This window comes from Bacillus sp. TH22, assembly GCF_016651015.1.
GTDB classification, from domain to species: domain Bacteria; phylum Bacillota; class Bacilli; order Bacillales; family Bacillaceae_G; genus Bacillus_A; species Bacillus_A mycoides.
This window is the reverse complement of the sequence record NZ_JAEKER010000001.1, coordinates 2,306,862-2,768,234: the sequence shown is the minus strand read 5'-3', so window position 1 is coordinate 2,768,234 and position 461,373 is coordinate 2,306,862. Positions and strand designations below refer to the sequence as shown.

General features: G+C 36.1%; 395 protein-coding genes, 36 tRNA genes, 9 rRNA genes, 12 pseudogenes, 11 riboswitches and 1 other annotated feature (1 of these 464 cut by a window edge). Of the genes and pseudogenes, 333 read left to right on the top strand and 119 right to left on the bottom strand.

Annotated elements, in window-relative coordinates; translation table 11 throughout:
• Positions 1-256 precede the first annotated feature (256 nt).
• The 3 genes from JFU18_RS13940 (at position 257) to rrf (JFU18_RS13930) (ending at position 5,044) form a co-directional block, all read left to right on the top strand.
• Positions 257-1,808, top strand: a 16S ribosomal RNA gene (locus JFU18_RS13940).
• A gap of 146 nt (positions 1,809-1,954) precedes the next feature.
• Positions 1,955-4,879, top strand: a 23S ribosomal RNA gene (locus tag JFU18_RS13935).
• Between the two features lie 49 nt (positions 4,880-4,928).
• A 5S ribosomal RNA gene (rrf, locus tag JFU18_RS13930) occupies positions 4,929-5,044 on the top strand.
• The 16S, 23S and 5S rRNA genes sit together here, the layout of an rRNA operon.
• 43 nt (positions 5,045-5,087) lie before the next feature.
• Here the strand turns inward: rrf (JFU18_RS13930) and JFU18_RS29875 are convergent.
• A pseudogene (locus JFU18_RS29875) lies at positions 5,088-5,341 on the bottom strand (hypothetical protein).
• 298 nt (positions 5,342-5,639) lie between these two features.
• Positions 5,640-5,741: riboswitch (purine riboswitch) on the top strand.
• Positions 5,742-5,851: 110 nt separating this feature from the next.
• Here JFU18_RS29875 and purE point away from each other — a divergent pair.
• The 12 genes from purE to purD all read left to right on the top strand — a co-directional run bounded on the left by purE (position 5,852) and on the right by purD (position 19,062).
• Positions 5,852-6,337, top strand: coding sequence for a 5-(carboxyamino)imidazole ribonucleotide mutase (purE, locus tag JFU18_RS13925; protein ID WP_002167058.1), 486 nt, complete (start codon positions 5,852-5,854; stop codon positions 6,335-6,337).
• Positions 6,334-7,485, top strand: coding sequence for a 5-(carboxyamino)imidazole ribonucleotide synthase (gene purK, locus JFU18_RS13920; RefSeq protein WP_201034633.1), 1,152 nt, complete (start codon positions 6,334-6,336; stop codon positions 7,483-7,485). Before purE ends, purK begins: the two co-directional genes overlap by 4 nt.
• Complete coding sequence (purB, locus tag JFU18_RS13915) at positions 7,482-8,789, top strand: adenylosuccinate lyase (protein WP_201034634.1); 1,308 nt, start codon at positions 7,482-7,484, stop codon at positions 8,787-8,789. Before purK ends, purB begins: the two co-directional genes overlap by 4 nt.
• A gap of 88 nt (positions 8,790-8,877) precedes the next feature.
• Entirely contained in the window at positions 8,878-9,597 is a 720-nt protein-coding gene (gene purC / locus JFU18_RS13910; protein ID WP_002029482.1) for a phosphoribosylaminoimidazolesuccinocarboxamide synthase, read from the top strand.
• Positions 9,590-9,844 (top strand): phosphoribosylformylglycinamidine synthase subunit PurS, encoded by a 255-nt coding sequence (gene purS / locus JFU18_RS13905; protein ID WP_000278823.1) that lies wholly within the window; start codon positions 9,590-9,592, stop codon positions 9,842-9,844. The genes purC and purS overlap by 8 nt, the downstream gene beginning before the upstream one ends.
• Positions 9,841-10,524 carry a phosphoribosylformylglycinamidine synthase subunit PurQ gene (purQ, locus tag JFU18_RS13900; RefSeq protein WP_000666771.1) on the top strand — a complete coding sequence of 228 codons (684 nt, stop codon included), beginning with the start codon at positions 9,841-9,843 and terminating at the stop codon, positions 10,522-10,524. Before purS ends, purQ begins: the two co-directional genes overlap by 4 nt.
• Entirely contained in the window at positions 10,508-12,727 is a 2,220-nt protein-coding gene (gene purL, locus JFU18_RS13895; protein ID WP_002124868.1) for a phosphoribosylformylglycinamidine synthase II, read from the top strand. Before purQ ends, purL begins: the two co-directional genes overlap by 17 nt.
• Entirely contained in the window at positions 12,712-14,127 is a 1,416-nt protein-coding gene (purF, locus tag JFU18_RS13890) for an amidophosphoribosyltransferase (RefSeq protein ID WP_002124870.1), read from the top strand. Before purL ends, purF begins: the two co-directional genes overlap by 16 nt.
• 100 nt (positions 14,128-14,227) lie before the next feature.
• Positions 14,228-15,268, top strand: a complete 1,041-nt coding sequence (gene purM, locus JFU18_RS13885) for a phosphoribosylformylglycinamidine cyclo-ligase (RefSeq protein ID WP_002010019.1) — start codon at positions 14,228-14,230, stop codon at positions 15,266-15,268.
• Positions 15,265-15,852 carry a phosphoribosylglycinamide formyltransferase gene (gene purN / locus JFU18_RS13880; protein ID WP_002124872.1) on the top strand — a complete coding sequence of 196 codons (588 nt, stop codon included), beginning with the start codon at positions 15,265-15,267 and terminating at the stop codon, positions 15,850-15,852. The genes purM and purN overlap by 4 nt, the downstream gene beginning before the upstream one ends.
• Before the next feature lie 24 nt (positions 15,853-15,876).
• Positions 15,877-17,412, top strand: a complete 1,536-nt coding sequence (purH, locus tag JFU18_RS13875) for a bifunctional phosphoribosylaminoimidazolecarboxamide formyltransferase/IMP cyclohydrolase (RefSeq protein ID WP_002010021.1) — start codon at positions 15,877-15,879, stop codon at positions 17,410-17,412.
• A 378-nt stretch (positions 17,413-17,790) separates the two neighbouring features.
• Entirely contained in the window at positions 17,791-19,062 is a 1,272-nt protein-coding gene (purD, locus tag JFU18_RS13870; RefSeq protein ID WP_201032361.1) for a phosphoribosylamine--glycine ligase, read from the top strand.
• Positions 19,063-19,098: 36 nt separating this feature from the next.
• Here purD and JFU18_RS13865 read toward each other — a convergent pair whose 3' ends face one another.
• The 3 genes from JFU18_RS13865 to JFU18_RS13855 form a co-directional block, all read right to left on the bottom strand.
• A complete protein-coding gene (locus JFU18_RS13865; RefSeq protein WP_001085171.1) occupies positions 19,099-19,263 on the bottom strand; it encodes a type II toxin-antitoxin system antitoxin in 165 nt (54 codons plus the stop codon).
• Positions 19,264-19,278: 15 nt separating this feature from the next.
• Positions 19,279-20,124 carry an SPFH domain-containing protein gene (locus tag JFU18_RS13860; protein WP_002063557.1) on the bottom strand — a complete coding sequence of 282 codons (846 nt, stop codon included), beginning with the start codon at positions 20,122-20,124 and terminating at the stop codon, positions 19,279-19,281.
• A gap of 220 nt (positions 20,125-20,344) precedes the next feature.
• Positions 20,345-20,728, bottom strand: a complete 384-nt coding sequence (locus JFU18_RS13855; RefSeq protein WP_002167052.1) for a YgaP family membrane protein — start codon at positions 20,726-20,728, stop codon at positions 20,345-20,347.
• Positions 20,729-21,053: 325 nt separating this feature from the next.
• On the opposite strand from JFU18_RS13855, the gene pcrB reads away from it, so the two are divergent.
• The 6 genes from pcrB (at position 21,054) to pruA (ending at position 29,791) form a co-directional block, all read left to right on the top strand.
• On the top strand, positions 21,054-21,743 hold the full coding sequence (gene pcrB, locus JFU18_RS13850; RefSeq protein ID WP_002029470.1) for a heptaprenylglyceryl phosphate synthase: 690 nt from the start codon (positions 21,054-21,056) through the stop codon (positions 21,741-21,743).
• 12 nt (positions 21,744-21,755) lie between these two features.
• Positions 21,756-23,987, top strand: coding sequence for a DNA helicase PcrA (gene pcrA, locus JFU18_RS13845; protein ID WP_002010031.1), 2,232 nt, complete (start codon positions 21,756-21,758; stop codon positions 23,985-23,987).
• A 15-nt stretch (positions 23,988-24,002) separates the two neighbouring features.
• Positions 24,003-26,012, top strand: coding sequence for an NAD-dependent DNA ligase LigA (gene ligA / locus JFU18_RS13840; RefSeq protein WP_002010032.1), 2,010 nt, complete (start codon positions 24,003-24,005; stop codon positions 26,010-26,012).
• Between the two features lie 16 nt (positions 26,013-26,028).
• Positions 26,029-27,225 (top strand): CamS family sex pheromone protein, encoded by a 1,197-nt coding sequence (locus JFU18_RS13835; protein ID WP_201032363.1) that lies wholly within the window; start codon positions 26,029-26,031, stop codon positions 27,223-27,225.
• A gap of 94 nt (positions 27,226-27,319) precedes the next feature.
• Positions 27,320-28,090, top strand: a complete 771-nt coding sequence (locus JFU18_RS13830; protein WP_002029466.1) for a TSUP family transporter — start codon at positions 27,320-27,322, stop codon at positions 28,088-28,090.
• Positions 28,091-28,243: 153 nt separating this feature from the next.
• Positions 28,244-29,791: an L-glutamate gamma-semialdehyde dehydrogenase gene (gene pruA / locus JFU18_RS13825; protein WP_002029484.1), complete on the top strand. Its 1,548-nt coding sequence runs from the start codon at positions 28,244-28,246 to the stop codon at positions 29,789-29,791.
• A gap of 331 nt (positions 29,792-30,122) precedes the next feature.
• On the opposite strand, the gene JFU18_RS13820 is transcribed toward pruA, so the two are convergent.
• Positions 30,123-30,668: a cysteine hydrolase family protein gene (locus tag JFU18_RS13820; protein ID WP_002091344.1), complete on the bottom strand. Its 546-nt coding sequence runs from the start codon at positions 30,666-30,668 to the stop codon at positions 30,123-30,125.
• 241 nt (positions 30,669-30,909) lie between these two features.
• Positions 30,910-31,014, top strand: a riboswitch (SAM riboswitch).
• 126 nt (positions 31,015-31,140) lie between these two features.
• Here JFU18_RS13820 and JFU18_RS13815 point away from each other — a divergent pair.
• Genes JFU18_RS13815 through JFU18_RS13805 form a run of 3 tightly spaced genes read left to right on the top strand, consistent with a single transcriptional unit; the run spans position 31,141 to position 33,691 of the window.
• On the top strand, positions 31,141-32,160 hold the full coding sequence (locus JFU18_RS13815) for a methionine ABC transporter ATP-binding protein (RefSeq protein ID WP_002010037.1): 1,020 nt from the start codon (positions 31,141-31,143) through the stop codon (positions 32,158-32,160).
• Complete coding sequence (locus JFU18_RS13810; RefSeq protein ID WP_201034635.1) at positions 32,150-32,815, top strand: methionine ABC transporter permease; 666 nt, start codon at positions 32,150-32,152, stop codon at positions 32,813-32,815. The genes JFU18_RS13815 and JFU18_RS13810 overlap by 11 nt, the downstream gene beginning before the upstream one ends.
• Positions 32,816-32,836: 21 nt before the next feature.
• Entirely contained in the window at positions 32,837-33,691 is an 855-nt protein-coding gene (locus JFU18_RS13805; RefSeq protein ID WP_201034636.1) for a MetQ/NlpA family ABC transporter substrate-binding protein, read from the top strand.
• Positions 33,692-33,858: 167 nt separating this feature from the next.
• Here the strand turns inward: JFU18_RS13805 and JFU18_RS13800 are convergent, their stop codons facing one another.
• From JFU18_RS13800 to JFU18_RS13785, 4 genes are all read right to left on the bottom strand, one after another.
• Positions 33,859-34,341, bottom strand: a complete 483-nt coding sequence (locus tag JFU18_RS13800) for an HXXEE domain-containing protein (RefSeq protein ID WP_002091337.1) — start codon at positions 34,339-34,341, stop codon at positions 33,859-33,861.
• A gap of 63 nt (positions 34,342-34,404) precedes the next feature.
• The gene (locus JFU18_RS13795) at positions 34,405-34,596 is read right to left on the bottom strand and encodes a DUF3926 domain-containing protein (protein ID WP_002091335.1); all 192 of its coding nucleotides are present in this window, start codon (positions 34,594-34,596) and stop codon (positions 34,405-34,407) included.
• Entirely contained in the window at positions 34,589-35,770 is a 1,182-nt protein-coding gene (locus JFU18_RS13790) for an ArsA family ATPase (protein WP_002140199.1), read from the bottom strand. The genes JFU18_RS13795 and JFU18_RS13790 overlap by 8 nt, the downstream gene beginning before the upstream one ends.
• Before the next feature lie 228 nt (positions 35,771-35,998).
• A complete protein-coding gene (locus tag JFU18_RS13785) occupies positions 35,999-36,481 on the bottom strand; it encodes a MarR family winged helix-turn-helix transcriptional regulator (protein WP_201034637.1) in 483 nt (160 codons plus the stop codon).
• Between the two features lie 230 nt (positions 36,482-36,711).
• Here JFU18_RS13785 and JFU18_RS13780 point away from each other — a divergent pair, with 230 nt between their 5' ends.
• The 10 genes from JFU18_RS13780 (at position 36,712) to JFU18_RS13735 (ending at position 47,709) form a co-directional block, all read left to right on the top strand.
• Positions 36,712-36,948, top strand: coding sequence for a YiaA/YiaB family inner membrane protein (locus JFU18_RS13780; RefSeq protein WP_002029490.1), 237 nt, complete (start codon positions 36,712-36,714; stop codon positions 36,946-36,948).
• 141 nt (positions 36,949-37,089) lie between these two features.
• Complete coding sequence (gene gatC, locus JFU18_RS13775; protein WP_000086999.1) at positions 37,090-37,380, top strand: Asp-tRNA(Asn)/Glu-tRNA(Gln) amidotransferase subunit GatC; 291 nt, start codon at positions 37,090-37,092, stop codon at positions 37,378-37,380.
• A gap of 14 nt (positions 37,381-37,394) precedes the next feature.
• Entirely contained in the window at positions 37,395-38,852 is a 1,458-nt protein-coding gene (gatA, locus tag JFU18_RS13770) for an Asp-tRNA(Asn)/Glu-tRNA(Gln) amidotransferase subunit GatA (RefSeq protein ID WP_002010048.1), read from the top strand.
• A gap of 14 nt (positions 38,853-38,866) precedes the next feature.
• Positions 38,867-40,294 (top strand): Asp-tRNA(Asn)/Glu-tRNA(Gln) amidotransferase subunit GatB, encoded by a 1,428-nt coding sequence (gene gatB / locus JFU18_RS13765; RefSeq protein ID WP_002010050.1) that lies wholly within the window; start codon positions 38,867-38,869, stop codon positions 40,292-40,294.
• Positions 40,295-40,853: 559 nt separating this feature from the next.
• Positions 40,854-41,759, top strand: coding sequence for a diacylglycerol kinase (locus JFU18_RS13760; RefSeq protein WP_002010051.1), 906 nt, complete (start codon positions 40,854-40,856; stop codon positions 41,757-41,759).
• Between the two features lie 194 nt (positions 41,760-41,953).
• Positions 41,954-42,700 (top strand): HAD family hydrolase, encoded by a 747-nt coding sequence (locus tag JFU18_RS13755; protein WP_201034638.1) that lies wholly within the window; start codon positions 41,954-41,956, stop codon positions 42,698-42,700.
• A gap of 155 nt (positions 42,701-42,855) precedes the next feature.
• On the top strand, positions 42,856-44,220 hold the full coding sequence (gene gabT, locus JFU18_RS13750) for a 4-aminobutyrate--2-oxoglutarate transaminase (RefSeq protein WP_002124901.1): 1,365 nt from the start codon (positions 42,856-42,858) through the stop codon (positions 44,218-44,220).
• A 306-nt stretch (positions 44,221-44,526) separates the two neighbouring features.
• Positions 44,527-45,894 carry a sigma-54 interaction domain-containing protein gene (locus JFU18_RS13745; RefSeq protein WP_201034639.1) on the top strand — a complete coding sequence of 456 codons (1,368 nt, stop codon included), beginning with the start codon at positions 44,527-44,529 and terminating at the stop codon, positions 45,892-45,894.
• The gene (gene gabD / locus JFU18_RS13740) at positions 45,887-47,338 is read left to right on the top strand and encodes an NADP-dependent succinate-semialdehyde dehydrogenase (RefSeq protein WP_002091321.1); all 1,452 of its coding nucleotides are present in this window, start codon (positions 45,887-45,889) and stop codon (positions 47,336-47,338) included. The genes JFU18_RS13745 and gabD overlap by 8 nt, the downstream gene beginning before the upstream one ends.
• A 47-nt stretch (positions 47,339-47,385) precedes the next feature.
• Complete coding sequence (locus JFU18_RS13735; RefSeq protein WP_000263259.1) at positions 47,386-47,709, top strand: DMT family transporter; 324 nt, start codon at positions 47,386-47,388, stop codon at positions 47,707-47,709.
• A gap of 40 nt (positions 47,710-47,749) precedes the next feature.
• Here the strand turns inward: JFU18_RS13735 and JFU18_RS13730 are convergent, their stop codons facing one another.
• Positions 47,750-48,979: an aminopeptidase gene (locus JFU18_RS13730; protein WP_002010058.1), complete on the bottom strand. Its 1,230-nt coding sequence runs from the start codon at positions 48,977-48,979 to the stop codon at positions 47,750-47,752.
• A gap of 116 nt (positions 48,980-49,095) precedes the next feature.
• On the bottom strand, positions 49,096-50,172 hold the full coding sequence (locus JFU18_RS13725) for a polysaccharide deacetylase family protein (protein WP_201034640.1): 1,077 nt from the start codon (positions 50,170-50,172) through the stop codon (positions 49,096-49,098).
• A gap of 505 nt (positions 50,173-50,677) precedes the next feature.
• Here JFU18_RS13725 and JFU18_RS13720 point away from each other — a divergent pair.
• Positions 50,678-51,385 carry a hypothetical protein gene (locus tag JFU18_RS13720; protein ID WP_201034641.1) on the top strand — a complete coding sequence of 236 codons (708 nt, stop codon included), beginning with the start codon at positions 50,678-50,680 and terminating at the stop codon, positions 51,383-51,385.
• A 45-nt stretch (positions 51,386-51,430) separates the two neighbouring features.
• Here JFU18_RS13720 and JFU18_RS13715 read toward each other — a convergent pair whose 3' ends face one another.
• On the bottom strand, positions 51,431-52,627 hold the full coding sequence (locus JFU18_RS13715; protein WP_061676135.1) for a NupC/NupG family nucleoside CNT transporter: 1,197 nt from the start codon (positions 52,625-52,627) through the stop codon (positions 51,431-51,433).
• A 196-nt stretch (positions 52,628-52,823) separates the two neighbouring features.
• Positions 52,824-52,925: riboswitch (purine riboswitch) on the bottom strand.
• A 121-nt stretch (positions 52,926-53,046) separates the two neighbouring features.
• Here JFU18_RS13715 and rlmD (JFU18_RS13710) point away from each other — a divergent pair.
• From rlmD (JFU18_RS13710) to JFU18_RS13690, 5 genes are all read left to right on the top strand, one after another.
• The gene (gene rlmD / locus JFU18_RS13710) at positions 53,047-54,423 is read left to right on the top strand and encodes a 23S rRNA (uracil(1939)-C(5))-methyltransferase RlmD (protein ID WP_044444283.1); all 1,377 of its coding nucleotides are present in this window, start codon (positions 53,047-53,049) and stop codon (positions 54,421-54,423) included.
• A gap of 201 nt (positions 54,424-54,624) precedes the next feature.
• Positions 54,625-55,614 (top strand): tRNA dihydrouridine synthase, encoded by a 990-nt coding sequence (locus JFU18_RS13705; protein WP_002091313.1) that lies wholly within the window; start codon positions 54,625-54,627, stop codon positions 55,612-55,614.
• Between the two features lie 214 nt (positions 55,615-55,828).
• Complete coding sequence (locus JFU18_RS13700; RefSeq protein WP_201034642.1) at positions 55,829-57,847, top strand: GAF domain-containing sensor histidine kinase; 2,019 nt, start codon at positions 55,829-55,831, stop codon at positions 57,845-57,847.
• A gap of 376 nt (positions 57,848-58,223) precedes the next feature.
• Positions 58,224-58,742 (top strand): YehS family protein, encoded by a 519-nt coding sequence (locus JFU18_RS13695; protein ID WP_002029506.1) that lies wholly within the window; start codon positions 58,224-58,226, stop codon positions 58,740-58,742.
• 94 nt (positions 58,743-58,836) lie between these two features.
• Positions 58,837-59,544, top strand: a complete 708-nt coding sequence (locus JFU18_RS13690) for a M48 family metallopeptidase (RefSeq protein WP_201034643.1) — start codon at positions 58,837-58,839, stop codon at positions 59,542-59,544.
• Between the two features lie 69 nt (positions 59,545-59,613).
• Here JFU18_RS13690 and JFU18_RS13685 read toward each other — a convergent pair whose 3' ends face one another.
• Positions 59,614-60,309: a GNAT family N-acetyltransferase gene (locus JFU18_RS13685; protein WP_201034644.1), complete on the bottom strand. Its 696-nt coding sequence runs from the start codon at positions 60,307-60,309 to the stop codon at positions 59,614-59,616.
• A gap of 14 nt (positions 60,310-60,323) precedes the next feature.
• On the bottom strand, positions 60,324-61,433 hold the full coding sequence (locus JFU18_RS13680; protein ID WP_201034645.1) for a mandelate racemase/muconate lactonizing enzyme family protein: 1,110 nt from the start codon (positions 61,431-61,433) through the stop codon (positions 60,324-60,326).
• Between the two features lie 93 nt (positions 61,434-61,526).
• On the opposite strand from JFU18_RS13680, the gene JFU18_RS13675 reads away from it, so the two are divergent.
• Positions 61,527-62,804, top strand: coding sequence for a transcriptional regulator (locus JFU18_RS13675; protein WP_201034646.1), 1,278 nt, complete (start codon positions 61,527-61,529; stop codon positions 62,802-62,804).
• Here JFU18_RS13675 and nhaC read toward each other — a convergent pair.
• Positions 62,801-64,222, bottom strand: coding sequence for a Na+/H+ antiporter NhaC (gene nhaC, locus JFU18_RS13670; RefSeq protein ID WP_002010164.1), 1,422 nt, complete (start codon positions 64,220-64,222; stop codon positions 62,801-62,803). The genes JFU18_RS13675 and nhaC overlap by 4 nt on opposite strands.
• A 289-nt stretch (positions 64,223-64,511) precedes the next feature.
• Here nhaC and JFU18_RS13665 point away from each other — a divergent pair, with 289 nt between their 5' ends.
• Positions 64,512-65,627 carry a M20 peptidase aminoacylase family protein gene (locus tag JFU18_RS13665; protein WP_002124929.1) on the top strand — a complete coding sequence of 372 codons (1,116 nt, stop codon included), beginning with the start codon at positions 64,512-64,514 and terminating at the stop codon, positions 65,625-65,627.
• A gap of 151 nt (positions 65,628-65,778) precedes the next feature.
• Positions 65,779-66,387, top strand: a complete 609-nt coding sequence (locus JFU18_RS13660) for an SAM-dependent methyltransferase (RefSeq protein ID WP_201032372.1) — start codon at positions 65,779-65,781, stop codon at positions 66,385-66,387.
• 48 nt (positions 66,388-66,435) lie between these two features.
• On the opposite strand, the gene JFU18_RS13655 is transcribed toward JFU18_RS13660, so the two are convergent.
• The 3 genes from JFU18_RS13655 to ahpC form a co-directional block, all read right to left on the bottom strand.
• A protein-coding gene (locus tag JFU18_RS13655) for an IS3 family transposase (protein WP_201034452.1) occupies positions 66,436-67,796 on the bottom strand; the annotation gives its coding sequence in 2 pieces (ribosomal slippage) (positions 66,436-67,340 and positions 67,340-67,796; 1,362 coding nt in all).
• A 96-nt stretch (positions 67,797-67,892) separates the two neighbouring features.
• Complete coding sequence (gene ahpF, locus JFU18_RS13650) at positions 67,893-69,419, bottom strand: alkyl hydroperoxide reductase subunit F (RefSeq protein ID WP_201032373.1); 1,527 nt, start codon at positions 69,417-69,419, stop codon at positions 67,893-67,895.
• Between the two features lie 14 nt (positions 69,420-69,433).
• Positions 69,434-69,997, bottom strand: coding sequence for an alkyl hydroperoxide reductase subunit C (gene ahpC / locus JFU18_RS13645; RefSeq protein WP_000924420.1), 564 nt, complete (start codon positions 69,995-69,997; stop codon positions 69,434-69,436).
• 590 nt (positions 69,998-70,587) lie between these two features.
• Between ahpC and mtnK the strand changes: the two genes are divergently transcribed.
• Genes mtnK through JFU18_RS13630 form a run of 3 tightly spaced genes read left to right on the top strand, consistent with a single transcriptional unit; the run spans position 70,588 to position 73,569 of the window.
• On the top strand, positions 70,588-71,817 hold the full coding sequence (gene mtnK / locus JFU18_RS13640; protein WP_098167872.1) for an S-methyl-5-thioribose kinase: 1,230 nt from the start codon (positions 70,588-70,590) through the stop codon (positions 71,815-71,817).
• A 12-nt stretch (positions 71,818-71,829) separates the two neighbouring features.
• Positions 71,830-72,873, top strand: a complete 1,044-nt coding sequence (gene mtnA / locus JFU18_RS13635) for an S-methyl-5-thioribose-1-phosphate isomerase (RefSeq protein ID WP_002124936.1) — start codon at positions 71,830-71,832, stop codon at positions 72,871-72,873.
• A 54-nt stretch (positions 72,874-72,927) separates the two neighbouring features.
• Entirely contained in the window at positions 72,928-73,569 is a 642-nt protein-coding gene (locus JFU18_RS13630; protein ID WP_002010177.1) for an L-fuculose-phosphate aldolase, read from the top strand.
• 44 nt (positions 73,570-73,613) lie between these two features.
• Here the strand turns inward: JFU18_RS13630 and JFU18_RS13625 are convergent, their stop codons facing one another.
• From JFU18_RS13625 to JFU18_RS13615, 3 genes are read right to left on the bottom strand one after another with little or no spacing between them, the layout of a single operon-like run.
• On the bottom strand, positions 73,614-74,621 hold the full coding sequence (locus tag JFU18_RS13625) for a FecCD family ABC transporter permease (protein ID WP_002191791.1): 1,008 nt from the start codon (positions 74,619-74,621) through the stop codon (positions 73,614-73,616).
• Complete coding sequence (locus JFU18_RS13620) at positions 74,618-75,658, bottom strand: FecCD family ABC transporter permease (protein ID WP_133059760.1); 1,041 nt, start codon at positions 75,656-75,658, stop codon at positions 74,618-74,620. The genes JFU18_RS13625 and JFU18_RS13620 overlap by 4 nt, the downstream gene beginning before the upstream one ends.
• 48 nt (positions 75,659-75,706) lie before the next feature.
• Positions 75,707-76,624, bottom strand: a complete 918-nt coding sequence (locus JFU18_RS13615) for an iron-hydroxamate ABC transporter substrate-binding protein (RefSeq protein WP_000732562.1) — start codon at positions 76,622-76,624, stop codon at positions 75,707-75,709.
• A 330-nt stretch (positions 76,625-76,954) separates the two neighbouring features.
• Here JFU18_RS13615 and JFU18_RS13610 point away from each other — a divergent pair, with 330 nt between their 5' ends.
• Positions 76,955-78,004: an NAD(P)/FAD-dependent oxidoreductase gene (locus JFU18_RS13610; protein ID WP_201034647.1), complete on the top strand. Its 1,050-nt coding sequence runs from the start codon at positions 76,955-76,957 to the stop codon at positions 78,002-78,004.
• Between the two features lie 231 nt (positions 78,005-78,235).
• On the opposite strand, the gene JFU18_RS13605 is transcribed toward JFU18_RS13610, so the two are convergent.
• Positions 78,236-78,604: a hypothetical protein gene (locus JFU18_RS13605; protein WP_060751286.1), complete on the bottom strand. Its 369-nt coding sequence runs from the start codon at positions 78,602-78,604 to the stop codon at positions 78,236-78,238.
• A gap of 174 nt (positions 78,605-78,778) precedes the next feature.
• Here JFU18_RS13605 and JFU18_RS13600 point away from each other — a divergent pair, with 174 nt between their 5' ends.
• The 7 genes from JFU18_RS13600 (at position 78,779) to JFU18_RS13570 (ending at position 84,582) form a co-directional block, all read left to right on the top strand.
• Positions 78,779-79,018, top strand: a complete 240-nt coding sequence (locus tag JFU18_RS13600; RefSeq protein ID WP_002029523.1) for a helix-turn-helix domain-containing protein — start codon at positions 78,779-78,781, stop codon at positions 79,016-79,018.
• 248 nt (positions 79,019-79,266) lie between these two features.
• The gene (locus tag JFU18_RS13595) at positions 79,267-79,791 is read left to right on the top strand and encodes a hypothetical protein (RefSeq protein WP_002029525.1); all 525 of its coding nucleotides are present in this window, start codon (positions 79,267-79,269) and stop codon (positions 79,789-79,791) included.
• Positions 79,792-79,811: 20 nt separating this feature from the next.
• Positions 79,812-80,255, top strand: coding sequence for a hypothetical protein (locus tag JFU18_RS13590; RefSeq protein ID WP_016103225.1), 444 nt, complete (start codon positions 79,812-79,814; stop codon positions 80,253-80,255).
• A 177-nt stretch (positions 80,256-80,432) separates the two neighbouring features.
• A complete protein-coding gene (locus JFU18_RS13585) occupies positions 80,433-81,101 on the top strand; it encodes an LSm family protein (RefSeq protein WP_085308881.1) in 669 nt (222 codons plus the stop codon).
• A 232-nt stretch (positions 81,102-81,333) separates the two neighbouring features.
• Positions 81,334-82,599 (top strand): S-adenosylmethionine decarboxylase related protein, encoded by a 1,266-nt coding sequence (locus JFU18_RS13580; RefSeq protein ID WP_085308883.1) that lies wholly within the window; start codon positions 81,334-81,336, stop codon positions 82,597-82,599.
• 143 nt (positions 82,600-82,742) lie between these two features.
• On the top strand, positions 82,743-83,969 hold the full coding sequence (locus tag JFU18_RS13575; RefSeq protein WP_201032375.1) for an ATP-binding protein: 1,227 nt from the start codon (positions 82,743-82,745) through the stop codon (positions 83,967-83,969).
• A gap of 229 nt (positions 83,970-84,198) precedes the next feature.
• On the top strand, positions 84,199-84,582 hold the full coding sequence (locus JFU18_RS13570) for a hypothetical protein (RefSeq protein ID WP_033708170.1): 384 nt from the start codon (positions 84,199-84,201) through the stop codon (positions 84,580-84,582).
• Positions 84,583-84,607: 25 nt separating this feature from the next.
• Here the strand turns inward: JFU18_RS13570 and JFU18_RS13565 are convergent, their stop codons facing one another.
• Positions 84,608-85,240: a cyclase family protein gene (locus tag JFU18_RS13565; protein ID WP_002091277.1), complete on the bottom strand. Its 633-nt coding sequence runs from the start codon at positions 85,238-85,240 to the stop codon at positions 84,608-84,610.
• Between the two features lie 85 nt (positions 85,241-85,325).
• Positions 85,326-85,438, bottom strand: a riboswitch (SAM riboswitch).
• A 149-nt stretch (positions 85,439-85,587) separates the two neighbouring features.
• Here JFU18_RS13565 and JFU18_RS13560 point away from each other — a divergent pair.
• The gene (locus tag JFU18_RS13560; RefSeq protein WP_002186823.1) at positions 85,588-86,697 is read left to right on the top strand and encodes a PRK06851 family protein; all 1,110 of its coding nucleotides are present in this window, start codon (positions 85,588-85,590) and stop codon (positions 86,695-86,697) included.
• Between the two features lie 113 nt (positions 86,698-86,810).
• Positions 86,811-87,593 carry a nucleotidyltransferase domain-containing protein gene (locus tag JFU18_RS13555; RefSeq protein ID WP_201032376.1) on the top strand — a complete coding sequence of 261 codons (783 nt, stop codon included), beginning with the start codon at positions 86,811-86,813 and terminating at the stop codon, positions 87,591-87,593.
• Positions 87,594-87,727: 134 nt separating this feature from the next.
• On the opposite strand, the gene JFU18_RS13550 is transcribed toward JFU18_RS13555, so the two are convergent.
• Positions 87,728-89,029 carry an MFS transporter gene (locus JFU18_RS13550; RefSeq protein WP_201032377.1) on the bottom strand — a complete coding sequence of 434 codons (1,302 nt, stop codon included), beginning with the start codon at positions 89,027-89,029 and terminating at the stop codon, positions 87,728-87,730.
• A 129-nt stretch (positions 89,030-89,158) separates the two neighbouring features.
• A complete protein-coding gene (locus tag JFU18_RS13545) occupies positions 89,159-90,685 on the bottom strand; it encodes an FAD-dependent oxidoreductase (protein ID WP_201032378.1) in 1,527 nt (508 codons plus the stop codon).
• Between the two features lie 578 nt (positions 90,686-91,263).
• On the opposite strand from JFU18_RS13545, the gene desB reads away from it, so the two are divergent.
• Positions 91,264-92,349 carry a Delta(10) desaturase DesB gene (desB, locus tag JFU18_RS13540; protein WP_002091268.1) on the top strand — a complete coding sequence of 362 codons (1,086 nt, stop codon included), beginning with the start codon at positions 91,264-91,266 and terminating at the stop codon, positions 92,347-92,349.
• 50 nt (positions 92,350-92,399) lie between these two features.
• Here the strand turns inward: desB and JFU18_RS13535 are convergent, their stop codons facing one another.
• The 3 genes from JFU18_RS13535 to JFU18_RS13525 all read right to left on the bottom strand — a co-directional run bounded on the left by JFU18_RS13535 (position 92,400) and on the right by JFU18_RS13525 (position 94,824).
• Positions 92,400-93,092 (bottom strand): amino acid ABC transporter permease, encoded by a 693-nt coding sequence (locus JFU18_RS13535; protein ID WP_002113621.1) that lies wholly within the window; start codon positions 93,090-93,092, stop codon positions 92,400-92,402.
• 93 nt (positions 93,093-93,185) lie between these two features.
• Positions 93,186-93,980: an ABC transporter substrate-binding protein gene (locus JFU18_RS13530; protein WP_002016697.1), complete on the bottom strand. Its 795-nt coding sequence runs from the start codon at positions 93,978-93,980 to the stop codon at positions 93,186-93,188.
• 121 nt (positions 93,981-94,101) lie between these two features.
• Positions 94,102-94,824, bottom strand: coding sequence for an amino acid ABC transporter ATP-binding protein (locus JFU18_RS13525; protein WP_002029539.1), 723 nt, complete (start codon positions 94,822-94,824; stop codon positions 94,102-94,104).
• 210 nt (positions 94,825-95,034) lie between these two features.
• Between JFU18_RS13525 and JFU18_RS30660 the strand changes: the two are divergent.
• Positions 95,035-95,385, top strand: a pseudogene (locus JFU18_RS30660) (HAMP domain-containing protein); the annotation flags it as partial.
• Positions 95,377-96,327, top strand: coding sequence for a methyl-accepting chemotaxis protein (locus tag JFU18_RS13520; RefSeq protein ID WP_438285153.1), 951 nt, complete (start codon positions 95,377-95,379; stop codon positions 96,325-96,327). The pseudogene JFU18_RS30660 and the gene JFU18_RS13520, both read left to right, overlap by 9 nt.
• Positions 96,328-96,384: 57 nt before the next feature.
• On the opposite strand, the gene JFU18_RS13515 is transcribed toward JFU18_RS13520, so the two are convergent.
• Positions 96,385-97,266, bottom strand: a complete 882-nt coding sequence (locus JFU18_RS13515; protein WP_201031428.1) for an IS3 family transposase — start codon at positions 97,264-97,266, stop codon at positions 96,385-96,387.
• 8 nt (positions 97,267-97,274) lie between these two features.
• Entirely contained in the window at positions 97,275-97,571 is a 297-nt protein-coding gene (locus JFU18_RS13510; RefSeq protein ID WP_002170592.1) for a transposase, read from the bottom strand.
• A 213-nt stretch (positions 97,572-97,784) separates the two neighbouring features.
• Here JFU18_RS13510 and argR point away from each other — a divergent pair, with 213 nt between their 5' ends.
• From argR to JFU18_RS13475, 7 genes are all read left to right on the top strand, one after another.
• Positions 97,785-98,234, top strand: coding sequence for an arginine repressor (gene argR / locus JFU18_RS13505; protein ID WP_000711835.1), 450 nt, complete (start codon positions 97,785-97,787; stop codon positions 98,232-98,234).
• A 268-nt stretch (positions 98,235-98,502) separates the two neighbouring features.
• The gene (gene arcA / locus JFU18_RS13500; protein WP_002139467.1) at positions 98,503-99,735 is read left to right on the top strand and encodes an arginine deiminase; all 1,233 of its coding nucleotides are present in this window, start codon (positions 98,503-98,505) and stop codon (positions 99,733-99,735) included.
• A gap of 30 nt (positions 99,736-99,765) precedes the next feature.
• Positions 99,766-100,764, top strand: a complete 999-nt coding sequence (gene argF / locus JFU18_RS13495; RefSeq protein ID WP_000930304.1) for an ornithine carbamoyltransferase — start codon at positions 99,766-99,768, stop codon at positions 100,762-100,764.
• 99 nt (positions 100,765-100,863) lie between these two features.
• Positions 100,864-102,279 carry an arginine-ornithine antiporter gene (gene arcD, locus JFU18_RS13490; protein WP_137057420.1) on the top strand — a complete coding sequence of 472 codons (1,416 nt, stop codon included), beginning with the start codon at positions 100,864-100,866 and terminating at the stop codon, positions 102,277-102,279.
• A gap of 37 nt (positions 102,280-102,316) precedes the next feature.
• Positions 102,317-103,279 carry a carbamate kinase gene (arcC, locus tag JFU18_RS13485; protein WP_002139469.1) on the top strand — a complete coding sequence of 321 codons (963 nt, stop codon included), beginning with the start codon at positions 102,317-102,319 and terminating at the stop codon, positions 103,277-103,279.
• A 201-nt stretch (positions 103,280-103,480) separates the two neighbouring features.
• A complete protein-coding gene (locus JFU18_RS13480; protein ID WP_001081909.1) occupies positions 103,481-104,170 on the top strand; it encodes a Crp/Fnr family transcriptional regulator in 690 nt (229 codons plus the stop codon).
• 157 nt (positions 104,171-104,327) lie between these two features.
• Positions 104,328-105,011, top strand: coding sequence for an ABC transporter permease (locus JFU18_RS13475; protein ID WP_201034649.1), 684 nt, complete (start codon positions 104,328-104,330; stop codon positions 105,009-105,011).
• Positions 105,012-105,133: 122 nt separating this feature from the next.
• On the opposite strand, the gene JFU18_RS13470 is transcribed toward JFU18_RS13475, so the two are convergent.
• Positions 105,134-106,468: an FAD-binding oxidoreductase gene (locus tag JFU18_RS13470; protein ID WP_201032380.1), complete on the bottom strand. Its 1,335-nt coding sequence runs from the start codon at positions 106,466-106,468 to the stop codon at positions 105,134-105,136.
• 371 nt (positions 106,469-106,839) lie between these two features.
• On the opposite strand from JFU18_RS13470, the gene JFU18_RS13465 reads away from it, so the two are divergent.
• The 4 genes from JFU18_RS13465 (at position 106,840) to JFU18_RS13450 (ending at position 114,307) form a co-directional block, all read left to right on the top strand.
• The gene (locus JFU18_RS13465) at positions 106,840-108,504 is read left to right on the top strand and encodes a glycoside hydrolase family 13 protein (RefSeq protein ID WP_201032381.1); all 1,665 of its coding nucleotides are present in this window, start codon (positions 106,840-106,842) and stop codon (positions 108,502-108,504) included.
• A gap of 202 nt (positions 108,505-108,706) precedes the next feature.
• Positions 108,707-110,344, top strand: a complete 1,638-nt coding sequence (locus JFU18_RS13460) for a PTS transporter subunit IIBC (protein ID WP_002016687.1) — start codon at positions 108,707-108,709, stop codon at positions 110,342-110,344.
• 4 nt (positions 110,345-110,348) lie between these two features.
• Complete coding sequence (locus tag JFU18_RS13455) at positions 110,349-111,140, top strand: endonuclease/exonuclease/phosphatase family protein (protein ID WP_085308901.1); 792 nt, start codon at positions 110,349-110,351, stop codon at positions 111,138-111,140.
• A gap of 305 nt (positions 111,141-111,445) precedes the next feature.
• Entirely contained in the window at positions 111,446-114,307 is a 2,862-nt protein-coding gene (locus JFU18_RS13450; RefSeq protein WP_201034650.1) for a YhgE/Pip domain-containing protein, read from the top strand.
• 38 nt (positions 114,308-114,345) lie between these two features.
• On the opposite strand, the gene topB is transcribed toward JFU18_RS13450, so the two are convergent.
• Positions 114,346-116,535 carry a DNA topoisomerase III gene (gene topB, locus JFU18_RS13445; protein ID WP_201034651.1) on the bottom strand — a complete coding sequence of 730 codons (2,190 nt, stop codon included), beginning with the start codon at positions 116,533-116,535 and terminating at the stop codon, positions 114,346-114,348.
• Positions 116,536-116,763: 228 nt separating this feature from the next.
• A riboswitch (TPP riboswitch) is annotated at positions 116,764-116,873 on the top strand.
• Positions 116,874-116,945: 72 nt separating this feature from the next.
• Here topB and thiM point away from each other — a divergent pair.
• Positions 116,946-117,755, top strand: coding sequence for a hydroxyethylthiazole kinase (gene thiM / locus JFU18_RS13440; protein ID WP_002140242.1), 810 nt, complete (start codon positions 116,946-116,948; stop codon positions 117,753-117,755).
• Positions 117,756-117,768: 13 nt separating this feature from the next.
• Positions 117,769-118,428 (top strand): thiamine phosphate synthase, encoded by a 660-nt coding sequence (gene thiE / locus JFU18_RS13435; protein WP_002139484.1) that lies wholly within the window; start codon positions 117,769-117,771, stop codon positions 118,426-118,428.
• Positions 118,429-118,545: 117 nt separating this feature from the next.
• Here the strand turns inward: thiE and JFU18_RS13430 are convergent, their stop codons facing one another.
• Positions 118,546-119,859, bottom strand: coding sequence for an anaerobic C4-dicarboxylate transporter family protein (locus tag JFU18_RS13430; protein WP_002029556.1), 1,314 nt, complete (start codon positions 119,857-119,859; stop codon positions 118,546-118,548).
• 282 nt (positions 119,860-120,141) lie between these two features.
• A riboswitch (cyclic di-GMP riboswitch) is annotated at positions 120,142-120,226 on the top strand.
• A 140-nt stretch (positions 120,227-120,366) separates the two neighbouring features.
• On the opposite strand from JFU18_RS13430, the gene JFU18_RS13425 reads away from it, so the two are divergent.
• The 7 genes from JFU18_RS13425 (at position 120,367) to JFU18_RS13395 (ending at position 130,872) form a co-directional block, all read left to right on the top strand.
• Positions 120,367-122,109 carry a methyl-accepting chemotaxis protein gene (locus JFU18_RS13425; protein WP_061676165.1) on the top strand — a complete coding sequence of 581 codons (1,743 nt, stop codon included), beginning with the start codon at positions 120,367-120,369 and terminating at the stop codon, positions 122,107-122,109.
• Between the two features lie 141 nt (positions 122,110-122,250).
• Positions 122,251-125,832, top strand: coding sequence for a non-ribosomal peptide synthetase family protein (locus JFU18_RS13420; protein ID WP_201034652.1), 3,582 nt, complete (start codon positions 122,251-122,253; stop codon positions 125,830-125,832).
• A gap of 51 nt (positions 125,833-125,883) precedes the next feature.
• Positions 125,884-125,986, top strand: a riboswitch (TPP riboswitch).
• A gap of 101 nt (positions 125,987-126,087) precedes the next feature.
• Positions 126,088-126,408, top strand: a complete 321-nt coding sequence (locus JFU18_RS13415; RefSeq protein ID WP_000082898.1) for an MTH1187 family thiamine-binding protein — start codon at positions 126,088-126,090, stop codon at positions 126,406-126,408.
• On the top strand, positions 126,380-127,153 hold the full coding sequence (locus tag JFU18_RS13410) for an ABC transporter permease (RefSeq protein WP_002091231.1): 774 nt from the start codon (positions 126,380-126,382) through the stop codon (positions 127,151-127,153). The genes JFU18_RS13415 and JFU18_RS13410 overlap by 29 nt, the downstream gene beginning before the upstream one ends.
• Positions 127,150-128,148, top strand: a complete 999-nt coding sequence (locus JFU18_RS13405) for an ABC transporter substrate-binding protein (protein ID WP_002124979.1) — start codon at positions 127,150-127,152, stop codon at positions 128,146-128,148. The genes JFU18_RS13410 and JFU18_RS13405 overlap by 4 nt, the downstream gene beginning before the upstream one ends.
• On the top strand, positions 128,145-128,894 hold the full coding sequence (locus JFU18_RS13400) for an ABC transporter ATP-binding protein (protein ID WP_002139487.1): 750 nt from the start codon (positions 128,145-128,147) through the stop codon (positions 128,892-128,894). Before JFU18_RS13405 ends, JFU18_RS13400 begins: the two co-directional genes overlap by 4 nt.
• Positions 128,895-129,339: 445 nt before the next feature.
• Positions 129,340-130,872, top strand: a complete 1,533-nt coding sequence (locus JFU18_RS13395) for an ABC-F family ATP-binding cassette domain-containing protein (RefSeq protein WP_085308913.1) — start codon at positions 129,340-129,342, stop codon at positions 130,870-130,872.
• 472 nt (positions 130,873-131,344) lie between these two features.
• Here JFU18_RS13395 and JFU18_RS13390 read toward each other — a convergent pair whose 3' ends face one another.
• Entirely contained in the window at positions 131,345-133,369 is a 2,025-nt protein-coding gene (locus JFU18_RS13390) for a glycosyl hydrolase family 18 protein (protein WP_201034653.1), read from the bottom strand.
• A 522-nt stretch (positions 133,370-133,891) separates the two neighbouring features.
• Here JFU18_RS13390 and JFU18_RS13385 point away from each other — a divergent pair.
• From JFU18_RS13385 to JFU18_RS13355, 7 genes and pseudogenes are all read left to right on the top strand, one after another.
• Positions 133,892-134,254, top strand: a complete 363-nt coding sequence (locus JFU18_RS13385) for a DnaJ family domain-containing protein (protein WP_075311927.1) — start codon at positions 133,892-133,894, stop codon at positions 134,252-134,254.
• Positions 134,255-134,421: 167 nt separating this feature from the next.
• On the top strand, positions 134,422-134,736 hold the full coding sequence (locus tag JFU18_RS13380) for a thioredoxin family protein (protein ID WP_201034654.1): 315 nt from the start codon (positions 134,422-134,424) through the stop codon (positions 134,734-134,736).
• A gap of 13 nt (positions 134,737-134,749) precedes the next feature.
• Positions 134,750-134,992 (top strand): hypothetical protein, encoded by a 243-nt coding sequence (locus tag JFU18_RS13375; RefSeq protein ID WP_201034655.1) that lies wholly within the window; start codon positions 134,750-134,752, stop codon positions 134,990-134,992.
• Positions 134,993-135,121: 129 nt separating this feature from the next.
• Positions 135,122-135,205, top strand: a pseudogene (locus JFU18_RS13370) (histidine kinase); the annotation flags it as partial.
• 80 nt (positions 135,206-135,285) lie between these two features.
• Positions 135,286-135,867, top strand: a complete 582-nt coding sequence (locus JFU18_RS13365; RefSeq protein ID WP_002124986.1) for a TetR/AcrR family transcriptional regulator — start codon at positions 135,286-135,288, stop codon at positions 135,865-135,867.
• A gap of 66 nt (positions 135,868-135,933) precedes the next feature.
• A complete protein-coding gene (locus JFU18_RS13360; protein ID WP_201034656.1) occupies positions 135,934-137,151 on the top strand; it encodes an MFS transporter in 1,218 nt (405 codons plus the stop codon).
• Between the two features lie 71 nt (positions 137,152-137,222).
• Positions 137,223-137,474, top strand: a complete 252-nt coding sequence (locus tag JFU18_RS13355; RefSeq protein ID WP_003187029.1) for a helix-turn-helix transcriptional regulator — start codon at positions 137,223-137,225, stop codon at positions 137,472-137,474.
• Between the two features lie 75 nt (positions 137,475-137,549).
• Here JFU18_RS13355 and JFU18_RS13350 read toward each other — a convergent pair whose 3' ends face one another.
• Together JFU18_RS13350 and JFU18_RS13345 are read right to left on the bottom strand one after the other, a co-directional pair.
• Positions 137,550-138,833, bottom strand: a complete 1,284-nt coding sequence (locus JFU18_RS13350; protein WP_002010215.1) for an MFS transporter — start codon at positions 138,831-138,833, stop codon at positions 137,550-137,552.
• Positions 138,834-138,941: 108 nt separating this feature from the next.
• Positions 138,942-140,255, bottom strand: a complete 1,314-nt coding sequence (locus tag JFU18_RS13345; RefSeq protein ID WP_201034657.1) for an alkaline phosphatase family protein — start codon at positions 140,253-140,255, stop codon at positions 138,942-138,944.
• A 154-nt stretch (positions 140,256-140,409) separates the two neighbouring features.
• Here JFU18_RS13345 and JFU18_RS13340 point away from each other — a divergent pair, with 154 nt between their 5' ends.
• Together JFU18_RS13340 and proS are read left to right on the top strand one after the other, a co-directional pair.
• Positions 140,410-140,703: a YesK-like family protein gene (locus JFU18_RS13340; protein WP_002124993.1), complete on the top strand. Its 294-nt coding sequence runs from the start codon at positions 140,410-140,412 to the stop codon at positions 140,701-140,703.
• Between the two features lie 93 nt (positions 140,704-140,796).
• Positions 140,797-141,004, top strand: a binding site (T-box leader).
• Between the two features lie 45 nt (positions 141,005-141,049).
• Entirely contained in the window at positions 141,050-142,480 is a 1,431-nt protein-coding gene (gene proS / locus JFU18_RS13335) for a proline--tRNA ligase (RefSeq protein WP_002124994.1), read from the top strand.
• A gap of 268 nt (positions 142,481-142,748) precedes the next feature.
• Here proS and JFU18_RS13330 read toward each other — a convergent pair whose 3' ends face one another.
• Positions 142,749-143,843 (bottom strand): cell wall anchor protein, encoded by a 1,095-nt coding sequence (locus JFU18_RS13330; protein ID WP_201034970.1) that lies wholly within the window; start codon positions 143,841-143,843, stop codon positions 142,749-142,751.
• Positions 143,844-144,076: 233 nt separating this feature from the next.
• On the opposite strand from JFU18_RS13330, the gene JFU18_RS13325 reads away from it, so the two are divergent.
• The 7 genes from JFU18_RS13325 (at position 144,077) to JFU18_RS13295 (ending at position 150,658) form a co-directional block, all read left to right on the top strand.
• Complete coding sequence (locus tag JFU18_RS13325) at positions 144,077-144,955, top strand: ROK family protein (protein ID WP_201034658.1); 879 nt, start codon at positions 144,077-144,079, stop codon at positions 144,953-144,955.
• A 128-nt stretch (positions 144,956-145,083) separates the two neighbouring features.
• Positions 145,084-145,680 carry a TerD family protein gene (locus JFU18_RS13320; protein ID WP_002029589.1) on the top strand — a complete coding sequence of 199 codons (597 nt, stop codon included), beginning with the start codon at positions 145,084-145,086 and terminating at the stop codon, positions 145,678-145,680.
• A 26-nt stretch (positions 145,681-145,706) separates the two neighbouring features.
• Complete coding sequence (locus JFU18_RS13315; protein ID WP_002010225.1) at positions 145,707-146,291, top strand: TerD family protein; 585 nt, start codon at positions 145,707-145,709, stop codon at positions 146,289-146,291.
• An 80-nt stretch (positions 146,292-146,371) separates the two neighbouring features.
• Positions 146,372-146,950 (top strand): TerD family protein, encoded by a 579-nt coding sequence (locus JFU18_RS13310; RefSeq protein ID WP_044444321.1) that lies wholly within the window; start codon positions 146,372-146,374, stop codon positions 146,948-146,950.
• Positions 146,951-147,023: 73 nt separating this feature from the next.
• The gene (locus JFU18_RS13305; RefSeq protein ID WP_201034659.1) at positions 147,024-147,815 is read left to right on the top strand and encodes a TerC family protein; all 792 of its coding nucleotides are present in this window, start codon (positions 147,024-147,026) and stop codon (positions 147,813-147,815) included.
• Between the two features lie 110 nt (positions 147,816-147,925).
• On the top strand, positions 147,926-149,557 hold the full coding sequence (locus tag JFU18_RS13300; protein ID WP_201034660.1) for a YceG family protein: 1,632 nt from the start codon (positions 147,926-147,928) through the stop codon (positions 149,555-149,557).
• Between the two features lie 18 nt (positions 149,558-149,575).
• Complete coding sequence (locus JFU18_RS13295) at positions 149,576-150,658, top strand: toxic anion resistance protein (RefSeq protein ID WP_002029585.1); 1,083 nt, start codon at positions 149,576-149,578, stop codon at positions 150,656-150,658.
• 34 nt (positions 150,659-150,692) lie between these two features.
• Here the strand turns inward: JFU18_RS13295 and JFU18_RS13290 are convergent, their stop codons facing one another.
• Together JFU18_RS13290 and JFU18_RS13285 are read right to left on the bottom strand one after the other, a co-directional pair.
• A complete protein-coding gene (locus JFU18_RS13290; protein WP_201034661.1) occupies positions 150,693-153,359 on the bottom strand; it encodes a cation-translocating P-type ATPase in 2,667 nt (888 codons plus the stop codon).
• 192 nt (positions 153,360-153,551) lie between these two features.
• Complete coding sequence (locus JFU18_RS13285; RefSeq protein ID WP_002010236.1) at positions 153,552-153,776, bottom strand: DUF1128 domain-containing protein; 225 nt, start codon at positions 153,774-153,776, stop codon at positions 153,552-153,554.
• Positions 153,777-153,951: 175 nt separating this feature from the next.
• On the opposite strand from JFU18_RS13285, the gene JFU18_RS13280 reads away from it, so the two are divergent.
• The 3 genes from JFU18_RS13280 to JFU18_RS13270 are packed head-to-tail and all read left to right on the top strand — an operon-like array spanning position 153,952 to position 155,860.
• Positions 153,952-154,416, top strand: coding sequence for a low molecular weight protein-tyrosine-phosphatase (locus JFU18_RS13280; protein ID WP_002140258.1), 465 nt, complete (start codon positions 153,952-153,954; stop codon positions 154,414-154,416).
• Between the two features lie 53 nt (positions 154,417-154,469).
• A complete protein-coding gene (locus tag JFU18_RS13275) occupies positions 154,470-154,985 on the top strand; it encodes a DUF4075 domain-containing protein (RefSeq protein WP_002191833.1) in 516 nt (171 codons plus the stop codon).
• Between the two features lie 5 nt (positions 154,986-154,990).
• Positions 154,991-155,860: a YihY/virulence factor BrkB family protein gene (locus JFU18_RS13270; RefSeq protein ID WP_002063656.1), complete on the top strand. Its 870-nt coding sequence runs from the start codon at positions 154,991-154,993 to the stop codon at positions 155,858-155,860.
• A gap of 181 nt (positions 155,861-156,041) precedes the next feature.
• Here JFU18_RS13270 and JFU18_RS13265 read toward each other — a convergent pair whose 3' ends face one another.
• Positions 156,042-157,967, bottom strand: a complete 1,926-nt coding sequence (locus JFU18_RS13265; protein WP_201034662.1) for a heavy metal translocating P-type ATPase — start codon at positions 157,965-157,967, stop codon at positions 156,042-156,044.
• Between the two features lie 365 nt (positions 157,968-158,332).
• Between JFU18_RS13265 and JFU18_RS13260 the strand changes: the two genes are divergently transcribed.
• The 3 genes from JFU18_RS13260 to lepB all read left to right on the top strand — a co-directional run bounded on the left by JFU18_RS13260 (position 158,333) and on the right by lepB (position 160,913).
• The gene (locus tag JFU18_RS13260) at positions 158,333-159,283 is read left to right on the top strand and encodes a DMT family transporter (RefSeq protein WP_201034663.1); all 951 of its coding nucleotides are present in this window, start codon (positions 158,333-158,335) and stop codon (positions 159,281-159,283) included.
• Between the two features lie 124 nt (positions 159,284-159,407).
• Positions 159,408-160,088 (top strand): lysoplasmalogenase, encoded by a 681-nt coding sequence (locus tag JFU18_RS13255; protein WP_002063659.1) that lies wholly within the window; start codon positions 159,408-159,410, stop codon positions 160,086-160,088.
• Positions 160,089-160,376: 288 nt separating this feature from the next.
• Positions 160,377-160,913, top strand: coding sequence for a signal peptidase I (gene lepB / locus JFU18_RS13250; RefSeq protein ID WP_002010249.1), 537 nt, complete (start codon positions 160,377-160,379; stop codon positions 160,911-160,913).
• 43 nt (positions 160,914-160,956) lie between these two features.
• Here lepB and JFU18_RS13245 read toward each other — a convergent pair whose 3' ends face one another.
• Positions 160,957-163,740, bottom strand: a complete 2,784-nt coding sequence (locus JFU18_RS13245; RefSeq protein ID WP_201034664.1) for a tetratricopeptide repeat protein — start codon at positions 163,738-163,740, stop codon at positions 160,957-160,959.
• Between the two features lie 477 nt (positions 163,741-164,217).
• On the opposite strand from JFU18_RS13245, the gene JFU18_RS13240 reads away from it, so the two are divergent.
• On the top strand, positions 164,218-164,811 hold the full coding sequence (locus JFU18_RS13240; protein WP_002029574.1) for a DedA family protein: 594 nt from the start codon (positions 164,218-164,220) through the stop codon (positions 164,809-164,811).
• 14 nt (positions 164,812-164,825) lie between these two features.
• Here JFU18_RS13240 and JFU18_RS13235 read toward each other — a convergent pair whose 3' ends face one another.
• The 3 genes from JFU18_RS13235 to JFU18_RS13225 form a co-directional block, all read right to left on the bottom strand.
• Positions 164,826-165,254 carry an EamA family transporter gene (locus JFU18_RS13235; protein ID WP_002029573.1) on the bottom strand — a complete coding sequence of 143 codons (429 nt, stop codon included), beginning with the start codon at positions 165,252-165,254 and terminating at the stop codon, positions 164,826-164,828.
• A 108-nt stretch (positions 165,255-165,362) separates the two neighbouring features.
• Complete coding sequence (locus tag JFU18_RS13230; protein ID WP_000817786.1) at positions 165,363-165,509, bottom strand: BH0509 family protein; 147 nt, start codon at positions 165,507-165,509, stop codon at positions 165,363-165,365.
• Between the two features lie 156 nt (positions 165,510-165,665).
• Positions 165,666-166,082: a pyridoxamine 5'-phosphate oxidase family protein gene (locus tag JFU18_RS13225; protein WP_061674663.1), complete on the bottom strand. Its 417-nt coding sequence runs from the start codon at positions 166,080-166,082 to the stop codon at positions 165,666-165,668.
• Between the two features lie 179 nt (positions 166,083-166,261).
• On the opposite strand from JFU18_RS13225, the gene cax reads away from it, so the two are divergent.
• Together cax and JFU18_RS13215 are read left to right on the top strand one after the other, a co-directional pair.
• A complete protein-coding gene (gene cax / locus JFU18_RS13220) occupies positions 166,262-167,317 on the top strand; it encodes a calcium/proton exchanger (protein WP_061674662.1) in 1,056 nt (351 codons plus the stop codon).
• Between the two features lie 81 nt (positions 167,318-167,398).
• A complete protein-coding gene (locus JFU18_RS13215) occupies positions 167,399-168,196 on the top strand; it encodes a YfkD famly protein (protein ID WP_002125017.1) in 798 nt (265 codons plus the stop codon).
• Positions 168,197-168,388: 192 nt separating this feature from the next.
• On the opposite strand, the gene yfkAB is transcribed toward JFU18_RS13215, so the two are convergent.
• A complete protein-coding gene (yfkAB, locus tag JFU18_RS13210) occupies positions 168,389-169,516 on the bottom strand; it encodes a radical SAM/CxCxxxxC motif protein YfkAB (RefSeq protein WP_002125019.1) in 1,128 nt (375 codons plus the stop codon).
• Positions 169,517-169,729: 213 nt separating this feature from the next.
• Between yfkAB and JFU18_RS13205 the strand changes: the two genes are divergently transcribed.
• From JFU18_RS13205 to truA, 6 genes are all read left to right on the top strand, one after another.
• Positions 169,730-169,912 carry an SE1561 family protein gene (locus JFU18_RS13205; RefSeq protein ID WP_002010264.1) on the top strand — a complete coding sequence of 61 codons (183 nt, stop codon included), beginning with the start codon at positions 169,730-169,732 and terminating at the stop codon, positions 169,910-169,912.
• A gap of 355 nt (positions 169,913-170,267) precedes the next feature.
• Positions 170,268-171,791 (top strand): class I fumarate hydratase, encoded by a 1,524-nt coding sequence (gene fumA / locus JFU18_RS13200; protein ID WP_201034665.1) that lies wholly within the window; start codon positions 170,268-170,270, stop codon positions 171,789-171,791.
• A gap of 125 nt (positions 171,792-171,916) precedes the next feature.
• Positions 171,917-172,699 (top strand): delta-lactam-biosynthetic de-N-acetylase, encoded by a 783-nt coding sequence (gene pdaA, locus JFU18_RS13195; protein WP_002029593.1) that lies wholly within the window; start codon positions 171,917-171,919, stop codon positions 172,697-172,699.
• Positions 172,700-172,758: 59 nt separating this feature from the next.
• Complete coding sequence (locus JFU18_RS13190; RefSeq protein WP_201034667.1) at positions 172,759-173,622, top strand: DNA-3-methyladenine glycosylase family protein; 864 nt, start codon at positions 172,759-172,761, stop codon at positions 173,620-173,622.
• 10 nt (positions 173,623-173,632) lie between these two features.
• On the top strand, positions 173,633-175,012 hold the full coding sequence (gene rlmD / locus JFU18_RS13185; RefSeq protein WP_085308944.1) for a 23S rRNA (uracil(1939)-C(5))-methyltransferase RlmD: 1,380 nt from the start codon (positions 173,633-173,635) through the stop codon (positions 175,010-175,012).
• 83 nt (positions 175,013-175,095) lie between these two features.
• Positions 175,096-175,833, top strand: coding sequence for a tRNA pseudouridine(38-40) synthase TruA (gene truA, locus JFU18_RS13180; protein WP_002125027.1), 738 nt, complete (start codon positions 175,096-175,098; stop codon positions 175,831-175,833).
• 52 nt (positions 175,834-175,885) lie between these two features.
• On the opposite strand, the gene JFU18_RS13175 is transcribed toward truA, so the two are convergent.
• Entirely contained in the window at positions 175,886-176,083 is a 198-nt protein-coding gene (locus JFU18_RS13175) for a hypothetical protein (protein WP_002140273.1), read from the bottom strand.
• Positions 176,084-176,164: 81 nt separating this feature from the next.
• Positions 176,165-177,568: a sigma-54 interaction domain-containing protein gene (locus JFU18_RS13170; protein WP_085308948.1), complete on the bottom strand. Its 1,404-nt coding sequence runs from the start codon at positions 177,566-177,568 to the stop codon at positions 176,165-176,167.
• Positions 177,569-177,869: 301 nt separating this feature from the next.
• Here JFU18_RS13170 and JFU18_RS13165 point away from each other — a divergent pair, with 301 nt between their 5' ends.
• The 3 genes from JFU18_RS13165 to JFU18_RS13155 all read left to right on the top strand — a co-directional run bounded on the left by JFU18_RS13165 (position 177,870) and on the right by JFU18_RS13155 (position 181,022).
• Positions 177,870-178,124: a biotin/lipoyl attachment domain-containing protein gene (locus JFU18_RS13165; protein ID WP_085308950.1), complete on the top strand. Its 255-nt coding sequence runs from the start codon at positions 177,870-177,872 to the stop codon at positions 178,122-178,124.
• A 106-nt stretch (positions 178,125-178,230) separates the two neighbouring features.
• Positions 178,231-179,652 carry an amino acid permease gene (locus tag JFU18_RS13160; RefSeq protein WP_085308952.1) on the top strand — a complete coding sequence of 474 codons (1,422 nt, stop codon included), beginning with the start codon at positions 178,231-178,233 and terminating at the stop codon, positions 179,650-179,652.
• A gap of 47 nt (positions 179,653-179,699) precedes the next feature.
• Positions 179,700-181,022, top strand: coding sequence for an acetylornithine deacetylase (locus JFU18_RS13155; protein ID WP_085308954.1), 1,323 nt, complete (start codon positions 179,700-179,702; stop codon positions 181,020-181,022).
• Positions 181,023-181,119: 97 nt separating this feature from the next.
• On the opposite strand, the gene JFU18_RS13150 is transcribed toward JFU18_RS13155, so the two are convergent.
• Positions 181,120-181,773, bottom strand: coding sequence for a helix-turn-helix domain-containing protein (locus JFU18_RS13150; RefSeq protein ID WP_002169221.1), 654 nt, complete (start codon positions 181,771-181,773; stop codon positions 181,120-181,122).
• Positions 181,774-181,910: 137 nt separating this feature from the next.
• On the opposite strand from JFU18_RS13150, the gene ytaF reads away from it, so the two are divergent.
• On the top strand, positions 181,911-182,522 hold the full coding sequence (ytaF, locus tag JFU18_RS13145; RefSeq protein WP_002191844.1) for a sporulation membrane protein YtaF: 612 nt from the start codon (positions 181,911-181,913) through the stop codon (positions 182,520-182,522).
• Positions 182,523-182,685: 163 nt separating this feature from the next.
• Here ytaF and JFU18_RS13140 read toward each other — a convergent pair whose 3' ends face one another.
• Positions 182,686-183,030 (bottom strand): DUF3969 family protein, encoded by a 345-nt coding sequence (locus JFU18_RS13140; protein ID WP_002091149.1) that lies wholly within the window; start codon positions 183,028-183,030, stop codon positions 182,686-182,688.
• Between the two features lie 174 nt (positions 183,031-183,204).
• Positions 183,205-184,134, bottom strand: a complete 930-nt coding sequence (gene glsA / locus JFU18_RS13135) for a glutaminase A (protein ID WP_085308956.1) — start codon at positions 184,132-184,134, stop codon at positions 183,205-183,207.
• Between the two features lie 324 nt (positions 184,135-184,458).
• On the opposite strand from glsA, the gene nagE reads away from it, so the two are divergent.
• The 13 genes from nagE (at position 184,459) to JFU18_RS13070 (ending at position 198,698) form a co-directional block, all read left to right on the top strand.
• Complete coding sequence (gene nagE / locus JFU18_RS13130) at positions 184,459-185,967, top strand: N-acetylglucosamine-specific PTS transporter subunit IIBC (RefSeq protein ID WP_201034668.1); 1,509 nt, start codon at positions 184,459-184,461, stop codon at positions 185,965-185,967.
• A 262-nt stretch (positions 185,968-186,229) separates the two neighbouring features.
• Positions 186,230-187,480, top strand: coding sequence for a serine hydrolase domain-containing protein (locus tag JFU18_RS13125; RefSeq protein ID WP_201034669.1), 1,251 nt, complete (start codon positions 186,230-186,232; stop codon positions 187,478-187,480).
• Between the two features lie 12 nt (positions 187,481-187,492).
• Positions 187,493-187,651, top strand: a complete 159-nt coding sequence (locus JFU18_RS13120) for a hypothetical protein (RefSeq protein ID WP_201034670.1) — start codon at positions 187,493-187,495, stop codon at positions 187,649-187,651.
• Between the two features lie 169 nt (positions 187,652-187,820).
• Entirely contained in the window at positions 187,821-188,222 is a 402-nt protein-coding gene (locus tag JFU18_RS13115) for an LSm family protein (protein WP_201034671.1), read from the top strand.
• Positions 188,223-188,238: 16 nt separating this feature from the next.
• Entirely contained in the window at positions 188,239-188,433 is a 195-nt protein-coding gene (locus JFU18_RS13110) for an LSm family protein (RefSeq protein WP_201034672.1), read from the top strand.
• A 13-nt stretch (positions 188,434-188,446) separates the two neighbouring features.
• Complete coding sequence (locus tag JFU18_RS13105) at positions 188,447-189,994, top strand: glycosyltransferase family 2 protein (protein WP_201034673.1); 1,548 nt, start codon at positions 188,447-188,449, stop codon at positions 189,992-189,994.
• The gene (locus tag JFU18_RS13100) at positions 189,984-191,228 is read left to right on the top strand and encodes a nucleotide sugar dehydrogenase (RefSeq protein ID WP_201034674.1); all 1,245 of its coding nucleotides are present in this window, start codon (positions 189,984-189,986) and stop codon (positions 191,226-191,228) included. Before JFU18_RS13105 ends, JFU18_RS13100 begins: the two co-directional genes overlap by 11 nt.
• Positions 191,225-192,190 carry an NAD-dependent epimerase/dehydratase family protein gene (locus tag JFU18_RS13095; RefSeq protein WP_201034675.1) on the top strand — a complete coding sequence of 322 codons (966 nt, stop codon included), beginning with the start codon at positions 191,225-191,227 and terminating at the stop codon, positions 192,188-192,190. Before JFU18_RS13100 ends, JFU18_RS13095 begins: the two co-directional genes overlap by 4 nt.
• Positions 192,183-193,727 (top strand): glycosyltransferase family 2 protein, encoded by a 1,545-nt coding sequence (locus JFU18_RS13090; RefSeq protein ID WP_201034676.1) that lies wholly within the window; start codon positions 192,183-192,185, stop codon positions 193,725-193,727. The genes JFU18_RS13095 and JFU18_RS13090 overlap by 8 nt, the downstream gene beginning before the upstream one ends.
• Positions 193,699-193,917, top strand: coding sequence for a hypothetical protein (locus JFU18_RS13085; RefSeq protein ID WP_002125049.1), 219 nt, complete (start codon positions 193,699-193,701; stop codon positions 193,915-193,917). Before JFU18_RS13090 ends, JFU18_RS13085 begins: the two co-directional genes overlap by 29 nt.
• 152 nt (positions 193,918-194,069) lie before the next feature.
• Positions 194,070-196,319, top strand: a complete 2,250-nt coding sequence (gene pflB / locus JFU18_RS13080; RefSeq protein ID WP_201032414.1) for a formate C-acetyltransferase — start codon at positions 194,070-194,072, stop codon at positions 196,317-196,319.
• 69 nt (positions 196,320-196,388) lie between these two features.
• Complete coding sequence (gene pflA, locus JFU18_RS13075; RefSeq protein ID WP_002010313.1) at positions 196,389-197,120, top strand: pyruvate formate-lyase-activating protein; 732 nt, start codon at positions 196,389-196,391, stop codon at positions 197,118-197,120.
• 411 nt (positions 197,121-197,531) lie between these two features.
• On the top strand, positions 197,532-198,698 hold the full coding sequence (locus JFU18_RS13070; RefSeq protein ID WP_002125051.1) for a diglucosyl diacylglycerol synthase: 1,167 nt from the start codon (positions 197,532-197,534) through the stop codon (positions 198,696-198,698).
• Positions 198,699-199,149: 451 nt separating this feature from the next.
• Here JFU18_RS13070 and JFU18_RS13065 read toward each other — a convergent pair whose 3' ends face one another.
• From JFU18_RS13065 to JFU18_RS13050, 4 genes are all read right to left on the bottom strand, one after another.
• Positions 199,150-199,269: a YfhE family protein gene (locus tag JFU18_RS13065; RefSeq protein WP_000358484.1), complete on the bottom strand. Its 120-nt coding sequence runs from the start codon at positions 199,267-199,269 to the stop codon at positions 199,150-199,152.
• A 110-nt stretch (positions 199,270-199,379) separates the two neighbouring features.
• Positions 199,380-199,937 carry a GNAT family N-acetyltransferase gene (locus JFU18_RS13060; RefSeq protein WP_002091129.1) on the bottom strand — a complete coding sequence of 186 codons (558 nt, stop codon included), beginning with the start codon at positions 199,935-199,937 and terminating at the stop codon, positions 199,380-199,382.
• 240 nt (positions 199,938-200,177) lie between these two features.
• Positions 200,178-201,308, bottom strand: a complete 1,131-nt coding sequence (locus JFU18_RS13055) for an amidohydrolase (protein WP_002010318.1) — start codon at positions 201,306-201,308, stop codon at positions 200,178-200,180.
• A 147-nt stretch (positions 201,309-201,455) separates the two neighbouring features.
• Positions 201,456-202,361: a TIGR01777 family oxidoreductase gene (locus tag JFU18_RS13050; RefSeq protein ID WP_201032415.1), complete on the bottom strand. Its 906-nt coding sequence runs from the start codon at positions 202,359-202,361 to the stop codon at positions 201,456-201,458.
• An 81-nt stretch (positions 202,362-202,442) separates the two neighbouring features.
• Here JFU18_RS13050 and recX point away from each other — a divergent pair, with 81 nt between their 5' ends.
• Both recX and JFU18_RS13040 read left to right on the top strand, forming a co-directional pair.
• Positions 202,443-203,255 carry a recombination regulator RecX gene (gene recX, locus JFU18_RS13045; RefSeq protein ID WP_002125056.1) on the top strand — a complete coding sequence of 271 codons (813 nt, stop codon included), beginning with the start codon at positions 202,443-202,445 and terminating at the stop codon, positions 203,253-203,255.
• Between the two features lie 9 nt (positions 203,256-203,264).
• The gene (locus JFU18_RS13040; protein ID WP_002029631.1) at positions 203,265-203,582 is read left to right on the top strand and encodes a YfhH family protein; all 318 of its coding nucleotides are present in this window, start codon (positions 203,265-203,267) and stop codon (positions 203,580-203,582) included.
• Positions 203,583-203,646: 64 nt separating this feature from the next.
• On the opposite strand, the gene JFU18_RS13035 is transcribed toward JFU18_RS13040, so the two are convergent.
• Together JFU18_RS13035 and JFU18_RS13030 are read right to left on the bottom strand one after the other, a co-directional pair.
• Entirely contained in the window at positions 203,647-203,799 is a 153-nt protein-coding gene (locus tag JFU18_RS13035; protein ID WP_002010325.1) for a YpzG family protein, read from the bottom strand.
• A 32-nt stretch (positions 203,800-203,831) separates the two neighbouring features.
• The gene (locus JFU18_RS13030; protein ID WP_002010326.1) at positions 203,832-203,990 is read right to left on the bottom strand and encodes a small, acid-soluble spore protein K; all 159 of its coding nucleotides are present in this window, start codon (positions 203,988-203,990) and stop codon (positions 203,832-203,834) included.
• 122 nt (positions 203,991-204,112) lie between these two features.
• Here JFU18_RS13030 and JFU18_RS13025 point away from each other — a divergent pair, with 122 nt between their 5' ends.
• On the top strand, positions 204,113-204,379 hold the full coding sequence (locus tag JFU18_RS13025; protein WP_002010328.1) for a YfhJ family protein: 267 nt from the start codon (positions 204,113-204,115) through the stop codon (positions 204,377-204,379).
• Positions 204,380-204,403: 24 nt separating this feature from the next.
• Here the strand turns inward: JFU18_RS13025 and JFU18_RS13020 are convergent, their stop codons facing one another.
• Positions 204,404-205,384 carry a metal-dependent hydrolase gene (locus JFU18_RS13020; protein WP_002010329.1) on the bottom strand — a complete coding sequence of 327 codons (981 nt, stop codon included), beginning with the start codon at positions 205,382-205,384 and terminating at the stop codon, positions 204,404-204,406.
• A gap of 149 nt (positions 205,385-205,533) precedes the next feature.
• Between JFU18_RS13020 and mutY the strand changes: the two genes are divergently transcribed.
• Positions 205,534-206,631, top strand: coding sequence for an A/G-specific adenine glycosylase (gene mutY, locus JFU18_RS13015; RefSeq protein ID WP_002091125.1), 1,098 nt, complete (start codon positions 205,534-205,536; stop codon positions 206,629-206,631).
• 238 nt (positions 206,632-206,869) lie between these two features.
• Here mutY and JFU18_RS13010 read toward each other — a convergent pair whose 3' ends face one another.
• The gene (locus JFU18_RS13010; protein WP_002091123.1) at positions 206,870-207,046 is read right to left on the bottom strand and encodes a hypothetical protein; all 177 of its coding nucleotides are present in this window, start codon (positions 207,044-207,046) and stop codon (positions 206,870-206,872) included.
• 125 nt (positions 207,047-207,171) lie between these two features.
• Between JFU18_RS13010 and JFU18_RS13005 the strand changes: the two genes are divergently transcribed.
• From JFU18_RS13005 to JFU18_RS12990, 4 genes are all read left to right on the top strand, one after another.
• The gene (locus JFU18_RS13005; protein WP_002125062.1) at positions 207,172-207,453 is read left to right on the top strand and encodes a gamma-type small acid-soluble spore protein; all 282 of its coding nucleotides are present in this window, start codon (positions 207,172-207,174) and stop codon (positions 207,451-207,453) included.
• A gap of 187 nt (positions 207,454-207,640) precedes the next feature.
• A complete protein-coding gene (locus JFU18_RS13000; protein ID WP_000997588.1) occupies positions 207,641-207,895 on the top strand; it encodes a YgaB family protein in 255 nt (84 codons plus the stop codon).
• 319 nt (positions 207,896-208,214) lie between these two features.
• Positions 208,215-208,745: a nucleoside tri-diphosphate phosphatase gene (gene ntdP, locus JFU18_RS12995; RefSeq protein ID WP_000506630.1), complete on the top strand. Its 531-nt coding sequence runs from the start codon at positions 208,215-208,217 to the stop codon at positions 208,743-208,745.
• A gap of 54 nt (positions 208,746-208,799) precedes the next feature.
• The gene (locus JFU18_RS12990; RefSeq protein WP_002091119.1) at positions 208,800-210,560 is read left to right on the top strand and encodes an ABC transporter ATP-binding protein; all 1,761 of its coding nucleotides are present in this window, start codon (positions 208,800-208,802) and stop codon (positions 210,558-210,560) included.
• A 13-nt stretch (positions 210,561-210,573) separates the two neighbouring features.
• Here JFU18_RS12990 and JFU18_RS12985 read toward each other — a convergent pair whose 3' ends face one another.
• From JFU18_RS12985 to hemL, 3 genes are all read right to left on the bottom strand, one after another.
• Positions 210,574-211,662 (bottom strand): aromatic acid exporter family protein, encoded by a 1,089-nt coding sequence (locus JFU18_RS12985; RefSeq protein WP_002063696.1) that lies wholly within the window; start codon positions 211,660-211,662, stop codon positions 210,574-210,576.
• A 422-nt stretch (positions 211,663-212,084) separates the two neighbouring features.
• Entirely contained in the window at positions 212,085-216,521 is a 4,437-nt protein-coding gene (locus JFU18_RS12980; protein ID WP_201032417.1) for a glutamate synthase-related protein, read from the bottom strand.
• Between the two features lie 203 nt (positions 216,522-216,724).
• Positions 216,725-218,023: a glutamate-1-semialdehyde-2,1-aminomutase gene (gene hemL, locus JFU18_RS12975; RefSeq protein ID WP_002010346.1), complete on the bottom strand. Its 1,299-nt coding sequence runs from the start codon at positions 218,021-218,023 to the stop codon at positions 216,725-216,727.
• A gap of 127 nt (positions 218,024-218,150) precedes the next feature.
• On the opposite strand from hemL, the gene JFU18_RS12970 reads away from it, so the two are divergent.
• From JFU18_RS12970 to perR, 6 genes are all read left to right on the top strand, one after another.
• Entirely contained in the window at positions 218,151-219,164 is a 1,014-nt protein-coding gene (locus JFU18_RS12970) for an ABC transporter ATP-binding protein (RefSeq protein WP_002010347.1), read from the top strand.
• Positions 219,157-219,948: an ABC transporter permease gene (locus tag JFU18_RS12965; RefSeq protein WP_000521522.1), complete on the top strand. Its 792-nt coding sequence runs from the start codon at positions 219,157-219,159 to the stop codon at positions 219,946-219,948. The genes JFU18_RS12970 and JFU18_RS12965 overlap by 8 nt, the downstream gene beginning before the upstream one ends.
• 4 nt (positions 219,949-219,952) lie before the next feature.
• Entirely contained in the window at positions 219,953-220,738 is a 786-nt protein-coding gene (locus JFU18_RS12960; RefSeq protein WP_002091114.1) for an ABC transporter permease, read from the top strand.
• 72 nt (positions 220,739-220,810) lie between these two features.
• Complete coding sequence (locus JFU18_RS12955; protein ID WP_002091112.1) at positions 220,811-221,215, top strand: potassium channel family protein; 405 nt, start codon at positions 220,811-220,813, stop codon at positions 221,213-221,215.
• Between the two features lie 44 nt (positions 221,216-221,259).
• A complete protein-coding gene (gene bcp / locus JFU18_RS12950) occupies positions 221,260-221,715 on the top strand; it encodes a thioredoxin-dependent thiol peroxidase (RefSeq protein ID WP_201032418.1) in 456 nt (151 codons plus the stop codon).
• 300 nt (positions 221,716-222,015) lie between these two features.
• Complete coding sequence (perR, locus tag JFU18_RS12945) at positions 222,016-222,444, top strand: peroxide-responsive transcriptional repressor PerR (protein ID WP_165762387.1); 429 nt, start codon at positions 222,016-222,018, stop codon at positions 222,442-222,444.
• A gap of 86 nt (positions 222,445-222,530) precedes the next feature.
• Here perR and JFU18_RS12940 read toward each other — a convergent pair whose 3' ends face one another.
• Positions 222,531-222,887 carry a YgzB family protein gene (locus JFU18_RS12940; RefSeq protein WP_002063699.1) on the bottom strand — a complete coding sequence of 119 codons (357 nt, stop codon included), beginning with the start codon at positions 222,885-222,887 and terminating at the stop codon, positions 222,531-222,533.
• Positions 222,888-223,239: 352 nt separating this feature from the next.
• Between JFU18_RS12940 and JFU18_RS12935 the strand changes: the two genes are divergently transcribed.
• The 19 genes from JFU18_RS12935 (at position 223,240) to JFU18_RS12845 (ending at position 229,584) form a co-directional block, all read left to right on the top strand.
• Positions 223,240-224,791: ribosomal RNA gene (locus tag JFU18_RS12935) — 16S ribosomal RNA — on the top strand.
• 146 nt (positions 224,792-224,937) lie between these two features.
• A 23S ribosomal RNA gene (locus JFU18_RS12930) occupies positions 224,938-227,861 on the top strand.
• Between the two features lie 100 nt (positions 227,862-227,961).
• A 5S ribosomal RNA gene (gene rrf, locus JFU18_RS12925) occupies positions 227,962-228,077 on the top strand.
• An 8-nt stretch (positions 228,078-228,085) separates the two neighbouring features.
• Positions 228,086-228,160, top strand: a tRNA-Asn gene (locus JFU18_RS12920).
• A gap of 2 nt (positions 228,161-228,162) precedes the next feature.
• Positions 228,163-228,254: transfer RNA gene (locus tag JFU18_RS12915), tRNA-Ser, on the top strand.
• A gap of 19 nt (positions 228,255-228,273) precedes the next feature.
• Positions 228,274-228,348, top strand: a tRNA-Glu gene (locus JFU18_RS12910).
• Positions 228,349-228,353: 5 nt separating this feature from the next.
• Positions 228,354-228,429, top strand: a tRNA-Val gene (locus JFU18_RS12905).
• Positions 228,430-228,453: 24 nt separating this feature from the next.
• A tRNA-Met gene (locus JFU18_RS12900) sits at positions 228,454-228,530 on the top strand.
• 57 nt (positions 228,531-228,587) lie between these two features.
• Positions 228,588-228,664, top strand: a tRNA-Met gene (locus tag JFU18_RS12895).
• Between the two features lie 3 nt (positions 228,665-228,667).
• Positions 228,668-228,743, top strand: a tRNA-Asp gene (locus JFU18_RS12890).
• A 9-nt stretch (positions 228,744-228,752) separates the two neighbouring features.
• Positions 228,753-228,828: transfer RNA gene (locus tag JFU18_RS12885), tRNA-Phe, on the top strand.
• A 14-nt stretch (positions 228,829-228,842) separates the two neighbouring features.
• A tRNA-Thr gene (locus tag JFU18_RS12880) sits at positions 228,843-228,918 on the top strand.
• 10 nt (positions 228,919-228,928) lie between these two features.
• Positions 228,929-229,012 (top strand) — tRNA-Tyr (locus JFU18_RS12875).
• 8 nt (positions 229,013-229,020) lie between these two features.
• Positions 229,021-229,094: transfer RNA gene (locus tag JFU18_RS12870), tRNA-Trp, on the top strand.
• 19 nt (positions 229,095-229,113) lie between these two features.
• Positions 229,114-229,189, top strand: a tRNA-His gene (locus JFU18_RS12865).
• A gap of 64 nt (positions 229,190-229,253) precedes the next feature.
• Positions 229,254-229,328: transfer RNA gene (locus tag JFU18_RS12860), tRNA-Gln, on the top strand.
• Between the two features lie 5 nt (positions 229,329-229,333).
• Positions 229,334-229,408, top strand: a tRNA-Gly gene (locus JFU18_RS12855).
• Positions 229,409-229,422: 14 nt separating this feature from the next.
• Positions 229,423-229,493, top strand: a tRNA-Cys gene (locus JFU18_RS12850).
• 9 nt (positions 229,494-229,502) lie between these two features.
• Positions 229,503-229,584: transfer RNA gene (locus JFU18_RS12845), tRNA-Leu, on the top strand.
• A gap of 209 nt (positions 229,585-229,793) precedes the next feature.
• Here JFU18_RS12845 and JFU18_RS12840 read toward each other — a convergent pair.
• Complete coding sequence (locus tag JFU18_RS12840) at positions 229,794-230,114, bottom strand: DUF3884 family protein (protein WP_201032420.1); 321 nt, start codon at positions 230,112-230,114, stop codon at positions 229,794-229,796.
• Positions 230,115-230,775: 661 nt separating this feature from the next.
• On the opposite strand from JFU18_RS12840, the gene JFU18_RS12835 reads away from it, so the two are divergent.
• The 9 genes from JFU18_RS12835 to JFU18_RS12795 all read left to right on the top strand — a co-directional run bounded on the left by JFU18_RS12835 (position 230,776) and on the right by JFU18_RS12795 (position 239,446).
• Positions 230,776-231,495, top strand: a complete 720-nt coding sequence (locus JFU18_RS12835) for a YebC/PmpR family DNA-binding transcriptional regulator (RefSeq protein WP_002113875.1) — start codon at positions 230,776-230,778, stop codon at positions 231,493-231,495.
• A 150-nt stretch (positions 231,496-231,645) separates the two neighbouring features.
• On the top strand, positions 231,646-232,107 hold the full coding sequence (locus tag JFU18_RS12830; RefSeq protein ID WP_085308983.1) for an NUDIX hydrolase: 462 nt from the start codon (positions 231,646-231,648) through the stop codon (positions 232,105-232,107).
• 518 nt (positions 232,108-232,625) lie between these two features.
• A complete protein-coding gene (locus JFU18_RS12825) occupies positions 232,626-233,402 on the top strand; it encodes a transglycosylase domain-containing protein (RefSeq protein ID WP_002029649.1) in 777 nt (258 codons plus the stop codon).
• Between the two features lie 186 nt (positions 233,403-233,588).
• Positions 233,589-234,242: a DsbA family protein gene (locus tag JFU18_RS12820; protein WP_002091101.1), complete on the top strand. Its 654-nt coding sequence runs from the start codon at positions 233,589-233,591 to the stop codon at positions 234,240-234,242.
• A 115-nt stretch (positions 234,243-234,357) separates the two neighbouring features.
• A tRNA-Gly gene (locus JFU18_RS12815) sits at positions 234,358-234,431 on the top strand.
• A 200-nt stretch (positions 234,432-234,631) separates the two neighbouring features.
• Complete coding sequence (gene queG, locus JFU18_RS12810; RefSeq protein ID WP_002115986.1) at positions 234,632-235,774, top strand: tRNA epoxyqueuosine(34) reductase QueG; 1,143 nt, start codon at positions 234,632-234,634, stop codon at positions 235,772-235,774.
• Between the two features lie 44 nt (positions 235,775-235,818).
• On the top strand, positions 235,819-236,706 hold the full coding sequence (locus tag JFU18_RS12805) for an amidase domain-containing protein (RefSeq protein WP_201032421.1): 888 nt from the start codon (positions 235,819-235,821) through the stop codon (positions 236,704-236,706).
• A gap of 58 nt (positions 236,707-236,764) precedes the next feature.
• Positions 236,765-237,253 (top strand): tRNA (uridine(34)/cytosine(34)/5-carboxymethylaminomethyluridine(34)-2'-O)-methyltransferase TrmL, encoded by a 489-nt coding sequence (gene trmL, locus JFU18_RS12800; protein ID WP_000538149.1) that lies wholly within the window; start codon positions 236,765-236,767, stop codon positions 237,251-237,253.
• Positions 237,254-237,376: 123 nt separating this feature from the next.
• Positions 237,377-239,446, top strand: coding sequence for a sensor domain-containing protein (locus JFU18_RS12795; protein WP_201032422.1), 2,070 nt, complete (start codon positions 237,377-237,379; stop codon positions 239,444-239,446).
• Here JFU18_RS12795 and JFU18_RS12790 read toward each other — a convergent pair.
• The gene (locus tag JFU18_RS12790; protein WP_201050316.1) at positions 239,439-239,582 is read right to left on the bottom strand and encodes a hypothetical protein; all 144 of its coding nucleotides are present in this window, start codon (positions 239,580-239,582) and stop codon (positions 239,439-239,441) included. The genes JFU18_RS12795 and JFU18_RS12790 overlap by 8 nt on opposite strands.
• 264 nt (positions 239,583-239,846) lie before the next feature.
• On the opposite strand from JFU18_RS12790, the gene JFU18_RS12785 reads away from it, so the two are divergent.
• From JFU18_RS12785 to JFU18_RS12745, 10 genes and pseudogenes are all read left to right on the top strand, one after another.
• Entirely contained in the window at positions 239,847-241,742 is a 1,896-nt protein-coding gene (locus JFU18_RS12785; protein ID WP_201034678.1) for a PrkA family serine protein kinase, read from the top strand.
• A gap of 448 nt (positions 241,743-242,190) precedes the next feature.
• Positions 242,191-243,366 carry a sporulation protein YhbH gene (yhbH, locus tag JFU18_RS12780; protein WP_002010376.1) on the top strand — a complete coding sequence of 392 codons (1,176 nt, stop codon included), beginning with the start codon at positions 242,191-242,193 and terminating at the stop codon, positions 243,364-243,366.
• A gap of 127 nt (positions 243,367-243,493) precedes the next feature.
• A complete protein-coding gene (locus JFU18_RS12775; protein ID WP_201034679.1) occupies positions 243,494-246,259 on the top strand; it encodes a leucine-rich repeat domain-containing protein in 2,766 nt (921 codons plus the stop codon).
• A 302-nt stretch (positions 246,260-246,561) separates the two neighbouring features.
• Entirely contained in the window at positions 246,562-249,459 is a 2,898-nt protein-coding gene (gene colA, locus JFU18_RS12770; RefSeq protein ID WP_201034680.1) for a collagenase ColA, read from the top strand.
• A 247-nt stretch (positions 249,460-249,706) separates the two neighbouring features.
• Positions 249,707-250,255 (top strand): NfeD family protein, encoded by a 549-nt coding sequence (locus JFU18_RS12765; RefSeq protein ID WP_002091085.1) that lies wholly within the window; start codon positions 249,707-249,709, stop codon positions 250,253-250,255.
• Between the two features lie 12 nt (positions 250,256-250,267).
• A complete protein-coding gene (locus JFU18_RS12760; RefSeq protein WP_201034681.1) occupies positions 250,268-251,842 on the top strand; it encodes a flotillin lipid rafts scaffold protein FloT in 1,575 nt (524 codons plus the stop codon).
• Between the two features lie 259 nt (positions 251,843-252,101).
• Positions 252,102-253,139: pseudogene (locus JFU18_RS30505) on the top strand (HAMP domain-containing protein); the annotation flags it as partial.
• Complete coding sequence (locus JFU18_RS30500; protein ID WP_373695849.1) at positions 253,131-254,078, top strand: methyl-accepting chemotaxis protein; 948 nt, start codon at positions 253,131-253,133, stop codon at positions 254,076-254,078. The pseudogene JFU18_RS30505 and the gene JFU18_RS30500, both read left to right, overlap by 9 nt.
• A 314-nt stretch (positions 254,079-254,392) precedes the next feature.
• The gene (locus JFU18_RS12750; RefSeq protein ID WP_445816280.1) at positions 254,393-255,997 is read left to right on the top strand and encodes an ATP-binding protein; all 1,605 of its coding nucleotides are present in this window, start codon (positions 254,393-254,395) and stop codon (positions 255,995-255,997) included.
• Positions 255,997-256,689, top strand: coding sequence for a response regulator (locus JFU18_RS12745; RefSeq protein WP_201034683.1), 693 nt, complete (start codon positions 255,997-255,999; stop codon positions 256,687-256,689). The genes JFU18_RS12750 and JFU18_RS12745 overlap by 1 nt, the downstream gene beginning before the upstream one ends.
• Positions 256,690-256,758: 69 nt before the next feature.
• Here JFU18_RS12745 and JFU18_RS12740 read toward each other — a convergent pair whose 3' ends face one another.
• Positions 256,759-258,063 (bottom strand): CitMHS family transporter, encoded by a 1,305-nt coding sequence (locus JFU18_RS12740; RefSeq protein ID WP_002188234.1) that lies wholly within the window; start codon positions 258,061-258,063, stop codon positions 256,759-256,761.
• Between the two features lie 256 nt (positions 258,064-258,319).
• Between JFU18_RS12740 and JFU18_RS12735 the strand changes: the two genes are divergently transcribed.
• The 20 genes and pseudogenes from JFU18_RS12735 to JFU18_RS12645 all read left to right on the top strand — a co-directional run bounded on the left by JFU18_RS12735 (position 258,320) and on the right by JFU18_RS12645 (position 278,913).
• Positions 258,320-258,574 (top strand): hypothetical protein, encoded by a 255-nt coding sequence (locus tag JFU18_RS12735; RefSeq protein ID WP_002029671.1) that lies wholly within the window; start codon positions 258,320-258,322, stop codon positions 258,572-258,574.
• A 136-nt stretch (positions 258,575-258,710) separates the two neighbouring features.
• Complete coding sequence (locus JFU18_RS12730) at positions 258,711-259,214, top strand: nitrous oxide reductase accessory protein NosL (RefSeq protein WP_201034684.1); 504 nt, start codon at positions 258,711-258,713, stop codon at positions 259,212-259,214.
• Between the two features lie 385 nt (positions 259,215-259,599).
• A complete protein-coding gene (locus tag JFU18_RS12725; RefSeq protein ID WP_002029673.1) occupies positions 259,600-260,472 on the top strand; it encodes an ankyrin repeat domain-containing protein in 873 nt (290 codons plus the stop codon).
• A gap of 170 nt (positions 260,473-260,642) precedes the next feature.
• Complete coding sequence (locus JFU18_RS12720) at positions 260,643-261,323, top strand: GNAT family N-acetyltransferase (RefSeq protein ID WP_201034685.1); 681 nt, start codon at positions 260,643-260,645, stop codon at positions 261,321-261,323.
• Positions 261,324-261,630: 307 nt separating this feature from the next.
• The gene (locus tag JFU18_RS12715) at positions 261,631-262,197 is read left to right on the top strand and encodes a glycerol-3-phosphate responsive antiterminator (RefSeq protein WP_002010401.1); all 567 of its coding nucleotides are present in this window, start codon (positions 261,631-261,633) and stop codon (positions 262,195-262,197) included.
• The gene (locus tag JFU18_RS12710; RefSeq protein WP_201034686.1) at positions 262,194-263,291 is read left to right on the top strand and encodes an ABC transporter ATP-binding protein; all 1,098 of its coding nucleotides are present in this window, start codon (positions 262,194-262,196) and stop codon (positions 263,289-263,291) included. Before JFU18_RS12715 ends, JFU18_RS12710 begins: the two co-directional genes overlap by 4 nt.
• Positions 263,291-264,223 carry a carbohydrate ABC transporter permease gene (locus tag JFU18_RS12705; RefSeq protein ID WP_002125116.1) on the top strand — a complete coding sequence of 311 codons (933 nt, stop codon included), beginning with the start codon at positions 263,291-263,293 and terminating at the stop codon, positions 264,221-264,223. Before JFU18_RS12710 ends, JFU18_RS12705 begins: the two co-directional genes overlap by 1 nt.
• Complete coding sequence (locus JFU18_RS12700) at positions 264,220-265,041, top strand: carbohydrate ABC transporter permease (protein WP_002125118.1); 822 nt, start codon at positions 264,220-264,222, stop codon at positions 265,039-265,041. The genes JFU18_RS12705 and JFU18_RS12700 overlap by 4 nt, the downstream gene beginning before the upstream one ends.
• A gap of 27 nt (positions 265,042-265,068) precedes the next feature.
• Positions 265,069-266,445 (top strand): ABC transporter substrate-binding protein, encoded by a 1,377-nt coding sequence (locus JFU18_RS12695; protein ID WP_201034687.1) that lies wholly within the window; start codon positions 265,069-265,071, stop codon positions 266,443-266,445.
• A gap of 407 nt (positions 266,446-266,852) precedes the next feature.
• Complete coding sequence (locus JFU18_RS12690; RefSeq protein WP_060750505.1) at positions 266,853-267,557, top strand: metallophosphoesterase family protein; 705 nt, start codon at positions 266,853-266,855, stop codon at positions 267,555-267,557.
• 212 nt (positions 267,558-267,769) lie between these two features.
• Entirely contained in the window at positions 267,770-268,441 is a 672-nt protein-coding gene (locus JFU18_RS12685; RefSeq protein ID WP_002091066.1) for a response regulator transcription factor, read from the top strand.
• 11 nt (positions 268,442-268,452) lie between these two features.
• The gene (locus tag JFU18_RS12680; RefSeq protein ID WP_201032431.1) at positions 268,453-269,691 is read left to right on the top strand and encodes a sensor histidine kinase; all 1,239 of its coding nucleotides are present in this window, start codon (positions 268,453-268,455) and stop codon (positions 269,689-269,691) included.
• A 234-nt stretch (positions 269,692-269,925) separates the two neighbouring features.
• A complete protein-coding gene (locus JFU18_RS12675; RefSeq protein WP_002140315.1) occupies positions 269,926-270,747 on the top strand; it encodes a hypothetical protein in 822 nt (273 codons plus the stop codon).
• 43 nt (positions 270,748-270,790) lie between these two features.
• Positions 270,791-271,519 (top strand): C39 family peptidase, encoded by a 729-nt coding sequence (locus tag JFU18_RS12670; protein ID WP_201050315.1) that lies wholly within the window; start codon positions 270,791-270,793, stop codon positions 271,517-271,519.
• Positions 271,520-271,812: 293 nt separating this feature from the next.
• Positions 271,813-272,856, top strand: a pseudogene (locus JFU18_RS30655) (HAMP domain-containing protein); the annotation flags it as partial.
• Positions 272,848-273,795, top strand: a complete 948-nt coding sequence (locus JFU18_RS30650) for a methyl-accepting chemotaxis protein (RefSeq protein ID WP_440582278.1) — start codon at positions 272,848-272,850, stop codon at positions 273,793-273,795. The pseudogene JFU18_RS30655 and the gene JFU18_RS30650, both read left to right, overlap by 9 nt.
• Before the next feature lie 78 nt (positions 273,796-273,873).
• Positions 273,874-275,478 (top strand): sensor histidine kinase, encoded by a 1,605-nt coding sequence (locus tag JFU18_RS12660; protein WP_201032433.1) that lies wholly within the window; start codon positions 273,874-273,876, stop codon positions 275,476-275,478.
• Positions 275,475-276,182 carry a response regulator gene (locus tag JFU18_RS12655; protein ID WP_201032434.1) on the top strand — a complete coding sequence of 236 codons (708 nt, stop codon included), beginning with the start codon at positions 275,475-275,477 and terminating at the stop codon, positions 276,180-276,182. Before JFU18_RS12660 ends, JFU18_RS12655 begins: the two co-directional genes overlap by 4 nt.
• A gap of 122 nt (positions 276,183-276,304) precedes the next feature.
• On the top strand, positions 276,305-277,651 hold the full coding sequence (locus tag JFU18_RS12650; RefSeq protein WP_016093372.1) for a 2-hydroxycarboxylate transporter family protein: 1,347 nt from the start codon (positions 276,305-276,307) through the stop codon (positions 277,649-277,651).
• 59 nt (positions 277,652-277,710) lie between these two features.
• Entirely contained in the window at positions 277,711-278,913 is a 1,203-nt protein-coding gene (locus tag JFU18_RS12645) for an NAD(P)-dependent malic enzyme (protein WP_085309029.1), read from the top strand.
• A gap of 293 nt (positions 278,914-279,206) precedes the next feature.
• Here the strand turns inward: JFU18_RS12645 and JFU18_RS12640 are convergent, their stop codons facing one another.
• Both JFU18_RS12640 and JFU18_RS12635 read right to left on the bottom strand, forming a co-directional pair.
• Positions 279,207-279,731, bottom strand: a complete 525-nt coding sequence (locus tag JFU18_RS12640) for a DUF4871 domain-containing protein (protein WP_201034688.1) — start codon at positions 279,729-279,731, stop codon at positions 279,207-279,209.
• A gap of 115 nt (positions 279,732-279,846) precedes the next feature.
• The gene (locus tag JFU18_RS12635; RefSeq protein WP_002091048.1) at positions 279,847-280,773 is read right to left on the bottom strand and encodes a DMT family transporter; all 927 of its coding nucleotides are present in this window, start codon (positions 280,771-280,773) and stop codon (positions 279,847-279,849) included.
• A gap of 120 nt (positions 280,774-280,893) precedes the next feature.
• On the opposite strand from JFU18_RS12635, the gene pdxR reads away from it, so the two are divergent.
• Complete coding sequence (gene pdxR, locus JFU18_RS12630; RefSeq protein WP_201032435.1) at positions 280,894-282,294, top strand: MocR-like pyridoxine biosynthesis transcription factor PdxR; 1,401 nt, start codon at positions 280,894-280,896, stop codon at positions 282,292-282,294.
• A 34-nt stretch (positions 282,295-282,328) separates the two neighbouring features.
• On the opposite strand, the gene JFU18_RS12625 is transcribed toward pdxR, so the two are convergent.
• The 3 genes from JFU18_RS12625 to JFU18_RS12615 form a co-directional block, all read right to left on the bottom strand.
• Positions 282,329-282,841 (bottom strand): GNAT family N-acetyltransferase, encoded by a 513-nt coding sequence (locus JFU18_RS12625; protein WP_002029700.1) that lies wholly within the window; start codon positions 282,839-282,841, stop codon positions 282,329-282,331.
• Positions 282,842-282,987: 146 nt separating this feature from the next.
• On the bottom strand, positions 282,988-284,451 hold the full coding sequence (locus JFU18_RS12620; RefSeq protein ID WP_201032436.1) for a HAMP domain-containing sensor histidine kinase: 1,464 nt from the start codon (positions 284,449-284,451) through the stop codon (positions 282,988-282,990).
• A 77-nt stretch (positions 284,452-284,528) separates the two neighbouring features.
• Positions 284,529-285,200: a response regulator transcription factor gene (locus JFU18_RS12615; RefSeq protein WP_016126538.1), complete on the bottom strand. Its 672-nt coding sequence runs from the start codon at positions 285,198-285,200 to the stop codon at positions 284,529-284,531.
• Positions 285,201-285,529: 329 nt separating this feature from the next.
• On the opposite strand from JFU18_RS12615, the gene JFU18_RS30210 reads away from it, so the two are divergent.
• Positions 285,530-285,652: a hypothetical protein gene (locus tag JFU18_RS30210; RefSeq protein ID WP_002125145.1), complete on the top strand. Its 123-nt coding sequence runs from the start codon at positions 285,530-285,532 to the stop codon at positions 285,650-285,652.
• 361 nt (positions 285,653-286,013) lie between these two features.
• On the opposite strand, the gene JFU18_RS12610 is transcribed toward JFU18_RS30210, so the two are convergent.
• Both JFU18_RS12610 and fdhD read right to left on the bottom strand, forming a co-directional pair.
• Positions 286,014-286,520 carry a GNAT family N-acetyltransferase gene (locus JFU18_RS12610; RefSeq protein WP_002010444.1) on the bottom strand — a complete coding sequence of 169 codons (507 nt, stop codon included), beginning with the start codon at positions 286,518-286,520 and terminating at the stop codon, positions 286,014-286,016.
• A 501-nt stretch (positions 286,521-287,021) separates the two neighbouring features.
• Positions 287,022-287,828: a formate dehydrogenase accessory sulfurtransferase FdhD gene (gene fdhD, locus JFU18_RS12605; protein ID WP_002125147.1), complete on the bottom strand. Its 807-nt coding sequence runs from the start codon at positions 287,826-287,828 to the stop codon at positions 287,022-287,024.
• 295 nt (positions 287,829-288,123) lie between these two features.
• On the opposite strand from fdhD, the gene fdhF reads away from it, so the two are divergent.
• The 8 genes from fdhF (at position 288,124) to JFU18_RS12565 (ending at position 300,403) form a co-directional block, all read left to right on the top strand.
• Positions 288,124-291,066, top strand: a complete 2,943-nt coding sequence (gene fdhF, locus JFU18_RS12600; protein ID WP_201034689.1) for a formate dehydrogenase subunit alpha — start codon at positions 288,124-288,126, stop codon at positions 291,064-291,066.
• Positions 291,067-291,078: 12 nt separating this feature from the next.
• Positions 291,079-291,561, top strand: a complete 483-nt coding sequence (locus JFU18_RS12595; RefSeq protein WP_002140332.1) for a helical membrane plugin domain-containing protein — start codon at positions 291,079-291,081, stop codon at positions 291,559-291,561.
• Positions 291,562-291,719: 158 nt separating this feature from the next.
• Positions 291,720-293,591 carry a glycerophosphoryl diester phosphodiesterase membrane domain-containing protein gene (locus tag JFU18_RS12590; RefSeq protein WP_201034690.1) on the top strand — a complete coding sequence of 624 codons (1,872 nt, stop codon included), beginning with the start codon at positions 291,720-291,722 and terminating at the stop codon, positions 293,589-293,591.
• 369 nt (positions 293,592-293,960) lie between these two features.
• Entirely contained in the window at positions 293,961-295,094 is a 1,134-nt protein-coding gene (gene ald, locus JFU18_RS12585; protein ID WP_002010453.1) for an alanine dehydrogenase, read from the top strand.
• A gap of 103 nt (positions 295,095-295,197) precedes the next feature.
• Positions 295,198-296,613, top strand: coding sequence for an amino acid permease (locus JFU18_RS12580; protein ID WP_201032440.1), 1,416 nt, complete (start codon positions 295,198-295,200; stop codon positions 296,611-296,613).
• A 126-nt stretch (positions 296,614-296,739) separates the two neighbouring features.
• Positions 296,740-297,300 carry a class I SAM-dependent methyltransferase gene (locus JFU18_RS12575; RefSeq protein WP_033713463.1) on the top strand — a complete coding sequence of 187 codons (561 nt, stop codon included), beginning with the start codon at positions 296,740-296,742 and terminating at the stop codon, positions 297,298-297,300.
• 350 nt (positions 297,301-297,650) lie between these two features.
• Entirely contained in the window at positions 297,651-298,028 is a 378-nt protein-coding gene (locus JFU18_RS12570) for an ArsR/SmtB family transcription factor (RefSeq protein WP_002010461.1), read from the top strand.
• 20 nt (positions 298,029-298,048) lie between these two features.
• Complete coding sequence (locus JFU18_RS12565; protein WP_201032441.1) at positions 298,049-300,403, top strand: heavy metal translocating P-type ATPase; 2,355 nt, start codon at positions 298,049-298,051, stop codon at positions 300,401-300,403.
• 224 nt (positions 300,404-300,627) lie between these two features.
• Here JFU18_RS12565 and JFU18_RS12560 read toward each other — a convergent pair whose 3' ends face one another.
• Complete coding sequence (locus tag JFU18_RS12560; RefSeq protein WP_002169184.1) at positions 300,628-302,091, bottom strand: nicotinate phosphoribosyltransferase; 1,464 nt, start codon at positions 302,089-302,091, stop codon at positions 300,628-300,630.
• 199 nt (positions 302,092-302,290) lie between these two features.
• Between JFU18_RS12560 and JFU18_RS12555 the strand changes: the two genes are divergently transcribed.
• The 3 genes from JFU18_RS12555 (at position 302,291) to JFU18_RS12545 (ending at position 305,560) form a co-directional block, all read left to right on the top strand.
• A complete protein-coding gene (locus JFU18_RS12555; protein ID WP_201032442.1) occupies positions 302,291-303,550 on the top strand; it encodes a helix-turn-helix transcriptional regulator in 1,260 nt (419 codons plus the stop codon).
• Between the two features lie 14 nt (positions 303,551-303,564).
• Positions 303,565-303,693: an NprX family peptide pheromone gene (locus JFU18_RS12550; protein ID WP_000733136.1), complete on the top strand. Its 129-nt coding sequence runs from the start codon at positions 303,565-303,567 to the stop codon at positions 303,691-303,693.
• Between the two features lie 166 nt (positions 303,694-303,859).
• Positions 303,860-305,560 carry a M4 family metallopeptidase gene (locus JFU18_RS12545; RefSeq protein WP_201034691.1) on the top strand — a complete coding sequence of 567 codons (1,701 nt, stop codon included), beginning with the start codon at positions 303,860-303,862 and terminating at the stop codon, positions 305,558-305,560.
• A gap of 62 nt (positions 305,561-305,622) precedes the next feature.
• Here the strand turns inward: JFU18_RS12545 and JFU18_RS12540 are convergent, their stop codons facing one another.
• Complete coding sequence (locus JFU18_RS12540) at positions 305,623-306,183, bottom strand: TVP38/TMEM64 family protein (RefSeq protein WP_085309053.1); 561 nt, start codon at positions 306,181-306,183, stop codon at positions 305,623-305,625.
• 400 nt (positions 306,184-306,583) lie between these two features.
• Between JFU18_RS12540 and JFU18_RS12535 the strand changes: the two genes are divergently transcribed.
• Together JFU18_RS12535 and JFU18_RS12530 are read left to right on the top strand one after the other, a co-directional pair.
• Positions 306,584-307,102 carry an RNase A-like domain-containing lipoprotein gene (locus JFU18_RS12535; RefSeq protein ID WP_002125157.1) on the top strand — a complete coding sequence of 173 codons (519 nt, stop codon included), beginning with the start codon at positions 306,584-306,586 and terminating at the stop codon, positions 307,100-307,102.
• A gap of 14 nt (positions 307,103-307,116) precedes the next feature.
• On the top strand, positions 307,117-307,389 hold the full coding sequence (locus JFU18_RS12530) for a hypothetical protein (protein ID WP_016097207.1): 273 nt from the start codon (positions 307,117-307,119) through the stop codon (positions 307,387-307,389).
• A gap of 54 nt (positions 307,390-307,443) precedes the next feature.
• On the opposite strand, the gene JFU18_RS12525 is transcribed toward JFU18_RS12530, so the two are convergent.
• The 3 genes from JFU18_RS12525 to JFU18_RS12515 form a co-directional block, all read right to left on the bottom strand.
• On the bottom strand, positions 307,444-308,706 hold the full coding sequence (locus JFU18_RS12525; RefSeq protein ID WP_002010475.1) for a VanW family protein: 1,263 nt from the start codon (positions 308,704-308,706) through the stop codon (positions 307,444-307,446).
• A gap of 233 nt (positions 308,707-308,939) precedes the next feature.
• Positions 308,940-309,956, bottom strand: coding sequence for an LCP family glycopolymer transferase (locus tag JFU18_RS12520; RefSeq protein WP_085309057.1), 1,017 nt, complete (start codon positions 309,954-309,956; stop codon positions 308,940-308,942).
• 332 nt (positions 309,957-310,288) lie between these two features.
• On the bottom strand, positions 310,289-311,467 hold the full coding sequence (locus JFU18_RS12515; protein WP_000668860.1) for a NupC/NupG family nucleoside CNT transporter: 1,179 nt from the start codon (positions 311,465-311,467) through the stop codon (positions 310,289-310,291).
• A gap of 91 nt (positions 311,468-311,558) precedes the next feature.
• Here JFU18_RS12515 and gloA2 point away from each other — a divergent pair, with 91 nt between their 5' ends.
• The 3 genes from gloA2 (at position 311,559) to aspA (ending at position 314,966) form a co-directional block, all read left to right on the top strand.
• A complete protein-coding gene (gene gloA2, locus JFU18_RS12510) occupies positions 311,559-311,945 on the top strand; it encodes an SMU1112c/YaeR family gloxylase I-like metalloprotein (protein ID WP_001017670.1) in 387 nt (128 codons plus the stop codon).
• A 107-nt stretch (positions 311,946-312,052) separates the two neighbouring features.
• Positions 312,053-313,351 (top strand): hemolysin family protein, encoded by a 1,299-nt coding sequence (locus JFU18_RS12505; protein ID WP_016093357.1) that lies wholly within the window; start codon positions 312,053-312,055, stop codon positions 313,349-313,351.
• A 181-nt stretch (positions 313,352-313,532) separates the two neighbouring features.
• Positions 313,533-314,966 (top strand): aspartate ammonia-lyase, encoded by a 1,434-nt coding sequence (gene aspA, locus JFU18_RS12500; protein ID WP_201034692.1) that lies wholly within the window; start codon positions 313,533-313,535, stop codon positions 314,964-314,966.
• 37 nt (positions 314,967-315,003) lie between these two features.
• Here aspA and JFU18_RS12495 read toward each other — a convergent pair whose 3' ends face one another.
• Together JFU18_RS12495 and JFU18_RS12490 are read right to left on the bottom strand one after the other, a co-directional pair.
• A complete protein-coding gene (locus tag JFU18_RS12495) occupies positions 315,004-316,623 on the bottom strand; it encodes a lactate permease LctP family transporter (protein ID WP_002029741.1) in 1,620 nt (539 codons plus the stop codon).
• Positions 316,624-316,826: 203 nt separating this feature from the next.
• Positions 316,827-317,255: a TlpA disulfide reductase family protein gene (locus JFU18_RS12490; protein ID WP_080020866.1), complete on the bottom strand. Its 429-nt coding sequence runs from the start codon at positions 317,253-317,255 to the stop codon at positions 316,827-316,829.
• A 498-nt stretch (positions 317,256-317,753) separates the two neighbouring features.
• Between JFU18_RS12490 and JFU18_RS12485 the strand changes: the two genes are divergently transcribed.
• Together JFU18_RS12485 and JFU18_RS12480 are read left to right on the top strand one after the other, a co-directional pair.
• On the top strand, positions 317,754-318,041 hold the full coding sequence (locus JFU18_RS12485) for an ArsR/SmtB family transcription factor (RefSeq protein WP_001075217.1): 288 nt from the start codon (positions 317,754-317,756) through the stop codon (positions 318,039-318,041).
• A 206-nt stretch (positions 318,042-318,247) separates the two neighbouring features.
• Positions 318,248-318,427, top strand: a complete 180-nt coding sequence (locus JFU18_RS12480) for an acid-soluble spore protein H (RefSeq protein WP_002010492.1) — start codon at positions 318,248-318,250, stop codon at positions 318,425-318,427.
• A gap of 42 nt (positions 318,428-318,469) precedes the next feature.
• Here the strand turns inward: JFU18_RS12480 and JFU18_RS12475 are convergent, their stop codons facing one another.
• The gene (locus JFU18_RS12475) at positions 318,470-319,819 is read right to left on the bottom strand and encodes a peptide MFS transporter (RefSeq protein WP_201034693.1); all 1,350 of its coding nucleotides are present in this window, start codon (positions 319,817-319,819) and stop codon (positions 318,470-318,472) included.
• Positions 319,820-320,198: 379 nt separating this feature from the next.
• Positions 320,199-321,167, bottom strand: coding sequence for an ABC transporter substrate-binding protein (locus JFU18_RS12470; protein ID WP_002125165.1), 969 nt, complete (start codon positions 321,165-321,167; stop codon positions 320,199-320,201).
• Between the two features lie 172 nt (positions 321,168-321,339).
• On the opposite strand from JFU18_RS12470, the gene JFU18_RS12465 reads away from it, so the two are divergent.
• The 3 genes from JFU18_RS12465 to JFU18_RS12455 are packed head-to-tail and all read left to right on the top strand — an operon-like array spanning position 321,340 to position 324,233.
• The gene (locus JFU18_RS12465; protein WP_085309063.1) at positions 321,340-322,344 is read left to right on the top strand and encodes a FecCD family ABC transporter permease; all 1,005 of its coding nucleotides are present in this window, start codon (positions 321,340-321,342) and stop codon (positions 322,342-322,344) included.
• Entirely contained in the window at positions 322,341-323,399 is a 1,059-nt protein-coding gene (locus JFU18_RS12460; protein ID WP_002125167.1) for a FecCD family ABC transporter permease, read from the top strand. Before JFU18_RS12465 ends, JFU18_RS12460 begins: the two co-directional genes overlap by 4 nt.
• A gap of 12 nt (positions 323,400-323,411) precedes the next feature.
• Positions 323,412-324,233 (top strand): ABC transporter ATP-binding protein, encoded by an 822-nt coding sequence (locus JFU18_RS12455; RefSeq protein WP_002167083.1) that lies wholly within the window; start codon positions 323,412-323,414, stop codon positions 324,231-324,233.
• Positions 324,234-324,417: 184 nt separating this feature from the next.
• Here the strand turns inward: JFU18_RS12455 and JFU18_RS12450 are convergent, their stop codons facing one another.
• Entirely contained in the window at positions 324,418-325,149 is a 732-nt protein-coding gene (locus tag JFU18_RS12450; RefSeq protein WP_201032447.1) for a class I SAM-dependent methyltransferase, read from the bottom strand.
• 213 nt (positions 325,150-325,362) lie between these two features.
• Between JFU18_RS12450 and JFU18_RS12445 the strand changes: the two genes are divergently transcribed.
• From JFU18_RS12445 to JFU18_RS12435, 3 genes are read left to right on the top strand one after another with little or no spacing between them, the layout of a single operon-like run.
• On the top strand, positions 325,363-326,553 hold the full coding sequence (locus JFU18_RS12445; protein WP_201032448.1) for a glycine C-acetyltransferase: 1,191 nt from the start codon (positions 325,363-325,365) through the stop codon (positions 326,551-326,553).
• A 44-nt stretch (positions 326,554-326,597) separates the two neighbouring features.
• A complete protein-coding gene (locus JFU18_RS12440) occupies positions 326,598-327,563 on the top strand; it encodes an L-threonine 3-dehydrogenase (RefSeq protein ID WP_201034694.1) in 966 nt (321 codons plus the stop codon).
• A gap of 60 nt (positions 327,564-327,623) precedes the next feature.
• Positions 327,624-328,046 carry an NUDIX hydrolase gene (locus JFU18_RS12435; protein ID WP_201034695.1) on the top strand — a complete coding sequence of 141 codons (423 nt, stop codon included), beginning with the start codon at positions 327,624-327,626 and terminating at the stop codon, positions 328,044-328,046.
• 38 nt (positions 328,047-328,084) lie between these two features.
• Here JFU18_RS12435 and JFU18_RS12430 read toward each other — a convergent pair whose 3' ends face one another.
• The 3 genes from JFU18_RS12430 to JFU18_RS12420 form a co-directional block, all read right to left on the bottom strand.
• Entirely contained in the window at positions 328,085-329,968 is a 1,884-nt protein-coding gene (locus JFU18_RS12430) for a vWA domain-containing protein (protein ID WP_002029726.1), read from the bottom strand.
• A gap of 3 nt (positions 329,969-329,971) precedes the next feature.
• Positions 329,972-330,865, bottom strand: a complete 894-nt coding sequence (locus JFU18_RS12425; protein ID WP_201034696.1) for an ATP-binding protein — start codon at positions 330,863-330,865, stop codon at positions 329,972-329,974.
• A 127-nt stretch (positions 330,866-330,992) separates the two neighbouring features.
• Positions 330,993-332,522, bottom strand: coding sequence for a cardiolipin synthase (locus JFU18_RS12420; RefSeq protein ID WP_201034697.1), 1,530 nt, complete (start codon positions 332,520-332,522; stop codon positions 330,993-330,995).
• Positions 332,523-332,902: 380 nt separating this feature from the next.
• Between JFU18_RS12420 and JFU18_RS12415 the strand changes: the two are divergent.
• Together JFU18_RS12415 and JFU18_RS12410 are read left to right on the top strand one after the other, a co-directional pair.
• Positions 332,903-333,232: pseudogene (locus JFU18_RS12415) on the top strand (hypothetical protein).
• Positions 333,233-334,053: 821 nt separating this feature from the next.
• Positions 334,054-335,757 carry a putative bifunctional diguanylate cyclase/phosphodiesterase gene (locus JFU18_RS12410; protein WP_002010499.1) on the top strand — a complete coding sequence of 568 codons (1,704 nt, stop codon included), beginning with the start codon at positions 334,054-334,056 and terminating at the stop codon, positions 335,755-335,757.
• 56 nt (positions 335,758-335,813) lie between these two features.
• Here the strand turns inward: JFU18_RS12410 and JFU18_RS12405 are convergent.
• Both JFU18_RS12405 and JFU18_RS12400 read right to left on the bottom strand, forming a co-directional pair.
• Positions 335,814-337,153, bottom strand: a protein-coding gene (locus JFU18_RS12405; protein ID WP_201034698.1) for an IS3 family transposase whose coding sequence is annotated in 2 segments (ribosomal slippage) — positions 335,814-336,760 and positions 336,760-337,153 — 1,341 coding nt in all. Because the reading frame shifts where the segments join, the coding sequence is not laid out codon by codon here.
• Between the two features lie 109 nt (positions 337,154-337,262).
• A complete protein-coding gene (locus JFU18_RS12400) occupies positions 337,263-338,660 on the bottom strand; it encodes an amino acid permease (RefSeq protein WP_002010500.1) in 1,398 nt (465 codons plus the stop codon).
• A 437-nt stretch (positions 338,661-339,097) separates the two neighbouring features.
• On the opposite strand from JFU18_RS12400, the gene treR reads away from it, so the two are divergent.
• The 3 genes from treR to treC all read left to right on the top strand — a co-directional run bounded on the left by treR (position 339,098) and on the right by treC (position 343,051).
• Entirely contained in the window at positions 339,098-339,808 is a 711-nt protein-coding gene (gene treR / locus JFU18_RS12395; RefSeq protein WP_002010502.1) for a trehalose operon repressor, read from the top strand.
• 140 nt (positions 339,809-339,948) lie between these two features.
• Positions 339,949-341,376, top strand: coding sequence for a PTS system trehalose-specific EIIBC component (treP, locus tag JFU18_RS12390; RefSeq protein WP_201034699.1), 1,428 nt, complete (start codon positions 339,949-339,951; stop codon positions 341,374-341,376).
• A gap of 13 nt (positions 341,377-341,389) precedes the next feature.
• Positions 341,390-343,051 (top strand): alpha,alpha-phosphotrehalase, encoded by a 1,662-nt coding sequence (gene treC / locus JFU18_RS12385; protein WP_201034700.1) that lies wholly within the window; start codon positions 341,390-341,392, stop codon positions 343,049-343,051.
• Positions 343,052-343,082: 31 nt separating this feature from the next.
• On the opposite strand, the gene JFU18_RS12380 is transcribed toward treC, so the two are convergent.
• The 3 genes from JFU18_RS12380 to gerKA are packed head-to-tail and all read right to left on the bottom strand — an operon-like array spanning position 343,083 to position 346,777.
• Positions 343,083-344,207: a Ger(x)C family spore germination protein gene (locus JFU18_RS12380; protein ID WP_201034701.1), complete on the bottom strand. Its 1,125-nt coding sequence runs from the start codon at positions 344,205-344,207 to the stop codon at positions 343,083-343,085.
• The gene (locus JFU18_RS12375) at positions 344,188-345,294 is read right to left on the bottom strand and encodes a GerAB/ArcD/ProY family transporter (RefSeq protein WP_201034702.1); all 1,107 of its coding nucleotides are present in this window, start codon (positions 345,292-345,294) and stop codon (positions 344,188-344,190) included. Before JFU18_RS12375 ends, JFU18_RS12380 begins: the two co-directional genes overlap by 20 nt.
• A complete protein-coding gene (gene gerKA, locus JFU18_RS12370; RefSeq protein ID WP_201034703.1) occupies positions 345,275-346,777 on the bottom strand; it encodes a spore germination protein GerKA in 1,503 nt (500 codons plus the stop codon). The genes JFU18_RS12375 and gerKA overlap by 20 nt, the downstream gene beginning before the upstream one ends.
• 149 nt (positions 346,778-346,926) lie before the next feature.
• On the opposite strand from gerKA, the gene JFU18_RS12365 reads away from it, so the two are divergent.
• The 13 genes and pseudogenes from JFU18_RS12365 to JFU18_RS12305 all read left to right on the top strand — a co-directional run bounded on the left by JFU18_RS12365 (position 346,927) and on the right by JFU18_RS12305 (position 358,105).
• Positions 346,927-347,613 (top strand): CPBP family intramembrane glutamic endopeptidase, encoded by a 687-nt coding sequence (locus tag JFU18_RS12365; protein ID WP_201034704.1) that lies wholly within the window; start codon positions 346,927-346,929, stop codon positions 347,611-347,613.
• A gap of 29 nt (positions 347,614-347,642) precedes the next feature.
• The gene (locus JFU18_RS12360; RefSeq protein WP_201032459.1) at positions 347,643-348,614 is read left to right on the top strand and encodes a phosphotransferase enzyme family protein; all 972 of its coding nucleotides are present in this window, start codon (positions 347,643-347,645) and stop codon (positions 348,612-348,614) included.
• 159 nt (positions 348,615-348,773) lie between these two features.
• On the top strand, positions 348,774-350,234 hold the full coding sequence (locus JFU18_RS12355) for an alanine/glycine:cation symporter family protein (protein WP_033714570.1): 1,461 nt from the start codon (positions 348,774-348,776) through the stop codon (positions 350,232-350,234).
• A pseudogene (locus tag JFU18_RS12350) lies at positions 350,179-351,098 on the top strand (amino acid ABC transporter ATP-binding protein). Before JFU18_RS12355 ends, JFU18_RS12350 begins: the two are co-directional and overlap by 56 nt.
• A 12-nt stretch (positions 351,099-351,110) precedes the next feature.
• Positions 351,111-351,941, top strand: coding sequence for a glutamine ABC transporter substrate-binding protein GlnH (gene glnH, locus JFU18_RS12345; RefSeq protein ID WP_201034706.1), 831 nt, complete (start codon positions 351,111-351,113; stop codon positions 351,939-351,941).
• Between the two features lie 87 nt (positions 351,942-352,028).
• Positions 352,029-352,685, top strand: a complete 657-nt coding sequence (locus tag JFU18_RS12340) for an amino acid ABC transporter permease (protein ID WP_002090963.1) — start codon at positions 352,029-352,031, stop codon at positions 352,683-352,685.
• Positions 352,686-353,330, top strand: a complete 645-nt coding sequence (locus tag JFU18_RS12335) for an amino acid ABC transporter permease (RefSeq protein WP_201034707.1) — start codon at positions 352,686-352,688, stop codon at positions 353,328-353,330.
• Between the two features lie 205 nt (positions 353,331-353,535).
• A complete protein-coding gene (locus JFU18_RS12330) occupies positions 353,536-354,954 on the top strand; it encodes an amino acid permease (RefSeq protein WP_002114084.1) in 1,419 nt (472 codons plus the stop codon).
• Complete coding sequence (locus JFU18_RS12325) at positions 354,938-355,315, top strand: OsmC family protein (RefSeq protein WP_201032463.1); 378 nt, start codon at positions 354,938-354,940, stop codon at positions 355,313-355,315. The genes JFU18_RS12330 and JFU18_RS12325 overlap by 17 nt, the downstream gene beginning before the upstream one ends.
• A 62-nt stretch (positions 355,316-355,377) precedes the next feature.
• Positions 355,378-355,626 (top strand): annotated as a pseudogene (locus JFU18_RS12320) (HIT family protein); the annotation flags it as partial.
• A gap of 154 nt (positions 355,627-355,780) precedes the next feature.
• A pseudogene (locus JFU18_RS12315) lies at positions 355,781-355,966 on the top strand (HIT family protein); the annotation flags it as partial.
• Between the two features lie 179 nt (positions 355,967-356,145).
• Positions 356,146-356,703: an RNA polymerase sigma factor gene (locus tag JFU18_RS12310; RefSeq protein ID WP_201034708.1), complete on the top strand. Its 558-nt coding sequence runs from the start codon at positions 356,146-356,148 to the stop codon at positions 356,701-356,703.
• On the top strand, positions 356,669-358,105 hold the full coding sequence (locus JFU18_RS12305) for a DUF4367 domain-containing protein (protein WP_201034709.1): 1,437 nt from the start codon (positions 356,669-356,671) through the stop codon (positions 358,103-358,105). Before JFU18_RS12310 ends, JFU18_RS12305 begins: the two co-directional genes overlap by 35 nt.
• A gap of 28 nt (positions 358,106-358,133) precedes the next feature.
• On the opposite strand, the gene JFU18_RS12300 is transcribed toward JFU18_RS12305, so the two are convergent.
• Positions 358,134-359,129 carry a helix-turn-helix transcriptional regulator gene (locus JFU18_RS12300; protein WP_201034710.1) on the bottom strand — a complete coding sequence of 332 codons (996 nt, stop codon included), beginning with the start codon at positions 359,127-359,129 and terminating at the stop codon, positions 358,134-358,136.
• Positions 359,130-359,194: 65 nt separating this feature from the next.
• Between JFU18_RS12300 and JFU18_RS12295 the strand changes: the two genes are divergently transcribed.
• Entirely contained in the window at positions 359,195-359,719 is a 525-nt protein-coding gene (locus JFU18_RS12295; RefSeq protein ID WP_016101817.1) for a dihydrofolate reductase family protein, read from the top strand.
• Positions 359,720-359,757: 38 nt separating this feature from the next.
• On the opposite strand, the gene JFU18_RS12290 is transcribed toward JFU18_RS12295, so the two are convergent.
• Positions 359,758-361,128 carry a sensor histidine kinase gene (locus JFU18_RS12290; RefSeq protein ID WP_002167094.1) on the bottom strand — a complete coding sequence of 457 codons (1,371 nt, stop codon included), beginning with the start codon at positions 361,126-361,128 and terminating at the stop codon, positions 359,758-359,760.
• Positions 361,129-361,139: 11 nt separating this feature from the next.
• A complete protein-coding gene (locus tag JFU18_RS12285; RefSeq protein WP_061689168.1) occupies positions 361,140-361,817 on the bottom strand; it encodes a response regulator transcription factor in 678 nt (225 codons plus the stop codon).
• Positions 361,818-361,991: 174 nt separating this feature from the next.
• Here JFU18_RS12285 and JFU18_RS12280 point away from each other — a divergent pair, with 174 nt between their 5' ends.
• The 4 genes from JFU18_RS12280 (at position 361,992) to JFU18_RS12265 (ending at position 365,627) form a co-directional block, all read left to right on the top strand.
• Positions 361,992-363,203: a cell wall-binding repeat-containing protein gene (locus tag JFU18_RS12280; protein ID WP_201034711.1), complete on the top strand. Its 1,212-nt coding sequence runs from the start codon at positions 361,992-361,994 to the stop codon at positions 363,201-363,203.
• A 156-nt stretch (positions 363,204-363,359) separates the two neighbouring features.
• The gene (locus tag JFU18_RS12275) at positions 363,360-364,811 is read left to right on the top strand and encodes a SulP family inorganic anion transporter (protein ID WP_201034712.1); all 1,452 of its coding nucleotides are present in this window, start codon (positions 363,360-363,362) and stop codon (positions 364,809-364,811) included.
• A 65-nt stretch (positions 364,812-364,876) separates the two neighbouring features.
• Positions 364,877-365,299 carry a universal stress protein gene (locus JFU18_RS12270; RefSeq protein WP_002010593.1) on the top strand — a complete coding sequence of 141 codons (423 nt, stop codon included), beginning with the start codon at positions 364,877-364,879 and terminating at the stop codon, positions 365,297-365,299.
• Positions 365,300-365,510: 211 nt separating this feature from the next.
• A complete protein-coding gene (locus JFU18_RS12265) occupies positions 365,511-365,627 on the top strand; it encodes a DUF4027 family protein (protein WP_201032468.1) in 117 nt (38 codons plus the stop codon).
• Positions 365,628-365,757: 130 nt separating this feature from the next.
• Here the strand turns inward: JFU18_RS12265 and glpT are convergent, their stop codons facing one another.
• The gene (glpT, locus tag JFU18_RS12260; protein WP_002063790.1) at positions 365,758-367,107 is read right to left on the bottom strand and encodes a glycerol-3-phosphate transporter; all 1,350 of its coding nucleotides are present in this window, start codon (positions 367,105-367,107) and stop codon (positions 365,758-365,760) included.
• A 271-nt stretch (positions 367,108-367,378) separates the two neighbouring features.
• On the opposite strand from glpT, the gene JFU18_RS12255 reads away from it, so the two are divergent.
• The 12 genes from JFU18_RS12255 to JFU18_RS12200 all read left to right on the top strand — a co-directional run bounded on the left by JFU18_RS12255 (position 367,379) and on the right by JFU18_RS12200 (position 379,630).
• Positions 367,379-367,846, top strand: a complete 468-nt coding sequence (locus tag JFU18_RS12255) for a MarR family winged helix-turn-helix transcriptional regulator (RefSeq protein ID WP_002140385.1) — start codon at positions 367,379-367,381, stop codon at positions 367,844-367,846.
• Positions 367,847-367,865: 19 nt separating this feature from the next.
• Entirely contained in the window at positions 367,866-369,479 is a 1,614-nt protein-coding gene (locus JFU18_RS12250; RefSeq protein WP_044444494.1) for an MDR family MFS transporter, read from the top strand.
• A 113-nt stretch (positions 369,480-369,592) separates the two neighbouring features.
• Positions 369,593-370,564, top strand: a complete 972-nt coding sequence (gene rbsR, locus JFU18_RS12245) for a ribose operon transcriptional repressor RbsR (RefSeq protein WP_201034713.1) — start codon at positions 369,593-369,595, stop codon at positions 370,562-370,564.
• A 13-nt stretch (positions 370,565-370,577) separates the two neighbouring features.
• Positions 370,578-371,474, top strand: coding sequence for a ribokinase (gene rbsK, locus JFU18_RS12240; RefSeq protein ID WP_193663973.1), 897 nt, complete (start codon positions 370,578-370,580; stop codon positions 371,472-371,474).
• Entirely contained in the window at positions 371,471-371,866 is a 396-nt protein-coding gene (gene rbsD, locus JFU18_RS12235; protein ID WP_201034714.1) for a D-ribose pyranase, read from the top strand. Before rbsK ends, rbsD begins: the two co-directional genes overlap by 4 nt.
• Before the next feature lie 18 nt (positions 371,867-371,884).
• A complete protein-coding gene (gene rbsA, locus JFU18_RS12230; protein WP_201034715.1) occupies positions 371,885-373,369 on the top strand; it encodes a ribose ABC transporter ATP-binding protein RbsA in 1,485 nt (494 codons plus the stop codon).
• A gap of 3 nt (positions 373,370-373,372) precedes the next feature.
• On the top strand, positions 373,373-374,308 hold the full coding sequence (locus tag JFU18_RS12225) for an ABC transporter permease subunit (protein WP_201034716.1): 936 nt from the start codon (positions 373,373-373,375) through the stop codon (positions 374,306-374,308).
• Positions 374,309-374,322: 14 nt separating this feature from the next.
• Positions 374,323-375,246, top strand: a complete 924-nt coding sequence (rbsB, locus tag JFU18_RS12220) for a ribose ABC transporter substrate-binding protein RbsB (RefSeq protein WP_201034717.1) — start codon at positions 374,323-374,325, stop codon at positions 375,244-375,246.
• A 38-nt stretch (positions 375,247-375,284) separates the two neighbouring features.
• Entirely contained in the window at positions 375,285-375,932 is a 648-nt protein-coding gene (gene fsa / locus JFU18_RS12215) for a fructose-6-phosphate aldolase (RefSeq protein WP_201032471.1), read from the top strand.
• 298 nt (positions 375,933-376,230) lie between these two features.
• Positions 376,231-378,624 (top strand): M6 family metalloprotease immune inhibitor InhA2, encoded by a 2,394-nt coding sequence (inhA2, locus tag JFU18_RS12210; RefSeq protein ID WP_201032472.1) that lies wholly within the window; start codon positions 376,231-376,233, stop codon positions 378,622-378,624.
• A 318-nt stretch (positions 378,625-378,942) separates the two neighbouring features.
• A complete protein-coding gene (locus tag JFU18_RS12205; protein WP_002125258.1) occupies positions 378,943-379,284 on the top strand; it encodes a hypothetical protein in 342 nt (113 codons plus the stop codon).
• 16 nt (positions 379,285-379,300) lie between these two features.
• Entirely contained in the window at positions 379,301-379,630 is a 330-nt protein-coding gene (locus JFU18_RS12200; RefSeq protein ID WP_078185075.1) for a hypothetical protein, read from the top strand.
• Positions 379,631-379,648: 18 nt separating this feature from the next.
• Here JFU18_RS12200 and JFU18_RS12195 read toward each other — a convergent pair whose 3' ends face one another.
• Entirely contained in the window at positions 379,649-380,803 is a 1,155-nt protein-coding gene (locus JFU18_RS12195; protein WP_201034718.1) for an MFS transporter, read from the bottom strand.
• A 226-nt stretch (positions 380,804-381,029) separates the two neighbouring features.
• Here JFU18_RS12195 and bdhA point away from each other — a divergent pair, with 226 nt between their 5' ends.
• Positions 381,030-382,082: a (R,R)-butanediol dehydrogenase gene (gene bdhA, locus JFU18_RS12190; protein WP_000645834.1), complete on the top strand. Its 1,053-nt coding sequence runs from the start codon at positions 381,030-381,032 to the stop codon at positions 382,080-382,082.
• A gap of 118 nt (positions 382,083-382,200) precedes the next feature.
• Positions 382,201-382,545 (top strand): potassium channel family protein, encoded by a 345-nt coding sequence (locus tag JFU18_RS12185; protein WP_201050314.1) that lies wholly within the window; start codon positions 382,201-382,203, stop codon positions 382,543-382,545.
• A gap of 47 nt (positions 382,546-382,592) precedes the next feature.
• Here JFU18_RS12185 and JFU18_RS12180 read toward each other — a convergent pair whose 3' ends face one another.
• Positions 382,593-383,471 carry a hypothetical protein gene (locus JFU18_RS12180; protein WP_137058469.1) on the bottom strand — a complete coding sequence of 293 codons (879 nt, stop codon included), beginning with the start codon at positions 383,469-383,471 and terminating at the stop codon, positions 382,593-382,595.
• A gap of 265 nt (positions 383,472-383,736) precedes the next feature.
• Between JFU18_RS12180 and JFU18_RS12175 the strand changes: the two genes are divergently transcribed.
• The 5 genes from JFU18_RS12175 (at position 383,737) to JFU18_RS12155 (ending at position 388,862) form a co-directional block, all read left to right on the top strand.
• Positions 383,737-384,081, top strand: coding sequence for a potassium channel family protein (locus tag JFU18_RS12175; protein ID WP_000948239.1), 345 nt, complete (start codon positions 383,737-383,739; stop codon positions 384,079-384,081).
• Positions 384,082-384,345: 264 nt separating this feature from the next.
• A complete protein-coding gene (gene cerA, locus JFU18_RS12170) occupies positions 384,346-385,197 on the top strand; it encodes a phospholipase CerA (protein ID WP_085309119.1) in 852 nt (283 codons plus the stop codon).
• Between the two features lie 76 nt (positions 385,198-385,273).
• Positions 385,274-386,275, top strand: coding sequence for a sphingomyelinase C (gene sph, locus JFU18_RS12165; protein WP_002125262.1), 1,002 nt, complete (start codon positions 385,274-385,276; stop codon positions 386,273-386,275).
• Between the two features lie 113 nt (positions 386,276-386,388).
• Positions 386,389-387,561, top strand: coding sequence for an amino acid deaminase/aldolase (locus tag JFU18_RS12160; RefSeq protein ID WP_201032474.1), 1,173 nt, complete (start codon positions 386,389-386,391; stop codon positions 387,559-387,561).
• The gene (locus JFU18_RS12155) at positions 387,549-388,862 is read left to right on the top strand and encodes a D-arabinono-1,4-lactone oxidase (protein WP_201034720.1); all 1,314 of its coding nucleotides are present in this window, start codon (positions 387,549-387,551) and stop codon (positions 388,860-388,862) included. The genes JFU18_RS12160 and JFU18_RS12155 overlap by 13 nt, the downstream gene beginning before the upstream one ends.
• A gap of 7 nt (positions 388,863-388,869) precedes the next feature.
• Here JFU18_RS12155 and JFU18_RS12150 read toward each other — a convergent pair whose 3' ends face one another.
• On the bottom strand, positions 388,870-390,021 hold the full coding sequence (locus tag JFU18_RS12150; protein WP_201032476.1) for a VanZ family protein: 1,152 nt from the start codon (positions 390,019-390,021) through the stop codon (positions 388,870-388,872).
• A 171-nt stretch (positions 390,022-390,192) separates the two neighbouring features.
• Here JFU18_RS12150 and JFU18_RS12145 point away from each other — a divergent pair, with 171 nt between their 5' ends.
• Positions 390,193-390,396 carry a hypothetical protein gene (locus JFU18_RS12145; protein ID WP_201032477.1) on the top strand — a complete coding sequence of 68 codons (204 nt, stop codon included), beginning with the start codon at positions 390,193-390,195 and terminating at the stop codon, positions 390,394-390,396.
• A gap of 148 nt (positions 390,397-390,544) precedes the next feature.
• Here the strand turns inward: JFU18_RS12145 and JFU18_RS12140 are convergent, their stop codons facing one another.
• Both JFU18_RS12140 and JFU18_RS30495 read right to left on the bottom strand, forming a co-directional pair.
• Positions 390,545-391,357 (bottom strand): undecaprenyl-diphosphate phosphatase, encoded by an 813-nt coding sequence (locus tag JFU18_RS12140; RefSeq protein WP_002010553.1) that lies wholly within the window; start codon positions 391,355-391,357, stop codon positions 390,545-390,547.
• Between the two features lie 132 nt (positions 391,358-391,489).
• A pseudogene (locus JFU18_RS30495) lies at positions 391,490-392,008 on the bottom strand (methyl-accepting chemotaxis protein); the annotation flags it as partial.
• Positions 392,009-392,653: 645 nt separating this feature from the next.
• On the opposite strand from JFU18_RS30495, the gene JFU18_RS12130 reads away from it, so the two are divergent.
• From JFU18_RS12130 to JFU18_RS12110, 5 genes are all read left to right on the top strand, one after another.
• Entirely contained in the window at positions 392,654-393,913 is a 1,260-nt protein-coding gene (locus tag JFU18_RS12130) for a 3D domain-containing protein (protein WP_085309131.1), read from the top strand.
• Between the two features lie 111 nt (positions 393,914-394,024).
• Positions 394,025-394,243: a helix-turn-helix transcriptional regulator gene (locus JFU18_RS12125; protein ID WP_000154011.1), complete on the top strand. Its 219-nt coding sequence runs from the start codon at positions 394,025-394,027 to the stop codon at positions 394,241-394,243.
• Positions 394,236-394,685 carry an RNA polymerase gene (locus JFU18_RS12120; protein ID WP_201034721.1) on the top strand — a complete coding sequence of 150 codons (450 nt, stop codon included), beginning with the start codon at positions 394,236-394,238 and terminating at the stop codon, positions 394,683-394,685. The genes JFU18_RS12125 and JFU18_RS12120 overlap by 8 nt, the downstream gene beginning before the upstream one ends.
• A gap of 116 nt (positions 394,686-394,801) precedes the next feature.
• Positions 394,802-395,434 carry a class A sortase gene (locus tag JFU18_RS12115; RefSeq protein ID WP_085309135.1) on the top strand — a complete coding sequence of 211 codons (633 nt, stop codon included), beginning with the start codon at positions 394,802-394,804 and terminating at the stop codon, positions 395,432-395,434.
• A 145-nt stretch (positions 395,435-395,579) separates the two neighbouring features.
• Positions 395,580-396,683: a YHYH domain-containing protein gene (locus tag JFU18_RS12110; protein WP_201034722.1), complete on the top strand. Its 1,104-nt coding sequence runs from the start codon at positions 395,580-395,582 to the stop codon at positions 396,681-396,683.
• Between the two features lie 31 nt (positions 396,684-396,714).
• Here JFU18_RS12110 and JFU18_RS12105 read toward each other — a convergent pair whose 3' ends face one another.
• Positions 396,715-398,100: a peptide MFS transporter gene (locus JFU18_RS12105; RefSeq protein ID WP_002063816.1), complete on the bottom strand. Its 1,386-nt coding sequence runs from the start codon at positions 398,098-398,100 to the stop codon at positions 396,715-396,717.
• A 254-nt stretch (positions 398,101-398,354) separates the two neighbouring features.
• Between JFU18_RS12105 and brnQ1 the strand changes: the two genes are divergently transcribed.
• A complete protein-coding gene (gene brnQ1, locus JFU18_RS12100; protein WP_404468342.1) occupies positions 398,355-399,656 on the top strand; it encodes a branched-chain amino acid transport system II carrier protein BrnQ1 in 1,302 nt (433 codons plus the stop codon).
• A gap of 139 nt (positions 399,657-399,795) precedes the next feature.
• Positions 399,796-401,517: a DUF2339 domain-containing protein gene (locus JFU18_RS12095; protein WP_201032480.1), complete on the top strand. Its 1,722-nt coding sequence runs from the start codon at positions 399,796-399,798 to the stop codon at positions 401,515-401,517.
• 59 nt (positions 401,518-401,576) lie between these two features.
• On the opposite strand, the gene JFU18_RS12090 is transcribed toward JFU18_RS12095, so the two are convergent.
• The 4 genes from JFU18_RS12090 to JFU18_RS12075 form a co-directional block, all read right to left on the bottom strand.
• Positions 401,577-402,458 (bottom strand): IS3 family transposase, encoded by an 882-nt coding sequence (locus JFU18_RS12090; protein WP_201031949.1) that lies wholly within the window; start codon positions 402,456-402,458, stop codon positions 401,577-401,579.
• 8 nt (positions 402,459-402,466) lie between these two features.
• Positions 402,467-402,763 carry a transposase gene (locus tag JFU18_RS12085; protein WP_201031948.1) on the bottom strand — a complete coding sequence of 99 codons (297 nt, stop codon included), beginning with the start codon at positions 402,761-402,763 and terminating at the stop codon, positions 402,467-402,469.
• 98 nt (positions 402,764-402,861) lie between these two features.
• Positions 402,862-404,409: a DNA-binding protein gene (locus JFU18_RS12080; protein WP_201032481.1), complete on the bottom strand. Its 1,548-nt coding sequence runs from the start codon at positions 404,407-404,409 to the stop codon at positions 402,862-402,864.
• A 181-nt stretch (positions 404,410-404,590) separates the two neighbouring features.
• Entirely contained in the window at positions 404,591-405,982 is a 1,392-nt protein-coding gene (locus tag JFU18_RS12075) for an amino acid permease (protein ID WP_201032482.1), read from the bottom strand.
• 265 nt (positions 405,983-406,247) lie between these two features.
• On the opposite strand from JFU18_RS12075, the gene JFU18_RS12070 reads away from it, so the two are divergent.
• The 3 genes from JFU18_RS12070 (at position 406,248) to JFU18_RS12060 (ending at position 408,466) form a co-directional block, all read left to right on the top strand.
• Entirely contained in the window at positions 406,248-407,540 is a 1,293-nt protein-coding gene (locus JFU18_RS12070; RefSeq protein WP_201032483.1) for an NCS2 family permease, read from the top strand.
• A gap of 286 nt (positions 407,541-407,826) precedes the next feature.
• The gene (locus JFU18_RS12065; protein WP_000301182.1) at positions 407,827-408,027 is read left to right on the top strand and encodes a helix-turn-helix transcriptional regulator; all 201 of its coding nucleotides are present in this window, start codon (positions 407,827-407,829) and stop codon (positions 408,025-408,027) included.
• A gap of 4 nt (positions 408,028-408,031) precedes the next feature.
• Positions 408,032-408,466, top strand: coding sequence for a hypothetical protein (locus JFU18_RS12060; RefSeq protein WP_201034723.1), 435 nt, complete (start codon positions 408,032-408,034; stop codon positions 408,464-408,466).
• Positions 408,467-408,499: 33 nt separating this feature from the next.
• On the opposite strand, the gene JFU18_RS12055 is transcribed toward JFU18_RS12060, so the two are convergent.
• The 8 genes and pseudogenes from JFU18_RS12055 to JFU18_RS12020 all read right to left on the bottom strand — a co-directional run.
• Positions 408,500-408,937, bottom strand: coding sequence for a GNAT family N-acetyltransferase (locus tag JFU18_RS12055; protein ID WP_201032484.1), 438 nt, complete (start codon positions 408,935-408,937; stop codon positions 408,500-408,502).
• Between the two features lie 14 nt (positions 408,938-408,951).
• On the bottom strand, positions 408,952-409,242 hold the full coding sequence (locus JFU18_RS12050) for a DUF4022 family protein (RefSeq protein ID WP_201032485.1): 291 nt from the start codon (positions 409,240-409,242) through the stop codon (positions 408,952-408,954).
• An 18-nt stretch (positions 409,243-409,260) separates the two neighbouring features.
• Positions 409,261-411,090: a monovalent cation:proton antiporter family protein gene (locus JFU18_RS12045; RefSeq protein ID WP_201032486.1), complete on the bottom strand. Its 1,830-nt coding sequence runs from the start codon at positions 411,088-411,090 to the stop codon at positions 409,261-409,263.
• A 268-nt stretch (positions 411,091-411,358) separates the two neighbouring features.
• Positions 411,359-411,670: a cytochrome aa3 quinol oxidase subunit IV gene (gene qoxD / locus JFU18_RS12040; RefSeq protein WP_002063824.1), complete on the bottom strand. Its 312-nt coding sequence runs from the start codon at positions 411,668-411,670 to the stop codon at positions 411,359-411,361.
• The gene (qoxC, locus tag JFU18_RS12035; RefSeq protein ID WP_000729310.1) at positions 411,671-412,273 is read right to left on the bottom strand and encodes a cytochrome aa3 quinol oxidase subunit III; all 603 of its coding nucleotides are present in this window, start codon (positions 412,271-412,273) and stop codon (positions 411,671-411,673) included.
• A gap of 13 nt (positions 412,274-412,286) precedes the next feature.
• Complete coding sequence (qoxB, locus tag JFU18_RS12030; protein ID WP_201032487.1) at positions 412,287-414,221, bottom strand: cytochrome aa3 quinol oxidase subunit I; 1,935 nt, start codon at positions 414,219-414,221, stop codon at positions 412,287-412,289.
• A gap of 33 nt (positions 414,222-414,254) precedes the next feature.
• The gene (locus JFU18_RS12025) at positions 414,255-415,130 is read right to left on the bottom strand and encodes a cytochrome aa3 quinol oxidase subunit II (protein ID WP_201032488.1); all 876 of its coding nucleotides are present in this window, start codon (positions 415,128-415,130) and stop codon (positions 414,255-414,257) included.
• A gap of 294 nt (positions 415,131-415,424) precedes the next feature.
• A pseudogene (locus tag JFU18_RS12020) lies at positions 415,425-415,632 on the bottom strand (amino acid permease); the annotation flags it as partial.
• Positions 415,633-416,128: 496 nt separating this feature from the next.
• On the opposite strand from JFU18_RS12020, the gene JFU18_RS12015 reads away from it, so the two are divergent.
• From JFU18_RS12015 to JFU18_RS30205, 8 genes are all read left to right on the top strand, one after another.
• Entirely contained in the window at positions 416,129-416,839 is a 711-nt protein-coding gene (locus JFU18_RS12015; protein ID WP_033708611.1) for a C39 family peptidase, read from the top strand.
• Between the two features lie 129 nt (positions 416,840-416,968).
• Positions 416,969-418,144, top strand: coding sequence for an amidohydrolase (locus tag JFU18_RS12010; RefSeq protein ID WP_002167120.1), 1,176 nt, complete (start codon positions 416,969-416,971; stop codon positions 418,142-418,144).
• 1 nt (position 418,145) lies between these two features.
• Positions 418,146-418,343, top strand: coding sequence for a DUF3311 domain-containing protein (locus JFU18_RS12005; protein WP_002029838.1), 198 nt, complete (start codon positions 418,146-418,148; stop codon positions 418,341-418,343).
• Positions 418,340-419,812, top strand: a complete 1,473-nt coding sequence (locus JFU18_RS12000) for a sodium:solute symporter family protein (protein WP_201032490.1) — start codon at positions 418,340-418,342, stop codon at positions 419,810-419,812. The genes JFU18_RS12005 and JFU18_RS12000 overlap by 4 nt, the downstream gene beginning before the upstream one ends.
• A gap of 101 nt (positions 419,813-419,913) precedes the next feature.
• A complete protein-coding gene (gene gerLA / locus JFU18_RS11995) occupies positions 419,914-421,392 on the top strand; it encodes a spore germination protein GerLA (protein ID WP_201032491.1) in 1,479 nt (492 codons plus the stop codon).
• Positions 421,393-422,517 carry a spore germination protein GerLB gene (gene gerLB, locus JFU18_RS11990; RefSeq protein WP_098168783.1) on the top strand — a complete coding sequence of 375 codons (1,125 nt, stop codon included), beginning with the start codon at positions 421,393-421,395 and terminating at the stop codon, positions 422,515-422,517.
• On the top strand, positions 422,501-423,667 hold the full coding sequence (locus JFU18_RS11985) for a Ger(x)C family spore germination protein (protein WP_085309167.1): 1,167 nt from the start codon (positions 422,501-422,503) through the stop codon (positions 423,665-423,667). The genes gerLB and JFU18_RS11985 overlap by 17 nt, the downstream gene beginning before the upstream one ends.
• 11 nt (positions 423,668-423,678) lie before the next feature.
• Positions 423,679-423,807 (top strand): hypothetical protein, encoded by a 129-nt coding sequence (locus JFU18_RS30205; RefSeq protein ID WP_000493988.1) that lies wholly within the window; start codon positions 423,679-423,681, stop codon positions 423,805-423,807.
• Between the two features lie 62 nt (positions 423,808-423,869).
• Here JFU18_RS30205 and JFU18_RS11980 read toward each other — a convergent pair whose 3' ends face one another.
• The 3 genes from JFU18_RS11980 to JFU18_RS11970 are packed head-to-tail and all read right to left on the bottom strand — an operon-like array spanning position 423,870 to position 426,224.
• Positions 423,870-425,270 carry a nucleoside recognition domain-containing protein gene (locus JFU18_RS11980; protein ID WP_085309169.1) on the bottom strand — a complete coding sequence of 467 codons (1,401 nt, stop codon included), beginning with the start codon at positions 425,268-425,270 and terminating at the stop codon, positions 423,870-423,872.
• Positions 425,248-425,970, bottom strand: coding sequence for a FeoB small GTPase domain-containing protein (locus JFU18_RS11975; protein WP_201032492.1), 723 nt, complete (start codon positions 425,968-425,970; stop codon positions 425,248-425,250). The genes JFU18_RS11980 and JFU18_RS11975 overlap by 23 nt, the downstream gene beginning before the upstream one ends.
• A complete protein-coding gene (locus JFU18_RS11970) occupies positions 425,967-426,224 on the bottom strand; it encodes a FeoA family protein (RefSeq protein WP_002134462.1) in 258 nt (85 codons plus the stop codon). Before JFU18_RS11970 ends, JFU18_RS11975 begins: the two co-directional genes overlap by 4 nt.
• A gap of 509 nt (positions 426,225-426,733) precedes the next feature.
• Here JFU18_RS11970 and JFU18_RS11965 point away from each other — a divergent pair.
• The 4 genes and pseudogenes from JFU18_RS11965 to JFU18_RS29870 form a co-directional block, all read left to right on the top strand.
• The gene (locus JFU18_RS11965) at positions 426,734-427,633 is read left to right on the top strand and encodes a phosphate ABC transporter substrate-binding protein PstS family protein (protein WP_000245113.1); all 900 of its coding nucleotides are present in this window, start codon (positions 426,734-426,736) and stop codon (positions 427,631-427,633) included.
• 71 nt (positions 427,634-427,704) lie between these two features.
• Positions 427,705-428,595 carry a phosphate ABC transporter permease subunit PstC gene (pstC, locus tag JFU18_RS11960; protein WP_016101789.1) on the top strand — a complete coding sequence of 297 codons (891 nt, stop codon included), beginning with the start codon at positions 427,705-427,707 and terminating at the stop codon, positions 428,593-428,595.
• Between the two features lie 2 nt (positions 428,596-428,597).
• Complete coding sequence (gene pstA, locus JFU18_RS11955; RefSeq protein WP_002010630.1) at positions 428,598-429,518, top strand: phosphate ABC transporter permease PstA; 921 nt, start codon at positions 428,598-428,600, stop codon at positions 429,516-429,518.
• A 52-nt stretch (positions 429,519-429,570) separates the two neighbouring features.
• Positions 429,571-429,983, top strand: a pseudogene (locus tag JFU18_RS29870) (P-loop nucleotide/nucleoside kinase family protein); the annotation flags it as partial.
• Positions 429,984-430,031: 48 nt separating this feature from the next.
• On the opposite strand, the gene JFU18_RS11950 reads toward JFU18_RS29870, so the two are convergent.
• Entirely contained in the window at positions 430,032-433,076 is a 3,045-nt protein-coding gene (locus tag JFU18_RS11950; RefSeq protein WP_201034724.1) for an efflux RND transporter permease subunit, read from the bottom strand.
• A 671-nt stretch (positions 433,077-433,747) separates the two neighbouring features.
• On the opposite strand from JFU18_RS11950, the gene JFU18_RS11945 reads away from it, so the two are divergent.
• The 24 genes from JFU18_RS11945 (at position 433,748) to JFU18_RS11830 (ending at position 442,392) form a co-directional block, all read left to right on the top strand.
• A 16S ribosomal RNA gene (locus JFU18_RS11945) occupies positions 433,748-435,300 on the top strand.
• Positions 435,301-435,446: 146 nt separating this feature from the next.
• A 23S ribosomal RNA gene (locus JFU18_RS11940) occupies positions 435,447-438,371 on the top strand.
• A gap of 99 nt (positions 438,372-438,470) precedes the next feature.
• Positions 438,471-438,586 (top strand): 5S ribosomal RNA (rrf, locus tag JFU18_RS11935).
• Between the two features lie 5 nt (positions 438,587-438,591).
• Positions 438,592-438,667: transfer RNA gene (locus tag JFU18_RS11930), tRNA-Val, on the top strand.
• A gap of 8 nt (positions 438,668-438,675) precedes the next feature.
• Positions 438,676-438,759, top strand: a tRNA-Tyr gene (locus JFU18_RS11925).
• A 12-nt stretch (positions 438,760-438,771) separates the two neighbouring features.
• A tRNA-Gln gene (locus JFU18_RS11920) sits at positions 438,772-438,846 on the top strand.
• A 4-nt stretch (positions 438,847-438,850) separates the two neighbouring features.
• Positions 438,851-438,926: transfer RNA gene (locus tag JFU18_RS11915), tRNA-Lys, on the top strand.
• 16 nt (positions 438,927-438,942) lie between these two features.
• Positions 438,943-439,023: transfer RNA gene (locus JFU18_RS11910), tRNA-Leu, on the top strand.
• Between the two features lie 29 nt (positions 439,024-439,052).
• Positions 439,053-439,127, top strand: a tRNA-Gly gene (locus JFU18_RS11905).
• Positions 439,128-439,143: 16 nt separating this feature from the next.
• Positions 439,144-439,232, top strand: a tRNA-Leu gene (locus tag JFU18_RS11900).
• A gap of 3 nt (positions 439,233-439,235) precedes the next feature.
• Positions 439,236-439,309, top strand: a tRNA-Arg gene (locus JFU18_RS11895).
• Between the two features lie 10 nt (positions 439,310-439,319).
• A tRNA-Pro gene (locus tag JFU18_RS11890) sits at positions 439,320-439,393 on the top strand.
• A gap of 15 nt (positions 439,394-439,408) precedes the next feature.
• Positions 439,409-439,481 (top strand) — tRNA-Ala (locus JFU18_RS11885).
• Between the two features lie 18 nt (positions 439,482-439,499).
• A tRNA-Ser gene (locus tag JFU18_RS11880) sits at positions 439,500-439,592 on the top strand.
• Positions 439,593-439,616: 24 nt separating this feature from the next.
• Positions 439,617-439,693 (top strand) — tRNA-Met (locus JFU18_RS11875).
• 2 nt (positions 439,694-439,695) lie between these two features.
• Positions 439,696-439,771: transfer RNA gene (locus JFU18_RS11870), tRNA-Asp, on the top strand.
• Between the two features lie 9 nt (positions 439,772-439,780).
• Positions 439,781-439,856: transfer RNA gene (locus JFU18_RS11865), tRNA-Phe, on the top strand.
• An 18-nt stretch (positions 439,857-439,874) separates the two neighbouring features.
• Positions 439,875-439,950: transfer RNA gene (locus JFU18_RS11860), tRNA-Thr, on the top strand.
• A gap of 3 nt (positions 439,951-439,953) precedes the next feature.
• Positions 439,954-440,024, top strand: a tRNA-Trp gene (locus JFU18_RS11855).
• 10 nt (positions 440,025-440,034) lie between these two features.
• Positions 440,035-440,111, top strand: a tRNA-Ile gene (locus JFU18_RS11850).
• Between the two features lie 7 nt (positions 440,112-440,118).
• A tRNA-Asn gene (locus JFU18_RS11845) sits at positions 440,119-440,193 on the top strand.
• Position 440,194: 1 nt separating this feature from the next.
• A tRNA-Glu gene (locus JFU18_RS11840) sits at positions 440,195-440,266 on the top strand.
• A gap of 131 nt (positions 440,267-440,397) precedes the next feature.
• Positions 440,398-440,817, top strand: a complete 420-nt coding sequence (locus tag JFU18_RS11835; protein ID WP_002010634.1) for a CBS domain-containing protein — start codon at positions 440,398-440,400, stop codon at positions 440,815-440,817.
• 423 nt (positions 440,818-441,240) lie between these two features.
• Positions 441,241-442,392, top strand: a complete 1,152-nt coding sequence (locus JFU18_RS11830; RefSeq protein WP_002188350.1) for a DUF3965 domain-containing protein — start codon at positions 441,241-441,243, stop codon at positions 442,390-442,392.
• Positions 442,393-442,633: 241 nt separating this feature from the next.
• Here JFU18_RS11830 and JFU18_RS11825 read toward each other — a convergent pair whose 3' ends face one another.
• Both JFU18_RS11825 and JFU18_RS11820 read right to left on the bottom strand, forming a co-directional pair.
• On the bottom strand, positions 442,634-442,966 hold the full coding sequence (locus tag JFU18_RS11825; protein WP_002010638.1) for a hypothetical protein: 333 nt from the start codon (positions 442,964-442,966) through the stop codon (positions 442,634-442,636).
• A 5-nt stretch (positions 442,967-442,971) separates the two neighbouring features.
• Complete coding sequence (locus tag JFU18_RS11820) at positions 442,972-444,132, bottom strand: SH3 domain-containing protein (RefSeq protein WP_061675220.1); 1,161 nt, start codon at positions 444,130-444,132, stop codon at positions 442,972-442,974.
• A gap of 259 nt (positions 444,133-444,391) precedes the next feature.
• A riboswitch (TPP riboswitch) is annotated at positions 444,392-444,504 on the top strand.
• A 60-nt stretch (positions 444,505-444,564) separates the two neighbouring features.
• Positions 444,565-444,668: riboswitch (TPP riboswitch) on the top strand.
• 89 nt (positions 444,669-444,757) lie between these two features.
• On the opposite strand from JFU18_RS11820, the gene tenA reads away from it, so the two are divergent.
• The 18 genes from tenA (at position 444,758) to kdpDN (ending at position 459,731) form a co-directional block, all read left to right on the top strand.
• Complete coding sequence (tenA, locus tag JFU18_RS11815; protein ID WP_201032495.1) at positions 444,758-445,453, top strand: thiaminase II; 696 nt, start codon at positions 444,758-444,760, stop codon at positions 445,451-445,453.
• Complete coding sequence (locus JFU18_RS11810; protein WP_201032496.1) at positions 445,422-446,171, top strand: ABC transporter ATP-binding protein; 750 nt, start codon at positions 445,422-445,424, stop codon at positions 446,169-446,171. Before tenA ends, JFU18_RS11810 begins: the two co-directional genes overlap by 32 nt.
• On the top strand, positions 446,171-446,923 hold the full coding sequence (locus JFU18_RS11805; RefSeq protein ID WP_002029858.1) for an ABC transporter permease: 753 nt from the start codon (positions 446,171-446,173) through the stop codon (positions 446,921-446,923). The genes JFU18_RS11810 and JFU18_RS11805 overlap by 1 nt, the downstream gene beginning before the upstream one ends.
• Positions 446,920-447,921: an ABC transporter substrate-binding protein gene (locus tag JFU18_RS11800; RefSeq protein ID WP_201034725.1), complete on the top strand. Its 1,002-nt coding sequence runs from the start codon at positions 446,920-446,922 to the stop codon at positions 447,919-447,921. The genes JFU18_RS11805 and JFU18_RS11800 overlap by 4 nt, the downstream gene beginning before the upstream one ends.
• 10 nt (positions 447,922-447,931) lie before the next feature.
• Positions 447,932-448,552 carry a thiazole tautomerase TenI gene (gene tenI, locus JFU18_RS11795; protein ID WP_016101785.1) on the top strand — a complete coding sequence of 207 codons (621 nt, stop codon included), beginning with the start codon at positions 447,932-447,934 and terminating at the stop codon, positions 448,550-448,552.
• Positions 448,545-449,654, top strand: coding sequence for a glycine oxidase ThiO (thiO, locus tag JFU18_RS11790; RefSeq protein WP_061675216.1), 1,110 nt, complete (start codon positions 448,545-448,547; stop codon positions 449,652-449,654). Before tenI ends, thiO begins: the two co-directional genes overlap by 8 nt.
• Before the next feature lie 15 nt (positions 449,655-449,669).
• The gene (gene thiS / locus JFU18_RS11785) at positions 449,670-449,873 is read left to right on the top strand and encodes a sulfur carrier protein ThiS (protein ID WP_002010653.1); all 204 of its coding nucleotides are present in this window, start codon (positions 449,670-449,672) and stop codon (positions 449,871-449,873) included.
• 2 nt (positions 449,874-449,875) lie between these two features.
• Positions 449,876-450,646, top strand: coding sequence for a thiazole synthase (thiG, locus tag JFU18_RS11780; RefSeq protein WP_002186754.1), 771 nt, complete (start codon positions 449,876-449,878; stop codon positions 450,644-450,646).
• The gene (locus JFU18_RS11775; protein ID WP_201032498.1) at positions 450,639-451,658 is read left to right on the top strand and encodes a thiazole biosynthesis adenylyltransferase ThiF; all 1,020 of its coding nucleotides are present in this window, start codon (positions 450,639-450,641) and stop codon (positions 451,656-451,658) included. Before thiG ends, JFU18_RS11775 begins: the two co-directional genes overlap by 8 nt.
• Positions 451,659-451,664: 6 nt before the next feature.
• Positions 451,665-452,486 carry a bifunctional hydroxymethylpyrimidine kinase/phosphomethylpyrimidine kinase gene (gene thiD, locus JFU18_RS11770; protein WP_201032499.1) on the top strand — a complete coding sequence of 274 codons (822 nt, stop codon included), beginning with the start codon at positions 451,665-451,667 and terminating at the stop codon, positions 452,484-452,486.
• A gap of 85 nt (positions 452,487-452,571) precedes the next feature.
• A riboswitch (cyclic di-AMP (ydaO/yuaA leader) is annotated at positions 452,572-452,719 on the top strand.
• Between the two features lie 93 nt (positions 452,720-452,812).
• A complete protein-coding gene (locus tag JFU18_RS11765; protein ID WP_201032500.1) occupies positions 452,813-453,199 on the top strand; it encodes a hypothetical protein in 387 nt (128 codons plus the stop codon).
• A 16-nt stretch (positions 453,200-453,215) separates the two neighbouring features.
• Entirely contained in the window at positions 453,216-453,446 is a 231-nt protein-coding gene (locus JFU18_RS11760) for a hypothetical protein (protein WP_016101779.1), read from the top strand.
• Between the two features lie 262 nt (positions 453,447-453,708).
• A riboswitch (cyclic di-AMP (ydaO/yuaA leader) is annotated at positions 453,709-453,854 on the top strand.
• A 94-nt stretch (positions 453,855-453,948) separates the two neighbouring features.
• Positions 453,949-454,053, top strand: coding sequence for a SipW-dependent-type signal peptide-containing protein (locus tag JFU18_RS11755; RefSeq protein WP_000887888.1), 105 nt, complete (start codon positions 453,949-453,951; stop codon positions 454,051-454,053).
• The gene (gene kdpF, locus JFU18_RS11750) at positions 454,050-454,130 is read left to right on the top strand and encodes a K(+)-transporting ATPase subunit F (RefSeq protein ID WP_000972378.1); all 81 of its coding nucleotides are present in this window, start codon (positions 454,050-454,052) and stop codon (positions 454,128-454,130) included. The genes JFU18_RS11755 and kdpF overlap by 4 nt, the downstream gene beginning before the upstream one ends.
• 19 nt (positions 454,131-454,149) lie before the next feature.
• Positions 454,150-455,817, top strand: a complete 1,668-nt coding sequence (kdpA, locus tag JFU18_RS11745) for a potassium-transporting ATPase subunit KdpA (protein WP_201032501.1) — start codon at positions 454,150-454,152, stop codon at positions 455,815-455,817.
• 13 nt (positions 455,818-455,830) lie between these two features.
• Positions 455,831-457,921: a potassium-transporting ATPase subunit KdpB gene (gene kdpB, locus JFU18_RS11740; protein WP_201034726.1), complete on the top strand. Its 2,091-nt coding sequence runs from the start codon at positions 455,831-455,833 to the stop codon at positions 457,919-457,921.
• A gap of 17 nt (positions 457,922-457,938) precedes the next feature.
• Positions 457,939-458,520 carry a K(+)-transporting ATPase subunit C gene (kdpC, locus tag JFU18_RS11735; protein WP_002125346.1) on the top strand — a complete coding sequence of 194 codons (582 nt, stop codon included), beginning with the start codon at positions 457,939-457,941 and terminating at the stop codon, positions 458,518-458,520.
• Between the two features lie 56 nt (positions 458,521-458,576).
• On the top strand, positions 458,577-459,731 hold the full coding sequence (gene kdpDN / locus JFU18_RS11730; protein ID WP_087946251.1) for a KdpD-like non-kinase potassium sensor: 1,155 nt from the start codon (positions 458,577-458,579) through the stop codon (positions 459,729-459,731).
• Between the two features lie 19 nt (positions 459,732-459,750).
• On the opposite strand, the gene JFU18_RS11725 is transcribed toward kdpDN, so the two are convergent.
• Complete coding sequence (locus JFU18_RS11725) at positions 459,751-460,929, bottom strand: MFS transporter (protein WP_201034727.1); 1,179 nt, start codon at positions 460,927-460,929, stop codon at positions 459,751-459,753.
• Between the two features lie 140 nt (positions 460,930-461,069).
• On the opposite strand from JFU18_RS11725, the gene JFU18_RS11720 reads away from it, so the two are divergent.
• Positions 461,070-461,373: the 5' portion of a MarR family transcriptional regulator gene (locus JFU18_RS11720; RefSeq protein WP_002125351.1), read on the top strand. 158 nt of this gene lie beyond the right edge of the window; only the first 304 of its 462 coding nucleotides appear in the window; it begins with the start codon at positions 461,070-461,072; the stop codon falls past the right edge of the window.

The window sequence follows — 461,373 nt, the reverse complement described above, 5'->3', positions numbered from 1 at the left end:
GAGTGTGTGGAATTTTTTTTGTAGAAAATGAAAAAGAAATGTTGACTATTATTATATAGAGGTGTAATATAGGACAAGTCGCCGATAGCAACAACGCAGAAAGCGACAAACGAAATAAAAAACTTAGTTGACATTAACTAACGAAGATGTTAACATAAGGAAGTCGCAAATGAGCGACAGACAAGTTCTTTGAAAACTGAACGAAACAAACAACGTGAACGTCAATTTTTATTTTTAGATGCTAGACAAACTAACTTTATTGGAGAGTTTGATCCTGGCTCAGGATGAACGCTGGCGGCGTGCCTAATACATGCAAGTCGAGCGAATGGATTAAGAGCTTGCTCTTATGAAGTTAGCGGCGGACGGGTGAGTAACACGTGGGTAACCTACCCATAAGACTGGGATAACTCCGGGAAACCGGGGCTAATACCGGATAATATTTTGAACTGCATAGTTCGAAATTGAAAGGCGGCTTCGGCTGTCACTTATGGATGGACCCGCGTCGCATTAGCTAGTTGGTGAGGTAACGGCTCACCAAGGCGACGATGCGTAGCCGACCTGAGAGGGTGATCGGCCACACTGGGACTGAGACACGGCCCAGACTCCTACGGGAGGCAGCAGTAGGGAATCTTCCGCAATGGACGAAAGTCTGACGGAGCAACGCCGCGTGAGTGATGAAGGCTTTCGGGTCGTAAAACTCTGTTGTTAGGGAAGAACAAGTGCTAGTTGAATAAGCTGGCACCTTGACGGTACCTAACCAGAAAGCCACGGCTAACTACGTGCCAGCAGCCGCGGTAATACGTAGGTGGCAAGCGTTATCCGGAATTATTGGGCGTAAAGCGCGCGCAGGTGGTTTCTTAAGTCTGATGTGAAAGCCCACGGCTCAACCGTGGAGGGTCATTGGAAACTGGGAGACTTGAGTGCAGAAGAGGAAAGTGGAATTCCATGTGTAGCGGTGAAATGCGTAGAGATATGGAGGAACACCAGTGGCGAAGGCGACTTTCTGGTCTGTAACTGACACTGAGGCGCGAAAGCGTGGGGAGCAAACAGGATTAGATACCCTGGTAGTCCACGCCGTAAACGATGAGTGCTAAGTGTTAGAGGGTTTCCGCCCTTTAGTGCTGAAGTTAACGCATTAAGCACTCCGCCTGGGGAGTACGGCCGCAAGGCTGAAACTCAAAGGAATTGACGGGGGCCCGCACAAGCGGTGGAGCATGTGGTTTAATTCGAAGCAACGCGAAGAACCTTACCAGGTCTTGACATCCTCTGAAAACTCTAGAGATAGAGCTTCTCCTTCGGGAGCAGAGTGACAGGTGGTGCATGGTTGTCGTCAGCTCGTGTCGTGAGATGTTGGGTTAAGTCCCGCAACGAGCGCAACCCTTGATCTTAGTTGCCATCATTAAGTTGGGCACTCTAAGGTGACTGCCGGTGACAAACCGGAGGAAGGTGGGGATGACGTCAAATCATCATGCCCCTTATGACCTGGGCTACACACGTGCTACAATGGACGGTACAAAGAGCTGCAAGACCGCGAGGTGGAGCTAATCTCATAAAACCGTTCTCAGTTCGGATTGTAGGCTGCAACTCGCCTACATGAAGTCGGAATCGCTAGTAATCGCGGATCAGCATGCCGCGGTGAATACGTTCCCGGGCCTTGTACACACCGCCCGTCACACCACGAGAGTTTGTAACACCCGAAGTCGGTGGGGTAACCTTTATGGAGCCGACCGCCTAAGGTGGGACAGATGATTGGGGTGAAGTCGTAACAAGGTAGCCGTATCGGAAGGTGCGGCTGGATCACCTCCTTTCTATGGAGAATTGATGAACGCAGTTCATCAATAAACGTTGACTTGTTTTGTTTCGTTCAGTTTTGAGAGAACTATCTCTCAAGTTTAAATGTATGTTCTTTGAAAACTAGATAACAGTGTAGCTCATATTTTTTTAATTTTAGTTTGGTTAAGTTAGAAAGGGCGCACGGTGGATGCCTTGACACTAGGAGTCGATGAAGGACGGGACTAACGCCGATATGCTTCGGGGAGCTGTAAGTAAGCTTTGATCCGAAGATTTCCGAATGGGGAAACCCACTATACGTAATGGTATGGTATCCTTACCTGAATACATAGGGTATGGAAGACAGACCCAGGGAACTGAAACATCTAAGTACCTGGAGGAAGAGAAAGCAAATGCGATTTCCTGAGTAGCGGCGAGCGAAACGGAATCTAGCCCAAACCAAGAGGCTTGCCTCTTGGGGTTGTAGGACATTCTATACGGAGTTACAAAGGAACGAGGTAGACGAAGCGACCTGGAAAGGTCCGTCACAGAGGGTAATAACCCCGTAGTCGAAACTTCGTTCTCTCTTGAATGTATCCTGAGTACGGCGGAACACGTGAAATTCCGTCGGAATCTGGGAGGACCATCTCCCAAGGCTAAATACTCCCTAGTGATCGATAGTGAACCAGTACCGTGAGGGAAAGGTGAAAAGCACCCCGGAAGGGGAGTGAAAGAGATCCTGAAACCGTGTGCCTACAAATAGTCAGAGCCCGTTAATGGGTGATGGCGTGCCTTTTGTAGAATGAACCGGCGAGTTACGATCCCGTGCGAGGTTAAGCTGAAGAGGCGGAGCCGCAGCGAAAGCGAGTCTGAATAGGGCGTTTAGTACGTGGTCGTAGACCCGAAACCAGGTGATCTACCCATGTCCAGGGTGAAGTTCAGGTAACACTGAATGGAGGCCCGAACCCACGCACGTTGAAAAGTGCGGGGATGAGGTGTGGGTAGCGGAGAAATTCCAATCGAACCTGGAGATAGTCTGGTTCTCCCCGAAATAGCTTTAGGGCTAGCCTTAAGTGTAAGAGTCTTGGAGGTAGAGCACTGATTGAACTAGGGGTCCTCATCGGATTACCGAATTCAGTCAAACTCCGAATGCCAATGACTTATCCTTAGGAGTCAGACTGCGAGTGATAAGATCCGTAGTCAAGAGGGAAACAGCCCAGATCGCCAGCTAAGGTCCCAAAGTGTGTATTAAGTGGAAAAGGATGTGGAGTTGCTTAGACAACTAGGATGTTGGCTCAGAAGCAGCCACCATTTAAAGAGTGCGTAATAGCTCACTAGTCGAGTGACTCTGCGCCGAAAATGTACCGGGGCTAAATACACCACCGAAGCTGCGAATTGATACCAATGGTATCAGTGGTAGGGGAGCGTTCTAAGTGCAGTGAAGTCAGACCGGAAGGACTGGTGGAGCGCTTAGAAGTGAGAATGCCGGTATGAGTAGCGAAAGACGGGTGAGAATCCCGTCCACCGAATGCCTAAGGTTTCCTGAGGAAGGCTCGTCCGCTCAGGGTTAGTCAGGACCTAAGCCGAGGCCGACAGGCGTAGGCGATGGACAACAGGTTGATATTCCTGTACCACCTCTTTATCGTTTGAGCAATGGAGGGACGCAGAAGGATAGAAGAAGCGTGCGATTGGTTGTGCACGTCCAAGCAGTTAGGCTGATAAGTAGGCAAATCCGCTTATCGTGAAGGCTGAGCTGTGATGGGGAAGCTCCTTATGGAGCGAAGTCTTTGATTCCCCGCTGCCAAGAAAAGCTTCTAGCGAGATAAAAGGTGCCTGTACCGCAAACCGACACAGGTAGGCGAGGAGAGAATCCTAAGGTGTGCGAGAGAACTCTGGTTAAGGAACTCGGCAAAATGACCCCGTAACTTCGGGAGAAGGGGTGCTTTCTTAACGGAAAGCCGCAGTGAATAGGCCCAAGCGACTGTTTAGCAAAAACACAGGTCTCTGCGAAGCCGTAAGGCGAAGTATAGGGGCTGACACCTGCCCGGTGCTTCGGAAGGTTAAGGAGAGGGGTTAGCGTAAGCGAAGCTCTGAACTGAAGCCCCAGTAAACGGCGGCCGTAACTATAACGGTCCTAAGGTAGCGAAATTCCTTGTCGGGTAAGTTCCGACCCGCACGAAAGGTGTAACGATTTGGGCACTGTCTCAACCAGAGACTCGGTGAAATTATAGTACCTGTGAAGATGCAGGTTACCCGCGACAGGACGGAAAGACCCCGTGGAGCTTTACTGTAGCCTGATATTGAATTTTGGTACAGTTTGTACAGGATAGGCGGGAGCCATTGAAACCGGAGCGCTAGCTTCGGTGGAGGCAGCGGTGGGATACCGCCCTGACTGTATTGAAATTCTAACCTACGGGTCTTATCGACCCGGGAGACAGTGTCAGGTGGGCAGTTTGACTGGGGCGGTCGCCTCCTAAAGTGTAACGGAGGCGCCCAAAGGTTCCCTCAGAATGGTTGGAAATCATTCGTAGAGTGCAAAGGCATAAGGGAGCTTGACTGCGAGACCTACAAGTCGAGCAGGGACGAAAGTCGGGCTTAGTGATCCGGTGGTTCCGCATGGAAGGGCCATCGCTCAACGGATAAAAGCTACCCCGGGGATAACAGGCTTATCTCCCCCAAGAGTCCACATCGACGGGGAGGTTTGGCACCTCGATGTCGGCTCATCGCATCCTGGGGCTGTAGTCGGTCCCAAGGGTTGGGCTGTTCGCCCATTAAAGCGGTACGCGAGCTGGGTTCAGAACGTCGTGAGACAGTTCGGTCCCTATCCGTCGTGGGCGCAGGAAATTTGAGAGGAGCTGTCCTTAGTACGAGAGGACCGGGATGGACGCACCGCTGGTGTACCAGTTGTTCTGCCAAGGGCATAGCTGGGTAGCTATGTGCGGAAGGGATAAGTGCTGAAAGCATCTAAGCATGAAGCCCCCCTCAAGATGAGATTTCCCATAGCGTAAGCTAGTAAGATCCCTGAAAGATGATCAGGTTGATAGGTTCGAGGTGGAAGCATGGTGACATGTGGAGCTGACGAATACTAATAGATCGAGGACTTAACCATATAATATGAAGCAATGTTATCTAGTTTTGAAGGAATATACCTTCATCAGTTTGGTGATGATGGCAGAGAGGTCACACCCGTTCCCATACCGAACACGGAAGTTAAGCTCTCTAGCGCCGATGGTAGTTGGGACCTTGTCCCTGTGAGAGTAGGACGTCGCCAAGCAAAAACCTAAGTCGTTTCGACTTAGGTTTTTTTGTGTTTATTTTTATTTACCGAAGGTTAAAATCCATAAATTTAATAATCTTAAAGACGAAAAAAGAATGAAATAGATGCAGTTTAAAATAATGGTAATGATTTTTTGTGCTCCGGATTTTTCGAATGCTCCTAAAATAATCCCTAAGAATAGGAAAGATTATTTCTATCATAATAATGAGAGTAGAAAAAATGGGATGATATAAATAAGCATTCAATAATTACAGCAATTACTGCGATAGAGAAAAATAAATAGGATAATAGCACAGTTATTTTTTTTCACGGTTATTCCTCCTTTGAAATTAAATCGTTATAATATAAGTTCTATCGATGTATAGAACACAAGAGAGTATATATATTGATTAAAACATACTGAAGTATTATATAAATAGTTATACGTAAAATAGATCTCTAGAAATATATATTCTAATTCCCTTTCCTTCTTGCATATAGTTGCAATTCTTCTTTTGAATATAACTAAAACACGAACGTTATCGATGACTAATAAAAAAACATTCGATTATTTATTGACATTGTTTATGAAATATTGTTAATATAGCCATAGAAACAATAATATATAAGACCTCATATAATCGCGGGGATATGGCCTGCAAGTCTCTACCTAACGACCGTTATTCGTTAGACTATGAGGGAAAGTCACTCGGTATTTTTCTATTCACAAGGGATACGTATGCCTGAGTAGAGCACTTTCTCTCATAGTAAAAGAGAAACTGTTCTATTTCAGGCTTTTTTTATTTGAATCGGGGGGATTCTAATATGAAATCACTAGTTGGAGTCATAATGGGAAGCACGTCAGACTGGGAAACAATGAAATATGCTTGTGACATTTTAGATGAATTAAATATACCGTATGAGAAAAAAGTTGTATCCGCTCATCGGACTCCGGATTATATGTTTGAATATGCAGAAACAGCTCGTGAACGTGGAGTAAAAGTTATTATTGCTGGAGCTGGTGGAGCAGCGCATTTACCAGGAATGGTTGCAGCGAAGACAAATCTTCCTGTAATTGGTGTTCCAGTTCAATCAAAGGCGTTAAACGGCCTAGATTCGTTATTATCCATTGTCCAAATGCCAGGAGGGGTTCCAGTTGCAACTGTTGCAATTGGTAAGGCTGGTTCAACGAATGCTGGATTACTTGCTGCACAAATACTTGGATCATTTCATGATGATATACATGATGCATTAGAGTTGAGACGAGAAGCTATTGAGAAAACTGTGCGTGAAGGTAGTGAGCTAGTATGACGAGAATCATTTTACCTGGAAAAACAATCGGCATTATTGGAGGCGGCCAGCTTGGAAGAATGATGGCGTTGGCAGCTAAGGAAATGGGTTATAAAATTGCTGTTTTAGATCCTACAAAGCATTCACCATGTGCACAAGTTGCTGATGTTGAAGTCGTTGCACCATATGACGATTTAAAAGCAATTCAGCATTTAGCAGAGATAAGCGACGTTGTCACATATGAATTTGAGAATATTGATTATAGATGTTTACAATGGCTTGAAAAACATGCTTACTTACCACAAGGTAGTCAGTTGTTAAATAAAACGCAAAATCGTTTTACAGAAAAGAATGCAATTGAAAAAGCTGGGTTACCAGTAGCATCGTATAGATTGGTTCAAAATCAAGATCAACTTACAGAAGCAATTAAAGAGTTATCTTTCCCTTCTGTCTTAAAAACAACGACAGGTGGATACGATGGTAAAGGGCAAGTGGTTTTAAAGAGTGAAGCTGATGTTGGGAGAGCAAAAGAACTTACTAATAAAGCAGAGTGCATTCTAGAAAAATGGGTGCCCTTTGAAAAAGAAGTATCAGTTATTGTAATTCGTAGTGTAAGTGGTGAAACGAAAGTATTTCCGGTAGCGGAAAATATTCATGTAAATAACATTTTGCATGAATCTATCGTTCCAGCCCGCATTACAGAAGAACTTTCTCAAAAAGCAATTGCTTACGCAAAGGTACTTGCGGATGAACTAGAACTTGTGGGAACACTAGCGGTAGAGATGTTTGCTACAGCTGACGGTGAGATTTACATTAATGAATTAGCACCAAGACCTCACAATTCAGGACACTATACACAGGATGCATGTGAAACGAGTCAATTTGGTCAACATATTCGAGCAATCTGTAATTTACCTCTTGGAGAAACAAATTTGTTAAAACCAGTTGTCATGGTTAACATTTTAGGCGAACATATAGAAGGGGTCCTAGGACAAGTGAATAGACTAACCGGGTGCTATTTACACTTGTATGGAAAAGAAGAAGCAAAAGCACAGCGAAAAATGGGGCATGTTAATATTTTAAATGATAATATTGAAGTCGCTCTAGAAAAAGCGAAGAGTTTGCATATTTGGGACCATCAAGAACAACTGTTGGAGGGAAAAAGATGATTAATCGTTATACACGCCCTGAAATGGGTGCGATTTGGACGGAAGAGAACAAATTTAAAGCGTGGTTAGAAGTTGAGATTTTAGCGTGTGAAGCATGGGCTGAGCTTGGCGATATTCCAAAAGAAGATGTGAAAAAAATTCGTGAACATGCATCATTTGATATTGATCGTATTTATGAAATTGAAAAAGAAACACGTCATGACGTAGTTGCTTTCACTCGTGCTGTATCAGAAACACCAACATTAGGCGAGGAACGTAAATGGGTTCATTACGGTTTAACATCTACAGACGTAGTAGATACAGCGTTATCTTATATCTTAAAACAAGCAAATGAAATCTTGTTAAAAGACTTAGAAAACTTTGTTAGTATTTTAGCTAATAAAGCGAAAGAGCATAAATACACGATCATGATGGGAAGAACACACGGTGTACATGCAGAGCCAACAACATTTGGTTTAAAACTTGGTCTTTGGTATGAAGAAATGAAACGTAACGTAGAGCGTTTCAAAAAAGCTGCTGATACAGTTCGCGTTGGTAAATTATCTGGTGCGGTTGGTACATATGCAAATATTGATCCATTCGTAGAAAAGTATGTTTGTGAAAACTTAGGATTAGAAGCAGCACCAATTTCAACACAAACATTGCAACGTGATCGTCATGCACATTACATGTCAACACTTGCACTAATCGCAACATCTGTTGAAAAGATGGCAGTTGAGATTCGTGGTTTACAAAAGAGTGAAACACGTGAAGTTGAAGAGGCTTTTGCAAAAGGTCAAAAAGGTTCTTCTGCAATGCCACATAAACGTAATCCAATTGGATCTGAAAATATGACTGGTTTAGCTCGTGTTATCCGCGGTTATATGATGACAGCTTACGAGAATGTTCCGTTATGGCATGAGCGTGATATCTCTCACTCTTCTGCAGAACGCGTAATTTTACCAGATGCTACAATCGCGTTAAATTACATGTTAAATCGCTTTGGTAATATCGTTAAAAACTTAACTGTATTCCCAGAGAATATGAAACGCAATATGACAAGAACATACGGCTTAATTTACTCTCAGCGCGTAATGCTTACACTAATTGACAAAGGTCTGGTACGTGAAGAAGCTTATGATATCGTACAGCCTAAAGCAATGGAAGCTTGGGAAACACAAGTACAATTTAAAGAGCTTGTAGAATCTGACGAGCGTATTACAAGTAAGTTAACGCAAGAAGAAATTAACGAATGTTTCAATTATGAACATCATATGCAACACGTTGATACAATCTTTGAACGCCTTGGATTAAACGAAGCGTAAAATTTCATATGGCACAGAATAGAGTCATTCTGTGCCATTCTTTATAAAAATATTATTCACATTTTTCAAACTACAGGGGGCTTGCGAAATGCAAAAGCTAGAATTGCTGTATGAAGGTAAGGCAAAAAGAATTTATCGTACAGAAGCAGCAGATATGGTTTGGGTAGAGTACAAAGATAGTGCGACTGCTTTCAATGGGGAGAAAAAAGCGACAATTACAGGAAAAGGTCGTTTGAACAATGAGATTACAACTTTATTGTTCAGAAAGTTACAAGAAGTTGGAATTAAAACACACTTTGTGGAGAAGTTATCTGATACAGAACAACTTGTCAAAAAGGTGAGTATTATTCCATTAGAAGTTGTCACAAGAAACGTAATTGCAGGTAGTCTTTCAAAAAGACTAGGAATGGAAGAAGGAACTGCTCTTACAACACCAATCGTAGAATTTTACTACAAAGATGATGATTTAGGAGATCCACTTGTAACGGAAGATCATATTCGTTTGTTAAATGTTGCAACACCAGAGCAAGTAAGCGTATTACGAGATGCAGCTCTACAAATCAATCAAGTGATGATTGAGCATTTCGCAAGCTGTCGTGTAAGATTAGTAGATTTTAAATTAGAGTTTGGCGTAACAGAAGAAGGGGAAATCATATTAGCAGATGAAATTTCACCAGATACTTGCCGTTTATGGGATGAAACGAGCAATGAAAAATTTGATAAAGATGTATTCCGTCGTGATCTTGGGAATTTAACAGAAGCATATGAAGAAATTTTAAAACGTTTAGGGGGAGCTTCACATGTATAAAGTTAAGGTATATGTAACGTTAAGAGAAAGTGTATTAGATCCACAAGGAACTGCGGTAAAGGGAGCACTTCATAGTCTTTCATTTACAGAAGTACAAGACGTTCGAATCGGAAAATATATGGAATTAACAATTGATAAATCAGTATCTGATCTGGATAGCAAGGTAAAAGAAATGTGTGAAAAATTATTAGCAAACGTTGTAATGGAAGACTTCCGTTATGAAGTTGAGGAGGTTGTCGCACAGTGAAATTTGCAGTCATAGTATTCCCAGGTTCGAACTGTGATGTCGATATGTTCCATGCAATTAAAGATGAGCTTGGTGAAGAAGTAGATTACGTTTGGCACGATAGAGAGAATTTAGATGAATATGATGCAATTTTACTACCAGGTGGATTCTCTTACGGTGACTATTTACGTTGTGGTGCTATCTCTCGCTTTGCTAACGCAATGAAAGCAGTGCAAAAAGCTGCTGAGCAAGGAAAGCCAATTTTAGGAGTGTGTAATGGATTCCAGATTCTTGTTGAATCAGGATTACTACCAGGAGCATTAATGAGAAACGAAAACTTGAAATTTATGTGCCGTACGGTTCAGTTACGTGTTGAAAATAATGAAACGATGTTTACATCACAATATGAAAAAGATGAAGTAATTAATATTCCAATTGCACATGGCGAAGGAAATTACTATTGTGATGAAGCGACTCTTAAACAATTAGAAGAGAATAATCAAATCGCATTCCGTTACGTAGAAAATCCGAATGGAAGCGTTTCAGATATTGCGGGTATTGTAAATGAAAAAGGAAATGTTCTTGGTATGATGCCACACCCAGAGCGTGCTGTAGATGAATTACTTGGCGGTGCTGAAGGTTTAAAAGTCTTTCAATCTATCTTAAAACAGTGGAGGGAAACATATGTCGTTAATGCTTGAGCCAAATCCAACACAAATTAAAGAAGAGCGTATATATGCGGAAATGGGGCTAACAGACGAAGAGTTTGCCATGGTTGAAAAGATTTTAGGCCGTTTGCCGAATTATACAGAAACGGGACTATTCTCTGTTATGTGGTCTGAACATTGTAGTTATAAAAATTCAAAGCCAGTTCTTCGTAAGTTTCCAACGACAGGTGAGCGTGTCTTACAAGGACCTGGAGAAGGCGCTGGAATTGTAGATATCGGTGATAATCAAGCGGTGGTATTTAAAATGGAAAGTCATAACCATCCTTCTGCAATTGAGCCATATCAAGGGGCAGCAACAGGTGTCGGTGGTATTATTCGCGATGTATTCTCTATGGGCGCACGTCCGGTAGCTCTATTAAACTCACTTCGTTTCGGTGAATTACAATCACCACGTGTGAAATATTTATTCGAAGAAGTAGTAGCAGGAATCGCAGGATACGGTAACTGCATCGGTATTCCTACTGTTGGCGGCGAAGTACAGTTTGATCCATGTTATGAAGGAAATCCACTTGTAAATGCAATGTGTGTAGGCCTAATTAATCATGAAGATATTAAAAAAGGGCAAGCACATGGTGCTGGTAATACAGTAATGTATGTAGGAGCATCAACTGGTCGTGATGGTATTCACGGTGCAACATTCGCATCTGAAGAGTTATCTGAAAGCTCAGAAGCGAAGCGTCCGGCAGTTCAAGTAGGGGATCCATTTATGGAAAAACTTCTTATTGAAGCATGTTTAGAACTTATTCAGTCTGATGCACTTGTTGGAATTCAAGATATGGGAGCTGCTGGTTTAACATCATCTTCTGCAGAAATGGCAAGTAAAGCAGGTATGGGTATTGAAATGTACTTAGATGATGTACCGCAGCGTGAAACTGGCATGACTCCATATGAAATGATGTTATCTGAATCACAAGAGCGTATGTTAATCGTTGTGAAAAAAGGTAGAGAGCAAGAAATAGTAGATTTATTTGAGAAGTATGGTCTTGCAGCAGTTACGATGGGGAAAGTAACTGAAGATAAAATGCTTCGCTTATTCCATAAAGATGAAATGGTAGCTGAAGTACCAGCGGATGCTCTTGCAGAAGAAGCACCAATTTATCATAAACCGTCAAAAGAAGCAGCATACTTTGCTGAGTTCCAGCAGATGAAAATGGAAACACCAAAAGTAGAAGATTATAAAGAAACGTTATTATCTTTATTACAACAACCAACGATTGCAAGTAAAGAGTGGGTATATGATCAATATGATTATCAAGTGCGCACTAGCACAATCGTTACACCAGGTTCAGATGCAGCGGTTATACGTGTACGCGGTACAGAAAAAGGATTAGCAATGACGACAGATTGTAACTCTCGCTACATTTATTTAGATCCAGAAGTGGGCGGTAAAATTGCAGTAGCAGAGGCAGCACGTAATATCGTATGTTCTGGCGGGGAGCCACTTGCAATTACAGATTGCTTAAACTTCGGTAACCCAGAAAAACCAGAGATTTTCTGGCAAATTGAGAAATCAGTAGACGGTATGAGTGAAGCTTGCCGCAAGTTACAAACGCCAGTTATCGGCGGGAATGTATCAATGTATAACGAGCGTAGTGGTGAAGCTGTATATCCAACACCAACTGTTGGGATGGTTGGACTTGTACACGATTTAAAACACGTAACAACACAAGAATTTAAACAAGCTGGCGATTTAGTTTATGTAATTGGAGAGACGAAAGCTGAGTTTGGTGGAAGTGAATTACAGAAAATGATCTACGGAAAAATTTTCGGTCAATCACCAAGCATCGATCTAGATGTAGAATTAAAACGCCAAAAGCAAGTACTAGCAGCAATTCAAGCTGGCCTTGTTCAATCTGCACATGATGTTGCAGAAGGTGGTTTAGCAGTTGCAATTACTGAAAGTGCAATTGGTGCTAACGGTTTAGGTGCTACTGTGAAATTAGACGGAGAAGCAACAGCAGTATTATTTGCAGAATCACAATCGCGCTTCGTTATAACCGTAAAACGTGAAAATAAAGAAGCATTTGAGAAAGTGGTTGAAGCAATTCAAGTTGGAGAAGTGACAAATACAAATGAAGTAACAATTCATAATGAAGAAAATGAAGTATTACTTACAGCAAATGTAGATGAAATGAGAAAGGCTTGGAAAGGGGCAATCCCATGCTTGCTGAAATAAAGGGGTTAAATGAAGAATGTGGCGTTTTTGGAATTTGGGGGCATGAAAATGCAGCACAAGTTTCGTACTACGGATTGCACAGTTTGCAGCACCGTGGGCAAGAGGGCGCAGGCATTGTTGTAAATAATGGGGAAAAAATCATCGGTCACAAGGGGTTAGGTTTAATATCAGAAGTGTTTTCAAGAGGTGAGCTAGAGGGATTAAACGGGAAATCAGCAATTGGACACGTACGATATGCAACAGCTGGTGGAAGTGAAGTTGCTAACGTTCAACCATTATTATTCCGTTTTTCCGATCATAGCATGGCGTTAGCTCATAACGGAAATTTAATTAATGCAAAAATGCTTCGTCGTGAATTAGAGGCAGAGGGAAGTATTTTTCAAACAAGTTCAGATACAGAAGTACTTTTACACCTCATTAAGCGTAGTACAAAAGATTCTTTAATTGATAGTGTAAAAGAGGCTCTAAATAAAGTGAAAGGAGCGTTTGCATATCTTTTACTAACTGGAAATGAAATGATCGTTGCGCTAGATCCAAATGGATTCCGTCCTCTTTCAATTGGAAAGATGGGGGATGCTTACGTTGTAGCATCGGAAACATGTGCTTTCGATGTAGTTGGTGCAACATACATTCGTGATGTAGAACCTGGTGAATTGCTTATTATCAATGATGAAGGAATTCACGTAGATCGTTTTACAAATGAAGTAGACCATGCGATTTGCAGTATGGAATACATTTACTTTGCACGTCCAGATTCTAATATAGCTGGTATTAATGTTCATGCAGCACGTAAAAACATGGGGAAACGTTTAGCGGCGGAAGCTCCTATTGAAGCTGATGTTGTTACTGGTGTACCAGACTCTAGTATTTCAGCAGCAATTGGTTATGCGGAGGCGACAGGAATTCCGTATGAGTTAGGGTTAATTAAAAATCGTTACGTTGGACGTACGTTTATTCAACCTTCTCAAGAACTGCGTGAGCAAGGGGTTAAGATGAAGCTTTCAGCAGTAAGAGGCGTAGTTGAAGGAAAACGAGTTGTTATGATTGACGATTCTATCGTAAGAGGAACGACAAGTAAACGAATTGTTCGTATGCTTCGCGAGGCTGGAGCGACAGAAGTCCATGTAAGAATTGCTTCACCACCTCTTAAGTATCCATGCTTCTATGGCATTGATATTCAAACGAGAAAAGAATTAATCGCAGCAAATAATTCAATAGAAGAAATCCGTCAAATCATCGGAGCAGATTCACTAACATTTTTAAGTGAAGATGGATTAGTAGATGCAATTGGACGCCCATATGAAGGAAAATACGGTGGTCTATGTATGGCTTACTTCAATGGAGACTATCCAACAGCTCTTTATGATTATGAGCAAGAGCTTTTAGAAAGTATGAAATAAGAAGAAAAAAGCTTCTACTTCTTTTGATGTAGAAGCTAGCTTCTTTCTTAAAACGGCCGCCCTGGATGGGGAGAAATTAAAAGACGAGGTGTAAAAAACGATGGCGAATGCATATAAGCAAGCAGGAGTAGATATTGAAGCTGGATATGAAGCGGTATCTCGCATGAAAAAACACGTACAAACAACTATGAGAAAAGAAGTGCTAGGCGGTTTAGGCGGTTTTGGAGGTATGTTTGATCTATCAAAATTTGCATTAGAAGAACCTGTATTAGTATCTGGAACAGATGGCGTGGGAACGAAATTGATGCTCGCTTTTATGGCAGATAAACATGACACAATTGGTATTGATGCAGTAGCAATGTGTGTAAATGATATTGTTGTCCAAGGAGCAGAGCCGCTTTTCTTCCTTGATTATATTGCTTGTGGTAAAGCTGAACCTAGTAAAATTGAAAACATCGTCAAAGGAATATCAGAGGGCTGTCGCCAAGCTGGTTGTGCATTAATTGGTGGAGAAACAGCTGAAATGCCAGGAATGTATTCTACAGAAGAATACGATTTAGCTGGTTTTACAGTTGGAATTGTTGATAAAAAGAAAATTGTAACAGGTGAAAAAATTGAAGCTGGTCACGTATTAATTGGCTTAGCATCTAGCGGTATTCATAGTAACGGTTATTCTTTAGTAAGAAAAGTGCTACTAGAAGATGGAGAACTATCTTTAGACCGTATTTACGGCCGCCTAGAACTACCTCTTGGTGAAGAATTATTAAAACCAACGAAAATTTATGTCAAACCTATTTTAGAACTATTGAAGAAACATGAAGTATACGGTATGGCGCATATTACAGGTGGCGGGTTCATTGAAAATATTCCACGTATGTTGCCAGAAGGAATCGGTGCGGAAATTGAATTAGGATCTTGGCAAGTTCAACCGATTTTTAGTTTACTTCAAGAGGTTGGAAAACTAGAAGAGAAAGAAATGTTCAATATTTTTAACATGGGTATTGGTATGGTAGTAGCAGTAAAGGAAGAAGAGGCAAAAGATATTGTTCGTCTTCTTGAGGAACAAGGCGAGAAAGCTCATATTATTGGACACACTGTACAAGGGTCTGGTGTTACCTTTATTGAGGGAACAGAAGTATGAGTAGATTAGCAGTTTTTGCTTCTGGGAGCGGCTCAAACTTTCAATCTCTCATTAATGCGGTAGAAGACAAAATATTGGATGCAGATATTAGTTTATTAGTATGTGATAAACCAGAGGCACGCGCTATTGGACGGGCACATTATCACCATATTCCGTGTTTTTCCTTTTCAGCGAAAGCATATGAGTCAAAAGAAGCATTTGAAAAAGAGATATTAAAAAAGCTAGAAGAGTATGAAATTGATTATGTTATTTTAGCTGGATATATGCGTTTAATTGGAACGACTTTACTAGAAGCGTACGGCGGGAAAATTATTAATATTCATCCATCACTACTACCGAGTTTTCCAGGGAAAGATGCTGTTGGTCAAGCGTTAGAAGCGGGTGTGAAAGTAACCGGAGTAACGATTCACTATGTAGATGCAGGTATGGATACAGGTCCAATTATTGCGCAAGAAGCAGTAGTTGTTTCTGAAGGGGATACGAGAGAAAGCTTACAAAAGAAAATTCAACAAGTTGAACATAAATTATACGTAAATACAGTGAATCAAATTGTTCAGTCTGTGAAAAAACCAACTGTTAACTAACATACAACCAGGGGTGAAGGATAAATGAAAAAGCGTGCATTAGTAAGTGTTTCAGATAAAACAGGAGTAGTAGAATTTGTTAAAGGTTTACTTGAACAAGGGATTGAAGTCATTTCAACAGGTGGTACGAAAAAATTATTAGAAGAAAACGGCTTGCAAGTAATTGGTATTTCTGAAGTAACTGGTTTCCCAGAAATTATGGATGGTCGTGTAAAAACATTACATCCAAATATTCATGGTGGTCTATTAGCAGTTCGTGATAATGAAATGCATGTAGCGCAAATGAATGAATTAGGTATGGAGCCAATTGACTTTGTTGTTGTTAACTTATACCCATTTAAAGAAACAATCGCTAAGCCTGATGTAACATTTGCTGATGCAATTGAAAATATTGATATCGGTGGCCCAACAATGATTCGCTCTGCTGCGAAAAATCATAAATTTGTATCGGTAATTGTAGATCCAGTAGATTATGATGTTGTATTAGCAGAACTGAAAGAGAACGGTGAAGTAACAGAGGAAACGAAACGTAAATTAGCAGCGAAAGTATTCCGTCATACAGCGGCATATGATGCGTTAATTTCTAACTACTTAACAAAGCAAATGGGCGAAGAAAGCCCTGAAACAGTAACGGTGACATTTGAGAAAAAACAAGATTTACGCTATGGCGAAAATCCACATCAAAAAGCAACGTTCTATAAAGCGCCATTCGCAGCAACTTCTTCTGTTGCATATGCAGAACAATTACATGGTAAAGAATTATCTTATAACAATATCAACGATGCGGATGCAGCACTTAGCATCGTGAAAGAATTTACAGAACCAGCAGTAGTAGCGGTAAAACATATGAATCCATGTGGTGTTGGAGTAGGAACTGATATTCACGAAGCATATACTCGTGCTTATGAAGCGGATCCAGTATCAATCTTCGGCGGTATTATTGCAGCAAATCGTGAAATTGATAAAGCTACAGCAGAAAAGTTACACGAAATTTTCTTAGAAATTGTTATCGCTCCTTCGTTCTCGCAAGAAGCTTTAGAAGTGTTGCAAAGTAAGAAGAACTTACGCTTACTAACTGTAAATATTGAAAAAGCGACAAGTGCAAGCAAAAAACTAACTTCTGTACAAGGTGGTCTTCTTGTTCAAGAAGAAGATACGTTATCATTAGATGAGGACGCAATTTCAATTCCAACGAAACGTGAACCATCAGAGCAAGAATGGAAAGATTTAAAACTAGCTTGGAAAGTTGTAAAACATGTGAAATCAAATGCAATTGTTTTAGCGAATGATAACATGACAGTTGGTGTAGGCGCGGGACAGATGAACCGTGTAGGTTCTGCAAAAATCGCAATTACACAAGCTGGCGAAAAAGCACAAGGTAGCGCACTTGCATCTGATGCTTTCTTCCCAATGCCAGATACAGTAGAAGAAGCAGCAAAAGCTGGAATTACAGCAATCATCCAACCAGGCGGATCGATTCGTGATGAAGATTCTATTAAAATGGCAGATGCGTATGGGATTACTATGGTGTTCACTGGCGTACGTCATTTCAAACACTAATAGAGGATGTTAAAAAAGTCCGGTCAAGATAACTGTCGCATGTCGTCGTTGCAATGCCAGTGCGGTACTCATGTAGGAAAGCTACACTCCGTGTCCTCCTGGCAAATGCGCCTTGACCTGCTCGGTTCTCTTGATCCTCCTTTTTAACTTTCTATTGATACGGTTGTTAAAAAAGTCCGGTCAAGATAACTGTCGCATGTCATCGTTGCATAGCCAGTGCGGTACTCATGTAGGAAAGCTACACTCCGTGTCCTCCTGGCAAATGCGCCTCGACCTGCTCGGTTCTCTTGATCCTCCTTTTTAACCTTTTATTGATATGAAAACAAACTAGGAGCATAGCTTCTAGTTTGTACTTATTTAATTATTGGGGGATGAAATATGAATGTTTTAGTAATTGGCCGTGGTGGACGTGAGCATGCTTTAGCTTGGAAATTTGCACAATCTGAAAAGGTAGAAAAAGTATATGTAGCGCCAGGTAATGAAGGTATGCGAGATGTTGCAACACCAGTTGATATTGATGAGAATGATTTCGATGCATTAGTCTTATTTGCAAAAGAGAAGAATGTTGAATTAACTTTCGTTGGACCAGAGATTCCACTTATGAACGGAATCGTGGATCGTTTTAAGGAAGAGGGCCTTCGTGTATTTGGTCCTAATAAAGCGGCTGCGGTTATTGAAGGTAGTAAAGCTTTTACAAAAGAATTGATGAAAAAGTATGATATTCCAACTGCGGCATATGAAACTTTTACAGACTATGAAGAGGCAGTAAAGTACATTCAGAAAGTTGGTGCACCGATCGTAATTAAGGCAGATGGGTTAGCTGCTGGTAAAGGTGTAACAGTAGCAATGACGCTTGAAGATGCATTACAAGCTGTGAAAGAAATGCTGCAAGATGTGAAATTCGGTGAAGCAAGCAAGAAGGTCGTTATTGAGGAGTTTCTAGATGGACAAGAATTTTCATTAATGGCATTCGTAAATGGAACAACTGTGCATCCGATGGTAATTGCTCAAGATCATAAACGAGCTTTTGATGCTGATAAAGGTCCAAATACAGGCGGAATGGGTGCATATTCCCCAGTACCACAAATTCTGGAGTCAGCGGTTCAAGAAGCGATTCAAACAGTATTACATCCAACTGCTAAAGCGATGATCCAAGAAAACCGTTCGTTTACAGGTATTTTATACGCAGGTCTTATTTTAACAAATGATGGTCCAAAGGTAATTGAGTTCAATGCACGCTTTGGCGATCCTGAAACGGAAGTTGTATTACCACGCTTAGAAAATGATTTAGTTGATGTATGTAACGCTGTATTAGATGAAAGTGAATTAACGTTACAATGGTCAAAGGAAGCAGTTATTGGTGTCGTACTTGCTTCGAAAGGATATCCAGAAGCATATAAAAAAGGTGAAATTATTAACGGATTAGATGCACTGCAAGATGTAATAGTTTTCCATGCGGGTACAGCGATGAAACATGGTGACTTTGTAACAAACGGTGGCCGTGTATTATTTGTTGCTTGTAAGGCGAATAGTTTACAAGAAGCGAAAGATAAGGTCTATAAAGAAATCGGTAAAATTGAGAGTGATGGTTTATTTTACCGAAGTGATATAGGATATCGTGCAATTGGGCATGAGATGATGAAAAGCTAATGTATAAAAAATCCCGCTGATTTCTCAGCGGGATTTTTATGCATCTTTATCTTTTTTTAATTTCCCTTTTTGCTTTGCCATTTCTCGAAGTAAATACTCGATGTGTGCATTGACGCTACGAAACTCATCATTCGCCCATTTTTCGATGACTGCGTGTAATTCAGGATCAATACGTAATGGAAAGCTTTTCTTTTTGGCCATAATCACTTACAACCTTTAGTATAGGCTTCCTGTATTAATAACTGGTTGCGCACCTTTATCTGAAACGATGGCAACTAATAAATTGTTCACCATATTTGCTTTACGCTCGTCATCGAGTTCCAGTACGCCTTCTTCATCTAACATATGGATTGAATCTTTCGCCATCTTCACAGCACCTTCAACAATCTCTTTTCTAGCAGCTAATACTGCTTTTGCTTGTTGACGCTGGAGCATTGCATGGGCAATTTCTGTTGCGTAAGCTAAATGTGTTAAACGAGTTTCTAATACTTCTACGCCAGCGATTTCAAGTCGTGCTTCTAACTCACGCTTTAATTCTTCAGAGATCTCTTCAGTATTTCCTCGTAACGTGATGCAAGTTTCATCTTGGAAATTATCATAAGGATATTTTGTAGCAACGTGGCGGATTGCTGTTTCACTTTGAATTTCTACGAATCGATCGTAATGCTCAACACCAAACATTGCTTTTGCGGAATCAACAACTTTATATACGATAACGGCTGCAATTTCAATTGGATTGCCCTCAACATCGTTTACTTTTAATTTCTTACTGTTAAAGTTTTCAACACGTAAAGATACAGTTTGACGAAACGCGAATGGAATTGTTAAAAACAAACCATTTTGACGAATTGTTCCTAAATAACTACCGAAGAACGTAATAACTTTCGCTTGATTCGGTTGAACGATACCGATACCTGTAGCTAAAACAGATGCTAATATGAGAGCTAAAATAGCTATTACAAACATTTCTTGTACAAGGCAAAATACACCGATAGCGGCTAAAACTAAAATTCCAATAACGCCGAGAAATCCATTAACATAAAATACTTGTTTTTCTTTCATATGATCGCCTCCTTGATATAAAAATGATATCACTTTTATATCATTACATGCAAGAGGGTTACACCTAATTTTCTGAATTTTATTGTTTGATATCTTTTATGTACGTTTTAAGGGTAAAAATAAGAATGTACGTTCTGTTTCGTGGTAAAATAAAGAAGACTTAGCTGCCCACTGCAGCAGCTAAGTCCCTTTGAGAGCATCTTGCATCGTGACAAATGATTCAAAGCGGTTTTGCCAGGATTAATTCTTCAATCGCTGACTCAATCTCTTTGTCAGAAGTGTCATAACTTCCATCTGACTTTGCCTTTGGCTTGTCATGACTGGAAGCTGAATTAACTTCTTCTTTATTATGTCCTTTTTCAGTGAAATTCATGCTAGGCATTTTAAATGCGCTCATATTCATATATTTTCCAAACTTACAGGCTTCAACAATAGGGCAGAAACGAACGATCCCCTCCGCAATTTTCATGGCACCAATCCATAGCAAAACTTTAGACCAAGTGCACCAAGGTTTACGTACGAGTTTAGCTGTACTACAACCGAAGAGGATGAGTCCGAGTGTAATTCGAATTAGAGCACTAATTGTGCCGATGTTTTGCTTCATTAGAAAAACACTCCTTTTTAATTAACTTCGAAATAGAAAATACTATTTCATTTGTTAGTATTCCGTATAAGTTTTTTGATATGTAATCCAACATTTGACGTTGAAAAAGATGTTGGATTGGGCGTGTGTGTAGGTAGCTTTTTTTGTTATAATGAAAGAATGCGTAAAAGGAAGTTCAAAAAGTCCGGTAAAGATAGCTGCCGCATTTCATCGTTGCATACGCCAGTCTGGTAAAGATATAGCAAGGAATGTAAAAAAACTTGATAAAAATTAACTGTTATTTTGAACAGAAATTATATAACTAGAGAAAAGAAAGGGTGTTTTCATGTACGATATTTCCAAATGGAAACATGTATTTAAGCTTGATCCAAATAAGGAGTTAAGTGACGAACATTTAGAAATGATTTGTGAATCTGGAACGGATGCTGTTATTGTAGGCGGAAGTGACGGTATAACAATTGATAACGTATTACACATGCTAGTTAGCATTCGTAGATATGCAGTGCCTTGTGTGTTAGAGGTTTCTGATGTGGAGGCAATTACACCAGGATTTGATTTTTATTACATCCCAAGTGTTTTAAATAGCCGAAAAGTAGAATGGGTAACAGGTGTTCATCATGAGGCATTGAAAGAATTTGGGGATATTATGGACTGGGACGAAATTTACATGGAAGGGTATTGTGTTTTAAACCCAGAAGCGAAAGTAGCCCAGCTTACAGATGCAAAATGTGATTTAACAGAAGATGATGTTATTGCATATGCGCGTTTAGCAGACAAGCTATTACATTTACCGATATTCTATTTAGAATATAGCGGGACCTATGGAGACATTGAGCTTGTTAAAAATGTAAAAGCAGAATTGAAACAAGCTAAGCTATATTATGGCGGTGGTATTTCTAATGCAGAACAAGCGAAAGAAATGGCGCAGTATGCTGATACAGTAGTTGTTGGAAATATTATTTATGATGATATAAAATCGGCATTAAAAACAGTTAAAGCAGTAAAAGGAGAGTAGGTGCAGGCACATATGAGTACGACAGATAAGTTATTAAATGGTTTAAATCCGCAGCAACAAAAAGCAGTACAAACAACAAATGGAGCACTTCTATTAATGGCAGGCGCAGGTAGTGGGAAAACACGTGTGTTAACACACCGTATTGCATATTTACTTGGTGAAAAAGGTGTGGCGCCATGGAATGTACTAGCAATTACCTTTACAAATAAAGCTGCTCGTGAAATGCGTGAGCGTATTGATAAACTTGTTGGACCAGAAGCAGAAGATATTTGGATTTCTACGTTCCACTCTATGTGCGTACGTATTTTACGACGTGATATTGACCGCATTGGTATTAATCGTAACTTTACAATCTTAGATTCAGGTGATCAGTTAACTGTAGTAAAAAAAATTATGAAGGAGCGCAATATTGACCCGAAGAAGTTTGAGCCGCGCTCTATTTTAGCGGGTATTAGCAATGCGAAAAATGAACTGTTATCTGCAGATAAATATGCAAAAAAAATTACAACCGCTGATCCATATGAAAAATTAACGAGCGATGTATATACAGAATATCAAAAACGTCTTTTGAAAAATAACTCATTAGACTTTGATGATTTAATTATGACGACGATTCAGCTATTTGAACGTGTTCCAGAAGTACTAGAGTTTTATCAGCGTAAATTCCAATATATTCACGTTGATGAGTATCAAGATACGAACAAAGCTCAGTACCTTCTTGTTAAACATTTGGCATCACGTTTTAAAAACCTTTGTGTTGTTGGTGATTCGGATCAGTCTATTTACCGCTGGCGCGGGGCTGACATTTCTAACATTTTGTCATTCGAAAAAGACTATGAGAATGCACAAGTTATTCTGTTAGAACAAAACTATCGTTCATCACAAAATATTTTAAATGCAGCTAATGCTGTAATTGAAAAAAATTCAAACCGTAAACCGAAGAAATTATGGACAGAAAATCAAATTGGAAGCAAAATCTCGTATTATCGTGCTGCAACCGAAAAGGACGAAGCGTATTTTGTTGCGAAAAAAATTCGTGACGATATTCAAATGGGGAACCGAAAATATACTGATTTTGCAGTGTTATATCGTACAAATGCCCAGTCTCGTATGATTGAGGAGATTTTCCTAAAATCTAATATCCCTTACAAAATTGTCGGAGGTACTAAGTTCTACGACCGTAAAGAGATTAAAGACATTTTGGCGTACTTACGTTTAATTGGGAATCCAGATGATGAGATTAGTTTTGGACGTATTATAAACATGCCAAAGCGCGGGATTGGTGCGACTTCTATCGATAAAATTATTAATTATGGTGTGCAAAACGGAATCTCATTAACTGCTGTATTTGATGAGATTGAGCATGTTGGTGTAAGTGCAAAAATAACAAAAGCAGTAAAAGAATTCGCAAGTTTATTACACAACTGGGTAAATATGCAAGAGTATTTATCTGTTACAGAATTAGTAGAAGAAGTTATTGAAAAGACAGGCTATCGCGATATGCTGAAAAATGAGCGATCTTTAGAAGCAGAAGGTCGTTTAGAAAACTTAGACGAGTTTTTATCTGTTACACAAACATTTGAATCCCAAAGCGAAGATAAGAGCCTTGTTGCATTCTTAACAGACTTAGCTCTTGTTGCTGATATTGATCGTGTAGATGAAGATCCAACTGCCGGTGAAGAAGTTATTTTAATGACGATGCACTCAGCAAAAGGATTAGAGTTCCCAGTTGTCTTTATTGTTGGCTTAGAGGAAGGGATATTCCCGCATACTCGTTCTCTTATGGAAGAGGATGAAATGCAAGAAGAGCGTCGTCTTGCCTATGTAGGTATTACTCGTGCAGAAGAAGAGCTATACTTATCCAATGCTCAAATGCGTACTTTATTTGGTAGAACAAGTATGAATGCAGCATCTCGATTTATTACAGAGATTCCGGCAGAATTAGTAGAACCATTAAACGAAACAGCACCGAAGCGTGAAACTTCGTTTGGTGCAAAGGGAAGAACGACAAGCGCAACTACAACACGTTCTCGTTCAGCTTTCGCGCGTCCGGCTGTTAAGACGACAGGTGGCGAGCAAATTGGCTGGGGAATAGGCGATAAAGCAGCTCACCAGAAGTGGGGAGTCGGTACAGTTGTAAGTGTAAAGGGTGAAGGTGATTCAAAAGAATTAGATATTGCATTCCCAAGCCCAATTGGTATTAAACGTTTATTAGCAAAATTTGCACCTGTGACGAAACAATAGGAAAGGACTGAGGATATGTCAAAAGAGATAGCCAAAAAACGTATAGAAGAACTGCGTGATTTGTTAAATACATTTAACTATCAATATCACGTATTAGACAATCCTTCTGTTTCTGATGCGGAATATGACCGTGATATGCAGGAGCTTATAAAATTAGAAGCAGAGAACCCAGAGTTTATGAGTGAAGACTCTCCCTCCATTCGCGTTGGGGGGACTGTTCTTGATATATTTGAAAAGGTAACGCATAAATCACCAATGTTAAGTTTAGGAAACGCGTTTAATGAAGGAGATTTGCGTGATTTTGATCGAAGAGTACATCAGGGAATTGATGATGCGAATGTAAGATATATATGCGAATTAAAAATTGACGGACTTGCTGTTTCACTTCATTATGAAAAAGGACGCTTCATTCAAGGAGCAACACGTGGTGATGGTATAACGGGTGAAGATATTACCCAAAACTTAAAAACGATTAAAGCTATCCCGCTGCGTTTAAATGAAGAAGTAACGTTAGAAGCACGAGGCGAGGCTTATATGCCGAAGCGTTCATTCGTTAAATTGAATGAAGAGAAAGAACAAAATGGTGAAGATGTATTTGCGAATCCACGTAATGCGGCAGCAGGATCGATACGCCAACTTGATCCGAAAATTGCAGCGAAGCGTAACTTATCTATGTTTGTGTATGGTCTTGCTAATGTAGAAGAAAAAACAATTCCATCCCACAGTGAATCACTGGATTTCTTAGGTGAGCTTGGATTTAAGACGAATCCAAATCGTCGTACATGTGAAACAATTGAAGACGTAATAGCCTATGTAGAAGAGTGGCAAGAAAAACGCCCGCATCTTGATTATGAGATTGACGGAATCGTTATAAAAGTAGACGATGTTGCTATTCAAGAAAGCTTAGGAACTACAGCAAAGAGTCCAAGATGGGCAATAGCTTATAAATTCCCAGCTGAAGAAGTTGTGACGAGATTAACAGGGATTGAATTAAGTGTCGGCCGCACAGGAGTTGTAACACCAACTGCAGAGCTCGAGCCAGTTAGAGTGGCTGGTACTATCGTTCGTCGTGCTTCTTTACATAACGAAGATTTAATTCGTGAAAAGGATATTCGAATTGGTGACTACGTTGTTGTGAAAAAGGCTGGAGATATCATTCCTGAAGTTGTGAACGTTATTTTTGATAAGCGTACTGGTGAGGAAGAAGAATATCATATGCCAACGCATTGTCCAGCATGTGAGAGTGAACTTGTTCGTTTAGAAGAAGAAGTAGCACTTCGATGTATAAATCCGACTTGCCCAGCTCAAATTCGTGAAGGATTAATCCATTTCGTTTCAAGAAATGCAATGAATATTGATGGACTCGGAGAACGTGTAATTACACAACTCTTTGATGCGGATTATATTCGTACGTTTGCTGATTTATATTCATTGACGAAAGAGCAATTATTAGAACTAGAACGTTTCGGTGAAAAATCAGCAACAAATTTAGTCCAAGCAATTGAGAATTCTAAGGAAAACTCATTAGAGCGATTATTATTCGGTCTTGGTATTCGTCATGTCGGTGCGAAAGCGGCACGTACATTTGCTGAGCATTTCGAAACGATGGATGAGCTTGTGAAAGCGACGGAAGAAGAATTAAAAACAATTAATGAGATTGGTGAAAAAATGGCTCAATCCGTTGTAACGTATTTCGATAATGAAGACGTATTAGAGCTATTACAACAATTTAAAGAGTATGGCGTGAACATGGCATACAAAGGTATAAAAATTGCTGATTTACAAAATGTTGAATCGTACTTCGCAGGAAAAACTGTCGTCTTAACAGGGAAATTAGAAGTTATGGGCCGCAGTGAAGCGAAGAAGAAAATTGAGGCATTAGGTGGAAAAGTAACAGGAAGTGTTAGTAAAAGTACGGATTTACTTGTTGCTGGTGAAGCTGCAGGCTCGAAATTAGCGCAAGCAGAGAAGCACAATGTTGAAGTTTGGAATGAAGAGAGGTTCTTACAAGAGCTGAATAAGTAAGAGGTGCAAACTTACGATGAAAAAAATAGCGTTAGCGGTATTAAGTCTTAGCCTACTTGTAAGTGGGTGTAGTATGGGTTCCAATAAAGATGAAAAAGCAGTTGAGAAATCGGGGAAAGCGAAAGAACAAGCAGTTATCCCGAAATACTCCATTTCGGATGAATATTATAAGACAACGGTTGAATTTGATCCAGGTAAGGCACGTGGTTTAGTTGTACAAGGTTTAAATAGTCGTCTAGATGTAGATGAATTTGAAACAGGATTAATGCGCATTGCCAAAGAATCGTTTAGTACGAAAGATTATTTCTTTAAAGGCGGAAAGTTTCTAGAGGCTCAAGATATACAAATGCTTGTAAAAAGAAAGCGTACAGATGCTGAACAAAAAGAGCTAGAGGATAAGTTGAAAAAAGATGCAGTTAAATTTCCAAATATCGGACTGAATCCAGCCTTAAGTGAAGGTTCGGAGTCACTAGAAGTGAAAAATAAAAAACATCCAATGTATATCTCAAACATTTTAGAGCATGATTACTACGTGCAAAAAGGTGGGAACGATAATGAACCTGATGGCATTGTAGTTGGATTAGCGATGAATTCTGTTCAATATTATGAGGAAGAGCATGGTTATCCGCGTGAGGCTGCAATTCCAGATGTGAAAATGTTAGCTGAAGGGAAAAGGATGGCCCAAGAAATCTTGAAAGTAATGCAGCAAAAAAAGCCTGAAATAAAAAATATTCCGGTTACATTTGCGATTTATCGTCAAGGTCCAAAGTCTTCGCTTGTACCAGGGAATTTTGTTTCTTATGCTAAGGTAGAAAAAGGCAGTGAAACGGTTGAGGATTGGAAGCCGATCAATGAGAAATACTATTTATTCCCATCTGAACAAGCAAAAGCGGATAATAAACGTGAAGACCTTGCAAGGGTGTCAAACTTTAAAGCGAAGTTAAGTGAGTATTTCCAAGGCGATTATACAGCTGTTATCGGTACTGGAATGTATAGAGATGATGAATTAAAAGAAATGAAGCTCGATATTCCTGTCCAATTCAATGGGAAAGCTGAAGTAATTGGTTTTACACAATATGTAGCTGGACTTGTTATGGAATACTTCCCGAATTATATGAAAGTACAAGTAACAATTAAATCTGTAGAACGTCCAGAAGCAATTATTATACGTGAAGCGAAGCAAGATGAACCATTTGTGAAAATTTTAGATTAAAGATGAGAGCTGTTCCATAAAGGAACAGCTTTTTTTCTTGAAAAATTTTGTTATAATTTTAAATGTTACAAATAAAGGGGTAAGGGGCAAAGTCATGGAAGAACTAAGCTTTCAAGTCATTATTTTATTAATTGCATTCGGGTTTTTAGCTGCTTTTATTGATTCGGTTGTTGGAGGGGGAGGATTAATTTCGCTTCCTGCACTTATGTTTGTTGGTTTATCACCAGCTTCGGCAATCGCAACGAATAAATTAGCTGCAACGATGGGGACGCTTACGAGCACAATTTATTTTATTCGATCAGGCAAGGTGAATTTTCGGATTGTAGGAAAGTTAATCCCGTTAACTATTATTGGAGCAGTCGCAGGGGCTTTAGTAGTAAAGTTTATTCCGCCTGATATTTTGCGTCCGCTAGTACTCGTAATGTTGGTTTTTATTGCCATTTATATTATTGCGAAAAAAGATTGGGGAAGTGCATCTACCTATAAAAAGATGACAAAAGGAAAAACATTAATGTTTTTCTTTGTTATTTTAATGATAGGATTTTATGATGGATTTTTTGGACCAGGGACAGGATCCTTTTTAATTTTTGCATTTTTATTAATTGGTTTGGATTTTATTCAAGCGGCAGCATCTGGAAAACTTTTGAACTTCGTTAGTAATATCGTATCTTTAATTACTTTTTTATTTTTAGATGTGATTCATTTTGAATACGGTATAATTATGGGCTTATCAATGATTTTAGGTGCTTATTTTGGATCGAAGTTTGCGGTTCAAAAAGGTGTTGGATATGTAAGGACTTTATTTTTATTAGTTACTATTTTATTAATCGGGAAAAATGTTTTGGAATATACTCATATTTTGTAGATTCATACGTATGTATGAATCTCTTTTTTTTATTATATTTTAAAAATTTATTAATTTTTAAAATATAAGTCTAGGAATATTTGAATAAATCTAAATTATCGTGTAGAATAATGTTGTAAAATGTAAACGTTTTTCTAAGGGGAGGCTAAAAAGATGGTAGTAGCATACAAACATGAGCCATTTACAGATTTTTCAGTAGAGGCTAACAAATTAGCGTTTGAAGAGGGTTTAAAGAAAGTAGAATCTTATCTTGGACAAGACTATCCATTAATTATCGGGGGAGAAAAAATCACTACAGAAGACAAAATTGTTTCTGTAAACCCTGCAAATAAAGAGGAACTTGTTGGTCGTGTTTCAAAAGCAAGCCGTGAATTAGCTGAAAAAGCAATGCAAGTAGCGGATGCAACATTCCAAACTTGGAGAAAGTCAAAACCAGAAATGCGTGCAGATATTTTATTCCGTGCTGCAGCAATCGTTCGTCGTAGAAAACATGAGTTCTCTGCTATTCTTGTAAAAGAAGCAGGTAAACCATGGAATGAGGCAGATGCTGATACAGCAGAAGCAATCGACTTTATGGAATATTATGCTCGCCAAATGTTGAAATTAAAAGACGGTATTCCAGTAGAAAGCCGTCCAATTGAATATAATCGTTTCTCTTACATTCCATTAGGAGTAGGTGTTATCATTTCTCCTTGGAACTTCCCATTCGCAATTATGGCAGGTATGACAACAGCTGCTGTAGTTTCTGGTAACACAGTATTACTAAAACCAGCTAGTACAACTCCTGTAGTAGCAGCGAAATTTATGGAAGTATTAGAAGAAGCTGGTTTACCAGCTGGCGTAGTAAACTTCGTTCCAGGTAATGGCTCTGAAGTTGGTGACTACTTAGTAGATCACCCTCGTACACGTTTCGTTAGCTTTACTGGATCTCGCGATGTAGGTATTCGTATTTACGAACGTGCAGCAAAAGTAAACCCAGGACAAATTTGGTTAAAACGTGTTATCGCTGAAATGGGCGGTAAAGATACAATCGTTGTTGATAAAGAGGCAGATCTTGAATTAGCAGCTAAATCTATCGTTGCATCAGCATTCGGATTCTCAGGACAAAAATGTTCTGCATGTTCTCGTGCAGTAATCCATGAAGATGTATACGATCATGTATTAAATCGTGCTGTTGAATTAACAAAAGAATTAACAGTAGGTAACCCAGATGCAAAAGATATCAACATGGGACCTGTTAATGACCAAGCTGCATTCGATAAAGTAATGAGCTATGTTGCAATTGGTAAAGAAGAAGGTAAAATCGTATCAGGTGGCGAAGGAGACGATTCTAAAGGCTGGTTCATCCAACCAACAATCGTTGCTGACGTTGCAGAAGATGCTCGTTTAATGAAAGAAGAAATCTTCGGACCAGTAGTAGCATTCTGTAAAGCAAAAGACTTTGATCATGCACTTGCAATTGCAAATAATACAGAATACGGTTTAACAGGAGCAGTTCTTTCTAACAACCGTGACCATATTGAAAAAGCACGCGAAGACTTCCACGTTGGTAACTTATACTTCAACCGTGGATGTACTGGTGCAATCGTAGGTTACCAACCATTCGGTGGCTTTAACATGTCTGGTACAGACTCTAAAGCTGGTGGCCCTGACTACTTAGCACTTCACATGCAAGCAAAAACTACTTCTGAAACTTTATAAGAAATAGTAGAAAAGATCTTCACAGACTGTGAAGATCTTTTCTTTTTGAGAAACTCTCTATAGCAGAAGCAATCGATTTTATAGAAGCTAGTTAATTTCAATCAAGAAAAGGTTTCCAAATATTACTATTTGTTCTTTTGAATTAGTTAAACCCTATTAATATCGGGATAAACATGAAAATAGAAACAAAACAGCGAGAAAAATTGACTTATTAGTCATATTTTTTAGTATTCATTTTGAGGATTTCCTGTATAATACAATTTGAAAGAAAATCTATGGTTAGACAAGAGAACACTCCTTTCGGCTTTGCTAACTGAAAGGAGTGTTTTTTTTAGGTCGCTAAAAACTCTTCTGTACTCATTATATTTGCGTATACTCCATTTAAACTCGCCAAAATTGTATTATGAATATAAACAGCTGGTATAGTAGCATTCTTAAATGAAAGATCTTTTGTAGCACAAGCATCGTGTATTACGGTACAGTGAAGGCCAAAATCAAAAGCAGCTCTTACTGTAGCATCAATACACATATGGGTCATCATCCCGCATATTACGACGTGCTCAATTCCTGAACGTTGTAATTGTTCTAGAAGATCAGTTTCTCGGAAGCTATTTGGATAATGTTTAAGGATAACGGTTTCCTCTCTAAGTGGACGGACATTTTCGTGAATATGGACACCTTCTGTATTGGGTAGGAAAAAAGTAGCGCTATCTTTTATAGCTACATGTTGGATATGAAAAATAGGTTCGTTTCTTATTCTAAAATGTTGTAGTAGCTGACTAGCATATTCACTTGCTTCTACTGGATTACGTAATTCCATCATTCCGCTTGGAAAATAATCATTTTGAATGTCGACGAGCAAAAGAGCTGTTTTCATATATCTATCTTCCTCCGATTTCATATTCAAATAATGTTATTCAATGAGTAGAGAAGATTCTCCTTTTTAAAAGTATGAGTGAGAAGGATTTTACATAACTTTAAAAATCACTATTGTATTGTTACTTCTTATTTTAAAATTCAAATAGAGAAATGATTAATATTTTTCCGAAAAATGTATTGACTCTCATTATTCTGAGTTCTATAATAAGACTTAATTAAACGACAATTAAATCGATACACTCTTATCCAGAGAGGTGGAGGGACTGGCCCTACGATACCTCAGCAACGGGTTTTTTAATACCGTGCTAACTCCAGCAAGCCTATAAAGGCTTGGAAGATGAGAAGATGTGAATGAGTACATATAAAAGTGCTCTCCTTCTTATCTTTTATTACTGATAAGAAGGAGAGCACTTTTTATTTTACCTCGAAAGCTCTACTTCAAGTTTTTACAGCATATAGGAGGGAAGAAAATGATTTCTTTTAACAATGTAAGTAAAGTATATGAATCAGGTGGGCAATCTGTTCATGCGGTTGAGGATGTAACGCTGTCAGTTGAAAAGGGCGAAATTTTTGGCATTATCGGATTTAGTGGTGCTGGAAAGAGTACGCTATTACGTTTAGTAAATATGTTAGAAAGACCAACTGCAGGAACAATTTCAATAGATGATAAAGATATTACATCATTATCGGCGAAAGAATTACGGACACTAAGACAAAGAATTGGGATGATTTTCCAAAGTTTCAATCTATTTAATTCAAGAACGGTGTTTGGGAACATTGCTTATCCATTAAGGTTAGCGAAATTGCCGAAGAATGAGATAAAAGAAAGAGTGAATGAACTACTAAAATTTGTTGGTTTAGAAGATAAAGCGAACTATTATCCAGAACAGTTATCAGGTGGACAAAAGCAGCGTGTTGGGATTGCAAGAGCACTTGCGACATCACCGGATATTCTCATATGTGATGAGGCAACATCAGCTTTAGATCCGGAAACAACAACAGAAATCTTAAATTTATTAAAGAAAGTAAATAGAGAGTACAATTTAACGATTCTACTTATTACACATGAAATGCACGTTGTGAAAGAAATTTGTCACCGTGTAGCCGTTATGGAAAAAGGAAAAGTAATTGAGGAAGGAAAACTGTTTGACGTTTTCACACAACCAAAAACAAAGACCACTCAAAATTTTGTACGCTCTGTTATTAATGATCACTTACCAGAAAGTGTTCTAGCGAAAATTCAAAACGGAGGTCAGATTTATCGCCTGACTTTTACTGGGGAAGAGACAGGGCAGCCTGTACTATCATATATTGCGAAAAACTATAACGTCGATGTAAATGTTCTTTATGGAAATATTATTGAACTCCAAAATGTGCTATTTGGAAATCTTCTTGTAGAACTACAAGGTGAACAGAAAGAAATTCAAAAAGCATTACAACATCTAAGACTGCAAGTGCAGCTGAAGGAGGTAGAAGCTCATGCGAGTTGATTGGAGTATATTTTGGCCTCGCATATTAGATGCGACGGTGGATACCCTCTTAATGGTAATTGTAACCCTTATATTCGCTACAATTCTCGGTATACCTCTAGGTTTACTGTTGTATGTAACGAGAAAAGGAAATTTTTTAGAAAATAAATGGGTCTTTTCTATTCTTAATATCATAATTAATACAATTCGTCCGGTTCCATTCATTATCTTTTTAGTAGCTTTAAGCCCACTAACAAGAAGTGTTATTGGAACGACGATTGGAACGGCTGCAGCAATCTTCCCAATGACGTTAGTTGCATCAATTGGTATTGCTAGAATGGTTGAAACCAATCTTGTTTCTGTTCCGAAAGGAGTAATTGAAGCAGCACAAGCAATGGGCGCTTCACCACTTAGAATTGTTTTTGAAATCCTCGTACCAGAAGCTTTAGCACCATTGATCCTAGGTGTCACGTTTATGACGGTCGGTTTAATTGAATTTTCTGCAGTCGCAGGACTTGTCGGTGGTGGCGGTCTTGGTGACTTAGCAATGACATATGGTTATCAACGCTTTGATACGTCAGTTATGTTTGTAACGGTCGTTTTACTTATTATTCTTGTACAGGTGGCTCAAAATTTAGGGAACTACTTTGCGAAAGTCTTTTTACGCAGATCATAAAAAGGAAGAGGGGAAAAGAAAATGAAGAAAATTTTAGCATTTGCATTATCAGCGATCGTAGGAATTACAGCATTAAGCGGCTGCTCAGGTGGAGACACAGGTGCAGGAGCGAAAGAGAAAGTAGTTCGCGTCGGTGTAACTGGAACAGATGGAGACGTTTGGGAAATTTTAAAGAAAAAAGCTGAAAAAGAAGGGATTAAAATTAAACTGGTTGAGTTCTCTGATTACACAACACCCAACAAAGCGTTAGCTGATGGAGATATTGAACTAAACTCATTCCAGCACATTGCTTTCTTAGAGCAATTTAAAAAGGAGCATAAGTTAGATATTACAGCTGTTGGTACAACGCAAATTGCACCGATGGGCTTATACTCTGAAAACTATAAGAAAGCAAATGAAATCCCAGATGGTTCGGAAATTGCTATTCCGAATGATCCAACGAACCAAGCACGTGCATTAAAACTTCTTGATGCAGCTGGATTATTAAAGCTTAAGAAAGATTTTGGTCTATTTGGGGATCCAAGTGGTATCGCTGAAAATCCAAAGAAGCTAAAAGTTACACCGGTTATCGCACAGCAAACACCTCGTGTGTTAAAAGATGTAGCGGCTTCAGTTATTAATAACGGTGTTGCTGGTCAAGCTGGATTAGACCCAGCGAAGGATCCAATTTTCTTAGAAGATCCAAATAATGAAAATGCAAAGGCTTATATTAATATTTTCGCAGCTCGTACGAAAGATAAAAATGATCCAACACTGAAAAAAGTAATTGAGTTATACCATTCAAAAGAAGTAAAAGATGCAATTAAGAAAGAAACAAATGATGGTTCAATTTCAGTAGATCTTTCACTTGATGAGCTTGAAAAAATCGTAAAATAATTATTGAGTTTAACGACTAACAGTAGGAATCCCTCCGCTGTTAGCTCGTTCAACATATAATCTACTTAACAAACAAAACCCTAATTCTGTACCTTCTAATTTTGTATAACATAGAATCCAATGTTTGTTAAGTAGAGTGATGGACCAGGAGTTTTCCTGGTCTTTTTTTAATTAAAGCAGCTGGCTAATAATAAGGAAATCCAAATTATGATTGGGTAAGAGATTAAACTAAAAATGAGTGTACTTGCTAATTTCTTTTTAGGGATTAATAGTTTCTTTGATGAAAATAAGAAAAGAGAAAATAGGATAATGATAGATGCTGAGATTACTCCTGGATTATAAGAACGATAAATGAAATACAAGATAATATGCTGAACGGCGTTAAAGAAGATACAGCCCTGTATAAAAATGATCAAATAAATAGAAGATATGATGCTTAATTGATATAGAATGACTATGAGTAAGACGAAGGTTGTTAATATGGAAATTGCAATGAAAAATTGTTTGTTAGTTATAAAATGGATCGAAAATCGATTAGCGATATATTGTGGCATTTGGAAAGCTTCTTCAAGGTTATGAAAAAAGAATAGAAGGGGGATTAGCCAGATTGTATTAGTGGTGAAATGTCTTGTTGAAGATGTTTTTATCAACTTATATTAGCTCCAATAAAGGGATAGAAAGCCTATAAGAAAAGGCTTTCTACAAGGGTATAGTTATTCAATTATGATGCTTTTTAAATTACTCTCAGGTTGCGGTTGTTCTTCAGCATAGGAGGAGAGCTCCTCTTGCAAAATATTTAGTGCGTGCTTAGCTGATTGCTGAATCGGATTCGGTAGCTCTTCTAATATACGCATACCGATTTTTATTTTTGTACGAATTACCTTTCTTAGTAATTCATCATGCATGTACTACACCTCCAAACCGAATGTTTAGTACATCATCTTCAAACTTAGCTCCTTGAATAGAAAGGTGTGTTAATGTTTTTGGTAAGGTGATATTTCGCTTCATAGAGCCGGCTCGAATAATAAGTTCATCACCTTTTTGATTTAATGAAAGTTCACTTTTGTTTGAGAAGGGAATGGACAGAACGAAAATATACTCATCGCCATCTTTTTTTACATATTGTGTACGGCCATTAAATTTCACTTCAGTAGGAGAAGGGTCTGATTTAAATAAAGCATTTCCTACACGCTCTAACATAGCTAAACCAACAACTTCTTGTTCAAACATGGGAGCTTCGTAAATAGGAAGTGGCTGAAAACTATCTTTAATTAACGCCTTATATTTCTTTTGTGTATCTTTCCATGCCTGAAAGTAAGGGTCGGTAACAGTGTTAGGGATGACGCGGTTAATCATAATGGCATCTACGTTATAATCGTATAAGTTTAAATAAGTAAAACTACGCTGAGCTTCTTTAATGACCATTTTTTCAGGATTTACAACAACGCGAATACTCGTTACTTTTCGGTTTGATAAAATATCTCTCATTTCTCCGAGCTGTTCAAGCGTATTCGTTAATTCGTCCATAATATCATCAGTTGGAAGGGGGACACCAAGAAGTGGTTGAGCTACAGGACGAACAACTTTTAAAATCTTCCTTTTAATAGGAAAGAGTTTTTCCATCCACCAGCCGAGCATGTCTGGAAAGCTAAGCATTGCTAAAGTTTCTCCAGTCGGTGCGCAATCAATAATGATGACGTCGTAAGTGTTGTGTTTATAGTAATCGAGTACTCGAAGTAAGCTAATTAAATCTTCCATACCAGGGAACATCGTTAATTCTTCTGTTGTAATATCATCAGCTGCTTTGGAAGTGAAGAGTAGTGTAATATATTTCTGCAATTTCCCCCAGCCTTTTTCCATTTCATAAATAGTGTTAATTTCTTGTGCCCACAAGTTTTCGCGAATTTCTAGTGGCTCAGAAGATAGTTTTATGCCAAATGAATCCCCTAAACTATGAGCAGGATCTGTACTCATTACTAATGTTTTTAATCCTTGTTTTGCACTTTGGATTGCTGTTGCTGCTGAAATGCTAGTTTTTCCTACGCCGCCTTTACCTGTATACAGAATAATTCTCATCATTAATATCCCCTTTGTTTCGAATGTCGAATATTACGAGTGTCGAAATATTTAATTGAATAAAAACCCAACTAGGGTCTTATCCCGCATTAACGGGCAGTAAGACTCCCGCCCAAAAATTCGACTGGAGCAAACAAATTAGGTGGGAGGTCAACTGTCCGTAAATGCCCGATTGGTTCAACTAATAATCAGTGAGGGATGAGAAAAACCCCCACTGATTAAAGTTTCACTTTATTCAATCGGAATGTTTTTCATTTTAGGTGTAGAAACCTTTTCTTCTGTTTTTTGCTGTGACGTAGCAATGTGATTCATGATCTTTTGGAATATTTGTAGTAAGAATGCTTTTTCTTCTTCTGACAATGCATCTGTCACTAGGCCAAAGTAATGGGCCGCATTTTGTTTTACTTCTTGAACGAGCATTACGCCGTTTTCTGTTAAACGAATTAATACAATGCGTCGATCGCTTTCATTCCGGTAGCGTTCAATATATCCCTTTTTTACAAGGCGATTTACAACGCCCGTTGTTGTACTCATCGGTATATCAAGAAGATCAGCAATTTTTGTCATTGTAATATCCGTATTTCGCTCCATCCAAAGTAAACAAAATACTTCTGTCTTGGAAAGTGTTAAATCAAGGCTTACCCATTCTTCTGGATAGAAAAGTTTCTTGGCGTTATCTAGCAGTAAGTCTAAAAAATGTTCATATTGTAACAATTATTTCCACTCCCGTATATTTCGAGGTTCGTAATATTTGTTTTTATTTTATGTGGAATTGAAATAAATGTCAATATTTTTAACTGTTTTTTCAGATTAGAAAGAAAATTATCTTCAAAATAGAAATTTTTTGTGATAGATTAATAAATAGAAAAATGATTTTACATAAAAACCCATTGTGATAAATATATTTATCTATAATAGGTGTACAGCTAACGAGGGGGAGAACGATGAGAAGACGAAATACGCAAGCGTTCACGTTTTTAGCATGGACTTCATTTGTTTGTGCGCTTTCAGGAATGCTAATTGGGATTTATACGCTAGATGAAACGCTTAGTGTAAAAGGATACTATTTAATTGGAACATTATTTTTAACGATGTCTTGTTTTGTATTACAAAAAACAATTCGTGATAATGAAGAAGATAACGAGAGATTTCCGAAAAATAAATCGTTAGATAAAGAGTAAATTGTAAAGAAAGGCATTTGCCTTTCTTTTTTTATGTAAAAATACCGTAAGTGCCGTGTGTTGACTTGCTTGAAGTACTGGAAATTTGGTATCATCAATAGTATTGTAGATTGAACGATATATTATGGAGGTGGCCTAGCCGTGTCAAGAATTTCCGTTGAGAATGTAAAGCACGTAGCACATTTAGCACGTCTTGCAATTACTGATCAAGAAGCAGAAAAATTTCAAAAACAACTAGATGCAATTGTTACATTTGCAGAACAGTTAAATGAATTAGATACAACTGATGTAAAACCAACAACTCATGTATTAACTATGAAAAATGTTATGCGTGAAGATGTGCCAGAAAAAGGTTTACCAGTAGAAGAAGTATTAAAAAATGCACCGGATCACAAAGATAATCAAATCCGTGTTCCAGCAGTATTAGAATAGAGGAGGGAATTTCGATGTCATTATTTGATCATTCTGTATCAGAGTTACATAAGAAGTTAAACAACAAAGAAATTTCCGTTACGGATTTAGTAGAAGAATCTTACAAACGTATTTCGGATGTTGAAGATAACGTAAAAGCTTTTCTTACATTAGATGAAGAAAATGCACGCGCGAAAGCGAAAGAATTAGATGCAAAGATTGGTGCTGAGGATAATGGTTTATTATTCGGTATGCCAATTGGTGTAAAAGATAACATTGTAACTAACGGTCTTCGTACAACTTGTGCGAGCAAAATATTAGCAAACTTCGATCCAATTTACGATGCGACAGTTGTACAAAAGCTAAAAGCTGCTGACACAGTTACAATCGGTAAATTAAATATGGACGAGTTCGCAATGGGTTCTTCAAATGAAAACTCAGGCTTCTACGCTACAAAAAATCCATGGAACTTAGATTACGTTCCAGGCGGATCTAGTGGTGGTTCTGCAGCAGCAGTAGCAGCAGGAGAAGTATTATTCTCTCTAGGTTCTGATACGGGTGGTTCTATCCGTCAGCCAGCTGCATATTGCGGCGTTGTAGGTTTAAAACCAACTTACGGACGCGTATCTCGTTACGGATTAGTAGCATTCGCATCTTCACTTGACCAAATCGGACCGATTACACGTACAGTAGAAGACAATGCATACTTATTACAAGCTATTTCAGGTATTGACCGTATGGATGCAACTTCTGCAAACGTTGAAGTAGGAAACTACTTAGCTGGTTTAACAGGCGATGTTAAAGGTTTACGTATTGCTGTACCGAAAGAATACTTAGGCGAAGGTGTTGGCGAAGAAGCTCGTGAGTCAGTACTAGCTGCTTTAAAAGTGTTAGAAGGTATGGGCGCAACTTGGGAGGAAGTATCTCTTCCGCACTCTAAATACGCTCTAGCAACGTATTACTTATTATCTTCTTCTGAAGCATCTGCGAACCTTTCACGCTTTGATGGCGTACGTTACGGTGTTCGTTCTGATAATGTAAATAACTTATTAGATCTTTACAAAAACACACGTAGCGAAGGTTTCGGTGATGAAGTAAAACGTCGTATTATGCTTGGTACATTTGCTCTTAGCTCTGGTTACTATGATGCATATTACAAAAAAGCACAACAAGTACGTACATTAATTAAAAATGACTTTGAAAATGTATTTGCTAACTACGATGTTATTATTGGACCAACAACGCCAACTCCAGCATTTAAAGTGGGCGAAAAAGTGGACGATCCAATGACAATGTATGCAAATGACATTTTAACAATTCCAGTAAACTTAGCGGGTGTTCCAGCGATTTCTGTTCCATGTGGATTCGGTGCTAACAACATGCCACTTGGTCTACAAATCATTGGTAAACACTTCGATGAAACGACGATTTACCGCGTTGCACATGCGTTTGAGCAAGCAACAGACTATCATACAAAAAAAGCAAGTCTGTAAGGAGGCGAGCATAGATGAATTTAGAAACAATTATTGGTTTAGAGGTTCACGTTGAGTTAAAAACAAATTCGAAAATTTTCTCTGCGAGTCCAACAGAATTCGGAGCAGAGCCAAATACACAAACAAGTGTAATTGACTTAGGATACCCAGGGGTACTTCCTACTTTAAATAAGGAAGCAGTTAACTTTGCAATGAAAGCCGCAATGGCATTAAACTGTGAAATCGCAACGGAAACGAAGTTCGACCGTAAAAACTATTTCTACCCAGATAATCCGAAAGCTTACCAAATCTCTCAATTTGATAAGCCAATTGGTGAAAATGGTTGGATTGAAATCGAAGTAGACGGTAAAAAGAAACGTATCGGTATTACACGTCTTCATTTAGAAGAAGATGCTGGTAAATCAACGCATGCAGCTGACGGTTCATTAGTAGACTACAACCGTCAAGGTATGCCTTTAATCGAGATCGTATCTGAGCCAGATATGCGTACTCCAGAAGAAGCATATGCGTACTTAGAGAAGTTAAAATCAATCATTCAATATACAGGTGTATCTGATTGTAAGATGGAAGAAGGTTCTCTTCGTTGTGATGCGAATATTTCACTTCGTCCAGTTGGACAAGAGAAGTTCGGTACAAAAGCAGAACTGAAAAACTTAAACTCTTTCACTTACGTGCAAAAAGGTCTTGAGCATGAGCAAGTGCGCCAAGAAAAAGAATTATTATCTGGTGGTATCATCCAACAAGAAACACGTCGTTATGATGAAGCAACGAAGAAAACAATCTTAATGCGTATAAAAGAAGGATCTGACGATTACCGTTACTTCCCAGAGCCAGACTTAGTTGAACTTTACATCGACGATGAGTGGAAAGAAGAAATTCGTGCTTCTATTCCAGAACTTCCAGATGCACGTAAAGCTCGCTATGTTGAAGAAGTTGGCTTACCAGCTTATGATGCGCATGTATTGACATTAACGAAAGAGATGTCTGATTTCTTTGAAGCAACAGTTGCAGACGGTGCTGATGCGAAATTAACATCAAACTGGTTAATGGGTGAAGTACTTGCATACTTAAACAAACAACAAAAAGAATTAAAAGACGTTGCATTAACGCCAGCTGGCTTAGCTAAAATGGTTCAATTAATTGAAAAAGGTACAATTTCTTCTAAAATCGCGAAGAAAGTATTTAATGAATTAATTGAAAAAGGTGGAGACCCAGAAGAAATCGTTAAAGCGAAAGGTCTGGTTCAAATTTCTGACGAAGGAACACTTCGTAAGGTTGTAACAGAAATTCTTGATAATAATGAGCAATCTATTGAAGACTTTAAAAACGGTAAAGACCGTGCAATTGGCTTCTTAGTTGGTCAAATTATGAAAGCTACAAAAGGACAAGCAAATCCACCGCTTGTTAATAAAATCTTACTTGAAGAGATTAATAAGCGCTAAAAAAAGAGAAGAATTCTTATTTTTGAACGCTAAAATAGTATAGATTCTTAAAGATTAAACAGAAAAAACACCCGTATTTGGGTGTTTTTTCTGAGTTAATCAAACGTTTGTTTAAATGGTGAAAAAAAATTTAAACAAACGTTTGATTAACTGTCAAAAGTGAAAAAATGTTTGTATAGCAACTATGGTATGATAGTTGCAAAAAGGTGGGAATAATGATAAATCTAGACATAGAGAGTTTTTTCATCTCATGAAATAATAGATAATTATTATTCATTATATGTAAATTGATGTGAGAGAATGGATAGACATAAAGTGAAACTTTAATCAGTGGGAGTTTTACTGCCTGCAAATAGCGGGATAAATTTCTTGGTTAAATAAAGCAAAACTATCAGGAGTGAATAGTTACTTTTGATGGGCTACACGAATCGGGTTCTTACTGCCTGTTTGAGCGGAATTAAAGAAGGATAGGAAGATGAGAGGAGGTAAGCATAGGGATACTGAATAAGGGTTCGGTGTATTCGTTTTTCAATGAATAAGGAATTTCCTGTGCTAATAAATGATGAAGCGAGCAAGAATTATTTATAATCCTACTTCTGGGCGCGAGCTATTTAAGAAGAGCTTACCAGAAGTATTACAAAAATTAGAACAAGCTGGATATGAAGCGTCTTGTCATGCGACAACTGGTCCTGGAGATGCGACTGTGGCAGCGAGGCAAGCTGCGGATCGTAAGTTTGATGTTGTTATCGCAGCTGGTGGTGATGGTACGTTAAATGAAGTAGTGAACGGTTTAGTAGGACATGAGCATCGTCCAAAGTTTGGAATTATTCCAGTTGGAACGACAAATGATTTTGCGCGTGCGATCGGTGTACCTCGTGTTATTGAAGAGGCTGCGGATATTATTTGTGAAGGAACAACGGTACCGTTAGATCTTGGTAGAGCAAATGATACATATTTCATTAATATCGCTGGTGGCGGCCGTATTACAGAATTAACATATGAAGTACCAAGCAAGCTAAAAACGGTATTAGGCCAACTTGCTTACTATTTAAAAGGAATCGAAATGTTACCATCATTACATCCAACATATGTTGAAATTGAGTATGATGGGAAGTTGCTACAAGAAGAAATTACGATGTTTTTAATTACGAATACTCGTTCAGTTGGTGGATTCGAAAAAGTAGCACCATATGCATCGATTAATGATGGCTTATTTGATTTATTAGTACTGAAAAAAGGTTCTATCGCTGATTTAATTAAAGCAGCAACACAAGCGCAGCGTGGGGAACATATTAACAATCCGAAAGTACTATATACACAAGCGAATCGTATTAAAGTGCATTCACCTGATAAATTAATGATCAACTTAGATGGTGAATATGGCGGAGATGCACCAATGGAATTTGAAAATATATATCATTGTCTGGAACTATTTGTTCCTGAACATCAAGAGGATGCCCTGTAAAGGCATCTTTTTTTTGCTTTCACCTCACTATTTGCGAGCAATAAGATTCCCACACTGATTAAAGTTTCTCTATGTGCAGATGAATTGTAAATTGTAAGTTAGTTTGATTTTTATGGTATTTTTACAATTCGTTTATTTTATATCCATATTTTATTGATACACTGGAAGAGATAAGAAATGAGAGGTAGGATGCTATGGAGAAGGTAAAAGCAATACTATTTGATAAAGATGGGACATTAATGGATTTTCATTCAATTTGGATAAAAGTAGCTGAAGAGCTTGTTGCAGAATGTATAAATTTATATCAATTACCAGAATCAATGCAGCAGGCTTTATTAAAAGAGATTGGCGTAGATGGAGCATTTGTTCATCCGCGTAGTGCGCTTGCTGCTGGAACGAGTCTTGATGTGGCCAAGGGGCTTTGTAAGTATATTGCATCATCTAGAGAAGAGGAGATGCATCAATGGGTGAGTGAAAAGTTGTTTGCTCTTATGTACAAGCATCGTTCACATATGAGAATGACGGCAGATTTACCGAAAGTTTTACAAGCGTTAAAGGATAGAGGGTTTATTCTAGGTGTCGTTACAGCTGATGATTTCGCGCCGACAGAATTATTTTTAAAGCAATATCAATTGGAAGCTTTTTTTGATTGTGTTATAGCTTCAGATACATTTCCAGCACAGAAGCCAGATAAAAAAATTGTAGAGTCGTTTTGTGAGAGATTTAATTTAGATACATGTGAAGTAGCAGTCGTCGGGGATACACCGACGGATTTACATTTAGCGAAAAATGGTGGCGACTGTTATGCGATTGGCGTACTATCTGGTACGGGTGATCGTCAAACGTTAGAACCACTTGCAGATTTAGTATTACAATCTGTTGAAGATTTAATTTCTCATTCAGGTGAGTTTATTTGGGAACAAGGAAAGTCTAATGTATAAATGAATAAGTCTATAAGGACTCTATATGAGTCTTTATAGACTTATTTTTTTATGCCGAGATAGTAAGAGAATGGGATGAGTACTAGAAAGAGGAAGTTGGCATACATCTTGCAATATAAAGAGAAAACATTGTATAGAAAAGGATGGGGTACACAATGAACACAAAAAAATTTGCTAAAGTAAATGAACAAATTCCAGGACCGAAAGCAGCGTCTTTATTAGAACGCCGCCAAAATATAGTACCAAAAGGAGTAAGTAATGGTATTCCAACATTTGTACAGTCTGCAAATGGTGCACTCGTAACAGATGTGGATGGAAATCAGTACATTGATTTCGCAGGAGCAATTGGGACAATTAATGTAGGACACTGTCATCCAGCTGTTAAAGAAGCGCTTCATAAACAAGTAGATCAATATATTCATACTGGATTTAATGTGATGATGTATGAGCCGTATATTGAATTGGCAGAAAAGCTGGCCGCATTAGCGCCAGGTAATTTCGATAAACAAGTGCTGTTTTTAAATAGTGGGGCAGAAGCGGTTGAAAATGCAGTGAAGATTGCTCGTAAATATACGAAGAGACCTGGAATTATCGCATTTTCTAAAGGATTTCATGGGCGCACATTAATGACAATGACGATGACAAGTAAAGTAAAACCATATAAATTTGGATTTGGCCCATTTGCTCCAGAAGTATATAAAGCGCCATTCCCATATGAATACCGTCGCCCAGAGGGGTTAACAGAAGAGCAGTATGATGACTTTATCATTGAAGAGTTTAAGAACTTCTTCATATCAGAAGTAGCACCAGAAACAATTGCAGCAGTTGTAATGGAACCTGTTCAAGGGGAAGGCGGATTTATCGTTCCAAGTAAGAAATTCGTTCAAGAAGTACGCAGCATTTGTTCAGAGCACGGTATTTTATTTGTAGCTGATGAAATTCAAACAGGCTTTAGTCGTACCGGAAAATACTTTGCAATTGATCATTATGATGTCGTTCCAGACTTAATTACGGTATCTAAATCATTAGGTGCTGGTGTACCGATAAGTGGTGTCATTGGGCGTAAAGAAATTATGAATGAGTCTGCACCGGGAGAACTGGGCGGAACATATGCAGGAAGCCCACTAGGATGTGCGGCTGCATTAGCTGTGCTTGATGTAATAGAAAAAGAGAAATTAAATGATAGAGCGATAGAAGTAGGGAAAGTCGTAATGAACCGATTCCAAGAGATGAAAAACAAATATAATTGCATCGGTGATGTGCGCGGCTTAGGGGCAATGTGTGCATTCGAGCTCGTTCAAGATCGCAAGACGAAAGCGCCTGATAAAACACTAGCGTCTAATTTATGTGCAGAGGCAAATAAGCATGGATTACTTCTACTATCAGCAGGAACATATGGAAATGTTATTCGTGTTTTAATGCCATTAGTGATTACAGATGAGCAACTTGAGGAAGGTTTAACAATAATTGAAGAATCATTGCAAGCTTGTTATGAGCAAGCAAATATCGCTCGTGTTTAAAGAATTGGGATAACTTAAAAAAGGGCATAAAGCTTTTCTTTTTAGGCGGAAGAGAGCATCTGGTCATATATAGAATCGATCAGCCCCTTTTCCTGCCCCATGCCAAGCTAAAACAAAGTGAGGGTGTGGTTGTGATAGCATTCTGTATTTTTCAAGGCAGCGAATTATGTGTTGAAAAATATAAATAGATTTGTATAAATAACAAATTGAAAACATTCTAGCTTACTCTATATAAAATGCAGAAAATTCACTTTATAATAAAGGTAGTGAAGTGAATCGATGGATTTAAAGTAAGGGGTGGCTAGGATGGTTGCAGAAAAGGAACGAGTGTTGATGGATTTACAAGATGTATTTGAATATGCATTTGACGAAATTTTTGTTACGGATGATAAAGGAATCGTTGTACGTGTAAATAGCATGTGTGAAAGACATTACCAGCTCTCTGCTAAGGAATTAGTAGGAAAGCATGTAAAAGAACTACAAAAAGAAGGGATTTTTTATCCGTCTGCAACGTTAGAAGTAATTGAAAAGAAAAGGCCAGTTGAACTTGTTCAAACAACGAAATCAGGAGAGTATTTGCATGTTCGTACAAGGCCTGTTTTTGATGATGAGGGAAATTTAAGAAGAGTGATTAGTTATTCTCGTGATCTTACAGAACTCTATCAATTACGTCAAAAGGTAGAGGAAATGGATAATCAGTTAAAAACATATAAAAAAGAATTAAGAGAAACATATGAACACGAAGGACTTATTTTTAAAAGTATCGCTATGCAAAAAATAATCGAAACAATAAAAAAAGTATCAGTAGTAGATAGTACTGTTCTCGTATTAGGTGAGACTGGAGTGGGGAAAAGCCGATTAGTACGCCATTTGCATGAAGTGAGTCACCGGAAGAATGAAAGTTTCTATGAAATTAATTGTGCGGCATTGCCTACGAATTTAATCGAATCTGAGCTTTTTGGATATTCAGGTGGGTCTTTTACAGGTGCAAATCGTGAAGGGAAAAAGGGGCTATTAGAATCAGCGCATAAAGGAACCCTTTTCTTAGATGAAATTGGTGAAATGCCGCTTGAAATTCAAGCGAAGCTTTTGCAAGTATTGCAAGAAAAAACGTTTCGTCCTATAGGCGGAAGAGAATTAAAAAAGGTGGACGTTAGAATTGTAGCGGCAACAAATAGAAATTTAAGTACGATGGTGAAACAAGGAACATTCCGGAAAGATTTATACTATCGTCTGAATGTCATTCCAATTTCAATTCCACCACTTCGGGAGAGAACAGAAGACATTTTGCCGCTCATCTATCATTATTTACAGCATTTTAATAAAAAGTACGGACGGGATGTAAAGTTAGCTCCTAGTACGTTACAAATGTTTGTAGGGTACCCTTGGGAAGGAAATAATAGAGAGATTGAAAATGTAATTGAACGAATTGTTATCACTGCAGATGATTTTGTAATGGTAGAAGATTTGCCACTATCTATGCAAGAGGCCACAGTTGAACAATCCGGACAAAGTCTTTATAGAATGCTGGAAGAGGTAGAGAGAAATATTATTCTTAAAGCGTATAAAACGTATGGATCAAGTTATAAAGTGGCTGAGTTTTTACAAATAAGTCAATCTGCTGCTACTAGGAAGATTAAGAAGTTCATAGAGGAGGAAGAAAACATTGGATAAAAAAGCGACGTTCGTAAACTTAGAGAAAAAAGCGATGTATATAAATGGTGAGTGGATTACACTGCAAGAACAAATCGAAGTGAATAATCCAGCGACAAAGGAAGTATTTGCAACTGTACCAAAGGGCGGGATTACAGAGGCAAAGCAAGCAGTTGATGCTGCACATGAGGCTTTTAAATTATGGTCAAAATTAACGGCAGCGGATCGCGCAGTAAAGTTAAAAAAATGGTTCACGCTTATTGATGAAAATAAAGAAGAAATTGCAGCAATCATGACGAGAGAGCAAGGGAAGCCGTTTGCAGAAGCACTTGGTGAAGTGAATTATGCAAATAGTTTTGTTGAATGGTACGCAGAAGAAGGAAAGAGAATATACGGTGAAATGATTCCTGCTTCTCATCCGAATAAGCGTATTTTAGTTATGAAGCAACCAGTTGGGGTTATGGCAGCTATTACGCCTTGGAATTTCCCGGCTGCTATGATTACGAGAAAGGTAGCTCCAGCACTTGCAGCAGGCTGTACGGCAGTTGTGAAACCAGCGAGTCAAACGCCATTAACTGCATTGAAGTTAGTTGAATTAGCACATGAAGCAGATATTCCAAAAGGTGTAATAAATATTGTAACAGGTAGTGCAAAAGCAATTGCTGATACGTGGATGGAAGATGAGCGCGTTCGAAAAGTTTCCTTTACAGGATCAACTGAAATTGGAAAAGAATTAATGGCTAGCGCTGCGCAAACGATGAAAAAGGTTTCGCTTGAATTAGGTGGTCACGCTCCATTTATTGTTATGAATGATGCTGATTTAGATAAGGCAGTAGAAGCGGTAATTGGTTCGAAATTCCGTAACGCAGGACAAACGTGTATATGTACAAACCGCATCTTTGTTCAAGAAGAAGTGTATGAAGAATTTGCAGGGAAGTTCACAACAGCTGTAGAGCAGCTGAAAGTCGGAGATGGATTCGGCGAAGGAACAACTGTAGGTCCACTTATTGATGCGAATGCAGTTTCGAAAGTACAAGAACATATTGAAGATGCAATTCAAAAGGGTGGAGAAGTTTTATACGGTGGCCATAAATTTGCAGAGTTAGATGGTTATTTCATTCAGCCAACAGTAATTGGATTGGCAAATGACACGATGCTTTGTATGAATGAAGAAACATTTGGACCGGTTGCACCAGTTGCGAAATTTAAAACAGTTGAAGAAGTAATCGAACGAGCAAATAATACACCATATGGCTTGGCTGCTTATATTTTCACAAAAGATATTAGCCAAGCATTCCAAATTAGTGAAGCGTTAGAGTACGGAATTATCGGCTTAAACGATGGCCTTCCATCAGTTGCACAAGCACCATTTGGAGGCTTTAAAGAAAGTGGTATCGGCCGTGAAGGAGGCCATTTCGGTATCGAGGAATATTTAGAAATTAAATATATTTCGTTAGGACTATAAGTAGTATACTAGAATCTCTATAAGGTAACAGAGAAGGAGATTCTAGTATGGTATATTGGCTATTATTACTCGTAACAATTATTTTTGAAGTAGCTGGAACGATTGCGATGAAGTTATCGAACGGTTTAACAAAGCTTGTTCCAAGTGTACTTATTTTCGTATTCTATGGAATTTGTTTCAGCGTGTTTGCTATCGTTGTTAAAAAGATTCATTTAAGCATTGCTTATGCAATTTGGTCTGGTGTGGGAACGCTACTTATTACAATCATTAGTGTGTACTTTTTTAAAGAGCATATTAATTTATTCCAAGCATTTTGTATTCTCTTTATTGTTTTAGGAGTAATTGGACTGAAAGTGTCATCGGCATCATAAAAGGCTATCTTCCGGCGTGGAAGATAGCCTTTTATTTTTATTAAAACGCCCAGTTACCTTTACGGAAGATCGGCTCATGTCTTCCATCAGCTGTAATGCCGTCGATATCAAGCTCAGCTGATCCAATCATGAAGTCTTCGTGTGTAATACTAGCGTTTGCGCCATTTTCAGCAAGTTCTTCTTTAGACATTGTTTTTCCGCCAACTAAGTTAAATGCATAAGCATTTCCGATTGCAAGGTGGCAAGATGCATTTTCATCAAATAGCGTATTGTAGAATAAAATATTTGTGTTTGAAATTGGTGAATCATGAGGTACTAAAGCTACTTCGCCTAAGAAGTGAGAACCTTCATCTGTTTCTACTAAATGTTTTAAAGCCTCTTCACCAGATTCAGCTTTATAGTCTACGATACGTCCGTTTTCGAATGTTAATGTAAAGTTATCGATAATATTACCTGCAAATGCTAACGGTTTTGTGCTAGATACTTGGCCGTTCACACCTGTTTTAAGAGGCATTGTAAATACCTCTTCAGTTGGAATGTTAGCCATAAATGCTACGTTCTTTTCATTTAAGCTACCAGCACCAGCCCATACATGTTTCTCTGGAAGTTCGATTGTTAAGTCTGTTCCAGGGCCTGTATAGTGAAGAGCTTTATAATGTTTTTCGTTTAAGTAATCTACTTTTGTATGTAGTGTTTCATCATGTTCTTTCCATGCTTCCACAGGATTTTCTAAATCAGCACGAGTAGCTTTGAAGATAGCATCCCATAGTTTTGTTTCTTGTTCTTCTGGCGCTACGTCAGGGAATACTTTTGCAGCCCATTCTTTCGTAGGAACAGAAATTACGCACCAGCTTACTTTATCTGCTTGTACATAATCACGGTATACTTTCATCGCTTCTCCAGCTACTTTATGAGCTGTTGCAATTTTCTTTGGTTCTACACCTTTTAATAGATCAGGATTCTCTGCATAGATGGACATAAATGCAGCGCCTTCTTTTGCTAATTCTTCACGAGCATGTGCTTTCCAAGAAGGGAATTCAGAGAAAGCTTCTTCAGGAGCTAGATCGAACTTTAAGCGTGTTAACGTCTCATCATTCCAATCAACATATACGTGTTTTGCACCAGATTTATATGCTTTTTCTGTAACGAGGCGTACAAACTGTACAGCCTCAAGAGGTGCACTGATTGATAAAGTTTGTCCGGGTTGAATATTAACACCAACATTGACTGCAAGGGCAGCATATTTCTCTAACGTTTGTTCAAATGACATATGTATAATCTCCTTTATTTTGAAAGATTTCTTACTATATATAATACAAGAAAATTCTAAAAATATATATAAATATAAAGTAAAAAGAGAGCTCAAAATGTATTGAGCGCTCATATTTACTTAATTGAAGAGGCAAACTGTTCAACTGTAGTTGTATGGTGTATACGAACGCGTTTCATCTTTAACAATTCATCCGGTTCACCTTTCGTAATGAACTGTCCAGGCTTTGTTGTCGTTGCAAATTGATAGTGTTTCTTTGTTTCTGCGACAACTTTATCATCTACATGACCGAATGGATAAGCAATTGCGATAACAGGCTTACCTGTTATTTTCTCTAGCTTTTCTTTTGATCCTTTTAACTCTTCATCATAGTTTGTAATTTTCGGCAAGTCTGCGTGTGTTGCTGTGTGAGATTGTACAGAAAAAATACCTGAATCAACCATTTCTTTTATTTCAGATGTAGAAAGAGCTCCTTCTACATCAACGTTATCAACAATCATATATTCTGTTGCCGCTGGTTTAAATGTATCGTCTTTTAGTTTTTGTAAAACATGAAATGCATTCATATTATTTTTCATACCGTCATCAAATGTAACGAAAATCGGCTTGTTTACTTTATTTATATCGCCCCAGCGTTCAAACGTTAACAAAGTATAACCATTTTCTTTTAAATACTTCATTTGTGCTTCAAAGTTAGCAGGCGATACGAATAAATCTTTAATACCTTGTCCATGATAATCATCAATTGCGTGGTACATAAGAACAGGAACTTTTTGCTCGAAAGTAATAGTAGATTTCGTAAGTGGAATAGCTTTTCCACCCTCTGTTGTTCCTGTAGCTTCAATTTGGTATTCACCGCGTTTTCCTTCAAATTCTTTTATATCAAAGGGAAGTGTAAATTGTTGATCTTTCTCTTTAGAAGAAAAAGATTTAGCACTTTCCTTTCCATCAGCAGTACGCCAAATTTTATATTGTACTTCGGTTAAAGAATCTTTTATGTCTGTAATATGAATATTTGCGTTTGTAGATTCGTGCGTAATTGGATTATAAGAAATTTTACCTTGTTCCCGCACCGTCTCTTCTTGTTTCTTAACCTCTTGAACCTTTTTTTCTTTTTTAGGCTCTACATTGCTAGTATTACATCCTGCTAGAATGGCAGACGTACATAAAGCAATCGCTGCGTATTTTCTCATAAAATCACCTTCTATTGTGTATTATGTTGCATACTTACATTAAAATCCCCACCGCTATAAGAGAGGTGGGGATATACCCTTGTTCATCATATCATTTTTAGGTGAATGGTAGGTTAGTGACTTTGAATAGAGGTATTCTTGCGTTTCTTATTTGATTTGATAATGATATAACCTACTACAAAAATAAGAGGGATAATGAATACATAGATTGGCATTCCCCATACATAATAGCTTTTCATGCTTAAAACTAGTAAGTGTAAGAAGTCGAAAAGGGCGTGAGCTTTCATAATATCCTCCAATATATTTTTTACAAATTATAACATTGTTCATTTGTAATTTGTATATTTTGGTAAATAATTTAAGTTAATTTTAAAGTAAGAGAAAGGTTTATTAATATGCAATTTTGCATATTTAGAGTAGTTTCTATTAAAATATCAGGATCTTGGACTATAATAAGAACCGCTATAAATGTAAGTAAGAATGATGTACGGAGTGGAGAACAGAAATGAAATATAAAAAACTAGTATATATCCTTTTCATATCGCTATTCATAGTCGGTTGTCAAAGTAAAGTGAGTAAAGCGAATAGTGTGGAGGAGTATATTCCATCACGCCTTATGAATGCGGAAGTTACGGCGGATATTATGACGCTAGAATTTCCTTATGGGATAAAAGAGAAATTGGAGAAAATCGGAAATAAGATGAGCGCTAGCATTACAAATAATTTAGATTGGTATTTGAAGTATGCAGAAGAAGAAATTATCCCGAAAAAAACTTTTCCTTATCATCAAAACTTGGGTATTACAAAAGAAGAATATGATTTTATGATGGATGAAATGAATAATGCAGAATATATAAATACAAAAGACGGAAAACTCTTTTTTAAAAAGAAAGACCATGAAATTCAAATTCTCTCTGATGAGAATTTGAAACTAATTAAAAATATTCGAATTGATACAGAGAAGAATACAATTAAAACTCCTTTTGGAGAGTGTGAATATGAAGGTGAAATAAAGGCATCGGATGAACAAAAAGCTACTGGGCCATGGAGTGGGAAGATGTGGACCTTAAAAAGCGATGGATTACTTTATCATTTTTCATTAGGAAAGTTAAAAAACATAAACAAATCTATCATTTATATTTCAATAAAAGGTATATATAAAGATAGGATTATCAATACAGAAGAAGCGATCGAATTTCACTCGGTTTCATAAAGAATCAAAAAATCACCTTACTTAAACAAGTAAGGTGATTTTTTATTAAATAAACAATCCAGCGATTGTTGCAGATAAAATAGAAGCAAGTGTTGATGCAAATAGCATTTTCCAACCGAATTTTGATACGATGCTTCCTTGCTTTTCAGAAAGGGCACGGATTGTACCAACGATTGCACCAATTTGGCTAATACTTGCAAAGCTAATTAAGAATACAGTAACGATTCCAACTGTACGTGGATCTAATGTTGCAGCAGCGCCTTTTAAATCAAGGATTGCTACAAACTCGTTTAATACAATCTTCGTACCCATAATACCACCAGCTGGGATAATATCATGAGTTGGGATACCCATTAAGAATGCGAATGGAGCAAGTATATAACCGAAGATTTGTTGTAAAGTAACAGCATATCCCATTGCACCTGAAGCAGCGCTAATTACGTAGTTTACAACTTCCATAACACCGATAAAGGCGATCATTAATGCGGCAACGATACCAGCTACTTTTAAACCATCAAGTGCACCGTTAATCATTGCGCCGATAAAGCTGTCTCCGAATAGAGTTCTATCAAATTTTTGAATCACTTCATCTTCCTTTTTCGTATCAACTGGTGTTAATAACGAACAAACGATTAAGCTTGAGAATAAGTTTAGTGGAAGAGCTGCTAGCACATATTTCGCATCTAACATCATTACGTATGATGCTGTAACAGAAGCAGAAACTGAGCTCATCGCAGAACAACAAATGATAAACATACGGTTTTTATTAAAATGCTGTAAATCGTTTTTAATAACGATTAACGCTTCACTTGAACCGAAGAATACAGAGTTTACTGCGTGGAATGATTCAACGCGTGGTAAACCAGTAATTTTTGAAATTGCACCGCCGACAATACGAACGATGAATGGTAAAACACCTAAATAACTAAAGATAGAAAGTAGTGCTGAGAAAAATACGATAATTAATAATACATTTAAGAAAAAGACAAAATCTCTTTGAATTCCATTAAAGAGAAAATCGACACCTGTCGTACCAAGTTTAATTAGTTTGTTGAAAACTTTACTAATGAAGATGATAATTTGCTGACCAATTTTTGTGCCAAACATAAACCAACCGATTAAAATTTGGAAACCAATCATAATAGCAATTGCACGGAAGTTGATTTTACTTTTGTTGTTTGACAAAGCAAAGCATAAACCTAAAACGACAAGAATACCGATAATGCTCATTACATATTGCATGTAGTTGCCCCTTTCAGAAGTTCGTATAAAGTTTTTACATAAAACGCTCGTTATATTACTAAAAATAAAGTAATGGAAGTTTCATGTCATACGTAAGATGTCTGACCTTTTTGAAAAATAAAAAAAAGACCCTATGGATTCACTTTCATCTATGAGAGAAAGCTAATCAATAGGAGTCTTTTTTATACATAGGCTAATATTCATTAGTTTTCCCCATAGTCCAGCAATTTAAGGTTGCCGGGTAGAAACTCTCGATCCATATTATCGACTATATATGAGGTAACATCGTCCGTATTAAATTAGTAGTAGCGTAACATTACTAGAGAACTATCGTCAATAGCTTTTTTTCTTCCAATAGAAATAGACCATATAAGTATGATAAAATGTAACGCAGTGTTATGAAAAAGAGAGGTCGGAAAATGAGTATAAAAATGACGCCACCAGTTGAAAAAAACGAGTTTATAGACGTAGTGTTTGAAGATTTAACACATGATGGTGCCGGTGTTGCGAAAGTGAAGGGATATCCTATTTTCGTAAAAAACGGATTACCAGGTGAAGAAGCGCAAATTAAAATTATTAAAGTGAAGAAAAACTTCGCGTTCGGTCGTTTAATGAAGCTTCATCAAGAAAGTCCATATCGTAAAGATGCAGAATGCCCCGTGTACAACGAGTGCGGAGGTTGCCAGCTTCAGCACTTAACATATGAAGGACAATTAAAAGCGAAAGAAAAACAAGTACGTGACGTTATGCAGCGCATCGGTGGATTAAGTGATGTTCCTGTTCATCCTGTACTTGGCATGAAAAACCCGTGGGTATACCGCAATAAAGCACAAGTGCCAATTGGAGAACGTGAAGGTGGACTTGTAGCTGGTTTCTATCGTCAAGGAACGCATGACATCATTAATATGGAATCATGCTTAATTCAGGCGGAAGAAAACGATACATTAATTCAAGAAGTAAAACGTATTTGTGAAAAGCACGGTATTTCGGCTTACAATGAAGAGCGTAACAAAGGAACACTTCGCCACGTAATGGCTCGCTACGGACAAGTAACAGGGGAAATTATGCTTGTCTTCATTACACGTACAGCTGAATTGCCAAATAAAGAAGCAATCATTGAAGAAATCGCAGCGAAATTCCCAGAAGTAAAATCAATCGTTCAAAACGTAAACACGAAACGTACAAACGTTATTTTCGGAGACAAAACGACAGTACTGTACGGATCAGAATATATTTATGACTTTATCGGTGACATTAAATTTGCGATTTCAGCACGTTCATTCTATCAAGTAAACCCAGAACAAACGAAAGTGCTATACGATAAAACGTTAGAATACGCAAAATTAAATGGTGACGAAACAGTAATCGATGCCTATTGCGGAATCGGATCAATCTCCTTATTCCTAGCGCAAAAAGCGAAAAAAGTGTACGGCGTTGAAATCGTCCCAGAAGCAATCGAAGACGCAAACCGAAACGCAGCACTAAACAACATGACAAACGCTGAATTTGGCGTAGGAGAAGCAGAAGTAGTCATTCCAAAATGGTACAAAGAAGGCGTAATCGCCGACACAATGGTCGTAGACCCACCGCGTAAAGGCTGTGATGAAGCATTACTAAACACAATCATCGACATGAAGCCAAAGCGCGTCGTATACGTATCGTGTAACCCAGCAACATTAGCACGCGACTTAAAAGTGCTAGAAGAAGGCGGATATAAAACACAGGAAGTACAGCCTGTTGATATGTTCCCTCATACTACGCATGTGGAGTGTGTGGCTTGGCTTAAGTTGGTATAATAAAAAAGCAGTTGATATAGAAAAATCTATACCATCTGCTTTTTGGTTTATAAAAATACCATTCAGCAACGATTTTAGTTAAAATGAGTATTGCTGATTTTCACAAAATATAAATGTCCAAATGTACTTTTGCTATTTGGCTTTATATTTTTAAATTGAGAGTTTGAAATTGTATTCATATTGAGAGGATTTGAATTTGAAATGATAGATAATTTTTGGAATGATTTACCACGACCGTTTTTCGTACTTGCACCAATGGAAGATGTGACAGATGTTGTTTTTCGTCACGTAGTAAGTGAAGCTGGTTGCCCAGATGTATTTTTCACAGAGTTTACAAACTCGGATAGCTATTGTCATCCAGAAGGTATGAAAAGTGTACGTGGCCGTTTAATTTTTACAGAAGATGAACAGCCGATAGTCGCGCATATTTGGGGAGATACTCCTGAATATTTCCGCCAAATGAGTATTGGTATGGCAGAGCTAGGATTTAAAGGTATCGATATTAATATGGGCTGCCCTGTACCGAATGTAGCATCAAGAGGAAAAGGTAGTGGCCTTATTCTACGTCCAGACGTTGCGGCAGAACTTATTCAAGCAGCAAAAGCGGGCGGACTACCTGTCAGCGTAAAAACACGACTGGGCTTTAAAGAATTAAGCGAATGGGAAGATTGGCTAACGCACATTTTCAAACAAGATATTGCGAACCTTTCTATTCACTTACGTACAAGAGAAGAAATGAGTCAAGTAGATGCGCACTGGGAACTAATTCCGGAAATTAAAAAATTACGTGACCGTATCGCACCAAATACGCTAATAACAATCAATGGAGACATTCCTGATCGTCAAACTGGAATGGAACTTGCTGAAAAATACGGTATTGATGGCGTTATGATTGGACGAGGTATCTTTAAAAATCCATTTGCTTTTGAAAAAGAGCCAAGAGAACATAGCAGTAAAGAACACCTTGATCTTCTAAGACTACAGCTTGATCTTCAAGATCAATATGCAGAAGTACTACCACGCTCAATCACAGGGCTTCATCGCTTTTTCAAAATTTATGTAAAAGGATTCCCTGGAGCTGCTGAACTAAGAAATCAATTGATGAACACGAAATCAACTGATGAAGTGCGTGCGTTGCTTGATAAGTTTGAGGCGAGTGTTGATAAGGATGGAGATAGTGAAACAGTGTAACTTTTGAAGGTTAGAGGGGATAGGGTGTAGCGATTTTATGAGTGTTTGTTTCATTTTAATTAAGGTGAACCGTATCATAAGTAAGTGAGGTATTCTATGTAAAACAAGGGTAAGAAAAGAATACAGGAGAAAATTGAAAATGGCAGGTTGGTCTTGATTTTCACTGATATTATCATGTTTATTTTATTATGCCTATAACTTGGAGGCTATGTGAATGTTAAGTGATCAGACGAGATATTCTAGGCTCGCGAATATAACAAAAATAATAAATACAAAATTAGAACTACGTGAAGTATTACAGCGTGTAACAATGGCGATATCAGAGGAGATTGTTAGGTGCAACGCTGTTGGAATTTATTTACCCCAGGAAGATGGAACATTTAGAGGGTTTGCAGGGAAACCAGAGACCATAAATGGCGTAACGCTCGATACTCAGGTAATTGATCCTGAAATAGACTTACTGGCAAAAGAAGTTATTGAAACAAAAAAAACCATCTATATCCCTGATACCTCAAAGGATCATCGGCCGGATCCAAGACCAGTTGATGCGTTCAAAATTAAGTCCTTATTAGCCCTGCCTATCTCATTTGGACAAGAGTTATTTGGTCTGGTTTTTTTATTTGATTATGGAGTTCCAATGAACTTAACAAATTCAGAGATTCAAAGTGTTGAAGCTTATGTAAATATGGCTGCGGTCGCAATTCAAAACGCAAATAATTTAACACAAAAGGAAAACCTTATTGCCGAGAAGCAGCTGTTACTAGATGTTACCCGTGATTTATCAATGTGTTCCTCGATACAGGAGAGTTTTGATAAATGTTTTTTTTACTTAGGACAGATTTTAGAGAGTAAAAACATGGCTGCCCACCTTTTAGACCCGCTAGACAAAACAACGATTAAAACAACGAAGTTAAGCAAGGACTGTGATTGGACAGAAGCGGATTGGATGGAGAAAAGCTATGAAGCCAAGATCCAAGAGGTTATTCAAACAAAAAATATAGATAGTAAGGGTCTACTGATGATTCCATTGGTTTCAATGGGAGAAGTATTAGGGGTAATCGTCGTTGGCAAAGAGGGAAAAGCTCACAATTACGATAATTCCCAAATTCAACTGGCAAAATCTATCGTTGATGCCACAGCTCCTACGTTTTCAAACTTGTTATATATGGATCAACTTGAAAGCATGGTGGAAGAGCGAACGAGAGAACTAGCTGCTGCTAATGAAAAAGTTACAAGTGTGATTGAAATTATTACAGATGGATTCTTTACTTTGAATAATAAATGGGAATTCACGTACGTAAATAAGCATCAATATTTTCCACAAAGAAAAACAGCAAAAGATGTATTAGGTAAGAATATATGGGAGGTTTTCCCGAGTAGCGTCGACGCAGTTATGTATAAGGAATTTCATCGTGCAATGTCAGAACGAATTACAGTTCATTTCGAATTTTTTTCTATCTCTGATGAATATTGGCACGAAGTTATTGCATACCCGTATGATGATGGTATTTGTTGTATTTTTAAAAACATAACGGAAAAAAAGCAATATGAGCAGGAATTGAAAAGGTTATCCAACATAGATTTAATAGGACAAATGGCAGCAGGTATCAGCCATGAGATTAGAAATCCAATGACAACAGTAAGAGGATTTTTGCAGTTATTAAAAGAAGAGCGCACCTATGAGAAACATAATAAGTACTTTAATTTAATGATTGAAGAACTTGATCGTGCCAATTCTATTATTACTGAATTTCTCTCAATCGGTAATACAAGGAAATCGGATTTGCAGATGTTAGATTTAAATTCAATTATCCACGATATTATTCCTTTAATAAAGATTGATACGTATAATCAAAATAAATCTATTCAAGTCGATACAAATGACATTCCGGAATTATTTTTAAATCGTAATGAGATACGACAATTATTAATAAACCTATACCGTAATGGCTTAGAAGCGATGAGCACAGGGAAAGTTCTAACCATTAGCACCTACAAGGAATGTCAAAATTGTGTGGTGCTTGCAGTGCGGGATCAAGGAAAAGGTATCAGGCCTGAAGTATTAGAGAAACTGGGTACTCCATTTTACACGACCAAAGATAATGGAACTGGATTGGGATTAGGCGTATGTTATGCTATTGCTACCCGGCATAATGCGAAAATAGAAATTCAAACAGGCTCGGAAGGCACTACCTTTTTTGTTAAATTTAATTATGAAAATAATGAGCAATAACCTCATTTAGATTAGTTACGGTGAACCGTACCACAAATAAAAAGGAAAACCTAAGTAAACACAATCAATATATTTCACCTGAATTTTGCGTAACATTCATGTTTGAGTTGCCCACTAAATTAGAGTTGCATAAAAAGAAATGGACTAACCTATATCAGGTTAGTCCATTTTTAAGTGTGTTAATTAATAGTAAATCCCCATCCGTAATTTTGCGTGATTATCCCATCCTTTTTTGCTGTTTTAAAATCATCCCCAAAAGCATTAATCCACCTAAGACTACAAAACCTACCTCTAAAATGTTAAAGTAGTAACTTAACGATATTAATTTATACATGCTAAAAGCATTACTATAATCAACATTTCAGGAGGAAATACAATGGCAATGAGCAACAACGATATATTAAAAAGAGTAAGGTACGCTTTAGATATAAGAGATATAGATATGGTAGAAATCTTTGAACTTGGCGGGATGGAAGTAACGAAAGAGGACGTACTTGATATGCTTACAAAAGTAAAGAGAAGTCCACAACATGAAGCGGAAGATGATGATGTAATCGAAGATGAGTACGTATTAACATGCAACATGATGATGCTAGAGGCATTTTTAAATGGATTTATTACTTTAAAAAGAGGGAAGCAAGATCCGAAACCAGGGCAACCGGCACCTGTACAGAGCAAGGAGAGTGCCAATAACCTTCTTTTAAAGAAAATGAAAATAGCACTATCTTTAACGAGTGAAGATGTGCTTGATATATTAGACAGCGTGGGCGTCATCGTAACAAAAGGAGAGTTAGGCGCTTTATTAAGAAAGAAAGGCCATAAGCATTACAAAGAGTGTGGCGATAGATACGCAAGGAATTTCATTAAGGGATTAGGTGTAAAGTACAGAGGATAATAAGTTCGGTGAAACAGTAAATGATATAATAGATAGAGTAGGGCGTTTGTGTCCTATTCTTTTTTATTTGTAAAATAATACACTAGGTGATGAAATGGTACATACATATTTAGGTGAGACAATTAATTTTCATATAACTTATAAGAAGAAAAAGTCGGTGCGTCTTTTTGTAGATTCGTACGGAAATGTGGAAGTGCAAGCTCCAAAGGGAACGCCTGTTGAATACTTAGTCCAATTGTTAGAGGAGAAATGGGATTGGATTCAGAAAACACGTAAGGAAATGCAGGAGCGAGCGCTTGGTCCACAGGAAAAGGATTATGATCAAGGCGAGGGCTTTCTGTATTTAGGGAATACGTATCCGATACAGATTTCTCAAGATGCAAGTATTGAACAAGACAATGCAGTGTTTGAAGGGGATAAGCTACACATTTATGTGAATGAGCTTAAGGATGAGAAAATCCAGCAGGCTTTAAAACGATTTTACTATAAGCAGTGCAAAGCATTAGTAGAGAAGAGTATTAAAGTACATCAAAGTAACTTTAAAACAAAACCGCGTTCTATTCGTATTACAGATAGTAGTCGTACGTGGGGAACGTGTGATTCAAATTTACAGCTAACATTCAATTGGAAGTTAGCGATGGCACCACAGCGAGTAATTGATTATGTAGTTGTTCATGAAATGTGTCATATGGTTCATCTAAATCATGATCGATCTTTTTGGCGTCTTGTTGGCAAGATAATGCCTGATTATAAGGAAATGGAAAACTGGTTAGCGTTATCTAGTTGGAAGATGACGGTTTAGTTATTACTTTAGATTGTGGAATGAAATAAAGTAGAACCCTAATGAATTAGGGTTCTCTTTGTACATAGATTATCGTCCAAACTTCACAGTGAAAGTATCGTCTATTCTCTCCATCGCATACCCATGATACCCCTCCGAAAGCAACGCCTGCTGTCCACCAGCATCACTCATCAGAACATCTTTAACATTCGTCCAATCTCTTTCTGTGTCCTTACGCAACTCCTTCACAAAAACATACCGCATACTCCCGCCGTACTTCTCCTTCAGCGCAACAATTTCCATCCCTTGTGCAAACTTATCTTTTAAACTAGGGATGTTGAAAGGTGCAACGGTGCAACAAACATAGTCGTACTGGCTGTCTTCTTTTTGTAATTCATCCATGATGACTGTGGCTAATATTTTTTGCATGCCATTTCCTCGGCAGTTTGGATGAACGTTTGAGATTTCTTGATAGATGACGCGGTGTAGCTGACTTTCTGGTAGACCAATATCAAGCCCTAAATGTTCATCGTCGATAGGAGGGACTAGTAGGGCACGAAATGCGATGAGCTCGTTTTGTATAAACGCCCCGATCATCATGCCGTTTCCTTCTAGAATGTATTGAAATTCTTCTAGCGAGAGTGGTTGTAAACGACCTTTATCTTCTAGCGCTTCAACTACAACGTTTTGTAATGATAAAATTTGTTCCATATGTTCTAAAGATAGTAATGTAACGTGAAATGGATCGTTGTTTTGTTTTAATTTTCCTTCGTAAAGAGTCGTCATGTGTTAGTCCTCCTTTAGCGTACAACGTCTTGAAAGACGGTTAATTCTTGTAATGTATTTTCGTTTATTTCAATGCCGAGTCCCGGCTTTTCGTTTAAGCGAATAAATGGTACGTCGTAATGTAAGTTTCCGATGTCTTTCGTGAATTTTAATGGTCCTGTTAGCTCGACGCTAGTAATGATTTTTTTTGAGAAAGCGACATGGAATCCTGCGGAAGAGGCAACAGATGATTCGACCATGGATCCAACTTGGCATTCAATGCCTGCCATTTCAGCTTGATGAGCGAGTTTTACAGCTGGATATATGCCGCCGCATTTCATTAGTTTTATATTCACTTTATCAGCTGCGTCTAATTTAATAATTTGGCGTATTTCACGAGAGCCTTTTAGTCCTTCATCAATCATAAGCGGAAGATCTGTTTTCGAACGAATATGAGCCATTGCATCAATATCGTCTGCGACAACAGGTTGCTCAATCCAATCGATGTTTAAATGACCTAATGAACGAAGTGCCGTTAATGTGTTGGCGCTATTTTTCCATCCTTGGTTTACATCAACACGAATCGCGATATCATTTCCTACACGTTCACGTACAGCTTCAATTCGTTTTACATCTCCTTTTACATTTGTACCGACTTTCATTTTGAAAGATTGGTAACCTTTTAGAATCATAGAGGCAGCTTCTTCAGCCATGTCTTCTGGATCTGCAATACTTAAGACGTGAGTGACAGGAAACTCTTCATGATAGCGTCCGCCAATTAATTGATATACAGGTTGATTTAATTTTTTGCCCATTATATCAAAACAAGCGATATCAATCGCAGCTTTCGCTGTAGGAACACTGTAAATCGTATTGTCCATCATATCGTGTATTTTCTCAATATTCATTGGATTTTTCCCAATTAGAGCAGGAGCTAGTGTATGTTTTAAAACATGGAAAGTACTTTCCCATGATTCACCTGTAACGTGATCATCAGCAACGCCCTCACCGTAACCGATAATGCCTTCATCTGTTTCCATTTTGACGATAATAGAAGGCATATCAGAATAAGAACCATAACTAATAACAAACGGATCGCGAAGTGGTAAACGAATTGCGTAAAGGTGAATAGCTGTAATTTTCATTGAATAAAGACCCCTTCCTGTTTACAATGGTTTTGTACATTTGATATAGTTGACGTTAAATAGTCGTTAATTAATGATAAGGAGTTAGAGAAAATGATGATAAAAATTGCAGTTGTCGGTTCAAAAGAGTTTATGGAGAATCTTTTACCTATTGCTCATAAACTAGAAGAAATAGAGGTTGATCCATATATTTACCTTCATCCGGCAGAATCTTCTGAACTATTAAAGCGTTTAAAACCTTGTGATGCTATCTTTTTCTCGGGTGCCCTACCTTATTATATGGCAAAAGAAATAAGAGAACAATTACCAATTCCAAGTGTATATTTGCAGCAAGACGAGACAACTGTCGCATCTTCACTCCTTTCTATAATATACCATCAAAGTATTCAACCTCATAAAATTTCAATTGATTTAGTAGATCGTTCGTTTATTACAAATGTGTTCCATGACATCGGTCTAAAAGAAACGCCGCAAGTGATGGATTATGAAAATATGTTATGGAGTAATGATGAAATTAAGAGAATCATTGATTTTCATTTAGCTAAATATCAATCTGGAGAGGTTGATTTAGCTTTAACTAGTATTCACGCTGTCTACGATGAACTTCAAAAAATAGGGATTCCTTCAGAGCGTATGATAGATCCAACGCAATCAATTATACATGGGTTAAAAGATGCAAAAATAAAAGCTGAGTTAGCAAAAAGCCATTCAGCTACTGTTGGTGCTTGTATTATATCCTTTATAGAGTTACAAGAAAGCTCGCTTGAACAATTAAGTGTAATTTCAAAAGAATTACGTGGTTCATTTAAACAAGTTGATGAAATGACTTTTATTTTGTATACAACTCGTGGTGATATTGAATTGAGTATAAAAACAAATACGATAGATCGTTTATTTATGAATATAGAAGGCGCAGTATCTATTGGATTTGGTTACGGAAAAACAGTAAATGAAGCGGAACAAAATGCAAAAATCGCTCGAGGTTTCGCAAAGAATAATCCGATAGAAAGCTGCTTTTATATACTAACAAGTGATAAAGAATTATTTGGTCCGTTCCCGAAAGAACAGAGAGTACAAAGTTTAAAAAACGATAATCCTGAATTAATGAAAATAGCGAAGGAAACGAAGCTTAGTCCTGCAAACTTGTCAAAAATTATTCAGTTTAGTCAATCGCATCCATCATTGAAATTTACAGCGGCGGATCTTTCTGAGTACTTACAAGTGACTCGGCGATCGACGGAAAGGCTGTTAAAGAAATTAGTTGATTACAGATATGCCAATATTTGCGGCGAGGAAATGCCCTATCAACAAGGGCGCCCTCGTGCAATATATGAGCTAAATTTACCGTTGTATTCGTTTCAAAAGTTTTAAGCTTCTAGTTGTGCTTTTTGTTTTTTCAGTAGGTCTGCTTTTTCAATATCAGATAGCTTCGTAATTGTGAAGCCAGTTATACCATAAATGATTGAGATAATAGGTACGATGAAATTCAATATAGCATAAGGAGCATATTCGAATGCACCGACTCCAAGTGTTGCGAGTATAAATACACCACATGTATTCCAAGGTACGAAAACAGAAGTTAATGTTCCACCATCTTCTAATGCTCTGGATAAATTTTTAGAATGTAGTCCTTTTTCTGTGTACGCATTTGCATACATTCTTGAAGGAACAACAATCGAAATATATTGTTCAGAGCAAGTAAGATTCGTTGCAAAGCAAGATGCGATGGTAGAAGCGATAAGTCCTTTTGATGATGTCGCTAATTTTAAAATTTGATTTACAATTGAGCGAAGAATGCCAGTATGTTCTAGTACTCCGCCGAAAGTCATAGCGACAATTGTCATAGAAACTGTATTCATCATAGAGCTTAAGCCACCACGGTTAAATAGTTCATCTACTAACTTGTTTCCAGTGTCTATGACAAATCCACTTTGGAGTGCACCGACAGCTGATGAGACAGAGCCACCTTGAATAAAGACTTGTGATAAGAATCCTAAAATAACACCTACGAGAATAGCTGGTATGGCAGGGACTTTTTTAGCGACCAATACCATAACGACTACGGGTATAATTAATAGGAAAGGCGAAATAACAAAGTTTTGTTGCAATACTTGTAACGTTTGATCGATGCTTTTTGCATCGATATTGTTATCGCCGAAGCTTCTTCCTAAGAAAGCATAGACGATAAGAGTAATAATTAAACCTGGAATTGTAGTAAATAACATATGACGAATATGTGTGAATAAATCTGTATTTGTTAATCCCGCTGCTAAGTTTGTCGTGTCTGAAAGCGGTGACATTTTATCGCCAAAATAAGAACCGGAAATTATAGCGCCAGCAACCATTGGAGCTGGGATTCCCATACTTAGGCCAATTCCCATTCCAGCAACACCGATTGTTCCCATTGTAGACCAAGAGCTACCGATTGCTAATGCAACGATAGAACAAATAATTGTAATTGAAACTAAAAATAGTGATGGAGTTAAAAGTTTTAAGCCGTAATAAATCATAGTAGCGACGATTCCGCCGCCAATCCAAGCACCGATCGTTAAACCTACAAGAATAATGATAACGATAGCGGGTAATGCAAGGCGAATTCCTTTATACATCGATTCTTCAATGTCATTCCATTTGTAACCGTACCGCCAAGCGACGATCGAAGCAACGGTTGTACCGATAATAAGTGGGACGTGAGGGCTTTGTTCTAATACAACAATTGTAACCATCATAACTGCAACTGTAATGATAATAGGGATTATTGCTATGCCAAAAGGTATTTCTCTTTTCATAAACTGCCTCCTCATTATGTATGTTTGTATTTTTAGAATTGTCGCAAAATAGACGTTATTAAGTTATAATAACTAAAAATAGATGTAAGCGTCAATATAAAAACAGAAAATATCGAATCTTCTATTTGTATGGATATCTTTATAAGATGAGTTGAAATCGGGTATTAGCGGTATTGAAAAATAAACAATTGACTTTTTTCTTAAAATTCAATATGTTCATAAAAACATCTGTTTTTCATAAGTATAATTAATCTGAATGGTTTGTAATTAGGGGAAGGAGAATGAAGCTTTGAAAACATTAGAACTACAAGAGCGTTTAACTGAAATTTTTCAGCATTTACATGAAAACCCTGAAGTAAGCTGGAAGGAATATGAAACGACAGCTTATATTACTAACTTTCTAAAAGAAGAAGGAATTTCATATAAAATATTTGATGATTGCCCTGGCGTGATTGCTGAAATCGGAAGAGGGAATCCAGTTATCGCGATTCGTGCTGATATGGATGCACTATGGCAAGAAGTAGACGGAGAATTTAAAGCGAATCACTCGTGCGGCCACGATGCTCATATGACAATTGTGATGGGCCTTATTTTACAATTGAAAAATATGAGGTGGGATAGTGGTACTGTTAGATTTATTTTTCAGCCGGCAGAGGAAAAAGGAAATGGTTCCTTAAAGATGGTAGAGAAGGGCGCCGTGGATGATGCTGATTTCTTATTTGGTGTTCATTTAAGGCCGATTGAAGAACTGCCTTTGAAACAAGCAGCCCCATCTATTCGTCACGGAGCTGCAGCATTTTTAGAAGGGATGATTCATGGAGATGATGCACACGGGGCACGCCCACATCAAGGTATAAATGCAATTGATGTCATTTCGATGATCAATATTGGATTGAAAAATATATGGTTACCGCCGCAGACGTCTTATTCTGTTAAGATGACGAGATGCCAAGCTGGTGGTGATAATTTAAATATTATTCCAGGTAACGGGCACTTTAGTTTAGATGTAAGAGCAGAAAATAACATATTACTAGATGAATTGAAGCGAAAAATAGAGCAAGTAATTCAGTCAGCTGAATCAATGGGATCTAAACTTTCTTATGAGTGGATTGATCTCGCACCAGGAGCTGAAGTGTCAGAAGAAGCTGAGCGTTTCATGCGGAAAGGCATTCTTGAAGTGTACGGGGAAGAGGGATGTACTGGACCACTGTATACGACAGGAAGCGATGATTTCCATTACTATACAGTGAAAAGACCCCATTTAAAAGCTGTCATGCTTGGACTAGGGGCGAACTTACAACCTGGATTACACCATCCGTATATGAAGTTTGATCATAGCTGTATAATGGATGGAGTAGAAATATTGAAACAAACTGTATTGAAAGTATTAGAAGACAGGGGCTAGAAAGCTCCTGTTTTTTTGGTAGGAATTTGTTGTTAAGTCGATATATTCGATTTCGCGATAATATAATTTCACGTACCAATTAATTTGATAAAAATGAGCATTCAGTACGTGGTGTATAATAATAGTAATATTTCTTAATAGGAGCAAACGAATGAACGAACAATATTACGATGCTGTATTAAATATAAAAACTGTCGGCGAGCAAAAAGGATTTAATAAGTCTATGCATTATCACCGTTATGAACCGACGCCATATAGCGGATTAGATGAGTTATTGAATCAATATGAAATAACAAGTAGCGATCGAATTGTAGACTTTGGGTGCGGAAAAGGGAGATTGAATTTTTACATGCACCATAAGTGCGATGCATTAGCGGTTGGAATTGAAATGAATGAAGAGTTTTATAAAGAAGCAATGGATAATCGTGATCGTTATGCGCGAAAAGTGAGAAACAGTAAAGATAAAATTCGGTTTGAATGTTGTTTAGCGCAGGAATATGAGATTGATCCACGTGATAATCGGTTTTATTTCTTCAATCCATTTTCTGTACAAGTGTTTATGAATGTAGTGAATAACATTTTGCTTTCGGTAGAGGAAATAGAGAGGGAAGTGGATATTATTTTATACTATCCTTCTGAAGATTATATTTTCTTCTTAGAGAAACAGACTGCGTTTGAATTGAAGAGAGAGGTTAGATTGCCGGGTGCTTATGAGAAGAATGGGAATGAGAGATTTTTAGTTTATACATTAGGATTATAAAAAAAGCAGGTGCTGAACTGACCCCATAAAGTTAGACAGGTCGTTTTATTAGGCAGCCTTTAGGGCATGAGTTCGGTATTGTACCGGACTCATGCCTTTTAATTTCGCCTTAATTCGTTTGTGATTATAATAATCGATATATTTTTCAAATTCTTGTTTAAAGTGTTCTATGCTTTCAAAATCTTTTAGATAAAGAAATTCAGATTTCATAATACCAAAGAAACTTTCAATAACCGCATTATCGTAACAGTTCCCTTTACGAGACATACTTTGAGTAATCTTGCGTTCTTTTAGGGCGTGACGATACTTCTTCATTTGATAATGCCAGCCTTGATCAGAGTGAATAAGGAGTTCGTCTTCTTCTGTCAATTGTTGAAAAGACTTCTCTAACATCTTCGATACAAGTGAATAGGTTGGTCTTGAATCAATTGTATAAGCGATTATCTCTCCATTAAATAAATCTAACATCGGTGATAAGTAGAGCTTCTCGCCGCATAATTTAAATTCGGTTATGTCTGTAACCCATTTTTCGTTCGGCTTTTCAGCCTTAAAGTTACGTTCTAAAATATTTGGCGCAATCTTACCTACTTTTCCTTTATAAGAGCGATATTTTTTCATACGAACTAAGCTCTTCAAACCTAACTCTTTCATAATTCGTTGAACTTTTTTATGGTTGATTTTGTGTCCTTGGTTCATTAACTCATCGCGAATACGGCGATATCCATAACGACCTTGGTGTTCATCGTAAATGTTTTGAATTAAGATCTTTAACTCTTTATCTTTATCCGGGCGATTAGAATTCTGTATCCAGTAATAATACGTACTTCGTGGGAGTTCTGCTAATTTTAAAAGTGCCTTCACTGGAAATACTTTCCTTAGTTCATAGATTACTTGCGCCTTATCTTGTTTGGTGATTTTTCCTTGTTTTGAACTAAGGCATTCAACTTTTTTAAATAAGCATTCTCCATACGCAAACGCTCCAATTCAGCTTGTAATGCTTCTACTGACGCTTCCATTTGTGTTTGTTTGTTGATTGATTTTTGATTGTCCTTAGTCATAGATTGACGCCCCTTTTTCTTCGATTTAAGGGCGTCTACTCCTTTTTGATGTAGTTGAATGCGCCATTTTCTAATAAGTCCAGGTGAAGAAATATTAAAAATAACTGCCGTTTCGTTTGGAGACGTCCCATTTTCGAACATATAATTTAGTACGTCTAGTTTATACTGTGCAGAATACGTTGTATAGCCTTTTTCAAATGCCTGGATTCCATGATATTCAAATTGTTTTATCCACATGCGAACCACTTCGTGATTCGCTCCTAATGATTTCGCAATATCTTTTATACTCTCACTTCCATCTTGATAATGTATTACTGCATTCATTTTGTCTTCTGAAGTAAATTTAGTCATAAAAAAACTACACCTCCAATTGTTAGACTGTGTCTAACAATTGGGGTGCAGTTCAGTGCCTTGGCACCTGCTTTTTTAAAACTCACGTTTATATAATTAGTTACGGATTAAGTAATCAAATGCACCTAAAGCTGCATTCGCACCTGAACCCATAGAGATGATGATTTGTTTGTACGGATTATTTGTACAGTCACCTGCACCAAACACTCCTGGTACGTTTGTAGCGCCGTGCTTGTCTGTTACGATTTCACCGCGAACGCGTTCAACTGTTTCGCCTAACCAGTCTGTGTTTGGCACAAGACCGATTTGAACGAATACACCTTGTAATTCAACATGGTGTACTTCTTCAGTTTCACGATCGATGTAAGAAATACCGTTTACTTTGTCAGTACCAGTAATTTCTTTCGTTTGAACGTTTTTCAGAACAGTTACGTTAGGTAAGCTGTTAAGACGTTCTTGTAATACAGCATCAGCTTTTAATTCTGGCATGAATTCAAGAACAGTTACGTGCTTAACAATACCTGCTAAGTCAATAGCTGCTTCAATACCAGAGTTACCACCGCCGATAACCGCTACATCTTTTCCGATGAATAATGGACCGTCACAGTGTGGGCAGTATGCTACACCTTTGTTTTTGAACTCAGCTTCACCCGGTACACCAACATTACGCCAGCGAGCACCTGTTGAAACGATTACGCTCTTACTTTTCAGAATAGCGCCGTTTTCAAGTTCCACTTCAATAAGTTCTTTTTTCTCTAAACGTTTCGCACGTTGTAGATTCATTACATCGATGTTGTATTCTTTTACGTGCTCTTCAAGACTTGCTACTAGCTTAGGACCTTCAGTGTGTTTTACGCTGATGAAGTTCTCAATACCCATAGTATCCATTACTTGACCACCGAAGCGCTCAGCAACGATACCAGTGCGGATGCCTTTACGTGCTGCATAAATTGCTGCACTTGCACCAGCTGGGCCGCCACCAACAACAAGAACATCGTATGGATCTTTATCAGAAAGCTCTGATGCATCTGGACCGTTACCCATTTTAGCTAAAATTTCTTCAAGTGTCATACGACCGCTTCCGAAAGATTCGCCGTTTAGGTAAACAGTTGGTACTGCCATGATGTCTTTACTTTCTACTTCCTCTTTAAATGCAGCGCCATCAATCATAGTATGTGTAATACCAGAGTTTAGAACGCTCATTACGTTAAGAGCTTGTACAACATCAGGACAGTTATGACAACTTAGGCTGATATAAGATTCAAAATGATATTCGCCTTGAATGTTTTTGATTTGATCGATTAATTTTTGTTCAACTTTTGGAGCACGTCCACTAACTTGTAGTAAAGCTAACACTAATGAAGTAAATTCGTGTCCTAATGGAATACCAGCGAATACGACACCAGTGTCTTCACCAGGGCGATTTACGCTAAAGCTTGGTGTTCTCTCTAGTTCAACTTTTTCTACTGTAATCTTAGATGACATAGTAGCTAATTCATCTACTAGAGATAACATATCTTTAGATACGTTATCGTCTCCTGCGCTTACTTTAAGTAAAATATCGTTCTCCATTAACTGAAGGTATTGGGATAGTTGTGTTTTTATATCTGCATCTAGTATCATTTTGATCGAACTCCTTAGATTTTGCCTACAAGGTCAAGGCTTGGTTTAAGTGTTGCAGAACCCTCTTGCCATTTAGCTGGACAAACTTCACCTGGGTTGTTACGTACGTATTGAGCTGCTTTAATTTTGTTAACAAGGATGCTTGCGTCACGGCCGATACCGTCAGCATTGATTTCCATAGATTGGATAACGCCGTCTGGATCGATGATGAATGTACCACGAGCAGCAAGACCTTCTTCTTCCATTAAAACGTTGAAGTTTGTAGTGATTGTGCGAGTTGGGTCACCAATCATAATGTATTCGATTTTGCCGATAGTTTCTGAGCTATCATGCCATGCTTTGTGAGTGAAGTGAGTGTCTGTAGATACAGAGTATACTTCAACGCCTAAGTCTTTTAGAGTTGCGTATTGGTTTTGTAAGTCTTCAAGTTCAGTTGGACAAACGAATGTGAAGTCTGCTGGATAGAAACAAACTACGCTCCATTTTCCTTTTAAACTTTCGTCAGTAACTTGGATAAATTCTCCATTATGGTAAGCATTAGCTTTAAACGGTTTTACTTCTGTGCCGATTAATAACATATTAAAATTCCTCCTAAAGGTTGGTTTTGAGCATCGGAAATTAGTTTGCTCATAAAATATATTTTTTAATTAACTATAATAATTCTAATTCGATATTAATTATCATATAAAAGTGGTTATTTTGTCAAGAGAATAAACCAACTTTATACCAATTTAATTAATATTTATTCTCAATTAAGGCTGCTAGGGAATTAAAAGGTAATTTTCAAGTCATAAATTTTCAATGAGTGTTTGAAAGAGTAGTGTGTATGTTAGAGACATGGTGTAAGTATAAATTCTTAGGAAGGAAATATTTCTTAGAAGTTGTGGATTTGAAAAGGAACTGCTTACTTCTATTTTACAAAGAATTGTGCAATAAATAAAACAAAATGTATCGGAATCTTTGTGAACAATTATTGTCATCTTAAATATATATAATAAGAAGTATATTGCAATGAGAAATAGAAACATTGACGCTCATTTCTAACAAGATATAATAAAAGCGAGATATGTATTGCAATAGAGAAGATATAGTATAGATTGAAAAAATTTCAGTCTATTATTTTTTACGGCTTTCAGAAAGCGTTTACATTTAGTGTGGAGGGGAAACCATGTCTAAGTTCACGAAGTATTTTTTAATGGAAGCTAAAGATGTGATTGCATATGTGCAAGAGAAATTACCTAAGTTCGAGCATGCAAAGGGGCTAAAGTGTAAAGAAATAGGTGATGGTAATTTAAATTATGTGTTCCGCGTTTGGGATGAACAGAAGAACATGTCTGTCATTGTAAAGCAAGCTGGGGATACAGCGCGTATTTCAGATGAGTTTAAGTTGTCGACGAATCGAATCCGTATAGAATCAGATGTTTTGCGATTAGAAGGAGAGTTAGCATCTGGACTCGTGCCAAATGTATATTTGTTTGATAGTGTGATGAATTGTTGCGTGATGGAAGATTTATCAGATCACACAATATTGCGTACAGCACTCATAAATCATCAAATGTTTCCGAGGCTTGCTGATGATTTAACTACTTTTATGGTAAATACCCTTCTATTAACATCAGATGTTGTAATGAATCATAAAGAGAAGAAGGAACTCGTGAAGAATTATATAAATCCTGAGTTATGTGAGATTACAGAGGACCTCGTATATTCAGAGCCATTCACAAACCATAATAAACGCAACGAATTGTTTCAATTAAATGAAGGATGGATTAGGGAGCATATTTATAGTGATAAAGAGCTTCGTATGGAAGTAGCAAAACTTAAGTTTTCGTTTATGACGAATGCACAAGCGCTACTTCACGGTGATTTACATACTGGTTCTGTTTTTGTAAAAAGTGATTCTACAAAGGTTATTGATCCTGAATTTGCTTTTTATGGACCTATGGGATATGACGTTGGGAATATAATGGCGAATTTAATGTTTGCATGGGTGAATGCAGATGCAGTGATGCAATCTGGTATTGAGAAAGATACATATATGAACTGGATAGAATCTACCATGATAGATGTAATTGATTTATTTAAGAAGAAGTTTTTAGATGCTTGGGATATTCATGTGACAGAGATTATGGCGAAGGAAGAAGGCTTTAACCGAGTTTATTTACAATCTGTATTAGAGGATACAGCTGCAGTGACGGGTCTTGAGTTAATTCGTCGTATTGTTGGTCTAGCGAAGGTAAAGGATATGACTTGTATTGAGAATGAAGAGGCGCGTGCTAGAGCGGAGCGGATTTGTCTTCAGACAGCGAAGAAGTTTATTTTACAAGCGAATCAATATAAAACAGGTAGCAGCTTTGTAGAAACGTTAAAAAAACAGTCAATGCATAGTGCGAAATAAGGGGAGAAGATGATGGCAGAGCAATTAATACCAATTCAGTGGAAAGATGATGCTTTAGTGTTATTGGATCAAACGGTATTACCGAACGAAGTAGTCTATGAATCTTTTAAAACGGCTGAGGGTGTGTGGGATGCGATTCAAGTAATGAAAGTACGAGGAGCGCCGGCAATAGGTGTTTCAGCAGCCTACGGTGTGTATTTAGGAGTAAAGGAAGTTGCGGAAAGTTCGGCGGAAGAATTCATAGCGGAAGTAAAAAAGGTATGTGCATACTTAGCGACATCAAGACCGACGGCAGTAAATTTATTTTGGGCGCTTGAAAGAATGGAAAGTGTCGCGAAAGAGAATGCTCACTTATCAATTGCGCAGTTGAAAGATAGATTATTAGAAGAAGCAAAAGAGATTCATAGAGAAGATGAAGAAATTAACCGTCAAATTGGAGAACATGCATTAACATTATTCCATGATGGCATGGGGGTATTAACGCATTGTAATGCAGGTGCGTTAGCAACGACTAAGTATGGAACTGCGACAGCTCCAATGTACTTAGCGAAAGAAAAAGGATGGGACTTAAAAATATATTCCGATGAAACACGCCCTAGATTACAAGGTTCAACGTTAACGGCATTAGAACTGCAGCGAGCGGGAATTGATGTAACGGTCATTACAGATAATATGGCGGCAATGGTCATGTCACAAGGGAAAATCGATGCAGTAATCGTTGGATGTGATCGTGTAGCAGCAAACGGGGATGTAGCAAATAAAATTGGAACATTAGGTGTTTCGATTTTGGCTAAATATTATAACATTCCGTTTTATGTAGCAGCACCAACGCCGACAATTGATTTGAAAACACTGACAGGAAAAGAAATTCCAATTGAAGAAAGAGATGCTTCTGAAGTGATCAATCGTTTCGGACAATACTCTGCTCCTCAAGAAAGTAAAGTATACAATCCGGCATTTGATGTCACGCCATATGAAAATGTAACAGCGATTATTACGGAAAAAGGAATTGTGAGAGCACCGTTTATGGAGAATTTAAAAAAGTTATTTCAATAAGTAGATAGTTTTTAGAAAAATAGTCATCATAAGTTTCTTACTAGGGGGATGTATATGTTACTGCAAAAAGAAAGAGAAGAAGTTGTAGCGTACGGAAAGAAAATGATTTCTAGTGGTTTAACAAAGGGGACTGGCGGTAATATCAGTATTTTTAATCGTGAACAAGGTCTTGTTGCAATTAGCCCAAGTGGTCTAGATTATTATGAAACGACGCCTGAAGATGTAGTTATATTGAATTTAGATGGTGAAGTGATAGAAGGAGAGAGAAAACCATCAAGCGAATTAGATATGCACCTTATCTATTATAGAAATCGTGAAGATATAAATGCGCTTGTACATACACATTCTCCTTATGCGAAGACAATCGCATCATTAGGATGGGAACTTCCTGCTGTATCATATTTAATTGCTTTCGCAGGCCCGAATGTACGCTGTGCACCATATGAAACATTTGGTACGAAGCAATTAGCAGAGGCAGCTTTCGAGGGCATGATTGATCGCCGTGCAGTTTTACTTGCGAACCATGGTTTAATGGCCGGAGCGAATAATATAAAAATGGCGTTTACTATTGCAGAAGAAATTGAGTTTTGTGCTCAAATCTATTACCAAACGAAAAGTGTTGGGGAACCAAAATTATTGCCAGAAGACGAGATGGAGAATTTGTCGAAGAAGTTTGAAGGGTATGGACAGCAGTAAAATGAAATGAAAACACCCTCAAGAAAAAATCTTGAGGGTGTTTCTTACACTTTCTTAAGCAACAAATACATAAAGTAAGGTGCACCAATTAAAGCAACGACAATACCAGCTGGAATACCGCTAGGTTCGACGATATTTCGTCCAATTGTATCCGCTAGTAGTAATAACCATCCGCCGATTAAAACGGCGATAGGGATGAATATTTGATGCCTTGGACCTACTAAAGATTTGGCGATGTGAGGAGCCATAAGTCCGATAAAGCTAATGCCTCCTGTTACGGAAACAGCAGCGGCAGCAAGTGCAACGGCTGCGATTAATAAGTATCTTCGTTCTTTTTCAATTTCAATTCCAACACCGATTGCTACTGGCTCGTTTAATGCTAGTATATTTAATCTATTTGCCTTATAGAAAACAAATGGGATTAATACGATTAGCCAAGGAAGCATTGCTAAAACAAATGTCCAGTCATCTCCCCAAATGTTTCCGGCAATCCATTTAGCGATAAAGTCTACTTTCATACGATCTGCAGATGAAATAAGTACAATCATCGCGCCAGATAGTGCAAAGGAAAAACCGATGCCGGTTAATGTTAATCTTATTGGCTGAAGGCCTGTGGATTTGCTATATGAAAATACGTAAATTAGAACAGCTGTTAGAAACGCACCGATAAATCCAACGACTGGTAGTAGGTAAAGAAATGAACCCACGTCTATCGGGAAGTATAGAAAGAAAAAAGCAACTGCAACACCAGCACCAGCGTTAATGCCGAGAATACCAGGTTCAGCTAAATCGTTTCGGGTAATACCTTGTAATACAGCACCGGATAAAGCGAGTGCCATACCAGCTAATAATGTAATGACGATTCTAGGTAGCCTTAAAGAATATAAAACGAATTCTTCTTTAAATGAACCTTGTCCCATAAGTGTTGGGATTAATCTGTCATAGGAGAGAGCGGCAGAACCGAGTCCCATTCCAATTACAATTGTTGTGATGGTAAGTATGAGTAATGCAAGTATGATAAGGCGTTGTTTCTTTAGAATAGATTGCATCATGAGAAAGTTCTTCCTCCTTTACGTACAATAAATAGGAAGAATGGTAATCCTACAATTGCGACGATTGCAGCAACTGGTGTTTCATACGGAGCGTTAATTGTACGTCCGATTGTATCTGCGAGCAGCATAAAGGAAGCACCAGCGATCGCTGACATCGGTATAACAAAACGGTAATCTGGTCCAACGATTGGACGAACCATATGAGGTATCATTAAGCCGATAAATGCCATGTTTCCGACAAGCGCTACAGAAGCACCTGCAAGCAAGATAATAATGATAAATAAAATTGTTTTAATGACGATAATTTTTTGGCCGAGTCCAACAGCAACTTCTTCACTGAAACTAAGGACTGTCAATTTTCTCGCAAGTAAGATAGCGAGAAATATACTTATTGAAATAACCGGAATAATAATTTTTAATTGGCTCCAACTCGTTCCAATTACTCCCCCGGCAGTCCACATTGATACATCTTGTGAAATTTTAAAGTAAATGCCAACACCTTCTGAGATTGCAAGTAGAAATGCTGAAACAGCAGCACCAGCTAATACAATTCGAAGAGGGGAAAGTCCGCCCTTTTTCACCATGCCAATTCCAAATACCATAATAGCGCCAATTGCAGCACCGATAAAGCAAGCTAGCGTTAAGTAAAGGTAGCTTATAGAAGGATTGAAGGCAAGTGTTAGTGCAAGTGCAGCATTTGCGCCACCAGTTAGGCCAAGTAATCCAGGATCGGCAAGTGGGTTTCGCGTTAATCCTTGCATAATTGCACCAGAAACAGCGAGTCCAGCTCCTACAAAAATAGCAGCAACTTCACGTGGTAAACGTATTTCACGAAGGATGGATAGCTTATCTCCTTTAGCAGAGGAAGTAAGTGCTAACCATACGTCTTTTATAGAAGTATCTGCAGCGCCTAACACCATTGCAAACATAAAAATAAGAAAGAATGCAATGATACTCAAAATTAATTTGTATGTAAAAGCGTTGGAACGTAGGTTGTCTTGCTCTTTTTTCATTCGTTTCACATCTTTTCTTTTCATAGAATAAAGGAAGAGGAATTCTTAAATTAAGAATTCCTCATGTTTGTATTATTGACCAAGAAAGCTCTTCTTGAAGAAGTCTAGTTGGAAATCTAATGTAAGTGGATCATTGAAATAGAATTCCATCATGTTTGCTTCATATACACGATTATTTTTTACTGCTGGAATGTTTTTATATGATTCTGTCTCTTGGAATGAGTTATCAGTATCTTTGTTTTTACTTACGATTAAGTAATCACCAGCAAACTCAGGTAATACCTCAGTAGATAATGCGTAGTATCCTTCTTTTAAAGCTTTTTCTTTTACTTTTTCAGGCATTTTTAATTTCATTTCTTGGTAAAGAATTTCTGTTCCGCGGCCCCAGTTTTCGCCGTATACGTAAAGCTGTTTGTTGAAGTTTTCAACAACAGAAACGGTTGCATCTTCACCGATCTTCGCTTTAATGTCTTTTCCAGCTGTTTGTGCGCGTTTCTTGAAATCATCAACCCAAGTTTTTGCTTCTTTTTCTTTATTTAATAATTTACCGATTTCTAAGTGTTGTGTTAAGTAATCAACTTTTCCGTAAGTATATGTTACAGTAGGAGCGATTTTCTTTAACTTATCAACATTTTTAATATTTGATAAACCAATGATTAAATCTGGATTTAATTCTGCAATCTTTTCAACATTTTCATCTGATACTTCAGCGACATTTTTCAGTTTGCTATCGAAACGTGGGTTTTGTTTAGACCATGAATCTACCCCAACAAGATTTACACCTAATGACATTACGTTACCAGCGAATGATGATAGGACAACAACACGTTGTGGATTTGCTGGAACTTCTACTTTACCATTTTCAGATTGGTATGTAATTGTTTCTGATTTCTTACCTTTTGCGTCGTTCTTCTTGTCTGTTGAACCGTTGCTACAAGCACTCATAACAAGGACGAACAGAACTGTTAGTGAAATAAATAATTTTTTCATCGTCTTTCTCCTTTTGATAGATGATATGTGATATACAATAAATTGTTTAGCTTTGATCTTTTGAAAAGTTAGTGGTAATAAAAAAGTCTTATTAACAATCTTGAACTTGAGATTTTACCATATAGTATTCACCATAGTAATAGAAGAAGATTTAATCTCACAGTTGCTAATAATTAACAAATTGATAATGATTATCACTATTGATTCTTTAAATACTATAATTTTATATAGGTGTATTGTCAATAGTGATTTTGATTGTAAAATTTATAAAAACAAGTTATATTTTATTGAGAATGATAATCAATTATTAGTAGCTGAGGAGTGACACGAATGAATCAAGAAGAATTGTTTGATGTAACTGTGATAGGCGGAGGACCTGCAGGGCTTTATTCAGCTTTTTATAGTGGACTAAGAGAGATGAAAACGAAAATAATAGAATTTCAACCACAGTTAGGTGGAAAAATACATGTTTATCCGGAGAAAATGATTTGGGATATTGGCGGATTATTACCGGTTACTGGTGAGAAATTAATTGAGCAACTTGTACAACAAGGATTAACATTTCAGCCTGAAGTTGTATTGAATACAAAAATAGAATCAATTATTCGTAATCAGGATGGCATTTTTACGTTGAAAACAAGCTCTGGGGAAGAACATTTTTCAAAAACAGTGATCGTCGCAACTGGGAGTGGTATATTGAATCCACAAAAGTTATCAATTGAAGGTGCTGAGAGATTCGAAGTCTCAAATTTAAATTATACAGTTAAATCGTTAAAACGTTTCAAAGATAAAACGGTAATTATTTCAGGTGGAGGGAACTCCGCAATTGATTGGGCGAACGAATTAGAACCAATCGCGAAAAAAGTTTATTTAACATATAGAAAAGAAGAATTATCTGGTCATGAAGCACAAGTAAAACAACTTATGAACAGTTCAGCAGAATGTTTCTTTAATACATCGATTACAAAATTAATTGCTGGTGATAACCATGAAGCGATTGAATATATAGAATTAACAAATCATGAAACTGGAGAAGTTTCTCATTTATCTATCGATGAAGTTATTATTAATCATGGATATGAACGCGATATAACATTATTAGAAAATAGTGAGCTAGATGTTGCTATTGTTGATAATTATTATATTGCAGGGAATGCAAATAGTGAGTCCTCGGTAGACGGATTATATGCCGCTGGAGATATTTTAAAGCATGACGGAAAATTACATTTAATTGCAGGGGCATTCCAAGATGCTGGAAATGCTGTGAATAAAGCGAAACAATTTATTCAACCTGATGCAAGTGAGTACGGAATGGTTTCTTCCCATAATGAAGTATTTAAGAAGAGAAATCGAGAATTGATTAAGCAGATGATGAAATAATAAAGGAACAAGTATACCCCCATTTACATCTCTATTTCTATGGACGAGAGATACAAATGGGGTTTTTCCTGTTTACTATATTTTCAATCATTATCATGACACCGGTTTCATTAGTTCTTGTCATATGAATGTATTTCTTTAACAAGGGAATACAAAGACTTGAACGTTTTATTTGTAAATCTGTCTAGAAAATAATGAATCTACATTTGGTTTGCGCTGTCCATTATAAAATTATGCGGTTCCTTTTGCCTGTTCATTAGGAAATGGCATATTTAGTATAGACGTAATGTATTGTTTTCCGTGTTTTCGAGCTAATGATTCTAATATTTGGCGAACGCGTTTTGTAAGATGACCTTGTTTTTTTATAGCCTCACAATATGCGTCATAGAAAACGTATTTAGCCCAAAGGAAATCATCTTGTTGGAATAAGAAATGATTTTTGTACCATTCGCCAATTGTATGATAGCAATTGTTTTCATGTACTGCTGCACTTTGTGAAAGAATACGATCGGATAAAGAATTAGATAGATGAGAAATTGTGTTTTCTGTTTCAACTTGTAATGTTTTTTCTAACATTGTAATGATGTGACGAGTAGCCATATGTTAACTCTCCTTTGTGTAATACCATTCTATATTTTAAAAAATACTTACTATACTATTATACAATATATGGAATGCATCTACCTGCTTTTTAATTTGTATTTACAAAATCTTTTTTATTTGTTTACAAAAATAAAGTAAGATACATTATATATATGAAAAAATAATAAAGGAATGAACACATTGTATATAACGATAGAAGAGGCTGCGGAGTATTTGAAATTACCAAAATCGTATGTTGAAGACTTAATTCAGCAAAAGAAAATTCGTGCACTGTTTGATGGAGAGCAATATTTAATAAACAAGGAACAGTTTAATACACATTTAGAACAAATGGAGAAATATAAGCAGTTAGTGGAAGAAATATTAAACGAACCAATTCCAGAAGATATGGATGTTAAAGACGAAGATTAAATTTATAAAAATCCCCCGTATTAAGATATGCAGAAATGTATCTTAATACGGGGGATTTTTATATTAAGGGATGAAAAAGTCATCCGAAATCCTAGAGTTACTTTAAGGGAAAGAAGATTTTATAGGGATTAGTACTATTAGTTAAAAGCATATTTTTTCATAGCGGGGACAAACATAGCGAACATAACCTGTACAGATACATATACTATCAGTGCAAAAGCTTATAAATTAATGGAAGGGGTTTTCTCGTGAGTTTATTTCATTGGGATTTTTTGAAAGAATTAATTGGATCTTATGTAAGAGTAAACAGAGGTGGACCGGAATCTCAAAAAGGAATAATAGTGTCAGTATGTACGGACTACGTCGTATTACAGAATGAAAAAGGAGAGTACCATTACTACCAGCTTCGCCATCTGAAAAGCATTACAAAAAATACGAAAGATGGTGGGATAGGTGATTCTGTATGGTCGGAAGAAGACAGTGCAGAAGACTTTGAAACGCTACTTCAAGGCTTCAAATACCGCTGGGTGAAAATTAATCGTGGTGGTCCAGAGAAAGTTGAAGGTATTTTACAAGACGTTTCTTGCGATTATGTAACGTTAATTATAAAAGAAGAAGTGGTATTAATTGCACTATCTCATATTAAGAGTGTTAATTATAATGCACCAGTAAGTGGAGAGAATAGTGATGAGAGTAGCGATGAGAAAAGTAATGAAAACAGTAATAATTCAAGTCGCGCTCGTGCACAAAGACAATCAAGTAGAGGAAGATAATAAGAAAGGAGGGTACAAAATTGGAGAGTGTATTATGCTGTGATCAAATTAAAGGTTTAGTCGGTGAAAATGTAAAAGTAAATCTTCGCGGACCAGAAAGTAGAGTAGGTGTACTCGTATCATTAGGAAAAGATTACCTTACACTACAATTGCCTCTTGGAGAATTAGTATATTACCAGTTGAAACATGTGAAGAGTCTAGTTAGGAAAGTGAAAGAAGCACCGGGAGAATATGGTTCATGTTTCTATGCGGATGAAGATACTTTTTTAGATGTATTAAATGACTTGAAGTATAAATGGATAAAGATTAATCGTGGTGGACCAGAGTGTGTGGAAGGTTTATTAAGTGATATACATGATGGAAGTATTACACTAGTAAACGGTGATGAGGTCATTTATATAATTAATTCTCATATTAAGAGTGTGAGTCAAATAGTTAAAAACAAAAAGAATGAAGAAGAATAATGTTTAATAAATAAAAGGGGCATTATGATTGAAAGTGAAGAACGATTTCATATTTCGCTACAATTATGAACGATATATGAAAAGGATCTCTTACTATTAAAAGACAGAACATTGCCCTGATTATTTTTTTAGAAATGGAAGGCAGGAAAAGTAGTATTTATAGAAAGGAGGATATAGATGAATGAGTTAAACAAAAATATTGGAGAAAATATATACGTTAAATTAATCGGTGAAAAAAGATTTAAAGGTGTATTAATTGATGTAGGAAATGATATTGTAGTTCTTTACAATGGACAAGACTATGTATATATATCTTTATACCATATCCAATATTATAAATTTTTAAGAGAGCATGATGAAGAAATATTAAAGCCTGGTGTGGACTCTGTAATTAAGAGGGAATCACCTTCAATTTCTTTGAGAAAAGTATTAATCACATCTAAAGGGATTTTTACAGAAATTTATGTGGCAGGAAATGTTCCGATACACGGTTATGTTACAAGTGTAATGAACGATTATATTGTTTTTTATAGTCCAGTTTATAAAACGGTATATATATCTTTAAAGCATTTGAAATGGCTAATTCCTTATAAAGAGAACCAAGTCCCTTATTCCCTCAATAAAAATGAACTCCCCGTAAATCCATTAAATATTACTTTAGCGAGAACGTTCGAAGAACAGCTTATTAAAATGTCTGGGAAAATTATGGTGTTTGATTTAGGTGAAGAATCTAACAAAATCGGAAAGATGGCGAAAATTGATGAAGGGCATATTGAAATATTAAAAGCACGTGATGCAAAAATGTATGTAAATATTCAACATGTAAAATCTGTCCATTGTCCGTAGACTAGTTGAGAGGGCTGGCTTTTTCTTTTATATATAGGGAAGAAAAGGTCGAGCCTATTTGTTTAATTCGATTTGGATATGAGGGGGAAAATGAATTGAATATCATATAGGTATGTTAGTGTGATCTTTGAAGGGGCAATCTTGTACTAAAGGTGTACGAGCTACCTTTTTGTGTATTCAACTCACTTTTGAGGAAGTGCTGCTCAACTACTTTATTAAAGGGGTTTTGTTTGTGGAGCAGTTTCCAGATTCGTTTTCGATTACATTACTTGGCAGTGCGGGTGGAGCAGCAAAAGCAGTGTTAGCAATTTTGAATCAAGCGGTAGTAAATGAAAAAGATCCAATTTATGAAGTGATAAAGAATGTGAACTTCCATTTGGTGGATATAAAACAAAAAGATAAAAGTTATTATAATGAGTTGTTTCCAAATTTGAAAGAGCAATTTTTTTTATATGAAATAAACCTTCAAGATGTAGTCAAATTTAAACATCATTTAAAGGAAAAAAGAACGAAGGTTGTTATTGATGTTTCAGGTGCAGATACAATTAGGGTACTGAGTTGTTGTAATGACCTTGGCATTTGTTATATTAATTCGGCTTTGGAAAATGAGGCAGTAGATCAAGACGATAGTTTACTTGGTTTTCAGCTTACGGAAAGGTATACGAGGTTTGAGAAGGAGAAAGAAACATTTACAAATACAAGAGCGATTATAGGCTCAGGTATGAATCCTGGTGTTGTTCAATGGATGGTTGTTGAGCTTATGAAAGAACGTCCAAATGAAAAGCCGCGAGCATGCTATATTGTAGAACATGATAATTCATTTTTGAATGATAAAGAGCTTATAAAACCTCATACACTTTATGCATCATGGGCAGTTGAGCGTTTTCTTGATGAAGCGATATGGAGTTATCCTATGTATATGAGTCATCATCGTCCACTTTACTTTTATGAGGATGTATATGCTTCAGAGTATAAAGTAAAGTTAGGTGAAAAAGAATTTTATGGTTGCTTAATGCCACATGAAGAAGTTTTAATTTTAGGGAAATCTTTTAATATGGAAGTGGGTTTTCTTTATCGGATCAATGAGTATACAACAAACTTAATTAGACAGAACTTAGACAAAGTGGAAGATTTATGGAATTGGAATCGTAAAGTATTTAATCCAGCAGAAGATGATATTATAGGAGAAGATTTAGTCGGTGTGTTACTCGTTTATGAACATAATGAGACATACATGTATAATGTAATGAATAGTAGCCAAGTTTTTCAAAAATATAAAACAAATGCGACGTACTTCCAAGTAGGGTGTGGAATTTATGCTGGCTTATGTAGTTTACTGTTAGATACTTTTGGACAAGGCGCTTATTATGTAGAAGAATTATTATTAAATACTGAAAGTAAGTATGGGGAATATTTAAATTTATATATGAAGGATTTTGTAGTAGGACATAATAATTTTACAGATGGATTGCTAAATGATAGGGTAAGATGGATATAAATTGTAACTGAAAAGGAAGGAGCTGTATCTCCTTCCTTTTAGTATTAGAAGGTTACATGTTGCCCTGAAAGCAATTTCATACTTATAATTTAAGTAGATAACAGTGGAAATGTTTTTTTGTATCGATCAAGGGGAGTTTTCATATGAACAAATACAAGAGCTTGATTTATGAAGAAAGAGAAGCTTTAAAAGTATTTATATTATTATTCTATATTATATTCTTTTTATATGACGCTATATATTATTTTGTATATCCCGCTATGAATATTAATGGAACAACGGTAGGATGGCCAAAAGGTAGCCTTGGGATAGGTGTATATATATTTGTAATATCATTATTTCCTATTTCAATATATCTTCAAAAAAGAGGCTATGTATATTCTGTAAAATATTTATTTTTATTTGGTTACATGTTTATCAACCTTATTAATAATTTAATGATTTATTTGCGAACGGATAGGGCTTTTGAACATGGTAGTATGGTAGAAATGTTATTAATTTTATTTGCACCGGTTTTCGTGAACAGAAAATATTTTTATTTAGTTTCCTTTAGTGTAATTGGAAAGTACGTATTTTTTACATTGATATTACAAGATTTAAAAGTTGTGATTCCACTTGTTTTATGTATATTCTATTTCATTATTTCACATTCTTTGTTAAAACGATTTCAGTCTTATGTAAGAACGGTTGTTGAGATGATGAACAATATGAAAGAGACGGAAAATTTAGCTGTTATTGGGACAATGTCTACAACAATTGCTCACGAAATTCGAAATCCATTAACAGCTTTAAAAGGGTTTACGCAAATGCAAAAAGAAAGAAACCCTGCTGATACGATGAGCTATGACATTATGTTACAAGAAATTGAAAGGATTAACGGGTTTGTTAGTGAATTGATGTTATTAGGAAAACCGAAACCAACAAATTATGAATGGTGTAATATAGGGGACATCCTTTTATATGTTGTACAGTTAATGGAAAGCTATGCGACTCAATATAAAGTGAAATTTAATTTGCAAGTAGATGGAAATTTACCCGTTATAAATGGTGATGATAAGCAATTAAAACAAGTGTTGTTAAACATCATCAAAAATGGAATTGAATCGATGCCAGGAGGCGGGAATATTCGGATTCTGGCATATGAAAAAGCTGGAGAGAACTTGTGTATTTCTGTTGAAGATCAAGGTCTTGGGATAGAAAATGAGAAAATAGAAAAGATCGGAAAAGCTTTTTATACAACAAAAGAGAATGGTACAGGTCTTGGATTAATGATTACATATAAAATTATTGAAGAACATCAAGGGAGTATCGCGATTGAAAGTAGTATGGGGATAGGAACGAAAGTGGAAATTTATTTACCAACAGTGTAGTGCATTAGACGAAATTACTTTTCAGAAAAGTGTTCTTGTTGTGTAAATATAAACATTTTATAAAATGTTTCAAGAAGGGTTTTTTTTATAAAAAACTTCGTTTATAATGGAGGAAAATATCGACATAGAGCTTTTAGCTCATGTAACGGTTCAGTAGTGTTATGAAAAGAAAAGAAGGGGTGCACGCGCATCCTTTTTTCTATGCGGATATGATGAAAGGGGTGGTATGATGGAATTAACATTAAATTCGACTGTATGTTTACACACGATTCAATTTCGAAAAGAGCAAAAGAACTATATTGTAAAAGATACGATTACAGGAGAGACATATGAAATGCCGCCACTTTGGATTGATGCACTAGCAATGATGCGTGACGGTTTTTTATTGGGAGAAATTGAGGAGAAATTAAAAGAAGAATATCCAGCAGAAGAAGTAAATATGGTAGCATTTACGAGGCAACTGTTAGAGCTAGAACTTGTCGAAATGGTAGATGGAGAAGAGATAGCTTGTACAAAGAAGAAAGATAAAGATTATTTAGCTTGGATACGACCGAGGGTGGAGCAATTCTTTTTTAACTTAAATAAAAAATATAAAAGCAAAGGTCAAAAGTGATCTTTGCTTTTTTTGTAGACCATGTTTAAAAAATAACAGCGAATGCCCTTGCGAAAGCACCGTCACTATTTTTAATTTTTAAAGGTGCTGCTGAGAAAAAGAATCGTTTCGCTTTAATGGCATCTAAGTTTGTTAAGTTTTCAATTAAGTAAATATTATTTCCTAACAGTATGTGATGAATCGGTGATGTTTCTGTCGTTACCTCATCAGGAGAAATAAAATCTAAACCGACAGATTTTACTTTTAATTGAACTAGTTCTTCAGCTAATTCTTCGGAAAGATAAAACGCTTCTTTCTCATAAGCTTCGGTATTCCATTTATTAGATAGATTGGAATGGAAAATGACAATATCGCCTTCTTTTATGTCGACAGTATGTAATACTTCCTTAGGTAATTTTCGCTCTTGAACATGAGTCACATCGATAAGAACAGCTTCGCCTACAAATTGATTTAGGGGTAATTGATCAATAGTGGTTGCGCCTGAAATGAAATGAGCAGGCGCATCACAATGCGTACCAACATGAACGACAGAATGAAAATTCGTAACTTGATAACCTGTTTCTTCAACGCTTGTAATGGCTTCTAGTTGGATTTTTGGTGTTCCAGGAAATTGAGACATATTATTTTCAAACGTTTGTGATAGATCAATTACTTTCATTTTACATACCTCCAATATATTTTTTTCAAATAATAAAAAGCCCATCCTTCATAATCAAGAAAGATGAGCTTTACATACTAGTTGAGTTTTATCCTGCAAAATGCAATGCATTTTGCAGGAATTAGCACCTATTCAGTTTGCATAAACTGAGGTTGCTAGGCTTCAAAGGACCGGTTCCTCAGCCTCTCTTGATAAAGGTTTATTCGATTTTAAATTCTGAATATTCGTGATATTTAAATTGTAATTCATTTCCTTTTTTCGCGCAATACAAATTAGGTGTTCACCCAAATAAAGTTGCTCGCATATTGTAGCTTATGTAAGTAGACTGTTGCGAAGGAGTGAGTGCAGTGACAGGGAATGTATTAAATTATTATGCCGGTGGAAATACAGCTAGAGGATTTCACAGCTTATACGAAGAGAATTTGAAGGGGCTAGACAGGTTGTTTATTTTAAAGGGAGGCCCAGGAACGGGAAAATCTTCTTTAATAAAGGCAATAGGGCGTGAATGGGTTGAAAAAGGATATGATATTGAACTTTTGCATTGTTCTTCTGATAATAAGTCAGTTGATGGGGTGATTATTCCGAAATTAAAAGTAGGAATTGTTGATGGAACATCACCGCATGTTATTGAGCCGAAAATGCCAGGAGTTATTGAAGAGTATATAAATTTAGGAGTTGCTTGGGACTCAGATAAATTAAGAAAGCAGAAGTTAGAAATTGAACGGTTTGTATTAGAAGCGGGCAAGGCTTTCAAATCTGCTTACGGATGTTTTAAAGAGGCGTTAGTTATACATGATGAGTGGGAGAAAATATATATTAATAACATTGATTTTAATAAAGCAAATGAACTAACAGAACAGCTAATTCAGAAATTATTTGCAGATAAAAAGGGAGAACAATCGATTGTGAAACATCGTTTTTTAGGAGCTGCTACACCGAAAGGAGCAGTTGATTTTGTTCCTAATTTAACAGAAGGATTACCACATCGTTATTTTATAAAAGGACGCCCGGGTTCTGGAAAATCAACAATGCTTAAAAAGTTATCGAAGGCAGCAGAAGAAAAAGGTTTTGACGTTGAAGTATATCATTGCGGATTTGACCCGAATAGTCTTGATATGGTTATCGTAAGAGAATTAGGATTTGCAATTTTTGATAGTACCGCACCACATGAATATTTTCCAAGTCGCGAAGGTGATGAGATTATAGATATGTATACTCTTATTGTTAAACCAGGGACGGATGAGAAGTATGCTACAGAAATTCGTGACGTTTCCATTCAATATAAAGCAAAAATGAATGAGGCAATGTCTTTCTTAGCAAAAGCAAAATCAGTTCGTGATAAATTAGAACGAATTTATATTGCTGCTATGGATTTTTCAAAAGTGGATGCATATAAAGAGGAAATTCAAAAAGAGTTTGAACGAATTACTGCTACTGTAATTGAAAAGAAAAAATAAGTGCTTTATTGAGCTGTCAGAAATTGTCTGACAGCTGTTTTGGTATATAGTAAAATTAGTCGTATATTTGTCGAATTCCCAGGGAAATAATCAAAAAATGGAGATGGTATGAAATGAGAGAGAAAATTGAATTAGAACTAGAGCGAATTGAAAAAGAGAATGGTGTGAAAATTTTATTCGCTGTGGAATCAGGGAGTCGGGCGTGGGGGTTTCCATCGAAAGATAGTGATTATGATGTTAGGTTTGTTTATATACACCCTGTAGAATGGTATTTATCAATCCATGATAAGCGTGATGTAATCGAATATCCAATTAGTGATGATTTAGACATAAGTGGTTGGGATATTAAAAAGGCATTGCAACTATTCGCGAAGTCAAATCCAGCTTTACTTGAGTGGATTCGATCACCAATTTTTTATTCGAAAAACTCTAACTTTCCAGAGCAGCTTCAGCAAAAGAGTGAAAAGAATTTTGATCCAAAAGCAACGATATATCATTACTTACATATGGCTTCAAAAAATTATCGTGAATTTTTGCAAGGTGAAAATGTAAAGTTGAAAAAGTACTTTTATGTATTACGTCCTATTTTAGCCTGTCAGTGGCTAGAAGAGAAAGGGACATTACCTCCAGTAGAATTTGACCAATTACTTATAGAACTATCTATAGAACGTAGTGTATTGAATGAGATTGAGAAGTTGTTAGTAAAGAAAAAAGCGGGTACGGAATTAGATGTTGGATTGAAAGTTCAGGCGTTAAATCAATTTTTAGAAGAACAAATTGATTATTATCAGCAATACGTGAAAGGGATTGAAAAGGGATTAGGGATTGATATTGAGAGTTTGAATACATTATTTCGAGATATGTTGTTTGAAGTATATGAAAAAGAGCACAAGTGAGTTTGTGCTCTTTTTTATCCCGCATTAACGGGCAGTAAGACTCCCACCTCAAGATTCGGCTGGAGCGAAGAAGTTAGGTGGGAGGTCAACTGCCCGTAAACGCCCGATTGGTGAGGGCTGATTAAAGTTTCACTTTATTTTGTAGGAATAAAGAAAACAGATATAGCTGCGATAAGACCTGCAAAGGAGAATAAGTAAAAATTCCACGCCAAGTCATATTGCATTGTCATAATAATACCGACAAGAATAGGGCCAGCAATCGCACCAACTCGGCCAAGTCCAAGTCCCCAGCCTAAGGAGGTAGCTCGTATATGTGATGGGAAGTATTGTGTTACATAAGCATTTAATATTTGAGTAATACCGACTGATCCAATTCCAGCAAGACCAATTAAAAGATAAATGATTGTAACAGATGGTTTAATTGTTAATAGTCCAATACATATGGCTGCCATAAGATAGGAGATACTAATAACAATTTTTGCTCCTATACGATCGGCAATCGCCCCAGCAAATAATGCACCGATAGCTGCAGTAATATTTAGTATAAGTAGAAATGATAAACTAGATCCAAGAGGGTATCCTGCCTGGCGCATCATCTGTGGTAGCCAAGTATTTAAACCGTATATTAAAAACATTCCCATTATATAAGTGAGCCAAAAAAGTAGTGTTGCTTTTATGTAATCTTTTGAGAATAACGTAAGAAATCCATTTTTCTTTTGTATATTAGATGGTGTTTCAGGAATTTCATCTTTTACATGGAATACAATTTGAAAGCGATTAAGAATTTTATTTACTTCTTCTTGTCGATTTCGCGATAATAAAAATTGAATGGACTCAGGTAAATAACGAATAATGAAAGGAATGAGGAGTAGCGGAATCATTCCGATGCCAAACATAATTCTCCATCCGAAATCTTCTAGCATAAACATGGATAAAATAGCGCCTAACACGATACCTAAAGGATAGCCGGTAAACATAAGAGCATAAATAAAAGATTGCCGTTTTTTTGGTGAATATTCAACAGTAAGTGCTGAAGCCGTTGGGATAACACCGCCTAATCCGATTCCTCCGATAAATCGAGATAACCCAAATAATTCAGGAGAAGGAGCAATTGCAGCTAAGCCCATTGTGATAGAAAAAAGGGCTAAACAGCATATAAGTGTCCATTTTCGTCCAATTAGATCTGTAATGGTTCCAACTAGAATAGCACCAATAAACATCCCAAATAAAGCATAGCTGGCAATTGTTCCAGCGTGGGCTGGTGATAGTGCCCAGCTTTTGTCTTCTAGGAGCTTTGGCAGAACGGCGCCGTAAATACCTAAATCATATCCGTCAGCTAGAATGGCTAGCCAACAAATAAAAACAACAAGTTTTGTAATAGAACTTGAAAAGATAGTTTCTGTAGATTCTAGATGAGGTGGAGCAGAAGGTTGCATAGTATTCACTCCTTTTATTTGTAGATGAATATATTATTTTATTTAATGTTAATATTTCCCTGCGTATGTCGAAATTTATATGAAAAATAAAAAAGTTCAACAGGATTCCCGTTGAACTTCTTTGTTTTTTTATTCGTTATCAACTCGCTTTAATGGTTGATCTGCTGGACCTTCCATAACATCCCCATCAATTGAAAAACGGGAACCGTGACAAGGGCAATCCCAAGTACAATCACCGCTATTCCATTCAACTTCACAGCCGAGGTGTGTGCAAGTTGTATCGACGATATGTAATTTTCCTTCTTTATCTTTATAAGCACCTGCTCGTTTACCGTTGACATGTACAACAGAACCTTCGCCAACTTCAAGATTTTCTGGCTTACGTAATGCGGTTTCAATTTTTCCTTCAATTAAGTGTTTAGCAACATCAATGTTCTGAGAGAGGAAAGTTTTTATATCCGGATTTGCATGAAAGCGTGATGGTGCAAACAGTTCTTTATATGGGCTGTGGACTTTTAGAATGGAGTCCTTCAGTAAATGAGCTGCTGCAGTTCCAGTCGTCATTCCCCATTTACGATATCCAGTTGCCACAAATATATTTGGATTCCTTTCGTTAATATGTCCGATATAAGGGAGTTTATCTAGCGTGATTAAATCTTGCGCTGACCATCTATAAGGAATTTCATCTACTCCAAAAGTAGATTCAGCAAAGGAATATAGTGCATCATAATGAAGCATCGTATTAATTCCTTGGCCTGTTTTATGGCTCTCTCCGCCAATCAATATCAAATTTTCTCCATTGCTTGTCGTATAACGTATGGAGCGTTTTGGATCATCGATACTTAAATACATGCCCCCTGGATAATCCGTTTTTGCTTTTATTGCGAGGGCATAGGAGCGTTCTGCGTACATTCGCGTAAAGAAAAAGCTATTAGCATCATAAAAAGGAAAATGTGAACAAGAGACAATATATTTACAAGTGATGCGATGGTCACCCTTTGTAATAACTTGTGGATAATCTCCTTTTTCCACATCAATGGCTGTTGTTTGCTCATAAACTTTTCCGCCCATTTCCACAAACTTTTCTAAAAGTGTTTTTAAATAAAGGAGGGGATGGAATTGCGCTTGATTTTTCATCACAAGTGCAGATTGTACGGGAATAGGAATCGACAGGGATTGAACATAGTCACAAGGAATATTTAATTTTTGATAGGCTTCATATTCTTTCGTTAAATTTCGCAGGCCATTATTGGTAGTTGTATATAAATACGAATCTTCATTTGTGAAATTACAGTCGATTTTATATGTTTGTACAGTCTCGTTTATGAATTGTAGAGCTTTACTATTTGATTCGTAGTAAAGCCTGGCTTTTTCAACACCAAAATTGTTTATTAATTCATCATAAATAAGATCATGTTGAGCTGTTACTTTTGCGGTTGTATGCCCAGTTGTTCCATTTAAAACAGAACCAGAATCAATTAAAACGACTTTCATTCCTTCTTTAGCGAGTAAATAGGCGGTGGTAATGCCTGTAATACCAGCTCCGATAACAGCAACTTCTGTCTTTATATTTTCGGATAAATGAGGAAAAGTAGGAAATTGAGTAGATTCAATCCAATAGGATGATGGTAACTGCGGAAATGTGTCATCTGTCATTTTGAAAACCTCCAAATTAGAACAATTTTCCTTTTAATATTTCCATATTATATGGAATTCATGTATGTTGTTTTCGTAGCGTTTTATTTTTACTAAACGAAAGAAAAAATATTTTAATATAATTATTTTATTGGGGCAGTATGAAGAAGTAGGATTTATATAAAGCTAAATTCAAGTGATTCCATTTGTTGATTACATAGATAGTTCTTGAATAAGATAGAGTCTATATTGTTTAAGTGGATATGTATATATACCTGATAAAGCCTTATGAAATCTATGCTTTTTCTTTAGTGAAATAAAGTATAATTATAAAAATATAACCAACTTTTATTACTAGGTCATAAAAGTTGTTGACAATATAGAAATTCTATTGTTATGATTCATCATGTGGAAAGGTTGATAGAGAGTAAAAAGAGAAATGTTTTTCATTGATAATAAAAGCGAAAATTAAGTGACGATAGAGTGAGTATATTTTCCTTATGATAAATGCTTTTTGGATCACGTAGTAAAATCAATCTGGAAGCAAGAATTGATATATGCAAGTTGCGCGGGGCGCGGCATAAGAAAGGGGCAAAAGGATGAAGGAGCTTCATACGTTTGGGTGGTATGCAGCACGTGTAGCACCACATTTGCCGAAAAAAGCATTTAAACCAGTTCCTAATCGATTATTTGGTGGACTGGCTTATTTACTTGTAGCATTGGCTGGTTTAATAACGATCGGTGTATTTGAATTGAATGTGTGGGCAAATCTAGGAATTGCAATTGTTCTTGGATTATGTTTTGCTTCACTTGGATTTTTAGGACATGAAATTTTACATGGAACAGTTGTAAGAAAGGCATGGCTTCGTGATTTTTTAGGTGCGATAGCATTTATGCCATTATCAACTGGCCCAAAACTTTGGAGAAAGTGGCATAATGCAACGCATCATGTTCACACACAGCATGAAGAGAATGATCCAGATGCATGGCCGACATTTGAGAAACTGAAAAAGAGTAAGTTTTTGAGTTGGGTATATCGCATGCCTCTTCATGTACGTTCATTCTTTAGTTTCCTGTCACTAACAATTCAATTTACGTTACATTCGACTCGAATGTTTTTTCATTTTATAAAAGAATTTAAGTCATCCAATCAAAAATCTGTATGGCTTCAACTTCTTTTGCCCTGGACAGTTTGGATTAGTTTATTGTTTATTATGGGACCTACAAAGTGGTTCTTTGCATACGTGATTCCGTTGTTAATTGCTAACTTTATTGTAATGGCGTATATTGCAACAAATCACCGCTTAAATCCTATTGTTCCAGTAAATGATCCTTTAGCAAACTGTTTATCAGTAACAGTACCGCGCTGGGTAGACGTTTTACATTTCAATTTCTCATACCATACAGAACATCATCTGTTTCCTGCTATGAGTTCTAAATACTATCCATTAGTAAAAGATAAAATTAAAGAAATGTGGCCGGAACGCTATCACGAAATGCCGATGACAAAAGCTTTGGCAGCACTTTGGAATACACCACGTGTGTATTATCACGGAAGTGAATTAGTTGATCCGCATAGGGAGCATTTCTATGGTTCTTTAGGAAATGGATTGGATCCTCATAATATTTCATATCGTGAGGAACATATAGAGGAAAAAGAGACTATAAAAAAAGTAAATCAATAATAGACATATTTTACGATGAAAAAGCAAGCTCTCTTAGAGCTTGCTTTTTGTTATAAAGAGACTTCTTTCTTGTTCTTCGTCTTGACCTGGACAGAGTTATTTTCTTTTCGTTGAAGTCGTTTTTCTAGAAGACTAACAAGATAAGTAAATAGAAGAACTAGTGCGAGATAGTATACACCAACAATGATATATGTATCTAATTGCTGGAAGTTACCTGCGGCAATTGATAAACCGGATCCCCATAATTCGGACATTCCTACGTAAGCAACAAGTGAAGAATCTTTTAATCCAATAATAAATTGGTTCCCTAGAGGGGGAAGAGACAGACGAAATGCTTGTGGTAATATAATCCGGCGCATCGCTAAAGGGTAAGGCATCCCTAAAGAGCGAGCAGCTTCCAATTGTCCCCGGTCAACGGACTGAATGGATCCGCGGAAAATTTCAGTAATATATGCACCGTTATGAATTGCTAAAGCAATTGCTCCTGCCCAAAAAGGGGTAAAAACAACAACGGATGTAATCCCAAAATAGAGAATCGCGATTTGAACAATTAAAGGTGTACCACGAATAATGGCGATGTATACATGAGCAATACTATTTAAAACCTTATTGTTAGAGATTCGAAAGAAAGCGACTAGTAATCCAATTAGTGAACCGAGTAATAGGGATGTTAATGTTAATTGTAATGTGACAATAGTAGCCTTTAAGAGTGTGGGATAGGTAGAGATAAAAATTTCAAACATATGTGTCACCTCATATTGTATGGATTTTAGTAGGGAATGAAATACCCCACATAAAAAGTGGGGCATAATGTATGAAACATTTGACTAGCTAATTTACTTCGTTTTTTCCTCTTCACCGAGAATATTACGCCCAAACCATTTTTTACTGATCTTTTCATACGTACCATCTTTAATGATTTCATCTAAAGCTTTATTTACTTTCTCAACCATTTCTTTATCATCTTTACGAATAGCAATTCCCATTTCATCAAGATTTAATGGTTTTCCAGCTTCTTTTATATTTGATTTACCTTCTTTGATCATACGTAAACCGACCATTTGATCAGTGATTACTGCATCAATACGTCCAGGCTCTAAGTCCATAAGTGCCGTAATATCGCTATCATATTCTGTGATTTGATCTGTATGTTTTGCAACAAGGTCTTTAAAGGTACTAGCTTTTACAACACCAATTTTCTTACCTTTCAAATCTTCTGGAGAAGAGATAGATGTATTCTTTTTAGCCACAAAAATTTGGGCACCAGAACGATAATAAGGATTGGAGAAACTAACAGCTTTTAAGCGTTCTTCTGTAATTGCCATACTGCCCAATATAGCATCATATTTTTTCGATTGTAGACCTTGAATTAGCGTTTCCCATGGATTTGTAATAGGAGTGGGTTTCATATTCATTTTTTTCGCAAGTGCCTCACCAATTTCCACATCAAAACCGGCAAGCTTTCCGTCATTTTCTTTATAGTTAAAAGGTTTATATAAGCCACTCATCGCATAACGAAATTCTTTTTCACCATTTGAAGAAGTAGTAGCACTTTCCTTACTACAGGCTCCTAGTATGAAGGATGTACATAATGTAATACTCGCAACAATGGTTAATAGTTTTCTTTTCATAAAACCCCTCCTATATATTGATCATACGGATGGTTTTAAGTATGTTACTGAGATATTTTATTTGGACAATTAGTTGTGCACCGTATGAATGTATTTCTTTTCATTTGAAACAGAAGTTACATTATAAAACGTTGCGTAAAAATTGTTTTGCTCGTTCATGTGATGGAGCTGAAAAGAATTGTGCTGGCGGAGCGTCCTCTACAATCTTTCCGTCATCCATAAATATGACGCGATCAGCTACATCTCTTGCGAAATTCATTTCATGAGTAACAATAATCATGGTCATTCCTTCTTCAGCAAGTTCTTTCATAACTTGCAATACTTCTCCAACAAGTTCAGGGTCTAAGGCTGAGGTAGGTTCATCAAATAGCATAATTTTAGGGTTCATAGCAAGAGCTCGTGCAATCGCAACGCGTTGCTTTTGACCACCTGAAAGTAGGTGAGGAGTTACATCCGCCTTATCTTGTAGGCCGACTTTTTGTAGGAGTTGATTCCCAACATCCTTCGCGTCTGCTGTCTCCAATTTTTTTACGTGAATAGGAGCTTCTATGATGTTTTCTAGTGAGGTCATATGAGGAAAGAGGTTAAAGTGTTGAAAAACCATACCGACATTTTCACGGACTTTGTTTAAATTTGAATGCTTTGGATCAATTCGTTCACCTTGTAAGTGAATTTCACCTTCATCGTACATTTCTAAAAAGTTAAGACAGCGAAGTAATGTACTTTTGCCGGAACCACTGGCACCGATTAAAACAACAACTTCTTTTTCTTTTACTTCTAAATCAATTCCTTTTAAAACATCAAGTGAGCCGAATGATTTTACTAGATTTCGAACTTGAATCATACAAAACCCCCAGTCAAAAATATATTTACAAATGTTGCCCCGTATTTCTGTTATTAGTCATAAATTGTCAGAATCCTTTATTTTTTTCAGGGGGATTTAATATTCAAAGAAATAATGATTTTTAAAATCCTTATATCTTTCTATAACGAAAATATGGATAATAATATATAGGTAGTACTTATATTGCTTATAAGAAGGGGGAAAGAAGAGATGGGAAAAGAAAGAAAAACATTTTCTTTTGGCTTACGTACACAACTTATGCTATTCACTACAGTTTTAGCTTTAATTACATATTCAACAAGTTTAATTTTCATTTACGTTATATATGATTATTTTCAAAGTTATGTAAGTCAAACTGTTTATAATATTATCGTTATGTTATTAGGTGTAGTATGGTCTGGAATTTTAGCGTATGGGGCAGCAATATTTTTAATTAAACCACTTCGAAAGTTGGAAGAAGCAGCAAGGAAAGCGGCTGAAGGTGATATTCGTGAAGATGTCCCATTGCCAAAGACCGATGATGAGATTAAATCTTTAAGTGTTGCATTTAATATGATGCTAGGGAACTTAAGGGGCATGGTAAAAAATATCGATACTACATTTTCGTATACAAATAATCAAGTTCAGCAAATTAGAAAACAAACAGGTGAAGCGACAAAGCAAGCACAAGGTGTGTCTGAAACTCTTGCGGAGATTTCTTCCGGTGCCGAGCAATCAGCAGCATCGATTCAAGCGATCGTTTCTACTGTTGATACAACGACTTCTATTGCAAATGAAGTAGAAGGAAAAGCAAAACAGTCTGACGAGTTGTCTTCAGAAATGGTTCAAGCTTTAGGACAAAGTACACGTGTCTTTACTTCTTTAATTCAAGGTATTCAAACATTGGCGAGAGAAAATGAAGATTCGATGGAAAATGTACAGAAATTAGAAGAGCGAATGAAACAAGTTGAACATATTGTTTCTGTTGTGAGTGAGATTGCTAGTCAAACGAATTTATTAGCACTCAACGCTTCTATTGAGGCAGCTCGTGCAGGAGAGCATGGAAGGGGCTTTGCAGTTGTAGCAGAAGAAGTACGTAAACTTGCTGATGAAAGTGATCATTCCGCAAGAAATATATCGCAGTTATTACGGGATATGCAAGATGAAGTACAGCAAGTCGCATTGAAAATGACAGAGCAGGTGAAGACAGCTAAAGAAGAGGCGAAACGCGGAGAAGCTACAGAATTAATTTTAAAAGAAATGTCATCAAGTGTTATGGAAGTAGCCGATGCAACCAAGCAAATTAGTAGTTATATGAATGAACAAGCGAGTCACATTCATCAAACAGGAGCACAAACAAAGGCTGTAGCAGCAATTGCGGAAGAAACGTCAGCTGGTTCACAAGAAGTGGCACGTGTGACATTACAACAGTCTAAAAATATGATAGCAATCGATCAATTATTAAAAGACTTAGAGAAGCAATCAGCGGATTTAAAACAAACAATTGAACGGTTTTCAATGTAAAAGAGAAGAACAGAATGCAGTGACCCCTGTCAAGTAGACAGTATTAAAAAAGCGCAACTAAGCAACCTGAGTTCTATATTTATATGGACTCAGGTTATTTAATTTCTTTTGAAATCTTTGATGATTATAAAAGTGCATATATTTACGCACGGCAAGTTTGACCTCATTCGCTTTATGGAAGGAGTGTAAATGAAAACACTCTGCCTTAAAGTGACTGAAGAAGTTTTCCATACAAGCATTATCCCAACAGTTGCCTCTTCGAGACATACTTGCCTTCATCTGATATTTTTTAAGTAATTGATTATATTGACGAGATGTATACTGGGACCCTTGATCACTATGTAAGAGGATTCCCTTCATATTTCGTTTTTTTTTTGCCTTTTTAAGTGTATCTAACACAAGTTTTAAGTCGTTTCTACGACTGGTTTCATAGGCAACAATCTCATTATTGTATAAATCCTTAATAGCGGATAAGTACAAGCGCTGTCCATTGAAAATCAAATAGGTAATATCGGTTACCCATTTCTCATTCGGTTTTGAAGCTTGAAACTCCCTATTTAGATGGTTCTCTGAAATCACATAAGCTTCTTTTTTTCCGTAATAAGGTCGTTTTTTCCTAATTACGGCTTTGATACCTAGTTCACTCATCAATCTTTGGATGCGTTTATGATTCAAATGAAGGTTATATGTGGCTTTCAGCCACACTTGTATTCTTCTATATCCATAAATTCCTCTTAATTTTTTATGACACTCCAATATCTTTTTCTTAATTTCGATATCCTCTGATTGTTTTTTTGAAGGCGTCGTATGCCGTTTTATCCATTTGTAGTACCCACTTCTGGTTACACCAGCAATATCGCATAGAATGGTCACTGTATAACCTGTTTTTGTCATTTCATGGATGACTTCGAATTTTTTCGTTTTGGATACGACTTTCATTCCTCCTTTTACATTCCTAAGAGCTTTTTTAACATTTCATTTTCCGCTTCTAATCGTCGGATCTTAGCTTCAGGATCTTCGGGTCTAACCCTTGGTCTACCTAAACCTGGTCCTTTCGCTTTACCGCGTTTTTCTTCTAGTCCTTTGATTCCTTCAGCTTCAAAGTATTTCACCCAACGACTTACAACCGAGTGATGAATACCCAATTCTTTCGCAATGGTTTTATAGCTCATGCCTTCTTTTAAGTATAAATCTATAGCTTTTTTCTTAAATTCTACATCGTAAGTGACTCTAATTTTTCCCATAAAAAAATCCCCTCCATAGTAAACAGGTTAATGTGCTTTCTTTTTCCTGTCTACTATAAGGGGATCATATCAGAATGCTGTTCTTCTCTTTTTTTAGCTAGATTTAATATCTACAGTTAAAAAGTATAAACTATGAACGTTTCCGCAACATTCTTTTCTGTCCCTTTCGGATGAAAATTATAGCGAGCTATAATATTAAAAGGGGTGTCTTTTATGAAAAAAGAAAAAAGACAACGATTAATTAAACAATTTGTAAAGGAGTATGAAATAGAGAAGCAAGAAAGATTAGTAGAATTGTTAGCAAAAAAAGATGTATTAGTAACACAAGCTACAGTTTCTCGAGATATTCGTGAGTTAAACTTAACGAAGGTACCTTCTCAAGAAGGATTAATGATATATAAATTTTTCTCAGAAGAGCATTTACAAACTGATATAAAGTTAAAGAAAAAATTACGAGAGGTTGTTGTAAAAATTGATTGTGTAGATCAATTAATGGTTATTAAAACATTACCCGGTAATGCACATGTTATTGGTGTTTTGTTTGATGAGTTAGATTGGAAAGAAAAAATAGGATGTATATGTGGAAATGATACATGCCTTATAATTTCTCAGTCGAAATCAGATAGGGAGATTTTAGAAGAAAGGTTAAATTTAATTATTTAGATGCAAAATCCTGTTTTTAATAAAAATTAAAAACAGGATTTTTTTAAAATACGGAAGTTAAATATTCAGCATATATGCGTAATATATGTATTTTTTTATTGAAAAAGCGGGATGGAATGTTATAAAAATACAAATTTATATGATTTTTAAAAAATAACTTGTTTAATATTTCACAATGATAATGTAGATGTTTTCACAAAGATGAAAGCGCGTAGCATTTATTATGTACTTGTAAGACATCAAACATATTTAAAAGGAGGTACAACAAATGAAGCATCCGATACATGTTACTTCAGAAATTGGGGAATTACAAACAGTTTTATTAAAACGACCTGGTAAAGAAGTGGAAAACTTAACGCCAGATTATTTGCAACAATTATTATTTGACGATATTCCATACTTACCAATTATTCAAAAAGAGCATGATTATTTTGCACAAACATTACGCAATCGAGGTGTTGAAGTTCTTTATTTAGAAAAACTAGCTGCTGAGGCATTAGTAAATAAAAAACTTCGAGAAGAATTTGTTGATCGTATTTTAGAAGAAGGACAGGCTGACGTAAATGTTGCACATCAAACTTTAAAAGAATATTTACTTTCCTTTTCAAATGAAGAATTAGTTCAAAAAATTATGGGTGGTGTACGGAAAAACGAAATTGAAACAAGTAAGAAGACACATTTATACGAATTAATGGAAGATCATTATCCGTTTTACTTAGACCCAATGCCTAATTTATATTTTACTCGTGATCCAGCAGCTAGCGTGGGCGATGGTTTAACGATAAATAAGATGAGAGAACCGGCGCGTAGACGTGAATCATTATTCATGGAGTACATCATTAAATATCATCCAAGATTTGCAAATCACAATGTGCCAATTTGGCTAGATCGTGATTATAAGTTTCCGATTGAAGGTGGCGATGAGCTAATTTTAAATGAAGAAACAATTGCAATTGGAGTATCTGCCCGTACGTCAGCTAAAGCAATTGAACGTTTAGCTAAAAATCTTTTTAGCCGACAAAATAAAATTAAGAAAGTGTTAGCAATAGAAATTCCAAAATGCCGAGCATTTATGCATTTAGATACAGTGTTTACAATGGTTGATTATGACAAGTTTACAATTCACCCAGCCATTCAAGGGCCAAAAGGAAATATGAATATTTATATTTTAGAAAAAGGCCCAGATGTGGAAACTCTTAAAATTACACATCGTACTTCTTTAACGGAAGCATTAAAAGAGGTATTAGGTTTAAGTGAATTAGTTCTTATTCCTTGTGGAGGAGGAGATGCAATTGCTTCCGCTCGTGAACAATGGAATGACGGTTCTAATACATTAGCAATTGCGCCAGGTGTAGTTGTTACATATGATCGCAACTATGTATCCAATACGTTATTACGGGAACATGGTATAGAGGTCATTGAGGTGCTAAGTTCGGAATTATCTCGTGGTCGTGGGGGTCCACGTTGCATGAGTATGCCAATTGTTCGTAAAGATATTTAGTATAAATAACGGAGAAAGTAGGGATGAAGTATGTTAATGACTAGACCAAATTTAAAAGGAAGAAGCTTTCTAGCTGAAAAAGATTTTACACAAGAAGAATTATTATATTTTCTAGATTTAGCAGCAGAATTAAAAGAGAAAAAGAAAAACGGTGTCCCACATCATTATTTAGAAGGTAAAAATGTAGCGCTATTATTTGAAAAAACCTCTACTCGTACGCGATGTGCATTTACAGTAGCATGTACAGATTTGGGAGCGAACCCTGAATATTTAGGGAAAGGTGATATTCAGCTTGGGAAAAAAGAATCCGTAGAGGATACAGCAAAAGTGTTAGGACGCATGTTTGACGGAATTGAGTTTCGTGGATTTAATCATGAAACTGTAGAATCTTTAGCACAAAATTCTGGTGTGCCGGTTTGGAATGGATTAACAGATATGTGGCATCCAACACAAACACTTGCAGATTTATTAACAATTAGAGAACATGTAGGGAAATTAAAAAATGTGAAGCTCGTTTACGTTGGAGATGGACGAAATAATGTTGCTAATAGCTTACTAGTTGGTGGAGCGATCGTTGGAATGGACGTACGTATTTGTACACCGGAATCTTTATGGCCAGAGCAAGAAGTAATTGATTTAGCAAAAAAATATAATGAACAAGTAATGATAACAAGTAATGTGGAAGAAGCTGTTGCGAATGCAGATGTAATTTATACAGATGTATGGGTGTCTATGGGGGAAGAAGAAAAATTTGCTGAACGTGTCGAGTTATTGAAACCTTATCAAGTAAATATGAAAATGATTAAAGAAACAGGAAATGAAAATGTGATTTTCTTACATTGTTTACCTGCATTTCATGATGTTGAAACGATGTATGGTGAGGAAGTTTATGAAAAATATGGGTTGAGGGAAATGGAGGTAACTGACGAAGTATTCCGCAGTAAACATTCAAAAGTATTTGATCAGGCTGAAAATAGAATGCATACAATTAAAGCGGTTATGGCAGCTACTTTAGGAAACATGGAGTAAAGAAGAAAGGGAGTCTTCCTTTCTTCTTTCTCCTCCTTTAGACACTATCATTCACTATTGCTTTCGTATTGTTATTGCAATTAAAGAGAGGTGAGTGGAATGGGTGAAGATAAGAAATTAGGGTTGTTTACATTAACGGCACTTGTAGTGGGGTCTATGATTGGCGGTGGAGCATTTAATTTAGCAAGTGATATGGCAAAAGGTGCTGGTGCTGGAGCCATTATTATTGGTTGGGTTATAACAGGAATTGGGATGATTGCGCTTGGATTATCTTTTCAAAATCTAACTGTAAAACGGCCAGATTTAGATGGTGGTATTTTTAGCTATGCAAAAGCAGGATTTGGTAATTTTATAGGATTTAATAGTGCGTGGGGATATTGGCTATCTGCCTGGCTTGGTAATGTAGCTTACGGCACATTATTGTTTTCTTCATTAGGGTATTTCTTCCCAATCTTTGAAGGCGGTCAAAATGTAGCATCCATTATTGGTGCAAGCGTATTATTATGGTGTGTTCACATGTTAATTTTACGTGGAGTTCAATCAGCAGCACTTGTGAATTTAGTAACTACAATCGCAAAATTAGTACCTGTATTTGTATTTATTGTTATAGGAATCTTCGCGTTTCATATTGATACGTTCCTAGATGGGTTTTGGGGACAAACTGGTTCGTTTTCATGGGGAGCGGTTGGCAGCCAAGTTAAAAGTACAATGCTTGTAACTTTATGGGTGTTCATTGGGGTAGAAGGGGCTGTTGTTTTATCTAGTCGAGCAAAAAATAGAAGTGATGTAGGGAAAGCAACGGTTATTGGCTTAGTTGGTACACTCATCATTTACATTTTAATTACATTACTGTCTCTTGGACTTATGCAGCAAGCAGATATTGCTAATTTAAAAAATCCGTCTATGGCTTATTTATTTGAAAGTGTTGTTGGAAAATGGGGTGCTATCTTTATTAATTTAGGTTTAGTTATCTCTGTATTAGGTGCTTGGTTAGGTTGGACTTTACTCGCATCTGAAATTCCGTATTTGGCGGCTAAAGACGGAGTATTTCCAAAATGGTTTGCAAAAGAAAATAAAAATAAGGCTCCAATAAATTCATTATGGATAACAAATGGCTTAATTCAAATGTTCTTATTAACATTCGTTGTTTCCAATCAGGCGTATAACTTTGTATTCTCGTTAGCATCTTCAGCTATTTTAATCCCATATGCTTTTTCAGCATTTTATCAACTGAAGCATAGCTTAAAGTCTGAAGAAGTGGATCGAAATAAAAATATAATAATTGGTTTGATAGCAAGTATTTATGGTGTGTGGTTAGTTTATGCAGCTGGTTTAGAGTATTTATTATTAACAATGACTTTATATGCGCCAGGTATTTTTATTTTTTACAATGTTCAAAAGCAAAAGAGTTCGAAGCAAATATTTACTCGAGTGGAATTAGCATCATCGGTAGCAATTGGTGCTTTAGCATTCTTTGCGATTTATGGATTAATTACAGGCAGTATTACTTTATAAAGCGCTGTGAAAGCGAAATTAACTGGAGGGCTGAAATATGGCACGAAGAAAAATTGTAGTTGCACTAGGGGGAAATGCGATACAGTCTGGAAAAGCTACTGCAGGGGCACAGCAAGAAGCGTTAGAAAAAACAGCGGAACAACTTGTGAAAATAATGGAAAATGATGTAGATATAGTAATTGCGCATGGAAATGGCCCACAAGTGGGGAATATTTTATTACAGCAAAAAGCTGCAGAAACGGAAAAGACACCTGCAATGCCATTAGATACTTGTGGTGCAATGAGCCAAGGGATGATTGGATATTGGATGGAAAATGCGATTGAAAAGGCATTGAAAAAACGGAATATAAAAAAAGACGTAGCAACGGTTATAACACGCGTTGTCGTGGATGAAAAAGATGAGGCATTTAAAAATCCAACTAAACCAATTGGTCCTTTTTATACGGAAGAAGAAGCAAGAAGATTAATGGAAGAAACAAAAGCAGTGTTTAAAGAGGATGCTGGCAGAGGGTGGAGACGTGTTGTTCCATCACCGAAGCCTGTAAGTATTCATGAGCATAAAGTAATTAATTCTTTAGTTGAGGATGGAAATATAGTGATAGCTGTTGGTGGTGGTGGAATTCCAGTAATTGATTCCGAAGAAGGGTTAAAAGGAACTGAAGCGGTTATCGATAAAGATTTCGCTGCGCAGAAATTAGCTGAATTAGTAGATGCCGATACGCTCGTAATTTTAACTGCAGTTGATCATGTGTATGTAAATTATAATCAACTGAATCAAAAGAAATTAGAGCATGTCACAGTGAATCAATTAGAAGAATACATTGAAGAAAAACAATTTGCTGCGGGAAGTATGCTTCCAAAAATTGAAGCTGCTATTAATTTTGTTAATACAAATCCAAAAAGAAAAACAATTATTACGTCTTTAGAAAAAGTATATGAAGCACTAGAAGAAAAAGCTGGTACTATTATTTCTAAACAGAATGTATGCATGTATGTTTAAATAATTATGTACGCTATTTATTAGTAAAAAAAGAATGGAGTTAGTAACTTCATTCTTTTTATTTATTAATATTTTTTGTACTCATTGTTCATAAAGTTTTCATGATGAAATCCGAATATACAAGTTAATTATGATAAAATTTAATTTGAATACGCTTTCTTGATTTTTCGCTCCAACATACAGCAAGAGAGAGGGAATTTTATGAATAGACGGAACGTAGTTAAAGATTTAAAGCAATTTGAATTATTTGCTCATTTAACAGAAAAGAAATTGAAAGGTTTGACGGAGTTTGTCTATTGGCGAACTTATAAAAAGGGTCAATTTTTATTTTTAGAAGGGGATTCAAGAGAAAGAATTTACTTCATGTTAGATGGTTTTGTAAAGTTAGAGCGGGTAAATCAAAGTGGAAATTTATTATATGATGACTATGTAAAGCGGTATTCTATTTTTCCTTATGGTGGTATGTTTACAGACAGAGGATATAACTATACGGCAGAAGCGATGACAGATGTAGAAGTATATTATATTCCGACAGTAATTTTCGAAGATATGGTGAAATCTAGTAGGACGCAATTAATGTACGTTGTTCAGCAACTATCATCGATATTAAAACTAAACGAAAATCGAGTGCAAAATATTACAATTCCTAATGCACAAGATCGGGTCATTCAAACATTAAATTATTTAATGCAGGATTTAGGAGAACAGAGTGGCGAAACAATTGTAATTTCATGCCCACTTACAACAATTGAAATATCGAAAATATCTGGTACGTCTCGAGAGACGGTTAGCGGCGTATTAAAACAATTAAAAAATGATAGTATTGTTACAATTCTGGATAAAAAAATTACAATACATAACCCAACATATTTTGAGGAGATCTCTATGTGAAAATTGCATATTGATTTTCTAATTCATATTGTATATTAATAAGGTTCTTTATATATTTATAAGGAACTTTTTTACGTTATCCTCTATAAAATGATTGTATAGTATGGTAATAATAGCTAAAATCGATAATAAAAAAGCAAAGGGAAGGGGAGAAGGCATGGTTCGAATTGAGTATGATCGATTAGTAGCTATTTGTTACAGTATAGGGGTTTTGTTATTATTAAAAATTCCAAACGATAATGAATTAATTGGGGAAAAACTATTCAATTTCTATAAGATTCCGGTATATACATATATTTATATGGATTATAAAGTTTCAAATATATTAATTGTTTCTTTCGTACTACATGTAATCGCATTTATATTATTTGTAAAATGGCTAGTAAAAAAGAAATCTAGTACATTTAGAACAATGAATAAGATAAAAGTAGTAGGCATTAGTATTTTGATTTTAATGATGCCGTTTATTCTAAATAACATCCTCCATACATTGAATAAAACATGGTACTACGCAGGAAAAACAGGAGTAGAGGCGATAGAATATAAAAAAGAAGATAGTCAGTGTAGAATGGAGAAAAATGGAGAGGATATCGAACAAAAGTGCATTGTGACTTTAAAAAATTATCGTAATCATTCACAGGCATTAAAAGTTGTTTTATATGATAATGTAAACGAGAATTCAAAAGGTTATCCAGTACCGAAACCAGTCTATTTACAAAAACATGAGACAAAGCAATTCGAATTTCAAATTCCTGTTGCTTATAATAGCGGTATTGAAAAAGATAAAGTACCAAACATTAAATTATATTCATTGCATAAAAATGATGAGAAATACAATTAATCCGTAATTGAAAGTTTATGAGTAGGAGCAATAATTTGAAACGATATAGAAAATCAACTTGAATCATCCAACATGCTGTGAGGTAACGGCATATTGGATGATTTTTTATTTTATCCTCTTTTTTACGTATGAAAGGGTGGGATACTTTGTTGAAAACGAAAAACATTACAAGGATCATATGCTGTCTTCACTTTACGCAACCTTTGAAAATTAGAGCCATAATAACTAGTTTGCCAATTTTTTATGTCGATATCGGGCCAATTGACATAGTCTCCCAGTGTGTAAGGATCTAAGCTTTCCCGTAAATCTTTAACCCAGCGTATATTTCGGTTTTCTTCATCGTTGCATTTCCAAGAAGTAATATATTCTTGAGCAATAATTGCCTTGCGGTGGAAATAAGCTGTTTCATTAGGGGAAATGTTTTCTACAGCACCTACGAGTGATTGGTGCCAAATACTCGCATCTTTATTTGGTGCATGAGAAAGAAAATATTGTAAGATTTGAATACCTTTAAGAGGGATAGGTTTATATACGTAGGAACCAGAGCGTTTGAATTTTTCAGGAATATTGCCGCTACTAAAGAATTGAACAGCCTTTATATACGGGACTTCATCTATAAAGAGAGAAGGATTACCAGTTTCAAGAAGAGGAGATAATAGATGATAGAGTTCAGAAGGAGAGCCGACAAATTCACCTTTCACCTCGATTTTATTTCGTTGTTTAGAGAATAATTCAATTGATGAAGTGAGACGTTCATCTATATAAGGTGCCCAGTTTTGCCAAGCTTGAAAGGCAACAACAAAGTCTTCCCATTCCCATGTAATCGAGAAAATTGAGACGTTTTTTATAGGATGGACACGAAAAGTTAAGGAAGTAACAATCCCGAAATTCCCACCCCCACCGCCGCGGCATGCCCAAAAAAGGTTAGGGTTTTCTTGTTCATTTGCACGAATGAGTTTTGCACCAAATTTTCCGCACGCTTGTACCATTTCGACTTCTAATAATTGATCACATGTTAGTCCAAATAAGCGTGAAAGCATGCCAATGCCACCGCCAAGTGTTAATCCAACGATACCAACACTTGCACTTGTACCAGCTGGTATTGTAACACCGTGTTTCCAAAGTTCTTTATAAACAGTGCCAAGATTTGCACCCGCTTCAATTGTTGCTGTTAATTTTCCTGTACTAACCGTAATTTGCTTCATTTCACTCACATCAATAATAAGCCCGCCATTTAAAAGAGAGAAATTTTCGTAGCTATGTCGTCCACTTCTTAAGCGAAATGGTATATGACGCTCACGTGCCCATTTTAAGGCGTTACACACATCATTTTTATTTTGACAAAAAACAATAATACAAGGGAATTTTGGAATGCTTAAATTTAAATTTATTCGGGCTATGTCATACCCAGGATCCGAGGGAACGACGATACGACCAGTTAATTTTGTTTGTTTCAATTTATATCTCCTTTCTGAAATAATATGAGCTTGTATTAGTATATGAAGAGTGTATTTAACACGCATGGACGAGAAGAAGAGAAGGGTTAGATTTATCCCGTTATTTGCGAGCAGTAAGACAATCCGGCTGAAACAAAGAAGATAGGGCTGCTCGTAAAAGCTCGATTGGTAAGGGCTAATAATCAGCGGGGAATGGACACCTCCTTAACGATTAAAGTTTCGCTTTATCTTTGTGAGAAATAAATAAGGCATAAGAATAAGGAAACTACATAGAGTTCAATGAAAACAGTTGCAAACTCTCCATATTTTGTTATGATAGTGTTACGAAAACGTTTGCATAAAAAATCGAGATGCAAAAGGAGAGAGTTATTATGAAGAAAACATGGTGGAAAGAAGCAGTTGCTTATCAAATTTATCCACGTAGCTTTATGGATTCAAATGGTGATGGTATTGGAGATTTACAGGGGATTATTGCAAAGCTGGATTATTTAAAAGATTTAGGTATAGATGTAATTTGGATTTGTCCAATGTATAAATCACCTAATGACGATAATGGTTATGATATTAGTGACTATCAAGATATTATGGATGAATTTGGTACGATGGAAGATTTTGATATGCTACTAGATGAAGTTCATAAGCGTGACATGAAGCTTATTATTGATTTAGTTATTAATCATACAAGTGATGAACATCCATGGTTTATTGAATCAAGTTCTTCTAAAGACAATCCGAAGCGTGATTGGTATATTTGGCAGGATGGTAAAGACGGCGCGGAACCAAACAATTGGGAAAGTATCTTTAATGGTTCTGCATGGGAATATGATGAAGTGACAGAGCAATATTATTTACATTTATTCTCGCGTAAACAACCAGATTTGAACTGGGAGAATAAAGAAGTTCGTGAAGTTTTATATGATACTGTTAATTGGTGGCTTGATAAAGGTATTGATGGTTTCCGCGTCGATGCGATTAGTCATATAAAAAAAGAAGATGGTCTGAAGGATATGCCAAACCCAAAAGGGTTAAAGTATGTGCCTTCTTTTGACAAACATATGAATGTAAATGGTATTCAGCCATTACTAGAAGAATTAAAAGAAAACACATTTGCTAAATACGATATTATGACTGTTGGAGAAGCAAATGGTGTGAAAGTTGAAGATGCTGATCTTTGGGTTGGAGAAGAGAATGGTAAATTCAATATGGTATTCCAATTTGAGCATTTAAGCTTATGGGATGCAGAAAAGAAGAAAGATCTTGATGTTGTTGAGTTGAAAAAAGTATTAACAAAGTGGCAAAAAGGTTTAGAAAATAAGGGATGGAATGCTTTATATATTGAAAATCATGATAAGCCACGTATTGTGTCTACTTGGGGAAATGATAAAGAATATTGGCGTGAAAGTGCAACGGCTTTAGGAGCGATGTATTTCTTTATGCACGGCACACCGTTTATTTATCAAGGACAAGAAATTGGTATGACAAATGTTCAGTTCCCAAATATTGAAGATTACGATGATGTAGCAATTAAAAATTTATATCGTGAGAAAATTGCAGAGGGCGTATCACATCAAGATATGATGGAAATTATATGGGCTTCTTGCCGCGATAATTCACGTACACCTATGCAGTGGAACGATGAAATGAATGCTGGCTTCACAACAAGTACACCTTGGTTTAGCATGAATCCAAATTACAAAGAAATTAATGTTGAAAAGCAAAAAAATGAAGAAAAGTCTATTTTCAATTTCTATAAGAAAATGATTGCCTTGAAAAAAGAGCACGATGTACTGAACTACGGTACGTACGATTTACTATTAGAAGACGATCCACAAATTTATGCATATACACGTACGCTACAGGATGAAAAAGTCATTGTAATTAGTAATATCTCAAAAGAGGAAGCTGTGTATAATGAGAGTTTATTCGCATTAGAACGCAAACGTTTGCTTTTAAATAACTATGAAGTTGCGGAACATGAACAAATAATTACAATCACGTTGAAACCTTATGAAACAAGGGTTTATCGCATTTCATAATGAAAAAGGATGCTCCTTGAGCATCTTTTTTTATGAAAAAAAATAAATTTCTATTGCAATGTGAAAACGCTTTTATTAAAATAGATTTATGAAAACGGTTGCGTAAAGAGAAAAAAGAAACATAAGGAATCGTTTTCATAAGAGAAACAGAAATTATAATTTAAATCATTATGTTGTTATAAATAAAGGGGAGGAAAAACAGATGAAAATTACGTCTTTTGATTTTTGGCAAAAGTTCGGGAAAGCGTTACTAGTTGTTGTGGCTGTAATGCCAGCAGCTGGTTTAATGATTTCCATCGGTAAGTTAATTGGGATGTCTGCTGGGGATGTTAACGCAGTTCATACCATTGCTCGAGTAATGGAAGACATCGGTTGGGCAATTATTACAAATCTACACATCTTATTCGCAGTAGCAATTGGGGGATCTTGGGCGAAGGATCGAGCAGGTGGTGCATTTGCAGCACTATTAGCATTCGTCTTAACAAACAGAATTACAGGAGCTATATTTGGCGTAAACGCTCAAATGTTAACGGATTCAAAAGCGACAGTTTCTTCATTTTTAGCAGGAGATTTACTTGTAAAAGATTACTTTACTTCTGTACTTGGTGCACCAGCATTAAACATGGGAGTTTTCGTAGGGATTATCACAGGTTTCTTAGGAGCTACTTTATATAACAAATACTACAATTATAATAAACTGCCACAGGCATTAGCATTCTTTAATGGAAAACGATTCGTACCATTCGTTGTAATTGTTTGGTCTACAGTCACTGCGATTGTATTATCACTTGTATGGCCATTTATCCAAAGTGGATTAAATGAATTTGGTCGCTGGATTGCAGCATCTAAAGATAGTGCACCAGTTATTGCACCGTTTGTATATGGAACGTTAGAACGTTTATTATTACCATTTGGATTACATCATATGTTAACGATTCCGATGAACTACACAGAGCTAGGCGGAACATATACGATGTTAACTGGCTCAAAGGTTGGACAAATTGTAGCGGGACAAGATCCGTTATGGCTTGCATGGATTACAGATTTAAATAACTTATTAGCAAATGGAGATACGAAAGCATATAACGATTTATTAAATAACGTTGTACCAGCTCGTTTCAAAGCTGGACAAGTTATCGGCTCAACGGCAGCGTTAATGGGGATTGCGTTTGCGATGTTCCGTAATGTTGATAAAGAAAAACGTGCAAAATATAAACCAATGTTCTTATCAGCTGCATTAGCAGTATTTTTAACAGGTGTAACAGAACCAATTGAATTCATGTTCATGTTTATTGCACCAGTATTATATGTTGTGTATGCAATTACAACAGGACTTGCATTCGCATTAGCGGATTTAATTAATTTACGTGTTCATGCATTTGGATTTATTGAGTTAATTACACGTACACCAATGATGATCAATGCAGGTTTAACGAGAGATTTAATCAACTTTGTCATTGTTTCATTAGTGTTCTTCGGCCTTAACTTTACGTTATTCAACTTCTTAATTAAAAAATTCAATTTACCAACGCCAGGGCGTGCAGGAAACTATATTGATAATGAAGATGAGTCAACAGAAGGAACAGGAAATGTACAAGATGGTTCATTAGCAACAAAAGTTATTGATTTATTGGGCGGAAAAGATAATATTGCTGACGTAGATGCTTGTATGACACGTTTACGTGTAACAGTAAAAGATTTAGATGCCGTTGCACCAGAAGCAAAATGGAAACAAAATGGTGCTTTAGGACTTATTGTAAAAGATAAAGGTGTACAAGCAGTATATGGCCCGAAAGCTGACGTATTAAAGTCAGATATTCAAGATATGTTAGGTGCGTAATAATATGAAATTGCTAACTTTAAATTGTCACTCTTGGCAAGAAGAGAATCAAATTGAAAAAATAAAGTATCTTGCTAAAGCAATTCAAGAAGAAGATTATGATGTGATCGCATTGCAAGAAGTAAGTCAGTCTATACAAGCTGAAAATGTATGCGGTAACAAGAAAAAAGATAATTTTGGACTTTTACTGCTAGAAGAGTTAAGAGCATTAAATGTAAAAGAATACAATATTATTTGGGATTTCTCTCATATTGGATATGATGTGTACGAAGAAGGATTAGCAATTATAACAAAGCACAACATTGTAAAGGAAGATACGTTCTTTGTCTCAGAAAATAAGGATACAACGTATTGGAAAACACGCAAAATTGTAAGTGCAACAATTGCTTATAATAATAAGAATATAACGTTTTATTCTTGCCATCTTGGCTGGTGGAATGATGAAGAAGAATCATTCAAAGACCAAGTTGATCGTTTAATGGAGCGTGTAAATAGCAATGAACTTTCCTTCTTAATGGGTGATTTTAATAACAATGCTCGTTTGGAAGGAGAGGGTTATGAGTATATGATGCAAAAAGGTTTATATGACACATATGAACTAGCGATAGAGAAGGATGAAGGAACAACTGTCCAAGGAGAGATTGCTGGTTGGGATGAAAATAAACAAAACTTACGAATCGACCTAATATTAAGCAATCAAAGTAAAACAGTTAATTCTTCAAAAGTCATTTTTAATGGAACAAATCGAAATGTAATTTCTGACCATTTCGGTGTAGAAGTACAATTAGATATATAATAGAAGAAATCCTCACAGATAATGAAAAGCTGTGAGGTTTTTTTGATAAATACAAGTATTCCCAAGAGAAAATACTTGTATTTTTTATGACATTTCCTATATATTTGTTATTATTGAATGTAAAACTAATTTGGTCATTTTGTATGCATACTTTTTTTATTTCGTTATATAATGAAGTAAGTGAAATATTTAATGGGAAAAATAGTATGTTTTCGTTTAATCCACGATGTAGAAAGTGATATAATTGCAAAATGTATGTATCATTTTCTAAAGAAGGAAAAATATATAATTAGGTGATTGCTTATATGAAACAGATTTGGCGTATTTATAAGACAGATTTACGGAATGTAGCCAAACATTGGGCTGCAATTGTTATTGTTTTAGGGTTAATGATTTTACCATCGTTATATGCATGGTTTAACATTAAAGCTTCTTGGGATCCTTACGGAAATACGAAAGGAATCCAGATTGCAGTTTCTAACCAAGATGTTGGATCAAATTTAAGAGGGAAAGATATTAACATCGGGAAAGAAATTGTGGATTCACTTAAGAAGGACAAAAATTTCGGATGGAAGTTTGTCGATGAAAAGCAAGCAATTTATGGAGTAGAGCGTGGAGATTATTCCGCAAGTATTACTATTCCAAAAGATTTTTCTGAAAAGATTGCAACGGTCTTGAATGAAAATCCACAGAAACCAGAACTTGATTACTATGTAAATGAAAAAGTAAATGCGATTGCACCGAAAATTACAGCTAAAGGTGCATCGGGTCTTACAGAAGAGGTTAGTAAAAACTTTGTTAAAACAGCAAACGGTGAGATTTTTAAAATCTTCAATGACCTTGGAATCGATTTAGAAACTAACTTACCGAGTATTGAGAAAGTAAAAGATCTTGTATTTAAATTAGAAGCGCAGTTCCCAGAAATGAATACACTTATGGATAAGGCGTTAGATGATGCGACTCGAGCGGAAGATATTGTGAAAGTAGCACAAAAAGATCTACCTGTTGTAGAGAGTGTAATAAATGATGGGCAAGAAGCGTTGGCAAATTTAGATAAGTTCTTTGCAAGACAAGATCAAACATTACAGAATGCTCCAGGAACGATAAGAAATGATTTAGTAGCAGCCAAAGGTGTTATGGATAGCGCAGCTGCATTTACTGACTTTTTAATGAATCCGGGTGTAGATTTAAATATCCCTGATTTGTCTGGAATGAATGGATTACCTGAATTCCCAGCGAGACCGGACCTTTCTAAGTTGAATAGTGATGGTTATAAGAGTATAGCGCAAAGCATTAATCAAACAGTAAATAATGTTTTAAGTTCATCCCGTGCAGGAACGGCTTATGGGAAAAGTGTTGTAAATGGATTGCAAAATGGAAAATTTGATCCGGAACAAGCAAAGAAAGATTTAAATGCGGTATCAGATCAATTGCAATCGCGTACAGAGGGTATTTCGTATCTTATTAATGTATTTACCGAACTTCAGAAATCAGTAACGACTGATTTTGGTAAAAGCTTTTTCCAAGGACGAGTGGATCGCCTGACGAAGCTTAAAGGCGGTATGGAAAATGCAAATAACGGTATTAAAGATATTGTAAATGCTATTGGTACAGGACAAGAAGTAAAGAAAGATGTAACAGATGTAGCTAATCAAAAATTAGATGCAGCAAATGCGTTAATTGATCAAGCTGAAAAAGATTATAATGAAACATTTGTAGCAGATTATCAAAAAGCAGTTAGTACAGTAGATCAAGCTAAAGTTGATGCAAATGCAGCATATGATAATGCAAAAGCAGATTACGATAAAGCGAAAAATGGCCTTGAAGGTGCTAAAGCAGATTTACAAAAAGCAAAAGAAGATATACAAAATAAAGGTGTTAACGGTTTAGATTCAACAAAAGTAGCTTTAAATAGCTTAAATGGTCAATTCCAATCTGGAATCGGTTTAATTGATGATATGATTCCCGTTCTAGAAAGCACAAATAAGGTTTTAGCAGATGTAAATAGTGATAAAAACCTTAATAATGGAATTGCAAAATTAAATAAAGCGAAAAGCAGTTTACAAAAAGGTGTAGAGGCAACGAATAAGGGTATTACACTTCTTAACAATGGCCAGAAACCTACAAAAGATGTAATTGAAAGTATTAACAATGCTGCGAAAGGCGGATCAGCTCAATTAGCAGATGTATTATCGACGTATGATGCAGAAATTGTACCAGGCTTCAATACAGCAATTGCTCGTACAAAAGAGATGTCGAAAAATACAACTCAAATTTTAAATGATGCGGACAAAAAGCTTCCAGATGTTAAAAAATTACTAGAAGATTCATCAAAAGGCTTAGTAGACGGTAGAAAGAAATTAGCAGACATTAAAGCTGAAATGCCGGAGACTGAGAAAAAGATTAAAGAATTAGCAGATAAAATTCGTGATTTTGAATCTGAAGAGGATATAAAAGACATCATACGCTTATTAAAGAATGATGTTGAAAAGCAAAGTGACTACTTTGCAAATCCAGTAAATTTAAAAGAGAATAAATTATTTGCAATGCCGAACTACGGTTCAGCAATGTCACCATTCTATACAGTGCTTGCATTATGGGTAGGCGCATTATTAATGGTTTCATTATTAACAGTGGAAGTACACGAAGAGGGCGCGAATTATAAGAGCCATGAAGTTTACTTCGGACGTTTATTAACATTCTTAACGATAGGTCTTTCACAAGCGTTTATCGTATCAATGGGAGATATATTCTTACTCGGTACGTACGTAGTCGATAAGTTTTGGTTTGTGTTATTTAGTTTATTTATTGGGGGAGTATTTGTTTGTATCGTGTACTCACTCGTTTCTATTTTCGGAAACGTTGGGAAATCGATGGCGATTATTTTACTTGTACTACAAGTAGCAGGATCGGGCGGTACGTTCCCAATTCAAATGACACCACCATTCTTCCAAGCGATTTATCCGTTCTTGCCATTCACATATGCTATTAGTGCAATTCGTGAAACAGTAGGTGGAATGCTTTGGGATATAGTAACTAGAGATTTACTTGTGTTAAGTGCTTTCGTAGTAATAATGGTTGTGGCTGCATTATTACTGAAAACACCAATTAACAAATCAAGTGAAAAGTTTGTTGAGAACGCAAAAGGAAGTAAAATTATTCATTAAAAAAAGGTTCCTACCGATAGTGGTAGGAACCTTTTTGTTTAATCAAATTTTAATTTCTTTAATGCTTCTGCGAATGGATTGTTTAATGGTTCTTCTTCTTTGTTCTGCTGTTTCATATATTTTTGAACGTCGCGTTTATCAGCTTTGCTGCCGGATTCTTTTTTACGTCTCTCTTGGAATGTAGAAAGTTTCTCACGATAGCCACATTTACATGCGAAAATTTGGGCTGCTCCTTCACCACGAAGTTCTAGTTTCTTTTTACACTGAGGACAGCGTGCATTTGTAGTGCGGGATACATTTTTACGGTGACCACATTCGCGATCTTGGCATACAAGCATTTTACCTTTTTTACCGTTTACCTCTAGCATTGGTTTACCACAGTCTGGACAAGACTTCGTTGAAATGTTGTCGTGTTTATATTTCTTATCACTCGATTTAATTTCAGCAACAATTTCTTTCGTATAGTTCTTCATTTCTGAAATGAATACTTCTTTCTTTAATTTTCCTTTAGCGATAGCTTCTAACTTTTGCTCCCATTCACCAGTTAATGTAGGAGATTTCAGTTCTTCTGGCACTAAATCAAGTAACTGACGGCCTTTTGAAGTAATGTGAATATCTTTACCACGTTTTTCAAGCAAGAACGAATTGAATAACTTGTCGATAATATCAGCTCGTGTAGCTACAGTACCTAATCCACCAGTTGACTTTAACGTGTCAGCAAGTTGTTTGTTTTGCGTATCCATGTATTTTGTTGGGTTTTCCATCGCTGAAAGTAATGTTGCTTCATTAAAACGTGCAGGTGCTTTCGTTTGACCTGATGTTTGGACAATTAGTTTTATGTTTAATGTATCGCCTTTTTCGATGCGAGGTAAGATTTGTTCTTTTACATCATCGCTTGCATCATCATCTTCAAATCGATTTTCATAAATCTCTTTCCAACCAGCATGTAAAATCGTTTTTCCGCGTGCGATGAACGTTTCGTCACCAATTTTCGTGCGCAATGTTAGTTGTTCATATTCAAAGGCCGGGAATAAAACAGCTAAGAAACGTTTTACAACTAAGTCATAAATTTTACGTTCTTTATCTGTGAAAGCTGAGAAGTTTACATAGCTCTCTGTTGGAATAATTGCGTGATGATCACTTACTTTACTATCATCAACAAATGATTTATTAGATTTTACAGGTTTCTGCAATACTTTATGTGCTAAAGGACGGTATTCTCCAACTCCGCAAGCCTTCAGACGCTCTGGAAGTGTTCCGACAATATCAGATGAAATATAGCGTGAATCTGTACGAGGGTACGTTAAAACTTTATGCTGTTCATATAATTTTTGCATAATGTTTAATGTTTCTTTCGCAGAGTAACCAAATATTTTATTCGCATCACGTTGTAGCTCAGTTAAATCGTAAAGACCAGGAGCGAACGATTTCTTTTGTTTTTTATCAATGTCTACAACAGTAGCATTTTGTTTACTAATTTTGTTCACGATTGCATCAGTTTTTTCTTTATTAAAGCTACGGCTATTTCCTTTTGTATCTTGCCAAGTTAGCTTTAATCTCTCAGCTGTTTGAGCTTCGATACCATAGTAAGTTTGAGCTTTGAAATGTTTGATTTCATCTTCACGGCTTGCAATCATGGCTACAGTAGGTGTTTGAACACGACCACAATTTAGTTGTGCATTAAAGCGAGTAGTTAATGCTCGAGTCGCATTAAGCCCGATATACCAGTCAGCCTCTGAACGTGCGACAGCCGAAGCGTATAGATTGTCATATGCTTTTCCTGGTTTTAAATTTGCGAAGCCATCTTTAATTGCTTTATCGGTAACAGATGAAATCCATAGACGTTTAATCGGTTTCTGCATTTTAACTTTATCGATAATCCAGCGTGCGACCAACTCTCCCTCACGACCGGCGTCAGTAGCTATAATGATTTCATTTACATCTTTTCTAAGAAGCTGACTTTTTACAGCGTTAAACTGTTTCCCTGTTTGTTTAATAACGGTTAGTTTTAAACGCTCCGGTAGCATTGGTAAATCTTCTAAATTCCACTGTTTATATTTCACATCATAGCTTTCTGGATCAGCTAATGTAACGAGATGACCTAAAGCCCAAGTAACAATATATTTACTACCTTCAAGATAGCCGTTTCCTTTTTTATCACATTTCAGTACACGTGCGATATCACGTGCAACAGAAGGTTTTTCAGCAATTACAATACTTTTTGCCATATTTAAAAACATCCTTTCAAATTTCCATACGTTAAATATAGCATACATCTTTGTTCTATTCAGTCTTGCTGACGGTTTGAGTTATTTGTGGTGAAATATACGTGTGAGAGTTTTACTTATATAAAGGCGAAGAATGGTTGAACCCGGAGAGTTCTGATCCCTATCATTTTATAAAAGTAAAGAACTTGTTATTTTACTAGAATAAGAGTAGACTTTGAAGTAGATGAATAATAAACACATGGGAGTTTGTGGATGCAAACTGAGAGTATGACTAGTCCGTCATTGACCATTTGAACCTGTTGGATAATGCCAGCGTAGGGAGAGTGTAAAAGCACATGTTCAGGCACTTTGCGTACGCGCAAAGTGCCTTTTTGTGTATCTCCCATCACTATAGTTAGGAGATGAAAAGGATGAATATGAAAGAAATTAGTAAAGTAGTGGATTTGGTGAGAGAGTCTAATCCACTCGTGCATAATATTACAAATGTTGTTGTAACAAATTTTACAGCAAACGGTTTGTTAGCATTAGGAGCATCACCTGTAATGGCGTATGCAAAAGAAGAAGTAGCAGAAATGGCTAGCATTGCGGGAGCCCTTGTTTTAAATATGGGTACACTTCGTCCTGAAGAGGTAGAAGCGATGTTACTTGCTGGTAAATCAGCAAATAAGAATGATGTACCAGTATTGTTTGATCCAGTTGGGGCAGGAGCAACTTCTTATCGAACAGAAGTTGCGAGATATATTCCAGCTGAAATAGATTTAGCTGTTATCCGCGGAAATGCAGCTGAAATAGCTAACGTTATTAATGAGAAATGGGAAATTAAAGGTGTAGACGCTGGTACTGGCAACGGTAATGTTGTAAATATTGCTAAACAGGCAGCAGATGAATTAAATACAGTTGCGGTAATTACTGGACAAGAAGATGTTGTTACAGATGGAGAGCGAACTATTCTTATTCGAAATGGACATCCTATTTTAACGAAAGTTACGGGAACAGGTTGTTTACTAACTTCTGTAATAGGAGCATTTGTAGCGGTAGAAAAGGATTATGTAAAGGCAGCAGTAGCCGCATTAACATTCTATGGAGTAGCAGCAGAAATAGCGGCTTCGAAAACAGTAGAGAATGGACCAGGAAGCTTTCAAATTGAATTTTTAAATCAGTTAGCGAATACAACTTCAGATGATATTGAGAAGTATGGAAAGATTGAGGTTATACAGTAAGGAGGGGAACTAGATGCCGCGTATTACAAAGGCTGAAATGTCTAGGTTATTACCAGTATATTTTATTATGGGAAGTAACAATTGTACGAAGGAGCCACTACAAGTATTGAGAGATGCACTAGAAGGTGGTATAACAATTTTTCAACTTCGTGAAAAGGGAGAAGGGGCTTTAACGGGAGAGAAACGTATTGATTTTGCGAAAGAACTACAAGCGCTTTGCAAGGAGTACGGTGTACCATTCATCGTAAATGATGATGTGGAACTAGCCCTCGAGTTAGATGCAGATGGCGTGCATGTTGGACAAGATGATGAAGGAATTACATCTGTTCGTGAAAAGATGGGAGATAAAATTATCGGTGTATCTGCCCATACAATTGAAGAAGCACGCTTTGCAATTGAAAACGGGGCTGATTATTTAGGAGTTGGCCCTATTTTCCCAACGAGTACAAAAAAAGATACGAAAGCTGTGCAAGGAACGAAAGGTTTAGCTCATTTTAGAGAACAAGGAATTACAATGCCGATTGTTGGTATTGGTGGGATTACAATTGAAAATACAGCTGCGGTTATAGAAGCGGGTGCGGACGGTGTTTCAGTTATTTCAGCAATTAGTTTAGCGGAATCTGCTTATGAAAGTACGAGGAAATTAGCTGAAGAAGTAAATAAAAGTTTGTAGAAAAAGCCCATGTAATATTTTAAATGCTATATGGAGGAATAGACTGCCAAAAAAGTTTAAACAAACGTTTGATTAAAAAAGCACAAACCTTTTTAAATAAAGGTTTGTGCTTTTTCTTTAAAACATAATGGAAATTAAGAGCATTCCAATTCCGATAGAAGTAAAGGTTGCGATCAGGCCCGGAATCATAAAGCTATGATTTAAAACATATTTACCAATTCCTGTTGTACCAGTACGGTCAAAGTTAATTGCAGCAACGATTGTCCCGTAGTTTGGAATGAAGAAATATCCATTTACTGCAGGGAACATCGCAATAAGTAATGCCGGCGGAATACCAAGTGATAGTCCGAGTGGCACTAAAGCACGAACTGTTGCTGCTTGGCTATACAGTAAAATAGATAGAATGAATAGTGCAATAGCAAATAGCCATGGTGCACTTGTCACTAAGTGTTGAATTGATCCTTGAATTATATTTAAGTTTCCGTTGAAGAAAGTATCACCCATCCAAGCGATACCAAAAATAGCAACAACTGCTGTTGCGCCTGCTTTAAAGACGTTACCAGTTACAATGCTTTCCACATTTGGTTTACAGAAAATAATAATAAGAGCAGCAATGGTTAACATGACCATTTCAATTGTGTTTGGCATGGAAAGACGAGCTAACTTCCCGTCAACCATCCATCCCGGACGAAGGGCTTCAAATGAACCAAGAAGTACGACAAGGAAAGTTCCTACTAGGAAAAGGATAACTGATAATTTAGCGCCTTTTACACCCGCAAATTCTTTTTTCTCTTCAAGTTTAGGGATCATTCCCTCTTTTAATCGCTTCAAGTATTCAGGGTCTTCATTTAATTCTTTTCCCATTTTACTAGCAACGAATGCAGCTACCATACAAGCAATAAAAGTAGAAGGGATACTGACTTTTAAAATATCTAACAAGGTGATTTTATAGTCGGCTAACATTGCTAAAAGTGCAACTGTTGCAGCCGATATTGGACTAGCTGTAATTGCCTGCTGGGAGGCGATAACGGCAATTGACATTGGTCGTTCAGGTCTAATTCCTGATTCGCGAGATACTTCGGCGATAACGGGAAGTACAGAATAAGCGACATGACCAGTTCCCGCGCATAGCGTGAATAAATAAGTAACAATAGGAGCAAAAAATGTAATGCGCTTTGGATTTTTTCGTAATGCTTTCTCAGCAAGGTAGACAAGGTAATCCATTCCTCCAGCAGCTTGCAAAGCACCGGCAGCTGTAATTACTGCTAAAATCATAAGCATTACATCAATAGGAGGAGCTGTAGGTTGTAAGTGGAAGACGAAAACAAGTATTGCCATACCAACGCCACCCATTACTCCTAGACCAACTCCGCCCAGGCGTGCACCAATAAAAATGCAGAGTAGTAACGTAAGAAATTGTAGCCAAAACATGATAAACTACCTCCGAAATTCGTAAGTTAAGATATATTCGAATAATTTAATTTGAATGAAAATTAAATAAATATCCGTGATAATCCTTATTTTATATACGTTTTTTATTATATAACACAAGAAATGTAACATTCACGTACTTTGTTAAATTATTTCGAAAAAATAATCCGTTAAAACTTTATATTTATATGTACAAATGGGTGGACATTTTAATTTTTATGTTGTAATCTTTGAAAGAGAATATTGTAATTCTCATAGAACTCCCATATCGTTCAACTCGTTCAGCGAGAAAGGCAAACTTATGGAAACATGAGGACGCAAAACTACAGGAGCTAAGGTCGAAAGGCTACGCTAGCCAGTTGCCGGACGGATAGGGTTGGTCTTGGCCAATGCTTTTACATTGGTCTTTTTTTATTCTCGAACATATTGAGAATCATTTTCAAACAAAATATTCGTATATTTTGTTTTTTTGTTTTTATTTTTGATAATTAAGGAAGGTGAATATTAGTGAAAAAGTATTGGCATAAGTTATCATTTCTTCAAAAGAACGTCTTATTGACTGTCTTAGTTATTTTGACGCTTGTTGGAAGTATGGGTGCATTAAGCTTTAACATGTTTCAAAATAGTATGATGTCTTTATTTGAAAGACAGTCTATTGAAACGGGAGAGATAGTGCTAAAAAAACTGGATGTAGAATTAGTTAGAGACATGACGAAAGATCCTACAGCCGAAAGAGTGAAAAAAGAAAAGTTAACAGGGCAATTAGATGAAGTATCAAAAGAATTGAAAAGTGTTGGACAAACGTATGTTACAGGAGCAAAAGCGAATGAAAAGCGAGAGTTACAACTCGTTGGTTTGACTACAGAGTTAACAAATGCAGTCCCTGTAAAGCCGGGAGATTATTATGAACAACCCGCTCATTGGATGAATACATACGATAAAGTGATGGATACGAAAAAGGCTCAGATGACAGAAGTATATGAAGATGAATTAGGTTCGTGGGTGACAATATTAGAGCCAATTACAGATGGAGAAAACAATATTGTTGCAATTGTTGCGGCTGACTTAGATGCTTCTATCGTTCCTAGTACAAAGAAGAATTTTGTGATACAGGGTATACTCTTTATTATTATTTCATTAGCAATGGCAACTATTACTCAATTCTTTATCGTACGTCACTCGTTAGCTCCATTAAAAGATTTACGAGAGGGATTACGTAAGATTGGTGAAGGTGATTTAAGTATTAAATTAAAAGAAAGACCAGATGATATTGGAATTATTAATGTATATTTCAATAATACGATTGATAAATTTAAAGGGATTATAGATAAAGTAAGACAGACTGCTGAGCAAGTTTCTTCTTCTTCACAAGAATTGTCGGCAAGTACAGAGGAAAACAGTATGGCAGTTCAAGAGATTGCAAGTTCTATTGAAGGTTTAAGAGTAGGAGCGCAATCTCAAGAAACTTCAGTACAACAATGCCTAGGAATTGTACATGGAATGGAAAATAAGGTAGAAGAGATAACTGGGGCTGCGAAACAAGTTGCAGTTGCTTCAGAAGGTATGGAGCAACATTCAATTGAAGGTAATGAAGTCATTGGACAAATTATTAATCAAATGAGTTTAATCCAAAATGCAGTACAAGATTTATCTTCTATCATCTATTCGTTAGAAACAAGGTCAAAAGAAATTAGTGATATTGTAACTGTAATTACAGGTATTTCAAATCAAACAAATTTATTAGCCTTAAATGCTTCTATTGAAGCTTCACGTGCTGGAGCAGCTGGAAGAGGGTTTGCAGTTGTTGCTGATGAAGTGCGCAAATTAGCAGAACAAACTGAAACGTCAGCGAAAGATATAGCGACATTAATTAGTGAAACGCAGGCTGAAACAGAAGAGGCTGTAGTTTCAATGCAGAAAGGTTCAAAAGAAGTAGAATCTGGAATTACTCTTGTTCAAAGTAGTGGTGCGTTCTTCGAGAAAATTTCAAAGTCAGCACAGTCTGTTACAGATCAAGTTAGGGCTGTTTCTAGCAACTCAGGTGATATTTTACAAAATAGCCAGAATATCGTTCAAGTCGTAAATGAATTATCACATATTGCGAATACTTATGCGAATAGCAGTAGTAATGTTGAAGAAAGTATGAAGGAGCAAGAAATATCAGTACAAGATATTGCAGAATTGGCGACTTCTTTAAGTTGGCTTTCTCAGGAATTACAAGAGCTAATTGGTGAGTTTAAAAGCGAATAAGGAGAAAGTGAAATTCTAATCAGGGGTTGGTTTATCCAGCTCTCTGATTATGAATTGAACCAATCTGCCTGTAAATACGGGATGAAAAAAGGTGTGGATTTTCACACCTTTATTATATTTAGGAAAGGAATTTACATAAATATGAAATTAACGATTTCTTATAATGAGATGGTAAAAGAATTTTTAGGAAAAGTAGAAGGAAGTATTAAGATACCTAAAGATGCGCAGGAGATGGAGTTTAGAATAAAAGGAAAAACTATACCATTTCCAAAACTGACTCATATTGTAGATTTAATAGGAGCAACTGCAACGTGGTTATATCATATTTCTAAAGAAAAGCACATTATCGTGCTCTATCATACAAGAGGAAGTTTATTTCCTATTACTATTGAAGTTTCTAATTATCTCTCCTATGAAAGTTTGAATTTGCAGATTGTAGAGCAAGTGGAACAAATCCAAGAAATGAATGAGGAAGAAATAGGAGAGTTTCAAAACAGTAATAATTCATCTGAAATTTCACCTATTATTATTGGTGAAACGTATTATGATTTACAAGACAAGAATACGTTACAATTTGTATTGAATAAAAATATGCAAAGTGTAGAAATGATATTTAATAGTGTTAATTGGAAAGAGACAACAATTATTCGTTATGCACAACAAATAAATGGTGTTTTAATTGATGCATTACAAAATACAAGTAAGTATATAAAGCATTTTAATATTATTACAGAGGCTGAGATGGCACTTTATAATCTAGTGAATGACACGACAGCAGTATACCCTGAGAAAAGTATTGTCGATATGTTCTACAAAACTGTTACTCAATTTCCGAATCGTACAGCTTTATCTTCAAAAGAGGGTACTTTAACATATGAGGAACTAAATAAAAAAAGTAATCAAATAGCCCATCTGTTAATTAAGAACGGTGTGCAGTTAGGCGACTATGTTGGAATATTTATGAAACGTAGCATAGACACAGTAGTAAGTATGGTGGCCATATTGAAAGCTGGTGCAGCGTATGTTCCAATTGATCCAGATTATCCAGAAGGTAGAATTCAGTACATTATTCAAGATAGCCAAGCGAAAGTTATTTTAATGAAAGAAACACCTATAACATGTGATGAGGTTCAAACTGTCTCAATTTATGATAGTGAAACTTGTGAGGCTACAGATGTAAAGTTGTCTATTCATTGTGATGATGTAGCATATATGATCTATACATCTGGTTCAACAGGAAATCCAAAGGGAACGATGTTAGCACATAGAGGTGTTATTAACCTGTACACTTGGATGCAAAGGCAATATGAATTGAAAGAAGAAGATGTATTTGCACAATTTCCTTCCTTTAGCTTTGATGCTTCTGTATGGGAGTCATTCGCTTCTTTATTTTGCGGAGGAAACTTGTATGTATTATTAGAGGAACAGCGATTGTCTGTAGAAGCATTTGCAACTGCAATCCATAAAGTAAAAGCGACTTCAATCTTGGCGTTGCCGACAATTTTTGTTCGACAAGTAGCAACTTATTTAGCAAAAGAAGATGTATATAAGCTAGCTTCCTTAAAAAGAATTGCTATTGGCGGTGAAATGTTGCCTGTAGAGGTTATTAAATTGTGGAGAGAAAGAATAGGTACAAATGTTGAAATTCATAATGTATACGGACCAACAGAATGTACTGTAGTGACAACAACCTATCAAATACCTAGTCAGTTGAATGAGGATGATGCGAGTATCCCAATTGGTAAGCCATGTGCTAATTATCAAGTTATAATTTTGGATGAGAATATGAATCTTTGTCCAATTGGTGTACCTGGTGAATTGTATATAGATTCAGTAGGATTAGCAAAGGGGTATTTTAATAAGCCTGAAAAAACAGTTGAAGCTTTTATTCCAAACCCTTTTAATCCTATAGTCAATATATACAAAACAGGTGATATAGTTAAACTATTAGAAGATGGAAATATAGAGTTTTTACATCGGAAAGATGATCAAGTAAAGATTAGAGGACATCGTATTGAATTAGGAGAAATTCAAAGTAAAATTTCTCAAGATCATAATATAAAAGAAAATGCTGTTTTTGCTAAGAAGAGTAAGGAAGGTAGCCAATATTTAATTGCATTCTATACAACTTTAAACAAAAAGGAAATACCAGAATTAGTTTATCAGCTACAAGAGCAGTTACCGGATTATATGGTGCCATCTAAACTAATTTATATTAATGAACTACCACTTACACCAAATAAAAAGATTGATGTTAAGAAGTTAGCCCAGTTAGAAGAAAAGTACGAGCCGATCCGTCTACAAAAATATGTTGCGCCTTCTACTAAAGCAGAAAAACAGATAGCGAACGCTTGGGCGGAGGTATTAGGGGTTTCAAAAATTGGAGTGCATGATGATTTCTTTACAATTGGTGGACATTCATTGAAGGTATTACGAGTCTTAACATTGTTAAAAGAAGATTTTTCACACTTAACAATTCAGGATTTCTTTAAAGAAAGAACGATATATGGATTAGCTAGAATTGAGAGAGAAGTAAAAGTAGAGACAGAAGAAGTGTTCCGTGAATATAAGGTGATTCATGAACCGGATACCATTACTTATTCAAATGCTTTGGAAGACATCCACATTTCAAATGTCTTTTTAACAGGAGCTACTGGTTATTTGGGGTCGCACATATTATATGAATTACTGAGAGATACATCTGCTACTATTTATTGTTTAGTAAGGCCGACAAAAGATGTGCAGCAAAGAATTATCGATACATTGGCAAGTTACTTTAATGATATATGTGAAGAGTGGTTACAGCGTATACAGGCTGTACCTGGTGATCTCGGAGAAGAGTATCTTGGGATGAGCGAAGAGGAATTCACTTTAATTAGTTCTAAGATTGATACGGTAATTCATTGTGGTGCAGATGTAAGACATTTTGGAGATGTAAAACAATTTGAAAATGTGAATGTCCAAGGCACGGGCCGTATGCTAGCATTAGCTGAGAATGGTGCTACATTCCACTTTATTTCTACAATTGGTATTCCAATAGATTTAGCGGTAGAGCAATGGGATACATATATGGAAACAGGTGATTTCAATTATAATGTAGAGTTAGAGAATGTGTATTCCGATAGTAAACTACAAGCGGAAAATCTTGTTCGTGAAGCTTTGAAGAGCGGCATACAAGGGAATATTTATCGTGCAGGTAACCTAGCATGTCATTCAGAAACGGGTTCGTTCCAACAAAACATTGAAGGAAATGCATTTTATCGTCTTATTAAAACGATGCTTCTAATTGGAAAGGCACCAAATGTGAAGTGGAAGGTTGATTTTACACCAATTGACTTTGCCAGTAAGTCGATTGTATCGTATTTACAAGATCAAAAAATTGTAGGAGAGACGTTACACATCTGTCACCCATATCAAATTGAATTTGAACATTTTATAAAGCTAATTGAGGAATGTGGATACAATCTTGAAATGGTTCCACTCTCACAATATATAAATATGGGGCTTATATTAGCGAAGGAAGATGAAGTAATAGCAGAGCTAATTGCTTCTCAAGTTGCAGGAGATGGAGCACAGCAATCTGAAATTGTAATGGGTACTCGTAGAACGAATGAATGGATTAAGAAAAAAGAACTGGTAGTGCCAGCGATTAATAAAGAATTTATTCAGCAATTATTAGCTCATGGTGAAGAAGTTGGATATTTTCCAAAAATAATGAAATGATATGTAGGCTTTTGTTTGTTCAATAAAATAAATCATGCTACAATGAAAACGAATTAAGAACCGGGGAGCCAATTGGCTGAGAGGATGTAAGTATTACATCGACCCTCAACCTGATCTGGATAATGCCAGCGTAGGGAGTTACTTTAAAGTGATGTAGCATAAGTTATTATAGAATAACTTGTATACAAGGCTTTCCTACATGGTAGGAAAGCCTTTTCTTTTTTTGAAACCATATTTTGTAAGGGGGATTTTATTATGTCACAACAAGTTACAATTTCATTTTCAGTAGTACCACAAGCGAAGAACAAAGATGTGTATTCCGTTGTTGATAAAGCAATTGAAGTTGTACAACAGTCGGGAGTTCGTTATGAAGTAGGGGCAATGGAAACAACGTTGGAAGGAGAATTAGATGTACTTCTTGACGTCATTAAACGCGCGCAACAAGCTTGCGTCGATGCTGGAGCAGAAGAGGTAATCACTTCTATTAAAATTCACTATCGTCCAAGTACAGGCGTAACGATTGACGAAAAAGTTTGGAAGTACCGTGATGAATATGCAAAACCAGAAGCGATCTAAAATAATCACAACAATTTGGCTTATCCTTCTCATTGCTATATGGGAAGGATCTGTTTCATTATTTAAAATTGAGCCGTGGATTTTACCGAAGCCGTCTGCAATTGTGCAAGAGTTAATTGGAATGAAAGATTTACTATTACCGAATACAGTGCAAACGTTACAGGAAGTAATAATTGGGTTGTTTTTTGCAATTTTACTTGGGACGAGTATTGCTATCATTATGGATGTCATCCCTTTATTTCGGATTTTAATGAATCCATTGCTCGTTATTTCGCAAACAATTCCAATCGTTGTGCTCGCACCATTATTTATTATTTGGTTTGGATACGGAATGTTGCCAAAAGTAATGGTTGTTATTCTTGTTTGTTTCTTCCCAATTGCGCTTAGCATTTTAGAAGGTTTCCAAACGGTAGATAAAAATATGCTGAAACTGTTACAAACAATGAAGGCAACGAAATGGCAAGTTTACCAGAAAGTAAAGTTTCCAGCGGTACTCCCATACTTTTTCTCAGGTTTAAAAATTGCTGTTACATATAGTGTGATGGGGGCGATTATTGGGGAATGGCTTGGTGCCAGTGAAGGATTAGGAGTTATGCTTACAAGAGCAACGAAATCCTTTTTAACGGCTCGAGTATTTGGTGTTGCAGCGATTATCGTCATGGTGACATTATGTCTGTACTTTATTGTTGAATTTATGGCAAGAATAACAGCACCATGGATATACAGAAAGGGCGGCAGAAAATGAAAAAAGGTTTAAAAATTATGTTAGCTGCATTATTAGCAGTAACTGTTGCCGGATGTAATCCGGCGAAGAAAGAAGAAAGTTCAAGTAAAGATAAAAAAGTAAAAGTCGTATTAGATTGGTTTCCAAATACGAATCATACTGGCTTATATGTAGCGCAAACGAAAGATTATTACAAAAAGCAAGGGCTTGATGTAGAAATTATCCAGCCTGGTGATAATGTAACGGCAGAGCAGATGATTGCTTCTGGGAAAGCAGACTTTGCGATAAGCGCACAAGAAAATGTAACATTAGCTCGTGTTGAAGGAATCCCAGTTGTTTCTGTTGGTGCAATTATTCAGCATAATACCTCTGCTTTTGCATCTCTAAAAAAAGATAATATGACGTCACCGAAAGATTTTGAAGGTAAACGTTATGGCGGCTGGGGGGGACCAGCAGAAGAAGCGACGTTAAAGACGATTATGGAGAAACATCAAGCTGATTTTAATAAAGTTGAAAAAATTATTCTTGGACAAACAGATTTCTTTAAATCAATCGGTCGTGATGCAGACTTTGAATGGATTTATTATGGATGGGATGGAATTGAAGCGAAGCGTCAAGGAAAAGAGTTAAATACAATTATGGTAAAAGACTTAGATCCAGCGCTTGATTTCTATAGTCCTGTTATTATTACAAGTGAAAAACATACGAAGCAAGATAAAGATTTTGTGAAAAAATTTATGACGGCAACGACAGAAGGTTATGATTTTGCAATTAAAGAACCGAAAGAAGCTGCGGATATTTTAATTAAAGCTGTTCCAGATGTGAATAAAGAATTAGTACAAGAAAGTCAAAAGTGGTTAAGTACAAAGTATCAAGATGATGCAAAAGCGTGGGGAGTACAGAAGGAAGAGATTTGGACGAATTACATGAATTTCTTATATGACAACAAAGTTATTAAAAAGAAAATCGATGTAAAAGATGCCTTTACAAATGAATTCCTTCCAAGTGAAAAATGAGTGGATTACAAATAAAAGATATTGTAAAAGCTTTCGATGGAAAGAATGTATTAGCAAATATTAGTGCTTCTATACAAGAGGGAGAGTTTGTCTCTTTTGTAGGTCCGAGTGGTTGTGGAAAAAGTACATTATTAAATATGATTGCAAGTGTTGAAGAGCCAACGAGCGGAGAAGTGTTTTATAACGAGGAGTATGTAAAAAAACAAGATGTTGTTAGTTATATGCCGCAACAAGATTTATTACTACCGTGGCGATCGGCTTTGCAAAATATCGTTCTTCCATTGGAAATTGAAGGAAAGCCTAAAAAACAAAGGCTGACAGAAGGAATGGAAGCATTAAAGCAGTTTGAGCTAGATGAATATGCAGATCATTATCCAGATGAGTTATCAGGTGGAATGCGTCAAAGAATTAGTTTCCTTCGTACGTATTTATGTGAAAAGCCAATTATGCTGCTGGATGAGCCTTTTGGAAAATTAGATGCATTTACAAAAATGGAAGTACACAGTTGGCTTTTAAATTCTTGGCATCAAGAAAAGCAAACAATTGTTATGGTTACACATGACTTAGATGAGGCAATTTTACTTTCTGATCGCGTATTTATTTTATCTCAAAGACCAGCATCAATAGTTGGCGAGGTACAAGTGGAATTACCTAGGCCGCGAACGATGGATATGTTAACATCTCTTGAGTTAAAGAAGGATAAGGAAGAAATTTTAAGAGTATTGGCTCCTTACATGAAAAAATAGAAAAAAGTCTTTTAACAGTTTTTTGTATAATTGCTGTTAAGAGGCTTTTTTCTATTGAAGGAGAAAGATGAAATCTATAGGGGAAATAGTGGGTTCATTAACATCGGATAAATTGGAAGAAGGAACAAAAGAAAAAGTAGAGAATAGAATATAACAGAGTGATTTATACTCTTAATATAACAAACGTTAAAGGAGTGAAAGGATAAAATGACTTTATCAACTGTTCTTCAAATGGTTTTAGCTTGATACGGGAGAAGTCTGCCCATTTTTAAAGATGAAGCTAAATTGAAGACAGCAGGTAAAGAACCTTAATCCTTTCTTACGATAATATGTAATGGGTAAGGTGTATTCACCTTACCCATTTTTATATGTATAACTAAATAAGGCTTTATACTGTTGTTCTCTCTATTTAGCTTATGGATCATAAGAAAAGGAGAGAGAAAAGATGAGTATATTAACAGTAGAAAATGTAAGTCATTCATATGGTGAGAAAACCATTTTATATAATACGTGCTTTCGATTATTAAAGGGCGAACATGTTGGGCTAGTAGGGAAAAATGGGATTGGAAAATCAACATTATTACGCTTGTTAACAGGAGAACTTATACATGATGATGGAAAAATTGAATGGTTTCCACATGTGAAGATTGGCTTTTTACAACAGCATATAGATTTACAAGAAGGCATAACAATTGAAGAATACTTGCAAAGTGCGTTTTCTAACCTGTATGAGTTGGAACGTGACATGTTAAAACTTACAGAAGAGATGGCTGGAGCGGGAGAAGTAGCGAAATTGTTAGTAAGGTATGGAGAGTTACAAACTATATTGGAGAATTCTAATTTTTATCAAATTCATACAGAAATTGAGGAAGTAGCAACAGGCTTAGGCTTGTTTGAAATAGGATTGGAAAAGGATGTTTCAAAGTTAAGTGGTGGTCAGCGGACAAAGTTGTTACTTGGGAAACTCCTTTTAGAAAAAGCGGATGTCTTATTATTAGATGAGCCAACTAACTATTTAGATACAGCACATATAGAATGGTTGCAATCATATTTACAAGTGTATGAAAAAGCTTATATTATCATTTCGCATGATGAAATATTTTTGAACAATATTACGAATGTTATTTATCATCTAGAAGAACGAAAGGTTAAGCGCTATGCGGGAGATTATGAAACCTTTTTGCAAAGTTATCAATTACAAAGGAAACAATTACAAGCGGCGTATGCGAAACAACAAAAAGAAATTGCACATTTAGAGAGTTTTATTCAAAAAAATAAAATTCGTAAAGCGAAACAAGCGAAAAGTCGTGAAAAAGTATTAGAGAAAATGAAAAAGGTTGAAAAGGTTAACGATGTACCTCGCGCCCGTTTTGATTTTAATGTTTATACTGAGCCAGTGAGTCGTATATTACAGGTAGAGAAACTGAAAATTGGTTATGGTGAACCGTTATTTCCAGAATTGGATTTTCAAGTGAAAAAAGGGGAAAAGATTGCGATTATTGGTCATAATGGGATTGGAAAAACAACAATGTTAAAAACATTACTAGGACAAATAAAACCGTTAGGCGGCTCAGTTTCTGTTGGGGAACGAGTAAAACCCGCTTATTTTGCACAAGAGGAATTTTCCTCAGAAATAACTGCACTAGAAAGAGTATGGGCAGGGAGACCAGATATGACAAGAAAAGAAATCCGACAAGCATTAGCAAAGTGCGGATTGAAAGAAGAACATGTATTAAAACCTATCCAGTTATTAAGTGGAGGAGAACAAACAAAAGTACGATTATGCGAACTTATCGTAACTAAAAGCAATGTTTTAATTTTAGATGAACCAACTAACCATTTGGATACAGAGACTAAGACGGATTTACAGGAAGCGTTAAAACAATATAAAGGTACAGTTTTAATTGTTTCACATGAGCCCTCTTTCTATGAAGCATGGATAACGAAAATATGGAATATCGAAAAATGGAACGTTTAAAAATAATCACAAAGAAAAGGCATTAGTTTTTATGAGCTAATGCCTTTTCTTTGTGATTAACATGATTTTCGAGAACTCTCAAATGAGAATTGTATGAAAAAGAACTCTTATGGTGCGCTTATAAGCGCACCATAAGAGTTCTTTTTCTTTTGTTATATTTATAATAATACTAGATGCCTTTCCCTAATAGGCTACTATCTTTTTTATATATATAGATAGTTTGAAATGGAATGGAAATGATTCCTATATGTAAAGGATAATGTGATTAGTATGGGAAGACAATAGAACTTAAAGGAAATTCATGTAAAATTCAGATGAACTTCACGCGAACTTCATATTAGAAACTAAATATAATTATAATAGGTTATTATAATATAAATTGTGATTTTTCATAAAATTAAAAGTTTGAATTTAGGATAGAGCACTCAAACCTAAATTCAAACTTTAGTGAAATAATTAATGGAGGTTACGTTTAGTTTTCGTTAATGGATGCATTTACAAGTTCGGCGGGATTGCCTGTTCCTGCCCCTCCGATTGTAACTGATCCACCAGGAGGAATTTCACCATTCCATCCTGCATTCGTAATTACGTAATGATTATTTATTTTACTACTAATTTTAGAATCCCAAACTTGTGTTAAATTGCCGTTATAATCAAATTCTAATTTCCAGTTTTTAATAGGGGTCGTTCCGCTATTTTTAATTATAATTGAGAAGTTGTAACCACTTCCCCAATTTGAAGTGACTGAAAAGGTAGCATTGCCATTTCCACCAGAAGGTGTTGTGTTAGCATCATCTGTTTTTATAAGAATAGAAGTAGGTTGTGATTTGTTACCAGCAGCATCTTTTGCTAATACTGAAAATGTGTATTCTGTATTAGGTTTCAAGTTTTTAATTGTAATGCTATTTGTTGTTGTACTCCATTTCTCTTCTCCGGCAGTAATTTCATATTCCGTAACTCCTACGTTATCAGTAGATGCAGTCCAGTTTAATTGAACTGAGTTTGAATTTTTATTTGTAACAGAAATATTTTTTACGTTTGTTGGTGATTCAGTATCTTTTTGAGTAATAGGTCCACCAAGTAATTCTTTTACTAACGTATCAAGTAATTTTGGTCCACTACAACTATATTTTGGACTTGTACGGCAATCCCCGCTTAGTTCCCAAAACATTGCGCCACTTAAACCTTTTGTCTTTATATAGTCTGTTTTATATTTCATAGATTCGTTGTCATCATAGCTAATAAACGTGCCTGTAGTCGCATTATATAAATAAGGTACTTTCGCTACATCGTTCCATCCGCGAACAAAACCATTTTTATTCACATAATTAGCTGCTAAATCACCATAATCGTACACACCTGTGTCACCGGTAGAATAATCATCCCAAGTACCTTTAGAAGCGAGCTTTCCGTCACTACCTGGTTTACAAGGTTGGTATTGCCCATTATTTTCTTTTCCGCAACTTTTCCATCCACGTCCGTAAAAAGGTACACCTAATACGAGTTTATCCGCTGGAACCCCTTCATTTGTATAAATGTCTATCGCACCATCCACGTAAAATTTCGTATCCGCTGCGGGGTCATTTGGATCTTTGTATAGTGCAGCATTATGGTTAGAAGTAGCTTCCCACCCACCGTGGAAATCGTATGTCATAATATTAATCCAATCCAGTATTTGAGAAATCTTCTTTAGCTCTGTATGATCCGCATAACGTTGGCTTGCACCTGACGCGATTGTTAGTAAATATTGTTTACCATCTTCTGCACCAGCTTTCGTTAATGCATTTCGAACATCTTGAAGCAGAAGGGTGAAGTTTTGTTTATCTTCAGGACGATAACTACCACCAGGAATCGTTTCAACACCCGGGTATTCCCAGTCTAAATCAACGCCGTCAAATCCATATTCGCGAAGAAAAGCTACTGTAGATTCAGCGAATACTTTTCTTGTTTTTTCATCAGCGGCCATATCAGAAAAGCGGTTAGACCAAGTCCAGCCACCAACTGAAATAATTGTTTTTAAGTGAGGATACTTAGCTTTTAATCGTTTCAGTTCTCCGAAATTTCCACAGCGGGCATATTTATCACAATCTTCCCAAGTTGTACCCGATCCCGGATAAGATTTTGTGACATCAGCCCATGGTTCACCGAGTACGAGAGTGCCATTAGGGACCTCTTTATTTTGCAGTGGTACACCAGATTCTTTACAGTTCCACGTTTGTTTATTTGGATTATCGGGGTGAGTAGAAGGGTTTCCATGTTTTCCATTCCAGCAAATATCAGCGAAAGCATAGTTTAAATGAGTTAGCTTTGATGCATCAATGTCTGCAACTTGATAATTACGTCCGTAAACGCCCCATGAAGGAAAATACCCAACAATTTTTTGACCTTGCTTTGGTGAATCTGCTAATGCGAAATTTGGAGTAATAAAGTTTGTGAGAAAAAGAGGTAAGAAAAGTAGTAGGGATAGTAATAGTAACGTGAATTTTTTTGATCTCATAGTCATTTCTCCTTTCAAAATAAAAGATATATTTAAAGGCATGCGCCAATAAACCAAAGTGAATCTAGACGTATGAAACGTCTAGATAAAGTGAAACTTTAATCAGTGGGGGGCTTCATCCCCCACTGATTATCAGCCCTCACCAATCGGACTTTTATGGGCAGTTGATCCCCCACCTAACTTCTTTGCTTTCGCTAAATTTTGAGGTGGGGGTCTTACTGCCCATTAAAGCGGGATAAAAACGATCAGACATCACGAAGTCTATACAAGGGAGCTGGGGGTGATTAAATCGTAGCAAATGCAAGATTTGGTGTAAACGCTTTATTTGATTCGCAAAGATTTTCTCAATATTAAATGGCTCTAATACAGACTACACATGAAAATAAAATATTGATTAGGGAGGAAAAGGCTCCTTGTAATTAAATTTGAGAAAAAATTGTATAAAGTCAATTTGTAATAGCGTAGCAAGATGAGAAAATATCATGTAAAATAATAGTAAAAATATGTAAAGGAGCGAATAGTGTGGATGTCTTTTTGAACATTGCTGAAGAAAAAATTCGACAAGCAATACGGAATGGTGATCTCGATCATATTCCGGGGAAAGGAAAACCACTACAATTAGAAGACCTTTCAATGGTACCTCCAGAACTTAGAATGAGTTATAAAATCTTGAAAAATGCAGGTATGATTCCACCAGAAATGGAACTACAAAAAGATATATTAAAAATAGAAGACTTAATTGCGTGCTGTTATGATGAAGTAGAGAGAAAAGAATTACAAGAAGAGTTAACAGCAAAAACGCTGCGTTTTCAGCAGGTAATGGAAAAGAGAAAGATTAAAGATAGTTCAGCTTTTCGTATGTATCAGGATAAAGTGAAACTTTAATTAGTGGGGGGGCATCCCCCACTGATTATTAGCCTTCACCAATCGGGCATTAACGAGCAGCCCGACTCCCACCTAACTTCTTCGCTCCAACTGAATTTTGAGATGGGAGTCTTACTGCTCGTTAATGCGGGGTAAAGTATTTCGTAAATTACGCTAAGAGGGATAAGATGAATACATTTGAAATGATAGAAGAATTAGCGACATATATTGAAGGACAACAATTAGTACTGCTGTTTATTAAAACGGAAAATTGTGGTGTTTGTGATGTTATGTTAAGAAAAGTAAATTGCGTATTAGAGAATTATGATTACGTAGAGAAAGTAGAAATATTACTACAAGACATGCAAGAGATTGCGGGGCGATATGCAGTATTTACAGGGCCAACAGTTTTATTATTTTATAATGGAAAAGAGATCCTTCGTGAATCGCGCTTCATTTCACTTGGAAATTTAGAGAGAACCATTCAATTATTCGAAGATTAAGGGAGGCTTTTATATGGAATTTATTATTGTCATACTATTATTTGTTGTAGTTGGAACGATCGTAACAGCAGTTCGATCAAACAAAAAGAAGGTAAATCTTACAAAACAAAATAACATTCATAATTCATCCAACAGCTCATCACCATTATTTTTCTTTGCTGGATCGGATAATGATAGCTCGCACGATGGAGGTTCACATGATTGCGGAGGTTCTTTTGGTGGAGATAGTGGAGGTAGCTGCGGTGGTGGTGATTGATGAGAATACGCCTTATAGGGGGCGTATTTCTTTTTAAACAAACGTTTGATTAGTTGGCTTACATATGCATAAAAACAGTTAAACAAACGTTTGATTAAATATTTTTAACATGCTAGGGGAAATGAAAAGGGAACCGTATTTCTTACTAAATTAGGATTTGAATTTGAAATAATACATATGATTCGAATGTGGTTTGAAAGTACGTTTTCTTAAATAAGGAGTATAGCCTCTTGCAATAGAGGTTTTTTATTTGTTATTATTAGACTGAACGGTCGGTTTAAAGAGGTGTGAATATGAGAAGAAGCGCAGAAGAGATAAAGAAAGAAATTGCCTATAAAGCAGAAAGTCTGTTTTCACAAAAGGGCTATGCAGCTACATCTATGGAAGAGATTTGTGAAATTACAGAGAGAAGTAAAGGAAGCATTTATTATCACTTTAAAAGTAAAGAAGAATTATTTTTATTTGTAGTGAAACAGCATACGTATGATTGGCTTGAAAAATGGAATGAAAAAGAGAAGTTGTATAGTACTAGTACTGAAAAACTATATGGTCTCGCGGAATATTATGTAGAGGACATACAGCAACCCATTTCAAATGCAATAGAGGAATTCTCTATGAGCCAAGTTGTAAGTAAAGAAATTCTGGATGAACTGTTAGCTTTAACTAGAGAATCATATGTGATGGTTGAGAAATTAATTGAAGCAGGTATACAGTCTGGAGAGTTTCAAGAAGATGATACGCGTGATCTTATGTATATTGTGAATGGATTATTATCGGGGCTTGGAGTACTTTACTACGAGTTAGATTATAAAGAGCTGAAACGTATTTATAAAAAGGCAATAGATGTATTGTTAAAAGGAATGGCAGCTGAATAATAGGTCAGTTGCTTTTCTTACAAAATAAATTAGACCGAACGGTCGGTTTATGAAAGGGGAATGAAAATGAAAGCTTTATTTAAAAACCGAGCATTTATGCTCGTTATGGCATCTGATATTTTACAACAATTTGCAATTTGGATCAGAAATATGGCTCTTTTGTATTTTATTATGGAGCGAACGAATAATGATCCGGTTTCAGTTTCTTTATTATCGGTTATGGAATATGCACCAATTTTTATTTTTTCATTCATTGGTGGTGCGTTAGCAGATCGCTGGAATCCGAAGAGAACGATGGTTGCTGGAGATGTATTAAGCGTACTATCTATTATAGGAATTGTCTTGTTGCTAAAGCTTGATTATTGGCAGGCTATATTTTTTGCAACACTCGTTTCCGCAATTGTAGGTCAGTTTTCTCAGCCGTCATCTTCACGTATATTTAAGCGCTATGTAAAAGAAGAACAGGTAGCAAATGCGATTGCATTTAATCAAACATTACAGTCGCTATTTATGATTTTTGGACCAGTGGTAGGATCGCTTGTGTACACACAACTTGGTTTATTTACGTCACTATATAGCTTAATTATTTTATTTTTGTTATCTGCTATCGCTCTTTCATTTTTACCAAAATGGGTGGAACAAGAGCAAGTGGCGAGAGGTTCATTAAAAAATGATATAAAAGAAGGTTGGAAATACGTTCTTCATACGAAAAATTTACGTATGATTACGATCACTTTCACCATTATGGGCTTAGCTGTTGGACTAACGAATCCATTAGAAGTGTTTCTTGTAATAGAACGGCTTGGAATGGAAAAAGAAGCCGTTCAATATTTAGCCGCAGCTGATGGAATCGGTATGTTAATTGGTGGTATTGTTGCTGCAGTTTTCGCTTCAAAAGTGAATCCGAAAAAGATGCTTGTATTCGGTATGAGCATATTAGCGATATCATTTTTAGTAGAAGGGTTATCTACATCATTTTGGATTACTAGTTTCATGAGATTTGGAACAGGTATTTGTTTAGCTTGTGTTAATATCGTTGTCGGTACGCTTATGATTCAACTCGTACCAGAAAATATGATTGGCAGAGTAAATGGAACGATTTTACCACTGTTCATGGGGGCAATGTTAATTGGAACTTCACTAGCTGGAGGATTGAAGGAGATGACCTCACTAGTTACTGTATTTTGTATAGCAATGGCACTTATTTTATTTGCGATAGGTCCGGTTTTACGTATGCAAATAAAGAAAGAAGATATTGTGAATCGAGAGGAAATGACGAATTGATTAGTTTCGAAATAGCTATTGTAAGGGAGCAGAATTGCTCCCTTTTCTTGTGGCAATCTTTTGACAATGACATGCCCCAACTATATACTGATGATGTAAAAACGATTTTACAGGTTAGGAGAAACGGTGTGAAAAATCAAATCTATGAATTGCGCACTGCAAATAATATTTCACAAGGTGCATTAGCGGATAAGTGTAACGTATCAAGACAGACGATAAATGCAATTGAGAATAATAAATATGATCCAAGCTTAGCACTAGCATTCCGGTTAGCAGAAGTACTAGGAACAACTGTCGATAAACTATTTTTGTACAAGCTTTAGAGTTTTTAATTGTGGGGCGTTATCGTTAAAAATATAAGAAAAAGATCCCCTTCTTGTGTGAAGGGGATCTTTCTCTTATATTGTTTTAGTTTTCGGATTAGGTGGTGTAACGGACGTATCATTTTCGGGTACTCTAGTTAATAAGAATCCACCGATAATAAATAAGACAATAATACTAAGGACACCAGCGTTTGTTTTTCCTGTTAATTGTGTTGTGACACCAACTAATACCGGACCCATAATTGCCGCGAATTTACCAAAGATATTATAAAATCCGAAGAATTCATTTGCAGATTCTTTCGGTACTAGTTTTGCGAAATAAGAACGGCTAAGTGCTTGAATCCCGCCCTGAGAAGTAGCAACTAACATTGCTAAAATCCAGAAATCAAACGTCGTTTTTAAGAAATAAGCATATGTGCAAATAATGATATAAATGATAATGCCGACATATAGCATTTTTTTACCGGTAAATGTTTCTGATAGTTTTCCATATAATAAAGCAAATGGACAAGCGACAATTTGTGTTACAAATAAGATGATTAATAGATTGGTTGCACTAATACCGAGATCTGTTCCGTAAGCAGTAGACATAGTGATAATTGTATCTACCCCATCAATGTAGAAAAAGTAAGCTATTAGGAACATAAATACAGTTTTATATTCTTTAATATTTTTAAACGTATTAGCAAGGCGCTTGAAGCTCATTGCAATTGGTCTTGGATGACGTTCAATATAGTGTGTTTGCTCTACATTTTTTAGCATTGGTATCGTAAATAGTCCCCACCAAAGAGCTGTTATTGCAAAGGAAATTTGACTAGCAATTCCGACTGATAAAGGGATAGTTCCTTTTTGAGCAAGAATAATAAGAGCAATACAACCGATAAAAGGAATTGTGCTCCCAATGTAACCTAATGCAAAACCTCGCGTAGAAATTCGGTCCATTCTATCTCCGGAGGTAACATCTACTAGAAATGCATCATAAAAAATATTTGCTCCAGCAAAGCCAACTAATGCGAGCATATAGCATCCTAGTAATAAGTACCACTGAGATGTTGGAACAATTGCTAGCATACTTGTAAATACGATACCGAGTCCAAAGAAGAATGTGAAAAATCGTTTTTTAAATCCCTTATAATCAGCAACTGTGCCGAGAATAGGAGCGAGTATAGAAATTAAAAGTGTAGCGAACGAGTTTGCATATCCCCAATAGGCTGTTGAAGTTGCGCCAGATAGTCCAGCTTCTTTTGCAGCTGCTTTAAAGTAAATTGGAAATAATGCAGTTGTAATGACGAGCGAATATACCGAGTTCGCCCAATCGTACAATATCCAGCTTTTTTCTTGTCTGGACATTTTTTTCATATAATGTTCCCCCTTAAATTTGTTCTACTAACAGTGTACAAAAATAAAAATTATAAAAAGAGAAACAGTGATGATTTTTACATAACTTTTACATATATACACAGTTCTTTACAATTGAAGTAAATCCTCTACAAATGCGCCGTCTGTTTCACCTAAGTGCAAACCGAGTAACCTAGCGATAGTCGGACCTTCATCAATCAGTCTCATATACGGAATTGTAACGCCGCTTTGAATGCCTTTCCCAGCAGCCATAAAAATTGTTTCATAGTTAGGTTTTGTTGGGGAATATCCATGTGTTCCAAATGTATATTTCTTACTAGAATTAACATCTTCTTTATTAATTTCTTTTATGAAATCACCTGTATAATTTTCAATGAAGTAATAACCTTCCATGGCCTCTAGCATAAATAAGCAATTACCATCAGCGCCACGTTCCTTTGCATCTTCATCGTGCAGAATAAATTCAATTCCATTTTGTTTATCCTGAAGAAGCTCTTCAAGAAGAAGTTGAATCTCTTTAATCGTTTCAGTATCATTTTTATCCTTTACATGTACGTAGGCAGATCCATCGCAGCTTTGGCAATAAGCTTTCCAATCGTGTATTTTTCCACGTTTATTTACGGATATAAGCCCTTTTTGACAGAATAGGACATTTAATTGGATTGCTTTGTTTTCACTTAAAGCGCTATGGTCACCAAGTGCAATAATTGTACTTTCTTCGTATATACCACTTTCTTTTAATGTATGGATAATTTTTCCGAGGCGTTCGTCGTGTCTGTGGATTGCAGCTACTGTTTCCTCGGACTCGAAGCCATGGTAATGTCTTTGAGTATCTAAATCAGTAAAATGTACAAACATAACATTAGGCTTTTTCGTCTGAATTGTATGTACGGCAGAAGCAAGGACGAAATTATCAAGCTCAGGCTGTGACAATCCATTTCGTATATGGCCGAAACGACGATTTAAATCTAATTGATATAGCGGGCTACCGCTAAATAATGAAACTAAAATTTGATTTTTCCACGGTCTATTTGGAAAAATTTCTGGTAAATTGTAATCGATATTTGCTCTTCCAGTAACAGGCCATAGAAGGGCTGCTGTCGTTAAATTTGCTTTGCGTGCTTCATCATATAAAGTTGTTCCTTTAATGGACTTTCGGTACCAATGCCAATCTGGTGAATCACGTCCTGGTTGAAGTAACGTATTGCTGACAACGCCATGCTTATTAGGATAATTACCGGTTACGATTGTTGAGTGGCTTGGATATGTTACAGAAGGATAAATTGGCTCCACTTTTTTCGCAATCGCGCCCCTTTTTATTAAAGTTTGGAAATTAGGTAGTTTTTGTAATATAGGAAAATCTAAAGCTGATAAGCAGTCAAAAGATAAAATAATGACGCGATTTGTTAATGCTTTATCCATAAAGTTTCCCTCCTGATTATCTAAAACCTATTCTTATATATTACTATTAATACCTGGTAATAAAAATATATTTTTGAATAAAATTTCGTTATTTATTTTCAGAAAAATTAAACATATAATAAGTATAAGGGAATGAATGGAAGGAGGGAATACTATGGATTGGCTAGATGGATTTGGTATCTTTTACATCATTGGTGGAGTCACCGTTCTCCTTGTATTTTTTATGTCATATTTACTAAAGAAACGTTTTCCAGACAAACAGTTTGATATTATATTTGCACTTAGTTTAGTACTTCTTTGTTTAGCTTTCTTTCCTGTAACAATGATCGCTATTGGTGGTTGGGAAGGAATGGGATACGGATTTATTTGTTTCTTCGTTTTAATTGGTACACTAATTGGTATGGTTGCTCATCAACTTGTAAAAATAGTTCGGAAAAGTTACGTATAAAACAGTGATAATTGAAAAAAATGTATAAAAATAAGAAAATTGGCTCTTGTTTTGAAATAAAATTTATATTATGATATTCAACAAATTTATTTTGTTATAACGATGAAAAAGGAATAGTACATGTCTTACCTTTTTGCAGAGAGAGAATCCTTTTGGCTGGAAGATTCTTAAAGAGGCGATATGGAACCTACCTTTGAGTTCTGCATATGCAGCGGGAAATTCCCGTTATCAAAAAGAGAGCATACTCAATTTTTTTGTGTATGAATCAGGGTGGTAACGCCGACAAAGCTCGGTCCCTATTTGGGGACGCGGGCTTTTTCTATTTTCTAAAGGAGGAAGAATGACTATGGTAAAAGAACAAGTACAAGCCATTACGAAAATGGAAGAAGACTTTGCTCAGTGGTATACCGATATTGTAAAAAAAGCGGAGCTTGTTGATTATTCAAGTGTGAAAGGTTGCATGATTTTACGTCCATACGGTTATGCATTATGGGAAAATATGCAGAAAGTGATGGATGAAAAATTAAAAGAATCTGGTCATGAAAATGTGTACATGCCAATGTTTATTCCAGAGAGTTTATTACAAAAAGAGAAAGATCATGTTGAAGGATTTGCTCCTGAAGTAGCATGGGTTACTCATGGCGGGGATGAGAAATTGGCGGAAAGACTTTGTATACGCCCTACATCTGAAACTCTATTCTGTGAGCATTTTTCAAAAATTGTTCAATCATATAATGATTTACCAAAGTTATATAACCAGTGGTGTTCAGTAGTTCGTTGGGAGAAGACGACGAGACCATTCCTTCGTACAACTGAATTTTTATGGCAAGAAGGTCATACGATTCATGAAACGGCAGAAGAATCTCAAATTGAAACATTAAATATTTTAAATCTATATGCTGCTTTTTGTGAAGAGTATTTAGCGATTCCGGTTATTAAAGGGCAAAAAACAGAAAAAGAAAAATTTGCAGGAGCGAAGGCAACTTATACGATTGAAAGTCTAATGCATGATGGAAAAGCACTTCAAACAGGAACATCTCATAACTTTGGAACGAATTTCTCTGAAGCATTTGATATTAAGTTTTTAGACCGTAACGGTAAATGGCAATACGTACATCAAACATCTTGGGGTGTATCAACAAGAATGATAGGTGGACTTATTATGGTTCATAGCGATAATAACGGACTTGTAATGCCGCCAAAAGTCGCTCCAGTACAAGTTGTTATCGTTCCTATTGCTCAGCACAAAGAAGGTGTGTTAGAAAAAGCAACAGAGTTGCAAGGACGTATTCAGAAGGTTGCACGTGTAAAAATAGATGCTAGCAATAAAACACCTGGCTGGAAATTTAATGAGTATGAAATGAAGGGTGTTCCAATTAGATTAGAAGTTGGTCCAAAGGATATTGAAAAGAATCAAGTTGTACTTGTAAGGCGAGATACGAAAGAAAAAGAGTTTATATCAATGGATCAATTAGAAGAACGCATTCCAGTACTACTTGAGGAAATTCACCATTCTTTATTTAGCAAAGCAAAAGTATTTCGCGATGAGAATACGTATAGTGTGACGAATTTCGAAGAGATGAAAAAAGCGGCTGATGAAAAGCAAGGATTTATTAAAGCGATGTGGTGTGGAGAACTAGCTTGTGAAGAAAAATTAAAAGAAGAAGTTGGAGTATCTTCACGTTGTATTCCGTTCGAACAAGAAAGTTTAGCTGACGAATGTATTTGCTGTAGTAAAAAAGCGAAGCAGATGGTGTATTGGGGAAAAGCGTATTAATGCTCTTTCTACTAGATGGCAAAAAGGACTTTGATTGCATAATAAAATGCAATCAAAGTCCTTTTTAGTTTTATCCCGCTATTTGTCAGGCAGTAAAACTCCCACTTCAAAATTCGGCTGGAGCAAAGAAGTTAGGTGGGAGCCCTGCTGCCCGTAAAAGCCCGATTGGTGAAGGTTAATAATCAGTGGGGGATGAACAAAATCCCCACTGATTAAAGTTTCACTTTATAATCTGTTTCATGTATTTTTAGATGGAAGGATGATTTTTTTATTTTGCGTTTTTACGACGAATAAATAGTAACACACCAATTAGGAATGTCGAAAGACCAATTAAAATAGATGCAGGATAATGCGTTGCAGTATTAGGCAATTTATTGCCTTGTTTTGTTGCATTATCTTTTGCGTTACCGCTTTGAGAGCCGCTATCGCCTTTAACACGGTTGCCTCCCTGAGAGCCATTGCCACCTTGAGAACTGCTGTCGCCTTTAACACGGTTGCCTCCCTGAGAGCCACTGCCACCAGAACCACTGCCACCAGAACCACTGCCACCAGAACCACTGCCACCAGAACCACTGCCACCAGAACCGTTGCCACCAGAACCGTTGCCGCCAGAACCACTGCCGCCAGAACCACTGCCACCAGAACCGTTGCCACCAGAACCATTGCCACCAGAGCCATTGTCACCAGAACCACTGCCACCAGAGCCGTTACCGCCAGAACCACTGCCACCAGAGCCGTTACCGCCAGAACCACTGCCACCAGAACCACTGCCACCAGAACCGTTGCCACCAGAACCGTTGCCGCCAGAACCACTGCCACCAGAACCACTGCCACCAGAACCGTTGCCACCAGAACCACTGCCACCAGAACCGTTGCCACCAGAACCATTGCCACCAGAGCCATTGTCACCAGAACCACTGCCACCAGAGCCGTTGCCACCAGAACCGTTGCCGCCAGAACCACTGCCACCAGAACCATTGCCGTCAGAACCGTTGCCACCAGAACCGTTGCCACCAGAGCCATTGCCACCAGAACCACTGCCACCAGAACCACTGCCACCAGAACCGTTGCCGCCAGAACCACTGCCACCAGAACCATTGCCGTCAGAACCGTTGCCACCAGAACCATTGCCACCAGAACCGTTGCCACCAGAACCACTGCCGTCAGAACCGCTATCGTCCTGAGAACCATTGTTTCCTGGAGGTTTATTATTATCTTTTGAATTACCTTCTGCTAAATTATCGTTATTTTGTACAATAGCGTTTGTTATTGGATTGAAGTTTTCAGTTGCAGCATTACCAATATTTAAGCCGCTAAAAAAGGATAAAGAAAGTGTTGATGCTAAAATGAAGATTTTTGTCATTGTTTTCCTCCTGAAGAAAAAATTATTGTTCCATCTAAAATACACCCCTTTGTAATATTTCATAGGAAAAAGAGTTTTATGCAAAAAAACTATATATAGAAAAAGGGAGGGCACTGAACAAGTCCACTTCATAAGAAAAAGGAGGTGTATTTCTAAAGGGAGAAAAGAGTTAATGTGAATATAGTAGAGTGATGGAGAATTTACACTCATAATAGTAGAGGAAGTGGTAACGGATGAAAGAGTATATTGCATTTGATATTGGTGGTACGCAAATTAAATATGGAATTGTTTCAGAAATAGGGGTAGTACTAATACATAAAAAGGTCCCAACAGAAATTCACTTGGGCGGGGAACAAATTGTTCAAAAGCTTATATATTTATCAAAAAAGTTAATGACTGAACATACTATTTCCGGAATTGGTATTAGTACAGCGGGAATTGTTGATATTGATAAAGGAGTTATAACGGGAGGTGTGGATCATATTCCGCGTTATGCTAATATTTCTATTGTTGAGAGACTACAAGAAGTATTAAAAGTTCCTGTATCTATTGAAAATGATGTTAATTGTGCGGCCTTAGGCGAGAAATGGAAAGGTACAGGGAGGGGAGAAAGCGATTTTATTATGCTTACGCTTGGAACGGGCATTGGTGGAGCAATTGTTATAAATGGGGAGTTATACCGTGGACATTCGTTTGGCGCTGGGGAATGGGGGAACATGTTAATAGAAGGGAAAACTTTTGAGGAGGTTGCCTCAATTTCGGGATTAATTCATCTCGTCCGAAGATATAAAGGTAAAAAGGAGTGGGATGGTAAAACAATTTTCGAATTATATGATAAGGGTGATAGCGGTGTTACTCAAGCCGTGAAGATTTTCTTTAAACATTTGGCGATTGGAATTAGTAATCTTGCTTATATTTTTAATCCGAAAATGATTATTATTGGTGGGGGAATTACTGAAAGAGGAGATGATTTTTTAAATGAAGTGAAGGAAGAGATAGGAACATACTTAAATCAAGATATTTATAGTAATTGTGAGATTAAACTTGCGCAAAGCGGCAATTGTGCAGGAATGATTGGTTCTATTTACCACTTATCACATCAGTATAAATAAATATAGTATCTGTTTTCATATAATTGAGAATTTATCCTTTTTCTCATTAGATAAATAATGCTACAATATAAGAGGAGAATACAATGTTTTCCGATTTGGAAAATGCTTTGTAGAAAGGAAGAAACTTCATGCCTATTATTTTAGAAAAAGGACAAAAGATTGATTTAACGAAAGGACAACCGAGAGTAGCGAAACTACAGGTTGGCTTAGGCTGGGATCCAATTGGGCAATCAGGTGGGTTTCTGTCTTCTTTATTTGGAAGTAAACCAAGTGTAGATTGTGATGCATCTGTCGTTATGTTAGAAGGGGATCGTTTTTTAAACAAAAATGATCTAGTTTACTTCGGCAACAAACTTTCTACTTGTGGTAGTATTATTCATTCAGGAGATAATTTAACAGGTGAAGGCGCTGGTGACGACGAAACAATTTTCGTAGAATTACATAAAGTTCCGAGCCGTATTAATCGTTTAGTATTCGTTGTAAATATTTATGACTGTGTAAATCGTCGTCAAGACTTTGGGATGATTCGCAATGCATATATTCGTATTCAAAACCCACAAACAGGTGAAGAATTAGCGCGTTATAACTTGTCAGATAATTATGCTGGCAAAATGACTTTAATTGCAGGTGAAATGTACCGAGACGGAAACGAATGGAAGTTTTCAGCAGTGGGAGAAGGAACACAAGATAAAAACTTAAGTGAGATTGTATCACGTTACCAATAAAATAAACCAAGGAGGAATAGTATAATATGGCATCTATTTCATTGAAAAAAGGACAAAAGGTAGACTTAACAAAAACAAATCCAGGTCTTTCGAAAGTTCTTGTAGGACTTGGTTGGGATACGAATCGTTATGACGGACAAAATGATTTCGATTTAGATGTTAGTATCTTCTTAGTAGGTGCTAACGGTAAAGTTTCAGGTGCAGAGGATTTCGTCTTCTATAATAATCCAAAAGGTGCGAATGGTGCTGTAGAGCATTTAGGAGATAACCGTACAGGTGAAGGTGAAGGCGACGATGAAACAATTAAAATAGACTTAAAAAATGTTCCTGCTAACATTGAGCGTATTTGTTTCACAATTACAATTTATGATGGAGAAGGCCGCAGCCAAAACTTCGGACAAGTTTCTAATTCTTTCGTACGTATTATGGATGAAGAAAAGAATGCAGAATTAATTCGTTACGATTTAGGAGAAGATTTCTCTATTGAAACAGCTGTAGTAGTGAGCGAATTATACCGTCACGCAGGTGAATGGAAATTTAATGCAATCGGAAGTGGATTCCAAGGTGGATTAGGTTCTCTATGTAATAACTTTGGTTTAGATGTAGAGTAATAGATTTATATATCCATCAGTGAAACGCGTATTTACTGATGGATATATTTTAAAAAATTAAAATATAGAGGTGAATATATATGGTTATTCAATTGCAAAAAGGACAGAAAATTGATTTAGCTAAAACAAGCCCAGGTTTATCAAGAGCAGTAATTGGTCTTGGATGGGATATTAAATCTTATGATGGTGGATCTGATTTCGATTTAGATGCATCTGCCTTTTTATTAGATGCGAACGGGAAATGTACGAAGGAAACTGATTTTATTTTCTATAATAATTTACAGTCTCCTTGTGAATCAGTTTTACATACAGGAGATAACCGTACAGGTGAAGGTGACGGTGATGATGAGCAACTTGTTGTCGATTTGAAAAAGGTTCCAGCAGATGTTCATAAAATTGCTATTACAGTTACAATTTATGATGGTGAAGGCCGTAATCAAAACTTTGGACAGGTTGCAAATGCATTCGTTCGTTTAGCAAATGAAGAAACAAACGAAGAAGTTCTTCGTTTTGATTTAGGGGAAGATTTCTCCATTGAAACAGCAGTTGTCTTTTGTGAATTATATCGTCATAATGGACAGTGGAAGTTTAGTGCAGTAGGAAGCGGATTCCAAGGTGGATTAGGTGCGCTTGTAAAAGCGTATGGCTTGGATGCATAAGAAGGGAAACGGTATTCGTTTCCTTTTTTTGACCTTTCTATAAATCTAGCAAAGAATAGGGGATAAAGGTAAGATGAGTATTTTGCAAGGAATCCTTGATACGTATGCTCAGTTTTTCGACTTGGACATGTGGATTAAAGTGTTACAAGATCCAGTATCTTGGGGGTTAATAGGTACACTTGTTGTACTAGAAGGGTTATTATCTGCTGACAATGCACTTGTGTTAGCGGTAATGGTAAAACATCTTCCAGAAGAAAAACGAAAAAAAGCATTATTCTATGGACTTATTGGAGCTTATGTATTCCGTTTTATTGCAATTGGAATCGGAATGTTCTTAATTAAATTATGGTGGGTAAAAGTGTTAGGTGCACTTTACTTAGCTTGGCTTTCAGTTAAATACTTCATTGATAAAAGAAAAGGTAATGCAGAAGAAGAGGAAGCTCATGGTATGAACCGAAATAGTATTCTCTTCAGAATGTTCGGTGTCTTCTGGGGGACAGTTGCGATGGTTGAATTAATGGATATCGCATTCTCTGTAGATAGTGTACTTGCTGCATTTGGTGTATCGAATGAAGTTTGGATTTTACTATTAGGCGGAATGCTCGGTATTTTAATGATGCGTGGTATTGCTGGCGTATTCTTAAAATTGTTAGAACGTATTCCAGAACTGGAAACGACAGCATATATTTTAATCTTAATTATTGCAGCAAAAATGCTACTGTCTGTTATTCATATTGAAGTAAGTCATACGCTGTTCTTTATTATTTTAGTTATAGCGTTTGGAGCAACATTTATACTTCACTACATGAAGAATTCTGGACAAGCTAAAGAAGAAGTTGCAGCTACTAAAAATGAACATAAATAATTGAAATGGGTTTGCTCGTTATGCGAGCGCCCATTTTTTATAACTAAAAATAGTTTATAATAGAAGAGAGACTTTATAAAAAACGTAAATGTTTTTGGAGGTGAACTGTTGTGTTTTCACGTTTTACACTTCAACCATGTGCATTAAAAGAAGAATCAGATTTAAAGCAATTTGAAGCGCTTTTAGAAAAACGCCCACAATATGAACTGACAGAGAATGAGATGAAGTTTAGTTATATAGCAACTCGTATTCTTGGTGTTCCTAATGATGTAGATGAATATTTCAATGAGCTATTTGATTATAGCGAAGTGAAAGGGATCGTGGTTTTGCATGAACAAAATTTAAATAAGGTGATTGATCCCGAAAAACTGCGCCATATTCAAGAGGTTTTTACATTACATCAAGAAGCACCGAATGGCCTTACAGTAAATAGGCTTGTCGCCCATCTGTCTGGAAAACAACTATTACCGCAAGTAGACAATCCTGATTTACAGCATTATATACATACGACGTTTATTTCTGTATTGAAATTGTATGAGAAACAACATAATCAATCTTTAAAAACAGAAGGATTCCGGCGTTTCTTAATCGATATGATTAAATTAAGTGAAAATTACGTAGCGAAGTGGTTCTCTACGATTAATTATAAGAAACAAATGCCACGTATCGTTTGGTACGGTGATGCGACGGAGAGTCGTATATATTTCTTATACTTTCTTATTATGCTCGGCTGTGATGTGCTTTATTATCACCCAGAAGGAAAAGATGGATTTGAGAGTGTAGATGAGGAAGGAAAGACATTTGTCGTATCTCATTCAGGCCGTATTTCATTGGAACCATTTCCTGATCGGCGTCGTGAACGCGTCGCAACGGTAGCTTATCAAGCTTCAAAAGAAATCGAGCAAGTACTTCACCACGATAATTCATTATTATACAAACCGTGGCAATTCCGTTCGTATACACCTGTAGCCCGTACGCTCAAAACGACGTACGATGAACTCTTTTTAATTACGAAAGAAAAGGCATTTGTACGCCCAACATTCTTTGTTGAAAATAAGCATATTTATATTCCTTCTTTATTTGCAAAAATATCAGGCGTTTCAAAGAATGATAAAGAATATTTTCAGCGACTAAAGGCTGTTACATCATTTGATAACAGTTTATTAATTAATACATTCCCGTTTACGAAAGAACAAAAAGCGAATTTCCAATATCATTATCGAGATGCATTGGACCGCGGGGGGAAGTTACATCCGGATTTAATTATGAACAGCCATTGGTGGCCGCATAAGCGTTTACCAGAAGGATTACAACATGGTATTGCAGAAGCAATGATCCATACGTGTGAAAGTGAAATGTGTAAACCAATTGCGAAAGAGACGAAACAAGATGTAGCGCTGTATGTTTTCGCACAACTCTCTCAAATACCACCGAACATTTTAGAGCAGCTTGAGAAATTTGATTATTCGCAAGAAGTACCGAAAATTGTTATATTTAATAATGAGAAGAGCGGAGAATTAAGTCGTTCTGATGCTGTGTTATTACTATTTTTAAATCAAATTGGAGTAGATGTATTCCACTTTAATCCAACGGGGAGAAACGATATTGAACCGTATATTGAATCAGGAGCATTTGATTCACATTGGCTTGAAGAAGTTAATTTCGATCTTGAATTTCATGGTTCATCAGCCTATAAAAATTTATCACAAACAATAAAAGGACTATTTCGTCCATTTTTATAAGGAAAGGGAGAATACCATATGAATAACCCAGTCGTACTAGATTCGAAAACAGAATTGAATGAGCAAACCGCACAAGATGTTCGCTTGCAACTTAGACAAGATGCAGAAGTGCAACGTATTTATAACGCAGTAGACATTAAAGATCAATTAGAATTAATTGAACTCGGAAAAGAACCTTCTATGGAAATTTCACGTTTCGCTGATCAAATTTTACATACAATGTCTTTATCGAAAGTAGAAGACTCTGGTGAATTATTAAAGCAGCTTGGTAAAATTATGGACAGATTTGATAGTAAAGACTTTGCGGAAGAGAAAAGTGGTTTCTTCTCACGTATGTTCAAAAAAGCAGATAAAATGATTGAACAAATCTTTAGTAAGTATCAGACGATGGGTCGCGAAATGGATAAAGTATACGTAGAAATTACGAAGTATCAAGATGAAATGAAAAAATCAATTGGTACGTTAGATGGTTTATATGAGCAAAACTTAAAGTATTATTTAGACTTAGAAAAATACGTAGTAGCAGGGGAAATGTTATTAGAGCGTTTAAATACAGAGTTAGTTCCGATGTACGAAGAGCGCATACGTAATAATGATCAGTTAGCGGGTATTGAATTAGAATCGCTTAAAAACTCTGTTGAAATTTTAGAACAACGTATTGATGATTTAGAAAAAGCACGTATGGTTGCTCTATTAACAGCACCACAAATTCGTATGATTCAACGCGGTAACAATAAATTAATCGGTAAAATCAATACGGCATTTATTACAACGATTCCTATCTTTAAAAATGGTATCATTCAAGCGGTAAATGCGAAACGTCAAAAGCTTGTTGCGGACTCTATGGCTGAACTTGATCGCCGTACAAATGAATTACTTAAGAAAAATGCACAAAATATCGCAACTCAAAGTGTGGAAGTAGCGAGATTATCAGGTTCTTCTAGTATTAAGATGGAAACACTTGAGGAAACTTGGAACATTATTTCAAGAGGTATGCAAGAAACACAACAAATTGAAGAGCAAAATAAACGTGAGCGTGAAGAAAGTCGTAAGCGTATGGCTACATTAACAGAGAACATCAAAAAAGAATTACAAGGATAAAGAAAAGGCAATGAGGAACAGTCCTCATTGCCTTTTAGTTTCTCTTAACTAATTTAATGATTTCATTCACAACAAGCGGAATGATACTTAACAAGAGAACAAATCCCCAATCTCGCATTGTTAATGCATGCACACCGAATATATTGGCAAGAGGTGGGATGGAGATGATACACACTTGCATAAGAACACCGATTAGAAGTGAGAAGACTAAATATTTATTTGTAAATATCCCAATTGAAAAAATTGATTTCGTTCTTGAACGTAAGTTAAATGAATGAACGAGTTGAGAGAAACTAAGAACGACAAATGCCATCGTTTGAGCGTGTAATAGCGCGTCTTCATCAATTTGCTCTGGGAAGAGAGGAAATAAATTTGTATCTCCTGTATAGAGCTTTGCCCCAACGATAAAGGCTGTTAAAGTAAGAAGTCCAATTACAACCCCATTGAAAATAAGAAAAGGAACGCTGCCGCTAAATAAGCTTTCTTTCGCATGTCGTGGTTTTTCCTTCATCACATCTGGATCTTCAGGATCAACACCGAGTGATAATGCAGGCAGTGTATCTGTAATTAAATTTACCCACAAAATGTGAATAGGGCGTAGTGGTGTTGCCCAGCCGAGTAAAATAGCTAAAAAGAGAGCTATAATTTCGCCGAAGTTACAAGAAAGTAGGAAGAGAATAGACTTTTTAATATTACGATAAATATTTCTTCCTTCTTCAACAGCTTTCACAATAGATGAGAAGTTATCATCTGTTAAAACTACATCTGCTGCGCCTTTTGCGACATCTGTTCCTGTAATTCCCATTGCTACTCCAACATCTGCTTGTTTTAAAGATGGAGCATCATTTACACCGTCACCAGTCATGGAAACGATATTTCCTTTAGCACGTAATGCTTTTATAATCTTCACTTTATGTTCTGGAGAGACCCTAGCGAATACATTTAAGTGATTAATTTTACTTGCTAGTTCTGTATCTGGAATGTTATCTAATTCAGTTCCAATCATGATTTCAGATATTTCTTCAGCAATGCCAAGTTCTTTGGCAATTGCAAAGGCGGTATCCTTATGATCACCCGTAATCATAACTGTGCGAATACCAGCCTTTTTACATTCTGTAATTGAATCTTTTACTTCTGTACGTGGTGGATCAATCATACCGACAAGACCGATAAAGATGAGATTTTCTTCGAGATGATTTATATCCATATCGTTTAAATCGTATCGTTTATATGCGAATGAAAGTACTCTTAAGGCTTCTTGCGACATTGACCCGGCAGCTTCTAATATTTGATTTTTATCAGAATCTTTTAGGACCTCAAGTTTATTATTTATAAAGATATGGGTACAGTGAGGTAAAAGTTTATCAATAGCACCTTTCGTCATGCTATAGTAGCCTTCATCGTACGTATGTACAGTTGACATCATTTTACGATCAGAATCGAAAGGCAATTCGTTAACACGTTCATGTTTATTTTCTAAATGATCTTTTTGAATGTTAAAAGAGCTTCCGGCAACAAGAAGGGCAATTTCTGTAGGATCCCCTGTTTGTGAGTCGGCACCGTAAGAGGCATCGTTGCATAAAACCATATTTTCTAATAATAGACGGTGTGCATCATTATTTACATTCAAATTTTTTAGTTGGTCGTATGTGCGATCACTATAAAAGTGAGTAACGGTCATTTTATTTTGAGTTAATGTACCTGTTTTATCTGAACAAATAATTGTGACAGAACCGAGAGCTTCAACAGCTGGTAGTTTACGAATGATAACGTTTTGTTTAATCATACGCTGAACACCAATTGCAAGAACGATGGAAACGATAGCTGGTAAGCCTTCTGGAATGGCTGCAACAGCTAAACTAATTGCGGTCATAAACATTTCTAACGTATCTCGGCCCTGTAAAAAACCGATGAGAAACATAGTAGTGCAAATAGCTACAGCGACAAATCCTAAATATTTTCCTACTTGTGCTAAGCTTTTTTGAAGTGGTGTCATATCATCGTCTGCTTCATGTAAAAGGGTAGCGATCTTGCCAATTTGTGAGTTCATCCCAGTTTCAACAGCAACACCGACGCCACGTCCGTATGTTACTAACGTCGACATAAAGGCCATGTTTTTTTGATCACCTAATGGTACTTGCTCATCATTTTGCATGGAAGGGTGGTAGACTGCATCTTTATCGACAGGGACAGATTCACCAGTTAGAGCAGATTCTTCAATTTTTAAATTCGCAGTTTCGATAAGTCGTAAATCGCAGGGGATATACCGCCCAGCATCAAGCATAACGATATCACCTGGAACGACGTGCTCAGATGGAATCTCTTTTAGTTCACCATCTCGCTTTACGATAGCTTTAGGTGTTGCCATCTTTTTCAATGCTTCTAAAGCCTGTTCCGCTTTCGATTCTTGGATTACACCGATAACAGCATTTAAAACTACAACGAGCGCGATAATACTTGCATCGGCCCATTCACCTACAAAGGCGGAAATAAGGGAAGCGATAATAAGGACATATACAAGGACGTCATTAATTTGGGCGAAAACGCGCTGCCATAAAGTACGTTTTTGTTTGGTAGCTAATTCATTAGAACCATATTGCTGTAAACGTTCATTTACGATTTTATCTGTTAAACCGTGTTGTTCATTTGTTTCTAGGGCGATTAATGTTTGATTTTTCGTCTTACTGTACCAATTGCTCATAAGTAAGCACCTCCAGTAAAAACAGTTAGCAATGGTAGTGTGGCAATTTTTTGAGAGTAGTATGTATGGAGAAAAAATCTAAGGTGAGGTTCTACTTTCATTGTACAGTAATTTAGAATGTGAGGAGGAAAAGAGAAGAGTTGTCATGAATTTGTTGAAATTAAAAGAGCCTCGAATACGTGAGGCTCTTTGTCATTTTTTAATTAATGTACCTAATTCCTCAGTAATAGCTTGCATTTCACTAATACTGAATGTTTCACGTTTCATAACGTGCTCATAAATGTCACGTAAGTCCTCGTACATTTCTTCGTTAAAACTAGCAGCTCTCATTGCTCCAGCATTAACCATGCGTAATTTTTCTTTAATAGCTTCTACCATATATTCAACGTTTGCTTCTGATTTTACGGATAAATCCACCGAAGTGTCCCCCTTTAAAATAACATAAGGTTATCTTAACATTTTTTTATCATTTTCGTTAATGAAACTTTTCAATCCTATTAAATTAGTAGGGATTTCCTTTATAATTAATAATTGGTTGTTTATACTATAAGTATATGTTAAGAAATGCACCAAGAAGGGAAGAAACAAAAATATGGTCCGAGTATTGTTTGTTTGTCTTGGGAACATTTGTCGTTCTCCAATGGCAGAAGCAATTTTTCGGGATCTTGTCGTAAAAGAGGGACTCGAAGAGAAAATTGTCATTGATTCTGCAGGAACTGGAGATTGGCATATTGGTCATCCGCCACATAAAGGAACAAAAAAAATTTTAAAAGAAAATGAAGTCTCTTTTGAAGGAATTAAAGCACGGCAAGTAGAAAAAGAAGACTTAACAAAGTTTGATTATATTATTGCCATGGACAACAAGAATATAGCGGATTTAAAAAGTTTTGGTAAAACTGAAGGCTATATTGGTAGACTGTCCGATTTTGTTCCAGACGGTGGCTGGACAGACGTTCCTGACCCTTACTTTACAGGGAACTTCCAAGAAGTGTATGACCTTGTAACAGAAGGGTGTGCAAAGCTAGTAGCTTTCATTCGAAATGAACAAGGAATATGAGGAAGCTTAGAAAGTAATACTTTCTAATATAAGAAATGAAAGGGTGAAGGAATATGGCAAAGAAAAATAATATTGCTCGAAACATTGCGATTGGTGTAGCTGCAGGTGTAGCTGTATCTATGTTAAAGAAAGAAAACCGTGAAAAAGTAAAAAACACGGCAGAAAAAGCAAAAACAAAGATGATTGAAATTGGTGAAAATTCGAAGATAAAAGAAAAAGTGCAAACTGTTACAGATAAAGGACGCGAACTTGCTGATTTCAATGTAGTAAAAGCGAAAGTAGCAGAAATCAAAAAATTGACGCCGTCTGTTGTAGAAACGTTAAAAGAGACGAAAGAAATTTTTAGTAAGAGAAAAGTTGTGCCAGTAGAAAAGCCGGAAACGATTGAAATTCAAGCTGTATCTCCAAAGGTAGATGAGCTTAAAGCAGAAGAAGAGCCAGTAGTAGCTGAAGATGGTGGTATGAAAGAAGCGCGTGAATTATTTATGAAGGACTCAAATGCAGAGGAAAAAAAAACTGAAGCATACATTGAGCTAAAGCAAAATAAAGAAGAGAAGAAAAGCGTCTAAAAAATATGAGGAAATTTCTAGAAAAAGCAAAAAGAAATCGCACTTTTTCGTTTGGGAAAGATTTATATGACCGGACGATGCGCGATGATGTAGCGGGCTTAGCAGCACAGCTCGCTTATTTCTTCTTGCTTGCGATTTTCCCTGGGCTTGTTTTCTTAATTACGCTTCTTGGCTTTATTGACCTTCAAACAGAAAGTGTGCTCAATTTATTAGAACCGTACGTACCAGAAGATGCGATGAACTTAATTGAAGTAAACGTAGATAAAGTTGTAAACGAACAAAATGGTGGTTTATTATCATTCGGTTTACTATCGATGTTATGGTTTGCTTCAAACGGGGTGAATGCGGTTATGAACGCTTTTAACCGCGCTTATGATGTAACAGAAACCCGTTCCTTTATTAAAACAAGAGCTTTATCTATCGTGTTCACGTTAGCGATAATTTTTATGATTGTGTTTGCACTAATTGTCCCAGTATTTGGACAAGTGATTGGGGCAGCCGTGTTTAAAGCAATTGGTTTATCAGATAGTTTTTCTTATGTTTGGAGTATTACGCGTTTAGTAGCAAGTTTCTTTGTCTTAATCGCTTTGTTTAGCTTTTTATATACATTTGCGCCTGATCGGAAATTAAAGCGAAGAGAAGTCATATCGGGAGCAATATTTGCTACTGTAGGATGGATTGTGGTATCGTACTCATTTGCCTATTATGTAGATAAATTTGCAAATTACGCTAATACATATGGTGGTCTCGGTGGTATCATTATTTTAATGTTATGGTTTTACTTAACTGCGTGGGTAATTTTACTTGGCGGTGAAATTAATGGTTTACTCCATCATTATAGAACGGGTGACAATAATTCCCGTAATGAAAAATGAGCTCTTGTTCCATAATAAAAGGGAACAGGGGGGATATTTCATGAGTAATAATAAAAAGAACCACAATAATAAAAGTAATAATAAGCAAAAGAGCAGTTCGCATCCAAAGCATAAAACGAGCAGTAGTGCGAACGGTCACAATAGCTACCATTAAAAAAACGGGTCCTTTATCAGGGACCCGTTACTTATTTCCTTTTAATAATCGTAAGCCATTCAAGATTACAAGAATGGTACTTCCTTCATGTCCAATAACACCGAATGGAAGAGCTAAAAACTGCAAGAAATTAGAACAAATCAGCATTGCAATAACAGCTAAAGAGAAGATAACGTTTTGCTTCACAATACGGTTCATTCGTTTTGATAAACGGATCGCTTGAGAGAGACGAGATAATTCGTTTTTCATAAGAACAACGTCTGCAGTCTCTAATGCTACGTCTGTTCCTTCACCCATTGCAACACCAATACTAGAAGTAGCGAGTGCAGGTGCATCGTTTATACCATCTCCAACCATGGCGACTATGCCGTACTTTTCTTTTAACTGCTTTATCGTTTCAACTTTTGTTTCCGGTAAACATGATGCGTAATATTCTTTTATATTACTTTCATTGGCAATTGCTTTTGCTGTTTCTTCATTATCACCAGTAATCATGATTGCTTCGACACCAATGCTTTGCAAATCACGAATAGCCGCTATCGTTTCTTGGCGAAGGGTATCTTTTAAAGCGATCAGTCCAAGAATACCATCCTCATCACTAATATAAACGACAGTTTTCCCCTCTTTTTCAAGTGAAGCAGAAATGCCATTATGAAATGTCTTTGTTTCTTCTCCAATAAAATCAGCTTTACCAATTTTATAAGATTTGTTTTCTAATATTCCTTTTAATCCAAAACCAGTTACATCTTCAACGTTTTCTGGTTTTTTTATCGTAATGTCGTAAGCATGTTTTGCATATTTAACAATCGCTTCTGCTAAAGGATGTGTAGAGTGACTTTCAATCGCTGCTGTAATAGAAAGTACTTCACTTTCTGCTATGCCTTCTCGAACGTATACATCTGTTACAGTAGGTTTTCCTTGTGTTAATGTTCCTGTTTTATCAAAGGCAATCGCCTTTACTGAAGCTAGACGTTCTAAATGAATACCACCTTTAAAGAGAATACCGTTTCTCGCTCCGTTTGAAATTGCTGATAAAGTTGCCGGTGTAATGGCTGCAACTAGCGCACAAGGAGAAGCGACTACAAGTAAAATCATCGCGCGATAAAACGTTTCATTCCAACTCCAATCAAGTAAGAAATGAGGAACAAACATCATAAGCGCAACAACAAGTAGTACACCTTTTACGTATGTTCCTTCAAATTTTTCGATGAATAGTTGTGATGGGGATTTTTCGCTTTGTGCACTTTGAACGAGACGAATAATCTTTTGGAATAATGTTTGATCGCTCGGCTTCGTAATTTTAACTTCAATAGCACCACGTAAATTTACAGTGCCGGCAAATACTTCATCGCCGAATTTTTTCTCATTCGGAATGGGTTCTCCTGTAATAGCAGCTTCATCAATATTTGTTTCACCAGTATGAATTGTGCCATCAGCAGGAACACGCTCACCTGGCTTAATTAAAATAATATCGTTAATTTGTAATTGTTCAACTGGAACACGTTCCTCAGTTCCGTTTGAAATACGTAATGCTTCTTCAGGTTGTAGATCAAGAAGCGCTGAAATTTCTTTTTGGCTTTTACTTAATGTATAAGATTCCATTGCTCCGCTTAATGCAAAGATGAAGATTAAAATAGCACCCTCTGCCCAGTAACCAATAACTGCGGCGCCGATAGCTGCAAAAATCATGAGCATTTCAACATTTAGCTCTTTCTCTTCAATTGTGTCTTCAATGCCTTCTTTCGCTTTTGCAAATCCTCCAATTACATAAGCAAGGATATATAAAGTAATACCTGCACTTATTGCATTATTTTTTGTGAATAACCAACCAGCTAAAATAAAAATACCAGATGCGATTGCAAATATAAGTTCATAATGTTTCTTTAATGTATCCCATAAAGAGGGATTAGAAATATCTTTTTGTGCTTGTAATGTTTTTACTTCTGCGTTCATTACTACTCGCTCCTTCCGAATTCTTATTGAGAAAAAGAATCAAAATCGAAACCCCTATAAAACGACGAAAGCTGCCATCCATAATGGATAGCAGCATTTCTGTTGAATCTGATTTTAATAGTTATTATGTTGTAATTATTCTATAGTATAGCATATGTTTTTCTTAGATGATATGTTTTTGTTTTAGTATAAAGTGAAACTTTAATTAGTGGGGGTTTTGTTCATCCCACGCTGATTATTAGCCCTCGCCAATCGGGCTTTTACTGCCCGGCGAATAGCGGGATAAACTGAAAACTTGTGTTTTCGCATTTCCTTTGGTATATATGAATATTGTTCATAAAAAGGTCGGAAAGGAAGACATCAAGTTGAAGACAGAGAAATTTTTTACCCATCCGATTGGCGTGTTTATTGCTGCAATAGTAGCAACATTTTTATGGGGAAGCGCATTTCCCTTTATTAAATTAAGCTATGCTGAACTTGGAATTCAGCCACAAGAAGTCGGGGAACAAATATTATTTGCTGGCTATCGCTTTTTCTTATCTGGTGTAATGCTCTTATTATTTTTTAAAGCGTTAGGAAAAGATATGAAGTTCAAAAAAGGAACAGGAAGGCAGTTAGTTCAAATTGGCTTGTTTCAAACTTTTCTTCAATATATATGTTTTTATATTGGAATGAGTTATAGCTCAGGAATTGAAGGAGCGATTATTTCAGGAACATCATCATTCTTTCAAATTTTACTCGCACACTTTTTATATAAAGATGATGCTCTAAATAGGCGAAAAGTAATTGGAGTAGCTATCGGTTTTTGCGGTGTGATTTTAGTGAATGTACCGAGTGATGGAAGTTTATCATTTCATTTTGGAATAGGTAGCTTATTACTTCTTGGGGCAGCCATGATGTATTCGTATGGAAACATATTAGCGAAAGAAGGTAGTAAAACATTAGATATTGGGTATATGACAGCATATCAGATGATTTTCGGATCAATGGGGTTGCTATGTATAGGTGCATTTCAAGTTGGAATGATGCCATTCATATTTAATCTACATGCAATACTTATGCTCATATATTTATCGTTCTTATCAGCAGCCGGATTCTGTATATGGAATACAATTATGAAGTATAACAAAGTAGGGAAAGTCTCGATGTATATGTTCTTTATACCAGTATTTGGTGTGCTACTATCAAGTCTAATTTTAGGGGAAGCAATCCATTCCTTTGTACTATTTGGTTTAGCGTGTGTCGCAGCGGGAATTATTGTAGTAAATCGTAACCCGGTTAAAAAGAAAGTTGAGCAAGAAAAACAAGTAGCATAGAGAACAGAAAAACGATTAAAATGGAAGAACAGTATTGTTCTTCTTTTTTTACATAGAAAAAGGAGAACGTGATATATGTAACGAAAAAAAGATAGAATAAAGCATTTATTGAGGAGAACATATTATGAATGTACTTTACATTGTGTTAGTCGGGCAAATTATTCTTTTTTTAATGGGAGCAATTTATGCAATAGGACAGACGAAGAGAACGAGAAATAATATGCCGTTACCTTTAGCAGTTCGTCTTATTCTTAGTTTTTCTTTAACAGGAAGTGCAATTTGGATATGGTTACAAGATCCATCGGCTGAGTACAGTACGTGGGTTGCACTCGGTATGACCTTATCAACTGTAGGGGATTTATTTATGGCAGGATTAATTCCAATTGGTCATCGATTAATTGGAGGAATGGTTACTTTCGCTCTTGCACATTGTTTCTATGTGAAAGCATTTTTACAAACAGGTATTTCATGGAATGGTTTTTGGATCGGTTTACTCGTATACGGACTCTTTCTAATTATAGGGTGGTTTTTCTTTATTCGAAATGAAAAACAAGACAAACTTTTTACAATAGGCGCTCTAATTTACGGTTTGTGGGTTGGAGGAATGGCATGTTTTGCATTCGCCTTATATTACGAGAATATAGGAATATGGTGGATACCAGCACTTGGTGGTTTACTGTTTGTGATTTCTGATTTTATTATCGGCGTGACAGATATCGGAGGGCGCAAACTGAAGTATGAACCGCTTTGGATTTGGTTTACATATGTCGCAGCGCAGATGTGTATCGTATATGTAGGATTATAAAAAGATACTCTCAAAAATAGTTGATAGACTATTTTGAGAGTATCTTTTTTATTGCTATGCTATTATATTTGTTTGTTTAATTTGTGCAGTATTTTATACTTTCTAAGCATAAATTTCATAGGAAAAGTCCTGTTTGATAGTCTGGAAAACATAGTATATAAAAATAGTGAATTTATAGGGATTATTATTTTTATATTTGTAATATTCTAATGTTATAATTCAGAATTTTGTGGAAATTAACTAGTCGGAGTACTTATAATAAAAATAAAAAGATGATGAGATGGTGGAATGATGCAAAAGAAAAAACGTTTGCGTGAATTCTTTGAAATAATTGCAATTGCATGTTTATTAGTGTTTTTGGCAAAAATCTTTTTGTTTTTCCCTACGACTGTAAAAGGAGCATCGATGAGGCCGACGTTACAAGATGGAGATAAAGTAATTATTAATAAACTTGCAAAGAGATTTGAAAGTTATGAGAGAGAGGATATTATTGTCGTGAAGACAGATAATTTCTATGTGAAGAGAGTTATTGGATTACCAGGAGATGTAATTGAGATGAAGAATGATCAATTATATGTTAATCATCAAGTGAAAAATGAAGAGTATTTAAAGAATAATAAAAAACAGGCAGAAAAATTACTTATCAATTTAACTGAAGATTTTGGACCGATTACAATTCCTAAAAATAAAATTTTTGTGATGGGAGATAATCGTTTAGTTAGTAGGGATAGTAGGAACGGCTTAGGGCTCATTGATAGAACAGAAGTATTAGGAAAGTTCATGGCGATATATTATCCATTTGAACATGTGAAAATTGTAGATTAAAAATAAGAAAAACCAAGCGAATTAGTTGCTTGGTTTTTCTTATTTAAACAGTTGGTGTTTTATTTATTGTTTCTTGTGAAGCAATATGTTCATTATTTTGGTCGATATTTAACATGAATTTTCGTTGTAACAATTGCAATTTAAAGAGTGTTAAAGGATCATGATAAGTTTCTGGGTTTGTTCTTAGCTTTGTTAATGTTTGCTCATCTTCTTGTATTTCAAGTTGGGCCGCTTCTACGGTTTGTTTCAATATGCTAAGAGGGTCTTTAAAGAACATCATGATATCCCGTTCTAGCGCACCTTCAAATACTTCAAATTGAAGGAAGAATTGTTTTGAAATCATCTGAGCAACTTCTGTATAATCTTCTGTTTCAATATATTGTTTATATTTATTTGATAGCATAGATTGATTTTTTTGCATATTACCGAATAATTTCCCTGCACTCTTTAAGAAGAATTGTGTCGGTGTAAAGCGTAATAAAATATTGATGTTAGCTACTGTAATTCTATTCGTCATTCTTGCAACATCTCTATCCCAGTCATCTAGTAATTTGAAATCACAAGGAAGTTTAATACGCTCTTCCTCATAGAGCTTATTAAAGGTATCGCTCATTTCATCTAAATAAGCCTGAGCTTGAATGAATTCATTATGAGCAGTTTCAATCCATTCTTGAATAGACCCAGTAAATTTAGGAAGAAGCACTTGCTGTACATGTTTTTGAATTCTTTCATTCATTGCTACATTTAGTTCTTCATGGACCAGTTTGAAATCACTATCTTCTTGAACGAGGTCAGAGCAACTCTGCAACAATTCAGGAATTTGAGAATGTATATCCTGCGTAATCTCTTCTTTCGTTAAGAGATAAGATTCTGTAATAGAACGAATTTTATCTTTTTGAATGGCAGTAAGATTATTAATAAAACCATCAAGTTTTACTAAAATATGTTTATTCCAGCGAACGGATTTCACTAACGTATTTTCTAATTCCACACGTTCATTTACAAGGTATGCAATTGTTTTTTGGATAAACCATAATAATTTTTCAATGCGTTCTTTTTCCACGTTACGCTTAGTAAGGTTAGAAAGAATAGAGTCTGTTACGTTACCTAGCTGTTCACTACTCTCTTGTGAAGGAGAGTAAGGGAAAAAGTGTGCTTCTGGGAAATGTACGAGTATTTTCTTTTTAATGCTGTTCGTGATATTTTCACTAGTATTCGTATCAATTGTTTGTAAGACGAATTTAATTTGTAAATTTGGTACTTGCTCACGAATATATAATAATGTATCGAGCTCTTCATCATGTAATGGTGAAGCTGAATTTAGGACATAGATGAGACTATCTGCTGCCTGTAAGTATTCAAAGTGAGAGCTGTTTTTGTCAAGTTGTCCATGCACAGTAGGTGTGACAAGGAATGAAAACTTATTTTTTCGTAAAAATCTACTTGGTAATTTAACTTCAATACATTTTCTTTCTAGTTTTGACTGAGAAGGTACCGCTAGTATGTTATGAAGTTCGTCAAAGTTTGGTATATTTCGTATATCTAGTTCTGTAAGCTCAGTTATTTTAGTTTGACTATCATCTTTAAATGTAATTGAAGTTGTTATAGCCTCATTTAATATATTTTCTCCTAGTATAGAGTTAATAAAGGCTGATTTATCATAATCGCTAGCTCCTGCTACTAGAAGTTGTGTAACAGTTAAATCGTATAAATCACGAACAAGTAGTGTGAATTGATGACCTAAATCTACATCATTCTTCTCAGCCCATACAGCAATCGTTTCAAATAATGCTGATACGTCTGCCATATCAACATTTGCATGAGCTGATGCATTTGAAAGTAAGGCACCTGCGCTTTTTACGAGTAATGATTCTAGAGTTGTCGGTGAAACTTCATTCCATGCTAATACTGCTGCGGAGACAAGTAAAGAATCTTCCGCTCTCATTAAACTAAACCAATTTGTTAATAAATCTGGTACAAGTCCTTGTAATTCGTGCATGAAATGTTGTCCAGTAATCAATTCGAAGTACGTCTCTTGATAGCGAGTAGAAATTTCATTCCAATCGTCATGAGCATCTACTTCAACATGTAAGAATAGGTGATTTATTGTTTGAATCCAAGGGAGATGGAATGATTCATTTTCATAGCTGTTCCAAAGTGAGATAACAAGCTCTTTAAATTGAACTTGATCAATTGTATATAAGGCTTTTAAAGATTCATAGAAATACTCAGGTTTAATTTTTTTAGTAAAGCCTCTGTTCACATAATTGATTAAAGTATCGAACCAGTGTAATGATTTTGTTCGAATTCCTTCTTGAACAGCGAGTTCAATAGCATTATTCCAATCTTCTTGTTTTTCATAGAACGATCGAGCGATTGCAGTAATATTTGGATAGTCTGGTTGAAATGCAACAGCATCGCTAATCGTCTTAAATGCTAGTCCTAAACGATTTTGCTCTATATAAAGGGAAAGAAGTTGTAGGGAAACTTCCATTGTAAGAGTTGTATCTTCTGTTTGGATAGATGTATAAATTTCTTCTGCTTTTGGCAAGAAATCTAATTCGAAATAAGCATCTGCAATATTCTTCATAGCCCAGAGAGCAAGTTCATTATTTACTTTCTCCCATTTGAATATAGCGGCTTCAAAGTCGTTAGTTTGAAAATAAACTTCACCTTGCGCAAAGCGAATATTAGATATATTGGAGAATTCATTTTTTGATTCATTTATATATGCTTCACCGAGTACTTCCGCTACCGGAATGGAAGAGTCTTCTGTTAAAAATGTTTTATAGTAAATCTTTTGGATAAATTGTTTTTCAATGGTCATGTTCGTTCCCCCTGTATAATTTAGAAAAATGATGTTGTATGTAAAAGGGTGCATGTTACTCTAATAGGTAGAAGTTGCATTATATAGACCAAACTATGTTTTTGCTAGATATATCATTTTTCTTGAGAGTTAAACCGTTGCAAAAAGTAACTTCCCTTTATTGTAACAAAAAAATAAGCCTATGAATTTTTATTTTTTTATCTCGCTATTTATAGGCAGTGAGACTCCTACTCCAAAATTGAGCGAATGCAAGGAAGTTAAGTGGGAGACCTGCTGCCCGTAAAATCCCGATTGGTTCAGGCTAATAATCAGTGGGGATGGATAAAAAAACCACCGATTAAATCTCTATTTAAGGAACGGAATAGAAGTAGAGTTCATTATAAAAACAATGTATAGTGAATATGTATACCATGTTTGTCTTAAAGATAGAATGGGCACAATATGGGATAACGATCGTGTATAGGATGTGTCTTCCGAATGGAACAACATATTGGCGAGTTAATCGCACATTATGGATATTTTGGAATTATTATAGCTTTAGCTGGCGGGATTGTTGGATTACCTATACCGGATGAGTTTTTATTGACTTTTATTGGATATAACATTTCAAAAGGAGTTATGTCAGGAACAGCTGCTTTTTTAAGTGGAATGGCAGGTGCAATGCTTGGCATTACATTAAGTTACATATTAGGTTTAAAACTTGGGCTCCCTGTTTTAAAAAAATATGGTCCGAAAGTTAGAATTAAGGAACATCATATTGAAAAAACACATATTTTATTTGAAAAATACGGTCCATTTCTTCTAATGATTGGCTACTTTATACCGGGAGTACGTCATTTAACAGCATATTTTGCTGGAGTTTCAAATTTAACATTGTGGCGATTTTGTTTGTATGCTTACGGTGGTGCACTAATTTGGATAAGTGTTTTTATTGGCTTAGGTTGGAAACTGGGAGAGAAGTGGCGCTTTGTTGAGTATAGTTTACATCATTATGGAATATGGATTTTATTAGTTTCGGCAATTGTAATATTGATTGTGTGGATTTACATAAGGAAAAGAAAAAACCGCTAATAATAGCGGTTTTTTTAGCTGAAAGCAATAAATAATACACCAGCTGTAATAAAGACTACACCAATACCGGTCATAAAGTTTAACTTTTCACCTAATATAATCATCGCGAGAATAATGGAAAATACTACACTTAATTTATCGATAGGTGCTACTTGTGAAACTTTTCCTGTTTTTAACGCAAGAAAATAAAATAGCCATGACGAAGCACCAGCGATTCCACTTAATGTGATAAATAGCAGTGCTTTTTTATTTAGGAGGACATCACCGATATTTTGAAATTTACCTTGTATAATAATAACTCCTACCATAAATAATGCCATAATAATAGAGCGAACCGTTGTTGCGACGTTGGCATCGATTCCATCTAAGCCAATCTTTCCGAAAATAGATACGAGGGCAGCAGCGATTGCTGATAATAGTGCGAATAATAGCCATGAACTCATAGTGAAACTCCTCCAATCTTACATTATTATACATGAAAATTATTCTCATGTATAAAAAACGAAATAAACCCCCGCCCTATATATTTAATAAGGTGGGGGTTTATTAGACTACTCTGCTATTTCTTCATATAAAAAGTACGTTACATTATAAATATGCTCTACTTCATCATCAGTCATAAATAATAATTCGTCACGTTCAATCCCTTTTTTCTTTTCAATAAACTCAATCATGTTTTTTCGTTCTTCTCTTTTCATCAATTTTAATTTCTCCCCTCAATCTGTTTTAATACAGTTTATTTAAGTTACTGCTATTATATAACAGAATCTTTAGAAAGTTCCACCTATTTTATTGTTTTTTTCAGAAGAACCTTTCGACAAAACAAGCCCACCTAAGGGGGGCTTGTTTTTATTTTATAGTCGTAAAAACTCGGGCTCGGTCGTACCAGCACTATCGATGTAATAAATTGTATCGGGATTGATTTTTATTAGTACGTAATTAGGGTCTTCCGCACCGAGTAACCAGCGTTTTAAGCTATTAGTCCAAAATTTGTTTTTTAATGTTTGATCTTCTTCGATGGAAGCTATACCTTCAACTTCAATGTAATCCTCATCTAATTTCTTTCCTTCACGTCCAAGTAGTACATGTACATTGGAGTTTTTTTCAATATCTGTTATCTTTTTTGAATTTCGATCTGTTGCAACATATAGTACAAAATCTTCGTGGAAAAACATCATAAAGGCGCTGTGTGGCTTATCGTTACGTACAGTAGATAATACACCAGTGCGTTGACCTTGAATAATAGTTGCGATTTTTTCTTTTAAGTGCATATTTTTAGCCTCTTTTCATAATTCATAATTTTTTCTGTCTGGACAAGATAATTTAAATATCTTTCATACTGTTTTCTTCAATCCGATTTTTTAAACGTAATTGTGATGAAATCGGACAAGTTAGGAGATGAATAATAATAATATCGAGGAGAAATACATACGATGGAAGGATGAAAAGCATGTTTAATAAAATATTTCTCATAGTAGCGCTTATAGGTGTACCACTTTCTGTAATCGGAAAAACACTTCATTGGCCACAAACTATTATGTTTGCTGTATACTGCATTACTATTATTGCATTAGCTGGTTTTATGGGGAGGGCGACAGAAAGTTTAGCAATTGTTTCTGGGCCTCGGATAGGTGGTTTATTAAATGCAACTTTCGGTAATGCCGTGGAACTTATCATTTCAATTTTTGCACTCCAGGCAGGATTAACAGAAGTTGTTTTAGCTTCCTTAACTGGTTCTGTACTTGGAAACTTATTACTGGTAGGAGGGTTATCCTTCTTTATAGGTGGCCTTAAGTATAAAAGACAAAGTTTCAATGTTTATGATGCAAGACATAATTCAGCTTTATTAATATTTGCTGTTGTCGTAGCTTTTGTTATTCCAGAGATTTTTTCAATGAAGATGGATGCTGGAAAGACGTATCAATTAAGTATTGGTGTTTCTATTATCATGATCATTATGTACCTTGCTGCATTGCTATTTAAGTTAGTTACGCACCGCGGTGTATATCAACATAAAAGTGATGAAGTAGCACATGAGGAGGAGCCTGAGTGGTCGAAAGGTAAAGCGCTACTCGTTTTAGCGATAGCAACACTTGCAGTTGCTTATGTGTCAGAGGCACTCGTACATACTTTTGAAACGGTCGCAAAGTCGTTTGGCTGGTCAGAGTTATTTATAGGGGTTATTATCGTTGCAATTGTTGGTAATGCAGCAGAACATGCATCTGCAATTATTATGGCATATAAAAATAAAGTAAATATCGCAGTAGAAATTGCAGTAGGTTCTACATTACAAATCGCCATGTTTGTTGCTCCTGTGTTAGTACTTCTTTCGATGCTTTTTGCACAAAAGATGCCTCTAGTATTTACAATACCAGAACTTGTTTCTATGATTACAGCTGTTTTCTTAACTATAGCCATTTCAAATGATGGGGATACAAACTGGTTTGAAGGAGGAACTTTATTAGCTGCGTATGTCATTATGGGAATTGGTTTTTATTTATTATGAAAAATAGGGATAACAATGCTTCAGAGGGAAAACACTAAATACAGTAATTTATATACCTTTACATAGGAAGGAGCCAGACAGGTGAAACGAGTATACAGCATATGTCTTTCAACCATGGTCTCGTTTATTTTATTATTTCCTAACAGTAGTTTTGCAAAGACAACGGTAGAAGTAAAAATGCCTTCATCTGTTTTAAATATTTCAAAGGATAATACATTTCCAAATGACGCACAAGATTTACCGCGTTTACAGCCAAGTAAGTTTGCGCAAGAACTATTGAAAACAGCAAATATCAAAATTGAAAACCCAGATTTAATTCGAATGTTTAATGAAACGACAATTTCGAATGCACCGCTTGCAGTAGGGTACCGAGCGAAAATTTATTTAGGGCAATGGGCATTAAATTATGAGTCAATAGACACATCGATTAATTGGGAATATAAGCAAGTAAATCGAAATGTATATGATAATCGCGGAGGGGATCGCTTATACCCACTTCGCTATAAGCAAGAAACCCAAAAGACAATCGAAGGTGATTTAACAGCAGATATGAAAGATACTACAGATGTGAAAAAAATGATGCTTCTAAAAGCGCTTGAAAAAGTACAATTGCCACTTTCATTTAAAACAACCATTGGTTATGGTACCGGACATGAGCGTGTTTATAATATTAGTCCAAGTCAACTTGGATATTTATATGCGTATACACCAGCAGTAAATGAAAAAGGAAAAGTAACATTTGGAGAAGTCTACCTTGTGTTAAAAGGGAATCAAAAAAAGCTTGTCGTGAAAAATATTACATCTCAAGGAATCGGAGCCGCTATTCCAATTCATGATCATTTATTTTTTAAATTTGTTTCTTCATCGCATGCACAATGAAATAAAAAACGTCAGCCTATAAGCTGACGTTTTTTATTTATCCCGCTATTTGCGGGCAGTAAAACTCCCACCTCAAAATTCGGCTGGAGCAAAGAAGTTAGGTGGGAGGCCCTGCTGCCCGTAAACTCCCGATTGGTGTGGGCTAATAATCAGTGGGGGATGAACAAAACTCCCACTGATTAAAGTTTCACTTTATAACATAATGTTTGATGTTTTTGATAAGAAATCTTCTTTTGGATAGTAGCTATTTTTTACAAGAACATTTGGTCCAAGGCATTTCACGGCAGGACAATGGCAACTTAATGATTTTGCTGTTTTTGAGTCACACCATTTGTCGTAAGCTTCTTGTAGTGTATTTGTTTGTACATTACCTAGAAGCGGGACATCACCGAAGTCGGTCACGATAATATTTCCATCAAAAATATTTACGTTCAAACGAGAACGACCATCTGGATCATTGCGGACAGTTACATTTTTACTTTCATGTAATTTCTTTAGTGTAGCTAAATCGTGTTCATTATCACTACATGCATAGAAAGGTAATGTTCCGAATAACATCCACACATTTTCATCACGGATCTCTAATAAATGTTCAACTGCATTTCGAATTTCTTCTTTTGTTAAAATTTCAAGTGTGCTAGCGAAGTCACTCGGATACATCGGGTGAACTTCATGACGTTTACAGCCCATTTCTTCAACGATTTGACGGTGAATATGTTCAATATGTGGTAGAGTTCGTTTGTTTAACATAGTTTCGGCTGATACGAGTACACCTGCCTCTGATAGGGCTTTACTATTTGTAATCATTCTTTCAAATAATTTAGCGCGCTGTTCATAAGTAGGCTTACGCTCCATCATTGCAAATCCGCCTTCAACGAAGTCATCGATTGTTCCCCAGTTATGTGAAATATGCAATACATCTAAGTAGGGAATAATTTGTTCGTAACGTGCTAAATCTATAGTTAAGTTTGAGTTAATTTGAGTGCGAACGCCTCGTTCATGGGCGTATTTTAAGAGTGGTGTTACATAGTTGTCGACGGATTTTTTTGAAAGCATAGGTTCTCCGCCTGTAATACTTAAAGAACGTAAATGAGGAATCTCATCTAATCGTTTTAATAAAAGCTCCATCGGAAGCGGGTTTGGATCTTTCGGCTGTAATGTGTAACCAACAGCGCAATGCTCGCAACGCATATTGCATAACGTCGTCGTTGTAAACTCAACGTTTGTTAATAGTAGTTTGCCGTACTCTTCAAGGTCCATATACGCTTCCCATGGATCGTAAGAAGGAGTAATCGGCTTCATTATTTGTGATATCGTCATATGAAATACTCCTTTGACTATTGAAATAACAATTTGTCCATTCTCTATAATAGAAGAATATGAGCTTTTTATAAAGTGAAACTTTTTTGTAAAAAAAGAGAGAGGGCTTACATTATAATGAATTACTGTGACGAAATTGATGAAATTACATGCCCATAGCAATCATTTTTGCGGTATAATAAAAGCAACTCGAATTAAAAGGAGAGTGCCTTCATGGGAAAAGCAATTCAAGGTAAAGATTCACAACTAGTATATTTGAAAGAACGTTTAAATATGTTCATTGAAGTAATTGATACGATTGAACCAGAAGAGGTAGAATTAGAAGATGTAGATCGTCTTCTTGCAATGTTAGATGAATTAGAACTGAAATGTGAGCAATTTAAAAAAGACGAATAATATATTAAAAAGGCTGCCACTACAAAATTGGCAGCCTTTTTCTGTACGGATAATAGAAGGAATATAGAAAAAAAGGTATAATCAAGTTGTGAAAAATTTCATTTAACCTTTAATGGCGTGAAATAAAGTGAAACTTTACGCAGTGGGGGGGCATTCCCCACTGAGTATTAGCCTTCACCAATCGGGCGTTTACGGGCAGTTGATCTCCAACCTAATTTCTTTGCTCCACCTGAATTTTGAGGTGGGAGTCTTACTGCCCGCAAATAGCGGGATAAATAAACAGCTGAAGAGTATAACAATGGAATTTTCATTTCATAACGTTTTGGTAGCGTTCACAATTGAGGGGGAAGTAACAATGGAAAAGCTTCAAGAAAGCATGTATCAACTAATTGTTGAAACGTCAACGAACTTACCGAAAGATGTTCGTCGCGCAATTCAACAAGCGAAAGAACGAGAAAATGCAGGAACTCGTTCGGCGATGGCACTTGGCACAATTACGAATAATATTAAAATGGCAGATGATAATATCTCGCCAATTTGCCAAGATACAGGGATGCCAACGTTTAAAATTTATACACCAGTTGGTGTGAATCAATTAAAACTGAAGGAAGCTATCTATAGTGCGCTTGAGCGGGCGACAAAAGATGGTAAACTTCGTCCAAACTCTGTTGATTCTCTTTTTGGAGACAATAGCGGAAACAATTTAGGACCAGGTACACCTGTTATTAAGTTTGAACAATGGGAAAAAGATTACATTGATGCACGTTTAATTTTAAAGGGCGGCGGTTGTGAGAATAAAAATATTCAATATAGCCTGCCTTGTGAAATAGAAGGACTTGGACGAGCTGGGCGTGATTTAGAAGGAATTCGTAAATGCCTTCTTCATGCAGTATATCAAGCGCAAGGTCAAGGGTGTAGCGCAGGAGTAATCGGCGTCGGTATCGGGGGAGACCGCACATCAGGTTACGAATTAGCAAAAAATCAATTATTCCGTACATTAGATGATATAAATCCAGTTCCAGAATTACACAAGCTTGAAGAGTATGTATTAGAGAATGCGAATAAGCTTGGCATTGGTACGATGGGATTTGGCGGAGAAACAACTTTATTAGGTTGCAAAATTGGAGTATATAATCGTTTGCCAGCGAGCTTCTACGTATCTGTTGCGTATAATTGTTGGGCATATCGTCGTCTTGGTGTAACAATTCATCCTGAAACAGGTGAAATTATGGATTGGTTGTACCAGGAAGGTGAAGATACACTTCAGCAAGATGCTGCGCAAGAACAAGCAGAGCAGCGTGAAATCGTATTACAAGCTCCAATTACAGAAGAGCAAATTCGTGAACTTCGTGTTGGTGATGTTGTTACAATTAACGGCATGATGTATACAGGACGTGATGCGATTCATAAACATTTAATGGATAACGATTGTCCAGTAGATTTAAAGGGACAAATTATTTATCATTGTGGTCCAGTTGTAGTGAAAGATGAAAATGATAATTGGCAAATTAAAGCGGCAGGTCCAACGACAAGTATTCGTGAAGAGCCATATCAAGGCGATATTATGAAAAAGTTCGGTATTCGTGCTGTAATTGGTAAAGGTGGTATGGGTGCTAAAACATTAGCAGCTTTAGAAGAACACGGTGGTGTGTACTTAAATGCAATTGGTGGTGCAGCGCAATATTATGCTGAATGTATTAAAGAAGTGAAAGATGTTGATTTCTTACAATTCGGTATCCCAGAGGCAATGTGGCATTTACGTATCGATGGTTTTAAAGCAGTTGTAACGATGGATTCTCATGGTAAAAGTCTACATGCTGATGTTGATAAAACATCACTTGAAAAATTGGCGAGCTTTAAAGGACCTGTATTTAAGTAAAGAGAAATGCATCTCGAATTATTCGAGGTGCATTTTTTGGTATATATAGAAAAACATGTTCAGCATGAAAGAAAGCAGGGAAACAGAAACTACAGGTACGATTATATATGGAAAGGAGACTATTTATGAAATATAAATGGTTATATATAGGTCTCATTTTTTCAATTATGATGGCACTTGTTCCAGTTTCAACATTTGCTTATACGAATACACCACATAACTGGGGAATCCCACGTCCTAAAAATGAAACGGTGCCAGATGCAGGGAAACTATATACAGAATTACTACAAAAAAATGGTGGGTTTTATTTAGGAGATACGAAGAAAAAAGATATTTATTTAACATTTGATAATGGATACGAAAATGGATATACAGGAAAGATTTTAGATGTACTGAAGGAGAAAAAAGTACCAGCAACTTTCTTTGTGACGGGACATTATATAAAAACACAAAAAGATTTATTATTAAGAATGAAAAATGAAGGACATATTATTGGTAATCATTCTTGGAGTCATCCAGATTTTACAACAGTAAATGATGCAAAACTTCGTGAAGAATTAACGAGCGTAACGGAAGAGATTAAAAAAGTTACTGGGCAAAAAGAAGTGAAATATGTACGCCCTCCGCGAGGCGTGTTTAGTGAAAGAACGCTAGCGCTTACGAAAGACATGGGATATTATAACGTGTTTTGGTCGCTTGCATTTCTTGATTGGAAAGTAGATCAGCAAAGAGGATGGCAATACGCTCATAATAATGTAATGACTATGATTCATCCAGGATCTGTTTTGTTACTTCATGCAATATCAAAAGATAATGCAGAAGCACTTGCGAAAATCATTGATGATTTGCGCGAGAAAGGGTATCATTTTAAAAGCCTAGATGATTTAGTAAAAAGCAATCAACCGTAAGCATGTATGCTTGCGGTTTTCTCATGCTATAATGATGTGTAAAAAGGATGGGGAAACGTATGTGGAGCGAACATGTTACGTTAGAATATCCGTACCATTTTGAGGAAGTACTAAAGCGTTTATCTTTCGACCCGTTAAACGTTATTCAATTAGACGAGAAAGTAATTTATGTCCCGCTTTTTATAGACGAAGAACAGATTGTTGTTCGTTTGCAAGGGATTGGTACTGTTCAAAATCCACAGTTTTGGATCTCTAGTCAGGCAGGAGATCAAGAGAAAGTAATGAAACGAATGAGATCCATTTTTCACTGGAATGAACCGTTTCAAAATATACAAAATCATTTTTTAAACACATCATTACGTCCACTATTTGAAACATATGCTTATACTCCAATTATTTTAGAATTCGATTATTTCGCTTGTCTTCTTCGCTGTATTATTCATCAACAAATAAATTTGAAATTTGCTACTGTGCTAACAGATCAATTTGTAAAGCGATATGGGACAGAGAAGAGCGGCGTTTTCTTTTTCCCAACACCAGAAAGAGTAGCGAACATTTCAATAGAAGAATTGAGAGAGCAGAAGTTTAGTCAGCGAAAAGCCGAATATATAGTAGGATTAGCAAAACATATTGTAGGCGGTAAATTAGATTTAGCAAGGATAGAAAACGAAACAGAAGAAGAAGTATCGGCACAATTGTTACCAATAAGGGGTATTGGGGCATGGACAGTGCAAAACTTTTTAATGTTTGGGCTTGGTCGGAAAAATATGTTTCCAAAAGCAGACATTGGAATTCAGCGCGCAGTGCAAGGTGTATTTCAATTAGATGATAAGCCTGATGATGCATTTTTAGAAAAAGTGAAACAAGAGTGTGAACCATATTGCAGTTATGCAGCGTTATATTTATGGAAAAGTATAGAGTAGAGGTGTAATAATGATACAAAAGCAACAAGAGAGTAAGTTGGAAGTTGGTCAAACGTTTCCTGTGACAATTAAACGTCTTGGGATTAACGGAGAAGGCGTTGGTTATTTTAAGAGACAAGTTGTTTTCATTCCAGGGGCATTACCAGGAGAAGAAGTTGTTGCTGAAGCAACAAAAATTCAGCGTGGCTTCGCTGAAGCGAAAGTGAAAAAAGTTCGTAAATCATCACCACATCGTGTGAAAGCACCATGTTCAGTATATGAGGAGTGTGGTGGCTGTCAATTGCAGCATTTAGATTATAAAGAACAATTAAATCAAAAGCGTGATATCGTTGTACAAGCATTCGAGAAGTATATGAATGACAGTCTAGAAGAGAAAATTCGCCCGACGCTTGGTATGGAAAATCCATGGCATTATCGTAATAAAAGTCAATTGCAAGTGGGGCGTAAAGACGAAAAGGTTATTACAGGGTTATATAAGCAAAACTCACATCAGTTAATTGATATTTCTCATTGCATGATTCAACATAAAGCAACGAATGAAGCGACAAAAGTTGTAAGACGTATATTAGAAAAATTAAATGTTTCTATTTACAATGAGAAAAAACAAAAAGGTTTAGTACGTACAATTGTGACACGTACTGCAGTTCAAACAGGGGAAGTGCAAGTCACACTTATTACAACAAAAGAAGAATTACCAAATAAAGATCAATTTATCGCAGAAGTGCAAAAACAAATGCCAAGTGTTAAATCAATTATGCAAAACGTAAACTGGCGTAAAACATCTGTTATTTTCGGTGATAAAACATTTAAATTAGCTGGAAAAGAAGTAATTCAAGAAACACTAGGTGATTTATCATTTGAATTATCAGCACGCGCATTCTTCCAATTAAATCCAGAACAAACAGTTGTTTTATACGATGAAGCGAAAAAAGCAGCTGCTTTAACAGGAAACGAGAAGATTGTGGATGCGTATTGTGGTGTCGGTACGATTGGACTTTGGCTTGCGAATGATGCAGCGGAAGTACGTGGTATGGATGTAATTCCAGAAGCGATTGAAGATGCAAAGAAAAATGCAAAACGCCACGGATTCACAAATGCAAAGTATGAAGCTGGTAAAGCGGAACAATGGTTACCAAAGTGGGTAAAAGAAGGCTGGCGTCCAGATGTCATTGTTGTTGACCCACCGCGTACAGGTTGTGATGATAAATTACTTGAAACGATTTTAAAAGTGAAACCGAAACAAGTTGTTTACGTGTCTTGTAACCCTTCCTCATTAGCACGTGATGTGGAAACATTAATGGAGAGCTATGAAGTGGAGTATGTACAACCAGTTGATATGTTCCCGCATACAGCTCATGTAGAAAATGTAGTGAAACTTGTTAGAAAGTAACATTCAATAAGGATATGTCCCTCACAAAGCAAGAGCTATGTGAGGGTATATTTTATTTAACGAATGGAAGTAAGGAGAATATAATGAACAATTATAAATTGACGATTCAATATGATGGTGCGCGTTATAAAGGGTGGCAACGTCTTGGTAATAATGACAATACGATTCAGGGGAAAATCGAAAGTATAATATCTGAAATGGTCGGAAAAGAAATTGAAATTATCGGCTGTAGTAGAACGGATGCTGGTGTACACGCTTTGAATCAAGTAGCTAACTTTCAAAGTGATGAGAAGTTAGTAGAACATAAAGTGAAAAAGTATTTAAATCAATATTTACCAAATGATATTAGTATTACGAGTGTAGAAGAAGTACCAGATCGTTTCCATGCTCGTTACAATTCTAAAGCAAAAACATATCTTTATAAAATTTGGAATGAAGAGCATACGAACCCATTTATGCGTAAATACAGCATGCACGTGAATAAACAATTAAATGTGAAAAGTATGAAAGAAGCTGCGAAACATTTAGTTGGTTCACATGACTTCACTGCCTTTTCAAATGCAAAGTCTAAGAAAAAATCTATGGTTCGAGAAGTGTATACACTTGATGTTTCCGAAGAATCAGGATTTGTACAAATTAGAGTAAGTGGTAACGGATTCCTTCATAACATGGTGCGGAAAATTGTTGGAGCATTAATTGAAGTTGGATTAGGGCAATTAGAGGCGGACGCAATTCCAAACATTTTAGAGGAAAAACAACGTAATCAAATTAATTGTCTTGCTGAGGCGAGTGGATTGTATTTGGAGAATGTTGAATTTTAATAATAAGTAAAAAAATCGAGCTGATAAGGCTCGATTTTTTTGCACTCTGAAATTAAGAAGATTTCTCTTTCTTCATACGTAGCTTCAAATTCCAAAAAGCAGCAAGCATAATAGCTGCAAAGGAGCCGCTAATTGTGCCTAGGAGCTTTGCATGAGGAAAGCTGCTCATATCAATGAATAGCATTATACATAGAATGGTAGGGAAAAGACCTAAGTAGTGTAATAACTTCAACTTCTTATCATTACTCATATACATTGCCCCTTTCTAGCATATTATACGTTTATCATAACATATTTTACCAGTTTCTTTGCACTTGGAGAAAGATTCATTTCATATGTGTAAGTGCAATTTTTTAATTCGATATTGTAAGTTTTGTCTACTCAATCCTAAAAATTTTGCGGCTTGTGAGATATTACCTTTATTTTCTTTAAGAATTTGATGGATATATTTCTTTTCCATTTCTTCGATTATACGTTTTAAAGTTTGTGGCGTATCAGTATTGTGACTAGTTAGCGGAGTCTGCATATTCAGTTCCTTTTTTGCTAGTTCGCGAAAGTGCGTTGGCATATGGAACGCTGTAATGATATCTTCATCTTCTATTAAGTTCATGGAGCCTTCAATTATATGTTCTAGTTCTCTCACATTACCAGGCCAATCGTATTTATAGAAGAAGTTATTTACGTTTAAATCTACATCTTTTACGCTAAGATTAAATTGGATATTGTATTTTTCAATAAAGTGTTGAACAAGATATGCAATATCTTCTTTTCGTTCCCGTAAAGGTGGAAGACATAAAGTAACAACGCTTAATCGGTAATATAAGTCTTGTCTTAATCGATTGTGTGCTATGGCTTCAAGAGGATCTTCATTAATAGTTGCTATAATACGAACATCAATTTCTTTTTCTTGCGCCCCCCCAATTCTTCGTATTGTTTTCTCTTGTATAGCACGCAATAATTTAGCTTGAAGTGCTGGGCTTAATGAGTTGATTTCATCTAATAACAAAGTTCCCCCATTTGCCTCTTCAAATAAACCAGGTTTATCTATTGCTCCTGTAAAAGCACCTCGATTTGTACCAAATAGTAAACTTTCCATTAAGGTTTCTGGTATAGCGGCACAGTTTTGCGAAATAAATGGTTTTGTTGAACGCTGGCTTTCATTATGGATGCTTTGCGCAAATAGCTCTTTACCGGTCCCTGTTTCCCCGATGATAAGTATGGAGGATGGCGTACGTATTACTCTCTTTGCTTCTGTAATGACCGATTGAATAGCTCTAGAATCACCAATTATGTGATCAAAGGTAAACTTAGTATTTTGTTTTCGAGAAAGGTTCGTTTTCATTGTTTGCTTTAAATGACTAATCTCTTTTGAAATTTCAATAGCGCCTTTAATTTTTCCATTTTCTATTATAGGAAAAGTATCGTTAATCGTCGTAATCTCTTGTCCTTTATTGTTAAAATACGTTTGTTTTATATTTTTGTTTGTTTTTCCAAGTTTTAAAGCCTCTATAAGAGTACTATTTTTATTTTCTTCAAATGCAAATACTTCTAAAGGATTTTTATCTAGCACATCTAAGCGATCCATTGATTCAATTTCCATCATTTTACGGTTATAGATAATCGTTTTACTTTCCTCATTAATAATATGGATCCCAATATCTAGTTCATTGAGTAAAGTTTCGTATAGCACATTCATTTCAATAATCTTTTTAAAATTGATTTCTTCTGTATGCATGTATTATCTTCTCCTCGTTATACCCTATGAAGACTGACTTTTTATAATTTTATTAAAATTCTTATAAAATCGCAAAATTTTTTTGCTATTTTCTCTTAAAAATTTTCAAATGATAGAAATTTTTTGCGGTTATGCAGATTTTTTTCGTAAGAAATACTAATTTTACATAGGTATTGAGGTTGGTACGTATTTTGCATGAATAGTAGTTAAGATCTCTAAATTTAAAGAGTAGGGGGATTATGAATCTTTATAGTGTATGCAACGTTTCAGTTTCAATTAATAAGAGGGAGGAATTTATAAAGTGAAGACGGTTATAGAAGGCGTGTATAGTCCTTGTTACGGGAAAGTAGAGAAATTATTTGTTACTGAAAGTTCTTACGTATATGAGTGGGAAAAATTAGCGTTAATTGAAACAATAGATAAGCAGCAGGTGGAAATTAAAGTGGGAATCAGTGGTTATATCGAATCATTAGAAGTGGTAGAAGGACAAGCTATCGCTAATCAAAAACTATTAATAACAGTGAGGGATGACCTTTTAATAACAGGTAGTGATTAATATAAGTAGTATGTATTTTTGCTCTTTTAAATAATTATTTTTACTATGAAGAATTTTAAAAACGCTTACATTAAATGGGTTTGCAAAGTGAAAAGGGGGGATTTATATGATGGATCAAAACCAAGGATTAAAAAGAGAATTGAAAAGTCGGCACATATTTATGATTGCACTCGGAGGGGTTATTGGTACTGGGCTTTTTTTAGGATCCAGTTATACAATTCATGAAGCTGGACCTGGAGGAGCGATTGTAGCGTATCTTGTCGGTGGATTTGTTATGTATTTAACGATGCTCTGTCTTGGAGAGTTAGCGGTTGCGATGCCTGATGCAGGATCGTATCAAACATATGCTACAAAACATATTTCACCTGCAGCGGGTTATGTAGTGGGATGGATGTCGTGGCTAAACTGGACGGCTACGATAGGCATTGAATTAATTGCAGTTAGTATATTAATGAAACGTTGGTTTCCAGATGTATCATCATGGATTTGGTGCGTAGTGTTTGCTGTATTACTCTTTGTTATTAATGCGTTATCTTCAAGAAGTTTTGCGGAAGTTGAATTCTGGTTTGCAAGTATTAAAGTAATTACAATTATTGCATTTATCATTTTGGGCGGGGCAGCAATGTTTGGTTTTCTAGATATGAAAGGAAATGAACCAGCGCCGATGTTTTCTAGCTTTACTGATTATGGTGGATTGTTCCCAAATGGATTATCAGCCATTTTAATTACAATGATTGCAGTTAATTTTTCCTTCCAAGGAACAGAACTAGTTGGTATTGCAGCTGGTGAGAGTGAAAATCCAGAGAAAACTATCCCGAAGGCAATTAATAATACAGTTTGGCGCATACTTATTTTCTTTGTACTATCTATTTTTATTCTTGCGGGACTATTTCCTTGGCAGCAAGCAGGAGTGATAGAAAGTCCATTCGTAGTTGTATTTGATAAAATTGGTATTCCTTATGCGGCTGATATTATAAATTTCGTTATTATTACAGCTGTACTATCAGTTGCGAATTCAGGATTATATGCAACTTCCCGTATGCTATGGTCTATGTCTAATCAAGGAATGATTAGCCCGATTTTTGGTAAATTATCTAAAAACGGTGTTCCTATTTATGCATTGATTGTAAGTACGTTTGTAGGGTGTCTCTCATTACTATCAGGTATTTATGCGGAAGATACAGTTTATTTATGGCTTCTTTCTATTGCTGGGTTTGGAGCAATATTAGTTTGGGCATCTATTGCTCTTTCAAATTTATTGGCTAGAAGGACATATTTGAAGCAAGGCGGGGATATTAAGGACTTAAAATTTAAAACACCATTGTATCCATTTGTTCCACTTCTTGCGTTAGTATTAAATTTAGCAGTAATTGTTGGCATGGCTTTCATTCCGGAACAAAGAATGGCATTGTATTGTGGTATTCCATTTATGATTGTTTGTTTACTGTTTTATCGTGCTACTAGAAATAAGAGAAGTAAAGTAGAACATACTGAAAAGACAAATACAACCGAATTAGAAAGTTTATAATAGTGATTAATTTGGAGACTGTAAGATTGTAAACAGTCTCTTTTTTTGTGAAAATAAATTTGGAAACATACTACGTATGCAAAGGGGAATTAGCAATGAATCAAGAAGTTTCACAGCTATTAGAACAGATTGATTTACGAAAAGAGGAGCTACTAGAACTTACAAAAACTTTAATTCGTTTTGAAACACCAGCACCACCAGCAAGAAATACAAATGGGGCGCAAGAATTTGTTGCGGAGTTTCTAAAAAAACGAAATTTTAGTATTGATAAATGGGATGTATATCCAAATGATCCGAATGTTGTTGGAGTGAAAAAGGGGACAGCAAGTGAGTCACATAAAAGTCTCATTATTAATGGACATATAGATGTTGCAGAAGTATCAAAGGACGAACCGTGGGAAATAAAGCCGTTTGAGCCGTTTATAAAAGATGGTTGGTTAGTTGGGAGAGGCGCGGCAGATATGAAAGGTGGACTAGCTGGAGCCTTATTTGCTATTCAGCTTTTAGAAGAAGTGGGGATTGAATTACCTGGAGATTTAATTTTTCAATCGGTAATTGGCGAAGAAGTAGGAGAAGCAGGGACACTTCAATGTTGTAAGCGTGGTTATGATGCTGATTTTGCAGTAGTAGTTGATACAAGTAATTTACATATGCAAGGGCAGGGCGGAGTAATTACTGGATGGATTACAGTGAAAAGCCCGCTAACGTTTCATGATGCAACACGTAGACAAATGATCCATGCTGGAGGACGTCTATTTGGAGCGAGTGCGATTGAGAAAATGATGAAGATTGTCCAAAGCTTACAAGAATTAGAGCGTCATTGGGCAGTTATGAAAACATATGAAGGCTATCCATCTGGAACAACAACAATTAATCCAGCTGTTATTGAAGGAGGACGTCATGCGGCATTTATTGCGGATGAGTGCCGATTGTGGATAACCGTACATTTTTATCCAAATGAAACGCATGAACAAATAATAGAAGAAATAGAAGAGTATTTAGGAAAAGTGGCAGCAGCAGATCCATGGTTAAGAGAGAACCCACCACAATTTAAGTGGGGCGGAGAATCAATGATTGTGGATCGTGGCGAAATTTTTCCTTCTTTAGAAGTAGATAGCGAACATGTTGCTGTCAAAACGCTAAGTTCAGTACATGAATCTATTTTATCTAAAAATGCAATTTTAGATATGTCAGCAACGGTAACTGATGGCGGATGGTTTAGTGAGTTTAACATTCCAGCTGTTATTTACGGACCAGGTACATTAGAAGAAGCTCATTCAATAAATGAGAAAGTTGAAGTTGAGCAGTTAATTGAATTTACAAAAGTAATAACAGCGTTCATATATGAATGGTGTCATACAAAAAAATAGATTAGTGTATTGAAATTGTACAGGTATGTACTTGTACGCTTTTTTAGTGAACTATTTCAGAGTTGAACATAAACAACTGAAATAGTTCTTTATTTTTCTATGTTTTTCGTTTTATTTCAATTAATTTCTCTTTAGCTAATTCAACGGCAATCGCATCATCTAAATAGCCGATTGGAAAAAGATAATCGGGGATAATGTCTGTTGATAAAATGAAATATAGTAAGGCACCCCCAATAATTGCACGCTCTTCGGTTGAAATGGTTTCTGTACAAAATTGTTGGTACATATTTGTTAATTGCTCAATGAAAGGACCAGCACTATCAATTTGTTCTATTTTACTTTTGAAACTCTCGTGAATACGTTTTTCACCTTCAGTAGTTTGAGCATAGCGCTCGTAATTTTCAAGTTCTTGTTTTACACGAGTTGTTGTGTATTCGAAGTCGAATAGGTTAGAGGATTGTAATGTTTGTTGAATTGTATCGAGAGATGTGTACATATCTGCTTTTTCCTTATTTATGTGTGGAGAGTTAGGGTACATTTCATCAAGTAATAATTGCGGTGGAACTTGTAGACAGTTTGCGAATTTTTGTAAATGGTTTTGCTTCGGTTGTTGTTTGCCATTAATTATTCTTGAAATTGTTGCAGGATCAATATTTGTAAGTGTTCCTAGTTGGCGCATAGATAGAGCGCGCTCCTTTAACAGTTTCTTTATTAATTTACCGAGCCGCTCATTTGGATTTTCATTGGGCATAATGTAGGCACTCCTTTTCTATTGTCTATCGTTGAAAAAATGTTGAGCATTTATTACAAGTATATGAAACAGACAGGCACAGTTGCTCAACATTTTCATAATATGCAACGAAAAGTGAGAAAAGGGGTGACTGTACGATGAGTACGGCAGGTTTATTTTCAATTTTTTTAATCGGGATTGCGTCTAATTTAGATAATGCAGGTGTTGGGATTGCATATGGCATTCGTAAAATTCGAATTTCGTGGCTTAACAATTTTATCATCGCATTTTTTGGATTTTTATTTACTTTACTAGCTGGATTCTTTGGGAATTGGATCGCATTATTTATTTCAGAGTTCACAGCAAACATTATTGGAGCAATCGTTTTAGGAATAATCGGGGTGTTTATTTTATGTCAGCCTTTCTTGAGTCAAAAAGATACCGTAGAATCTAAAGATAGTAGTGTACTTATGGGGGTTTTACGTAATCCAGAAAAAGCAGATTTTGATGGTTCTAAAACAATTAGTTTTTCTGAAGCAATTGTTTTAGGAGTTGCATTGTCCATAAACAATATTGCAGGTGGATTTGATGCTGGAGTAACAAATTTAAATCTTTGGCTTACGGCATGTATTTCTGGAGTTTTTAGTTTTATTTGTATTAGTGGTTTTACGTATGTTGGTAAAAGATTTTTAGCTGAATACTTAGGGAAATGGGCAACTGTAATTGCAGGTGTGTTATTAATTCTTATTGGAATTGATCAATTGTTGTAAGAAGGATAGGGAAAACAGTATTCGAGTATTTCCTTGGAAATACACTAAAAAATTGCATATATCGACGTGAAATCTTTTCACGGTAATGAAAGATTGTAAGTATTATACAAATCTTTGTGTGTAAAAAGGTTTAAAAAAGTAAAAGCACCTGCATAGGTGCTTTTTAGCGTATATCTTCAATTAGTTGTGCACATTCATCATCATGCATACTGTACTCACTTAAAACTTGAATACAAAGCCATTTCAGTTCTTCAATACTATGCTCAAGTTCTTCGGGAAGTACATGGTAAATGTCTTCAAGTCCCATTCCAAAATGAATAAGTTCTAGTACTTGATCATCGATGTTCCGATCCATTAATAGTTCAAGCACTTCTAAATTGAATATGTATCGGTGAGCTTCATCGAGTGAAACAACTTTTAGTTTCAAACTTTCTACAATACTCAATATGAAAAGAAGAATTGTTTTTTCGAGAACAGGTTGTTTCTCCATTTGAAATATGAGTTTCATCTTTTACACCTCCACATACAGCGCTAGGTTGTACTATATTATTCAGGAGGGGGGAGCAAATATGCATAATAAAGATAACTTTTATTACTGTTTTTTTGAATTGTGTTGATGCCTAGTAGAACGGATTTTTTGTGAAATAAAAAAACCTGCCAATATAGCAGGATAACTTCTAAATTAAAACATACTCCAACCTTCTTGGGCAGAAAGTAATTCAAGAATTTTAAAACCAGCGATACTATTTCCGTTTGCATCTAAAGCTGGTCCAAAAATACCGATTCCCATTTTGCCTTTTACGCAGCCGAAAATGCCGCCCGCTACACCACTTTTTGCAGGGATTCCAACACGAATTGCAAATTCACCAGATTCATTATACATCCCGCAAGTAACCATAAATGTTTTACAAATTTTCGTAATATGTTTAGGGATGATCTGTTTCTTTTTATAAGGATCATATCCATCCATTGCAAAGATTAAACCAATACGTGCTAGGTCGATACAGTTAACCTCAATTGCACATTGACGCGTATATAAATCCATAAGTTCTTCAATATCGTTATCGATGATGCCATTTTGTTTCATATAGTAACAAAGTGAACGGTTTAAGTAAGCTGTTTCTAATTCAGAAGTGGCAACTTTAGAAGAATAACTAATAGTAGGATTGTCTGTTATATCACGCACAAATTGAAGAATGCGTTCCATCTTCTCCTCGTTATCATTACCAGCCAGCATACTTGTAATAGCTAATGCACCCGCATTAATCATTGGATTAAGAGGCTTGGAAGAACTTGTTGTTTCAAGCTTAATAATAGAATTAAATGGGTCACCAGTTGGTTCCATTCCAACTTTAGAAAATACATATTCTTCACCACGGTCTAAAAGGGAAAGAGCAAGTGTAATTACTTTAGAAATACTTTGAAGAGTAAATAGTGTTTGTGAGTTACCAGCATGGATATATTCTGTTTCTTTATGGAAAATAGCAATCCCTAGATCATTTGGATTTGCATTTCCTAGTTCGGGGATATAAGTAGCAAGTTTTCCTTTTTTCGTATATGGTTTTACTTGTTCTAACAACTGCTGTAAGTTGTTTGTTTCAATGCACTGCATAGTACCAACGCTCCTATTTCGAATTAACTAAGTTTACTTTTCCCGATATGCTCGGAAATAAATAATAACATGAAAAAGTGGAATGATAAAACGAAAGTTGAATGTTCTATAGTGAGTCTTCAGTTTCGATTATTCCGTGTTATAAAAGGAAAATTTTCCTTTTATATAACAGTTTGGAAATAGGAGATTTATCCATAAAAAGTTCGGAAATAAAAACTACACATCTATACAACTATATGTTATTATGGTTATGTAAATAGAAAGCGTTTTCTAAGGCGTACTTATAATGATAACGATTTCATAAATTTGATAGGGGGAATTAAGATGTTGCAGTTTTTACAACGTATTGGTAAAGCGTTAATGCTTCCAATCGCCGTACTACCAGCAGCAGGATTATTGCTTCGTTTAGGGCAACCAGATGTATTTAATATTCCTGTTATGGCACAGGCCGGCGCAGCGGTTTTTGATAATTTAGCACTTATTTTTGCAATTGGTATTGCAATTGGTCTTTCAGTTGATGGTAGTGGTGCAGCAGGTCTTGCAGGTGCAATTGGTTATCTAGTTATGAAAAATAGTATTGATGCACTTAGTAAAGGATATTCTACTGCAGAATTACAAGATAAATTAGGTAAAGTTCAAGATTTAATAGGGAATAGCGCAAATGTAGATCCATCTAAGCTTGCGGATACAATGACACAAGTATCTAAGGCAGCCGAATTATCGACTAAAGTGGATATGAAAGTTTTAGGTGGTATTATTGTCGGTGTTATAGCAGGATTACTTTATAATAAATTCCATAAAATTAAACTTCCAGAATGGTTAGGTTTCTTTGCTGGAAAACGTTTCGTTCCGATTGTTACATCGGTTGTGATGCTAATATTAGGAATTCTATTCGCGCAAATTTGGCCAGCAATTCAAAATGGTATCGATGCATTAGCTCATGGAATTGTTAATTTAGGTGCAGTTGGTTCAGGTCTATTTGGTTTATTAAACCGTCTATTAATCCCAATTGGTTTACACCATGTAATGAACACATACTTCTGGTTCGTATTTGGTGACTTTACAAATGCAGCAGGTAATGTTGTAAATGGTGATATCGCTCGCTTCCTTGCAGGGGATAAAACAGCGGGTATGTTTATGACTGGTTTCTTCCCAGTTATGATGTTCGGTTTACCAGCAGCATGTTTCGCAATGATTGCAGCTGCTAAACCAGAAAAACGTAAAATGGTTACAGGTATGTTAGGTGGTCTAGCATTAACTTCATTCTTAACTGGTATTACAGAACCGATTGAATTCTCATTTATGTTCTTATCACCAGTATTATATGGTATTCATGCCGTGTTAACAGGTATTTCTTTATTTGTAACAACATCGCTTGGCATTCACGATGGTTTCACATTTAGTGCCGGTGCAATTGATTACTTCTTAAACTTTGGTATTGCAACAAAACCAGTGTTACTAGCAGGAATAGGTTTAATTTATGCAGTAATTTACTTTGTAGTATTCTACTTCTTAATTAAGAAGTTTGACTTGAAAACTCCAGGTCGTGAAGATGATGATGATGATGAGTTAGTTGAAGATAGTGAGGCACCAGTTGCAGGTTCAATTGGTGAAACTTACGTAGTGGCTTTAGGCGGAAAAGACAACTTAACAGTTATTGATAACTGTGCAACACGTCTACGCTTACAAGTGAAAGATGCTAGTCAAGTAAATGAAGCGGCATTAAAACGCGCAGGTGCAAAGGGCGTTATGAAATTAAGTAACACAAGCGTACAAGTTATCGTAGGTACAAATGTTGAATCTGTTGCCGATGATATGAAAAAACACGTATAAATAGTTAGATAAGAGGATATCCAAAAAGATTGATAACACCAGTCTTTTACAGGATATCCTCTTTTTTTGTTAATTTTTTAAAGGGAATCTTACTTTTATAAATTTTCTTTTTCTTTTTTGAACATATAGGTTGGTAATATGTTCGGTGCATGATACAGTAGTGATGACATAAAATGGAGTGTCCATAATCTGCGGAAATGATTTGAAATAAGTCTTGTGTAGATGAATTAAATTATCGGTAAATAAGGGGAAAAAGGTAATCATGGATCAGGAAAAAAATACTGTTAATGGGAAAGCAAATCGGTCGATTGTATACATAAAAAGAACAATCATTCTCGCCCTACTACTGTCACTTGTATATTTCATGTATACAAAAATTGTTGCGCATAATAAAAAAGAGGAAACTTTAAAAGCAGCAGCAGAAATGAAGAAGCAAGAAGAGATAAAAAAGATAGAAGAAGTGAAAAGGCAAGAAGCTGAAAAACAAAGAAAACAAAAAGAACAGGAAGAACAGATAAAACAGGCGCAAGTTATAGAGAAACCTGCTGAGGGACCGCCTCAAGAAATTAATGAAAACGCTCAATTGGATCAATATTTACAGAGCATGGGATTTAGTGGGACAGCTGTTATTGTGAAGAATGGGAAAGTTCTTGTGAATAAAGGATACGGCATGGCTAATAAAGAGAAGCAAGTGCCGAATAATTCAGAGACGACCTTTTATATTGGCTCTATTTCAAAGGCATTTGTAGCGACCGCTATTATGCAACTCAAAGATCAAAATAAGTTGCAAGTAGAGGATACGGTTGCAAAGTATATTCCAGATTTTCCGCAAGGTAATAGCATTCAGCTAAAACATTTATTAACACATACATCAGGGATTCCAGAGTATGAGCAGGGAAAAGAAGATATTTCTCATGAAGAGTTGATAAAACGAATAGGAAACCAAAAGCGTATTGCAGGACCAGGAGAGAAATGGAAGTATTCAGATTCGAACTACTCTATACTTGCTTACATTGCTGAGAAGGTAAGTGGACAGTCGCTCGAAGAATATATAAAACAACATATTTTTGCGACTGCGGGTATGAAACATTCTGGTTTCGGTACAGCGTTGGAACAAACAAGATTCCCATCAACGGGTTATAAAATAGTGAATAACAATATGACAACACCTAATATTCCAAGCATGTCACAACTATATGGTTGTGGTGATATATATACGAGCGCGCATGATTTATATTTATTTAATGAAGCACTCTTTTCTGGAAAATTAATTTCAAAAGAGAGTTATAATCAAATGTTTACAGCCGTGAAAAAGGATTATGGATTTGGCTGGTATGTAGATCCAGGAAGCTATTCAAATCACGGTGTAATGCCAGGTTGGAATTGCTTAAATGGTTTTAGTAAAAATGGTAGTGTATATGTGGTTTTATTATCTAACATTCAAAATAACATTAAATCATTTGGTAAAGTGAATAACGACATTTATACGATGTTGCGGAATATTGAAGTGTAAGAGGCTATCCTTTTGGATAGTTTTTTTTGTATTGAGGAAATATATGTGCGGTTCGATAATGAAATAAATGGAAAATGGGAGGTTTATGAGTATACATTAGCATCATGCACGCAATGCGAAACGAATTTTGTGTATTACGGCGTAGCTGCCATTGTGACAATTGAAAATTAATATATATATAAAGATAGATGGGAAACTATCTATCTTTTTTTATGCTCTGAAACAATTATTTCTTTTAGAAAATGTATGCCTTACCTATCACAAAAAAAGTCTGCTTTGTATAAATTAAGATGTATGGATGTAAATTTTTATACTTTAAAAATAATAGGAGGAGAAGCATATGTGTCTGTTCAGAAAATATTGGCATAAATTATCCAGACTGTTTAATAGACAATTAGGCTATTTTTTAGATGACAAGTTACTGCCTGCTGTGGAACGACTTTTATTTTCGCAAAACTTTGCAAAGTTTATTCAAAGAAATTCTAAGCAAGCTACGGAAGAGTTTATAGAATCAAGTCAATTTCAATCTATTATTTGTAACATTTTAAAAGAATGCAATACATCACCATTTAAAGAAATTGCAAAGCAATATTTAGGTAAAAACGTAGAAATTACTGTGACAGTTGGACAGTTAACAGGTGTTATTGTAGCAGTTGGTGACGATTTCTTAACGCTGCAAGAAGGAATAGGAACTGAAGTTTTATTACCATTTACAAGTATTATATCAATGAAAGAAGTGTAAGAAAGGAGACTTATATATGTTATTTACTGATGAATTGCGTAACCATGTTGGTGAATTAGTGCAAGTTGTGACAGTGGCCGAAATTGTTGCAGGTATTCTTTTATCTGTTACGGACGGGGCAGTAAGTGTTCGTACATCTCCTTCTTATGGACCACCTGAAGATGTACTTGTGCGTATTCCTATTATTGCTTATGTTCGCTTGGAAGGGTAAGAGTGATACAAGTATGAGAATATCAGTTGTTATTCCAGCGCATAATGAAGCAAGTACTTTATCACAAGTTTTAGTAGAAGTGGAGAAGCTGAAGCCGTATGAAATTATTGTAGTAGATAATGGATCGACAGATGGAACGAATGAAGTCGCATTACAGCATAGTTGCCATGTAATTTATTATAAACATTCTCTTGGTAATGATGTAGGAAGGGCAATTGGAGCTAGAGAAGCAAAAGGTGAAATTGTATTGTTTTTAGATGGTGACATCGTTATTGAGAGTAAAGAGCTACAACGTTTCGTGAAAGGAGTTCAGCAAGGGCATCAAATTGTTGTGAATAATTTAACATGGTCTGTTTATTTAAAGATGAGACCACACTATACGACAGTTGGAAAATTCATGTTGAATCGTTATTTGAATAAAAAAGAGCTTGTTGTTGGTTCTTTAATCGCAATTCCACATGCGATGAATCGGGATGTTATTGAGAATCTTGGGTGGTGGAATTTAGCAGATCCAGCACTATTTCAAGCGATGGCGATGTCTAGAGGAGTAGATATTGCCGATATGGCTTCGGTCGATGTAATTCACACGAATAAGGTTCGTCCTGTGCATACGGGTACATCACCTGGTTCTCCTTATCCGAAGGCGACTAGTCGTATTATGGGTGATCATTTGTGTGCTTTGCAATACGTAATCGAAACATATGGTAAACGTGGCGGTTTTTCGGAGGGAAACAGGGATAGAGAGTTTATAGGGAAGTATAAACCAGTTTTATTACAAAAGGAAAAAGCGAAATACAGTGCTATTATACCCGTATCAGAAGAAAAAATGACTATAAGATCTGTCATACAGGAAGTGAAAAAGGCAGGTATAGATGAAATTATAGTTGTTGCGAATGGAGCAGATACCGAGACAATTAAACAAGCAAAGCTAGAGAATGTTATTGTAGTTGAATTCGCGAAGGCACTTGGACATAATGTAGCACGAGCGATAGGGGCTATGCATGCTACGGCAGATATTTGTTTATTTGTTGATGGTGATTTTGCTATTCCGGCAAAAAAGCTAATTCCATTTTTGCATGCTATTGAAGACGGAAATGATGTGGCGTTAAATGATTTGCAATGTTTGTTAGATATGTTTCACCCGACAGATCCAATTAGTATGGGGAAATATTTCGTGAATTTGGTAGCGAAACGACCAGATTTATGGAACAACTCATTAACGGCAGTGCCACATGCTATGCATAAAAAGGTAATAGAGAAAATTGGATATGATTCTCTTATCATTCCACCATTAGCTCAAATGAAAGCTATTTTAGAAGAATGCTCTATTACAGCAGTGGAATTTGTAGATGTTATAAAAACAAATCGAGTACGTCCAGAGCAACATGGGTTTGTAAATGGACGAATTCCTGCATTCGATCGTATTTTCGGTGATCAGCTTGAGGCGATTGCTTATTTATTACAACATACGAATGGGCGCGGGAGTTTTACAGACGGAGAAAGGGATAGAGATATAATACTACAATTGAGAAGGGAAGAAGAGAATATAGATGAATGCTAGTAGTAAAGTAACCATTATTGGATTAGGATATGTTGGCCTTCCTTTAGCGGTCCTTTTTGCAGAAAGAGGACATGCTGTACTTGGATTAGATAAAGATACTAGGAAGATAGAATCAATAATTAAAGGAGAAAGTTATATTCCTGATGTTTCTTCTAACGTATTACAAAATTTATTGAAAGAGAGAAAATTAATAGTAAATACACCAGATAAAGGTGCTGCGGAGTTCCAAAATAGTGAGTATGTTATTGTGACTGTGCCAACGCCAATTAATGAGAATAAAGAACCCGATTTAAGTGCCCTCGTTTCAGCCTCCCATTATATACAACAACACCTTCAAAAAGGACAAACCTTCATTTTTGAAAGCTCCACATATCCAGGTACACTGGAGGAAGTTATCATTCCTATTATTTCTCAAACAGGTAAAAAGGTAGGAGAAGATTATTATATTGGGTATTCACCTGAACGAATTGATCCGGCCAATAGTCAATATTCAGTACAAACTATTCCGAAGGTCATTAGTGGACAGACAGAGCTGTGCAAACAAAAAGTGCAGAATTTGTATAGTACGGTGTTTGACATAGTTGTTCCGGTTAGCTCTCCGAAAGTGGCCGAGATGTGTAAGCTATTTGAAAATATTCAGCGCTTAGTTAATATTTCATTAGTAAATGAGTTAAATATACTTTGTGAAAGTTTGAATATTAATTTTTATGAGGTGCTTGAAGCGGCATCTACAAAACCGTTTGGATTTACTTCGTATTGGCCAGGACCAGGAATAGGAGGACACTGTATTCCGGTAGATCCTTTATATTTTCAATGGAGAATAAGAAAGGCTGGAGTAATTAGTCAATTAATTGAGGCAGCACATGTAATTAATGAAGAAATGCCAGCGAAAATAATCGGGAAAGTAAAAGGTGTGGTGCAATCACCCGCAACGGTTTTAATAGTAGGGATTGCATATAAGAAAGATGTAAATGATTTGAGAGAATCACCGGCGTTGCCAATTATTCAATTATTAATAAAAGAAGGATACAAGATAGAATATCATGATCCGTATATTTCTACAGCGAAAATTGGAGATACACTATATCAATCTGTTCCATTAGATGAACAAAGAATTAAACAAGCAGATTGTATTTTAATTGTAACGGATCACTCTAGTATCGATTGGAATCTTTTTAAAGGGATTGAGCGATTAATAGATACACGTGGAATCGTAAAGAAGGTGAGTGTATGAGTGAAAAATGTTTAATTACAGGTGGAGCAGGATTTATTGGTTCGCATTTAGCTGAAGAGTTGGTGAAAAGAGGTTATGAAGTTACTATTGTGGATAACTTCTATAAAGGAAAAAATAAATATCATAATGAGTTAATGAAAGAGCTCCGGGTTATTCCAATAAGCGTTTTAAATAAAAATTCAATTTATGAATTAGTGAATCAACATGATGTGGTGTTTCATTTAGCGGCAATTTTGGGAGTCAAAACTACAATGGAAAAAAGTGTAGAGCTTATTGAAACAAATTTCGATGGAACGAGAAATATTTTACAAGCAGCGTTAAAAGGGAAGAAGAAAGTAGTATTTGCATCTACTTCTGAAGTATATGGAAAGGGAGAGCCGCCATTCTCTGAAGAAGGAGATCGTTTATACGGTGCAACTTCCAAAATACGTTGGAGTTATGCAATTTGTAAAACGTTAGAGGAAACATTATGTTTAGGGTACGCATTAGAAGGTTTACCTGTAACGATTGTTCGTTATTTTAATATTTATGGTCCAAGAGCGAAAGATGGTCCGTACGCAGGAGTAATTCCACGATTTATTCGTGCGGCTTTGCAAGGTGACGATATTCTCGTGTATGGAGATGGAAAGCAGACACGCTGCTTTACGTATGTAAGTGATGCGGTCGAGGCAACAATTCGTGCAATGGATGAGAAGGTAAATGGTGAAATTATTAATATAGGTTCTGAGAATGAAAAAAATATAAGGGTAGTAGCGGAAGATATAAAAGAATTAACGAAGTCTATTTCCAAAATTGTGCACGTTCCATTTGAGGAAGTATATCCACATGGATTTGAAGAGATTCCAAATAGAAGACCAGACGTAACGAAATTAAGAGAACTCGTTCAGTTTCAAGCGAAAGTAACGTGGGAACAAGGATTGAAAGAAACTATTAAATGGTTTCGTGAAGAAAATAATGGCTAAGTCGTTATCAGTTATTATTCCCGTATGTAATGAAGTGGATACGATTTCAGATGTGGTTCAATCGGTAAAAACATTGAATCCAGTAGAGATTATTGTAGTAGCAAATGGTTGTAATGATGGTACAGAAGCGATTGCTGAGAGCTTAGGATGTACAGTAATCCAGCATAAAGAGTCACTTGGTAACGACGTTGGACGCGCAGTTGGTGCAAAACATGCGATAGGTGATGTATTACTGTTTGTAGATGGAGATTTTGCTATTCAAACTTCAAAATTACAATTATTCCTTAATCCGATTTTACATGATCAGGCGGACATCATTTTAAATAATTTGGACGCATTATTTTTAAAGAAACAAAAACCGCACTCCGTGACAGTATGGCGCCAAATATTAAATGCAATGTTAGAGCGTGAAGAATTAAAAATTGATTCTTTATTATCTGTACCTCATGCGCTGACGAAGGAAGTTGTGCAAAGTATTGGAGACGAATGTTTTGTTAATCCTATTGTGGCTCATCTACGCCTAGCGCAAAGTAAATGGAGAATTAGTCGTCATTGTGCAATTGACGTTATTACGCCAAATAAATTTCGTCCATTCGAGCATGCTGCATATGGCACGGATCTTTCTCAATCTGAAAAACGAATGATAGGTGATCATATAGAAGCTGTAGCAGAGCGGATATTAGGCAGCGATGGGCGCGGAGGATATTATGATGGAAATAGGAAAAGAGAGAGTGTCTATCATACTCTAAATTTTGAAGATTTTTATCAAGGATGGGGCGTTACATCTAATTTGTATAAAGGAGAGCAATTATCGGTAATTATTCCTGTGCAAAATGAAGAGAAAACAATTGGAAACGTTATAGAAGAGCTTCGCAAAATTGAACCTTTTGAAATCATCGTTGTTGTAAATGGTTCGTCCGATAAAACGGCAACAATTGCAAAAGACAAGGGAGCAACAACAATTGTGTATAAAGAAGCACTTGGAAACGATGTGGGGCGTTCGCTTGGAACTTATTTTGCAAAAGGAGAAATTGTTTTATTTATAGACGGTGATTTTGTTATTCCAGCTAGTGAGCTATATCCCTTTGCAAAAGCTATTGCAGATGGAACGGATGTCGCATTAAATGATTTAAATCATTATTTAGATTTGAGAGTACCACTTCATCTTGTAACAGCATTTAAATATGCATTAAATTTAGCTTGTGATAGAAAAGATTTAGGAGTAGGCTCTCTTATTGCTGTACCTAATGCGTTTAGTCGTACTTGTTTGAAGGAAATAGGGTATAAATCATTATTGTCACCTTGTGTAGCACAAGTGAAAGCTGTACTTTCAGGTTTTGAAATCGCTTGTGTAAGTCGTGTCGATGTTGATAAGATGAACCGTATTCGTCCCAGTGAACATTTCGCAAAAATAGGTCATCCTCCAGCTGTCCTTCGAATTATTGGTGATCATATAGAAGGATTAGAGCAATTAATTGCATTAACAAACAGTCGTGGTGGATTTTACGATGGAAATAGAAAAAGAGATGTTTTATAGTGGTAACAAAAAAAGTGTACAACGTATGTACACTTTTTTGCTCTGTTATAAAAACTATAACAGATTAGGAGATAAGAGTATTACAGCTCTACAATGGGTATCGTTCTTATATTACAAAATAGGACTCGTATATAAGAATACCAAAAAAATACAATTAAAGAAAGGGTTAATTCTAAAGAGTTTTATATGAGGTTAACACTATGCATGTAGTAGTTTGCTCAACGTTTCACAAACATGTCACAACTATTTCGTCCACTTCCGAAAAAAAGTAGTATTCTAAGTGTGTAAGCTGTTATATAAAAAATCGTAGTCCTGTACTAATCAAAAATGGAGGAGATTAGGATGACTCAAGTATTAGAAAATGTAAAAAGCGCGTGGGAAAACTTTAAAGGTGAAAAATGGAAAGCAGAGATTGATGTTCGCGATTTCATTTTAAATAATGTAAACGTTTACGAGGGAGAAGACTCTTTCTTAGCGGAAGCAACTGAAGCAACGAAACAACTTTGGGATCAAGTAATGGATTTAACAACAAAGGAACGTGAAAACGGTGGCGTTCTTGATATGGATACAAAAATTGTTTCTTCTATTACATCACATGAACCAGGATATTTAAATAAAGATATTGAAAAAGTGGTCGGTTTCCAAACTGATAAACCATTTAAACGTTCTTTACAACCATATGGTGGTATTCGTATGGCAGAACAAGCTTGTGAAGCGTATGGATATGAAATGGATAAAGAACTTAGCAGTATTTTCAGAGACTGGCGTAAAACTCATAATCAAGGTGTATTTGATGCATACACACCAGAAATGAAAGCGGCTCGTAAATCAGGTGTTATTACTGGCCTTCCAGATGCATATGGACGTGGACGCATTATCGGTGACTATCGCCGCGTAGCGCTATATGGTATAGATCATTTAATTGAAGCGAAAAAAGCTGATTATAATTTAACTGGCGGTGTAATGAGCGAAGATACAATGCGTTTACGCGAAGAATTATCTGAGCAAATGCGTGCACTTCAAGAGTTAAAACAGATGGCTGCTTCTCATGGATTCGATATTTCTAAGCCAGCTACAAATGCACAAGAGGCTTTCCAATGGTTATACTTTGCTTATCTTGCAGCAATTAAAGAGCAAAACGGGGCAGCAATGAGCCTTGGACGTACCTCTACATTCTTAGATGTTTACATTGAAAGAGATTTAGCAAATGGTACTTTAACAGAAGAAGAAGCACAAGAAATTGTTGACCATTTCATTATGAAATTACGTCTTGTGAAATTTGCAAGAACACCTGATTATAATGAACTATTCTCTGGAGATCCAACTTGGGTAACTGAATCTATCGGTGGTATGGCATTAGACGGTCGTCCGTTAGTAACAAAAAACTCATTCCGTTTCTTGCATACATTAGATAATTTAGGACCAGCACCAGAACCAAACTTAACAGTTCTTTGGTCTAAACAATTACCAGAAAACTTTAAAAACTACTGTGCGAAAATGTCTATTAAAACATCAGCAATTCAATACGAAAATGATGACATTATGCGTCCTGACTACGGTGATGACTACGGTATTGCTTGTTGTGTATCAGCAATGAGAATTGGTAAACAAATGCAGTTCTTCGGAGCACGTGCAAACTTAGCGAAAGCATTACTATATGCGGTTAACGGTGGTAAAGATGAAAAGTCAAAAGCACAAGTTGGTCCTGAATACGCACCAATTACTTCTGAAGTATTAGATTATGAAGAAGTTATGCGTAAATTCGATATGACAATGGAATGGTTAGCTGGTCTATACTTAAATACATTAAATGTAATTCACTATATGCACGATAAATATAGCTATGAACGTATTGAAATGGCACTTCATGATACAAATGTTCTTCGTACAATGGCAACAGGTATCGCTGGATTATCTGTAGTAGCAGATTCTTTAAGTGCAATTAAATATGCACAAGTAAAACCAATTCGTGATGAAAATGGTATTGCAGTTGATTTCGAAATTGAGGGAGATTTCCCTAAATACGGTAACAATGATGATCGTGTAGATGAAATTGCAGTAAATCTTGTGAAAACATTTATGAACAAGCTTCGCAAACATAAAACATACCGTAATTCTGTTCATACAATGTCAATCTTAACAATCACATCTAACGTTGTATACGGTAAGAAAACTGGTAACACTCCAGATGGACGTCGTACTGGAGAACCATTTGCACCGGGCGCAAACCCAATGCATGGCCGTGATACAAAAGGTGCATTAGCATCATTATTATCTGTAGCTAAATTACCATATGAAGATGCACAAGATGGTATTTCAAATACATTCTCTATTATTCCAAAAGCACTTGGTAAAGAAGATGATGTACAAGTACGCAACTTAGTATCTATGCTTGATGGATATGCAATAAAAGAAGGACACCACTTAAATATTAACGTATTTAACCGTGAAACATTAATGGATGCAATGGAGCATCCTGAAAAATATCCACAATTAACAATTCGTGTATCTGGTTACGCTGTTAACTTTATTAAATTAACTCGTGAACAACAAATTGATGTAATAAACCGTACAATGCATGAAAGCATGTAAGTGAAAAAAGTGTCCCTCCGCTTTTAATATATAGCGGAGGGAGGCTGTTTCAATAAAGGAGGAAGTAACATGGTAAAAGGAAGAATACATTCTGTAGAGTCTTGTGGTACTGTTGATGGCCCAGGGATTCGTTATGTCATATTTACACAAGGGTGTTTATTACGTTGTCAATATTGTCATAATGCTGATACATGGGAAATCGGTAAAGGTAAAGAAATAACAGTTGAAGAAGTGATGCAGGATGTGACATGTTACCTTCCATTTATTGAAGCTTCTGGAGGCGGTATAACAGTTAGCGGTGGAGAGCCACTATTACAGCTAGACTTCTTAACCCAGTTGTTTAAAAAGTGCAAAGAAGCTGGTATCCATACAACAATCGATTCTTCTGGCGGTTGTTATTCTGAAGAACCAGAATTCCAAAATAAGCTAGATATTTTAATGGAGTATACAGATTTAGTTTTATTGGATTTGAAGCATATTGATTCAAAGAAACATCGTAAATTAACAGGGAAACCAAATGAACACATTTTACAATTTGCTCGTTATTTATCGGATAGAAAGAAACCAATTTGGGTAAGACATGTATTGGTTCCCGGTGTTACCGATGGTGAAGAGGATTTGCAAAAATTATCAAACTTTATTCAAAGTCTATCTAATGTTAAGAAAGTGGAAGTGCTGCCATATCATAAGCTCGGTGTTTATAAATGGGAGGCACTTGGACATAAGTATCCACTTGCGGATGTGAATCCACCGACAGAAGAAAATGTTGAACATGCAAAACATATTTTACAAGCAGTCTAACCTAAACATTTGGTTAGGCTTTTTGTTTCTTCATAATAAAATCTAGAGTATATATTTAGAAAAGAGTATACTGAAAAGGGAATATCCATATTTTTGTAAAGAATAAGCGGAGAAATTTACATAATTGTAAAGGGAAATCAAAATAGTAAAAAGAATTAAGAAGTAAAAGAGTGAGTATTATGGAATATAGAACATTTGTAAGTTATTGCGAAAGCTCTTATAGGAAAGTATAATGTAAAGATATGAGCACAGATAGGATTAAGGGGTCAATCTTATATGCTTTGCATATCCACGACAGATACATAGCTAACAGGAAAGTATTAGAATCCGAGTATGTAGTTTTTAAGGAAAATGTTTTTCCTATTGTCGTATATGCAATATGGAGAAACAAAAAGCTAGGAGTGGATTTGTTTGATAAAAAACCCCAAGGTTTTAATATTAACTGCACATTACGGTAACGGTCATGTGCAAGTGGCAAAAACATTAGAACAAACATTTCGCCAAAAAGGAATCGAAGATGTAATTGTATGCGACTTGTTTGGAGAATCACATCCAGTTATAACCGATATTACAAAATATTTATATTTAAAAAGCTATACGGTAGGAAAAGAATTATATCGTTTGTTTTATTATGGTGTAGAGAAAATTTATGATAAAAAAATAGCATCTTGGTATGCGAATTTTGGGAGAAAGCGTTTGAAGACGCTATTACAGGTGGAGAAACCGGATATTGTTATTAATACCTTTCCAATCATCGCTGTACCAGAATTGAAAAAGCAAATAGGTATTTCTATTCCTGTTTATAACGTATTAACGGATTTTTGCGTGCATAAAATATGGATCCATCGAGAAGTAGATCGTTATTTTGTAGCAACCGATCATGTGAAAAAAGTGATGGTTGATATCGGTGTACCTGCAGAACAAATTGTTGAAACAGGGATTCCGATTCGTAGCAGTTTTGAGCTAAAGATAAATCCAGCAATTATATATAATAAATATCAGTTATGTAAGGATAAAAAGATGTTACTAATTGTAGCAGGTGCTCATGGTGTGCTAGGGAGTGTAAAAGAGCTATGCCAGTCATTTATGTCAGTACCAAACTTACAAGTAGTTGTCGTTTGTGGGAAAAACGAAGCTTTAAAGCAGGATTTAATGGAACTACAGGAACAAGGTTCTGATGCTTTAAAAGTATTTGGTTATGTTGAAAACATTGATGAATTGTTCCGTGTTACTTCTTGTATGATTACGAAGCCAGGTGGTATTACATTAAGCGAAGCAGCTGCATTACAAGTACCTGTCATTTTATATAAACCTGTCCCAGGACAAGAGAATGAAAATGCGTTGTATTTTGAAAAAAAAGGGGCTGCAGTTGTAATTCGTGATGATAGTGAAGTTTTTGCAAAAACAGAGGCGTTATTACAAGATGATATGAAGCTTCTTCAGATGAAAGAAGCAATGAAAAGTATTTATCGTCCTGAGCCAGCTGGTCATATTGTGGATACAATTTTGGCAGAAAATCATGCAGAGCCGAATCATATACCTATTAAATCACCAGTTCTTGCCGAATCTTTTACTTAATATGAAACCCTCTTTTAAGCATTTAAAGAGGGTTTTTTTTATTGTTGTAAAAAAAATAAACGTGAATTATTAACTTATCCCGCAAAAGCCTGATTGGTGAGGGCTAATAATCATTGGGGATAAACGAAACTCCCACTGATTAAAGTTTCACTTTATCCACAAAGGATTACGCTTTCATTAGACAGTAAAATCGGAATATTAACAGCTATATCCACATAATCCACAATTTTTAGAAAATTATCCACAATTCTCACGTTACGAATTCATTTAAATAAATGAATTCGTAAAATACTTTTGTAATTTATGCACAATTCTACGGTTTTTGTGGATAAGGTTGTCCACAAAAAAGGTTCCTTATAAATAAGGAACCTTTTTTGCTAATTCATTGGAAAATCTTATGTAATGAAACTGAATAATTAGGGGGGAAACCTTCTAATTATTCAGTTTCACTTTAAATACTTTTTGAGCGATAGCCCGCTGCACGATCTGCTTTTCGAAATTCCCGCTGATAGAGAACTTCTTGTGTACTAGATAATGTGTTTTTTGCTTTATCACGTTTCTTTTTATCCATTACAAATCACCTCGTGTCCTAAAGTCACTATCTATCGTTTCCAAAGACATGGGGTGATATACATATATGTCAAACTAGTAATGATTAATTATCATTTCTGAATTTTTAGATTACGCTTCTTTTAATTGGTGTGCTTCTTGGAATGTTGTATCTCGCATTGTTGCAAGTGTATACTGATCTTTTGGAATTTCATATAAATTATATACTTCTTCATGCGCGTTAATTTCATCATAAACGGCTTTTCTTGTTTCGTTTGCTAGATTTACATATTGTAGTTTTTCGGCAGCTTTAATAGACCGAATATTTATTTTACGAATGCGCATAAAAATCGTTTCAATATCTAATTCATAGAAAAGTTCGCTAAAAAATGAATCTTTCGCCAATTTATTATATCCTTTACCATGATATGGTTTGCCAAGCCAAGTTCCGAGGAATCCAGCTTTTTCTTGCACATCAAATAAAGTAATTGTGCCGATGGGGTTACCCCATTCATCTAAAATTGTGCGTGAGATTAATTCTCCACGCTCTTCGGCTTCGATTGTTTGTTTCGTTAAAAATAAATATTCTTCATAAGAATAGGCCTTTTGACGCACAAAAGGGAAGACAGCAGGATCCACCATTAATTCGTATAGAACGTGGCTGTCGTGTAAGTCGCGTTTTTTCAACACACTAACTCCTCCTCACACGAGGGTAGCATGACGAAAAAGCACCCACCCTCGAAATTTTTATATCAATCTTTAAAAAATTTCGGGGTGGGAATCGAACCCACTAGAACCAGTTTCTAACGCTGGTGGCGCACCATTTGCCTTCCCCATTCATCAATTTGAAAATGATAATCACGACACAAATTGATTATGGTTTCATTCAGTTTATAATCGTATAATACTGTATCTAGTCAAAAAAATAAACTAGTTTTTTTTATTTTTTTTGTAAATTATTTTTCCGTCAATCATAGTGAGTACAGGCTTGGCTAAATAATGGAAAGGATGATGTGTCCATAACACGAGGTCAGCATCTTTTCCAACATCAATGCTTCCAATTCTATCCTCCAAACGTAAATTTCGAGCTGGGAAAATAGTGATTCCTTCCAACGCTGTTTTCTCATCTAATCCTTCTCTTACTGCAATGGCAGCGCAAACATTTAAATATTGAATGGGTGTATAAGGGTGGTCGGTTGTAATAGAAACTTCTACTCCATTTTTCGATAAAATATGATAAGTATCCCACGTTTTGTTTTTAAGTTCGATTTTCGAACGTCGCGTAAGAGTAGGTCCAACTGAAACTTTTAAATTGTGTTTCGAAAGCTCTTCAACAATAAAGTGTCCTTCTGTACAATGTTCAATACGTAAATCAAGATTGAATTCTGTCGCAAAGCGTAAAGCTGAAGTGATATCATCTGCGCGGTGAGCGTGGATACGTACCGGTATTTCTCGGCGGAGTGCTTTTAAAATAGGTAGCATTCGAAAATCAGCTTCATGCCCGTAGTGTTGTGCGTCATAGAATGATTCACGAAGTAACCCCATAATTCCCATACGTGTTATTGATTCTTTTGTACCGTTACTATGGAACTTTTTAGGGTTTTCTCCAAAGGCAATTTTTAAACCAGCAGGTTCCTGAATAATCATATGATCAATACAAGTTCCAGCAGTTTTTATTACGCAAGTAGTACCGCCGATAATGTTTTGGCTTCCGGGCATCACGTGAACAGTCGTAACACCATTTTGTACAGCGTCTTGAAATGCAATATCAAAAGGATGAATCCCGTCTAAAGAACGGATATGCGGTGTTGAAACTTCGGATGTTTCATTTGCATCATTACCAGCCCAACCAGTACCTTCATCGTAGAGGCCAAGGTGAGTATGAACATCAATAAATCCAGGCAAGAGATGAAGAGCTCGTGCATCTATAACGGTCATATCCTGAGTAGTATCAATATGAGGTTTGACCGCGGCAATGCGTTCTCCTATAACGAGTACATCTCCTTGAAACTTTTGGGATGTAATAGGATATACAATGGCTTGTTTGAGCAATATTTTCATAGAGACCTCATTTCCGTCACCTTGTAATGTGTAGAATAGGTTTAGACAAAGTAACTGAAAGGTTTTTCGTGTAGTAATGCTCCGGTGTTTAAAAAGTAAGAAGTCTTGGAGGAGATAGACTACCCGTAAAACTGTATTTTAAAAGTACTACATTGTATGCAAGAGGATATTTTGTAATGCATGGTTAACTGTTGGAAATGTGTATTGATATCGATGTTTAATAGCTTTATTGGGTAATACATGTTGCCCTTCTAATACAAGTATACTCATCTCACCGAGTAAAGCGCGAAGTACAAATGAAGGAACAGGTAGCCAATGAGGTCGCCTAGTTATAGTGGCAATAATTTCACCGAACTCTTTCATCCGTATTGGCGTTGGCGCTGTAATATTAAAAGGTCCGTCAATTTCTTTTTTTTGAATGATGAAATCAATCATACGAACGACATCGTCTATATGAATCCATGATAACCATTGGTTTCCAGATCCAAGTGTACCGCCGATATATAATTGATAGGGAAGTAGCATTTTTGGAAGAGCTCCTCCATCTGCGCCCAATACGACTCCAAATCTTGTGTAGACAGTTCTTATTCCAATGGAGCGGGCTTTAGATGCTTCTTGCTCCCACAAATATACTGTGTTTGCTAAAAAGTCATCTCCTGGAGTCTCTTGCTTTTCTGTAAAAGATTCGGTTTCAGATGTCCCATAGTATCCAATGGCACTTGCATTAATAAATGTGTGTGGCTTTGTTTCAAGGTTTTGTAATTGTTTAATGAGTCCTTTTGTTGTTTGAATTCTACTGTTTAAAATTGATTCTTTTTGTTTTTTTGTCCATCTACTATTAATAGATTCTCCAGCTAGATTAATAACTACATCGATAGAGGAGAGAGGGAAGGTCTGTAAATCCGGTGTCCACTGTACGTATTGAAGGTTAGTGTGTGAAGTTTCAGCAATTTTTTTTCGAGTAAGAATGTAAACAGTAAATCCCTTTTGAATAAAAAAACTAGAAAGGGATTTGCCTATAAAGCCAGAGCCACCAGAAATTGCGATTTTCACAATTATTTCCTCCTCATTATATATATTCTTGAAAAGAAAAAACGTTCCTTGACTATGTTAAAATAATAGAGAGGTGAGAGTATGACTGTCATTACAAAAATAGAAGTGCAAAAACGATCGAAAGAACGATTTAATATTTATATTGATAAAGGTCAAGGCGAAGAGTACGGGTTTAGTGTGAATCAATCAATCTTAATGAAACATGGATTACAAAAAGGCTTAGAAATTGATGAAGTAGCGTTAGGGAATATTTTGTACAATGAAGAGGTACAAAAAGCATATTTACAAGCGATTTCCTATTTATCCTATCAAATGAGAACAAAACAAGAAATAGAAGATTTCTTACGAAAAAAAGAAGTGGGACAGGCCATCATCTCTGAAGTCGTTTCGAAATTATTACATGATCGATATATTAATGATAAAGAGTACGCTATTTCATACGTGCGAACGCAAAGTAATGTGAATCAAAAAGGTCCAACTGTTATTAGGAGAGGGCTATTAAGTAAAGGTGTTCAGGATTTAATCATTACACATAGTTTACAAGAGTATCCAAAGGAGAAGCAAATGGAGAATGCTTTGTTTCTTATAGAAAAGAAGAAAAAATCTTATCAAAAGCATTCATTTTTACAAATGAAGCTAAAGTTAGATGAAATGCTTGTTCGTAAAGGATATTCTAGAGATGTGATTCAAATTTGCTTGGAAGAATTGAAAGACGAAAAAGATGACGAACAGCAAGAAGAAGCGTTACACTATCATGGGAATAAATATTATGAGAAATATAAGAAGTATGATGGTTGGACATTCGAAAATAAGGTGAAGCAAGCGTTATATCGAAAAGGATTCTCTATTGATGAGATAGATATATTTTTACAAATGAAACGTGAAGAGGGATGAGGAAATAAGATGGGTACGCCAAAACGCTACAGTGAAATGACACCACATGAGCTAAGGGAAGAAATTGGGGTTTTGAAGGAGCAAGCAGTAAAGGCTGAGCAACTTGGAATTGTAAATGAATTCGATGTATTAATGAGAAAAATGGCTATGGCTCGTGCTTATATGATAGATATAAATAAATTCCATATTGGTGAGACATATGAATTAGTAGAAGAACCTGGTGTGGTATTTAAAATTACGTATTTCAATGGGGTATTTGCTTGGGGATATAAGCAAAATGATAATGAAGAGATTGGAATACCAATTTCCTTGCTGCAGGAAAAATAAAAACCAGAGAGTGAATATCTCTCTGGTTTTCATCTTTGGTAGGCGTTAAAGGAGATAGGAGATTCTAAAATTGGCGTTTTTTACATTCGTTTGCCAGTATAATGAGAGACTGGGTTTGTTGCGTCTGTCCATTAACTTGCGCTTTCGCATGTTTTGGACGAGTCCACGTATGGTTAAATAATTCAGAACGACGATCTAAATGGTCACGGTAGCTCATCTTTATCACCTCGTGTAGGAATTTAATTTGTACTACTCTTCCTGCTGATTTGCAGCACGCATACGCTCTTGTGGGTGCGTGTTAATTGTGCCGTTAGGTCGTTTCGAAGCGAAGCGTGATTTCGCTTTCGGTTGACCGTCGATTTTGCTGTTGTTTTTTGACTCAGACCAAAATTCGGCTTGTCTACCCATTAAGAACGCCCCCTCATTATCAGTTGATACCTCTTTAAGAAGTATCACTTATAGAATGTGCAAAATAGAAGAAACTATCCTTTAGAAATTAAGGGAATAAATAGGTAAAAGGAGAATAGAACATGAATGATATTTATGAAACATTAACGAAAGAATTATTAGATAAAAATGACAACCTTTCTTACGCACAAGCTCGTGCATGGGTTGAATTACTGTGGGAAGACTTCCGAACAACTTATGCTAAATCAGGTCGTTACCAAGGTGAGGAAATGACTGAACAAGTGGTACGAACATGGGTTAATAATCATGGAGGGCGCCTTCATGAAATGCGTACAAATAATCCGAAGTATAGCCATTTAATCAATCAAGAAGATCATTTGAAACATTAAAAAAAGCGACATAGGTCGCTTTTTTTAATGTGGAAGCAATTCCAGTTTCTTTCGAAGTTTCTCTTCGCTGAAAATCCATCCTGTATATGAACTAATAATATTTAAATTTTGATCGAGCTGAACGATTGCGACGAATGGATAATAATCTTTACTTCGATACCGCAAATCAATAAATCGAACTTCATAATAGTTATCATAATCGAAAATATCCCAGCGATATACAGGCGAGAAAGATAAGAAAGCAGATATATTTTCATCTCGCACAGCAGCTTGCATAATGGCGGTATTCGGGAACGGTACGCGATCGAATTTGTCGTATACAAGGATGTTACCGCGGTGCCATCTTGCGACGTAGTAATGTTCAGTTGTAACGACGGCTAAATGATAATGATAAAATTTGTAAGAAGGAGAAATAATTACTTTCTCTACATTTTTGAAACGTTTGTATACTACACTTTTAATATTTCGATGCATCATAATGCGGCCGATATAGTAAACAAACATTAATATATACGCTGCTAAAGCAGTATAACCTTTATGTGCTCCGACAAGCATACAGGCGATAGCAAGTATATGGATAAAGAAAATGACAGTATCAAACGTATTAATTATGCCGAGCGCTACCCATTTTTTTGTGAAGGGCCTTAATGCCTGTGTACCATAGGCATTGAAAATATCCACAAAGACATGAAGAAAGACGGCAATAAATGACCAAAGTAGTAGATGCAGATAGGGAGCGTCTGAAAAGAAGGCGAAAGAGATGCCACTTATAAGGAGTGACCAAAGGATCACTGCAGGGATGGAATGAGTAATCCCGCGATGATTTCTTATATATTTAGCGTTATTACGCAATTTTAAAACTGTATCGATGTCAGGAATATTGGAACCGGCAATTGTTGCAAGCATCACTGCTTGTGGCCCAATATCACTTTGTGCTATAGCTGGATCTAATGTTGCCAAACTGCCTAGAGTAACGCCCATAACAAGGTGAGTGGCTGTGTCCATAGAAATCCACCTCCGTTTTTTATTAATGTAACTCTTTTTATTCGATACCTCAAGTCCTTTGCCTTCTATTTCCTATGTCATCTTACTTAAATTTTTTCCTAAAATCTTTATAATAGTACGTATATGCAAAAAAATGAGGGGGATCAAGTTTGACACTTGAAATATTAAATGAGTTTAACATAGAACAGTTTCAAAATGATTTAATTGGTTGGTTTGAAAAAGAACAACGTGATTTACCGTGGCGAAAAAATAAAGATCCATACCGTGTTTGGGTTTCAGAAATTATGTTACAGCAAACAAGGGTAGAGGCTGTAAAACCATATTACGCAAATTTTATGGGGAAGTTTCCTACGCTTGAAGCGCTAGCAACTGCCGATGATGAAGAAGTATTAAAAGCATGGGAAGGCTTAGGTTATTATTCTAGAGCACGAAATTTACATGCTGCAGTAAAAGAGGTAAAAGAAGTATACGGCGGGACAGTACCGAGCGATGTAAAGAAAATTGAAAAATTAAAAGGAGTGGGACCATATACAAAAGGTGCCATTTTAAGTATTGCATATGGCATACCAGAGCCAGCGGTTGATGGAAATGTTATGCGCGTATTATCTCGTATTTTATCAGTGTGGGATGATATTGCAAAACCGAAAACGAGAAAAGTTTTTGAAGAGATTGTGCGTGAAATTATTTCTATAGAAAATCCATCTTATTTTAACCAAGGTTTGATGGAATTAGGGGCATTAATTTGTATACCGAAAAATCCATCTTGTTTACTTTGTCCTGTACGTGAACATTGCAGAGGGTATGCTGAAGGTGTTCAAAAAGAACTACCAGTGAAGAGTAAAGCGAAAGCACCTACAATGGTACCGCTCGTTGCGGGAGTACTTCAAACTGAAGATGGCCGTTACGTAATTAATAAACGCCCAAGTACGGGATTACTGGCTAATATGTGGGAGTTCCCGAATATTGAACTAAGTGAAGGTATTCGTAATCAAAAACAACAGCTTACGGATTATATGAAGGAGAGCTTTGATCTCTCTGTTTCTATTGATGAATACGCGATGAATGTACAACATACTTTTACACATCGTACTTGGGATATCTTCATATTTTACGGAAAAGTAACAGGTAATATTGTCGAAACGGATACATTAAAGTTTGTATCGAAAGAAGCGTTTGAACAGTTACCTTTCTCGAAATCACATCGTACAATTTACGAAAAGTGTGTTGAGAAAATTACAATGCAGTAAAGTGAAACTTTAATCAGTGGGGGGTTTCTTCATCCCCCACTGATTATTAGCCTTCACCAATCGGGCTTTTATGGGCAGCAAGGCCCCAACCTAACTTCTTTGCTTTCGCTGCATTTTGAGGTGTGGTCTTACTGCCCGGCAAATAGCGGGATAAATAATAAAAACGTGTTCCAGAACTTTGGAACACGTTTTTTATATTGAAAATAAATTTGTATTTTGAGGTTGAAAATCCACGCGTTTATAATCCGCCCCGTGACTCGATTTCTTTCACAACTTCTTTATAAATCGTTTGGCCCTCTACATTTAGATAAGGCATAATTTGCTGAAATGAATGATGAAAATAAGCTAATTCATCCTCTTTCCATTCATTTTTGGAAATCATAGTTAGCTCAGTCATATCACGTCCAGTATACATATTCCCACCTCCATCATATGTAGTTTGAATGAGTGATAAGAGATATATGCGTGAATTTTTAAAAAGAAAATTAAGGATAACTTCTAAGTGAATTGGTTACATTATTGATTGTGGAGGTGAGAAAGATGAGTAAAAAACAACAAGGTTATAATAAGGCAACTTCTGGTGCTAGCATTCAAAGTACAAATGCTAGCTATGGTACAGAGTTTGCAACTGAAACGAATGTACAAGCAGTAAAACAAGCGAACGCACAATCAGAGGCACAGAAAGCACAAGCTTCTGCTGCTCAAAGTGCAAATGCTAGTTATGGTACAGAGTTTGCAACTGAAACAGATGTGCATGCAGTGAAAAAACAAAATGCACAATCAGCTGCAAAACAATCACAATCTTCTAGTTCAAACGAGTAATGAAAGAAAAACACTTCTCCAATTTGAGAGAAGTGTTTTCTTTGTGTGCGTGTCACTGTAATGAAAATAAAGGGAACGACATAACTTCTAATAAGTCAACAAATGTAGTCAAAGGAGAAAGAAGTTCACGATTAGAAATATGTAATAGGAATTATAAATGGCGAATGAATCAAAAAGGGGGTAAGTGATGAACGACTTTGATAAGTTGGTAGGAGAGCAGTTGGAAACGATGGATGAGCTTTTAAAGTTACAATCGCATTTAGAGAAGTATCAGCAAATTGAAATGAGTGAAAGGGATACGTGCGATAAAAAAGAATTGCATTTTATCCGTCAAGAAATATATAGAACAGAAATAGCATTAAAACTTTTACATGAAAAATTTGAACAGCAAACGAATAATGTGATTCAATCTTTTGAAATCGAAAAAATAATTTCAAATTAAGGGTGAGATATGTTGTTGATTTTAGGTGAAAAGTCCTTTCTTAAACAGAGGTGAGGGGGCTTTTCTTTTTGTTATATCTTCGTTTAATCTTCTAAAATACGTATTGCTAATTCATAGGAAATGTTCCTTCGTTAAAAGGGTTAGTGATGTGGTATTCAATAATACAAACTTCATTATATTCCTCATGAAAACAAGTGTCCTATCGCTTTAGTTTTAAAATTTTGACAAAAAAGTTATAATAGAAAAAAAGTGAATGCAGTTCAAGGGGTAGTTAAGACAACTTAAGAAAAGCATTTGCGGTTGAAAGAAGGGAGCATATATGGGATTTCCCAAAGAAGGAGAAAAGGTACAAATACATAGTTATAAACATAATGGCTCCATTCATAGAATGTGGGAAGAGACAACAATTTTAAAAGGGACGCAGAGCCTTGTGATCGGAGCAAATGATCGTACAGTAGTTACGGAATCAGATGGTCGAACATGGGTTACTCGCGAACCTGCGATTTGTTACTTCCATGCTAATTATTGGTTTAATGTAATTGGAATGCTAAGAGAAGAAGGAGTATATTATTATTGTAATTTAAGTTCTCCTTTTGCATATGACTCTGAAGCATTAAAGTATATTGATTACGACTTAGACATTAAAGTGTATCCAGATATGACATATACACTTTTGGATGAAGATGAGTATGAAAAGCATAGTCAAATCATGCAGTATCCACCTGTTATTGATACAATTTTAAAACGAAATGTAGCACATTTAACACAGTGGATTCATCAAAGAAAAGGTCCATTCGCACCGGATTTCGTAGATATGTGGTACGAAAGATATTTAATGTACAGAAATTAAAACAAACCTGCAGGGAATTTCCCGGCAGGTTTGTCCTATTAGAGGGGGGATTATGTGCAAGGTATAAAAAGATATTTACAATTTGTTAAACCATATCGATGGCTTATTGCTATTACAATTATTATTGGTCTTGTGAAGTTCGGTATCCCGCTTATTATGCCATGGTTATTAAAGTATATTATTGATGATGTTATTCAAGGCACGGGATCGCTTCAAGAAAAAACGTCTCAATTAATAACCGCAATTGGGATTGCTTTTTTTATTTTTGCAGTAGTAAGACCGCCGATAGAATATTATCGTCAATATTTCGCGCAGCGCATTGCCAATACAATACTATACGATTTACGAAAATACATTTTTGGGCACTTGCAAAAATTGAGCTTACGTTATTATTCGAACACAAAAACAGGGGAGCTTATTTCACGTGTAATCCATGATGTAGAACAAACGAAGGACTTTGTAATTACTGGTCTTATGAATGTCTGGTTAGATACTGCAACAATTGTTATTGCCATTATCGTTATGTTTTCTATGAATATAAAATTAACCTTTGTTGCTTTATTAATCTTACCTATTTATGTAGTTGCAGTGAAATATTTTTTCGGGCGCCTTCGAAAATTGACGAAAGAGCGCTCGCAAGCGTTAGCAACTATGCAAGGGTATTTACATGAACGTATTCAAGGGATGCAAGTGACACGTAGTTTTGCATTAGAAGAGTATGAAAGAGGACAGTTTGAAAAGAGAAATAATGAATTTTTAACGAAAGCACTAACTCATACGAGTTGGACGGCGAGAACGTTTTCGGTAGTGAATACGTTAACGGATTTAGGGCCGTTACTTGTTATTGGTTTTGCGGCATATGAGGTAATTCAAGGGTCGTTAACACTGGGTACGATGGTTGCTTTTGTTGGATATATGGATAGTTTATATAGTCCGCTTCGTCGCCTTGTTAATTCATCTACAACATTAACACAGTCTTTCGCCTCGATGGATCGAGTGTTTGAATTGTTGGATGAAAAATACGATATTGTTAATGTGCCAAATGCGGTGCAAACGAAAAGGCTAGATGGGGAAGTTATATTTGATAATGTTTCTTTTCGTTATAATGCGGATGAAAAAGAAATATTGCATAATCTGTCATTAACTATGCGCCCGGGAGAGAAGGTTGCGCTTGTAGGGGCAAGTGGAGGAGGAAAGTCATCTCTTGCTAGTTTAATTCCGCGTTTTTACGATGTTTCTGAAGGTGCAGTTTATATAGACGGGATAGATGTAAGAAAGTATAATATGAGAAATTTACGTAGTCATATTGGAATTGTGCTACAAGATAATTTATTATTTAGCGATACAATCGGGGCTAATATTTTATATGGCAATCCGAAAGCTACAGAGGCGGAAGTGATTTCAGCTGCCAAAGCTGCACAAATTCATAATTTTATTACAGAGTTGCCAGAGGGCTATGATACTGTCGTTGGGGAACGTGGTGTGAAATTATCTGGTGGACAAAGACAGCGTGTAGCAATCGCACGGGTTTTTCTAAAGAATCCGTCTTTACTTATATTAGATGAAGCAACTTCCGCTTTAGATTTAGAAAATGAACGATATATTCAAGAGGCACTGCAAACGTTAGCTGCAGATCGGACAACAATTATTATTGCACATCGATTAGCGACGATTACGCATGTTGATACAATTATTTATGTTGAAGATGGTGAAATAAAAGAAAAGGGTTCTCATGAAGAGTTAATGAAAAAGAGGGGATTTTATTACAATCTATATCAACTTCAGCATATAACAGAAACAGCTCCTTTAGCGTAAAAGGAGCTGCTTTTTATTCGTCTTCTTTTTTATCTTCGATTTGGAGTTCGCTTTCTGGTTTATGGTATGTGTAGAAGCTATCCACAAGTAAATCTAAATGCTCTACTTCCTCACTGTAGTTAATAATTGAAGAAATAAGAGGGAAGAGGTGTAACCATATTTTATATGCTTCCTCATCGTCCTTATTTTGATAATCCATAAAGATATCAATCAATTCTTGTTTACCGGTTTCAACTTCATCAAGCATCTCAACAGATTGTTGTTTCTTTGCTTTACCAATAAATTTTAATAACACTTGTTCGTGATAATGCGTTAATGAATCAAGTTCGTTTTGAATAGATTCCTGAAACTCTTCTGGCATATAGCGCAGTTCATTTTCGGTGCGATGTAATGATTTTAACGTGCTTAAAGCGCGGCTTGTTGTCGCTAACATTTGTCTGAATAAAACGAGCTTACGAATTTTCGCGAATTGTATTTTTTTCGTATAGCTTCTTTCTTCTTTATACAGCAAATAGTAATGATTTAGTTTAATCATTTTTTCTTTCATGCGATCAATATCGGTTTTTAGCGTTGTAAAATCAGAAGCTTGCCTACTGTTCATACGAATCCATTTAACAATTTCCTCTGTATTATCAACGATGCGATGGTAAAGTTTTGTTTCATATTTTGGCGGCATAAATACTAAATTTACAAGCGAAGCCGCAATAATTCCAATCATAATCGTCGCGAATCGAAGTAAGGCAAAATTAAAGAAATCTTCGCCTTGATACTCCATAATGGCGATAACTGTTACTAAAGCGAGTGATATTGTTTTTTCTAAGCGTAATTGTAAAGTAAGAGCAATTACTAATATACACGTTAATCCAATAATAAAAGGATTATGTCCAAAAGCAGTAGCAAATACGATAGCGAATACAGCACCAATTACGTTTGCTTGAATTTGCTCAAGAGCAGTTAAATACGAGCGGTATACAGACGGTTGAACAGCAAAGATAGCTGAGATTCCCGCAAATACAGGACTCGGTAATTGAAGTAAAATACAAGCAAATAAAGCTAATGTAATGGCAATACCCGTTTTTAAAATGCGAGCACCAAGTTTCATACCCTTATTGATATCCTTTCTCTTGTCATAATGAATGTACAACATGATACTATACATTCATTACAATATGTTAGCAAGTGATATTTTAGTGACGTTAAAAAGTTTAATAAATAAATTCCAATCAATTTATAATTTCTCCAAATTCTCTTTAAACATCTATTCTTTAATAAAAAAACCTGCTGAATTTCAGCAGGTTTCAAATTGTTATTCTAGATTACTATGCGATGCTCGCTTCGTCAATTTTTTTATCCCGCATTAACGGGCAGTAAAACTCCCACCTCAAAATGCGACTGGAGCAAAGAAGTTAGGTGGAAGATCAACTGCCCGTAAACACCCGATTGGTGAGGGCTAATAATCAGTGGGGGATGAACAAAACCCCCACTGATTAAAGTTTCACTTTATGAAAATAAATATTGTACATATCATTCAGTTGAAATAGATGGATCCGCCTGTTCTTTTTTCGGGATAATTTCATAGAAGTGAAGCTGGATATCATCTAATAATGGTGTTAACAAAGCGACTTCTTCATATTGTTCGTGCTCATTTAATACACGAATGTAGTCTAATAATAATTCATTCACATCTTGCAAACCATTTTTACTAATTGGCTGCAATGTTACATTTGCACCTTTAGCAATTCTTCTTTTTAAAGCGTGTTCTGTTAAACCTAAGTTTGGCTCATGATGTAAATAAACAACACCACCAGTCATGCCGGCACAAATCCATGGACCAGGATCTCCTAAAACAAGAGCGCGACCATTTGTCATATATTCAAAAGCAAATCCTTTTATATTAGAATATACTCCGATATTTCCTTGTTCTTTTTCGCGGAGTGGTTTTGTAATTCTGCCTCCAATTATCATATCTGCTCCAGAAAGGCGAATGCCAGCACGAGCATCAGCGTTACCTTGCACGTATAATGCACCTTTTTGAGCACCGTATCCAAATCCTTTTCCGACAGAACCGTTATAATATGTTCCATCTGTTCCTTTTGCTTTCGTTATATAAATGCCACCGCCAAATGAAGTTTTTCCAATTCCATCTTGCGCGCCACCATTTACGTGTATAAATAAGTTCTCGCTATTGTACGCGCCTAATCCGTTTCCGGGAACAGATCCGTTTGTATACTTTAATGTAAGTGGTTCAAGATGAGTGTTTTCATATAATTTGCTACGAATACGATAACAGGATTCTAGACCGCCCATTACGCGTTGCTCTACGCCGACGCTTACTAATTCTTTTGACTGGAGAGAATTTGTTGTTTCAAATTGTTTTTCTTGTACAGATGCCGTTATTTTCACAGATGAATCTTCTATCGTTTGTATTAAATTACGTAAGTCTAATAAGTCCTTGCCTCGAGTTTGTTCTAATAAATCCGATCGTCCGATAATATCTTGTAAGTTTGTGTAACCGAGCTGCCCTGTTAAACGTTTCAATTCTGTACCGAAAGTAGTGAATAGGCTTAATAGCCCTGTAACTGCGCTTTCTAATTCACGTGGAACGAAACGGCGCAGTCCATGTTCTTTCGCTTGAGCTTCAGACTCAATTTGTGTTGCAATTCCGACGTGGCACGTATCAAGATGACAACCACGGCAAGTTGTACAGCCGATTGCAATCATTGATAATGTGCCAAATCCGATCCGGTTTGCTCCAAGGAGCATGATTTTTAAGGCGTCATTTACACTTCGAATACCGCCATCTGCCCAAATCTCTACTTTATGTCTCATATTTGCTTCTAGTAACGCATTGTGAGCAGCTTTAACACCAATCTCTACAGGAAGACCAACATGTTGCAATGCGTGAATACGCGCAGCACCTGTTCCGCCATCAAATCCACTAATGTTAATAAAGTCAGCACCAGCTTTTGCGATACCGACAGCAATTGTTCCGATGTTAGGAACGACAGGAACTTTTACAGCTACTTTTGCAAGATGATTAGCCGTTTTAATTTCTGTAATCATTTGAGCCAAGTCTTCAATTGAATAAATATCATGGTTGTTAGAAGGTGAAATTAAATCCGAACCAATTGTAGCATTACGTGCTTCCGCAATTTTGGCAGTCACTTTTGAACCAGGCAAATGTCCACCTTCGCCAGGCTTTGCTCCTTGACCTATTTTAATTTCAATTAAATTTGATGAATTTAGTAGTTCAGCGTTTACTCCAAATCGGCCAGATGCAACTTGTTGTCCGCGTGTATGTGGGTACTTACCAATCATATCTTTAATTTCGCCGCCTTCACCGTTCAAACTAATCATATTTAGCTGATCGGCAGCTTCTGCATACGCGCGAAAGGCAATTTCATTTTGAGAACCAAATGACATGGAACTAATAATAAATGGTAAATCATGATTGTGAATGCCGATGGACACTTCTTCAGTCGGAACTACATGCTGTGCTTGTTTTGTTTGAACAAGGTGCCTGATTGCGATGGGAGTGTTTTCTTCTAATTCACTTAACTTGTCGCGGTAATCATCATAAGAGTTTCCTTTTGCAACATCACCAATTGCTTTCCAAATCCGCGGGAATATATGAAATGATTTTCGCATTCTAACTTTTGGATTGTTAAAATCCTCAGCTCGAATTTTTGCATCTTCAGCAAGTGATTCAAGTGAAAAAGCTAAATTATTTGAACCGCAGAAGTTTGTAATTTGTAATATATTTGCGATTTCCTCATGTAATCCAATAGAGGAGAAGAGGCGACCGTAACCGCGTAATTCATGAATTCCAATCGTTGAAATTACTTTCTCTAGTCCTTTATTAAGTGCGGTATACAAATTAGTAATTGGTAATTTTGTTTCATCATTTACCGTTGCGAACAATAAATATGGATTAATACCATCTGCCCCTAATCCGTATAGCGTGACGATATCGTGTAAGGAGCGAAGGGCACCGGAACGTATAACGAGAGAGCATTTCCGGCGTAATTTATTTTCAGTTAATGCTTGATGTACTTTAGCAGTAACTAAATGTGGGTCAATCCATAACAGTTCATTTTGATGAGATTTAGCGTCATCTAATAATAGTAGGGAAGCACCATTTTTAACGGCTGCTATCGCTTCGGAACTAATTCGATTTAATGCGATTTGTAGAGTTTCTGATGGACTAAATGTAATAGAAATTGTAGAGACCGAGCTATGAGTAATGAATAGCTGTATAAGTTGTTCGTACGTAATCGTGTGTAAGTCTGCCGCGATAGATTGAGCTAAATTCCCTTCTAAAATAATGGGTGAAAGCATCTCGATTACAAATGGTTGTTTAGAGTTATCTAATAAACCCGGACGCTCTCCGAGTACAGTACGTGTGGAGAAGTGTTCAACTTCGCGATCGCGATCGATTGCTGGATTTGTAACAACGGCTACACTTTCCTTAATGAAATCAGCAATATTTCGTCTATCTGTATCAAGTGCGGCAAGTGGTGAGTCGTGCCCAAGTGACCGAATTGGTTCGACGCCTTTTGTCGCCATTTGTTCAAGGAGCTGAATATGTTCTCGATCCCAGCCAAAAGCGACGTATTGATTCGTTTCAACTTGAACCGAATCACATAATCCCTCAGCTTCTTTCGTTTCAGGGATAGATAAGTTTACATGATAATTGGTAACATCGATTCGTTTCTTAAAACGGTTATATACTTCAATTTGATAATTGTCGTATTCATAGAGAACGAGCTCATCTTGTTGATTCCATTTTAATCCAACTTTTTCTCCAGGAGCGAGTGGTTTCGGCTCTGCTACATATTCAGTTGGTGATACAACGCCAGGTTCAGAAGAGAAAATATAGGAGCTCTCTGTCTCTACTTTCCAAACTGGGCGTAATCCAAGGGAATCGACACTGAAAACAGCTTCATCTTTATAACGTGAAATAATACCAGCTGGACCTTGTGCGAAATGCCCCCAAGCCTCACGTATATAAGTGTATAAGTTTTGTAAGCTTGTTTCGTAAAGTTTTATTTCATTAATAATTGGTGGAAATAATATATCCATTGCTTCAAATAAACTGTAGTTATACTGAACGAGAAGGGTTTCTAAGGTGCGGTTTAAATCTTGGGAATCACTGCCCACGGCAGTAAGTGGTACATTAATCATTTCAGCTTGATCGCGTAATTTTGCAATCGTGTTAATTTCGCCATTATGTCCGAGAATGCTAAATGGTTGTACACGAAAAAAATTAGATAACGTATTAGTAGAATAGCGATTATGTCCTAGTGTCATAGTTGAAGCGATAAGTGGGTGTTGTAAATCATTGTAATAAGCAACGAGTGTATCGCCAGCACCGAGAACTTTATATACAACATGTTCATGACTTAATGAGGCAACATGAATTGCTTCATTTTCTTCGATTTTTATTGTTACAGAAAATAATGTTTGTTCAATATTTTTAACTTCACTTTCGGCGATAAGGGCAATTTGCCAAAATAAAGGTTCTTCTTGTTTACCAAGAGGACCAAGTGCATCTGAGTTTATTACATCATCATTTTCGAGAACAATTGTAAAGCTTTCATTGTTTAGTTGCGTACGAATGTAATCTTTTAACTCAGCAATGTTTTCTTTTTTGTTTAGAAAAAAATGTCCAACGATAAAGTGGGGATGATCCACAATCGTTGGATTATATCCGCTACTTTTCAGTTTTTCATTCCAAAGTGCTTTTGGCATGTCGATATGAATTCCGATACCATCTCCTTCGCCATTAATGAAACCAGCTCTATGATTCATTTTGACTAGCGATTGTATACAAAGATCGATGTTTTCTTTTGTAGGATTTCTTCGTTTTTCCATAACGGAAACGATTCCACACGCATCGTGTTCTGCATTTTTATAATTCCGAAATAAAGACGGTGTCCATTTATTTTTTTTGTTGAGCATCCGTCAATCCCCCCTCTGGAAAATGAATTTTGAATAATCTTACTATTTAAGGCGTGAACTGCCTTGTATACATGGATAGTAAGGATATAAAAGAATATAAAACAGATAATTATGAATAATTATACTATTAATGAGGGATTTATGAAATAGAAAAAAGGAAAAAAGAAAGATGGGCTTTCTTTTTTCCTTTTGTAATGAAGAGATTATTTATTGTTCGCTAGGGTAGAAAATGCTCTGCCAACAGCTTCAATTGTATATTCAATATCTTCTTTTGTATGTTCTGTCGTTAAGAACCATGCTTCATATTTAGAAGGTGCTAAATTAATACCTTCTTGAAGCATCAGCTTGAAGAATCTACCGAACATTTCACCATCTGTATTTTTGGCTGCATCGTAATCTTCAATTGTATTTGTTGTGAAGTATACAGTTAATGCACCCTTTAGACGGTTTACTGTAATATCGATGTTATGTTTTGTAGCTTGATCTAAAATTCCTTTTTCAAGCATTGCGCCAAGTGCATCTAATTTCTCGTATACGCCTTCTTGTTGAAGTACTTCTAGGCAGGCAATCCCTGATGCCATAGAAGCAGGGTTCCCAGCCATTGTACCAGCTTGGTATGCAGGACCGAGCGGTGCAACTTGTTCCATAATTTCTTTCTTACCACCGTAAGCACCAATTGGAAGTCCACCGCCGATAACTTTACCAAGTGCTGTTAAATCTGGGGTTACGCCAAGTAAGTCTTGAGCGCCGCCATACATAAAGCGGAAAGCAGTAATAACTTCATCATAAATTACTAGTGCACCAGCTTCGTGAACAAGTTCATTAACTTTTTCAAGGAAGCCAGGTTTTGGCTCAACAATACCGAAGTTTCCAACGATTGGCTCTACAAGGATAGCTGCTACTTCATGTCCCCATTTATCTAACGCTTCTTTTAAAGTTTCTACATTATTAAACGGAACAGTAATAACTTCTTGAGCGATACTTTGTGGCACACCCGCTGAATCAGGAATTCCAAGAGTAGAAGGACCAGAGCCAGCTGCTACAAGTACTAAATCGGAATGACCGTGGTAACAACCAGCGAATTTCATAATTTTTGTGCGGCCAGTGTAAGCACGAGCAACACGAATGGTTGTCATAACGGATTCTGTACCAGAGTTCACGAAGCGAACTTTATCTAAAGCGGGCATTGCTTCTTTTAACATTTTTGCGAATTTTACTTCTAATGCTGTTGGAGTACCGTATAGTACGCCGTTTTCAGCCGCTGTTTTAATTGCTTCTGTCACGTGTGGGTGAGCATGTCCAGTAATAATAGGGCCATACGCTGCTAAATAGTCGATATATTTATTTCCATCTACATCCCAGAAATAAGCACCTTTTCCGCGTTCCATTGCAACAGGAGAACCGCCTCCAACTGCTTTAAAAGAACGGGAAGGACTATTAACACCACCAACGATATGTTCTAAAGCTTCTTTATGTAACGCTTCTGATTTTGTGAAATTCACTACAATTCATCTCCTTACAAAAATCTATGTATTATTCTAACATGTTTTTTGAAAAGACGTATTGTTTGTGATAGAAGGAGCAGTTGGGTAAACTATTCGTTGTGACATTTAGGAAGGGGGTCCGATTATGAAATCGGTAATTGAGGTACAAGGGTTACGTAAAGAGTTTACAGCTTATTCAAGTCGTCCGGGATTAAAGGGTGCATTTCGCGATTTATTAAATCGTAATTATAAAATAGTACCAGCAGTAAATGATGTTTCTTTTACTGTAAAGCAAGGTGAAATGGTTGGTTATATTGGTGAGAATGGTGCTGGTAAATCAACGACGATTAAAATGCTTACAGGGATTTTGACTCCGACATCAGGACAAATTACAGTGAATGGAATGAATCCACACAAACAGAGAGAAGAATTTGTAAGAACAATCGGCGTTGTGTTTGGTCAGCGTTCCCAGCTTTGGTGGGATATTGCTGTACAAGAATCATTTCGTTTATTGAAGAAAGTGTACGGTGTATCAGACGCTCAGTATAAGGAACATATGGAACATGTTATTGAAACGTTAGATATCGGTCCTTTATTAGATAAACCGGTACGGAAATTATCTCTTGGTCAAAGAATGCGTTGTGAATTGGCAGCGGCGTTAATTCATAATCCGCCGTTATTATTTTTAGATGAGCCAACAATTGGACTAGATGTTCTTGTGAAATTGAAAATACGAGAATTCTTAAAAGAGATGAATGAACGTTATAAAACAACAATTTTATTAACGACACATGATATTACTGATATTGAAGCTTTATGTGAACGCGTCATCATGCTTGATGAAGGGAATATTATGTATGATGGATCTTTAGATAATCTTCGTACGCAGTGGGGAGTAGAGAAGGAAATACATTTTCAGTTTGTTGCCCCAGTTTCATACCAGGAGTTATCAATGGTTATGCCAGATAGCCATGTTGTGTGGTTAAAAGCGAAAGAAGAAAACGCATGGGTTGCAAAAATACCGAATGAAGAAGTTATCATTTCTATGTTGATTTCTAAAGTAGTACAAGCCTTTCAAATTAAAGATTTGAAAATTAACGAAGTGTCTACAGAGGAAATTATTCGTAACATTTATGAAGAAGGTATTATGCATGGGTAAGTATATTGAAATGATTCGGATTCGCTTTTTAATGATGCTTGCTTATCGTACAAATTATTACAGCGGGATTTTAATTTATACGATTAACATTGGTGCGTATTATTTTTTATGGCAAGCAATTTATAGCGGGAAAGAGAATATTGAAAGTTTATCTATTTCGCAAATGACTACGTATATTGCGATCGCATGGATGGCACGCGCTTTTTATTTCAATAATATAGATAGAGAAATTGCGATGGAAATTCAAGAAGGACGTGTGGCGGTAGAGCTAATTCGTCCATATAACTATTTAGGTATGAAAGTTATGCAAGGGCTTGGAGAAGGGATATTTCGTTTTGCTTTCTTTTCAATTCCGGGCATGGTTATTGTTACGTTATTATTTTCATTACAAATTACAACAAATTTTCAAACGTGGTTATATTTCTTCTTATCTTTAATATTTAGTTTTATCATTAATACACAAATAAATTTAATGACAGGAATGCTTACATTCTTCTTATTTAATAATAGTGGAATTATGTATGCGAAACGTGTTGTTATCGATTTATTTTCTGGTTTATTATTACCGATTAGTTTTTATCCGTTATGGGCCCAAAAAGCAATGGTGTTTTTACCGTTTCAAGCAATTAGTTATATTCCAAGTATGATTTTCTCTGAAGGTATACAAGGAAGTAAGTTATATGAAGCTTTATTATTTCAAGTGATTTGGGCAATTATACTTATTATTCCAATTGTACTGATGTGGAAAACGGCGAGAAAACGTCTAATCGTACAAGGGGGATGACGAGATGATATATATAAAATTATTTTTGCAATATGCAAGTCAATATATAAAAACAAAATTGGAGTATCGTGGCGATTTTATCGTCGGATTACTTTCAGATTTATCACTACAAGCTGTTAATTTAATCTTCATTCTCGTTGTGTTTGGGCATACCCAAGCACTAAAAGGGTGGAGCCGAGAAGAAGTAATCTTTATTTATGGTTTCTTTTTAGTACCGTTTGCCATTTTTTCAGCTTTCTTTAATATATGGGATTTTAATGATCGTTACATTATTAAAGGAGAAATGGATCGTATATTAACGAGACCGATTCATAGTTTATTTCAAATTATATTAGAAAGAATGGAACTTGAATCTTTAATTGGAGCCATTACGGGGATTATTGTGATGGGTTATGCAGCAATGGAGCTGCAATTATCTTTTTACTGGTATGATTTCTTCTTATTCCTACTTATGGTAGGGGGAGGGGCACTTGTGTACGGCGGGATATTTGTTACGCTTGCAAGTCTTGGCTTTTGGTCGGATGCGAAAAGTTCCATTATGCCGCTTATGTATAACATAGGGAATTATGGACGCTATCCTGTTGATATTTATAACCGTGTTATTGGCTTTGTTTTAACGTTTGTTTTACCGTTTGCATTTGTTGGGGTATATCCAGCAGCATACTTTTTAAGAAAAACAGAGTGGAATAGCTATGCTTTCGCAACGCCAATTGTTGGTGTTATCTGTTTTACTATTGCAATTACCCTCTGGAATCAAGGGGTTAAACGATATCGTGGTGCGGGGAATTAATTATAGAAGCTTGTTCGTTTCTAAGGGATAAATCAGCTATAGTCCTCATACATATAAAATGAGGTGGAGGACATGTTATGGGGATTTATTCTATTAATTGCGGCAATCGCTATTTTGAGAAGTGTCCAATTATTATGGAGTTCATATTCAAATTCCAATCGTTTCTTTTCGCTGTACAATTTAGCTACGTTGTTTTTAATTTATACAACGGTACTGATTGCGTTTGGATTAAGTTATGTTGTGCTAGAGGAAATGGGTTTTGCGGTTTTAAAAGAAGATGGGGATAGGCTAAGTGCTCATTCCTTTCAACTCGTTGAAATATGTTTATATTTTAGCGCGGTTACTTTATTGTCCGTTGGATATGGTGATATAGCTCCGATTGGAATCGGAAGATGGATTGCAATTGGAGAAGCACTAATTGGATATACATTACCGTTTGCTTTTGTGGTAAGGACTGTAATGGACAATGAAAAATAAGGTAGCATTTGTTATAGTAATAGAAAAGAAAAGGAGTGATAACAATGATCACAGTAGGAGAAATAGCACCGGAATTCACATTAGAGGGAAGTACGGGAGAACAAATTCGCTTAGCTGACTTCCGAGGTAAAAATGTAGTTTTATATTTTTACCCAAAAGATATGACTCCAGGGTGTACAACCGAAGCATGTGATTTTCGTGATGCATATGGATTATTCCAAGAGAAGGACACGGTCATCCTTGGTGTAAGTCCTGATTCGGTGAACAGACATATGAAATTCATCGAGAAGCATGAGCTTCCATTTGTACTTTTAGTAGATGAAGATCATAAAGTAGCAGAATTGTACGATGTTTGGAAGTTGAAAAAGAACTTTGGAAAAGAGTACATGGGAATCGAGCGTTCTACATTCCTTATCAATAAAGATGGTGAACTTGTAAAAGAATGGCGTAAAGTGAAAGTGGAAGGACATATTGAGGACGTTCTTTCTTATATAAAATAAATCTATATTAATGTGGAAAAAAATACATATGTAAGGCATGCGTCTATACATATTTTCTTGCGATACATAAAGTGAAAGTGTAGGGCATACCTCCTCAGATGATAGTATTCCAAGTGCGATTATGTCGCACTTTTTTCTATGTAAATGTATAGGAAATGCGGGAAGGTACATAAGAATAAGGCTATATACAAAAATAAACCACATACTTATAGTAGAAATATTGACGATTTATAAGAAAAAGAGTACACTCTTTATAAGAATTATAAAATAATAATCCGTATAGAATCGGGGTGCATGACGGTGGTCAAAGAAGAATTAAAAGAAGCGCTAGAAATGCTGAAAAATACGGGTGTACGCATTACTCCACAGCGTCATGCTATTTTAGAGTACCTTGTGGAATCTATGACGCACCCAACAGCGGATGACATTTATAAAGCATTAGAAGGTAAGTTTCCAAATATGAGTGTTGCGACTGTCTATAATAACTTACGTGTGTTTAAAGAAGTTGGACTTGTAAAGGAATTAACTTATGGGGACGCTTCAAGTAGATTTGATTATGTTACAAGTCAACATTATCATGTGATTTGCGAAAAATGTGGTAAGATTGTTGATTTTCCTTATGGAGGTTTGGAACAGCTTGAAGAGGAAGCTGCGAAAACGACAGGATTCATTATTAATAGTCATCGCTTAGAAATTTATGGCGTTTGTCCAGAGTGTCATAAGGCGTAATATATAATAAAGAAAGAGGGTGACGATTAAGTCACCCTCTTTCTTTATTATATAGGGATGAAAAAATACTAAAGTGAAAGTACGTGTTATCCTTTATAGCTTTTTTTATTGTACTTCTCATTAAATTCTTTTCCTTCTAAACTCGGATCCAGTGTTAAAGGTTGGTTGCAATGCATGCATGCGTCGACACGACCAAGCATTTTTGTTGGCTTATCGCAGCTTGGACAAATAATTTGTACAGTCTTAGTAGATAACATACCAATCCAAAAGTAAACGACAGTACTAGCGATAACAGCTAAAAAGCCAACCATCATAAATGTTGTCATAATAATAATGTTGTCACGGAAAAAGACTCCTAAGTATGCAATGAAGAGACCGATAAATACTAAACTTAATGCGAAGGTCCGAATTTTATTGATTTTGTTCGAATATTTAATGCTCATTCTCACCACGCTCCTATAATAACAATATAACATAAAATTTAGAATTTTCACTCGTGTGTAAACTTAGTAAAATGATAAGGAGATATGATTTTTTAAGCTTTTAACGGGATGTGAAATTTTTTTATAAAAAGTATTGACCCTACATATACTGCATGATATATTAATAAACGTCGCTGATGCGGAAACGCAGTGAACGACAAAAAAAGAAATTCGAAAAACTTAGTTGACATCGGAATACGAAGATGTTAACATAAGAAAGTCGCAATTGAGCGACGAAGTAGTTCTTTGAAAACTGAACGAAACAAACAACGTAAACGTCAATTTTTATTTTTAGATGCTAGACAAACTAACTTTATTGGAGAGTTTGATCCTGGCTCAGGATGAACGCTGGCGGCGTGCCTAATACATGCAAGTCGAGCGAATGGATTAAGAGCTTGCTCTTATGAAGTTAGCGGCGGACGGGTGAGTAACACGTGGGTAACCTACCCATAAGACTGGGATAACTCCGGGAAACCGGGGCTAATACCGGATAATATTTTGAACTGCATAGTTCGAAATTGAAAGGCGGCTTCGGCTGTCACTTATGGATGGACCCGCGTCGCATTAGCTAGTTGGTGAGGTAACGGCTCACCAAGGCGACGATGCGTAGCCGACCTGAGAGGGTGATCGGCCACACTGGGACTGAGACACGGCCCAGACTCCTACGGGAGGCAGCAGTAGGGAATCTTCCGCAATGGACGAAAGTCTGACGGAGCAACGCCGCGTGAGTGATGAAGGCTTTCGGGTCGTAAAACTCTGTTGTTAGGGAAGAACAAGTGCTAGTTGAATAAGCTGGCACCTTGACGGTACCTAACCAGAAAGCCACGGCTAACTACGTGCCAGCAGCCGCGGTAATACGTAGGTGGCAAGCGTTATCCGGAATTATTGGGCGTAAAGCGCGCGCAGGTGGTTTCTTAAGTCTGATGTGAAAGCCCACGGCTCAACCGTGGAGGGTCATTGGAAACTGGGAGACTTGAGTGCAGAAGAGGAAAGTGGAATTCCATGTGTAGCGGTGAAATGCGTAGAGATATGGAGGAACACCAGTGGCGAAGGCGACTTTCTGGTCTGTAACTGACACTGAGGCGCGAAAGCGTGGGGAGCAAACAGGATTAGATACCCTGGTAGTCCACGCCGTAAACGATGAGTGCTAAGTGTTAGAGGGTTTCCGCCCTTTAGTGCTGAAGTTAACGCATTAAGCACTCCGCCTGGGGAGTACGGCCGCAAGGCTGAAACTCAAAGGAATTGACGGGGGCCCGCACAAGCGGTGGAGCATGTGGTTTAATTCGAAGCAACGCGAAGAACCTTACCAGGTCTTGACATCCTCTGAAAACTCTAGAGATAGAGCTTCTCCTTCGGGAGCAGAGTGACAGGTGGTGCATGGTTGTCGTCAGCTCGTGTCGTGAGATGTTGGGTTAAGTCCCGCAACGAGCGCAACCCTTGATCTTAGTTGCCATCATTAAGTTGGGCACTCTAAGGTGACTGCCGGTGACAAACCGGAGGAAGGTGGGGATGACGTCAAATCATCATGCCCCTTATGACCTGGGCTACACACGTGCTACAATGGACGGTACAAAGAGCTGCAAGACCGCGAGGTGGAGCTAATCTCATAAAACCGTTCTCAGTTCGGATTGTAGGCTGCAACTCGCCTACATGAAGCTGGAATCGCTAGTAATCGCGGATCAGCATGCCGCGGTGAATACGTTCCCGGGCCTTGTACACACCGCCCGTCACACCACGAGAGTTTGTAACACCCGAAGTCGGTGGGGTAACCTTTATGGAGCCAGCCGCCTAAGGTGGGACAGATGATTGGGGTGAAGTCGTAACAAGGTAGCCGTATCGGAAGGTGCGGCTGGATCACCTCCTTTCTATGGAGAATTGATGAACGCAGTTCATCAATAAACGTTGACTTGTTTTGTTTCGTTCAGTTTTGAGAGAACTATCTCTCAAGTTTAAATGTATGTTCTTTGAAAACTAGATAACAGTGTAGCTCATATTTTTTTAATTTTAGTTTGGTTAAGTTAGAAAGGGCGCACGGTGGATGCCTTGACACTAGGAGTCGATGAAGGACGGGACTAACGCCGATATGCTTCGGGGAGCTGTAAGTAAGCTTTGATCCGAAGATTTCCGAATGGGGAAACCCACTATACGTAATGGTATGGTATCCTTACCTGAATACATAGGGTATGGAAGACAGACCCAGGGAACTGAAACATCTAAGTACCTGGAGGAAGAGAAAGCAAATGCGATTTCCTGAGTAGCGGCGAGCGAAACGGAATCTAGCCCAAACCAAGAGGCTTGCCTCTTGGGGTTGTAGGACATTCTATACGGAGTTACAAAGGAACGAGGTAGACGAAGCGACCTGGAAAGGTCCGTCACAGAGGGTAATAACCCCGTAGTCGAAACTTCGTTCTCTCTTGAATGTATCCTGAGTACGGCGGAACACGTGAAATTCCGTCGGAATCTGGGAGGACCATCTCCCAAGGCTAAATACTCCCTAGTGATCGATAGTGAACCAGTACCGTGAGGGAAAGGTGAAAAGCACCCCGGAAGGGGAGTGAAAGAGATCCTGAAACCGTGTGCCTACAAATAGTCAGAGCCCGTTAATGGGTGATGGCGTGCCTTTTGTAGAATGAACCGGCGAGTTACGATCCCGTGCGAGGTTAAGCTGAAGAGGCGGAGCCGCAGCGAAAGCGAGTCTGAATAGGGCGTTTAGTACGTGGTCGTAGACCCGAAACCAGGTGATCTACCCATGTCCAGGGTGAAGTTCAGGTAACACTGAATGGAGGCCCGAACCCACGCACGTTGAAAAGTGCGGGGATGAGGTGTGGGTAGCGGAGAAATTCCAATCGAACCTGGAGATAGTCTGGTTCTCCCCGAAATAGCTTTAGGGCTAGCCTTAAGTGTAAGAGTCTTGGAGGTAGAGCACTGATTGAACTAGGGGTCCTCATCGGATTACCGAATTCAGTCAAACTCCGAATGCCAATGACTTATCCTTAGGAGTCAGACTGCGAGTGATAAGATCCGTAGTCAAGAGGGAAACAGCCCAGATCGCCAGCTAAGGTCCCAAAGTGTGTATTAAGTGGAAAAGGATGTGGAGTTGCTTAGACAACTAGGATGTTGGCTCAGAAGCAGCCACCATTTAAAGAGTGCGTAATAGCTCACTAGTCGAGTGACTCTGCGCCGAAAATGTACCGGGGCTAAATACACCACCGAAGCTGCGAATTGATACCAATGGTATCAGTGGTAGGGGAGCGTTCTAAGTGCAGTGAAGTCAGACCGGAAGGACTGGTGGAGCGCTTAGAAGTGAGAATGCCGGTATGAGTAGCGAAAGACGGGTGAGAATCCCGTCCACCGAATGCCTAAGGTTTCCTGAGGAAGGCTCGTCCGCTCAGGGTTAGTCAGGACCTAAGCCGAGGCCGACAGGCGTAGGCGATGGACAACAGGTTGATATTCCTGTACCACCTCTTTATCGTTTGAGCAATGGAGGGACGCAGAAGGATAGAAGAAGCGTGCGATTGGTTGTGCACGTCCAAGCAGTTAGGCTGATAAGTAGGCAAATCCGCTTATCGTGAAGGCTGAGCTGTGATGGGGAAGCTCCTTATGGAGCGAAGTCTTTGATTCCCCGCTGCCAAGAAAAGCTTCTAGCGAGATAAAAGGTGCCTGTACCGCAAACCGACACAGGTAGGCGAGGAGAGAATCCTAAGGTGTGCGAGAGAACTCTGGTTAAGGAACTCGGCAAAATGACCCCGTAACTTCGGGAGAAGGGGTGCTTTCTTAACGGAAAGCCGCAGTGAATAGGCCCAAGCGACTGTTTAGCAAAAACACAGGTCTCTGCGAAGCCGTAAGGCGAAGTATAGGGGCTGACACCTGCCCGGTGCTGGAAGGTTAAGGAGAGGGGTTAGCGTAAGCGAAGCTCTGAACTGAAGCCCCAGTAAACGGCGGCCGTAACTATAACGGTCCTAAGGTAGCGAAATTCCTTGTCGGGTAAGTTCCGACCCGCACGAAAGGTGTAACGATTTGGGCACTGTCTCAACCAGAGACTCGGTGAAATTATAGTACCTGTGAAGATGCAGGTTACCCGCGACAGGACGGAAAGACCCCGTGGAGCTTTACTGTAGCCTGATATTGAATTTTGGTACAGTTTGTACAGGATAGGCGGGAGCCATTGAAACCGGAGCGCTAGCTTCGGTGGAGGCAGTCGGTGGGATACCGCCCTGACTGTATTGAAATTCTAACCTACGGGTCTTATCGACCCGGGAGACAGTGTCAGGTGGGCAGTTTGACTGGGGCGGTCGCCTCCTAAAGTGTAACGGAGGCGCCCAAAGGTTCCCTCAGAATGGTTGGAAATCATTCGTAGAGTGCAAAGGCATAAGGGAGCTTGACTGCGAGACCTACAAGTCGAGCAGGGACGAAAGTCGGGCTTAGTGATCCGGTGGTTCCGCATGGAAGGGCCATCGCTCAACGGATAAAAGCTACCCCGGGGATAACAGGCTTATCTCCCCCAAGAGTCCACATCGACGGGGAGGTTTGGCACCTCGATGTCGGCTCATCGCATCCTGGGGCTGTAGTCGGTCCCAAGGGTTGGGCTGTTCGCCCATTAAAGCGGTACGCGAGCTGGGTTCAGAACGTCGTGAGACAGTTCGGTCCCTATCCGTCGTGGGCGCAGGAAATTTGAGAGGAGCTGTCCTTAGTACGAGAGGACCGGGATGGACGCACCGCTGGTGTACCAGTTGTTCTGCCAAGGGCATAGCTGGGTAGCTATGTGCGGAAGGGATAAGTGCTGAAAGCATCTAAGCATGAAGCCCCCCTCAAGATGAGATTTCCCATAGCGTAAGCTAGTAAGATCCCTGAAAGATGATCAGGTTGATAGGTTCGAGGTGGAAGCATGGTGACATGTGGAGCTGACGAATACTAATAGATCGAGGACTTAACCATATAATATGAAGCAACGTTATCTAGTTTTGAGAGAATATATAAAATTTATTGACTTTCAGGGTGAATAAGTTATAATAATGATTGTCTCAAAAGAATAATGTCTGGTAATGATGGCAGAGAGGTCACACCCGTTCCCATACCGAACACGGAAGTTAAGCTCTCTAGCGCCGATGGTAGTTGGGACCTTGTCCCTGTGAGAGTAGGACGTTGCCAGGCAATATTATTCCGCAGTAGCTCAGCGGTAGAGCTATCGGCTGTTAACCGATCGGTCGTAGGTTCGATTCCTACCTGCGGAGCCATTGGAGAGCTGTCCGAGTTGGCCGAAGGAGCACGATTGGAAATCGTGTATACGTCACAAGCGTATCAAGGGTTCGAATCCCTTGCTCTCCGCCATAAGGAATTTATAATTTTTGGCCCGTTGGTCAAGTGGTTAAGACACCGCCCTTTCACGGCGGTAACACGGGTTCGAATCCCGTACGGGTCACCACTTTTGGAGGATTAGCTCAGCTGGGAGAGCACCTGCCTTACAAGCAGGGGGTCGGCGGTTCGATCCCGTCATCCTCCACCATATAAATTATATGAATAATATTGTCGCGGGGTGGAGCAGTACGGTAGCTCGTCGGGCTCATAACCCGAAGGTCGCAGGTTCAAATCCTGTCCCCGCAACCAAACATTCTCGTAATGTGGTTGCTAACACTTATCATATAATTATATAAATAATATTATCGCGGGGTGGAGCAGTACGGTAGCTCGTCGGGCTCATAACCCGAAGGTCGCAGGTTCAAATCCTGTCCCCGCAACCAAATGGTCCCGTGGTGTAGTGGTTAACATGCCTGCCTGTCACGCAGGAGATCGCCGGTTCGACCCCGGTCGGGACCGCCATTTTAATAAGGCTCGGTAGCTCAGTCGGTAGAGCAGAGGACTGAAAATCCTCGTGTCGGCGGTTCGATTCCGTCCCGAGCCACCATTTTAATAAAATATGCCGGCTTAGCTCAATTGGTAGAGCAACTGACTTGTAATCAGTAGGTTGGGGGTTCAAGTCCTCTAGCCGGCACCATGTAAGTTTCGGAGGGGTAGCGAAGTGGCTAAACGCGGCGGACTGTAAATCCGCTCCTTCGGGTTCGGCAGTTCGAATCTGCCCCCCTCCACCATTTTACATAGGGGCATAGTTTAAAGGTAGAACTGAGGTCTCCAAAACCTCCAGTGTGGGTTCAATTCCTACTGCCCCTGCCAAATATATAAACACAACATGGCGGTTGTGGCGAAGTGGTTAACGCACCGGATTGTGGCTCCGGCATTCGTGGGTTCAATTCCCATCAGTCGCCCCATTTTTATTTTTTAAAATTACAAATAAAATAATGGATACTTACATATAATTAAGTAAAACTTCGGTGGGCTATAGCCAAGCGGTAAGGCAACGGACTTTGACTCCGTCATGCGCTGGTTCGAATCCAGCTAGCCCAGCCATTTTTGCGGAAGTAGTTCAGTGGTAGAATACAACCTTGCCAAGGTTGGGGTCGCGGGTTCGAATCCCGTCTTCCGCTCCATTTTAACTTCATATGGCGGCATAGCCAAGTGGTAAGGCAGAGGTCTGCAAAACCTTTACCACCGGTTCAAATCCGGTTGCCGCCTTTCTTTTATGCCGATGTGGCGGAATTGGCAGACGCGCACGACTCAAAATCGTGTTCCTTCGGGAGTGTCGGTTCGACCCCGACCATCGGTATCACGAACGGCTTAACATTAAGGCTCTACACTAATTGTGTAGAGTTTTTTTGTGTTTTCTTCACACTACAAAATAAGCACTAATAGTGCGTTGGGGTAGCGTGCGGTGAGTAAGTGACGAACTTTAGATACAGTTGGAAGAAACTATGAAGTATTAAAAGGATAAAATTTCAGTAGAATATTACATATATAAGAATTTTTTCGAGCACTCTAGAGAGAATCTCTCCACCCTGGTGACATGAAGTTAAATCCGATACCACCAGTTGAAATTACCACATTATCAGCTGGTAATTTCGTAATTTCCAAAAACTTCTTTTCAAACTCTTCTCTGTTGTACTTGTACATAGTTGAGTGGCACGACCATATTTGCGTTGAAGTACTCAACCAGTCCCCTAATTCCTTTAATTTAGGGAACGACTCAAAGTGAATTGGTTCATCTAATTTCATGAATCTCACTTGATAGATAGTTGGGTTTAGCTTTTCTCCTATCCCTTTAAGACCATGTGCTTTTTTCTCATTTGAATGTGTCATAATTACTCTCTCCCATCTTTTCTTCAAATTTTTTCCTATTTTAATTATACTGCAATAGAAAGTAATTAAGGAAATATTATGGGATTAGTAGAGGAATGAAAAGGAATAACTTTAGTTTGATAATGAATAATTCATAACATACTACATAACAAATCTTTAAAAGGACATGGCAGCTTTGCCCTGTTTCTTATTGTTTAGTGAGAAATAATAAAATAAATCATCACAGTAATAAATGAAATATGATAAATTTAATCAAGGGAGAGAAATGAAAGTAAAAGGTGTCAGTTATTTAATATGATTCCATTTTGGCTCCGTTTCATTTTAATTTATCATGTTTAAAGAAGCTCAAAATTTTTAAAATGCTTTAAAATAAAGGATTTTAAGGGTAGCACTCTATATAAATGTCACCTAAAAAGACCCTAACAGAAATGTTAGGGTTTTTTTGTTAAATTATGCTATGTGATTCTAAAATTCGTAATAAACTTAGGAATTCATGTATAATATAACTTGTCGAAAGAACAAAATGATAGTGATTTATATTATGTCTGTAATATGAATCAAAAATGAACTTTTATATTTCTTTTAAAAATGTGTTGAATACACATTATATTTCATATTAATATTTTTATGTAGATTTAAAATGGGAAAGAGAGTGGAAAGTATGGGTCGTAAATGGAACAATATTAAAGAAAAAAAAGCATCAAAAGATGCAAATACAAGCCGTATATACGCGAAATTTGGACGTGAAATTTATGTGGCAGCAAAACAAGGCGAGCCAGATCCAGAATCAAACCAAACGTTAAGAGTTGTATTAGAACGTGCGAAAACATACAACGTGCCAAGAACAATTATTGACCGTGCGATTGAAAAGGCAAAAGGCGGTTCAGAAGAAAACTATGACGAGCTTCGTTATGAAGGCTTTGGACCAAACGGATCTATGGTAATTGTAGATACACTGACAAATAACGTAAACCGTACTGCAGCAGATGTACGAGCTGCATTTAGCAAAAACAGTGGTAACATGGGTGTAAACGGTTCTGTCGCTTACATGTTTGATGCGACAGCTGTTATCGGTCTTGAAGGTAAAACATCAGATGAAGTTCTTGAAATCTTAATGGAAGCAGATGTAGATGCACGTGACATTCTAGAAGAAGAAGATTCTGTTATCGTTTATGCTGAACCTGATCAGTTCCATTCAGTACAATCTGCACTTAAAGGTGCTGGTGTTGAAGAATTTACAGTTGCAGAATTAACAATGCTTGCACAAAGTGATGTAGAACTTCCTGAAGATGCTCAAGTACAATTTGAAAAAATGGTTGATGCATTAGAAGATTTAGAAGATGTACAGCAAGTTTACCACAACGTAGACTTAGGGGAATAATATAAGACAGAAGACCCTTTCCTTTAACGGATAGGGTCTTTTTTTATGGAGTTAATTAAGGTGGTAAAGTATTAAAGGTATTTTGTAGCTGCTAGGGAATATGGTTAGAGGTTTGTATTTTAAATAATCGTATTTCTAGGAGGTATTTCTGTGGAGCATAAAACACCAAAGCATATTGTTGCCGTAGCAGGTTATTTAACAAATGAAAAGAATGAGGTGCTTTTAACGAAAGTGCACTGGCGAGCTGATACGTGGGAAATGCCTGGAGGACAGGTAGAAGAAGGGGAAGCGCTCGATCAAGCTGTTTGCAGAGAAATAATGGAGGAAACAGGATTAACTGTGAAGCCTATCGGAGTTACAGGGATTTATTATAATGCTTCTATGCATATTGTAGCTGTTGTTTTTAAAGTAGCATATGTTAGTGGTGAAATAAAAATTCAACCTGAAGAAATAAAAGAGGCTAAATTTGTTGCTTTAAACGAAGAGAACATTGATGAGTATATAACGCGTCCTCATATGAAATCAAGGACACTTGATGCGATGAAAGCAATGCATTTTATTCCATACGAAACATGGGAAGTTCAGCCATATAATCTTATAGGAAGGTTGTAAAGAAAAGGTTAGTTATTTGAGGACAGCTCAAATAACTAACCTTTTCTTTATGTATACTGTTTCAGAAAAAGGTCACAATAATAAAGTGTAGGCTAATAATTGGTGGAGGAAGCAGGACTACCACCTAATTTCCTAGCTATAGCCAAGTTTTGAGGGAGAAGACTTACTGCTTACAAATAGCGAGATTAGTATTGATTTACGGAACGTTTGTTCTGTATAATGGTAATATATCGTATATAATTAGATTGCTAGATGTTTAAAAGTATAAATGTATAAACTGATATAATAAAAGAATAAAGTGAAATTAAGGAGAGTCCTACTGCCTATAAATAGTGTGATAAACAAATGTATATTCAACATTTCATATGAATAGTAGATAAAAAGGGACTGTGATACAATACATTTTTACACCTTACAATGTTGTAAGGTAGGTGTAAGAGAAATCGATGGGATATTCTTTTATAACAAGGTATTCTTAAATTAAGAGTTATATGCTGTGTGGAAAAGAGGTGTTCGAGATGAAAGAACGAGTATTATCTAGAGTGAATTATCATCAAAAAGTTGCATTAAATCCATTAACTAAATTTCTTTATAAAGCCATTATATTATTATTATTGTTAAGTTTTGCATTATTATTCGTTGGAAATGTAATGATTGAGCGAAGTGATATTAGTAAATTACATGTACCTGCTAATTTAGAGGTGCCAGAATCATTAACACACGCATTTATTGCGACGGAAGATAAAAGGTTTTATCATCATAACGGTTTAGACTATATAGCGATTATCAGGGCGTCTATTGAGAATATAAAAGCTGGTGGTGTTGTGCAAGGAGGAAGCACGATTACACAGCAGTTATCTAAAAATGCTTTCTTATCTAATGAACGTACATTTTCCCGTAAGTGGAAAGAAATTTTTTATACGAAAAAGATTGAACGTACATTCACAAAGGATGAGATATTAAAATTGTATGTAAGTAATATTTACTACGGAGAAGGCGCATGGGGGATTGAAAAAGCAGCAAACCTTTACTTCGGTAAAAAAGTGGATCAATTAACACTGGCTGAAAGTGCAATGATGGCTGCTATAGTAAAAGCACCGGCTTATTACTCACCTGCACAAAATTATGATAAAGCAGTTGAGAGACGGAATGTAGTTTTAAGGCTAATGGAGAAAGAAGGGTATATAAATCATGATGAATATGTGCAAGCAGTTAGTGAGAAATTAGTAATTCGCCATGATATAAAAACAGAGCAATCCATGTTAAAAAATGCCCGTGAAAAAGCAGTAAGTTAAAAGAAGTTCCTACATAGGAGCTTCTTTTTTTAATAATTTGTGACAAAAGGCGACACAATATTGTCACAAACGTTGTATTTTTGTAATTTATGTGAGCGTGTTCATTGCGTGACCTATGTAAGTATTGATATTATGTGTATTGTGTACAATGATGTATACAGAATATGAAATTAAAGAGGAATGTATATGAAATCATCAAACAAACTCATGGCTCTTGGTATAGTTTTTTCTATCGCAGTATTGATTGTAATCGGAACGATTGTGTATAGCATCATAAATGACAAGAAAGATAAAGGGAATGAGATGTTTGCTTATTCTACGCAACAATCTTTAGGGAAAGATGATGCTCCAGTTAAGGTAGTTGAATTTGGAGATTTTAAATGTCCAGCTTGTCGTACTTGGGATGTAACAGTATTACCACGATTAAAAGAAGAGTATATTGATAAAGGTAAAGTGCAGTTATATTTTATTAACTTCCCGTTTATCGGAAAAGACTCTGATTTAGGTGCAGCTGCCGGTGAAGCAATTTATAAACAAGATCAAGATTCATTCTGGATTTTCTATGATGAGATTTATCAAAATCAAAAGAAAGATACGGAAGAATGGATTACAGAAGAATTACTTCTTAATATTGTGAAAGAAAAGCTTCCGAAAATTAATGTAGAACAGTTTAAAAAAGATTTACACAGTAAAGAAATGAAAGACAAAGTACGTAAAGATTCAGATCGTGCTCAAAAATTAAAAGTTCAAGGTGCTCCTTCAGTATATATAAATGGGAATCTTGCAAACCCTGATTTCGATAGTATGAAGAAGGCGATTGATAAAGAATTGAAAAAGTGATGAGGTATCTCATCACTTTTTCGACTTTTTTCGATAAATTTCTTGCTTCGATTTTTTTTACATGCTATACTACTTTACATAAGTTATTTCAATATCTTATATTTTTTTCATATTTGCGGGTGTAGTTTAGTGGTAAAACAAGAGCCTTCCAAGCTCTGGTCGAGAGTTCGATTCTCTTCACCCGCTCCAAATTTTATTTAATGTTTTTCTAATAAATTGTGATCAACGCAGTGTTTCGTTTCTAAGATAAACGAAGCATTGCGTTTTTTAATGTTTGAAAATCATAATTGTATGCGAAAATAGAAGTGAAGAATATTATTCCAAAAGTGAATTGATAACCAATATAGTCGTTACATAAGGGATGGATTCATCGGTGGAGGCGATTGAAAATGGACTTTGAACAATTAAAGCAAGATGTAATTGCGTATAGTAAAACGATTGGTATAGATAAAATAGGTTTTGCCAGTGCTTCACCATTTGAGGAATTAAAGCAGCGTCTAATCCAGCAACAACAATTGAATTATCAGTCTGGATTCGAAGAGCCTGATATAGAGAAGAGAACGAATCCACAGCTATTGTTACCTGGTGCGAAATCAATTATTGCGATTGCTTTAGCATACCCTTCAAAATTAAAAAATGCACCATTAAGTAAACGAGGGGAACGACGTGGGATTTTTTGCCGTGCTTCTTGGGGCCAAGATTATCACCTTGTTCTACGAGATCGTTTGCAAAAGTTAGAGGCGTATTTAATCGAAAAGCTGCCGGATATAGAAGTGAAGTCAATGGTTGATACAGGGGAGCTAAGTGATCGAGCTGTTTCAGAGCGTGCCGGTATTGGATGGAGTGGTAAGAACTGCGCTATTATTACGCCGGAATTTGGTTCGTATGTATACTTAGGAGAAATGATTACGAATGTTCCATTCCCTCCTGATCGACCAATAGAAGATCAATGTGGAAGTTGTACGAAATGTATTGATATTTGTCCTACAGGTGCTTTAGTACAAGGCGGGCAGTTGGACTCGAAGAAATGTATTGCATTTTTAACACAGACAAAAGGGTTTCTGCCTGAAGAATATCGCGATAAAATAGGAAACCGTATATATGGATGTGATACGTGTCAGACTGTTTGTCCGAAAAATAAAGGAATGGATTTTCATAACCATCCTGAAATGGAGCCTGACCCTGAGTTAGTTAAACCGTTATTAACACCACTTTTAACAATTAGTAATCGTGATTTTAAAGAGAAGTATGGAATTATGTCTGGTTCATGGAGAGGTAAAAAACCATTGCAACGAAATGCTATTTTAGCACTTGCACATTTCAAAGAAACAGCAGCAATTCCTGATTTAATCGGTGTTATGAAAGATGATCCAAGACCAGTACTTCGAGGAACAGCAGCATGGGCACTTGGGAAAATTGGTGGAGATGGAGTAGGAGAAGCGATTGAAAAAGCGATGGAACGTGAGAAAGATGAAGAGGTTCTTCATGAAATGAATCGTGGACTTGAATTGTTAGCACAGAAAAAAGAGTAGATAATATCTCCCTTTTTCATATTGTAATATGGGAGGGAGACGAAATGGTTGTAAAAGCGAATATTGAAAAGCAAGTGCAACAGTTTTTAGCATATATAACAGAGAAACGAACAGATGTAGACGGTATTGCAGTAGATTTGTTACAAATGGTACAGAGAAAGAAACAATTGTTTCAAAAGCGTAGTGCACATATAGTGAAAGCAACTGCAGATATTTCTTTCATTAGACAATTAAATAGTAATGAGCATCAAGAAATTGATTATCAAATACACTTGAAATATTTAATTAGGCATAAAGAATTATTTTATATCGAAGAGGAACAATTAAAACGACGAGTTTGTTTGAAAAATAGTTGTATAATAGATGATTATGCTCTTGAAGTGTCAGAAGAAATAGAAATAGGTGAAACGTTAGAACGGGAAGTCACGAAAGAAAAATACGGTTCATATCAATATAATCGTTTAGAGGCAGTGAAATATGCAGAGCGTTGGTGGGATGATCGCAATTCTGCATACCGTAATTTTCCGGATAATTGTACAAATTTCATTTCACAATGTCTGCACACTGGAGAAGTACCGATGAATGGACATCCTAACATTCGTAAAGGGTGGTGGCAAAGGGGAAACCAGTGGAGTTGGAGCTGGGCTGTAGCACACTCTTTTTATTGGTATTTGTCAGGTGCTACAACAGGGCTTCGAGCAGAAGCAGTAGAAAGGCCAGAAGACCTTATTCTTGGCGATGTAATTGCGTATGATTTTGAGGATGATGGTAGGTGGAATCATACGACAATTGTAGTAGCAAAAGACGCAGATGGTATGCCGCTTGTAAATGCACATTCAGCGAATAGCCGCAGGCGTTATTGGAACTATGAAGATTCTAGTAAATATACACCACAAATGAAATATAAATTCTTTCATATTATTAATGGGTAGAGATTTTTCGTTCAAGTGGTATAATACGTAGTAGATAAAAAATAGAGGTGAATATCGCGTGGGAGTACATGTTGTTTTATATCAACCAGAAATTCCAGCAAATACAGGAAATATTGCACGTACTTGTGCAGCAACTGGAACAGAATTACATTTGATTAGACCGCTTGGATTTTCAACGGATGACAAAATGTTAAAGCGTGCAGGATTAGATTATTGGCAGCACGTAAAAGTTACGTATTATGATTCAATCGAAGAATTTTATGAGAAAAATAAAGATGGTGAATTCTTTTATTTAACAAAGTATGGCGAGAAAGCTCATACAGCATTTGATTATAGCAAACGTGAGAAGGATTACTATTTCGTATTTGGAAGAGAAACAAATGGATTACCAGCTAATGTAATTGAAGAAAACTTCGATCATTGTTTACGTATTCCAATGACGGATAAAGTACGTTCATTAAATTTATCTAATACAGCAGCAATTTTAATTTATGAAGCGTTCCGTCAACAAAATTATCCAGGATTAGATTTAGAAATCGTGTATTAAAAGTCGCCATTTGGCGGCTTTTTTATTTTTAAAAAAATATGTAATCATACATTTTAAAAAAGGTACATATTCATATAGAATGAGATATATGAATAAAAATAGATAAGACGGGTTGAGATAAATATGAAGGAACAATATAATAATCAAAATACCTTTTTAAGTATGATAGATATGGATTTAGTAAGACAGGGATTGTTACATGCTATTCAAGATTTAGTGTTTATTGTGAAAGTTATTGATGATGAAACTTTTAAATATATTTATGTGAATAAAATAGGAATGAATCACGCCAGGCTAGGGAAAGAATGTTATGGGAAAACTTTTGCAGAAGTATTACCAGAAGATACGGCAAGGTTATTGCAAGGACAATATGCAAAAGTAATGAGAGAAGCGAGAGCAATTACATTTTGTGATGTAATTAGTTTGCCAACTGGTGATATACATTATGAATCTTCACTTAATCCAGTATGCGATGTAAATGGAACATGTCAGTTTATTATTTGTATTACTAGAGATATTACAGCACAGGTTAAGAAAAAAGTGGAAATAGAAGAAAAACAAATGTTATTTAAGTCATTACTAGAATATAATAATGATTCCATTATATCTGTAGATTCTATTGGAAGAATTACATATGCAAATCCAGCGACTTATGAAATTTTTGGGTATCGATATGAAGAGTTAAAGGACCAATTTATTTGTCAGTTTATAAATAAAGAATATGAAAAAACTTTTCAAATTATATTTAAAAATGTTTTACAGGGAAGAGCAAAACAAATTGTTGCAAAGAAATATATTCATAAAGAAGGATATGAACTTTATATTTCCGTGAGGACAATCCCCATTATTGTGAATAGTGAAATCGTCGGGGGGTACATTGTTACGAGAGATGTTACGAGGCAAGTATTAAATGAGATGAAAACAGAATATTTAGCTTACTTTGATCAGTTAACGGGGTTAATGAATAGAATATCATGTACAAATAAGCTAAATGAATTTTTAGCTGAGAATAAAGAATTCGCATTGGTTTTTATAGATTTGGATGAATTTCACCTTATTAATGATACATTTGGTCATAAAGAAGGGGATCAAGTCTTAAAAAAAGTTACTGAATGCTTACGAGACCTAAAAATAGAAGATATGCATTTATTTAGAGAACATGATGATCAATTTGTTATGTTAATAGAAAATATAACGAGAGAATACGTAGAGGAAGTTGCACAAACAATATTAAAAAAAATTAGTGGGCATTTTGTAATAGAAGAAGAGGATGTTTATTTGAGTGCATCAATTGGGATTGTAATGGCCCCAGAAGATGGAATGGATGAAAAAATGCTTTTCCAAAGAGTCGACGCAGCTTTGGAAAAAGCAAAGGAAAAAGGAAAAGGGTATTATCATTTTTATTGTAGTGGATTAGATTGTGAACGTGAACAAAGGTTTATAATAGAAAATCAGTTACATCGTGCTATAGAGAAAAATGAATTTTCCCTCTATTATCAACCTCAAATTAATATTGAAACGGAAAAGATATCCAGTATGGAAGCCTTAATAAGGTGGGAGAATAAGGAGCTAGGTTTTGTCTCGCCCAATCAATTTATCCCACTTGCTGAAAGAACAGGGTTTATTATTAAACTTGATGAATGGGTAGTACATCAAGTTTGTGAACAGATACGTGAATGGTTAAATAAAGGATATGTGGTTGTACCAATCGCAGTTAATATTTCAGCTAAACATTTTCGCTCTATTACATTAATAGAGATGATTACACGTGCTTTAAATAAGTACAACGTTCCCCCTCATTTATTAGCAATAGAAGTTACAGAAGGGGCTCTTATACATAAAGATGTATCAAAAAGAGTGTTATTGCAGTTAAAAGAACAAAATTTAAAGATTCATTTAGATGACTTTGGAACGGGATATTCATCTTTAAGTTATTTAAAAACATATCCGATTGATACGTTAAAAATTGATCGTTCTTTTATGGAAGGTATATATAAAGATGAAAGAGATACGAATATTACGGCTGCAATTATTAATTTAGCACATACTCTAGGGTTAAATGTAATTGCAGAAGGAGTAGAAAAGGCGGAACAAATACAGTTTTTAAAGGAAAAGAATGTGAAAATCGTACAAGGTTATTTTTATAATCGCCCTTTATCGATATACGATGTGGAAAATATTTATTTTAAATAGTGTATAAAAAACAAGAAAAAAAGTGATGTGCTGAAAAGCACATCACTTTTTTTGTACCTGGCTTATCGTTATAACCAGATGTGAAAATAGCTGTAAGAAATGTGAGTGATACACCTAAAATTAATAATAACTTCATACTAATTTCCCCTTACTTTTTCGGTTGACGAATCCTATTTGTGAATCGAAATGTATGTACGGTTCCCAGAAGAAAAGAATTTATTTACAATGAATAGCAGCGTGAAAATTTTAATACCTTTATTATACAGAATTTTCTTTGAATTTTGGAGAGAATTTTATAGCGCTATTATATATTTCGTTTTGATTTAAAGAATGTTTAAGGACATCCTAGCATACCTTTTATAATAATCCGATTGAACAAGGAGATGGGGGAGGAGCTATAATGGATATTCTAAAGAAAATTGAACAATATCGGGAAGCAGAAGAACGTTTACAATGGGAAGGTACGTTTGCGGAGTATTTGGAGCTTGTGAAAGAAAGACCATGGGTGGCTCAAACAGCACACTCTCGCATTTACAATATGATAAAAGATGCTGGAATTGAAGAAGTTGATGGTAGAAGAAAATATAACTTCTTTAGTAATCAGCTATTTGGATTAGAGGATGCTTTAGAACGCCTTGTGGAAGAATATTTTCATCCATCTGCAAAACGATTAGATGTTAGGAAACGTATTTTATTATTAATGGGGCCTGTTAGTGGGGGGAAATCAACATTAGTTACGATGTTGAAACGAGGATTAGAAACATATTCACGAACAGATCGTGGAGCGATTTTTGCAATAAAAGGATGCCCAATGCATGAAGATCCACTTCATTTAATTCCACAGCATTTACGGAATGATTTCTTTGATGAATATGGAGTAAGGATTGAAGGGAATTTATCACCATTAAATGTTATGCGTTTAGAGCAAGAATATGGGTCAAGAATTGAGGATGTAGTTGTAGAGCGTATTTTCTTCTCTGAAGATCGCCGTACAGGAATTGGTACATTTAGTCCTTCTGATCCAAAATCACAAGATATTGCCGATTTAACAGGTAGTCTAGACTTTTCTACAATTGCAGAATACGGTTCGGAATCAGATCCTCGTGCATATCGATTTGATGGAGAATTAAATAAGGCGAACCGCGGCATGATGGAATTCCAAGAGATGTTAAAATGTGATGAGAAATTTTTATGGCATTTACTATCGCTTACACAAGAAGGGAATTTTAAAGCAGGAAGATTTGCGCTTATTTCAGCAGATGAATTAATTGTAGCGCATACAAATGAAACAGAGTATCGTTCCTTCATAGCAAATAAGAAAAATGAAGCATTGCATTCACGAATTATTGTAATGCCGGTTCCATATAATTTACGGGTTAGTGAAGAAGAACATATTTATGAAAAAATGATTCGTGAAAGTGATGTGTCCAATGTTCATATTGCACCGCATACACTTCGCGTTGCAGCAATGTTCACTATTTTAACTCGTTTAAAAGACCCGAAGCGTCCAGATATTGATGCAATTAAAAAGATGCGTTTATATGATGGAGAAACGGTAGAAGGATATAATACGATTGATGTAGAGGAACTGCAACGCGAATATCAAGATGAAGGTATGAAGGGGATTGACCCTCGTTATGTCATTAACCGAATTTCTTCTACAATTATTCGAAAAGAGGTACCATCTATTAATGCACTAGATGTACTGAGATCGTTAAAAGACGGATTGGATCAGCACCCGTCAATTAGTAGTGAGGACCGAGAGCGCTATATGAATTTCATCTCATTAGCGAGAAAAGAATACGATGAAATTGCTAAGAAAGAAGTACAAAAAGCATTTGTTTATTCATACGAAGAATCAGCTAAGACACTTATGGATAATTACTTAGATAACGTCGAAGCATACTGCAATAAATCAAAATTACGTGATCCGTTAACTGGTGAAGAAATGAGCCCAGATGAAAAACTTATGCGTTCGATTGAAGAGCAAATTGGAATTTCAGAAAATGCTAAAAAGGCATTCCGTGAAGAAATTTTAATTCGCATTTCTGCTTATGCACGTAAAGGGAAACGCTTTGATTATAATTCACACGAACGTCTTCGTGAAGCGATTCAGAAAAAATTATTTGCCGATTTAAAAGATATAGTGAAAATTACAACATCAACGAAAACACCAGACGAAAATCAGCTTAAGAAAATCAATGATGTTGTTGCATGCTTAATTGATGAGCATGGCTATAATTCTTCATCTGCGAATGAATTGTTACGATATGTAGGTAGTTTGTTAAATCGATAGTTTGATAACAAAACGCTGTCTCTTATTCTTGGGGCGGCGTTTTGTTATCTATTGATATCTGTAAAAAATGTCATAGCTTGTCCGAATATAATAAATTAAGATGCGATTTTATGAATTTCTTGTCAATTATTTTTACAATATGCATATGATAGAGTAACCAACCATTCATACAAAAAAGCCAACACAATACAATATGTTGCAAAACGAAAATGTGTGCAACAATGCATTGTGTTTCTTTCTTATCAACGGCTGAATGTTTCTTTCTATTATGTGAGTGGCAAAATTTTGTTTAGGATGCTCGGAGTATTGTATGAAAAACGCTATATATGTTTATGGGATGATTTTCGATGAACAGTTATTTTTCAAATATTCTAGTTACGCACACTAGAAAACAAAATTATAGATTGCTGTTCATAGGGGAAGACAATTACAGTAAGGAGGGAAAGGAATGAGCGAAGAAAACCAACCAAATTACACGATTTCACAGGAAAACTGGTCCCTCCATCGCAAAGGATATGACGACCAACAACGCCATCAAGAAAAAGTGCAGGAGGCAATCAAAAATAATTTACCAGACCTTGTAACAGAAGAAAGTATAGTTATGTCTAATGGCAAGGATGTTGTGAAAATACCGATTCGTTCTTTAGATGAATATAAGATTAGATACAATTATGATAAAAACAAACACGTTGGGCAAGGAAACGGTGACAGCAAAGTTGGTGATGTTGTTGCAAGAGATGGATCAGGTGGTCAAAAACAGAAGGGACCAGGAAAAGGGCAAGGGGCAGGAGATGCAGCTGGAGAAGATTATTATGAAGCAGAAGTCTCAATTTTAGAATTGGAGCAAGCGTTTTTCAAAGAGTTAGAGCTGCCTAATTTAAAGAGAAAAGAAATGGATGAAAACCGGATTGAACATATTGAATTTAATGATATTAGAAAAACAGGATTATGGGGAAATATTGATAAGAAACGGACGATGATATCTGCATATAAACGAAATGCAATGCGTGGTAAAGCATCTTTCCATCCAATTCACCAAGAAGATTTAAAGTTCCGTACTTGGAATGAAGTGTTAAAGCCAGATTCAAAAGCCGTTGTATTAGCGATGATGGATACGAGTGGATCGATGGGGATATGGGAGAAGTATATGGCACGTAGCTTCTTTTTCTGGATGACAAGATTTTTACGCACAAAGTATGAAACCGTAGACATTGAGTTTATTGCTCACCATACGGAAGCAAAGGTCGTCACAGAAGAAGAGTTTTTCTCAAAAGGGGAAAGTGGCGGAACGATCTGTTCTTCTGTATACAAAAAAGCACTTGAGTTAATCGATAATAAATATTCACCAGACCGTTATAATATTTATCCATTCCATTTTTCAGACGGTGATAATTTAACTTCGGATAATGCTAGATGCGTAAAGCTTGTGGAAGAGTTGATGAAGAAGTGTAATATGTTTGGGTATGGGGAAGTGAATCAGTACAACCGCCACAGTACGCTTATGTCAGCATATAAAAATATTAAAGACGAGAATTTCAGATATTATATTTTAAAGCAAAAAGCAGATGTATTTCATGCGATGAAGAGCTTTTTTAAAGAAGAATCAGGAGAAAAAATGGCATAACCCCTTGTAAAGGGGTTATTTTTTTGTAAACTTTTTATTTTTTAGTTGACAATGATAATGAAAATCATTATCATTTATTCGAGAAATGATTACATTTCGATTTATATATTTTGGAGGAGATGTAAAGTTGAAAAAAACTAAAAGAAAACATATAAATGCGATGATTATCGCTGCGGCGTTATCACTTCCATTTGCTACGTATTCAACGCCTGCTTTAGCAGCTGTAGCAATTGAGGCGAACAAAACTGGACATGCTTTAGAAGATGGTACATATGATGCTGTTATTAAAGCGTATAAAGATAAAACGAATGAAGAGTCTATGGCAGCTGTTTATATAAAAAATCCTAAATTAACTATTGAGAATGGGAAGAAAATTGTAACGGCAACGTTAAGTGATAGTGATTTCTTCGAATACTTGAAAACAGAGGATATTGATACTCCTGGTGTATTCCATGATGTAAAAGTCATATCAGAGGATAAAAAGAAAAATGGGACGAAGGTTATTCAATTTGAAGTTGGAGAATTAGGAAAAAGATATAATATGCAAATGCATATTTATATTCCGACAATGGCCTATGATAATAAGTACCAGGTGCAGTTTGAAGTAAATGCATTAAATCTAGAAAACAATGTTCCAAAAGATCAAAAGGAAAATAAAGAGGATAAAGTGGATCAACAAGATGAAAGTGCAAATGTAATAGTTGATAAGAAATTACAACAGCATATTAATAAATATAATTTAGAGAGAAAAAATATAAATGAACCTATAACGAAGGAAGATTTATTAAAAATTAAAACATTATCCATATACTCAGGTGAGGGGATAAATGAAATAGCTGGTTTAGAATATATGACAAACTTAGAGAAGTTGACATTAAGAGAGTCTAATGTAACAGACATATCTGTTATCTCGGGATTGAGACATTTGAAATATTTAGATTTATCCTCTAATCCAATTGAAAGCATTCAACCCGTTTCTAAGCTAGAGAATCTTGACATGCTCTTTTTAAGAGATAACAAAATTGCAGATCTTACACCGTTAAGTCAAATGAAAAAGATTAAAATATTAGATTTAATTGGTAATAATATAAAGGATCTTACACCATTATTTACAGTGTTATCGTTAGAAGAAGTATACTTAGCAAATAATCAAATTAGTAATCTTTCGGGTATTGAGAAGTTAAAGAATGTGAAACTACTATGGATAGGAAATAATAAAATTAGCGATGTTGAGCCTATTAGTAAAATGAGTAATCTTATTGAACTAGAAATTGCTGATAGTGAAATAAAAGATATATCATCATTATCTAAATTAGTAAAAATACAAGTATTGAATTTAGAAGAGAATTATATCTCTGATATATCGCCACTGAGTAATTTAACAAATTTACATGAGATAAATCTTGGAGCGAATGAAATTTCTGACATAAAGTCTGTTGAGGAATTGGGTAAGCGAACTTCAATAGATATTCAAAGACAAAAAATCTTTTTAGATGAAGCAAGCGTAGATGAAGAAATAAAAATTCCAGTATACAATTTTAAAGGAGAGCCACTTCAAAATATTAAATTGAAAAGTGAGGGGGCTACGCTGAGTAACGGATTTATAAAATGGAATAGTCCTGGAGAAAAAATATATGAATTTAAACTAGATACGAATTCTGCTGAAAGTAAAATAAGGTTTAATGGGATGGTCGTACAGAATATAGTTGAAAAACAAAAAGAAAGTGAAAATTTGATTCTTGATAAAACTTTACAACAACATATTAATAAAGAAAACTTTGGTAGAGAGAATCTAAATGCCCCTATAACAAAAGAAGATTTATTACAGATTAAAACATTAGAGATACTTAAAGAAAAAGGAAAAGAGATAAAAGATCTAACTGGTTTAGAATACATGACGAACTTAGAAAACCTCACTTTAGAAGGAGTAGGGTTGAAAAATATTGAGTTCATTTCAAACTTGAAACAATTGAAAGACGTGAATGTATCTCATAATAAAATTGAAGATATAACGCCGTTATCTTCATTGGAAAATTTACAGTGGTTAAACCTTGCGGATAATCATATTAAAGATGTATCAGTTCTTGGTTCAATGTTAGACCTACTCAGTTTAAAATTAGCTGGAAATGAGATTCGTGATGTAAGGCCGTTAATACAATTAGGTCAATGGTTTTCAATTGATGCCGGAAGACAAAAAATCATTTTAAATGAAGCGAAAGTAAATGAAGAAATTCAAGTTCCGGTATATGACTTAGAAGGAGAAACTATTGAGAATATTAAACTAACAAGTGAGGGTGGAACGTTTAATAACGGAGTAATGAAATGGAGTACTCCAGGTGAAAAGGTATATAAATTTGATTTAGATTCGGATGAAACTAGTATAAGCTTTAACGGAACAGTTATCCAGAATATAGTTGAAAAAGAAGAAGTGACAGAACCAACAAAAGAAGTTGAAGAAATAAAAGAAGAAGTAAAAGAGCCGGTAAAAGAAGTTGAAGAAATAAAAGAAGAAGTAAAAGAGCCGGTAAAAGAAGTTGAAGAAACAAAAGAAGAAGTAAAAGAGCCGGTAAAAGAAGTTGCAGGTACAAAAGAAGAAGTGAAAGAACCGGCGAAAGAAGTTGCAGGTACAAAAGAAGAGGTAAAAGAATCAGCAACTGGATTGGATCAAGAGCCAAAAGGGAATAATCAAGTTGGTCCAGTAAAAGTGGTAGGACAAGAGAGTGCGAAAGAAAAAGATTCAAATAAACAGCATGCTAATAAGCAAGAGGAAAATCAGAAGTCTTTAGCAGCAACTGGTGGTCAAGCTAACACACCGACCTTACTTTCTGGATTAGCACTTGTTCTTTCAGCATTAAGTATGTTTGTATTTAGAAAGAGATTATTTAAGAAATAGATAACGTTTTATCTTATTATTATATAAAATAATTATATAAGTTTTTGAGAAGCCCTTATTATAGCAATTTCATGTTGAAATATGCTTATGATAAGGGCTTTTTGAATAGGGGAAGGATATTAATACGAGGATGTTTCGATTGCTTAAATAATGGAGCAACTGTAGCGGAAACTGTAAGGCCCTTTCGTTCACTATATGTTCAAAATGTATGAAGAAATAATATGAAATATTGCATTTTATATCATTTTATCCAGATAATATGTTAATTTTTTGAATGGAATATATAAATAGGGGGCAATAATATGAACAAGAAATCAAAGATCAATAAAGTGTTGCTTAGTATTAGTACAATGGCTCTATCGCTCGGAGCAATTCAAACGAATGTATCAGCAGAAGAAAAGGTACCGTATAATGTATTGCATTCGAAACCAGTCGGAATTGAAAAACCAGTAGATGAGATCGGACACGCTTCTAAAGCCGAGGAAACATTATCGTTTCAAGAACGTTTAAAAGTAGGAGACTTTTCACAGCGACCAGCATCTATTATGAAGAGTTCAGAAGTAAAGCAAGTTAAAGAAAGCTATTCAATGGCTGATTTAAACAAAATGAATGATCAAGAATTAATTGAAACGTTAGGCAGTATTAAGTGGCACCAAATTACAGACTTATTCCAGTTTAATGAAGATGCAAAAGCCTTTTATAAAGATAACGGAAAAATGCAAGTAATTATAGACGAATTAGCTCATAGAGGTAGTACATTTACGAAAGATGATTCAAAAGGAATTCAAACGTTTACTGAAGTGTTACGTTCAGCTTTTTATCTTGCATTTTATAATAATGAATTAAGCGACTTAAATGAAAGAAGCTTCCAGGACAAATGTTTACCAGCGTTAAAAGCTATTGCGAAAAATCCCAACTTTAAGCTTGGAACAAATGAGCAAGATACAGTCGTATCTGCATACGGAAAATTAATTAGTAATGCATCAAGTGATGTTGAAACGGTGCAATACGCATCGAATATTTTAAAACAATATAATGATAATTTTAATGCATATGTAGACAATCGTATGAAAGGACAAGCTGTATACGATATGATGCAAGGCATTGATTATGATATACAGTCTTACTTAAATGAGGCTCGTAAAGAAGCGAATGAAACGATGTGGTATGGAAAAGTAGATGGGTTTATTAATGAAATAAATCGTATTGCTCTTCTAAATGAAGTAACGCCAGAAAATAAATGGCTCGTTAATAATGGAATTTATTTTGCTAGCCGATTAGGGAAGTTTCATAGCAATCCAAATAAAGGATTAGAAGTTGTTACACAAGCAATGCATATGTATCCACGTTTAAGTGAACCGTATTTTGTTGCAGTAGAACAAATTACAACAAACTATAAAGGGAAAGATTATAGCGGGAATACGGTAGATTTAGAGAAGATACGTAAAGAAGGAAAAGAGCAGTACTTACCAAAAACGTACACATTCGATGATGGGTCTATTGTGTTCAAAACAGGAGATAAAGTATCAGAGGAAAAAATTAAGAGATTATACTGGGCAGCAAAAGAAGTAAAGGCACAATATCACCGTGTAATCGGTAATGATAAGGCTTTAGAACAAGGTAATGCAGACGACGTATTAACGATAGTAATCTATAACACTCCAGACGAATACCAGTTAAATAGACAATTGTATGGATATGAAACAAACAACGGTGGAATTTATATTGAAGAGACAGGCACATTCTTTACATATGAGCGTACGCCAGAGCAAAGTATTTATAGTTTAGAAGAGCTATTCCGTCATGAGTTCACTCATTATCTTCAAGGGAGATATGAAGTTCCTGGTTTATTTGGAAGAGGAGATATGTATCAAAATGAAAGATTAACTTGGTTCCAAGAAGGGAATGCAGAATTTTTCGCAGGATCTACTCGTACAAATAACGTTGTACCAAGAAAGAGCATAATTAGTGGATTATCATCTGATCCTGCAAGCCGTTATACAGCAGAGCGTACACTATTCGCTAAATATGGTTCTTGGGATTTCTATAACTACTCGTTCGCATTGCAGTCTTACTTATATACTCATCAATTTGAAACGTTTGATAAAATTCAAGATTTAATTCGTGCGAATGATGTGGGAAATTATGATACGTATCGTGAGACTTTAAGTAAAGATTCTAAGTTAAATAAAGAGTATCAAGAGTATATGCAGCAGTTAATTGATAATCAAGATAAGTACAATGTGCCGGAAGTAGCAGATGATTATTTAGCTGAACATGCACCAAAAGCATTAACAGAAGTGAAGAAAGAAATTAGTGATATGTTGTCTATGAAAGATACAAAAATGACAAAGCATACATCTCAATTCTTTAATACATTTACATTAGAAGGTACGTTTACAGGTAGTGTAACAAAAGGTGAGTCAGAAGATTGGAAAGCAATGAGTAAAAGAGTAAATGAAGCTTTAGAACAATTGGCGCAAAAAGAATGGAGTGGCTACAAAACTGTTACAGCATATTTCGTCAATTACCGTGTGAATAGCTCTAATCAATTTGAATATGATGTAGTCTTCCACGGTATCGCAAAAGATGACGGAGAAAATAAAGCCCCGACGGTTAATGTAAACGGACCTTATAACGGGCTTGTAAAAGAAGGAATTCAATTCAAAAGTGATGGGTCAAACGATGAAGATGGAAAAATCGTTTCTTATTTATGGGACTTCGGGGATGGAAGTACAAGTACAGCAGTTAATCCAGTACATGCATATGAAAGAGAAGGAACTTATAAAGTAGCGTTAGTAGTAAAGGATGATAAAGGAAAAGAGAGTAGAAGCGAAACAACTGTTACAATTAAAGATGGAAGTGTAACAGAATCAGAACCAAATAATCGTTCAGAGGAAGCAAATCGTATTGGGTTAAACACTACTATAAAAGGTAGCCTTATCGGTGGGGATCATACCGATGTTTATACATTTAATGTCGCATTAGCGAAAGATATCGATATTTCTGTTTTAAATGAGTATGGAATCGGGATGACATGGGTACTTCACCATGAATCAGATATGCAAAATTACGCAGCTTATGGTCAAGCTAATGGAAATCATATAGAAGCAAAATTTAATGCAAAACCAGGCAAGTATTACTTGTATGTATATAAATATGATAATGGCGATGGATCGTACGCATTATCAGTAAAATAAGTGCTTTTCCAATGTATGTTTAACTTTACTTTTTGTGGAAAATAGTATATTATATAGATATACAATATATCGGTTATTTACTAGGAGGAGCCTGTCACAATAGGTTTCTCCTGTTCTTTTTTAGAGACCTGTCTTACAGGTTTTTCTTTAAAAAGTAAATAACTGAAAATTAAGAACGATAATCTTTGAAAGAGGTGGGGCATACATATAACAAAAAAAGGGATTGTTTAAGAAAGGGGGATAAGAAATGGTCTTGTTTGGTTATCCACTTGAAACAATTTATTTATATGGATTTATTATTGCTACTATACTCACTGTTATTTATATTTTCTTTGGAGATATATTTGAATCAATATTTAGTTTTGGGGGCGGATCTGTATCCGTTGTAACTTTATTACTTAGTTTTTTTGCAATGTTATGTGGATTTAGTTATATAGGAGAATATTTATTTTCCTTTAATAGCATTATTATTTTTGGTGGCTCATTTGCTATATCCTTTATCGGTGTTTTCATAATGAAAATATTAATTTTAAAACCGATTGCAGAGGCAGAGCAAAATACAATGCACCGCATGGATGAATTTATTGGACGAAAAGGAGAAGTAATTATATCGATTCCGAAAGAAGGATTTGGAGAAGTATTAATCTCATCCCAATTTGGAAGTAATGCAATACCAGCGAAAACAATTGGGAAAAAAGATATTTCACAAGGAACCGAGGTCATTATTGAAGGAGTTCAAGATGGTGTTTTGCTTGTACAAAACATCGCTTATTCTTTAAAGAAACCAAAATTATAAGGGGGAATTTACATGACGATTCCATTAATTATCGGTGGAGTTTTACTCGCAATTTTACTTCTACTCATTTTAGTATTTATTACGAAGTATCGTACAGTTGGTCCAGATGAAGCATTAATTGTAACAGGGAACTGGCTTGGTGGTGGAAAGAATGTTGTTATCACTGATGATGGAAAGAAGATTAAGATTATCCGCGGTGGTGGTACTTTCGTTGTTCCAATTATGCAACGAGCAGAACTTCTTAGCTTATTAAACTACAAATTAGAAGTTGGAACACGTGATACGTATACGAAACAAGGTGTACCAATTACAGTAAACGGTGTTTCTATTATTAAAGTAGGATCGACAATTGAAGAAGTTTCTACAGCAGCTGAACAATATTTAGGAAAAGAAACGGAAGAGTTAAAAGTAGAAGCAAAAGAAGTTTTAGAAGGGCATCTACGTGCTATTTTATCTTCCATGACCGTAGAAGATGCTTATAGTAATAGAGAGCAATTCGCACAAAAGGTGCATGAAGTGGCTTCTACTGATTTGAAGAAGATGGGACTTCGCATCGTTTCCTTTACAATTAAAGAAATAATGGATAAAAACGGTTACTTAGATGCACTTGGTCAGCCGCAAATTGCAATGGTTAAGCGTGATGCAACAGTTGCAAATGCAGAGCGTGAAAAAGAAGCGCGAATTGAAAAAGCTCGTGCTGAGAAAGAAGCAAAAGAAGCAGAATATCAACGTGATGCACAAATTGCTGAAGCTGAAAAGCATAAGGAATTAAAAGTACAATCTTATAAGAGAGACCAAGAACAAGCTCGCGCAGATGCAGATCTTTCTTATGAATTACAACAAGCGAAAGCACAACAAGGTGTTACAGAAGAGCAAATGCGAGTTAAAATCATTGAGCGTGAAAAGCAAATTGAGTTAGAAGAAAAAGAGATTGCGCGTCGTGAAAAGCAATACGATGCAGAAGTAAAGAAAAAGGCAGATGCAGATCGCTATGCTGTTGAACAATCAGCTGAAGCGGAAAAAGTAAAACAAATGAAAAAAGCAGATGCGGATCAATATAAAATTGAAGCAGAAGCAAGAGCACGTGCAGAAGAAGTTCGTGTAGAAGGTTTAGCAAAAGCAGAAATTGAAAAAGCACAAGGTCAGGCAAAGGCAGAAGTACAAAAGGCACAAGGTACAGCGGAAGCTGATGTTATTAGGTTAAAAGGTTTAGCAGAAGCAGAAGCGAAACAAAAAATTGCAGAAGCATTTGAATTATATGGGCAAGCCGCGATTATGGATATGGTTCTTAAAATGCTTCCAAGTTATGCGAAAGAAATTGCGAGTCCACTTAGCAACATTGATAAAATTACAGTCGTTGATACAGGCGGTGGTGGAAAGAATAGCGGCGCCGGTAAAGTTGCAGGGTATGCGACAGATTTAATGGCAACAATGCAAGAAACTTTAAAAGCCTCTTCTGGTATTGATTTAAAAGAATTACTAGAAGGATTCGCTGGAAAAGGTGCCGTGCAGCAAATATCAAACGATAAACCTGTCGTATCTGTAGTAGAAGATAAGGAAAAAGAAGTAGAAAAAACTAAAGAATAGTAAGATGGAAAGAACCTCTAGTAAGTGGGATACTAGAGGTTCTTCTGTGAATTATAATATTTCGAATAATATACATTTTTATACATTGTTTTAATTGTTAAATTTTTATAGAATGAAGTATGTATGCAATAATCTTTTAAATTTAGAAAGATGAGTAAAGAGAAATAAAGAGTCTCATTAACGTATTTATATCTTATAATTTTCATAAATAGATTAATTGTAAGTTATTGCATGTAAAACGGTATGAAGGGGTAGGAATATGTTTCAAAGGAAATTAAGGAGTAGTAGTTTAAAAACAAAGTTACTTGTGTCATTTATTATTATTTTAATTCTTCCAAGTATTATAATTGGTTGGACGTCTTATCAGCAGGCGAAAACAAATTTTAATGAAACGATTTTAAAATCGGCGAAAGATAATATAAAAATTTTGGATAATGTAATTAATAAGGAATTGGATAGTAAAAAAGTAGATGCAACTTATTTTACGAAATTATTTACACAATCAAGTTACCAAGCGGATCAAATTCAAAACATCCAAAATAAATTAGAAGAATATAATAAATTACATCCAGAAATGGAAGCGATCTATACAGGATCTAGTAATGGACAATTTATTCAATCACCAGCTATTCAAATGCCCGAAGGATATAATCCTACAGAAAGAGATTGGTATAAAGAGGCAGTGAAAAAAAGCGGAGAAGTGATTGTAACTGCTCCATATAAGTCAAAAACGACAGGGAATATTGTTATTACACTAGCAAAACAAAACGAAGATAAAAGTGGTGTTCTCGGGATTGACTTAATTATCAATGATATTGTAACTACTTCTAAGATGGTTAATATCGGTAAGGAAGGGTATGTAGCGATATTTGATCAAGATAAAAATGTAGTCGCACACCCGACACTGAAGCCAGGAGAGAAATTAGAAGAGAAACTTAGTAAGGAATTTTATAAACAGGAAGCTGGTGATTTTCATTATTCATTAGATGGTGAAGATCGTAATATTACTTTTAAAACGAGTAAGAAAACTGGATGGAAAATAGCAGGAATTATGCCTTCAAAAGAAATAATTGAAGCGGCTGAACCTATTTTCTATAAAACATTAACTGTTATTGGTATCTCATTAATAATTGGTGGGATTGTAATTTACTTCATAATCGCTTCTATTATTAAACCGTTAAAACAACTTGTTATATCAGCGAGGAAAATTAGCGAAGGTGACTTAACGGAGTCAATTACTGTTCGTTCAAGAGATGAAATTGGTCAGTTAGGTGAAAGCTTTAATGAGATGGCGGCATCATTACATGATGTAATTTCAAATATTAATACTTCAGCTGGTCATGTAGCAGCTTCTTCGGAAGAATTAACAGCTAGTATGAAGCAAGCAAGTGAAGCGACGGAACAAATTACAAGGGCGATGGAACAAGTATCGAGTGGGGCAGAAATACAAACGCGGGAAGTTGAAGAAGGAGCGACTTTGTTAGAAGAAGTTACAGAAGGAATTCAGCGTGTTGCGGATAGCTCTTCATTAGTGTCCACAGCATCTATGTATACGAAGCAAAAAGCTGAAGATGGTGGAAAGTTAGTTGAACAAACTGTGAATCAAATGCAATTAATTCATGAGTCTGTGTCACAGTCAGACGAAGTCATTTCTTTATTAGATGATAAGTCGAAGCAAATTGGAGCTATTCTAGAAGTGATTCAACATATTGCACAGCAGACAAACTTATTAGCATTAAATGCTGCAATTGAGGCTGCAAGAGCTGGAGAGCAAGGAAGAGGTTTTGCAATTGTAGCAGATGAAGTACGTAAACTAGCGGAACAATCGGGACAGTCTTCTACGGAAATTGGAAAGTTAGTGAAAGAGATACAATTTGATATAAAAGAAACTGTAAGTTCTATGAATCAAGTTGGGACAGAGGTACAATCAGGGCTTGTAGTTGCAAATGAGGCGAAGCAAAGCTTTGTAGAAATATTGAAATCTACAAATGATACAGTTGTACAAATTGATAGTATGGTAGATGTAGCGAAGCGAATGACGATAGATACAAAACAAGTAAGTGCATCTATTAATGAAATTGCAGCAACGATTGAAGAAAATGCAGCAAGCGTTCAAAATATTGCTGGCTCCTCTGAAGAACAAGTAGCTTCAGTAGAAGAAATAAATTCAGCAGCAGTTCACTTATCGCGAATGGCTGAAGAATTACAAGAGATGATTGGTAAATTTAAAGTGTAATAACAAGCATTAAGAAACGAGGTAGTAATTTTACTTCGTTTCTTTTTTTATCCCGCTATTTGTGGGCAGTAAAACTCCCACCTCATAATTCGGCTGGAGCAAAGAAGTTAGGTGGGAGTCGGGCGGCCCGTAGATACCCGATTGGTGAAGGCTAATAATCAGTGAGGGATGAACAAAACCCCCACTGATTAAAGTTTCACTTTATGAAGATAAAGATAAAGAAATATATAGTAACCGTGTTATGATAAAAGGTGATAAATAAAAAAACTGTATTTTCTTTAAATTCTATCTTTAGCCATGTTAGGGGAATGATTTTGAAATTGAAGAAATTGAAACTACAACCGAGAATTACATTAACTATTAGTACACTTATTCTTGCTGTGCTTCTGTTAACGAGTTATTTATTTTACTACATATTATCTGAAACGGTAGAAGACCAAATCGGAAAAAGAGCGTTGCATGTTGCGAAAACAGTTGCTGCTATACCGGAAATCCAGGAAGCTTTTCAAAAAGAAAATCCAGCTTCTATTATTCAGCCAATTGCAGAAAAAATTCGAATCGAAACAGATGCTGACTTTATTGTAGTTGGAAATAAAGATGGTATTCGTTATGCACATCCTAAGCGAGATAAAATAGGAGAAGCTATGGTGGGCGGAGATAACAAAGGGGTTCTATTAGAAGGGAAATCTTACGTTTCGAAAGCAACGGGATCATTAGGGCCTTCATTACGTGGAAAAGTCCCAATTCGTAATCAGGATAATGAAATTATTGGTGTAGTATCTGTTGGTTTTTCCATGGATGATATTCATGGAGCGATAGAAGTGTATGGAAAGCGTGTGTTCTGGATTACAATAACAGGTCTGTTAATTGGGATAATTGGCTCTGTATATTTAGCTAAAAGTATTAAGCGGATGATGTTTGGAATGGAGCCAGAAGAAATTTCATCTTTATACGAGGAGCATAGTACAGTTATTCAATCTGTACGTGAAGGAATTGTAGTAATCGATAAAAATGGTATGGTTAGTTTAGTAAATCAAGCGGCATACGATATCCTTTCTTTAGATAAACAACAAAATATAATAGGGAAATTTATTTTAGATGTTATTCCTAATTCATCGATACTGGATGTACTTCAAACCGGAGAAGAACAATTTGATCGCCAATTAAATATAAAGGGGCAGGATGTTATTGCTAATCGTCTACCTATTAAAGTTAATCATAAAGTAACTGGTGTAGTATCCAGCTTGCGCTTGAAATCTGAGATGGATCAATTAACAGCGGAATTATCTCAAACACGGCAATATACAGAGGCATTACGGGCGCAAACACACGAATATAACAATTTATTGTATACGCTTTCAGGACTTATTCAATTAGAGTCTTATGAAGATGCTTTAGAGCTTATTCATAAGGAAACGGCAGTATATCAAGAGTTCGTTCAATTTATTATGAAACGAATTCAAAATCCATGGTTAGGTGGGATTTTAATTGGATTTTATAATAGGGCGCGAGAGTTGAAGATTGATTTTATGTTAGATCGGGAAAGTAGTTTAGAAGAGTTAAGTCCGCATATTGAGAGTAATTACGTTGTTTCTATTTTAGGGAATTTGATCACGAATGCATTTGAAGCAATTGAAAGAAATCAAGATCATGATAAGAAAGTAAGAATGTTTGTAACAGACATTGGGGAAGAAATATTAATTGAAGTAGAAGATTCAGGACAAGGTGTTCATGATGAAATAATTACAAGTATATTCTATAAAGGTTTTTCGACGAAAGTGGGCGGAAAACGTGGATATGGATTAGCGAAAGTGAAAGAGTTAGTGGAAGATTTAAATGGAAGTATTGCGATTGAAAAAGGGGATTTAGGTGGTGCTTTATTTATCATTGCATTACCGAAAGAGAGAGGCGAATTGTAATGAATGAGGGGATTGAAGTATTGATTGTAGAAGATGATATTCGGATTGCGGAAATTCATCGTCGTTTTACTGAAAAAATTGAGGGGTTTAAAGTAATTGGAACAGCAACGACTGGGGAACAGGCGAAAGAATGGTTAGAGTTTGTAAAGCCACAACTCGTTTTATTAGATGTATATTTACCTGACATGCAAGGGACTGAACTCGTCACATATATTAGGCATAATTTGCATGATACAGATATTATTATGATTACAGCCGCATCAGAGACGGATGTAGTGCGACATGCTTTAAGAGGCGGAGTAACAGATTATATTGTAAAGCCACTTACATTTGATCGGTTTAAAACAAGTTTAGAAAGTTATCAAAAGAAGATTACGAAGTTAAAGAAAAATACTCAATTATCTTCAGAACAGATTGAACATCTATGGTCCCAAAGAGGGGTGCAGGCAAATCAAATAGAATATGCGCCAAAAGGAATCGACCCTTTAACGTTAGCAAAAATAAAAGAGCATATGCTAACTATTAATGAAGAGGGAATTACTGCAGAGATACTAAGTTCAATGGTAGGTGTAAGCCGATCAACTGCGAGGCGCTATTTAGAGTATTTGATCTCTGGAAAGAAAGTGCATGCGGAGCTTATATATGGAAGTGTGGGAAGGCCAGAAAGAAGGTATTTCCGCGTTTCTTCATAGGGGGTTTTTACAACAATAAAAACAGTAGAGGATTATTACATTTCCTCTACTGTTTTTTCTAGTTTCATCTTATATTGGAATAATTCCAATTACAATTCCAGTAATCAACATAACCATTGTCGTTCCAACAGCCCAAAGTAAAGTGAATCGTTGGTGTTCACCAAAATCAACCTTGGCCATTCCGACTAATAAATAAGTGGAAGCAACGAGGGGACTCAGTAAGTGAACAGGTTGACCGAGTAACGAAGCACGTCCCATCTCTGCTGCACTAATTCCGTAAGCGGCAGCAGCTTTCGTTAAAATAGGTAATACACCGAAGTAAAAGGCATCATTAGACATGAAAAATGTGAACGGCATACTTAGTAAAGCTGTAATAATTGGAAGTTGGGGGCCAAGTGCATCTGGTATAAGAGTAACAACACTTTGAGCCATTGCATCTACCATTTTTGTTCCAGATAGAATACCTGTGAAAATTCCAGCAGCAAAGACGAGAGAAACAACCGCTAATACGTTTCCAGCGTGAGACGCAATACGCTCTTTTTGTTGCTCTAAGTTTGGATAGTTAATCATAACGGCAATAGCAAAAGCGACTGTAAATAGAACAGGTAGCGGCATAACTTCTAGTATGAGACAGACAAGTAATGTAGCGGTCAATAAAAAGTTAATCCATAGAAGTTTAGGGCGTTTATGCACGGCAGCTTCAACAGTCGCAGCTTGCTCATCCATTGTTTGCATTTGTTTTAAATATTGTACATCCATAATTCCTAAACGTTTTCTTTCTTTTTTTCCAAGATAGTAGGCAACGAAAACTACCCAAATTGCACCAGCAATCATTCCTGGTATAAGTGGTGTGAAGAGCTCTGATGCATCAAGTCCAAGAGCACTCATAACCCGAGCAGTTGGTCCACCCCAAGGTGTAAGATTTGTAACACCTGCCCCTAACATAACAACCCCAGCTAATATAAGTGGATTCATTCCAAGACGTTTATATAGTGGATACATTGCGGAAACTGTAATCATATATGTTGTTGTTCCGTCACCATCTAATGAAACGATAATAGTAAGAATAGCTGTACCAACAACAATTTTTAAAGGATCACCTTTTACAAATTTTAAAATTTTACTAATAACAGGATCGAATAAACCGCTATCAATCATAATTCCGAAATATAAAATGGCGAACATAAGCATAATACCAGTAGGTGCTAGCTTTTGAATTCCTTCTAACATCATCGGGCCCATATTGGCATAAAAGCCACCAATTAATGCGAAAATAATTGGAACTAATATTAATGCTACTAAGGCTGACATACGTTTAGTCATAATCAAAAACATAAAGACGAATACCATTGCAAATCCAAGTAATGCTACCATGTAATCTCCCCCTCAAAAAAATGATTGCGCTTTCAATATAAAACGAAAATTCAGATAAAAGGTTTTTTATTTATAATAAAAGGTTCAATTCGAATGGTAAATAATTAAAGAAATAACATCATTAGAAACATAATCTTTATTTTGATCATTTTGTTCATGAGGTAATTTTGAATTTTTAAAAAGATAAATGCCTTCGTACAAGAATGGTAGAATAAGGTGAAAACGAGAAGCGCGTGAAGTAGGGAGTAGATTTTGAATGGAAACAAGAATAGAAGAGATTTATAGTTCATGTAAAGGAAAAGTAGAGGAGATTTTTATTAATGAATCCTCTTACGTATATGAATGGGAGAAATTAATGATGATCCGAAAAAATGATGGTGAGCTTGAGAAAATCGGGATAGGGATCAGTGGAAATATAAGATTAGTAAATGTAGAAGTTGGACAGGAAATTGATACGGATACATTATTAGTTAAGCTGGAAGATGATTTATTAATTACTGGTTGTGAATGATGAGGGATGTGTAGAAGTAACTGCACATCCCTTTTTTGTTCCATATATTACAAAAAGAACATTGTTTTTTCACAAATCTCACACAACCTTCTGCTATTCTTTTCGTGGAGTATACGGTTTTTAGGGAGGAATATTAATGAGGGTAAAATATGTCGTACTTGTTATATGTGTATGTTTCATCTTTATGGCAGTAGGATGTGGAAAACAGGAAATAAAAGCTGTGGAAATTAATGAGAAACATGATAAATGTGATATTTGCCAAATCGGGGTAATGGATAATCAATTTGCAACAGAAATCATTTTAGAAAGTGGAAAAGCGTTAAAGTTTGATGATATCGGTTGTATGTATAAATGGATGGAGATCAATTCAGGTGAAAAGACGAAAGAAAAATTTGTTCGAGATTATGATTCGAAAGATTGGGTTTCGTTAGAAGATGCTACTTACGTATATGATAAAACAATAACGACACCGATGGCTTATAATGTCATTTCATTTAAAAATAAAAAAGATGCAGAGAGTTTTGTATCTAACTATAAGGGGAAAGTTCTTTCGTATAAAGAGCTATCAGAGCATAAATGGGAAATGAATAAAGAGATGATGGGAAAACCGAAAACAGGGAATCACGGTGGGCATCATTAATAATAGAAAAGGTGTAAAAATTTTAGAAGAACGGTTACAATGGAATATAGTAACCTAAAGCAATCATTTACCCCGCATTAACGGGCAGTAAAACTCCCACCTCAAAATGCGGCTGGAGCGAAGAAGTTAGGTGGGAGATCAACTGTCCGTAAATGCCCGATTGGTTCAACTAATAATCAGTGGGGGATGAACAACCCCCACTGATTAAAGTTTCACTTTATGTACTTTTTAGAAATATATACAAATGCGGTAAAAACGTGCTAAACTAATTGCTTCATAATGTTAATGATGAGGCCATCAGGCGTATCATTCCAATAGGTTGAGAAACATAGTATAAGTTTAAGATAATCCGATTAAAGAAGGAATCTAAAGGGCTTATGGATAAATGTACTCAAGAAGAGTTATTGTATGTGATGGAGGAATGGTTAAGAAAACATTATCTTTCATAGGAGCTGTAGTTGTGAGAAAACAAAAAATTTTATTATGTATGTTATTAGGACTTTTAATGACGGTAGTGGCTTGCGATAAGCAAGAGGAGCCAGAATCAAAACCGGTTCATGTGAAAAACGAAAAGAAAAAAGAAAAGCATAAAGAACAGGAAGAATCTAAAGAAGAAAAAAGTATAAATTTAATGGACAAACAGTTGCTACTTTCTGCGACGCTTGGAGACACAGAAACAGCTATGAAGCTGATCCAAGATGGAGCGAATATCAATGTAGAAGGTGACAACGGAGAAACGCCTGTCCTTGCAGCGACGTATCAAAATCATGTAGAGACAGTTAAAGCATTAATTGATGCGGGTGCTGATATTGAAATTCAAGACGAAAAACAAAGTAATCCATTTCTTTATGCAAGTAGAGAAGGATATACGGATATTGTAAAAGTATTAATTAATGCAGGAGTTAATACGAAGGAAACGACTAAGTCAGGTGGAACAGCACTTATTTCTGCATCTGAGCGTGGCCATGTAGAGGTTGTTAAAGAATTATTAGAGCATACAGATATTGATGTGAATTATAAGAATGAACGTGGTGGAACAGCTTTATTAGAAGCAATTGTATTAGGAAATGGTAGTGAAAGTCATAAGAAAGTAATTCAAATGCTTATTGACCACGGGGCAGATGTAAATATGGCCAATAAGGAAAATATTACGCCGCTGCAATATGCTGAAAAAAGAGGTTTTAAAGATATTGCGAATATGTTGAGGATAGCTGGAGCGAATGAAGTAGTACAGCCGCAACCACAACTGGCAGAATAACAAGCTGAAGAAATAAAAAGCACGAGATAATCCCATTTAGATAGACAGAATGAAGAAGTCATTTTAGTATGATGGATTCAGTAATGTGTATTTAAATGGGATTTTTGTTTTGAAAAAATGGATGGATGCTATATCGAGAAGGCTACAAATAGTAATTAAGGAGGGTATAAATGCGATTTTCAGAACTTGAGTTAATAGCAATTCAGGCAGAAGTTTTATTTGTTCATAATCAAGTAGGAAGAATAAAGTGTGTAAATGAAAATGGAAATCTGAAAGCACCACGTTTTTTTCTTAGCAGAACTCGTGAAGGGAATATAACGAGGTATCATTATAAACTGCATGGTGAAATGATAAGTAAGATTGAGAAATTAATTCGAGAATGCTCAAATCCCATTGAGATAGCAAAGATCATTAAAGTATTAAATGAAGAGAGAACGGTGGAGAATATTTGGGTGGGTCCTGCTTTCATGTTCCCTAATAATTTACATAAGCCAACTAGAACAATACAAATAACAGAGAAGAATAAAGAGCTTTTGCGAGAAAATTTTTCTAATCTAATAGAACAGATGGAATGGAGGCGACCTTATTTTGCAATTGTAAAAAATGAAAAGGTAGTTTCTATATGTTGCAGTGCCAGAAGTACGCCCGTAGCTGCTGAGGCAAGTGTAGAAACTTTAGTGGAGTTTCAAGGGAATGGATATGGTGCTGATGTCGTTACAGCCTGGGCACTATCAATACAAGAGGAAAAGCGCATTCCGCTTTATAGTACTTCTTGGGATAACTTTGCTTCGCAAGCAGTGGCGAGAAAACTAAAACTCATTAACTATGGAATGAATTTACATATTGATTGAATTTTAAACATTGTTGTGTTCTGTTGGGATTTATTCGTATATCTAGATTATTGTAAAAGCAATATGGTGAATATTAACATTCGATTAACATCTAATTAACAATTTATCAAAACTGACTTAATAAATGCGTAATATAGTAAAGGTAACAAAATAACTAGGGTAGAGAACATTTGAGAACACCCGCTTACATATAACGTGCCGCTTTCTTAAGTGTGCTCTATTCCCTAGAGTTCAAATAAGGAGAAAGGTGTTCTATGTAAGTAGGTGTTTTTAGTTTGGATAAAAATAGAAAAGCTAGGTGGAATAAATGTTTAAAGAACCTTATATTGCGATGATAAAGGATTGGAAAGGGTACAAAACATACAAAAAATTACCGAAAACAGTTTTTCTTATGACTGGTTCAATGCTGGAGTTACCAGAGCGTGTATATGAACTACAGAAACATGGACACGATGTATTTCTTCATTGTGATTTTATACAAGGCTTAAATACGAACACAGAGGAAGCACTTTTATATATTCAAGATGTTATCGGAGCACAAGGTATTATTTCGACAAAGGGATCGACAATTCGAAATGCCAATAAAATTGGATTGAAAACGATTCAACGCATTTTTATTGTTGATACTTTATCTCTTACAAAATCAATTGAAAATTGTAAAACGACTAAACCGAATGCAGTAGAGATTATGCCTGGCATTATGCCTTCTATTATTAAACAGCTAGCGGAGGAAATAAAATTCCCTATTATTGCAGGTGGGCTGATTCAAACGCGAGAGGATGCAGAAATCGCAATTCGTGCAGGAGCAAGTGCAATTTCAACGAGTCATTATGAAGTGTGGATACAAGAAGAAAAAAGGAGTGCAACCTTGTGATTGAATTGAAAAATGTTTCAAAGGTATATAAAAATGCGGAAGAGACAGCAGTTAAAGACGTATCAGTTCATATTAAAAGAGGAGAATTTTTTGTTTTAGTTGGACCTTCGGGATGTGGAAAAAGTACATTATTACGAATGCTGGCTGGTTTAGAAGAAATTTCTTCGGGAGATTTAATTATTAATGAACATGTTGCAAATGATTTAGAGCCGAAAGACCGTAATCTATCAATGGTATTTCAAAATTATGCATTATATCCACACCTAACTGTAGAAGAAAATATTTTATTTGGACTTAAGGTAAGGAAGGTACAAAAAGAAGAGCGACAAAAGCGATTAATGGAAGCTATTGAAATGGTAGGACTGAAAGAGTATGTGAAAATGAAACCGGGCCAATTATCAGGCGGGCAAAGACAGCGTGTTGCACTTGCTAGGGCCATCGTCAGTCAAGCACCGATTTGTTTAATGGATGAACCACTTTCGAATTTAGATGCGAAATTACGTGCCCAGATGAGGATTGAAATTAGAGAAATTCAGCAACGATTAGGAATTACGATGATTTACGTTACTCACGATCAAATAGAAGCAATGACTATGGGAGATCGTATTATGGTTTTAAATAAAGGAAGTATACAACAAGTTGGAACACCGCTTGATATATATAACGAACCAGCAAACGAATTTGTTGCAAGTTTTATAGGTTCTCCTTCTATGAATATAAATGATGGGGAAGTGGATAAAGAAAAAGGCACATTACATATAGGGCAATTGCAAATTCCATTATCTATTGGACAGTTAAAGCAATTACCAGAAGGAATAATTCGAATCGGCATGCGTCCTGAGCATATTGCATTGTCTGAGGAAGGACAAGAAGTTACGCTGCAATCTGTAGAAGTATTAGGGAATGAATCTATATTAAACTTTGCGGTAAATAGAACAACTTGGAGCGCGAAAGTCATCGGACAGTTACTCCTGAACAAAGGTGACAAAGTAAAATTATTATTCTCGCAAGAAAAACTATGCTTCTTTCACCAAAATACGAATGAACGATTAAAAGTGGTGGCTGAAGAAGAGTTGAAAGTGGTGGCGAAATAATGATTGAAGTAGGTAAGTTACCAGTTCAAACAACAGTGTCAAAAAAGAAGAGTTTATGGGGCAGAACGAAAGATTTAAGAATAGGATTATTGTTTTTGGCGCCATCTATTTTGTTATTTTCAATTTTTCTTTTCTATCCATTGTTTAGGACGATCTACTATAGCTTTTATTTAACAGATATACACGGAGAAGCTAATCTTTTCGTTGGCTTAGAAAATTATCAATATTTATTTTCGGATCCTGCTTTCTACAAAAGTATAAAGTCAACTTTATTATTTGTTTTATATACAGTGCCTACTAGCATTGTATTCGCCTTATTTCTTGCATTAATTGCAAATGAAAAAGTAAGAGGGATCGGGTTATTCCGAGTACTGTTTTCTTCAACGATGGGAATATCAGTAGCTGCTAGTGCAGTGATTTGGCTATTTTTATTTCATCCAAGTGTAGGGTTATTTAATAATATATTAGCCTCTATGAATCTTCCGGCAATCGCATGGTTAACGAGTCCGGACTGGGCACTGTTTTCTGTATCGGTTACAACGGTTTGGGTGAATACAGGATTTGCATTTTTAGTTATATTAGGTGGTTTACAAAATATTGATACGTCTTTATATGAGAGTGCATCTATAGATGGTGCTAGTTATTTACATAAGCTTCGCCGCGTCACATTACCGATGCTATCACCAACTTTATTTTTTATCGTGACAGTAACGTTAATTAGTGCATTCCAAAGCTTTGGACAAATTGATATTTTAACGCACGGTGGACCGAATGATGCAACGAATTTAATTGTGTACTCGATTTATAAAGAGGCATTTGTAAATCATCAATTTGGAACAGCAAGTGCACAAGCGATGGTATTATTTATTTTCATTTTTATTGCTACATTGATTCAATTTAAGTTTGCTGAGAGAAAGGTGCATTATAAATGATCGTTAAACAGTGGAAACAAAATTTCCTATTATACATGCTGCTCATTATTAGTGCAGTAATGGTGTTTTTTCCTGTACTGTATGCGTTTTTAATAAGCTTTATGACACCAGACGATATTCAAATGAGAAGGTTATTTCCAACTCAATTTACTTTTGATAATTTCATTAATATTTTTCAAAAAGTACCTCTTTTTACATACTTATATAACAGTTTAATTGTATCGACAGTTGTTATGCTTGGACAACTTATCGTATCCAGTTTAGCAGCTTATGCTTTTGTTTTTCTTCAGTTTAAAGGTAGAAACTTAATTTTCTTCTTGTTTATTTCAACAATGCTTATTCCGTGGGAAGCAACGATGGTACCGAACTTTTTAACGATTCAAAACTTCGGATGGATTAATAGTTTTGCTGGGATGACGGTGCCGTTTTTTGCAACAGCTTTCGGTATTTTCTTACTACGTCAACATTTTATGACACTTCCGAATGAACTGAAAGAAGCTGCTTTTATTGAAGGGATTGGAAATGTAAGGTTTTTATTCAGTGTTGTAATTCCGTATTGTAAAACGAGTTTTATTACGCTTGGAGTATATAGCTTTTTAACAACGTGGAATATGTATTTGTGGCCGCTCTTAGTAACCACTGATGAAAAAGTAAGAACGGTTCAAATTGGTGTAAAGCAGCTTCAATCTCAAGAAGTTGCAACTGATTGGGGCAGTGTAATGGCCGGTGTTACGGTTATCGTCATTCCAACGTTGATTTTACTATTTTTAGGGCAAAAGCAATTACAAAAAGGATTAACAAAAGGTGCAATTAAATAAGCATACATAGGAAAAGGTGGGATTGAGATGAGTTTATTGAAAAAAAGTGCTGCTCTTTTAATGGCAGCCACAATGGCATTAACCGGCGCAGCGTGTTCAAATAGTAAAACAGAGGGGAAACCTGAAGCACAGGCAAAAGTAGCTCCAGTTGAAAAGAATGGTGATAAAACTGTAATTCGTTTCTGGCATGCAATGGGTGGAAAAACACAAGGTGTACTAGATGGGCTTGTTGCAGACTATAATAAGTCGCAGAATAAATACGAGATAAAGGCAGAGTTCCAAGGAACATACGAAGAGTCTTTAACGAAATTTAAAACGATGTCTGCAACGAAAGAAGCGCCAGCTCTTGTTCAATCGAGTGAAATTACAACGAAGTATATGATTGATAGCAAAAAGATTACGCCTATCGATAGCTGGATTAAAAAAGATAAGTACGATACATCAAAATTAGAAAAATCAATTACGAACTATTATTCAGTTGATGAAAAAATGTATTCTATGCCGTTTAATTCATCTACACCAGTATTAATTTATAATAAGGATGCTTTCGCGAAGGCTGGATTAGATCCAGAGAAAGCTCCGCAAACATATGATGAGTTAAAAGAAGCGGCGAAAAAGTTAACGATTAAAGAAGGCGGAAATGTAAAGCAGTATGGATTTTCAATGCTGAATTATGGTTGGTTCTTTGAAGAGTTGTTAGCGACACAAGGTGCTTTATATGTAGACAACGAAAACGGCCGTAAAGATGCTGCAAAGAAAGCGGTATTTAACGGAAAAGAAGGTCAAAAAGTATTTGGGATGTTAGATGAATTAAATAAAGCTGGTGCACTTGGAAAGTATGGAGCAAGTTGGGATGATATTCGTGCTGCGTTCCAGTCTGGACAAGTTGCTATGTATTTAGATTCTTCAGCTGGTGTTCGTGATTTAATTGATGCATCTAAGTTTAATGTAGGCGTTTCGTATATTCCGTATCCAGAAGATTCGAAACAAAATGGTGTTGTTATTGGCGGTGCATCATTATGGATGACGAATATGGTTTCAGAAGAAACGCAGCAAGGTGCTTGGGACTTTATGAAATATTTAACGAAGCCAGATGTACAAGCAAAATGGCATACTGCAACAGGATATTTCTCAATTAATCCAGATGCATATAATGAGCCGTTAGTAAAAGGGCAGTATGAAAAGTATCCGCAGTTAAAAGTAACGGTAGAGCAATTACAAGCAACGAAGCAATCTCCAGCAACTCAAGGGGCATTAATTAGTGTATTCCCAGAATCAAGAGATGCAGTTGTAAAAGCATTAGAAGCAATGTATGACGGAAAGAATAGTAAAGAAGCTTTAGATGAAGCTGCAAAAGCAACAGATAGAGCAATTAGTATTTCAGCTCGTACGAGTCAAAAATAAGAGAAAGCCGCATCCTTTTTCAGGATGCGGCTTTCTTTATTGGGAGATAAGGGATCAAAGAAATGATGAAGTCTTATCTCGTTTATATGAGTAAAGGGTCTAGAATGAATTTTGTCTTTTTCATTATTTGTTTAACTCCATTGCAACTTGTTTCCCATTTACGAAAACCTCTGCCACCGCTACTACAACTTCCATCACTTTTTTCATATCTCATCTCTCCTTGTTTTTTGTTTCATTTCTTACTTTTAGTATAAAGAAATATAGTAATTGCAACTATCGAATTGGATGACAAGAGACTTACATTGTTGTAAGGATAATAGTTTTAGTTTGTAATAAATGTGATTCAGAAGTTTCTGTCGTTTTGAATTATAATTAGAAAGAGAATGGTTTAGAAAGAAGGGGAAGAAATGAAGAGAATACTTGTTATTAGTGATATTCATGGGGAAATAGAAAAGTTCGAACAATTATTGGAAGAAGCTCACTACGATGCAAAACAGGATCAACTAATTTTGTTGGGGGATTATGTAGATCGTGGTCCAAATGCGCGTGCAGTAATTGAAAAGGTAAAAGAGTTAAAAGAAGCGGGAGCCCTCGTTCTAAAGGGCAATCATGAAGATATGATGATTAAGGCGTTAACGACAGATGAGGAACGTTCATGGAACCATTGGGTAAAAAGGAATGGTGGGGATAAAACGTTATATAGCTATGGATTTGTAGAAGAAGACATTGCGGTTAATGAGGAAAACTTCCAAAAACCGATTTTACAATCTCATATATTAGAGGAACATGTAACGTTTATTCAAGAATTAGATCATTACATTGAAACAGAAGAGTATATCTTTGTACATGCTGGTGTTGAGCCGATGAATCGAGTTTCTGAATCAGAACCATATACATTAATGTGGATCCGTAATGAATTTCATAATGGATATAGCGGCGAAAAGGTTGTTGTATTTGGCCATACGGAAACAAAAACGCTTCATGGCAGTGAGAATTGCGGAGTGTATTTTGGTAGTAATCGTATTATTGGAATTGATGGCGGGGCTGTGTATGGTGGTCAGTTAAATTGTTTGGAGTTGCCAAGTAAAAAGGTATATGTAGTAAAAAATTGAAAGAGATAAGAGGAATCTTATTTCTTTCAATTTTTTATTAAGCAAAATTTAAGAAAGAGCCTTTATAATAAAGGTTCAAAATTTTATATCGAGCAAAACTTTAGAAGGAAATAGTTGAAAATGAAATTACATAATATGATTACATTATTTCGTTATGAAGAGAAGAGATGCAATAATAAAGAGAGTTGAAATAGATTGTGGAAGGTGAGAATATGCGCTTACTTGTAGTAGAAGATAATGCCTCGTTATTAGAGTCTATCGTACAAATTTTACGTGATGAATTTGAAGTGGATACGGCAATGAATGGGGAAGACGGCTTGTTTTTGGCGCTGCAAAACATTTATGATGCAATTTTGCTTGATGTGATGATGCCAGAAATGGACGGATTTGAAGTGATTCAAAAAATACGTGATGAAAAGATTGAAACGCCAGTCTTGTTTTTGACAGCGAGAGATTCTTTAGAAGATCGAGTGAAAGGATTGGACTTTGGTGGAGATGACTATATTGTTAAGCCGTTTCAGGCCCCTGAATTAAAAGCGAGAATTCGTGCATTACTACGCAGAAGTGGTAGTTTAACAACACAGCAGACCATTCGCTATAAAGGAATTGAATTGTTCGGAAAAGATAAAGACATTCAAGTAGATGGACAAGGTATTAAGCTGACATTAAAACAATACGAGCTACTAGAGTATCTCATTCAAAATAGCGGGAAGATTTTAATGCGTGAACAAATTTTCGATCGTGTTTGGGGATTTGATTCAGATACGACAGTAGCAATTGTAGAAGTGTATGTACATCATTTACGTAAAAAATTAGAACCATTCGGTTATCAGAAAGATATTCAAACCGTTCGAGGTATTGGATATATATTAAAAGAACAATGAGAAAGGGAAGCATGTTTCAAAAGACACGTATTCGTCTAACTATATTGAATTCGTTAGTATTCATCCTATTAATAGGTGTATTAGGTAGTATTATTTATTCGTACACATACAAGCGTACTTATAATGAAGTGGATCAATCTATAAAAATGATAACTCAGTATAGAGAAAAATTTGATGTTAAAATGCCACCACCAAGAAAACGTATAGAGAATATCAAAATTCGAGACCCACGGATAACTATAATAACTTGGAATGGAAAAATAGTGGAGATAGAAGGCGATAACCATAAATTTCGCTCTAACTTTGAAGGGGATTTGGAAAAGTTTTCTCCAAAAAAGGTAGGGGATTTGCAAGATATTGAAGTGCAAGGACGATATTTTAGAACGTTTGCGTTTCAAGAAGATGGAAAAATAGTTCAAATTGTACGTGATACAACAGCTGAAGAAGAAATGCTAAATACTTTATTTTTAATTCTCATAATAGGTTGTAGCATAGGCAGTCTATGTGCAATAGGTATCGGTTTTTTCCTAGCTGGCAGGGCACTCATACCTATTCAAAATTCATGGGAGAAACAGCAGCAATTCGTTTCCGATGCATCACATGAATTAAGAACACCGCTTGCAGTTATTCAATCAAAAACGGATGTATTATTCCAGTCCCCATCCGCTACGATAGAAGAAAAAGCCGTGGATATCTCTACAATTTCAAAAGAATGTAGGCGGCTATCGAAACTCGTTAGCAATTTATTGTTGTTAGCACGTTCGGATTCTAATCAAATTGAGATGGAAAAGAAAACATTTGAACTGGATAAGTTGTTAGAAGAAATTATAAATCCATATAAAGAAATTGCCTCTTATCAAGAAAAAGCGATGATATTAAAAGTAGAACGTGATATAACGTTTATGGGTGATAGAGAGAGAATCCATCAAATGATGGTCATATTGTTAGATAATGCGATGAAGTATACGAATGAAGATGGGCATATTCAAATTGATTGCACACAAACGAGTAATTCAATTCGTATACGGGTGAAAGATAATGGGATAGGAGTTAAAGAAGAAGATATTCCAAATTTATTTGATCGTTTTTATCAAGGAGACAAAGCAAGAAGTATGTCAGAAGGAGCTGGGTTAGGTCTTTCAATCGCTAATTGGATTGTAGAAAAGCATTATGGAAAAATATCGGTAGAGAGCAAATGGGGAGAAGGAACTTGTTTTGAAGTGATTTTCCCTAAAAATCAAAGAATATAAGTGAGAAGACGATCTTGTTTTTACAAGGTCGTCTTTTTTTTAAGGGAAAGTTAAGAAACAACTTGTATCATGTATTACATCATGGAAACTTGTGATGGAAAGAAAAGATGTAAGTTTTTTTGAATGAACTGGATAAATCATAAGGTTATTTCTAACAGAGATGAAGTTTATGCATAGTATAAAAAAATTTATGGGAAAGCTGGAAAAAGAAAGCGTGAGAGGGAGGAAGAAGTCTTGAAAAAGAAAATGATGACGGTATTCACTATTGGAGTAATGAGTTTAAGTATATTAGGGGGTGCCTCCCCTTCTGGAATGACAAAAGGAAAGACAGATTACACGCAGCGTAGTAAAGAACAATTAAATGATGGGAAAATACATGCAATGCATACGGAAGAAAAAGCGGAAAAGTTAGGCATTGAAACGGATGGGAAAGAACAAATTACGTTAGAAAAAGAAATTCATGAGACGGAAGTAGGAAGAGAAGCTAATCAATTAGGTATCTCGGCAGAAGGGAAAGATGTTGGAATTCTTTCAGAAGAAATTTATGAAACAAAAGTGAGGAAAGAAGCGTTGAAACTAGGAATATCTATAGAGAATACGTCGATTGTAAGTTTAATTGATCAAATTAATAAGATTAAAATTAATAATGAAGCAGAAAAGCTTGGTGTTTCAACTGAAGGAAAAGAAATAGAAGAGATTGAGGAAGAAATCTACGGAACGAAAGTTAGAGAAGAAGCAGAAAAGCTAGGTATTGCTCAACAAGGAAAAGAGATGGAAGAGTTAGCAGGGGAAGTGTACGAACAAAAAGTACAGGAAGAAGCAAAAAAATATCATATTGATTTATATGGCAAAGATATATATCAAGTATTAAGAGAAATAAATGAGCAAAAGGTAATAGAAATAGCAGATGAGCTAGGTATGGATAGAACGAATTTGAAGATTCAAGATTTAGCGGAGAAGATAAATCTTGAACAACCTGAAAAGGGAAAAGAGCTTAAGTTTGTTCCTATGGTTCAAACAGATGCTAATGCGTTTTATTCGTATTTAACGAATTAAAAAGGGCGTGAGAGTGATACGAAAATGGAAGTGGTATATATGTATGGCCTTACTATGTATAGGGGTATGGGGTGCATATACAAATGGAATTACAAAGTATGTGGAGAAAGTAAAGGGGTTACTATTTTCAAGTGTACAAAGTCAAAAACGGATAGAGTTTAGTAATAACGATGAAAAAGTCATGTTATCAAATGTGCCTTTAATTCAGCAATTACCAGAGTTAGATAGAGGCTGCGAAGTAACAAGTTTAGCGATGATGTTACAATACGCAGGTGTTTCTGTAGATAAGATGAAATTAGCAAATGAAATAAAAAAAGTTAATTTTATGGAAGATGGTGTACGTGGGAATCCGAATGAAGGATTTGTAGGGAATATTTATACCTTTTCTGAATCCGGATACGGTGTATATCACGGACCACTTTTTCAGTTAGCAAAAAAATATTTACCGAATAAAGCTGTGGACTTAACAGGGAAGAGTATAGAAGAAATTTATAAGAGTGTAAAAGCAGGGCACCCGGTAGTCATGATTACGAATGCAACATATGCTCCTTTAGATGAAGATGAATTTACTACATGGGAAACAAATAGTGGGGATGTTTCTATTACGTATAATGAACATTGTGTTGTACTTGTTGGGTACGATAAGGAATCTGTATATATTCGAGATCCCCTCGATGATAGCTTAGATGTAAAAGTGCCAAGAGAAAAATTTGAACAGGCATGGGTGCAGATGGGGAGTCAGGCAATTAGCTATGTAAATAACTCCAAATAAATTAGGAATAAGAGCATGAACTATATAACTATAAGGTGAAGGATAAAGATTTAAGAAATTGTAAGAGAAGGTTTGCAGATTTTTTTGAAGAGAAGCTGTTAAAAAACAAGAGAACTTTAGCTTATTATATATGCTAAAGTTCTCTTGTTTTTTAGGATTAAAATGTTTAGGAGAAGTGGATATGTAAAAATGCATAATTGACGAAAAAATTACATGTTATCATTATATATTGTTTTATACATGTTGATTGTATAAAATTACACAAGTGTTCTATTACATAAAGGAGGATTATTATGCAAAAAATATTTAACTGGGTTAAATGTATGAGTATCAAGAAAAAATTAATCATTTCATTTTTTCTTATTTTAACTATACCAGGACTTATTATCGGTGGTGTTTCATATCAAACTGCCAAAACAAATTTTGAACAACAAATTACAGGTAAAGCAAAGGAAAATATTTCAGTTTTAAATACTGTTATTTCTCAAAATATAGAAGAGAAATTTGTTGATGCGGCGTACTTTGCAGACATTTTAACAGAGGATACATATCCAAACGGACAAGAAGAAATAGTAAGAACGAAGTTAGCGCAATATATAAAACTTCATCCAGAAGTAGAAGGTATTTATATTGGAACACAGGCAGGAAAGTTTATAAGAGAACCATTTATCCAAATGGCTGATGGCTATAACCCAACAGATAGATCTTGGTATAAAGAAGCGTATGAAAATAAAGGAAAGGTAATTGTTACTGCACCATATCAATCAGCATCTACTAAAAATATGGTAGTGACAATTGCTAAAGAAGTAAAAGATGGTAAAGGTGTTATAGGAATTAATTTAAATTTAGATAACATCTTAAAAATTTCCAAAATGATTAACATTGGTGAAAAAGGTTATGCAGTTATTCTAGATCAAAATAAGCAAATTGTTAGTCATCCATCTAGAAAACCAGGTGCAAAAGTTACTGATCCGTGGATTAAACCAATTTATGAAGAAAAACAAGGAAATGTGTCTTATACAGAACAAGGTGATAAAAAGAATTTAATCTTTGCAACAAATGAGAAAACAGGATGGAAAGTAGTTGGAGTTATGTTCGACGAAGAAATTACCCAAGCTGCGAATCCAGTGTTTTATAAGACTTTGATTGTCATTGCTATCGCTATTGTATTTGGTAGTGTATTAATTTATTTCATTACAAAGTCTATTACAAGACCATTAAGAAAAATAGCTGACTCGGCACATAAAATTAGTAAGGGAGATTTGACAGAGAAAATTACAATCCATTCCAAGGATGATATAGGGAAATTAGGGAGTTCATTTAATGAAATGTCTGCCTCTTTACAAGATGTGATTACTCAAATTAGTTTTTCAGCAGAACATGTCGCTGCATCGGCTGAAGAGTTAACAGCGAGCGTACAGCAAGCAAATGATGCGACAGATCAAATTACAATTGCAATGGAACAAGTATCAGGTGGGGCTGAATCACAAAGTCAAGGTGTTGAAGAAGGTGCGGCTACATTACAACAGGTAAATACAGCAATTCAAGATGTAACTGGAAGCGCGGAATCAATTTCTATCTCCTCATTACATGCGAGAGAAAGAGCTGAAGAAGGGGAAGAATTGGTTGAACAAACAGCAAAACAAATGCAGTCTATTTCTAAATCGGTATCCGAGTCAGATGCTATTATTAAACTTCTTGATGAGAAATCAAAGCAGGTAGGAGCTATTTCTGAAGCAATTCAAAATATTGCTACTCAAACGAACTTATTAGCTTTAAATGCGGCTATTGAGGCGGCAAGAGCAGGTGAGCAGGGAAGAGGATTTGCTATTGTAGCTGATGAAGTTAGAAAATTAGCAGAGCAATCAGGAGAATCATCTGGAGAGATTGCAAATTTAATTGCAGAAATTAAGGCTGATATTGAACATACTGTTAAGGCAATGGATAATGTGAGTGGGGAAGTTCAACAAGGCTTAGATGTTGTAACAAAAACGAAAGTAAGTTTTACAGAAATTTTAAGTTCTACTACTCATATTGTTTCTCAAGTTAATCAAATGGTAGAAACAACGAAGAGAATCGCTGGAGATGCAAATGAAGTGACAAACGCTATTGATGAAATTGCAGCGGCTGCAGAAGAAAATACAGCTAGTATGCAAAGTGTTGCAGCTTCAACAGAAGAACAAGTAAATTCGATGGAAGAAATTAGTTCGGCTTCGCAAAACTTAGCTGAGATGGCCGAAGAACTACAAGCAATGACTAGTAAATTTAAAGTATAATAACAGCAAATAAGTAAGGTGAAAATAATATCACCTTACTTATTTTTCTATTCAGTAATTAGGGGAGTCATTAACGGGATGAAAAAAAGAAAAAGACTATGGAATTTATGGAAAACGATTACATTGTTAGTTTGTACAGTTGTAATTTTTTCTTTACTTGTGACAGATATATTAATTAGTCATAATGTAGAACGGACAACGGAGGAAAGCCAGGCAGAGAAAGCGAAAACAATTGCACACATTGTGGCGAATGATTCAGTTGTAATCAATGGTTTGATTGGGAAAGCAGATACTTCAGCAATCCAAACGTATACAAATAGAATATTAAAAAATACAGGTGTTCAATTTATTGTAGTTATGGATATGGATGGAATAAGAAAATCTCATCCAAATCCTCAAAAAATAGGTCATCATTTTATTGGGGGAGATGAAGGACCTGCATTGAAAGGGAAGGAACATGTATCGCTAGCAGAAGGAACTTTAGGTATTTCAATGCGAGTGTTTGTACCAATATTTTCTGAAACAGGTGAACAACTTGGCGCGGCGGCCGTTGGTATCTCGGCAGATAATGTAAAAGAGAGAGTTAAGGAAAGTAGACATATTATTTATATCGGTGTCGGAGTTGGAGTATTAGTCGGACTTATAGGAGCAATATTGCTAGCTAGACATATAAAGAAAAGTTTATTCGGTCTTGAGCCGCACAGGATAGCGAAAATTCTTGAAGAAAGAAATACGATGTTACAATCTGTAAAAGAAGGCATTATTGCTGTAGATAAAGAGGCGAGAGTAACGTTAATTAATAATGAAGCGAAACGGCTATTTAAAAAAAGTGGACTTGAAGAAGACTTTATTGGTAAAGATGTTGAGTTGTATATGCCAAATTCGCGTATAAAAGAAGTGTTGCAAACAGGCGAGGTACAATTAAACGAAGAACAAAATATTTACGGAATTACGATAGTCACAAATCGTGTTCCTTTATATGTAAAAGGAGAAATAGTTGGCGCGATCGCAACATTTCGTGATAAAACAGAAATTAGAAAATTAGCAGAAGAACTAACTGGTATTAGGCTATATGCGGAAGCGTTACGGGCACAATCTCATGAATTTATGAATAAAATGCATGTCGTATTAGGGCTTACACATATGAAACAATATGAAGAATTACAAAAGTATATAAGCGGCATGGTATCAGAGCATCAATATGAAATTGGTGGGGTTATGAAAAGAATAAAAAGTCCAGTATTTGCTGGTTTTTTACTAGGTAAACTTAGCTATGCTAGGGAGAAAAATATAAAGTTAATTATAAGTGAAGATTCTTACTTGCCGGAAATATATGATGAAAGTATTACTCATGAACTTATTACGATTGTAGGGAACTTAATAGATAATGCATTAGAGGCAGTGATACATTGCAAAAAGAAACAAGTTGAAGTTGGGATACAATATCAGAATGCATTAACTATTACAGTACAAGATACGGGGAAAGGTATAGAAGAAGACGCAGTGGATGCATTATTTACAAAAGGTTATTCCACAAAAGGGGATAATCGCGGTTATGGTTTGTATCTTGTAAAAGAAAGTATACAGCGAATAAATGGGGAAATTCATATGCATTCATTAGTAGGAAAGGGAACAACGATAACAATTGAAATACCTAAAGGTAGGGATGAGAGGCAAATATGATTAAAGTTTTAATTGTAGAAGATGACCCGATGGTTGCGATGTTAAATACGCATTATTTAGAGCAAGTGGGAGGGTTTGAACTTGTCCATGCAGTTAACTCAGTTAAAGCAGCGATAGAAGTATTAGAGGAATCACGAGTAGATTTAGTATTACTTGATATTTTTATGCCTGAAGAAACTGGATTTGAGCTTTTAATGTATATTCGCAACCAAGAAAAAGAAATCGATATTATGATGATTTCAGCCGTACATGATATGGGGAGTATTAAAAAAGCATTACAATATGGTGTAGTAGATTATTTAATTAAGCCATTTACATTTGAACGATTTAAAAAGGCATTAACTATATATCGAGAAAAACTTACTTTCATGAAAGAACAACAAAAAATTAGTCAATCGGAATTAGATTCGTTAATTTTGCAAAAAGAAAAAAGAGAGCCTACTGTCACTAAAGAGCTTCCGAAAGGATTAACGAAGCAAACATTGCAATTAATTTGGAAGAAAATCAAATCACTTAATGGACAAGCATTTACAACTGATGAAATGGCGCAATTAGTAGGGGTTTCGAGAGTTTCTATTCGAAAGTATGTAATGTTTTTGACTGAAATCGGAGTATTAGAGAATGAAATGGTGTATCAAAATGTGGGAAGACCGGTGAGTAAATTAAGGTGTATTGACCAAAATAAAATAGACTTTTACGTATAAGCGACTTATTATAGGCCGCTTATACTTTTTTTAATTACAAAAGTAGTTACAAAACTTACAAAAGCTATTTTTACTATTGAAAGCGTTTTAATATTGTTATTAAGAAAACAAGGGGGTGCCATATGGGAATTCAAAAGAATGTGGAAGCGGTATCATTTTCTGAAGGCAATGAATTGAAAAGTGAATCTTTCGCTTCTAAAATTATGAACGTTAAAATCGGTGTTATACCTTTACCGTTATATGTAGTATTGGCTGCTATTATTTATGGAGCATCTGTATATAATAAATTACCAGCAGATATGATTGGTGGTTTTGCAGTTATTATGATCATGGGTATTTTCTTAGGTGACATTGGGATGAGAATTCCAATATTAAAAAATATCGGTGGTCCAGCAATTCTCTCATTATTTATTCCATCGTTACTTGTATTTTTTAACTGGATGAATCCAGCTTCAATGGAAGCTGCGACCATGTTAATGAAAAAATCGAACTTTTTATATTTATATATTTCTTGTTTAGTAGTTGGAAGTATTTTAGGAATGAACCGTAAAGTATTAGTACAAGGTTTCGTTCGTATGTTTATTCCTTTAGTAGTAGGGACGTTAGCTTCTGTAGCAGTGGGCTTATTAGTCGGTTCACTATTTGGATTTGAAATGAAGCAGACATTTTTCTTTATCATCGTACCAATTGTGAGTGGTGGTATCGGAGAAGGGATTTTACCATTGTCGCTAGCTTATAGTGATATTTTAAATGAATCATCAGCAACGTTTGTATCACAGCTTATTCCGGCAGCTATTATTGGGAATATGTTTGCAATCGTGAGTGCAGGGTATATGAAGCGTTTAGGTGAGAAGAGACCTGAGCTTAGTGGTAACGGTGTATTAGTGAAAACAGATAATCAAGCAGAGTTATTAAAAGAACAAAATACAGAGAAACCAATTGACTTCTCATTAATGGGAGCAGGTTTATTAATTGCGTGTACGTTCTTCATCTTCGGAGGATTTGCTTCTAAGTTTATCGGTATTCCAGGAGCAATCATTATGATTTTCTCAGCGGCACTTGTGAAATACTTTAAATTAATGCCAGCAAAAATGGAACAAGGAGCATTCCATTTATATAAATTTATTTCAAAGAATTTAACTTGGCCGCTAATGGTCGGTTTAGGATTGCTATATATTCCGTTAAAAGACGTAGCGGCAGTTCTTTCTGTAGGATATGTTGTTGTTTGTGCATCGGTTGTTCTTACAATGGTAGCGTCAGGTTTTCTTATAGGAAAAGTGATGAAAATGTATCCAGTTGAATCAGCGATTGTAACTGGATGTCATAGCGGTTTAGGTGGAACTGGAGATGTTGCTATTTTATCAGCTTCAAATCGTATGGAATTAATGCCGTTCGCGCAAATTTCGACGCGTTTAGGCGGGGCAGCAATGGTTGTAACAGCGACAATCTTATTAACAATGTTTTCATGATCAAACAAGCTAGCTATATTCATATAGCTAGCTTGTCAAATTAAGGGGAGATTATAAGTATGTTAGAAAATCAAATTAATGAAAGATCATTGTTATTGCATAAAGAGTTAGTAGGGAAAATTGAGATTACAAGTAAGGTAGAAGTAAATACAGCGGATGATTTAAGCCTGACTTATACACCAGGTGTAGCGGAGTCTTGCAAAGCAATTGCGGCAGATGAGGAAACAGCCTATGACTATACAGCACGTGGTAATATGGTTGCAGTTGTTTCAGATGGAACTGCAGTACTTGGTTTAGGGAATATTGGACCGAAAGCGGCTATGCCTGTTATGGAAGGGAAAAGTATTTTATTTAAGAAATTTGCGAATGTAGATGCTTTCCCGTTATGTTTAGGGACGACTGATGTGGATGAAATCGTTACCCTTGTTAAAAATTTAGAGCCTACATTTGCAGGAATTAATTTAGAAGATATTGCAGCACCACGTTGCTTTGAAATTGAAAGACGATTAAAAGAAGAAACGAATATTCCTGTATTTCATGATGATCAGCATGGGACGGCTATTGTCGTTTTAGCAGCCGTTATTAATGCATTAAAAGTTGTAAGTAAGCAAATGGATGATGTGAAAATTGTTATTAACGGTGCGGGTTCGGCAGGAATTGCAATTGGAAAATTATTATTAAAAGCTGGCGTAAAACATATTACGTTAGTTAGCTTAGAAGGTATTGTTTGTGAAGGTGAAACATGGATGAACGAAGCACAAATCGAAGTTTCAAAGAAGACAAATCGCGAATATGTACGTGGAACATTAAAAGAAGCGATTCATCAGGCTGATATTTTCATTGGCGTATCTGCTCCTAATGTATTAACGAAAGAACTTGTACAGACGATGAATGAGAAAGCGATTGTGTTTGCAATGGCGAATCCAATTCCAGAAATATTCCCAGAAGATGCATTAGAAGCTGGAGCTGCTGTAGTTGGAACTGGTCGTTCTGATTATTCAAATCAAGTAAATAATGTATTAGCGTTCCCTGGTATATTCCGTGGTGCATTAGACGTACGCGCGACTGATATTACAGAAGAGATGAAATTAGCAGCAGCATATGGGATCGCTAACATAATTACGGACGAAGAGCGTAATGCGAATTATGTAATTCCAAATCCATTAGATAAAAGAGTTGTTCCAAGTGTTGCAGAAGTAGTAGCGAAAGCAGCCATTGATTCAGGAGTGGCGCAAATTACGAAAATGCCAAGTTATAAATAGTCAAAAGCAGCGCCTTAAAAAGGCACTGCTTTTTTTGAGATAAGAAATCAAAATAATGAAGAAGTGTAAATTTATTCAAGCCCCTTTCATTATTTATTTAATTCCATTGCAACTTGTTTACCATTTATTAAAACCTCAGTTACTGCTACGATCACTTCTATCATTTTTTTCATCTCTCATCTCTCCTTGCGTCATTTCTTACTTTAAGTATAAGAGAAGAGAGATAATCCATCTATCGAAGTACGTGACGTAGAAATTACATTGTTGTAAGGAAGTGTTTCAGTTTTGTCACTTTATTCGGCATTGATTACAAATTGATCATAATATCTTTCATTCACATATATGTTTAATACCCATAATCCAGATGAAGGTAGTGACATTACGAGAGGGAGTTCCTTTACGGTTGTATCGACTGTATTTGAAGTAGTCCAAGTTTGTTTGGAGGTTTCTTTTTGAAAGAGTACTGGTGTTGGAGTTGTAGTTCCTTGTTTTAACGCGATAATAGATAGTTTTCCAGTTGGCATTTCAGGATCCAGGAAGAACCACATTATTTCATTTTGCTCATTTGCGATAATAGAGCTATCAGCCATTGCAATTTTTCTTTCAATGCCTTTTAACGGTATTTTTCCTTCTACGAATGATGGTGCTTCTTCCCAATTTACATCTTTTAAGACACTAAGGTGAAAAAAGGAAGGTGCGTTAATTTGAGAGGATGATGTTTCTAGTACTTCTTTTTTAGGTACATTTGAATCGGGTTGCATTTGCGCGCAGCCAGTAATGAGGAAGGAGAAAAGTAGCATAGTTCCGGTTTTTTTCATGGTGCCACACTCCTAATTTTTATTGTTAGTGTAATTGTATTTGCTAGCAGGCGGGACAATTCCTTTAAATCATAAAAAGAGGTCGTAAGTTTTGTACGACCTCTTTTGACATTTTCTATATTTGTTCAGTTGAAAAGGTTGGTTCTCTCTCTTTTTGAGGCATTGTTAAGAAAATAACAGAAAGAACAATACATACTCCGCCTAATAATTGATATGCTCCAAAAGACTCATTAAGCCAAGCGATTGAAACGATGGCAGCTACAAGTGGTTCAATGCTAGATAAAATACTTGTTTCTGTTGCTGCTAAATATTTAAGACTACCGATATAAAGAAGGAAAGAAAGAGTGCCGCTTATAATGATAAGAATAAGCATAGAAAAAGTTTGAAGTGTGAAAGTTTGCGAAATCTGATTCCATCCAAAAGAACGATTACAAATAAGCAGTGCAATCCCTCCAATTGACATCCCCCAACCAATTACTACAGTTGTTCCGCATTCTTTAATGAGAGAAGCTGGATGAAGGGTATAAAATGCAAATCCTATTGCCGTTAATAGTCCGAAAATAATGGCTGCTTTAGATAAAACAATATTTTCGATTGAGCCATTTGTAATAATAAAGTATGTTCCTGTTAGCGCAGTTATAATTGCGAGTATTTGCATAGAAGCAGGGAATTTTCTTTGCTCAAATGCAACATACATTGTAATAAGAACAGGGCCTAGAAATTGAAAGAGTGTTGCTGTGACCGCATTACTAATATGAACTGTTTCGATAAAAGCGTACTGCGCACCAAGCATGCCAAGAATAGAGAAAATAATAAGCTGTATAGAATGTCTAGGGTGTTTCCAAATTTGAAATATGTTTTGTTTCTTTATTAGTAAGAAAGACAAAATAAATATTCCTGCAAGCAACAAGCGAATTGTTAAAAAATCAAGTGATGATACGTTAGTATGTTGAAATAGCCATTGAATCATCGGTCCAGATAATCCCCATAATGTGGCTCCTGTAATAATCATAATGAGTCCGATACGTCTACTTTTGTTCATGATCATGCATCTCCTCTTTAGTATTTGATTTTTTATATGTGACATGATAAAAGGAATTATATATAAAATCTGGTACTGTAAAAAGTATCAGATTTTAGTTTTATTAAGGGGTCAGATATTATGTTAGAATTAACGCCTAATTTAAATATGAATAGTAAGAAGGCATTGTATGTGCAGTTGTATGAGTATATAAAAAAAGAAATTAAAGATGGAACGATTCCGGCTTTTACGAAATTACCGGCTAAGAGGAAGCTAGCAACATATTTACAAGTAAGTAAAAATACAGTAGAGGCAGCTTATGAGCAACTTCTTGCCGAAGGATATATTGAGTCGATTTCTAGAAAAGGTTATTTTGTATGTGAAATCGAGCAAATGATTCATGCGGAAGGTAGCGAAGAGGTAATAGGGGAAGTACCTTTTCAAGAGCAGGTGTATAAATTTGACTTCACTCAAACGGGTGTGGATACTAGCACTTTTCCGTTTCATGTATATCGAAAAATTACGAACGAGGTATGGCAATTTGAAAATAAAGATTTACTTTTTATTGGACATCCGCAAGGGGAGGTAAGTTTACGAGAAGCAATCGCGAGCTATTTGTATGAATCTAGAGGTGTGCGATGTTCGGCTAGTCAAATTGTAATCGGAGCTGGTACGCAAATATTAGTGAAGTTGTTATTTCAATTGTTAAAAGGAAGTGGTTATGCAGTTGAAAATCCAGGCTACCACCGAAAGATGGTTGTTTTCGAGCAGGGTGAACAAAATGTTCAAATGTTATCTTTAGATAAAGATGGTATTTGTATTTCAGAGTTAGAAAATAGTTCAGCTAATATTGTGTTTGTTACACCTTCTCATCAGTTTCCATATGGGATGATTATGCCTATCACGAGAAGGATGCAGCTTTTACAATGGGCGAAGAAAGAAGAAGGTAGGTATATTGTTGAAGATGATTACGATAGTGAATTTCGTTATTCGGGAAAACCTATACCGGCACTGCAAGGGTTAGATACAGACGGGAAAGTTATTTATATGGGGACGCTATCTAAAGCATTGTTGCCATCATTACGGATGAGCTATATGGTGTTACCAAAGAAATTGATTGAAAAGTATCAACAACAATATTTATTTTACACACAAAGCGTTTCAAGAATGGATCAAGAGATCATTAGGAAATTTTTAAATGACGGGCATTGGGAAAAACATATTCATAAAATGCGTGTTGTGTACCGAAAGAAGAGAGACCGTCTTGTTTCGGTATTAGAAAAATATTTTTCTAATCGCATTGAAGTAATAGGGGAAGATTCCGGCCTACATATTTTATTAAAAGTGCATAATGGGATGGAAGAGAAAGAATTAATGGAAGCTGCAGCTGAAAGGAGTATTAAAGTGTATCCTGCTTCGATATATTATAAGGAAGGGACTTCTCCCAAAAGTACAGTATTGCTTGGATTTGCGACTTTATTAGAGGAAGAAATTGAAGAGGCCATTCAATTATTATATACAGCATGGTTTACAAGAAAGTAAAAAAACATCCTCATAAATGGAGGATGTTTTTTTATTACTTTTCTTCATCTAGGAAAAGAACCATATGCTCTTCATCCCAATATTGTCCGTTATATTTTAATGAACGTTCTTGCACGCCAAACGTTTTAAAGCCTAATGACTCATAAAGTTTTTTTGCACCATCGTTTCCGACAACAACATCAAGCATAACTTGCTCTACTTCTAAAGATTTAGCAAGCTCAAGACATTCTTTAATAAGTGCTTTTCCCGCTCCAAGTCCGCGTGCTTTTGGAGACACGTATACTGAACCGATTTTTGCTTTATGTTCTTGTTTTACATATGGTTTCGTTTCCAGTGTTGCAACTCCGATTAAAGTGCCATCTTTAAATGCACCTAGTGTATAGTTCTCATCTTGTGCTAATTTTTGGGCTTTATATTCAATAGCACACTCTTTATTAATAATATCTTCATAAGAAGAGCTGAAAGCTTCCGGATTTTGTTTTAATCCTTCTACTCGAAGTTCTAAGTAAATTTCTGCTTCGTCTTTTGTTAATACATGGATATCCAATTGTATCACCCTCCAAATCTTTGACAGTTATACCTATATTTTATATTGAAATAAGAATAATTTCAAAAGCTTAGCTTATAATAGTTGGTTTTATAAATAAAATAGCACCAGTAGTGTTGACTACTACTGGTGATTTCACGCATATATTATACAAATGGCAATTCAATTATAAATTCTGTTCCGACTTCTAATTCGCTTTTAACTTCAATAGAACCATTATGAAGTTCTACAATTTCTTTTGCAACAGCCAGTCCGATACCTTTTCCACCTGTAGCTCGTGTTCTGGATTTATCGACACGGTAAAAGCGATCAAAAACATGTGGGATATCTTCTTTTGGAATACCTTCACCTTCATCTTGTACACTTATTGTAAAAGTATTTGCACTGGTTAGTACACGTATTATTATAGAAGTGTTTTCTGGTGAATGTTGATAAGCATTGTGTAATAAATTTAACATAACTTGTTCCATACGTCTTTCGTCTATGCAAACTTCTAAATCATCTTTGCAATGTACATGGAGTTGCATTTGTTTGTTTGTTAATGTTGTTTTTGTTTTTTCAACCATTCGTTCTAAAAATGGTTTAAGAATTACTTTTTGTTTTTTTATAACAAACTGGTGTTGCTCTAATTGGACAAGCATAAATAAATCTTGTACGAGATCGGTTACACTATCCGTTTCGTCTTCAATGATTTGTAAGTATTCTTCACGTTCTTCTTTCGTTAGAGAATCTCTTTTTGCTACCTTTGCATAACCTTTCATATAGGTTAATGGAGTTAGTAATTCATGCGCTACACTAGCGAGAAATTCGTTTCGTTCTTTTTTCATATACGTAAGTTCACTAGATAAATCTTCAATCGTTTTTGCTAAGCTTCCAAGTTCATCATTTCGTTTAATTCCTAATTGAATCGGCTTATTTAATTTTGACATTTTTTCTGTCGCCCGCTTCATTTTTATAAGCGGTTCTGTAATAACACGAGAAAAAACAAAGACAGAAATAGTAGTTAAAATAATTGTCAAAACACTAATGATAAGAAATTGATTCATGAGTTTAAGTAACATATTTTCTAAGAAAGATGTCTTTAATAACATATATAACTTACCTTGAAATCCTTGAATTTCCAGCGGGCTTACTGTTGAGATGAATTTTGATTTTTTCCAGTTTTTTTCAACGATTAATCCACCTTCTGGGATAGTCTCTGTTTTACAAGTAAGTTGTTTTTGCATTTCTTTCGTTACGGGTTCTGAGGTAGAAATAATTTTGCCGTTATTGTCTGTTATAATGATAGCTATATCAGAGTTAGCAATTAATTCTGATTCAACTAATTGTTCAGCCTCAGTGTTGATATCAAACTCGGGGTACACAGCACGTTTAGGCCGTTTACTGTGTTCAGCGCTTTCTGTGAGTTGCCTTTCTTTAGAATATGCACCCCACTTTGCGCGGTTTTTAATCATTTTACTATAGCGATTTCCTTTCTCTAAAAGAGCAAGAGTTTCCTCTTCAATGCGTATGTTTGAAAGGTTCTTATAAAAAGATACGAAGGCAATTGTTTCAATACATAAAGCTAATATTAAAAAGTATGTCCCAACTTTAAGGGAAAGTTTGCTCATTTTCTCACCATACCTTATTTCATATAGAGTGAAACTTTAATCAGTGGGGTTTTATCCATCCCCACTGATTAAAGTAATTATTCACTTTTCCATTTATATCCGACTTTATAGACAGTTTCTAAGTAATCTTCAACTGGAAATCCTTTTTTGCGTAACTTATCCCGTATATTACGAATATGTGAATCGATAGTTCTGTATTCGATGTCTGTTTGATAGCCCCAAATTTTTTCAATTAAATCATCACGGCTGTAAGCACGGTTTGTATTTTGTAAAAAGAGTCCAAGTAACGAGAATTCAATAGGAGTTAGTGAGATTCTTTCACCATAAACTGTAACAGTATGTTTCGTTTTATCCCACTCAATACCATTGAAGCTAACAAATCCGTCTTTCTTCGTACGGCGTAATATGGCCTCGATTCGCGCGACTAATACATGCTCATCGAATGGTTTTGTAATGTAGTCATCTGCTCCCATAGTCAGACCTTTGACCATATCATAATTTTGGTTGCGAGCTGTTAGCATAATAATTGGAACGTTGGAAATTTGACGGATTTGATAGCAAGTATCCCACCCATCCATATTCGGCATCATAACATCTAATAAAATAATATCGAAGTCCTTCTGTTCGATTAATTCTAGTGCTTCAAGGCCAGAAGTAGCTTTCATACAAAAATAGCCGCGAGGGCTTAAGAACAAATCTAATAATCGTAACATACGTTCTTCATCGTCTACTAATAAAATTTTCACCATAATCTTGTGCACCCCAAACTATTCATTCTACTTGTATAGTTTACATGAAAATAATAAAAAACTCTTTTTATGTGATTGAATGGATGGCTGATTTTTTCGATCTGGGCAATTGACATAAAAAATGCACTAGTTTTGCACAACTATTTTTTATAATAGAAAATGTAGCGACACAAATACCCTATGTTGCGACATAACGTCATGTCATTTTATTTATAAAATGACAATTCCATTCTATTGTGTATGTGAGATAGAGAGGGTTTTCGTATTCACCTCGCATCGGATAAGAAAAATTTCCTATCTCACACTTTTTTTAAAAGGGGATTGTACACATGAGTAAAAAAGTAGAGCATTTACAAAAAGAAAAGCAAGATCGTAATGCGGTTGTAATGTGTGTTGCGGTATCTATGCTTATTATGATAAGTTGTGTAAATAAATTTTTCGGGATTTTATAATAGAAAAAAGCTTATTGCTTCTTAAGAAGCAATAAGCTTTTTTTATGTATTCTATATAATAAACCAAGGTAGAATTGCCAGTCCAGAAGTTACAATTGCTGTAGCAAATATTAAAAAGATAGCTTGTTTGTTTTGTTTCATGTTACATTCTCCTCTACATATCAATTGCATGCTATACGTTCATTTAATAATTAGCGGGAGACGGATCCTCCTCGCTGAGTGAAGTTTCACTTTATATTTTTAGTATAACGAATGGAAAGGATTAGAACGATCGATAAAGGTGACATGAAGATTACATTGTTGTAATGAAAAAAGCATCTTAATTAATAAGAAGATGCTTTTGAAAAATTATATTTAAATGTTAATTATTTAAGAATAAAACCATATGCTCTTCGTCCCAATATTGGCCATTATGTTTTAAGGACCGTTCTTGCACACCGTAAGTTTGGAAGCCGAGGGACTCATATAATTTTTTTGCAGCAGTGTTATCAGCGACAACATCAAGCATAAGCTGTTCTACATGTAATTTATCGGCATTTTCAATAATCGCTTTAATTAAAGCTCGTCCTGCACCGAGGCCACGCGCTTTTGGAGAAACAAAAACTGAGCCGATTTTTGCCTTATGCTCTTGCTTAATAAATGGCTTTGTTTCTAGAGTAGCAATACCGATTAAATCATTATCTTTGAAGACACCTAGAGTATACTTATCCGGATTGCTTAATCGCTTTGCCATAGCAGCGACAGGGTTTTCCTGTTTAAGAACATCTTCATAAGAAGAGCTAAAAGCCTCAGGGTTTTTCATTAAACCTTCCATACACACTTTCAAATAAATTTCTGCATCCTCTGTTGTTAATAAGCGAATTTCCATAGTTGTAACCTCCTAGATTGATTCAAATTTAATTCATTAACTTTGTAAGATTAAGTTTAGTTAAATGTATTCTGTGACTATTCTTTCTTAATTTGTAAAAGAATGAAAAGATTATGCTACTATGTTTTCATTTTATTTATCCCGCTATTTGTGGGCAGTAAAACTCCTACCTCAAAATTCGGCTGGAGCAAAGAAGTTAGGTGGGAGCCCTGCTGCCCGTAAAAGCCCGATTGGTGGAGGCTAATAATCAGTGGGGGATGAACACCTCCCACTGATTATAGTTTCACTTTATGTAATGAAATTATATATTAACTTTATTAACTATTCAAGGTTTTAATATGTTACATTTTTATAACTAAAATTCCCACTTTGTAAATGAGTCATTTTTATCCAACTATTCGTGGGAGTCGGATTACCCGTAAAAGCCCGATTGGTTGGGCTAATAATCAGTGAGGAGGGAAAAACCCTCCACTGATTAAATTTTCACTTTCTTTTACGTATTCAATCGTTTATTTTGTAGCCATCGATTCGTTCCGGATGTGTATAAATATTGCAAGATCCATTTCGAATAAATCCTACTACGGTAATACCTAAATCGTGGGCGAGTTGCAGAGCTAGTTTAGTTGGAGCTGATTTAGATAGAACAATTTCGCAACCTATTTTTGAAACCTTTAACAAAATTTCAGATGAGATGCGTCCGCTAAACGCAATGATTTTCCCTTGAACAGAGATATTGTTTCGTAAACAATGACCGTATATTTTATCTAGCGCATTATGTCTTCCGATATCCATTCTTGATAAAAGAATGTTATTTCGATCACATAAAGCGGTATTATGCACACCACCCGTTTGGCGAAATGTAGTTGAAGATTGTTGTAAGGAAGTCATTAGGTGAAAACATTCTTCCGGAGTAATAGTTATATGTATATCATGTAACTTTTTTGCTTTTGCTGCATCGTTGACGAAAACAAAACCTTGTCTACTTTTCCCGCAACAAGAAGTTACGTACCGTTTATTATATAAAGTTTGATAGAGCGGATTAATTTTTGATGATTTTACATGGACAATTCCGTTTTCTTTTTGGATCCATAATTCTTCAATATCTTTATAAGAAGAAATAATTCCTTCAGAAATTAAAAAACCGGTTACCATATCTTCAATGTAATTAGGAGTGCATACAACTGTTACGTATTCTTCGCTATTTAATTTAATTGTAATGGGAGATTCCGTAACAACCTCATCGGTTTGTTTTGAAAATGTACCAGATTGATAACGTACAATTGTATATGTTTCTTGAATAGGCCCCATATTAAATTCCCCTTTATATGTATTTTTCCCCATATTTATCATAAAACATCAAAAAAACAAAAGCATCTACTAACAAGAAGATGGCAGATTATTTTGGTTATTATTGTATATGTACGATATAATAGATTTGTAGAATAGCGACATTTTCAAGCTTTCGTAGTTATACCTTATAACATCTAGAATCGACTTCCAAAGGAAAGTATTTCAACAGGGCGCTTCAAAAATATGTACAACACAATTATGAAAACGGATTCATAATTGTGTTGTACAGTTAGTTGTAAGGAGAGGGGAAACTATGACAGAACAGACAGTCCGTGTAACCGTTGATGGTAAAGAATTTTTCGTATCAGGTGAAAAGACGATACTCCAATTGTTTAACGAAAGTAATTTAGAACATCCTCAAATTTGTCATGTACCAGAGGTAGATCCTATTCAAACTTGTGATACATGTATTGTAGAAGTGAATGGAAGTTTACTACGTGCCTGTTCGACGAAGTTGGAAGATGGCATGCATATTGAGAGGCAATCGGAACGTGCAAAGGAAGCACAAACTGAAGCGATGGATCGAATATTAGAGAATCATTTATTGTATTGTACAGTATGTGATAACAATAATGGTAACTGTAAAGTCCATAATACAGTACATATGATGGAGATTGAAGAACAGAAATATCCATATGAACCGAAAGTAAGTGCATGCGAAGTGGATACGTCGCATCCATTCTATCGATACGATCCAAATCAATGTATTGCTTGTGGGCAGTGTGTAGAAGTATGCCAAAATTTACAAGTGAATGAAACTTTATCGATTGATTGGAGTTTAGACCGTCCACGTGTTATTTGGGACAATGGTGTGAGTATAAATGACTCGTCTTGTGTTAGCTGTGGGCAATGTGTAACAGTTTGTCCTTGTAATGCATTAATGGAAAAAACGATGCTAGGAGAAGCTGGATTTATGACTGGTTTAAAACCAGATGTGCTAAATCCAATGATCGATTTTGTAAAAGATGTAGAGCCTGGATATAGCAGTATTTTAGCAGTTTCAGAAGTAGAGTCCGCGATGCGTAAGACGAAAATTAATAAGACAAAAACAGTTTGTACATTTTGTGGTGTAGGTTGTTCATTTGAAGTATGGACGAAAGATCGTCAAATTTTAAAAGTGCAACCTGTTTCAGATGCACCGGTTAATGGTATTTCTACATGTGTAAAAGGAAAATTCGGATGGGACTTTGTGAACAGTGAAGAGCGTATTACAAAGCCGTTAATTCGCCAAGGGGATATGTTTGTTGAGGCTTCATGGGAAGAGGCTCTTGAAGTTGTTGCATCTAATATGCAACATATTAAATCAGAATATGGTAGCGATGCGTTTGGGTTTATTTCTTCTTCGAAAGTAACAAATGAAGAAAACTATCTTATGCAAAAACTAGCTCGTCAAATATATGGAACAAATAATGTAGATAACTGTTCCCGTTATTGCCAATCTCCAGCAACAGACGGTTTATTTAAAACTGTCGGTATGGGCGGAGATGCTGGAACAGTGAAAGATATTGCTGAGGCAGGTCTTGTTATTATTGTTGGTGCAAATCCAACAGAAGGACATCCTGTACTTGCAACTAGAGTGAAGCGTGCTCATAAATTACATGAACAAAAACTAATTGTCGCAGACCTTCGTAAACATGAAATGGCGGAGCGTGCTGATATATTTGTTCACCCGAGTCAAGGGACGGATTATGTATGGCTTGCTGGGATAACGAAATACATTATTGATCAAGATTGGCACGATAAAAAGTTCATAGCTGAAAATGTAAAGAATTTTGATGAATATAGCAAAATGCTAGAAAAATATACGCTTGATTATACTGAGGGAATTACAGGGATTTCTAAAGCTCAGTTAAAAGAAATGGCTCGTATGGTATATGAAGCAGATGGTACTTGTGTACTTTGGGGAATGGGTGTAACTCAAAATACAGGAGGAAGTACAACGTCAGCAGCAATTTCAAACTTACTTCTCGTTACAGGTAACTACCGTCGTCCTGGTGCCGGTGCGTATCCGTTACGCGGGCATAATAACGTACAAGGTGCTTGTGATATGGCGACATTACCGAACTGGCTTCCGGGTTACCAAGCTGTTTCAGATGATGTGCATCGTGCGAAATTTGAAACAGCATATGGTACTACCATTCCGAAAGAACCGGGATTAAATAATATCGCAATGTTACTTGCGGCCGAAGAAGGAAAACTGCGTGGTATGTATGTTATGGGAGAAGAAATGGCTTTAGTAGATTCAAATGCCAACCATGTACAACATATTTTAGCGAATTTAGACTTCCTTGTTGTTCAAGATATGTTCTTATCGAAAACAGCTCGTTTCGCCGATGTTATTTTACCAGCAGCACCAAGCTTAGAAAAAGAAGGAACGTTTACGAATACAGAGCGCCGTATTCAAAGATTATATGAAGTATTGAAACCGCTTGGTGATTCAAAACCAGATTGGTGGATTTTACAAAAAGTAGCTCGTGCACTGGGCGGAGACTGGAATTATGGAAGTCCAAGTGAAATTATGGACGAAATTGCATCGCTTGCACCGTTATACTCTCAAGCGACGTACGACCGTCTAGAAGGCTGGAATAGTTTATGTTGGGGTAGCCATGATGGTAGTGATACACCATTATTATATGTAGATGGATTTAACTTCCCAGACAAACTAGCACGTTTATCACTAGATGAATGGGTTCCGCCAGTTGTAGCACCAGATGAGTATGATTTACTATTAAATAATGGCCGTATGCTAGAGCATTTCCATGAAGGGAATATGACGAATAAGTCGGCTGGTATTTTATCTAAAGTGTCTGAAGTATTTGTTGAAATTTCACCTGAACTTGCTAAAGAACGCAATGTGAAAGATGGTGGTCTTGTAGAGTTAGCATCACCATTTGGAAAAATCAAAGTACAAGCGCTTGTTACAGATCGTGTAACTGGAAATGAGTTATATTTGCCGATGCATGCGACAGTAAATGAAGAGGCAATCAATATTTTAACAGGAACAGCAACAGACATTTATACGTGTACACCAGCTTATAAACAAACAATGGTGAAACTGCGCGTATTACGTGAAAAAGGAAATCGTCCGTTACCATCTTCAAACCCGAGAGATAAAAAACGTCATCCGCAAAATGGTGTTGAAATCGAGCGAAAGTGGCAAAGAAAACAATACGTATCACTTGTGGACCAGAATTAGGGGGCGGAGATAATGGCAAAAGAGATTACTTTAATTAAAAAGAAGATTGTAACAGAAGAAGAAAAAAAACAGCAAGTAACAGATGAGTTGTTAAATGATCTAGCTGAAAATAGAGAAGCAGTGGAAGAGACGATGCAGCTATTAGCGCAGTTGCAAAAAGCTGGAATTTTAGATGCAGCAATTAGTTTACTTGCTGCAAAAGAAGATGTTTCCAAAATAGCTGTTGAACAATTAAATCGTGAACCAGTAAAGAATGCATTAAACAATATGATGGGGGCAGGAGAGGCATTATCTTCAGTGGACCCAGAAATAACGAAACAAATAACATCTAGTTTAGTCACTGGATTACAATTTGCAACAGAGGAATTAAATAGTGGTAAAAAAACAAAAGTGATGGATTTCTTTAAAGTGTTAAAAGATCCAGATATCAACAGGGCGATTACATTTGGTTTTAGTTTCTTAAAAGCATTTGGACAAGGACTAGAGAAAAAATAGAGCGAGTGAAAAAAGTGATGGGATTAGCCATCACTTTTTTCATTATATGTATAAGAGTGTTCATGTTAAGCGGAATATATTATTATTATTAAAAAGATGGATTGAAATTGGAAATATGGAATCCATCTCAAATATCGTTTTAGAATGTGGAGGAATATATGCAACACCGTAAAAGACTATCTATACCAGGAGTAATGGGACATTCCTTTCAAACAGTTAGATTTGCTTTTTGGAATGTATTAACCTTTCAACTTACTTATAAATTATTAGCAGCGATTGTATTTGTCCCGCTATTTGGGATCATTTTTAATAAGTTATTGTATTTTGGTGGTTATGCAAATGCGACGAATGATGAATTATTAGCGTTTTTAAAGACACCATACGGCATTTTGGCAATCGTAATTTTATCATTGTTAGCACTGTTTCTTATCTTTACGGAATTTGCGGTGCTTATTATCATTTCGTACTTCGCTCATAAAAGACAAAAGGTGAAATTACGTCCGATTTTATATAAAACCGTAACGTATTTACCTACTCTTTTCACATATTGCTTACCAGGATTTATTTTATATGCTGTCGTATTGTTACCTCTTTTAAATCTTGGATATGAAACGGCATTAATTCCGCAAATTCAAATTCCTAACTTTATTACAGGAGAACTGTTTAAGACAACGATGGGACAAGTTGGTTATTACACGTTCTTTGCTGTAGTTGCGTATTTGAACCTTCGCTGGATTTTTGTTCTACCTATTGTTGTTTTAGAGCAAAAGCCGTTTCGCACAGCAGCACGTAAAAGTGCAACGTTAGTAAAAGAAAGTTTTTTTAAAGTACTATTCTTTTTAGTAGGATTTTTTATTTCAATAGGGATTGTGTACGGTGTATTTTTTGGAATGTATTTATTGTGTCTATGGGGCATGTATGAATTTACAAATCCACAGGGAACATTTGCATTATTAGCAGAATCAACAATGTCTGTATTTTTAACGAGTACATTGTATTTATTTAGTTTTATCGTGACGCCATTTTATATTATGGCAATAACACGATTGTATTTACAAAAGGTTCCGGTTGAAGATGTTTTATTAGAAGAAGGATTAGATTATTCGAAAACAAAAGCAGATAAATGTTTCTTCCAAAAACATCGTTGGAAATTTATTGGTGTATATATTGTAGGAATTATTACTGCCGGAATGGTCGTTGCCTTCATTGTAACGTTTATTTCAAATTCATATAAAGAACCAATTATTATGGCTCATCGTGGTTATATTTCAAAAGGTGTAGAGAATACGAAAGAAGCTCTGCAGGGGGCTATTGATGCCAAAGCAGACTACGCTGAAATTGATGTACTGCAAACAAAAGACGGTGAACTAGCAGTTATACATGATTTGAAGCTAAAACGTCTTGCGAATGCTAATGTTCACGTGTCAGATTTAACGATGGAGGAGTTAAGACAGCTTACCCTTAGTCAAGATGGGTTTTCAGGACAAATAAGTACACTTGATGAGATCATTAAGCTGGCAAAAGGAAAAATCAAACTTAATATTGAAGTGAAGCTCCATGGTGGCGAAAAAGATTTCGTAAACAAAGTATTAAAAGCGATTAAAGATAATGAATTTGAGAAGCAATGTGTCATTCAAACGTTACACTATCCGCTTATTAAAGAGTTTAAACGTGCAAATCCAAATATAAAAGTAGGATATATACTGTATGCGAGTAGAGCTAACTTAAAGAATGTGAATGCTGATTTTTATGTAGCAGAAGAATACATGTTAAATAAGAAATTAGTAAAAGAAGCAAGGAAGCTAAACAAGCCAATTTACGTATGGACAGTAAATGATATGGAAAGTTTAAAGGCATATTATAAGTTAAACGTAGATGGTATCATTACCGATTATCCTGAAGACGCACGTGAAACAATTAAGATGTTAAAAGAGCAAGAAGATCGTGAAAGTGATATGTTTGATAAAATTACTGAGACGACAGAAGATCTATTTTCAAAGTTATTTATAAGTTATCCAGCTGCTGGCTAAATGCTAGTAGCTGTTTTTTTGTGAAAAGAATATATTTCTAAAGTATTGAACAAAGTAATAAGTGTATATGTATACGTCATTGCTTAGTTTTTTTACATTGTTACATTATTGTCAAATAATAAATAATTACTATGCATTTTGAATAGATATAATAGAAATAGAGTAATAGATGATGGAGTGGTACGGAGAACCCAATAAAATCAATGTTTTATATATTTACACTATTCTAAATATATAAACTTTAAAAAAATAGTATGTTAGCGTTTTCATAACTTTTAAGTTATGCTAGAATAAGGACATAAGTTATTAATTATTTAAAAAAGAAAAAAGAATTCCTTTTTTCTGTTAATTATAAGGGGGCATTTCATTATGCGTATTGGGGTACCAGCAGAAATTAAAAACAACGAAAACCGTGTGGCAATGACACCAGCAGGTGTTGTACATTTAGTTCGTAACAATCACGAAGTATTCATTCAAAAGGACGCAGGTGTAGGATCTGGTTTCACAGATGCTCAGTATGTTGAAGCGGGAGCGAAAATTGTTGATACGGCTGAAGAAGCTTGGAACATGGAAATGGTTATGAAAGTTAAGGAACCAGTTGAAAGCGAATACAAACACTTCAGCGAAGGTTTAATCTTATTCACATACTTACACTTAGCTCCAGAACCAGAATTAACAAAAGCGTTAATTGAAAAGAAAGTTGTTGCTATCGCATATGAAACAGTACAATTAGAAAACCGTTCATTACCATTACTTGCACCTATGAGTGAAGTAGCTGGTCGTATGGCTGCACAAATCGGTGCGCAATTCCTTGAGAAAAACAAAGGCGGTAAAGGTATCTTACTTGCAGGTGTTCCAGGAGTTAAACGTGGTAAAGTAACAATTATCGGTGGTGGACAAGCTGGTACAAATGCTGCTAAAATTGCAGTTGGACTAGGTGCGGATGTAACAATCATCGACTTAAGTGCAGAACGTCTTCGTCAATTAGATGACATTTTCGGAAACCAAGTAAAAACTTTAATGTCTAATCCTTACAATATTGCAGAAGCTGTAAAAGAGTCTGATCTTGTAATCGGTGCAGTATTAATCCCAGGTGCAAAAGCGCCAAAACTTGTAACAGAAGAAATGATTAAATCAATGGAACAAGGTTCTGTTGTTGTAGATATCGCGATTGACCAAGGTGGTATTTTCGAAACAACTGACCGTATTACAACTCATGATAACCCAACTTATGAAAAACACGGCGTTGTTCACTATGCAGTTGCAAACATGCCAGGTGCGGTTCCACGTACATCAACTCTTGCATTAACAAACGTAACAGTACCATATGCAGTACAAATTGCTAACAAAGGCTACAAAGAAGCTTGCCTAGGCAACACTGCATTATTAAAAGGTATTAATACATTAGAAGGCTATGTAACATTCGAAGCAGTTGCAGAAGCTCACGGTGTAGAGTACAAAGGTGCTAAAGAATTATTAGAAGCAGAAACAGTATCTTGCTAATAGAAGCATTATACAAAACAAAATCGAACAATGTATAAAACAACATGATAAGAGCTAAGAGATAATACCTCTTAGCTCTTCTTGGTAAAAGGGGGCATTCATCGTGGCCAACCTATTTAAAAAGAAATCCGTTACGCAATTGTTAGGGGAAAGTAAAAGTAAAACTTTGACGAAAACGCTAGGGGCATTTGACCTAACAATGCTAGGGATTGGTGCGATAATTGGTACAGGAGTTCTAGTATTAACTGGATTAGTAGCAGCAAGAGATGCTGGTCCAGCAGTTATTTTTTCATTTATGATTGCAGCAATTGTTTGTGGATTTGCAGCTTTATGTTATGCAGAGGTTGCATCTGCACTTCCTGTTTCAGGTAGTGTGTACACATATTCATATGCAACAATTGGTGAGTTTGTTGCCCATTTAATGGGATGGACATTGCTATCGGTATATGTCGTAACGACTGCCGCAGTAGCTGGCGGATGGACAGGTTATTTCAATAATTTAGTGAGTGGATTAGGACTTGAAATTCCTAAAGCATTGTTAACGATTCCATCGCAAGGTGGTATGGTGAACTTACCCGCAATTATCGTTACGTTGATGATAACTTGGTTATTATCACGAGGTACAAAAGAAAGTAAGCGTGTGAATAACATAATGGTATTAATTAAAATTGGTATTGTTGTTTTATTCATTGCAGTTGGTGTATTCTACGTGAAACCAGAAAACTGGATACCATTTGCACCGTACGGCTTAAGTGGAGTCTTTGCCGGAGGAGCAGCAGTATTCTTCGCTTTCTTAGGATTTGATGCATTAGCAACTTCTGCTGAAGAAGTGAAAAATCCACAACGTGATTTGCCGATTGGTATTATTGCTTCATTAGTCATTTGTACAATCATTTATGTTGTAGTTTGTCTCGTTATGACAGGTATGGTTTCTTATAAGGAATTAGATGTACCTGAAGCGATGGCCTATGTATTAGAAGTTGTAGGACAAGATAAAGTGGCTGGTGTAATCGCTATTGGAGCTGTAATTGGTATTATGGCTGTAATTTTCGCATACATCTACGCTACAACACGTGTATTCTTCGCTATGAGCCGTGACGGTTTATTGCCAAAATCTTTTGCGAAAATTAACAAGAAGACAGAAGCACCAACATTTTCAGTTTGGTTAACAGGAATTGGTAGTGCTTTAATTGCCGGATTTATCGATTTAAAAGAATTGTCGAATTTAGCGAATATTGGAGCGTTATTAACATTTGCGATGGTTGGTGTAACTGTCATCATTCTTCGTAAAACGCACCCAAAATTACAACGTGGATTTATGGTACCACTTGTACCAATCTTACCGATTATTTCAGTTGCAAGCTGTCTATTCTTAATGGTAAATCTACCGTTAAAAACATGGATATACTTCGGTGTTTGGTTAGCAATCGGAGTGGTTGTATACTTTGTTTATTCGAAAAAACATAGTCATTTAAAAGACGATGGAAGTTCGCAAGATAGTTTAGAAAAAGCTAATTAAAGGGATATAAAGTTAGTAAGCCTTGTGCGTCTAGGGAGCGCGCAAGGCTTTTTCTTTTGGGGAAATAAAGGAGACCAATGTTATGTTGTCGAATTTTTATGTCGGAATATAAGAAGGGGTGGAAAGATGGAGACGAAAGTTGTCGTTGGAGCAGAGGGATATAATAATAACCCAGGTTGGTTACATACAAATGAGGATGAATTAAATTTATTAAAAAGAGAAACGTGGCTTAATAAATTTCAGCCTAATTCTTTATCGGTAATTTTAGCTGAACATGTATGGGAGCATTTATCGTATGAAGAAGGTATAGAAGCAGCTAAAATATGCTTTGAGTTTTTACAAGATGATGGTTATATTCGTTGTGCAGTGCCGGATGCATTTTTCCCCAATGAAGAATATCAGCGTGGTGTGCAAGTGGGAGGACCTGGCCCGTTAGATCATCCAGCTGCAAGTCATAAAATTGTACATAACTACAAAACGATTATATCTATGTTTGAAGCAGTAGGTTTTCAAGTAAAGCTTTTAGAATACTGTGATGAGAATGGCCAGTTTCATTATAGTGATTGGAAAGAGAACGGTGGACTTATTTATCGTTCGAAACGCTTTGATCATAGAAATCAGGATGGAAAGTTAGGATTTGCTTCGTTAATTGTGGATGCAGTAAAAGTTAATAAAGTGAAACTTTAATCAGTGGGGGGCTTCATCCCTCACTGATTATTAGCCCTCACCAATCGGGCTTTTACGGGCAGTTAATCTCCCACCTAACTTCTTTGTTCCAACTGCATTTTGAGGTGGGAGTCTTACTGCCCGTTAATGCGGGATAAATAAGAAGGGATGCACGGTAGTTTTCGTGCATCCTTTTTGTATGAAGGGCATGATAGATGCGGAGAATATTTATATGTTTATTTTGAAATGTGAACGAAATGTTTTAAAAAATGTATGAGAATTCATTGACACATATGAATGGACGCTCATATAATAAAGGTATAAGACATATGAATAGTTGTTCATATGTTCAAATAAAGAGGTGAGCTGTGATGGCTGAAAATAAAGTAGAAACGCAACAGGAAGCATGTTCTCAAACGGTAATTCACGAGGAAATCGTGGATCAAGTAAAACAAACAATTCCGACTGATGAAAGTTTAAGTAAAGTAGCAGAATTATTTAAAGTATTAGGTGACCGTACACGTACGAGAATATTACATGCATTATTTGAAGCTGAAATGTGTGTTTGTGATTTAGCTTATTTATTAGGAATGACGCAATCTTCAATCTCACATCAGCTTCGTGTATTAAAGCAAGCAAAGCTTGTAAAGAACCGTAAAGAAGGAAAGGTAGTTTATTACTCATTAGCTGATCAACACGTAATTCATATCTTCGAGCAAGCGTTTGAACACGTAAACGAGGAAGAATAAAAAAGCGAGGAGGGAGAACGATGGCAGAAGCATTAGTGAAAAAGAAACTTATGCTAGAAGGTTTAGATTGTGCAAATTGTGCAATGAAAATTGAAAAAGGTGTTGGGAATATAGAAGGGGTAACATCTTGTTCCGTAAACTTTGCAACAAAAACGATGCTTTTAGAAACACCGCAAAATAAAGAAAATCAAGTTGTTACGGAAGCGAAGCAACTTGTTACAAAATTAGAGCCACATATTAAAGTGCAAGAAGAGCAAAAAATAAAATCAGTAAAAGAAGTATTTGTATTAGAAGGCTTAGACTGTGCAAATTGTGCAATGAAGATTGAAAATAAGGTAAAGGAAATGCCAACAATTTCAGAAGCGACTGTTGATTTCGTATCAAAGAAATTACGAGTAGAAGTTGCAAATAAACGAGAACTTGAATCGACTGTACAAAATATAAAAAATGTTGTTCAAAAGTTAGAGCCTGATGTAAAAGTTGTTCGTGAAGAGGAAAAAGGACACGACCATGATCATGGTGATGGAAATGTGAAAAAGATGATAGGAAGATTAGTAGTCGGTGGAATTTTGACAGGAATTGCTGCGTTAGCCGGATTACCGCAAATGATAACAATTCCATTATTCGTCCTTGCTTATTTATTAATAGGTGGAGATATCGTTTGGAGAGCGGTAAGAAACATAACTCGCGGCCAAGTGTTCGATGAAAACTTTTTAATGGCAATTGCAACTTTAGGAGCTTTCGCGATTCAACAATATCCAGAAGCGGTAGCAGTTATGCTATTTTACCAAGTAGGGGAACTGTTCCAAAGTATTGCAGTAAATCGTTCTCGAAAATCAATTACGTCATTAATGGATATTCGTCCTGACTATGCAAATGTGAAAGTTGGAAACGAAACGAAACAAGTATCACCAGAAGATGTGCAAATTGGTGAGTATATTATCGTAAAACCAGGTGAAAAAGTACCGTTAGACGGGAAAGTAGTTGAGGGAACATCAATGATGGATACTTCAGCGTTAACAGGTGAGTCTGTACCGAGGGAAGTAGAAGTTGGTAATGACGTATTAAGTGGTTTTGTAAACCAAAATGGTGTATTAATTGTCGAAGTTACAAAAGAGTTTGGTGAATCCACTGTATCGAAAATTTTAGACTTAGTACAAAATGCAAGTAGCAAAAAAGCGCCAACAGAAAACTTTATTACAAAGTTTGCACGTTATTATACTCCTGTTGTAGTTATAACAGCAGCAATAATGGCATTTATTCCACCACTTATTTTAGAGGGTGCTACATTCTCCGATTGGATTTATAGAGCTTTAGTGTTCTTAGTAATCTCTTGTCCATGTGCGCTCGTTGTATCGATTCCTCTTGGATTCTTTGGCGGTATTGGTGGGGCATCTAAAAGTGGTATTTTAGTAAAAGGAAGTAACTATTTAGAAGCATTGAATGATGTGAAATATATCGTTTTTGATAAAACAGGAACATTAACAAAAGGTGTCTTTAAAGTTACGAAGATGGAGCCTAGTGAAGGTATCGCAGCTGAAGAGCTATTAGAATATGCAGCATTTGCAGAAGTATATTCAAATCATCCGATTGCACAATCTATTCGAAATGCATATGGAAAATCAATCGATGAAAATGCTATTGAAGACTATAGTGAAATTTCTGGTCATGGTACGGTTGTAAAAGTACAAGGAAAAGAAATTTTCGCAGGTAATGCTAAATTAATGAGCAAAGAAAACATTACATTTAAGCAACCAAATACAGTAGGTACACTAGTTCATGTTGCTGTAGATGGTAAATATGCAGGTTATATTGTTATCTCTGATGAGGTAAAAGAGGATTCAAAACAAGCAATTCAAAAGTTAAAAGAACTAGGTATTAAGAAGACAGTCATGTTAACTGGTGATGTAAAATCAGTCGGGGAAGCTGTTGGTAAAGAATTAGGTTTAGATGAAATTCATGCCGAATTATTACCACACCAAAAAGTAGAAGCAATCGAAAAAATTGATGCAGCAAAACGCGGTAAAGAAAAGATTGCATTCGTCGGTGATGGTATTAATGATACGCCAGTACTAGCAAGGGCAGACGTTGGTATTGCGATGGGCGGCTTAGGGTCAGATGCAGCAATTGAAGCTGCTGACATCGTTATTATGACTGATGAGCCTTCAAAAATTGTGACAGCAGTAAAAATTGCAAAACGTACACGTAGCATCGTATGGCAAAATATTATATTTGCATTAGGGGTAAAAGGGTTAGTGTTATTACTCGGCGCCTTTGGTATTGCAACAATGTGGGAAGCAGTCTTCTCAGATGTTGGTGTGACGTTACTTGCGGTATTAAATGCAATGCGTGTACTACGAGTAAAAGATTTATAAAAAAGAGGACGCAATTGCGTCCTCTTTTTTATTGGTTATTTTGTTGAAATTGACTCAAGAAAATAATATCAAATATTATTTTGTTTTTAAATAATTTAATATATAAATTTACAAAAATATAATATTCTTCTTATTATTTTAATATATTTTTTACAAATATCCATATAGTATTGAAAAATGGAGAAGTGGGGGAGGGACAAAACCCCACTGATTAAAGCTTCACTTTATTTTTGTATGTTTTTTTCAACCTGTTCTCGAACAGTTTGAATATAATTCATTTTATGATCCCAACATTCTTGGCTTAAATCGACAGGGTACTCTTCTGGGTTTAAAGTTCGCATATACTCTTCCCAAAATAGTGAGAGGCTGCGTTCATTATACTTTTGAATATCTAATATATTAGGTAATTCATACGCTCTTTTACCGTTAATGAAAATATCTTGATGTAGTTCGCGTGCTTCAAAGCTTGTTACGAATTTACTTATATATGTATGAACTGGATGAAACATTTTTAAACGCTCTTCTTTTCCGGGTTCTTCTGACTCTAAAGCAATATAATCGCCCTCTGCATGATCGTTAACACGGTTAATAATACGATAAACTCGTTTAAGTCCTGGGGTTGTAATTTTTTCAGGATTAGATGAAATCTTAATCGTATCATTTAATTTTCCGTCAGTATCTTCAATAGCGACTAGTTTATAAACAGCCCCTAATGCTGGCTGCTCAAAGGATGTAATCAGCTTTGTACCAACACCCCATACATCAATTTTTGCCCCTTGAGATTTCAAGTGCATAATCGTATATTCATCTAAATCGCTAGAAGCGATAATTTTTGTGTTTGTAAATCCAGCTGCATCAAGTTGTTTTCTGGCCTCCTTTGATAAATATGCCATATCACCACTATCAAGGCGAATACCATAAAAATCGATACGATCCCCGAACTCTTTTGCAACACGAATCGCATTTGGAACACCAGATTTTAATGTGTCGTATGTATCGACAAGAAATACACATTTTTTATGTGTTTCAGCATATTTTTTAAATGCAACATATTCATCGCGATATGCTTGAACGAAAGAATGGGCATGTGTGCCAGCTACAGGGATGCCAAATCGTTTCCCTGCGCGAACGTTACTTGTAGATGAAAAACCACCAATAAAGGCAGCTCGTGTTCCCCAAAGGGCAGCATCAAACTCATGAGCTCGTCTTGTACCGAACTCTAAAAGCTCATCATTATTTGCAGCGTGCTTCATACGTGCAGCTTTTGTAGCAATTAATGTTTGGTAATTTACAATATTTAAGAGGGCAGTTTCAATTATTTGTGCCTCGCCAAGCGGTGCATCAACACGTAATAATGGTTCGTTATTAAAAACAACTTCGCCTTCTTGCATACTACGAATCGTGCCAGTAAATTTCATGTTTTGTAAATAATGAAGGAAGTCTTCTTCAAATTGCAGCTCTGCTAAATAAGCGATGTCACTTTCGGTAAAGCTGAAATTTTCTATGTACTCTACAATTTTTTCAAGACCAGCAAAAACAGCATAGCCGTTTTCGAATGGAAGCTTTCGAAAGTATAGATCAAAAACAGAACGGCGAGTATGAATACCATCTTTCCAATATGTATAAGCCATGTTGATTTGATATAAATCTGTATGTAAGGCGTAGCTATCGTCTTTATAATGATTCATTGCGAAAACACCTCCGTAATTTGGTTATAGTATACCAATTTTTCCCCTTTCGTAGCAAAGAAGTAATAGGCGATTGAAGTCAAGAGAGAAAAAAATGAAATAATGCATATTTTTTAGAAAATTTACATTTATCAATTTATATTTCTCTAGATTTTATGTATTATTAGAGTAGTGGGGGTAATGAGAATGGAGGAGGACAATGCAACAAACATTAGAAAAAATAGGCAAGCAAGTTTTTTATAAACGGCTACAGCAAAAAATGACACAAGAAGAATTATGTCAGGGCATTTGTTCTGTCTCATACTTAAGTAAGATCGAAAATGGAAAGATTGAAGCATCAGAAGAAATTCTACAATTGCTCTGCGCAAGACTAGAAATTGCTGTGACGGATTTGAGAGATGTAGAAGAAGATGTGAAAGTGAAGTTGGACGAGTGGTTGAATGCATTAGTTCATTTGGACAAGCAACAAGTAGAGCGCATATACGAAGAGTTGCAAGGTGAAATGAAGCATGTGTTGGATTTTGAAATTATAAATTATTATAAACTGCTGTATACACGTTATTTAATGATGAAGCGGGATCTCCCTGCTGTTGAAGAAGAATTGGACGGATTGAAGAAAGTGTATAAGAAATACTCGCCTTTTCAGAAGATGTTATATACGTATAATAAGGCATTATTATATTCTGTGCAGTACAAATATACGCAGGCATTAGAATATCTGTTAAAGACGGAATCGATGGCGAAAGAGTTAGGGTATTATGAAACAGGAATATATTATAATTTGGCATTGACATATAGTCAGATGGAAATAGACCATATGACATTATATTTTGCTAATGTGGCATTAGAAGGTTTTAAAAGTGAATATAAATTTAGAAATATAATTAATTGTAAGTTTTTAATTGCGTTTAGTTATACTAGAAAAAAACAATATAATGAAGCTATGGAAATCTATAATCATATCATAAGAGAAGCAACTTCTTTTGCTGATAAAGATAATATTCTTTCTATTGCTTTAAATAATATTGGTTATCTGTACTACCGACAAAAAAATTATGCCAAGGCGAAAGAGTATTATATAGAATGCTTAAAGTATAAAAAAGAAGAGGATATGAATTATATTGATGCCATGTATGAGCTCTCGTTACAGTGTATTCAATTAGGAGAACTTGAGGAAGCGGCTGAATGGATTGAAAAAGGTATCCTTGCTGCAAGGAAAGATGATAGATACAAAGGGATGTTATATTTATTGTTAAATTTAAGATATAAATATTTTGAAGAAAGAGACCTCTATAAAAAATTTCTAGAAACAGAAGTAGTTCCTTTCTTTAAAACAGAGGAAAATATAAAAGATTTAAAGAAAGTATACTTAGAACTAGCTGAATACTTAGAAGAATGCTCAGATTTTAAAGAAAGTAATCGCTATTATAAATTAGCGATTACTTTATTAGAAGAGTAAAGAGGAGGGATAGTATGAAAAAGTTAATTGCAGGAACATTTGTGGTTATGGCAATTGCAGCTGTAGTATTGGATATTCAGTATGCTTGGAAGCCGGATACTCTAGGGCAAGAAGCTAAAACAGTTGAACAAATTAATTTATAAAAAAAACCCTTTCCCAACGGAAAGGGTTTTTTTCAATATTTGTTCCTCAAAATTCTACAAAACTTGAGAAAAAAATTATTTGAATTTTTAGTATATTAATAGTGGAAACATAATGCTAATATGAAATTACTCTTTTTCAAAAATTTTTTATTAGGGGGAAGGTTATATGAAAAGGAAGAGTTTAGCATTAGTTTTAGCGACAGGAATGGCAGTTACAACATTTGGAGGGACAGGCTCTGCGTTTGCGGATTCTAAAAATGTACTCTCTACTAAGAAGTACAATGAGACGGTACAGTCACCTGAGTTTATTTCTGGTGATCTAACTGGAGCGACTGGTAAGAAAGCGGAATCTGTGGTGTTTGATTACTTAAACGCAGCAAAAGGTGATTATAAGCTAGGGGAAAAGAGTGCGCAAGATTCTTTCAAAGTGAAACAAGTGAAGAAAGATGCAGTAACTGATTCAACGGTAGTGCGTATGCAACAAGTTTACGAGGGAGTGCCTGTATGGGGTTCTACTCAAGTAGCTCACGTAAGTAAAGATGGTTCTTTAAAAGTATTTTCTGGAACAGTTGCGCCTGATTTAGACAAGAAGGAAAAGTTAAAAAACAAAAATAAGATTGAAGGCGCAAAAGCAATTGAAATTGCGCAACAAGATTTAGGAGTAACACCTAAATATGAAGTGGATCCAAAAGCGGACTTATATGTATATCAAAATGGTGAAGAAACGACATATGCATACGTTGTGAATTTAAACTTCTTAGAGCCAAATCCAGGAAACTATTACTATTTCATTGAAGCGGAAAGCGGTAAAGTGTTAAATAAATATAATAAACTTGATCATGTAACGAATGATGATAAGTCATCAGTTAAGCAAGATGCTCCTAAACAGGAAGCGAAAGCGGTTGTAAAGCCTGTAACAGGGACGAATAAAGTTGGAACTGGTAAAGGTGTATTAGGAGATACAAAATCGCTTAATACAACGTTATCTGGATCGTCTTACTACTTACAGGATAATACGCGCGGAGCAACAATTTTCACATATGATGCGAAAAACCGCTCAACATTACCAGGAACATTATGGGCAGATGCAGATAATGTTTTCAATGCAGCGTATGATGCAGCGGCAGTAGATGCTCATTACTATGCAGGTAAAACATATGATTACTATAAAGCTACATTTAACAGAAACTCTATTAATGATGCAGGAGCGCCATTAAAATCAACAGTTCATTACGGAAGTAAGTATAATAATGCATTCTGGAATGGCTCACAAATGGTATACGGAGATGGTGATGGTGTAACATTCACTTCATTATCTGGTGGAATTGATGTAATTGGACACGAATTAACACATGCTGTTACGGAAAATAGCTCGGATTTAATTTATCAAAATGAATCAGGAGCGTTAAATGAAGCAATTTCTGATATTTTTGGTACTTTAGTAGAATTCTATGATAACCGTAACCCAGATTGGGAGATTGGTGAAGATATTTATACACCTGGACAAGCAGGAGATGCACTTCGTTCTATGAGTGATCCAGCGAAATATGGTGATCCAGATCATTATTCTAAGCGTTACACTGGTTCAAGTGATAACGGTGGCGTTCATACAAACAGTGGTATTATTAACAAACAAGCTTATTTATTAGCAAATGGTGGTACGCATTCTGGTGTAACTGTAACTGGTATCGGTAAAGATAAATTAGGTGCGATTTACTACCGTGCAAATACACAGTATTTCACGCAATCTACTACATTTAGTCAAGCGCGTGCTGGTGCAGTACAAGCTGCAGCTGATTTATATGGTGCGAGTTCTGCTGAAGTAACAGCAGTTAAGCAATCATTTAGTGCTGTTGGTGTAAACTAAGATATTTCTATTCGTAAGATATATATATTAATAGAATATACTTCAAAAAATAAAGAAGGAGCCTATGCTCCTTCTTTATTTTGTCTCCATTTTTTCCACAAATAAAACAATCCAACACAACCTGCGATTGTAATAATCCACTTCGCTTCATTTGTTCCGTTAATGACATGATATGCAGAATATACTTCAATCAATAAGGCCGGTATTTTCCCTATTGTGCTGGCAATACTGAAAGAGAGTAATGACATTTTGCCGAGAGCTGCAAATAAAGTAACGATACTGGACGGAATGAAAGGAATAAAACGAAAAGATAGGACGAGTAGAAATGCCTCTCTGCCTTCTACGTAAAGAAGACGTTCTACCTTTGGATACTTATTTACTTTATCGTGAGTGAACTTTTGAAGGCCTATGCGATAAATATAAAACGAGATAATAGCCCCTAATGCCTCACCTGCGATCGAAATGATTGTGCCATTTGTTACACCGAAGAGCTGTATATTAATGGCGGTCAAAAAAATACTAGGGATAAAACCTAAAAGACTGATGATGATGTTGATTAATATACTAAGTGGAATTGCGATTGAATAATAGTCTGTTAAGAAGTTTTGAATTGTTTCAGCCATTTTATAAAATCCTTTATCTTTTTTTGCATTACACCATATTTACATTGTATAGGCAAGTGCAAATTTACATAATGTAGAAAACAGTTGATAGAAAGGTGTTTTTATACCTTATATAGGTATAGGGTATATGAAAATAGGGGTATATTTAGTTTATTTAAAAAACACTCCATAAATCCTGTGTTTAAAGGGTTTATGGAGTGTTTCGATTGGTGTTTTCATCTGGGAAATAATTATAAAAACATGGGGGTATATTTTAAAAAGGGCGAAAAACAGTAATTTGATGAAAGGGGGGTGGAAAATATAGTGAAATGAATGAGGGATTTTAAAACTGTATCCATTTTTTCTTTGTGAAATTGACTTTTAGTGGAGTTACGATAATAATCATGGAAGAGGTGATACGATGAAACGATTAAGTAGTCTTTTCTTGAGTAGTTTATTGGCACTAATGCTGATTTTAAGTGGATGTGCAGGAAAAGAACAAAAAACAGAAAAACCAAAAGAGGATCATTCTACATCAGTAGAAAAAATTAGTGATAATATTTTAGATGAAATGGAAGGGCCACCTAAAAATGGTCATACGATTGAAAGGCATGTAGGCAAATCAGAAGAGGATTTGAAGAATCGTTTGAAGACAGATAAAGTTTCAGCGGCAAGTACATACTATGATAAGGAAACAGCGACAAAGGCTGTGAAAGATAGTTTAAAACAACATGATAAAGAAATTCAGGATTGGTTGAAAAACTCTAAAGAGGCTCGTCTTGTATTGAATACAACTCATTCATTCCCAGTTGGAAAAACAGTAATAAAGAAAAATATGAATGTAAAAGACAAACTAGTAAAGACTGTTACTGTTTTAGCGAGAGATAAATCAGGAAATCTAGGATTTAAGATTATTACTTCTTATCCATCAGATAAATAAAGGGGGGAGTATATATGTATCCAACATTACAATACTTTCTTAAATCGTACTGTACGTTAAGTATTCATGAGGATGAAATAGTAAGCGTGATGGAAGAGTTTATAGAGCAAGAGGACGAAGAGATTGTTTTGAAATTACGCGATGAATTAGTAAATATGAAGAAAAAGAACGCGTGGGAAGAAGCGTGCGTATTAGCTGCGAAGCAAGGCAATCGTGTGTGGTCTTTAGAAGAAACGAAAGATCATCTGGAAAATTTTTTACTATTATTGCAAAAGAAAAAGGCGTGAGTAGATCACGCCTTTTTGTATACGCTTTTTGAAATTTGTCCGTTTGATATTATCTCATTGTTTTGGGGCACTTTTATATACGCTTTTTGAAATTTGTCCATTTGAGAGTACTTCACCGTTTTGTGTTACTTTTTTATACGTAACCGCTGTTATTTTATCACCAGTATTACTAATTACTTGAGAAGAAACTTCAACATTTTTACCAGTATTTGTACCGAAAATACGTGTAGTAATACTACCGCCATTTGAAAATGCTTGAATGTAAATATGCTTACCTGTATTGTTTTTAAATTTTAAATCCGGACCATAATCTGCCACTGCTGCATCCTGCCCAAGTGGTAAATAATTTACGGGCATAGAATGATTGCTTCGAGAAACAATTCCTAAATCGGCCCTTAAAGCTGCGCTGTATAAAGTACTACTTACTTGGCAAACGCCTCCGCCTGCACTTTGTATAACTTTACCTTGTGAATATACTGCTGCGGATTTATAACCATGTGCAGCATCAGTTACGCCAACACGGCCATTAAAACTAAACGTTTCATCAGGTGCTACAATAACTCCACTTAAAGTATTAGCTGACTTATTTACGTTATAGGACTGATTTCCATTACGGCCAGCCATTGGGGTAGAGTATTCAGCAATCACTTCTTTAATCCCCATTTGTTGTATATCTTCTGTAGAACGTTCAGGTTTTATTAGTGTAACTGGTAATACAACATCGGGTGTGCCAGAAGTAATAGCTGCGCTTGTTAAATCGGTTAATTTTCCTTTATCAATTTTTTCCCCATTTTGACTTTGGCTAATATTTACTGTAGAGCCTTCAACACTTAATTCGGCGTTGACAGGATTTTTTAATGTTTCATTATATTTATCCTTTATAAAGGTTTCATAAGTTGTTGTATTTAATTGTGGTGTTAATTTATAGTCACGTTTTACTTCACCGTTTTCAGCTTGCTTACGCATGTTGTAACGATTCATTACGTTCCCTTCTTGTTCTTTAAAGATATTGTCGACAATATCCTTCTCTTTATAATCTACTCCTAAATCTTTCCACGTGTAATTTTGCTTATCATTTTGGAATACGTAGTTAAGAGATTTTTGATTTAATTCATTCATCTTTTGATTAACAAGGGCTTGAATATCTGCTTTATTTTTTCCATCAAGAGAAATACCTTCAAATGTAGTGTTTGGTAGTGCAGTTGTATTTAGTTGATTATTTAATTTGGATACATATTGATATCCACCAATACCACCAACACAAAGTAATATGCCACCAGCAATAGCGGAACCAATCAGTATTTTGCTTAGCTTCATTTATTTCCCCCAGAAAAATTTGTATAAATATATGTATTACATTTTTTGTATAAAAATGATGAAAATAACATTATGTACGTCCTAGTATACTATTATTTTCACTACGTGTGTAATGTTTTCATAAAAAACGTTACACTGCTGTAATAATTGTCTCTTTTTGTCACAATATGCATGAGAAATATGTTGAAAATTATAATAAAAAGGCTGCTTAGAAAAATCTAGCAGCCTTTTTATTATAATTTTTTATGCTCATTTTTATTCGTAACACCGAGATGTTCTTGAAGTGTTGTCGATATATCATTAACACTCTTTTCGTTTGGAACGTAATAATAAATACCACCTATATATTTATCAGTACCTTCCACTTGCAATTTATCCATTTTTAAATTTGAATCCATTGAATTTTTTGCAATAGTCATCATATCATCAAAAGTTAAATTTGTTTTTAAGTCTGTATCGACAGCATCTAATAGGCTTCCGATTTTATTAATGGAATTGAGAGATAGGGCTTTTTCAGCAATAGCCTCTAAAACAAGTTGTTGTCGTTGACCACGCATATAATCACTATCAATATGACGCGTTCTAGCTAGTGCAAGTGCTTCTTCTCCATTTAAATGTTGACGCCCTTTTTTTAGGTGAATTGCACCTGCTTCGTCGCTACTATTTTGTTCTGTGAACTCAACTGGAACGTCGACAGTTATACCACCTAGAGAATCAACAATCTTGATAAAGGATTTGAAATTAAATTTTACATAGTAATCAACTGGTACATCTAAAAATTTTTCTACTGTATCAATTGTGCTGTCTACACCACCAAATACATGTGCATGTGTAATTTTATCATATTTATCACGTGATTTAATGAAGACGCGTGAATCACGTGGAATGCTGACTAGTTTAACTGATTTATCATTTTTATTAATTGTTGCAAGTAGTAATGCATCTGTACGAGTCGCTTTTCCGTAACCTTTTTCCCTGATATCACTTTCATCAACACCCATGATCAGGACAGAAATATTATCAGTCATAGGTTTAACAGCTTTTTCACGTTTGCTGGATTTATCTCCTCGGCCGAGTTCAGAATAAGCGTTGCTTAAGACGGATTTTGCTTTACTGTATATATGGAAGGAATAGCCTCCTGCTCCCATTGCTACAATAAGTAAGGGAATAAGAATGAACCAAAGTAGGCGCTTTTTCTTTGAACGTCCTTTTTTGGCTCGAGTTTCGTTGTTAATGTCGGATTTCATCATTTTTTCTCCTTTAAAACAATCAAAGTGTATACATCTAGAAGCGTATTAAAACACATAAAAAATATTTTACGCTAAATAAAAGGTATTGTACATGTATAAAAAATAGATGTATTGATTATTTATCCCGCATTAACGGGCAGTAAAACTCCCACCTCAAAGTCCGGCGAATGCAAGGAAGTTAGGTGGGAGATAACTGCCCGTAAATGCCCGATTGGTGAGGGCTAATAATCAGTGGGGGATAGCCCCCTCTGATTAAAGTTTCACTTTATAAGACACCTATTCGTTATTGTATACAAAAGACAGGGATAAGAAAATGATAAAATTTTACCTAATTAAAGCATAATACTTACAATAATCGCAGATAAAATACTAACAAGAGTAGCGCCGTATAGTAATTTTAAGCCGAAGCGGGCAACAACATTTCCTTGTTCTTCGTTTAACCCTTTTACCGCACCGGAAATAATTCCAATGGAAGAAAAGTTGGCAAAAGAAACGAGGAAGACAGAAATAATACCAACTGTACGGATAGAGAGAGTGCTGGAAATTTTACTAAGATCCATCATTGCTACAAATTCATTTGTTACAAGCTTTGTTGCCATAATGCTACCCGCTGTGACAATTTCAGAACTTGGTACGCCGATAAGAAATGCAATAGGGGCGAATACATAGCCTATTAATTGTTGGAAAGTAATGCCGAATATAATGAGGAATAGGTCATTAATGCAACTCATTAATGCGACGAATCCAATGAGCATAGCACCGACGACAATTGCTACACGAAAACCATCAAGAATGTATTCTCCAAGCATTTCAAAGAAACTTTGTTTTTCCCCTTTTATTACCAAAATGTCTTCATCATCGTTAACGTCGTAAGGGTTAATAATGAGTACGATAATAAAACCACTAAATAAATTGAGAACGAGTGCGGTTACTACATATTTTGGTTCAATCATTGTCATATAGGCACCGACAATGGACATAGATACTGTTGACATAGCAGAGGCGCAAAGTGTATATAGTCGATGTTTTGGAATTTGGGCTAATTGTTTTTTAACCGTAATAAAAACTTCTGATTGGCCGACAATAGCGGAAGCGATGGCGTTGTAAGATTCTAATTTCCCAAGACCGTTTATTTTACTAAGAAAGAAACCAATCCAACGAATAAAGAATGGTAGTATTTTGAAATGTTGCAATATACCAATTAAGACGGAGATAAAGACAATCGGTAATAATACGTTAAGGAAAAATGGCATTTCCCCTTTATTTGCAAGACCGCCAAATACAAAGTTTATACCACTGGCAGCATACTCAAGTAGCCTCGTAAACAGGCTAGAAATTACCGTAATAAGTATGAGACCAATTTCTGTATTTAATAATAAATAGGTTAAAATTAATTGTATAATAAGCATGATAAAAATTGGTTTAAATTTAATATGTTTCTTATTGTTGCTAGCAATATAAGCAAGGAAGAAAACAACGATAAGTCCCACGAAAAAAGTAATAAATTTCATAGTAAGCCCCCTAAAAGAGATATTCTGCTATATATGTTTTTCATTTCAAGGGAGAATATGCATCTTTGGTAAAGAAAGGAATAGAGAGAGCATGAATATATGTAGAGTGCACCACGTTGCAATTATTTGTTCGAATTATGAACTGTCAAAGGATTTTTATACTCGGATATTAGGTTTTAAAGCGATAAATGAAGTATATAGAAAAGAACGAGATTCTTATAAGTTAGATTTATGTGTAGGGGAAGAGTATCAAATTGAATTATTTTCATTTCCAAGTCCGCCTGAGCGCCCAAGTTTTCCAGAAGCAGCTGGACTTAGACATTTAGCATTTGCTGTTACAAATATAGAAGAAGCTGTAAACCATTTAAAACAATGCGGTGTGGAGACTGAAGCGATACGTATGGATGAAATTACGGATAAAAAATTTGTCTTTTTCCAAGATCCTGATGGCTTGCCTTTAGAATTGTATGAGGCTTGAAATTGGTGAATTTTATATAGGGTTGCTTTCAAATAAATGAAGAAACTAAAGTGAAACTTCTTTTTTAAAGGAGGTGTAACTTTAGCTAAGAAAGCTAAAGGGCATATGTGGATATTTTAAAATTACTGATGGTAGCCATCCTTATTGCGTTAACAGCATTTTTTGTGGCTGTTGAGTTTGCAATTATTAAGGTGCGTAGCAGTCGTATTGATCAACTCGTTAGTGAAAAACGACGAGGAGCATTGGCAGCTAAAAAAGTAACTTCGAATTTAGATGAGTATTTATCAGCATGTCAGTTAGGTATTACAATTACTGCTTTAGGGCTTGGGTGGTTAGGAGAGCCCACTATAAAACATATACTCGAGCCGTTGTTTTTAAAACTACACTTATCTCCTGCAATTGCAAGTACAGTTTCATTTATTATTGCCTTTGCAGTTATTACGTTTTTACATGTTGTCATTGGTGAACTTGCTCCGAAGACGCTCGCTATACAAAGGGCAGAGCAAGTTAGCTTATTATTATCGAAGCCAATTATTTACTTTTACCGAGTAATGTATCCGTTTATTTGGGCTTTAAATGGTTCTGCAAGGCTTGTAACAGGGTTATTCGGATTACATCCGGCTTCTGAACATGAAGTAGCTCATTCGGAGGAAGAATTACGATTAATCTTATCTGAGAGTTATGAGAGTGGAGAGATTAATCAAAGGGAATTTAAATATGTAAATAATATTTTTGAATTCGATAATAGAGTCGCAAAGGAAATTATGGTACCTCGTACGGAAGTTGTAGGTTTATATGAGGACGAACCATTTGAAACACATATTAAAATAATCGCACAAGAAAAGTACACGAGATATCCCGTATTTGGTGAAGATAAAGATGAAATTATTGGGATGGTTAATGTAAAGGATTTATTTATTCGTTATATGGATGGTAATCGAGACGAGGGGTGCTCGATTACACCATATACAAGGCCAGTTATTGAAGTGTTAGAAAATATCCCTATTCATGATTTGCTATTACAAATGCAAAGAAAACGAATTCCATTAGCTGTATTATATGATGAATATGGTGGTACAGCGGGGATCGTTACACTAGAAGATATTTTAGAAGAAATTGTTGGAGAAATCCGAGATGAATACGATGAAGATGAACACCCGCCTATAGAGCATATAAGTGAAGGGTGTAAAATCGTAGAGGGAAAAGTGCTTATTAGTGAAGTAAATGATTTATTTGGCATACACTTAATCGCTGATGATGTAGATACAATTGGTGGCTGGATTATGGTACAAAAACAGATCGTTGCTGAAGGAGATATTATTGAAAAACACGGCTTTTCTTTTAAAGTTCTTGAAAAGGATATGCATCAAATTAAGCGAGTTGAAATAAAGAAAGTAGAAGAATGAATGGATTTTCTATTATATAAACTTTAATAAAAAGTATATATAGAAAAATAAATGTTTGCGCTTTCAAAAAAGGTGCTATATAGTGAAAGTGGATACTGAAGAATTCATTTAATGATACTCGTATTTTATAGGGCGAATTCTTTAGATAAGGATTTAGAATGAAAAGTATAGGTGATGAAAAATGATAGCAACGAAGGATATACGTATAGAAAAAGATTTTTTAGGTAAAAAGGAAGTACCGAGTGTAGCTTATTATGGTGTACAAACATTACGTGCCGTAGAAAACTTTCCTATTACAGGATACCGCATTCATCCGTCACTCATTACGGCAATGGCAATTGTAAAAAAAGCGGCAGCGCTTGCGAATATAGATACAGGTTACTTAGCTAAAGATATCGGACAAGAAATTGCAGAAGCGGCACAAGAGATTGTTGATGGAAAGTTCCATGATCAATTTATCGTAGACCCGATTCAAGGCGGAGCAGGTACTTCAATTAATATGAATACTAATGAAGTAATTGCAAATAGAGCGCTGGAACGTATGGGATACGAAAAAGGTGAATATGCGAAAATTAGCCCAAACACTCATGTGAACATGGCCCAATCAACAAATGATGCGTTCCCAACTGGGATTCATATAGCAACTCTTATGATGCTGGAAGAACTTCTTGTTACAATGGAAGAACTTCACTCTGCTTTTCATGATAAAGCAAAAGAGTTTGATCACGTTATTAAAATGGGGCGTACGCATTTGCAAGATGCAGTTCCAATTCGCCTTGGGCAAGAATTTGAAGCATATAGCAGAGTGCTAGAGCGTGATATAAAAAGAATTAAACAGTCTCGTCAACATTTATACGAAGTTAATATGGGTGCGACAGCTGTCGGTACGGGATTAAATGCAAACCCTACTTATATAGAACAAGTTGTGAAGCATTTACGAACTTTTAGTGGTTTCCCTCTTGTTGGTGCAGAGCACTTAGTTGATGCGACGCAAAACACAGATGCATATACAGAAGTATCTGCAGCACTAAAAGTATGTATGATGAATATGTCTAAAATTGCAAATGACCTTCGTATTATGGCGTCTGGTCCACGTGTTGGGTTGGCGGAAATTCAATTACCAGCTCGTCAACCAGGTTCATCTATTATGCCGGGTAAAGTAAATCCAGTTATGGCAGAAGTAATTAACCAAGTTGCTTTCCAAGTAATTGGAAATGACCATACAATTTGCTTAGCGTCAGAAGCTGGCCAATTAGAGTTAAATGTAATGGAACCGGTATTAGTATTTAATTTAATTCAATCCATCAGTATTATGAATAACGGTTTCCGTGTATTCCGTGAATACTGTATAAAGGGAATTACAGCGAATGAAGAGTTGCTTAAGCAATATGTTGAAAAAAGTGTTGGAGTTATTACAGCAGTTAATCCTCATATTGGTTATGAAGCAGCTTCTCGCATTGCACGTGAAGCAATTGCGACAGGAAAATCTGTTAGGGAGCTATGTTTAGAACATGGTGTACTTACAGCAGAAGAGCTTGATATTATTTTGGATCCATACGAAATGACGCATCCTGAAATTGCTGGTGCTTCTTTATTAAAGACTAAAAAAATGTAATGTAAAAAGCACCGATCCATTTGGATCGGTGCTTTTTTTAGAAGATATTAAATACAGAGTTAAGTTGAAGTAAGCTAATAATAGCTAAGAAGATTAAACTATATTTCATTACTATTTTAAATAGAGCAGATTCTTGACCAACTAGTCCAACTGCTGCACAAGCAACTGCTACAGATTGTGGTGAAACCATTTTTGCGATTGTACCACCAACTACGTTTAATGAAACGAGAGTAGATGGTACGATGTTTAACTGATCGGCAGTTACTGCTTGAAGTGGTGCGAATAATGAACCACTTGATACGACTGAACCTGTAATGAATACGCCAATCCATCCTAAGATTGGAGAAAGAACTGGGAATGCATTTCCTGTAGAAGAGAATGCAAGTCCAAGTGTAGATGACATACCAGAGTAGTTTTCTACGTAAGCTAAAGCGATAACGCTACAAATTGTATATACTGGAACTTTTAGTTCTTTTATTGTTTCGATCATTAATTCTTTAATCATTTTGCCGTTTACACGGTAGACGATAAGTGAAACGATGATTGCTAATACAATCGCAGTAGTTGTAGAAGAGAATACATCTAGTTTGAAAATCGCTGCGAAAGGTGTATCAGCCTTTGTAATTGGTGCAGTTTTCATAACCGCATTATGAAGACCAGGGAATTGAATGTTAAATACTAAGTTTGCCAATGGACCATCCGGAGCAAATAAAGCTTTAATTGGTTTTAAATTAAAGATTGTTACAAATGCAGTTAAGAATACGAATGGGGACCAAGCATATAAAATTTGATTGAATGTATGAGATTCTTTTTCTTCTTGTTTTTCTTCTTTAGCAGAAGATTTTGGTTGCCAAACACGTAAGAATAATGTAAGAGCGACCATACTTACGACTGCTGCGAAAATATTAGTAAGTTCAGCGCCTAAGAAGTAAGTCACAAGGAACTGAGTAATTGCGAAAGAAACACCACTTACAAGAATACCTTGCCAAGTTTCTTTAATGCCTTTAAATCCATCTACCATTGAAACAAGTAAGAACGGTAAAACAATGCTAATGAATGGCAAAATGTAAACAGCTTGACGACCGACAGTTAATGCATCTAGCCCAGTTAATTGTGCAGGTACTGTAACTGGAATACCCATAGCACCCATAGCACCACCAGCGATATTAGCTACTAAGCAAATACCTGCTGCTTTTAATGGATTAAAGCCCATACCTACAAGTAATGCAGCTGTAATAGCAACTGGAACACCGAAACCAGCTGCGCCTTCTAAGAAAGCACCGAAAGAATAAGCGATTAATAATACTTGTAAACGCTGATCATTTGTAATACTTGAAATGCTATCACGAATGACATTGAATTGTTCTGTTTTAACAGTTAATTTGTAAAGGAAGATAGCTGCGATAACGATAGTACAAATTGGATAAAATCCAGATAAAACACCGAATCCGGCAGATGCTACAGCTACAGTTGCGGGCATTTTATAAACAAATATAGCAAGAATAATAGCGACGATCACACTATAAAGCCCAGCCATGTAACCTTTCATTTTGAATCCCACTAAACAAATAATGAAGCAAAAAATTGGGAGTGCTGCGATTAGTGCAGATAACCAAATATTGTTTAATGGGTCATAAATTTGTGTCCAAGTACTCATAATAATGACAACTCCTATCTATTATATGTGAAGAAATTCACATTGTTTGTGAAACTATTCACAATCAACTTACATGCTTAGTATATTCTCCTTCAACACTATTGTCAACGTGAAAAAGTATAATTATTCCATAATAGTATTAAAAGTAACATTTTGTTCATAAAGTAGACAAAAAGCGTAATCAAATTGATTTGAATACGCTTTTATAAATTATTGACATATTCTTTCATTTTTTCATATGTCATTGGTCCTACATGCTTATATTGAATGACACCGTTTGTATCGATGACAAAAGATGTTGGAATGCTGATGATTTGATATGCGGCACTTGCCTGGCCTTTCTGATCTAATAAGACGGGGAAGGTATATTTGTTTTCTTCAAGAAATTGTTTTACATTGTTCGGGTCTTTTTCAGTAGCTGTCGCATTTACAGCAACAATTTCAATCCCCATATCTTTAGTATCGTGATAAAACTTTTCCATATCAGGCATTTCTATTTTGCATGGACCACACCAGCTTGCCCAAAAATTCAATATTACTTTTTTTCCTTTATAGTCTGTAAGGCGAACTTCTTGACCAGTGGTTGTTTCTAGAAGGAAATTGCGGGCAACATTGCCAACTTCAGTTCCAATGGGGGTGTTTGATTTTGAAGCTATATCTTCTTTGTTGTCTAATAGGAAGTGATCGATAATAGTCCAGCCAACCGCAATGCTAATTAACGCAATAATAAACCATTTTTTAATATTACATCATCCTCCTTACTTAAATTTCCTTTTTATCGTAACAAAGTGGTTAAATATGGTCAAATTACTTTACGATAGGTTATCAATTATGGACGATATTTTACAATATCATTACTGTACATTTCAGTAAGGTGAAAATATAACAAAAAGCCTGATAAAACAACGTTTGTAAGCAAAGTATTGCTAGCCCTTTGTTTTGCTTTTTTATTGTATCATATAGTATAATATTCAAAATCAGGTGGGATTTTTTCTTGAACTGTGTGCTGATAAAAGTCGGAAAATTTTCTCAGCATTATAGGTTGATAAAGTTATGTCGTAACAGGAAATATAAGAACAGATATATAAATAAATAAAGAGAAAATAAAAAATGAAAATGAGGGGAATTTTATGAACCAAAACCAATTTGACTGTCGTATTTCAGAAGAAGACGTACAGATGTTAAGAGCATTAGCTCATCCACTTCGTCTACGTTTAGTAATGGAACTGATGCAGCGTGGAACATGTAATGTAACACAATTACAAGAGGTATTAGAAATTCCGCAATCAACTGTTTCGCAGCATTTAACGAAATTAAAACAAAATAAAGTAGTACGCTTTGAGAGACGCGGGTTAGAAGTGTACTATCAAATTCATAACGATAAAGTAAGTGAAGTAGTAAAAACATTATTTTCTTAATTTTTGAATATTATGGAAAAAAGACGTGTGAAATATACGTCTTTTTTATTTGGAAAGGATCTAATAATAGGAAGATTTGAGAGCGTATATATTAGCGCGTTAGAAAGAAACAAACTATCGGTTGAAGTGCTAAATTGACGGAATATATTCTGAAGGGATATGAAAAGATAGAAAGGAGTGTTGTAAGCCAAAGGAGGAATAATATAATGGATGTAAAACGTGTGAAACAGATATTATCTTCTTCAAGTAGAATTGATGTTACATACGAGGGAGTCCCCGTATGGATTGAGAGCTGTGATGAGCAGAAGGGTAGTGCTCAAGTGTATGACGTATCCAACCCAGGAGAGAGCGTTCACGTGGATGTCACGGCTTTAGAAGAGATGTAATAGAAAAGACGCTTCTAATTGTAGAAGCGTCTTTTTTATTTACTATTCCATCATATGTGCAATTTTCTTAGAGAACATAAGAAGTACTAATCCTAGCACGATTACGATAACACCGATGCTTGCGAATACTTCTAAATATCCTAAAGATTGAGTGAAAGCAGCTAATTGTCCTGCTAATAAGTTTGCAAAGCCAGTACCAGCTAACCATACACCCATTAATAAAGAGGCTAATTTAAGAGGTGCGATTGCACTTACCATAGATAAACCGATTGGTGATAAGAATAATTCACCGATTGTGTGGAACATGTAAGTGAATACAATGAATAGTAAGTTTGCTTTCATTGTAATGTTACCTTCATCGCTACCAGTTTTTAGAACAGCTAAAGTTAAAACTAAGTACCCGATTCCTAGTAAAATCATACCAAAAGCCATTTTTGTAGGAATTTTTAAATCACCATTTTTTGTTTTTGAAAGTTTAATCCATAATGCAGAAACTGGTAATGCTAGTAAGATAATGAATAGTGGGTTTACAGATTGGAACCAAGGTGTTGGAATTGTAAATCCACCAATTGTACGATCCACGAACTTATCTGTGTAAAGTGTTAAAGAACTACCAGCTTGTTCAAATCCTGCCCAGAAGAATACAACGAAACAAGTTAAAATTAAAATTGCAGTTGTACGCTTTTTCTCTTGTGTTGTTAAAGGTTTTTTCTCAATAGGTTTTGCATTTTGTTCTTTAGATTTTTTACCGACAACAGTTGTTCCAGCTGATCCTAAGTAACGAGGTGCTAATAAGTTAAATGTAATCTGTCCAATGATCATACCGATACAAGCTGTTAAGAAACCGTATCTATAATCTGTGAAATAACCGCAAATGAATGGAGCGATAAGAGCTCCTAAGTTAATTCCCATGTAGAAGATAGTGAAGGCACTATCACGACGAGAATCATTTTCGCTATATAATTGACCTAATAAAGTCGAAATATTTGGTTTGAAGAATCCATTACCGATAACTAATAATCCTAAGCCTAAGAAAAGTCCAGTTTTCGTGTTCATGGAAAATAGTACAAAGTTACCAATCGCCATAATGATACCGCCGATGGTAATGGCGTGTCGTTTCGTAATGAAATGGTCAGTTAGCCAACCACCAATAATCGGTGTGAAGTATACTAACATTGTGAAAATACCGTAAATCTGTACAGCAACTGCTTTATCAAAGCCTAAACCGCCACTTACTAAGCTCGTTGTTAAATAAAGAACTAATAAGCCACGCATTCCGTAATAACTAAATCTTTCCCATGCCTCTGTAAAGAACAACAAATATAATCCTGGTGGATGTTTTTTTGGTGATTGTTGCTCTCCAGCTTTGTCTAATTTTAAAGCTGCATCCATGTTTGTTTCCCCCTAATCCTGTATAACGGATATTTATGTAATTATTTTAATTCACAAAATATTTAGAAGTCAATAGAATTATATGGAAATAGCAAGAAAATTTATGAAAAAATCTATTTTTCTTCAACCGTTATTATATTTTTCCCTGAAAACAAGATAATAAGCGTTTTCAAATGTAGTAATTGAATTCTAAAATAAAGTAAAATAATGATAAATCAGAAAATTTAGATTAGAATATTTATTCTGATATAGAGAAAATATTCTATATTTATTTTTATAATATAACATATCGGGAATAAAAATACAAAATGAAATAATGTGACACTTCAGTGAAATGAAAAAACCAGCTCCATAAAAGAGGGAGCTGGTTACAATGAAATTATTTAACAAAGCGTTTTTCAATGTCGTCTAGTAGTAAGTTAGCAGCCATTACACCGCCAGCTGTATTCCAAATAACGTCGTCAACTTTGTATGCTTTTCCGTTCTTTACTGCATTTAAGTTTTTAAAGAGAGGGTCGTTTATATATTCTTTTTCTAGTTCAGAACCTTTTTTCTCATTGCCTTTATCGAATGTGAAGTAGAATAATACATCGCCATCCATTGCCGAAATACGCTCTTTAGATACGTTACGTTCTGCGAAATCATCTTTGTTTTGATCTCCAGGACGTTTAAATCCAAGTTCTTTTAAAATAACACCAGAGAATGTATCGCCATGATAAATACGAACATCACCAGGCATAAAGCGTACCATAGAAATTTCTTGATTTACTGTATCACCAAGTTTGCCTTTTAAATCTTCCATACGTTTTCCGTAATCAGCTAAAACTTTTTGACCTTCTTTTTCCTTATTTAAAGCTTTTGCATAAAATTTGAAGTTATCTTTCCATTCACCACGTAATGTTTCCGAGAACACAGTAGGTGCGATTGCTTTTAGTTGCTCGTACACTTTTTCGTGACGCATTTTGTTACCGATAATTAAGTCTGGTTTTAAAGAAGCAATCGTTTCAACGTTAACTTGTCCTTCGTCGCCAACAACTTTTACATCTTTCATTTTGTCCTTAATATGTGGATACCACGGATCACCAGTCCAAGACTTTACAGCACCAACGGGTTTCACACCTAATTCAAGTAAAGCTTCAGTTCCTTCATTCGTTAAAATAACTACACGTTTTGGATTAGCAGGAACTTCTGTTTTACCCATTGCGTGTTCAACGGTAATCATTTCTTTTTTATTATCTTCTTTTGTTGATTCTTCTTTGTTATTTGATTTTCCACAAGCACTTAAAAGAAGTGAAAAAGCTAGTAGAAATACAAATACTGTAAACGATTTCTTTTGCATGAAATTCATTATGTACCCCCTACATGTTGAGAATATTTTTCAATAGCAAGCATGATATTAAGCTTTTATCTTTTGATTGTCAATATATATTACTGAAAATAGTTCTCATTATCGTTGACAATGAGAATTAAGTTGAAATACACTTACAACGTATCATTATACATTGAAGGGGAAACGCTGCATGTTATTAAAAACAAATCAAGCAAAATGGATTGGATTATTTGTTGGAATCGTTGCAGTCGTTATTTGTATTTGGGGAAGTATTATTTTCGGATATACAAATACGAGCTGGAAATTAGCTTTAGATGCTTTTTTCCATTTTAATGGTTCAAATGAGCATATTATTATTCAAAATGTGCGTCTACCAAGGGCGTTAATTGCAGCAAGTGTTGGTGCTAGTTTAGCCATTGCGGGTTGTTTGATGCAAACTTTAACAAAGAATCCGCTTGCTTCTCCAGATTTTATTGGATTAAATTCAGGCGCTGCGTTCTTTATAGTTGTAGCAATTGTACTCTTTTCCGTGACATCATTATCAGCTTTCACATGGATTGCCTTTTTAGGAGCGGCAGTTGCAGCAGTACTTGTATTTGCCTCTAGTTCTTTAGGAAAAGAAGGGACAACGCCTCTTAAGTTAACATTAGCAGGTGTAGCGATAAGCGCTTTATTTTCATCATTAACACAAGGGTTACTTGTATTAAATGAAAAAGCATTTGAAGAAGTGTTATTTTGGCTTGCCGGATCTGTGCAAGGAAGAAAGTTAGAGATTTTACAATCAGTATTCCCGTATTTATTAATAGGCTGGATTGCATCTTTTATGATGGCAGGGAAAGTAAATACATTAATGATGGGGGAAGATGTTGCAAAGGGGCTCGGACAACGAACGATTTTAATGAAATCATTCGTGTTACTTATTATTGTACTGTTGTCTGGTGGTTCAGTTGCGGTTGCTGGTCCAATTGGATTTATTGGCATCGTTACTCCTCATTTCGCAAGAACTCTTGTTGGGGTAGATCACAGATGGAGAGTACCCTATAGCGGATTGTTAGGTGCAATACTATTAATCTTGGCTGATATAGCAGCAAGATATGTCATTATGCCACAAGAAGTACCAGTAGGGGTTATGACAGCATTTATCGGGGCCCCATTCTTTATTTATATTGCACGTAAGAGAGGGCTTAGCAAATGAAGAAGTATATTCCGTTTCGTATTGGAAAAGGCGAGCTCTCGTTTTTAATGTATAAACGAGCTTGTCTCGTCTTATTGAGTTTACTAGTTGTTTTAATAGGATTATTTTTTGCGAGTGCAGGTATGGGGGATATGAAAATTGCTCCTTATGACGTATGGCAAGCGATTACCGGAAATGGCGATGCGATGTCAAATATGGTTGTAAATAAATTTCGTATGCCGCGTATTTTAATTGCTATCCTCGTAGGAATTGCGCTTGCGGTAGCGGGCTGTATTTTACAAGGGCTCGTTCGAAACCCACTTGCTTCTCCTGATATCATCGGAATTACGGGCGGGGCAAGTGTTGCAGTTGTACTCTTTTTAGCTATATTTAGTGATAAAAACAATGCGTTAACAGTAAGCATTCATTATATGCCGCTAGCAGCTTTTGCTGGGGCAACAATTGTAGCGTTTTTTGTATATTTATTTGCCTGGAAAAATGATGGATTATCACCGATTAGTCTTGTTTTAATTGGTGTTGGATTTTGGGCATTAACGAAAGCAGCAACAACTTTATTTATGTTGTTAGCACCAATTTATCAAGCAAGTCAAGCGAATGTATGGATCACAGGTACTGTTTACGGTTCTTCATGGCAAAATGTTATGGTACTTGCGCCGTGGGTTCTCATTTTAACGACAATATCATTTATCGCTGCGAGACATTTAAATGCACAAGAGCTAGGGGATGATATAGCAGTGGGACTTGGTGTTCCTTTAACGAAGTCGCGTGTATTTATGTTGTTACTTAGTACAGCTTTAATTGGCGGGGCAGTTGCCTTTGCAGGAGGAATTGGATTTGTTGGTTTAATGGCACCTCATATTTCGCGAAGATTAGTTGGCTCTTTCTACGGTGCATTGCTCCCAGTTGCGGCGATTATCGGTGCAATTCTAGTACTCGCTGCAGATTTAATTGGGCGTACAGTTTTCACACCACTTGAAATTCCAGCAGGGGTATTTACATCAGCAATTGGTGCACCTTATTTTATTTATTTACTTTATAAAAGTCGGAATTCATAAAGGGAGATGAATATGCAAAAAGCATTGGAGACGAAACGCTTGACGCTGTCGTATGGTGAAACGATTATTATTGATGAGCTGAATTTAGAAATTCCAAAAGGGGAAATTACAATCTTCATCGGTTCTAACGGTTGTGGGAAATCAACTTTATTACGTTCACTAGCTAGATTATTAAAGCCAACAACCGGTGACATTTTGTTAGATAATCAAGCAATTCAAAGTATGCAAACGAAGCAAATCGCTCGTCAAATGGCGATTTTACCGCAAGGGCCACAAGCACCGGAAGGACTTACGGTATTACAACTTGTAAAGCAAGGACGTTATCCATATCAAACATGGCTGAAGCAATGGTCCGAAAAAGATGAGGAAATGGTACAAAAAGCGCTTGCTGCAACGGGTATGACAGAATTTGCTGAGCGTGATGTTCATGCCCTTTCAGGTGGACAACGTCAACGTGCTTGGATTGCAATGACCCTTGCACAAGATACAGATATTATTTTGCTTGATGAGCCGACTACATATTTAGATATGACGCACCAAATTGAAGTGTTAGATTTATTATTCGAATTAAATGAAACAGAGCAAAGAACGATTGTTATGGTATTGCACGATTTAAATTTGGCATGTCGTTACGCAGACAACATTGTAGCTATTCAAGATAAACAAATATATGCGCAAGGTAAACCAGAAGAAGTTATTGACCAGAAGTTAGTTCGGGATGTATTCCGTATGGAGTGTCAAATAAGCGCTGATCCGTTATTTGGGACACCGCTCTGTATCCCGCATGGAAGAGGAAGACGTGTACTTAAAGAGGCTGTTCAGGCGATGAGATAACGAAAAAAGACGATGAGGATTCATCGTCTTTTTTACCCCGCTATTTGAGGACAGTAAGATCCCCATCTCAAAATTCAGCGAAAGCAAAGAAGCTGGTTGGGGGATCAACTGCCCGTAAAAGCCCGATTGGTGCGGGCTAATAATCAGTGGGGGATGAACATCCCCCACTGATTAAAGTTTCACTTTATTTTCGGCAAGAAAATAATAGAAAAAGGGGAATACGTAAACGTCGTTCATATTCTTCTTCATCTTGAAAACAGTTTCGATTTGGTGTAGCTTCTTTTAAGCTTGTAATCGTAAATCCGGCTTGTTGTAATAATGTAAAATATTCTTCCGTAGTCCGGTGATATTTAATAACTTCTTGATCAATCCATGGCTCAACTCGTTTTCCTGTTTCGAAATAATCATCGACGAGCCAACTAGTTCTTTTACCACTCGTTTGCAAGCTTTCAAATGAGGAGGTAATAACGGGATGTTGAACGCTAAAGGTGAAGGTTCCGTTTGTTTTTAAAGTTTGAAACACATTTTGAAAAATGATATCAAGGTGTTCAATATAATGTAAGGCGAGTCTAGATGTTACTAAATCAAAAGTAGAAGGAGGGTATGTGTAGTCTTTGAGGTTTAAAAAATGAACGGTGCCATTTTTATTTTCTAGTTGTTTTTTAGCTTTTTCATACATAAGCTCGGAGCCTTCAATACCAGTGTAAGAGTGGCATCCATGTTCTAATAATTCTTCGCCGAATTTAGCATCACCACAACCTAAATCGAGGATTTGTTTTCCTGTTACATTGCCAATGAGCTGAAAGAATGCTGGTTTTTCAAGGGATTCGTTTGGACTATTTTCTCGATATCTTCGCTGCATATATTGCTCAAAAAATGCTTCGTTATTATATACATCAGATTCAGTAAATGCCATGTTTAAAGCCTCCCTAAATATTTTTTTAATTCTATCAAATATGAAAAGTAAATGATAGATTTCTTGTAATGAATCATATATAATCTAAAATTGTAAGCGGTTTCTTTAAACTATTTTTCTATAATAAATTCTGAAAACGTGTTAAGCTAGTAGAGGGATTATTAGAACTATTAAGATAATAATCCGCTTACATGAACGATGGGAGGCTTCACGATGTCTAGTAAAACACTTGCAAACTTTTTAGAAGAAAATTTAGAGGATTTAAAATCAAAGGGGCTTTATAACGTAATTGATCCGATTGAAAGTCCAAATGGACCGATTATTACAATTGGCGGAAAAGAATATATTAACTTATCTTCAAACAACTATCTTGGATTAGCGACTGATAATCGCTTACAAGAAGCAGCAATTGGTGCAATTCATAAGTACGGCGTTGGAGCAGGAGCTGTTCGTACAATTAACGGTACTTTAGATTTGCATATTAAATTAGAAGAAACAATTGCAAAGTTTAAACATACAGAAGCAGCAATTGCTTATCAATCAGGATTTAACTGTAATATGGCAGCGATTTCAGCTGTTATGGATAAAAATGATGCGATTCTTTCAGATGAATTAAACCATGCATCTATTATTGATGGTAGTCGTCTATCAAGAGCGAAAATCATCGTTTATAAGCATTCTGATATGGAAGATTTACGCAAAAAAGCAATCGAGGCAAAAGAATCAGGTCTTTATAATAAATTAATGGTTATTACAGACGGTGTTTTCTCAATGGATGGAGATATTGCAAAATTACCAGAGATTGTTGAAATTGCAGAAGAGCTGGATTTAATGACATATGTAGATGATGCACACGGTTCAGGTGTACTTGGCAAAGGTGCAGGTACTGTAAAACATTTCGGTCTTTCTGATAAAGTTGATTTCCAAATCGGTACATTATCAAAAGCAATTGGGGTAATTGGTGGATATGTAGCTGGGAAACAAAACTTAATCGATTGGTTAAAAGTGCGTTCACGTCCATTCTTATTCTCAACAGCTTTAACACCAGCTGATGCAGCTGCTTGTATGAGATCAATTGAAATTCTAATGGAAAGTACAGAGTTACACGATCGTTTATGGGAAAATGGTCGCTATTTAAAACAAGGGTTAAAAGAACTTGGCTTTAACATTGGAGAAAGTGAGACACCAATTACGCCTTGTATTATTGGTGATGAAGTATTAACACAAGAATTTAGTAAACGTCTAAATGAAGAAGGCGTATACGCAAAATCTATCGTATTCCCAACTGTAGCAAAAGGAATGGGACGCGTTCGTAATATGCCTACAGCAGCTCATACGAAAGAAATGCTAGATGAAGCAATTCGTAAGTATGAAAAAGTAGGGAAAGAAATGGGTATCATTTAAGTAACGACATCTTTTGAATAGCTTGCAAATGGGGAGTGGGAAAAATGAAAAAAATTCTAGTAACCGGTTCTTTAGGGCAAATTGGTTCTGAACTAGTAATGAAACTTCGTGATGTATACGGCGCATCAAATGTTATTGCAACAGATATTCGTGAAACAGACAGTGAAGTAGTAACGTCTGGTCCATTTGAAACGTTAGATGTAACGGATGGACAAAAATTACATGATATTGCAAAGCGTAATGAAGTAGATACAATTATTCATTTAGCGGCTTTACTTTCAGCAACTGCAGAAAAAAATCCGTTATTTGCTTGGAATTTAAATATGGGCGGACTTGTAAATGCATTAGAAGCAGCACGTGAATTAAACTGTAAGTTTTTCACGCCAAGTTCTATCGGTGCATTTGGTCCATCAACGCCAAAAGATAATACACCACAAGATACAATTCAGCGTCCTACTACGATGTATGGGGTAAACAAAGTAGCAGGAGAATTACTATGTGATTATTATCATCAAAAGTTTGGCGTTGATACGCGCGGTGTACGTTTCCCAGGCTTAATTTCTTACGTAGCTCCTCCAGGAGGCGGAACGACTGACTATGCAGTTGAAATTTATTATGAGGCGATTAAAAAAGGTACATACACCTCATACATTGCAGAAGGAACATACATGGACATGATGTATATGCCAGATGCTTTACAAGCAATCATCTCATTAATGGAAGCTGATCAAAATAAACTAGTGCATAGAAATGCGTTTAACATTACAGCAATGAGTTTTGAACCAGAGCAAATTGCAGCATCAATCCGTAAACACATTCCGAACTTTACAATGGATTACGCAGTAGATCCAGCTCGTCAAACAATCGCTGATAGCTGGCCGAACTCTATTGATGCAACAGCAGCAATGAAAGAGTGGGGCTTTAAGGCAGAATATGATTTAGACAGAATGACAACTGATATGTTAGCCAAGTTAAAAAAAAAGCTCGCAGCTGAGTTAGTGATGAATTAATAGGAAGAGCCGATTCTTAGGAATTGGCTCTTAATTATTTTAGGAAGGGAGAAAAGCAACATGCAAAGAGTTGATGTTGTATATGCATTAATACACGATAGCGAAAAAGATAAAATATTAATGGTACATAATATAGAACAAAACGTTTGTTCATTGCCAGGCGGGGCTGTTGAAAAAGGTGAAATATTAGAGGAAGCACTAGTAAGAGAAGTGAAAGAAGAGACAGGTTTAACTGCCACACTCAGTGGACTTGTCGCATTAAATGAGAAGTTTTTTGAAGAGAAAGGACATCATGCATTATTTTTTACATTCCGAGCAAATGTAGTAACAGGTGAACTTCGTGCAGAAGATGGAGAAGAAATTTCCGCAATCGAGTGGGTGGATCGGACAATCGCAAATGAACGATTCCCATTCTACGATGGGGGATTTGAAGCATTGTTAGAAGTAGCCATTCCATATAAATTTCAACCAGAAACACAGTGAGTGAACGAAAAAACAGGAGCCTCGTGGCTCCTGTTTTTCTATTCAATCGTCTTCAGTAATAGTTTCTTCAACAATGGTTTAATCTTCAGGCGTAAATCTTCAGCATGATTTGCAACTAAGAAGTGATGGTTATAAATGTTTTTCATTAGTTGATAAGTCGCTTCTTTCGCTTCGCCTTCTTCGATAAAGATGCCGATTACTTCCATACCACTTTTACGAGCAAGTTTGACTGCTTCGTGCGTATCTAAAATTCCGTCTTGTTGATAGTCTAGTGCAGAAGGTTCACCGTCTGTAAAGACAAGTAAGAATTTATGTTTTTCTGGTCTTTTCGCAAGCTTTTCGGAAACGATACGAATAATATACCCGTCGCGGTTATCTTCTTCTTCGCGAAGTTGCATAATTTCTGGACCGACGTTTGGTAACGTTGAGTTTTTATACGTAACAACTTCATGGATAACGTTCGGTTTATCTTCAGGTTTAGCACTAGAAGCATCTTCCCAAAATCCACTAATAGCGTGCGGAATTTTTAAAGATTTTAAAGCTTCATGGAATAGGACCACACTCTTCTTCGTTTCTTCCATTTTGTTATACATAGAACCAGAGCAGTCCACTAATAGTTGGAATGCAACGTCGAGCTCTTGTGATTCTTGTCCTTTTTTATAAAACATACGCGGCTGCTTTTCAGTATAAATACGAAGGAATTTCTTACGAAGCCTTCCGTAATATTTATCACTGTTTGCATTCGTTTTGTTTTCAATTGTTTTTTCGATAATTTTCTTTAATTCTTTTACATCTTTATTAACGACTGATTTGATAGCTTGGTAATCTTTTTTCTCATCAGGATTCGATTTGCGAGCTTCTTTAAATGTATGAGAAGCTCCCACATTATACTTGCCGTATGCACCGTCGTTTTGGCTAGAAGCATGAGACGCTCTTGCTTCCTCTGTATCAGCACCATCAAAGTTAGATTGTGTACTTTTTTGGGAAGTACCTTGTACAGAACCAAGTGCTTGGTCACCATCTTCTGATTCACGAGCAGTATCACCCATCATATTTGTTTTTGTTCCGCTTTCTAAATCAAAGCGTAAAAAGTTCTCGTTTTCATTGTTTTTATTTTCACGGTGCCATGTCGAGAAGCTTTCATCCATTTTGTTTTTGTTATCATCGTCATCTAGGAGCTGCGTATCATCATTTGCTAATTTTTCAGCGCGACTGTCTTTCTCATCTGCAATCACAGATAAATAAAGCGGTGCATGTCCGAAATAATTATTAAGCATATCACTTTCAAGAAGTCCTTCTAAACGATAGCGAATTTTCTCAACAATATACATAATATCTTCCGTATTACGAGCTTGGAATGTTTCATGCAAAATTGATTCAATTTGCTCGAAATATTCATTATTAAACATTTCATATTTATCACTCGTTAATGAAAGATAGCATAGACAAAATAGACGATCACCGTGATAGTTACGAACACGATTTATTTCATTTTGTGAGCCAAAGTAATTGCGATACATTTCTTTTCGGCGTTTAAAAATATGTTTTGTGCCAGGACGTAAATTTTTGACGATTTCCTCAACACGTAAATCTTCTAATAGAACAAATAATTGTGTTAAAAACTTTTTTAGAGGCGATTCTTGTAACTCAATCGCATAAGAACGAATTAAAGTCATGTCCGAGTAATGTTTATTACCAAGTGCCTTTAAGAACACTTCGCTTTTTAATCCGATTACTGTATCCTCTTCTTTTCGATCATCCCAAAAGTGACTAATGACAACCTTTTTTTCAATTTCGTCGTAGTATGCTTTATAGCCATACTCAAGATAGGCATCGTCTTCTTTTAGAAGAGCATACATTAAGTTTTCCATTTGTAGAAACAGCGACGCATCAATTTTTTTGTCACTAAAAATTTGTCTCATGAATTATCCCTCAAAGAAATAACTTTCTGCTAATTCACGGACAGTCATTTGTTCTGTTTCATCGTTTAATTTTGCGATAATACTACGTTCAATTGCACGCATAACAGGAATATATACACCTAAATCACATGCATCGATAATGCCACGAATACTAGCTGCTTCTTCACTTACGCGCCCATCACGAGCTAAAGGCATAAGATCGCTTGCGAATGCAACGAACTTTTCAATTGTTGCAACATCATTTAATTTTGATTCAGATAGTAATAGTTCTTTTAATGTATCACCTTGAATGTAAGGAACTTCAATAATAACGAAACGGTTTTTTAACGCTTCGTTTAGTTCACTTGTCCCAACATAACCTTCGTTAATCGCAGCAATTACGCGATATTCGTCATCACCGTATACAACTTCTTGTGTAAATGGGTTTGTAATCATTTTACGGTAATCTAACGCACCATGAAGAAGTGGTAACGTTTCAGGTTTTGCCATATTGATTTCATCAATATAAAGGAAATGACCGTTTTTCATTGCCTTCATAAGAGGACCGTTAACGAACATAACTTCAGATGCGCCGTCTTTTGTTTGTAATGTGTTGTATCCTAAAATACCTTCTACATCTAAGTCGACAGAACAGTTAATGCTATGCATTGGTTTTTGGAATAAAGAAGAAAGAGTTTCCGCTAGTACTGTTTTACCACTACCAGTTGGTCCTTTTAATAGAATGTTTTTACCAAGTAAAAGTGCTGTAATGGCATCTTCAATAATGCTGTTATCAGATGCTTTATATATTTTCTTGCCAATTAAATGTGCATTTTCACCAGCTTCTTGTTTATTCTTTTCGTGAATTGTAGAAAGCTGCTGTTTTAAATCAGAATGTATATGAAATTGTTCTAACATGTATTTCCCACCTAACATTATTTTCATAAAGTAATACATCTTATGATAACTTGTTTTAATATGGTATGCAAAGAAAAGGAGAAGGGGGAAATATAAAAGAAAAAGCAATCAATATCACATTGATTGCTTATAGTAAAGGAGAAATGAGTCGCATAAAGGACTCTAATATTCGTTTTTTGATACTTCTTTTTTGGAACGAGTTCCATTTAATTTCAGTGGAGTGTTTAAAGTCTTCTTCAAAATCGCGTTTAATATCATGAACGGTTTCTGATTCATATAGTACGCTAATAATTTCATAATTCAATTCAAAGCTACGTACATCCATATTTGCTGTTCCGATTGTTGCAATTTTATCGTCAACGAGTACAATCTTTGCGTGCATAAATCCATCTTTATAACTGTAAATAGAAGCACCAGCTTTTAAAAGTGGAGTGAAATAGGATTGAGATGCTTGATCGCTAATAATACTATCACTCTTACCAGGATATAAAATGCGTACATCTATGCCAGATATTGCACTTAAGCGTAATAATGTTAAAGTTTCTTGATCCGGAATAAAGTATGGTGTAGCGATCCAAATAGACTTTTTGGCTGAGCCCATAATAGCTAGTAATGTATTACGAATACTTTTATCATCTGAGCTTGGTCCACTTGCTACAATTTGCACCGCACCTTCTGCATCCGGAATTTCTTTTCCTGGGAAGTAGTGTCTATTCATAAATTGATCCCAAGAATAAGTATTCAATCCACTAGACGCATAAAGCCAATCTTCTAGAAAGATGGCTTGTAATTTATACAATGCTTTTCCTTCTATTTTTAAATGACTATCACGCCAAACCGGGAATTTTTTTGAGCGACCAAGATATTCATCACCGACGTTGAGCCCTCCGGTAAAACCAATTTCTCCATCTACAATGACGATTTTACGGTGATTACGATAATTAACTGTCTCGAGTAACCAAGCTGAAAAAATAGGGTCAAATTCGACAATTTCAATTCCAGCTTTTTTCATAGGTTGTAAAAATCGTCGTCTTAACGTATTACTTCCGAGTCCATCATAAAGGAAGCGTACAATAACACCATCTTTTGCTTTTTGTATTAAAGCATCTCGTACTTTTGTACCAATCTCATCAGATTTATAAATATAGTATTGAATATGTATGTGATGTTTTGCATTCTCGATTGCGTTCAAAATTTCTGAAAAGGTTTGATCACCGTTTGTTAAAAGTTTTGTTGTCGTTCTATCTGTGGCAGGCCCGCCTCCAAATTTTTGTACTACTTCTGTTAAATGTATGGAACGTTCATGTAATGGAACTGTGAGTGATAATTCTAGTCGTCTTCCTTCTAATATTTCGCGGAATAATTTTCTTTGTTCTTCTGAACGATGAAGATGTTTTTTTCTTCTCCAACGGCTACGCCCGAAAATAGAGTATAAAAGTACACCTACAACAGGAAGAAGTGCTAATACTAAAAACCACGCTAAGGTGCTTTGGGGTGATCTATTTTCGATAAAAATAACGAATGAAATTCCTACGATTGTGATGGACCATAGAGCACCAACAAACGTATATAACGAAATAACCGATGTATTTAATAGGAAAAGAACGATAGATACGATTGTAAATATTAATAATAATTGAACGATAGGTTTCTTCATTTCTATAAAATTCCTCAAATCTTTCTTAAATATGGACTTCTTATATAAAAGGTGTAATCTGACATTCTTATTATAAAGTGTTTTGTTTTTTTTACAAAATATAGACATTTTCCCCATGCTTTCCGCATTTGTCCTACATACAGTATATTATTACATTTTTATATAGAAAAGGGGATGAATAAAATGTACGATCTTCCATTTGGTGGATTTGTACATTCTCCATTTTTAGGAGGAGGATTCTTTCCTGGAAGGGGCTTTACTTAGTCCTGCGTTTGGTTATGGCGGATATTGCTATCCATACTATACGGATTATTAACAGTATCCTTACTATTCATACAACACATATTAAAGTAGGGAAATTGAAAAGGAGAGGAAGAGAAATGAACTATATGCTAAATCACGGAGGATATTATCGTAATCATCATGGTGGGGGAGGGCATAATCACCATGGAGGACATAATCACCATGGTGGGCACAATCATTATGATCATCATCATCACGGTGGTGGATGGGGTCAGGGTGGCGGCTCGTGGGGCGGAGGGTTTTTCCCAGGAAGTTTCTGTCGGAGGCATGTTAGGTGGGCTTACAGTCGGCTCATTAACGGGTGCAGCAGGTGGAGGCTACTATCCGAGCACCGTACCCAGTAACGTATCCAAGCACCATATCCAATGCCATACCCGGGTTATCAGCAAATACCATATCAGTATTAAACTAAAAAAGAGGATATCCTCTTTTTTAGTTTAATACTTTATTTATAAAATATTTCCAAAAACAAGGTGAAAATATGTTAATATGTTGTTATTATAATTCAATATGTTAAATGCAAATTTTGGCTTTATCTCGCTATTTGTGGGCAGTAAAACCCCCACCTCAAAATTCAGCTGGAACAAAGAAGTTAGGGGAAGCCCTGCTACCCGTAAAAGCCCGATTGGTGATCAGTTGGGATGAACAACCCCCCCACTGATTAAAGTTTCACTTTATATTATTATTCGTGAATCGTTGTATTTTGTATATTAATCTCTATTTCATTATGTATCGGCAGTTAGATTTACATCTTAACATTTAATGAAATAAAAGAGGTTAGGTGTGAGGTCGTATTAGTAGGGAGCAGAGGCTAATAGTGATGAAATTGTCACTTTACAAATTCAAAGAATGTAAGAGAATACTGTATAATAAGCTTAGATAAGTAGAGAGATGAGAAGCTTCTACTATAATTAAAACAGCACCATATTGCTTTTTTTTATAAATAATATTATGTTATTTTAATCGGCCTATTTAGAAAAAAATTATGATTTATCCCGCATTAACGGGCAGTAAGACTCCCACCTCAAAATTCGGTGAATGTGAGGAAGTTAGGTGGGAGATAAAAGCCCGATTGGTGAAGGCTAATAATCAGTGGGGATGGACACCCCCCCTACTGATTAAAGTTTCATTTTATGTAAAGGCGTATTGTTAGAAAATGAAATATCTCTATTTCTATGAAGAGAAACGAGTTGTGTTTTAGTCAGATAGGAAGCAAGGAGAGGTGCGCATGCTAGAACAAAGAGGTCATGCATTATATGACTCTTCATTGCAAGATTTAAAATTAGCATTAGATGAGTCTTCAATTGTTGCTATTACAGACCGAAATGGTCTTATTACATATGTGAATGATAAATTTTGTAAAATCTCAAAATATAAAAGAGAAGAGTTAATAGGAAAAGATCACCGTATTTTAAATTCCGGATATCATCCGAAAGCATTTTTTCAAATCCTATGGAAGCGTATTTTGAGTGGAAAAGTCTGGACAGGGGAAATTCGAAATCAAGCAAAAGATGGTACGTATTATTGGGTTAAAACAACAATTGTTCCATTTTTAAATGAAAAGGGAGAACCTTATCAATTTATTGCAATTCGAAATGATATAAGTAGTAGGAAAGAAGCAGAACAAAGATTACGATTAAGCGAAAGTCGTTATAGGGAACTTGCTTATCATGATGCGTTAACAAGTTTACCGAACCGTTTACAGTTAATTACGACTGTAAATAAGATGATTGCAGAGAAAATAGAGTTTGGCATGATTTACTTTGATTTAGATCGTTTTAAATTAGTGAATGATACGTTAGGTCATATGATAGGAGATTTACTTTTAAGCGAAGTTGCTTCACGGTTGCATTATGTGCTAGGAGAGAAAGATGTTCTGGCTAGGCTTGGTGGCGACGAATTTGTGCTGTTAACAAAAACTCATACACATGATGAGATGAGGCAGTTAGCGACATCCGTGTTGTCGTGCTTTCAAGCGCCATTTATGCTTGAAGGTCATGAAGTATATATTTCGGCTAGTCTAGGACTTTGTTCCTATCCGCAAGATGGAAAAGACGTTGAAACGTTATTAAAAAATTCGGATTTAGCCATGTATAGTGCGAAAGAGCAAGGAAGAAATGCGGCGTGCTTCTTTACAGATGAATTACGTGCGAAAATAAACCGTAGAATGAAAATAGAATTTGCTTTGCAAAAAGCGATTCGTGACGAAGAATTAAAAGTGGCATTACAACCCATTATTGATTTGAAAACAAAGAAATGTACTGGTATTGAGGCTTTAGTACGCTGTAAGACAGAAGAAGGTCCTATTTCACCAAGTGAATTTATCCCTGTAGCTGAAGAGTGTGGACTTATTATAAAACTAGGAGACTGGGTACTAGAAAAGTCATGTCGACTGTTTAAAACTTTACCAGATTATCAAGAGGGACTGAAGTTATCTGTTAATTTATCAATACAACAATTGATGCAAAAGCGATTTATTTTATCTGTTCGTAGTATATTGAAGCGAACAGGGTTTCCGCCAAATCGTTTAATATTAGAAATAACAGAAAGTATAGCTGTACGTCATTTTGATTATATTATTGCTACATTACAAGAATTAAGAAGTATGGGAATTTTAATCGCTTTAGACGATTTCGGAACAGGATATTCCTCATTATATTATTTAAAACAACTACCACTTGATATTGTGAAAATTGATCGTAATTTTATTCGTGAGTTTCATTATGATCATGCACAACCAGAGCGAACGATTGTAAAATCGGTTATTGAAATTGCCCATAGTTTAAATTTATTAGTGGTTGCTGAAGGGGTAGAAACGGTAGAACAAGAAAGTTTATTAAAATCAATGAGTTGCGACTTTGTACAAGGTTTTTATTATGCGAAACCGTTAGATATAGGGGAACTAAAAGAAAAGCTATTAACTGATTTTTAATAAAAAAAGAGAAGCGAAATAATCTGTACCCTTTGTAAAGGACATTTTTAAAAAAGTTAGGCAACATCAAGAAGATGATTTCTGTATCCAACAGGAGTCATCTTTTTTAAATTCCATTGATATCTATAGTGATTATAGTACGTCATATATTTCTTAATCTCTTGTTTCAACTCAGTAAAAGACTCGCAAGGTTTTATATGTGCTTCATCTTTCAGATGACCAAAAAATGATTCTTGTGGAGCGTTATCCCAACAGTTCCCTCTTCTTGACATAGATTGTCCGAGCTTTAGCTTTTTGACTAATTTTTGGTAGGTAGGGCTTGTGTAGTGGGCTCCTTGATCTGAATGAATATATGCACCTTCAGTCAATCGAATCCTCTTATTCCGTTTTAGTTTATGAAGAGTTGTTGTTACGAGGTCTAATGTCATCTGTTCTGAAACATGGTAAGCTAAAATTTCATTGGTTGAGCCATCTAAAATTGTAGATAAATAAGCTCTTTTATTCTTACCGTAAACTAAATAAGTGATATCTGTAAGAAGCGTTTTTCCTGGGGTGTTTTGTTTAAATTCTCGATTTAATTGATTCGGCACTACTCGATGTTCTTTTGAAGCTTTCAGCATTCTTTTATAAGGATTTGCTTTCCGAATCGGACAGACAATCTCATATTTTTTCATGATTCTACGGATACGCTTTAAATTGTAGACAACTTGAAAATGACCCACCAATGTCATTTTTATTTGACGAGCCCCTTTCTTTCGATTTCTAAATCGAAGTGCTTTTAATATGATTTCTTTCACGATTTCATCTTGATTGTTCTTTTGTTTCCGTTGTTCTTGAGATGAAATGGAAAAATAATTATAGTATCCCGAACGGGATACACCAGCTACTTTACACAAATAACTCACCATATTTCTTAAGTTATATTTTATGATGACAGAACGAATCAGGATATATTTCTGACTAGGTGATAACGTTATTTCCTTCTCATCCTCCCTTCCATAAGTTTGATCTTTTTTAACAATTCATTTTCTGCCTTTAGTAAGTTCCGTTCGGCTTCTAAACGAGCATACTTCTCTTCTAACGTAAGCTCTCTCTCAAGAGTTCTTCCCGCGCCCGCGTTTTGGGTGCGTGTATCTCGCAAACCAAATACACCATTTTTTCTGTAAGCAGCACGCCACCTACTTCCTGATGACATAATTCGTTTCATTCCAATCATATCTATATCAAAACCACATTCTTCAAAAATATTTCGAGGTAGTTTTCCTTTCTCATTTTCCTCAATAAAAATACGCTTAAATTCATCTGTATAAGTGATACCTTTCTGACTTACAGATTTTATGTAGGGGTTATTTGATAGAATTTGAATGTCTCTTTCTGTAAATAGCTTTTTTGTCATTTTGAACTTTCTCCGATCCCAATTTTCTCTCATTATACAAGAAATACCCTATAGAATAGACTTTTTTTTCAGTGTCTATTCTGTAGGGTACATTTTAAGCTTCTCTTTTTTATTGTTTTTTTTGTGAATCTTTCATTAAAACTGGATAAAGAATAAGACCTAATACAAACAAACCAATGCCTAAGAAGAATGTTTTTAAATCAGCAGTTCCCGTTTTAATAACCCATATGGAATATAAAAATGCTAATGCAGTAATGATTCCATCTTTTATTCGAGATCCCGGCATTATATCATACGTTTCCCCCGTAATAACTAATTTTAACTGATACAAGGTAGAAACAAGGTACGGGATTAAATATGCTAATGTCGCTACAACAATAGCGAAATTATATGCTTCTGAAACAGTACCAGAAATCGTTGAGAATAAGAAAATTTGCGTCATCACATTTGTAATAAATAATGATTTTGAAGGACTACCTTTTTTATTTGTTTTACTGAAAAACTTAGGGAAAAGTCCATTTTTAGCAGCCTGGTAAGGTACTTCTGAGCTAACAACGATCCATCCTACAGTAGAGCCGAATAAAGATACGAGTGCAAGTAAGGCCATTATATAAGCACCTTTAGTACCAATTGCTAAATTTAATGCATCTACTAATGGTTTTTGAGACTCTTTTAAAGCGTCTTGTGGAAGAGCGCCCATTGTTAGTAGAGTAATTGCCATGTAAATAAGAAGAGCGATGATTAATCCGAAAATCGTAGCTTTCTTAACATCGTGCTGAGATTTTGCACGGTTAGAGAGCATAACTGCTGACTCAATACCGATAAACGCCCAAAGTGTTGCAATAGCAGCGGAATTTATTTGTCCACCCAACGAAATAGGTTGTCCAGCTTCATTCATAAATGTTTGACCGTCCCCGAAATTAGAGGCATTGAAAATGAATAATGTGATTACAATAAACATTGTAAATCCGATGATTTTTGCGATTGTTGCAAGAAGGTTCATATTTCCGGCTCTATCAATATTTTGAGAAAGAATATATTGAATTCCCCATAGCATCATACTACATACTATGAAGGTTAAAGCTTTTCCAAGTTCTAATGAAAATCCGTTTGTTGAAAAGAGAATTTGCTTACTTTGTAAAACTGGGAAGAATGTTGATAAATATCCTGCAAAGGAAATAATTACAGATGCTGTAGCAGCCCAGTTAGCAGCCCAGTATCCCCAAGCCATACTATATCCTGCAACTTTACCTGTCTTTTGAGAAGTAAACATTGCTTGGGCGTAACTTTGTGGTCCTGCTTTTAATTCTGGTTTACGAATTGCTAAATTTCCAAATACGAGTGCAATCATAAATACACCAAGTCCTGTAATACTCCATGCCAGTGTAGATCCCATTGGACCTGATACGTGTGCTAAATTTGCTGGGAGCATAAATACGCCACCGCCAACCATATTCCCGATAACAAAAGCTGTTAAAATCCATAATCCCCATTTTTTCGTTTCCATTTTTGTTAACTCCTTTGTAGTAAGTTTTGCTTAAACATCATTTTTTACTAGCATTTTGGCAATAAAAAAAGAGCCATGTAGATAAAAAATACCTACATGGCTCTTTGCCAAAGCGTAGGTACAACGGGAATAACCCTTGTACCTACGCGTAATTTTTCCGCTAGGTTTCAAGGGTTAAGTATGATGATGATGTTTTTGTGCAAATGTAACTACAGTTGTATAAGTAAGCATAGTTCTTTGCTCCCTTTCTCCTCTGATTTTGAAGTTAGTATACTACATGTTTTTTTGAATGAAAAGAAAAATTTATAAAAATACGTTTTAGAGACTAAATATTTACCTATAGTTTTCTTGTACTGGAAAATAAGTGAGAGATTGGCAGAAGAGTATAGCGTGGTATAATATATATAGAACTAGAAGGTGACAAGGGGCTATTGTAGATGATGAGTAAGTATGAACAAATTTATACAGAAATCAGCAAGTCTATTGATAATAAACAATTAAAAGAAGGATGTAAAATCCCATCAGAAACGGAATTAATGAAGCAGTATGAGGCAAGTAGGGGTACTGTAAGAAAAGCTGTAGATTTATTGCAAGAGCGTGGATATGTTCAAAAAATACACGGAAAAGGTGTTTTTGTGTTAAAGCGCAAAAACATTGAATTTAACTTTGGTGGTATTGTAAGTTTTCAAGAAGAAAATGAACGTTTAGGACGTCATTGTATTACAGAAGTCGTGGAAATAGAGAAAATGAAAGCGACACAAGATGTAGCAAAGTTATTAAACGTGAAAGAAAAAACGGAAATAAATCATATTAAACGTGTACGAAATATTGATGGAGAAAAAGTAATTTTAGATATAAACCATTTTGTATCGGAATATATTCCAGGATTAACGAGAGAAATTGCAACTGCATCGATTTATAAATACATTGAGAAAGAATTAGGGCTACATATTAGCTATTCACAGCGGGTAATTGAAGTGCAACCATGTACAGAGGATGACCGAAAGTATTTGGATTTAAATGGAACAGACTATGTTGTCGTTGTAAAAAACTTTACTCATTTATACGATGGGAGTCAGTTCGAATATACGGAATCACGTCACCGTTTAGATATTTTTCACTTTTCGGATGTGGCGCGAAGAAAATAAAGAGATGGAGCGAAATAATCGTTCCATCTCTTTATTTATAAAAAATCACCAACTTATATATATGAGTGTTGACTAACTTATATATACGAGTTAATATGTAAGTGTAAACGGTATCAAAAAAAGAAAAGAGGGACGGGAATATGGGGAAAGACTATCGTAAAACAGCAAAAGAAGTGTTGCAGTATATTGGTGGGAAAGACAATATTGAACAAGCTGCGCACTGTGTAACGAGGCTACGCATTGCTTTAAAAGATGAAAATAAAATAGATAATGATAAATTACAGTCTGTTTCATTAGTAAAGGGAGCGTTTCATAACGCTGGGGTATTTCAAATTGTAATTGGTCCAGGTGATGTCGATCGAGTATACGCTGAATTGATAACGCTTGCAGATATGGAAGAATCGACAGTAGCTGACGTAAAAGGTTCAGGGGATAAAAAATTAAATCCAGTTCAAAAGTTTGTAAAAGTATTTTCAGATGTATTTATGCCGATTTTGCCAGCAATTATTACGGCAGGTTTACTAATGGGGATTAATAACCTGTTAGGGGCAAAGGACTTATTTTTTGATGGGAAAAATTTATTAGAAGTATATCCGAACTTAGGTGGGCTTTGGGATTTAATTAATATGATGGCCAATACAGCATTCGTATTCTTACCGGCACTTGTTGGTTGGTCAGCAACGAAGCGCTTTGGTGGTAGTCCAATACTAGGGATTGTTATGGGATTAATGCTTGTGCATCCGGCCTTATTAAACGCGTGGGATTATGGAAAAGCAGCGACTGGTTTAGAGGGACAAAAGATTGAGTACTTCGATATTTTAGGGTTATTCCAAATTGAAAAGGTAGGGTATCAAGGTCAAATTTTACCCATTTTAGTAGCAGCATTCGTATTAAGTAAAGTTGAAATCTTCTTAAAGAAACATGTGCCAAACGCAATTCAATTATTAGTTGTACCAATTACAACAATCGTTGTAACGGGTGTGTTAGCGTTAGGAATTATCGGTCCAGTTACACGTCATATTGGCGATTTATTAACGGCTGGATTAGTTGGCGTATATGAAACGGTACCAGTACTTGGAGCAGTATTATTTGGAGCATTATATGCACCGCTCGTAATTACAGGAATGCATCATATGTTTATTGCAATTGATTTGCAGCTAATTGCACAGCACGGCGGTACATTTATTTGGCCGATGATTGCTCTTTCTAACATTGCACAAGGTAGTGCGGCACTAGCGATGTTCTGGATTTCTAAAAATCAAAATGATAAAAGTATGGCATCAACATCAGCAATCTCAGCGTACTTCGGTATTACAGAGCCAGCGATGTTCGGTGTGAATTTAAGAAATAAATTCCCGTTCTATGCAGCGATTATTGGGTCTGCTATAGCAGCGATATTTATTACATTAAATGGTGTATTAGCACCAGCAATCGGAATTGGCGGATTGCCAGCATTTATTTCTATCATTCCGAAATCGATTCCAATGTTTATTGTAGGGATGATAATCGCAGTAGTAATTCCATTTACATTAACATGGTTATTTGCGAAACGAGTAAAACAGAAGTAGGAGGAAATTAAGCATGAAAGATTGGCATAAAAGTGTAGTCTATCAAATTTATCCGAAGAGCTTTAATAGTTACTATAATAAAGAAACCGGTGATATAAAGGGAGTTACAGAGAAATTAGATTATTTAAAGGAACTTGGAGTGGATTATATTTGGTTAACACCGATATACCGATCACCACAAAATGACAATGGATACGATGTAAGTGATTATTACAGCATTGATCCATCTTACGGGACGATGGAAGAGTTTGAAGAGCTTTTAAAAGAAGCGAAAGTACGTGACATTGAAATCATGCTTGATATCGTTGTAAATCATAGTTCAACGGAGCATAAGTGGTTTAAAGAAGCAAAAGAAGATAAGAATAGTCCGTATCGAAATTATTATATTTGGCGTGATGAAAAGAATAATTGGCAGTCTAAATTTGGAGGATCTGCTTGGAAATATGATGAGAAAACAGGGCAATATTTTTTACATCTATTTGATGAGACGCAAGCTGATTTAAACTGGGAAAATGAAAAGCTTCGTGAAGAAGTGTACGATATGATGCGCTTTTGGTTGGATAAAGGTGTAAAAGGATTCCGCCTTGATGTTATTAACTTAATTTCAAAAGATCAAAGATTTTTAAGTGATGAAGGCACCACGGCTACAAGTGATGGGCGTAAATATTACACAGATGGTCCACGCGTCCATGAATATTTACAAGAGATGAGCCAAAATGTTTTTGAAGGGAAAGATGTAATTACAGTTGGAGAAATGTCATCTACGACAATTGATAATTGTATTAAATATTCGAATCCTGAGCGCAATGAACTAAGCATGACGTTTAGTTTCCATCATTTAAAAGTAGATTATCCGAATGGTGATAAGTGGACGAAAGCTGATTTTGATTTCATTAAATTAAAAGAAATTATGTCTAATTGGCAAATTGAAATGCAAAAGGGCGGAGGATGGAATGCGTTATTCTGGTGTAATCATGACCAGCCTCGTATCGTTTCACGGTTTGGTGATGATGAGAAGTACCGAAATGAATCTGCGAAAATGTTAGCGACAGCTATGCATATGTTGCAAGGAACACCTTACATTTATCAAGGTGAAGAAATTGGCATGACGAATCCTAAATTCGAGTCCATCGAGCAATATCGTGATGTGGAATCGCTAAATATATACGATATAAAGCTAGAAGAAGGATTATCAAAAAAAGAGATTATCGGGATTTTAAAACAAAAATCTCGTGACAATTCCCGTACTCCGATGCAGTGGAATGAAGAGGTGAACAGTGGTTTTACAACAAGTACACCTTGGATTTCTGTGGCTGAAAACTTTAAAGAAATAAATGTAGAGAAGGCATTAGAAGATAGAGAATCTGTATTTTATCATTATAAAAAGCTAATTGAACTTAGAAAAAAATACGATGTCCTTACAGAAGGGAAATATGATGTTTTAGATGGAAATCATCCGAATATATGGGCATACACGCGTGCTATAAATAATGAAGTATTACTTGTTATAAATAACTTCTATGGAGAAGAAATAACGTATTCTGTACCAGTTCATGTTCAATTGGATGGTATGAAACAAGAAGTATTATTATCAAATTACAAAGATTCAAGTAAAGATATTACCAATCTTAACTTAAGACCGTATGAGTCAATTGTATATCGTTATATGAAATAAAAGGTTGGATGCCGGCGGGCGTCCAACCTTTTTATTTTAAGACGCCACTATATAAAATCTTTACTTCTACTTCCGGTTTAAATTTTACCTTTGCATAATCTTTATTCCAATTCTTTTTCTTCCATAACTCTGGATGATAAGCGATAAGATTTCTACCTATACCGAAAGCGTCACAATTTGCTTTTTGGAGTTTGTTTATTATTTTTTTCGCCTCTTTCGTGAGCTGTTTAGACAGTTCTTTATTTAGTTTTTCTCTGTCGTCCATTGTATACAGATTATCTCTCGGAGATTCAATTGCTATAACTTTTAGTTGGAGCTTAATGTGAGCATAAACATATCCTTTTTTATCTGTTGTTATTTTTAAGTCTCGTTTTAATTTCTGATTGCTCACGTCAATGGTAATGTAGTCAGACGTACTAGATGAATCGCTATTTGTAAGCTTTTGGGTTATACGAGCGCTCGTTCCCATTTTATCAGTTAGTAATACGAAGAGTACCGATTGTCGTGAAGGTAAAAGCCCAGTTAATTTATCCTTACTAAATAGAGCTATCCCATTGGTTACAACTTCTTTTCCTTTTAGCTTTATAGAGGGGAGGGTGAAATCTTTGCCGGGATCTAACATTTTTGTAGCGGCTGTTTCCAAAGTTTCATTTGGAAATATGCTCATGTCCTCTAAGCTTTTAATTTTTTTCTTTAGAAAATCTCCAATTAGTAAATTTCCTACTTTCTTTTTTTCTAGTATTGCAGCCGTTTCACCATCTACTGAAATAAGTTTTACCAGAGCAGTAGGGTTTGTAGGGTCCCGAAAACTAATATCTAAATAAGATAATATCCCCTTTTTTTGAATTTTTGTTCCTAATAGTTGCATACCGTATTTGAAATAGCGAATATTCCCAGTCACATTTTTTTTCAAAGTATCGCTAGTATCTCGTATGTTATGGCCGGTTGCTGAATGTATTTCATTTTCAAATGAAGATTGTTCGCTTCCTGAACTTCTTACAAGTTCGATGGTTTGTTGAAGTTTATTTTCTTCTGTAATATCAAATCCAATACTATAAGCTAATCGAGCCTCCCTTAAAGGTTCTTGATCCCAGCAACCAGAAAGAAGTGAGCTAGCACATAAGATGCTACATAATTTAACTGTTTTTTTGTGCATATGGGGCTCCTTTCTTATTTCTGAATAAGGAATAAAGAAGAAATAAAAAGGGAAGAACGATGATGAAAATATAAGTGAATTTATCAGTGAAATTTGCAATCACTTTTAATTCTTCAGGTGTATCTATAAATAAGGCGACACTAAAAGAGATAAGTCCAACAAGTGGAACAGCTTTTTTATGATTAGCAAGGTTGAATATATTCCTAATTCCTATAGAAGCAGCACAGTAACAACTAGCAATAGAAGCTACGACAGTTATCATCCAAATTGGTATGAATATTAAATCAGTACGGTCTATAATCCCAATATGTAAGGAGCGCAATAAGTAAGCGACTGGCTCTGGAATAAGCTCAATTTGCTTTGGGCTAAATACGATAAAGCAAATCCAAACCGTAAAAGTGTAAAAAAGGGTTACGAATCCATTAGCAATAGAAACTGCTTTCAGCCGTGCCACAGGATTCCCATTTACTTTTGGAAAAGCGATAAGAATAATTTCGAAACCATACATTGCCGTAATTGTTTCTTTCGATGCTTGAATAATATTCCACCATCCAGCCTCTGTAATGGGAAAAATATAAGAAAAATCAGCTCGCGAAAGCCCTAGGGCAATTAAAAGAGCCATTGGTAAAATGAGAATAGAAGCCATAACATAAAATCGTACAATGACTTTAAATGTATTATAAGCTACATAACAACAAGCTATTGTAAATAATATGAGAATTGCATACCAAGGAGTTGCTTGCAAAACCCATACTTTAATGACATTACAAGCATTTAACATAACAGTCATACCGATAAGAGTAAAATAAAAAACATAAGATAATCCTAATAGTTTTCCCAATTTATTACCAAACATCATACGAACAATTTCATATATATTTGCATTAGGAAATCTTTTTAATAAAAACCACATAAGTAAAATAATAATTTGAATCGCAAGACCAGCTACGAGTATAGAAATCCATCCACCGCCTTTAGCTATTGGGTGAAGACGGTTTGGTAGAGAAAGTATACCAACACCGATTTGGCATTGAATAACGAAAAAGGTCAATTGAACTGGAGAAATTTTACTTTGCGTGTTTGTCACCGTTCTCATCCTCTCTTGTTACATGTTGTCGTTGCATTTTTTTCGGCTTTGAATCATGTGGTCGTTCCCAAAACGACCAAATTGGAAGTCTGACAAAAGCATCCTTCATATCTTTTATATTCATTGGTGCAAGAGGGGAAAGATATGGTGTATGAAAAGAATGAAGCTGACATAAGTGAACGAAAGTTATAATTAAGCCAAATGAAATTCCTACATATCCGAATATAGCAGCAAGGATCATTAACGGAAAACGAAGAATACGAACTGCTGAACTCATGTCGTTGGATGGAACGAGAAAAGACGCAATTGCAGTTAAAGCCACAACGATAATCATTGTGTAAGAAACGAGTCCAGCTTTTACAATTGCATCCCCAATTACTAAACCACCTACAATACCGATTGTTTGTCCAACGCGGCTCGGCAAACGAATACCAGCTTCTCGTAATAATTCGAAAATCAACTCCATTAAGAGAGCTTCAAAAATAGGAGGGAGCGGTACTTTTTCTAATGAAGCTTTAATTGTATAAACGAGTTCAAGTGGCAATACATCAGGATGGAAGGCCACGGTTGCGATATATATAGCTGGTAAGAGAAAGGCGATTAAGAAACTTACTAAGCGAATCATTCGTACGAAAGAACCGACAATCCAGCGGTTATTATAATCATCTGGAGATTGATAAAAGGCAAATAATGTGACGGGAACGATAAGAGCTGTTGGATCCCCATCTGATAAAATAGCAACTCGTCCCTCCATTAAATTAGCGGCGGTTCTATCTGGGCGCTCTGTATTTAATTGCTGCGGGAATGGTGAGAAAGACGTATCTTCTATAAATTCTTGTATGTAACCTGGTGGCATGAGTGCATCTGTCTTAATCATTTCTAATCTTCTTTTCACTTCTGCAACGAGATCGTCATTAGCTATATTTTGAATATAAGCAATTGCCACTTTCGTGTGCATTTCTTCACCAAGTGTGAAATATTTAACGACGACATTTGGACTTTTTATGAGTTTACGAATAGACGCTAAATTGGTTGCTAAATCTTCTACGAAACCAGTATGTGGTCCGCGTACAATCCCTTCATTATCAGGCTCTGTTATAGCTCTCTTTAAAGATAATGCTGTTTCAAAAATACAAAAGCTTTCGACGTGTTCATGGAAATATAAAGATTTACCTTGTAATAAGAGTTGTACACCGTAATTTAAATTCGTTTCTTTTTTCATATTTAATGTAGAAAATGCTTTATCTAAAGATAGATCAGATCGAGTTAATAAGGGTTCAAGAGCTAATTGATGAATTAAATTTGGGTCTGCTAAAGATTCGATATATAAAATTGTTCCTTTTCCGTTTTGAAAAGGGATATCTAATTTTTTTATATCATCTGAATGACAGAGCTTATTTTCAATGTAATTAATATTTTCCAGAAGTGATGGAAACATATGCTTTTGATTCTTACTCTTTTGCTGTTCTTCTTGTTGTGTCATAATTTCCACCTCTTTTAGAATAAAATTCCTTCTGTTAATTTTTGTTGTTTGTGAGAAATTTATGCTTGGATTATTTGGGAAAATTAGCTTGAAAGTTACGTTACGGCATCTTTTATACTTAAGAAAATAGGATATAGGGGATGGTATAGATGACTTTGAGGTATATGTGGGGATGGAAAGAAATCTTATATTTATTTGGATTTGTATTCATTATTGTTCCAGTAACAGTTGAATCTCTTTTTTATGACTATGCTTTAAAAATAATAGGGAACTCATTATATGCTGGAGTATTAATGGGGCTTATAATGGCAGTGATATTTACATTTTTAGTTTATCTTTTTTGCATAAAAAGATATAAACTGTCGTGGAAAGATATTGGAATTCGGAAGCTTTCATGGAAAGATTTATTGTGGACATTTGTAGCGGTTATTTCTTTGATTGTAGTTAGTATTGGTGTATTAATGATAGTGGAGAAACTGGGGATTTCTTTTGAAAATATTAAAACGGAGACGGTCCAAAATGATAAATCAATATATTCGTTTTGCATCGCGGTAATTGGAGCGGCGGTTATATCACCAATCTATGAAGAGATTTTATATAGAGGTGTTTTTTATACATTTTTTCGTGATAGGTATGGTATATGGGGCGGTATGCTTATAAGTTCAATAATATTTACTGTTGTTCATATCCCGACATATAACACATTACCGGTGAATTTTTTAAGCGGAGTAGTATTTGCGTGGTTATATGAGAAAACAAATTCTATTTTATCGGCTATGATTGCCCACGCATTATTCAATTTCATAGCAGTACTTCTCACATTCATGTCGAATTAATTAGAGGGTACATATAGGAGGGAATAAATATGGAAATAGCTGTGGAACGAGTTTTTACACATGAGATTTTAGCAGAAGCTGCAAAGATATTTAATGTGAAAGTAGAAGAAAAGCCACTTGGTGATTTTGAAAATTATATTTTTAAGGCGAAGGGTAAAAATAATGAAGATTACGTATTACGCTTAACCCATTCTTCTCATCGGTCTAAAAAAGAGGTAGAGGCCGAACTAGATTTTTTACGGTATGTTGCAGAGCATGGGGCAAAAGTGGCGGGACCTCGTAATTCAATATCTCAAAACCTTGTAGAAGAAATTGGAGCGGAAGATGGCACTTTCTTTTTCGCGTCTTTATTTACATATGCACAAGGTGAGCAAGTAAAAGGAGAAGAATCGGCTTATTGGGGAGATGCTTTCTTTGAAGCTTGGGGAAAAGCGATTGGACAACTGCATCGCCTCACAATGGATTATCCTAAAACAGACTACCGTGATACGTGGGAAGAGGATGAAAGTAGCATTGTTAGCGGATTAGAAGATGCGAAGGTGAAAGAGATTGCTTCTGTATTAATGGATGAAATAAAGGCTCTTCCAATTGAAAGAGAAACATTCGGTCTTATGCATGGTGATATTCATCCAGGTAACTTTCATTATGATGGTAAAGAGCTAACAGTCTTTGATTTTGATGATGCAGCTTATAATTACTTTATACATGATTTAGCAATGGTTCTCTATTACTCTGTTCTATTTACACCGTGGACATTGGAGAAAAAGACGGAATTTGCTCGTAAACAGTTACAAGTGTTAAGAAAGGGGTACGAATATGAGCACAGGCTGGCGGATAGTTGGTATGAATCGTTACCGTTATTTTTACGGTTACGTGATATAGGCCTATACGGTACGATTCAAAAGAAATTTAAGGGGAAAGATATGCCAGAGGATTTTCAAAAGTTATCAGATGAGTTGTATGAAAGAATTATAAAGCAAGAGGCAATAGTGAATATATAATACAGAGATAAGGGAACAAAGTATATAAAATAAATATATACTTTGTTTTTTTATACAAAAATATGTTTGTTTTATTAAAATAATATTGTTATAGATTCGGTATACACTTATAATTTTATATATATTCTGAATATTCTTTATAAAGAAGGAGGGGGAAAGTTGGAAGCTATCGTAAGTTGGATAAATAATATTGTTTGGAGTCCAGCACTTGTCTATTTATGTTTAGGAGTAGGTCTATATTTTTCCATTCGAACGAGGTTTTTACAAGTAAGACATGTAGGAGAAATGGTGAAACTTACATTTCAAGGGGAAAAATCGGATGCGGGTGTTTCTTCGTTCCAAGCTTTAGCACTTTCATTATCAGGGCGCGTTGGAACAGGAAATATTGCAGGTGTTGCAACGGCTGTTGCATTTGGTGGTCCAGGCGCTGTCTTTTGGATGTGGGCGGTGGCCTTTTTAGGAGCAGGATCGGCTTATGTAGAATCTACATTAGCACAAATATATAAGACGAAACATCAAGGACAATTCCGCGGTGGACCTGCTTATTACATTGAAAAAGGACTAGGTGTTAAATGGTACGCTTTAGTATTCGTTGCAGCGACAATTCTTGCAACAGGAATGCTGCTTCCAGGTGTTCAAGCGAATAGTATTGCTGTAAGTCTAGAAACAGCTTTTGGTATTAATACTTCTGTATCCGGGGCGGTATTAGTAGCGGCATTAGCACTTATTATTTTTGGTGGAGTTAAGCGAATTGTTAACGTAGCGCAAGTTGTAGTACCGTTTATGGCGCTTGGCTATATTTTAGTAGCTTGTGTAATTGTAGCTATGAATATTGAAAAATTACCAGACGCTTTCATGTTAATTTTAAAAAGTGCATTTGCATTAGAAGCAGCTTTTGGCGGGATTATTGGTTTAGCAATTTCTTGGGGTGTAAAACGTGGTATTTATTCAAATGAAGCAGGGCAAGGAACTGGGGCCCATGCGGCGGCAGCTGCTGAAGTATCGCATCCAGCTAAACAAGGGTTAGTACAAGCATTTTCCGTTTACATTGATACATTATTTGTTTGTTCAGCAACAGCATTTATGATGATTATTACAGGCATGTATAACGTATTTGATGCAAGCGGAAAAAACTTTATCGTCAATAAATTAAATGGTGCACAGCCAGGTCCTGGTTATACACAGGCAGCAGTAGAATCTGTTTTCCCTGGATTTGGAAACGGTTTCGTAGCAATTTCTCTACTATTCTTCGCATTTACAACAATTATGGCTTATTACTACATTGCAGAAACGAATATAGCTTACTTAAACCGTGATAAAGACCGCCCTTGGATGTCTATCGTACTAAAGTTTGTATTCTTAGGAGTTGTATTCTACGGTTGTGTAAAAACAGCAGCAACAGCATGGGCTTTAGGAGATATCGGTGTAGGAATTATGGCATGGGTTAACATTATTGCGATTCTATTATTACAAAAACCGGCATTGATCGCATTAAAGGATTATGAAAAGCAGAAAAAAGAAGGAAAAGATCCAGTATTCGATCCGCAGCAGTTAGGAATTAAAAATGCTGATTTCTGGGAGCATGAATATGGGAAAGATAAAAAAGAAGAAGTATCTTAATAGAATAGGAATAAGAGAGCAAAGGGAAATCCCTTTGCTCTTTTTTATGGACAAAATGAAGAGGAAAGTTATTTTTTTGCTTATTTTTGAATATAAAAGAATGTACATGCTTTGTTAGGGGAAGGAGGGGTTATGTTGATTGAATTTCGTAAAGTTAATAAATATTACGGTGACTTTCAAGTTTTGAAAAATATTAATCTTCAAGTAAAGAAAGGTGAAGTGGTAGTAGTTGTTGGACCATCAGGGTCAGGAAAAAGTACATTACTTCGGTGTATAAATCAATTGGAGGCAATTACCGATGGAGAATTAATTGTACAAAATACAGAAGTACACAATGCGAAAACAAATATGAATGAGTTGCGCCGAAATATTGGGATGGTCTTTCAACACTTTTATTTATACCCGCATAAAACAGTTCTTCAAAATATTACACTAGCACCAATTAAAGTAAATAAAATTTCAAAAGAGGAAGCTGAGAAAACAGCGATGTTTTATTTAGAAAAAGTAGGAATCCCGGAGAAGGCAGGTGTATATCCACATCAATTATCCGGAGGTCAACAGCAAAGGGTGGCGATTGCTAGGGGGCTCGCGATGCAACCGAAAATTATGCTATTTGATGAGCCTACGTCCGCTCTTGATCCAGAGATGATCGGAGAGGTGCTTGATGTTATGAAAGCGCTGGCTAAAGAAGGAATGACGATGGTCGTCGTCACACATGAGATGGGATTTGCACGTGAGGTAGCAGATAGAATTTTATTTATGGATGACGGTCAAATTATCGAAGATACAACACCGGCGCAATTTTTTGCAAGTCCTGAACAAGAAAGAGCTCGTCTATTTTTAAGAAGAGTGTTAAATCATTAAAGGGGGAGTTTTATGCTTAAAATGAAAAAGTTGTTTACGTTAATCGTATTTTCATGTTTATTCGTACTTGTCGTTGCTGGATGCGGAAGTAAAAAAGATGAGACGAAAGAAACGAATACGAAACAAGGCGGGGCTGTTGAGCAAATTAAAAAGCGCGGGAAACTAGTAGTTGGGGTGAAGAATGATACGAACTTATTTGGCTTGAAAAATCCTTCGACAGGACAGGTAGAAGGGTTTGATGTTGATATCGCAAAGGCGCTTGCGAAAAAAATCCTTGGAGATGAAAAGAAATTAGAATTAAAAGAAGTAACGTCTAAAACGCGTATTCCACTACTGAAAAATGGTGATATTGATGCAATTATCGCGACAATGACAATTACGGAAGAACGTAAAAAAGAAGTAGATTTTTCAGATGTATATTTTAAAGCAGGGCAATCGTTACTTGTGAAAAAAGGAAGCGGTATTAAAAGTATTGATGATGTGAAAAAGGGTGTGAAAGTGTTAGCGGTAAAAGGTTCAACGTCTACAAATAATATTCGTCAAAAATCACCAGAATCGACTGTATTAGAATTTGAAAATTACAGTGAGGCATTTACAGCGTTAAAAGCAGGTAAAGGCGATGTATTAACGACAGATAATGCGATTCTTTACGGAATGGCAAAACAAGATTCTAATTATGAAGTTGTAGGGAAAATTTTCACGGATGAACCGTATGGAATCGCAGTACAAAAAGGTGCAGACGATTTAACGAAAGAGATTAATAGTTTATTAAAAGATATGAAAGCGAATGGAGAATACGATAAATTGTATGAAAAATGGATTGGTCAAAAACAAGAGAAGTAAAATGAAACTTTATTTCTCGTGATAAATAGTAAGAGTGAGAGGATGAGAGTACTCATCCTCTTCTTGTAAAGAAAGAGGGGAGAATATGTGCCTGATTTTTCTATATTAACGAATAACATTGATATGTATTTAGAAGGATTTAAATATACGGTTATGTCTAGTGTAGTTGCGCTAATAGGAAGTTTTGTTTTAGGAATTGTTATGGCAGTGATGCGAATTTCACCTATTCGTATTTTGAATTGGATTGGCTCTGCCTATGTAGAGTTTGTTAGAAATATTCCACTCGTATTAATTGCATTCATTTTCTATTTTGCTTTGCCTGTAATAGGAATTACTTTCAACGGTTTTGTAGCAGGGACAGTTGCGCTTACAGTTTATACAGCGGCTTTTATTGCGGAAGTAATTCGTGCTGGTATTTTATCAGTCGCGAAAGGTCAAATGGAAGCAGCACGTTCTTCAGGATTAACTTATACGCAAGCGATGTATCATGTAGTCTTACCTCAAGCGATGAAAATCGTCATTCCTCCTCTAGGAAATCAATTTCTCAATTTAGTAAAAAACTCTTCAATACTCGGAATCATTGCTGGAACGGATTTAATGTATCAAGGAGACTTAATTTCAACGAAGACGTTCGTTACGTTTGATGTATATATATTTGTCGGGATGTTTTATTTAGTATTAACAATTCCGCTAAGTATGCTAGTGCGTTATTTAGAAAAACGCTTGGCAAAGGAGGCGGTATAAATGGATTTTAAAGGAGCGATAACAGGTGATCATATCCTCTTTTTATTAAAAGGATTACTCATAACGTTAGAGGTAGCGCTCGTAGCAATTGTACTTAGCTTTATTATTGGTAGTGTAATAGGAATATTGCGCTATACGAAAATACCTGTCGTCTCACAAATATTAGGCTTTATCGTGGAAGTCATTCGAAATTTACCGCTACTTTTAATTATATTTTTTACGTATTTTGCACTTCCGGAAGCGGGATTGAAGTTAGAAATTATAACAGCTGCAATTGTTGCTTTAACAATATTTGAAGCGGCAATGATATCTGAAATTGTTCGAAGCGGTCTATTATCTATCGAAAAAGGGCAGATTGAGGCTGCAAGGTCTTCTGGATTAACGTATGTGCAAGCGCTTTGGCATATTATTTTGCCGCAAGCATTAAGAAGAATGGTCCCCCCGCTTGTTAGTCAATTTATTTCATTGTTAAAAGATACGTCATTAGCGGTTGTTATATCATTGCCAGAGCTTATGCATAATGCTCAAATTATTAGCGGGCAGAATGTAAATTATATGATTCCGACATTTATACTAGCAGCCTGTATGTATTTTGTTGTAAACTACGGTTTATCAATTTTATCTAGAAGATTAGAAATACGTTAACTCTTACAAAAAAATGTAAGAGTTTTTTCCTTATAAATCCTTTTTTTCCTCAAATTAGTATTGTGAGCTCTTAATATTTGAATTTTTATATTGTTTTATCAGAAAAGTTTTAATTTTATATAGAAATTGTAATCGCTTTCGTGTATATTTTTATTATCAGAAAATTTTAAAAAGAGATAGGGGTACTTGTAGGGGGAGGATTAAGATGCAGCAAACAACGAATGAGCAATTACATCGTACGATGAAGAGTAGACATTTATTTATGATCGCACTAGGTGGTGTAATCGGAACTGGTTTTTTTCTAGGTTCAGGTTACACCATTAATCAGGCTGGACCAGGGGGAGCCATCCTTTCATATTTAGTGGGCGGATTTATTATGTATTTAACAATGCTTTGTCTTGGAGAGCTAACGGTAGCAATGCCAGTTTCAGGATCTTTCCAAAAGTATGCGACGAAGTTTATTGGACCAGGAACTGGATTTATGATCGGTTGGCTATACTGGATTGGATGGGCAGTAACAGTAGGATTAGAATTAACATCGATCGGTTTAATGATGAAAAGATGGTTTCCGAATGTTGATGTTTGGGTATGGTGTCTCGTATTCGGAGTTATTTTATATGCTTCAAATGCAATATCAGCGAAGAGTTATGCTGAATTAGAGTTTTGGTTCTCTAGTATTAAAGTAGTTACAATTATTGCATTCATTTTACTTGGTGGTAGCGCATTACTAGGATTCTTACCATACGATGGAAAAGAAGCAGCGCCTCTTTTCTCTAACTTTGTAAGTGATGGTGGGCTATTCCCAAATGGACTAGCTGCAGTGCTTCTTACGATGATTACAGTTAACTTTTCCTTCCAAGGAACAGAGTTAATCGGGATTGCAGCAGGAGAGAGTCAGAATCCTGAAAAAACAATTCCACGTGCGATTCGTAATACAGTATGGCGCATTATGTTATTCTTCATTTTAACAATGACAATTTTAGTAGGGTTAATTTCTTGGAAAGAAGCAGGGATAATTGAAAGCCCATTCGTAGTTGTATTTGATAAAATCGGTATTCCATATGCAGCTGATATTATGAACTTCGTTATTATTACAGCTCTTCTATCTGTAGCGAACTCAGGGTTATATGCAGCAACGCGTATACTATGGTCACTTGCAAATGAAGGAATGGCACCAACTTCTTTCAAGAAAGTAAATAAACGTGGTATTCCGATTACAGCGTTAGTCGTAACAATTGCAGTAGCGGGCCTTTCTTTATTAACAAGCTTCCTTGCAGAAGATACAGTATATATGTACTTATTATCTATAGCTGGTTTATCTGCTGTTTCAAGTTGGATCATTATTGCTTTATCGCAACTTCGCTTTAGAAGTCAGTATTTAAAAGGCGGAGGAAAATTAGAGGACTTAAAGTATAGAACACCACTATACCCGCTTGTTCCAATTTTAGCTTTAATTACAAATAGTATAGTTGTTATTAGTTTAGCGTTTATTCCAGAACAACGAATGGCGTTATATTGTGGTATTCCATTTATCATTTTCTGCTACATATATTATTATATGAGTAAGAAACGGAAGAAACCGATGAAAGTGGAGATGGAAGCAAAGTATGAAAATAAAAATTAAGCATGATGATATAGAGGCAGATTTGTCGCATGGTCACTTAGCGATTGGGAAAGAAAACGGGTATTCACCGTTACAATTACTCGTTTCTTCTATCGCAGGATGTAGTGCAATTGTTTTTCGAACGATTTTAGAAAAGAAACGTATTGCATACGATACGTTTACAATTGAAACTGAAATTGGTAGAAGTGAAGCTTTATCAAAACCAGTTGAAAGTGTTCATTTGCACTATAAAATTAAAGCGCAAAACATTACAGAAGAACAATTAGACAAGGCACTGCAACTTGCGGTGAAAAATTGCACAATTGTTCAATCTGTAAAGGATAGTATAAAAGTTACAGAAACAATTGAATTAGTAAAGTGAAACATAAAAACGTGAGAATAGGGCGCTCACGTTTTTATGTTTTTAATAAAGGGGAAAGTATGATGGAATGTTTAGGTTGTAAATTAGCAAATGAAGAAGAAATTATATATAAAGTGTATGAAGATGATTATGTAACTTGTTTTTTAGACCATGCGCCTTTCTACCCAGGACATACTTTAATTGTGCCAAAGAAGCATGTTTTAGAAGTGGACGAATTAGATGATGTTGTAGCGAAATCGATTATGGATGCTTCTAAGCTTATTGCAAAAGCGATTAGGGCATTATATAAACCAGACGGAATTACAATTTGCCCCGCATTAACGGGGCAGTAAGATCCCCTACCTCAAAATTCAGTGAAAACAAAGAAGTTAGTTGGGAATCCAACTGCCCGTAAAAGCCCGATTGGTTCAACTAATAATCAGTGGGGGATGAACAAAACCCCCACTGATTAAAGTTTCACTTTATCAAAATGGTGGAATCTTTAACGAGTTAACTCATTATCACATGCATGTTGTGCTGAGATATAAAGAGCGTTCGTTTGCTGAGTTTTATACGGTGCAGCCAGGAGAACAGCAGAATCATAACTTTGAAGAGACAAAGCATTTGTTACGAGAATCAATAGAGAAAATATTACTTACTAAAAAGGCATAAGAGGGATGTTCTTAAGGGAACAGTCAGGAAAATATTAATATTAAAAAGCCCAATTTCTCAGTTAAAATAGAGAAATTGGGCTTTTCCTTATTCTATTATTCGATTTTATCTATTAAAGAATTCTGCAGTGTCACAAAGTATATCGCTCATTCGTTATATAGAATGAGAGGAGGAATTATATGAAAGTTACAAACAAAGATTACGAAAAGATGGAAGAGCTATACGAGTTGTATGAGCAAAAAATTTATTATGTAGCTTATTCTATTTTAAATAATATTCAGCAAGCTGAAGATGCGGTTCAAGAGACGTTTATTACTCTTTATAAGAATTTGGAAAAGCTGCATAGTTTGAACACTCAAGAGCTTAAACAGTATATTTTGAGGATCGCGAAAAACAAGGCGATTGATAGTTACCGGAAAAATAAACGACATGAAACATTTTTAGAAGAATATCAACGAGAATCAACAGAGGTAGTAGATGAAAATATTGAAGAGTGGGAAAAACGTCTAATGTCTGAGGTTCAGATTGATACATTGCTAAAAGAGCTAAATGAATCTAACAGACAAGTGTTTAAGTACAAAGTCTTCTATAACTTAACGTATCAAGAAATTTCAAGTGTAATGGGGATAACAGAGGCTAATGTCCGCAAGCAATTTGAGCGCGCTCGAAAACGAGTACAAAGTATTATAGGAGGTATACAAAATGACGAATTCAAAGAACTCCAAAGAAATGTATGACCTTGCTGAAAAAATCGCTTTAGATGATTTTGATAAACTGGATGAACAACATGAATTTTCACATACATATACGCGCAAAAAGAAATTGTTTATGGAGGAAATGAAGCTGAAAGATGGACAACCACAGACAAAGCGTAAAAGACATCGTATGTTAATCGCTGCGGCCTGTTTATTGATTGGTATGCCGACAACCGTTTTTGGTGCAGTAAAAGTCTATAATATGATTGTTCAAAAACAAAATTACGAAGTAAATGTTTCAGTAACGAATAAGGAATCGAATACTATTGATAAGTGGTATAAGTTGAAAGTTGGTAAATTACTAGAAAATATGGAAGCAATTGATGACTCGGCTATGAAATATTCATTTAAAGATAACGACGCAATGGGTGGATTTTCATTCGCTCTTTGGAGAGTGGGGGGAAATGCGGACTTTCAAACTTTATATTCAAAAAGCTATGAAGAAAAAGAGATAAATGGCAGGAAAGCAGTAATTGTTCATAAAGAAACTGGAAACAACAATGTAATGTTTGATAGGAAGGTCTTTCTCTTTTTTGAGAAAGAAGGGATTATGTTAGAAAGTTTTATTGGATCAGATGTAAATGAAGAACAAATGATGGATGTGTTAGGGAACATTTCACTTGAGCCTACGTCAAAAGAAAAGGCAGCACATATAACAGATTATGATAAAAAGTATTTTAGTGAAGCGGATGAACCTAAAAAAACTAAGGCGATTCCTTTGAAAAAAGATAGTAAACGACTATTTCACATAGGACAAAAGGTTCCAGTAACGATATCTATGGATAACAGCCAAATTGAATATGTGATAGAAAAAGTTGAAGTTTTTGATTCGATTAAAGATTTTAAACAAGAGAACTTTAATGAACTTGGCTTAGGGATATTAAGCGAGAAGAAGGCTTTAGATCAGATGGGAAAATTGCTATCGTACAGACGGGATGTATATAAATTAGGGAATGGTAAAGATTCAATTGATACATTAGTAGATTCGAAATTAGTTAATGTTAAATTTGTCTACTTGACAACAACAGTGAAAAATATAGGTAAACAGGTGACAGAAGAAATCTATATGACTCCATCCATAAAACAGCTTAAATTTGAAGGAAATGCATGGAACTACGCTAAAGAAGAGGGAATGGATGCAACGCGTATTATGACGGGCGAAGTCGATTATTTAGAACCTCATGGAGATGGAAAAAGCTTTTACAATATTGGCAGTATCCGACCTGGCCAAACGATGAAAGTTAACTTGGGTTATTTTGTGGATGAGGATAAACTAGATTCAATTTTCCTTGATGCTTTTCATTACAGAGGGAATGGAAGTACTGAAAATATGAATGCGTCATATCGTTGGTGGATTGATATTCGTCAACAGTCAAAACAATAGGAACAAATACACAAAAAGCTGCTTATATTTAGCAGCTTTTTTCGTCTTCATACATATGTAAAACCTCTTTTGCACGTATACGTAAACCATTTATCAATTCTTTCGGTTCTAAAACTCTTGCATCTTTTCCAAGTCTATAAAATAAAGGGGTAATAAAGTTAATTTCACCTTTATCAATTGTTGAATGTATATAACCTGCCCCGTCTTCGTTTACTACCACGAATTCTTCAAGGTAAGGAACGCTTTTACATTGGCGCACGCCTTCAGTCGTTAATAAAACATGTAACTGGGTAGGAATATGCACTACGTTAGAGCTAGAGGCAAACCATTCTTCTAAATTCATGAACGTATCTTTATTTTCTTCTGTTGATAATATAGAAAGAATACGATCAACGCGATACAGTAATATTTTTTTGCTGCTGAAGTCATAGGATGGTAAGTACCATAGCCCATCATGAGCATATACACCGATAGGATGAACATATTTTATTTTTATCCCTGATTTAGATTCGTATTGAAAGTGTAAATTTTTATTTTCAATAGCCGCGGTTAATACTTCGTTTAAAAGAGGTGTATCAATTGTTCTCTTCGGATTCCAAAAAGAGATATAAGATCGTATTTTATCAACTTTCGCTTTCGCATCATGTTGTAGGGAGCTATACAGTTTATGCGTAACGGAATTGATTTCTGTGTTAAAAGGCAAGTCTCTGTAGTAGCTTAAAGACTGAAAAGCAAAAAAGATGGATACTGCTTCTTCTTCGGTAAATAAAATAGGGGGAATGACTTTATTCGTTAATACTTTATATCCTCCATTACGACCTTGTTCAGCGTAAATGGGTAATCCCATATCACTTAAATCTAAAATATATCTATGGACCGTACGAACGGAAATATTAAATTCATCAGCTATTTCTTGAGCTGTAAATGTTTTTTTTGTAGAAGCAAATATAAGAATGTCTAGTAAACGTTTTGCTTTTGACAAGGATATCACCTTTTTCTTTTTTAACATGACATAAGTTGTCATGTTTTATGGTTAGTATAGTGCTTATAAGATGATTTTATCAATAGAAGCTGTAAGGAGGAAAAGATATGTCACGTGAAATTGTTTTATTTATTGCAGCGAGCTTAGATGGATTTATCGCGAAAGAAGATGATGATTTAGAGTGGTTAATGGAAACAGAAGGTGAGGGAGACAACGGTTATACAGAAATGTACGAAACAATTGATACGATAATTATGGGAAAGAGAACGTACGATTATGTGGTAGAGCATACGGAAACATTCCCGTACCTAGATAAAAAATGTTATGTTTTTTCTAATTCAGAAAAAGGTTCAAACGAACATGTAGAGTTTGTAAATGAAGATGTATTAGAGTTTACAAAAAGGTTGAAAGAGCAGGAAGGATCTAAAATATGGATGGTCGGTGGAGGGAGTCTACTGAGAGAGTTCTTTAAGAATAATTTAATTGATGAATATGTTGTTACGATTACACCTCACATATTAGGTTCTGGAGTTCCGTTATTTAAAGAAAAGAACCCGGAAATTCATTTAACTTTAACGGATACGAAACGTTTTGGCCAATTCGTAAATTTATATTATAAAGTAAAGTCCTAAAGGATAAGAAAACACGACTATTGATGATAGTCGTGTTTCTATATAGATGGCAATGAAATTGTAAAGCAAGATCCGTGATCAATTTCACTTGTGACAGTAATATTCCCGCCGTGTAGTTCTACGATTTCTTTTACGATGGAGAGCCCTAAACCAGTGCCTCCTGTAGCTCTAGAGCGCGCTTTATCAACACGGTAAAAGCGGTCGAAAATGTGAGGGAGGTCTTCAGGGGGAATACCTTCTCCCTTGTCCTTAATTTTGATGGAAATATGTTTATGTTCTTCTGTAACAGAAATATTAATATGAGAATGTTCTTTTGAATGTCTATACGCGTTATTTAAAATGTTAGCCATAACTTGTTCAAAGCGTTGCTCATCTAGCTTTACTAAGAGTGAGGAAGGACATGTGAAAACAACTTTAATTTGTTTTTCTCCGTACATCACATTTATTTTTTCAGTGATGCGAGTAAGGAAGGTGTGTAAATGCACTTCCTGTACTTGAATGAAAAAGTTATGCTTTTCCATTTGAGCGAGTGAAAATAAATCTTGAACTAAGTTTGTAATATAATCAGACTCGTCTTTTATAATGGATAAGTATCGTAGACGTTGCTCTGGGGGTGTGTTTTCTTTTAATGCAATGTCAGCATAACCTCTTACGTACGTTAATGGTGTTCGTAATTCGTGAGCAACACTTGCTAGAAATTCACTTCGCTCTGTTTTCATGTAATGTAAATCATTTGCGAGAGTTTGGATAGATTGTGCTAGTTCACCAATTTCGTCATTTCGAGTAGTTGTTAATGAAACGGATAAATCGCCCTTACTCATTTTTTCAGTCGCTTGTTTCATGTGTAACAATGGTTTTGTTAACAAACGTGATAATAGAAAAATGGTGATGGCTGTTAATAGGAAAGTAATGACTCCAGCGATAATGAATTGCCGTGTGAGCCCGTTAACCATTTCTTCGATTGATTCCGTCCCGAGAAACATATATACATAGCCTTCCGTTTTTCCTGCCACTACAATTGGGCTAACTGTACATATATAATTAGATGTTTTCCAATGATTCTCTATAATTGCTCCATCATGATCTGTTCGTGTTTGCATTCCTTCAATATGTTTTTTTATAGTAGTATTTATTTCATTGGATTTAGCTAGTATTTCCTTATTTGCATTTGTAATAATAACAGTTGTTTCAGCTTCGGATTCCATTAAAGCAACATGGGAGATTGTTTGCCTGTCAAAATATTTTTCAAGGACATCTCGGTGACTATTTCCACGCTTTAATAAAGCAGTCATTTCTTCATTTACTCTATTGTTTACAAGGCTATAATAGAGCAAGACAAATAGAACACTTTCGATTAAAAGTGTAACAATTAGAAAATAAAATCCGAGTTGAATAGAAATTCGCTTCATCGTTTTGCTCCTTAGTTTTCAATATCAATCCATCGATATCCTACTCCGTAAACAGTTTTTAAATGGTGATCAATGGGGAAATTTACTTTTCGTAATTTATCACGTAAATTACGAATATGTGAATCGACTGTTCTATCTTCTGTATTTGTATTTAATCCCCAAATTCGTTCAATGAGCTGATCACGGCTTAATACGTAGTTCACATGACGTAAAAATAATCCGAGTAAAGAGAATTCGATTGGGGTGAGAAGAAGTTCTTCATTATGGACAGAAATGAAATGCTTGGCCTCATCCCATAAAATGCCGTGATATTGGATTTGTGCATGTTGATTGGTTCGGCGTAAAACAGCTTCAATTCTTGCGAAGAGCTCCTCTTCGTGGAATGGTTTCGTCACGTAATCATCTGCTCCAATTTTTAACCCTTGAACGACATCTACCGTCTGATCACGAGCAGTTACCATAATGATAGGAACGTTACTAAATGATCGAATTCTTTTGCAAGTTTCCCACCCGTCCATCTTTGGCATCATAATATCGAGTAAAACAAATTTGAAGTTTCGATTTTCTATATGTGAAATAGCTTCTTCTCCGGATGCTGCACATACGCAGTTATATCCGATTGGAGTAAGATAAAGCGTTAATAATTCAAGCATTCTCGGTTCATCATCTACGAGTAGTATATCGATCATAGAGTACCTCCGCATTTGTAGTTATTACTTAAATTGTAAGGCAAAATCATGAAGAAATGGTGCAGATTATAATGCATCTGCATAATTTCTTCAGAATTGCTTGTTATTGTAAAGTTGAAATTCCATTTTAGGTAATAATATTGGCTCGAAAACGAATAATACGGAGGCGATATAGTGAAAAAGATGACCCGAATTTTGGGGATAACAATAATTGCAGCAGTCGGTCTTGCGGCATGCGGACAAACGAGTACAGATCATAAAAATCATGAATCTACAGAAGAGAAGAAAACAGAGCAAAAGGAAATGAATCAAGGTGCATCGAATGATTTATTAACGACAAGTTTAAAAAATGTAACGAGATTAAATACAAATGATCCTCTGCAAATGGCAGTATTAACTTCGCAAACGATATGGCCAGCAACGCATAAAGAGAATCAGCCAGGCGCTATTATTTTAGTGCCAGTAAGCGAGTGGCAATTAGGTATTGCAAGTGCGGATCTTATTCATCATCCGAATAACGGACCGATTTTATTTATAGAAAAAGAAAAGGTACCCGAAATGACGTTAAAAGAAATAAAACGATTAAATCCGCTCGGAACGAAAGATGGAACGCAAATTATGGTGATGGGGGATATAGGGGCATCTAGCCTAGAGCAATTAAAAGAATATAAAGTAAAGCAAATAAAAGAAACGGATCCAGCTAAATTTGCTAAAGATGTTGATAAAGAATATGCCGATATAACAGGAAATTATCCAAATAGCGTTATTATCGGTTCGTCTGAAGAAGAAGGACGTTTATATACAACACCAGCTGTAAATTGGATTTCTCATATGCCAGAACCTCTTCTATATACTGAAAAAAATAAAGTGCCAGAAGCGACAATAGAGGCATTAAAGACGAGAAAAGATAAAGCGAATATATATGTGTTAGGACCAGAAAAAATCGTTTCGAAAGAAGTAGAAAAAGAGTTAAGTAAATACGGGAAAGTAACGCGTATTAGTGGGGAGACTCCAACAGAAAATTCGGTTGCATTTGCGAAATTTAAAGATGAAAAAACGAAATTTGGCTGGGGATTCACAAAACCAGGTCACGGTTTGTCATTTGTTTCAAGCAAAACACCAGACTTAGCAATTGCGGGAGCACCGTTTTCACATATGGGTAAACATGCCCCTGTTGTTTTGCTTGAGGAAGGAAAAGCTTCACAACCAGTTTATGACTTCCTTGCTACTATTCAGCCGAAGTTTAAAGATGATCCAACACTTGGACCGTATAACCATGGTTTCCTATTAGGAAGTAGTAGTGATGTTTCATTTGAAACACAAGGTATATTGGATGAGAGGTTAGAAATTGTTCAGGAAAGTGGTCAAGGTCACGGTGGACATTAATGAAATGAGAAAAGACGCTGCTAAGGTAGCGTCTTTTCTTTAGGAAACTTTTACATAGCACAACATCCTTTGCTCGTTATATAATAGCCTTCGTGCAGTCGGCCTTGATTTTCTTATGGAGAAAATCAAATGATAAAAGAGTGGAGGAGTGTTACTTTGTTTCAAACTATAAAAAATGAATGGTTCTCAAATATGAGAGGGGACGTGCTATCGGGGATTGTTGTTGCTTTAGCATTAATTCCTGAAGCGATAGCTTTTTCTGTTATTGCAGGTGTAGATCCGACGGTTGGATTGTACGCGGCCTTTTGTATTGCGGTTACAATTTCGTTTGTCGGCGGAAGACCAGGGATGATCTCGGCGGCAACGGGTGCGATGGCATTATTAATGGTCACTCTTGTGAAGGATCACGGTTTGCAATATTTATTTGCTGTGACAATAGTAACAGGTATTGTTCAAATTATTTTTGGAGTGTTCAAGCTGAGCTCATTTATGAAGTTTGTTCCTAAATCCGTTATGAGTGGTTTTTTAAATTCACTTGGAATTTTAGTTTTTACAGCGCAATTGCCGCATTTTAAAAATGCAACTTGGCAAATGTATGCACTTGTCGCATTAGGACTTGCAATTATATATTTATTTCCACGTATTACGACGGCTGTTCCGTCTACACTTATTTCAATTATTATTGTGACAAGCATTGCACTTATGAGCGGATTACAGTTAAAAACAGTAGGGGATATGGGAAGCTTACCGAAAGAATTACCGTTCTTTAGTATTCCTGATGTTCCATTTACACTTGAGACATTAGCAATTATTTTACCGTATTCAGTTATGCTAGCGGTTATAGGTTTACTAGAGTCATTATTAACGGCGTCGGTTTTAGACGATATGACACATACGGAAAGTAATAAGCATAAAGAGGCACGTGGACAAGGGATTGCGAACGTTGTTGCTGGGTTTTTCGGAGGAATGGCAGGATGTGCAATGATTGGACAATCTGTTATTAATATTAAATCAGGTGGTCGAGGGAGATTATCGACGCTTGTAGCCGGTGGTTTTTTAATCGTATTGCTATTTGTTTTAGGTGATTACGTTGTTCATATTCCGATGGCAGCTTTAGTTGCAGTTATGATTATGGTTTCGATTGGGACGTTTGATTGGAACTCTGTAGCGATGATTCATAAAGTACCAAAAGGAAACGCATTTGTTATGATCGTAACAGTTGTGATTGTCCTAATTACACATAATTTAGGATTAGGTGTAATTATCGGAACGATAATTAGTGCAGTTTTATTTGCATTCAATATGGCAAAGATTCACGTGAAACATTTGTATATTGAAAATAAGAAAATATACGAAATTCACGGCCAACTATTCTTCGCATCTACGGCAGAGTATATAAATGCTTTTTCATACAATGAAGATGTGAAAGAAATTGAGATGAACTTTACTAACGCACACGTATGGGATGATTCAGCAGTAGCGGCAATTGATAAAGTTATCATGAAATATGAACAGAACGGTGTGAAAGTAAGGATCACAGGGTTAAATGAACGTAGCTCGAAGCTCGTTGCGAATTTAGCTACTTATAATAAGAGAATTGCTAGTTAGAAGCCTCCTTTTTAGGGGGCTTTATTATATAATACGGGTAGGATAACGAAAAGGGGATTCAGCATATGTACAAACAAATTTTATTAGCATGCGATGGTTCTGAACATGCACTTCGAGCAGCCGAGCATGCAACATATATTGCGAAATTTAACGAAGAAACACATGTTGAAGTTGTGTACGTAGTAGATAATAGAACGGCAAAGTCAGATATTATACAAGGACAAACGGATTTAGAAACAATATCAGCTAGTCGAAAAGATAAATTAAAAGAGATTGAGGGTTTATTAAAGAAAGAGAACATTTCCTACAAAATTACGATTCTACATGGCGATCCAGGAGATACGATTGTTCAATATGTAAATACAGGAGATATAGATCTTATTATTGCTGGGAGTAGAGGGCTAAATACACTGCAAGAGATGGTGCTTGGTAGTGTAAGTCATAAAATAGCAAAGCGTGTGAAATGCCCGGTTATGATTATAAAATAAAGTGAGATATTCTGTAGTGTAAGCAGGACCTTGATATAATTCGAGGTCTTTTTTGATGTATTAAGAGGGAGAATGTGGACAGAATATATATAAGTTAAAAAAAATGTTAACTTACAAATTTGTAAGTTAGCTGTCAGCGAAATCGATGTTATGAAATTTTTCCCATTGATACAATAAGAATATCAAAGGGGATATAGGGAGGATGGAAGGTATGAAATCATTTCAAAATTTATCTTATAGCCAAGGGGTAAGTTTAATTTGTTTAGGTGGATTTACTGGATCTGTTATGTTAGCTGTTTTAATAAAGATGTTTCAGCAAATGTTTTAATCGTATGAATAGAAGGGAAATGATTAATATAAATAGCAAGAGAAGAACGATAAATAAAAAATAGCTCTTAGCATGTAAGTAAATGCTGAGAGCTATTTTTATGTTTATTTTTCTACACATTATATTTTGTTTAAACTTCTTTTGATTTAGCAGATCCTGTATTTAAAGTAAGAGCAAGGAAGAACATTGCAAGCACACAAGAAGCAAGGAGCAAAATGAATCCGCCGTCCCATCCGAATCCATCTACAATAAAGCCCATAGCTGCGCTAGCAAAAGTAGCTCCCCCTAGGTAACCGAAGAACCCAGTTAACCCAGCGGCAGTTCCAGCAGCTTTTTTGGGTGCTAAGTCAAGCGCGTGAAGACCAATTAGCATAACAGGTCCGTAAATTAAAAATCCAATGGAAACAAGTGCGATACTATCAATGATTGGATGCCCAGCAGGATTTAGCCAGTAAACAAGAACGGCAATGAATACACCGACCATAAATAGAATGCCAGCAGGTGCGCGGCGCCCTTTAAATAGTTTATCACTCATCCATCCGCAAAGAAGTGTACCTGGAATACCAGCCCATTCGTATAGAGCATAAGCTGTACGTGAGCTACTGTGAGTAAAGCTTTTTTCTTCTACTAAATAAGTAGGAGCCCAGTCTACAACGCCGTAACGAACGAAATAAACAAAGACGTTAGCGATAGCGATGTACCATAAAAACTTATTGTTTAATATGTATGTAAATAAAATTTCCTTTACCGAAAGTTCGCGTTCACGGTCCGCTACTTTTTCATCTGATGGATATTCCCCAGTATGTTCTTCAATAGAAGGTAATCCGCAAGATTGAGGTGTATCTCTCATCGTAATTAATACATAAATCCCCACCAAAATTGAAAGAATACCTGGGAAGTAAAATATACTTTTCCAGTCATTTGCAAAGAAATATAAGCCTAATGTAACGAGAGAAGGCATAAGCGCGCCGCCGACATTATGAGCGACGTTCCAAATAGACATTTTTGTACCACGTTCACTAACGGAGAACCAGTGAACCATCGTACGACCACAAGGAGGCCATCCCATACCTTGTACCCATCCATTTAAAAACTGAAGTACAAACATAAGTATAATGCTCGTTGTAATGAAAGAAAATGAGCCGAAAATAATATTAATGATACCGGATAAAAATAGCCCAGCTGCTAAAAAGTAGCGAGGATTACAACGATCGGATACGATACCCATAAGAAATTTACTTAATCCGTAAGCGATAGATACTGCTGAAAGGATAACCCCAAGTTCCCCTTTACTAAAGCCTTGTTCGATTAAGTATGGCATTGCGAGTGAAAAGTTTTTTCGAACAAAGTAGTAACCCGCATAACCGATGAAGATGCCTAAGAATACTTGCAAACGCAATTTGCGGTATTCGCTATCAGTGCGATCAGCTGGTAAGCGTTCTGCGTGGGGCGCAGGTTTAAATAATTGTGTGAAAAACATAAAATGAAAATCCTCCCCTAATTAATTGGAAGCGTTTTAAGACAGAGAGAATACAAAAAGGCTATGAAATATAAAAAAGTTCCCTTTTTTATGATTCATAGCCATATACTCCGATTCTCCGTGACTGTCAATATTAACTTCGACGAAAATTATACAACTTTGTGACAAGAATGTAAACGTTTTTATAAAGAAAGTTGTTGACGTATTTTGTTTGTGGGATTAATATTTAAATACGTTAAATATTTTATTGCTTAAATAAGAGGTGGATAACATGCCAAATGATATGACTCATATTGATAAGATTCAAGCTCTTACATTCGCTATAGGAAAGAAAATGCAAACAGAGCTATTAGAACAAATGCAAGCATCAGGACTTACACCACCGCAGTTTTATATTTTAAAGATTTTAGATCATTACGGAGCTTCAAGAGCGACACAATTGGCGGAGAAAATGTACGTGAAACCGAGCGCGATTACAGTAATGACTGATCGTTTAATTGATCATGGGTTAGTAGAGCGCTATCACGACGATAATGATCGCCGCGTTGTTGTCATTGAGCTAACGAAGAAGGGGAAAACTACAGTAGAAGAAGCGATGGCGGCTCGTAATGAGCATATTGCAAAATACTTCTCACACTTAGAATTACAAGAGAGGGAAGATTTGTTGCGCCTCTTTGAAAAGCTAGAAACAATTATTTGCGGGAAACCAGAGAAAAAAGAGAAAAAAGAGAAAAACTAAGAGGAATTGAGGAGATTACATGGAGCAACAAGAAAATCAGAATAGAAAGTTGTTGTTAATCGGTTTAGTAATCGCAATGCTATTTGCTGCATTGGACGGAACAATCGTTGGTACAGCAATGCCGCGTATCGTCGGTGAACTAGGTGGATTAAGTTTAATGACATGGTTAACAACAGCTTACATGTTAACATCAACAACGGTTGTACCGATTGCAGGTAAATTAGCGGATTTACTTGGGCGTCGTAACGTATATATAGCAGGATTAATTATCTTTATGGTTGGTTCAGCGTTATGTGGTATGGCAAACGGTATGACAGAATTAATTATTTTCCGTGGTATTCAAGGTCTTGGTGGCGGTATTATGATGCCAATGGCTATGATTATTATCGGAGATATGTTCACGGGAAAAGAACGTGCTAAATGGCAAGGTATTTTTGGCGCTCTATACGGTCTTGCTTCTGTAATTGGACCACAAGTTGGTGGTTGGATTGTAGACGCAGTGAACTGGAGATGGGTATTCTATATTAACTTACCAGTTGGTATTTTAGCGACAATCTTCATTGCAATGGGATTAAAAGCACATAAACAAACAGGACCAATTAAAATTGATATCGCTGGAATCTTCACGATGATTCTCGGTGTTGTAAGTTTATTACTTGCGTTAACGTTTGGCGGGAAAGATTATGCATGGGGTTCTTGGCAAATTATCGGGTTATTTGCACTAGCTGCCATTGGTATTGTTAGCTTTGTTATCGTTGAAACGAAGGCTGAAGAACCAATTTTACCGATGCACTTCTTTAAAAACCGCACATTTACACTACTGAATGCGATCGGTTTCTTTATGAGTATCGGAATGTTTGGAGCAATTATGTTCGTACCGTTCTTTATGCAAGGAATTGTAGGCGTAAGTGCTGCTGAATCAGGAACGATTATGACACCGATGATGATTACAATGATCGTTATGAGTATTATTGGTGGTCAGCTTGTATTAAAAATTGGTGTGAAACCACAAATTATTACAGGGATGCTTATTATGGCTAGTGGTTTCTGGTTATTAACAACGATGGATATGCACACAACTAAGCTTACCGCTACTTCTTATATGATGGTTATCGGTTTAGGAATGGGTCTTGTTATGCCGATATTAACATTAGCATTACAAGAAAGCTTCCCGAAAAAAGATCTTGGCGTTGTAACATCATCAAGTCAATTCTTCCGTCAAATCGGTGGAACGTTTGGGATTACAATTTTAGGATCAATTATGAATAACACTTCAGGCACAACGTTAACAAATAAATTAGTACCTGTATTAGACACATTCCCAAAAGAAGCGGGACAAATGGTAACAAAATTTAAAGATATGATTCATACAGATCCACAAAGTTTATATTCTATGCTATTTAGTCCAGAGGCATTAAAACAAATGCCAGAAGCATTTTCTAATAGCATCGTACCAATTTTGAAAAGCTCTTTAGTGGACTCACTTCATACTGTATTCTTAACAGGATTGGTATTTATCGTAGTAGGTGCTATCTTTACGATTTTCTTACAGAAAATTAAACTGTCTGATCGTAAAAAAGATGCTGAAGAGCCTGCTGTAGAAGAAAAGGAAAAAACTGTATCATATTCGTAATAAAAAAGCATCGCCTTATGGCGATGCTTTTTAGTTAGAAATGATTGACGTATTTTTATAAATGCGTTATATTATTTTCTGTAAACGGTTACATGAAATGAGGAGAAAAGAGAATGAGTACGATTAAAGACGTTGCAAAATTAGCAGGGGTATCTGTTGCGACCGTTTCCAGAGTGTTAAATAAAAATGGATATGTCCATGAGGACACATTAAAGAAAGTAGAGCGAGCAATTGAAATGCTAGATTATAAGCCTAGTACAGTAGCGCGTTCTTTATATAATAAAAAGTCTCGTTTAATTGGCTTAGTTGTTCCAAATATCGTGAATCCATTCTTTCCGGAAGTTGCACGTGCTGTAGAAGATGTAGCACATAAGCAAGGCTACACAGTTGTACTTTGTAACTCTGATGAAAATTTAGAAAAAGAGAAGCAATACATTGATGTGCTTAGACAAAATAATGTGGACGGATTTATTGTAGCAACGAATCCACAAAATAGTGTTAATTACATGAATTTGTCTATTCCAGTTGTTGCGATTGACCGTATGTTTAATGAGCGCATTCCTACTGTATATGCAGATAACTATGCAGGGAGCCAGTCGGCGACAAAGTTATTAATAGACAAAGGGTGTAAACATATTGCACATATTCGTGGACCGCGTGATGTGAGCACAGCTAATGAACGTTTTGAAGGTTTTGTAGACGTTATTACGCAAAATAATCTTTCTTATATGATTGCAGAGAGTACATTCGATCCAGCTAATAGTGAACGGGTAGCGGTGGAATTATTAGAAGAATATCCGCATATTGATGGAATTGTTGCTGGGAATGATTTAATTGCAATTGGTATTGTAAAGGCTGCACTTCAAAAGGGAATTTCTATTCCAAACGATTTACAAATTATTGGATTCGATGGGATTTCTTTAACTGAAATGATGTATCCATCTATTACGACTGTTGCACAGCCAATTTATGAAATGGGGAAAATTGCAACAGAATTGTTGTTAGAGCAGATGGAAGGAAATCCATTAGAAGAGAAACACTATCGTTTACCGATTGAAATTATAGAACGAAATACAACGAAGTAAGGAGATGAGACAGATGCCAAATATTGCAGTAGTAGGTAGCATTTCAATGGACTTAGTGGCTGTTTCAAAAATACGGCCGAAAGCAGGAGAAACAGTAATTGGTGAAGCGTTTCATACGATACCAGGAGGAAAAGGGGCAAACCAGGCAGTTGCTGCAGCTAGATTAGGAGCAAATGTAGCGATGGTTGGTGCAGTAGGAAATGATGATTACGGAACAGTAGTTAGAAAAAACTTGGAGAACGAACGCATTTTTATCGACTATGTGGTACCGGTTACAGATAGGACGACAGGAATCGCTCATATCGTTTTAGCAGAAGAGGATAACAGTATTGTTGTCGTACAAGGAGCAAATGCTCTTGTAAATGAGTCGGTTGTAGATCGTTCAAAAGACCTTCTTGTAAAAGCTGATATGGTTGTTCTTCAACTAGAGATTCCGCTTGAAACAGTAAAATACGTTCTGTCTATTTGTGAGGAGCATAAAATTCCAGTTATGTTGAATCCGGCTCCAGCACAATTTTTATCAGAAGATATTTTAGAAAAAGCGACTTATATTACGCCGAATGAACATGAATGTCGCATCGTATTAAATGATTTCACATCACCAATTGAAGAGTTACTTGCGAAATATCCAAATAAGCTATTGATGACGGAAGGGTCTAATGGTGTTCGTTTCCATAACGGAACGGAAGTTGTTCAAGTTCCAAGTATCGCTGTAGATGTAGTAGATACGACTGGAGCAGGTGACACATTTAACGGTGCGTTAGCAGTTGCGCTTTCTGAAGGAGTAACACTTCAAAAGGCAATTCGTTTTGCAAATATTGCTGGTGGTCTTTCTGTAACGAAACTTGGGGCACAGGGCGGTATGCCAACGAGAGATAGAGTACGTGAAGTGCAGGTGATTGTTGGATGAAAAAGCACGGTGTATTAAATAGTGAAATCGCAGCAGTCCTTGCTTCACTTGGACATACAGATACGATTGTAATTGCTGATTGTGGGTTACCTATTCCTGATGGAGTAAAACGAATTGATTTAGCAGTTAAAATCGGAAAGCCTAGATTTTTAGACGTATTACAAGTAGTTGCTGATGATATGGCAATTGAAAAAGTGACGTTAGCAGAAGAAGTTATTATGAATAATGCAGAGGTAAATAAAGAAGTTGAGATGCGATTAATAGAGCCAGCATTTGAATATGTGTCTCATAAGGAATTTAAAGAGCATACAAAGAGAGCGAAGGCGATTATTCGTACAGGAGAAGCAACGCCTTATGCGAATGTTATTTTACATGCAGGTGTGATTTTTTAATAAAGGGATGTGATGAGAATGCATATTGAAATGAAGAACATTTCAAAAGCGTTCAGTGGTAATCCTGTTCTAAAAAACGCACAGTTTATGATTGAAACAGGAGAAGTCCATGCATTGATGGGGGAAAATGGAGCGGGGAAATCGACGCTCATGAAGATTCTAACAGGTGTATATAAAAAAGACAGTGGAACAGTCACAATTGATGGACAAGAACGAACTTTTAAAAATGCGAAAGAAGCGGAAGAGTACGGTATTGCATTTATCCATCAAGAGTTGAACATATTACCGAATTTAACGGTAGCTGAAAATATGTTTCTTGGAAAAGAGTTAATGTATGGGAAAACGGGCATTTTACGTACGCGTCAAATGAGTGCGATTGCCCAGCAGCAATTGGCAGATCTTGGTCTACATGTGAGAGGTGCTATGCTAGCAGGTGAACTATCGGTTGGACAACAGCAAATTATTGAAATTGCTAAAGCATTAATGACAAAGGCGAGCGTTATTATTATGGATGAACCTACAGCAGCATTAACAGATCGCGAAATTGAAACTCTGTTTATTGTTATTAATAAATTGCGTAAAGAGGGCGTTTCATTCGTTTATATTTCACACCGGATGGAAGAAATTTTTTCAATATGTGATGCTATTACGATTTTGCGTGATGGAGAATATGTAGGGAAAAGATTAATTCCAGAAACGTCATTTGATGAAGTAGTTAGCATGATGGTGGGCCGCAGTATTGGTGAACGTTATCCAGAACGAAATAGTCAAATTGGCGAAGTGATTTTTGAAATGCGAAACGGAACGAAAAAAGGAAAATTTGAAAATGTTTCGTTTCAAGTTAGAAAAGGTGAAATCCTTGGTGTTGCGGGCTTGATGGGAGCTGGTCGCACGGATATTATGAAAGCAATATTTGGATATGAACCGCTCGATTCAGGAAAAATTTTCATGAATGGACAAGAAGTAAAAATTGATAGTCCAATTGATGCGATTAGACAACGAATTGCCTTTATTACAGAGGATAGAAAATCTGAAGGGCTTGTGTTAGATTTTTCGATTCGTGAAAATTTAGCTTTACCAAATTTAGAAAGTCTTTCAAAGGGAAGCGTGGTTAATAAAGGTTTAGAACGGCAATTTACAGAGGATATGATGAAGCTTCTTAATGTGAAAGCAGCAAACGGAGAGCAAGCTGTCAAATCTCTTTCTGGTGGAAATCAGCAAAAGATTGTAATTGCAAAATGGTTAGGTATTCATCCGCAGTTACTCATTTTAGATGAACCAACGAGAGGTGTAGATGTTGGGGCTAAAAAAGAAATTTACTCTATTATGAATAACCTTACCGAGCAAGGAGATGCCGTTATTATGGTATCGTCTGAGCTTCCAGAAGTTTTAGGAATGAGTGATCGAGTTCTCGTCATTCATGAAGGGAAAATCGGTGGTATTTTAGAGAAAGATCAGGCATCGCAAGAGTCTATTATGGCACTAGCTACAGGGGGAGAGTAAGATATGGCTAAGAAGGGGAATGTATTACAACAACTTGGTTCTTTAATTGGATTAGTATTAATTATCGTAGTAATTACAGCTTTAAATCCAGCATTTATTGAAATTCCAAATTTATTTAATATACTGCGCCAAGTATCGATTAATGCACTCATTGCATTTGGAATGACCTTCGTTATTTTAACAGGGGGTATTGACTTATCGGTAGGTTCTATTTTAGCATTATCAAGTGCACTTGTTGCCGGAATGATGGCAAGTGGCATGGATCCGTTCCTTGCAATGGTAGTTGGATTATTAGCAGGTCTTGCAATGGGGATTGTAAACGGTATCATTATTGCGAAGGGAAAAGTAGCTCCGTTTATTGCAACTTTAGCAACAATGACTATTTTTCGCGGGTTGACGCTTGTTTATATGGACGGACGTCCGATCACTGGTCTTGGTGATCATTTAATGTTCCAAATGTTTGGCCGCGGTTATTTTCTCGGTATTCCGGTACCAGCTGTTACAATGATGATCGCTTTCGCAGTACTGTACTTCATTTTGAAGAAAACGACATTTGGTCGCCGTACATTTGCAATTGGGGGAAATGAAGAAGCGGCAGCATTATCAGGTATTAATGTTACGAGAATTAAAGTAATGATTTACGGTCTTTCCGGAATTTTGGCAGCGCTTGCAGGTATTGTCTTAACTTCAAGACTAGATTCTGCACAACCGACTGCAGGTACTTCTTACGAACTAGATGCAATTGCAGCAGTTGTATTAGGTGGAACAAGTCTTTCTGGGGGAAGAGGATGGATTATTGGTACATTCATCGGTGTACTTATTATCGGTGTACTAAATAACGGTTTAAATTTGTTAGGCGTATCTTCTTTCTTCCAACAAGTTGTAAAAGGGCTTGTAATCTTACTAGCTGTATTAATTGATCGTCGAAAAGAAGCGTAATGGAGGGACAGTTCATGAAGAAATGGTTACTTATACTCGTTGCATGTATTATGGTCATTACTGCTGGTTGTTCAATGGAACCACCAGAATGGGCAAAGGATTCTGGCGATAAAGGTCGAAATAAAACTATTAAAGTTGGATTCTCTGTTTCAACTTTAAACAATCCATTTTTTGTGACTTTGAAAAAAGGGGCAGAAAAGAAAGCGAAAGAAAGCGGCATTGAATTGATTGCTGTTGATGCACAAAATGATGCGGCGAAGCAAACAAATGATGTTGAAGATTTAATTCAAAAAGGTGTCGATGTAATTGTTATTAATCCAACCGATTCAGATGCTGTTGCTTCAGCGGTAAGTGCAGCTAATGCAGCCAATGTTCCTGTTATTACAGTAGACCGGGTTGCGAATTCAGGTAAAGTTGTTTCTCATATTGCTTCCAACAATATAGAAGGTGGTCAAATGGCTAGTGATTACATTCGGGAGTTAGTTGGTGAAGGAACAAATGTTGCTGAGTTAGAAGGAATCCCTGGATCGTCTGCTGCTCGTGAGCGTGGGAAAGGATTCCATAACGTAGCTGATAAGTCTTTAAAAGTAGTAGCAAAACAAGCAGCTGATTTCGATCGTGCAAAAGGATTATCCGTTATGGAAAATATTTTGCAAGCAAATAGCGATATAAAAGCAGTGTTTGCTCATAACGATGAAATGGCATTAGGTGCAATTGAGGCATTGAAATCTGCTGGTAAAACAGATGTGGTCGTTGTTGGATTTGATGCAACGGATGATGCTGTAAAAGCGGTTAAAGATGGGCGTATGGCAGCAACAGTCGCTCAAAAACCAGAATTAATCGGAGAGAAGGCGATGGAAACAGCGAAAGAGATAACACAAGGTAAAAAAGTGGACAAATTTATTCCGATTGAATTAGAGCTTATTAAGAAAAAATAAATAAATATAAAATGAAAATTAGGAAGGAAGAATAACAAATGAAATTTTTTATTGATACAGCAAACATTAACGAAATTAAAGAGGCAAATTCATTAGGTGTAGTAGCTGGAGTAACGACAAATCCATCACTTGTAGCAAAAGAAGGCGTAGATTTCCATGAGCGTATTCGTGAAATTTGCAGCTTTATTGAAGGACCTGTAAGCGCAGAAGTAATTAGCTTAGAAGCTGATAAAATGATTGAAGAAGGAAAAGAGTTAGCAAAAATCGCTCCAAACGTTGTTGTAAAAGTTCCAATGACAACAGAAGGCTTAAAAGCAGTAAAAGCATTCTCAGATTTAGGAATTCGTACGAACGTTACATTAGTATTCTCAGCGGTGCAGGCATTACTTGCAGCTCGCGCTGGTGCGACATACGTTTCACCGTTCTTAGGTCGCCTAGATGATATCGGTCATAACGGTATGGACTTAATTCGCCAAATCGCAGAAATCTTTGCAATTCACGGCATTGAAACAGAAATCATTGCAGCATCTGTACGTCATAGTGTTCACGTAACAGAAGCAGCATTAAACGGTTCACATATTGCAACAATCCCAGCAAACGTAATCGCTTCATTAGTGAAGCATCCATTAACAGATCAAGGAATTGAGAAATTCTTAGCTGATTGGGAAAAAACACAAGAGAAATAATACGAAATAGAGAACCCAAGTTTAATTAACTTGGGTTCTTTTTTTGTTTGAAAGAATTTTCATGCAATTGTGCATATTGTCTTTTAAATTTTTAATATAAGCTATTTAATATATACAAATCACTCTTTATTTTTCACATTTCGACATAAAAAGATAGAGGGTCTGACCAGAAAACTGGAGGGCATGATTCTATAACAGAAAGCTTATTTCTTATAGAATCATGTCTTTTATTATACAAGGGAGGATAGATTACATATTTTTATCTGAAGTTTAAGATTGATACAAGGGGATGATTAAAATGAGAAAAAAAGCGCCATTTAAAGTGTTGTCATCATTAACGATCGCGACACTCATCGGATGCTCAGCTGTAATGAGTGCTCCGTTAGCATACGCAGAAACGCCAGCAAAAGAAAGTGTGTCTACAACGCCAATTGATCATAATTTAATTCAAGAAGATCGTTTAGCAGAAGCGCTGAAAGAAAGAGGAACGATTAATCCAGCCTCTTCTAAAGAAGAGACGAAAAAGGCTGTAGAGCAATATATTGAAAAGAAGCAAGGGGATCAGGCAAATAAAGAAATTCTTCCGGCGGATACTGCTAAAGAGGCATCTGATTTCGTGAAAAAAGTAAAAGAGAAGAAAATGGAGGAAAAGGAGAAAGTAAAGAAACCTGAAAAAAATGTGAGTCCTGAGCAAAAACCAGAACCAAATAAAAAACAACTGAATGGACAAGTCCCAACTTCTAAAGCAAAGCAAGCGCCGTATAAAGGGTCTGTTCGAACTGATAAAGTATTAGTATTACTCGTTGAATTTAGTGATTATAAACATAATAATATTGATCAAACACCAGGATATATGTATTCGAATGACTTTAGTAGAGAGCATTATCAAAAAATGTTATTTGGTAATGAACCGTACACATTATTTGATGGTTCAAAAGTAAAAACGTTTAAACAATATTATGAAGAGCAGTCTGGTGGAAGTTATACGACAGATGGATATGTAACGGAGTGGCTAACTGTTCCAGGAAAAGCGTCTGACTACGGTGCTGATGGTAGTAGTGGTCACGATAATAAAGGACCAAAAGGCGCACGTGATTTAGTGAAGGAAGCTTTAAATGTGGCAGCTGAAAAGGGATTAGATTTATCTCAATTTGATCAATTTGACAGATATGATACAAATGGTGATGGTAATCAAAATGAATCTGATGGTGTAATTGATCATTTAATGGTAATCCATGCTGGTGTTGGTCAAGAAGCTGGTGGCGGTAAATTAGGTGATGATGCGATTTGGTCACATCGTTCAAAATTAGCAACAGATCCAGTAGCGATTGAAGGTACAAAATCAAATGTAGATTACTTTGGTGGAAAAGTAGCGGCTCATGATTACACAATTGAACCAGAAGACGGTGCGGTAGGTGTGTTTGCACATGAATTTGGACATGACCTTGGCTTACCGGATGAATATGACACGAAATATACTGGAACTGGTTCACCTGTTGAAGCGTGGTCATTAATGAGTGGAGGTAGCTGGACAGGAAAAATCGCAGGAACAGAGCCAACTAGTTTTTCACCACAAAATAAAGACTTCTTACAAAAGAATATGGGTGGAAACTGGGCGAAAATTTTAGAAGTAGATTACGATAAAATTAAGAGTGGTGTAGGCGTTCCTACATATATTGATCAAAGTGTTACGAAATCCAATCGTCCAGGCGTTGTACGTGTTAACTTACCAGGTAAAAGTGTTGAAACAATTAAACCGGAGTTTGGAAAGCATGCATATTATAGTACAAGAGGAGATGATATGCATACGACATTAGAAACACCATTCTTTGATTTAACAAAAGGAACAAATGCGAAATTTGATTATAAAGCGAATTATGAACTAGAAGCAGAGTGTGATTTCATCGAAGTACATGCTGTAACTGAAGATGGAACGAAAACATTAATTGATAGATTGGGAGAAAACATAGTCCAAGAAGATAAAGATACAACAGATGGAAAATGGATTGATAAATCATACGATTTAAGTCAATTTAAAGGGAAGAAAGTTAAACTACAATTCGACTATATTACAGATCCAGCTTTAACATATAAAGGTTTCGCAATGGATAATGTAAATGTAACAGTTGATGGACAAGTAGTATTTTCAGATGACGCAGAAGGACAGTCTAAAATGAAGTTAAATGGATTCGTTGTTTCTGATGGGACAGAGAAGAAACAACATTATTATTATTTAGAGTGGAGAAACTATGCTGGATCAGATAATGGATTAAAAGCAGGAAAAGGTCCGGTGTATAATACTGGTCTTGTCGTTTGGTATGCAGATGATAGTTTCAAAGATAACTGGGTTGGGGTACATCCAGGTGAAGGCTTCCTTGGTGTTGTAGACTCTCATCCAGAAGCGTTTGTTGGTAATTTAAACGGGAAACCAGCGTATGGTAATACAGGCATGCAAATTGCAGACGCTGCCTTTTCATTTGATCAAACACCCGCATGGAGTGCAAATTCATTAACACGTGGACAGTTTAACTATTCTGGATTACAAGGTGTTACAACTTTTGATGATTCAAAAGTATATAGTAACAAACAAATTGCAGACGCGGGAAGAAAAGTTCCAAACCTTGGACTTAAATTCCAAGTTGTTGGACAGGCAGAGGATAAATCGGCAGGCGCTGTTTGGATTAAACGTTAATAACATAAAAGCACATTCTTCATATGAAGAGTGTGCTTTTTAATTTGTACATTAAGTTATTATTTTAGCTTATGTAATACAATTGTCTGTTCATATGTAGTGTATCAAATTATGTGGGTAAAGGAAATATTTCCGAGGAAATTGTCGAAGTATCGTCGGTATTTATACACTTTCTTTGTAGATGAAGAAATGTAGTATTGCCTTTACAGTTTAATTTATTTACATTGTTATTTGGCTATACACAAAAGTGATATATTCGGCAATCAAAGAGCTCTATTCGATAGGGCTCTTTTTTATGGATAGAAAGGAGTGAACTAAATGAAAGAAATAATTGAATGTCCACAGTGTGAAGGGAATATTACTGCACAACATATTATTGATCTTCCGCATCCTTTTTCATTCAGGTGTCCACACTGTAAGGTGAAATTAAAAGAAATGAGGATCACACCATGTTTAATATTAGCGGCAATTTGTATAATTCCACTGTTTATTATGATTGGAGAGAGTATTAAGGAATTACTAGTAAAATATTTTTCTATTATAGATGATGTACCAACTGTACTTATTTTCTTCTTATTTTGTTATCCGTTGTATTATCTTTATGAAAAATATAATGCCATATTGTTTATTAAATACGGCTTGTTGAAAGTCAAAAGTTGAATAGGAGCTTATCATTATGTTGTGGAAAGTTTATTTAGTAATTATAGCGATATTAACTATAACTTCGCTAGTAAGAGGCATGTTTCAAACACTAATTCAAAAGTTTGATTTTGTGGTGACTATTATTACATGGATAGGACTATTTGGATTTGTTTTTGATGTACAAATATTGACGCCGATCGTTTGGCAATGCATCTTCGTATTTAGCATCATTTGGACTTTAACTGCAGTTTTTGTTTTACGTTTATATGAAGAGAAGGATGACCCGCTACCTTTTATATTCAAATTAATTGGTATTATCCCAACGCTGCCATTATATTACGGATTATATCAATATGCATTTTAAAAAAAGACAATGATGGAATTAACCCATCATTGTCTTTTTTACTTTGCTTCTTACAAAAATCATTCCAGCAAATGTTAACAAGAATGCAGTTCCGATAACGAAGCTGACGCTAGGCGATGCCCCGATTGCTCCGACTGTAAAGGAGCCAGCAACAACTCCTAACGAGAAGAATGCATAAAACAATCCGAATGCTTTCCCTCGGTTACTATCTGTTGTATTTTCAACAAGTAAAGCATTAATTGCTGGGAAGAGGATAGCGAATCCAATTCCATAAATTATCATAACGATAAAGAGCATGCCTTTTGTTGCAAATAATCCGAGTAAAGATAACGCTAGTGCCATTACTGCAATCCCGATTAGCATTAGTTTGGAACGATTAAATCGATCGTAAATGCGATTTGTTGGCAGTAAGAAGAAGAGGATAGCGGTAATTCCGAATACACTTAACATCATGCCTGTTGTAGATGCTTTAAGTGCTAATGCCTCAACTTTTACTGGTAACATATAAGTGACAATCCCTTGTGAAAACATTAGTGTGAAAGCACCAATATATGCTTGTAATAACGGTTCTGATTTCAATAGTTCAATCATATCTTCTTTGTTCATCATTTGTGTTCTTGATGTATCTTTTCTTGATACGTTATTTGGTAAGAAAAATAGAGATACGATTGTACCAAGGACCATTAAAATAGAAATAGTAATGAACACCCACTCTATACCAGCTGTTGCTTTCATAATGCCGCTGAAAGCAGGTCCTACGATTGCAGCTGTTCCAACAGCGGCACCAGATAGAGCCATTGCTTTACCTTGCCTTGCTGAATTCGTTTGCTTTGATAAAAACGTAAAGGCAGCAGGAATTAAAAATCCGTCACTAAAACCGTGCATAAAGCGCACAACTAATAGTTGTTCACCACTTTGAACAACGGTATATAACAAGACTATGAAACTCGTAAGTCCCATGCTTATATAAAGTATTTTTTTTGCACCAAATTTATCGACAGCAGCGCCAGCAATAATATTACCGATCATATTAGCGAATGAGTACATACCGATAACTAGCCCGATAACAAGAGGGGTTCCTCCAAGACTTTGAGCGAAAGTACTCATAATAGGTAATTGTGAAAATGTATCTAAAAACGCTACGATAACAATAAAGTAAATAAAATATTTCAAGCGATATTCACCTCTCCTATGCTATTATGGCATAATGCTAATTTCAACCGCAATGAAATTAGCATTAACAGATGTGGAAAAAAGTACAAAGTGACAAAATATTGAACGTTATTTGTTAAAATTTAGTGGAATCGAGATTGTTTTTTTGAAATATATGGATAGAAGTATTATAATAGATTGGTAAACTTCACCAGGTTAAGTATATACGTAGAGAGGGATGTATAAAATGAAAGCATTACTTTGGCATAATCAACGCGATGTACGAGTAGAAGAAGTACCAGAACCAACTGTAAGACCAGGAGCAGTTAAGATTAAAGTGAAATGGTGTGGTATCTGCGGAACAGACTTGCATGAATATTTAGCAGGACCTATTTTTATTCCAACAGAAGAGCACCCATTAACACACGTAAAAGCACCGGTTATTTTAGGTCATGAGTTTAGTGGTGAGGTAGTTGAAATCGGTGAAGGCGTTACTTCTCATAAAGTGGGAGATCGCGTCGTTGTAGAACCAATTTATTCTTGTGGTAAATGTGAAGCTTGTAAACACGGACATTACAATGTTTGTGAACAACTTGTTTTCCACGGTCTTGGCGGAGAAGGCGGCGGTTTCTCTGAATATACAGTAGTACCAGAAGATATGGTCCACCATATTCCTGATGAAATGACGTATGAACAAGGTGCACTTGTAGAACCAGCAGCAGTAGCAGTTCATGCAGTACGTCAAAGTAAATTAAAAGAGGGAGAAGCTGTAGCGGTATTTGGTTGTGGTCCGATTGGACTTCTTGTAATCCAAGCAGCAAAAGCAGCAGGAGCAACTCCTGTTATCGCAGTGGAACTTTCTAAAGAACGTCAAGAGCTAGCTAAATTAGCAGGTGCTGATTATGTATTGAACCCAGCAACTCAAGATGTACTAGCAGAAATTCGTAACTTAACAAATGGTTTAGGTGTAAATGTGAGCTTTGAAGTAACAGGTGTCGAAGTAGTACTTCGTCAAGCGATTGAAAGTACAAGTTTTGAAGGACAAACTGTAATTGTTAGTGTGTGGGAAAAAGATGCGACAATTACGCCAAACAACCTTGTACTAAAAGAAAAAGAAGTTATCGGTATTCTTGGATACCGTCATATCTTCCCAGCTGTTATTAAATTAATTAGCTCTGGCCAAATTCAAGCAGAGAAATTAATTACGAAAAAAATCACAGTGGATCAAGTTGTTGAAGAAGGATTTGAAGCACTTGTAAAAGATAAAACACAAGTGAAAATTCTTGTTTCACCTAAATAATAGAGAATAGTAAAAAGTAGCCCTTTTCTAGAAATAGAAGAGGGCTACTTTTTTTCTATACAGAAAGGTGATAAACTTTCCTTTAACTAAAGGTATTTTGTTTGGAAGGGGAAGTCTAATGCTTTCATTTATGTTGACATTGAAACGGATGTTAAAAGCTTGTTTACGAGCGTGGAAAGATAAAGAATTTCAAGTATTATTCGTATTAACATTTTTAACATTAACATCTGGTACGATTTTTTATAGTACAGTTGACGGATTACGTCCTCTTGATGCTTTATATTTTAGTGTGGTCACGTTGACGACTGTCGGTGATGGGAATTTTAGTCCGCAAACTGATTTTGGAAAGGTATTTACGATTTTATACATATTTATCGGGATTGGATTAGTGTTTGGATTTATTCATAAATTGGCAGTTAATGTGCAACTGCCAAGTATATTATCGAAAAGAAAAAAAGAGTAAAGTATACAACTAATTTTATTAATAAAACTCTCAATTATTAATAGTTATCATAGCCCCAAGATTTTATTTACTATCTGTTGAAGCACTTTGTCTGCTGTATTTCGAAAAAGCTCTGTTGAAAATTCTTTACATCTTTTTCTAATAGTTGATTCAAAAAGATCTCTATCTTCCGCCTTGCTAGCATGAAGAGCTTCAATACTGGCTTCTTTTACATCAGAATCAATTTTAATAGCTTCTATTACTTTTTCCAACTCTGAACCAAGTTCTTTCCAGTCATAGTTATCTACTTTATTAGTTTTAAGGTTATTATTATTACCAAAATTCGCTCCATTTATTGAAGAATCTTTAATATCTCGAATCTTCACGGAATTATCTTCATTTCTCTTATTAAAACTATCTTTATTATGAGAGTTCACATTGGCTCCCTCTTGAATAGTAGTATCAATAACATTGTTGTCTCCATTTACCTTGTAATCATTTCCATAAACTATTTTCTGCTCTTCTATCTTCACTATATATTCCATATTTTTATTATTAAAAGAATTTTCTACAATAGACTTAGCTTTTTCTAGAAAAGACTTATCTGAAAAGTAAATTCGATAGTACTGACCTGAATTCATTTGGAAATTCAAATACAAATTATTACTTAAATACGATTTATAAACCGACCAAATATATAGCCCCGATCCAATCCCTCCAATGAACCCAACCAATGGAATTTGGAACATAAAGAAGCAAGATATTAAAAAGATAACTATCGCAAGATAAGGGATTCTTAATTTCTTTTTACCCGCGTATACAACTGCTATATTACTTAAATGTAAAGTAATATCATTAAACTTCAAAATATTATCTTTAATCATAATCGTCTCAGTGACTATTTCTTTATCATCTGAAGCAATTAAATTTGAAAAACTCTTCTCCATATTAATTCACTCTCTCCTAAAATAGTACTTCTGTCTCTAATAGTAAAAAACTACTAAAATAAAACTATGTATATTAATATTAAAATATAAATGGTTTTATTTCAATAACCTAATATACCTTTTTTGAATTCTGTATATCTATGCTAAAAATGAAGCAATACTTCTTGATAAAAAATGAATCCTAGGAAAAGTGAACATTCTTCAATATAGAAAGGTGATAGACTTTCCTTTAACTAAAGGTATTTTGTTTGGAAGGGGAAGTCTAATGCTTTCATTTATGTTGACATTGAAACGGATGTTAAAAGCTTGTTTACGAGCGTGGAAAGATAAAGAATTTCAAGTATTATTCGTATTAACATTTTTAACATTAACATCTGGTACGATTTTTTATAGTACAGTTGAAGGATTACGTCCTCTTGATGCTTTATATTTTAGTGTGGTCACGTTGACGACTGTCGGTGATGGGAATTTTAGTCCGCAAACTGATTTTGGAAAGGTATTTACAATCTTATACATATTTATCGGGATTGGATTAGTGTTTGGATTTATTCATAAATTGGCAGTTAATGTACAGCTGCCAAGTATATTATCGAATAGAAAAAAAGAGTAAAGCGGTTAATCGCTTTACTCTTTTTTTACATTAGTTTAGACAAGTATTTGCAGTAGCTTAACAATATTTTATTACAATGTAAGTGTATTCATTCATTATATTCACTATGTATAAAGTTATAATGATATGAACATTTGCATATTTTAATTTATTGATAGAAATTTTGTGAAAGGTGGGATATTCTAGTCATAGGTTAACCGGAAGACATCGTAGGATCCTAACAAAATATGAAAAATAATTCAATTATAAAATGGAGGATTTCAGATGAAAAAGAAAGTTCTTGCTTTAGCAGCAGCTATTACGTTAGTAGCGCCATTACAAAGCGTTGCATTTGCTCATGAAAACGATGGAGGACAGAGAGTTGGAGTTATTCCGCGCTGGTCTGCTGAAGATAAGCATAAAGAAGGCGTAAACTCTCATTTATGGATTGTAAACCGTGCAATGGATATTATGTCTCGTAATACGACAATTGTAAAACAAGATCAAGTTGCACTATTAAATGAATGGCGTACGGAGTTAGAGAACGGTATTTATGCTGCGGACTATGAAAATCCTTATTATGATAATAGCACATTTGCTTCACACTTCTATGACCCTGACAATGGAAAAACTTATATTCCATTTGCAAAGCAGGCAAAGGAAACTGGGGCTAAATACTTCAAATTAGCAGGTGAGTCATACAAAAATAAAGATATGAAACAAGCATTCTTCTATTTGGGGTTATCTCTTCATTATTTAGGGGATGTAAATCAACCGATGCATGCAGCAAACTTTACAAATCTTTCGTATCCACAAGGGTTCCATTCTAAATATGAAAACTTTGTAGATACGATAAAAGATAATTATAAAGTAACGGATGGAAATGGATATTGGAACTGGAAAGGTACAAATCCAGAAGATTGGATTCATGGAGCGGCAGTAGCTGCGAAACAAGATTACTCTGGCATTGTAAATGATAATACGAAAGATTGGTTCGTGAAAGCAGCTGTATCACAAGAATATGCAGATAAATGGCGCGCTGAAGTTACACCAATGACAGGTACGCGATTAATGGATGCACAACGTGTTACTGCTGGATACATCCAGCTTTGGTTTGATACGTACGGAAATCGTTAAATATTTGAAAAAGGTCAAATCTCATAATAGAGTATTTGGCCTTTTTATCACTACACAGTACATGGAGGTATGAAACGTGAAAGGTAAATTGCTAAAAGGTGTACTTAGCTTTGGTATTGGTTTAGGAGCTTTATATAGTGGATCTTCAGCTCAAGCAGAAATGTCTATAAATCAAAATAATACATTAAAAGTGATGACGCATAATGTGTACATGCTATCAACGAACTTATATCCGAACTGGGGACAAAATGAGCGTGCTGATTTAATTGGAGCAGCGGATTATATGAAAAATCAAGATGTTGTTATATTAAATGAAGTATTTGATAATAACGCTTCAAATCGCTTATTAGGAAATTTGAAGAAAGAATATCCAAATCAAACGGCAGTATTAGGTCGTAGTAACGGAAACGAATGGGATAAAACATTAGGTAACTATTCATCTTCGACCCCTGAAGATGGCGGTGTAGCTATTGTAAGTAAATGGCCAATCATTGAAAAGATTCAATATGTATTTGAAAAAGGATGTGGGCCAGATAACTTATCAAATAAAGGATTTGTATACACAAAAGTTAAGAAAAATGATCGTTTCGTTCATGTAATTGGGACACATTTACAAGCTGAAGATAATATGTGTGGACAAACTTCGCCAGCATCTGTACGTACAAAACAGCTACAAGAAATTCAAGAGTTTATTAAAAATAAAAATATACCAAATAACGAGTATGTGTTAATTGGTGGTGATATGAATGTGAATAAAATAAATGCTGAGAATAATAGTGACTCAGAGTACGCATCCATGTTCAAAACATTGCACGCTTCTATTCCATCTTATACTGGACATACTGCAACTTGGGATGCGACGACAAACAGTATTGCGAAATATAACTTCCCCGATAGCCCTGCCGAGTATTTAGATTATATTATTACAAGTAAGGACCATGCTAATCCATCGTATATAGAGAATAAGGTGTTACAGTCGAAATCGCCACAATGGACTGTTACGTCATGGCTCAAAGAATATACATATAATGATTACTCGGATCATTATCCAGTAGAGGCGACTATTTCTATGAAGTAGAGTAGCCTTGAAAAAGTTTCTTCGTAAAGAAGAAACTTTTTTTATTTGAAAACAGGAAAATCATTCTTTCTTTCCAATATGTATAAGACATATATAGAAGAGGAGAGAAAACTGTGGATAGAGGAATTTTTAAGGAAGTTCCATTACCGTGTGCATTTTTAGATGAAGTGGCTTTAGAGAGGAACATTCAATCGATTATAGAGTTAAGTGGAGATAAGAAGATTCGTATAGCGAGTAAATCATTACGCTCTGTTCCAATTATGAAAAAGATTTTGGCTGCAAATAATCGCTTTCAAGGTATTATGTGTTTTTCTCCTAGAGAAGCTTTGTTTTTAATTGAACAAGGATTTAATGATTTATTGCTCGGATATCCTGTTTATGATGAAAGAGCTTTACATGAAATTAATTTGCTGACAAAGCAAGGGCACATTATAACTTGTATGGTGGATTGTGAAGACCATATTACTTATTTAGAAAAAATTGCTGAGAAGTCTAAAGGGTGTTTTCGCGTTTGTTTGGATATTGATATGAGTAGTCGTTTTTTGAAATTTCATTTTGGTGTAAAAAGATCCCCGGTAAAAGATGTGCAGAGCGCTTTGAAAATAGTAGAAAAGGTGAAGGGCTCATCATATTTAATACTAGATGGTGTAATGGGATATGAAGCTCAAATTGCCGGGGTGGGGGATCATATACCGAATCAATGGATGAAAAGTAAAGCTGTTTCGTATTTAAAGAAGAAATCAGTGTTAGAGGTTAAAGAAAGAAGAGAACGTATCGTAAAAGAAATACAAAACCTTGGTATTGAACTAAGATTTGTAAATGGGGGAGGAACAGGAAGTATAAAAACAACTGAGCAAGATAACTCAGTTTCAGAGATTACTGTAGGATCCGCCTTTTACTCTCCTAAACTGTTTGACTATTATAAAGAAGTAAAATTTCAGCCAGCTGCCGGATTTGCTTTACCAGTTGTACGCAAACCGGCTCCTTTTATTTATACTTGCCTAGGTGGCGGATATATTGCCTCAGGTGCAGTTGGTAAAGATAAAGAGCCTGAGGTTTGGATGCCGCATGGTGCAAAACTATTAGCTTTAGAAGGTGCTGGTGAAGTGCAAACGCCAATTTTTTATGACGGTGAGGAACGAGTAGCGATAGGAGATTCTATCTTGTTTCGTCATAGTAAAGCTGGAGAGTTATGTGAGCGTTTTCCTGTTTTGTATCGCATTAAACAAGGGGAAATCGTTGGAGAGTATTCAACATATCGGGGGGATGGACAATGCTTTCTATAAAGGGACAAAAATGGAGAAATTGGACAGGGAATGTAGAAGGAACACCGCATTATACGATGTATCCAAAAAGTATACAAGATGTAGTAGAAGTTGTGGGGCTTGCACGAAAAAAAGGAAAGAAAATTCGTGTTGTCGGTTCAGGGCATTCTTTTACACCTCTTGTGCAAACGGAAGAAATTTTAGTTTCTTTAGATGAATTGAAGGGCATTGGGAATATTGATGCAGAGAAGATGGTTGCCGAAGTGTGGGCGGGAACAAAGTTACATGATTTAGGGAAGTTACTTCAGGAAAAAGGTTATGCGCAAGAAAATTTAGGGGATATTGATTCACAATCTATTGCAGGAGCGATTAGTACGGGGACTCATGGGACGGGTGTTACATTTGGGAGTTTATCAACACAAGTTATAGAGATCACGGCAGTTTTATCAACAGGTGAGAGTATAGTTTGTTCAGAAACCGAGAACGCCGAATATTGGAAAGCATTTCAGTTGTCGCTTGGAATGCTAGGTATCATTGTAAAGATAAAATTGAAGGTTATCCCAGCGTATTCGCTTGTTTATGAAAGTGAAAAACAATCATTGTCTACTGTAATGAACAAACTAGAAGAATATAAGAAGAATCGTCATTTTGAATTTTTCGTTTTTCCTTATTCAGATGAAGTACAAGTGAAATTTACAAACGAAACAACGAGTAAAGCAAGTGATTTGAAATGGCATAAACTAAAGGTGGAGTTACTTGAAAATAGGATGTTCTCTTTATTATCTAAAGGGTGTAAATGGTTTCCTTCTATAAGTAAAGGAGTAAGCCGATTATCAGCTAAGGCTGTACCGAACACGAAAATAATTGGACCAAGCTATGAAGTGTTCGCTACATCACGTACAGTTCCATTTTATGAAATGGAGTACAGTGTCCCTTCAAAGTATATGAGGGCTGTTGTAGAAGAAATTTCAAATCTTATTGAAAAGAAAAAGTATAAGGTGCACTTCCCGATTGAATGCCGCTACGTGAGAGGTGATGATATATGGCTCAGTCCAGCATATGGAAGAGATTCAGCGTATATAGCTGTTCATATGTATAAAGGTATGAAGTATGCCGCTTATTTTGGTGAAGTGGAGAAAATTTTTCTAAAGTATGAAGGGCGCCCACATTGGGGGAAAATGCATACGTTAACGTACGAAAAATTGCAAAATATATATCCAGAATTGCATTCGTTTCTAAAAGTGAGGAAGTCACTAGATGAAACAGGAATATTTTTAAGCCCTTATACAAAAAAGTTATTTACGATTATGAAAAAAAGCTGACAAATTATTATTTGTCAGCTTTTTTAAGTGTAATTGCATTTCTTGTATGACTAATACGCTCGTAAAATAGTAATTTATCACTGCTAAATACATGTAATAAAACATGAATAATAAATAGCCCGTTAATTACAAATTGGAATAACAGTATAACTAGTAATACTAAAGGCTCTGTATGATTTAAAATAGAGCTACTAGAAAGAATGTAATTGATTCCACCTAAAATGAAATAGAATATACCGTAACGAATGAATAATTCTTTTAGTGTAATACGCTCTGCTTGTCCTTTAATGTAAATACGAAGCAACGCTTTCCCTATTGTTCTTCCATTTGTAAAGTATGGGATGATAATAAAGTAAATTAAGATTGAACATGCGATGAAAAGGAGTTCGTATACATTTGTATAAGATTGGATGTTAGAAATAAATAGTGAGTTTCCTTTGTTTTTAATGAAAGGTACAACGATAGATAAGAAGATCCAATCAATTTGCATAGCGATGAGACGACGAACGAATCCGACTGGTTTCGTTTCCAAATCAATATGACTATCTAATTCGCTTGTTTTTGGCAGGAAGTACGTAAATATTGGTGCAATGATAAAACCGATTACGCCGCCTAGTGTGTTTAAAAACAGATCGTCGATATCGAATAAGCGATATGCACAATTATAAATACCATATAATCCAGTTACTTGTGTTAATTCAAAGAACAGTGAAAGGCAAAAAGAAATGCACACTGTTTGGAAGAAACTACGTCGGAAATAATAACGTAAGTAAATACCGAATGGAACGGTTAATAGAACGTTAAAAGCAACTTGTAAAAATGCAGATTCTTTTAATAACAAGAAATAAGTAGTAGGTTTCGTTAAAATTGCCGATGTATGATTACTAATCTCTTGTATGAAATAAAATGGTGAGAGTTGCATATGCTGTGTATTAGCGGGTTGTAGGCTACAAGTATCATACGTTTGTGGTAACGGCAAAATAACAAGAAAATAGGCATTTAATAAGTAAAGTAATAATGAGTATAAAATAAATGAGCGCCATTTATTTAAATAACCGTATTTTCGATAATTAAATATTAAAAAAGGAATTAATAGAAACATTGCTAAAATAGGAAATAAAATAAAAGCTGTTTTTACTGGAAATAAATATGCAGTCAAAATGAAGCTCCTTTCAATGAAATTTCGTTTATCATTATAGCGCTTAAAAGAATGTAAAACAAAGTTGAAATAGCTCGAAATAGAAAAAATTACAAATTTAAAATAGATTAAGTTATAATAAGTTTAATATAAATATATTATGATTATACAAGTTGAAAGAGGGTACATGATATGCAATATGAGCTTTTTTCGGTAAGCGGGGATCATATTACAACTTTTGAAAGCACATGGCGTTTTCAAGAGGAGGAACAGATTTTTGTTCATGATGATAATACAAAACGAAATTTTATTATTATTCGCTTAACACATGATTTATTTCAAAAAAATACACATGTTATTCGCTTGTATTGTCAGGAAAAGAAAGTTTATGCATAAGGAAAACCCACTTACTGTATGAGGGCAGTAAGTGGGTTTTTATCACGCTATTTGTGGGCAGTAAAACTCCCACCTCAAAATTCAGGTGGAGCAAAGAAGTTAGGCAGCAGGGGGGATGAACAAAACCCTCACTGATTAAAGTTTCATTTTATAAGAAAATGATAGTTAGCACACCTACGATAATACAGTAGAAAGAGAAGTATTTTAAATTTCCTTTTGCCATAATGTTCATAAACCATTTTAATGAAATATATGTCATGACAAATGTTGCGATGAAAGCAACAATATAAGGTACAAATAATGTATCTAAATTTGGATCGTTTGCAATGTCTGTAATACTTAACAATAAACCACCTAAGCTAACAGGAATGTATAGTAAGAATGAGAAGCGAAGAGCTGTTTCTTGCTTCATACCAAGTAACATTGCTGCCACGATTGTAGCACCTGATCTGCTTATACCAGGAATTAGTGCACAAGCTTGTGCTAGACCAATAATGATTGCATCTTTCATAGAAAGGTCGCCATCATTTTTACGTCCACGCAAGTTTCGAATAATCCAAAGGCCGATAGCAGTAATAAGAAGGGAAATCCCAACCATTTTAACACCTTTTAAATAGTGGTCGATATAATCTTTAAATAAAACTCCAATTACACCTGCTGGAATGGTTGCAATAACAAGGTAAATAATAAAGAAGAAATCTGATTTTGCATCTTCTGCTCTTGTGAATATATAAGATAGACCATTCTTTGTTAGACGAATTAAGTCATTTCTATAAATAAGTAATACAGCTAATAATGAAGCTGAATTAACAAGTAGCTCAAAGCTAAATCCTTCTATTTTTAGTCCTAGCAAATGCTGTGCTAAAACGAGGTGACCACTTGAAGAAATCGGAATTGGTTCTGTTAGTCCTTGGAACAGACCAAGAATTAAATATTTTAAAATGTAGTAAAATTGTTCCATAATAACCTCCTTGTTTATTAGTCGAAAGAAACAACTTGTCCATTATAACAAGAATACGGATGAATATTGAGAAGAAATAAATATTCGAAATATAATAAAAATCCCTTATAACAGTATAAGGGATTTTTATTATTAATGAGAAACTACTGTTTCTTCAAGACTTTTCGTTAATTGAACATCGACTTTCTCAGCATCATGAATATGATTCATAATAGTAGTATTTAACTTTTGGAACATTTGTTGTGTATTAGCGAATTCACGTAATATATCATTATTACAAGATTTTTGGTTTTCGATAGCTTTAATAACATTTGTAGCACCGCTTTGTAACGTTTGAATCATAATTAAAATGTTTTCAATTCTAGCGTTAGTATCAGCGCTCATTTCTACACCTTCATCAACTAAATGCAAATTATCTTTTGTGTTATCGTATGCTTTTTCAATTTCTTCTTGAATTTTTTTCGTTAAGTTACCGATGTTTTTTGTACTTTCAGCTGTACTTTCAGCTAGTTTTCTTACTTCGTTAGCAACAACAGCAAATCCTTTACCGTGTTCTCCAGCACGTGCAGCTTCAATACTTGCATTCAACGCTAGTAAATTTGTTTGTGCTGCAATGTTTTGAATCACTTCTACAATTTGTTCAATTTCTTTTGAGCGTTCACTTAAATGATTCATACTATTAGACGTGCGCTGAGATTGTTCACCTAATTTATTAATTACAATAAGTAAACGGTGAACAGATTCTTTTCCTTCATTAGAGCAATCGATAATTTCTTCAATAGACTGAATTAAGCTTTGTTCTTTTTGTAACATTTCACTATTTAATTCATTGGAATGTGTCGTACGTGTTGAAACATTTTCAAAACATGAGTTTAATTGTTGAATTAAATTTTGGAGTGTATGGTGCTGGTTATTTACAAGTTGATGCTCTTGAACAACGCTTTGTACACGGTCGTGGATAGAAGAAATAGTCTCTTGGCTTTCAATATCTTTTTGTTTTAATTCTGTTTCTAGCTCTTGTATACGATTTTCTAATTGATCAATTTTATGTTGGAGTGCTTTCTTTTGAGTAAACATGTATTTATCTCAACCGCCTTTAGAAGTTATATTTTCTCTATATTTGGATTTTAGCATCTTTTATAATTTTTAAATATAGGAATTGTTAAATATTTAAGAATCTATTACATTTTATTCATAATTCCCTTTTTTTGTCATGAAAAATAAACTGTATTTAATGGTTCTGTAAACAAACTGTAAAATAAATCATGTATAACTGTATAAGAAGGGAGTCGGATTATGAACTATTTTAAGCGAATCAGTAGTCTAGTATTAGCAGGAATTATCGTTCTTTCTAGTACAGTCGCTGTAAAAGCAGAGTCAAACGACGAGAAACTTAACAACATGCAACAGCAATTGCAGCAAAACGATGCAGATATGCAGAAGAAAGAGCAAGAGAAGCAAGCTGTTAGTAAAGAAATTCAAGGTATCGAAAACGAACTACATAATTTAAATAATACAATTGCAAAAAATAAAGAGGATCAAGCTGCTATTCAACGTAAAATCGATGAAACACATAAGCAGATTGAACAAAAAAAGAACGAAATTGTCGTTTTAGAAGATAAAGTCCTTGCTCGTAAGGATATTATGAAAAAACGTATGGTTTCTGTTCAAAATAGCTCAAATACGAGTTTAGTAGTAGAAGTTGTTGTGGAATCAAAAAACTTTGCTGATTTTATACAACGTATGAACGCAGTATCTACAATTTTAGATGCAGATAAAGAAATTTTACGTCTACAAGAACAAGATCTTCGTCAAATTGAAGAAGATAAAAAAGAGATTGATGAAAAAGAAGCATCTTTAGTAGTAGATAAACAAAAATTAGCAAAAGCACAAGCTGATTTGCAAGATAACTTGAAAAAACGTCAAGATAACTTACAAACAGTTCAAGCTAAATATAATCAGGTTGCAAGCCAACTTAATTTAGCAGCGGAAGAGAAAGCAAAAGTTGAAGCAAATATGAAAGCAGTACAAGAAACAATCGCTCGTGAACAAGAAGCAGCAAGAATTGCAGCGGAAGAGCGTGCAAAAGCGGAAGCAGCTGCAAAGGCTGAGCAAGAAGCTTTAGCGAAAGCGCAAGCGGAAGTTGCTGAAAAGCAAAAGCAAGAAAAAGCTAATAAACCAGCTGAACCTGTTGCTAATAATAATTCGAAAGTAGAGCCTGAACAACCTAAGGTAACTGCTGGAGGAAAAGAAATGTATGTACACGCAACAGCTTATACAGCAGATCCAGCTGAAAATGGTTATGCGCCAGGTCAACAAGTGTATTCTGCATGGGGAGGATATAATCTAACTGCAAACCCAGGAATGAAATTAATTGCGGTGGATCCATCTGTTATTCCATTAGGATCTACTGTAAATGTTGAAGGCTATGGAATTGCAATTGCAGCAGATACTGGTGGCGCGATTAAAGGTCACAAAATTGATGTTTTAATGCCAGATAAAGCTTCGTCTAGTAATTGGGGCAGAAAAAATGTTAAAGTTACAATTTTAAACTAAAATGAAATCCAACTTTACAACACGTAAAGTTGGATTTTTTTACAACAAAATGTTAAGTTGAGTTTACATTTTGTTAAGAGTGGCATACAATAATGGTAAGAGGTGGAAAACTTGACCATTTTAAACAGGGTGAAGGAATTAAGAGCTCGCTTCAATTTTTCGCAAAGTGTATTAGCAGAAAAGGTTGGAGTGACGAGACAAACAATTGCTGCAATTGAAAAAGGGGATTACGTTCCTTCGTTGTTATTAGCACTTACGATTTGTGATGTGTTTCAGTTAAAGATGGAAGATGTGTTTGTTTTAAATAAGGAGGGGGAAGAGGATGAATAGAATTATTGCTTCATATATCATAAATTTATTTTACAGTGTATTGGCATGCTGGGCATTTGTAGAGTTTTATGATTTTTATATACAGTTTGCTGATATTATTAAAAATGAGAGTTTGACACCTGTTGTATTACTATTTATTGTAGCTATCATATTAGTGTTTTTTAAAAGATTGCATAAGAAGAAATATAAAAAATCATCATTGCGATTGTATCCTTTATTATTTCCCCAAGAGGATGAACATGAGAAGGATATTACAGATAGAGCATGTCGAACAACATTTGTATCATTGTGGTTTGTATTACCTTGTGCACTAGGATTATTAATATTTACACCTGTAGCAAATTTGTATATTCCAGCGTATCCTTTATATGTTGTATATTTGATTTATTTGACTCAAGTGACAGTCTTTCACATATCCCTATACAAAAATAAATTAGCTTGAAAAGAAACCTTCTTGCATCGGCAAGAAGGTTTCTTTTCAGCTTATACTTGTACATACAGCAATATTGTCTTATCATTTTATATAGAGTAAGATTTTGTAACGGAAAGGAATTGTATATGAATAAGCAAAGAATTTATAGTATAGTAGCAATCCTTCTATTTGTTGTAGGTGGTGTATTAATCGGAAAGCCATTTTATGATGGATATAATGCAGAGAAGAAGCAGACAGCGAATGTACAAGCTGTTCAAAAGATGGAATATGAAAAGCATGATACAGAATTTGTAGATGCTTCAAAAATTAATCAACCAGACTTGGCAGAAGTAGCGAGTGCATCGTTAGATAAAAAACAAGTAATCGGTCGTATTTCAATTCCGAGCATCTCATTAGAACTTCCTGTTTTAAAAGCGTCGACTGAAAAGAATTTATTATCAGGTGCGGCAACTGTAAGAGAAAATCAAGTAATGGGACAAGGGAATTATGCACTTGCAGGGCATAATATGTCAAAAAAGGGTGTTTTATTTAGTGATGTATCAACTTTAAAGAAGAACGATAAAATTTATTTGTATGACAATGCAAATGAGTATGAATATACTGTTACCGGTGTATCTGAAGTGACTCCTGATAAATGGGAAGTTGTAGAGGATCATGGGAAAGATGAGATAACACTTATTACATGTGTATCTGTTAAGGATAATTCTAAGCGTTTTGTTATTATAGGTGATTTAGTAGGAACAAAGGCTAAGAAATAAAGAAAAAAGAAGGTTTACTCTTTAAAGAGTGAACCTTCTTTTTTTATCCAATGTTGAGAAATAAAAGAATATTTTAGTTGGTATTTAAATATTTTTCTATTTTTATATAATAAAGTAATGATTCTAGATTTTGGGAGGAACAAAAGTGAAACAGCAAGTAAAAAAACTTCTTTTAACAACAAGTGTAGCGTTATTGGTAGCGCCAATTTCTGCTTATGCACATCCAGGACGTACAGATGCTAATGGTGGACATACGTGTCGTACAAATTGTGAAAAATGGGGATTGCAGTACGGGGAATATCATTATCACAATAAACCAGCTTCTAGCGGCGGAACAACAAGCCCTGCGCCTAGTCAAAATAATAATGGTGCTGTAGAAGCGGAGAAACAAGCAGAAGCACAGCGTAAGGCGGAGGCAGAGAAGCAAAGAGCTGCAGAAGAACAACGCAAAGCTGAAGAAGAGAGACAGCGTGCTGCAGAAGAACAGCGCAAAGTAGAGGAAGAGAGACAGCGTGCTGCAGAAGAAGCACGTAAGGCAGAGGAAGCCCAGCGCCAAGCTGACATGGAAAAAGGACAGCTTGAAGGTCAAAAAAGTGGAGAGACAGATTTTAAAGCAGGAAAGAATAATGCAGAAGGACATGTAGCTGGAAAGTCAAATGCATATAAACAAGCATTTACAACTGCGTATGCTGCGGCATGGTCTTTAGAAGAACAGAAAAAAGCGCATTTTGAAAAAGGTAAAGAGCAAGGGTTAACACAAGAAGCAATGGACGATAGTCAAATTACTCCTGAGTTTAAGGGGAACTTTGCAGAAGGTTTCCAAGTAGGTAATAAAGAGAGAACCGAAAAGATTGAAAAAGAACAAGCGGAACTTGGTGAAAAGGCTGGTAAAGAATTAGCTGAAAAGAAACCTGGAAATACTGAAAAGGATACATATGTGAAAGTATATGAAACCGCGTATGAAAAAGGATATAAGTCTGCTAAAAAGGCAGCGGAAAAAGCTGGATATACATATGCATTTGAAAATTATGATTTAAAAGTTCCTGCTAAGTATGAAAAGAATGAAACATTAAAGAAATGGTTTACTGAAGGATTTAAATCAAATAAAAAGGCAGCGGAAATTCGAGAAGAAGGATATAAAAAAGGAGATAGCTGGCTGTCATTCTTCTATAAAAACTTCGTGCCAAGTGAATATAAAGAGCACAAAGATCTGTATGAACAAGCAATAGAAAAGGGCGAGAAAGCATAAAAAAAGATGAGGAGAAATTCCTCATCTTTTTTTAATCCATCCATTTCACTAATTTCTTAGAAATTGATAATAAAACACAACCTAAAACGATCGCCACAGCGCCAATAACTGTGAATACTTCAGCATATCCAAGTGAAGTTGTGAAGCTTGCAAGCTGTCCGCCTAAAATATTAGCAATACCTGAGCTTGCTAGCCATACTCCCATTAATAAAGAAGCAAGTTTTACTGGAGCAAGTGCGCTAACCATTGATAGTCCAACAGGTGATAAGAATAGCTCACCTAACGTATGGAAAAGATACGTAAAGACGATAAATAGTAAGTTTGCTTTTTCTGTAATGTTATGTTCGTCACTGCCTGTTTTTAATGTAGCGATAACAAGAACAATATAACCGATACCGAGTAAGATCATACCAAGTCCCATTTTTGTTGGGATTTTCATGTCACCATTTTTTCTAGTTGCCAGTTTCGCCCATAATGCTGAAATGGCTGGTGCAAGTAAAATAATAAATAACGGATTGACCGATTGGAACCAAGACGTTGGTACTTCCCATCCGAATACGGAGCGGTCAACGAATTTATTTGTATATAATGTTAACGAACTACCAGCTTGTTCAAAACCAGCCCAGAAGAAGACAACGAAGCACGTTAAAATGACGATAACTGCTGTATGTTGTTTTTCTTTTTTTGTTAATGGTGTATTTCCTACTGTTGGTTGTCCATCTGTTGTTTGTAAATCGCGGGTTGGTTTTTTACCAATATCACCAAGGAAGCGATTAGATAGTGTTGTAAATAAAATTTGTCCAATGATCATTCCGATTGAAGCGGCTAAGAAGCCGTAACGGAATCCGAAATGAACAACACCGTCCACTGTTGTTTTGAATAAATTTTCTGATAAAAATCCGCAAACGAGTGGAGCTAAAAACGAGCCAACGTTAATACCCATATAGAAAATTGTAAATGCACTATCACGTTTTGGATCGTGCTCTTCGTATAATTCTCCAACAAGTGTAGAGATATTCGGTTTGAAGAATCCATTACCGATAATAATAAGCGCTAATCCGAGGTATAGGCCGACTTGGTTTTGCAAGGCAAATAGTGTAAGGTTACCGATTGCCATTGTTATACCACCAATTGTGATGGCTTTTCGTTTACCTAGAAAACGGTCTGTTAAGTATCCACCGATTAATGGTGTGAAATAACAAGCACCAGTATAAAATCCGTAAATAGAGAGTGCCCACGCTGGACTAAACCCAAGACCACCGCTTACTAAAGCTGTTGTTAAATATAATGTTAATAATCCTCGTAATCCATAGTAACTAAATCTTTCCCACATTTCTGTAAAGAAGAGTAAGTATAAACCTGGAGGATGTTTCTTTTTTCTTTGTTGTTCTCTTTCTAGTTGTATCGTTGATTCCATGTGATTTTTCCTCCTGACACAAGCAAAAAACAAAGTTAATAGTATTGTATGATTAATATTTTACCTTATTAACTATTATAAGTCAATAAAGGTTGATTTTTCAGAAGAAATTTGAAAAGGGAAATAGATATAGAATGGGTGTTTCTTTTGTGATAGACTATGGACTATGTTTTCTTTGTAAGGAAGCGGATTACCGCATTTTTTTATTTGTGGAATTGATTTCATGTAAGGTGAAATTGAAGAAGGAGAAAGAAATGAAATTGTTACAGAAAAAAGAAATTTTGCTTATTAGTCTTATGTTATTCTCTATGTTCTTTGGGGCCGGAAATCTTATATTTCCACCTTTCCTTGGATATGAAGCAGGAGAACATGTATGGATTGCATTGTTAGGTTTTATTATATCAGCAACAGGGCTTCCTATATTAGGTGTTATCGCTATTGCGAAAGCAGGGAGTTTTCAAACGTTAGCAGGCAGGGTTCATTCTTCATTTGCAATTATTTTTCCGTGTATTGTGTACTTATTTATTGGACCAGGTCTTGGTATACCACGTGCAGGAAGTTTAGCTTTTGAAATGGGGCCAGGCCAGTTGTTCCCAGAAGCGGGTAGCGTAGTTTTGTTATTGTACACGGCTATTTTCTTTAGTATTGTTTACTGGTTAAGTTTATCACCGTCTAAATTAATGGGCTTGTTTGGAAAGGTGTTAACGCCTTTATTATTATGTATGATTGCTATTATATTTATAAAAAGTATGTTTACATCAGTAGGCGGTGTGAAAGAGCCTGCAGGAAATTATGGACAAGCTCCTATGTTCCAAGGATTTTTAGATGGATATTTAACGATGGATGCGTTAGCAGCTTTAATATTTGGGATTGTTATTGCAAATGCTCTGCGTGCAAAAGGTGTAGCGGATGATAAAGGTTTAGCGAAATATATGAGTATTGCTGGTATTGGAGCAGGACTATTACTAACTATTATTTATGTCATTCTTGGATATGTTGGTTCAATTAGTGGTTCATTGGGTACATTTGATAACGGTGCGAAAGTGTTAGCACAAGTTATGACTACATTATTTGGACAAGGTGGGTTAGTTTTATTAGGTCTTATTTTTACTGTCGCTTGTCTATGCGTTTCCATCGGACTTGTTACGTCTTGTAGTCAATTTTTCGCAAGTGTATTTCCGAAAGTATCTTATAAAGTTTGGGCATTTATATTAAGTTTTGTTAGTATGGTTTTAGCTAATTTAGGATTAACGCAAATTTTAAAAGTATCGGTACCGATTCTTGGATTTATTTATCCAGTTGCACTAACGCTTATTATTTTAGGGTTATTCCATAAGTATATTGGAAAGTATGTATACGTATATTCGGTAACGATTGGACTCGTAGCGGTATTTAGTGCGATTGATATTTTAAACAAAAGTGTACTGATGAATAAATGGACACCACTACTAAAAATGCTTCCGTTTTATTCAGAAGGTGTAGGTTGGATTGTTCCGGCATTTGTAGGTGTCTGCCTCGGTGTAATTGTTAGTATTGCTATAAATAAGAATAAATAAGTAAGAGGTGTTTTCCTATTTCGGAAAACACCTTTCTTTTTTTGGAAAAATAGTATTGAAAATGAATAGACTAAGAGTATGATAAAGGTAATTGGTAATATATAGGTCAAGTGAAAAATCGATGATGAGGGGGGAGTGTATGAAGGAGGATTTGAATAAGAAAATAGAAGCGCTCGAAACGGCAATTGAAACGATGCAAGAAGCACTTTTTGAGTTGAAAGCAAAACAAAGGAAAATAGAAGTAGATAAAGTTCAACAAAATGTTAATAAAGAAAAGAAAGAATATATTGAAGCGGTAATGTATGAAAAATTACAAGAAGATGTAGTGAAAATCAAAGAGCCTGTTCAAAAAATTGAGGAAAAACAAGTAAATATATCTGCTTTTAAACCGGAACCATTCAATATTATTAAGTTTTGCCAAACATGGTTGCCGCGTATATTTGTCGGTATTATGCTACTTGGGGTTATTTGGTTATTTAAAGCAGGGGTAGATGCTGGTTTATTAACACCAGCGATACGGGTTGTGTTTGGTATAGTACTATCTGCCGGTTTGTATTACGTAGGAGATATACAAATTAAAAGAGAGCGGCAAGCGTTAGGGTTAGTATTAGCTGGAGGAAGTATTACGGGAATTGTTTTAACAACGTTTGCGGCACATTATTTATATGAGTTTATTCCTGCAAGTATTGCGTTTATCTGTAATATTGTATGGGTTATTTTAGGGATTTATTTAGCGAAAAGATATAGATCGGAATACCTCGCTATTTTCGTGGCGGTGGGAGCATTTTTTGTTCCTTTCTTGTTAAATAGTACGACTCCTAATACGTATATTTTCTTTAGTTATGAGACGATATTAACAATTAGCCTATTATGGTATGCATTGAGAAACCGTTATAAGTACTTGTATATGATTTCTTATGTTGTTGCGGCAATTGTCCTATTTGTCTTCTTTGTTGTTATGTCAATATTAGTAGAGAATGTGCAAGTACAGTTAACAGTTGTATACGGTGCAATTCATTTACTATTATTTTGGCATATGTTTTCGGAGAGAAGTTTTATACAAGAAGCACGATTGGCGATATTTAGTGCGAATGCAGTTTTCTTTATTTTAGCCATTTCTCAAATTCCTGAATTTACAACGTGGGGATTAGTTATAAGTGCATTTGTGCATGCTGTTATGTTTGTACTTGAATATAGGAAGAATAAACATTCTGTATTTTCAAATCTAATATTTGGCTTTGCAATGGGATCATTTAGTTTAGCGATTTTATACGAGTATAGTTTGGTGAATGCAGCGATCGTATTATTGTTACAAGGTTTCCTCGGTATGGTTACTGCTATTAAAGTAAAGCAAAATATTAAGTTGTATGTAGGTGCAACGATTTATGCGATTGGAATGGTACAGACGATTTTTAGCCCGTTTGATGAGTTCATTTCAGCAGGGTTTGTCGCTCATATTATTTTAATAGGAACGTTCTATTATTGCATGAGACAAGCGAAAGAAGTGCTAGCGAGTTTTGGTAAATATGTGTACTCTATAGCGCTCTACTCATTAATGGTTATTGTATTTATTACAATTACTAGAATCGGTGAAGTTCTTTCTACAGATGGAAGTATAATTAGCGTATCTGTATCGTTATTATGGATGGTATATGCGTTATTTGCAGTTTGGTTTGGTCGTTATAGACAGATGAACGAAATATTATATGCTGGCTTAGTCGTATTAGTAGTAACAGTAGGGAAGTTATTCCTTCTCGATTTACCAGAAGTGTCGATGATGATTAGAGCGGTGTTATTCTTAATCGTTGGCAGTATAGGTATCGTTATTTCAAGAATGTTTTTCTCAAAAGAAGAGAAGTGAGAAGAAGGCAATCCCTTTGCAGTGACCCCTGTCAAGTAGACAGTATTAAAAAAGCGCAACTAAGCAACCTGAGTTCTATATTTATATGGACTCAGGTTATTTAATTTCTTTTGAAATCTTTGATGATTATAAAAGTACATATATTTACGCACGGCAAGTTTGACCTCATTCGCTTTATGGAAGGAGTGTAAATGAAAACACTCTGCCTTAAAGTGACTGAAGAAGTTTTCCATACAAGCATTATCCCAACAGTTGCCTCTTCGAGACATACTTGCCTTCATCTGATATTTTTTAAGTAATTGATTATATTGACGAGATGTATACTGGGACCCTTGATCACTATGTAAGAGGATTCCCTTCACATTTCGTTTTTTCTTTGCCTTTTTAAGTGTATCTAACACAAGTTTTAAGTCGTTTCTACGACTGGTTTCATAGGCAACAATTTCATTATTGTATAAATCCTTAATAGCGGATAAGTACAAGCGCTGTCCATTGAAAATCAAATAGGTAATATCGGTTACCCATTTCTCATTCGGTTTTGAAGCTTGAAACTCCCTATTTAGATGGTTCTCTGAAATCACATAAGCTTCTTTTTTTCCGTAATAAGGTCGTTTTTTCCTAATTACGGCTTTGATACCTAGTTCACTCATCAATCTTTGGATGCGTTTATGATTCAAATGAAGGTTATATGTGGCTTTCAGCCACACTTGTATTCTTCTATATCCATAAATTCCTCTTAATTTTTTATGACACTTCAATATCTTTTTCTTAATTTCGATATCCTCTGATTGTTTTTTTGAAGGCGTCGTATGCCGTTTTATCCATTTGTAGTACCCACTTCTGGTTACACCAGCAATATCGCATAGAATGGTCACTGTATAACCTGTTTTTGTCATTTCATGGATGACTTCGAATTTTTTTATTTTGGATACGACTTTCATTCCTCCTTTTACATCCCTAAGAGCTTTTTTAACATTTCATTTTCCGCTTCTAATCGTCTGATCTTAGCTTCAGGATCTTCGGGTCTAACCCTTGGTCTACCTAAACCTGGTCCTTTCGCTTTACCGCGTTTTTCTTCTAGTCCTTTGATTCCTTCAGCTTCAAAGTGTTTCACCCAACGACTTACAACCGAGTGATGAATACCTAATTCTTTCGCAATGGTTTTATAGCTCATGCCTTCTATTAAGTATAAATCTATAGCTTGTTTCTTAAATTCTACATCGTAAGTGACTCTAATTTTTCCCATGAAAAAATCCCCTCCATAGTAAACAGGTTAATGTGCTTTCTTTTTCCTGTCTACTATAAGGGGATCATATCACTTTACGGATTGCCTTTTCTTTTACTTTACTTCTTACCAATCGTTACAGCCTCATTATATTTAGCTGTTGTGTTTTGTCTTAGGCGAAGTGTTGCTTGTCCAGTTGTATTTGGATCAAGTTGTACGTTCACAATTTTTTCAGCAGATCCTTGGCTATTTGTTATGAAAGAGAATGTACTGCTATATCCGAAAGAAGATGGCCAAGTACCATTTGTATTTTGAACTTTTGCTACTTGTGTTCCGCCAGTTGTGAAAATACCTAATGAATAATTATTGTACGTTGTATTTGGTAATAAGTTATTTACTTGAATCTTCATTTGGAACACTTCATTGTTTGGTAGAATGCTAGGGTGCGTAATTACGTAATCACTCGTTGTCACGGCACCGTTATAGCCGTATGAACCTGGTTTGAAAGTATTTGTATTGAACCACTGGTAACCTTGACTTGGTGCGCTCCAAGGTTCTGGTTGTGGTTCTGTTGATAAACTTGGTTGTTCAAATGTTTGTAGAGCTGTAGGTGCATCAAGCTGTAAACCACTCACTTGATCTAAGCTTGTAAATGTTTCTTGTTTCGCTAACCAATTCACGATGTTTTCTAATAGAACAGCATCGTTTTCTTCTTTATAACCATCATAAGTTTTCTTTGTTTGACCTGAGTCTTCGCGAACATATTTTGGCGAGGCATCTTCAACAGGAGAAGAATCACCAATAAAGGCAGCTTTTCCAAGACCAACTTTCGAAATAGCAGCATAAGGCCCCTCTGCAACGCCACCACCGTTATAAACGCCGCTATCAACAGCGTTATTCCATTTTGATGGATTTTCTGGAAGATATACAAGGCCTTTCGCTAGTTTTGGATTTGTAATCGCAAGGGTAGAGCCGGCATGCATGGCTACAGATGAAACGCCAGTTGTAATTCCGAATGATTGCGCAGGTGAGACAATATTTTTAGCTGAAACATCACCAAGTGCATTGTAACGGAAGCGAATACCGAAATTATCGGATAGCCAATCAGAGCTTTCTACTCCTTGCATAGCTTGTGAAGTTGTTTCTTCATTAGACATTCCCTTTGCTGGATTATCCCATGCCCCCCGTCTATATCCATTGAACACTTCTGAGGAGTCCCAGCGGTTTTTATTACGATCTGCATTATAATGATCGGCAATGAAGAAAATACTGCCGCCATTTTTCACGTATTGTAACATTGCGTCTTGTTCAGATTTTTTGTAAGGAATATTAGCTTCTGGAACGATAAACACATTGTAGTTTTTTAAATCTTCGTATGTAATAGATGCTGATTTACGAAGTTCTTTTACATGATATCCGTTTTGGGCAATGCCGTTTCCGAAATCAGAAAAACCGCCATCAATAACCCAATCAGCCGTGCCGGCAGTTTGACCGTGCGTATTATCGAATAATACTTTTTTCCCATTGTTTTGATTTACAACCTTTGCAGCAATTTCAGGAGCTGGGTCTACAGAGCTTTCGGCATAAGTAGACGGTATGAACGAACTCCCCATACTAAGTGTAATTGCTGTTGCTAAAGAAAATGTAATCCATTTTTTATTCTTCATAGAAGAATCCCCCTAATAATAAATATATGTGCTTTAATAATGTAATTTATTTTTCTGAAAAAATAAAGACAGAAAACGTAAAAAATATTAAAAAATTGTAAAAATACCGTGAATTTTGTTGAGAAATATTTATATAGATAATAAAAAATCCCTTCCAATTAATAAGGAAGGGATAGCTTGTTTAACTAATCTTTGAATTAGGTGTTTCATCAATCTTATGAAATCCTTTCATGTAATACACGATAGCTAAGCCAATAAGCCAAATTGGGCCAACGATTAATGCAATTCGTGTATCTTCTGAATACGCCATTATACATAGTACAAGTGCAAGGAAGCCAAGTGAGAAGTAAGAGCTTACTGGATGTAAAGGCATTTTATACGTGAGCTTGTCTTTTTTCTCAGTTGATAATCCTTTACGGAATTTAATTTGAGCGACTAATATAATACCCCAAGTCCAAATTGCCCCGAAAGTTGAAATACTAGTTAACCATGTAAATACTTTTGCAGGCACAAGGTAGTTTAATATAACACCAACAAGTAAAACGATAGCCGTTGCTACAATTCCTTGACTCGGAATACCGTTTTTATTTAAACGACCGAATCTTTCAGGAGCTTTCTTTTGTTGGGCCAAAGTAAATAGCATACGCCCTGTACTAAATAAACCACCGTTACAAGAAGAAAGTGCAGCTGTTAATACAACAAAGTTAATAATACCTGCTGCTTTTGCAATGCCGATTTGTTGGAATGTTAATACGAATGGACTTCCTTTCTCGCCAAGTTCGTTCCATGGATAAATTGCCATCATAACGAATAATGCCCCAACGTAAAAGATTAGGATTCTCCAAAATACGTTATCGATAGCTTTTGCGAGTGTTTTCTTCGGGTTTTGAGCTTCACCAGCTGTAACACCAATTAGTTCAACGCCTAAATAAGCGAATAATACCATTTGTAAGGAAAGCAATAATCCAGAGAAGCCATTTGGGAACCAGCCCCCATGTTCCCAAAGATTTGAAATACCAGTTGCAACGCCTCCATTTCCAAATCCGAATAGAATAATACCAAAGCCAATCACTATCATACAGATAATTGTGACAATTTTAATGAGAGCAAACCAAAACTCAAGTTCTCCAAATACTTTTACTGATAAGAAGTTGAAAGCGCTCATTAATAATAGAGCGAGTAGTGCCCAAGTCCAGCGCGGGATATCTGGGAACCAGTACTGCATGTAAATTCCAGCTGCTGTAATTTCCGCCATACAAGTAACAACCCATAAAAACCAGTAGTTCCAACCAGTAATATAGCCAGCAAGTGGGCCGATATAATCATTAGCATATTTACTAAAAGAACCGGCAACCGGTTGTTCAATTGCCATTTCTCCGAGCGCTCGCATAATGAAAAAAATAACGAGTCCAGCGATCATATAACCTAGTAAGATGGAAGGACCAGCTAGTTTAATAGCAGAAGCAGATCCTAAAAATAGCCCAACGCCAATAGCCGAACCGAGTGACATTAAAGTAATATGTCGTTCTTTTAAACCTCGATTTAAAGTTCCAGATTTGTTTGTGTGCTGCATAAGAAGAATCCCCCTTGTAGAATGAGCTACCTAAATATTTAACTATTTCAAATTATAAAACATTTCTATCTGTTATGCTACAAAAATAATCAAAATGAACTGTACTACATCTGAACTGGTCAGACTTAAACTTAAAATTCTCACTATTAGAGAACATATTGACTCTTCTTTTTATTGATTGTTAAGATTAAGTATTATATTTTCTCACATACTAGTAAGAAAAGAATGTATGATAATAATTCAGGTGTAGGAAGGGTACATAGCCATGTTTCAATTACAAAAATATAACACTTCTGTGAAGCAAGAGCTTTTAGCGGGCATCACAACTTTTTTTACATTTGCGTATATTCTTGTCATCAATCCGAAAATATTATCTGATGCAGGTGTACCATTTGATCAAGCTTTTACGGCAACTATTATTGCGACAGTTGTTGGAACGCTATGTATGGCGTTTTTAGCTAACTATCCAATTGTTATTGCTCCAGCTATGGGAATGAATGCATATTTTGCTTATTCTGTTGTTCAACAGGCAGAGGGGATTACATATGTCATTGCGTTTTCAGCAGTATTTGTAACAGGTATTATTTTTCTTTTATTATCTTTCACTTCGTTTAGGCAAAAGCTAATTGTCGCAATTCCTGACAGTTTAAAACAGGCAATTGCGGGTGGAATCGGATTATTTATTGCTTTTATCGGATTGCGGCTCTCGGGTATTATCGTTGATCATCCATCTAACTTAGTTACAATCGGAGACTTTCATTCACCGGCTGTTATTTTAACAATAGTTGGTTTAGTGTTAGCGGCGGTATTAATGGTATTACGCGTTAGTGGTGCATTGTTTATTAGTATGATTGTGACAGGGGTTATTGCTTTCTTTACAGGGCAATTAAAGTTTGAAAATAACATTGTCGCAATGCCACATTTGCCAGAAGGCATCATTATTTCAAACCCTATCAATGCATTTTCTGATGTAATTCAATATGGGTTATATGGAGTTATTTTTTCATTCTTACTTGTACTTTTATTTGATACAACAGGTGCTTTACTTGGTTTAATTAAACAAGCAGGTTTAAATACAGATAACACTGAAAAGCGTTTTGGCAAGGCGTTCATTGCGGATGCAATTGGCGGGACTACAGGTTCTATCTTTGGGACAAGCCCGACAGCAGCGACAATTGAATCGTCAGCTGGAATTGCTGCAGGTGGTAAAACTGGATTGACAGGTATTGTAGTTGTTTGTTTAACGGTTATAACGGCATTCTTTAGCCCTGTTATTGCTTCTTTATCAAGTGTAGCAGCTATTACAGCTCCTTCATTAATTATAGTAGGTAGCTTAATGGCACAAAGCATTCGTGATATTAATTGGGATGAATTTGAAGATGCATTACCAGCATTTTTAATTTTCGTAGGTATTCCGTTAACGTCTAGTATTGCGAATGGAATTGCAATCGGATTTTTAGTGTATCCAATCTTAAAGATTGTGAAGGGAAAAGGGATGGAAGTGCATCCGTTACTATACTTATTTACAATTTTATTTGGATGTCATTTATTCTTATAATATAGATATAGAAAGAGGGCTTCTTATGAGAGGCCCTTTTTTTGTGTATAATAAAGTGAAACTATAATCAGTGGGGGTTTTGTTCATCCCTATTGATTATTAGCCTTCACCAATCGGGCGTTTAGGGGCAGTTAATCTCCTACCTAACTTTTTTGCTCCAGCCGAATTTTGAGGTGGAGTTTTACTACCCGTTAATTCGGGGTAAGGTGAAAATTAATCAGTTACGTAAAATATAAATTACTTAATGGAATATATATGTTACTATAAAGATAGAGGAGGAACATGAATGGCTGTAAGTAAAATAAAAGTCGCGCGTGTTCAGTTAGATTTAACACAGCAACAATTAGCAGAAAAAGTAGGCGTTACAAGGCAAACGATTAGTTTAATTGAGAAGGGGAAATACAACCCGTCTTTAGATTTATGTTTGAAAATTTGTTATGCGGTAGATAAAACATTGAATGATTTATTTTGGGAGGAAAAGGAGTGATCTAATGAAAATCGTGAAAGATGAGCGCTTAATGGTTGAAGGGTTAAAACATATTAGAATGGCGTTTATCCTGCAAAACGTTATGATATTAGGGATTGTCTTTTATCGTTACGTCGTGCAAGGAGCCGGATATGAAAGTGTCTCTCATCTATTAATGATATTTATTGGCGGAATAGTAGTTATTAACTTCTTAAATTTAAAACATTCTGTAGAGGTATATGAGCATACAGGTGGAGTATCGCGTAGTTATTTCATGAAACTAGTATTAATTCCAGTAGGGATTGTTATTGGACTGTTAGCTATTTGTATCATTTTAACACCAGGTATTTCGATAAAGGAAATTAGTATAACAGGACTTATTATGTTTGTTTGCTTTTTAATTCCTAGTTTGTTTATATACATATATATGAAAAAAATAAAAAGTGAAAAAGAAATATAAGAAAAGCTTTCTGCAATATGCAGAAAGCTTTTCTTATATTTCTTTATACATTACTTTATGTAGTCCTATTGGATTAATCTCGAAGATTTCACCATGCTCATAGAAGCCTAATCGTTTGTAATAATCCGCTACGGTAATTCGGGCATTACACCATAGAATATTTGCTTCGCGTTCTTGGAGGACTTGTTCAGCTTTACGGATTAAGGAGCTGCCAGCATGCTGGTTTTGGAAATTAGGTAATGTTGCCATTCCCCGTAGACGATAGTGGGTACCAGCTTGTAAATCAGGATGTATTTCTTTAGAGAAAGAGGCGATACTAACAAGTTCATCATATAAAAATGCACCTAAATGAAAGGCGTCTGTTTCGTAATCTGAATCGTATTTACAATCTTCTAATGATTGATTGGGACGCAAAACCTTTTGACGTAATAAGTATGTTTCAGATGCATCAATATGTTTCACTGTAATCATAATATCATCCTTTCTTATAAGCCTTTTTCTATAAGTTGTAAGAAGAAATATGCGGGTGCAACGAGAAGTCCTAGTATGCTAGCGGTTCCGAGAAGGAGTGAGATTAAGAGACAAAAGTACTTAATTCCATTCGATTTTTTCCATCCATAACTACAAATTTCAATGCTAATACCGATGAGAATAATGGCGACGAGTACTTCTGCTAATAATAAGAGAGCTAAAGTTACAATAGACATAATGTGATTCATCCCCATAATATGTGATAGTAACATTTTACCATATGAAATTGAAAAAATGCCCCTCATTTATGTGAGGGGCATTTTCTATTCTAATATGTTTTTCATTGTATCAATATGTTCTTTTGAACCCGTTACAAGTAAAGTATCGCCATGCTGTAACTTCGTATCACCATGTGGTATTAATGCTTTATTACCACGGTAAATTTGAATGACAAGTACATCACCTAGAAACGGAAGGCGACGAAGTGCTAAGCCGTTATATTTATTACTTCGTAGTTCAACCTCACGCACCGTTTCATTTGCTGTTGTAATCAAGCGAACGAGACTCGGTTTATCAATAAGTGCACGTAATAAAATACGTGTAGAGTTAATAGTCGAGAATACAGCGATATGTTCTTGAGTCGCTTTTTCTTGTAGAAGGGGATCTTCTACACTTGCGATGACGTGTTCAACACCTAATTCTTTTGCGTGTTCTGCTAATAATAAGTTTTGTTCATCATCACTTGTCGCAACAACAACACGGTCTGCTTCGAAAGCTTGTTGCTCCATTAAAGATTGAATAGTAATCTCATCTAATTTTACAATAGGGAAGTCATGAGATTTCGCTTCCTCATCATTTATTTTATTTTGACGTATCATATATAGTGTTACGTCATAATCTTCACGTTTTAAATCAAGTGATAACGGAAGGGTAATTCTGCTTGCACCAATAATAGATACTTTCGGTTTTGGTGTTTCCACTTTTGGAAACATCTTTTTAAATAATATAGGTGCAAAAATACAAGTAATAACTGCACTTAAAATAAGAGATGCTGATAAACTTGGGCTAATGATGCCTAGCTTTTCACCGATTTGTGCAGCCGCAATAACTAAAGAAAGTGTTGATGTTAACAAAATAGCACTTCCGAGTACGATATTGCGTGGGTACCATTTTCGTAAGACGAGTGATGGCAACAGTTTTGAAATAAAGAGTCCCACAATTAGAATTGGGATCATTAGCATACTAGAAGGCTCTTTAAAAATAGACCATACTTCTAGATTTACACCAACCATTACGAAGAAAATAGGAATGAAGAAGCCATATCCGATGGAATCAAGTTTTTCAACCATATCTTCATTTGGTGATAATAAAGATACGAGTACACCTGCTAAAAAGGCTCCCAAAATATTTTCTGCCCCAACAGATTCAGATAATCCAACTAATATTAAGATGAGTGCAAAAACAGCTCGTGTATCAATTTGTACACTACCGGCTTTTAAGCTTTCTAGGTATGGAATATTTTTAAAACGTCTTGCGACAAAGTAAATTACAATACCAGCACCGAATAGAAGAAGTAGAAGCCACATGCTTTGGCCACTTTCGGAATTTAATCCGACGAATACAGCGAGTAAAATCATTGTAACTAAGTCTGCAATAACAGCGACTAATAAAATGATTTGCCCGATTGCGGTTTTTCCTAAGTTATTTTCTTTCAATGTTGGTACGACAACACCTAAAGAAATAGTTGAAATAATTAAAGTCATGAACATTGCATTGTCTACGAATCCTAGCCATACGAATAGTAATGATAGGGCATAAGATAAAATGAAAATAAACAAGAAGATAATGCTTGCTGCTTGGAATGTGTTCGGTTCGTTTGTCGTATTCTTTTTCCCTTTTTGTTTAAAGATCGAAAAGTCAATTTCTAAACCACTTAAAAACATTAGGAAGATAAACCCTAGTGTTGATAAGACTTGAAGCCACATGTCTGGCTCAATGATGTTAAATCCACTTTTACCTACAAAGATTCCTGCGATAATTTCTGCAACAACGACAGGAAGTGCGTTTAATTTAAAGCGCTGTAACAAAAGGGGAACGAAAAACGCGATTGCGACGACAACCATAAGTGATAGAACAGAAGAATGATGTTCCATTGCGTTCTCTCCCTTCAAATAAATATAGTAACTATTTAGCCATATAATAGGAAGAAAAGCAACGGATATGGTTTCGATTTCATAAAGAAAGAGTTTTCTTAACATTTGTCATAATAAGTATATTTTTTATGATTTTGTTGTTAATTCCGTAATGTGGATGTAATAGGGGAGGGGATAAAGTGAAACTTTAATCAGTGGGGGTCTTACTGCTCGTTAATAGGGGATAAAAAAAGACTGCTGAGGAATCCCAGCAGTCTTTTCATGCAAATTACATTGAGAAGAAGATCCATACAGTAAGACCAACTGTTGCAGCTGCAACGAAGAAACTGTATATCATTGTAAGAATTTGAATTCTTCCTTCTCCTTCTTTTAAATGCATGAACATAATTAATTGTAATAAAGCTTGCGCAACAGCCATTATGATAATAGTTGTTAATATCGTTGAAAGTGGCAGGGTTGTATAAAGTGCCACGTATAAAGCTAGAAACGTTAGTGCAAGCGATAAAATAAATCCGAAAACGTGTGACCATGGGAATCCGCTATGCCCATGCCCGTTTGCTTGGTTGTTATTTTGACCCATTTACGCCACCATCCCGTTCAAGTAAACTAGTGTGTAAATAAAGACCCAAACAAGATCAAGGAAATGCCAGTATAAGCTGATAATAAATACTTTACGAGCTGTAACTGGTGTTAAACCTCGTTTTAAAATTTGGATAATAACACAAGTTGCCCAGATGATACCACCTGTTACGTGGGCACCATGCGTTCCAAGAAGAACGAAGAATGCCGATAAGAAAGCACTTGTTTGAATCGTTGCACCTTCACCAACGTACAAAATGAATTCTTCAATTTCAAAGAATAGGAAGCCTGCACCTAAAAGTAAAGTCAGGATAAACCAAGCTAACATTCCTTTTTGATTGTGTTTACGCATTTCATGAATTGCGATACCACATGTGAAACTACTTGTTAAAAGTAGTAGTGTTTGAATTAAAAGCGTTTTAAGTTCAAACAGTTGCGCTGGTGTTGGGCCATCTGCCGTACGACCAGCAAGGACTAGATAAGAGGCGAAAAGTGTTGCGAACAGCATAATTTCAGCCCCAAGAAAAATCCAGAATCCTAGGATGTTCAACCTGCTTTGCTCGGATTGATATTCCAAAGGTAAGCTTTTATCTAAAGCCGCCATGTCATTTCACCTCTCATGCTATATGTTCTGTTTCTTTAATTTCATCAACGCTTACGTAGTAGCCATCATCATAATCGAATGAACGATAGATTAAGCAACCTAAAATACCAACTCCGCCGATTGCTGCAATCCAGAACCAGCTAAATACTAATGCGAAACCTGCAAGACCGAAGAATAAAGACGCAATAATAGGCACGCCAGAGTTACTTGGCATGTGAATTGGTTTTATTTCTTCTGCAGCTGGTGTAACTGTTTCTCCACGTTTTTTCATGAACCAGAAAGCATCAGCTTCTTTAATTTCAGGAAGTTTCGCGAAGTTGTAATGTTGTACAGGAGATTGAGTTGCCCATTCAAGTGTACGGCCGTCCCATGGATCTCCAGTTGTGTCACGCTCACCGTGACGTGCACTCCAAATTACGTTATAGCAAAGGATTAGGAAGCCAATAGCCATCATTACAGCACCAACAGATGCGATTTGGTTTAGCCAGCCCCATCCAAGACTTTCAGAGTAAGTGTACATACGACGAGTCATACCGTCTAAACCTAAGAAGTACATTGGGAAGAAACAGATGTTAAATCCGCTCATAAAGATCCAAAATGTCCATTTACCTAGGCGTTCATTTAACATATGACCTGTCATTTTTGGATACCAGTATGTGAATCCAGCAAGCATAGCGAATACTGTACCTGCGATTAATACATAGTGGAAGTGAGCAATTAGGAAGTAGCTGTTATGGTATTGATAATCAGCTGCTGCCATTCCAAGCATAACCCCTGTAACTCCACCAACTACGAAGTTTGGAATAAATGCCAATGACCAAAGCATTGGAACTGTAAAACGAATACGTCCTTTATACAGTGTAAACAACCAGTTAAAGATCTTAACACCGGTTGGAATCGAAATCGCCATTGTCGAAATCGAGAAGAATGAGTTAACCGCTGGACCTGCACCCATCGTGAAGAAGTGATGAAGCCATACGACGAAACTTAGTAAAGAAATTGCAACCATCGAGTACACCATCGCACTGTAACCGAATAGACGTTTACGTGAGAATGTACTAATGATTTCAGAGAAAATACCGAATGCCGGTAAAATAACGATATATACTTCAGGGTGACCCCATACCCAGAATAGGTTGGCCCATAACATCGGCATACCGCCGCTCGCCATCGTAAAGAAGTGAGCATCGAATAGACGGTCAAATGTCATTAATGCAAGAGCAACTGTTAATACTGGGAAAGCGAAAATAATGATAATTGTTGTAATTAAGATTGACCAAGTAAACATTGGCATTCTCATTAATTTCATGCCAGGTGTACGCATTTTTAAAATAGTAACTAGGAAGTTAATACCTGTCATTAACGTACCGAGACCTGAAATCTGTAATGCAATTGCGTAGTAGTTATTTCCTACACCAGAAGTAAACTCTGTACCTGCCATTGGGAAGTAAGAAGTCCACCCAGCGTCTGGAGAACCACCAATTACGAAAGCGATGTTGAATAACATTGCTCCGACAAAGAATAACCAGAAACTTAAAGCATTTAAGAACGGATATGCAACGTCACGAGCACCAATTTGTAATGGTACTACAAGGTTCATTAATCCCATAACGAATGGCATTGCCATGAAAAGAATCATTACTGTACCATGTGTTGTAAAGATTCCGTTATAGTGTTCAGCGTTTAAATAGGTTGTTTCTGGGAATGTTAACTGTGCACGGATCATTAAACCATCCATACCACCACGGAATAACATTATAACGGCAGAGATAATATACATGGTCCCTATTTTTTTATGGTCAACAGTTGTCAACCATTCATCCCAAAGCCATCTCCATTTTTTGTACTTTGTTAGTACGAAAAGAATCGCTAATGTCACAAGAACGATAGAAGCGTCAGCTCCGTAAATAATCGGGTCACCTGTGACAAAAAATTCATCAAGCTTCACTGTGTTCACTCCAATCTGTTGGAATAATAGCTATTATTTTTTGTTTTTGTAGTAGTTGTAATCACAATATTCAAGTGATTTTGGATCTACATAACTTAAGTGGTGACTAGAGAACGTCATACGCCCCACTACACCAGGTTTAATAATTTCGTTGTATTTCTTTTCTGATAATTTAGGGGCAGTTTCTTGTACTTCTTTTACCCACTTATCATATTTCTCTTTAGTTTTTGCTTCAACTTCAAACTCCATGTGAGTGAATCCTTCACCAGAGAAGTTCGAACTACGACCTAGGTAAGAACCTGGCTTGTCAGCTTGTAAATATAAGTCCATGATCATGCCATCCATTGTATACTTCATACCACCAAGTTCTGGTACCCAGAAAGCATTCATTGGACCGACAGAAGTCAGCTTAAATTGAATTGGTACACCAGCTGGGATGTTTAAATAGTTAACGGTTTCAATTTTTTCCTCCGGGTAACTAAATAACCATTTCCAGTTCGCAGATGTAACATAAATTTCAACTGGTTTAATATGTTTGGACTCTTGCGGAACCTCTTCCGAAGCATAAGTTGCCTTAACTGTTGGAATCGATAATGCGATAACGATAATAACAGGAATAACCGTCCAAATGATTTCTAATAATGTGTTACCATGTTGATCAGGTGGCTCATAGTCCATATTCTCTGGTTTTTCACGATAACGAATCAAGATGACTGTAAACAAGATGAATACAATTGCGATAATTAATGACATAAGCAAGAATGACCAAACAATTAAATCATACTGTGCCTTTGCAACAGGTCCTTGCGGATTTAATACTGCGAGTTTTTTATCACAGCCACCGAGGAACAGAAGTAATGATAACGGAAGAAGCGAAGCCAACTTCCAAAACGTTTTCTTTAGTTGCACGATTGAAAATCTCCTTTCTCCTTGGATTGAAACTATGCCAATAAAACAATATAAACCTATTAATTTATAGAAGGCAATAGTTTTCGTCATATTGTTAAAAAATAGACACAAATGCACACTTTTTAAGGTGAATATCATTTGTAACTTGATAACATTGTAAACTATTTTCCAGATAAAAACGTGATTGTGGGAATTTTAAGATAAATAAAGTTATACCAACATACCCAATAAATAGAAAAAAATTATCTTATCATAAGGAAAAATACTGAATTTTTAATATATTAAGTTTGTTACCTAGGTTATATTTCTTTTTTGCTCAAATGTGACAACTTTCCGAAACTTTAACTCGGTATAAAATGTAACAAATGATCATAAATGGAACCCAGCAATAAAGAGCAATTCTCTGATCTGGAATGAAAGCTAAACTAACAAATGTAAGGAAATTGAGTGAGAAAGCTACGATTGGAACTATTGGATAAAGTGGTGTGTGGTATTTTAATTCTGCTTGTTCTACTTGTTGATTCATATGTCCCTCCCCCCATATTTTTTTGTATGTTTTAACTAGATTTTATCCCGCATTAACGGGCAGTAAGACCCCCACCTCAAAATTCAGCGAAAGCAAAGAAGTTAGGTGGGGGATCAACTGCCCGTAAAAGCCCGATTGGTTCAACTAATAATCAGTGGGGGTGAAAAACATACTTGGTTTATTTTGTTGTGAACTGAGTATGTAAAGGAAAAACTAACTATGACTAAATACCTTAGAATGTTTATTAACCTAGTGAAGGAAACGTGATTCTTTCACTAGGTTAATAATTTTGTTTTTTAGTAAAAAATTCTGAAAAATTATAATTTTTTCTTTCTATTTCAAACAATCGGAATTTTAAAAAGTATTTGTGAATAATAATTCACAGAATCTTTCTAGCAAACTAGTAAGAAGAAAGGTACAATGATAGGAGTTGTGCCTTTAAAATAATTGATATAATGGAGTTTGGTTTATGATGAAAAAGTTAAAATATATTTTTATTTTTGGTATTATATTTGCTGTCGTGTTCTTTTTCGAGAAAGATAAAATTATGAAAAAGGCACAAGAATTTCGGTTAGACCTGTTCTCTGAGATGAAAGAAAGTGCAATGATTACAGAGGTTCCGTTTATTAGACAGTTACCTGAATTACCTAGAGGTTGTGAAGTGACAAGTTTAACTATGCTACTACAACATAAAGGTGTACAAGTAGATAAGATGCAACTTGCTAGTGAAATTCATCGCGTTCCATTTAAACAAGATGGTTTGCATGGAAATCCGTATGAGGGATTCGTTGGAAATATTTACACGAAAGCTGAGCCGGGATACGGTGTATATAATCAACCGATTTTTAATTTAGCAGAAAAGTATGTTCCTGAAAAAGTAATTAATTTAACAGGTAGAGACGTGCAAGATCTATATAAAGTAATTAGTTCTGGTTCTCCAGTATGGGTAATTATTAATACAACGTTTAAACCATTAGCCGAAAGTAGTTTTGAAACATGGAATACGAGTTCAGGTGAAGTGAAAATTACATATTATGAGCATAGTGTTGTAGTAATTGGATATGATCAAAACTTTGTATACGTAAATGATCCTCTTGCAAACAATCCACGAAAAGCTGTTCCTCGTGCTGAATTTGAAAAGGCATGGGAGCAAATGGGGAAACAAGCAATTACTATTTTATAAAATGAAAAGTCATCTTGAGATGGCTTTTTCTTTTTGAATATTAATTATAGAAAATTCTGAAAATTCTTTCGGAAGTTAACGATTCACGCTATAATAACATTTAACTTGGTAAAGAAGGGGAGAAGAGAAATGGATGTCGCAAAGGAACTTGTTTTATCAAAGAATCAGTTGATTGAGTGGAGAAGGCATTTTCATAAGTATCCAGAGTTATCTTTTCAAGAGGAAAAAACATCTCAATTTGTATTCGACATACTTCGGGAAATCCCGTATTTAGAAGTCTCAAGGCCTACTAAATATAGTGTAATGGCAAGGTTAATTGGTAGGCAGCCTGGTAAAACTATCGCGGTTCGTGCTGATATGGATGCTCTTCCTATTCATGAAGAAAATAAGTTTGATTTTATTTCTATATATCCAGGTGTGATGCATGCGTGTGGTCACGATGGTCACATGGCAATATTGCTTGGTGTAGTACATAAGTTGGTAGAGGAAAGAGAGAAAGTTAAAGGAGAGATTCGCTTTTTATTTCAACATGCAGAAGAAAACTTTCCGGGCGGTGCAGAGGAAATGGTCGCAGCGGGAGTGATGACAGGTGTGGATTACATTATTGGTGCTCATCTTTGGGCGTCATTAGAGGTTGGAAAAGTAGGTGTAATTTATGGTCCTGCGATGGCGGCACCGGACGTTTTTAAAATTACTATAGAGGGAAAAGGTGGGCATGCTGGAATTCCGCATGAAACAGTTGATAGTATCGCTATTGGTGCACAAGTTGTTTCGCAAATTCAGCAAATTGTATCTCGCCTCACGAATCCGTTAGATTCTCTCGTAGTATCTGTTACGCAATTTCATTCCGGGACAACACATAATGTTATCCCGGAACAAGCGGAGATTGAAGGGACAGTGAGAAGTTTAAGGCATGAATTAAGAGAAGAAACAAAGAAGAAGCTTGAAAGGATTGTAAAACATATTACAGAATCTTACGGTGCTAAGTATACATTTTCTTATGAATATGGATATCGCCCAGTTGTGAACGATTATGAAGTTACAGAGCTTATTGAACATACAGCATTACAGCTGTATGGAAGAGAAAGAGTTGTTCGTTTACAGCCAACGATGGCAGGGGAAGATTTTTCAGCATTTTTACAAAAGGCACCAGGGACGTTCTTTTTTATAGGGGCAGGAAATGAAGAGAAGGGAATTATATATCCGCATCATCACCCTCGTTTTACAATTGACGAAGACGCATTACCAATTGGAGTGGAAGTCTTTGTATCATCCATTATGAATTTTATAAGTAAAGGAGAATGAGATGAAAAAAATACACGTGCTAGCACTTATTCCAGTTCTTTGTTTAGTAGTTGGACCAGTATTTGCAAATTCGGTCACTCCTTACGTATGGGGGATGCCATTTTTATTATTTTGGGTACTATTATCAGTGCTCATTACGTCTCTTTGTATGGGTCTTGTGTACGTATTCGATCCTGCTAATAAGGGGGACGTAAAATGACTGCATTATTTATCATTATTATATTTTTGTTTCTCGCACTATTTTTAGGAATTCGGGCACAACATGGAAAAGATATGAATTTAGAACAATGGTCAGTTGGAGGAAGAGGATTTGGAACTATTTTCGTTTTTCTCCTTATGGCAGGCGAAATTTATACGACATTCACATTTTTAGGAGGAAGTGGCTGGGCGTATAGTAAAGGAGCTCCTACTTTTTATATTTTAGGATATGGTGCATTAGCTTATATTTTATCGTATTTCTTATTGCCTCCAATTTGGAAGTATGCAAAAGAACATAACCTCATTTCACAATCAGATTTCTTTGCGAAGAAATACAGGAGTAAGACGCTTGGGGTAATTGTTTCAATTATTGGTGTTATTTCGATTATCCCGTATCTTGTTTTGCAATTAAAGGGATTAGGAATTATCGTTTCGGAAGCTTCCTATGGAAGAGTGACACCTGTTATTGCGGTATGGATTGGTGCTATTGTTATAACTATTTATGTAATGGTTTCAGGTATACATGGATCGGCTTGGACAGCTGCTTTGAAGGACATTATGATACTATTTATCGTTATGTTTTTAGGTATATATTTACCGTATCACTATTATGGAGGATTTCAACCGATGTTTGAAGCTGTAGAAGCTGCAAAACCAGGTTTTTTATCTTTACCTGAAAAGGGAATGAGTATTTCTTGGTTTGTTTCTACTATTATATTAACGGCTCTCGGTTTTTATATGTGGCCTCATACATTTGCCTCAGCTTTCTCAGCGAAAAGTGAAAAAGTATTTAGGAAAAATGCAGCAATTATGCCTCTCTATTCTTTAGTTTTGCTTTTTGTGTTCTTTGCAGGTTTTGCTGCTATCCTGCAAGTTCCAGGGTTAAAGGGAGCGGATGTAGATCTTTCGTTATTCCGTCTTGCTCTTCAAACGTTTGATCCATGGTTTATTGGTATTATTGGTGGTGCGGGAGTGTTAACGGCATTAGTTCCAGGTTCTATGCTTGTTATGGCTGCTTCGACATTGCTAGCAAAAAATATTTACCGAACGATGGTGCCATCTGCTTCAGATAGACAAGTTGCAAAAGCAGCTAAGTTATTTGTACCTGTCGTAACGTTTGTTGCAGTATTGTTTACATTTAAAGGAGGAGAAACGATAGGTGCTCTTCTTTTAATGGGGTACAGTATAGTTACTCAACTTTTCCCTGCGCTTGTATGTAGTTTGTTTCCTCGTCAAATTATTACGAAACAAGGTGCGATTGCGGGGATGGGAATTGGGTTGTTAATTGTCGCATATATCACCTTATCTGGTTCTACTATAGCTACGATGTTCCCGGGTGTCCCGCAGTATATGAAAGATTTGAATGTAGGTATAGTCGCGTTGTTAGTTAACATTATTGTGATGTTTGTAGTTAGTGGATTCACAAGAAATGTATCTGTAAAGACCGACAATATAATAGTAGAAAAGTAATTCGTATGTTAGAGCTATCTTCGAAAAGAGATAGCTCTTTTTTGTATATATTTTCTTCTATTAGCGGAATCTAACTAAAAACTTGTTGAAAAGGAAGTTAGGTGGGGAAATTGTTAGAGCTAAAAGGTAACTTGTTTGAAGTTATGAAGGAAATTAGAGATGAGTTAGGTTCACCTAATGATTTAACAATTAGAGAAGTTGCTCTTGCTGGTAGTTTTACACGTTGTGCGGTTGTTTTTTTATGTGGATTAACAGATAAGGATAATGTTTATAAATATGTAGTTCGTACACTTCAATACGAAGAAATACCAAATGAAGTAGCTATTGTTCAGACACTATTGGATCGTTTTATTTCGATTGCAGAAGTCGGTATGAAGACAACGTTTTCGGACATTATAAATGCGGTTTTAGCAGGAGATACAGTCATATTAATTGATAATATTCAAACGGCTATTGTTGTTAACAGTAGGGCTTGGGAGAAAAGAAGTCTAGAACCGCCAGTGACAGAAGATTTAATTCGTGGACCGAGGGTTGGGTTAAATGAAGATATTAATGTGAATAAAATGTTAATTCGCCGTGGTTTACGTGATCCGAAGTTACGGTTTCAATCTTATATTATGGGGAAGCGATCGCAGAAAGAAGTAACCCTAGTATATATAGAGGATATTATTAACCCTTACATCGTAAACGAGCTAGATCGGCGTCTTCAATCAATAGTGACAGATGTCATTTTTGAGACAGGAACGATTGAGCAATTAATTCAAGATAATAATTTATCGCCGTTTCCGCAGTTTTTAAATACAGAAAGACCAGATAATATAGTGGCTGCATTGGCGAAAGGGAAAGCGGCCATTTTAGTAGATGGATCACCATTTGCTCTTATAGCTCCACTAGTATTTGTTGATATTTTTCAATCTGTAGAAGATCATTATGAGCGTTGGATAATTGGAACGTTATTAAGAATGTTACGTATGGGATCAGGTATTGCTGCTGTTTTATTACCTGCCATGTACGTAGCGCTTGTATCGTATCATCAAGGGCTTATTCCATCTAAACTAGCTTATTCCATTGCGGGAGCGAGAGAAGGGGTACCGTTTCCTGCTTATATAGAAACGTTAATGATGGCATTAACGATGGAATTAATACGAGAAGCCGGGATTAGGCTTCCGAAACCGATGGGACAAACAATTGGCATCGTAGGCGGTCTTGTAATTGGAGAAGCGGCAGTAAATGCGGGGATTGTAAATCCGTTTTTAGTAATTATTATTGCGGTTACCGCAATTGCTACATTTTCACTTCCTGTATATAGCATTACGATTACATTTCGAATTTTACTTTTCGTCTTCGTGTTAGCTGCAACTGCTTTTGGGTTATACGGAATCATTTTAGCTCTTATTGCACTTGCAATCCATATTACAAATTTAAAGAGTGTTGGTGTTCCGTATACAACGCCTATTGCTCCTGCATTTTATAAAGATTGGAAAGAAGAACTTATTCGTATGCCAAAATCGATGTTGAAAGAGCGACCGGAATATTTACAAACGAAAGACTCTACATTAAATCCAAAGGAGCGAGAGTAATTGAAACCATTTGAATATGGGGATGAGGAAATTGGATCTCGGGAAATTGGGTTTGCGGTATCGTCAACCATTATTGGTATAGGGGCATTGTCTATGCCGAGAGATATTGCTGATCAAACTTTATTTTCGGACGGTTGGATTATTTTACTTTTGGGTGGATTGATATGTGCGGTTTTAGGTTGGTTTGTAACGAGGGTAGCTATTTTATTCCCAAAACAAAACTTTGTTCAATATACGAGTGCACATTTGACGAAACCTGTTGCATACACAATTAGTAGCATTTTAGTATTAACGTTTGCAGCTTTGACAGCATATGAATCGCGAATGATTGCGGTTATTTCACAAACATATTTATTTAGTGATACACCAATACAGCTATTGTCTTTTTTCTTCTTATTAGTTGTTATTTATGGAGTAGCAGGATCGAGAGCGGCTTTATTAAGGTTAAATGTTCTATTCTTACCAATTGTTTTAATTGCGATAGTGTTGCTTTCTTTATTGAATGTGAATTTAATGGAAATAAATAATTTACTACCGGCTTTTCAAACGAATGTCAGTCAGTATGCTGTAGGAGTTAAAAATTCTATTTTTACATTCATCGGATTTGAGGTAGCTCTGTTTTATGCTGTGTTGTTGAATGATAAGACAGCGAAAAAAGCGCCAATGGCAGTTGCAAAAGCGGTGATCGTAAACGTGTTGTCATACATTTTAATTTATGTAACTTGTATTAGTGTTTTTACGTATATGACAACACGTGGATTGACATATCCAACAATTGAATTAGGGAAAGAAATTGAAATTGGTGGAGGTTTTTTAGAAAGATTTGATGCGATTTTTTTTACTACTTGGATTATTACTATTTATAACACTACAGCAATGTATTATGACGTCGCATCTTTATTATTTTGTGCTATGTTTCCAAAAGTGAAGAAACATATTTTTATTTTTGTAAGTGCCCCGATTATTTTTATGGTGAATATGATACCTAGTAATTCGAAAGAATTGTCAAGTTATGGGACTTATTTAGCTTGGATAGATATGGGGTTTGTCGTGTTAGCGCCTTTGTTAGTTTTTATTGTATATAAAATAAAAAGAAGGAATGGTAGAAATGAAACGCCTTCTTAAAATAATAATGGTTATGGTTTTAGCTGGATCTATAAGTGGGTGCTCTGAGTTAGAAGAAATAGAAGAAAGAGGATTTGTAGTAGGCGCAGCTTACGATATTGTAAAGGTAAAGAAAGCAAATCCAATTATGAAAGGTACGTATCAGATGGTACTCCCCAGTAAATTGTCCCAACAAGGTGGACAAGGTGATGGAGATGGTGAAAATTATATTAATGTTAGTGCGAAAGCAGATAGTGTCTTTGAGCAAATACGAATTATCGCCAAAAAAATTAGTCGTTCATTATTCTTTCCGCATATACAAGTGATAATTTTTTCTAAAGATTTACTAGCGAATCCGTATATTTTACAAAATACGTTAGATGTATATATTCGCGATCATGAGATGAGAAGAAATATTCGTTTGTTCGTTTCTGAGAAAAATGCAGAAGCTATTTTAAAGCAGAGTGCCAAGCCTGAGAACTTACCGGCGCAGTATATTGATATGTTAGCTGAACACCCTCCGAAAAATGCTCAAATGATTGAAGCTGCAAGAATTGGTGAAGTACAGGAAAAGATGATTTCTAACCAAAGCTTCGTATTACCTATTCTCGAACTAACAAAACAAGGGGTACAAATGAATGGGGCAGCACTGTTTCGTGGGAAGGATAATAAGTGTGTAGGCAGTTTGAGTGGAGAACAAACAGTAGGAATGAATTATATAATAGGTAAAAAAATTGGAGGTTTTTTTACTATCCGTAAAAAAGACCAGCTTATTACATATGAAATTCATAAGGTGCATCGAAAGATTAAAGTGTCTACGACAAATGCTACAAAACCGAAGTTTGATATTCATTTATCTCTGGAAGGTACATTGGCTGAGTTGCACTTTAGTGATCATAAACAAGTTATGAATGAAAAGCGCTTGAAGAGGGATATTTCGAAGGAAATGGAGAAGCGTATTCAAAAATCGATTAAGCTTGTTCAAAAAAAATATAAGGTAGATGTATTGGAATTAGGAGAAGTATATAAACGGCATAATTATAAAGAGTGGAAAAAAATAAGTAAGAATTGGGATCAAGGTGAAAATTACTTTAGTAACGCTGAAATTACTGTTCATGTTCATCCGACAATTGAGCATTCAGGTTCAGCTTTACCGAAAAGAGTGAAATAAGGTGATGGAAGTTGTTTACTGGATTAGGAATTAGCTGCACGATATTAATGGCGGTTCTTCCGGGAGCCATATACTTTATTCATAAAAAACTCACAACGTATGGAGCGCAGCCGTGGAAAGAAAAAAAGAAACCTGAATAATTTCAGGTTTCTTTCGCGCAAAGCATATGTGAAGGGGGATACCTTCTATGTATGCTTTGTTTTTATACAAGCCCTAACCAATGTACCAATTGTGTAGAGAGGAATGTCACAACAATGGCGATAACGGTAGGGATTGCGAACGATAAGAATGTCCATTTTGCACTTTTTGTTTCTTTATATATGTTAACTAGTGTTGTTCCGCACGGGAAATGAAGAAGAGAGAACAACATTGTGTTTAACGCAGTTAACCAAGTCCAACCGTGTTCTAAGAATAGATTTTTAATTTGATTAAAATCATCTATTTCAGTTAAAGCACCAGTTGATAAATAAGACATTAATAAAATCGGGATGACAATTTCATTAGCTGGTAGCCCAAGAATGAATGCAGCTAAAATAAAGCCATCAAGTCCTAACATTTTAGCGAATGGATCTAGGAAGTTTACAAAATACATAAGTAAGCTTGTGTCACCGATGAAAATATTAGCAAGTAACCAAGTTAATGCAGCTGCAGGGGCAGCTACAACTATAGCTCGTTTTAAAACATATATTGATTTATCGAGTGTTGCACGTACAATTGTATTCCAAACTTTTGGCTTACGGTACGGCGGTAACTCAAGAGTGTAGTGAGTTGGCACACCTTTTAAAGCTGTTTTTGATAGTACCCAAGAAACAGTTAATGTCATAATAACACCAATTACAACCATTCCAACTACAACGCCAGCAGTAACAAGTGTTTGCATACTACCTGTATAACCAGCAGCCATAAATAATGAAGCCATTAAAATTAACATAGGCCAGCGACCGTTACAAGGAACGAAGTTGTTTGTTAAGATTGCAAGCATACGTTCACGTGGTGATTCAATAATACGTGTTGACATGATGGCAGCTGCATTACAACCGAATCCCATTGCCATTGTTAAAGATTGCTTGCCATGTGCACCAGATCGTTTGAATAAGCGGTCCATGTTAAATGCGACACGTGGTAAATATCCGTAGTTTTCTAATAGCGCGAACATAGGGAAAAAGATTGCCATAGGTGGTAACATAACGCTAATAACAGCACCGATACCGCGGAATAAACCAAGTATTAAAATGCCATGTAACCATTCAGGTGCATGCGCTGCTTGGAACCAAGATGTTAAATATCCTTCTACCCAGCCAAAGAACTTAGCGATCATATCAGAAGGTACGTTAGCGCCTGCAATTGTAAGATAAAAAATAATAGATAAAATACCGAGCATAATTGGGAATCCCCAGATTGGAGATGTGAAAATTTTATCTAGTTTTTCAGAACGATACAATTTATCGGTATTTGTATATTGGACAGCTTCTTTACATATACTTGCGGAGGTTCGATAAATATCTCCGACAATATCATCTCGTATATCTTCTTTTGAAAGTGTTTGTGCATGTTGAACAATATAGTCCAGCGGAAGAGCTTTACTGGCTGAGTGAGATTCCATTGATCACAACCTCCCTTACAAGTGGTTCGTTATGGTGTTTTTGAAGTGTAGTTAAGAAATTCTTATCGCCATCTAATATACGTAATGCAATCCAACGTGCTGGATACGTATCACCGAATACTTTATAAATTTGTGGTTCTAATTCCTGAATCATATTTTCGATTTTATCGTTATAAGTAATTTTAAGTGGTGTTGGAATTAGTTTTTTATTTGCTACTTTAGCGATGACATTTAGCAAATGACCAATGCCTACTCGGTTGCGAGCAGAAATCTTCACTACAGGTACACCGAGTGATTTTGCTAATTTCTTTTCGTCAATAATGATTCCTTTTTTCTCCGCTTCATCAATTAAGTTAATACAAATGACCACATCGTTTGTCATTTCCATTACTTGGAGTGCTAAATTTAAATTTCTTTCCATTGCAGTTGCATCTATAACAACTACAGTTACTTCTGGTTTTTCAAATATAATATAATCTCGTGCTACTTCTTCATCTGCCGAATTTGAATACAGTGAGTAAGTTCCAGGTAAATCTATTATTGTATATATATTTCCGCCGTGCTTATATTCCCCTTCAGCCTTTAAAACAGTTTTCCCCGTCCAGTTTCCAGTATGTTGTTTTAAGCCTGTTAAAGTATTAAATAATGTACTTTTTCCGGTATTCGGGTTACCAGCTAACGCAATGCGGTGGTTACTCATCTGAAATCATCTCCTATTAATACCCCGAAAATAAGGGAGCTTTCTTCACTACGCAGTGCAATAGTTGTGTTGCTTACTTGATAAGCAACTGGGTCTCCAAGTGGGCTGCGTTGTAATACTTTAATTGTCGCTCCAGGAAAAAAGCCTAAATCTAATAAACGTCGTTTCATAGTTCCTTCTAATTGTATCTTCTCAATTTGTACAAACTCTCCTGTTTTAAATTCAGAAAGTGGTTTTGTATTAGCCGATACCATAAAAGTTACCTCATCTCTATATTGTTAGTTTAAGTTTAAAAAGTTTCCTTAGGTAAACTTTTTGATACTAATATATTAGACTACATTTAATGATGCTGTCAATTAGTACTTTAAAAATATTCAATTATTTTTAGAATTGTTCCAATTTATTTAGTTGTACCAAAAAATATTACTGAAATTCTTCTCAATGTAAATAAAGTAAGGGTGTAAAACCTTAAAAATATAGGGTGATTGTAAATGTAGTTTTAATCTAAAGGGGAAAATGCAGAAAATTATTTACACTAGCTTTACATTGTTAAGATTAAATTTACAATAATGCATGTTTAGTGTGGGTTTTGTTGGGTTTTTCAACTATAAATGTTGGAATGTCTAGCTTTTGCGGGATGTTACCCCTATTTACTTAAACTTAAAAATTGCTTAACACTCACATAATATTGTTGTCCTACAATGAATTTGTGTTCGAAAGAAGATGAATTCGAAAAGTGATAATCCAAATGGGGGTACAAGACATGGTTATGAAAAAGGGTATTAAATTTTCTTTAGCGGCTTTAGTTGTTGCAGGTGCATTAGTTGGATGTGGAAAAGCAGAAAGTACGGATAATAAGGAAGCTGCTAAAGGTAGCGATGCAAAACAAGAATTATCAGGTACGATTGCAGCGGCTGGCTCTACAGCTCTTCAACCTCTTGCGGAGGAAGCTGGAAAGAAATTCATGGAGAAAAATTCAAAGGTTTCTATTCAAGTTCAAGGTGGCGGTAGTGGAACTGGGATTAACCAAGTAGCATCTGGTGCAGTGCAAATTGGTAACTCAGATGTTCCAGCTGGAGATAAAATAAAAGATGCTGAAAAAGCAAAAGAATTAGTAGATAACAAAGTTGCGGGTATCGCATTCGCACTTGTCGTAAATAAAGATGTAAAAGTTGATAACTTAACAGTAAAACAAGTGCAAGATATCTTCACTGGAAAAGTAACGAATTGGAAAGAAGTAGGCGGAAAAGATGAAAAAATCAATGTAATTAACCGACCAGCTTCATCTGGTACACGTGCTACTTTTGAAAAGACAGTGATGAAAGACGCGAAGATTAATGATGGAACTGGTACAACACAAGATTCTAATGGTGCTGTAGAGCAAGCGATTAACTCTACTCCAGGTTCAGTTAGTTACTTAGCAATGTCTTACATGGTTGGTGAGAAAAAAGGTGCGTTACAAACGGTTAAAATTGATGGATCTGAACCGAAAGTTGAAAATATTTCTGCTGGTAAATATCCATTCTGGTCTTACGAGTACATGGTAACTAAAGGTGAGGCAAAAGAAGCGACAAAAGCTTACATTGACTATGTAAAAGGTAAAGATTTCGAAAAACAAGTAGAAGATATGGGTTACATCCCAATGTCTAAATTAAATAAGTAATAAAATTTTATGGGGCTGGCTGCAAGGCCAGTCCTGTTCAATGCAATCTATGAAGTGGGGTCTGTCCTGTGATGAAGGGGAAAAAACAAATTAATTACGTAAAGAGTGAATATATAGGTAGATCACTTGTTACGTTTTGCGGTATCTTTATTGTTTTTATTACATTAGCTATTATTGCGTTTATTTGCGGCAAAGGAATTCAATCTTTCACGCAAAGTGGTATCTCGTTTTCTGAGGTGTTAACTTCGATGAAATGGAATCCAAATGCTGATCAAGGTACGTATGGTGCTGTCATCTTTATTGTTGGTTCGACGCTTGTGTCGTTAGGTGCTGTTGTCATTAGTGCACCAATTGCTATAGCTCTTGCTATATTCATGAATTTAATTTCGCCGAAGTTTGGGAATAAAGTATTAAAGCCTGTTTTAGAATTATTAGTTGGTATTCCATCAGTTGTATACGGATTATTAGGGGTTACAATCTTGGTTCCTCTATTACGGGATTCGTTCGGTGGAGTGGGATTTAGTTTAATTGCGGGTATTATTGTCCTGAGTATTATGATTTTACCTACTATTGCTAGTATTGCCTCTGATGCAATACGCTCTGTTCCGTTTGATTACTTGGAAGCTTCTTACGGTCTAGGATCGACGAAATGGCAAGCGATTAGCCGAGTTATTGTTCCTGCTGCAAAACAAGGAATTTTAACAGGTATAGTTTTAGGGTTAGCGCGTGCTTTTGGTGAAGCGTTAGCGGTTCAAATGGTAATCGGGAACACGATTAAATTACCGGAAGGAATATATAGTCCAACAGCAACGTTAACAGGTATTCTGACAATGGATATGACGAATACATTGAACGGAACAGCTTGGAACAATGCGCTATGGACGTTAGCAATGATTTTACTTGTTATTTCATTCCTGTTTATTTTAGTAATTCGAGCGATTGGTCAAAGAGGTGAGCGATAATAATGAATGCAAGAACGGTAAATAAAGTTTGGACAGGTATCTTTTATGGGGTTGCAGCTTTAGTTGTAGCTTTGCTGGCTTTTTTAATGTACGAAATTCTGCAAAAGGGATGGGGATTTTGGGATCCTAGTTTCTTATTCGGAGAACCAAGCAATACAAGAGCTGGTGGGGGAATTGGTCCACAGTTATTCAATTCTTTCTACATGCTTGTTATAACACTTATTATATCTATTCCTCTTGGACTAGGGGCTGGAATATATTTAGCGGAGTATGCAAAACAAGGTCGTTTTTTAAGTTTTGTTCGTTTATGTATTGAAACAATGGCGTCTTTACCTTCTATTGTTGTTGGACTATTTGGCTTATTAGTATTTGTTACCATGACAGGCTGGGGATATACAGTAATGGGTGGAGCTCTTGCTTTAACTATTTTGAATTTGCCTGGTTTAACACGTGTTTGTGAAAATGCGATTTCTGAAGTTCCTCATAATGTAAAAGAGGCGAGTCTTGGACTAGGTGCAACGAAATGGCAAACAATTGCCCGCATCATTATCCCGTCTTCGTTACCACAAATCATTACAGGTATTATTTTAGCGGCAGGCCGTATATTCGGTGAAGCTGCGGCGTTAATTTATACAGCGGGTTTAACATCACCTATTTTAAATTCAGCAGCGGACTTCTCGAGCCCCTCGCATCCTTTAAATCCATTTAGACCAGCTGAAACGTTAGCTGTTCACATTTGGAAATTAAACTCTGAAGGGATTATCCCGGATGCGAAGTTAATTGCAACAAAATCTGCAGCTGTATTAATTATTATGGTATTACTCTTTAATATCATTTCTCGTTTCGTAGCATCTGTATTACACAAGCGTTTTACAGGAGCGAAAAAAAGTCGTAAAACGACGAAGAAGGTAAAAGCGGCATAAATGTCCGTAAAAGAACTCTCTGTTTATAAACAGGGGTTTTTTTTACGGACATTTATTAAAATCATTAACGGTAAGAGGGAGTGAATCGACAGTTGTTGGGGGAGTCTCCTATGATATTGAGTGGAAACTGATAGGTTTTTTGTTGGAACAAGAACATAGTGTTATATTAGATAGCCCATGTCTCTATGAGGGGATGCTTGAAAAGGAATAGGTTTATGTCGGAAGTATGGGGCTACATATAAATATATTGAATGTTATCTTAATAATATAGAAGAAATTAATCGTAGGTTACAAACGCGTGAACGTAAGATAAGTCAAATTACAAAAGTAGAATCAGAAGTAGCATTTCAAAAATGTCTGGCTGGCAGTAAAAGGCCTTTACATGGTGAATATCTTATTGTAGATTCTGGAGAGCCGCTAGAGAAGTATGGTAAAAAAGTGATGGATTATATTATGGATAGGTAGAGGGATAAAAAAGCGTTATCTTCATAATTGAAGATAACGCCTTTTAGTTTAAATATCAGGTGTTTCTGTAGAAGTGCTTATTTTTCTGCGGGAGCGTCTTTTTCTCCCGATTTTATCTAATAGTTCATACATAACGGGAACGACTACTAATGTAAGAACGGTTGAGACTGCCAAACCACCGATTACAACGACGGCCAGACTTTTCGATACCATACTTCCTGCTTGAGATTGCCCGAAGAGGAGTGGTAGCATAGCGACGATTGTTGTTATAGCTGTCATAATAATTGGGCGTAATCTAGTAGATCCTGCTTCTAGTAAGGCTTCTCTGGTTTCCATACCGTTTTCCCGATTTTGTTGCACTCTTTCTATTAATACAATAGCATTTGTAACGACAATCCCGATTAACATTAATGCGCCGATTAATGAATTTACGTCAACAGGTGTTCTTGAAATGATTAATCCTAAAATACCGCCGACAGCAGCTAATGGTAAAGAGAATAAAATCGCGAAAGGAGCACGTGCTTGCCCGAATGTGATAACCATAATTAAATATACAATCCCGATTGCGATACCCATAATTTTGAATAAATCTGTGAAGTTCTCTTGCATAGATTCAGTAGCGCCTGCGACATTTACTTTTGCTCCGTTAGGTAAATCTAAGTCGGCTATCGCCTTGTTTACTTCTGCGCTTACTTTGCTTAAATCCTCACTTGAAGCTTCTGCAGTAATTTGAATCGTTTCTTTCCCATCTTTATGGAAGATTTCCGTTTGAAGTTGTTTTTCTGAAATAGTTGCAATGTCTTTTAAAGGAATTGGTCCGTTAATAGGTGATAGTATGTTTGTGTTTAAAATATCTTCTTGTTTGTTAATGGATGCTTTTTTATGTTCTATTATAATGGTTGTTTTTTCATTATTGATTGAGATTTCCCCAAGAGGAGATTTCTTCATAAGGAATGATACTTGTTGTGCTACTAATTCTGGTGTTAAACCGTGTTGTTCCGCTTTTGTTTGATCGATATGAATTTGCCATTCTTTTTTAGAGTCTTCTATATTTGTTTTTACTTTAGAGAGATCGTCCATACCTTTTAGTTTTGTTTCGACGATGTTGGCGGCCTTTTTTAAATTTGTTGCGTTAGTAGCGGTTACGTTAAATTGTAAGTTGTTTCCGCCTCCAGAGTCAGAGTAACTCGTTTTTATATAATCAAGTTCAGCTGGTTCAAAAGTATTATGATCCTTTTTTAATTCTTTAATATATTGGTCGATGTCAGATCCTTTTTTAAAGACTACAAATATAGTTGCAAGATTGTTTTGAGTTGTCTGTCCCCATTGTGCATCTTCTGCGCTAGATCCCATTCGCAAAATAACATCTGTTACATCAGAATTAGAGAGGAGTTTCTTTTCGAAATCAAAGGCTTTTTGTTTTTTAGCTTCAGAATCATAATCACCTGGAAATGTCATGTTAACGGAAAGCATTGTATCGTCTTCAGACTTTATGTTCGCTTTCGGAAGTAGTATGTAGGCTGCAATTGATCCTGCAAATAATAAAAAAGAAGTGAGTAGAATGATAAACTTATGAGAAAGAGCCCACTTTAATGTAGTGACATATCGCGGTGAAGAATGTGAATTGCGACGTTTTGTTTTTTTGAGCAGTAAAAAAGCCATAAGTGGAACGACTGTTAATGCCACAATTAAGGAAGAAAGTATAGAATACACAACTGCTAACACCATAGGTAACATTAGTTTTCCGATTACTCCCGATACGAGACCGATAGGTAAAAAAACGGCGACTGTCGTTAAAGTAGAAGAGGTAATTGCGACGGCGACCTCTTTTGTTGCATCGAGAATAATATCTTTAGAGAAAGGTTCTTTTTGTAAACGACGGAAAATATTCTCGATGACAACGATACTATCATCGACGAGACGTCCAACTGCAACGGCTAAGCCACCAAGAGTTAGAATGTTAAGTGTGATGTTAGATTGATGGAGTAAAAATAGTGTTAATAAAATAGATAATGGAATACTAACGACAGCGATGAGTGTTGTTCGGAAGTTGCGTAAAAAGATTAAGATAATGAGAGTTGCAGCAATTGCCCCAAGGATTACTTCTTTTCCCATACTAGTAACAGCATTTTCAACTTGCTCATGAGTTGAAGCTAAAAGTTTAATAGAGAATTGATCTTTATATTGCTTGCTTATATCTTTAATCTTTTTATCAATGTCTTTTCCGATTGCAACCGCATTTTTACTCGGCTCTTTCATGATGATTAATCCTGTTCCTTCTTCCCCGTTTATGTGCGAGATTGTATCGTAATGTTGTTTTAATTCAATTTGAGCAACATCTTGTAATTTTACTTGAGGTGTAACGGTGATGTTTTTTATGTCATTTACATTTTTTATATCCCCGATGACACGAAGATTGTATTCTGCCTTATTAACGGTAATTGCTCCGGCTGGAGTGGAAGTTTCTTTTCCTTGTAAAACTGTTAGTACTTGCTGTGATGTTACGTTTTTATCTTTTAGTTGGTTAGGATCAAGTACGATGGATAATTCGGAAGTTGATTTTCCGAAAAACATAACATTGGCAACACCATCAATGCTTTCGAGTTGTGGTACGATTTCTTTCTCAATTTGTTTTTCGTCAGCTTTTGAAAATCCGTTTTGCTTCTGGATGGTAATTTGAGCGAGTGGAATCATAGAAGTGTTTAATTGACTAACAACAGGTTTAGTTACATCTTTAGGTAATTTAATCGTATTAATTGTTTTTTCGACTTCGCGTGCCGCGTCTTTCATATTTGCCTTGGATGTATATGCAATGTCGATGCGTGATAATCCTTCATGTGTGGAAGAAGTGATGCCATCGATATGTTCTAAATTACGAAATTGTTTTTCAAGGGGATCAGTTACGTCCTTGGTCATCGTTTCAGCATCGAGCCCTTGAGATAATGTCGTAACAGTTATTGCAGGGTTATCGATGCTTGGTAAAAATTCCATAGGTAATTTAGAGCCGGAATAAACACCGAGTATGGAAATGAGAAAAACCATAATAATAATAGCGGCTCGGTTTTTTAATGAAAATTTTGTTAACCTATCCATAAAATAATTCCTCCATTAGTTTATTTATAGTTTTGTGGGCACTTTCTTACTATATAACAAAAATTGGATATCTTTCATTAATTAAATGTAAAAAAATTCTAACAATAATCTTAATTTAATATTTCGAGGGGAAGTTTGTTATTTGTGGAAGCAAAATTCCTGATTGGAGAGAAAAATCAGGAATTAAAGTTTTGCTCTAGTATAGTGGCCACGTTTTTTGTTACTCTACATTTAAATGATTATTTGTCCTTCTTAAGTAGAACTATGGTAATTATAAAATTAAAAAAGGAGAAGACTAAAGGTTAGGAAGTTATTGTGAAATACTGCCTGGTTGATGATAGTGTATAGTAACTTGTATATAATCAAAATGAATGCTTTTAGTAGAAAGGATAAGGGCTCTTTCTATAGAAGAGAGTAGGATAGATAACTTTTTGTATTTTTTATAAAAAATACTTGTTATTTAAAAACCATGATGGTATATTAATAAACGTCGCTGATGCGGAAACGCAGAAAACGACAAAAAAGAAATTCAAAAACATAGTTGACATCGAAAAATGAAGATGTTAATATGATGAAGTCGCTTTTGAAGCGGCAGACAAGTTCTTTGAAAACTGAACGAAACAAACAACGTGAACGTCAATTTTTATTTTTAGATGCTAGACAAACTAACTTTATTGGAGAGTTTGATCCTGGCTCAGGATGAACGCTGGCGGCGTGCCTAATACATGCAAGTCGAGCGAATGGATTAAGAGCTTGCTCTTATGAAGTTAGCGGCGGACGGGTGAGTAACACGTGGGTAACCTACCCATAAGACTGGGATAACTCCGGGAAACCGGGGCTAATACCGGATAATATTTTGAACTGCATAGTTCGAAATTGAAAGGCGGCTTCGGCTGTCACTTATGGATGGACCCGCGTCGCATTAGCTAGTTGGTGAGGTAACGGCTCACCAAGGCGACGATGCGTAGCCGACCTGAGAGGGTGATCGGCCACACTGGGACTGAGACACGGCCCAGACTCCTACGGGAGGCAGCAGTAGGGAATCTTCCGCAATGGACGAAAGTCTGACGGAGCAACGCCGCGTGAGTGATGAAGGCTTTCGGGTCGTAAAACTCTGTTGTTAGGGAAGAACAAGTGCTAGTTGAATAAGTCGGCACCTTGACGGTACCTAACCAGAAAGCCACGGCTAACTACGTGCCGACAGCCGCGGTAATACGTAGGTGGCAAGCGTTATCCGGAATTATTGGGCGTAAAGCGCGCGCAGGTGGTTTCTTAAGTCTGATGTGAAAGCCCACGGCTCAACCGTGGAGGGTCATTGGAAACTGGGAGACTTGAGTGCAGAAGAGGAAAGTGGAATTCCATGTGTAGCGGTGAAATGCGTAGAGATATGGAGGAACACCAGTGGCGAAGGCGACTTTCTGGTCTGTAACTGACACTGAGGCGCGAAAGCGTGGGGAGCAAACAGGATTAGATACCCTGGTAGTCCACGCCGTAAACGATGAGTGCTAAGTGTTAGAGGGTTTCCGCCCTTTAGTGCTGAAGTTAACGCATTAAGCACTCCGCCTGGGGAGTACGGCCGCAAGGCTGAAACTCAAAGGAATTGACGGGGGCCCGCACAAGCGGTGGAGCATGTGGTTTAATTCGAAGCAACGCGAAGAACCTTACCAGGTCTTGACATCCTCTGAAAACTCTAGAGATAGAGCTTCTCCTTCGGGAGCAGAGTGACAGGTGGTGCATGGTTGTCGTCAGCTCGTGTCGTGAGATGTTGGGTTAAGTCCCGCAACGAGCGCAACCCTTGATCTTAGTTGCCATCATTAAGTTGGGCACTCTAAGGTGACTGCCGGTGACAAACCGGAGGAAGGTGGGGATGACGTCAAATCATCATGCCCCTTATGACCTGGGCTACACACGTGCTACAATGGACGGTACAAAGAGCTGCAAGACCGCGAGGTGGAGCTAATCTCATAAAACCGTTCTCAGTTCGGATTGTAGGCTGCAACTCGCCTACATGAAGGCTGGAATCGCTAGTAATCGCGGATCAGCATGCCGCGGTGAATACGTTCCCGGGCCTTGTACACACCGCCCGTCACACCACGAGAGTTTGTAACACCCGAAGTCGGTGGGGTAACCTTTATGGAGCCGACCGCCTAAGGTGGGACAGATGATTGGGGTGAAGTCGTAACAAGGTAGCCGTATCGGAAGGTGCGGTCGGATCACCTCCTTTCTATGGAGAATTGATGAACGCAGTTCATCAATAAACGTTGACTTGTTTTGTTTCGTTCAGTTTTGAGAGAACTATCTCTCAAGTTTAAATGTATGTTCTTTGAAAACTAGATAACAGTGTAGCTCATATTTTTTTAATTTTAGTTTGGTTAAGTTAGAAAGGGCGCACGGTGGATGCCTTGACACTAGGAGTCGATGAAGGACGGGACTAACGCCGATATGCTTCGGGGAGCTGTAAGTAAGCTTTGATCCGAAGATTTCCGAATGGGGAAACCCACTATACGTAATGGTATGGTATCCTTACCTGAATACATAGGGTATGGAAGACAGACCCAGGGAACTGAAACATCTAAGTACCTGGAGGAAGAGAAAGCAAATGCGATTTCCTGAGTAGCGGCGAGCGAAACGGAATCTAGCCCAAACCAAGAGGCTTGCCTCTTGGGGTTGTAGGACATTCTATACGGAGTTACAAAGGAACGAGGTAGACGAAGCGACCTGGAAAGGTCCGTCACAGAGGGTAATAACCCCGTAGTCGAAACTTCGTTCTCTCTTGAATGTATCCTGAGTACGGCGGAACACGTGAAATTCCGTCGGAATCTGGGAGGACCATCTCCCAAGGCTAAATACTCCCTAGTGATCGATAGTGAACCAGTACCGTGAGGGAAAGGTGAAAAGCACCCCGGAAGGGGAGTGAAAGAGATCCTGAAACCGTGTGCCTACAAATAGTCAGAGCCCGTTAATGGGTGATGGCGTGCCTTTTGTAGAATGAACCGGCGAGTTACGATCCCGTGCGAGGTTAAGCTGAAGAGGCGGAGCCGCAGCGAAAGCGAGTCTGAATAGGGCGTTTAGTACGTGGTCGTAGACCCGAAACCAGGTGATCTACCCATGTCCAGGGTGAAGTTCAGGTAACACTGAATGGAGGCCCGAACCCACGCACGTTGAAAAGTGCGGGGATGAGGTGTGGGTAGCGGAGAAATTCCAATCGAACCTGGAGATAGTCTGGTTCTCCCCGAAATAGCTTTAGGGCTAGCCTTAAGTGTAAGAGTCTTGGAGGTAGAGCACTGATTGAACTAGGGGTCCTCATCGGATTACCGAATTCAGTCAAACTCCGAATGCCAATGACTTATCCTTAGGAGTCAGACTGCGAGTGATAAGATCCGTAGTCAAGAGGGAAACAGCCCAGATCGCCAGCTAAGGTCCCAAAGTGTGTATTAAGTGGAAAAGGATGTGGAGTTGCTTAGACAACTAGGATGTTGGCTCAGAAGCAGCCACCATTTAAAGAGTGCGTAATAGCTCACTAGTCGAGTGACTCTGCGCCGAAAATGTACCGGGGCTAAATACACCACCGAAGCTGCGAATTGATACCAATGGTATCAGTGGTAGGGGAGCGTTCTAAGTGCAGTGAAGTCAGACCGGAAGGACTGGTGGAGCGCTTAGAAGTGAGAATGCCGGTATGAGTAGCGAAAGACGGGTGAGAATCCCGTCCACCGAATGCCTAAGGTTTCCTGAGGAAGGCTCGTCCGCTCAGGGTTAGTCAGGACCTAAGCCGAGGCCGACAGGCGTAGGCGATGGACAACAGGTTGATATTCCTGTACCACCTCTTTATCGTTTGAGCAATGGAGGGACGCAGAAGGATAGAAGAAGCGTGCGATTGGTTGTGCACGTCCAAGCAGTTAGGCTGATAAGTAGGCAAATCCGCTTATCGTGAAGGCTGAGCTGTGATGGGGAAGCTCCTTATGGAGCGAAGTCTTTGATTCCCCGCTGCCAAGAAAAGCTTCTAGCGAGATAAAAGGTGCCTGTACCGCAAACCGACACAGGTAGGCGAGGAGAGAATCCTAAGGTGTGCGAGAGAACTCTGGTTAAGGAACTCGGCAAAATGACCCCGTAACTTCGGGAGAAGGGGTGCTTTCTTAACGGAAAGCCGCAGTGAATAGGCCCAAGCGACTGTTTAGCAAAAACACAGGTCTCTGCGAAGCCGTAAGGCGAAGTATAGGGGCTGACACCTGCCCGGTGCTTCGGAAGGTTAAGGAGAGGGGTTAGCGTAAGCGAAGCTCTGAACTGAAGCCCCAGTAAACGGCGGCCGTAACTATAACGGTCCTAAGGTAGCGAAATTCCTTGTCGGGTAAGTTCCGACCCGCACGAAAGGTGTAACGATTTGGGCACTGTCTCAACCAGAGACTCGGTGAAATTATAGTACCTGTGAAGATGCAGGTTACCCGCGACAGGACGGAAAGACCCCGTGGAGCTTTACTGTAGCCTGATATTGAATTTTGGTACAGTTTGTACAGGATAGGCGGGAGCCATTGAAACCGGAGCGCTAGCTTCGGTGGAGGCGCTGGTGGGATACCGCCCTGACTGTATTGAAATTCTAACCTACGGGTCTTATCGACCCGGGAGACAGTGTCAGGTGGGCAGTTTGACTGGGGCGGTCGCCTCCTAAAGTGTAACGGAGGCGCCCAAAGGTTCCCTCAGAATGGTTGGAAATCATTCGTAGAGTGCAAAGGCATAAGGGAGCTTGACTGCGAGACCTACAAGTCGAGCAGGGACGAAAGTCGGGCTTAGTGATCCGGTGGTTCCGCATGGAAGGGCCATCGCTCAACGGATAAAAGCTACCCCGGGGATAACAGGCTTATCTCCCCCAAGAGTCCACATCGACGGGGAGGTTTGGCACCTCGATGTCGGCTCATCGCATCCTGGGGCTGTAGTCGGTCCCAAGGGTTGGGCTGTTCGCCCATTAAAGCGGTACGCGAGCTGGGTTCAGAACGTCGTGAGACAGTTCGGTCCCTATCCGTCGTGGGCGCAGGAAATTTGAGAGGAGCTGTCCTTAGTACGAGAGGACCGGGATGGACGCACCGCTGGTGTACCAGTTGTTCTGCCAAGGGCATAGCTGGGTAGCTATGTGCGGAAGGGATAAGTGCTGAAAGCATCTAAGCATGAAGCCCCCCTCAAGATGAGATTTCCCATAGCGTAAGCTAGTAAGATCCCTGAAAGATGATCAGGTTGATAGGTTCGAGGTGGAAGCATGGTGACATGTGGAGCTGACGAATACTAATAGATCGAGGACTTAACCATATAATATGAAGCAACGTTATCTAGTTTTGAGAGAATATAAAAACTTGTTGACTTTCTAAGTGAATCAAGTATAATAATGTTTGTCTCAATCGAATATAGTCTGGTAATGATGGCAGAGAGGTCACACCCGTTCCCATACCGAACACGGAAGTTAAGCTCTCTAGCGCCAATGGTAGTTGGGACCTTGTCCCTGCGAGAGTAGGACGTTGCCAGGCAAAATGGAGGATTAGCTCAGCTGGGAGAGCACCTGCCTTACAAGCAGGGGGTCGGCGGTTCGATCCCGTCATCCTCCACCATATATGTCGGAGGGGTAGCGAAGTGGCTAAACGCGGCGGACTGTAAATCCGCTCCTTCGGGTTCGGCAGTTCGAATCTGCCCCCCTCCACCATTTCTTAATTATTGGGCTATAGCCAAGCGGTAAGGCAACGGACTTTGACTCCGTCATGCGCTGGTTCGAATCCAGCTAGCCCAGCCATTAAGAGCCATTAGCTCAGTTGGTAGAGCATCTGACTTTTAATCAGAGGGTCGAAGGTTCGAATCCTTCATGGCTCACCATTTTTTTAAAAAATATGCGGGTGTGGCGGAATTGGCAGACGCACTAGACTTAGGATCTAGCGCCTTTGGCGTGGGGGTTCGACTCCCTTCACCCGCACTTTTAATAAAATAACTCAAACATGTCTTGCGGAAGTAGTTCAGTGGTAGAATACAACCTTGCCAAGGTTGGGGTCGCGGGTTCGAATCCCGTCTTCCGCTCCAATTTTCAGTATGACATGCCGGGGTGGCGGAACAGGCAGACGCACAGGACTTAAAATCCTGCGGTGGGTGACCACCGTGCGGGTTCGACCCCCGCCCTCGGCACCATATGCGCCCGTAGCTCAATTGGATAGAGCGTTTGACTACGGATCAAGAGGTTAGGGGTTCGACTCCTCTCGGGCGCGCTTTTATTAACGGGAAGTGGCTCAGCTTGGTAGAGCACCTGGTTTGGGACCAGGGGGTCGCAGGTTCAAATCCTGTCTTCCCGATTTTCCCAAAAACATGGGGCCTTAGCTCAGCTGGGAGAGCGCCTGCCTTGCACGCAGGAGGTCAGCGGTTCGATCCCGCTAGGCTCCACTTTATTTTTTATATGTCGGAGGTATACCCAAGTTCGGCTGAAGGGATCGGTCTTGAAAACCGACAGGCGGCGAGAGTCGCGCGGGGGTTCGAATCCCTCTACCTCCTCCATTTTTTTTAAAAACATAATATCGTCGCGGGGTGGAGCAGTACGGTAGCTCGTCGGGCTCATAATCCGAAGGTCGCAGGTTCAAATCCTGTCCCCGCAACCAATGGTCCCGTGGTGTAGTGGTTAACATGCCTGCCTGTCACGCAGGAGATCGCCGGTTCGACCCCGGTCGGGACCGCCATTTTATGTTGGCTCGGTAGCTCAGTCGGTAGAGCAGAGGACTGAAAATCCTCGTGTCGGCGGTTCGATTCCGTCCCGAGCCACCATTTTTTTTTTTTTTTTATGCCGGCTTAGCTCAATTGGTAGAGCAACTGACTTGTAATCAGTAGGTTGGGGGTTCAAGTCCTCTAGCCGGCACCATTTAGGGGCATAGTTTAAAGGTAGAACTGAGGTCTCCAAAACCTCCAGTGTGGGTTCAATTCCTACTGCCCCTGTAAAGTATATGGGCCTATAGCTCAGCTGGTTAGAGCGCACGCCTGATAAGCGTGAGGTCGATGGTTCGAGTCCATTTAGGCCCACCATATATATTCCGCAGTAGCTCAGTGGTAGAGCTATCGGCTGTTAACCGATCGGTCGTAGGTTCGAGTCCTACCTGCGGAGCCATGGCCCGTTGGTCAAGTGGTTAAGACACCGCCCTTTCACGGCGGTAACACGGGTTCGAATCCCGTACGGGTCATAAAAAAAGAGTCAGCAATATGCTGACTCTTTTTTATTATGTATAAGCCTCTTTTTATCAACTTATTTTCCTGAAATAAATAAAGGGATTTAGGAAAAGCTATGGTATGTATTAAAAGGAGGAGATGAAAAATGACGCAAGTTAGAGAACTTATGAGTACTCATATCGTACATTGTACACCATTAGACAATGTATATGAGGCAGCTGTAAAAATGAAGGAAGAATCGGTTGGATTGATTCCTGTTATTGAAAATAAACAAGTTGTTGGGCTTGTTACTGATCGAGACTTAGTTGTTCGTGGGATTGCTGAAAAACATCCTGGATCTAATCAAATTACAAATGTAATGACAACAAACATTGTTTCAGTTTCTCCAGATGATTCTATTGAAAAAGCTACAGAATTAATGGCACAATATCAAATTAGACGGTTACCGGTTGTTGAGAGCGGTCAACTTGTTGGGATGCTAGCACTAGGTGATTTAGCTATAAGAAAATCAGCAGATGATCAAGCAGGGTTTGCTTTAAGTGAAATCTCAGAGCATATGGAATAAATTATGTATAAAGATCAGATACATTATTCTAGTATATACGGATTAAACTAATATGTTAGCGTGATGTATCTGAGACATTATATAATAAGTATAGAGTCAATATTTTTGACAGTTTTTTTAAATTTGTCATTCCTAATTTTTAATAAGAGAAAAAATGATATACTGAGAGATATAAGTGTTATTATAGATTTTGAATATAACAATATTTGTTGTTAATGATGTAATAATGAATTAATATTTCCTACGTAGATAAAGTGAAACTTTAATTATTGGGGGGTGTCCATCCCCAAATAATTATTAGTTGAACCAATCGGGCTTTTATGGGCAGTTTTATCTCCCACCTAACTTCCTCGCATTCGCAGAATTTTGAGGTGGGAGTCTTACTGCCCGCAAATAGCGGGATAAAAAGGGAAGGGGAATTATATGAGGGCTGTACAGGGCGATCCAAATTGGAATTTGGTTACAGATACATATATAGAACCAAATAATTTCGCTGAGTTATTTTCTTTGCTTGTACCTTGTCATCCAAAAGGTGAAGGGAAAGAGCGAACTATATTAGTATGGAAAGAAAAAGAATTTTATAAAGAAGAAAATTTAGCGCCATTTATCGTATATGGCATGAATAAAGTAAAGAATTTACCGCAGTTTCATAAAGATGAAATTCCAACTCTAGTACGTATTCTTCGTTTATGTCAAGAGATTGGTTGGTATGAAGAGGCAAATGCTTTTATGATAACCCAAGGGCTAGATGAATTTGTCCGAACTTCATTGGAGTATGAAACATGGGATCTTTTGACGAAAGCAGTTGCTTTAAACTATTTAATTATTAAATATCGTATTGGTGAATTAACAGCTGAGGATGTAGAAATTTGGGATCGAGTTAAATTTAGTGAGAAATGTATAACAGATTGCAAACATCTATTATCTCATAAAGAAGTATTGGAATTTACATTCTTTTATATGTGTAAGCGAGCGAAAACACTGTCAAAAGAGAAATTAAATAGCGATATGATGAGTCTGGCAATGTATTGTAATACTTTTGTGTATGATTTATATACACATGACTTATTACGAAAGTATCGTAAGTGTACAGACTTCCTATCATATTATGGACCTAGTCAAGCAGTTTTAGCTTGTCAAAGAGCTGTACTTTCACAAATTTCCGATCGATTAGACCCTTTAAAGACAACTCATGTAGATGATTATTTATATGTGATGAAAGAAATGATGGAGCATATGACGATAGGGGTAATGGATCGGTATGGTCATTTTATTGGAAAGCTACTATCATATGTACCATTTTTCGAAATGATCCAAGTTCCACAGCATGCATATTATTGTGAAGAATTACTTTATATTTGTAAGGGAATTGAATACAAAGAAGAAATACTACGCAATTATATATTTATACAATTACATGATTGTTTACCATCATTCTTTAAACTATTTCTTAAAAATAAGCGTTATGCAACGATTCATGATATTCTTTTCTATTGGTGCGACGATGAACAAAGAATGAGCTTAGAGAAAAAATATAATCTTAGTTTCATTTATGAAAAATATGCTTGTGGATAAACCATATTTTTCATATTAAAAATTAATATAAATTAAAAAGGATCTCAAGTTTATGTGAGATCCTTTTTTTGTTAGTAAAGCAAGGAGAAAGTAACTAAGATAAGAAATAACATTCCATAAAGGAGAAATTGTGCAGTATAACTTCCTTGTATACCAAAAAAAGTATTCATTTTTTCATATAAATTCAATATATATTTCATTGGATTATCTTTGAAAGATTGGTACACAGTGTCTCCTCTTTCTAAGCTTCTTGTTCATGTTTTTGGTTATTAGGAACATGAACGTATCTAGCTATGAATAATAAAACACCTATAAAGAATACAGGAAGTACGGTAGATAAATAAAAACCATTACTAATTATATTTGTTATAAGAGCACTTAAAAGAAAAATTACATTATAAATATGGGCAATTTTTTGTTTTAGCCGCATTTGTAATGCTTCCATAATGATTTCTAAAGCAACAAAAGCAATAATAATAGATAAAAATACAGTGTTCGTATTATAAATGATTAAACAACAGATTAAACCTAAAAAGGCCAGGTATTCAATAAAGAGAGGTATATTGCGTGGCATATAATTTACCTAACTAAATATGGCAGTGGGTTTACTGCATTTGTTTTTTCAAAATTCCATTCCCCATTATGTAATTCAAAATGGAGATGTTGCCCGTATGAATGACCTGTGTTTCCCATATGACCTACTAATTGTCCAGTTTGTACTTGATCACCAGCTTGTACAGTGCGATCCTTCATATGAGCATAAACTGTTGTATATAATTTCCCATTTATTTGATGGGCGATGAACACGACATTGCCGTAGCTAGCCGAATAATAAGATTTTACAACCTTACCTGCAGCAGCAGCTTGAATAGAGACATTTCCTTGTGCTGCTATATCTATACCATAATGCATTTGCTCCCAGCGCATATCAAAAGTGGAGCTGATTTTCCCTTGAGTAGGGAATTTGAAAACTGCTGGAATTGATGCAGGTTGAGCTGTTTTAGCTTGTGCTTGATTTTGATTTTGCACTACATAGTGTTTTGCTACATATCCGTATCCTGTGCCAAAACGAATTTTATACCAAGTACCTACCGTTTCTACTACTTGTACTTGTGTACCATTTTGTAATGAGCCAAGTAGAGTGCCACTTGTGCTAGCATTGCTACGTACATTTAATTTGGGTGTTGCAACAGTATACGATGGAGAACCTTGTACTGTTACACCTTTTACTAGAGGTGTGGATCCATTAGATACAAATGTTTTTTGTACGTAACCAATTTGACCGTTATGTAATATTTTGTACCAATCTCCTTGTTCACCTTGAATGGTAATGAATTGACCATTTGGTAATATATCTAGAATAGAAGACTCTGTATTAGGTTCAGAACGAACGTTTAATGCGTTTGCATTTACGATATATTGAGACTTTGGTTGAACATTTTTTTTGAATAGAATTGCATCTTTTTTCATATAGCCTGTTTTGTTGTTAACAGATACTTTATACCAATCTTGAACTGTTTCAAGAATAGTAACCGGGCTATTAAATCGAATGGTATCAATTATTGCACTGTCTGTATGGCTATTTTGATGTAGTGCAACGTTGTCAATTTTTACATATCCAGTTTTTACTGTAGATGGTTGCTTAGCAGCCGCTGTTTGTATATCGGATTCTCCCATAGAAGGAAGTAAAGAAGCAATTGCGATAGTAGTTGCTGTTAAAGCTGTGGCTTTCATATTCATGTAATAAAGACCTCCTCTAGTTGTATAGTTGTAATTTTATTATAGTATAAAGATATAATATATTGGTCGTATTCACATAAATGTAATATGAAATCAATAAAAATAATGTCAGAAGAGAGATTCGTATATAAATATTGTATATATCATTTGTGAGGTCGCATTTATATTTGTTTAACACGTTAAGAATTAATTATTAATTAAGAAAATTAAAACAGTTGATGATGTCTTATGGCGGTGTTATACTGACAGTGATAATTTTATAGTTTGCTAGGAGGGCTGGTGTTGCCAGCTGAGAGTAGGGCCGTAAGCCTTTGATCCTTTTTATTACCTGATCTAGATTATGCTAGCGTAGGGAAGCAATTCGGACATTAACAATGAGTCCCCGTTTCTTTGCGTATAGAAACGGGGCTTTTTTATTTGAAAATTTCATATTAACACCACTAGGGGTGCTTTTCGTGCTGAGAGAGGAATAATCCTTAACCCTTACAACACCTGATCTAGATAATACTAGCGAAGGGAAGTGGAACAACGAATAAATTATAATTTTATTTGCTGTAACCACTTCTTATATACAGAAGTGGTTTTTTTATTGAGATAAATAGATATATAGGAAGGGGAATTATTAATGAAATTTTGTGAAAGATTATTTGATACGGTGCAGCCTGTTTGGGAGAAAAGTCATAATCATCCGTTTGTAGTAGGTATGGGGGATGGTACGTTGGAAAAAGACAAATTCCAGTACTATATTATTCAAGATTATTTATATTTGTTAGATTATGCAAAGCTATATGCAATTGGGGTTGTAAAGGCAACGAATCCACAAGTTATGGCAAAATTTGCAGAGCAAATTGATGGGATTTTAAATGGAGAAATGACGATCCATAAACAGTATGCAAACAAACTTGGCATTACTGTAGAGGAGATAGAATCTGCGAAACCATCTGCTAAAAATTTAGCCTATACAAATTACATGATGTCTGTATCTCAAAATGGCACACTTGCAGAATTAATATCAGCTTTACTTCCATGTATGTGGAGCTATTGGGAGATCGGAAAGCGTTTAAATGATATTCCTGGAGCAAGAGATCATGAGTTCTTTGGAGAGTGGATTCAAGGATATTGTTCTGAAGAATACGGTAACCTTTGTATTTGGTTAATAGATTTATTAAATGAAATGGCAGTTGGAAAGTCAGAGAAAGAGCTAGACCGATTAGAGGAGATTTTCTTATATTCCAGCCGATTTGAATATTTATTCTGGGATATGGCTTATCGTAAGGAGATGTGGGGTTTTGAGGAGCAAGAACATACTACAGTTTCATAATGTTACCTTTCATTATGATGAGAAACCAATCATCAATGAATTAAATGCTTCTATACAAGATAAAGAGTTTGTAAGTATTATCGGGCCGAGTGGATGCGGGAAAAGTACTTTATTTCGCCTTATTACAGGCTTAGAAGAGGCAAGTACTGGACAGATAGAGCTGACAAAAACAAAGAGTCATCCTGTAGGGTATATGCCCCAAAAAGATATGCTCTTGCCGTGGAGGACGATTATTGAGAATGCTGCCCTGCCGCTAGAGTGCCAAGGTGTGCAGAAGAAAGAAGCGCAAGTAAAAGCGAAAGAACTGTTACATAAATTTGGTTTACAAGGGTACGAGAAAAAATATCCGAAAGATTTATCTGGTGGTATGAGGCAACGCGTATCTTTTATCCAAACTTTATTAACAGGCGGGGAGATATTATTGTTAGATGAACCGTTTAGCGCATTGGACGCTTTAACGAAGGCATCTTTGCAAGAATGGTTGTTTGAACAATGGAAAGAGTGGGAAAAAACAATTTTATTTATCACTCATGATGTTGAAGAAGCATTGTTTCTTTCTAATCGAATTTTGGTTGTAGAAAATCAACCGATAGCAACTTTAACTGAGCGAATTGTGCCGCTTGATCGTAACCGAACAAGAAAAGATTTATATAAGCCTGAAGTGTTAGCGCTTAAAGAAGAGCTCCTTAGTATGTTACAAAGGCAGGTACTCGTATGATGAATCGCTTGAAGGAGTTATTACCTGCCCTTATATTAAGTGGAATTTTACTTGCTCTGTGGGAAGTAGGAGCAAGAATTGTAGATGAGATGTACATTTTGCCATCACCTTCTGCAATTGTAATGAAGATATGGGCGCTGAAAGATATATTATTTACGGTTCATTTACCTGCAACGTTATACGTCGTTTTAATAGGCGTTGTTATTTCTATCGTACTGGGCGTAGGGCTAGCAATGTTAATGAATGCGAGTACGTGGATGGAAAGAGCATTTTATCCGTTATTAGTTGCTTCACAAACAATCCCGATTACTGCGCTTGCGCCGCTCTTCGTTTTATGGTTTGGATATACCATCTGGAGTAAGGTTGTTGTTACCGTTTTAATTACGTTTTTCCCAATTGCGGTCAATACGTATGATGGACTGCGCAGTACGAAAAAAGAATGGGAGGAGCTATTAGTTACATATGGTGCAACGAAAAAAGATGTTTTTCTAAAGCTAAAGTTGCCATCTGCTCTTCCTTATTTTTTTTCAGCGTTAAAAATTGCGATACCACTTAGCGTTATTGGGGCAGCGATTGGTGAATGGCTCGGTGCACAAGCTGGGCTTGGATATTTCAGTAAAAGAATGATGACGCAGTTAGACGGAGCTGGTGTATTTGCACCAATTGTATTGTTATCATTATTAGCTATTTTCTTCGTCATACTTGTTTCGATATTAGAAAAGAAATTTATTAGTTGGAGGAAACATTCATGAAATTATTAAAACGCATCTTTGTGTTTACATTATTAGTTGCAATGATTGCAGGATGTTCGAGTAACTCGGCATCAGATAAGAATAAATCAGAAAAAGAAATAACAGTAATGCTTGATTGGTACCCGAATGCGGTACATAGCTTTATTTATACGGCAATTGAAAAAGGATACTTTAAAGAAGAAGGAGTCAAGGTGAATATTAAATTCCCTTCTAATCCGACTGATCCATTAACGCTAGCGGCAGCAGGGAAAGTGACAGTTGGTTTGTATTATCAACCAGATGTTGTCATGGCAAAAGTAAATGAACAAATTCCAGTGAAATCAATTGGAGCTGTCGTACGTTCACCATTAAATCATGTTGTATCACTGAAGTCAGCAGGCATTCAATCGCCAAAAGATTTAGAGGGGAAAACAGTTGGATATTCTGGAACACCTTTAAGTGAGATGTATTTAAAAACGATGGTAAAAGAAGCTGGTGGTAATCCAGATACAGTGAAAGTAGTCGATGTTGGCTTTGATTTAGTACCAGCATTAATTACGAAAAAAGTGGATGCGGTAACAGGGGCATACATTAACCATGAAGTACCTGTTATGCGTCATGAAGGTCATGAACCAGCATACTTTAATCCAGCAGATTATGGTGTACCGAACTATCATGAGCTTGTGTTTGTAACGGGTGATAAAACGTTGAAAAAAGATAAAGAAGCATTGCAAGCCTTTTTACGTGGGGCACAAAAAGGGTATGACTTTATGAAGAAAAAACCCGATGAAGCATTAAATATTTTATTAGATCATCAAGAAAAAGAAAACTTCCCGCTTGTACCAGAAGTTGAAAAAGAAAGTATGAAAATTTTATTAGAGAAGATGGAAACGAAAGATGAGCCATTCTTAACGGATTCAAAAGAGTCATGGGAGAAACAAAACAAATGGTTGAAAGACAAAGGAATGACGAAAGAAATCGTTCCAGCCGATGAATTATTTGAAAACATTTTAAAGTAGGCGAATGAATATGAAAAATGAGCTCCATGTAATCTCAAATGGCCATATGCCATTCGAAGAGTTAGTGAATGTAGCGATGCAAATTGAGAGTGAGATCGATTATTTGCATATTCGTGAGCGTGAGAAAAGTACGAAGGAATTGTATGAAGGTGTGGAAAGTCTTTTGGGGAAAGGCTTTCCAGCATCGAAGATAGTGATAAATGATCGAATTGATATTGCTATTCTATTAAATATTCCGCGTGTTCAGCTAGGATATCGAAGCGCAGATGTAAGGTTAGTAAAAGAAAAGTTTTCTTATTTGCATGTCGGTTATTCAGTACATTCGCTAGATGAAGCGATAGTAGCATTTAAAAATGGAGCAGATTCACTCGTTTATGGTCATGTATTTCCGACAGATTGTAAAAAAGGTGTGCCAGCGAGAGGATTAGAAGAAATTGCTCATATGGCAAGTTGTTTATCCATACCAATAACTGCAATTGGTGGGATTACCCCTGAAAATACAGGTGATGTTCTTGCAAATGGTGTAAGTGGCATTGCTGTTATGTCCGGGATTATAAGCAGTAGTAATCCGTATAGCAAGGCGAAATCTTATAAGGAATCAATAAGAAAGTGGGCGGAAAAACATGTGTAAGAAGTATGATGTAGCGATTATTGGCGGAGGTGTAATTGGTAGTTCAGTTGCACACTTTCTAGCAGAAAGAGGGCATAAAGTAGCGATTGTAGAGAAGCAAAGAATCGCATCTGAAGCTTCGAAAGCAGCTGCTGGTTTGCTCGGTGTTCAGGCAGAATGGGATGCATATGATCCGTTGTTTGAGCTTGCTAGAGAAAGCCGTGCTATATTTCCACAACTTGCAGCAGTTTTACGTGAAAAAACAGGCATCGATATTGGGTATGAAGAAAAGGGCATTTATCGCATCGCTCAAAATGAAGATGAGAAGAAAAGAATTCTTCATATTATGGATTGGCAGCAGAAAACAGGTGAAGATTCCCGATTTCTAACGGGGGACCATTTACGGGAAAAAGAGCCGTTTCTTTCCGAGTCAATTATAGGGGCTGTATATTATCCGAAAGATGGTCAAGTTATTGCACCAGAGCTTACGAAAGCATTCGCACATTCTGCAGCAATTTCCGGTGCTGATATATATGAACAAACAGAAGTGTTTAATATTCGTATTGAAAATAATAAAGTGACTGGAATTGTTACGAGTGAAGGTGTAATCACATGTGAAAAAGTCGTTATCGCTGGAGGCTCATGGAGTACGAAATTACTACATTATTTCCATAGTGACTGGGGCACGTATCCTGTGAAGGGTGAAGTTGTTGCAGTAAGAAGCAAGAAACCGCTCTTGAAAGCCCCTATTTTCCAAGAACGTTTTTATATTACACCGAAACGTGGTGGCCGTTACGTAATTGGGGCAACAATGAAGCCTCATACGTTTAATAAGTCTGTACAACCAGAAAGTATTACTTCCATATTAGAGCGTGCCTACACAATATTGCCTGCTTTAAAAGAAGCAGAATGGGAAAGTACGTGGGCTGGGTTAAGACCGCAGTCTAATCATGAAGCTCCTTATATGGGAGAGCATGAAGAAATAAAAGGTTTATATGCTTGTACGGGCCATTATCGAAACGGCATTTTATTAAGCCCTGTTTCTGGTCAGTATATGGCTGATTTAATAGAAGGAAAGCAGGAGAATCACTTGCTAGATTCATTGCTTTCTAAAACGGTTTAGAAAGGGGATGGAAGTTTGAATTTAAAAATTAATGGTAACCAAATTGAAGTACCAGAGAGTATAAAAACAGTAGCTGGGCTACTTACACATTTAGAGTTAGATAACAGAATTGTTGTAGTAGAACGTAATAAAGATATTTTACAAAAAGATGATCATAACGATACATCTGTTTTTGATGGGGACCAAATTGAGATTGTAACTTTCGTAGGAGGCGGTTGATTATGTTAAACATTGGACAATTTTCATTTCATTCTAGACTTTTATTAGGAACAGGGAAATTCCCTGATTTTGATGTGCAGCAAAAGGCAATTGATGTTTCTGAGGCTGAGATTTTAACATTCGCAGTACGTCGTATGGATATATTTGATGCGAAGCAGCCTAATTTATTAGAGAAACTTGATGTGAAAAAATATACGTTATTACCGAATACAGCAGGAGCAAAAAATGCTGAAGAAGCTGTTCGTATTGCAAAATTAGCAAAAGCTTCTGGACTTTGTGACATGATAAAAGTAGAAGTTATTGGTGATGATAGAACGTTATTACCTGATCCAGTAGAAACGTTAAAGGCATCTGAAATGTTACTAGAAGAAGGATTTATCGTTCTACCATACACATCTGATGATGTTGTATTAGCTCGTAAATTACAAGAACTTGGTGTACACGCGATTATGCCAGGAGCATCACCGATTGGTTCAGGGCTTGGTATTGTAAATCCATTAAATTTAAGTTTCATTATTGAACAAGCGACAGTACCAGTTATCGTTGACGCTGGTATTGGTAGTCCAGCTGATGCAGCATTTGCAATGGAATTAGGAGCAGATGGTGTGTTATTAAATACTGCAGTATCTGGAGCGAACGATCCTATTAAAATGGCATACGCAATGAAATTAGGTATTGAGGCAGGACGATTAGGGTTTGAAGCAGGTCGTATTGCACGTAAGCGCTGCGCGACAGCAAGTAGTCCTTTAGAAGGAATGAGCGTAGTTGAATAATCGATATTCTCGCCAAGAACTATTTTCTCCAATTGGGGAAGAAGGGCAACAAAAGCTAGGAGAAAAGCATGTACTTATTATCGGTGCAGGTGCATTAGGTAGTGCAAATGCAGAGATGTTTGTAAGAGCAGGCGTTGGTCAAGTAACAATTGTTGACCGTGATTATGTCGATTGGAGTAATTTGCAAAGACAACAATTGTATGCAGAGAGTGATGTAGAGAATAATCTTCCGAAGGCTGTAGCGGCAAAAAAACGTCTAGAAGAGGTTAATAGTGAAGTAAGAGTAGAAGCTCTCGTTCAGGATGTAACGGCTGAAGAGTTGGAAGAACTCGTTACAAATGTTGATGTAATCATCGATGCGACTGACAATTTCGAAACACGTTTCATTGTGAATGATATATCGCAAAAATATTCTATTCCATGGGTTTATGGGGCATGTGTAGGGAGTTACGGTCTTTCTTATACTATTCTTCCAGGAAAAACGCCATGTTTATCTTGTTTATTACAATCGATTCCGCTTGGCGGAGCGACATGTGATACAGCGGGGATTATATCGCCTGCTGTGTCTCTTGTCGTTTCTCATCAAGTAACGGAAACACTTAAACTGTTAGTAGAAGATTATGACTCGCTTCGAGATGGGCTTGTATCATTTGATGTATGGAAAAATGAATATTCATGTATGAATGTGCGAAAGCTTCGTAAACATAATTGTCTATCATGTGGTGAACAGGCAGTATATCCATATTTAAATAAGGAAAATACTTCAAAAACAGCAGTGTTATGCGGGAGAAATACAGTTCAAATTAGACCACCTCATAAAGAGGAAATGGATTTTGAACAATATAAAAAATTGCTGAATGATCGCGTGAATGATTTGAATGTAAATCCATATTTATTATCATTTTCGGTTGGAGAAAAGAGATTAGTTGCTTTTAAAGATGGCCGTGTACTTGTACATGGAACGAAAGATATAAGCGAAGCGAAAACAATTTATCATCGCTATTTTGGGTAGAAAAGGATGAGTGGGATGAAAGTGAATAAAGCTTTAACAATTGCAGGGTCTGATAGCGGAGGCGGCGCTGGGATTCAGGCGGATTTAAAAACTTTCCAAGAGCTTGGTGTGTATGGAATGACGGCTATTACAGCAATTACTGCTCAAAATACGCTTGGCGTTCAAGGGGTATATCCTGTTTCTTTAGAAGGGATTACGGAGCAGCTGAATTCAATTGGTACGGATTTAACGCCAGATGCTGTGAAACTGGGAATGTTATTTAGTAGTGAAATTATTCAAATTGTGGCAGAGCATATTAAGAAATTTGGCTGGAATAATATTGTGCTAGATCCTGTTATGATTGCTAAAGGCGGTGCGTCATTATTACAACAAGAAGCAGTACAAGCATTGAAAGAATATTTATTGCCAGTAGCAACTGTTGTCACACCGAATGTGCCTGAAGCAGAAGTGTTAACTGGAATGGAGATTCATAATGTAGAAGATAGTAAGGAAGCTGCAAAAGTATTGCATGAATTAGGGGCTAAATATGTGCTTATGAAGGGCGGACATGCAGAATATCAAGGTAATGAAGTAATTGATTTACTCTTCGATGGAGAAGAGTTTATTGAATTTAGAAGTGAGCGAATTCCTTCGAAACAAACGCACGGAAGCGGGTGTACATTTGCGTCTGCAGTTACAGCAGGACTTGCGAAAGGCTACTTGATGGAAGAGGCGGTTCAAGAAGCAAAACGATTTATTAGTATAGCGATTGAAGAGCCGTTGAATATTGGAAGTGGTCATGGGCCGACGAATCATTTTGCATATAAATTGAATAAGACGCATGTATAAAGATACGAGAAGCCAGTTTGTTAACTGGCTTTTTTTGTGTTTACTTTTTCAAAATACAGGAGTAATATATCAGCCAGAATACATTTTTTGTAATACGCTGAGTCCAAATGTATGGAGCGGAGGAACCAATTTGTGCGTCGTCACTAGGGGTGAATCTTTCAATGTTGAAAGTAGGGCTACTCTCAAAGTCCGAATCCGACAGCTAACTTCGTAAGCGTCTTGAGAGAGGACGGTGCCATGATGGATACATCACTTCATCGGTCTGATTAGTATAGGAGAATATCAATCTATGTTTGAGTTCTTTTATGCTAAGGAGGATGAGGTACATGGAACTAACACTTATTTGTGTTGGAGAAAAAAACAAGGTAAAGAGTTTAAGAGAGCTAGTAGCATTTCAGCATGAGTTAATTATTTTTACAGCCAATGAAGAGATAGCGGATGAAGTTAGAGAGTATGGGTTTGAATCAGCTTATAGCTGTAATCAGGAGAAGGGTTTTACTAGTATTTGCACACGTATTAAGAAGGTGATTTTACTAGGGGATGAGCTTCCGATAGTTAGTTTCTTCACAGAACACATTCGTTTTTCTTTTCAAGCGCCTATTACTGTTGTTACAAAGAATAAACGCTATCCGGCCAGGCTCTATGAAACAATTGGAGCTAAATTTGTAGTGTTTACGAACTGTGATAATATTTCTTTTTTATTTTTTGAATAAGGTGGGGGAAATGAAGATGAAAGTGTTGTTACTAGGAGATATAGCGAATCGTTGGGCGATATCGGTAGAGAGAGTTCACGAATTGGTAGTGCTCGATCCTCTTTTTCCAGGGCCATATATTATATTACCATCAAAAGATGTTTTGTATTTAGAGGCGGATATTACCGAATATGAGCAGTTACATGCGGAATTATCACAAGTTTATATTCGAGGGAGAAATTTGCGTGCTTTTTTGCGTGGAGAATAAAGGTTGAATGAAAAAAGAGCGAATGCTGAGTGCAACAAGCTATGCACTTCATGTAATTCGCTCTTTTTATTTCGTATTTAAAAGATCATTTCTGTGAAAAAGAAAGGAAAGACGAGAAAACAGATGAAAAAATATTAATAACAACTAATGTAAACGCTTAAATAGATGGATATTTTCTTATTTTCAGTAATTTACCCCTTTACAAGTTAAATTTAGAGGAGTATATTTACTCTCATAAATCATTAATAAAATTTCCAAAAAAAACCTAAAATCGCTGAGTTCCAGAAATGGAGCGGGGGAACCAATTTTGTGCATTGTCACTTGGGGTGAATCTTTCAATTTTGAAAGTAGGGCTACTCTTTAGGCCCGAATCCGACAGCTAACCTCGTAAGCGTTTAGAGAGGAGGTTTACTTTGTGTTGTTCGTTTCGAACACTAAGTAGAGCTTAGTGTTCTTTTTTTGATAACCGGATGGTAAAATTTAACAAAAGTGAGGGGTAGTTATGTTAGATGTTGTAATGATCGGTATTTTTGTTGGGTTAGTCGCATCGATGGCAAGTCTTGCAAGTTGGTCAGATAAAGTTGTGAAGGAAGGGAAGCAATCATGATGATTGCCTTATCGGTTATTGTTGCAGCGATTACGGTGTACTTAGTATACGCATTATTAAATCCAGAAAAGTTTTAATTAGGGGGAATCATTCATTATGATTTGGGTTGCAGTCATTATTACAATGCTCTTGTTTATTTTAGTAGCAAAGCCAATGGGGATTTATTTAGAGAAAGCCTTTCAAGGTAGCAAGAAGCTAGATAAAGTATTCGGGCCTTTTGAGAAACTTATTTTTAAAATTACAGGTGTAAAAGGATACAATCAAACGTGGAAACAGTATGCATTATCATTAGTTCTACTCAATGGATTTATGATTGTTGTCGTATATTTCATTTTCAGATTACAAGGCGTATTGCCATTAAATCCAGCGCATATTGAAGGGATGGAGCCTACGCTCGCTTTTAATACAGCGATTAGTTTTATGGCTGATACAAACTTACAGCATTATAGCGGTGAAAATGGCTTATCTTATTTATCACAATTAATCGGGATTACATTTTTAATGTTTGCGGCACCAGCAACGACGTTAGCGCTCGTTATGGCTTTTATAAGAGGACTCGCTGGAAAAGAACTCGGTAACTTTTTCGTCGATTTTACGAGAGCATTAACGAGAGTTTTTCTTCCTATCGCATTTATTGCGGCGTTGGTCTTTGTCGCACTTGGTGTACCACAAACGTTAGATGGAGCGGTTACGGCACAAACAATTGATGGTGCAAAGCAAAGTATTTTACGTGGTCCAGTTGCATCATTCGTTTCAATTAAGGAACTTGGAAATAACGGCGGTGGATTTTTCGGGGCAAACTCTACACATCCTTTTGAAAATCCAGGGCAAATGAGTAATATTTTGCAAATGATGCTTATGATGTTATTGCCAACAGCACTTCCATTTACGTATGGAAGAATGGTAGGAAATAAAAAACAAGGTCGCATCCTTTTCGTTTCACTATTTATGGTGTTTTTACTAGGATTTATAACGATTACGACATCTGAATTACATGGAAATCCAGTGTTAAATGGAATGGGTATCGAACATGTACAAGGAAGTACAGAAGGAAAAGAAGTCCGATTTGGAACAGTATTTTCTTCCCTATACGCAACAGTGACGACAGCTGCTGAAACAGGGGCCGTGAATACGATGCATGATACGTTAACACCAATTGGTGGTTTAGTACCACTCGTAAATATGATGTTAAATACAGTATACGGCGGTGTTGGAGCAGGTTTTGTGAACATTATTATGTATGCAATTATTGCAGTCTTTATATCTGGGTTAATGGTTGGACGGACACCGGAGTTTTTAGGTAAGAAAATTGAAGGTAAGGAAATGAAATTGATTGCGGTAACGATTTTATTTCATCCATTGCTTATTTTAGGGTTTTCAGCATTAGCTCTTTCAACAAGCTTAGGAACGGATGCAATTTCTCATTCAGGTTTCCACGGTTTAACGCAAGTTGTATATGAATACACATCGTCAGCTGCGAATAACGGATCTGGATTTGAAGGATTGGGGGATAATACACCGTTTTGGAATATTACGACTGGTTTAGTTATGTTTTTAGGACGCTATTTCAGTTTAATTACGATGCTAGCTGTTGCAGCTTCACTGAAAGAGAAGACGGTAGTACCAGAAACAGTCGGGACATTCCGTACGGATAATGGTTTATTTGGAGGGATCTTTATTGGAACAATTGTAATTGTTGGTGCGTTAACATTCTTCCCGATGTTAGTACTTGGCCCAATTGCAGAATTTCTTACATTGAAGTAATGGAGGGTAAATGATGAGACCGGTAGTAGTAAAAGAAAAAAGAGTAAATGAGTCACAAATACATGCTGTAGAAGATGAGGTTAGACAAGCAAAAACGATGGATCGTGATATCGTGACACATGCGATGAAACAATCCTTTGCGAAATTGAATCCGAAAGTAATGATAAAGAATCCGATTATGTTCGTTGTGGAAATTGGATTTATCATTACGTTAATTTTATCCTTTCTTCCAAGTAGTTCTAGTAGTGTACCAGGGTGGTTTAATATAACAGTTTCTCTCATTCTATTATTTACAGTTTTATTTGCTAACTTTGCAGAAGCTTTAGCTGAAGGGCGTGGTAAAGCGCAAGCCGATTCTTTAAAACAATCGAAGAAAGATGTGTTTGCAAATGTTGTAAAAGAAAATGGAGATATTGTTCAAGTTTCAGCAACTGATCTGAGAAAAGGTGACATTGTTATTGTAAAACAAGGAGAAATGATTCCAAATGATGGTGAAGTAATTAAAGGTTTAGCGTCTGTCGATGAATCTGCAATTACAGGGGAATCAGCTCCTGTAATAAAAGAGGCGGGTGGCGATTTTTGTTCAGTAACAGGCGGTACGATGGTCGTAAGTGATGAGATTACGATTGTAATTACGAGTAACCCTGGCGAATCATTTATTGATAAAATGATTTCTTTAGTAGAAGGAGCTGCGCGTCAAAAAACGCCGAATGAAATTGCCTTAAACACAGTATTAACGAGTTTAACTCTAATTTTCTTAATCGTCGTTGTGACGTTGCCGGTTTTTACAAACTATTTAGGGTTTCAAATTGATACAGCTGTACTTGTAGCATTGTTAGTTTGTTTAATTCCAACGACAATTGGTGGGTTATTATCAGCGATTGGTATTGCTGGGATGGACCGCGTAACAAAGTTTAATGTATTAGCGATGTCAGGGAAAGCAGTAGAAGCTGCGGGCGATATTAATACGATTATTTTAGATAAAACAGGTACGATTACTTTCGGGAACCGGATGGCACATACACTGCTACCAGTAGGAAATGAAACGATTGAGCAAGTAGGAAAATGGGCTGCGATTAGCTCAGTTTTAGATGAAACACCAGAAGGTCGATCTGTTATAGAATATGTACAAACGAAATCTATATCATATAATAGAGAAATTGCAGAACAAGGTGAATTTGTTCCATTTAAAGCAGAAACGAGAATGAGCGGTGTTGATTTACAGGATGGAACGAAAGTGAGAAAAGGTGCTGTTGGTGCCGTGATTGAATGGGTTCAATCGCAAGGCGGGATGATTCCAAAAGATGTGAATCAAAAAGCAGATTTGATTTCAAAAGAAGGCGGAACACCACTTGTAGTTGCAGTAGACAATCGTATTTACGGTTTAATATATTTAAAGGATACAGTGAAACCTGGTATGCGTGAACGTTTTGAACAATTGCGCCAAATGGGGATTAAAACGGTTATGTGTACAGGTGATAATCCGTTAACAGCAGCAACAATTGCAAAGGAAGCAGGAGTAGATGAATTCGTTGCTGAGTGTAAACCAGAAGATAAAATTGCAGTTATTAAAGCAGAGCAAGACAAAGGGAAACTTGTAGCGATGACAGGTGATGGTACAAATGATGCCCCGGCATTAGCGCAGGCGGATGTTGGATTAGCGATGAATAGTGGTACGACAGCTGCGAAAGAAGCAGCGAATATGATTGATCTAGATTCGAATCCAACAAAAATCATTGAGGTTGTAGGAATTGGTAAGCAATTGTTAATGACGCGTGGTGCGTTAACGACGTTTAGTATTGCAAACGATATAGCAAAATACTTTGCAATCATTCCAGCGATGTTTACATTAGCAATTCCGCAAATGGAAGCATTGAACATTATGAAATTAACATCGCCACTTTCAGCGATTTTATCAGCATTAATATTTAATGCAGTTATTATTCCACTACTAATTCCGTTAGCGATGAAAGGTATTGCGTATAAACCGATGAGTTCTAATGCATTGCTTAGCCGAAACTTACTCATTTATGGGCTTGGTGGAGTTATCGTTCCATTCATTGGAATTAAAGTAATTGATGTGATTGTCGGCTTGTTCATATAAGGAAGAGGGGAAAAAAGATGGCGAAAAAACAAAGTATACTTTCACCAATTATTCGTATTACTTTTACATTTCTAGTTTTGTGCGGCCTCGTATACCCGCTTATTGTAACTGGTATTGCGCAAGCGGTAATGAAGGATAATGCGGATGGAAGTCTTATATATAATGATAAAGATGAAGTAGTTGGTTCAAAATTAATCGGTCAAAATTTCACAGATCCACGTTATTTTCATGGACGTGTCTCTAGTATAGAATATAAAGCAGAAGCATCTGGTTCAAATAACTATGCACCGTCTAATCCAGATTTAGCAAAACGAGTTGAGAAAAGTATTGATGACTGGAAGAAACAAAACCGGGCCATTCCAGTTACAGAAGTACCAATAGATTTAGTGACGAATTCAGGTTCAGGGCTTGATCCTGACATTAGTCCGAAGGCGGCTTCTGTACAGGTAGATCGCATCTCGAAATTAACGAATATTCCGAAAGAAAAGCTAGATCAATTGATTAAGGATCAAACAGAAGGAGCTGCACTCGGTTTATTTGGAGAGGATCGTGTAAACGTCTTAAAGCTAAATTTAGAATTGCAGAAATTAATGAAATAGTAACAGTGCTACCTCAATCTAACGGATTGAGGTAGCGCTGTTTCGAAAGAAAGGTTGTGAGTGTTTTGTATGCGGATGACTATAAACCGACGTTTCAAAGGCGAACGCCAGAAGAGTATTTAGAATATATTCGGCAGCAAAATCGCGGAAAGTTAAAGCTATACGTAGGGGCTGCACCTGGAGTTGGGAAAAGTTATAAAATGCTATTTGATGCAAGAGAGATGAAAAAAGACGGTATTGATATTGTAGTTGGTTTAATTGAAACACACGGTAGAAAAGAGACGGAAGAAGCAATTGCTGATTTAGAAAAAGTTCCTTTAAAAGAAATAGATTATAAAGGGAAAGTATTTTATGAACTTGATGTAGAAGAAATTATAAAGCGGGCACCACAAATTGTTGTTGTGGATGAACTTGCTCATAGTAATATTCCCGGATCGAAAAATAAGAAACGTTACATGGATGTGCAGGAATTGTTAGATGCCGGTATATCTGTATTATCAGCGTTTAATATTCAACATTTAGAAAGCGTTCATGATATTGTAGCTCAAATTACGAATGTCAAAGTACGAGAGCGTATTCCAGACTTTATTTTACAAAAAGCAAATGAAATTCAGCTTGTTGATGCGACACCTGAGGTACTCCGGAAGAGATTAATAGATGGAAAGATATATAAGGAAGAAAAAATTCAACAAAGCTTACAAAACTTCTTTACGATAAATAATTTAGGGGCATTAAGAGAGTTATCACTTCGAGAAGTTGCAGATGATATGGATGAGAAAATTAGCCAAACAGTAATAGAACCGATCGGTGTGAAAGAAAAAATTCTCGTTTGTGTACAATACAGTTCAACAGCAGAGAAATTAATACGGAGAGGTTGGCGCATGGCTGATCGGCTAAATGCTGAATTGTATGTGTTAAACGTTGAAAGAGAAAATATAGATTCTATTTCAGCAGGCAAAAAGCAAACGATTGAAGAATGGAAATCGCTAACGAATCAATTTGATGCGAGCTTTGTATTAGAAGAAGCAAAGGGAAGAAAGCCCGCTGATGTTATTATTGAAGTTGCAAAAAGACTACAGGTGACACAAGTTTTACTTGGGCAATCGGCGAGAACACGGTGGGAAGAAATACGAAAAGGTTCTATTGTAAATGAAATTATGAGACAAACGAAGTATATTGATATTCATATCGTTGCTGATCAAAGAGCTTAAGAGACCATCTATAGGTCTCTTAAGCTCTTTGTGCAGCATGGGAATGTAGCATTTTCATTGCGTGTAAAACTATAAGTAGAAATATAATTGCCCCTAGGAAGAAAATCCAAAAGTAATTTTGATTAAATAAAAGAAACCCACCTACAATAGGCCCTGTACCCATACCAAGATAGCGAATGAAGTTGTACATACCGATGGCAGTTGCGCGTTCTTGTACGAATTCTTCCGTTAATAAAGTAGTGTGAGTCGGCATAGAAATTCCCATACTAAAACCGTATAAAGAGGTAACGATAATTACGGATGGGATATTGATGCTATATGTAAAAGAGAATAAAGTGACACATATAATGTTGAAGAAACTAGTGATGAATAAAGCCTGCCTTGTTGTGAAATGTTTTTGCAAAAATTTGTAGCAATAGCTTCCTAACATAAGAGAAAGGGACATCGGTACAAACATAAGACCAATTTCTCTTGCGCTTAGATGAAATATATTTGTTAATATGCTAGGTAAAAAAACGAGGAAACAGAAATATATACAAAATTGAATAAAGCCAATAAGTGTAATGGAAAATCCAGTTTTATTTTTTAAGATAAGCCAGTAATTCTTTTTTGCTTTAGGTGTCTCAATTACATTTGGTTTTGTTTCTGGAAGTAGTGAAATGTTTATAATTAATAAGATGATGCCAATTGTAGATAAAAAAAGAAATACAGATAAGTGGCCATTTATACTGCCGAGATAGCCACCTATGAGAGGACCGATTGCAGGTGCGAGAGCAAGTAACATTTGATAAAGGCTCATCGCTTCTCCGCGTTCTTTTCCTTCAAATAAATCACCGATAATCGTTGCTGCAACTACAGGTATAGCCGCTATTCCTATAGCTTGAACAGCTCTAAAAAATAGAAATAAGTAAATGTTTGGTGAGAAAGCACAACCAATTGAGCCGATTGTACTAATGATTAAACTAGGGATAAGGACAGATTTTCTTCCCTTTGTATCAATTAAAGGTCCGTATATGAGCTGCATAACCGCAAGAACGAATGTGAAAAGTGAAACGGTTAAATTTACAAGATAAAGAGAAGTATGAAACGAATTTTGAATCATCGGCAAGATAGGTGTATAAATATTTTGAGCGAAGGAACCGAGTAAGGCACTCATACAGACAACATATAAAATGAAATTCAGTTTGGTTTTTTCCATAATGTTAACCTCCTTGTCATTTGGTTTCCTTGGAAACTAAATTAATTTTAACATGATTTTCTCACTTGTAAAGATGAAAAAATGATTTTAAAATGGTATATAGTTAAATTGTTTCTTTGGAAACTTAGGAGGCGAATGGATTGGAACGTACAGCGAAACAAATGGAAATACTTTCGGATATTCGTACACTTTTTCATAAAAAAGAAGAGCATTTGAAAGAAAATAATGAGAAGTTTCTTCGTGAGACAGGTGTAAGTGGTATGTCTTTATCTGAGTTACATGTTATCGAGTGTATCGGAAAAAATGGTCTGATGAATGTAACTGCTATTGCAACAGAAATGGGAATGACGAAAGGCGCAATCTCTAAAATTTGTACAAAGTTGTTTCAAAAGCAATTCGTTGAGAAAATGCAAATGTTAGATAATCAAAAAGAAATTTTCTTCC

Bases quoted from the DNA above. Each gene is read 5' to 3' on its own strand.
- purE (WP_002167058.1), top strand. From the start codon at position 5,852: ATGAAATCACTAGTTGGAGTCATAATGGGAAGCACGTCAGACTGGGAA.
- purK (WP_201034633.1), top strand. From the start codon at position 6,334: ATGACGAGAATCATTTTACCTGGAAAAACAATCGGCATTATTGGAGGC.
- purB (WP_201034634.1), top strand. From the start codon at position 7,482: ATGATTAATCGTTATACACGCCCTGAAATGGGTGCGATTTGGACGGAA.
- purC (WP_002029482.1), top strand. From the start codon at position 8,878: ATGCAAAAGCTAGAATTGCTGTATGAAGGTAAGGCAAAAAGAATTTAT.
- purS (WP_000278823.1), top strand. From the start codon at position 9,590: ATGTATAAAGTTAAGGTATATGTAACGTTAAGAGAAAGTGTATTAGAT.
- purL (WP_002124868.1), top strand. From the start codon at position 10,508: ATGTCGTTAATGCTTGAGCCAAATCCAACACAAATTAAAGAAGAGCGT.
- purF (WP_002124870.1), top strand. From the start codon at position 12,712: ATGCTTGCTGAAATAAAGGGGTTAAATGAAGAATGTGGCGTTTTTGGA.
- purM (WP_002010019.1), top strand. From the start codon at position 14,228: ATGGCGAATGCATATAAGCAAGCAGGAGTAGATATTGAAGCTGGATAT.
- purN (WP_002124872.1), top strand. From the start codon at position 15,265: ATGAGTAGATTAGCAGTTTTTGCTTCTGGGAGCGGCTCAAACTTTCAA.
- purH (WP_002010021.1), top strand. From the start codon at position 15,877: ATGAAAAAGCGTGCATTAGTAAGTGTTTCAGATAAAACAGGAGTAGTA.
- purD (WP_201032361.1), top strand. From the start codon at position 17,791: ATGAATGTTTTAGTAATTGGCCGTGGTGGACGTGAGCATGCTTTAGCT.
- JFU18_RS13865 (WP_001085171.1), bottom strand. From the start codon at position 19,263: ATGGCCAAAAAGAAAAGCTTTCCATTACGTATTGATCCTGAATTACAC.
- JFU18_RS13860 (WP_002063557.1), bottom strand. From the start codon at position 20,124: ATGAAAGAAAAACAAGTATTTTATGTTAATGGATTTCTCGGCGTTATT.
- JFU18_RS13855 (WP_002167052.1), bottom strand. From the start codon at position 20,728: ATGAAGCAAAACATCGGCACAATTAGTGCTCTAATTCGAATTACACTC.
- pcrB (WP_002029470.1), top strand. From the start codon at position 21,054: ATGTACGATATTTCCAAATGGAAACATGTATTTAAGCTTGATCCAAAT.
- pcrA (WP_002010031.1), top strand. From the start codon at position 21,756: ATGAGTACGACAGATAAGTTATTAAATGGTTTAAATCCGCAGCAACAA.
- ligA (WP_002010032.1), top strand. From the start codon at position 24,003: ATGTCAAAAGAGATAGCCAAAAAACGTATAGAAGAACTGCGTGATTTG.
- JFU18_RS13835 (WP_201032363.1), top strand. From the start codon at position 26,029: ATGAAAAAAATAGCGTTAGCGGTATTAAGTCTTAGCCTACTTGTAAGT.
- JFU18_RS13830 (WP_002029466.1), top strand. From the start codon at position 27,320: ATGGAAGAACTAAGCTTTCAAGTCATTATTTTATTAATTGCATTCGGG.
- pruA (WP_002029484.1), top strand. From the start codon at position 28,244: ATGGTAGTAGCATACAAACATGAGCCATTTACAGATTTTTCAGTAGAG.
- JFU18_RS13820 (WP_002091344.1), bottom strand. From the start codon at position 30,668: ATGAAAACAGCTCTTTTGCTCGTCGACATTCAAAATGATTATTTTCCA.
- JFU18_RS13815 (WP_002010037.1), top strand. From the start codon at position 31,141: ATGATTTCTTTTAACAATGTAAGTAAAGTATATGAATCAGGTGGGCAA.
- JFU18_RS13810 (WP_201034635.1), top strand. From the start codon at position 32,150: ATGCGAGTTGATTGGAGTATATTTTGGCCTCGCATATTAGATGCGACG.
- JFU18_RS13805 (WP_201034636.1), top strand. From the start codon at position 32,837: ATGAAGAAAATTTTAGCATTTGCATTATCAGCGATCGTAGGAATTACA.
- JFU18_RS13795 (WP_002091335.1), bottom strand. From the start codon at position 34,596: ATGCATGATGAATTACTAAGAAAGGTAATTCGTACAAAAATAAAAATC.
- JFU18_RS13790 (WP_002140199.1), bottom strand. From the start codon at position 35,770: ATGATGAGAATTATTCTGTATACAGGTAAAGGCGGCGTAGGAAAAACT.
- JFU18_RS13780 (WP_002029490.1), top strand. From the start codon at position 36,712: ATGAGAAGACGAAATACGCAAGCGTTCACGTTTTTAGCATGGACTTCA.
- gatA (WP_002010048.1), top strand. From the start codon at position 37,395: ATGTCATTATTTGATCATTCTGTATCAGAGTTACATAAGAAGTTAAAC.
- gatB (WP_002010050.1), top strand. From the start codon at position 38,867: ATGAATTTAGAAACAATTATTGGTTTAGAGGTTCACGTTGAGTTAAAA.
- JFU18_RS13760 (WP_002010051.1), top strand. From the start codon at position 40,854: ATGATGAAGCGAGCAAGAATTATTTATAATCCTACTTCTGGGCGCGAG.
- JFU18_RS13755 (WP_201034638.1), top strand. From the start codon at position 41,954: ATGGAGAAGGTAAAAGCAATACTATTTGATAAAGATGGGACATTAATG.
- gabT (WP_002124901.1), top strand. From the start codon at position 42,856: ATGAACACAAAAAAATTTGCTAAAGTAAATGAACAAATTCCAGGACCG.
- JFU18_RS13745 (WP_201034639.1), top strand. From the start codon at position 44,527: ATGGTTGCAGAAAAGGAACGAGTGTTGATGGATTTACAAGATGTATTT.
- JFU18_RS13735 (WP_000263259.1), top strand. From the start codon at position 47,386: ATGGTATATTGGCTATTATTACTCGTAACAATTATTTTTGAAGTAGCT.
- JFU18_RS13730 (WP_002010058.1), bottom strand. From the start codon at position 48,979: ATGTCATTTGAACAAACGTTAGAGAAATATGCTGCCCTTGCAGTCAAT.
- JFU18_RS13725 (WP_201034640.1), bottom strand. From the start codon at position 50,172: ATGAGAAAATACGCAGCGATTGCTTTATGTACGTCTGCCATTCTAGCA.
- JFU18_RS13720 (WP_201034641.1), top strand. From the start codon at position 50,678: ATGAAATATAAAAAACTAGTATATATCCTTTTCATATCGCTATTCATA.
- JFU18_RS13715 (WP_061676135.1), bottom strand. From the start codon at position 52,627: ATGCAATATGTAATGAGCATTATCGGTATTCTTGTCGTTTTAGGTTTA.
- rlmD (WP_044444283.1), top strand. From the start codon at position 53,047: ATGAGTATAAAAATGACGCCACCAGTTGAAAAAAACGAGTTTATAGAC.
- JFU18_RS13705 (WP_002091313.1), top strand. From the start codon at position 54,625: ATGATAGATAATTTTTGGAATGATTTACCACGACCGTTTTTCGTACTT.
- JFU18_RS13700 (WP_201034642.1), top strand. From the start codon at position 55,829: ATGTTAAGTGATCAGACGAGATATTCTAGGCTCGCGAATATAACAAAA.
- JFU18_RS13695 (WP_002029506.1), top strand. From the start codon at position 58,224: ATGGCAATGAGCAACAACGATATATTAAAAAGAGTAAGGTACGCTTTA.
- JFU18_RS13690 (WP_201034643.1), top strand. From the start codon at position 58,837: ATGGTACATACATATTTAGGTGAGACAATTAATTTTCATATAACTTAT.
- JFU18_RS13685 (WP_201034644.1), bottom strand. From the start codon at position 60,309: ATGACGACTCTTTACGAAGGAAAATTAAAACAAAACAACGATCCATTT.
- JFU18_RS13680 (WP_201034645.1), bottom strand. From the start codon at position 61,433: ATGAAAATTACAGCTATTCACCTTTACGCAATTCGTTTACCACTTCGC.
- JFU18_RS13675 (WP_201034646.1), top strand. From the start codon at position 61,527: ATGATGATAAAAATTGCAGTTGTCGGTTCAAAAGAGTTTATGGAGAAT.
- nhaC (WP_002010164.1), bottom strand. From the start codon at position 64,222: ATGAAAAGAGAAATACCTTTTGGCATAGCAATAATCCCTATTATCATT.
- JFU18_RS13660 (WP_201032372.1), top strand. From the start codon at position 65,779: ATGAACGAACAATATTACGATGCTGTATTAAATATAAAAACTGTCGGC.
- ahpF (WP_201032373.1), bottom strand. From the start codon at position 69,419: ATGATACTAGATGCAGATATAAAAACACAACTATCCCAATACCTTCAG.
- ahpC (WP_000924420.1), bottom strand. From the start codon at position 69,997: ATGTTATTAATCGGCACAGAAGTAAAACCGTTTAAAGCTAATGCTTAC.
- mtnK (WP_098167872.1), top strand. From the start codon at position 70,588: ATGTCTAAGTTCACGAAGTATTTTTTAATGGAAGCTAAAGATGTGATT.
- mtnA (WP_002124936.1), top strand. From the start codon at position 71,830: ATGGCAGAGCAATTAATACCAATTCAGTGGAAAGATGATGCTTTAGTG.
- JFU18_RS13630 (WP_002010177.1), top strand. From the start codon at position 72,928: ATGTTACTGCAAAAAGAAAGAGAAGAAGTTGTAGCGTACGGAAAGAAA.
- JFU18_RS13625 (WP_002191791.1), bottom strand. From the start codon at position 74,621: ATGATGCAATCTATTCTAAAGAAACAACGCCTTATCATACTTGCATTA.
- JFU18_RS13620 (WP_133059760.1), bottom strand. From the start codon at position 75,658: ATGAAAAGAAAAGATGTGAAACGAATGAAAAAAGAGCAAGACAACCTA.
- JFU18_RS13615 (WP_000732562.1), bottom strand. From the start codon at position 76,624: ATGAAAAAATTATTTATTTCACTAACAGTTCTGTTCGTCCTTGTTATG.
- JFU18_RS13610 (WP_201034647.1), top strand. From the start codon at position 76,955: ATGAATCAAGAAGAATTGTTTGATGTAACTGTGATAGGCGGAGGACCT.
- JFU18_RS13605 (WP_060751286.1), bottom strand. From the start codon at position 78,604: ATGGCTACTCGTCACATCATTACAATGTTAGAAAAAACATTACAAGTT.
- JFU18_RS13600 (WP_002029523.1), top strand. From the start codon at position 78,779: ATGAACACATTGTATATAACGATAGAAGAGGCTGCGGAGTATTTGAAA.
- JFU18_RS13585 (WP_085308881.1), top strand. From the start codon at position 80,433: ATGAATGAGTTAAACAAAAATATTGGAGAAAATATATACGTTAAATTA.
- JFU18_RS13575 (WP_201032375.1), top strand. From the start codon at position 82,743: ATGAACAAATACAAGAGCTTGATTTATGAAGAAAGAGAAGCTTTAAAA.
- JFU18_RS13570 (WP_033708170.1), top strand. From the start codon at position 84,199: ATGGAATTAACATTAAATTCGACTGTATGTTTACACACGATTCAATTT.
- JFU18_RS13565 (WP_002091277.1), bottom strand. From the start codon at position 85,240: ATGAAAGTAATTGATCTATCACAAACGTTTGAAAATAATATGTCTCAA.
- JFU18_RS13555 (WP_201032376.1), top strand. From the start codon at position 86,811: ATGAGAGAGAAAATTGAATTAGAACTAGAGCGAATTGAAAAAGAGAAT.
- JFU18_RS13550 (WP_201032377.1), bottom strand. From the start codon at position 89,029: ATGCAACCTTCTGCTCCACCTCATCTAGAATCTACAGAAACTATCTTT.
- JFU18_RS13545 (WP_201032378.1), bottom strand. From the start codon at position 90,685: ATGACAGATGACACATTTCCGCAGTTACCATCATCCTATTGGATTGAA.
- desB (WP_002091268.1), top strand. From the start codon at position 91,264: ATGAAGGAGCTTCATACGTTTGGGTGGTATGCAGCACGTGTAGCACCA.
- JFU18_RS13535 (WP_002113621.1), bottom strand. From the start codon at position 93,092: ATGTTTGAAATTTTTATCTCTACCTATCCCACACTCTTAAAGGCTACT.
- JFU18_RS13530 (WP_002016697.1), bottom strand. From the start codon at position 93,980: ATGAAAAGAAAACTATTAACCATTGTTGCGAGTATTACATTATGTACA.
- JFU18_RS13525 (WP_002029539.1), bottom strand. From the start codon at position 94,824: ATGATTCAAGTTCGAAATCTAGTAAAATCATTCGGCTCACTTGATGTT.
- JFU18_RS13520 (WP_438285153.1), top strand. From the start codon at position 95,377: ATGATGCTAGGGAACTTAAGGGGCATGGTAAAAAATATCGATACTACA.
- JFU18_RS13515 (WP_201031428.1), bottom strand. From the start codon at position 97,266: ATGAAAGTCGTATCCAAAACGAAAAAATTCGAAGTCATCCATGAAATG.
- JFU18_RS13510 (WP_002170592.1), bottom strand. From the start codon at position 97,571: ATGGGAAAAATTAGAGTCACTTACGATGTAGAATTTAAGAAAAAAGCT.
- argR (WP_000711835.1), top strand. From the start codon at position 97,785: ATGAAAAAAGAAAAAAGACAACGATTAATTAAACAATTTGTAAAGGAG.
- arcA (WP_002139467.1), top strand. From the start codon at position 98,503: ATGAAGCATCCGATACATGTTACTTCAGAAATTGGGGAATTACAAACA.
- argF (WP_000930304.1), top strand. From the start codon at position 99,766: ATGTTAATGACTAGACCAAATTTAAAAGGAAGAAGCTTTCTAGCTGAA.
- arcD (WP_137057420.1), top strand. From the start codon at position 100,864: ATGGGTGAAGATAAGAAATTAGGGTTGTTTACATTAACGGCACTTGTA.
- arcC (WP_002139469.1), top strand. From the start codon at position 102,317: ATGGCACGAAGAAAAATTGTAGTTGCACTAGGGGGAAATGCGATACAG.
- JFU18_RS13480 (WP_001081909.1), top strand. From the start codon at position 103,481: ATGAATAGACGGAACGTAGTTAAAGATTTAAAGCAATTTGAATTATTT.
- JFU18_RS13475 (WP_201034649.1), top strand. From the start codon at position 104,328: ATGGTTCGAATTGAGTATGATCGATTAGTAGCTATTTGTTACAGTATA.
- JFU18_RS13465 (WP_201032381.1), top strand. From the start codon at position 106,840: ATGAAGAAAACATGGTGGAAAGAAGCAGTTGCTTATCAAATTTATCCA.
- JFU18_RS13460 (WP_002016687.1), top strand. From the start codon at position 108,707: ATGAAAATTACGTCTTTTGATTTTTGGCAAAAGTTCGGGAAAGCGTTA.
- JFU18_RS13455 (WP_085308901.1), top strand. From the start codon at position 110,349: ATGAAATTGCTAACTTTAAATTGTCACTCTTGGCAAGAAGAGAATCAA.
- JFU18_RS13450 (WP_201034650.1), top strand. From the start codon at position 111,446: ATGAAACAGATTTGGCGTATTTATAAGACAGATTTACGGAATGTAGCC.
- topB (WP_201034651.1), bottom strand. From the start codon at position 116,535: ATGGCAAAAAGTATTGTAATTGCTGAAAAACCTTCTGTTGCACGTGAT.
- thiM (WP_002140242.1), top strand. From the start codon at position 116,946: ATGAATATGAAAGAAATTAGTAAAGTAGTGGATTTGGTGAGAGAGTCT.
- thiE (WP_002139484.1), top strand. From the start codon at position 117,769: ATGCCGCGTATTACAAAGGCTGAAATGTCTAGGTTATTACCAGTATAT.
- JFU18_RS13430 (WP_002029556.1), bottom strand. From the start codon at position 119,859: ATGTTTTGGCTACAATTTCTTACGTTACTACTCTGCATTTTTATTGGT.
- JFU18_RS13420 (WP_201034652.1), top strand. From the start codon at position 122,251: ATGAAATTAACGATTTCTTATAATGAGATGGTAAAAGAATTTTTAGGA.
- JFU18_RS13415 (WP_000082898.1), top strand. From the start codon at position 126,088: ATGTCACAACAAGTTACAATTTCATTTTCAGTAGTACCACAAGCGAAG.
- JFU18_RS13410 (WP_002091231.1), top strand. From the start codon at position 126,380: ATGAATATGCAAAACCAGAAGCGATCTAAAATAATCACAACAATTTGG.
- JFU18_RS13405 (WP_002124979.1), top strand. From the start codon at position 127,150: ATGAAAAAAGGTTTAAAAATTATGTTAGCTGCATTATTAGCAGTAACT.
- JFU18_RS13400 (WP_002139487.1), top strand. From the start codon at position 128,145: ATGAGTGGATTACAAATAAAAGATATTGTAAAAGCTTTCGATGGAAAG.
- JFU18_RS13395 (WP_085308913.1), top strand. From the start codon at position 129,340: ATGAGTATATTAACAGTAGAAAATGTAAGTCATTCATATGGTGAGAAA.
- JFU18_RS13390 (WP_201034653.1), bottom strand. From the start codon at position 133,369: ATGAGATCAAAAAAATTCACGTTACTATTACTATCCCTACTACTTTTC.
- JFU18_RS13380 (WP_201034654.1), top strand. From the start codon at position 134,422: ATGAATACATTTGAAATGATAGAAGAATTAGCGACATATATTGAAGGA.
- JFU18_RS13375 (WP_201034655.1), top strand. From the start codon at position 134,750: ATGGAATTTATTATTGTCATACTATTATTTGTTGTAGTTGGAACGATC.
- JFU18_RS13365 (WP_002124986.1), top strand. From the start codon at position 135,286: ATGAGAAGAAGCGCAGAAGAGATAAAGAAAGAAATTGCCTATAAAGCA.
- JFU18_RS13360 (WP_201034656.1), top strand. From the start codon at position 135,934: ATGAAAGCTTTATTTAAAAACCGAGCATTTATGCTCGTTATGGCATCT.
- JFU18_RS13355 (WP_003187029.1), top strand. From the start codon at position 137,223: ATGCCCCAACTATATACTGATGATGTAAAAACGATTTTACAGGTTAGG.
- JFU18_RS13350 (WP_002010215.1), bottom strand. From the start codon at position 138,833: ATGAAAAAAATGTCCAGACAAGAAAAAAGCTGGATATTGTACGATTGG.
- JFU18_RS13345 (WP_201034657.1), bottom strand. From the start codon at position 140,255: ATGGATAAAGCATTAACAAATCGCGTCATTATTTTATCTTTTGACTGC.
- JFU18_RS13340 (WP_002124993.1), top strand. From the start codon at position 140,410: ATGGATTGGCTAGATGGATTTGGTATCTTTTACATCATTGGTGGAGTC.
- proS (WP_002124994.1), top strand. From the start codon at position 141,050: ATGGTAAAAGAACAAGTACAAGCCATTACGAAAATGGAAGAAGACTTT.
- JFU18_RS13330 (WP_201034970.1), bottom strand. From the start codon at position 143,843: ATGACAAAAATCTTCATTTTAGCATCAACACTTTCTTTATCCTTTTTT.
- JFU18_RS13325 (WP_201034658.1), top strand. From the start codon at position 144,077: ATGAAAGAGTATATTGCATTTGATATTGGTGGTACGCAAATTAAATAT.
- JFU18_RS13320 (WP_002029589.1), top strand. From the start codon at position 145,084: ATGCCTATTATTTTAGAAAAAGGACAAAAGATTGATTTAACGAAAGGA.
- JFU18_RS13315 (WP_002010225.1), top strand. From the start codon at position 145,707: ATGGCATCTATTTCATTGAAAAAAGGACAAAAGGTAGACTTAACAAAA.
- JFU18_RS13310 (WP_044444321.1), top strand. From the start codon at position 146,372: ATGGTTATTCAATTGCAAAAAGGACAGAAAATTGATTTAGCTAAAACA.
- JFU18_RS13305 (WP_201034659.1), top strand. From the start codon at position 147,024: ATGAGTATTTTGCAAGGAATCCTTGATACGTATGCTCAGTTTTTCGAC.
- JFU18_RS13295 (WP_002029585.1), top strand. From the start codon at position 149,576: ATGAATAACCCAGTCGTACTAGATTCGAAAACAGAATTGAATGAGCAA.
- JFU18_RS13290 (WP_201034661.1), bottom strand. From the start codon at position 153,359: ATGAGCAATTGGTACAGTAAGACGAAAAATCAAACATTAATCGCCCTA.
- JFU18_RS13280 (WP_002140258.1), top strand. From the start codon at position 153,952: ATGGTCCGAGTATTGTTTGTTTGTCTTGGGAACATTTGTCGTTCTCCA.
- JFU18_RS13275 (WP_002191833.1), top strand. From the start codon at position 154,470: ATGGCAAAGAAAAATAATATTGCTCGAAACATTGCGATTGGTGTAGCT.
- JFU18_RS13270 (WP_002063656.1), top strand. From the start codon at position 154,991: ATGAGGAAATTTCTAGAAAAAGCAAAAAGAAATCGCACTTTTTCGTTT.
- JFU18_RS13265 (WP_201034662.1), bottom strand. From the start codon at position 157,967: ATGAACGCAGAAGTAAAAACATTACAAGCACAAAAAGATATTTCTAAT.
- JFU18_RS13255 (WP_002063659.1), top strand. From the start codon at position 159,408: ATGAATGTACTTTACATTGTGTTAGTCGGGCAAATTATTCTTTTTTTA.
- lepB (WP_002010249.1), top strand. From the start codon at position 160,377: ATGATGCAAAAGAAAAAACGTTTGCGTGAATTCTTTGAAATAATTGCA.
- JFU18_RS13245 (WP_201034664.1), bottom strand. From the start codon at position 163,740: ATGACCATTGAAAAACAATTTATCCAAAAGATTTACTATAAAACATTT.
- JFU18_RS13240 (WP_002029574.1), top strand. From the start codon at position 164,218: ATGGAACAACATATTGGCGAGTTAATCGCACATTATGGATATTTTGGA.
- JFU18_RS13235 (WP_002029573.1), bottom strand. From the start codon at position 165,254: ATGAGTTCATGGCTATTATTCGCACTATTATCAGCAATCGCTGCTGCC.
- JFU18_RS13230 (WP_000817786.1), bottom strand. From the start codon at position 165,509: ATGAAAAGAGAAGAACGAAAAAACATGATTGAGTTTATTGAAAAGAAA.
- JFU18_RS13225 (WP_061674663.1), bottom strand. From the start codon at position 166,082: ATGCACTTAAAAGAAAAAATCGCAACTATTATTCAAGGTCAACGCACT.
- cax (WP_061674662.1), top strand. From the start codon at position 166,262: ATGTTTAATAAAATATTTCTCATAGTAGCGCTTATAGGTGTACCACTT.
- yfkAB (WP_002125019.1), bottom strand. From the start codon at position 169,516: ATGACGATATCACAAATAATGAAGCCGATTACTCCTTCTTACGATCCA.
- JFU18_RS13205 (WP_002010264.1), top strand. From the start codon at position 169,730: ATGGGAAAAGCAATTCAAGGTAAAGATTCACAACTAGTATATTTGAAA.
- fumA (WP_201034665.1), top strand. From the start codon at position 170,268: ATGGAAAAGCTTCAAGAAAGCATGTATCAACTAATTGTTGAAACGTCA.
- pdaA (WP_002029593.1), top strand. From the start codon at position 171,917: ATGAAATATAAATGGTTATATATAGGTCTCATTTTTTCAATTATGATG.
- JFU18_RS13190 (WP_201034667.1), top strand. From the start codon at position 172,759: ATGTGGAGCGAACATGTTACGTTAGAATATCCGTACCATTTTGAGGAA.
- rlmD (WP_085308944.1), top strand. From the start codon at position 173,633: ATGATACAAAAGCAACAAGAGAGTAAGTTGGAAGTTGGTCAAACGTTT.
- truA (WP_002125027.1), top strand. From the start codon at position 175,096: ATGAACAATTATAAATTGACGATTCAATATGATGGTGCGCGTTATAAA.
- JFU18_RS13175 (WP_002140273.1), bottom strand. From the start codon at position 176,083: ATGAGTAATGATAAGAAGTTGAAGTTATTACACTACTTAGGTCTTTTC.
- JFU18_RS13170 (WP_085308948.1), bottom strand. From the start codon at position 177,568: ATGCATACAGAAGAAATCAATTTTAAAAAGATTATTGAAATGAATGTG.
- JFU18_RS13160 (WP_085308952.1), top strand. From the start codon at position 178,231: ATGATGGATCAAAACCAAGGATTAAAAAGAGAATTGAAAAGTCGGCAC.
- JFU18_RS13150 (WP_002169221.1), bottom strand. From the start codon at position 181,773: ATGCCCAATGAAAATCCAAATGAGCGGCTCGGTAAATTAATAAAGAAA.
- ytaF (WP_002191844.1), top strand. From the start codon at position 181,911: ATGAGTACGGCAGGTTTATTTTCAATTTTTTTAATCGGGATTGCGTCT.
- JFU18_RS13140 (WP_002091149.1), bottom strand. From the start codon at position 183,030: ATGAAACTCATATTTCAAATGGAGAAACAACCTGTTCTCGAAAAAACA.
- glsA (WP_085308956.1), bottom strand. From the start codon at position 184,134: ATGCAGTGCATTGAAACAAACAACTTACAGCAGTTGTTAGAACAAGTA.
- nagE (WP_201034668.1), top strand. From the start codon at position 184,459: ATGTTGCAGTTTTTACAACGTATTGGTAAAGCGTTAATGCTTCCAATC.
- JFU18_RS13125 (WP_201034669.1), top strand. From the start codon at position 186,230: ATGGATCAGGAAAAAAATACTGTTAATGGGAAAGCAAATCGGTCGATT.
- JFU18_RS13115 (WP_201034671.1), top strand. From the start codon at position 187,821: ATGTGTCTGTTCAGAAAATATTGGCATAAATTATCCAGACTGTTTAAT.
- JFU18_RS13110 (WP_201034672.1), top strand. From the start codon at position 188,239: ATGTTATTTACTGATGAATTGCGTAACCATGTTGGTGAATTAGTGCAA.
- JFU18_RS13105 (WP_201034673.1), top strand. From the start codon at position 188,447: ATGAGAATATCAGTTGTTATTCCAGCGCATAATGAAGCAAGTACTTTA.
- JFU18_RS13100 (WP_201034674.1), top strand. From the start codon at position 189,984: ATGAATGCTAGTAGTAAAGTAACCATTATTGGATTAGGATATGTTGGC.
- JFU18_RS13095 (WP_201034675.1), top strand. From the start codon at position 191,225: ATGAGTGAAAAATGTTTAATTACAGGTGGAGCAGGATTTATTGGTTCG.
- JFU18_RS13090 (WP_201034676.1), top strand. From the start codon at position 192,183: ATGGCTAAGTCGTTATCAGTTATTATTCCCGTATGTAATGAAGTGGAT.
- JFU18_RS13085 (WP_002125049.1), top strand. From the start codon at position 193,699: ATGGAAATAGAAAAAGAGATGTTTTATAGTGGTAACAAAAAAAGTGTA.
- pflB (WP_201032414.1), top strand. From the start codon at position 194,070: ATGACTCAAGTATTAGAAAATGTAAAAAGCGCGTGGGAAAACTTTAAA.
- pflA (WP_002010313.1), top strand. From the start codon at position 196,389: ATGGTAAAAGGAAGAATACATTCTGTAGAGTCTTGTGGTACTGTTGAT.
- JFU18_RS13065 (WP_000358484.1), bottom strand. From the start codon at position 199,269: ATGGATAAAAAGAAACGTGATAAAGCAAAAAACACATTATCTAGTACA.
- JFU18_RS13055 (WP_002010318.1), bottom strand. From the start codon at position 201,308: ATGAAAATATTGCTCAAACAAGCCATTGTATATCCTATTACATCCCAA.
- recX (WP_002125056.1), top strand. From the start codon at position 202,443: ATGACTGTCATTACAAAAATAGAAGTGCAAAAACGATCGAAAGAACGA.
- JFU18_RS13040 (WP_002029631.1), top strand. From the start codon at position 203,265: ATGGGTACGCCAAAACGCTACAGTGAAATGACACCACATGAGCTAAGG.
- JFU18_RS13035 (WP_002010325.1), bottom strand. From the start codon at position 203,799: ATGAGCTACCGTGACCATTTAGATCGTCGTTCTGAATTATTTAACCAT.
- JFU18_RS13030 (WP_002010326.1), bottom strand. From the start codon at position 203,990: ATGGGTAGACAAGCCGAATTTTGGTCTGAGTCAAAAAACAACAGCAAA.
- JFU18_RS13025 (WP_002010328.1), top strand. From the start codon at position 204,113: ATGAATGATATTTATGAAACATTAACGAAAGAATTATTAGATAAAAAT.
- JFU18_RS13020 (WP_002010329.1), bottom strand. From the start codon at position 205,384: ATGGACACAGCCACTCACCTTGTTATGGGCGTTACTCTAGGCAGTTTG.
- JFU18_RS13010 (WP_002091123.1), bottom strand. From the start codon at position 207,046: ATGTATACTGGACGTGATATGACTGAGCTAACTATGATTTCCAAAAAT.
- JFU18_RS13005 (WP_002125062.1), top strand. From the start codon at position 207,172: ATGAGTAAAAAACAACAAGGTTATAATAAGGCAACTTCTGGTGCTAGC.
- JFU18_RS13000 (WP_000997588.1), top strand. From the start codon at position 207,641: ATGAACGACTTTGATAAGTTGGTAGGAGAGCAGTTGGAAACGATGGAT.
- ntdP (WP_000506630.1), top strand. From the start codon at position 208,215: ATGGGATTTCCCAAAGAAGGAGAAAAGGTACAAATACATAGTTATAAA.
- JFU18_RS12985 (WP_002063696.1), bottom strand. From the start codon at position 211,662: ATGAAACTTGGTGCTCGCATTTTAAAAACGGGTATTGCCATTACATTA.
- JFU18_RS12980 (WP_201032417.1), bottom strand. From the start codon at position 216,521: ATGCTCAACAAAAAAAATAAATGGACACCGTCTTTATTTCGGAATTAT.
- JFU18_RS12970 (WP_002010347.1), top strand. From the start codon at position 218,151: ATGAAATCGGTAATTGAGGTACAAGGGTTACGTAAAGAGTTTACAGCT.
- JFU18_RS12965 (WP_000521522.1), top strand. From the start codon at position 219,157: ATGGGTAAGTATATTGAAATGATTCGGATTCGCTTTTTAATGATGCTT.
- JFU18_RS12960 (WP_002091114.1), top strand. From the start codon at position 219,953: ATGATATATATAAAATTATTTTTGCAATATGCAAGTCAATATATAAAA.
- JFU18_RS12955 (WP_002091112.1), top strand. From the start codon at position 220,811: ATGTTATGGGGATTTATTCTATTAATTGCGGCAATCGCTATTTTGAGA.
- bcp (WP_201032418.1), top strand. From the start codon at position 221,260: ATGATCACAGTAGGAGAAATAGCACCGGAATTCACATTAGAGGGAAGT.
- JFU18_RS12940 (WP_002063699.1), bottom strand. From the start codon at position 222,887: ATGAGCATTAAATATTCGAACAAAATCAATAAAATTCGGACCTTCGCA.
- JFU18_RS12840 (WP_201032420.1), bottom strand. From the start codon at position 230,114: ATGACACATTCAAATGAGAAAAAAGCACATGGTCTTAAAGGGATAGGA.
- JFU18_RS12835 (WP_002113875.1), top strand. From the start codon at position 230,776: ATGGGTCGTAAATGGAACAATATTAAAGAAAAAAAAGCATCAAAAGAT.
- JFU18_RS12825 (WP_002029649.1), top strand. From the start codon at position 232,626: ATGAAAGAACGAGTATTATCTAGAGTGAATTATCATCAAAAAGTTGCA.
- JFU18_RS12820 (WP_002091101.1), top strand. From the start codon at position 233,589: ATGAAATCATCAAACAAACTCATGGCTCTTGGTATAGTTTTTTCTATC.
- queG (WP_002115986.1), top strand. From the start codon at position 234,632: ATGGACTTTGAACAATTAAAGCAAGATGTAATTGCGTATAGTAAAACG.
- JFU18_RS12805 (WP_201032421.1), top strand. From the start codon at position 235,819: ATGGTTGTAAAAGCGAATATTGAAAAGCAAGTGCAACAGTTTTTAGCA.
- JFU18_RS12795 (WP_201032422.1), top strand. From the start codon at position 237,377: ATGAAGGAACAATATAATAATCAAAATACCTTTTTAAGTATGATAGAT.
- JFU18_RS12790 (WP_201050316.1), bottom strand. From the start codon at position 239,582: ATGAAGTTATTATTAATTTTAGGTGTATCACTCACATTTCTTACAGCT.
- JFU18_RS12785 (WP_201034678.1), top strand. From the start codon at position 239,847: ATGGATATTCTAAAGAAAATTGAACAATATCGGGAAGCAGAAGAACGT.
- yhbH (WP_002010376.1), top strand. From the start codon at position 242,191: ATGAGCGAAGAAAACCAACCAAATTACACGATTTCACAGGAAAACTGG.
- colA (WP_201034680.1), top strand. From the start codon at position 246,562: ATGAACAAGAAATCAAAGATCAATAAAGTGTTGCTTAGTATTAGTACA.
- JFU18_RS12765 (WP_002091085.1), top strand. From the start codon at position 249,707: ATGGTCTTGTTTGGTTATCCACTTGAAACAATTTATTTATATGGATTT.
- JFU18_RS12760 (WP_201034681.1), top strand. From the start codon at position 250,268: ATGACGATTCCATTAATTATCGGTGGAGTTTTACTCGCAATTTTACTT.
- JFU18_RS30500 (WP_373695849.1), top strand. From the start codon at position 253,131: ATGGCGGCATCATTACATGATGTAATTTCAAATATTAATACTTCAGCT.
- JFU18_RS12745 (WP_201034683.1), top strand. From the start codon at position 255,997: ATGAATGAGGGGATTGAAGTATTGATTGTAGAAGATGATATTCGGATT.
- JFU18_RS12740 (WP_002188234.1), bottom strand. From the start codon at position 258,063: ATGGTAGCATTACTTGGATTTGCAATGGTATTCGTCTTTATGTTTTTG.
- JFU18_RS12735 (WP_002029671.1), top strand. From the start codon at position 258,320: ATGGAAACAAGAATAGAAGAGATTTATAGTTCATGTAAAGGAAAAGTA.
- JFU18_RS12730 (WP_201034684.1), top strand. From the start codon at position 258,711: ATGAGGGTAAAATATGTCGTACTTGTTATATGTGTATGTTTCATCTTT.
- JFU18_RS12725 (WP_002029673.1), top strand. From the start codon at position 259,600: ATGTACTCAAGAAGAGTTATTGTATGTGATGGAGGAATGGTTAAGAAA.
- JFU18_RS12720 (WP_201034685.1), top strand. From the start codon at position 260,643: ATGCGATTTTCAGAACTTGAGTTAATAGCAATTCAGGCAGAAGTTTTA.
- JFU18_RS12715 (WP_002010401.1), top strand. From the start codon at position 261,631: ATGTTTAAAGAACCTTATATTGCGATGATAAAGGATTGGAAAGGGTAC.
- JFU18_RS12705 (WP_002125116.1), top strand. From the start codon at position 263,291: ATGATTGAAGTAGGTAAGTTACCAGTTCAAACAACAGTGTCAAAAAAG.
- JFU18_RS12700 (WP_002125118.1), top strand. From the start codon at position 264,220: ATGATCGTTAAACAGTGGAAACAAAATTTCCTATTATACATGCTGCTC.
- JFU18_RS12695 (WP_201034687.1), top strand. From the start codon at position 265,069: ATGAGTTTATTGAAAAAAAGTGCTGCTCTTTTAATGGCAGCCACAATG.
- JFU18_RS12690 (WP_060750505.1), top strand. From the start codon at position 266,853: ATGAAGAGAATACTTGTTATTAGTGATATTCATGGGGAAATAGAAAAG.
- JFU18_RS12685 (WP_002091066.1), top strand. From the start codon at position 267,770: ATGCGCTTACTTGTAGTAGAAGATAATGCCTCGTTATTAGAGTCTATC.
- JFU18_RS12680 (WP_201032431.1), top strand. From the start codon at position 268,453: ATGTTTCAAAAGACACGTATTCGTCTAACTATATTGAATTCGTTAGTA.
- JFU18_RS12670 (WP_201050315.1), top strand. From the start codon at position 270,791: ATGGCCTTACTATGTATAGGGGTATGGGGTGCATATACAAATGGAATT.
- JFU18_RS30650 (WP_440582278.1), top strand. From the start codon at position 272,848: ATGTCTGCCTCTTTACAAGATGTGATTACTCAAATTAGTTTTTCAGCA.
- JFU18_RS12660 (WP_201032433.1), top strand. From the start codon at position 273,874: ATGAAAAAAAGAAAAAGACTATGGAATTTATGGAAAACGATTACATTG.
- JFU18_RS12655 (WP_201032434.1), top strand. From the start codon at position 275,475: ATGATTAAAGTTTTAATTGTAGAAGATGACCCGATGGTTGCGATGTTA.
- JFU18_RS12650 (WP_016093372.1), top strand. From the start codon at position 276,305: ATGGGAATTCAAAAGAATGTGGAAGCGGTATCATTTTCTGAAGGCAAT.
- JFU18_RS12645 (WP_085309029.1), top strand. From the start codon at position 277,711: ATGTTAGAAAATCAAATTAATGAAAGATCATTGTTATTGCATAAAGAG.
- JFU18_RS12640 (WP_201034688.1), bottom strand. From the start codon at position 279,731: ATGAAAAAAACCGGAACTATGCTACTTTTCTCCTTCCTCATTACTGGC.
- JFU18_RS12635 (WP_002091048.1), bottom strand. From the start codon at position 280,773: ATGAACAAAAGTAGACGTATCGGACTCATTATGATTATTACAGGAGCC.
- pdxR (WP_201032435.1), top strand. From the start codon at position 280,894: ATGTTAGAATTAACGCCTAATTTAAATATGAATAGTAAGAAGGCATTG.
- JFU18_RS12620 (WP_201032436.1), bottom strand. From the start codon at position 284,451: ATGAGCAAACTTTCCCTTAAAGTTGGGACATACTTTTTAATATTAGCT.
- JFU18_RS12615 (WP_016126538.1), bottom strand. From the start codon at position 285,200: ATGGTGAAAATTTTATTAGTAGACGATGAAGAACGTATGTTACGATTA.
- JFU18_RS30210 (WP_002125145.1), top strand. From the start codon at position 285,530: ATGAGTAAAAAAGTAGAGCATTTACAAAAAGAAAAGCAAGATCGTAAT.
- JFU18_RS12610 (WP_002010444.1), bottom strand. From the start codon at position 286,520: ATGGAAATTCGCTTATTAACAACAGAGGATGCAGAAATTTATTTGAAA.
- fdhD (WP_002125147.1), bottom strand. From the start codon at position 287,828: ATGGGGCCTATTCAAGAAACATATACAATTGTACGTTATCAATCTGGT.
- fdhF (WP_201034689.1), top strand. From the start codon at position 288,124: ATGACAGAACAGACAGTCCGTGTAACCGTTGATGGTAAAGAATTTTTC.
- JFU18_RS12595 (WP_002140332.1), top strand. From the start codon at position 291,079: ATGGCAAAAGAGATTACTTTAATTAAAAAGAAGATTGTAACAGAAGAA.
- JFU18_RS12590 (WP_201034690.1), top strand. From the start codon at position 291,720: ATGCAACACCGTAAAAGACTATCTATACCAGGAGTAATGGGACATTCC.
- ald (WP_002010453.1), top strand. From the start codon at position 293,961: ATGCGTATTGGGGTACCAGCAGAAATTAAAAACAACGAAAACCGTGTG.
- JFU18_RS12575 (WP_033713463.1), top strand. From the start codon at position 296,740: ATGGAGACGAAAGTTGTCGTTGGAGCAGAGGGATATAATAATAACCCA.
- JFU18_RS12570 (WP_002010461.1), top strand. From the start codon at position 297,651: ATGGCTGAAAATAAAGTAGAAACGCAACAGGAAGCATGTTCTCAAACG.
- JFU18_RS12565 (WP_201032441.1), top strand. From the start codon at position 298,049: ATGGCAGAAGCATTAGTGAAAAAGAAACTTATGCTAGAAGGTTTAGAT.
- JFU18_RS12560 (WP_002169184.1), bottom strand. From the start codon at position 302,091: ATGAATCATTATAAAGACGATAGCTACGCCTTACATACAGATTTATAT.
- JFU18_RS12555 (WP_201032442.1), top strand. From the start codon at position 302,291: ATGCAACAAACATTAGAAAAAATAGGCAAGCAAGTTTTTTATAAACGG.
- JFU18_RS12550 (WP_000733136.1), top strand. From the start codon at position 303,565: ATGAAAAAGTTAATTGCAGGAACATTTGTGGTTATGGCAATTGCAGCT.
- JFU18_RS12545 (WP_201034691.1), top strand. From the start codon at position 303,860: ATGAAAAGGAAGAGTTTAGCATTAGTTTTAGCGACAGGAATGGCAGTT.
- JFU18_RS12540 (WP_085309053.1), bottom strand. From the start codon at position 306,183: ATGGCTGAAACAATTCAAAACTTCTTAACAGACTATTATTCAATCGCA.
- JFU18_RS12535 (WP_002125157.1), top strand. From the start codon at position 306,584: ATGAAACGATTAAGTAGTCTTTTCTTGAGTAGTTTATTGGCACTAATG.
- JFU18_RS12530 (WP_016097207.1), top strand. From the start codon at position 307,117: ATGTATCCAACATTACAATACTTTCTTAAATCGTACTGTACGTTAAGT.
- JFU18_RS12525 (WP_002010475.1), bottom strand. From the start codon at position 308,706: ATGAAGCTAAGCAAAATACTGATTGGTTCCGCTATTGCTGGTGGCATA.
- JFU18_RS12520 (WP_085309057.1), bottom strand. From the start codon at position 309,956: ATGATGAAATCCGACATTAACAACGAAACTCGAGCCAAAAAAGGACGT.
- JFU18_RS12515 (WP_000668860.1), bottom strand. From the start codon at position 311,467: ATGAAATTTATTACTTTTTTCGTGGGACTTATCGTTGTTTTCTTCCTT.
- gloA2 (WP_001017670.1), top strand. From the start codon at position 311,559: ATGAATATATGTAGAGTGCACCACGTTGCAATTATTTGTTCGAATTAT.
- aspA (WP_201034692.1), top strand. From the start codon at position 313,533: ATGATAGCAACGAAGGATATACGTATAGAAAAAGATTTTTTAGGTAAA.
- JFU18_RS12495 (WP_002029741.1), bottom strand. From the start codon at position 316,623: ATGAGTACTTGGACACAAATTTATGACCCATTAAACAATATTTGGTTA.
- JFU18_RS12485 (WP_001075217.1), top strand. From the start codon at position 317,754: ATGAACCAAAACCAATTTGACTGTCGTATTTCAGAAGAAGACGTACAG.
- JFU18_RS12480 (WP_002010492.1), top strand. From the start codon at position 318,248: ATGGATGTAAAACGTGTGAAACAGATATTATCTTCTTCAAGTAGAATT.
- JFU18_RS12475 (WP_201034693.1), bottom strand. From the start codon at position 319,819: ATGGATGCAGCTTTAAAATTAGACAAAGCTGGAGAGCAACAATCACCA.
- JFU18_RS12470 (WP_002125165.1), bottom strand. From the start codon at position 321,167: ATGAATTTCATGCAAAAGAAATCGTTTACAGTATTTGTATTTCTACTA.
- JFU18_RS12465 (WP_085309063.1), top strand. From the start codon at position 321,340: ATGTTATTAAAAACAAATCAAGCAAAATGGATTGGATTATTTGTTGGA.
- JFU18_RS12460 (WP_002125167.1), top strand. From the start codon at position 322,341: ATGAAGAAGTATATTCCGTTTCGTATTGGAAAAGGCGAGCTCTCGTTT.
- JFU18_RS12455 (WP_002167083.1), top strand. From the start codon at position 323,412: ATGCAAAAAGCATTGGAGACGAAACGCTTGACGCTGTCGTATGGTGAA.
- JFU18_RS12450 (WP_201032447.1), bottom strand. From the start codon at position 325,149: ATGGCATTTACTGAATCTGATGTATATAATAACGAAGCATTTTTTGAG.
- JFU18_RS12445 (WP_201032448.1), top strand. From the start codon at position 325,363: ATGTCTAGTAAAACACTTGCAAACTTTTTAGAAGAAAATTTAGAGGAT.
- JFU18_RS12440 (WP_201034694.1), top strand. From the start codon at position 326,598: ATGAAAAAAATTCTAGTAACCGGTTCTTTAGGGCAAATTGGTTCTGAA.
- JFU18_RS12435 (WP_201034695.1), top strand. From the start codon at position 327,624: ATGCAAAGAGTTGATGTTGTATATGCATTAATACACGATAGCGAAAAA.
- JFU18_RS12430 (WP_002029726.1), bottom strand. From the start codon at position 329,968: ATGAGACAAATTTTTAGTGACAAAAAAATTGATGCGTCGCTGTTTCTA.
- JFU18_RS12425 (WP_201034696.1), bottom strand. From the start codon at position 330,865: ATGTTAGAACAATTTCATATACATTCTGATTTAAAACAGCAGCTTTCT.
- JFU18_RS12420 (WP_201034697.1), bottom strand. From the start codon at position 332,522: ATGAAGAAACCTATCGTTCAATTATTATTAATATTTACAATCGTATCT.
- JFU18_RS12410 (WP_002010499.1), top strand. From the start codon at position 334,054: ATGCTAGAACAAAGAGGTCATGCATTATATGACTCTTCATTGCAAGAT.
- JFU18_RS12400 (WP_002010500.1), bottom strand. From the start codon at position 338,660: ATGGAAACGAAAAAATGGGGATTATGGATTTTAACAGCTTTTGTTATC.
- treR (WP_002010502.1), top strand. From the start codon at position 339,098: ATGATGAGTAAGTATGAACAAATTTATACAGAAATCAGCAAGTCTATT.
- treP (WP_201034699.1), top strand. From the start codon at position 339,949: ATGGGGAAAGACTATCGTAAAACAGCAAAAGAAGTGTTGCAGTATATT.
- treC (WP_201034700.1), top strand. From the start codon at position 341,390: ATGAAAGATTGGCATAAAAGTGTAGTCTATCAAATTTATCCGAAGAGC.
- JFU18_RS12380 (WP_201034701.1), bottom strand. From the start codon at position 344,207: ATGCACAAAAAAACAGTTAAATTATGTAGCATCTTATGTGCTAGCTCA.
- gerKA (WP_201034703.1), bottom strand. From the start codon at position 346,777: ATGACACAACAAGAAGAACAGCAAAAGAGTAAGAATCAAAAGCATATG.
- JFU18_RS12365 (WP_201034704.1), top strand. From the start codon at position 346,927: ATGACTTTGAGGTATATGTGGGGATGGAAAGAAATCTTATATTTATTT.
- JFU18_RS12360 (WP_201032459.1), top strand. From the start codon at position 347,643: ATGGAAATAGCTGTGGAACGAGTTTTTACACATGAGATTTTAGCAGAA.
- glnH (WP_201034706.1), top strand. From the start codon at position 351,111: ATGCTTAAAATGAAAAAGTTGTTTACGTTAATCGTATTTTCATGTTTA.
- JFU18_RS12335 (WP_201034707.1), top strand. From the start codon at position 352,686: ATGGATTTTAAAGGAGCGATAACAGGTGATCATATCCTCTTTTTATTA.
- JFU18_RS12330 (WP_002114084.1), top strand. From the start codon at position 353,536: ATGCAGCAAACAACGAATGAGCAATTACATCGTACGATGAAGAGTAGA.
- JFU18_RS12325 (WP_201032463.1), top strand. From the start codon at position 354,938: ATGAAAATAAAAATTAAGCATGATGATATAGAGGCAGATTTGTCGCAT.
- JFU18_RS12310 (WP_201034708.1), top strand. From the start codon at position 356,146: ATGAAAGTTACAAACAAAGATTACGAAAAGATGGAAGAGCTATACGAG.
- JFU18_RS12305 (WP_201034709.1), top strand. From the start codon at position 356,669: ATGACGAATTCAAAGAACTCCAAAGAAATGTATGACCTTGCTGAAAAA.
- JFU18_RS12300 (WP_201034710.1), bottom strand. From the start codon at position 359,129: ATGACAACTTATGTCATGTTAAAAAAGAAAAAGGTGATATCCTTGTCA.
- JFU18_RS12295 (WP_016101817.1), top strand. From the start codon at position 359,195: ATGTCACGTGAAATTGTTTTATTTATTGCAGCGAGCTTAGATGGATTT.
- JFU18_RS12290 (WP_002167094.1), bottom strand. From the start codon at position 361,128: ATGAAGCGAATTTCTATTCAACTCGGATTTTATTTTCTAATTGTTACA.
- JFU18_RS12285 (WP_061689168.1), bottom strand. From the start codon at position 361,817: ATGATCGATATACTACTCGTAGATGATGAACCGAGAATGCTTGAATTA.
- JFU18_RS12270 (WP_002010593.1), top strand. From the start codon at position 364,877: ATGTACAAACAAATTTTATTAGCATGCGATGGTTCTGAACATGCACTT.
- JFU18_RS12265 (WP_201032468.1), top strand. From the start codon at position 365,511: ATGAAATCATTTCAAAATTTATCTTATAGCCAAGGGGTAAGTTTAATT.
- glpT (WP_002063790.1), bottom strand. From the start codon at position 367,107: ATGTTTTTCACACAATTATTTAAACCTGCGCCCCACGCAGAACGCTTA.
- JFU18_RS12255 (WP_002140385.1), top strand. From the start codon at position 367,379: ATGCCAAATGATATGACTCATATTGATAAGATTCAAGCTCTTACATTC.
- JFU18_RS12250 (WP_044444494.1), top strand. From the start codon at position 367,866: ATGGAGCAACAAGAAAATCAGAATAGAAAGTTGTTGTTAATCGGTTTA.
- rbsR (WP_201034713.1), top strand. From the start codon at position 369,593: ATGAGTACGATTAAAGACGTTGCAAAATTAGCAGGGGTATCTGTTGCG.
- rbsK (WP_193663973.1), top strand. From the start codon at position 370,578: ATGCCAAATATTGCAGTAGTAGGTAGCATTTCAATGGACTTAGTGGCT.
- rbsD (WP_201034714.1), top strand. From the start codon at position 371,471: ATGAAAAAGCACGGTGTATTAAATAGTGAAATCGCAGCAGTCCTTGCT.
- rbsA (WP_201034715.1), top strand. From the start codon at position 371,885: ATGCATATTGAAATGAAGAACATTTCAAAAGCGTTCAGTGGTAATCCT.
- JFU18_RS12225 (WP_201034716.1), top strand. From the start codon at position 373,373: ATGGCTAAGAAGGGGAATGTATTACAACAACTTGGTTCTTTAATTGGA.
- rbsB (WP_201034717.1), top strand. From the start codon at position 374,323: ATGAAGAAATGGTTACTTATACTCGTTGCATGTATTATGGTCATTACT.
- fsa (WP_201032471.1), top strand. From the start codon at position 375,285: ATGAAATTTTTTATTGATACAGCAAACATTAACGAAATTAAAGAGGCA.
- inhA2 (WP_201032472.1), top strand. From the start codon at position 376,231: ATGAGAAAAAAAGCGCCATTTAAAGTGTTGTCATCATTAACGATCGCG.
- JFU18_RS12205 (WP_002125258.1), top strand. From the start codon at position 378,943: ATGAAAGAAATAATTGAATGTCCACAGTGTGAAGGGAATATTACTGCA.
- JFU18_RS12200 (WP_078185075.1), top strand. From the start codon at position 379,301: ATGTTGTGGAAAGTTTATTTAGTAATTATAGCGATATTAACTATAACT.
- bdhA (WP_000645834.1), top strand. From the start codon at position 381,030: ATGAAAGCATTACTTTGGCATAATCAACGCGATGTACGAGTAGAAGAA.
- JFU18_RS12185 (WP_201050314.1), top strand. From the start codon at position 382,201: ATGCTTTCATTTATGTTGACATTGAAACGGATGTTAAAAGCTTGTTTA.
- JFU18_RS12180 (WP_137058469.1), bottom strand. From the start codon at position 383,471: ATGGAGAAGAGTTTTTCAAATTTAATTGCTTCAGATGATAAAGAAATA.
- JFU18_RS12175 (WP_000948239.1), top strand. From the start codon at position 383,737: ATGCTTTCATTTATGTTGACATTGAAACGGATGTTAAAAGCTTGTTTA.
- cerA (WP_085309119.1), top strand. From the start codon at position 384,346: ATGAAAAAGAAAGTTCTTGCTTTAGCAGCAGCTATTACGTTAGTAGCG.
- JFU18_RS12155 (WP_201034720.1), top strand. From the start codon at position 387,549: ATGCTTTCTATAAAGGGACAAAAATGGAGAAATTGGACAGGGAATGTA.
- JFU18_RS12145 (WP_201032477.1), top strand. From the start codon at position 390,193: ATGCAATATGAGCTTTTTTCGGTAAGCGGGGATCATATTACAACTTTT.
- JFU18_RS12140 (WP_002010553.1), bottom strand. From the start codon at position 391,357: ATGGAACAATTTTACTACATTTTAAAATATTTAATTCTTGGTCTGTTC.
- JFU18_RS12130 (WP_085309131.1), top strand. From the start codon at position 392,654: ATGAACTATTTTAAGCGAATCAGTAGTCTAGTATTAGCAGGAATTATC.
- JFU18_RS12120 (WP_201034721.1), top strand. From the start codon at position 394,236: ATGAATAGAATTATTGCTTCATATATCATAAATTTATTTTACAGTGTA.
- JFU18_RS12115 (WP_085309135.1), top strand. From the start codon at position 394,802: ATGAATAAGCAAAGAATTTATAGTATAGTAGCAATCCTTCTATTTGTT.
- JFU18_RS12105 (WP_002063816.1), bottom strand. From the start codon at position 398,100: ATGGAATCAACGATACAACTAGAAAGAGAACAACAAAGAAAAAAGAAA.
- brnQ1 (WP_404468342.1), top strand. From the start codon at position 398,355: ATGAAATTGTTACAGAAAAAAGAAATTTTGCTTATTAGTCTTATGTTA.
- JFU18_RS12095 (WP_201032480.1), top strand. From the start codon at position 399,796: ATGAAGGAGGATTTGAATAAGAAAATAGAAGCGCTCGAAACGGCAATT.
- JFU18_RS12090 (WP_201031949.1), bottom strand. From the start codon at position 402,458: ATGAAAGTCGTATCCAAAATAAAAAAATTCGAAGTCATCCATGAAATG.
- JFU18_RS12085 (WP_201031948.1), bottom strand. From the start codon at position 402,763: ATGGGAAAAATTAGAGTCACTTACGATGTAGAATTTAAGAAACAAGCT.
- JFU18_RS12080 (WP_201032481.1), bottom strand. From the start codon at position 404,409: ATGAAGAATAAAAAATGGATTACATTTTCTTTAGCAACAGCAATTACA.
- JFU18_RS12075 (WP_201032482.1), bottom strand. From the start codon at position 405,982: ATGCAGCACACAAACAAATCTGGAACTTTAAATCGAGGTTTAAAAGAA.
- JFU18_RS12070 (WP_201032483.1), top strand. From the start codon at position 406,248: ATGTTTCAATTACAAAAATATAACACTTCTGTGAAGCAAGAGCTTTTA.
- JFU18_RS12065 (WP_000301182.1), top strand. From the start codon at position 407,827: ATGGCTGTAAGTAAAATAAAAGTCGCGCGTGTTCAGTTAGATTTAACA.
- JFU18_RS12060 (WP_201034723.1), top strand. From the start codon at position 408,032: ATGAAAATCGTGAAAGATGAGCGCTTAATGGTTGAAGGGTTAAAACAT.
- JFU18_RS12055 (WP_201032484.1), bottom strand. From the start codon at position 408,937: ATGATTACAGTGAAACATATTGATGCATCTGAAACATACTTATTACGT.
- JFU18_RS12050 (WP_201032485.1), bottom strand. From the start codon at position 409,242: ATGAGGGGCATTTTTTCAATTTCATATGGTAAAATGTTACTATCACAT.
- JFU18_RS12045 (WP_201032486.1), bottom strand. From the start codon at position 411,090: ATGGAACATCATTCTTCTGTTCTATCACTTATGGTTGTCGTCGCAATC.
- qoxD (WP_002063824.1), bottom strand. From the start codon at position 411,670: ATGGGTCAAAATAACAACCAAGCAAACGGGCATGGGCATAGCGGATTC.
- qoxC (WP_000729310.1), bottom strand. From the start codon at position 412,273: ATGGCGGCTTTAGATAAAAGCTTACCTTTGGAATATCAATCCGAGCAA.
- JFU18_RS12015 (WP_033708611.1), top strand. From the start codon at position 416,129: ATGAAAAAGTTAAAATATATTTTTATTTTTGGTATTATATTTGCTGTC.
- JFU18_RS12010 (WP_002167120.1), top strand. From the start codon at position 416,969: ATGGATGTCGCAAAGGAACTTGTTTTATCAAAGAATCAGTTGATTGAG.
- JFU18_RS12005 (WP_002029838.1), top strand. From the start codon at position 418,146: ATGAAAAAAATACACGTGCTAGCACTTATTCCAGTTCTTTGTTTAGTA.
- JFU18_RS12000 (WP_201032490.1), top strand. From the start codon at position 418,340: ATGACTGCATTATTTATCATTATTATATTTTTGTTTCTCGCACTATTT.
- JFU18_RS11985 (WP_085309167.1), top strand. From the start codon at position 422,501: ATGAAACGCCTTCTTAAAATAATAATGGTTATGGTTTTAGCTGGATCT.
- JFU18_RS11980 (WP_085309169.1), bottom strand. From the start codon at position 425,270: ATGGAATCTCACTCAGCCAGTAAAGCTCTTCCGCTGGACTATATTGTT.
- JFU18_RS11975 (WP_201032492.1), bottom strand. From the start codon at position 425,970: ATGAGTAACCACCGCATTGCGTTAGCTGGTAACCCGAATACCGGAAAA.
- JFU18_RS11970 (WP_002134462.1), bottom strand. From the start codon at position 426,224: ATGGTATCGGCTAATACAAAACCACTTTCTGAATTTAAAACAGGAGAG.
- JFU18_RS11965 (WP_000245113.1), top strand. From the start codon at position 426,734: ATGGTTATGAAAAAGGGTATTAAATTTTCTTTAGCGGCTTTAGTTGTT.
- pstC (WP_016101789.1), top strand. From the start codon at position 427,705: ATGAAGGGGAAAAAACAAATTAATTACGTAAAGAGTGAATATATAGGT.
- pstA (WP_002010630.1), top strand. From the start codon at position 428,598: ATGAATGCAAGAACGGTAAATAAAGTTTGGACAGGTATCTTTTATGGG.
- JFU18_RS11950 (WP_201034724.1), bottom strand. From the start codon at position 433,076: ATGGATAGGTTAACAAAATTTTCATTAAAAAACCGAGCCGCTATTATT.
- JFU18_RS11835 (WP_002010634.1), top strand. From the start codon at position 440,398: ATGACGCAAGTTAGAGAACTTATGAGTACTCATATCGTACATTGTACA.
- JFU18_RS11830 (WP_002188350.1), top strand. From the start codon at position 441,241: ATGAGGGCTGTACAGGGCGATCCAAATTGGAATTTGGTTACAGATACA.
- JFU18_RS11825 (WP_002010638.1), bottom strand. From the start codon at position 442,966: ATGCCACGCAATATACCTCTCTTTATTGAATACCTGGCCTTTTTAGGT.
- JFU18_RS11820 (WP_061675220.1), bottom strand. From the start codon at position 444,132: ATGAATATGAAAGCCACAGCTTTAACAGCAACTACTATCGCAATTGCT.
- tenA (WP_201032495.1), top strand. From the start codon at position 444,758: ATGAAATTTTGTGAAAGATTATTTGATACGGTGCAGCCTGTTTGGGAG.
- JFU18_RS11805 (WP_002029858.1), top strand. From the start codon at position 446,171: ATGAATCGCTTGAAGGAGTTATTACCTGCCCTTATATTAAGTGGAATT.
- JFU18_RS11800 (WP_201034725.1), top strand. From the start codon at position 446,920: ATGAAATTATTAAAACGCATCTTTGTGTTTACATTATTAGTTGCAATG.
- tenI (WP_016101785.1), top strand. From the start codon at position 447,932: ATGAAAAATGAGCTCCATGTAATCTCAAATGGCCATATGCCATTCGAA.
- thiO (WP_061675216.1), top strand. From the start codon at position 448,545: ATGTGTAAGAAGTATGATGTAGCGATTATTGGCGGAGGTGTAATTGGT.
- thiG (WP_002186754.1), top strand. From the start codon at position 449,876: ATGTTAAACATTGGACAATTTTCATTTCATTCTAGACTTTTATTAGGA.
- thiD (WP_201032499.1), top strand. From the start codon at position 451,665: ATGAGTGGGATGAAAGTGAATAAAGCTTTAACAATTGCAGGGTCTGAT.
- JFU18_RS11765 (WP_201032500.1), top strand. From the start codon at position 452,813: ATGGAACTAACACTTATTTGTGTTGGAGAAAAAAACAAGGTAAAGAGT.
- JFU18_RS11760 (WP_016101779.1), top strand. From the start codon at position 453,216: ATGAAAGTGTTGTTACTAGGAGATATAGCGAATCGTTGGGCGATATCG.
- JFU18_RS11755 (WP_000887888.1), top strand. From the start codon at position 453,949: ATGTTAGATGTTGTAATGATCGGTATTTTTGTTGGGTTAGTCGCATCG.
- kdpF (WP_000972378.1), top strand. From the start codon at position 454,050: ATGATGATTGCCTTATCGGTTATTGTTGCAGCGATTACGGTGTACTTA.
- kdpA (WP_201032501.1), top strand. From the start codon at position 454,150: ATGATTTGGGTTGCAGTCATTATTACAATGCTCTTGTTTATTTTAGTA.
- kdpB (WP_201034726.1), top strand. From the start codon at position 455,831: ATGAGACCGGTAGTAGTAAAAGAAAAAAGAGTAAATGAGTCACAAATA.
- kdpC (WP_002125346.1), top strand. From the start codon at position 457,939: ATGGCGAAAAAACAAAGTATACTTTCACCAATTATTCGTATTACTTTT.
- JFU18_RS11725 (WP_201034727.1), bottom strand. From the start codon at position 460,929: ATGGAAAAAACCAAACTGAATTTCATTTTATATGTTGTCTGTATGAGT.